The sequence below is a fragment of the Roseateles sp. L2-2 genome, assembly GCF_050613215.1.
Lineage (GTDB): Bacteria > Pseudomonadota > Gammaproteobacteria > Burkholderiales > Burkholderiaceae_C > Roseateles > Roseateles noduli.
The window spans coordinates 1566481-2022970 of the sequence record NZ_CP192509.1 but is presented as its reverse complement, the minus strand read 5'-3'; the positions used below and the strand labels follow the sequence as shown (position 1 = coordinate 2022970).

The 456490-nt window shown below is 68.3% G+C and carries 402 protein-coding genes and 3 tRNA genes (1 of these 405 cut by a window edge); 178 read left to right on the top strand and 227 right to left on the bottom strand.

The window, feature by feature from the left end:
- Nucleotides 1-1789, top strand: the 3' portion of a protein-coding gene (locus ACQZ13_RS09195) for a TonB-dependent receptor domain-containing protein (RefSeq protein WP_431051245.1). It extends 656 nt beyond the left edge of the window; the window shows 1789 of its 2445 coding nt (coding positions 657-2445); its start codon lies off the left edge, out of view; its stop codon occupies nt 1787-1789.
- 13 nt (nt 1790-1802) lie between these two features.
- Nucleotides 1803-3074, top strand: coding sequence for an MBL fold metallo-hydrolase (locus tag ACQZ13_RS09190; RefSeq protein WP_431051243.1), 1272 nt, complete (start codon nt 1803-1805; stop codon nt 3072-3074).
- Here the strand turns inward: ACQZ13_RS09190 and ACQZ13_RS09185 are convergent.
- A complete protein-coding gene (locus tag ACQZ13_RS09185) occupies nt 3061-4605 on the bottom strand; it encodes a methyl-accepting chemotaxis protein (RefSeq protein WP_431051241.1) in 1545 nt (514 codons plus the stop codon). The two genes, ACQZ13_RS09190 and ACQZ13_RS09185, sit on opposite strands and share 14 nt — an antisense overlap.
- Nucleotides 4606-4957: 352 nt before the next feature.
- On the opposite strand from ACQZ13_RS09185, the gene ACQZ13_RS09180 reads away from it, so the two are divergent.
- On the top strand, nt 4958-6409 hold the full coding sequence (locus ACQZ13_RS09180; protein WP_431051239.1) for an alpha/beta hydrolase family protein: 1452 nt from the start codon (nt 4958-4960) through the stop codon (nt 6407-6409).
- A gap of 67 nt (nt 6410-6476) precedes the next feature.
- Entirely contained in the window at nt 6477-6629 is a 153-nt protein-coding gene (locus ACQZ13_RS09175) for a hypothetical protein (protein ID WP_431051237.1), read from the top strand.
- A 106-nt stretch (nt 6630-6735) separates the two neighbouring features.
- On the opposite strand, the gene ACQZ13_RS09170 is transcribed toward ACQZ13_RS09175, so the two are convergent.
- The 3 genes from ACQZ13_RS09170 to ACQZ13_RS09160 form a co-directional block, all read right to left on the bottom strand.
- Nucleotides 6736-6918, bottom strand: a complete 183-nt coding sequence (locus ACQZ13_RS09170; protein WP_431051235.1) for a CsbD family protein — start codon at nt 6916-6918, stop codon at nt 6736-6738.
- A gap of 186 nt (nt 6919-7104) precedes the next feature.
- The gene (locus ACQZ13_RS09165) at nt 7105-7443 is read right to left on the bottom strand and encodes a hypothetical protein (RefSeq protein ID WP_431051233.1); all 339 of its coding nucleotides are present in this window, start codon (nt 7441-7443) and stop codon (nt 7105-7107) included.
- A gap of 75 nt (nt 7444-7518) precedes the next feature.
- Nucleotides 7519-8217 (bottom strand): hypothetical protein, encoded by a 699-nt coding sequence (locus ACQZ13_RS09160; RefSeq protein ID WP_431051231.1) that lies wholly within the window; start codon nt 8215-8217, stop codon nt 7519-7521.
- Nucleotides 8218-8404: 187 nt separating this feature from the next.
- Between ACQZ13_RS09160 and ACQZ13_RS09155 the strand changes: the two genes are divergently transcribed.
- Nucleotides 8405-8623, top strand: a complete 219-nt coding sequence (locus tag ACQZ13_RS09155) for a tautomerase family protein (protein WP_431051230.1) — start codon at nt 8405-8407, stop codon at nt 8621-8623.
- 18 nt (nt 8624-8641) lie between these two features.
- Here the strand turns inward: ACQZ13_RS09155 and ACQZ13_RS09150 are convergent, their stop codons facing one another.
- On the bottom strand, nt 8642-9553 hold the full coding sequence (locus tag ACQZ13_RS09150) for a LysR family transcriptional regulator (RefSeq protein WP_431051228.1): 912 nt from the start codon (nt 9551-9553) through the stop codon (nt 8642-8644).
- 88 nt (nt 9554-9641) lie between these two features.
- Between ACQZ13_RS09150 and ACQZ13_RS09145 the strand changes: the two genes are divergently transcribed.
- Nucleotides 9642-10514 carry an inositol monophosphatase family protein gene (locus ACQZ13_RS09145; protein ID WP_431051226.1) on the top strand — a complete coding sequence of 291 codons (873 nt, stop codon included), beginning with the start codon at nt 9642-9644 and terminating at the stop codon, nt 10512-10514.
- The gene (locus ACQZ13_RS09140) at nt 10511-11227 is read left to right on the top strand and encodes an NADPH-dependent F420 reductase (protein ID WP_431051224.1); all 717 of its coding nucleotides are present in this window, start codon (nt 10511-10513) and stop codon (nt 11225-11227) included. The genes ACQZ13_RS09145 and ACQZ13_RS09140 overlap by 4 nt, the downstream gene beginning before the upstream one ends.
- A gap of 9 nt (nt 11228-11236) precedes the next feature.
- On the opposite strand, the gene ACQZ13_RS09135 is transcribed toward ACQZ13_RS09140, so the two are convergent.
- Nucleotides 11237-12415 carry a Fic family protein gene (locus ACQZ13_RS09135; RefSeq protein ID WP_431051222.1) on the bottom strand — a complete coding sequence of 393 codons (1179 nt, stop codon included), beginning with the start codon at nt 12413-12415 and terminating at the stop codon, nt 11237-11239.
- Nucleotides 12416-12489: 74 nt separating this feature from the next.
- On the bottom strand, nt 12490-13752 hold the full coding sequence (locus ACQZ13_RS09130; RefSeq protein WP_431051220.1) for an NAD(P)/FAD-dependent oxidoreductase: 1263 nt from the start codon (nt 13750-13752) through the stop codon (nt 12490-12492).
- A gap of 243 nt (nt 13753-13995) precedes the next feature.
- On the opposite strand from ACQZ13_RS09130, the gene ACQZ13_RS09125 reads away from it, so the two are divergent.
- Nucleotides 13996-17238, top strand: a complete 3243-nt coding sequence (locus ACQZ13_RS09125; RefSeq protein WP_431051218.1) for an RICIN domain-containing protein — start codon at nt 13996-13998, stop codon at nt 17236-17238.
- A gap of 2 nt (nt 17239-17240) precedes the next feature.
- Here the strand turns inward: ACQZ13_RS09125 and ACQZ13_RS09120 are convergent, their stop codons facing one another.
- From ACQZ13_RS09120 to ACQZ13_RS09100, 5 genes are all read right to left on the bottom strand, one after another.
- Nucleotides 17241-18407, bottom strand: a complete 1167-nt coding sequence (locus ACQZ13_RS09120; protein ID WP_431051216.1) for an alginate lyase family protein — start codon at nt 18405-18407, stop codon at nt 17241-17243.
- 80 nt (nt 18408-18487) lie between these two features.
- Complete coding sequence (locus ACQZ13_RS09115; protein WP_431051214.1) at nt 18488-19516, bottom strand: ABC transporter ATP-binding protein; 1029 nt, start codon at nt 19514-19516, stop codon at nt 18488-18490.
- Between the two features lie 5 nt (nt 19517-19521).
- The gene (locus ACQZ13_RS09110; protein ID WP_431051212.1) at nt 19522-20367 is read right to left on the bottom strand and encodes a carbohydrate ABC transporter permease; all 846 of its coding nucleotides are present in this window, start codon (nt 20365-20367) and stop codon (nt 19522-19524) included.
- An 8-nt stretch (nt 20368-20375) separates the two neighbouring features.
- The gene (locus ACQZ13_RS09105; RefSeq protein WP_431051210.1) at nt 20376-21257 is read right to left on the bottom strand and encodes a carbohydrate ABC transporter permease; all 882 of its coding nucleotides are present in this window, start codon (nt 21255-21257) and stop codon (nt 20376-20378) included.
- Entirely contained in the window at nt 21254-22570 is a 1317-nt protein-coding gene (locus tag ACQZ13_RS09100) for an ABC transporter substrate-binding protein (protein WP_431051208.1), read from the bottom strand. The genes ACQZ13_RS09105 and ACQZ13_RS09100 overlap by 4 nt, the downstream gene beginning before the upstream one ends.
- A 134-nt stretch (nt 22571-22704) precedes the next feature.
- On the opposite strand from ACQZ13_RS09100, the gene ACQZ13_RS09095 reads away from it, so the two are divergent.
- A complete protein-coding gene (locus ACQZ13_RS09095) occupies nt 22705-23706 on the top strand; it encodes a LacI family DNA-binding transcriptional regulator (RefSeq protein ID WP_431051206.1) in 1002 nt (333 codons plus the stop codon).
- Nucleotides 23707-23732: 26 nt separating this feature from the next.
- Here ACQZ13_RS09095 and ACQZ13_RS09090 read toward each other — a convergent pair whose 3' ends face one another.
- A complete protein-coding gene (locus ACQZ13_RS09090) occupies nt 23733-24728 on the bottom strand; it encodes a LacI family DNA-binding transcriptional regulator (RefSeq protein WP_431051204.1) in 996 nt (331 codons plus the stop codon).
- A gap of 64 nt (nt 24729-24792) precedes the next feature.
- Here ACQZ13_RS09090 and ACQZ13_RS09085 point away from each other — a divergent pair, with 64 nt between their 5' ends.
- From ACQZ13_RS09085 to kduD (ACQZ13_RS09075), 3 genes are read left to right on the top strand one after another with little or no spacing between them, the layout of a single operon-like run.
- Nucleotides 24793-26619, top strand: coding sequence for a hypothetical protein (locus tag ACQZ13_RS09085; RefSeq protein ID WP_431051202.1), 1827 nt, complete (start codon nt 24793-24795; stop codon nt 26617-26619).
- Nucleotides 26620-26660: 41 nt separating this feature from the next.
- Nucleotides 26661-29198, top strand: a complete 2538-nt coding sequence (locus ACQZ13_RS09080; RefSeq protein WP_431051200.1) for a TonB-dependent receptor — start codon at nt 26661-26663, stop codon at nt 29196-29198.
- Between the two features lie 2 nt (nt 29199-29200).
- A complete protein-coding gene (gene kduD / locus ACQZ13_RS09075; protein WP_431051198.1) occupies nt 29201-29980 on the top strand; it encodes a 2-dehydro-3-deoxy-D-gluconate 5-dehydrogenase KduD in 780 nt (259 codons plus the stop codon).
- A 111-nt stretch (nt 29981-30091) separates the two neighbouring features.
- Here the strand turns inward: kduD (ACQZ13_RS09075) and ACQZ13_RS09070 are convergent, their stop codons facing one another.
- Both ACQZ13_RS09070 and ACQZ13_RS09065 read right to left on the bottom strand, forming a co-directional pair.
- Complete coding sequence (locus tag ACQZ13_RS09070) at nt 30092-30949, bottom strand: hypothetical protein (RefSeq protein ID WP_431051196.1); 858 nt, start codon at nt 30947-30949, stop codon at nt 30092-30094.
- Between the two features lie 78 nt (nt 30950-31027).
- A complete protein-coding gene (locus ACQZ13_RS09065) occupies nt 31028-32752 on the bottom strand; it encodes an ATP-binding protein (protein ID WP_431051194.1) in 1725 nt (574 codons plus the stop codon).
- A 281-nt stretch (nt 32753-33033) separates the two neighbouring features.
- On the opposite strand from ACQZ13_RS09065, the gene ACQZ13_RS09060 reads away from it, so the two are divergent.
- The gene (locus ACQZ13_RS09060; protein ID WP_431051192.1) at nt 33034-33534 is read left to right on the top strand and encodes a hypothetical protein; all 501 of its coding nucleotides are present in this window, start codon (nt 33034-33036) and stop codon (nt 33532-33534) included.
- 228 nt (nt 33535-33762) lie between these two features.
- On the opposite strand, the gene ACQZ13_RS09055 is transcribed toward ACQZ13_RS09060, so the two are convergent.
- From ACQZ13_RS09055 to ACQZ13_RS09035, 5 genes are all read right to left on the bottom strand, one after another.
- Nucleotides 33763-34557: a hypothetical protein gene (locus ACQZ13_RS09055; protein WP_431051190.1), complete on the bottom strand. Its 795-nt coding sequence runs from the start codon at nt 34555-34557 to the stop codon at nt 33763-33765.
- Nucleotides 34558-34859: 302 nt separating this feature from the next.
- Nucleotides 34860-35753 carry an SDR family oxidoreductase gene (locus ACQZ13_RS09050; RefSeq protein ID WP_431051188.1) on the bottom strand — a complete coding sequence of 298 codons (894 nt, stop codon included), beginning with the start codon at nt 35751-35753 and terminating at the stop codon, nt 34860-34862.
- Nucleotides 35754-35828: 75 nt separating this feature from the next.
- Entirely contained in the window at nt 35829-36812 is a 984-nt protein-coding gene (locus ACQZ13_RS09045; protein ID WP_431051185.1) for a glutathione S-transferase family protein, read from the bottom strand.
- On the bottom strand, nt 36809-37282 hold the full coding sequence (locus tag ACQZ13_RS09040; RefSeq protein WP_431051183.1) for a GNAT family N-acetyltransferase: 474 nt from the start codon (nt 37280-37282) through the stop codon (nt 36809-36811). Before ACQZ13_RS09040 ends, ACQZ13_RS09045 begins: the two co-directional genes overlap by 4 nt.
- Nucleotides 37282-38301 (bottom strand): NADP-dependent oxidoreductase, encoded by a 1020-nt coding sequence (locus ACQZ13_RS09035; RefSeq protein ID WP_431051181.1) that lies wholly within the window; start codon nt 38299-38301, stop codon nt 37282-37284. The genes ACQZ13_RS09040 and ACQZ13_RS09035 overlap by 1 nt, the downstream gene beginning before the upstream one ends.
- 254 nt (nt 38302-38555) lie before the next feature.
- On the opposite strand from ACQZ13_RS09035, the gene ACQZ13_RS09030 reads away from it, so the two are divergent.
- On the top strand, nt 38556-39338 hold the full coding sequence (locus tag ACQZ13_RS09030; protein WP_431051179.1) for a hypothetical protein: 783 nt from the start codon (nt 38556-38558) through the stop codon (nt 39336-39338).
- A 21-nt stretch (nt 39339-39359) separates the two neighbouring features.
- Here the strand turns inward: ACQZ13_RS09030 and ACQZ13_RS09025 are convergent, their stop codons facing one another.
- From ACQZ13_RS09025 to ACQZ13_RS09000, 6 genes are all read right to left on the bottom strand, one after another.
- Nucleotides 39360-39812, bottom strand: a complete 453-nt coding sequence (locus tag ACQZ13_RS09025; protein ID WP_431051177.1) for a PaaI family thioesterase — start codon at nt 39810-39812, stop codon at nt 39360-39362.
- 24 nt (nt 39813-39836) lie between these two features.
- Nucleotides 39837-40628, bottom strand: a complete 792-nt coding sequence (locus tag ACQZ13_RS09020; RefSeq protein WP_431051175.1) for an SDR family oxidoreductase — start codon at nt 40626-40628, stop codon at nt 39837-39839.
- Between the two features lie 68 nt (nt 40629-40696).
- Entirely contained in the window at nt 40697-42607 is a 1911-nt protein-coding gene (locus tag ACQZ13_RS09015) for an acyl-CoA dehydrogenase (protein ID WP_431051173.1), read from the bottom strand.
- 27 nt (nt 42608-42634) lie between these two features.
- Nucleotides 42635-43810, bottom strand: coding sequence for an acetyl-CoA C-acyltransferase (locus ACQZ13_RS09010; protein WP_088403468.1), 1176 nt, complete (start codon nt 43808-43810; stop codon nt 42635-42637).
- Nucleotides 43811-43838: 28 nt separating this feature from the next.
- Nucleotides 43839-45935: a 3-hydroxyacyl-CoA dehydrogenase NAD-binding domain-containing protein gene (locus ACQZ13_RS09005; RefSeq protein WP_431051171.1), complete on the bottom strand. Its 2097-nt coding sequence runs from the start codon at nt 45933-45935 to the stop codon at nt 43839-43841.
- Nucleotides 45936-46155: 220 nt separating this feature from the next.
- Nucleotides 46156-46707: a hypothetical protein gene (locus tag ACQZ13_RS09000; protein ID WP_431051169.1), complete on the bottom strand. Its 552-nt coding sequence runs from the start codon at nt 46705-46707 to the stop codon at nt 46156-46158.
- A gap of 694 nt (nt 46708-47401) precedes the next feature.
- On the opposite strand from ACQZ13_RS09000, the gene ACQZ13_RS08995 reads away from it, so the two are divergent.
- Complete coding sequence (locus tag ACQZ13_RS08995; RefSeq protein WP_431051167.1) at nt 47402-49348, top strand: hypothetical protein; 1947 nt, start codon at nt 47402-47404, stop codon at nt 49346-49348.
- Between the two features lie 134 nt (nt 49349-49482).
- The gene (locus tag ACQZ13_RS08990; RefSeq protein ID WP_431051165.1) at nt 49483-50475 is read left to right on the top strand and encodes a hypothetical protein; all 993 of its coding nucleotides are present in this window, start codon (nt 49483-49485) and stop codon (nt 50473-50475) included.
- Here the strand turns inward: ACQZ13_RS08990 and ACQZ13_RS08985 are convergent.
- The 6 genes from ACQZ13_RS08985 to ACQZ13_RS08960 all read right to left on the bottom strand — a co-directional run bounded on the left by ACQZ13_RS08985 (nt 50445) and on the right by ACQZ13_RS08960 (nt 57575).
- Complete coding sequence (locus ACQZ13_RS08985) at nt 50445-51191, bottom strand: ABC transporter ATP-binding protein (protein ID WP_431053172.1); 747 nt, start codon at nt 51189-51191, stop codon at nt 50445-50447. The genes ACQZ13_RS08990 and ACQZ13_RS08985 overlap by 31 nt on opposite strands.
- 32 nt (nt 51192-51223) lie before the next feature.
- Nucleotides 51224-52006 (bottom strand): ABC transporter ATP-binding protein, encoded by a 783-nt coding sequence (locus tag ACQZ13_RS08980; protein ID WP_431051163.1) that lies wholly within the window; start codon nt 52004-52006, stop codon nt 51224-51226.
- Nucleotides 52003-53406 carry a branched-chain amino acid ABC transporter permease gene (locus tag ACQZ13_RS08975; protein WP_431051161.1) on the bottom strand — a complete coding sequence of 468 codons (1404 nt, stop codon included), beginning with the start codon at nt 53404-53406 and terminating at the stop codon, nt 52003-52005. The genes ACQZ13_RS08980 and ACQZ13_RS08975 overlap by 4 nt, the downstream gene beginning before the upstream one ends.
- Before the next feature lie 15 nt (nt 53407-53421).
- Nucleotides 53422-54366 carry a branched-chain amino acid ABC transporter permease gene (locus tag ACQZ13_RS08970; RefSeq protein WP_431053170.1) on the bottom strand — a complete coding sequence of 315 codons (945 nt, stop codon included), beginning with the start codon at nt 54364-54366 and terminating at the stop codon, nt 53422-53424.
- Between the two features lie 132 nt (nt 54367-54498).
- Nucleotides 54499-55770 carry a branched-chain amino acid ABC transporter substrate-binding protein gene (locus ACQZ13_RS08965; RefSeq protein WP_431051159.1) on the bottom strand — a complete coding sequence of 424 codons (1272 nt, stop codon included), beginning with the start codon at nt 55768-55770 and terminating at the stop codon, nt 54499-54501.
- A gap of 134 nt (nt 55771-55904) precedes the next feature.
- The gene (locus tag ACQZ13_RS08960; protein ID WP_431051157.1) at nt 55905-57575 is read right to left on the bottom strand and encodes a 3-(methylthio)propionyl-CoA ligase; all 1671 of its coding nucleotides are present in this window, start codon (nt 57573-57575) and stop codon (nt 55905-55907) included.
- A 278-nt stretch (nt 57576-57853) separates the two neighbouring features.
- Here ACQZ13_RS08960 and ACQZ13_RS08955 point away from each other — a divergent pair, with 278 nt between their 5' ends.
- Nucleotides 57854-59395 carry a methyl-accepting chemotaxis protein gene (locus tag ACQZ13_RS08955; RefSeq protein WP_431051155.1) on the top strand — a complete coding sequence of 514 codons (1542 nt, stop codon included), beginning with the start codon at nt 57854-57856 and terminating at the stop codon, nt 59393-59395.
- A gap of 239 nt (nt 59396-59634) precedes the next feature.
- Here the strand turns inward: ACQZ13_RS08955 and minE are convergent, their stop codons facing one another.
- From minE to minC, 3 genes are read right to left on the bottom strand one after another with little or no spacing between them, the layout of a single operon-like run.
- Nucleotides 59635-59898, bottom strand: a complete 264-nt coding sequence (minE, locus tag ACQZ13_RS08950) for a cell division topological specificity factor MinE (protein ID WP_088403459.1) — start codon at nt 59896-59898, stop codon at nt 59635-59637.
- Between the two features lie 17 nt (nt 59899-59915).
- The gene (gene minD / locus ACQZ13_RS08945; protein WP_088403458.1) at nt 59916-60728 is read right to left on the bottom strand and encodes a septum site-determining protein MinD; all 813 of its coding nucleotides are present in this window, start codon (nt 60726-60728) and stop codon (nt 59916-59918) included.
- Nucleotides 60729-60780: 52 nt separating this feature from the next.
- Complete coding sequence (minC, locus tag ACQZ13_RS08940; RefSeq protein ID WP_431051152.1) at nt 60781-61734, bottom strand: septum site-determining protein MinC; 954 nt, start codon at nt 61732-61734, stop codon at nt 60781-60783.
- A gap of 945 nt (nt 61735-62679) precedes the next feature.
- On the opposite strand from minC, the gene ACQZ13_RS08935 reads away from it, so the two are divergent.
- From ACQZ13_RS08935 to ACQZ13_RS08920, 4 genes are all read left to right on the top strand, one after another.
- Nucleotides 62680-63672 (top strand): bile acid:sodium symporter family protein, encoded by a 993-nt coding sequence (locus ACQZ13_RS08935; RefSeq protein ID WP_431051150.1) that lies wholly within the window; start codon nt 62680-62682, stop codon nt 63670-63672.
- A gap of 54 nt (nt 63673-63726) precedes the next feature.
- On the top strand, nt 63727-65772 hold the full coding sequence (metG, locus tag ACQZ13_RS08930) for a methionine--tRNA ligase (protein WP_431051148.1): 2046 nt from the start codon (nt 63727-63729) through the stop codon (nt 65770-65772).
- A 70-nt stretch (nt 65773-65842) separates the two neighbouring features.
- The gene (locus ACQZ13_RS08925) at nt 65843-66046 is read left to right on the top strand and encodes a DUF3460 family protein (RefSeq protein WP_331614960.1); all 204 of its coding nucleotides are present in this window, start codon (nt 65843-65845) and stop codon (nt 66044-66046) included.
- A gap of 81 nt (nt 66047-66127) precedes the next feature.
- On the top strand, nt 66128-66970 hold the full coding sequence (locus tag ACQZ13_RS08920; protein ID WP_431053168.1) for a segregation and condensation protein A: 843 nt from the start codon (nt 66128-66130) through the stop codon (nt 66968-66970).
- A 3-nt stretch (nt 66971-66973) separates the two neighbouring features.
- Here the strand turns inward: ACQZ13_RS08920 and ACQZ13_RS08915 are convergent, their stop codons facing one another.
- The 3 genes from ACQZ13_RS08915 to ACQZ13_RS08905 form a co-directional block, all read right to left on the bottom strand.
- Nucleotides 66974-67723, bottom strand: a complete 750-nt coding sequence (locus ACQZ13_RS08915) for a response regulator (RefSeq protein ID WP_431051145.1) — start codon at nt 67721-67723, stop codon at nt 66974-66976.
- A 329-nt stretch (nt 67724-68052) separates the two neighbouring features.
- Nucleotides 68053-68505: a MaoC family dehydratase gene (locus ACQZ13_RS08910; protein ID WP_431051143.1), complete on the bottom strand. Its 453-nt coding sequence runs from the start codon at nt 68503-68505 to the stop codon at nt 68053-68055.
- Nucleotides 68506-68568: 63 nt separating this feature from the next.
- Entirely contained in the window at nt 68569-69243 is a 675-nt protein-coding gene (locus tag ACQZ13_RS08905) for a ParA family protein (RefSeq protein WP_431051141.1), read from the bottom strand.
- Nucleotides 69244-69304: 61 nt separating this feature from the next.
- On the opposite strand from ACQZ13_RS08905, the gene ACQZ13_RS08900 reads away from it, so the two are divergent.
- Genes ACQZ13_RS08900 through ACQZ13_RS08890 form a run of 3 tightly spaced genes read left to right on the top strand, consistent with a single transcriptional unit; the run spans nt 69305 to nt 72361 of the window.
- Nucleotides 69305-69925, top strand: a complete 621-nt coding sequence (locus tag ACQZ13_RS08900; protein ID WP_431051139.1) for an NAD(P)H-dependent oxidoreductase — start codon at nt 69305-69307, stop codon at nt 69923-69925.
- A complete protein-coding gene (gene kefC / locus ACQZ13_RS08895; protein ID WP_431051137.1) occupies nt 69925-71895 on the top strand; it encodes a glutathione-regulated potassium-efflux system protein KefC in 1971 nt (656 codons plus the stop codon). The genes ACQZ13_RS08900 and kefC overlap by 1 nt, the downstream gene beginning before the upstream one ends.
- Before the next feature lie 25 nt (nt 71896-71920).
- On the top strand, nt 71921-72361 hold the full coding sequence (locus tag ACQZ13_RS08890; RefSeq protein WP_431051135.1) for a DUF1841 family protein: 441 nt from the start codon (nt 71921-71923) through the stop codon (nt 72359-72361).
- Nucleotides 72362-72438: 77 nt separating this feature from the next.
- Here ACQZ13_RS08890 and ACQZ13_RS08885 read toward each other — a convergent pair whose 3' ends face one another.
- From ACQZ13_RS08885 to flgA, 3 genes are all read right to left on the bottom strand, one after another.
- Nucleotides 72439-72828, bottom strand: a complete 390-nt coding sequence (locus tag ACQZ13_RS08885) for a hypothetical protein (RefSeq protein WP_088403448.1) — start codon at nt 72826-72828, stop codon at nt 72439-72441.
- A 35-nt stretch (nt 72829-72863) separates the two neighbouring features.
- Nucleotides 72864-73187, bottom strand: coding sequence for a flagellar biosynthesis anti-sigma factor FlgM (flgM, locus tag ACQZ13_RS08880; RefSeq protein WP_088403447.1), 324 nt, complete (start codon nt 73185-73187; stop codon nt 72864-72866).
- 120 nt (nt 73188-73307) lie between these two features.
- Complete coding sequence (flgA, locus tag ACQZ13_RS08875; protein ID WP_431051132.1) at nt 73308-74060, bottom strand: flagellar basal body P-ring formation chaperone FlgA; 753 nt, start codon at nt 74058-74060, stop codon at nt 73308-73310.
- Between the two features lie 251 nt (nt 74061-74311).
- Between flgA and flgB the strand changes: the two genes are divergently transcribed.
- From flgB to ACQZ13_RS08800, 15 genes are all read left to right on the top strand, one after another.
- Entirely contained in the window at nt 74312-74701 is a 390-nt protein-coding gene (flgB, locus tag ACQZ13_RS08870; protein WP_431051130.1) for a flagellar basal body rod protein FlgB, read from the top strand.
- A 26-nt stretch (nt 74702-74727) separates the two neighbouring features.
- On the top strand, nt 74728-75144 hold the full coding sequence (gene flgC / locus ACQZ13_RS08865; protein ID WP_088403444.1) for a flagellar basal body rod protein FlgC: 417 nt from the start codon (nt 74728-74730) through the stop codon (nt 75142-75144).
- Nucleotides 75145-75194: 50 nt separating this feature from the next.
- Complete coding sequence (locus tag ACQZ13_RS08860) at nt 75195-75854, top strand: flagellar hook assembly protein FlgD (RefSeq protein WP_331614951.1); 660 nt, start codon at nt 75195-75197, stop codon at nt 75852-75854.
- 60 nt (nt 75855-75914) lie between these two features.
- Entirely contained in the window at nt 75915-77318 is a 1404-nt protein-coding gene (flgE, locus tag ACQZ13_RS08855; protein ID WP_431051127.1) for a flagellar hook protein FlgE, read from the top strand.
- Nucleotides 77319-77367: 49 nt separating this feature from the next.
- On the top strand, nt 77368-78096 hold the full coding sequence (flgF, locus tag ACQZ13_RS08850) for a flagellar basal-body rod protein FlgF (protein ID WP_088403441.1): 729 nt from the start codon (nt 77368-77370) through the stop codon (nt 78094-78096).
- Nucleotides 78097-78155: 59 nt separating this feature from the next.
- Nucleotides 78156-78938 (top strand): flagellar basal-body rod protein FlgG, encoded by a 783-nt coding sequence (gene flgG / locus ACQZ13_RS08845; protein WP_088403440.1) that lies wholly within the window; start codon nt 78156-78158, stop codon nt 78936-78938.
- Nucleotides 78939-79032: 94 nt separating this feature from the next.
- Nucleotides 79033-79737, top strand: coding sequence for a flagellar basal body L-ring protein FlgH (locus tag ACQZ13_RS08840; RefSeq protein WP_431051125.1), 705 nt, complete (start codon nt 79033-79035; stop codon nt 79735-79737).
- A gap of 46 nt (nt 79738-79783) precedes the next feature.
- Complete coding sequence (locus tag ACQZ13_RS08835; protein WP_431051123.1) at nt 79784-80929, top strand: flagellar basal body P-ring protein FlgI; 1146 nt, start codon at nt 79784-79786, stop codon at nt 80927-80929.
- A gap of 1 nt (nt 80930) precedes the next feature.
- Nucleotides 80931-81818 (top strand): flagellar assembly peptidoglycan hydrolase FlgJ, encoded by an 888-nt coding sequence (gene flgJ / locus ACQZ13_RS08830; RefSeq protein ID WP_431051121.1) that lies wholly within the window; start codon nt 80931-80933, stop codon nt 81816-81818.
- Between the two features lie 53 nt (nt 81819-81871).
- Nucleotides 81872-83848 carry a flagellar hook-associated protein FlgK gene (flgK, locus tag ACQZ13_RS08825; RefSeq protein ID WP_431051119.1) on the top strand — a complete coding sequence of 659 codons (1977 nt, stop codon included), beginning with the start codon at nt 81872-81874 and terminating at the stop codon, nt 83846-83848.
- Nucleotides 83849-83892: 44 nt separating this feature from the next.
- Nucleotides 83893-85140 (top strand): flagellar hook-associated protein FlgL, encoded by a 1248-nt coding sequence (gene flgL, locus ACQZ13_RS08820; RefSeq protein ID WP_431051117.1) that lies wholly within the window; start codon nt 83893-83895, stop codon nt 85138-85140.
- A gap of 13 nt (nt 85141-85153) precedes the next feature.
- A complete protein-coding gene (locus ACQZ13_RS08815; RefSeq protein WP_431051115.1) occupies nt 85154-86299 on the top strand; it encodes an EAL and HDOD domain-containing protein in 1146 nt (381 codons plus the stop codon).
- Nucleotides 86300-86512: 213 nt separating this feature from the next.
- Nucleotides 86513-89038, top strand: coding sequence for a sensor histidine kinase (locus tag ACQZ13_RS08810; RefSeq protein WP_431051113.1), 2526 nt, complete (start codon nt 86513-86515; stop codon nt 89036-89038).
- Between the two features lie 19 nt (nt 89039-89057).
- The gene (locus ACQZ13_RS08805) at nt 89058-90362 is read left to right on the top strand and encodes a type II toxin-antitoxin system HipA family toxin (protein ID WP_431051111.1); all 1305 of its coding nucleotides are present in this window, start codon (nt 89058-89060) and stop codon (nt 90360-90362) included.
- 130 nt (nt 90363-90492) lie between these two features.
- Nucleotides 90493-91101: a response regulator gene (locus ACQZ13_RS08800; protein WP_431051109.1), complete on the top strand. Its 609-nt coding sequence runs from the start codon at nt 90493-90495 to the stop codon at nt 91099-91101.
- Nucleotides 91102-91162: 61 nt separating this feature from the next.
- On the opposite strand, the gene ACQZ13_RS08795 is transcribed toward ACQZ13_RS08800, so the two are convergent.
- Entirely contained in the window at nt 91163-92923 is a 1761-nt protein-coding gene (locus ACQZ13_RS08795) for a sensor histidine kinase (RefSeq protein ID WP_431051107.1), read from the bottom strand.
- Nucleotides 92924-93154: 231 nt separating this feature from the next.
- Here ACQZ13_RS08795 and ACQZ13_RS08790 point away from each other — a divergent pair, with 231 nt between their 5' ends.
- Genes ACQZ13_RS08790 through ACQZ13_RS08775 form a run of 4 tightly spaced genes read left to right on the top strand, consistent with a single transcriptional unit; the run spans nt 93155 to nt 98341 of the window.
- Nucleotides 93155-93562, top strand: coding sequence for an Hpt domain-containing protein (locus ACQZ13_RS08790; protein WP_431051105.1), 408 nt, complete (start codon nt 93155-93157; stop codon nt 93560-93562).
- Entirely contained in the window at nt 93559-95766 is a 2208-nt protein-coding gene (locus ACQZ13_RS08785; protein WP_431051103.1) for a putative bifunctional diguanylate cyclase/phosphodiesterase, read from the top strand. Before ACQZ13_RS08790 ends, ACQZ13_RS08785 begins: the two co-directional genes overlap by 4 nt.
- Nucleotides 95767-95823: 57 nt before the next feature.
- Nucleotides 95824-97707, top strand: coding sequence for a diguanylate cyclase domain-containing protein (locus ACQZ13_RS08780; protein ID WP_431051101.1), 1884 nt, complete (start codon nt 95824-95826; stop codon nt 97705-97707).
- 43 nt (nt 97708-97750) lie between these two features.
- The gene (locus tag ACQZ13_RS08775; protein ID WP_431051099.1) at nt 97751-98341 is read left to right on the top strand and encodes a hypothetical protein; all 591 of its coding nucleotides are present in this window, start codon (nt 97751-97753) and stop codon (nt 98339-98341) included.
- A gap of 50 nt (nt 98342-98391) precedes the next feature.
- Here the strand turns inward: ACQZ13_RS08775 and ACQZ13_RS08770 are convergent, their stop codons facing one another.
- From ACQZ13_RS08770 to ACQZ13_RS08755, 4 genes are all read right to left on the bottom strand, one after another.
- Nucleotides 98392-98907, bottom strand: a complete 516-nt coding sequence (locus ACQZ13_RS08770) for a DUF1697 domain-containing protein (RefSeq protein WP_431051097.1) — start codon at nt 98905-98907, stop codon at nt 98392-98394.
- 115 nt (nt 98908-99022) lie between these two features.
- On the bottom strand, nt 99023-99607 hold the full coding sequence (locus ACQZ13_RS08765; RefSeq protein ID WP_431051095.1) for a nucleotidyltransferase domain-containing protein: 585 nt from the start codon (nt 99605-99607) through the stop codon (nt 99023-99025).
- A gap of 128 nt (nt 99608-99735) precedes the next feature.
- On the bottom strand, nt 99736-100608 hold the full coding sequence (locus ACQZ13_RS08760) for a hypothetical protein (protein ID WP_431051093.1): 873 nt from the start codon (nt 100606-100608) through the stop codon (nt 99736-99738).
- A gap of 51 nt (nt 100609-100659) precedes the next feature.
- Nucleotides 100660-101904: a DUF445 domain-containing protein gene (locus tag ACQZ13_RS08755; protein ID WP_431051091.1), complete on the bottom strand. Its 1245-nt coding sequence runs from the start codon at nt 101902-101904 to the stop codon at nt 100660-100662.
- A gap of 423 nt (nt 101905-102327) precedes the next feature.
- On the opposite strand from ACQZ13_RS08755, the gene ACQZ13_RS08750 reads away from it, so the two are divergent.
- Nucleotides 102328-105276: a di-heme oxidoredictase family protein gene (locus ACQZ13_RS08750; protein WP_431051089.1), complete on the top strand. Its 2949-nt coding sequence runs from the start codon at nt 102328-102330 to the stop codon at nt 105274-105276.
- 110 nt (nt 105277-105386) lie between these two features.
- Nucleotides 105387-106859, top strand: a complete 1473-nt coding sequence (locus ACQZ13_RS08745) for a SulP family inorganic anion transporter (RefSeq protein ID WP_431051087.1) — start codon at nt 105387-105389, stop codon at nt 106857-106859.
- 4 nt (nt 106860-106863) lie between these two features.
- Here the strand turns inward: ACQZ13_RS08745 and ACQZ13_RS08740 are convergent, their stop codons facing one another.
- From ACQZ13_RS08740 to ACQZ13_RS08730, 3 genes are all read right to left on the bottom strand, one after another.
- Nucleotides 106864-107406 carry a hypothetical protein gene (locus ACQZ13_RS08740; RefSeq protein ID WP_431051085.1) on the bottom strand — a complete coding sequence of 181 codons (543 nt, stop codon included), beginning with the start codon at nt 107404-107406 and terminating at the stop codon, nt 106864-106866.
- Nucleotides 107403-107759: a hypothetical protein gene (locus ACQZ13_RS08735; RefSeq protein ID WP_431051083.1), complete on the bottom strand. Its 357-nt coding sequence runs from the start codon at nt 107757-107759 to the stop codon at nt 107403-107405. The genes ACQZ13_RS08740 and ACQZ13_RS08735 overlap by 4 nt, the downstream gene beginning before the upstream one ends.
- A 111-nt stretch (nt 107760-107870) precedes the next feature.
- Nucleotides 107871-108275: a hypothetical protein gene (locus ACQZ13_RS08730; RefSeq protein WP_431051081.1), complete on the bottom strand. Its 405-nt coding sequence runs from the start codon at nt 108273-108275 to the stop codon at nt 107871-107873.
- A 134-nt stretch (nt 108276-108409) separates the two neighbouring features.
- Here ACQZ13_RS08730 and ACQZ13_RS08725 point away from each other — a divergent pair, with 134 nt between their 5' ends.
- Nucleotides 108410-108868: an ExbD/TolR family protein gene (locus ACQZ13_RS08725; RefSeq protein ID WP_431051079.1), complete on the top strand. Its 459-nt coding sequence runs from the start codon at nt 108410-108412 to the stop codon at nt 108866-108868.
- A gap of 74 nt (nt 108869-108942) precedes the next feature.
- Here ACQZ13_RS08725 and ACQZ13_RS08720 read toward each other — a convergent pair whose 3' ends face one another.
- The 5 genes from ACQZ13_RS08720 to ACQZ13_RS08700 form a co-directional block, all read right to left on the bottom strand.
- A complete protein-coding gene (locus ACQZ13_RS08720) occupies nt 108943-109431 on the bottom strand; it encodes a hypothetical protein (protein WP_431051077.1) in 489 nt (162 codons plus the stop codon).
- Nucleotides 109428-110570, bottom strand: a complete 1143-nt coding sequence (locus ACQZ13_RS08715) for an AAA family ATPase (protein ID WP_431051075.1) — start codon at nt 110568-110570, stop codon at nt 109428-109430. Before ACQZ13_RS08715 ends, ACQZ13_RS08720 begins: the two co-directional genes overlap by 4 nt.
- Nucleotides 110571-110810: 240 nt before the next feature.
- Complete coding sequence (locus tag ACQZ13_RS08710) at nt 110811-111161, bottom strand: hypothetical protein (RefSeq protein WP_431051073.1); 351 nt, start codon at nt 111159-111161, stop codon at nt 110811-110813.
- Between the two features lie 368 nt (nt 111162-111529).
- Nucleotides 111530-112063 carry a GNAT family N-acetyltransferase gene (locus ACQZ13_RS08705; protein ID WP_431051071.1) on the bottom strand — a complete coding sequence of 178 codons (534 nt, stop codon included), beginning with the start codon at nt 112061-112063 and terminating at the stop codon, nt 111530-111532.
- A gap of 79 nt (nt 112064-112142) precedes the next feature.
- Complete coding sequence (locus ACQZ13_RS08700; protein WP_431051069.1) at nt 112143-112349, bottom strand: hypothetical protein; 207 nt, start codon at nt 112347-112349, stop codon at nt 112143-112145.
- 231 nt (nt 112350-112580) lie between these two features.
- Here ACQZ13_RS08700 and ACQZ13_RS08695 point away from each other — a divergent pair, with 231 nt between their 5' ends.
- Nucleotides 112581-112799 (top strand): hypothetical protein, encoded by a 219-nt coding sequence (locus ACQZ13_RS08695; RefSeq protein ID WP_088403414.1) that lies wholly within the window; start codon nt 112581-112583, stop codon nt 112797-112799.
- A gap of 135 nt (nt 112800-112934) precedes the next feature.
- On the opposite strand, the gene ACQZ13_RS08690 is transcribed toward ACQZ13_RS08695, so the two are convergent.
- The 20 genes from ACQZ13_RS08690 to ACQZ13_RS08595 all read right to left on the bottom strand — a co-directional run bounded on the left by ACQZ13_RS08690 (nt 112935) and on the right by ACQZ13_RS08595 (nt 132419).
- Entirely contained in the window at nt 112935-113522 is a 588-nt protein-coding gene (locus ACQZ13_RS08690; protein ID WP_431051067.1) for a hypothetical protein, read from the bottom strand.
- A 343-nt stretch (nt 113523-113865) separates the two neighbouring features.
- Entirely contained in the window at nt 113866-114342 is a 477-nt protein-coding gene (locus tag ACQZ13_RS08685; RefSeq protein WP_088403412.1) for a hypothetical protein, read from the bottom strand.
- A gap of 301 nt (nt 114343-114643) precedes the next feature.
- Nucleotides 114644-116074, bottom strand: a complete 1431-nt coding sequence (locus tag ACQZ13_RS08680; RefSeq protein WP_431051065.1) for a toll/interleukin-1 receptor domain-containing protein — start codon at nt 116072-116074, stop codon at nt 114644-114646.
- 42 nt (nt 116075-116116) lie between these two features.
- Nucleotides 116117-117277 (bottom strand): methyl-accepting chemotaxis protein, encoded by a 1161-nt coding sequence (locus ACQZ13_RS08675; RefSeq protein WP_431051063.1) that lies wholly within the window; start codon nt 117275-117277, stop codon nt 116117-116119.
- A 275-nt stretch (nt 117278-117552) separates the two neighbouring features.
- Entirely contained in the window at nt 117553-118266 is a 714-nt protein-coding gene (locus tag ACQZ13_RS08670; protein WP_067276129.1) for an RNA polymerase sigma factor FliA, read from the bottom strand.
- A gap of 21 nt (nt 118267-118287) precedes the next feature.
- Nucleotides 118288-119109, bottom strand: a complete 822-nt coding sequence (locus ACQZ13_RS08665; protein ID WP_431051061.1) for a MinD/ParA family ATP-binding protein — start codon at nt 119107-119109, stop codon at nt 118288-118290.
- 319 nt (nt 119110-119428) lie between these two features.
- Nucleotides 119429-121135 carry a flagellar biosynthesis protein FlhF gene (gene flhF, locus ACQZ13_RS08660; RefSeq protein ID WP_431051059.1) on the bottom strand — a complete coding sequence of 569 codons (1707 nt, stop codon included), beginning with the start codon at nt 121133-121135 and terminating at the stop codon, nt 119429-119431.
- Entirely contained in the window at nt 121132-123234 is a 2103-nt protein-coding gene (flhA, locus tag ACQZ13_RS08655) for a flagellar biosynthesis protein FlhA (RefSeq protein ID WP_088403407.1), read from the bottom strand. The genes flhF and flhA overlap by 4 nt, the downstream gene beginning before the upstream one ends.
- Before the next feature lie 260 nt (nt 123235-123494).
- The gene (locus tag ACQZ13_RS08650; RefSeq protein WP_088403406.1) at nt 123495-124691 is read right to left on the bottom strand and encodes an EscU/YscU/HrcU family type III secretion system export apparatus switch protein; all 1197 of its coding nucleotides are present in this window, start codon (nt 124689-124691) and stop codon (nt 123495-123497) included.
- A gap of 166 nt (nt 124692-124857) precedes the next feature.
- Nucleotides 124858-125496 (bottom strand): protein phosphatase CheZ, encoded by a 639-nt coding sequence (locus ACQZ13_RS08645; RefSeq protein ID WP_082938636.1) that lies wholly within the window; start codon nt 125494-125496, stop codon nt 124858-124860.
- Between the two features lie 16 nt (nt 125497-125512).
- The gene (cheY, locus tag ACQZ13_RS08640) at nt 125513-125905 is read right to left on the bottom strand and encodes a chemotaxis response regulator CheY (RefSeq protein WP_067276146.1); all 393 of its coding nucleotides are present in this window, start codon (nt 125903-125905) and stop codon (nt 125513-125515) included.
- 45 nt (nt 125906-125950) lie between these two features.
- Entirely contained in the window at nt 125951-126898 is a 948-nt protein-coding gene (motB, locus tag ACQZ13_RS08635; RefSeq protein ID WP_431051055.1) for a flagellar motor protein MotB, read from the bottom strand.
- 15 nt (nt 126899-126913) lie between these two features.
- Complete coding sequence (gene motA / locus ACQZ13_RS08630; protein WP_088403404.1) at nt 126914-127771, bottom strand: flagellar motor stator protein MotA; 858 nt, start codon at nt 127769-127771, stop codon at nt 126914-126916.
- Nucleotides 127772-127783: 12 nt separating this feature from the next.
- Nucleotides 127784-128542: a class I SAM-dependent methyltransferase gene (locus ACQZ13_RS08625; protein WP_431051053.1), complete on the bottom strand. Its 759-nt coding sequence runs from the start codon at nt 128540-128542 to the stop codon at nt 127784-127786.
- Between the two features lie 10 nt (nt 128543-128552).
- Complete coding sequence (gene flhC, locus ACQZ13_RS08620) at nt 128553-129089, bottom strand: flagellar transcriptional regulator FlhC (protein WP_067276156.1); 537 nt, start codon at nt 129087-129089, stop codon at nt 128553-128555.
- A 66-nt stretch (nt 129090-129155) separates the two neighbouring features.
- Nucleotides 129156-129479 (bottom strand): flagellar transcriptional regulator FlhD, encoded by a 324-nt coding sequence (flhD, locus tag ACQZ13_RS08615; RefSeq protein ID WP_088403402.1) that lies wholly within the window; start codon nt 129477-129479, stop codon nt 129156-129158.
- Between the two features lie 190 nt (nt 129480-129669).
- Nucleotides 129670-130710: a glycosyltransferase gene (locus tag ACQZ13_RS08610; protein ID WP_431051050.1), complete on the bottom strand. Its 1041-nt coding sequence runs from the start codon at nt 130708-130710 to the stop codon at nt 129670-129672.
- A gap of 29 nt (nt 130711-130739) precedes the next feature.
- The gene (gene flhC, locus ACQZ13_RS08605; protein WP_088403400.1) at nt 130740-131276 is read right to left on the bottom strand and encodes a flagellar transcriptional regulator FlhC; all 537 of its coding nucleotides are present in this window, start codon (nt 131274-131276) and stop codon (nt 130740-130742) included.
- Nucleotides 131277-131351: 75 nt separating this feature from the next.
- Nucleotides 131352-131678, bottom strand: a complete 327-nt coding sequence (flhD, locus tag ACQZ13_RS08600) for a flagellar transcriptional regulator FlhD (protein ID WP_088403399.1) — start codon at nt 131676-131678, stop codon at nt 131352-131354.
- 249 nt (nt 131679-131927) lie between these two features.
- Nucleotides 131928-132419, bottom strand: coding sequence for a tetratricopeptide repeat protein (locus ACQZ13_RS08595; protein WP_088403398.1), 492 nt, complete (start codon nt 132417-132419; stop codon nt 131928-131930).
- 655 nt (nt 132420-133074) lie between these two features.
- Here ACQZ13_RS08595 and ACQZ13_RS08590 point away from each other — a divergent pair.
- From ACQZ13_RS08590 to ACQZ13_RS08560, 7 genes are all read left to right on the top strand, one after another.
- Nucleotides 133075-133914, top strand: a complete 840-nt coding sequence (locus tag ACQZ13_RS08590; RefSeq protein ID WP_431051047.1) for a flagellin — start codon at nt 133075-133077, stop codon at nt 133912-133914.
- A 514-nt stretch (nt 133915-134428) separates the two neighbouring features.
- The gene (locus tag ACQZ13_RS08585; protein WP_088403396.1) at nt 134429-135271 is read left to right on the top strand and encodes a flagellin; all 843 of its coding nucleotides are present in this window, start codon (nt 134429-134431) and stop codon (nt 135269-135271) included.
- Between the two features lie 321 nt (nt 135272-135592).
- The gene (locus ACQZ13_RS08580) at nt 135593-136462 is read left to right on the top strand and encodes a flagellin (RefSeq protein WP_088403395.1); all 870 of its coding nucleotides are present in this window, start codon (nt 135593-135595) and stop codon (nt 136460-136462) included.
- 164 nt (nt 136463-136626) lie between these two features.
- Nucleotides 136627-138096: a flagellar filament capping protein FliD gene (gene fliD / locus ACQZ13_RS08575; protein ID WP_431051045.1), complete on the top strand. Its 1470-nt coding sequence runs from the start codon at nt 136627-136629 to the stop codon at nt 138094-138096.
- A gap of 212 nt (nt 138097-138308) precedes the next feature.
- Nucleotides 138309-138743 carry a flagellar export chaperone FliS gene (fliS, locus tag ACQZ13_RS08570; protein WP_088403393.1) on the top strand — a complete coding sequence of 145 codons (435 nt, stop codon included), beginning with the start codon at nt 138309-138311 and terminating at the stop codon, nt 138741-138743.
- A 106-nt stretch (nt 138744-138849) separates the two neighbouring features.
- Nucleotides 138850-139149 (top strand): flagellar protein FliT, encoded by a 300-nt coding sequence (locus ACQZ13_RS08565; RefSeq protein ID WP_088403911.1) that lies wholly within the window; start codon nt 138850-138852, stop codon nt 139147-139149.
- A gap of 177 nt (nt 139150-139326) precedes the next feature.
- Nucleotides 139327-140064 (top strand): flagellar brake protein, encoded by a 738-nt coding sequence (locus ACQZ13_RS08560; RefSeq protein WP_431051042.1) that lies wholly within the window; start codon nt 139327-139329, stop codon nt 140062-140064.
- A 64-nt stretch (nt 140065-140128) separates the two neighbouring features.
- Here the strand turns inward: ACQZ13_RS08560 and fliE are convergent, their stop codons facing one another.
- Entirely contained in the window at nt 140129-140449 is a 321-nt protein-coding gene (fliE, locus tag ACQZ13_RS08555) for a flagellar hook-basal body complex protein FliE (RefSeq protein WP_431053166.1), read from the bottom strand.
- Nucleotides 140450-140613: 164 nt separating this feature from the next.
- Between fliE and fliF the strand changes: the two genes are divergently transcribed.
- The 13 genes from fliF (at nt 140614) to fliR (ending at nt 152311) form a co-directional block, all read left to right on the top strand.
- A complete protein-coding gene (fliF, locus tag ACQZ13_RS08550; RefSeq protein WP_431051040.1) occupies nt 140614-142347 on the top strand; it encodes a flagellar basal-body MS-ring/collar protein FliF in 1734 nt (577 codons plus the stop codon).
- Between the two features lie 60 nt (nt 142348-142407).
- Nucleotides 142408-143403 (top strand): flagellar motor switch protein FliG, encoded by a 996-nt coding sequence (gene fliG / locus ACQZ13_RS08545; protein ID WP_088403390.1) that lies wholly within the window; start codon nt 142408-142410, stop codon nt 143401-143403.
- Nucleotides 143404-143442: 39 nt separating this feature from the next.
- Nucleotides 143443-144306: a FliH/SctL family protein gene (locus ACQZ13_RS08540; protein WP_431051038.1), complete on the top strand. Its 864-nt coding sequence runs from the start codon at nt 143443-143445 to the stop codon at nt 144304-144306.
- Nucleotides 144303-145727, top strand: a complete 1425-nt coding sequence (gene fliI, locus ACQZ13_RS08535) for a flagellar protein export ATPase FliI (RefSeq protein WP_431051036.1) — start codon at nt 144303-144305, stop codon at nt 145725-145727. Before ACQZ13_RS08540 ends, fliI begins: the two co-directional genes overlap by 4 nt.
- A gap of 34 nt (nt 145728-145761) precedes the next feature.
- Nucleotides 145762-146232: a flagellar export protein FliJ gene (fliJ, locus tag ACQZ13_RS08530; protein ID WP_088403387.1), complete on the top strand. Its 471-nt coding sequence runs from the start codon at nt 145762-145764 to the stop codon at nt 146230-146232.
- Between the two features lie 32 nt (nt 146233-146264).
- Nucleotides 146265-147740, top strand: coding sequence for a flagellar hook-length control protein FliK (locus tag ACQZ13_RS08525; RefSeq protein WP_431051034.1), 1476 nt, complete (start codon nt 146265-146267; stop codon nt 147738-147740).
- 136 nt (nt 147741-147876) lie between these two features.
- Nucleotides 147877-148458: a flagellar basal body-associated FliL family protein gene (locus ACQZ13_RS08520; RefSeq protein ID WP_067276206.1), complete on the top strand. Its 582-nt coding sequence runs from the start codon at nt 147877-147879 to the stop codon at nt 148456-148458.
- Nucleotides 148459-148483: 25 nt separating this feature from the next.
- Nucleotides 148484-149485: a flagellar motor switch protein FliM gene (gene fliM / locus ACQZ13_RS08515; protein ID WP_067276207.1), complete on the top strand. Its 1002-nt coding sequence runs from the start codon at nt 148484-148486 to the stop codon at nt 149483-149485.
- Nucleotides 149478-149918: a flagellar motor switch protein FliN gene (fliN, locus tag ACQZ13_RS08510; RefSeq protein ID WP_431051031.1), complete on the top strand. Its 441-nt coding sequence runs from the start codon at nt 149478-149480 to the stop codon at nt 149916-149918. The genes fliM and fliN overlap by 8 nt, the downstream gene beginning before the upstream one ends.
- A gap of 65 nt (nt 149919-149983) precedes the next feature.
- Nucleotides 149984-150349, top strand: a complete 366-nt coding sequence (locus tag ACQZ13_RS08505) for a FliO/MopB family protein (protein ID WP_431051029.1) — start codon at nt 149984-149986, stop codon at nt 150347-150349.
- Nucleotides 150350-150362: 13 nt separating this feature from the next.
- Nucleotides 150363-151175 (top strand): flagellar type III secretion system pore protein FliP, encoded by an 813-nt coding sequence (fliP, locus tag ACQZ13_RS08500; RefSeq protein ID WP_431051027.1) that lies wholly within the window; start codon nt 150363-150365, stop codon nt 151173-151175.
- A gap of 51 nt (nt 151176-151226) precedes the next feature.
- Nucleotides 151227-151496 carry a flagellar biosynthesis protein FliQ gene (fliQ, locus tag ACQZ13_RS08495; RefSeq protein ID WP_088403381.1) on the top strand — a complete coding sequence of 90 codons (270 nt, stop codon included), beginning with the start codon at nt 151227-151229 and terminating at the stop codon, nt 151494-151496.
- 50 nt (nt 151497-151546) lie between these two features.
- Nucleotides 151547-152311: a flagellar biosynthetic protein FliR gene (gene fliR / locus ACQZ13_RS08490; RefSeq protein WP_431051025.1), complete on the top strand. Its 765-nt coding sequence runs from the start codon at nt 151547-151549 to the stop codon at nt 152309-152311.
- A 53-nt stretch (nt 152312-152364) separates the two neighbouring features.
- Here the strand turns inward: fliR and ACQZ13_RS08485 are convergent, their stop codons facing one another.
- The 6 genes from ACQZ13_RS08485 to ACQZ13_RS08460 form a co-directional block, all read right to left on the bottom strand.
- Entirely contained in the window at nt 152365-153681 is a 1317-nt protein-coding gene (locus tag ACQZ13_RS08485; protein ID WP_431051023.1) for an ABC transporter permease, read from the bottom strand.
- A gap of 2 nt (nt 153682-153683) precedes the next feature.
- Nucleotides 153684-154853: an ABC transporter permease gene (locus ACQZ13_RS08480; protein ID WP_431051021.1), complete on the bottom strand. Its 1170-nt coding sequence runs from the start codon at nt 154851-154853 to the stop codon at nt 153684-153686.
- Nucleotides 154854-154893: 40 nt separating this feature from the next.
- Nucleotides 154894-155589: an ABC transporter ATP-binding protein gene (locus tag ACQZ13_RS08475; RefSeq protein WP_431051019.1), complete on the bottom strand. Its 696-nt coding sequence runs from the start codon at nt 155587-155589 to the stop codon at nt 154894-154896.
- Nucleotides 155590-155653: 64 nt separating this feature from the next.
- Nucleotides 155654-156871, bottom strand: coding sequence for an efflux RND transporter periplasmic adaptor subunit (locus ACQZ13_RS08470; protein WP_431051017.1), 1218 nt, complete (start codon nt 156869-156871; stop codon nt 155654-155656).
- 298 nt (nt 156872-157169) lie between these two features.
- Nucleotides 157170-157817, bottom strand: coding sequence for a response regulator (locus ACQZ13_RS08465; protein ID WP_088403375.1), 648 nt, complete (start codon nt 157815-157817; stop codon nt 157170-157172).
- The gene (locus ACQZ13_RS08460; protein ID WP_431051015.1) at nt 157814-158974 is read right to left on the bottom strand and encodes a histidine kinase; all 1161 of its coding nucleotides are present in this window, start codon (nt 158972-158974) and stop codon (nt 157814-157816) included. The genes ACQZ13_RS08465 and ACQZ13_RS08460 overlap by 4 nt, the downstream gene beginning before the upstream one ends.
- Before the next feature lie 283 nt (nt 158975-159257).
- On the opposite strand from ACQZ13_RS08460, the gene ACQZ13_RS08455 reads away from it, so the two are divergent.
- From ACQZ13_RS08455 to ACQZ13_RS08420, 8 genes are all read left to right on the top strand, one after another.
- Nucleotides 159258-159716: a hypothetical protein gene (locus ACQZ13_RS08455; RefSeq protein WP_067276237.1), complete on the top strand. Its 459-nt coding sequence runs from the start codon at nt 159258-159260 to the stop codon at nt 159714-159716.
- 121 nt (nt 159717-159837) lie between these two features.
- Nucleotides 159838-160200, top strand: a complete 363-nt coding sequence (locus ACQZ13_RS08450) for a response regulator (protein ID WP_067068294.1) — start codon at nt 159838-159840, stop codon at nt 160198-160200.
- 19 nt (nt 160201-160219) lie between these two features.
- Nucleotides 160220-162358 carry a chemotaxis protein CheA gene (locus tag ACQZ13_RS08445; RefSeq protein WP_431051012.1) on the top strand — a complete coding sequence of 713 codons (2139 nt, stop codon included), beginning with the start codon at nt 160220-160222 and terminating at the stop codon, nt 162356-162358.
- Between the two features lie 71 nt (nt 162359-162429).
- Nucleotides 162430-164358, top strand: coding sequence for a methyl-accepting chemotaxis protein (locus tag ACQZ13_RS08440; RefSeq protein ID WP_431051010.1), 1929 nt, complete (start codon nt 162430-162432; stop codon nt 164356-164358).
- A gap of 21 nt (nt 164359-164379) precedes the next feature.
- Nucleotides 164380-164925 (top strand): chemotaxis protein CheW, encoded by a 546-nt coding sequence (locus ACQZ13_RS08435; RefSeq protein ID WP_088403372.1) that lies wholly within the window; start codon nt 164380-164382, stop codon nt 164923-164925.
- 169 nt (nt 164926-165094) lie between these two features.
- Nucleotides 165095-167218 carry a methyl-accepting chemotaxis protein gene (locus tag ACQZ13_RS08430; protein WP_431051007.1) on the top strand — a complete coding sequence of 708 codons (2124 nt, stop codon included), beginning with the start codon at nt 165095-165097 and terminating at the stop codon, nt 167216-167218.
- A gap of 139 nt (nt 167219-167357) precedes the next feature.
- Nucleotides 167358-169442, top strand: coding sequence for a M3 family metallopeptidase (locus ACQZ13_RS08425; protein WP_431051005.1), 2085 nt, complete (start codon nt 167358-167360; stop codon nt 169440-169442).
- Nucleotides 169443-169595: 153 nt separating this feature from the next.
- Nucleotides 169596-172751 carry a VIT domain-containing protein gene (locus ACQZ13_RS08420; protein WP_431051003.1) on the top strand — a complete coding sequence of 1052 codons (3156 nt, stop codon included), beginning with the start codon at nt 169596-169598 and terminating at the stop codon, nt 172749-172751.
- A 66-nt stretch (nt 172752-172817) separates the two neighbouring features.
- Here the strand turns inward: ACQZ13_RS08420 and ACQZ13_RS08415 are convergent, their stop codons facing one another.
- From ACQZ13_RS08415 to ACQZ13_RS08405, 3 genes are all read right to left on the bottom strand, one after another.
- A complete protein-coding gene (locus ACQZ13_RS08415; RefSeq protein WP_431051001.1) occupies nt 172818-175982 on the bottom strand; it encodes an EAL domain-containing protein in 3165 nt (1054 codons plus the stop codon).
- A 71-nt stretch (nt 175983-176053) separates the two neighbouring features.
- Nucleotides 176054-176740 carry a FecR family protein gene (locus ACQZ13_RS08410; protein WP_431050999.1) on the bottom strand — a complete coding sequence of 229 codons (687 nt, stop codon included), beginning with the start codon at nt 176738-176740 and terminating at the stop codon, nt 176054-176056.
- Between the two features lie 38 nt (nt 176741-176778).
- Entirely contained in the window at nt 176779-179817 is a 3039-nt protein-coding gene (locus ACQZ13_RS08405; protein WP_431050997.1) for a CHAT domain-containing protein, read from the bottom strand.
- A gap of 379 nt (nt 179818-180196) precedes the next feature.
- Between ACQZ13_RS08405 and ACQZ13_RS08400 the strand changes: the two genes are divergently transcribed.
- Complete coding sequence (locus ACQZ13_RS08400; RefSeq protein ID WP_431050995.1) at nt 180197-181168, top strand: hypothetical protein; 972 nt, start codon at nt 180197-180199, stop codon at nt 181166-181168.
- Between the two features lie 7 nt (nt 181169-181175).
- Here the strand turns inward: ACQZ13_RS08400 and ACQZ13_RS08395 are convergent, their stop codons facing one another.
- The 8 genes from ACQZ13_RS08395 to ACQZ13_RS08360 form a co-directional block, all read right to left on the bottom strand.
- Nucleotides 181176-183923: a M16 family metallopeptidase gene (locus ACQZ13_RS08395; RefSeq protein WP_431050993.1), complete on the bottom strand. Its 2748-nt coding sequence runs from the start codon at nt 183921-183923 to the stop codon at nt 181176-181178.
- 108 nt (nt 183924-184031) lie between these two features.
- A complete protein-coding gene (locus tag ACQZ13_RS08390) occupies nt 184032-185234 on the bottom strand; it encodes an MFS transporter (RefSeq protein ID WP_431050991.1) in 1203 nt (400 codons plus the stop codon).
- Complete coding sequence (rmuC, locus tag ACQZ13_RS08385) at nt 185231-186652, bottom strand: DNA recombination protein RmuC (protein ID WP_431050989.1); 1422 nt, start codon at nt 186650-186652, stop codon at nt 185231-185233. The genes ACQZ13_RS08390 and rmuC overlap by 4 nt, the downstream gene beginning before the upstream one ends.
- 13 nt (nt 186653-186665) lie before the next feature.
- The gene (locus ACQZ13_RS08380; RefSeq protein WP_431050987.1) at nt 186666-187649 is read right to left on the bottom strand and encodes a 2-hydroxyacid dehydrogenase; all 984 of its coding nucleotides are present in this window, start codon (nt 187647-187649) and stop codon (nt 186666-186668) included.
- Nucleotides 187650-187747: 98 nt separating this feature from the next.
- Nucleotides 187748-188479, bottom strand: coding sequence for a nitroreductase (locus ACQZ13_RS08375; protein WP_431050985.1), 732 nt, complete (start codon nt 188477-188479; stop codon nt 187748-187750).
- A complete protein-coding gene (locus ACQZ13_RS08370) occupies nt 188476-188946 on the bottom strand; it encodes an acyl-CoA thioesterase (RefSeq protein WP_431050983.1) in 471 nt (156 codons plus the stop codon). The genes ACQZ13_RS08375 and ACQZ13_RS08370 overlap by 4 nt, the downstream gene beginning before the upstream one ends.
- 45 nt (nt 188947-188991) lie before the next feature.
- A complete protein-coding gene (locus tag ACQZ13_RS08365) occupies nt 188992-189342 on the bottom strand; it encodes a cupin domain-containing protein (RefSeq protein WP_431050981.1) in 351 nt (116 codons plus the stop codon).
- A gap of 132 nt (nt 189343-189474) precedes the next feature.
- Complete coding sequence (locus ACQZ13_RS08360) at nt 189475-190413, bottom strand: histone deacetylase family protein (RefSeq protein ID WP_431050979.1); 939 nt, start codon at nt 190411-190413, stop codon at nt 189475-189477.
- A gap of 266 nt (nt 190414-190679) precedes the next feature.
- Here ACQZ13_RS08360 and phaP point away from each other — a divergent pair, with 266 nt between their 5' ends.
- Nucleotides 190680-191237 (top strand): TIGR01841 family phasin, encoded by a 558-nt coding sequence (gene phaP, locus ACQZ13_RS08355; RefSeq protein ID WP_088403355.1) that lies wholly within the window; start codon nt 190680-190682, stop codon nt 191235-191237.
- A gap of 213 nt (nt 191238-191450) precedes the next feature.
- Here phaP and ACQZ13_RS08350 read toward each other — a convergent pair whose 3' ends face one another.
- On the bottom strand, nt 191451-192185 hold the full coding sequence (locus ACQZ13_RS08350; protein WP_431050976.1) for a TetR/AcrR family transcriptional regulator: 735 nt from the start codon (nt 192183-192185) through the stop codon (nt 191451-191453).
- Nucleotides 192186-192363: 178 nt separating this feature from the next.
- Here ACQZ13_RS08350 and ACQZ13_RS08345 point away from each other — a divergent pair, with 178 nt between their 5' ends.
- The 3 genes from ACQZ13_RS08345 to ACQZ13_RS08335 all read left to right on the top strand — a co-directional run bounded on the left by ACQZ13_RS08345 (nt 192364) and on the right by ACQZ13_RS08335 (nt 195943).
- Nucleotides 192364-193902: a methyl-accepting chemotaxis protein gene (locus ACQZ13_RS08345; protein WP_431050974.1), complete on the top strand. Its 1539-nt coding sequence runs from the start codon at nt 192364-192366 to the stop codon at nt 193900-193902.
- Nucleotides 193903-193986: 84 nt separating this feature from the next.
- Complete coding sequence (locus ACQZ13_RS08340) at nt 193987-194556, top strand: YdeI/OmpD-associated family protein (RefSeq protein ID WP_431050972.1); 570 nt, start codon at nt 193987-193989, stop codon at nt 194554-194556.
- A 136-nt stretch (nt 194557-194692) separates the two neighbouring features.
- Nucleotides 194693-195943, top strand: coding sequence for a hypothetical protein (locus ACQZ13_RS08335; protein WP_431050970.1), 1251 nt, complete (start codon nt 194693-194695; stop codon nt 195941-195943).
- Nucleotides 195944-195952: 9 nt separating this feature from the next.
- Here the strand turns inward: ACQZ13_RS08335 and ACQZ13_RS08330 are convergent, their stop codons facing one another.
- Entirely contained in the window at nt 195953-196936 is a 984-nt protein-coding gene (locus ACQZ13_RS08330) for a patatin-like phospholipase family protein (RefSeq protein WP_431050968.1), read from the bottom strand.
- 107 nt (nt 196937-197043) lie between these two features.
- Here ACQZ13_RS08330 and ACQZ13_RS08325 point away from each other — a divergent pair, with 107 nt between their 5' ends.
- Nucleotides 197044-199488: a penicillin acylase family protein gene (locus tag ACQZ13_RS08325; protein WP_431050966.1), complete on the top strand. Its 2445-nt coding sequence runs from the start codon at nt 197044-197046 to the stop codon at nt 199486-199488.
- An 11-nt stretch (nt 199489-199499) separates the two neighbouring features.
- Here ACQZ13_RS08325 and pncB read toward each other — a convergent pair whose 3' ends face one another.
- Nucleotides 199500-200714 (bottom strand): nicotinate phosphoribosyltransferase, encoded by a 1215-nt coding sequence (gene pncB / locus ACQZ13_RS08320; RefSeq protein ID WP_431050964.1) that lies wholly within the window; start codon nt 200712-200714, stop codon nt 199500-199502.
- 74 nt (nt 200715-200788) lie between these two features.
- Between pncB and ACQZ13_RS08315 the strand changes: the two genes are divergently transcribed.
- The gene (locus ACQZ13_RS08315) at nt 200789-201622 is read left to right on the top strand and encodes a hypothetical protein (RefSeq protein ID WP_431050962.1); all 834 of its coding nucleotides are present in this window, start codon (nt 200789-200791) and stop codon (nt 201620-201622) included.
- A gap of 30 nt (nt 201623-201652) precedes the next feature.
- Here ACQZ13_RS08315 and ACQZ13_RS08310 read toward each other — a convergent pair whose 3' ends face one another.
- Nucleotides 201653-202078, bottom strand: coding sequence for an Lrp/AsnC family transcriptional regulator (locus tag ACQZ13_RS08310; protein ID WP_088403910.1), 426 nt, complete (start codon nt 202076-202078; stop codon nt 201653-201655).
- A 181-nt stretch (nt 202079-202259) separates the two neighbouring features.
- On the opposite strand from ACQZ13_RS08310, the gene ACQZ13_RS08305 reads away from it, so the two are divergent.
- From ACQZ13_RS08305 to ACQZ13_RS08250, 12 genes are all read left to right on the top strand, one after another.
- Nucleotides 202260-203456: an ornithine cyclodeaminase gene (locus ACQZ13_RS08305; protein WP_431050959.1), complete on the top strand. Its 1197-nt coding sequence runs from the start codon at nt 202260-202262 to the stop codon at nt 203454-203456.
- Nucleotides 203396-204316: a DNA-binding protein YbiB gene (ybiB, locus tag ACQZ13_RS08300; RefSeq protein ID WP_431050957.1), complete on the top strand. Its 921-nt coding sequence runs from the start codon at nt 203396-203398 to the stop codon at nt 204314-204316. Before ACQZ13_RS08305 ends, ybiB begins: the two co-directional genes overlap by 61 nt.
- 322 nt (nt 204317-204638) lie before the next feature.
- A complete protein-coding gene (locus ACQZ13_RS08295) occupies nt 204639-206327 on the top strand; it encodes a nitrite/sulfite reductase (RefSeq protein WP_088403344.1) in 1689 nt (562 codons plus the stop codon).
- A gap of 44 nt (nt 206328-206371) precedes the next feature.
- The gene (locus ACQZ13_RS08290) at nt 206372-206872 is read left to right on the top strand and encodes a DUF934 domain-containing protein (protein WP_431050955.1); all 501 of its coding nucleotides are present in this window, start codon (nt 206372-206374) and stop codon (nt 206870-206872) included.
- A gap of 2 nt (nt 206873-206874) precedes the next feature.
- Nucleotides 206875-207774 carry a phosphoadenylyl-sulfate reductase gene (locus ACQZ13_RS08285; RefSeq protein ID WP_431050953.1) on the top strand — a complete coding sequence of 300 codons (900 nt, stop codon included), beginning with the start codon at nt 206875-206877 and terminating at the stop codon, nt 207772-207774.
- On the top strand, nt 207771-208730 hold the full coding sequence (gene cysD / locus ACQZ13_RS08280; protein WP_088403341.1) for a sulfate adenylyltransferase subunit CysD: 960 nt from the start codon (nt 207771-207773) through the stop codon (nt 208728-208730). Before ACQZ13_RS08285 ends, cysD begins: the two co-directional genes overlap by 4 nt.
- A complete protein-coding gene (locus ACQZ13_RS08275) occupies nt 208730-210088 on the top strand; it encodes a sulfate adenylyltransferase subunit 1 (RefSeq protein WP_431050951.1) in 1359 nt (452 codons plus the stop codon). The genes cysD and ACQZ13_RS08275 overlap by 1 nt, the downstream gene beginning before the upstream one ends.
- Before the next feature lie 55 nt (nt 210089-210143).
- On the top strand, nt 210144-210962 hold the full coding sequence (cobA, locus tag ACQZ13_RS08270) for a uroporphyrinogen-III C-methyltransferase (protein ID WP_431050949.1): 819 nt from the start codon (nt 210144-210146) through the stop codon (nt 210960-210962).
- Between the two features lie 108 nt (nt 210963-211070).
- Nucleotides 211071-211394, top strand: coding sequence for a ferredoxin FdxA (gene fdxA / locus ACQZ13_RS08265; protein WP_067276314.1), 324 nt, complete (start codon nt 211071-211073; stop codon nt 211392-211394).
- A 57-nt stretch (nt 211395-211451) separates the two neighbouring features.
- Nucleotides 211452-212555 (top strand): NAD(P)/FAD-dependent oxidoreductase, encoded by a 1104-nt coding sequence (locus ACQZ13_RS08260; protein ID WP_431050946.1) that lies wholly within the window; start codon nt 211452-211454, stop codon nt 212553-212555.
- 299 nt (nt 212556-212854) lie between these two features.
- Nucleotides 212855-214132, top strand: coding sequence for a polymorphic toxin type 44 domain-containing protein (locus tag ACQZ13_RS08255; RefSeq protein WP_431050944.1), 1278 nt, complete (start codon nt 212855-212857; stop codon nt 214130-214132).
- A gap of 147 nt (nt 214133-214279) precedes the next feature.
- The gene (locus ACQZ13_RS08250) at nt 214280-214927 is read left to right on the top strand and encodes a hypothetical protein (protein WP_431050942.1); all 648 of its coding nucleotides are present in this window, start codon (nt 214280-214282) and stop codon (nt 214925-214927) included.
- A 193-nt stretch (nt 214928-215120) separates the two neighbouring features.
- Here ACQZ13_RS08250 and ACQZ13_RS08245 read toward each other — a convergent pair whose 3' ends face one another.
- The 4 genes from ACQZ13_RS08245 to ACQZ13_RS08230 all read right to left on the bottom strand — a co-directional run bounded on the left by ACQZ13_RS08245 (nt 215121) and on the right by ACQZ13_RS08230 (nt 218794).
- A complete protein-coding gene (locus ACQZ13_RS08245) occupies nt 215121-216863 on the bottom strand; it encodes a flotillin family protein (protein ID WP_431050940.1) in 1743 nt (580 codons plus the stop codon).
- 134 nt (nt 216864-216997) lie between these two features.
- Nucleotides 216998-217624 carry a YqiJ family protein gene (locus ACQZ13_RS08240; protein ID WP_088403336.1) on the bottom strand — a complete coding sequence of 209 codons (627 nt, stop codon included), beginning with the start codon at nt 217622-217624 and terminating at the stop codon, nt 216998-217000.
- The gene (locus ACQZ13_RS08235; RefSeq protein WP_431050938.1) at nt 217621-218301 is read right to left on the bottom strand and encodes a PspA/IM30 family protein; all 681 of its coding nucleotides are present in this window, start codon (nt 218299-218301) and stop codon (nt 217621-217623) included. The genes ACQZ13_RS08240 and ACQZ13_RS08235 overlap by 4 nt, the downstream gene beginning before the upstream one ends.
- 1 nt (nt 218302) lies before the next feature.
- Nucleotides 218303-218794: a hypothetical protein gene (locus ACQZ13_RS08230; RefSeq protein ID WP_431050936.1), complete on the bottom strand. Its 492-nt coding sequence runs from the start codon at nt 218792-218794 to the stop codon at nt 218303-218305.
- Nucleotides 218795-219064: 270 nt separating this feature from the next.
- Here ACQZ13_RS08230 and ACQZ13_RS08225 point away from each other — a divergent pair, with 270 nt between their 5' ends.
- Nucleotides 219065-219229: a hypothetical protein gene (locus ACQZ13_RS08225; RefSeq protein ID WP_431050934.1), complete on the top strand. Its 165-nt coding sequence runs from the start codon at nt 219065-219067 to the stop codon at nt 219227-219229.
- A 106-nt stretch (nt 219230-219335) separates the two neighbouring features.
- Here the strand turns inward: ACQZ13_RS08225 and ACQZ13_RS08220 are convergent, their stop codons facing one another.
- The 5 genes from ACQZ13_RS08220 to ACQZ13_RS08200 form a co-directional block, all read right to left on the bottom strand.
- Entirely contained in the window at nt 219336-219587 is a 252-nt protein-coding gene (locus ACQZ13_RS08220; protein WP_431050932.1) for a hypothetical protein, read from the bottom strand.
- 205 nt (nt 219588-219792) lie between these two features.
- Nucleotides 219793-220125 (bottom strand): DUF4148 domain-containing protein, encoded by a 333-nt coding sequence (locus ACQZ13_RS08215; RefSeq protein ID WP_431050930.1) that lies wholly within the window; start codon nt 220123-220125, stop codon nt 219793-219795.
- A gap of 240 nt (nt 220126-220365) precedes the next feature.
- Nucleotides 220366-220617, bottom strand: a complete 252-nt coding sequence (locus ACQZ13_RS08210; RefSeq protein ID WP_431050928.1) for a hypothetical protein — start codon at nt 220615-220617, stop codon at nt 220366-220368.
- A 205-nt stretch (nt 220618-220822) separates the two neighbouring features.
- Complete coding sequence (locus ACQZ13_RS08205; protein WP_088403329.1) at nt 220823-221152, bottom strand: DUF4148 domain-containing protein; 330 nt, start codon at nt 221150-221152, stop codon at nt 220823-220825.
- A gap of 258 nt (nt 221153-221410) precedes the next feature.
- Nucleotides 221411-221662: a hypothetical protein gene (locus ACQZ13_RS08200; RefSeq protein WP_421033127.1), complete on the bottom strand. Its 252-nt coding sequence runs from the start codon at nt 221660-221662 to the stop codon at nt 221411-221413.
- A gap of 264 nt (nt 221663-221926) precedes the next feature.
- Between ACQZ13_RS08200 and ACQZ13_RS08195 the strand changes: the two genes are divergently transcribed.
- The 5 genes from ACQZ13_RS08195 to ACQZ13_RS08175 all read left to right on the top strand — a co-directional run bounded on the left by ACQZ13_RS08195 (nt 221927) and on the right by ACQZ13_RS08175 (nt 225953).
- Nucleotides 221927-222448 carry a hypothetical protein gene (locus ACQZ13_RS08195; protein WP_431050926.1) on the top strand — a complete coding sequence of 174 codons (522 nt, stop codon included), beginning with the start codon at nt 221927-221929 and terminating at the stop codon, nt 222446-222448.
- A gap of 297 nt (nt 222449-222745) precedes the next feature.
- Complete coding sequence (locus ACQZ13_RS08190) at nt 222746-224968, top strand: TonB-dependent siderophore receptor (protein WP_431050924.1); 2223 nt, start codon at nt 222746-222748, stop codon at nt 224966-224968.
- A gap of 36 nt (nt 224969-225004) precedes the next feature.
- A tRNA-Asn gene (locus ACQZ13_RS08185) sits at nt 225005-225080 on the top strand.
- 103 nt (nt 225081-225183) lie between these two features.
- Nucleotides 225184-225259 (top strand) — tRNA-Asn (locus ACQZ13_RS08180).
- Between the two features lie 94 nt (nt 225260-225353).
- Complete coding sequence (locus tag ACQZ13_RS08175) at nt 225354-225953, top strand: hypothetical protein (protein WP_431050922.1); 600 nt, start codon at nt 225354-225356, stop codon at nt 225951-225953.
- Between the two features lie 493 nt (nt 225954-226446).
- On the opposite strand, the gene ACQZ13_RS08170 is transcribed toward ACQZ13_RS08175, so the two are convergent.
- The gene (locus ACQZ13_RS08170; RefSeq protein WP_431050920.1) at nt 226447-226761 is read right to left on the bottom strand and encodes a hypothetical protein; all 315 of its coding nucleotides are present in this window, start codon (nt 226759-226761) and stop codon (nt 226447-226449) included.
- An 875-nt stretch (nt 226762-227636) separates the two neighbouring features.
- Between ACQZ13_RS08170 and ACQZ13_RS08165 the strand changes: the two genes are divergently transcribed.
- Complete coding sequence (locus ACQZ13_RS08165; RefSeq protein WP_431050918.1) at nt 227637-229688, top strand: NACHT domain-containing protein; 2052 nt, start codon at nt 227637-227639, stop codon at nt 229686-229688.
- A 695-nt stretch (nt 229689-230383) separates the two neighbouring features.
- On the opposite strand, the gene ACQZ13_RS08160 is transcribed toward ACQZ13_RS08165, so the two are convergent.
- Nucleotides 230384-231073 carry a hypothetical protein gene (locus ACQZ13_RS08160; protein ID WP_431050916.1) on the bottom strand — a complete coding sequence of 230 codons (690 nt, stop codon included), beginning with the start codon at nt 231071-231073 and terminating at the stop codon, nt 230384-230386.
- Nucleotides 231063-232013, bottom strand: coding sequence for a hypothetical protein (locus ACQZ13_RS08155; protein ID WP_431050914.1), 951 nt, complete (start codon nt 232011-232013; stop codon nt 231063-231065). The genes ACQZ13_RS08160 and ACQZ13_RS08155 overlap by 11 nt, the downstream gene beginning before the upstream one ends.
- A gap of 212 nt (nt 232014-232225) precedes the next feature.
- Here ACQZ13_RS08155 and ACQZ13_RS08150 point away from each other — a divergent pair, with 212 nt between their 5' ends.
- Nucleotides 232226-232849, top strand: coding sequence for a DUF4124 domain-containing protein (locus ACQZ13_RS08150; RefSeq protein ID WP_431050912.1), 624 nt, complete (start codon nt 232226-232228; stop codon nt 232847-232849).
- Between the two features lie 25 nt (nt 232850-232874).
- Here ACQZ13_RS08150 and ACQZ13_RS08145 read toward each other — a convergent pair whose 3' ends face one another.
- The 5 genes from ACQZ13_RS08145 to ACQZ13_RS08125 all read right to left on the bottom strand — a co-directional run bounded on the left by ACQZ13_RS08145 (nt 232875) and on the right by ACQZ13_RS08125 (nt 236275).
- Complete coding sequence (locus ACQZ13_RS08145; RefSeq protein ID WP_431050910.1) at nt 232875-233504, bottom strand: hypothetical protein; 630 nt, start codon at nt 233502-233504, stop codon at nt 232875-232877.
- Between the two features lie 62 nt (nt 233505-233566).
- Nucleotides 233567-234187: a hypothetical protein gene (locus ACQZ13_RS08140; RefSeq protein ID WP_431050908.1), complete on the bottom strand. Its 621-nt coding sequence runs from the start codon at nt 234185-234187 to the stop codon at nt 233567-233569.
- A 44-nt stretch (nt 234188-234231) separates the two neighbouring features.
- Complete coding sequence (locus ACQZ13_RS08135) at nt 234232-234993, bottom strand: YoaK family protein (RefSeq protein ID WP_431050906.1); 762 nt, start codon at nt 234991-234993, stop codon at nt 234232-234234.
- Between the two features lie 91 nt (nt 234994-235084).
- Complete coding sequence (locus tag ACQZ13_RS08130) at nt 235085-235477, bottom strand: response regulator (RefSeq protein ID WP_431050904.1); 393 nt, start codon at nt 235475-235477, stop codon at nt 235085-235087.
- Nucleotides 235478-235528: 51 nt separating this feature from the next.
- Nucleotides 235529-236275, bottom strand: coding sequence for a sulfite exporter TauE/SafE family protein (locus ACQZ13_RS08125; protein ID WP_431050902.1), 747 nt, complete (start codon nt 236273-236275; stop codon nt 235529-235531).
- Between the two features lie 136 nt (nt 236276-236411).
- Between ACQZ13_RS08125 and ACQZ13_RS08120 the strand changes: the two genes are divergently transcribed.
- Both ACQZ13_RS08120 and ACQZ13_RS08115 read left to right on the top strand, forming a co-directional pair.
- Nucleotides 236412-237461 carry a LacI family DNA-binding transcriptional regulator gene (locus ACQZ13_RS08120; RefSeq protein WP_431050900.1) on the top strand — a complete coding sequence of 350 codons (1050 nt, stop codon included), beginning with the start codon at nt 236412-236414 and terminating at the stop codon, nt 237459-237461.
- A gap of 458 nt (nt 237462-237919) precedes the next feature.
- Nucleotides 237920-240304 carry a TonB-dependent receptor plug domain-containing protein gene (locus ACQZ13_RS08115; protein ID WP_431050898.1) on the top strand — a complete coding sequence of 795 codons (2385 nt, stop codon included), beginning with the start codon at nt 237920-237922 and terminating at the stop codon, nt 240302-240304.
- A 119-nt stretch (nt 240305-240423) separates the two neighbouring features.
- On the opposite strand, the gene ACQZ13_RS08110 is transcribed toward ACQZ13_RS08115, so the two are convergent.
- The 4 genes from ACQZ13_RS08110 to ACQZ13_RS08095 form a co-directional block, all read right to left on the bottom strand.
- A complete protein-coding gene (locus tag ACQZ13_RS08110; protein WP_431050896.1) occupies nt 240424-240858 on the bottom strand; it encodes a cold-shock protein in 435 nt (144 codons plus the stop codon).
- A gap of 201 nt (nt 240859-241059) precedes the next feature.
- Nucleotides 241060-243072, bottom strand: coding sequence for a prolyl oligopeptidase family serine peptidase (locus ACQZ13_RS08105; protein WP_431050894.1), 2013 nt, complete (start codon nt 243070-243072; stop codon nt 241060-241062).
- A 162-nt stretch (nt 243073-243234) separates the two neighbouring features.
- Nucleotides 243235-244548 carry a guanine deaminase gene (gene guaD / locus ACQZ13_RS08100; RefSeq protein ID WP_431050892.1) on the bottom strand — a complete coding sequence of 438 codons (1314 nt, stop codon included), beginning with the start codon at nt 244546-244548 and terminating at the stop codon, nt 243235-243237.
- A 78-nt stretch (nt 244549-244626) separates the two neighbouring features.
- The gene (locus tag ACQZ13_RS08095) at nt 244627-245574 is read right to left on the bottom strand and encodes a LysR family transcriptional regulator (protein WP_431050890.1); all 948 of its coding nucleotides are present in this window, start codon (nt 245572-245574) and stop codon (nt 244627-244629) included.
- Between the two features lie 164 nt (nt 245575-245738).
- Here ACQZ13_RS08095 and xdhA point away from each other — a divergent pair, with 164 nt between their 5' ends.
- The 3 genes from xdhA to ACQZ13_RS08080 all read left to right on the top strand — a co-directional run bounded on the left by xdhA (nt 245739) and on the right by ACQZ13_RS08080 (nt 250748).
- Entirely contained in the window at nt 245739-247301 is a 1563-nt protein-coding gene (xdhA, locus tag ACQZ13_RS08090; RefSeq protein ID WP_431050888.1) for a xanthine dehydrogenase small subunit, read from the top strand.
- Complete coding sequence (xdhB, locus tag ACQZ13_RS08085) at nt 247298-249709, top strand: xanthine dehydrogenase molybdopterin binding subunit (RefSeq protein ID WP_431050886.1); 2412 nt, start codon at nt 247298-247300, stop codon at nt 249707-249709. Before xdhA ends, xdhB begins: the two co-directional genes overlap by 4 nt.
- 97 nt (nt 249710-249806) lie before the next feature.
- A complete protein-coding gene (locus ACQZ13_RS08080) occupies nt 249807-250748 on the top strand; it encodes a hypothetical protein (protein WP_431050885.1) in 942 nt (313 codons plus the stop codon).
- A gap of 39 nt (nt 250749-250787) precedes the next feature.
- Here ACQZ13_RS08080 and ACQZ13_RS08075 read toward each other — a convergent pair whose 3' ends face one another.
- Nucleotides 250788-251804 (bottom strand): SLAC1 anion channel family protein, encoded by a 1017-nt coding sequence (locus ACQZ13_RS08075; RefSeq protein ID WP_431050884.1) that lies wholly within the window; start codon nt 251802-251804, stop codon nt 250788-250790.
- A gap of 131 nt (nt 251805-251935) precedes the next feature.
- Between ACQZ13_RS08075 and ACQZ13_RS08070 the strand changes: the two genes are divergently transcribed.
- Nucleotides 251936-252886, top strand: coding sequence for a GlxA family transcriptional regulator (locus ACQZ13_RS08070; protein WP_431050882.1), 951 nt, complete (start codon nt 251936-251938; stop codon nt 252884-252886).
- Between the two features lie 171 nt (nt 252887-253057).
- Entirely contained in the window at nt 253058-254686 is a 1629-nt protein-coding gene (locus tag ACQZ13_RS08065) for a sulfatase-like hydrolase/transferase (RefSeq protein WP_431050880.1), read from the top strand.
- Here ACQZ13_RS08065 and ACQZ13_RS08060 read toward each other — a convergent pair.
- The 3 genes from ACQZ13_RS08060 to ACQZ13_RS08050 all read right to left on the bottom strand — a co-directional run bounded on the left by ACQZ13_RS08060 (nt 254667) and on the right by ACQZ13_RS08050 (nt 260277).
- On the bottom strand, nt 254667-257312 hold the full coding sequence (locus ACQZ13_RS08060; RefSeq protein ID WP_431050878.1) for a DUF2339 domain-containing protein: 2646 nt from the start codon (nt 257310-257312) through the stop codon (nt 254667-254669). The two genes, ACQZ13_RS08065 and ACQZ13_RS08060, sit on opposite strands and share 20 nt — an antisense overlap.
- Before the next feature lie 107 nt (nt 257313-257419).
- The gene (locus tag ACQZ13_RS08055; RefSeq protein ID WP_431050876.1) at nt 257420-258115 is read right to left on the bottom strand and encodes a phytanoyl-CoA dioxygenase family protein; all 696 of its coding nucleotides are present in this window, start codon (nt 258113-258115) and stop codon (nt 257420-257422) included.
- Nucleotides 258116-258255: 140 nt separating this feature from the next.
- Nucleotides 258256-260277, bottom strand: coding sequence for a peptidase inhibitor family I36 protein (locus ACQZ13_RS08050; protein ID WP_431050874.1), 2022 nt, complete (start codon nt 260275-260277; stop codon nt 258256-258258).
- A gap of 332 nt (nt 260278-260609) precedes the next feature.
- Here ACQZ13_RS08050 and ACQZ13_RS08045 point away from each other — a divergent pair, with 332 nt between their 5' ends.
- Nucleotides 260610-262022, top strand: coding sequence for a carbohydrate-binding protein (locus ACQZ13_RS08045; protein ID WP_431050872.1), 1413 nt, complete (start codon nt 260610-260612; stop codon nt 262020-262022).
- Between the two features lie 321 nt (nt 262023-262343).
- Nucleotides 262344-262751: a hypothetical protein gene (locus tag ACQZ13_RS08040; protein WP_431050870.1), complete on the top strand. Its 408-nt coding sequence runs from the start codon at nt 262344-262346 to the stop codon at nt 262749-262751.
- 58 nt (nt 262752-262809) lie between these two features.
- On the opposite strand, the gene ACQZ13_RS08035 is transcribed toward ACQZ13_RS08040, so the two are convergent.
- The 19 genes from ACQZ13_RS08035 to kduI form a co-directional block, all read right to left on the bottom strand.
- Nucleotides 262810-263160 (bottom strand): GFA family protein, encoded by a 351-nt coding sequence (locus ACQZ13_RS08035; RefSeq protein WP_431050868.1) that lies wholly within the window; start codon nt 263158-263160, stop codon nt 262810-262812.
- A 58-nt stretch (nt 263161-263218) separates the two neighbouring features.
- A complete protein-coding gene (locus ACQZ13_RS08030; protein ID WP_431050866.1) occupies nt 263219-264082 on the bottom strand; it encodes an HDOD domain-containing protein in 864 nt (287 codons plus the stop codon).
- A 50-nt stretch (nt 264083-264132) separates the two neighbouring features.
- Nucleotides 264133-264927 carry a Crp/Fnr family transcriptional regulator gene (locus ACQZ13_RS08025; RefSeq protein ID WP_431050864.1) on the bottom strand — a complete coding sequence of 265 codons (795 nt, stop codon included), beginning with the start codon at nt 264925-264927 and terminating at the stop codon, nt 264133-264135.
- A 123-nt stretch (nt 264928-265050) separates the two neighbouring features.
- Complete coding sequence (locus tag ACQZ13_RS08020; RefSeq protein WP_431050862.1) at nt 265051-266376, bottom strand: glycerate kinase type-2 family protein; 1326 nt, start codon at nt 266374-266376, stop codon at nt 265051-265053.
- A 27-nt stretch (nt 266377-266403) separates the two neighbouring features.
- The gene (locus tag ACQZ13_RS08015) at nt 266404-267339 is read right to left on the bottom strand and encodes a 2-hydroxy-3-oxopropionate reductase (protein WP_431053164.1); all 936 of its coding nucleotides are present in this window, start codon (nt 267337-267339) and stop codon (nt 266404-266406) included.
- The gene (garL, locus tag ACQZ13_RS08010; protein ID WP_431050860.1) at nt 267335-268120 is read right to left on the bottom strand and encodes a 2-dehydro-3-deoxyglucarate aldolase; all 786 of its coding nucleotides are present in this window, start codon (nt 268118-268120) and stop codon (nt 267335-267337) included. Before garL ends, ACQZ13_RS08015 begins: the two co-directional genes overlap by 5 nt.
- Nucleotides 268121-268212: 92 nt before the next feature.
- Complete coding sequence (locus ACQZ13_RS08005; protein WP_431050858.1) at nt 268213-269208, bottom strand: Bug family tripartite tricarboxylate transporter substrate binding protein; 996 nt, start codon at nt 269206-269208, stop codon at nt 268213-268215.
- A gap of 32 nt (nt 269209-269240) precedes the next feature.
- Nucleotides 269241-270527: an enolase C-terminal domain-like protein gene (locus tag ACQZ13_RS08000; RefSeq protein WP_431053162.1), complete on the bottom strand. Its 1287-nt coding sequence runs from the start codon at nt 270525-270527 to the stop codon at nt 269241-269243.
- 115 nt (nt 270528-270642) lie between these two features.
- Nucleotides 270643-271638 (bottom strand): Bug family tripartite tricarboxylate transporter substrate binding protein, encoded by a 996-nt coding sequence (locus ACQZ13_RS07995; RefSeq protein WP_088403278.1) that lies wholly within the window; start codon nt 271636-271638, stop codon nt 270643-270645.
- A 314-nt stretch (nt 271639-271952) separates the two neighbouring features.
- Entirely contained in the window at nt 271953-272699 is a 747-nt protein-coding gene (locus tag ACQZ13_RS07990; protein WP_088403275.1) for a FadR/GntR family transcriptional regulator, read from the bottom strand.
- Between the two features lie 162 nt (nt 272700-272861).
- Nucleotides 272862-273668, bottom strand: a complete 807-nt coding sequence (gene kdgR / locus ACQZ13_RS07985) for a DNA-binding transcriptional regulator KdgR (protein ID WP_431050855.1) — start codon at nt 273666-273668, stop codon at nt 272862-272864.
- Nucleotides 273669-273697: 29 nt separating this feature from the next.
- Complete coding sequence (locus ACQZ13_RS07980) at nt 273698-276073, bottom strand: pectinesterase family protein (RefSeq protein WP_431050853.1); 2376 nt, start codon at nt 276071-276073, stop codon at nt 273698-273700.
- Between the two features lie 29 nt (nt 276074-276102).
- A complete protein-coding gene (locus ACQZ13_RS07975) occupies nt 276103-277254 on the bottom strand; it encodes an oligogalacturonate lyase family protein (protein WP_431050851.1) in 1152 nt (383 codons plus the stop codon).
- A gap of 8 nt (nt 277255-277262) precedes the next feature.
- The gene (locus ACQZ13_RS07970) at nt 277263-278603 is read right to left on the bottom strand and encodes an ABC transporter substrate-binding protein (protein ID WP_431050849.1); all 1341 of its coding nucleotides are present in this window, start codon (nt 278601-278603) and stop codon (nt 277263-277265) included.
- Nucleotides 278600-279808 (bottom strand): ABC transporter ATP-binding protein, encoded by a 1209-nt coding sequence (locus ACQZ13_RS07965; RefSeq protein ID WP_431050847.1) that lies wholly within the window; start codon nt 279806-279808, stop codon nt 278600-278602. The genes ACQZ13_RS07970 and ACQZ13_RS07965 overlap by 4 nt, the downstream gene beginning before the upstream one ends.
- A gap of 4 nt (nt 279809-279812) precedes the next feature.
- Complete coding sequence (locus ACQZ13_RS07960) at nt 279813-280784, bottom strand: carbohydrate ABC transporter permease (RefSeq protein ID WP_431050845.1); 972 nt, start codon at nt 280782-280784, stop codon at nt 279813-279815.
- Nucleotides 280781-281650 (bottom strand): carbohydrate ABC transporter permease, encoded by an 870-nt coding sequence (locus ACQZ13_RS07955; RefSeq protein WP_431050843.1) that lies wholly within the window; start codon nt 281648-281650, stop codon nt 280781-280783. Before ACQZ13_RS07955 ends, ACQZ13_RS07960 begins: the two co-directional genes overlap by 4 nt.
- Before the next feature lie 158 nt (nt 281651-281808).
- Nucleotides 281809-282570: a 2-dehydro-3-deoxy-D-gluconate 5-dehydrogenase KduD gene (gene kduD, locus ACQZ13_RS07950; RefSeq protein WP_431050841.1), complete on the bottom strand. Its 762-nt coding sequence runs from the start codon at nt 282568-282570 to the stop codon at nt 281809-281811.
- A 41-nt stretch (nt 282571-282611) separates the two neighbouring features.
- Nucleotides 282612-283448 carry a 5-dehydro-4-deoxy-D-glucuronate isomerase gene (gene kduI / locus ACQZ13_RS07945; protein WP_431050839.1) on the bottom strand — a complete coding sequence of 279 codons (837 nt, stop codon included), beginning with the start codon at nt 283446-283448 and terminating at the stop codon, nt 282612-282614.
- A gap of 181 nt (nt 283449-283629) precedes the next feature.
- Here kduI and ACQZ13_RS07940 point away from each other — a divergent pair, with 181 nt between their 5' ends.
- The 3 genes from ACQZ13_RS07940 to ACQZ13_RS07930 all read left to right on the top strand — a co-directional run bounded on the left by ACQZ13_RS07940 (nt 283630) and on the right by ACQZ13_RS07930 (nt 288198).
- On the top strand, nt 283630-283965 hold the full coding sequence (locus ACQZ13_RS07940) for a cupin domain-containing protein (RefSeq protein WP_431050837.1): 336 nt from the start codon (nt 283630-283632) through the stop codon (nt 283963-283965).
- Nucleotides 283966-284191: 226 nt separating this feature from the next.
- Nucleotides 284192-287257: a TonB-dependent receptor gene (locus ACQZ13_RS07935; RefSeq protein ID WP_431050835.1), complete on the top strand. Its 3066-nt coding sequence runs from the start codon at nt 284192-284194 to the stop codon at nt 287255-287257.
- Nucleotides 287258-287433: 176 nt separating this feature from the next.
- Nucleotides 287434-288198 carry a rhamnogalacturonan acetylesterase gene (locus ACQZ13_RS07930; RefSeq protein WP_431050833.1) on the top strand — a complete coding sequence of 255 codons (765 nt, stop codon included), beginning with the start codon at nt 287434-287436 and terminating at the stop codon, nt 288196-288198.
- Between the two features lie 86 nt (nt 288199-288284).
- On the opposite strand, the gene ACQZ13_RS07925 is transcribed toward ACQZ13_RS07930, so the two are convergent.
- From ACQZ13_RS07925 to uraH, 6 genes are all read right to left on the bottom strand, one after another.
- Complete coding sequence (locus ACQZ13_RS07925) at nt 288285-289295, bottom strand: sugar kinase (RefSeq protein ID WP_431050831.1); 1011 nt, start codon at nt 289293-289295, stop codon at nt 288285-288287.
- 93 nt (nt 289296-289388) lie between these two features.
- Nucleotides 289389-289574, bottom strand: coding sequence for a hypothetical protein (locus tag ACQZ13_RS07920; RefSeq protein ID WP_431050829.1), 186 nt, complete (start codon nt 289572-289574; stop codon nt 289389-289391).
- 66 nt (nt 289575-289640) lie between these two features.
- The gene (locus ACQZ13_RS07915) at nt 289641-290660 is read right to left on the bottom strand and encodes a DUF4424 family protein (RefSeq protein ID WP_431050827.1); all 1020 of its coding nucleotides are present in this window, start codon (nt 290658-290660) and stop codon (nt 289641-289643) included.
- An 11-nt stretch (nt 290661-290671) separates the two neighbouring features.
- Nucleotides 290672-291922 (bottom strand): urate hydroxylase PuuD, encoded by a 1251-nt coding sequence (locus ACQZ13_RS07910; RefSeq protein ID WP_431050825.1) that lies wholly within the window; start codon nt 291920-291922, stop codon nt 290672-290674.
- 283 nt (nt 291923-292205) lie between these two features.
- Complete coding sequence (gene xdhC / locus ACQZ13_RS07905; RefSeq protein WP_431050823.1) at nt 292206-293024, bottom strand: xanthine dehydrogenase accessory protein XdhC; 819 nt, start codon at nt 293022-293024, stop codon at nt 292206-292208.
- Nucleotides 293025-293033: 9 nt separating this feature from the next.
- Complete coding sequence (gene uraH, locus ACQZ13_RS07900; protein ID WP_431050821.1) at nt 293034-293387, bottom strand: hydroxyisourate hydrolase; 354 nt, start codon at nt 293385-293387, stop codon at nt 293034-293036.
- A gap of 126 nt (nt 293388-293513) precedes the next feature.
- Here uraH and ACQZ13_RS07895 point away from each other — a divergent pair, with 126 nt between their 5' ends.
- The 6 genes from ACQZ13_RS07895 (at nt 293514) to ACQZ13_RS07870 (ending at nt 301259) form a co-directional block, all read left to right on the top strand.
- A complete protein-coding gene (locus ACQZ13_RS07895; RefSeq protein WP_431050819.1) occupies nt 293514-294197 on the top strand; it encodes a GntR family transcriptional regulator in 684 nt (227 codons plus the stop codon).
- 64 nt (nt 294198-294261) lie between these two features.
- The gene (gene puuE / locus ACQZ13_RS07890) at nt 294262-295218 is read left to right on the top strand and encodes an allantoinase PuuE (RefSeq protein ID WP_431050817.1); all 957 of its coding nucleotides are present in this window, start codon (nt 294262-294264) and stop codon (nt 295216-295218) included.
- A gap of 2 nt (nt 295219-295220) precedes the next feature.
- Nucleotides 295221-297029 (top strand): 2-oxo-4-hydroxy-4-carboxy-5-ureidoimidazoline decarboxylase, encoded by a 1809-nt coding sequence (gene uraD / locus ACQZ13_RS07885; protein ID WP_431050815.1) that lies wholly within the window; start codon nt 295221-295223, stop codon nt 297027-297029.
- A 31-nt stretch (nt 297030-297060) separates the two neighbouring features.
- A complete protein-coding gene (locus tag ACQZ13_RS07880) occupies nt 297061-298392 on the top strand; it encodes a M20 family metallopeptidase (protein WP_431050813.1) in 1332 nt (443 codons plus the stop codon).
- A gap of 38 nt (nt 298393-298430) precedes the next feature.
- A complete protein-coding gene (locus tag ACQZ13_RS07875; RefSeq protein WP_431050811.1) occupies nt 298431-298829 on the top strand; it encodes a DUF2946 domain-containing protein in 399 nt (132 codons plus the stop codon).
- Between the two features lie 57 nt (nt 298830-298886).
- Nucleotides 298887-301259, top strand: a complete 2373-nt coding sequence (locus tag ACQZ13_RS07870) for a TonB-dependent receptor (protein WP_431050809.1) — start codon at nt 298887-298889, stop codon at nt 301257-301259.
- On the opposite strand, the gene ACQZ13_RS07865 is transcribed toward ACQZ13_RS07870, so the two are convergent.
- Together ACQZ13_RS07865 and ACQZ13_RS07860 are read right to left on the bottom strand one after the other, a co-directional pair.
- Entirely contained in the window at nt 301253-301534 is a 282-nt protein-coding gene (locus ACQZ13_RS07865) for a type II toxin-antitoxin system RelE/ParE family toxin (protein WP_431050807.1), read from the bottom strand. The genes ACQZ13_RS07870 and ACQZ13_RS07865 overlap by 7 nt on opposite strands.
- 5 nt (nt 301535-301539) lie before the next feature.
- Complete coding sequence (locus ACQZ13_RS07860; RefSeq protein WP_431050805.1) at nt 301540-301848, bottom strand: hypothetical protein; 309 nt, start codon at nt 301846-301848, stop codon at nt 301540-301542.
- Between the two features lie 323 nt (nt 301849-302171).
- On the opposite strand from ACQZ13_RS07860, the gene ACQZ13_RS07855 reads away from it, so the two are divergent.
- Together ACQZ13_RS07855 and ACQZ13_RS07850 are read left to right on the top strand one after the other, a co-directional pair.
- Nucleotides 302172-304376 (top strand): prolyl oligopeptidase family serine peptidase, encoded by a 2205-nt coding sequence (locus tag ACQZ13_RS07855; protein ID WP_431050803.1) that lies wholly within the window; start codon nt 302172-302174, stop codon nt 304374-304376.
- Nucleotides 304377-304995: 619 nt separating this feature from the next.
- On the top strand, nt 304996-306201 hold the full coding sequence (locus ACQZ13_RS07850; RefSeq protein ID WP_431050801.1) for a hypothetical protein: 1206 nt from the start codon (nt 304996-304998) through the stop codon (nt 306199-306201).
- Here the strand turns inward: ACQZ13_RS07850 and ACQZ13_RS07845 are convergent.
- Complete coding sequence (locus ACQZ13_RS07845) at nt 306180-308612, bottom strand: membrane-bound PQQ-dependent dehydrogenase, glucose/quinate/shikimate family (protein ID WP_431050799.1); 2433 nt, start codon at nt 308610-308612, stop codon at nt 306180-306182. The genes ACQZ13_RS07850 and ACQZ13_RS07845 overlap by 22 nt on opposite strands.
- Nucleotides 308613-308716: 104 nt before the next feature.
- Between ACQZ13_RS07845 and ACQZ13_RS07840 the strand changes: the two genes are divergently transcribed.
- On the top strand, nt 308717-311185 hold the full coding sequence (locus ACQZ13_RS07840; protein WP_431050797.1) for a hypothetical protein: 2469 nt from the start codon (nt 308717-308719) through the stop codon (nt 311183-311185).
- A gap of 52 nt (nt 311186-311237) precedes the next feature.
- On the opposite strand, the gene ACQZ13_RS07835 is transcribed toward ACQZ13_RS07840, so the two are convergent.
- Together ACQZ13_RS07835 and ACQZ13_RS07830 are read right to left on the bottom strand one after the other, a co-directional pair.
- A complete protein-coding gene (locus tag ACQZ13_RS07835) occupies nt 311238-312551 on the bottom strand; it encodes a class I SAM-dependent methyltransferase (RefSeq protein ID WP_431050795.1) in 1314 nt (437 codons plus the stop codon).
- Nucleotides 312552-312644: 93 nt separating this feature from the next.
- A complete protein-coding gene (locus tag ACQZ13_RS07830; protein ID WP_431050793.1) occupies nt 312645-313382 on the bottom strand; it encodes a response regulator transcription factor in 738 nt (245 codons plus the stop codon).
- A gap of 119 nt (nt 313383-313501) precedes the next feature.
- On the opposite strand from ACQZ13_RS07830, the gene ACQZ13_RS07825 reads away from it, so the two are divergent.
- Nucleotides 313502-314953 carry a hypothetical protein gene (locus tag ACQZ13_RS07825; RefSeq protein ID WP_431050791.1) on the top strand — a complete coding sequence of 484 codons (1452 nt, stop codon included), beginning with the start codon at nt 313502-313504 and terminating at the stop codon, nt 314951-314953.
- Between the two features lie 20 nt (nt 314954-314973).
- Here ACQZ13_RS07825 and argJ read toward each other — a convergent pair whose 3' ends face one another.
- From argJ to secA, 3 genes are all read right to left on the bottom strand, one after another.
- Nucleotides 314974-316203: a bifunctional glutamate N-acetyltransferase/amino-acid acetyltransferase ArgJ gene (gene argJ / locus ACQZ13_RS07820; protein ID WP_431050789.1), complete on the bottom strand. Its 1230-nt coding sequence runs from the start codon at nt 316201-316203 to the stop codon at nt 314974-314976.
- A gap of 147 nt (nt 316204-316350) precedes the next feature.
- On the bottom strand, nt 316351-317445 hold the full coding sequence (locus tag ACQZ13_RS07815) for an FxDxF family double-cut PEP-CTERM protein (protein ID WP_431050787.1): 1095 nt from the start codon (nt 317443-317445) through the stop codon (nt 316351-316353).
- Nucleotides 317446-317756: 311 nt separating this feature from the next.
- On the bottom strand, nt 317757-320516 hold the full coding sequence (secA, locus tag ACQZ13_RS07810; RefSeq protein WP_431050785.1) for a preprotein translocase subunit SecA: 2760 nt from the start codon (nt 320514-320516) through the stop codon (nt 317757-317759).
- Between the two features lie 254 nt (nt 320517-320770).
- Here secA and ACQZ13_RS07805 point away from each other — a divergent pair, with 254 nt between their 5' ends.
- On the top strand, nt 320771-321106 hold the full coding sequence (locus tag ACQZ13_RS07805; protein WP_088403237.1) for a hypothetical protein: 336 nt from the start codon (nt 320771-320773) through the stop codon (nt 321104-321106).
- 120 nt (nt 321107-321226) lie between these two features.
- Here the strand turns inward: ACQZ13_RS07805 and ACQZ13_RS07800 are convergent, their stop codons facing one another.
- From ACQZ13_RS07800 to petA, 7 genes are all read right to left on the bottom strand, one after another.
- The gene (locus tag ACQZ13_RS07800) at nt 321227-321907 is read right to left on the bottom strand and encodes a DVUA0089 family protein (protein WP_088403236.1); all 681 of its coding nucleotides are present in this window, start codon (nt 321905-321907) and stop codon (nt 321227-321229) included.
- Between the two features lie 277 nt (nt 321908-322184).
- Nucleotides 322185-322260, bottom strand: a tRNA-Thr gene (locus ACQZ13_RS07795).
- Between the two features lie 88 nt (nt 322261-322348).
- On the bottom strand, nt 322349-322906 hold the full coding sequence (locus ACQZ13_RS07790) for a ClpXP protease specificity-enhancing factor (RefSeq protein WP_431050782.1): 558 nt from the start codon (nt 322904-322906) through the stop codon (nt 322349-322351).
- A gap of 14 nt (nt 322907-322920) precedes the next feature.
- Complete coding sequence (locus ACQZ13_RS07785; protein WP_067276593.1) at nt 322921-323538, bottom strand: glutathione S-transferase N-terminal domain-containing protein; 618 nt, start codon at nt 323536-323538, stop codon at nt 322921-322923.
- 167 nt (nt 323539-323705) lie between these two features.
- Nucleotides 323706-324488: a cytochrome c1 gene (locus ACQZ13_RS07780; protein WP_297529863.1), complete on the bottom strand. Its 783-nt coding sequence runs from the start codon at nt 324486-324488 to the stop codon at nt 323706-323708.
- 26 nt (nt 324489-324514) lie between these two features.
- Entirely contained in the window at nt 324515-325915 is a 1401-nt protein-coding gene (locus ACQZ13_RS07775) for a cytochrome b (RefSeq protein WP_431050779.1), read from the bottom strand.
- 32 nt (nt 325916-325947) lie between these two features.
- The gene (gene petA / locus ACQZ13_RS07770; protein WP_297529861.1) at nt 325948-326544 is read right to left on the bottom strand and encodes a ubiquinol-cytochrome c reductase iron-sulfur subunit; all 597 of its coding nucleotides are present in this window, start codon (nt 326542-326544) and stop codon (nt 325948-325950) included.
- 221 nt (nt 326545-326765) lie between these two features.
- On the opposite strand from petA, the gene mscL reads away from it, so the two are divergent.
- Both mscL and ACQZ13_RS07760 read left to right on the top strand, forming a co-directional pair.
- Nucleotides 326766-327209: a large conductance mechanosensitive channel protein MscL gene (gene mscL / locus ACQZ13_RS07765; protein WP_067276605.1), complete on the top strand. Its 444-nt coding sequence runs from the start codon at nt 326766-326768 to the stop codon at nt 327207-327209.
- Between the two features lie 117 nt (nt 327210-327326).
- On the top strand, nt 327327-329744 hold the full coding sequence (locus ACQZ13_RS07760) for a DUF1631 family protein (protein WP_431050776.1): 2418 nt from the start codon (nt 327327-327329) through the stop codon (nt 329742-329744).
- Nucleotides 329745-329804: 60 nt separating this feature from the next.
- Here ACQZ13_RS07760 and ACQZ13_RS07755 read toward each other — a convergent pair whose 3' ends face one another.
- From ACQZ13_RS07755 to ACQZ13_RS07745, 3 genes are all read right to left on the bottom strand, one after another.
- The gene (locus tag ACQZ13_RS07755; RefSeq protein ID WP_431050774.1) at nt 329805-330461 is read right to left on the bottom strand and encodes an energy transducer TonB; all 657 of its coding nucleotides are present in this window, start codon (nt 330459-330461) and stop codon (nt 329805-329807) included.
- 101 nt (nt 330462-330562) lie between these two features.
- Nucleotides 330563-331591, bottom strand: a complete 1029-nt coding sequence (gene pdxA, locus ACQZ13_RS07750; protein WP_431050772.1) for a 4-hydroxythreonine-4-phosphate dehydrogenase PdxA — start codon at nt 331589-331591, stop codon at nt 330563-330565.
- Nucleotides 331588-332340, bottom strand: coding sequence for a Nif3-like dinuclear metal center hexameric protein (locus ACQZ13_RS07745; RefSeq protein ID WP_431050770.1), 753 nt, complete (start codon nt 332338-332340; stop codon nt 331588-331590). The genes pdxA and ACQZ13_RS07745 overlap by 4 nt, the downstream gene beginning before the upstream one ends.
- Nucleotides 332341-332353: 13 nt before the next feature.
- On the opposite strand from ACQZ13_RS07745, the gene ACQZ13_RS07740 reads away from it, so the two are divergent.
- The 5 genes from ACQZ13_RS07740 to ACQZ13_RS07720 all read left to right on the top strand — a co-directional run bounded on the left by ACQZ13_RS07740 (nt 332354) and on the right by ACQZ13_RS07720 (nt 337107).
- Nucleotides 332354-333514, top strand: coding sequence for a S1C family serine protease (locus tag ACQZ13_RS07740; RefSeq protein ID WP_431050768.1), 1161 nt, complete (start codon nt 332354-332356; stop codon nt 333512-333514).
- A gap of 3 nt (nt 333515-333517) precedes the next feature.
- Complete coding sequence (locus ACQZ13_RS07735; protein ID WP_431050766.1) at nt 333518-334267, top strand: HesA/MoeB/ThiF family protein; 750 nt, start codon at nt 333518-333520, stop codon at nt 334265-334267.
- 96 nt (nt 334268-334363) lie between these two features.
- The gene (locus ACQZ13_RS07730; RefSeq protein ID WP_431050764.1) at nt 334364-335320 is read left to right on the top strand and encodes an LOG family protein; all 957 of its coding nucleotides are present in this window, start codon (nt 334364-334366) and stop codon (nt 335318-335320) included.
- Nucleotides 335321-335363: 43 nt separating this feature from the next.
- Nucleotides 335364-336284: an arginase gene (gene rocF / locus ACQZ13_RS07725; RefSeq protein WP_431050762.1), complete on the top strand. Its 921-nt coding sequence runs from the start codon at nt 335364-335366 to the stop codon at nt 336282-336284.
- 331 nt (nt 336285-336615) lie between these two features.
- Entirely contained in the window at nt 336616-337107 is a 492-nt protein-coding gene (locus ACQZ13_RS07720; protein WP_431050760.1) for a Csu type fimbrial protein, read from the top strand.
- Between the two features lie 121 nt (nt 337108-337228).
- Here the strand turns inward: ACQZ13_RS07720 and ACQZ13_RS07715 are convergent, their stop codons facing one another.
- Entirely contained in the window at nt 337229-338161 is a 933-nt protein-coding gene (locus tag ACQZ13_RS07715) for a ketopantoate reductase family protein (RefSeq protein WP_431050758.1), read from the bottom strand.
- Nucleotides 338158-339114 carry a DUF429 domain-containing protein gene (locus ACQZ13_RS07710; RefSeq protein WP_431050756.1) on the bottom strand — a complete coding sequence of 319 codons (957 nt, stop codon included), beginning with the start codon at nt 339112-339114 and terminating at the stop codon, nt 338158-338160. Before ACQZ13_RS07710 ends, ACQZ13_RS07715 begins: the two co-directional genes overlap by 4 nt.
- A gap of 110 nt (nt 339115-339224) precedes the next feature.
- On the opposite strand from ACQZ13_RS07710, the gene ACQZ13_RS07705 reads away from it, so the two are divergent.
- Complete coding sequence (locus ACQZ13_RS07705) at nt 339225-340907, top strand: diguanylate cyclase (RefSeq protein ID WP_431050754.1); 1683 nt, start codon at nt 339225-339227, stop codon at nt 340905-340907.
- A gap of 63 nt (nt 340908-340970) precedes the next feature.
- Here the strand turns inward: ACQZ13_RS07705 and ACQZ13_RS07700 are convergent, their stop codons facing one another.
- The 7 genes from ACQZ13_RS07700 to hutC form a co-directional block, all read right to left on the bottom strand.
- Entirely contained in the window at nt 340971-342527 is a 1557-nt protein-coding gene (locus ACQZ13_RS07700; protein ID WP_431050752.1) for a methyl-accepting chemotaxis protein, read from the bottom strand.
- A gap of 123 nt (nt 342528-342650) precedes the next feature.
- Nucleotides 342651-344207, bottom strand: a complete 1557-nt coding sequence (locus ACQZ13_RS07695) for a methyl-accepting chemotaxis protein (RefSeq protein WP_088403218.1) — start codon at nt 344205-344207, stop codon at nt 342651-342653.
- Nucleotides 344208-344345: 138 nt separating this feature from the next.
- Nucleotides 344346-345701: a formimidoylglutamate deiminase gene (gene hutF / locus ACQZ13_RS07690; protein ID WP_431050749.1), complete on the bottom strand. Its 1356-nt coding sequence runs from the start codon at nt 345699-345701 to the stop codon at nt 344346-344348.
- Nucleotides 345698-346522 carry an N-formylglutamate deformylase gene (gene hutG / locus ACQZ13_RS07685; protein ID WP_431050747.1) on the bottom strand — a complete coding sequence of 275 codons (825 nt, stop codon included), beginning with the start codon at nt 346520-346522 and terminating at the stop codon, nt 345698-345700. Before hutG ends, hutF begins: the two co-directional genes overlap by 4 nt.
- Before the next feature lie 102 nt (nt 346523-346624).
- Nucleotides 346625-347854, bottom strand: coding sequence for an imidazolonepropionase (gene hutI / locus ACQZ13_RS07680; protein WP_431050745.1), 1230 nt, complete (start codon nt 347852-347854; stop codon nt 346625-346627).
- Nucleotides 347851-348405, bottom strand: a complete 555-nt coding sequence (locus tag ACQZ13_RS07675) for a HutD/Ves family protein (RefSeq protein ID WP_431050743.1) — start codon at nt 348403-348405, stop codon at nt 347851-347853. The genes hutI and ACQZ13_RS07675 overlap by 4 nt, the downstream gene beginning before the upstream one ends.
- A 122-nt stretch (nt 348406-348527) precedes the next feature.
- A complete protein-coding gene (hutC, locus tag ACQZ13_RS07670) occupies nt 348528-349259 on the bottom strand; it encodes a histidine utilization repressor (RefSeq protein WP_431050741.1) in 732 nt (243 codons plus the stop codon).
- 119 nt (nt 349260-349378) lie between these two features.
- Here hutC and hutU point away from each other — a divergent pair, with 119 nt between their 5' ends.
- The 3 genes from hutU (at nt 349379) to ACQZ13_RS07655 (ending at nt 354156) form a co-directional block, all read left to right on the top strand.
- Nucleotides 349379-351100, top strand: a complete 1722-nt coding sequence (gene hutU / locus ACQZ13_RS07665) for a urocanate hydratase (protein ID WP_431050739.1) — start codon at nt 349379-349381, stop codon at nt 351098-351100.
- A 61-nt stretch (nt 351101-351161) separates the two neighbouring features.
- Entirely contained in the window at nt 351162-352721 is a 1560-nt protein-coding gene (gene hutH / locus ACQZ13_RS07660) for a histidine ammonia-lyase (protein ID WP_431050737.1), read from the top strand.
- Between the two features lie 73 nt (nt 352722-352794).
- Entirely contained in the window at nt 352795-354156 is a 1362-nt protein-coding gene (locus ACQZ13_RS07655; protein ID WP_431050735.1) for an alpha/beta hydrolase, read from the top strand.
- Between the two features lie 206 nt (nt 354157-354362).
- Here ACQZ13_RS07655 and clsB read toward each other — a convergent pair whose 3' ends face one another.
- From clsB to nudB, 3 genes are all read right to left on the bottom strand, one after another.
- On the bottom strand, nt 354363-355637 hold the full coding sequence (gene clsB / locus ACQZ13_RS07650) for a cardiolipin synthase ClsB (protein ID WP_431050733.1): 1275 nt from the start codon (nt 355635-355637) through the stop codon (nt 354363-354365).
- Complete coding sequence (locus tag ACQZ13_RS07645) at nt 355634-356338, bottom strand: endonuclease/exonuclease/phosphatase family protein (protein ID WP_231993309.1); 705 nt, start codon at nt 356336-356338, stop codon at nt 355634-355636. The genes clsB and ACQZ13_RS07645 overlap by 4 nt, the downstream gene beginning before the upstream one ends.
- A 119-nt stretch (nt 356339-356457) precedes the next feature.
- On the bottom strand, nt 356458-357009 hold the full coding sequence (nudB, locus tag ACQZ13_RS07640) for a dihydroneopterin triphosphate diphosphatase (RefSeq protein WP_431050731.1): 552 nt from the start codon (nt 357007-357009) through the stop codon (nt 356458-356460).
- 303 nt (nt 357010-357312) lie between these two features.
- On the opposite strand from nudB, the gene ACQZ13_RS07635 reads away from it, so the two are divergent.
- The 3 genes from ACQZ13_RS07635 (at nt 357313) to ACQZ13_RS07625 (ending at nt 359079) form a co-directional block, all read left to right on the top strand.
- Nucleotides 357313-357726, top strand: a complete 414-nt coding sequence (locus ACQZ13_RS07635) for a hypothetical protein (protein ID WP_431050729.1) — start codon at nt 357313-357315, stop codon at nt 357724-357726.
- A 2-nt stretch (nt 357727-357728) separates the two neighbouring features.
- Nucleotides 357729-358283, top strand: a complete 555-nt coding sequence (locus ACQZ13_RS07630; RefSeq protein WP_431050727.1) for a cell division protein FtsI — start codon at nt 357729-357731, stop codon at nt 358281-358283.
- Nucleotides 358284-358365: 82 nt separating this feature from the next.
- Nucleotides 358366-359079 carry a flagellar basal body L-ring protein FlgH gene (locus ACQZ13_RS07625; protein WP_431050725.1) on the top strand — a complete coding sequence of 238 codons (714 nt, stop codon included), beginning with the start codon at nt 358366-358368 and terminating at the stop codon, nt 359077-359079.
- A 25-nt stretch (nt 359080-359104) separates the two neighbouring features.
- On the opposite strand, the gene ACQZ13_RS07620 is transcribed toward ACQZ13_RS07625, so the two are convergent.
- The 5 genes from ACQZ13_RS07620 to ACQZ13_RS07600 all read right to left on the bottom strand — a co-directional run bounded on the left by ACQZ13_RS07620 (nt 359105) and on the right by ACQZ13_RS07600 (nt 365328).
- A complete protein-coding gene (locus ACQZ13_RS07620) occupies nt 359105-360547 on the bottom strand; it encodes a hypothetical protein (protein ID WP_431050723.1) in 1443 nt (480 codons plus the stop codon).
- A gap of 272 nt (nt 360548-360819) precedes the next feature.
- Complete coding sequence (gene aspS, locus ACQZ13_RS07615) at nt 360820-362613, bottom strand: aspartate--tRNA ligase (protein ID WP_431050721.1); 1794 nt, start codon at nt 362611-362613, stop codon at nt 360820-360822.
- A gap of 155 nt (nt 362614-362768) precedes the next feature.
- Nucleotides 362769-363443: a DUF502 domain-containing protein gene (locus ACQZ13_RS07610; protein ID WP_431050719.1), complete on the bottom strand. Its 675-nt coding sequence runs from the start codon at nt 363441-363443 to the stop codon at nt 362769-362771.
- Nucleotides 363444-363464: 21 nt separating this feature from the next.
- Complete coding sequence (locus ACQZ13_RS07605; protein WP_431050717.1) at nt 363465-363821, bottom strand: FmdB family zinc ribbon protein; 357 nt, start codon at nt 363819-363821, stop codon at nt 363465-363467.
- A gap of 61 nt (nt 363822-363882) precedes the next feature.
- On the bottom strand, nt 363883-365328 hold the full coding sequence (locus tag ACQZ13_RS07600) for a sodium:solute symporter family protein (protein WP_431050715.1): 1446 nt from the start codon (nt 365326-365328) through the stop codon (nt 363883-363885).
- A 198-nt stretch (nt 365329-365526) separates the two neighbouring features.
- On the opposite strand from ACQZ13_RS07600, the gene ACQZ13_RS07595 reads away from it, so the two are divergent.
- From ACQZ13_RS07595 to ACQZ13_RS07555, 9 genes are all read left to right on the top strand, one after another.
- Nucleotides 365527-365712 carry a hypothetical protein gene (locus ACQZ13_RS07595; protein ID WP_431050713.1) on the top strand — a complete coding sequence of 62 codons (186 nt, stop codon included), beginning with the start codon at nt 365527-365529 and terminating at the stop codon, nt 365710-365712.
- Between the two features lie 141 nt (nt 365713-365853).
- The gene (locus tag ACQZ13_RS07590; protein WP_431050711.1) at nt 365854-366048 is read left to right on the top strand and encodes a hypothetical protein; all 195 of its coding nucleotides are present in this window, start codon (nt 365854-365856) and stop codon (nt 366046-366048) included.
- Nucleotides 366049-366139: 91 nt separating this feature from the next.
- Nucleotides 366140-366676, top strand: coding sequence for a hypothetical protein (locus tag ACQZ13_RS07585; protein WP_431050709.1), 537 nt, complete (start codon nt 366140-366142; stop codon nt 366674-366676).
- A 13-nt stretch (nt 366677-366689) separates the two neighbouring features.
- The gene (locus ACQZ13_RS07580) at nt 366690-367049 is read left to right on the top strand and encodes a hypothetical protein (RefSeq protein WP_431050707.1); all 360 of its coding nucleotides are present in this window, start codon (nt 366690-366692) and stop codon (nt 367047-367049) included.
- The gene (sctJ, locus tag ACQZ13_RS07575; protein ID WP_431050705.1) at nt 367046-367861 is read left to right on the top strand and encodes a type III secretion system inner membrane ring lipoprotein SctJ; all 816 of its coding nucleotides are present in this window, start codon (nt 367046-367048) and stop codon (nt 367859-367861) included. The genes ACQZ13_RS07580 and sctJ overlap by 4 nt, the downstream gene beginning before the upstream one ends.
- Nucleotides 367858-368583: a hypothetical protein gene (locus ACQZ13_RS07570; protein ID WP_431050703.1), complete on the top strand. Its 726-nt coding sequence runs from the start codon at nt 367858-367860 to the stop codon at nt 368581-368583. Before sctJ ends, ACQZ13_RS07570 begins: the two co-directional genes overlap by 4 nt.
- Nucleotides 368580-369275: a GNAT family N-acetyltransferase gene (locus ACQZ13_RS07565; protein WP_431050701.1), complete on the top strand. Its 696-nt coding sequence runs from the start codon at nt 368580-368582 to the stop codon at nt 369273-369275. The genes ACQZ13_RS07570 and ACQZ13_RS07565 overlap by 4 nt, the downstream gene beginning before the upstream one ends.
- Before the next feature lie 9 nt (nt 369276-369284).
- Nucleotides 369285-370091, top strand: a complete 807-nt coding sequence (locus ACQZ13_RS07560) for an EscT/YscT/HrcT family type III secretion system export apparatus protein (RefSeq protein ID WP_431050699.1) — start codon at nt 369285-369287, stop codon at nt 370089-370091.
- A gap of 18 nt (nt 370092-370109) precedes the next feature.
- On the top strand, nt 370110-371252 hold the full coding sequence (locus ACQZ13_RS07555) for an EscU/YscU/HrcU family type III secretion system export apparatus switch protein (protein WP_431050697.1): 1143 nt from the start codon (nt 370110-370112) through the stop codon (nt 371250-371252).
- An 87-nt stretch (nt 371253-371339) separates the two neighbouring features.
- On the opposite strand, the gene ACQZ13_RS07550 is transcribed toward ACQZ13_RS07555, so the two are convergent.
- The 8 genes from ACQZ13_RS07550 to ACQZ13_RS07515 are packed head-to-tail and all read right to left on the bottom strand — an operon-like array spanning nt 371340 to nt 380503.
- Nucleotides 371340-371840: a hypothetical protein gene (locus ACQZ13_RS07550; RefSeq protein WP_431050695.1), complete on the bottom strand. Its 501-nt coding sequence runs from the start codon at nt 371838-371840 to the stop codon at nt 371340-371342.
- Between the two features lie 51 nt (nt 371841-371891).
- Complete coding sequence (locus ACQZ13_RS07545) at nt 371892-373247, bottom strand: FliI/YscN family ATPase (protein WP_431050693.1); 1356 nt, start codon at nt 373245-373247, stop codon at nt 371892-371894.
- Nucleotides 373241-374284 (bottom strand): hypothetical protein, encoded by a 1044-nt coding sequence (locus tag ACQZ13_RS07540; RefSeq protein ID WP_431050691.1) that lies wholly within the window; start codon nt 374282-374284, stop codon nt 373241-373243. The genes ACQZ13_RS07545 and ACQZ13_RS07540 overlap by 7 nt, the downstream gene beginning before the upstream one ends.
- Nucleotide 374285: 1 nt before the next feature.
- A complete protein-coding gene (locus ACQZ13_RS07535; protein ID WP_431050688.1) occupies nt 374286-376439 on the bottom strand; it encodes an FHIPEP family type III secretion protein in 2154 nt (717 codons plus the stop codon).
- A 58-nt stretch (nt 376440-376497) separates the two neighbouring features.
- Entirely contained in the window at nt 376498-377739 is a 1242-nt protein-coding gene (locus tag ACQZ13_RS07530; protein ID WP_431050686.1) for a hypothetical protein, read from the bottom strand.
- 31 nt (nt 377740-377770) lie between these two features.
- Nucleotides 377771-379561, bottom strand: a complete 1791-nt coding sequence (sctC, locus tag ACQZ13_RS07525) for a type III secretion system outer membrane ring subunit SctC (RefSeq protein WP_431050684.1) — start codon at nt 379559-379561, stop codon at nt 377771-377773.
- 1 nt (nt 379562) lies between these two features.
- Nucleotides 379563-379775 (bottom strand): hypothetical protein, encoded by a 213-nt coding sequence (locus ACQZ13_RS07520; RefSeq protein ID WP_431050682.1) that lies wholly within the window; start codon nt 379773-379775, stop codon nt 379563-379565.
- Nucleotides 379772-380503: a hypothetical protein gene (locus tag ACQZ13_RS07515; RefSeq protein WP_431050680.1), complete on the bottom strand. Its 732-nt coding sequence runs from the start codon at nt 380501-380503 to the stop codon at nt 379772-379774. The genes ACQZ13_RS07520 and ACQZ13_RS07515 overlap by 4 nt, the downstream gene beginning before the upstream one ends.
- A 131-nt stretch (nt 380504-380634) precedes the next feature.
- Between ACQZ13_RS07515 and ACQZ13_RS07510 the strand changes: the two genes are divergently transcribed.
- The 4 genes from ACQZ13_RS07510 to ACQZ13_RS07495 all read left to right on the top strand — a co-directional run bounded on the left by ACQZ13_RS07510 (nt 380635) and on the right by ACQZ13_RS07495 (nt 383611).
- Nucleotides 380635-381738, top strand: a complete 1104-nt coding sequence (locus ACQZ13_RS07510) for a FliM/FliN family flagellar motor switch protein (RefSeq protein WP_431050678.1) — start codon at nt 380635-380637, stop codon at nt 381736-381738.
- Nucleotides 381720-382424 carry a type III secretion system export apparatus subunit SctR gene (gene sctR, locus ACQZ13_RS07505; RefSeq protein WP_431050676.1) on the top strand — a complete coding sequence of 235 codons (705 nt, stop codon included), beginning with the start codon at nt 381720-381722 and terminating at the stop codon, nt 382422-382424. Before ACQZ13_RS07510 ends, sctR begins: the two co-directional genes overlap by 19 nt.
- Before the next feature lie 10 nt (nt 382425-382434).
- Nucleotides 382435-382704 (top strand): type III secretion system export apparatus subunit SctS, encoded by a 270-nt coding sequence (sctS, locus tag ACQZ13_RS07500; RefSeq protein ID WP_431050674.1) that lies wholly within the window; start codon nt 382435-382437, stop codon nt 382702-382704.
- Between the two features lie 148 nt (nt 382705-382852).
- Nucleotides 382853-383611 (top strand): sigma-70 family RNA polymerase sigma factor, encoded by a 759-nt coding sequence (locus ACQZ13_RS07495; RefSeq protein WP_431050672.1) that lies wholly within the window; start codon nt 382853-382855, stop codon nt 383609-383611.
- Between the two features lie 114 nt (nt 383612-383725).
- Here the strand turns inward: ACQZ13_RS07495 and ubiB are convergent, their stop codons facing one another.
- Together ubiB and ACQZ13_RS07485 are read right to left on the bottom strand one after the other, a co-directional pair.
- On the bottom strand, nt 383726-385279 hold the full coding sequence (gene ubiB, locus ACQZ13_RS07490; RefSeq protein ID WP_431050670.1) for a ubiquinone biosynthesis regulatory protein kinase UbiB: 1554 nt from the start codon (nt 385277-385279) through the stop codon (nt 383726-383728).
- 8 nt (nt 385280-385287) lie between these two features.
- Complete coding sequence (locus ACQZ13_RS07485) at nt 385288-385821, bottom strand: hypothetical protein (RefSeq protein WP_431050668.1); 534 nt, start codon at nt 385819-385821, stop codon at nt 385288-385290.
- Between the two features lie 137 nt (nt 385822-385958).
- Here ACQZ13_RS07485 and ACQZ13_RS07480 point away from each other — a divergent pair, with 137 nt between their 5' ends.
- The 11 genes from ACQZ13_RS07480 to ACQZ13_RS07430 all read left to right on the top strand — a co-directional run bounded on the left by ACQZ13_RS07480 (nt 385959) and on the right by ACQZ13_RS07430 (nt 398504).
- Nucleotides 385959-387353, top strand: a complete 1395-nt coding sequence (locus tag ACQZ13_RS07480; protein ID WP_088403179.1) for an undecaprenyl-phosphate glucose phosphotransferase — start codon at nt 385959-385961, stop codon at nt 387351-387353.
- 51 nt (nt 387354-387404) lie between these two features.
- Complete coding sequence (locus tag ACQZ13_RS07475; protein ID WP_431050666.1) at nt 387405-388589, top strand: hypothetical protein; 1185 nt, start codon at nt 387405-387407, stop codon at nt 388587-388589.
- A 13-nt stretch (nt 388590-388602) separates the two neighbouring features.
- Nucleotides 388603-389625, top strand: a complete 1023-nt coding sequence (gene galE, locus ACQZ13_RS07470; RefSeq protein WP_431050664.1) for a UDP-glucose 4-epimerase GalE — start codon at nt 388603-388605, stop codon at nt 389623-389625.
- Nucleotides 389626-389669: 44 nt separating this feature from the next.
- Nucleotides 389670-391079, top strand: coding sequence for a mannose-1-phosphate guanylyltransferase/mannose-6-phosphate isomerase (locus tag ACQZ13_RS07465; protein WP_431053159.1), 1410 nt, complete (start codon nt 389670-389672; stop codon nt 391077-391079).
- A gap of 104 nt (nt 391080-391183) precedes the next feature.
- Nucleotides 391184-392464 carry a nucleotide sugar dehydrogenase gene (locus ACQZ13_RS07460; protein ID WP_431050662.1) on the top strand — a complete coding sequence of 427 codons (1281 nt, stop codon included), beginning with the start codon at nt 391184-391186 and terminating at the stop codon, nt 392462-392464.
- Nucleotides 392465-392524: 60 nt separating this feature from the next.
- The gene (gene rfbB, locus ACQZ13_RS07455; protein WP_431050660.1) at nt 392525-393583 is read left to right on the top strand and encodes a dTDP-glucose 4,6-dehydratase; all 1059 of its coding nucleotides are present in this window, start codon (nt 392525-392527) and stop codon (nt 393581-393583) included.
- An 8-nt stretch (nt 393584-393591) separates the two neighbouring features.
- A complete protein-coding gene (gene rfbD, locus ACQZ13_RS07450; protein WP_431050658.1) occupies nt 393592-394473 on the top strand; it encodes a dTDP-4-dehydrorhamnose reductase in 882 nt (293 codons plus the stop codon).
- A 13-nt stretch (nt 394474-394486) separates the two neighbouring features.
- Nucleotides 394487-395377 carry a glucose-1-phosphate thymidylyltransferase RfbA gene (gene rfbA, locus ACQZ13_RS07445; protein ID WP_431050656.1) on the top strand — a complete coding sequence of 297 codons (891 nt, stop codon included), beginning with the start codon at nt 394487-394489 and terminating at the stop codon, nt 395375-395377.
- A complete protein-coding gene (gene rfbC / locus ACQZ13_RS07440) occupies nt 395377-395928 on the top strand; it encodes a dTDP-4-dehydrorhamnose 3,5-epimerase (protein WP_431050654.1) in 552 nt (183 codons plus the stop codon). The genes rfbA and rfbC overlap by 1 nt, the downstream gene beginning before the upstream one ends.
- A gap of 7 nt (nt 395929-395935) precedes the next feature.
- Nucleotides 395936-397222 (top strand): non-hydrolyzing UDP-N-acetylglucosamine 2-epimerase, encoded by a 1287-nt coding sequence (wecB, locus tag ACQZ13_RS07435; RefSeq protein WP_431050652.1) that lies wholly within the window; start codon nt 395936-395938, stop codon nt 397220-397222.
- An 88-nt stretch (nt 397223-397310) separates the two neighbouring features.
- Nucleotides 397311-398504, top strand: coding sequence for an acyltransferase family protein (locus ACQZ13_RS07430; RefSeq protein ID WP_431050650.1), 1194 nt, complete (start codon nt 397311-397313; stop codon nt 398502-398504).
- 40 nt (nt 398505-398544) lie between these two features.
- On the opposite strand, the gene kdsA is transcribed toward ACQZ13_RS07430, so the two are convergent.
- Nucleotides 398545-399384, bottom strand: coding sequence for a 3-deoxy-8-phosphooctulonate synthase (gene kdsA / locus ACQZ13_RS07425; RefSeq protein WP_431050648.1), 840 nt, complete (start codon nt 399382-399384; stop codon nt 398545-398547).
- Nucleotides 399385-399948: 564 nt separating this feature from the next.
- On the opposite strand from kdsA, the gene ACQZ13_RS07420 reads away from it, so the two are divergent.
- Nucleotides 399949-401634, top strand: a complete 1686-nt coding sequence (locus tag ACQZ13_RS07420) for an Atrophin-1 multi-domain protein (protein WP_431050646.1) — start codon at nt 399949-399951, stop codon at nt 401632-401634.
- Nucleotides 401635-401753: 119 nt separating this feature from the next.
- On the opposite strand, the gene ACQZ13_RS07415 is transcribed toward ACQZ13_RS07420, so the two are convergent.
- From ACQZ13_RS07415 to ACQZ13_RS07290, 26 genes are all read right to left on the bottom strand, one after another.
- Nucleotides 401754-403091: a UDP-glucose dehydrogenase family protein gene (locus ACQZ13_RS07415; RefSeq protein WP_431050644.1), complete on the bottom strand. Its 1338-nt coding sequence runs from the start codon at nt 403089-403091 to the stop codon at nt 401754-401756.
- 97 nt (nt 403092-403188) lie between these two features.
- On the bottom strand, nt 403189-404196 hold the full coding sequence (locus ACQZ13_RS07410) for an NAD-dependent epimerase (protein WP_431050642.1): 1008 nt from the start codon (nt 404194-404196) through the stop codon (nt 403189-403191).
- 91 nt (nt 404197-404287) lie between these two features.
- A complete protein-coding gene (locus ACQZ13_RS07405) occupies nt 404288-405226 on the bottom strand; it encodes a hypothetical protein (RefSeq protein ID WP_431050640.1) in 939 nt (312 codons plus the stop codon).
- Between the two features lie 55 nt (nt 405227-405281).
- Nucleotides 405282-406487: a glycosyltransferase family 4 protein gene (locus tag ACQZ13_RS07400; protein ID WP_431050638.1), complete on the bottom strand. Its 1206-nt coding sequence runs from the start codon at nt 406485-406487 to the stop codon at nt 405282-405284.
- A 22-nt stretch (nt 406488-406509) separates the two neighbouring features.
- Complete coding sequence (locus ACQZ13_RS07395; RefSeq protein ID WP_431050636.1) at nt 406510-407970, bottom strand: lipopolysaccharide biosynthesis protein; 1461 nt, start codon at nt 407968-407970, stop codon at nt 406510-406512.
- Between the two features lie 39 nt (nt 407971-408009).
- The gene (locus tag ACQZ13_RS07390) at nt 408010-408915 is read right to left on the bottom strand and encodes a hypothetical protein (RefSeq protein WP_431050634.1); all 906 of its coding nucleotides are present in this window, start codon (nt 408913-408915) and stop codon (nt 408010-408012) included.
- 11 nt (nt 408916-408926) lie between these two features.
- Complete coding sequence (locus ACQZ13_RS07385) at nt 408927-410153, bottom strand: acyltransferase family protein (protein WP_431050632.1); 1227 nt, start codon at nt 410151-410153, stop codon at nt 408927-408929.
- Between the two features lie 41 nt (nt 410154-410194).
- A complete protein-coding gene (locus ACQZ13_RS07380; protein WP_431050630.1) occupies nt 410195-410992 on the bottom strand; it encodes a WecB/TagA/CpsF family glycosyltransferase in 798 nt (265 codons plus the stop codon).
- A gap of 16 nt (nt 410993-411008) precedes the next feature.
- On the bottom strand, nt 411009-412217 hold the full coding sequence (locus tag ACQZ13_RS07375) for a glycosyltransferase family 2 protein (RefSeq protein ID WP_431050628.1): 1209 nt from the start codon (nt 412215-412217) through the stop codon (nt 411009-411011).
- A complete protein-coding gene (locus ACQZ13_RS07370; RefSeq protein ID WP_431050626.1) occupies nt 412210-413415 on the bottom strand; it encodes a glycosyltransferase family 4 protein in 1206 nt (401 codons plus the stop codon). Before ACQZ13_RS07370 ends, ACQZ13_RS07375 begins: the two co-directional genes overlap by 8 nt.
- The gene (locus ACQZ13_RS07365; RefSeq protein WP_431050624.1) at nt 413412-414101 is read right to left on the bottom strand and encodes a serine acetyltransferase; all 690 of its coding nucleotides are present in this window, start codon (nt 414099-414101) and stop codon (nt 413412-413414) included. The genes ACQZ13_RS07370 and ACQZ13_RS07365 overlap by 4 nt, the downstream gene beginning before the upstream one ends.
- Nucleotides 414098-415801, bottom strand: a complete 1704-nt coding sequence (locus tag ACQZ13_RS07360) for an Atrophin-1 multi-domain protein (protein WP_431050622.1) — start codon at nt 415799-415801, stop codon at nt 414098-414100. Before ACQZ13_RS07360 ends, ACQZ13_RS07365 begins: the two co-directional genes overlap by 4 nt.
- A 19-nt stretch (nt 415802-415820) precedes the next feature.
- Complete coding sequence (locus ACQZ13_RS07355; RefSeq protein WP_431050620.1) at nt 415821-416813, bottom strand: acyltransferase family protein; 993 nt, start codon at nt 416811-416813, stop codon at nt 415821-415823.
- A complete protein-coding gene (locus ACQZ13_RS07350) occupies nt 416810-418336 on the bottom strand; it encodes an O-antigen ligase family protein (protein WP_431050618.1) in 1527 nt (508 codons plus the stop codon). Before ACQZ13_RS07350 ends, ACQZ13_RS07355 begins: the two co-directional genes overlap by 4 nt.
- Complete coding sequence (locus ACQZ13_RS07345) at nt 418333-419118, bottom strand: exosortase C-terminal domain/associated protein EpsI (protein ID WP_431050616.1); 786 nt, start codon at nt 419116-419118, stop codon at nt 418333-418335. Before ACQZ13_RS07345 ends, ACQZ13_RS07350 begins: the two co-directional genes overlap by 4 nt.
- Nucleotides 419115-420038, bottom strand: a complete 924-nt coding sequence (gene xrtB, locus ACQZ13_RS07340; protein WP_431050614.1) for an exosortase B — start codon at nt 420036-420038, stop codon at nt 419115-419117. The genes ACQZ13_RS07345 and xrtB overlap by 4 nt, the downstream gene beginning before the upstream one ends.
- Nucleotides 420039-420178: 140 nt before the next feature.
- Entirely contained in the window at nt 420179-421102 is a 924-nt protein-coding gene (locus ACQZ13_RS07335; RefSeq protein ID WP_431050612.1) for a polysaccharide biosynthesis tyrosine autokinase, read from the bottom strand.
- Nucleotides 421102-422514: a chain length determinant protein EpsF gene (epsF, locus tag ACQZ13_RS07330; protein WP_431050610.1), complete on the bottom strand. Its 1413-nt coding sequence runs from the start codon at nt 422512-422514 to the stop codon at nt 421102-421104. The genes ACQZ13_RS07335 and epsF overlap by 1 nt, the downstream gene beginning before the upstream one ends.
- Nucleotides 422515-422587: 73 nt before the next feature.
- A complete protein-coding gene (epsE, locus tag ACQZ13_RS07325; RefSeq protein WP_088403155.1) occupies nt 422588-423457 on the bottom strand; it encodes a polysaccharide export protein EpsE in 870 nt (289 codons plus the stop codon).
- Complete coding sequence (locus ACQZ13_RS07320; RefSeq protein ID WP_431050608.1) at nt 423454-424524, bottom strand: EpsD family peptidyl-prolyl cis-trans isomerase; 1071 nt, start codon at nt 424522-424524, stop codon at nt 423454-423456. Before ACQZ13_RS07320 ends, epsE begins: the two co-directional genes overlap by 4 nt.
- 555 nt (nt 424525-425079) lie before the next feature.
- Nucleotides 425080-425343: a hypothetical protein gene (locus ACQZ13_RS07315; RefSeq protein WP_431050606.1), complete on the bottom strand. Its 264-nt coding sequence runs from the start codon at nt 425341-425343 to the stop codon at nt 425080-425082.
- A 149-nt stretch (nt 425344-425492) separates the two neighbouring features.
- Nucleotides 425493-427835, bottom strand: coding sequence for an RHS repeat domain-containing protein (locus ACQZ13_RS07310; RefSeq protein WP_431050604.1), 2343 nt, complete (start codon nt 427833-427835; stop codon nt 425493-425495).
- A 3-nt stretch (nt 427836-427838) separates the two neighbouring features.
- The gene (locus tag ACQZ13_RS07305) at nt 427839-430526 is read right to left on the bottom strand and encodes an RHS repeat domain-containing protein (protein WP_431050602.1); all 2688 of its coding nucleotides are present in this window, start codon (nt 430524-430526) and stop codon (nt 427839-427841) included.
- A gap of 354 nt (nt 430527-430880) precedes the next feature.
- On the bottom strand, nt 430881-432800 hold the full coding sequence (locus ACQZ13_RS07300) for a S8 family peptidase (protein ID WP_431050600.1): 1920 nt from the start codon (nt 432798-432800) through the stop codon (nt 430881-430883).
- Between the two features lie 10 nt (nt 432801-432810).
- Nucleotides 432811-433512: a PPC domain-containing protein gene (locus ACQZ13_RS07295; protein WP_431050598.1), complete on the bottom strand. Its 702-nt coding sequence runs from the start codon at nt 433510-433512 to the stop codon at nt 432811-432813.
- A gap of 277 nt (nt 433513-433789) precedes the next feature.
- Entirely contained in the window at nt 433790-434803 is a 1014-nt protein-coding gene (locus tag ACQZ13_RS07290) for an AraC family transcriptional regulator (protein ID WP_431050596.1), read from the bottom strand.
- Between the two features lie 77 nt (nt 434804-434880).
- Here ACQZ13_RS07290 and ACQZ13_RS07285 point away from each other — a divergent pair, with 77 nt between their 5' ends.
- The gene (locus tag ACQZ13_RS07285; RefSeq protein WP_431050594.1) at nt 434881-436092 is read left to right on the top strand and encodes an MFS transporter; all 1212 of its coding nucleotides are present in this window, start codon (nt 434881-434883) and stop codon (nt 436090-436092) included.
- A gap of 28 nt (nt 436093-436120) precedes the next feature.
- On the top strand, nt 436121-436348 hold the full coding sequence (locus ACQZ13_RS07280) for a hypothetical protein (RefSeq protein ID WP_431050592.1): 228 nt from the start codon (nt 436121-436123) through the stop codon (nt 436346-436348).
- A 95-nt stretch (nt 436349-436443) separates the two neighbouring features.
- Here ACQZ13_RS07280 and ACQZ13_RS07275 read toward each other — a convergent pair whose 3' ends face one another.
- Complete coding sequence (locus tag ACQZ13_RS07275) at nt 436444-437412, bottom strand: AraC family transcriptional regulator (protein WP_431050590.1); 969 nt, start codon at nt 437410-437412, stop codon at nt 436444-436446.
- Between the two features lie 230 nt (nt 437413-437642).
- Between ACQZ13_RS07275 and ACQZ13_RS07270 the strand changes: the two genes are divergently transcribed.
- Nucleotides 437643-438179 (top strand): carboxymuconolactone decarboxylase family protein, encoded by a 537-nt coding sequence (locus tag ACQZ13_RS07270; RefSeq protein WP_431050588.1) that lies wholly within the window; start codon nt 437643-437645, stop codon nt 438177-438179.
- Between the two features lie 174 nt (nt 438180-438353).
- Here ACQZ13_RS07270 and ACQZ13_RS07265 read toward each other — a convergent pair whose 3' ends face one another.
- The 3 genes from ACQZ13_RS07265 to ACQZ13_RS07255 all read right to left on the bottom strand — a co-directional run bounded on the left by ACQZ13_RS07265 (nt 438354) and on the right by ACQZ13_RS07255 (nt 442496).
- Nucleotides 438354-439910 (bottom strand): methyl-accepting chemotaxis protein, encoded by a 1557-nt coding sequence (locus ACQZ13_RS07265; protein WP_431050586.1) that lies wholly within the window; start codon nt 439908-439910, stop codon nt 438354-438356.
- Between the two features lie 152 nt (nt 439911-440062).
- The gene (locus ACQZ13_RS07260; protein WP_431050584.1) at nt 440063-441985 is read right to left on the bottom strand and encodes a diguanylate cyclase domain-containing protein; all 1923 of its coding nucleotides are present in this window, start codon (nt 441983-441985) and stop codon (nt 440063-440065) included.
- Nucleotides 441986-442070: 85 nt separating this feature from the next.
- Nucleotides 442071-442496 carry a response regulator gene (locus tag ACQZ13_RS07255; protein ID WP_431050582.1) on the bottom strand — a complete coding sequence of 142 codons (426 nt, stop codon included), beginning with the start codon at nt 442494-442496 and terminating at the stop codon, nt 442071-442073.
- A 374-nt stretch (nt 442497-442870) separates the two neighbouring features.
- Between ACQZ13_RS07255 and ACQZ13_RS07250 the strand changes: the two genes are divergently transcribed.
- From ACQZ13_RS07250 to ACQZ13_RS07215, 8 genes are all read left to right on the top strand, one after another.
- Nucleotides 442871-444958 (top strand): CocE/NonD family hydrolase, encoded by a 2088-nt coding sequence (locus tag ACQZ13_RS07250; protein ID WP_431050580.1) that lies wholly within the window; start codon nt 442871-442873, stop codon nt 444956-444958.
- Between the two features lie 219 nt (nt 444959-445177).
- On the top strand, nt 445178-445753 hold the full coding sequence (locus ACQZ13_RS07245; protein ID WP_431050578.1) for a hypothetical protein: 576 nt from the start codon (nt 445178-445180) through the stop codon (nt 445751-445753).
- 6 nt (nt 445754-445759) lie between these two features.
- Nucleotides 445760-446158 (top strand): hypothetical protein, encoded by a 399-nt coding sequence (locus tag ACQZ13_RS07240; RefSeq protein WP_431050576.1) that lies wholly within the window; start codon nt 445760-445762, stop codon nt 446156-446158.
- 78 nt (nt 446159-446236) lie between these two features.
- Entirely contained in the window at nt 446237-446725 is a 489-nt protein-coding gene (locus ACQZ13_RS07235; protein WP_431050574.1) for a hypothetical protein, read from the top strand.
- A 35-nt stretch (nt 446726-446760) separates the two neighbouring features.
- Nucleotides 446761-447711, top strand: coding sequence for a DUF2145 domain-containing protein (locus ACQZ13_RS07230; RefSeq protein WP_431050572.1), 951 nt, complete (start codon nt 446761-446763; stop codon nt 447709-447711).
- Between the two features lie 94 nt (nt 447712-447805).
- Nucleotides 447806-447967: a hypothetical protein gene (locus tag ACQZ13_RS07225; protein ID WP_431050570.1), complete on the top strand. Its 162-nt coding sequence runs from the start codon at nt 447806-447808 to the stop codon at nt 447965-447967.
- A gap of 3 nt (nt 447968-447970) precedes the next feature.
- Complete coding sequence (locus ACQZ13_RS07220; protein ID WP_431053157.1) at nt 447971-449008, top strand: glycerophosphodiester phosphodiesterase; 1038 nt, start codon at nt 447971-447973, stop codon at nt 449006-449008.
- A gap of 82 nt (nt 449009-449090) precedes the next feature.
- On the top strand, nt 449091-450287 hold the full coding sequence (locus tag ACQZ13_RS07215; protein WP_431050568.1) for a hypothetical protein: 1197 nt from the start codon (nt 449091-449093) through the stop codon (nt 450285-450287).
- On the opposite strand, the gene ACQZ13_RS07210 is transcribed toward ACQZ13_RS07215, so the two are convergent.
- Nucleotides 450284-451036 carry an MBL fold metallo-hydrolase gene (locus ACQZ13_RS07210; protein WP_431050566.1) on the bottom strand — a complete coding sequence of 251 codons (753 nt, stop codon included), beginning with the start codon at nt 451034-451036 and terminating at the stop codon, nt 450284-450286. The two genes, ACQZ13_RS07215 and ACQZ13_RS07210, sit on opposite strands and share 4 nt — an antisense overlap.
- A 182-nt stretch (nt 451037-451218) precedes the next feature.
- Nucleotides 451219-451902: an ion channel gene (locus tag ACQZ13_RS07205; RefSeq protein ID WP_431050564.1), complete on the bottom strand. Its 684-nt coding sequence runs from the start codon at nt 451900-451902 to the stop codon at nt 451219-451221.
- Between the two features lie 41 nt (nt 451903-451943).
- Between ACQZ13_RS07205 and ACQZ13_RS07200 the strand changes: the two genes are divergently transcribed.
- Nucleotides 451944-452903 (top strand): LysR family transcriptional regulator, encoded by a 960-nt coding sequence (locus tag ACQZ13_RS07200; RefSeq protein ID WP_431050562.1) that lies wholly within the window; start codon nt 451944-451946, stop codon nt 452901-452903.
- Nucleotides 452904-452927: 24 nt separating this feature from the next.
- Here the strand turns inward: ACQZ13_RS07200 and ACQZ13_RS07195 are convergent, their stop codons facing one another.
- On the bottom strand, nt 452928-453389 hold the full coding sequence (locus tag ACQZ13_RS07195; RefSeq protein WP_431050560.1) for a VOC family protein: 462 nt from the start codon (nt 453387-453389) through the stop codon (nt 452928-452930).
- 243 nt (nt 453390-453632) lie between these two features.
- Here ACQZ13_RS07195 and ACQZ13_RS07190 point away from each other — a divergent pair, with 243 nt between their 5' ends.
- Both ACQZ13_RS07190 and ACQZ13_RS07185 read left to right on the top strand, forming a co-directional pair.
- Nucleotides 453633-454304, top strand: coding sequence for a response regulator transcription factor (locus ACQZ13_RS07190; RefSeq protein WP_431050558.1), 672 nt, complete (start codon nt 453633-453635; stop codon nt 454302-454304).
- A gap of 93 nt (nt 454305-454397) precedes the next feature.
- A complete protein-coding gene (locus ACQZ13_RS07185) occupies nt 454398-454616 on the top strand; it encodes a hypothetical protein (RefSeq protein WP_088409127.1) in 219 nt (72 codons plus the stop codon).
- A gap of 22 nt (nt 454617-454638) precedes the next feature.
- Here ACQZ13_RS07185 and ACQZ13_RS07180 read toward each other — a convergent pair whose 3' ends face one another.
- Together ACQZ13_RS07180 and ACQZ13_RS07175 are read right to left on the bottom strand one after the other, a co-directional pair.
- Entirely contained in the window at nt 454639-455562 is a 924-nt protein-coding gene (locus tag ACQZ13_RS07180; RefSeq protein WP_431050555.1) for a DMT family transporter, read from the bottom strand.
- Between the two features lie 137 nt (nt 455563-455699).
- A complete protein-coding gene (locus ACQZ13_RS07175; protein WP_431050553.1) occupies nt 455700-456362 on the bottom strand; it encodes an amino acid ABC transporter permease in 663 nt (220 codons plus the stop codon).
- Between the last annotated feature and the right edge of the window lie 128 nt (nt 456363-456490).

Below are 456490 nucleotides of genomic sequence, written 5' to 3'. Positions count from 1 at the left end.
CGCGGTCGTCGTCGACGACGTCTTCGTCCCCCGCAACGGCGCGGCCAGCTTCGAGCTCTTCGACCTGGAGAGCTTCACCGTCCTCAAAGGCCCGCAGGGCACGCTGTTCGGCCGCAACGTCACCGGCGGGGCGATCGTCATGAACACGCGCAAGCCCGTCTTCAACGAACGCAGCGCGGAGACCCAGCTGACGCTCGGCAACTTCGGCGCAGTCAACGTGGACGCGCTCGCGAACCTGCCCATCGGCGACGACCAGGCGATCAAGCTGTCGGTCGCCACGCGCGACCGCGACGGCACGGGCCGCGACCGGCTCACCGGGCGCGACCAGGACGACCTCCAGAGTCGCAACGTCCGCGGTCAATGGCGCGCCGCACTCGGCGCCGACGTCGACGCGCTCGTCAGCGTCGACTACGGCGAGGACAGCAACGGCGGTCGCACGCTGTCGTCCGTGACCTTCGGCGACGACGGCGACCGGCGCACCTCCGAAGTCGGCGTCCCGCAAGGCTTCGACCGCACGCTGTGGGGCACATCCGCCAAGTTCGAATGGACCCGTCCCTGGGGCGAGATCACCTCCATCACCGCCTTCCGTCATTCGAAGTCGCGCGAGGACTACTCGGGCGTCGGCGCGAACTACGCCCTGCTCGCCACCGGCGCGCAGGCCGTCACCCGCGATGCGGAGCGCGTCGGGACCTGGTCGCAGGAGCTGCGCTACGCCAGCCCGCGCTGGGAGGCTGGCCACCTGCAGGCGGGCGTGTTCTTCCTCGACGAAGACGGCACGCGCCGCCTCGGGCAGCAGTCCTTCGCCGCGAAGACCGGCGCGCTCACCGCGTCGACGCTCGCGGACCAGCAGGTGCGCACACGCAGCGCCTCGGTCTTCGCCGACGGCACCTGGCACTGGACGTCGACCGTGGACCTCACCGCCGGCGCGCGCTACACCTACGACCGCAAGACGGCCTCGCTGGACCGCGCGGACCTGGTGCGTCCGACGGCGGGCTTCTCCGCGCAGGGGCTGCGCGCCTCGTGGAGCGAGTGGACGCCGCGCGTCGCGCTGAACTGGCAGCCGTCGCAGCAGATGCTGCTCTACGCGAGCGTCACGCGCGGCTTCACCGCCGGCGGATTCAACACGGATGCGAGCTCGCTGGCCGCGCTGTCGACGCCCTTCAATCCGGAGACGGTCACCAACCGCGAGCTCGGCCTCAAGTCCCAGTGGCTGGACAACCGGCTGCGCGTGAACCTCTCCGTGTTCGACATGGCCTACCGCGACAAGCAGGAGTTCGTGAACAACACGGTGACCGGCATCCTGAGCATCATCAACGCGAGCCGCGCGACCGTGCGCGGCGCCGAGATGGAGGTGGCCTGGAAACCGGCGAAGTGGCTGGGCCTGTCGGCGACCTACGGCTACCTGGACGGCAGCTACGACCGCTTCGAGATCGGCAACATCAACTACACCGGCAACCCGCTGGCTTCGTCGCCGAGGAACAAGGCTTCCGTGGCCGCGGACTGGCGCATTCCGGTGCGCGGCGGCTTCGCCGTCGGCGCGGTCAACTACGGCTGGCAGTCCGACTACAACACCGGCGCGGCCAACGATCCCAACCTCCAGATCCCGGGCTACGGGCTGCTGAACCTCAATGCCGGATTCGAAGCGGCGGACCGCCGATGGCGCGTCGTGGCGTGGGTCAAGAACGCGACCAACCGGGCCTACATCCTGACGCGCTCCACGCAGGTGGTGCGCGCGGAGTACCTCGGCGATCCGCGCACCTTCGGCGTCACGGCGGCGCTCCGCTTCTGAGCCGGAGATCGTCATGAACATCAATGAACAACGCCGGCGCCTCGTCGGCGCCATGGGACTGCTCGGCCTGTCGGGCTGCGTCGCCGTCCCCACCTCCGCCGGCCCGGCCCTCGCTCCTTGGCAACCGGGCCAGCTCGACATCCACCACCTCGCCATCGGCCGCGGCAGCGCGACGCTGGTGATCCTGCCCGACGGCACGAGCCTGCTGATCGACGCCGGCGCATCGGCCAACGCCACGGACGTCAGCGTCGCCACGCGGCCGGGGCCGCAACGTCGCGCCGGCGAATGGATCGCGCGTTACGCGCAGCGGCACCTGGCGCCGACGGGCGGACGCGGCCTCGACTACCTGCTCGTCAGCCATCTGCATCCCGATCACCTCGGCGACGTCGCGCCAGGACTGCCGCGCTCCGGACGCGGTGACTATCTTCTGACCGGCGTGATGGACGTCGCCGAGCAGCTCGACATCGGCACGCTCATCGATCGCGGCTTTCCGGACTACCGGTATCCAGGCGCGGGCATCGAGCGGGCGCCGTTCGCGGCGAACTACCGCGCGTACGTGGCCGCGCGCCAGGCCGGCGGCGGTGCCGTGCAGCGCTTTGAAGCGGGCACGGACCGGCAGTTCCTGCCGCGGGGTCGTCGCCCTGTCGACGGCCGCTTCGCCGTGCGCAACATCGCGGTCAACGGCGAGGTCTGGACGGGACGCGGCGACGAACGACGGTCGACCTTCCCCGATCCCGCCACACTGCCCGACCGCGACCGGCCGAGCGAGAACATGTGCTGCGCGGCCGTCCGCATCGAGTCGGGTCCGTTCCGCTATTTCACCGGCGCGGACCTGACCAGCGACACCTTCAACGGCGACCCGCCCTGGCGGGACATCCTGGGCGCCGCCGCGCGGGCGGCGGGACCGGTGGACGTCGCCACGGCGGACCATCACGGTCTGTACGACGGGGTCAGCGCCGATGTGGCGCGCACCCTGCGCCCGAGCGCCTGGGTCATCCCGACCTGGCACATCTCGCACCCGAGCCTGCAGCAGCTCGAGCACATGTTCAACGAGCGCCTCTACGCCGGACCGCGCGAGGTCTTCGCCACCGAGGTCATGCACGAGAACGCGCTGATGCACCGCCGGCTGATGCAGAAACTGCGCAGCACGCGCGGCCACGTGATCGTGCGCGTGGAGGCCGGCGGCGAGCGTTTCAGGATGCTGGTGACGGACAACGCGGACGAATCGGATCGGGTGATCTACGAGTCGGCGCCGTTCCGCAGCGGAGCACTCAAGCCAGCTTGAACGTCGCCACCACCTTGACGAGCTGCTCGGCCTGCGACTTCAGTCCGCTCGCGGCCGCGGCCATCTGCTCGACCAGCGCCGCGTTCTGCTGCGTGGCCTGGTCGATGTGGGTGACGGCCTCGCCGACCTGCGCGACGCCGCTGGACTGCTCGCTGCTGGCGGAGCTGATCTCGCCGATGATGTCGTTGACGCGGCGGATGCTGCCGACGACTTCCGTCATCGTCTCGCCGGCGCGGTCCACCATCTTCGTGCCCTGCTCGACGCGCTCGACGCTGGCGGTGATCAGGCGCTTGATCTCCTTGGCCGCCTCGGCGGAACGCCCGGCGAGCGAGCGCACTTCCGACGCCACCACGGCGAAACCGCGGCCCTGCTCGCCCGCGCGCGCCGCTTCGACGGCCGCGTTCAGCGCGAGGATGTTGGTCTGGAAGGCGATCCCGTCGATGACGCCGATGATGTCGCCGATCTGACGCGACGAATCGTTGATGCCCTTCATCGTCTCCACGACGCGGCCGACCACCTCGCCGCCCTGGATCGCCACGTCGGACGCGTTCTGCGCCAGCTGGTTGGCCTGGTGCGCGCTGTCGGCGTTGTGCCGCACGGCGGCGCTCAGTTGCTCCATCGAGGACGCCGTCTCCTCCAGCGAGCTGGCCTGCTGCTCGGTGCGCGCGCTCAGGTCCATGTTGCCGGTGGCCATCTCGTCGCTGGCGGTCTGGATGCCTTCCGACGCCTGACGCACCTGACGCACGAGATCGGTCAGCCCATGGCTCATCTTGCCGAGCGAGCCGATCAGGTACGCGATCTCGTCGCGACCGTCGACCTGCAGGCGCCGGGACAGGTCGCCCTGCGCGACCGCGTCGACCAGCTCGATGGCCTGCGCCATCGGGCGCGTGATCGAGCGGGTCAGCATCACCGCCAGCGTGACGCCCAGCGCGATGGCGATCACGCCCAGCACTTCCAGCTGGAACTGCGCCCGCGCCGTGTCGGCGGCGATGGTCTGGTTCATCTCGTCGATGACCTTGCGCTGGTAGTCCAGCACGGCGGTCAGCGAGGCCACGTAGGCCGGCGCGACGACGCTGAACTCGCTGTCGTAGATGCGGTTGGCCTCGTCGGCCTTGTCGGCGCGCTTGGCCGCCATCATGCGGTCCCGCGCGTCGAGGTAGGCCTTGCGGGCCGCGTTGAACTTGTCCAGCAGCGGCTTCTCGCTCTCGGCGGTCGGCAGTTCCGCCAGCGCCTTGACGATCTCGTTGCCGCGCGCGGTCGAGGCCTTGGCCTCGTCGCGGAAGATCGCCTCCAGCCCGCCGTCCGAGTTCTTCGCGATCGCCTTGCCTCGCGTGACGCCGGCGACGACGTTGCGCAGCTGCTCTTCCAGCAGCCGCTCCTTGGCCAACGGCGAGGCCATCATGCCCTGGACGGCGACCGAGGCACTGCTCAGGCGCAGCACGCTGACGACGAGCATCAGCGCCAGCAGCAGCAGGATGAGCGCAAAGCCGGCGCCGAGCCGGGTACCGACACGCATGTTGTTCAGCGTCATGAGGACCTCTTCCAGGACAAGGGAGTGAAGCGGCCGGCGGGGTCTGGGGAGGCCTGACCGGATTGGTGCGCGAGCCTATGCGCTTGTTTCTTCCGCGAACAGTCCCGGTGCGGACGCGTTCCACACGGGGGCGTGAACAGCTTGACGAAAGCCGCGCCGTTACGCGTGGACCGGCGGAACCGCGCATGACGGATCGATGACGACGCAGCCCCGCGTTGCCGCCTGCGATGCGCTTCATCGCCGGGGATTGCAGTTCGTCATGGCTCGTCGACGGCGCGTCTTCTGGACGTCGCCTCGAACGGGTCGGACATCGAGACTCCGGGCTCCGATGACCGCGCTACGAGGAAGAAGAATGAAATCACTGGTCGTGCTGCCGCTCTGTGCGGCGCTCGCGACGGCGCCCGCGCCGACCCTGGCCCAGGCCGCTCAGGCCGCTCAGACCGCTCAGACCGCCCCGGCCCCCGCGGCTTCCGCGACGGCGACGGCGACGGCGACGGCAACGGCAACGGCAACGGCAACGGCAACTGTCCCGGCGACGACAAACTGTCTGGTGGGTGCCTATCGTCTGGAGAACGCCCAGACCCTGGACCTGGCGCCGGCGCGCGGCAACACCTTGCGCTGGACCGCCTTCACCGGCGAGACGGGCCGGCTGCGTCCGCAGCCTGACGGCGCGTGGACCAGCACCTTCGGCTGGACCGACCAACCGGCGAAGGACACCATGTCATCGACCGACTGCGCCAGCGGCGAGATCACCTTCGGCGGACGTCGCGGCAAGCGCATCGCGTTCGACGTGACCGAGACCCGCTTCGATGCCGGCGGCGTCCCGCTGGTCGGCCGTCTGGTGATGCCGCGCGGTGAGGGTCCGGTGCCCGTGGTGGTGCTCCTGCACGGCTCCGAGACGGACTCCGCACTCGACGGCAATGCGCTTCAGCGCATGCTCCCGGCGGAAGGCGTCGGCGCCTTCGTCTTCGACAAGCGGGGCACCGGCGCCTCCGGCGGCGCCTACACGCAGGACATCCCCCGGCTGGCCGACGACGCGGTGCTGGCCATGAAGGAAGCGCGCCGTCTGGCCGGCCCGCGCGCCGGTCGCATCGGCTACCAAGGGGGCAGCCAGGGCGGCTGGGTCGCGCCGCTGGCGGCGGAGCGCGCGCCGGTGGACTTCGCGATCGTGAGCTTCGGCCTGACGGTCTCCATGCTCGAACAGGACCTGCAGAGCGTCGCGCTGGAGATGCGCGCCCACCGGCACTCCGCGCAGGACACCGAGCAGGCGCTCGCGCTCACGCGCGCCGGCCAGAAGGTCATCGAGTCGCGCGGCCGCGAAGGCTATGAGGCGTTCGACGCGTTGCGCTCGGAATACAAGTCGCAGCCGTGGTTCAAGGACGTCCGAGGCAACTTCCTGCACCTGGTGCTGCCGCTGGACAAGACGCAGATTCTCGTGGGACTGAACACGACCTACAAGTTCGACGTGTCTTTCCGCTACGACCCGATGCCCGCGCTGCGGGCCTCGCGCACGCCGCAGCTGTGGGTGCTCGGCGCGGACGACCGCGTGGCGCCGAGCGCCGGCGCCGCAGCCGATATTCAGTCGCTGATCGCAGCGGGCAAGCACTACACGCTCGCCGTCTATCCCGGCGCCGATCACGGCATGACCGAATTCGAGCTCGCACAGGACGGCCGACGCGTCTCGACGCGTTACGCCCCGGGCTACTTCGCGATGATGCGGGACTTCATCCGCGACGGTCGTGTCGCGGATGCCGGCGGTCGTTACGGGAAGGCCGTCGTGACGCCGCCACTGGGGGGCCAGTGACTGGAGGGCGTCGGCAGTAGTAGAGTGCCGCCATCACGACCCTGAACCACCAGAAGGAAACCGAGCCATGCCAAAAGGCGAGCAACGCAACGACAAGGCCAACAAGAAGCCGAAGAAGGACACCAGCACGCCCAAGGAGTCGACCTCCGTCTCCACCCGGCCCGTCGCGCCGATGACGGCCGTGATGCCCAAGGGCAAGCTGAAGAACAAGCCGGGCTGAGCCGCGAGCCGTCCGGTCCGTCCGGGCGATCGCGGGCGATCGATCCGGGCCATGAAAAACGCCGGCGGGACTCGCGTCCCGCCGGCGTTGTCATTGGCGCCTGGCGTCAGTGCTTGCTGGCGTCCTTGGCCGCTTCCTTCACGTCGCCGTAGGCCTTCTGGGCCTTGCCGTCGACCTGCTTGGCCAGGCCCTTGGCCTGTTGTTCGGTGCTGCCGATGACCTCACCGGTCTTCTGTTGCACCTTGCCGGCTGCGTCCTTGACGGCGCCCTTCACTTGGTCCTTGTTCATCGTCTACTCCAGAAAGTTACTGCGTATCTCGCAGGGTGCGATGGCACGGAGTTCATCCTAGGCGCGGCCCCGTCCGCGGCGTGACGGCGGGCGGCGCGTCCTGTCGTCGGCGTGGTCCTACAGGCCTGTTCATGGGCCGTTCATGGGCCCGCCGATGGATCGTTCAAGGGGCGTTCACACGCCGTTCTAGAGGCCGTCGCACGCCCGCGCGAACGGGTTGCGCCGGGGCATGTTGGCGATCTCCTGCAGGGTCCACAGCTCGGCGGGCGTCATGTGGACCAGCTCACCGAGCGCGGGCAGCCGATCCGTCGGGATCGTGCGACCGCCGGTGCGGGCCTCGCTGACGTGCTGGCGAGGGACTTTCAGATGCCGGGCCAACGCGGCCTGGCTGCCGCACAGGCGCACGGCGCGGTCGACGGCCACCTGCCAGGTCGGCGACGGCATTGACTGGTCGACATCCACGTCGATGCCGATGTCGCGAGCGCCCGCGAAGGCGCCCGCAAAGTGGGTTCCAAGAGTTTCCATGACGAGAGATCCTGCTGCCGCGTTGGCGGACAGCCGATGGCGCCGTGTCGTCCTGCGGGCGACGGCGGCGTGACCTCATCGGGCGGGCGCCGCAGCAGTAGCTGCAGCGGCGGCGACCCGGACGATGCGGAACGGCGGCACGCGCGACGTCGGCGCCGTGGCACGGACGTGTTCGCGCGTCGTGAAGGCCGTTCGGCGCCGGGGTGGTCGCTCCAGAGGCTCGTCGCCCACGCTGCGCCAGGATGGCGGCGCGGTCGCCGGCCAATGGCCGTTGGCGTCGACGGGCACGGGGACCTGCGGCATGTCGACGTTCGCCATGGGCAGGACGTACCCGCCCATCGCCGCCGCATCGCTCAAGGACGGCCCGTCGTGGTCGTCCAGCACGACGGTCGGATCGTCGGCCAGATGATGGTGGCGTTCGAACAGGCCGTGGGCATGGACATGCGCGGGCTTCGCACCGCGCTGGAACTGCAGCTGCACCTGCTGCTGCCGAGCCCGCGCGCTCTCGAGGACCTTCGAGGCCTCCTGCCCCGCCAGCGCCTGCAGCCCGCGATGGACCAGATCGCGCCAGGACTGCGCGAGCGATGGCCCGTCGTGATCGTGATCGGCGGCAGGCGCGTCGCGGTGGTGGTGCGACGGTCCGAGCGTCGTCAGCCGTGCCCCGGCGGCGCCGTACAGCGGGATCGCGATGCACAGCACCAGCAGCAGCGCGCCTCGCGTCTGGCGGAGCCAGCCGGCGAGGGTGCGGGCGAAGGTTCCGGTCGCTGGGCGCATCGCGACGCAGCGTCGCCGAGCTTCGTGTCAGCCGCATGACCGGAGGCCGCGAGCGCGCCAGGCGTCCCGGATTCCCGGGTCGCATTGTTGGCGGCGGTTGGCAAGTGAAGACGGCCGCGGGCGCTTTGTCGAAGCGCGCCGATTCCGAAGAATCACCCCGTCATCACTTCAGTTGAACGAGGCCACCATGCCCTTCGCCAACATCAAGCTTCCCGAAGGCGTCGCCGACGCCGCCCGCAAGGAGGAGATCATCCACCGCGTCACGGCCATGTTCGTCGAGTACTTCGGGGAGCGCGCGCGCCCCTACTCGATGGTGCTGGTCGAGGAAGTCGCCGACGGCGGCTGGGGCCGCGCCGACGAGACGCTGACGCTGGAGAAGATGGGGATCAAGCCGAAGCAGTCGTAGTCCTCGCTCAGCCTTGGCTCAGGCGCCGCCGGGCGCGAGCAGAGTCGCCACCACCCGGCGCACCTGCTCGCGCAGCCAGGCATGGGCCTGATCACCCTCATGGCGTCGATGCCAGGTGACGACGACGGGCAGCGCCGGTGTCCGCAGCGGGATCGCCATCACCTTGAGCTTCAGCGAGCGCGCGGTGCCGGCGCTGATCCGCTCCGGGACCAGCGTCACCAGGTCGGCGGCGGCGACCCACGCGAGCGCTGCGGCCACCGTCGGCGCGGCCGCGACCACCCGGCGCGCCAGCCCCTGGGCGGCGAGCGCGTCGTCCACCGCGTCGCGCAACCGGCCGCGCCGGGAGACCGTGACGTGTTCCGCCTCCGCATAGCCGCGCAGCGTCAGCTTGCCGCCTGCCAGCGGATGCCGGGCGCGCATCACCACCACCGGACGGTCCTCGCCGAGGACTTCGTGCAGGACATCGCCGTGCGCCGGGACGGCCGCGCCGATCTGAAGGTCGACCTGTCCCTGCCGCAGTTCCTGCGCGTCCGAGGCACTCTCCGCCGGCATGCGCAGGACTGCGCGCGGCGCGGCCTTGCGCAGCGCGGCCAGCAGCGGCGGGCCCAGCGCCGCGGCCAGCGCGTCGTGGCACTGGATCGTGAAGGTGCGCTCCACCTCGGCGATGTCGAACCGGCTCTGCCGCGCCAGCACCGTCCGTGCCCTCAGCACCACGTCATGCACGTCTGTCTGGATGGACAACGCATACGGCGTGGGCGTCATGGCTCGGCCGGTGCGCACCAGGATCGCGTCGCCCGTCATGTGGCGGATCCGGTCCAGGGTGCGGCTCATCGCCGGCGAACTCACGTGCATGCGCGCGGCCGCGCCGCCCACGCTGCCTTCGTCCAGCAGCGCGTCCAGAGCCACGAGCAGGTTCATGTCCAGTTGCATTCCAGTTAACTCACCCATCAACTCAATTGATTTGATGTTAATCGAGCGGGTGCCAACAATGCGTTCATCGACATCACGGAACCGCACCATGACCTCCCTCCAACCCGGTCTCGACACTGAACGCCAGGCCGCCGAACGGCTTGCCGACATCGCCGCTTCCTCCCGGACCGACGGCGCCGTCCTCGCCGCCGCCGTCGCGGCTGTCCGCCTCACCGGTCGACATCTCCTCGCGACATTCAGCGAACACACCCGGACACCCGACGACCTGGACCACCTGGTCCGCGCCATCCACGCCAACGACGACGCGTCGCTCGCCGTCGCGAGGCGATTGCTGGAACGCGCCCTCCCGACTGCGGGCTGGGTGGACGATGAACTGGAAGGCGGCGAGCTGCCGACAGGCGACTGGTGGATCTTCGATGCCGTCGAAGGCAACGTGAACCATGTGCACGGCCTGCCCGAATGGGGCATCAGCGCGACGCTGGTGCGCGACGGAGCGCCTCACCTCACCGCCGTGTACGAGCCTGCGGCCGACCGCCTCTACACGGCGGTGCGCGGCAGCGGCTTCGCCGCGGTCGACGGCCGCCCCCTGTTGCCTTCGACCAAGACCGAACTGAGAGCCGCCATCGTGACCACGGGCCAGGCCAGGCCGGGCGAGTCCGCGCAGACCTACCGACGCATCGGGGAGTCGGTGACGGCGATGCTGAACGCGGCGCTCGTCGTGCGGATGACGGTGCCGGGCACCTTCCAGCTGGCGCTGGTCGCCGGCGGTCAGACCGACGCCTTCTGGCAGCACAGCGATGTGCGCTCCGGTCTCGCGGCGGGCGCACTGCTCGTGTCGGAAGCGGGCGGCTCGGTGACCGACCTGCAAGGCCGGCCCTGGACCTTCGCGAGCCAGGACTTCCTGGCCTGCGCGCCGGGCATCCGGCGCGAGGCGCTGGCCGTGCTGGGAGCAACGGCATGAGCGGCGACCGTCAACCCGTCAGCATCCTCGGCGCGGGACGCGTCGGCGCCCATCTGGCGCGCGCCTTCGCCGAGCGGGGCCACGCCGTGACGGTCGGACATCGGAGCCCCTCCTCGGGCGCTGCCGCGTGGCAAGGGCCGTCGGTCCGCCACGCCTCGCTGGCCGAAGCCGCCGCGGCGTCCCCCGTCGTCTTCCACGCCACGCCGGGCCACACGGCGCTGGACGTGCTCACCAGTCTGCGGGTGCCGTTGCGGGACAAGGTCCTCGTGGACGTCTCCAACGCCACCGTGCGTCAGCCCGACGGCGCACCCGGCGGCCTGCTGTATCCGGAAGGCAGCCTGGCCGAGCGGATCCAGGCGGCGCTGCCGGAGACCCGCGTCGTGAAGACGCTGAACACGATGCTCTTCAGCGTCATGAGCGCGCCGCGCAGTCTGGGCGCGCCGGCGCAGGCCTTCCTCAGCGCGGAGGATGCCGGCGCCAAGGCGCAGGTGCGAGCGCTGCTGGCGTCGCTCGGGTGGCCGGACGAGTGGGTCCTCGACCTCGGCGGCCTGGCGAGCGCACGCGCCACCGAGGCGCTGATCCTGATGGCGCCGTACGTCGTGGCGGCGAAAGGCTTCAAGCCGTTTGCGTTGACGGCGGCGTTGGCGTCGCCGTCGCCGTCGGCTTCGGCTTCGGCATCGGCTTCGGCGCGGGAGTCGAATCCCGGGGTTTGAGGGCGCGCGCTAAGCGATGCCGTGCGTCCACCCGGGCACGTCGACGTAGTAGCGCATCGCCTTGCCGACGCCATGCGCGCGAAGCTGACCGGCCGCGGTCATCTCCGACAGGTCGCGCGTCGCCGTCGCCTTCGACACGCCGGTCATCTTCATGTACTTCTCGGCATTGAGCCCGCCGAGGAAGCCGCCGTCCCCGTCGTCGAGCAGGCGCTGCAGCACCTTGCGACGGCGCTCCGCCATCTCGCCGGCGGCCTGCGTGTCCCAGAAGCGGCGCTTCTGGACGGCGGTGTCCATGACGTGATTGGCGGCGTCGCAGGCCCGCGTGTACTGGCGCACGAACCACCGGACCCATGCCGTCAGATCCATGCCGCCGCGCGAGCCTTCCAATGCCGCGTAGTACTCGGTCCGCGCGGTCAGCAGTTGTCGGGACAGGCTGTGCAGACGCATAGTCGGCCGCAGATGCTGGGCGATCGCCATGTCGATGACGGCGCGGCCGACCCGGCCGTTGCCGTCCTCGAACGGGTGGATGCTCTCGAACCAGAAGTGCGCGATCGCCGCGCGCGCGAGGCCGTCCAGCCTCGGCCCTTCCAGCGACTGCGGCACGCCCTTGCGCGGCGTGGTGGCCTCGAACCAGGCGAGGAAACGCTGCATCTCGGCCGGGACGTCGCGCGACGCGGGGGCCTGGTAGTGGACGACCTCGCGGCCCGGGCGCCCGCTGACGATCTGCATGGGATCCGCGTGATCCCGGTAGCGGCCCACGGCGATGCGCTGGAGTCCGGAGAGGCCGGTCGGGAACAGCGCCGCCTGCCAGCGGCAGAGGCGATCCTCGTCCAGCGGCTGGTCGATGCGGCCCGTCGCGTCGGCGATCATCGCGACGAGTCCGTCGACGTGACGGTCGACCGGTCCTTCCTCGCTCAACCCCATCCGCCGCAGCACCGACGAGCGCACCGCATCGGCGGACAGCCGTTCCCCTTCGATCGCGGCCGTCGCGATGACCTCGTCGGCGAAGACATCCAGCACCACGGGACTCGTCACGCCGAGCCCGATGGCCATCGCCTTGCCCTCGACCATGCCGTGGGTGACGTAGGCCTCGAACAGGTCGGGCGCGACGGCCTGGGCGTCGTAATGGAAATCCGGCCAGTCGGGACGCTGCCAGATCGAGGTCGTCGGGGCTGACTTTCGGGTCATGAGCCGCATTCTGACATTTACGGCTCATCTTTTGAGCCGTATTTCGTCAAATGCGGCTCACGCGCCAGCTGGAGTCAGCGCAGGTAGCCTGCCGCGCCCTCTCCCGCAACCAGACCGCTGGCCATCGCCGCCGTCAGCAGATAGCCGCCCGTCGGCGCTTCCCAGTCCAGCATCTCGCCGGCGACGAACACGCCGGGGCGGGCCTTCAGCATCAGCCGCTCGTCGAGCGACTCGATCGTCACGCCGCCGGCGGTGCTGATCGCCTCGGCGACCGGGCGCGCGGCGCGCAGGCGCAGCGGCAGCGCCTTCAGCGTGCGCGCGAGCGTCGCCGTGTCGGCGTATTCGTCCTTGGTCAGCACCTCGTGCAGCAGGCCGGCCTTCAGGCCTTCGATGTTCAGGCGGCTCTTCAGGTGCGAGGACAGCGAGCGCGAGCCGCGCGGATGCGCGACCTGCTCCAGCACCCACGCGGCGTCCCGGCCAGGCAGCAGGTCCAGGTGGACGAGCGCTTCGCCGTCGCGCTCGATCTTCTCGCGCAGCAGCGCGGAAGCGGCGTAGACCAGCGAGCCTTCGATCCCCGTCGCGGTCACGACGAACTCGCCTTGTCGGGAGAAGTGCCGACCGTCGACACCTTCGGCGCTCAGCGCCACGGGCTTGAGCGGCTGACCCGCGAATTTCTCGGCGAAGAACGGCGACCAGCCGGTCGCCGCGCCGTCGCGAGGCGCGCCCAGATCGAAGCCGCAGTTGGCGGCCCGCAGCGGCGACACGGTCGCGCCGGTCTCCGCCAGCAGCGGCGCCCACGCGCCGTCCGACCCCAGCTGCGGCCACGAGGCCCCACCCAGCGCCAGCACGACGGCATCCGCGTTCACGGTGATCTCGCCTTCGGAAGACGTGAAGCGCAGCGCGCCGGCCTCGTTCCAGCCCAGCCAGCGATGGCGCATGTGGAAGCGCACGCCCTGCGTGCGCAGGCGGGACAGCCAGGCGCGCAGCATGGGCGCGGCCTTGAGGTCCTTGGGGAACACGCGTCCGGACGTCCCGACGAAGGTCTCGACGCCGAGGCCCTGGGCCCAGGCGCGCAGCGCTTCGCCGTCGAAGCGGTCCAGCCAGGCGCCGACCTGGGCCTGACGCTCGAAATAGCGCGTATCGAAGTCGGGTCGCGACTCCGAGTGCGTCAGGTTCAGACCGCCCTTGCCTGCCAGGAGGAACTTGCGGCCGACCGAGGCCATCGCGTCGTAGAGATCGACGGACAGCCCGGCGTGGGCGAGCCGTTCGGCGGCCATGAGGCCGGCGGGGCCGCCGCCGATGACGACGGCGCGGCGGGGAGATTCGGAGGTAGGCATGGGATGGAGGGTACTGCGCAAGGCCGCGCAGTGTGCCAGACAGCGAGGCTCGCTCGATTCCGGACGCCTCGACGGGCCGTGCCGACGGCGATGTCGCAGGTTGCGTGGCCGGATCACCCGGAAGAGGTAGCGCGTTGCGCCGCGTTTACCGTTGATTGCAGCTCTTGCCTCCGCCCGTTGGAAGCGCTTTCACCTCGTCGGAAGAATGGAAGCAATCCAGACACATTCCAACGGGAGACGCACATGCACCAGTCCTCCAGGCCGAGCTTCGGCAAGCGCCAGGCCGCGCCGGCCACGACCACGATCGCCCTGGCCGCCAGCGTGCTGCTGAGCGCCTGCGGCGGCGGCAACGCCCCGGACCCGTCGGCGAGCCCGGCCGAGTCCGATCACGCGAACGCGCAGGCACGCGCCGCCGCGACGGCGTTCCCCGTCGGCCAATACCGCCTGCGCGCCGTCCAGTCCGGGATGTGCCTGGACATCGAGGGCGCGAGCCTGGCCGACGGCGCCAAGACCCTGCAGACGCCGTGCAGCGATGCCGCCAGCCAGCGCTTCGAGATCAGCGCCGCGGCCGACAACAGCTACGCCTTCCGAAACGTCCGCAGCGGCAAGAACCTCGACGTCAGCGACATCTCCAAGGCGAACGGCGCGTTGATCCAGCAATGGGGCTACGGCGGCGGCGCGAACCAGCGCTTCGCCATCACGGCCAAGGGCGACGCGTTCCAGATCGTCGCCAAGCACACCGGCAAATGCCTGGACGTGAAGGACTTCAGCCTCTCGGCCGGCGGTCGCATCCAGCAATGGGACTGCGGCAACAACGACAACCAGCGCTGGCGCCTGCAAGCCACCGGCACGCAAGGCCCGGCACCGACGCCGCCGCCCGCTCCGGCGCCGTCTCCCACGCCGCCACCTCCGGCTCCGGCGCCCTCGCCCACACCGCCGCCTCCTCCGCCACCGCCGCCTCCACCACCTCCGCCGCCGGCACCACCGCCCGGACCAGCTCCGGCGCCTGGACCCGCACCGGCGCCCGGTCCGGCTCCGACGCTGACGCTGCCCATCGAAGTGCTTGGCGCCGGCGCGCCCGATGCGCCGACGGTGGTTGGCGCCGAGCTGTCGATCGATGCCGCATCGCTGTCGACCGCGACGCAACTCGTGATCCGCTGCCACCGCTGCGGCTTCTACAACTCCCCCGAGTTCGAAGCGCTCAGCAAGCCGCTGACCGCCATCGCCGGCAGCATGCGCGTGGTCGGCGCCGCCAACGCCAACAACAGCAGCGCGGCGGCCTGGATCCCCATCAGCGACACCGGCGTGCAGCTCGACGACATCGAGCGCTCGCACGGCGGCGTCAACGGCGGCTTGCTCACCATCCGCTTCCGCGTTCAGCTCGACAGCACCGCGCGGGCGCGCCTGGTCGCGAGCCCCGCCACCAACCGCATCGAGTTCCGCTTCAACGGCACCGACGGCAACTCCAACGGCTTCCGCATCCTCGACCTGCAGCTGCAGGACGCGAGCGGTCGCAACCTCGCGACCAATCCGCGCCGCTGGGCCGACATCTCCGCTGAGAAGACTGCTGGTCGCACCTGGACGGCGGACGCCGACGCAGGCAAGACGCTCTGGAACGCCTCCGGCCTGTTGCTCAAGTCGCCTGTGGTCAACACCAAGATGCGCGCTGCCTGCGCGTCCTGCCATGCGGCCACCGGTCGCGACCTGCAGTACTTCAACTACTCCAACAACTCGATCGTCCAGCGCTCGCGCTTCCACGGCCTGAGCGAGACGCAAGGCAAGCAGATCGCCGCCTACCTGCGCGCGGCGCTGACCAACGTGCCGCACGTGCCGCAGGCCACGCCCTGGAATCCGCCGTACCAGCCGGGTCCGGGACTCGACAGCAAGCCCGCCGTCGAATGGGCCGCCGGCGCCGGCATCGACGCAGTGCTCCCGGACGCGAAGTCCTTCGTCAACGTCTTCGCTGGCAAGGCGGCCAACAGCACGGCTGCGGTGACGCAGGCCGAGCTCGACGCCGCCATGGATCCGAGCCCGGGCAAGGTGCTGAACACCCGCGAGATGCCCATCCCGCTGCAGCTGCCCGACTGGAACGCGTGGCTGCCCATCGCGCATCCGCTGGACATCTGGACGCCGGACGCGGGCCAGAGCCAGGGTCTGTTCGAGACGCAAGGCGACACCGGCTCCAACCCGATCAAGGTGTTCAAGCGCATCGCCGACTGGTTGCAGGCCAACAAGAATCCGAACGGCGTGTACGGCGACTGGAGTCACCTCACGGCGGACCAGCGCGAACGGGCGATGTACTGGCTGACCGACCCGGGCATGAAGACGCTGGACTTCGTGGGCGGCGGTCGCGGCAGCCGCGTGTCGTCCAACCCGTCGCAGCCTTTCGGCGCCGAGATCGGCGGGCGCAAGCTGCAGGCGCTGCTGTCGTCCTCGACGCAGTCCTCAGCGACCGCGCTGTATCCGAACGCCAAGGCCGGCTACAGCAAGGAAGCGTTCATCGAACGCGCCATGTTCGGCATGCTCCACTGGATGGGCGTCAAGCAATGGGAGCTGGCGCACGAGTACGGACTCGAAGGCCAGACCACGTCGTTCCGCGGCAAGAAGGACGCGAGCGGCAAGTGGGTCGGCGAAGGCGAGAAGCGCGGCTGGCCGTTCAGCTGGCCCAGCGTCTTCTACATGGCCCCGCACATGCTTTACGTCGACGAGCAGACCCAGCAGGGCAAGCGCGAGTTCTACTTCTCGTGGGAGCCGAGGCTGACCTCGTACTACCGGACCAACCAGTGGTACCAGCTGCAGATGACGATGAACCCGGGTTGGGCCGGGGCGTCGGAAGGTCCGATGGACTGGCCGTACCACATGGGCTTCACGACCGCGGTCGTGGACGACCTGATGACGGCGAAGGCGCCGTCGCAGGTGTCGGCGTCGCACCTGGCGCGCTACTTCCAGGTGCGGACCAAGCTGGCGCAGCTGGCCAACACGAACCTGTCGTTCAACAAGCCCGATCCCGCAGCGCCGACGGACCTGTTCCGCAACGAGGGGCATCGCAGCCGCGCATCGCTCGCCATCCACAAGCTGGGTGTCGGCGAGGTGGTCGACCGTGGGCCGGAGAGCTGGGAGAAGTCGAGATTCAGATTGCTCGACGACGTGACGCCGGGCCTGCACCTGATGTTCATCAACAGCTCGATCTCTCTATACAACGCGATGTACGCGAACACCACCTACGAGCAGTGGCGTCGCTGCGATCCGAATGCGCTCTTCGGCAGCGAGCCGGAGGTCAGGTCGGGCTTCCGGTTCTGCCTTGACGCGAAACGCAAGCCACTGCCGCTCAACAGCAAGGGCCAGCCTCACCTGGTCGGCGGCTGGGTGGACTGGACCAGCGAGCAGTACATCACCTGGAGCGTGATCTCAGCGCGCAACCATGGCGCTGAGGCCCAACGCTTGAAGACCTTCTCCGACTGGTCCGGGAGGATGTGGCGGGAGTGACGTCAAGCCGGTCGACTCCACAGCAACCAGTCGACCGCCACCTTGCGCGGCGCGGCGGCTGCTGCGAGCAGCGGCTGGTCCGTACCCGTCGAGAAGCGCGTCATCAGCAGGATGGGCACCAGCTTGTCGGGATCGATCTTCGGTTCCTCGCTCGTGGCGTGGGTCCAGCGCTCCGGGCACAAGGCCGCGGTCTGCAGGAGGGCGATGGCGCGCAGGAGCCGCGGCTCGCGCCAGAGGTCCACACCGACGCCCTGCCCGTGGCGCGCCAGCCGCGTGGCGGCTTCCAGGTTGAAGGCGCTGTAGTGGAAGGGCCGCGTGCGCGCGAGCTCCAGCGGCATGCGGCCGTCGTCCTCGATCTGCGGGCGGAAGCGCCGCGACGCGACGGTCGCCAGCCGCTCCTTCGCCGTCGCCGCTTCGCCGGTGAAGCGCAGGAGGTTCACCAGCTGCGCGTCGAAGAACATGCCGTGGTTGTTGTCGGCGGCGTCCTCGTCGCGCGCGATGGGGCTGGTCTGCATCCACTGCGTGAACTCGACGAACCACTGGCGCAATGCTGCGAGGTCGGGGTCGGACAACACGCCGCGCCCGTTCAGCAGCAACGCCGCATCGATGACCATCCAGAGATGGCGCGTGTCGATGAGCCCTTCCGCCCTGCCCTCCACGACGCCCGGGATCGCCTGTCCGTAGCGCAGATGCGGCCGCATGCGCGTGCGGGGCTCGAGGAACCAGTGACGCAGCGCCTCGACCGCCTTCGCCGCATGATCGTCCGGCGCGCCGAAGTGATGCGCCAGCGTGAGGTCGAAGACGTCGCGGCAGAACGCGACCATGCGGTCGGAATCGAGCGCGTCGCCCGCGACCTGCGGATTGCGCTTGCCGTCGCGGCGGATGTAGGGCAGCCCGTCCGGCGTCTCGGGGTTGGGCCACCAGTACGGACCCATGCTCATGTAGTCGTTGCGCGAGCCCGAAGGCGGCAGCATCGTCTTGTCGACGACGCTGCGCAGCGGCGTCTTCAGCGCCTTGGCGGCCCGGGTCCGCAGCGCGGCATGGGCCGCGGCCAGGCTGTCGTCCCCCGCATGCAGGCGGCGACGCGTCTCGTCGAGGGCGCCCCGGTCCAAGGTCAGCAGCGCCGTCGACGGTGCGTCCGCGGGCGCCGCGTGAGCACAGCCCGTCATCAGACCCAACGGAAGGCCCAACGGAAGGCCGAAAGACAGGCTCAAAGGAAGGCCCAGCACCAGATCACGTCGTCGCACGCTCATACCGCCTCCTGGCGCAGGCCGCTCTGCGCATCGAAGAAGTGCAGGTGCCTGCGCAAGGCGGAAACGCTGACGGTGCTGCCGCTGCTGAGCGCGGGCCGGTCGGGCACGTTGACCACCAGCGGGCCGGCGGCGCTCTGCAGGTTGAGCTGCGACTGCGCCCCCATGAACTCGATGGACTCGACCCGGCAGTCGAAGGCGACCGCCGCGTCAGGGACACGGCCCAGTTGCAGATGCTCCGGCCGCACGCCGAGCTGCAGGCGCGTCACATCCAGCGCCGTCCCCAGCTCGCCCGGCAAGGCGCAGAAGTTCATCGCCGGAGACCCGATGAAGCCCGCCACGAACCGGTTCGCCGGCCGGTCGTAGAGCTCGGTGGGACTGCCGCTCTGCTCGACGCGGCCGTCGCGCAGCACGACGATGGTGTCGCCCATGGTCATCGCCTCGACCTGGTCGTGGGTCACGTACACCGAGGTCGTGCGCAGCCGCGCGTGCAGCGCGCGGATCTCCTGGCGCACCGCGCTGCGCAGCGCGGCGTCGAGGTTGGACAGCGGCTCGTCGAACAGGAAGGCCGCCGGCTCCCGCACCATCGCGCGGCCCATCGCGACGCGCTGCCGCTGGCCGCCGGAGAGCGCGGCGGGCCGGCGCTCCATCAGCGGCTCCAGGCTCAGCATGCGGGCGACCTCGTCGACGCGGCGGCGGATCTCCTCGGCCGGCCGCTTCATCAGCTTGAGACCGAAGCCCATGTTCTCCCGCACCGTCATCTGCGGATAGAGCGCGTAGCTCTGGAAGACCATCGCGATGTCGCGCGACTTGGGCGGCTCCCGCGTCACGTCGCGCCCGCCGATGAAGAGCTGGCCGCTGGTCGCCTCCTCCAGACCCGCGATCGTGCGCAGCAGCGTGGACTTGCCCGAGCCGCTGGGCCCGACGAGCACGCAGAACTCCCCGTCCGCGATGGACAGCGACACGTCCTTGATGACGTCGACATGGGCGAAACGCTTGCCCACGCCTTTCAGTTCGATGGTGGCCACTCTCACTAGCCTTTCACGGCACCGGCCAGCAGGCCGCGGTTGAAGGATTTCTGCAGGCCCAGATACACGAGGATGCTGGGCAGCATGGCGATCACGCTGATGGCGATGAACACGGCGGGTTTCATCGTCTCGTCCGCGCGCACGGTGGCCAGCGCCACCGGCAACGTGTAGAGCGACTCGTCGTTGGTGACGAGCAGCGGCAGCAGGTACTGGTCCCAGATCATGATGAAGCCGAACACCGCCGCGCTGCCCAGCGCCGGCCGGCACAGCGGCAGGATCACGTGCCGGAAGATCTGCCAGTCGCTGGCGCCGTCGACGCGCGCGGCCTCTTCGAGGTCGATCGGGATGGCGCGCATGAACTCGCTGAGCATGAAGATGGAGAAGCCCCAGCCGACCACCGGCAGGATCATGCCGAGGTGGGTGTCGTGCAGGCTGGCCCCGACCAGCGGCAGCTGGCCCAGCACCAGGAACAGCGGGATCGCGATGACCTCGTCGGGCAGCATCATGGTCGACAGGATCAGGAAGCTGACCAGGGCCAGGCCGCGGAAGCGCTTGCGCGCCAGCGCGTAGGCCGCCAGCGCGCTGACCGAGAGCTGCAGCACCGTGCCCACCAGCACGACGATCATCGAGTTCAGCAGGTAGCGCCACACCTTGGCCTCCACCCAGGCGTAGCGGAAGTTCTCCCAGGTCGGCTGCTCCGGCCACCACAGCAGCCGGCCCGGCGCGACGGTGACGCCGGAGAGCGCCGTCATCAGGAAAGCCCAGAAGGGGCCGGCGAACACGATCAGCACAAGACCGTAGAACAGCACGCGCAGCGGCGCGGCGAGCGGGGATCGGGAAAGCGGGGACATGGAGGAGCTCATCGACGGCGGCGCCAGGCGAGGTAGACGGCGGTGAGCGCCGCGGTGACGAGGAACAGCAGCGTGGAGGCCGCGGCGGCGAAGCCGTAGTCCAGCTCCTGGAAGCCCTGCTTGTAGATCTGCGTCATGACGACTTCGGTGCTGCCCGCGGGGCCGCCACCGGTGGTCGCGTACACCTCGGTGAAGACGCGGAAGCCGCGGATGAAGCCCAGCGTGCAGATCACCGTGACGGCGGGCGCCAGGCCCGGCAGCGTCACGCTGGTGAAGCGCTGCCAGGCGTTGGCGCCGTCGACCGCGGCGGCGTCGTAGAGCTCGCTGTTGATGCCGGCCAGACCGGCCACGAAGATGACGGTGTCGTAGGGCACGTGCTTCCAGACATGCATGCCGATCAGCGCGGCCAGCGCCTGGGACGGATCGGCCCAGAAACCCTGCGGTCCGATCCCGATCAGCCCGATCACCGTGTTGACGACGCCGTCGGGCGTCGGCGCATAGAGGATGCGCCAGATCTCGGCGGCGACGGCCGCGCTCGTGACCGCCGGCAGGAACATCGCCGTGCGGATGAAGCGCATGTGCCGCGCCGTCCCCTGCAGCGCCTGCGCCAGCAGCAGCGCGATGGAGGCCGACAGCAGCACGGTGACGACGACGTAGAGCAGCGTGCGCCCGGCCGCGTCGCGCAGCGCGGCGTCGCCGAGGACGCGCTCGAAGTTGTGCCAGCCGACGTAGGTGTCCGCGCCGCCGAAGTTGACCTTGCGGACGCTCATCACCAGGCCCTTGACCATGGGGATGAACTTGAACCACGTGAAGACGAGCAGCGCCGGCGCGAGGAAGAGCCACGGCGCCCAGCCCGAACGTGAACGTGACGTTGAACGACCGATGCTCATTGCGCCTCCTGGCGGTCGAGTTCGGCGTTGAAGCGCTGGTTGAGCGCCCGCAGCTCGCCGGGGATGTCCTGGCTGCAATGCGCGAGGATGCCGTTGAAACCGTCGGCGGCGAGCTGCTGCAGGCGGGACCAGTTGCGCGCCTGCGGCATCGGATGGCCGTGGTGGCGGTACTCGTCGGCCACCATGGCCCAGCGCGCATCGCCGTGGATGGCGCCGGCGTCCAGGCCGCGGTCCACCGGCAGGCGCACGACCGGCAGCCCGCCGTCGGCCGCCTGCATCCCCATCGTCTGCCCTTGCGGCGAGATCAGGAACTCGACGAAGCGCCGGGCTTCATCGGGATGCCGGCCGCGCGTCGTGAGGTAGGCCAGCTCGCCGCCGGCCATGCTCGCGCGCTGCCCGGTGGGCCCGGCCGGCAGGGGCACCACCTCGTAGCGGGCGCGGCCCGGCTCCTTGTCGAACAGCGCGATGTGATACGGCCCCGACAGGTAGATGCCCGCCTGGCCCGAGCTGAAGGCCTTGTTGGTGTCCTGCGTCGCGGCGTTGATGGCGTTGGGCTGGACGCTGCGGTCCTCGCAGACGAGGCGGCGGAAGAAGGTCAGCGTCGCGATCGCGGCCGGCTCGTCCAGCGCGCCGCGGGCGCGACCGTCCGCGCCGCGGCGCTGGAACTCGCCTCCCGCCTGGAAAAGGAAGGAGCTCAGCGAGGCGGCCGCATAACCGCGCGCGGCGGTGCCGGCGACGGCCAGGCCGTAGGTGTCGCGGCGGCCGTTGCCGTCGGGGTCGCGCTCGGTGAAGGCGCGCGACAGCGCGGCCAGCTCCTCCCAGGTGCGCGGCACCGGCAGGCCCAGCTTCTCGCGCCAGTCGCGCCGGATGAAGAGCACATGGGTCTGCACCGACACCGGCACGCCGTAGGTCTTCCCGTCGGGCAGCGTCGCGGCGCGCCACGCGCTGTCCAGCAGGCGGTCGCCGCCCGCGATGCGGGTGCGGTCGATCTCGACGGCCACGCCCATGTTGACCAGCTGACCCGCGGCGCCGATCTCGTTGACGATGACGTCGGGCATGCGACCGCCCACCGCGGCGCGCGCCAGGCGCGGCTCGAAATCGGTCATCGCGTTGAAGTACTCGACGCGGATGCCGGTCTGCTTCGTGAAGGCGGCGGCGATCGCGTCGTAGGTCTTGCGGCCGTCCTTGGAGGAACGCGTCCACACCCGCAAGGGCTCGTCGGCGGGCGCCGCGTGCGCCGGACCCGCCAGCGGCAAGACAAGCAGCGGCAGCAGCGCCGACAACTTCCTGAAAGAGGTATAGCGGTTAACCATCCATTCATTGTGATCAGGACAAGCCCCGCTGTAAACGTCGACGCATGTAGCGAAAACCCTGGCAACAAAGGCCAACTGAGGGACTTCCATTTCCCGCCACGCTCACTATCATTGAAGTTAAACGCTTGACCGAAATGATTAACAAACGACTCCCCACCCTTCGCGACGTCGCCGCTGCGGCGAACGTCTCCACGGCCACCGTGTCGAAGTACTGCAGCGGCAGCGGACGTTTCTCGCCCGCCGTCGAGGCCAGCATCCAGGCCGCCATCGAGCAGCTGGGCTACCGCACCAACCACATGGCCCGTTCGATCGCGACCGGGCGCAGCGGCGCGGTCGGGCTGGTGGTGCTGGACCTCGGCAACCCGCATTTCACCGGCATCGTCAAGGGCGCGAGCCGCGCGGCGCAGGCCGGCGACTACAGCCTGGCCTTCGTCGACACGTCCGAGAGCCAGGCGCCGGAGCGCCATCTCGTCGAGACGCTGTCGCGGCGGGTGGACGGCCTCGTGGTCAGCTCGCGTCTGGCGGACGAATCCATCGAGTGGCTGAACGCGCTGGGCAAGCCGGTCGTCTTCTTCGGTCGCTACGGCCACGAGGGGGTGCACAGCGTCGGCGCCGACGGCTACCAGGCGGGGCTGATGATCGGCCGTCACCTGATGTCGCTGCAGCACCGGCGCGTGACCTACGTGGGCTTCCCGGGCTCGCGCTGGAACGCGGAGCGCATCCGCGGACTGGGCGAGGCGCTGGCCGAGGCGGGTCGCACGCTGGACATGCTGGACGTCGACGCGCCCTCCCCCGAGGCGGGCGAAGCGGCCGCGTCCCGGCTGCTGCACGGCGGCGTGCGCCCCGACGCCGTCGTCACCTACAACGACCTGATCGCACTGGGCCTGATGAACGAGGCCCGGACCCTGGGCGTCAGCATCCCGCGCGACCTGTCCATCGCCAGCTTCGACGACATCGCCTACGGCCGCTACACCAGCCCGACGCTGACCTCGGTCGCGATGAACAGCGAGCGCATGGGCGAGCTGGCGATGCAGCGCCTGCTGCAGCTCATCCACAACGACCTGGAACGTCCCTTCGACGAGGTGCTCGCGCCGCGGCTGGTCGTGCGCGAATCCACCGCGCGGCGGGCCTCATGAGCCCGCGGCAGCGGCCATCGGGCGCGTCAGCCGGCGGCCCGCGTCGAGCCCCGGACGATCAGGCGGGGGGTCAGGTCATGTCCACGCACGGGCGCGTCCTCGCCATCGATGGTGGCGATGAGGTCGCGCATGGCCCACTCGCCGAGCGCGTCCGCATGCAGGTCCACGCTGGTCAGCGGCGGACTCAGGAAGCGGCCGAAGGGCATGTTCTCGATGCCGGCGACCGACACGTCCTCCGGCACCGACAGGCCCAGGTGGCGGGCCTCCGACATCAGCCCCATGGCGATGAGGTCGTTGCAGGTGGCGATCGCCTGCGGCCGCTTCTGGCCCAGCAGCAGGCTGGAGGCCACGCGCGCGCCCTCCTCGGCCGTCGGGCTGGTCACGGGATGCACCGTCAGCGCGACGCCCGCCGCCTGCAGCGAGCGCTGCATGCCCTGCAGGCGGTCGGCGTTGCCGGGCTGCGCCTCGCAGGCGATGTAGGCGATGTCGCGGTGGCCCAGGCTCAGCAGGTAGCGGCCCAGCATGGCCGCGGCCTGCTCCTCGCCGCTGGGCGCCTGCGAGGGCTCGCTCGCGCGGTTCAGGTCGACGAAGGGCCGGCCGTAGCTGGCCAGCAGCTGGCGCGCCTCGGCGGGCAGCGCGGCGGCCAGCACGATGCCGTCCACCTGCATGCCGGTCACCCGCGCCAGTTCGCGCTCGGGCGACTCGCTCTGCAGCAGGTCGACGAAGAGCAAGTCGTAGCCCAGCGCAGTGGCCGCGCGGCTCGCGCCCTTGATGACGGCGGCGGTGTAGGGGTTCTCCACGCCGTAGACCAGCGCGGCGATGGCGCCCGAGCGCCCCGTGACCATGCTGCGCGCCGCCAGGTTGGAGCGGTAGCCCACCTGGTCGATGGCCTCGGCGATGCGCCGTTCGACCGCCGCGGTGAAGCGCTGCTTCCCGTTCACGAATTTGGAGACCGCCGCCGTCGATACCCCGGCCAGCTCGGCGACGTCGCGCAGGGTGGCTGGGGATTTGGTCGGAGGCATGGGAGGTCTATGAGCGGCAGGAGATGGATGCGGATTCTCGTACAGGACCACGCGGAGCGGAGCCATGATGCGCACTGATCGCCACACCTCGCTCGCCACGTCCCACCAGGGGCAGTCGCTGAACGCGCTGATCCGGGCCGAGGTCCTGCCCCAGCTGGCCGACTACTTCGCGCTGCTCGACGCCCACGGCCTCGATGCGCGCTTCAACGGCGCGCCGGTGTTCGGCCAGGGCGACGTCTTCCTGCCCGGCAAGATCGCCATCGGCCTGGCGCACCTGCTGACGCTGACGCCGCGCGACGCCGCGCCCTTCGCCGGCTACCTGAGCGGCACGCGCCGGCTGATGACGCTCATCGTCACGCTGCCCATCGAGAGCTGGGGCATCTACTACGCGTTGATGGGGCTGAACCGGCTGCGCAAGGCGGGTCTGCTGGAAGCCGCGGTCGAGCCCGAATGCCTCGCGCGCCTGAAGGGCACGCTGGACTGGCGTCATTTCGTCGAGGCCGACTCGTTGCGGCTCATGGCCCTGCCGACCAACTACTACGGCGTCGCCTTCGGCATCGCGCGGCTGCGCATGCTGATGGGATGGGAGGACGCCAGCGCCGGCGACGCGCTGCTGACGAAGACGCTGGACCACTACGAGCGGTATTCGGGCGAGTTCGGCTTCTCCGACGAGACCGAGGGCGAAGGCCGCTTCGATCGCTACAGCATCCTGCTCGCCGCCGAGTTCTGCGAGCGCTTCATCGAGACCGAGCTGCCGGTCACGCCGCGGCTCACGACGCTGCTGGCCCAGTCGGCGCAGCTCGCGCTGCAATGCGCGAGCGCGGACGGCGACGGCTTCGGATTCGGGCGCAGCATCGGCCCGTACGGCGACACGGGCATCGTCGAGATCCTGGCCACCGCGGCGCGCCTGGGCGTGCTCGACGACGAGGAGCGGCGCTACGCCTACGCCTTCTGCGTGCGGGCGGCCGCCAAGTACGTCGACTTCTGGGTCGACCGCGGCATGAACTCCGTCAACCTGTGGCGGGACGGCCGCCGCACCGACGGCTACCGCGGCACGCATCGCATGCTGGGGGAGAACTTCTCCCTGATCCACCAGCTGCTCTCCACCACCGAGCTGTGGGCCGAGGCCGGCCAGGCCGACGACGTGCCGCCGGACGATCTCGGCGACTGGCTGACGCGACGCCAGCCGGCCTTCCAGCTCAACTGGTTCGCGCGCGGGCTCTACGAGCGCGCGCTGGTCACGCGGCGCGACCGCGGGCGGGTCTTCACGCTGCCGCTGATCAACGGCGGCGAAGGCCAGCACGACAACGCGCCGTACTACCCGATCCCGTTCTCGCCCCGCCTCATCGAAGGACTGCCCGAGAGCGGCGCCGATCATCCGCAGCTGCTGCCGCGCCTCGTGCTGGCCGACGGCAGCGTGCTGCTGCCCACATCCTTCATCCAGGAGATCAAGACCTGGCACGAGGGCGACGAGCAGGTCATCAGCTACCGCCAGCCCGGCCTGAACCGGGTCGGCGAGCGCGGGCCCGTGCTCGACACGCGCGTGACGCTGACGACCGAATACCGCTTCGGTCCCGGGCGCATCAGCCGCCTCGACGTGCTGCATCCCGATCCGTCGGCGGAGATCGCGTCGCTGAGTCTGGCCTTCGCCTGCTTCTCATCGGGCGCGCGGACCGGCAACGTCGGCGGCGGCTTCGGCGTCGATTTCGACGACGGCGGCATCGCCCGCTTCGAAGCGCAGGGCTACGACGTCCTCGATGTCCAGGAGCCGCCCGCCCGCGGCCTCGAAGGACTGACCAGCGGGCCCGCGCGCACGCATCTGCAGTTTTCAGGAACGACCTCGCAGAAGGTCGCCTCGCTTCAAGTCCGGTGGACGCTGAGCTACCGGTAGCCAAAAGCCGAACAGGCACCCAAAAAAAATGGAGACAGGCAATGAAGAGGTTCGTACCCGGAAGGACGCCGATCGCCGTCGCACTGCTGGCCCTGGCCGCGCAGTCGGCACAGGCGCAGCAGGCGCAACAGACGACGGAGGCAGCCGCCAAGGCCCAGGCAGTTGCGCAGGCCGACACCAAGGCCGACACCAAGGCCGATGCAAAGGCCGACACCAAGGCTGATCCGACTCAGGCCGCCAAGTCCAAGGAAGACGCCAGGCCCAAGGACGATCCACCGGCGGAGCGGCCGCAGCTGGAGCGTGTCGAGGTCACCGCGAGCAAGCGCGTGGAGCGGCTGGAGAGCGTGCCGCTGGCGATCTCGGTCTTCACCAGCGAGCGGCTGGAGCGCAGCAACGTGCGCTCGCTGGAGGACGTCATCGAGCTGACGCCCGCGCTGACGGTCACCTACGGCTCCACGCCCGCCAACAACGGCCTGAACATGCGCGGCATCGGCACCTCGTCGATCGGCATCGGGGTCGAGTCGGACGTGTCGGTCATCATCGACGACGTCCCCATGAGCGCGCAGTTCATGGCTTTCCGCGATCTCGCCGACGTGCAGCGGGTCGAGGTGCTGAAGGGCCCGCAGAGCACGCTGTTCGGCAAGAGCGCCATCGCCGGCGCGATGCTGATCACGACCAAGCCCATCGGCGGCGCGCTGCGCGGCGACGCCAGCGCCTTCATCACCGACGACGGGGAGAAGCGGCTGCGCGTCTCAATGGGCGGCGAGATCGCGCCGCGGCTCGGCCTGCGCATCGCCGCGGCCGGCAGCGAGTTCGACGGCAACCTCAACAACCTGGCCACCGGCAAGAAGGTCAACGGCAGCCGGGACCGCACCCTGATGATGAAACTGGCGTGGCATCCGACGGACGAGATCGACGTCGAGCTCACGCCGACCTACAACAAGACCCGCAACGACTGCTGCACCTACGCGCTGACCAGCTTCGGAAACCTGCAGAGCGGCTACCTCAGCGGCGTTGCGGCGTTGCCCGCCTCGCGGCTGCTGGCCGGCATCACGCCCGGACCGGCCAATCGCGACGTGCGCATGGACTCGGCGACGGGCATCGAATCCGAGACCAAGGGCGCCTCCCTGCGCATCAACTACGCCGCGCCCAACGGCATGGCGCTGACCTCGATCACCTCCACGCAGCGCTACACGGCCAACGACTACCGCGACCAGGACTTCACCGACGTCCACACGCTGCTGTACTTCCCGATCGCGCCGGGCAAGTCCACCGTCGGCCGCGACGCGGGCTACGTGCAGTACGGGACCTACAAGATCGACTCCCGGACGCAGGAGCTGCGCCTGACCTCGTCGGACACCGGCAACCTGCGCTACGTGGCCGGACTCTGGTGGGCCAGCACGGAGATCGATCGCACCTTCGTGCGCGGCTTCGACGGCATCGCGCTGTCCACCCCGATCGCGTACTTCGGCGACACCTCCAACCGCAACACTGCGATCTACGGCCAGGCGTCCTGGGAGTTCCGCCCTGGCACCACGCTGGTGGCGGGCCTGCGCCAGAACCACCAGGTGTCGGGTTACGGCCTGACCCTGGGCAATCCGCCGCCGGCCGACTTCACGCCAACGGCCTCCTATTCGAGCCGTCACAACAAGGAGGACTCGACCACCGGCAAGCTCAGCCTGCAGCACCAGTTCACGCCGGGCGTGATGGCCTACGTGATGACCTCGACCGGCTACAAGGGCAAGGCCTACGACATCACCAGCGGCCTGACCGCGCAGACGGCCGCGCAGCAGCCGGTGCCCTCGGAATCGGCGCGGCACTGGGAGCTGGGGATGAAGGGCAACTTCTTCGCCAACCGGCTGACGGTCAACCTCGCGGCCTTCGACACGCGGTTCAAGGACTACCAGCAGAACTCGGGCGGCTACCTGCCGGGCACCTCGACCTACGTGACGCGCCTGAGCAGCATAGGCGGCGTGCAGACGCGCGGGCTGGAGATGGACGTGGCGGCGCTGGTCACGCCCGACTTCATCGTCAACGCCGACGTGGCCTACACCCGCGCGACGGTCTCCGACTGGCCCAACGCGCCCTGCTACAACGTGGGCGGCACGGCCAACGGCGGCTTCAACCCCGAGTGCATCCGCAACAACCCCGTCTACGGCGGGCAGAACACGCAGGACCTGGCCGGCGGCGTCATGCCCAATGCGCCGCGATGGAAGCTGGGGCTGTCGGGACGCTACGACCTCGCGCTGACCGACGCCCCCTTCAACCTGTTCTTCAGCGGCAACCTGCGCCACCGCGGCGAGGTGCAGACCAACATCAACCAGGATCCGTCGCTGATCTCGCCGGCGGTGACCGTGGTCAACGTCGGCTTCGGCCTCAAGGCCAAGGGCGGCCGCTACCAGATCGGGCTGTTCGTCAACAACCTGTTCGACCGCCACTACGCCAACACCGGCTTCACCGGCCTGGGCACCTGGCGCGTGAATCCGACCAACAGCGGCCCTTCCCAGCCCCACACCACCTGGACGCCGGCGCGGGATGCCTTCCGCTACACGGCGCTCCGCCTGGACGCGAAGTTCTGATCATGAGCCAGCACCCTCTCTTCGATCTCGCCGGCCGCACGGCCGTCGTCACCGGCTGCAACACCGGCCTGGGCCGCGCCATGGCCCTGGGCCTGGCCCAGGCCGGGGCCGACATCGTCGGCATCAACCGCTCCGATCCCGGCGACCTGCCGGCGGCGGTGGGCGCCCTCGGCCGGCGTTACGTGGACCTGAACGCGGACCTCGGCACCGGCCTGTCGGACCGCGGCGATGCGGTCGATCTCATCGACGCCGCCGCGGCCGCGGTGAACGGGCGCATCGACGTGCTCGTCAACAACGCCGGCATCATCCGGCGCCAGGCCGCCATCGACTTCACCGAAGCCGACTGGGACGAGGTCATGGCGGTCAACCTCGGCGCCGTGTTCCGGCTGTCGCAGGCGGCGGCGCAGCGCTTCGTGACGCAGGGCTCGGGCGGCAGGATCGTCAACGTCGCGTCCATGCTGTCCTTCCAGGGCGGCGTGCGGGTCCCGTCGTACACGGCCAGCAAGAGCGGCGTGCTCGGGCTGACGCGCGCGCTGGCCAACGAATGGGCGCCGCTGGGCATCAACGTCAACGCGATCGCGCCGGGCTACATGGCGACCAGCAACACCGCGGCGCTGCGCGAGGACGCCCAGCGCAACGAGGCCATCCTGGCGCGCATCCCGGCGGGACGATGGGGCGATCCGCAGGACCTGTCGGGGGCGATCGTGTTCCTGGCGTCGGACGCCGCGCGATATGTGCACGGGCACACGCTGGCGGTGGATGGCGGGTGGTTGGCGCGTTAGCTGCAATGTTTCATTGCCTGTGCCGAACGTGGAGCTGATCGCATATCCGCTCTCTCGCAGGCACTGCTTCTCCGAATGCAGATGAGCCGTTTCCGATGTTGCTCTGCCAGCTCAATCGAGCATGCCTGTGGGTGTTCTCGCAACCTCGCCGGAGCGACAGTGCGTAGCGAAAGACATCCCGTTCTTCTCAAGAAAGGCGGAAAGACGCTTGCTACTGCCTTCCCTGGGCCACCCGACCAGTTCGTCGGTCACCTTGCCACGTCGCAGCACACGAAAGGTCGGGGTCTCGAACGTCGCGAACGAGCCCAAATCGGCCCAGTCCCTGACGAACCGCAAAGCGAGTGTGTCGTGCGTTGTTGCCCATCGCTCGAACACCTCATTGCTGAAGTTTCCCTCGACTGTGCCGGCCCAGAAGGAGCATTCGTGCATGAAGCTGGCTAACACCGGGTCCGTCGCGATGTCAGCGGTAAGCCGCTTGCACACACCACACAACGGATGGAAGACAACGACCAACGTGGGGTCCTCTGCCGGAGCTACGGTGGCTTGCCTCAGTTCGTTCTTCTTGAAGTCCAGGGTCCAGAACGGAAAGCCATCTCCATTGGCAGCGACAGAGTTCTTTGGAAGGGTGATTCCCTCCAGCAATTGAGCCGGTATCCGCTTTGATTGCCGATACATCTCAACGCGCGAGAAACGCCATGTTCTCAGCTCCAGATGCAAGAGCATTCGCCAGTCTGATGGCAGAACCAATCCTCTGTCCGAGAAGATGTCGAAGCGCTCCTCAATGCTCTTCAGCTGATCAGACGAAACTTCGCGTACCTCGAAAGCGACGCTGTTCAACTCTTCTCTGAGCGATTCGAGGCCGGAGGCATCTGCGTGGCTCGAAGCGGTCTGCGCGAGCAGAAGGGTCGGACAGAGGAGAAGAGCCCACACGGCCAGCGACACGCTCAGCTTTGCGAATACAGATCTCATGATTCCCTTGCATTGCAACGAACAGACGCGGCTCACATCGCTCGTCGCAACGTAGAGGACCCCAGATGTGCTGGCTCGCTAGGCCGCGGCCGGCACCGCCGGCAACTCCAGCGTGAACCGCGATCCTTGACCGCTTTCGCTGTCGACGAGGATGCGCCCGCCCATGCGCTCCATCAGCTGCTTGCAGATCACCAGCCCGATGCCGTGCCCGGGCTGATCGACGCGGCCCAGCCGGTTGAAGGGCTGGAACAGCTGCGAGCGCTGTTCGGCGCTCAGCCCGATGCCGTTGTCGGCGACCTCGATGCGGAAGCCGCGCGGTTCCGCGCAGGCCCGCACCTTCACCCAGCCGCCGCGGCGGTTGTACTTGATGGCGTTGGAGATGAGGTTGTGCAGCACCTGCTCCAGCCGGATCGGATCGGCCTGGACGAGCGGGAGGGTGCTGTCCTCCTCCGGCGTCATCCCGACCTGCAGGTCCACGCCGGCCGCGACCGCCGCCGGCTGCGCGAGCTCCACCACGCGGCGCAGCAACGGCCCCGCCTGCAGCGGCAGCGACTGCACGCTGAGGGTGTTCGCCTCGACGCGCGACAGCGTCATCATGTCCTCGATCAGCACCAGCAGATGCTTGGCCGCCTCATCGATGTGTTTGATCCGCGACTGCTGGACATCGTCCAGCGGCCGCTTGGGATCGTGGGCCAGCAGCTGGCTGAAGCCCAGCACCGCGTTCAGCGGCGTGCGCAGCTCATGGCTGGCCTGGGACAGGAATTCGCTCTTGGTCTTGCTCGTGACCTCGGCCAGCTCGCGGGCCCGGTCCACGTCCTGCAGCCGCATGCGCTCGCCGAGTTCGCGTTGCAGCAGCTCGCCGCGCAGGCGCACCTGGCGCTGCAGCGCGCGGTTCCAGAGCAGCGCCACCCCGAGACCGACGATCACCAGCCCCAGCGCGATGCCCACGCCCCACAGCGCCCGGCGCTGCCAGCGCATGGTCGCCGTGTCCTGCGTGATCCAGCGGTCGGCGATGGCCTGGCGCTCGCTCTCGCCGATGCGCGTCAGCGCCTTGTCCAGGATGCGGCCCAGCATCGGCCAGTCGCGCCGGTAGCCGATGCCCAGGCCGTACGCGAAGCCGATGTCGTCCACCACCCGCAGGTTGCCGATGCCGTCGCGCCGCATCAGGTAGGTCGCACCGGCCAGGTCCACCACCGCCGCGCCGACCTCCCCGCCGGCCAGCCGGCGCAGCACGGTGCGGTCGTCGACCTCGACCTGCAGCGGGTTGGTCGCGTAGCGGTCGCGCAGGAACTCCGCCACCGCGTAGCCGCGCGCCACCGCGACCGGTTCGCCGGGCCGCAGCGGATCGTCGCCCGCGCCGGCGCGTCGCAGCAGCACCGCGGGCACCGTGACGTAGGGGCGGGTGAAGCCGAAGCGCTGGGTGCGCTCCGCGGTCTCGCGCAGGGACATCTGCACGTCCAGCGTGCCGGCGGCCAAGGCGTCGAGGTTGTCGGCGAAGGTCCGCGGCGGCTGGAATTCGAAACGCAGCCCGGTGAGCTCCGACAGGCGCCGCGCGTAGTCGAGCGAGAGGCCGGTCATGCGGCCTTCCTCGTCGACGTAGGTGAACGGACCGTAGCTGGCCGAGCCGCCCACCCGCAGCACCGGATGCTGCGCCACCCAGGCGCGCTCCTCGGCCGTCAGCCAGTCGCGCGGGTCCGCGTGCCCCTGCCCCGCCAATGCCAGCCACGCTGCGACGACGGCCGCCAGGATCGGCAGCAGGCGCGGCAGGACGCGGAGGAATCGGGGGAGTGCGAACGGGACCACGGAGCCATTGTGGGCCCGCCTCCCCCTTTGGAGGGGAAGGACTCTCCCGCATCCAGGGTGGTCCCCCCTGTCAGAAGTGTCAGGTGTCGCCGACACCGGCCCGTGAGCAGGACGACCTCCGCCGGGCAGGTCGGCCGAGCCGAGGTCGAAGCAAGTTCAACTCAGGACTCTTGCCCACTCGACCCTTAACCGGCTTCGAAACGCTGAGCGCCGGGAGGCAGGTTGAGGGAGCCATCCGCGCCCTGTAGAGTGGCTTCTCGACGACGAATGAGGAGGTGTCGATGACAAAGAAGGTCAGACCGAACGCCCATATCTGGATGCACGCGGAGCAGTTCTACAACGCGGCTGAGCTGATGTGGCAAGGCGATGTGGTCCGACTCAGCTTGCCTATGGTGGTCAATTACTCGCTTGCTGCCGAACTGGCCATAAAGTCTGCCGAGGGCGTCACAACGCTTGGCGATGCTGCGAACATGATCGTTGATGGTCAAGTGGTGGCGAGCGTCATCGGCGCTGCCACCTTGGGTTCGGCTGTGCATGGCCATGGTTTAGCAGCCGTGTTCAGCAAACTCCAGCAAGCTGCGCAGACCGACATTGCTCAGAAGTTCAAGACAGCCACTGGTGAGGAGTTGGCTCCGTTGTTGACCATGTGTGCTGACTACTTCGTCAACGCTCGCTACGCCTACGAGATGAAGGCAGGCTTATACAACATTGGCGCTGTCCGCACGCTCGCTGACGGACTGCTCAAAGCTGTGATGGCCCACGGACTGAACAAGCCGAACTGAGCCAGCCCGTGAAAGAAGAATCGACCGGCGAGAAGCTCGAAGCGCTGTCGACTTCATCAGCTGTTCGCGTCTTCGATGACCAACTCAAGCAACTCACGGGCAGCCGCTTGCTTCTCCATGACGTTCTCTCGCTTCGGAGAGTTCTGCGTTTGGAATCTCGGCCCCGCCTTAACGCAGCGACGGCTCACCTGAGCCGTCGGGCCATCGCTCCATTCCGCCGTCCGAATCCTAACGACCATCAGTTATCGCTCGCACAAGTGCATTCGGCAACGGGCACTTGTCGAAATCACGCGCGAAGCAGTAGCGACTGCTCGCCCGTAGCGCTAGGTGGTTGATCTTCGAAACCCCATTCAAATCTAGGCTTCGATCCGGCATTTGCGCGGCCAAATAGACGGCCGGAGCCACAGGCAGCAGGGCCGGGTCGACAAGCGCATCGGCGACCACGAACTCGCAGTCGACCGCTCGCAACACGCCCCAGCGTACAGCGTGCCAACCCATACACCATGCTGTGTCAAGCTGTCTCAGCAGTTGAATTCCCGCGATCACCCGCCCCGGAAAGAAACCGTCTGGGCGCACGAACGAGATCCCCATCGCCTCCAGTCGCTCCTGTTCGTCGCGGTCTAGCGTGGGGTCAGGCGTCAACCCGTGAGCCATCACATCGGCCACTGGCTCGGCAGCCGCAGCGCGGCGAAGCTGCCACAGCAAGAACATATCCGTGATCGCCTTGTGCTGATCAGGTTTCACGACGGCGCCGTTGTCGCGCGCCAATGCTTCGGCGATTGGCTGAAACTGGTCCTCTATGTTCTTCCCCAGCGCCATCTCCGCTTTCTGGTCCCACGAGCGGATCGTGCAGAAGAGTGGGTCAGTTGGTTTGAGCCAACCTTCGCGGGCCTCGGCGGAGAAGCGTACGTGGACCCGACCACTGTCCGCTGCAAACCTAGCTATCGAGCGACGCGGCAGCAAATGCTGATAGACGGTCAATCGATGTGGATTGCCGGGTTGAGGGAGATCTCGAAAGGCCATGGGTGTTTGACGGACCGCTCATTGTCGATGTCTGGCGGCAAGCTGATAGATATGGGCCAAGGGGGGCGCTCTGATATCGAAACGCCGCCCATCAAGGCCGTAGCAAAGCATCCGGGCCCAAACCGGTGCGAGTGGCTCACTTTTGTCGTTGAACGGAGATGGGCCCAAGTTTGATCACTCTGCCGCTGTCTAGCTGGGTGTGAACTTGCATCACGCCGGCCCTTTGCCACCAGCACGTCTGAATGTAGCCGCCGGCCCCCTGTGCGCAGGTCGATCTCCGCCGAACAGCTCGGGCCGGCAGGTTAGCCCCGCAGCGACGCCTTCAGCTTCTGGCCGATCTCCGGCTTGTCCGCGAACGGATCGGTCGGGTTGCGCAGCTGCATCACGTCCTCCAGCCGCGTCTGCACCGCCTTGAGCGCCTGCGGGTGGCTGAAGATGTAGAAGCGCTCCTCGTCCAGCGCCTCGAACACCATGCGGGCGACGTCCGCCGCCGTCAGCTTGCCGGAGCTGACCGCCTTGTCGGTCATCGCCTGCGAGATGAGCTGGCTCTTGGTCGGCTTGTCGGCGACCAGCTCGCCCGGACGGTTGCGGTGGCTCTGCGTGATGCCGGTGGGCACGAAGAACGGGCACAGCACCGACGCGCGGACCTGGTCCGTCACCAGCGCCAGGTCCTGGTACAGCGTCTCGCTGAGCGAGACCACCGCGTGCTTGGACACGTTGTAGACGCCCATGTTGGGCGGATTCAGCATGCCGGCCATCGAGGCGGTGTTGACGATGTGGCCCTGCCACGCGGGATCCTGGGCGGCGGCCTCCAGCATCATCGGCGTGAACAGGCGGACGCCGTGCACCACGCCCATCAGGTTGACACCCAGGACCCAGTCCCAGTCGGCGAGCGAGTTCTCCCAGATCAGCCCGCCCGAGCCGACGCCGGCGTTGTTGAACACGAAGTGCGGCGCGCCGAAGCGCTCCTTCACCGCCGCCGCCAGCGCTTCCATCTGGTCGGCCTTGGACACGTCCACGCGGCGCGCCAGCACCGGATGCGCGGCGAACTCCGACGCGGCCTTGTCGAGCGCGTCCTGCTGCACGTCGCACAGCACCAGGTTCATGCCGCGCGCGGCGGCGATGCGCGCCACCTCGAGCCCGAAGCCCGAGCCCGCGCCGGTGATCACCGCCGCCTTGCCTTGATAGTCCTTCATGCGCTTGTCTCCTTGATCTTCGATGTCTTGTGGGCTCGTGGGCTTATGGGCCCGAGGGCTCATGGGCCGGACGGACTACGCCGCCCGCAGCGAGTAGCGGATGCGCGGGAAATGCACGTGCACACGGCCCGCGCGGTCGTCCTCGCGCGCCAGCGTCACCGAGCGGCAGCTCAGGCCCACCAGCGTGCCGGCTACCGCGTCGCGGGCGTAGTCGTACGGCGTGACCGTCACGGCGTCGCCGGCGGCGAAGCCCAGGCCCTCCTCGACCACCGCGGGACGCGGCGTCGACGCCTTCGCCAGCGCGATCGCCGCGGCGCCGTCGAGCTTGCCGGCGCGTCCGCCGTGCCCGATCGCGGCCACGCGGCCCATCCAGGCCCGCAGCGCCTCATGCGGCTGGAAGATCTCGGCCAGCGGTCCGGTCCGGGTCACGAACCACAGCGGGTGGTACACGCTGAGGTCGGCGATGCTGGTCTGGTCGCCGAGCAGCCAGGGCCGGCCGTCGGCCAGCATGCCCGACAGCCAGTCGAGGTACTGCGTCAGCGCCGCGCCGGCGTCGACGCCGCGCATCTGCGGCATGCCTTCGCTCATCGCCTTGCGGTCGGCGACGAAGATCTTGAGCATGTCCGGCGGCGCGCCGGCGAACAGCGCGGTCGCGCCCGCCGGCTGCATCGCGTAGGGCAGCGCGGTCCAGAACAGGTCGGTGTCGGCCCATTGCGCCAGCGTGCGCGCATGGCCGGCGACGGCCGCGGGGAACAGGCTGGGCGTCGGGCGGCGCTCTTCCAGCACCTCGGCGATCAGCGCGGTGTCGCAGTAGATGTCGGCACCCAGCTGCAGGAACGGCGTGCGGCGGTAGCCGCCGGTCAGCGCCACGACGTCGGGCTTGGGCAGCACCATGGGCACCGTCACCGAGTGCCACGGCAATCCCTTCAGGCCCAGCATCAGCCGCGTCTTCTCCGCGAAGGGCGAGCTGCTGTAGTGGTGCAGGACGAGGTCGTCGGCCGAGGGCGTGCCGGCCGGATTCGAGGCGTCACGTGCGGCGTCGCGTTGGGGTTCGCTCATGGCGTCGCCTCCTTGCGCATGTCGATGTGGGGGATGCCGTCCTCGTCGTAGACGTCCGAGATCGGTGTGAAACCGAAGCTGCCGTAGAACTCGCGCAGGTGGGCCTGCGCGCCGAGCTCGATCGGCTGGCCGGGCCAGAGCTTCTGGCACTCGCGCAGCGCCTGGCTCATCAGCGCGCGGCCCAGGCCGCCGCCGCGCGCGCCGGGCGCGGTGATCACGCGGCCGATGCGCGCGCTGCCGTCGCCGATCGACGGGGGCAGCAGCCGCGCATAGGCGAAGAGCTCGTCGCCGCCGGCGACGCCCTGCCCCACCCCCTGCAGATGCCACGCGTGCTCGTCGAGCCCGTCGGGATCGAGGTAGATGCAGCGCTGCTCGATGACGAAGACCTCGGCGCGCAGTCGCAGCGCGCGGTACAGGCCGCGCACGCCGAGCTCGTCGAAGGGCTGGCAGATCCAGCGGGGGCCGGCCATCAGACCAGCTTCACCAGCTGCTTGCCGAAGTTGCGGCCCTTGAGCAGCCCCAGGAAGGCCTCGGGCGCGTTCTCGATGCCCTGCGCGACGCTTTCGCGGAACTTCAGCTTGGCCGTAGCGACCAGCGTGCCCAGTTCCTTCAGCGCCTCGGGCCAGACCTCCATGTGCTCGGAGACGATGAAGCCCTCGACCTTCATGCGGTTGGTGAGGATCAGCTGCGGGTAGGTCAGCGGGATCGGTTCGCCGTTGTAGCCGGCGATCATCCCGCACATGGCCACGCGGCTGAACGCGTTGGCGCGCAGCATCACCGCGTCGAGGATCATGCCGCCGACGTTCTCGAAGTGGCCGTCGATGCCGTCCGGGCACTCGGCCTTGAGCGCGGCGGACAGCGACTTCAGGTCGGCGTGCTGCTTGTAGTCGATGCAGGCGTCGAAGCCGAGTTCCTCGACGACGTAGCGGCACTTGTCCGCGCCGCCGGCGATGCCCACCGCGCGGGCGCCGCGCACCTTGGCCAGCTGGCCGACGGCGCCGCCCACCGCGCCGCTGGCGGCGCTGACGACCACCGTCTGGCCCGGCTTCGGATCGATGATCTTCACCAGGCCGTACCAGCCCGTCACGCCGGGCATGCCGACCGCGCCGAGGTAGGCCGACAGCGGCACGTGCGTCGTGTCGACCTTCTGCAGCACGCCGCGCTGGTTGGCGTCGACGAGCTGGTACTCCTGCCAGCCGCCCATGCCCACGACCTTGTCGCCGACGGCGAAGTGCGCGTTCTTCGACGCGACCACCTCGCCCGCGGTGCCGCCGATCATCACGGCGTCCAGCGGCTGCGGCGCGGCGTAGCTCTTGCTGTCGTTCATGCGGCCGCGCATGTAGGGATCCAGGCTCAGGTAGTGGTTGCGGACCAGCACCTGGCCGTCGGCGAGTTCAGGAATCGCCTGCTCGACCAGCTTGAAGTTGTCAGTGCCGGGCTCGCCGGTCGGGCGGGAGGCGAGATGGATCTGGCGGTTCTTTTGGCTCATCGAAGGCTCCTCGGTCAATGTCGGCCACGTCGGTGCATGGCGCGTGGAACGGGATCGACGGGCGCGGACGCCCCGATCCGTGACGGAATGCCGACGATTGAACCATGACCCCCGCCCCCCTCACGTCCCTCGGGTGACAGAAAAGAACGAGCGTGCTTTTTCAAGGATGACGACTGAAAACTGACCTATCCGAGCCAGCAACCGTCGACGGGAGGGTGTCACTGAGCATCCTTCCTCCAGCTTTGGTCGACGCCATGTCCCTCATCCGCCGCTCGCACCTCCCGTCGTTCCTGTTCTCGACGCCGCCGCTGCCGAAGGCGCCGACGCATCCGGCCGTCCAGGACTGGCTCCGCGGCGAACTGCTGTACACCTCGCATGCCAAGAGCCTGAATCACGTCGCCCGGCTGTTGGAAAAGGCGCTCGCGCGCCCATCGGACACCCTGGATCTGTCCACCGCCTCGACCATGGCGCTGGACAAGGTGACGCCCTATCTGATGCAGCGCGTGGCGGAACAGGTCCGACACCTGCGGCTGCCGGACGACTGTCCGCTGGACGTGGCCGCGCGATGGTCCCGGGAACTCCCTGGCGTGGAGATCACGCCGGCTTGCCTCGCGCCGAAGTCGCTCGGCCGGACCGCCTTCATCCGTCGGGGCGGTCATGGGCCGAGGGCCGGACGTGTCGCGCACCCGGTCGAGCCGCCGCGCCTGCCGGGCAAGGAAGGATCGCCGCCGTCCAGTCCCCTGCTGGAGGCGGCGCAGGCGCTGCGTCCGATGCGCGCCTGGCTGAACCTGTGCGCGAACGGGGAGGGGCAGGACAGCCGCACCGCGCTGAGCGCCGTCAATGCCGACCTGCTGGCGAAGGCGCTGGTGCAATCGCCGCCCCTGTTGACCGCCAGCGAGAAGCTGGCCGTCTACGGCAGCCGCGGCCTGCTCGCCGCCCGCCAGCCGGGCTTGCCGCTGATCCTGACGGTCGATCAGGCCGAGAAGGTCTCCCAGGCCATCGAGACACTGGAACGAGGCGCGGCACGGGCCGGATGAACGCTGGCGGCCGGACCGACTTCAGTCCTCAGTCCGCTGCAGCGCCTTGAGGCTGCGGCCCTTCCCGGGCAGCGCCTTCAGATACTTGAAGGTCCCGGTCGCGTGCGCGCAGAGCTTGCCGTCCTCGCCGTAGACCGAGCCGTCGCAGAAGGCCATCGTCGTCGAGCGGTGCAGCAGCCGGCCGACCGCGCGCAGCGCCCCCTCGCCGGGGCGCATGAAGCTGGTCTTCATCTCCACCGTGACCACGCCGGGGCCGAAGCCCGGCTGGTCGCGGTGCACGCTGCGCGCCGCATGCGCCATCGCCACGTCCAGCAGCGTCATCAGCACGCCGCCGTGCGCCACCTCCCACGAGTTCAGATGCAGCTCGCGGATGTCGACCCGCAGCTCGGCCTCGCCGTCGTCGATGCGCGTCAACTCGAAGCCCAGTTGCTGGACGAAAGGGATGTGGACGGGGAACTTCAGCGGCTCGGACATCGGAATGGGAATGCTAGGTGGCGATCAGCTGCCGTGGACTGCGGAGACGCCGCCGTCGACCGCGAGGATCTGTCCGGTGATGTGCTTCCCGGCGCGGCTCGCGAACAGCAGGGCGGCGCCCTTGAGGTCCTCATCATCGCCGATGCGCTTGAGCGGGGCGTGTTCGGCGAGCTTGTCCTCGCCGATCGCCGCCATCAGGCCCTTGGTCATCTTGCTCGGGAAGAAGCCCGGCGCCAGCGCGTTGACGGTGATGCCGTGCACGCCCCATTCGCCGGCCAGCGCGCGGGTGAAGTTCACCGCCGCGCCCTTGCTGGTGTTGTAGGCGATGGTCTTCATCATGCCGCTGTTGCCGCCCAGGCCGGCGATCGAGGCGACGTTGATGATGCGGCCCGACTTGCGCGGGATCATGCTGCGCCTGGCGACCTCCTGGCTCATCACGAACAGGCTGCGGATGTTGAGGTCCATCACCTTGTCCCAGGCCTCGACCGGATGGTCCTCGGCGGGGGCGCCCCAGGTCGCGCCGGCGTTGTTGACCAGGATGTCGATCTTGCCGAGCTTCGCCAGCGTCTGCTCGACGATGCCGCGCGCCTGGACCTCGTCGGACGCGTCGGCGGCGACGAACTGCGCCGCGATGCCGCGCGCCTTCAGGTGCGCCACGGCTTCCTCGAGGTCGGCCGCCTTGCGCGAACTCAGCATCAGCGTCGCGCCGGCTTCGCCGAGCGCCTCCGCGATCTGCAGCCCGAGGCCGCGCGATCCGCCGGTCACCAGCGCCACCTGGCCGGTGAGGTCGAAGAGGTCTTGTACCTTGCTGCTCATCGTCGTCTCCTTGATGTTCTCGATGTCGGTCGTGTTGCCGAGGCCGTCGTCGACGGCAGCGGCGGAAGTCAGAACCAGGCGTCCTGCATCTCGCGCGTGAGCGCCTCGCGCCGCGCGACCACGCCCAGCCAGGCGTGGATCTTCGGCAGCTCGTAGGCGAAGAAATAGCGCTGCGCGGCGCGCTTGCCGCGGGCGAAGTCGTCATCCCGGCCGTCGAGCGCGAGCGCCACGTCCAGCCACACCCACGCCAGCACCGTGTGCCCGAAGGCCTGCAGGTAGGGCGTCGCGTTGGCGAGCGCCGCCTCCGGCTCGCCGGTCGACCAGGCCTTCTTCGTCGCGCCGCCGACGGCCGCCAGCGCCGCGCCGAGCTCGTTCGCCGCTTCGGCAAGACCCGGCACCTGGCCGGCGCGCTGCGCCGTGTCGCTGATGCGCGCGGCCAGCGCCATCAGCGCCTGTCCGCCATCCATCACGACCTTGCGGCCCAGCAGGTCCAGCGCCTGGATGCCGTGCGTGCCCTCGTGGATCATGTTCAGGCGGTTGTCGCGCCAGTACTGCTCCACCGGGAAATCGCGCGTGTAGCCGTAGCCGCCCAGCACCTGGATGGCGAGCGAGTTCGCCTCCAGGCACCACTCGCTGGGCCAGCTCTTGGCGATGGGGATGAGCACCTCCAGCAGCCGCTTGGCCGCGGCCACTTCGTCTTCCGACCCGGTGTGCTGCTCGTCGACCAGACGAGCGCAGAACAGCTCCAAGGCGAGTCCGCCCTCGACGTAGCTCTTCTGCGCCAACAGCATGCGCTTGACGTCGGCGTGCTCGATGATCAGCGCCTGCGGACGCGCCGCGTCCTTGAAGGTCGTGAGCCCCCGGTCGCCCGCTACGCGGTCTCCGCCCCCCGAGGGGGTCTCGCCTGCTCGGGACGGCCCGTCGCTGGCTCGCGCCGCGACCGGCCTCCCTTGCGGACGCTGGCGGGCGTACTCGAGGCTCGCCTCATAGCCCGCGTAGCCGAGCATCACCGCGCCGAGACCGACGCCGATGCGGGCCTCGTTCATCATGTGGAACATCTGGCGCAGGCCGTCGCCGGGCTTGCCGACGAGGTAGCCGATCGCGCCCTTCTTCCCGCGAGGCGTCTGACGCCCTTCGCCGAAGTTGAGCAGGCAGTTGGTCGTGCCGCGGTAACCGAGCTTGTGGTTCAGGCCCGCGAGCGCCACGTCGTTGCGCTCGCCGGTGAGCTGCCCTGCCGTATCGACCAGGTGCTTGGGCACGATGAACAGCGAGATCCCCTTGGTGCCCGGCAGCGGCTTGCCGTCGGGGCCGGGGATCTTCGCCAGCACGAGGTGGACGATGTTCTCGGTGATCTCGTGCTCGCCGCCCGAGATCCACATCTTGTTCCCGGTGAGCCGGTAGCGCGGGCCGAGCGGATCGGCCTCGAAGTCGGCGCCGTCGCCGTCCTGATCGGGATCGGCGCGGGTGGCGACATCGGACAGCGACGACCCCGCCTGCGGTTCCGACAGGCACATGGTGCCGAACCAGCGGCCGGACAGCTCGTTCATCGCGAAGACCTCGCGCTGCGTGTCCGTGCCGTGCGCCATCAGCAGGTTGGCGTTGCCGTTGGTCAGCATCGCGTAGCCGCCCAGGGACACGCTGGCCTTGCTGAAAAAGCAGTTGGCGGCCATCTCGACCACGCAGGGCAGTTGCATGCCGCCGTGTTCGTAGTCCTGCGCCGCGGCCAGCATGCCGGAGCCGACGTAGGCGGCGAGCGCCTCGTGCGTCGCCTTGGGCAGGTGCACGCGCTCGCCGTCGAAGCGGGGCTCCTCGGTGTCGGCCAGGCGGTTGAACGGCGCGAACTTCTCGCGCGCGATCTTCTCGCAGGTGTCGAGCACCGCGTCGAAGGTCTCCCGCGAGTGCTCCGAGAAGCGCTCGCGCCGGCCGAGGTCCTGCACCTTCAGCCAGTCGTAGAGGAAGAATTCCAGCGTCTGGCGCATGCGGACCTCAGCGGTGACGTTGAACGATCAGAGGACTTCGAAGACCCCGGCGGCGCCCATGCCGCCGCCGATGCACATGGTCACGCACACGCGTTTTGCACCGCGACGCTTGCCTTCGATCAGCGCGTGGCCGGTCAGGCGCTGGCCCGACACGCCGTACGGATGGCCGAGCGCGATCGCGCCGCCGTTGACGTTCAACTTCTCCATCGGGATGCCGAGCTTGTCCGCGCAGAACAGCACCTGCACCGCGAAGGCCTCGTTGAGTTCCCACAGGTCGATGTCCGAGACCTTCAGGCCCAGGCGCTTGAGCACCTTGGGCACGGCGAAGACGGGGCCGATGCCCATCTCGTCGGGCTCGCAGCCGGCGACCGCGAAGCCGAGGAAACGACCCAGCGGCTTGAGGCCCTTCTTCTCGGCGTAGAACTCGCTGACGATGGCGCAGGCGCCGGCGCCGTCGCTGAACTGGCTGGCGTTGCCGGCGGTGACCACGCCGCCGGGCGTGGCCGTGCGGATGTCCTTGATGCTCTCGTAGGTGGTGCCCACGCGCAGGCCTTCGTCGACGGAGACGGTGGTCTCCTTCGTCATCATGCCGCGCACCTTGTCGGCCACGCCGGCCATCACGGTGATGGGCACGATCTCGGCGTTGAACAGGCCTTCGGCCTGCGCCGCGCAGGCGCGCTGCTGGCTGGCCGCGCCGTAGCGGTCCATGCGCTCCTTGGGGATCTTGTAGCGCTGGGCGACGTTCTCGGCCGTCTGCAGCATGGACCAGTAGATCTCGGGCTTGTGCGCCGACAGCCAGCTCTCATGGATCATGTGGCGGTTGGCCTCGTTCTGGACGCAGGAGATGCTCTCCACGCCGCCCGCGACGAACACGTCCGCCTCGCCCGCGATGATGCGCTGCGCGGCCGTGGCGATGGTCTGCAGCCCGCTGGAGCAGAACCGGTTGATGGTCTGCCCGGCGACGCTCACCGGCAGGCCGGCGCGCAGCGCGATCTGGCGCGCGATGTTGCTGCCGGTGGCGCCCTCGGGCGTGGCGCAGCCCATGAGGACGTCCTCGACCTCGCCGCCCTCGATGCCGGCGCGCTCCAGCGCCGCGCGCACCACGTGGCCGCCCAGCGTCGCGCCGTGGGTCATGTTGAACGAGCCCTTCCAGCTCTTCGCGAGCGGGGTGCGGGCCGTGGAAACGATCAATGCCTTGCTCATTCTTTTCTCCTGATGCGGTGCCGCGGGGTCAGTCGTTGAAGCCCTTGCCCTGGTCGGCCAGGCGCTGCAGCAGCGGCGCGGGCTCCCAGAACTTGCCGTCGTCCAGCGGGTTCTTGGCGAAGCGCTTCATCGTCTGCACCACGTTGTAGAGGCCGATCTCGTCGGCGTAGCACATCGGGCCGCCGCGATGCAGCGGGAAGCCGTAGCCGGTCAGGTAGACCATGTCGATGTCGGAGGCGCGCTGCGCGATGCCTTCCTCCAGGATCTTGGCGCCCTCGTTGACCAGCGCGAACACCAGGCGGTTCACGATCTCCTCGTCGCTGATCTTGCGCGGCGTGATGCCCAGCGCCGAGCGGTGCATGTCGATCATGCCCAGCACGGTCTTGGACGGGATGGCGTCGCGCTTGCCGGGCAGGTAGTCGTACCAGCCGGCGCCGGTCTTCTGGCCGAAGCGGCCCATCTCGCACAGCAGGTCGGCGGTCTTGGAGTAGCGCAGGTCCGGCTTCTCCAGGTAGCGGCGCTTGCGGATGTACCAGCCCACGTCGTTGCCGGCCAGGTCGCCCATGCGGAACGGGCCCATCGCGAAGCCGAAGCGCTCCGCGGCCTTGTCCACCTGCTGCGGCGTGCAGCCCTCCTCCAGCAGGAAGCCGGCCTGGCGGCTGTACTGCTCGATCATGCGGTTGCCGATGAAGCCGTCGCACACGCCCGAGACCACGCAGGTCTTGCGGATCTTCTTGCCCAGCGCCATGACCGTGGCCAGCACGTCCTTGGCGGTGGCCGCGCCGCGCACCACCTCCAGCAGCTTCATCACGTTGGCCGGGCTGAAGAAGTGGGTGCCGATGACGTCCTGAGGACGCTTGGTGAAAGCGGCGATCTTGTCGACGTCCAGCGTCGAGGTGTTGCTGGCCAGGATCGCGCCGGGCTTCATCACCTCGTCGAGCTGCTTGAACACCTTCTCCTTGACGTCGATGTCCTCGAACACGGCCTCGATGACCAGGTCGGCCTGGCCGATGTCGGCGTACTTGAGCGTCGTGTCCAGCAGCGCCATGCGCTGCGCGTACTTGTCTTCCTTGAGCTTGCCCTTCTTGATCTGCGCCTCGTAGTTCTTGCGGATGGTGGCGACGCCGCGGTCCAGCGCCTCCTGCTTCATCTCGAGGATCGTCACCGGGATGCCGGCGTTCAGGAAGTTCATCGCGATGCCGCCGCCCATCGTGCCGGCGCCGATGATGGCGACCTGCTCGATCTTGCGCAGCGGCGTGTCCGAGGGCACGTCGGGGATCTTGGCGGCGTCGCGTTCGGCGAAGAAGGCATGGCGCAGCGCGGCCGATTCCGGCGTCAGCATCAGCTGCTGGAAGGCGTCGCGCTCGGCGCGCATGCCGTCCTCGAACTTCATCGAGACCGAGTTGGCCACGGTCTCCACGCACTGCAGCGGCGCGGGGAAGTGCTTGGACATCGCGCCGACGGTGTTGCGCGCGAACTGGAAGTAGGCCTGGGCTTCCGGATGCTGCGCCTTGATGTCGCGCACGCGCGGCAGCGGGCGCTTGTCGGCGATGCTCATCGCGAACTGGACGGCGCCGTCGATGAGGTCGCCGTCGATGACCTTCTGGAACAGCACCTGGCCGGGGACCTGGGCGAGCAGTTCGCTGGCGACCGGCTCGCCGCTGACGATCATGTTGAGCGCGGGCTCCACGCCCAGCGCGCGCGGCAGGCGCTGCGTGCCGCCGGCGCCGGGCAGCAGGCCCAGCTTGACCTCGGGCAGCGCGACCTTGGCGCCGGGCGCGGTGACGCGGTAGTGGCAGCCCAGGGCGAGCTCCAGGCCTCCGCCCATGGCGACGCTGTGGATCGCGGCGACGACCGGCTTGGTGCAGGATTCGACGCGGGTGATCAGCGAGCCGAGGTTGGGTTCGGCCAGCGCCTTGGGCGAGCCGAACTCGCGGATGTCGGCGCCGCCGGAGAAGGCCTTGCCGGCGCCGGTGATCACGATCGCCTTGATGGCGGGATCGTTCTCCGCCTGCTCGACGCCGTCGGCGACGGCCAGCCGCGTGGCGTGGCCCAGGCCGTTGACCGGCGGATTGTTGAGCGTGATCACCGCGACCTGACCGCGGACTTCGTAGCTGGCACCCATGCTGGTTCCTTCCGATGCTGAAAGAGTCGACTCGCCGCGGCCGCGCATCTCCCGAAGACCGCCGACGAAAAGAACGATCGTTCGATTCTAGGCAGCGGCGAGGCGCGCGGATTGTCTCTGCTGTGACAGGGCGCTACGGGGGGAAGTGCGGGGGCGGCGTCCGGCGTGCGACGCGTGCATCGGAAGGCAGCGAGGGCCCCGGATCGGACTCAGAACGGATTCAGAACGGCTTGTCGAGCTGCGTCGGCATGAAGCCGCGCGAGTGGGGGTCGTTCGGATCTTCGTCCTGGATCTCGGTCCGGGCGAAGCCGCCGTCGGCACGACCGTGGGTGCGGTCGTTGCGCGCGAGCGCGGCGTCGACGCTCGACACGGTGGGCGCGGGGGCTGGCGCAGGCGCCGACGCGCCACGGGGCTTCTCCATCGGCCGGAACGCAGGCAGCGGCGTGGGGGCGCTGATCGGCGAGACCGAGTCCAGCGGCAGCATGGAGTCGGTAGCGCCGTAACCCGAGTCATGCGGCGCGGCCACCGCCAGCTTGCGACGCAGCCGTTCGACGGTGAGCCGGAGTTCGCCCAGCTCCATCTGCTGGCGCTCGATCTGGCGACGCGCCTGCGTGGTCTGCTCGTTGAGCAGCAGGCGCGAGGACTCGATCCGGTCGATCAGCCGCCGCGCGCGCTTGAGCTTGGGCCACCACCAGCCGCTGGCGGCGACGCCGCCGACGGCCAGTCCGGCCAGCGTTCCGAGGGCCACCATCCATGGCTGCACCGAATTCATGGGGGGATCCCTGTTCTTGTTTCCTGCCGGCCAATGTAGTCCGGCCTACCTCCGAAGGGGAATGGCCGGCCACCCGGATCAGGGGACGGCACAACGCCGCGCAGGGACCATGAACGTGGGGGGTGGGGATGTCGGGATCGGGGCGGGCAGCCCGAAGATCTCTCCCCTCCCCCTTGATTCCAGCCCCATTCCGACCTTCACCGGGACGCAACGACTACCGGACGGACGCGCTCACCGAGGCCATCCGCCTCGGCGATGCCTGCCTGTCGACCGGCGCCGCGAATGTCCGGCGCCCACGCTCCGCCGAGGAACTCGCCGCGCTGCGCGAACTGACGCAGTGGGCCCTCCAGGGCAGCGATCCAAGACAGCGCGCCGCCTTCGTCGAGGCGCTGCGCGCGCCGCAGTGGCGCGACGGTCTTCCCATCGTCCGCTGGCACGAACCCGAAGACTATGACCTTGGGCCGCTCACTTCGCACCTGACCTCGACGAGATCGAATCGCTCGTCGAGGCAGGCGCTCGGACCTCCAGCCACTCCTTGCGCACGTAGGCGTTCGCGCGAAGGTCTGCGGGCGCGCCTTCGAACACGATGCGGCCGTGGTCCGCCGTCAATGCTCAATTCGCGAAAGACGATGCCATGTTCGTCTCGCACGCCGACTGACCGGTCCGACAACGGCCACGCTGGAGACCCCGACTCATGACGTTTCCCATCCACGCCCATCAGCCGGGCACCGCCGCGACGAGCGACGACGTCGACTTCGACAGAACCCCGGCCCAGGACTATCCGGCCGACCCCTATCGGATCTATCCGGGACCGCTCCCCCCCGATGAGCTGGCGAAGCTCGACCGGATCGAACGAGGCGAGAGCGCCTCCTCGAGGATGAAGCACCTGTGGCAACGGCTGACCACCATCGGACACGCCAAAGCGGGCAATCGGCTCGACCGAGCACTGACAGCAGCGGACATCGAGATGCTGCACGAGGTCCCGCTGGGTCTGCTCTGCACCAAGGACCGCCAGAGCGTGAGCGACCTGCGCGCATACGGCGCCGGAACGTTGGACCACCTCCCCCGGAACTTGGACGTGCGGCGGGCATTCACCCTGCTGAAGCCTCGGCTGCAGGCTGCCATGGATCTCCCGGCATTCCTGGCGGTGGCGCTGGCAGGCCTGGCCCGGTGGGAATCCGAACCGGGCCCGCCCGGGCAATCGAGCGCGCGGGCCCGGGGTGCCGATGCCGTGCGCGAGGCGATCGACCTGACCGCCCCTTACACCGATCGTCAGACGCTGCACGATATCGAGATCGGCAAGTCCCATGCCCCCCCGTCACGCGATGTGGCGCTCCCTCCGCCGTCGTTGCTGAAGCACCTGAAATTCGTAGGCAACAACCTCGTGATGGACCTCGGCGATGCCCGCCCCGTCGATGGCAAGGCCTTCCGCAGCTCGGCGGAGTTCCTGAAGGTCCGCAGTCTGACGATGATGGCGACGTCGGACGAGCCGTCACCCTCGACCTGGATACCCGCCACCGTTCGCACGGTCCACCTGACAGGCGACGGCGGTGATCGAAGCAACGCGGTGACGTTGACGAAGGCGCTTGTCGCGCAGGCACCGGCCACGCTCGAGGATATCTTCACGCCCCGGCTGATGCTTGAAGAGTTCGACACGGCGATGCCGGATTGGTCGCGTCGAGGGCGGGTCCTGTCCCGGGTGCGCGCGCTCGGCTACCCCGTCTGCCTGCGCCGATTCCTGCCGAAGGGAAGCACGCTGGGCGAACAGTGGTGGCGTCGCGTGTGCGATCGTCCGGGGGCCGCGGAGTTCTCGCGGTTCCTGACCTCGCTCGATATCAGCCTGACCGCGCTCGGTCAACTGCCGCAAGACACAGCGCGGCGCCAGCAGTGCGCGACTCAGGTGCAACGGTTGATCCGCGCCCTCACGGCGGCCCCGGAGCTGCTGGATGAGCTGCAGGCAGACCTGGCCGTCGCCGCCCCCTGCGTCGACGCGAAGATGCTGCTCCTCAATCAGTTCGACCTGTACCTCTTCCCTGACATCGCTGCGCAGGAACCCGCCGGCGCGCTGGTTCGCATGGCCCTGTTCCAGGCCGTCGATCGTCACGTCGCCCTGACGGACGACAGAGCGGAAAACATCGAGCGCGGGCAGGCGCTGCGGGCGCTCGTCGACTTCCGCCTCGCGGCGCTTGCCCGCAAGCGCTTCCAGCACACGCCGCGCCCCTGGTACCGGAAGATCGCCGGCATGAACGCTGTGTCCTGGTTCCGCCCCAACGCCGGTCCCGCTTCCAGTGACTGGCCGCCGGAAATGCACAAGGCCGTCGACAGGATCCTCGGCGAGCAGGTCCGCGCCGGCTTCCCGGAGGTGCGCGAACTGCTGTCGGCCGCCAGTGGGCCGATCGCGCGTGTGGCCGACCGCCTGCGCGAGGATCCCGCCTATCGGAAGGCCAGATTGGCATGGGAAGCCGCCTTCCTCGAGGCGGGCGAGCGCGCGGAAAGTGCCCATGCAATGCCCGAGGATCAAGAGCGCTATGCCCGGCTCCAGGCTGAGATGCCCGACAGGCAGGCGCAGCATCAGCTGGCGCTCATGAAGGAATGGCTAGACCCGTTGCGCAAGGCGTACCCGATGTCCGGCCGCGCTTGAGGTCTCACACCTCCGGCCAGTCCTTGCACACGCGGGCGTTCGGCCGCAGGTCCGTGGGCATGCCCGCTCGCCGGACGAACCGGTCCGGTCGACCCGGGACTGAGCCCCCCACACTGTTCAGATGGAACCCCACGATGCCCCACCCCTACCCCAACGACCGTTCCGGCCTCTCTGGAGGGGACACCGAGACCCGTCTCGATCCCCGCGCGTTCCAGGTCGACGCTCCGGCGACATCTCCCTGGTCGCTGCCCGCGGACGAGATGGACCAGATGGAGCGACTCGAGCGCGGTGAAGCACTGCGCTTCTCGCCGTCGGTCGAGCGCTACCTGGATCGCGTCGCGCAAGCCGACGAGGCCTGGGACTGCAGCCGCGCCCGGCTGGCGTTTTCGCCGGCCAGGTTGCAAGCTCCCGGCGACGACGAGCGGGCAGCGATGATCGGCGAGGTGCCCCTGTGCCTGCTGAACGCTCGCCAGCGGGGGCAAGCCCTGGCACTGCGGGAGCACGGACGGCGTCCATCGGACGCGCCCGCCCCCGATTTCTCCATGCAGGCCTCCCTGACGGACCTGACCATCGCCTGCATGGAGGCCCTGTATGCCGCTCGCGGCGACACCACGGTCTCGTGGACCCAGGCGCTGGCGCGGCTGGCCCGATGGGAGACGCAGGCGCCCTCGGACCGGGAGGCCCAGGCCCGGGCGAGCGGCGGACGCGCGCTGCGCCAGGTCGTCAAGGACCGCTCCGACGACACCCTTCGTCTGCAGGGAGACGGCCTCAACCAGGACGCCCGTGAATTCTCGTTGCCGCCTCGCACCCTGCTCGCCGGGCTCGGTCTGGCATCGCGCGAATTCCTGGCCGACCTGGGTCAGGCCAGGCCGCTGGACATGGCGGCATTCCATGACGCCGTGGCAGTCGTGCACGCGCGCTACTGGGACCTGCGCCTCGACAGCCACGCCGAGGTGAGCCCCGCGTTGATTCCGGACTTCGCCACGCATGTCGGCCTGCGCGGCGACCCCGAGCGCTGTGGCCGCCTCGTCCTGGCACTCGCCGCACGACCGGGAGGCGAGCTCCGGACCGTTTGCCTCCATCTGGCCGAAGCGGCTCAGACCTCCAGCCACTCCTTGCGCACATAGGCGTTCGCGCGCAGGTCCGCGGGCGTGCCTTCGAACACGATGCGCCCGTGGCCCATCACGTAGCAGCGCTCGGAGATCTCCAGCGCGATCGCCAGCTTCTGCTCGACCAGCAGCACCGACACGCCGCGCCGCTTGAGCTCCTTGAGGTACTCCGCGACCAGCTCGACGATCTTGGGCGCCAGGCCCTCGGTCGGCTCGTCGATCATGATCAAGTCGGGGTCGCCCATCAAGGTGCGGCACAGCGTCAGCATCTGCTGCTCGCCGCCGGACAGCACGCCGGCCTCGGTGTGCTGGCGCTCCTTCAGGCGCGGGAACATCGCGTACATGTCGTCGAAGGCCCAGCGCGGCTTGGCGCCCTTGCGACCGCCCTTCTCTCCGAGCATCAGGTTCTGGTGCACGGTGAGCTTGGGGAAGATGTCCCGGTTCTCCGGCACGTAGCCGATGCCGCGGTGCGCGATCTCGTAAGCCTTGCGACCCAGCAGCGCCTCGCCGCCCCAGGCGATCGAACCGGTCCCGTCGACCTGCCCCATGATGGTCTTCACCGTCGTCGAACGCCCCGAGCCGTTGCGGCCCAGCAGGCTGACGATCTCGCCCGGACGGACCTCCATCGTCACGCCGTGCAGCACGTGGCTCTTGCCGTAGAAGGCATGGACGTTGTCGAGCTGCAGCGCGCGCGTGCCCGCGACGGCAGCGGCCCCCGACGACGCGGCGCGCATCGCGCCGATGTTGGAGTCGTTCATCGCGACGGTCATGCGTGCGCTCCCGCGGACTGCGATTCGGCCAGCACCGAGCCGAGGTAGGCCTCCTGCACGCGCGGGTTCGCGCGCACCGCGTCGGGCGTGTCGAAGGCGATCACCTCGCCGTAGACCAGCACCGCGATCTTGTCGGCCAGGCCGAAGACCACGCCCATGTCGTGCTCCACCGTCAGCAGGGTGCGGCCTTCGGTGACCTGGCGGATCAGCTGGATGAAGCGCTTGGTCTCGCTCTTGCTCATGCCCGCCGTCGGCTCGTCCAGCAGGATCACCTGTGCGCCGCCGGCGATGGTGATGCCGATCTCCAGCACGCGCGCCTCGGCGTAGGTGAGGTTGACCGCCGGCACGTCGCGCTTCTTGTCGAGGTGCAGCATCTCCAGCAGTTCCTCGACGCGGTCGTTGACGTCGTCCATGCCGGCGAGGAACTTCCAGAACGCGTACTTGTGGCCCATGGACCAGAGCAGCGCGCAGCGGATGTTCTCGAACACCGACAGCCGCGTGAACAGGTTGGAGACCTGGAAGCTGCGCGACAGCCCGCGGCGGTTGATCTGGTAGGGCGACAACTGGTCGATGCGCTCGCCGAAGAGCCGGATCTCGCCGCTGGTGGGCGCGAAGCGGCCGCTGATGAGGTTGAACAGCGTGGACTTGCCGGCGCCGTTCGGACCGATGATCGCGACGCGCTCGCCGGGCTTCACCGCCAACTCCGCGCCGCGGATGATCTCGCTCTTGCCGAAGCTCTTGCGGACGGACTTCAGTTCCAGTGCGTACGGTGCGCTCACAGGCTCTCCCTCCGCTTGATCTCTTTCTCGATCTCTTCCTGGGCCCGGTCCCACTCGGCGCGGAACTCGCGGCGCACCAGCTCGAACAGGCCCAGCCCGGTGAGCAGCACGAAGCCGGCGCCGAACCAGGACTCCACGCTCTTCGCATCGAGCGCCACGCCCAGGTAGCTCATCTTCGGGCCGAGCGCCTCGTTGAGCTGCAGGTGGTAGAGCATCTCCACCATCGCCGAGCCGCCGACCAGCATGGTCAGCGCCGCGCCGGCCAGGCCGAGGTACGACGGCCACAGCGAGCGCAGCTTGCCGAAGGCCGCCAGCCGCAGGTTCATCATGATCAGCGAGGCGATGCCGCCCGGCGCATACATCACCATGAACAGGAAGATCAGGCCGAGGTAGAGCAGCCAGGCCTTGGTGAGCTCCGACAGCAGCACGGTGGCCACGACCATCAGCACCGCGCCGATGATGGGCCCGAAGAAGAAGGTCGCGCCGCCGAGGAAGGTGAACAGCAGGTAGGCGCCCGACTTCGCCGCGCCGACCACCTCGGCGTTGACGATCTCGGTGTTCAGCGCCGACAGCCCGCCCGACACGCCGGCGAAGAAGCCTGCGATGAGGAAGGCGAGGAAGCGCACCCACTGCGTGTCGTAGCCGATGAACTCGACGCGCTCGGGGTTGTCGCGCACCGCGTTGAGCATGCGGCCCAGCGGCGTGCGCGTGAACGCGAACAGCAGCGCCGTGCAGACGAAGGCGTAGATCGCGATCAGGTAGTACACCTGGATCTGCGGCCCGAAGGTGATGCCCCAGACCGCCTTGCCGACGACGCGGTTGGAGGAGACGCCGCCCTCGCCGCCGAAGAACTCCGGCAGCATCAGCGACATCGACCAGATCAGTTCCCCCAGCCCCAGCGTGATCATCGCGAAGGGCGTGCCGGACTTCTTCGTCGATACGTAGCCGAACAGCGCGGCGAAGAACAGGCCCGCGAGACCGCCGACGAGGGGCACCAGCCCGACCGGCAGCGCCAGCTGCCCCGCGCCCACGACGTTGAGCGTGTGGATCGCCAGGTAGGCGCCCAGGCCGGTATAGACGGCGTGGCCGAAGCTCAGCATGCCGCCCTGCCCCAGCAGCAGGTTGTAGGACAGGCACGCGATGATGGCGATGCCCATCTGCGACAGCATGGTCTGCGCCAGGCCGCTGGTCCACATCAGCGGCGCCACGATCAGCGCCAGCGCGTAGAAGCTCCAGATCAGCCAGCGGCCGACGTTGTGGGGCTTGAAGTGGTAGGTCTCGCCGCGCCTGGCGCGCACGTGGACGCGACGGGTTCCGCCGTGGGCCGGACCGGCGGAGGGCGAGCCCGGCGTTGAACCGGCGGGAGCGCCGGACGTGCCGGGCGTGGCGGAGGAAGACATGACGACGGACATCGGTCAGCCCTCCCGCGTGCCGAGCAGGCCCTTGGGCCGGAAGATCAGGATGAGCACCATCAGCAGGTAGGGCAGGATGGGCGCGACCTGCGCCAGGGTGAGCTTGAGCAGCGGATAGCCGAAGCTGTCGGGGCCGAGGCTGAAGACCTGGGCCAGGGAGACGTCGATGGTCAGCGGCAGGGTCTGCAGCAGCCCGATGACGAGGGAGGCGACGAAGGCGCCGGCGAGCGAGCCGATGCCGCCGATGACCACCACCACGAAGATGATGGAGCCGACCAGCACCGCCATCGACGGCTCGGTGACGAAGGTGACGCCGCCGATGACGCCGGCCAGCGCCGCGAGCGCGCAGCCGCTGCCGAACACCAGCATGAACACGCGCGGCACGTTGTGGCCGAGCGACTCGACCATCTCCGGATGCGTGAGCGCGGCCTGGATGACCAGGCCGATGCGGGTGCGCGTGAGCAGCAGCCACAGCGACAGCAGCATGAACAGCGCGACCAGCATCATGAAGGCGCGGGTCAGCGGGAACTTGGAGCAGCTGGCCGCGGCGCAGACGGCGGCCGGCGCGTCGCCCCAGGCCAACCGCAGCGCCTCGCCCGGCGCGTGGATCAGCGTGAAGGCCGCGCCCTGCAGCGAGGGCGGCGGCGGGAACGGGACCGCCGTGCGGCCCCACACCAGCTGGACCAGCTCCAGCACCACATACGACAGGCCGAAGGTGATCAGCAGCTCCGGGACGTGGCCGAACTTGTGGACGCGCCGCAGCGCGCCCCGCTCGAACACGGCCCCGAGGCCGCCCACCACCAGCGGCGCGAGGAACAACGCGGGCCAGAACCCGATCCACCCGGCGATGGAGTACGCGACGTACGCGCCCAGCATGTAGAAGCTCGCATGCGCGAAGTTCAGCACGCCCATCATGCTGAAGATCAGCGTCAGGCCGGAGCTGAGCATGAACAGCAGCAGTCCGGAGGACAGGCCGTTCAGCAGGTTGATCAGGATCTGTTCCAAGAGTTCATCCTCTCAATCGCGTCGCATCACGCGACACCACCGCGAGCCGTCCGGCTCGCGGTGTGCGGATGCGCGTCAGCTGGGACGCTTCATCTGGCAGGACGTCGGCGTGCTCGACACGTACGCGTCGTAGGTCTTCACCGGCGCGAAGTTGAAGCCGGTGTTCTCGACGTTGTACGGATGCTTGGCGTCGACCTTCTCCCAGCGCGAGATGTAGATCGGCTGCTGCAGCTGGTGGTCGCCCTTGCGGATCTCGACATCGCCGTTGAAGGACTTGAACTTCAGCCCTTCCAGCGCCGCGGCGACCTTCACCGGGTCGGTGCTCTTGGCCTTGGCCATCGCCGCGCCCAGCGCCGAGTAGATGTGGATGACGCTGCCGGTGTAGAAGTCGTCGTTGAACTTGGCCTTGAACTCGTTGGCCCAGGTGTCCATCTGGCCGCCCATGTTGTTGTAGTTGTAGGCCGCCTGGTAGACGCGTCCCGCTCCGGCCGCGCCCATGGCCGTCGGCGTGCCGGTGACGCCGGCGTAGTAGGTGTAGAACTTGCCGTTGTAGCCGGCCTCCGACGCGGCCTTCACCAGCAGCGCCAGGTCCGAGCCCCAATTGCCGGTGATCACCGTGTCCGCGCCGCTGGCCTTGATCTTGGCCACATAGGGCGCGAAGTCGCGCACCTGGGCCAGCGGGTGCAGGTCCTCGCCGACGATCTGGACGTCCGGCCGCTTCTTGGCCAGCCCTTCCTTGGCGTACTTCGCGACCTGGTGGCCGTGCGCGTAGTTCTGGTTGAGCAGGTAGACCTTCTTGACGTCGGGCTGGTCCTTCAGGAAGGTGGTGATCGCCTCCATCTTCATCGAGGTGTCGGCGTCGAAGCGGAAGTGCCAGTAGCTGCACTTGCTGTTGGTCAGGTCCGGGTCCACGGCCGAGTGGTTGAGGTACACGACCTCCTTGCCGGGATTGCGCTCGTTGTGCTTGTTGACGGCGTCGATGATCGCCAGCGCCGCGCCCGAGCCGTTGCCCTGCGTCACGTAGCGCACGCCCTGGTCGATGGCCGACTTCAGCGCGTTGAGCGACTCGGCGGGGCTGAGCTTGTTGTCGATCGGGATGATCTCGAACTTCACGCCGGCCGGGTTGGTGGCGTTGAACTTCTCGGCGAAGAACTGGAAGGACTTGACCTGGTTCTGACCCACCGGCGCCATCAGGCCCGACAGCGGATCGATCCAGGCGATCTTCACCGTCTCGCCCTTCTGCGCGTAGGCGCCTGTGGCTGCCGTGACGGCAAAGGCGGCCACCGCGATGGCGCGCGCCACGGGACGGACCGGCGAGGAAATCGAACGCGTGCTGTGCTTGCTCATGCTTGTCTCCTGATGTGCTTTGTGTGTGTGCAAGGGCGTGAAGCGGCGGGTACGACGGACCGCAGGTGACTGCGGTGAACTGCAAAGAGAGGGGCGGCGGTGAACCTCCTGCGGATGACGCGGGACCGGCGGGCTCAGCAGCCCGGCAGCTTGTGGCCCTTGAACTGCTCGCGCAGCTTGAGCTTGAGCATCTTGCCGGTGGCGGTGTGCGGGATCTCGTCGACGAACACGACGTCGTCGGGCACCTGCCACTTGGCGATCTTGCCCTCGTAGAAGGCGATCACCGCCTCGCGCGTCAGCGCGGCGCCGGCGTCGGTGGGCTTGCGCACGACGACGAGCAGCGGACGTTCGTCCCACTTCGGATGCGCGACGGCGATGACGGCGGCCTCGTGCACGGCGGGATGCGCCATGGCGATGTTCTCGACGTCGATGGAGCTGATCCATTCGCCGCCGGACTTGATCACGTCCTTGCTGCGATCGGTGATCTGCATGAAGCCGTCGGCGTCGATCGCGGCGACGTCGCCGGTCGGGAACCACAGGCCCGCGTCGCGGCCGTCCTCCCCGGTGACGCGGATCAGCGGCGAGCCCTCATGGCCGAAGTAGCTGTCGATCACCCACGGGCCGCGCACGACCAGGTTGCCCGAGCTCTTGCCGTCCCACGGCAGCGCCTGGCCGCCGTCGTCGACGACGGCCATGTCCACGCCGTAGATCGCCTTGCCCTGCTTCTCCAGCAGGTGACGCTGCTGCTGCTTGGGCAGCTCCAGCTGGCGGCTGCTCAGCCGCGACAGCGTGCCCAGCGGCGACATCTCCGTCATGCCCCAGGCGTGGATCACGTCCACGCCGTAGTCGTCCATCAGCGTGCGCAGCATCGCCGGCGGGCAGGCCGAGCCGCCGATCACCGTGCGCTTGAAGGTCGAGAACTTCAGCCCGTTCGCGCCGACGTAGTTCAGCAGTCCCAGCCACACGGTGGGCACGCCCGCGCTGAAGGTGACCTTCTCGGTCTCGAACAGCTCGTAGAGCGACTTGCCGTCCAGGTGCGGCCCGGGCAGCACCAGCTTGCAGCCGACCAGCGCGGTGCTGTAGGGCAGTCCCCACGCGTTGACGTGGAACATCGGCACCACCGGCAGGATCACGTCGCGGCGCGAGGACGCCATCGCGTCCGGCAGCGCCGCGCCATAGGCATGCAGCACCGAGCTGCGGTGGCTGTACACGGCGCCCTTCGGATGGCCGGTCGTGCCGCTGGTGTAGCAGATGCTGGAGGCGGTGTTCTCGTCGAACTCGGGCCAGACGTAGTGACCGTCCTCGGCGGCGATCAGTTCCTCGTAGCAGCGCAGGTTCGGGATCGAGGACTCGGCCGGCATGTGGGCGCGGTCCGTCATCAGGATGAAGTGGCGCACGTGGCCGAGCTGCGGCGCGAGCTTCTCGACCAGCGGCAGGAAGGTCAGGTCGAAGCACAGCGCGCGGTCGTCGGCGTCGCCGGCGATCCACGCGATCTGCTCGGGGAACAGGCGCGGATTGATCGTGTGGCAGACCAGGGCGGAGCCCGAGGTGCCGTAGTAGATCTCCAGGTGGCGGTGGCCGTTCCAGGCCAGCGTGCCGACGCGCTCGCCGGGCTTCAGCCCGAGCCGCGCGAAGGCCTGCGCGAGCTGCCGGGCGCGGAGCTCGACCGCGCCCCAGGTGGTGCGGTGCAGGTCGCCCTCGACCCGCTTGCTGACGATCTCGGTATCCCCGGAATGGCGCGCCGCATGCTGGATCAACGATGAGATCAGCAAGGGCATCGACATCATCTGGCCCATCAGTGCCATGTCGTCTCCTGGATATTGTGGCCGGAGCCTCTCGGCCATCGGCTCGCGTGGAACGCGATCCGACGGCGCACGGGCGCCTTGATTTCGGCTGTTCGAGTCAGTCTATCGACCGCCCCGGGCGCCTCGCGTCACCCTAGTGACGCGGCGGCGTTTCCGGCATAGGGGATTACACGGGACCGCGGCGGGCACAAGCTCTCTTGGCAGCGTCACGCGGCGGTGCTCAGATTCGGTGCGTCCAGGTGCTCACATCGAAAAACCAGAACCCCCAGGAGACGACGATGCGGCTCAACGACCTTCCCCTCACCAGCAAGCTCAACGGCGCGATCGTGCTGCTGCTCGTGTCGATGCTCGTGGTCGGCATGTTCACGCTGTGGCGCGGCGATCGCATCACCGGCGAATCCAGCGCGGCGATCGAGGCCGCGCAGGACATCATCCGCAAGTCCGTGCAGTGGCAGGGCATGACGCAGACGGCGGTGGCGCGCAGCATGGCGAGCGCGATCAGCTCGGACCCGGCGGTCGGCGAACTCTTCAAGGCCAACATCGCCAACGATGCGCCGGAGGTCGCCAAGCTGCGCGAGCAGATCGCCGCCGAGGCCACGCGGCCGGAGGACCAGGCCAAGCTCAAGGAGATCGTCGGACTGGGGCAGACGCTGCTCGCGGCCAGCAAGAAGGCGCGCGAGTCCGGCGCGACCGGCGACTGGAGCGCCACCAGCCGCATCGTGCAGAACGAGTACGTGCCGTCGGTGAAGGTCTACCTGGAGGCGATCGGGCAGTTCGTCGCGATGCAGGAAGCCCACGCGCAGCAGGCGCGACAGGCCGCGGCCGACGCGCGCGCGGCATTGCGCTGGCAGGCGGGATTCGGCGCGCTCGTCATCGCCGCCGTCGGGCTGTTCACCGCATGGCTGCTGAGCCGCGCGATCGTGACGCCGATGGCGCAGGCGGTGAAGGTCGCGGAGGCCGTGGCCGCCGGCGATCTGCGGTCGGAGATCCGCGTCGAGAGCCGCGACGAGACGGGACAGCTGCTGGGCGCGCTGCAACGGATGAACGAGAGTCTCACGCGCATCGTCGGTCAGGTGCGCATGAGCAGCGACTCGATCGCGACGGGCACCGGCGAGATCGCCAGCGGCAATGCCGACCTGTCGCAGCGGACGGAGGAGCAGGCCTCGAACCTCGAAGAGACGGCGGCGTCGATGGAGGAGCTCACCGCGACGGTGAAGCAGAACGCCGAGACCGCGCGCACGGCGACGCAACTGGCGCAGACGGCGTCCACCGTCGCTGCCGAAGGCGGCGAGGCGGTGCAGCAGGTGGTCGCGGTGATGCGTCAGATCGACGAGAGCTCGCGCCGCATCACCGACATCATCGGCACGATCGACGGCATCGCTTTCCAGACCAACATCCTGGCCTTGAACGCGGCCGTCGAGGCGGCGCGCGCCGGCGAACAGGGACGCGGCTTCGCGGTCGTCGCCAGCGAGGTGCGCGCGCTGGCACAGCGCAGCGCGGCGGCGGCCAAGGAGATCAAGACGCTGATCGTCGACAGCGGCACCAAGGTGGAAGCCGGCACGCGCATCGCGGGCTCGGCCGGCGAGACCATGGGCCAGATCGTCGAGCAGGTGAAGCGGGTCTCCGACCTGATCGCGGAGATCAGCCACGCCAGCGTCGAACAGAGCCAAGGCATCGGCCAGGTCGGCGACGCCATCACGCAGCTGGATCAGGTGACGCAGCAGAACGCCGCGCTCGTCGAAGAAGCCGCCGCGGCAGCCGAGAGCCTGAAGCACCAGGCCGCGCAACTGAATCAGGCCGTCGCCGTGTTCAGGCTCTGAGCCCTTCGCTCCGGCTGCGGAAAGGCGTCCCTATCGGACGGCTCTTGAGAGACGCCGACAAATCCTTGATCTGCGGACTGCGGGAGGCCGCTGGCCCTCACCCCTGCCCTCTCCCGCAAGCGGGAGAGGGAGTAAGAAGGGTGGCGCCATCAGGGGACAGCTCGGTGCATTCTCACTCCCTCTCCCGCTTGCGGGAGAGGGCGGGGGTGAGGGCCAGCAGCGGTGGCAGTACTACAGGGTCAGAGCTTGCGGCCTTCGGGCAGCTCGATCTTCACTTCCAGGACTTCGAGGTCGTCCTGGCGTTCCATGTGGACCTTGATGTCGTCCGGGTTGATGGAGACGTACTTCGAGATGACCGCCAGCAGCTCGCGCTGCAGTTGCGGCAGGTAGTCGGGGCTGGCGCCGCGACCGTTGCGTTCATGGGCGAGGATCAGCTGCAGGCGCTCCTTGGCGACGCTGGCGGTGCTTTTCTTTTCGCCCAGGAAGAAGGACATGAATCCCATGGTCTCTCCCTTGGGTGTCAGCGACTGAACAGACGCTTGAAGAAGCCCGGCTTGACGGCCTCGACGAAACGCATCGGCTTGTCTTCGCCCAGGAAACGGGCAATGACGTCGGCGTAGGCCTCGGCAACATCCGTTCCCTTCATGTGGATCGCCGGCAGGCCCTGGTTGGACGCCTGCAGCACCACTTCGCTTTCCGGGATCACGCCGATCAGCGGCGTGCGCAGGATCTCGTGGATGTCCTCGAGCGAGAGCATCTGCCCGCCTTCGACCCGGTTGGGGTTGTAGCGCGTGATCAGCAGGTGCTCCTTGACGGGCTCCTTGCCTTCGATCGCGCGTTTGGTCTTGCTGTTGAGCATGCCCAGGATGCGGTCGCTGTCGCGCACCGAGGAGACCTCGGGATTGGTCACGACCAGCGCCTCGTCGGCGTAGTGCATGGCCATCAGCGCGCCGGTCTCGATGCCGGCCGGCGAGTCGCAGACGATGAAGTCGAACTCCATCGCCTTGAGCTCGTCCAGCACGCGCTCGACGCCCTCCTGCTTGAGCGCGTCCTTGTCGCGCGTCTGCGAGGCCGCCAGGATGAACAGCTTGTCCAGCTGCTTGTCCTTGATCAGCGCCTGGCTGAGCTTGATCTCGTCGTTGATGACGTTGATCAGGTCGTACACGACGCGGCGCTCGCAGCCCATGATCAGGTCGAGGTTGCGCAGGCCGACGTCGAAGTCGATCACCGCCGTCTTGTAGCCGCGCATCGCGAGGCCGGTGGCAAAGCTGGCGCTGGTGGTGGTCTTGCCCACACCGCCCTTGCCGGAAGTCACCACAACGATCTTGGTCATGGGGCTGGGTCCTTTTTTCTCAGAGTGTTCGGTTGGGGAGGAATCCGCGGGCTCAGACGCCCAGCGGCTCCATCAGCAGCTTCTCGCCGTCCAGGCGGACCTGCGCGGCCTTGCCCCGGACGTTGTCCGGCAGCGGGTTCTCGCTGGTGCGGTAGATGCCGGCGATGGCGATCAGCTCGGCCTCCAGCTGCTGCGCGAAGATGCGCGCGTCCGTGTTGCCGCGCGCGCCCGCGATCGCCTTGCCGCGCAGCGGCGCGTAGACGTGGATGCTGCCGTCGGCGATGACTTCGGCGCCGTGGTTCACCGCCGCCAGCACCACCAGGTCGGCGCCCTTGGCGTAGACCTGCTGGCCGGAGCGCAGCGGCTTGTCGACGTAGACGGTCTTGGCCTCCGTCGGCACCGGCACTTCCACCGGACGCTCGACGATGACTTCCTTGATGACCTGCTGGACGACCTTCTCGACGCGGGGTTCGCGGGGTTCGCGGACGTCGCGCACCGGCTGATCGGGCGCCTCGGCCAGGCCCAGCTCGGCCGCCTGCGCGAGTTCCGCCGCGTTCGCCCCGATCACGCCCACCGGCTGCAGCCGGTGACGGCGCAGCAGCGGCAGCACGGCGGCGATGTCCACGCGGGCGGCGACCGCCTCGGCCGCAGCAGCGACGACGACGGGGGCCTCGGCTTCCAGACTCAGTTGGCCCTGGCCATCGACGTTCGTGAGCGGCTCCGCGCCCTGCTCCGCCCGAACGGCGGTGTTTGCCGCCTCGTTCGCGGAAACGTCCGCCGTCACGGCCGCCGGCAACTGGCTCAAGTCCAGCAGCAGCGGATCGTGGTGGAACGCATCGGGCGTTTCGCCCAGCTTGGCCTGGAGCTCCGCGTCGAGCGCGGCCGGGTCGGCCGTCTTCAGGACGAAGGCGAGCAGGCTCAGCGAGGCGCTCTTCAGTTCAAAAAGTTCCGGCGTCTTGCCGGCGGACGATCGCCCGGATGTATTGCCCGCCACTGCCTGCGTCATGAAAGAAATGAGGAATGCGTTTGCAAAGTCGCGGATTTTAGCGGTGCGCGAGGCCCTCCCTTTAGGGGCCTGCCCAGCCCGCACGGTCCCCAAAGCCGTCACACCCCCGGCTCGGGCGTGTCATGTCGCGTCAGCGCATCGTCACACACGGGCCCCGGGCTGCCTCATTTTCGAGCAAACCAGGGGAATACCGCTCGTGACAAGCACTTGCAAGCGTCATCGGCCATTGACACACATGCTTGTCCACAGGGGCGGGGGATAGATCGCCCGTTCGGAGGGAAGACAGCGCTACCGTCAGGTCGCCTCTTCCGGCGTCATCGGAGGGTTGTCAACCCAAAAATCGAGGATGCGGGGCTTGACTTATCCCCATTCAGCCGCTCCACCGCTCCCGCGAACCGTGCTGCTGCATCGCAGCTGATCGTTTTCCCGGGACGCCGCTAAGCTGTTGATTCATATAGCGCGATTTCGCTTGCCCGGAAATGAGGCACGGAACCTCGGGGGACCGTCGATCAAGGGTTTAGAGCAATCCCCGGCAGGTTTCCCACACAGTTATCCACAGTCTCGGTGGATAGCTTTCCGGGGTCTTTGAAATCAAGCATTTAGCGCGATTCCTTGAACCGCCGGACGAGGTCATCTACCTCTTCGGCGGGATGCCGGAGGGTGTCTGGGCCGTGCGACAGGGCCGTTGTTCGTTACAAACGCAGCCCGATCGGCCGATCGCCGGACCGTCCGCTCGTGCGAATGCCGTCACGGATGCACCAGGCTGCGTCACGAATCCGACATCCGGGGCGACCAGCGTTTCTCCGGACGGAGAAATCAAGGCGCGGCAAGGCCAATGACAGGTGGGCAAGTCGCGGTCCCGATAGAGTCCCTGCTTTTCTCCCCCGATTCCTCCCAATTCCTCCCGATGGGTGACATGCCGGCAGCGCCGGCGAAAGGTTGACGATGGGCATCCGGTCCTGGCTCCGCAAGGAGTGGTTTCTGCTGGCGCTGGTCGGCGCGGTGGCGCTGGCCAGTTTCTGGCCGGACCTGGGTCGCAGCGGCGGCCTGCTGCGGCTGGAGGTCGTCAGCAACTGGGGCGTGGCCCTGGTGTTCTTCCTGACCGGGCTGGGCCTGTCCGCCGCGGCGCTGCGCGACGGCGCGCTCAAGTGGAAGGTCCACGTGCTGGTGCAGCTCAGCACCTACGCCCTCTTCCCGCTGCTGTGGTGGGGCTTCAGCGCCCTGTTCGGCCGCTGGCTGCCGCAAGACCTGGCGCTGGGTTTCGCCTACCTCTGCGCGCTGCCGTCGACGATCTCGTCCTCCGTCGCGATGACGGTGCTGGCCAAGGGCAATGTGCCCGCGGCGATCTTCAACGCCAGCGTCTCCAGCCTGCTGGGCATCGTGCTGACGCCGCTGCTGGTCGCGCTGATGGCCGGCACCAGCGGCGCCACCCTGCCCTTCGGCGAGGCGGTCTGGAAGCTGACCCAGCTGCTGCTGCTCCCCCTGGTGGCCGGCCAGTTGCTGCGCCCGGTGCTGCTGGGCTTCTACATGCGCTACAAGTCCCGCATCACGCTGATCGACCGCTGGGTGATCATCCTGCTGGTGCTGTCGGCGTTCAGCGACTCGGTGGCCTCGGGCCTGTGGCGCGACCATGGCGCGGAACTGCTGGTCAAGGCCGCCCTGGGCGCCGCGCTGTTCCTGGCCGCGGTGATCGTGCTGAGCCGCCTGGCGTCGCGCGCGATGGGCCTGTCCGTCGAGGACGAGATCGCCGCCGTGTTCTGCGGTTCCAAGAAGACGCTGGCCTCCGGCGTGCCCATGGCCAAGCTGCTGTTCGGCGCGCATCCGGCGGTCGGCGTGATCGTCCTGCCGATCATGTTCTATCACCAGCTGCAGCTGATCCTGTGCTCCTGGCTGGCCCAGCGCTACGCGGCGCGCGTGACTGCTGTTTCCGGCGCCTAAAATGATCGGTTCCCCGGGAATCCCCCGGGGGCCCCCGCAGCCCTGAAAAGCGCCATGACCCGCAAGCTCTTCGTCACCACCGCCCTCCCGTACGCCAATGCGAATTTCCACATTGGCCACATCATGGAGTACACCCAGGCCGACATCTGGGTGCGCTTCCAGCGGATGCAGGGCAGCGAGGTGCACTTCGTCTGCGCCGACGACGCGCACGGCGCGCCCATCATGATCGCGGCCGAGAAGGCCGGGAAGAGCCCGCAGCAGTTCGTCGCCGACATCGCCGCGGGCCGCCAGCAGTACCTGGACGGCTTCCACATCAGCTTCGACAACTGGCACTCCACCGACGGCGCGGAGAACCACGAGCTGTCCAAGGAGATCTACCGCTCGCTGCGCGCCAACGAGCTGATCTCGGTGAAGACCATCGAGCAGTTCTTCGATCCGCAGAAGGCCATGTTCCTGCCCGACCGCTTCATCAAGGGCGAGTGCCCGAAGTGCGGCGCGAAGGACCAGTACGGCGACTCCTGCGAGGTCTGCGGCGCGGTCTACACCCCCACCGAGCTGAAGAACCCGTTCTCCGTGCTCACCGGCGCGACGCCGGTGATGAAGAGCTCCGAGCACTATTTCTTCAAGCTGTCCGACCCGCGCTGCGTCGAGTTCCTCGAGCAGTGGACGCAGGCGCCCGGCCGCCTGCAGCCGGAAGTGCTCAACAAGATCAAGGAGTGGTTCACCAAGGACGAGGACGGCAACGGCGGCCTGGGCGACTGGGACATCAGCCGCGACGCCCCGTACTTCGGCATCGAGATCCCCGACGCGCCGGGCAAGTACTTCTACGTCTGGCTGGACGCGCCCATCGGCTACCTGGCCTCGCTGAAGAACTACTTCGGCAAGACCGGCCGCGACTTCGACGCGTTCGTGAAGGACGAGTCCACCGAGCAGGTCCACTTCATCGGCAAGGACATCACCTACTTCCACACGCTGTTCTGGCCGGCGATGCTGCACTTCAGCGGCCGCAAGACGCCCAACCACGTGTTCGTGCACGGCTTCCTCACCGTCAACGGCGGCGAGAAGATGTCCAAGAGCCGCGGCACCGGCCTGGATCCGCTCAAGTACCTGTCGCTGGGCATGAACCCGGAGTGGCTGCGCTACTACCTCGCCGCCAAGCTCAACAGCAAGGTCGAGGACGTCGACTTCAACCCCGAGGACTTCGTCGCCCGCGTCAACTCGGACCTGGTCGGCAAGTACATCAACATCGCCAGCCGCGCGGCGGGCTTCCTGTCCAAGCGCTTCGGCGGCCAGCTGTCGGCCGATGTCGGCGTCGAGGGCCGTGCGCTGCTGGACGGCCTGCGCGCGCACAAGGGCACCATCGTCGAGCTGTACGAGACCCGCGAGTTCGGCAAGGCCCTGCGCGAGATCATGCTGCTGGCCGACCGCGTCAACGAGTACGTGGACCAGAACAAGCCCTGGGACCTGGCCAAGCTCGAAGGCAAGGACCAGGTGCTGCAGGACGTCTGCACCGTCTGCATCGAGGCCTTCCGCCTGCTGTCGATCTACCTGAAGCCGGTGCTGCCGGCGCTGGTCGCCAAGGTCGAGGCCTTCCTGCAGGTTGCGCCGATGACCTTTGTCGACGCCGACCGCGCGCTGGGCGCGCACAGGATCGGCGGCTATGAGCATCTGATGCAGCGCGTCGACCCGAAGCTGCTGGAAGCGCTGTTCGAGCCGCCCGCGCCGCCCAAGGTCGTCCCCGGCGGCGAGGAACTCGCGCCCGAGATCAAGATCGACGACTTCGCCAAGGTCGACCTGCGCATCGCCAAGATCGTGAAGGCCGAACTGGTGGACGGCTCGGACAAGCTGCTGCGACTGACGCTGGACGTCGGCGAAGGCCGTCTGCGCAACGTGTTCAGCGGCATCCGCAGCGCTTATCAGCCGGAGCAGCTCGAAGGCAAGCTCACGGTGATGGTCGCCAACCTGGCGCCGCGCAAGATGAAGTTCGGCGTGTCCGAGGGCATGGTGCTGGCCGCCAGCCACGCGGACGAGAAGGCGAACCCGGGCATCTTCGTGCTGGAACCTTTCCCAGGCGCCCAACCCGGCATGCGTGTTCGCTGAGCCCAGGCTCATCCAACACCGACCGCCTAGAATCCACCCCAGTTTTCGAACATTCGATCAAGAGACGACCATGCCGCTGTTCTGGAAGAAATACGAGTCCGAAGCCACGCAGTTCATCAACGAACTGAAGGCCAAGAAGCCGACGCTGGAAGCCGAGCAACGCGCCGGTCGCGCCCTGCTGTGGGACCGCGAGCAGGACCGTCAGGCGCAGGCCGGCTACAACGACGCCCGCGTGTCGCAGCAGGCCTACGTCTACCAGACCAAGTCGGAATAAGCAGGACTGCGGCCTCCCCGCCCGTCCCGCCCGACCGTCGTTCCCTGCGTGAGCAACGCTGACGACACCCGCGATACCGCCCTGACGCTGCCGGATCCTCCGGCGGATCAGGGCGGCGACGCTTCCACGCCCGACATGGTCGACCATGTCGCCGTCGCACGGCTGTACGGCGAACCGCTGTTCGCCATGCCGCAGGACCTCTACATCCCACCGGATGCGCTGGAGGTGTTCCTGGAGGCCTTCCAGGGACCGTTGGACCTGCTGCTGTACCTGATCCGCAAGCAGAACTTCAACATCCTCGACATCCCGCTGGCCGAGGTCACGCGGCAGTACCTCAGCTACGTCGAGCAGCTGCGCAAGCACAACCTGGAACTGGCCAGCGAGTACCTGCTGATGGCCGCGATGTTGATCGAGATCAAGTCGCGCATGCTGCTGCCGCCCAAGAAGACGGACGACGGCGCCGAACCCGAGGATCCTCGAGCTGAACTGGTCCGACGCCTGCTCGAGTACGAGCAGATGAAGCAGGCCGCGATGCGGCTGGACCAGATGCCGGTGCTGGGCCGCGACTTCCTGCGGGCGCAGATCCACATCGAGCAGTCGCTGGCGCCTCGGCTGCCGGACGTGCACGTCGACGACCTGCGTGCGGCCTGGGCGGACCTGATGCGCCGCGCCAAGCTGAACCAGCACCACAAGATCTCGCGCGAGCAGCTGTCGGTGCGCGAGTACATGTCGCACCTGCTGCGCCGGCTGCAGGGGCAGCGCTTCGTGGAGTTCGAGGACCTGTTCGAACTGGACAAGGGCACGCAGGTGGTGGTCGTGTCCTTCATCGCGATGCTCGAACTGGCGCGGGAGCGCCTGGTCGAGATCACGCAGGCGGAAGCCTTCGCGCCGATCTACGTGCGCCTGGCCTACTCGCCCACTTGAGCTTCAGCGGAAGGTCGTGAACGCGGCGTTCGGCTGACGCTGGACCATCTGCCCGACCGCCAGCACGGCCTGCGTGCGCGAGCTGACGCCCAGCGCCTTCAGCACGGCGGCGACGTGGTCCTTGATCGTCTCGACCGACACGCCCAACTCGCGGGCGATGATCTTGTTCGGCTTGCCTTGCAGCAGCAGCGCCAGCACGTCGGTCTGACGCGGCGTCAGTTGCAGGCTTTCCAGCCCTTCCGTGGTCTGGTAACCCGCCTGGCTGGCCAGCGCCTGGACCTGGTTCAGCTTGGCGCTGTTGCCCGGCGCCGCTTCGGAGGCGGCGACGGCGACCGGCTCGGGTTCCGGCGGCGCATCCGAGCCCAGCGACATCGGAGGCACGTAGATCCCGCCCGACATCACCAGCTTCAGCGCCTGGGCCAGCACGTCGTTGCCGGTCCGCTTGGGGATGAACCCCATCGCGCCCTGGTCGATCGCGCGGATCACGTCGCTGGCGCGGTCGGAAGCGGAAATCACCACCACCGGGAGCGACGGGTACTGCGCACGGAATTCTTCCAGCACGTCGAACCCGCTGGCATCGCCCAGATTCAGATCCAACAGCACCAGGTCGAAGTCCTGGCGCGACTTCAGCGTGTCTCGCGCCTGAGCCGCGCTGTCGGCGCCCAGCACCTGCACGTCTTCACCCAGACCTTGAATCACGGTCTGCAGCGCGGCCAGGATCAGCGGGTGGTCGTCGATCAGCAAAACCCTCACGGGCGTCTCTCCTTGGATGGTCGGACTGCGACGAGGGGAGCCTCCCCACCGGCCATACCGAATAACTTTCGAACGAAGTCGAGATCATAGGCGGCCACTCCGGGGCCGGCACTCCCCCTTACGGTGGCATCAGAAACAGTAGAAAGTTCTATTGGCAAACTGAGAATTTTGTATTCGCACATCGAGGTATCGACGTGTGAGGGCCGTCCATCGAGTGTGTCGACGGAGAGCGGGCGCTTCGGAAATGATGGAAACGACAGCGCGGGGCGATTACCGCCCAGAACTCGGGGGTCGCCAATGCGACAGCGGAGCCGGTCGGCCCCGCGCGGTCAGCGGTACTGCCGCGTCAGCGATTCAGCGATGCAGACCGGTTTGCCGCCGGCCTCGCGCTCGACGGTCACCTCGACCATCATCTGCACCCCGCCCTCGACCGGCTCCAGGCGCTTCAGGACGAAACGCCCCCGCAGCCGGCTGCCGACCGGCACCGGTGCCGGGAACCGCACGCGGTCCAGGCCGTAATTGATGCCCATGCGGGTCTCCCGCACCCGGAAGGCGGTCTCGTAGAAACGCGGCAGCAGGCTGAGCGTCAGGAAGCCATGCGCGATCGTGGCGCCGAAGGGACCTTCCGCGGCGCGCGCCGGGTCGGTGTGGATCCACTGCTGGTCCTCGGTCGCGTCGGCGAAGGCCTGGATCCGCGACTGGTCCACCGCGATCCACTCGGACACGCCGATCTCCTGGCCCACGAGGGGCGTCAGGTCTTCCAGCTTCTCGAACATCCGCATCCCGGTCTCCTGTCGTTCTGAGGTCTTCAGCGCCGGCAGGTCGCGGGTGGGCGCGGCAAGGGGTCAGTCCTTGCCCGCCTTCCCCGGCCGGTCCAGCCAGGCGCAGAGTCGTTGCCACTGTTCGAGATCGCGGGCCACGCGGCCCGGGGCGATGTCCCAGAGCGTCAGCCCGCGCGCGGCGAGCTGCACGTAGTTCTGGGTGTCGCGCAGCTCGGCCAGCAGCGGCAGCCCGAGCTGCTCGATGAACTGGTGGAGCTGCTGCTGCGACAGCGTCCCTTCGCGCACGCGCATCGCCACGAGGCCGATGTCGAGCACGCCGGATTTGCCCTCGGATTTGCCCTCGGACTTGCCGCGATCCTTGACCGCATCTTGCAGCTCGCGCACGAAGTCGTATGTCGCCTGGATGTCAAAGAGGCTGGGCTGCAGCGGCACGACCACGCGATCCGCCACTTTCAGCGCCTGCGCCAGCTTCTTGCCGTGCAGGCCGGCGGGGGTGTCGAGCACCGCGTGCGACACGCCCTTCGGGGTGCGCAGCTGCTCGGTCGAGGCCAGTTCCCAGCCGCGGATCGCCGGCAGCGCCGCGGGCCGCTGCGCGAGCCAGCGCGCCGAGGACTGCTGGCGGTCGATGTCGCCCAGCATGACCGCGTGCCCGCGATGGGCCAGGAATCCCGCGACGTTGCTCGCGAGCGTGCTCTTGCCGACCCCGCCCTTGGGGTTGGCGACCAGGATCACCGGCATGGCCTCTCCTCTCCTCGATGAGGTGCGTCGGATGTTATGCGATGCCGCAAAATCGGCCGCCATGAGCGCCCCCTCCTCCATCCTCATCCTGGCCGCGCATCCGGACCTGGCCCATTCCCGCGTCACGCGGGCGATGCTGTCCGCCGCGCACGGCCTGCCCAACGTCCGCGTGCGCGATCTCTATGCGCTGTACCCGGACTACTCGATCGACACGCACGCCGAGCAGGAGGCGCTGCGCGACGCCGAGATGCTGGTCTGGCTGCATCCCATGCACTGGTACGGCATGCCCGCGCTGATGAAGCTGTGGGTGGACGAGGTGCTCAGCGTCGGCTTCGCCTACGGCCAGACCGGCCACGCGCTGCACGGCAAGGACCTGTGGCTGGTGACCTCCGCCGGCGGGAGCGAGCACTCGTACAGCGCCGAGGGCTACAACCGCCACCCGGTCGGCGACTTCCTGCTGCCCTACGCACAGACGGCCGCGCTGTGCGGCATGCGCTTCCTGCCGCCGCTGATCCTGCACGGCGCGCAGAAGGCGCCGGCCGAGCAGGTCCAGGCCCATGCACAGGCCTTCGTCGAGGGCCTGCGTGTCCTGCCCGAATGGTGCGAACGTCAGCCCGATCCCGCCCAGGAGACGGTCCCCGACGACGAGCGCCCGGTGCGCGAGGAAGGAGCGCCGGTCTGATGGATGTCTCCACTCCGATGAACGCGGCGTCCGCCGCGATGGCCGCAGCCTCCGCCGCCGTGACGGCGACCGAAGCCGCCGCGCACGGCGCCCATGGCAACTGGCTGCTGACCCCGCTCGTCCTGCTGGCCGCCGCGGTGCTCGCGGTGCCGCTGGCGCGCGGGCTGAAGCTGGGCTCGATCCTGGGTTACCTGGTGGCGGGCGTGCTGCTCGGACCGCAGGTGCTGGGGCTGATCAGCCAGCCGGCGACGGTGCTGGAGGTCGGCGAATTCGGCGTCGTGCTGATGATGTTCCTCGTCGGCCTGGAGCTTGAGCCCAAGCGGCTGTGGGCGATGCGCCGGCCGATCTTCGGCTGGGGCTCGGCGCAGATGCTGGGCTGCGCGGCGCTGCTGCTGATCCCGTCCTTCTTCCTCGACGCCGACTGGCATGCCGCGGTCATCGCGGCGCTGGGGCTGGCGATGTCGTCGACCGCGGTCGCGCTGGCCACGCTCAGCGAGAAGAACCTCGGCAACACGCGCGCCGGCCAGAGCGTCATCAGCGTCGCGCTGCTGCAGGACATCGCCGCGATCCCGGTGCTGGCGCTGGTGCCTATCCTGGCGAGCCAGGGCCGGCCCGCGGCGGGCCATTCCGGCGGACGGATCTGGCTGGCGCTCGGCGCGCTGGTGCTGATCGTGCTCGGCGGCCGGCTGCTGCTGCGCCCGCTGCTGCGCTGGATCGCGCGCAGCGGCACGCCTGAGATCTTCACCGCGGCCTCTCTGCTGCTGGTGCTCGCCGCGGCGATGCTGATGCAGAAGGCCGGGCTGTCGATGGCGCTGGGCGCGTTCGCAGCCGGCGTGCTGCTCGCCGAGAGCGAGTACCGCCGCGCGCTGGAGGCCGACCTGGAGCCCTTCAAGGGTCTGCTGCTCGGCATGTTCTTCATCGCGGTCGGCATGGGCCTGGACCTGACGGTGCTGTGGCAGAAGCCGCTGGCCGTGCTCGGCCTGCTGGCCGCGCTGTGGCTGTGCAAGGGTCTGGTCCTGGCGGTGCTGGGCCGCGCGATGGGTCTGCCCAGACCGGAGCGCGCGGTCTTCGTCATCCTGCTCGCGCAGGGCGGCGAATTCGGTTTCGTCGTCTTCCAGCTGGCCGAGCAGGCCACGCTGCTCGACGCCTCGCAGCGCTCCGTGCTGGTGGCGGCGGTCGCGCTGTCGCTGGCGCTGACGCCGGCGCTGCTGGCCTGGGCGCAGCGGCGCGCCGGCCAGATCGAGCGCAAGTCCCCGCACGAGCTCACCGAACAGCAGGAGTCGACGGTGATCATCGCGGGCTTCGGCCGCTACGGCCAGATCATCGGACGGATGCTCTTCGCCAACGGCATCCCCGCGACGGTGCTGGACCACGACGCCGACACCGTCGAATCGCTGCGCCGTTTCGGCTGGCGCGTGTTCTGGGGCGACGCCACGCGGCTGGAACTGCTGCGCACCGCCGGCGCGCAGCATGCGCAGGTGCTGGTGCTCGCGGTCGACGACTTCAACCACAGCGTGAAGATCGCCGAGATCGCGCGGCAGCACTTCCCGCACCTCACGATCGTTGCGCGGGCGCGCAACGTCCAGCACTACTACGCGCTGCGCGAACTGGGCGTCGAGCTCATCGAGCGCGAGACGCTGGACTCCGCGCTGATGAGCGCGCGCAGCGTGCTGCAGCAGCTCGGCTGGGAGCCGCATGCGGCGCGTCAGATGGCGTGGCGCTTCCGGCGGCACACGGTCGAGCAGACCGAGGAGCTCCGCCCGCACCGCGGCGACCTGGACACGCTGATCGCGATGTCCAAGCGCGGACGCGAACAGCTGGAGGAGCGCCTCGCGGCGGAACGCAAGGCGCTGGCGGAGGGCAAGGTCCGCAACCCGTGGCAGGACCCGCATCTGGCGCCGGGGGCCGCGCCCGGCGTGGCTGGCGCGGCGCCGGAACCCTCCGAACATCCTCAGCCCGGCAAGGCCTGACCAGGGCGGCGACAATCGGACGCTTATGTTTGCCCCTTCCCAACTCGAAGTCCGGCGTTTCTTCTGCCAGACCTATCGCAAGTACCGCGACAAGCTGCCGCTGACGCCGATGGAGGCGATCGCCTCGGACTGGATCGAGCAGCACCCCGAGTACCACGAGGACCTGTCCGACGAGGACGCCGCGCTGGCGGCGGTCTATACAGTCGAGGACGGCCGCACGAATCCTTTCCTGCACCTGTCCATGCATCTGAGCCTGATGGAGCAGCACCAGATCGACCAGCCGACGGGCGTTCGCCAGGCGCTGGACCTGCTGGCGGCCCGCCGCCAGTCGCTGCATGAGGCCCACCATGAGGCCATGGAGTGCCTGGGCGAGATGATCTGGTCCTCGCAGCGCAGCGGTCTGCCGCCGGACGGCCACGTCTACCTGGATTGCCTGCGTCGCAAGGCGACCCGTACGCCCACCTGAATCGACCTGAACGCCGATCCGGAATGCAAAAGGCCACGCACTGCGTGGCCTTCTTCATGGCAGAGGGAAACCGGGGCTCAGGCCTGGATTGCTCCGCCCAGACCCGACTTGCGCTCGCTCTTGCCGGATGCGCCGTACAGGCCGCTGGGCTCCCCGGGCATCAGCACGTCGATGGCGCGGTCCAGCGCCGCGGTGGCGCGGGCCAGCGATTCGCGCTGGGCCGCCACCCGGCCGCCGGCCTGCATCAGGCGGGTGCGCAGGCCTTGCGGCACGGTGCCGGTGCGGGCGGCCGCGCTGAACTGTTCGATCGCCCGGGCCAGCGCCGCGTGCAACGACGCCGCGTGCAGCTCGATGGCCTGCGAGTCACGTCGATGCAGCGCATCACCGAGCAGGTTCAGGCAGCTTTCGACGTCCTGGAGCGGCTGCTCCAGATCGACGGCGGTCGTGGTCAGAGGCGTGGCGGTCATGGGCGTCACCGGAAAAGCTGGGGCCGTGGGGCGATTCAGTGCGACTGCTGGGTGCGGCCCAGCATTTCGGACGCGTTGGCGATCAGCTTGTCGGCGATCGCGTCGGCGTTGATCTTGAACTCGCCCTTCTCGATCGCGCTGGCGATGCGGGCGACCTTCTCCGCGTCGAAGCTGCCGTCGTCCGAACCCGGGCCCGCGATCAGGCTGCTCGCCGTGCTCGACAGCTCGACCTTGGATCCCTCGTTCGAGGGAGCGGCGGCGCCGCCCTTGGCGGTCTTGGCGCCACCCTCGGTCGCGCCGGCAGCGGTGCCGCCGACTTTCGAGTAGGCGTTGATGTCAGCGTTGTTACCGATCTTCATGGCGTTTCTCCATGGGCCCGAGAACTTCCGGATCCCTTCCATTAGCGGGTATATCGACCTGCCTGGACGGAACTTGAGGGCCGGGCTTCACAAATTAGACAGATCTCTCGGTGAAGGGCATCACAGTACCACCTCCACCCGTCGTTCACCGATCGTACGCCCGGTGGCCATGCGGCCATTGTCGAAACGTACCCGGACATCCTGGCCTTCCAGCCCGACACCCATCGCCTGGCCTTCGCCGGCGATCGCGTAACCGTCGCCGGTCGCCATCACCTGCACCCGGTCGCCCGGCTGCACCCACTGGCGCAACTTCAGGTCGACGGAACGCAGTGCCTGGCCGACCGCGACCGGTTTGGCGAGGTGGCGTCCGAGCCAGCCTTCCGCTTGTGTATAGATGGCGCCGGCCTCACCGGCAATATCTACTTCGGCCAGGCGGAAGTGTTCTTGAGTCAGGACGGTGCCCGTCGGCAGGTCGGCGGCGGCGACATAGGCCTGGCCGTAGACCTTGATGGTGAGCGGCAGCGTCACATTCCACTTGGTCACGCCGGCCATGCAGCGCAGTCCCAGCCGGCTGCGGCCCCACATCCTGGTGCCGGGCGGCAGGTAGGGCTGGATCTGCGCGCAGGGCGCCAGGCGCAGGCGCGGGTCCAGCTTGCCGATCTCGATCTCCACGCGCGCCTGGTTGGGCGCCACCTGGCGGGCGCCAGCCATCGCCAGCGTCTGCAGGCGGTCTTCCAGCGTCGCGTCCAGCGCGCCCAGGCCGGAACTGCCGGGTTCGCTCATAGAAATATTGGGGGCCACGGCCACCTGCACCGGCGCCGCAGTCTGTGCCTCGGCCTCGTCCACCAGCCCGAACATGAGCCACACGGACATGAGCGCCCCCGCCAGCAGGGCGGGCAGCGCCTGCGCGTGGCGGGCATGGGTGGAGTGGCAGCTTTGCGGCATGGATCGGAACTGTACGGATCCGGGGCTCGCCGGTGGCTTCGAAATGCGCCGGGATCACCCGTCTTATCGCGCTCATGTTTTCGGACCCGCTGAACACAATGCTCGAACGTGACAGAAACGGGTGACAGGCCGCGGGCCGAGTCCCGACGCCCCACCCGACCGTCCGAAGGAGCCACGAGATGCTGAACAAACTGACCGATGCGATGAACTTCCAGTCCCAGGCGCTGACCCTGCGGGCGGAGCGTCAGCGTCTGCTGGCCAGCAACATCGCCAACGCCGACACCCCGGGCTACCAGTCCAAGGACATGGACTTCGCCAAGGCGCTGCGCGCGGCGACCTCCCCGGCGGCCAATCCCTCGGACTCCAACCAGACCCTGACGCAGCGCACCCAGAACGCGCTGCAGAGCAGCCTGAGTGCGATGACCAGCATGGACAGCAACACCGTCGACATGGACCGCGAACGCGCCAGCTTCGCCGACAACACGGTGAAGTACGAGGCCTCGCTGCGATTCCTGAACGGCTCGATCCGCACGATGCTGGACGCGATGAAGTCGCCGAACGCGTCCTGATCGCGCGCTAGAAGAAGGAGCCCGTCATGTCGATGTTCAGCATCTTCCACATCAGCGGCAGTGCGGTCAGCGCGCAGAGCCAGCGCCTGAACGCGGTGGCCAGCAACATGGCCAACGCGGACACCGTCGCCGGCCCGGACGGCCAGGCGTACAAGGCACGCCAGGTCGTGTTCCAGAGCATCCTGGCCCAGAACGGCACCGACCAGACCGACGTCGGCGTGCAGGTGGTGGGCGTCCAGGAGAACCAGACCCCCGGCCGCCGCATCCACGACCCGAGCCACCAGCTGGCCGACGCGGACGGCTACGTCACCTACAGCAATGTGAACAGCGTGGAGGAGATGGTCAACATGATCTCCGCCTCCCGCTCGTACCAGAACAACCTCGAAGTCATGGGCACCGCCAAGTCGCTGCTGCTCAAGACGCTCCAGATGGGCCAGGGCTGACCGCCCGCTCTTCCTGATCAACCGCAATTCACGCGAACGGAACGCCCATCATGGACTTCACCGCCCTGAACAACAACACGAAGACCGGCGCCGCCTCGAACACGGGCGCCGCCAGCGCCACCGGCACGAGCGCGCAGGAAACCTCCGACCGTTTCCTGAAGCTGCTGGTCGCGCAGTTGCAGAACCAGGACCCGATGAACCCGATGGACAACGCCGCGGTCACGACGCAGATGGCGCAGATCCAGACCGTCACCGGCGTCAGCACGCTCAACAGCAGCATCCAGGCCCTGGGCAGCCAGTTCGGCCAGATGCAGGCGCTGCAGAGCGTGAGCCTGGTCGGCCGCGACGTCACCGTCCCCGGCAACAAGATCAGCGTCGCCGACGGGAAGTCCACGATGAGCTTCGACCTCGGCGGCGCCGCCGACGCGGTCAAGCTGGAGATCCTCAACGGCGCCGGCGAGGTGATCTCCACGCAGGACCTCGGCAAGATGAAGGCCGGCATGCAGTCCTACACCTGGGACGCCTCCAAGGCCACCGAAACGACCAACCTGAGCTTCCGCGTCACGGCGACCAACGCCAGCGCCCCGGTCACCGCGACCACCCTCACCCGCGACACGGTGCGCGCGGTGAACACGAGCGGCGCCACGCTGCAGCTCGAACTCAAGAATTCCGGCCTGGTCGATTACGACAAGGTCCGCTCGCTGGGCTGATCCCAGCACCTCCGCCCCAGCCCACAGCTTTACCTCGCCTGAATCGCCCAAGGACATCCCATGAGCTTCCAACAAGGCCTCTCCGGACTGAACGCTTCCAGCAAGAACCTGGAAGTCATCGGCAACAACATCGCCAACTCGCAGACCTACGGCGCCAAGTCGTCGCGGGCGGAGTTCGCCGACATGTACGCCGCCTCGCTCAACGGCGCCGGCTCCAACGACGTCGGCATCGGCGTGCAGATCCAGACGGTGGCCCAGCAGTTCACGCAGGGCAACATCTCGATCACCGAGAACCCCATGGACCTGGCGATCAACGGCGCCGGCTTCTTTCAGGTGTCCGACGGCAAGAGCCCGACGGTGTACACCCGCAACGGCCAGTTCAAGGTCGACAAGGACGGCAACATCGTCAACAACGACCAATTGAAGCTGATGGGCTATCCCGCCGACGCCAACGGCGTGATCCAGCCGGGTCTGGCGCAAGGCCTGAAGCTGCCCACCGGCGGCATCGACCCCAAGGTCACCAGCGACATCAAGATGGAGTTCAACCTGGACTCCCGCGCCGGCCCGACCGCCGCCTACGACCTGACCGATCCGGCCGATCCGAACTCGCCCAAGATCGACAAGACCGGCATCACGCTGAACGACCCGACCTCGTACAACAACGCGACGTCGATGACGGTGTACGACGCCAAGGGCCAGCCGACCGCGCTGACCATGTACTTCCAGCGCGCCAACAACGACGACGCCAACGGCAACACCGTCTGGAACGTCTACCTGACGGCCAACGGCAGCGCCGTGCAGTTCGACTCGCAGGGCAATCCGATCGAGACCGACGACGGCACCGCCAAGGGCAACCCGCTGACGCCGTTCACGCAGATGACCTTCCTGCCCACCGGCGGCAAGCCCGTCTCGCCCGGCCCCAGCGAATTCCTGAACCTGAAGATCCCCGCCGGCACGAACTCGCAGGGCGCCCCGACGCTGCCGATCCCGGCGCCGCCGGCCGATCCGTCCGACCCGTCGGTGCAGGGCATCAAGTTCGACATTCGTTCGGCGACGGAAAACGGCTCCAACTTCGCCGTGACCGACCTGAACCAGAACGGCTACGCGCCGGGCCAACTGGTCGGCATCAAGCTCGAAGACAACGGCATCGTCACCGCCCGTTATTCGAACGGTGAATCCAAGCCGGCCGGCCAGGTCGAGCTGGCGAACTTCCGCAACCCGCAGGGCCTGCAGCCGCTGGGCGGCAACGTCTGGGCGCGCACCAACGCCTCGGGCGATCCGGTCGTGGGCGTGCCCGGCGACGGCAACCTGGGCGTGCTGACCCCCGGCGCGCTGGAGGAATCCAACGTCGACCTGACCTCCGAGCTGGTCAACATGATGACCGCGCAGCGCGTCTACCAGGCCAACTCGCAGACCATCAAGACGCAGGACCAGGTCCTGCAGACGCTGGTCAACCTGCGCTGATCCCCGCGCAGTTGCCGACGTTCACGCCCCCGATCGCTGAGGAGTTCCGATGGACCGCATGATCTACCTGTCGATGAGCGGCGCCCAGGCGGCGATGTCGCGCCAGGACGTGCTCTCCAACAACCTGGCCAACGCCAACAGCAACGGCTTCCGGGCCGAGCTGCAGGCGTTCCGGGCGGTGCCCATCCGCGGCGAGGGCGCCTCCACCCGCGCGTTCGCGCTGGAGACGACCACCGGCCACGACCTGACCGCCGGCCCGATCACGACCACCGACCGCAACCTGGACGTCGCCATGAAGGGCAAGTCCTGGATGGCGGTGCAGGCGCTGGACGGCACCGAGGCCTACACCCGCGCCGGCTCGATGGACGTGGACCAGGACGGCGTGCTGCGCATGCGCAACGGCCTGCAGGTGCTGGGCGACGGCGGTCCGATCACGGTGCCGCCCAACTCGACGATCTCGATCGGCGACGACGGCACCGTCGTGGCCAAGGCCGACGGCCAGCGTCCGGTGAACATCGGCCGCATCAAGCTGGTCACCGAGGACGGCCGCTTCACGCGCCGCGACGACGGCCTGTTCATCGCGGACGGCGGCGACCCGCTGCCCGCCGATCCCGCCGCCCGGCTGCAGTCGGGCGCCCTCGAAGGCTCCAACGTGAGCCCGGTCGAGACCATGGTCGGCATGATCGCCGCCGCCCGCCAGTTCGAGCAGCAGATGAAGCTGCTCTCGATCGCCCAGACCCACGGCCAGGCAGCCTCCAAGCTGCTGTCCGACAGCTGATCCGCCTGCCGACAGTTCGCAGTACGGAACCGCATTCGCCACAGGATTAGGAGACTTCGATGCTTCGCTCGCTCTGGACCGCCAAGACCGGCATGGAAACCCAGCAGACCCAGCTGGACGTGATTTCCCACAACCTCGCCAACGTCTCGACCAACGGCTTCAAGAAGTCGCACGCGGTCTTCGAAGACCTGATGTACCAGACGCTGCGCCAGCCCGGCGCCAACAACACCGAGCAGACCACGCTGCCCACCGGCATGCAGGTCGGCCTGGGTTCGCGCGCGGTCGCGACCTCGCGCAGCCACTCGCAGGGCAGCCTGACGCAGACGTCCAACTACCTGGACGTCGCCGTCAAGGGCAACGGCTTCTTCCAGGTCCAGATGCCCGACGGCACCACCGCCTATACCCGCGACGGCAGCTTCCAGCTGGACGCCAACGGCCAGGTCGTCACCAACAACGGCAACACCGTCCTGCCGGGCATCATCGTCCCGGCCGACGCCAAGACCCTGACCATCGGCGCCGACGGCACGGTGAGCGTCACCACCGCCGCCAGCGCCACGCCGACCACGCTGGGCCAGCTCCAGCTCGCGAACTTCATCAACCCGCCGGGGCTGGAATCGCTGGGCGGCAACCTGTACGCCGAGACCGTCGCCTCCGGCACGCCGCAGACCGGCGCCCCCGGCCAGAACAGCCTGGGCACGGTGCAGCAGGGTTTCGTCGAAACCTCGAACGTCAACGTCGTCGAGGAACTGGTCCAGATGATCCAGACCCAGCGCGCCTACGAAATGAACTCGAAGGCGATCACCACCACGGACCAGATGCTCCAGAAGCTCTCGCAGCTCTGACGGGCGCTCGCCCCGCTTTTCGACCGATCGGGCGCTGAGCGCCCGCGCGACGATGCGGTGGCCTTCGTTCCTGTCCGCGATCCTAGGAGTTGTCATGCCTTCGTTCCCGTCCCTGCCCCGTTCCTTCCTTGTTCTGGCCCTCGTGCCGGCCGTCCTCGCGCTGACCGCGTGCTCGACCATCTACCCGCAGCCGCGCGTGGACATGCAGCCCGCGCCGGTCGTGAAGATGCCCGAGCCCATCCCGGCCTCCGCCAACAACGGCGCGATCTACCAGAACGCGAACTACCGGCCGCTGTTCGAGGATCACCGCGCCCGCCTGGTCGGCGACATCGTCACCGTGACGATCACCGAGAAGGTCAGCGCGACGCAGAAGTCGACCAGCGAACTGGACAAGAGCGGCGCCCTGGCCGCCGGCGTGACCGCGATCCCGGGCATCGCCGCGAACTCCTTCGGCGCCGGGCGCGCCGACGTGGGCGGCTCCTCGTCGAGCAAGAGCACCGGCAAGGGCACCAACGAGAACACCAACGACTTCTCCGGCACCATCACCGCCGTCGTCACCGGCGTGCTGCCCAACGGCCACCTGCTGATCTCGGGCGAGAAGCAGGTGGGCGTCAACGCCAACGTGGACGTGCTGCGCTTCTACGGCCAGGTCGACCCGCAGTCGATCCGCCAGGGGAACATCGTCGCCTCCACGGCGATCGCCAACGTCCGGGTCGAGCAGCGCGGACGCGGCGCCGTCGCCGACGCACACGGAATTGGCTGGCTATCCCGCTTCTTCTTGAACCTTTCGCCCATTTAAGTTTCCCCACAATCGGTCACACGAGTCTGCCAACCGTGTGACCGAGATGTACCCCAATACCCTCCCCCGCTTCTTCTCTAGCTCCCCTCGCCTGCTGGCCTCCGGCCTGCTCGCGCTGATGGCCCTGTTCGCGATCGCGACGCCGGCCGAGGCGACGCGCATCAAGGAAGTCGCCGCGGTGCAGGGCGTCCGTTCCAACCCCTTGACCGGCTACGGCCTCGTCGTGGGCCTGGACGGCACCGGCGACCAGACCACGCAGGCCCCGTTCACGGGCCAGAGCATGACGGCGATGCTGCAGCAGTTCGGCGTGCTGCTCCCGCCCGGCGTGACCATGCAGCCGCGCAACGTCGCGGCGGTCATGATCACCACCTCCCTCCCCCCGTTCGCGCAACCCGGCCAGCCGCTGGACGTCGTCGTCTCGTCCATGGGCAACGCCAAGAGCCTGCGCGGCGGCACGCTGATCGCCACGCCGCTGCGCGGCGCCGACGGCCAGGTCTACGCGATCGCCCAGGGCAACCTGATCGTCGGCGGCGCCGGCGCGTCCGCGGGCGGTTCCAAGGTCCAGATCAACCACCTCAGCGCCGGCCGCATCCCCGGCGGCGCGCTGGTCGAGCGCAGCGTGCCCACGCCGCTGCAGCAGAACGAGTGGCTGCAGCTGGACCTGAACGCCTCCGACTTCGGCACCGCGCGCGCCGTCGCCAAGGCCATCAACAAGTCCAAGGGCGAAGGCACCGCGATGGCGCTGGACGGCCGCGTCGTCAAGGTCCGCGCGCCGCTGGCGCCGGACGCGCGCGTCGCCTTCCTGGCCGACATGGAGAACCTGAGCTTCGACCAGGAGACCCCGGCCGCCCGCATCGTCATCAACGCCCGCACCGGCTCGGTCGTCATGAACCAGGCCGTCACCCTGCAGCCCTGCGCGGTCGCGCACGGCAACCTGGCGGTGACCATCTCCAGCACGCCGCAGGTCAGCCAGCCCAACGCGCTGTCCGGCGGCCAGACCACGGTCACGCAGAAGACCGACATCTCGATCAAGCAGGACCCCGGCTCGCTGATCCAGCTGCCGGCCGGCGCGCGCCTGAACGACGTCGTCAAGGCGCTCAACACGCTGGGCGCCACGCCGCAGGACCTGCTGGCGATCCTCCAGGCGATGAAGAGCGCCGGCGCGTTGAACGCCGAACTCGAGGTGATCTGACATGGCCCTCTCCACCCCCCTCAGTACCGCGCTCGGCATGGGCGTCAACGGTCTGTCGTCGGACACGCGTTCGGTCGAGCAGCTCAAGGGCACCGCGTCGCGCGACCCCAAGGCCGCCGTCAAGGAGACCGCGCGCCAGTTCGAGGCCCTCTTCATGCAGGAAGTGATGAAGAGCATGCGCCAGGCCACGATGAACAGCGGGATGATGGAGAACTCGGCGACCCAGATGGGCGGCGAGATGCTGGACCAGCAGTACGCCGCGAAGATGACCGGTCTGCCCGGCGGCCTGTCGCAGGCCATCGAGCGCCACCTGCAGCGCCAGCTCGGCGTGAAGGACGGCGAGCTGCCGACGGCCAAGGACGCGACCAAGGTCCCGCAGCTGCCGGCGCTGGCCGTCAAGAACGTGCAGCCGCACGTCCAGGAGTTCATCCTCAAGCACGACGCCGCCGCCAAGTCGGCGCAGGCGGCCACCGGCATCCCCGCGAGCTTCATGATCGCGCAGGCCGCGCACGAGTCCGGCTGGGGCAAGCGCGAGATCCTGAACAAGGACGGCACCAGCAGCAACAACATCTTCGGCATCAAGGCCGGCGCCAATTGGACCGGCAAGGTCGCCGAGGTGCAGACCACCGAGTACATCGACGGCAAGGCGGTCAAGGTGACGGCCAAGTTCCGCGCCTACGCCAGCCATGAAGAGGCCTTCAAGGACTACGCCAAGCTGATCGGCAACAACGACCGCTACCGCGACGTCGTCGCCAAGGCCAACACCGGCAGCGCCGAAGGCTTCGCCAAGGGCCTGCAGAAGGCCGGCTACGCCACCGACCCCGAGTACGCGACCAAGCTCGCGCGCACGATCAACACCACGATGCGCGTGCAGCGCGCGCTGGCCTGATCGCGCGCCGCTGAGCAGGTCCAGGACGCCCAGGAAAGACCGAGGAACCCGACATGAGTACCTCCCCGCTGCTCTCGCTCGGCATGCGCGCCATGTTCGCCAACCAGGCGGCGCTGCAGACGATCGGCCAGAACATCGCCAATGCGAACACGCAGGGGTACTCGCGCCAGGAAGTGGTGCTGACCACGCCTGAAGGCCAGTTCACCGGCGCGGGCTACTTCGGCAAGGGCGTCAACGTGCAGACGGTGACCCGCTCGCACAACGAGTTCCTGACCCGCGAGGCCGCAGCCGCCAAGTCGCAGGCCTTCGCCGACACGACCATGCAGTCGCAGCTGGCGCAGCTGGAAAAGCTCTTCCCCACCGGCGACGACAGCATCGGCCAGTCCGCCAACGACTTCCTCAACGCGCTGGTCGACGTCGCCAGCCGTCCCAACGATCCGTCGGCGCGCCAGGTCGTGCTGGGCAAGGCCCAGGCGCTGGCCGCGCGCTTCCAGAGCGCGGGTCAGCAGCTCGCCGACCTCCAGTCCGGCGTCGTCAGCGACATGAACGCCGACGTCAAGCAGGTCAACGAACTCGCCAAGCAGATCGCCGCGGCCAACGACCAGATCGCGCGTTCGGCCGGCACCAGCCACACGCCCAACGACCTGCTCGACAAGCGCGACCAGCTGATCTCCCAGCTCAGCCAGTACGTCCAGGTCAGCACCGTCCCCAACGCCCGCGACGGCACCACCGGCGTCTTCATCGGCGGCGGCCAGGTGCTGGTGCTCGGCGGCCAGGCGCAGCAGCTCTCGGTCACGCCCGATCCCTACGACGGCGCGCGCGCGCAGCTCTCGATCACCGACACCAGCGGCACCCGCGTGCTCGACGACAGCACGCTCACCGGCGGCACGCTCACCGCGATGCTGCGTTACCAGAACACCCACCTGCAGGACGCCCGCAACCTGCTCGGCCAGATGGCGACCGCGGTCGCGTCGCGCGTCAACGAGCAGCAGAGCCTGGGCCTGGACCTCAAGGCGCAGGCCGGCGGTCCGCTGTTCACCATCGCCGCGCCCACGGTCCTGCCGGCGGTCACCAACCGCGGCGACGCCAAGATCAGCGCCACCGTCACCGACGGCTCGCTGGTGCCGGCGCTGTCCTTCACCGTCACGCCCGATCCGACCGGCACGCCCGACAGCTACCAGATCGCGGTGCGCCCGGGCGGCCAGCCGACGATCATGAGCAACGACCAGATCAAGGCGGCCTACGGCATCAGCCTGTCCACCACCGGCACCATGCAGCAGGGCGACAGCTTCCTGCTGGAGCCCGTGGCCAACGCCGCGGGCAGCTTCAAGCGCGCGCTGGATGATCCCTCCGGGCTGGCCGCAGCCTCGCCCATCATCGGCACCACCGACGTCAACAACAAGGGCACGGCCACCGTCGACACGCTCTACGCGATCAACGACAAGTTCGACAAGAGCAAGCAGCCCGCGACCGTCCAGTTCGGCGCCGTCAACGCCGACAACAGCATCGACTACACGATCACGCTGTCGGACAACACGCAGGTCAGCGGCACCTGGAAGGCCGGCGGCAAGATCGGCAACGACCCGGCCAACGGCATCGACCTCGGCTTCGAACTCAGCATCAACGGCGTGCCGCGCGAAGGCGACAAGATCGCCATGCAGGTCTCGGACCAGGTCGTGTCCACCAACAACGGCAACGCCAAGGCCTTCCTCGCCATGCAGAAGGAGCCCTTCCTGGGCAAGCAGCTGCAGGTCGACGGCACCTTGTCGCGCGGCCAGACCGTCAACGAGGCCTACGCCGCCGCGATGGCCGACATCGGCTCGCGCGTGCAGGGCGCGGACTACCTCGCGCAGGTCTCCACCACGGTGGCGTCCTCCGCCGAGCAGACCCGCTCCAGCCAGGCCGGCGTCAACCTCGACGAGGAGGCCGCCAAGCTGATGCAGTTCCAGCAGGGCTACCAGGCCGCCGCCAAGATGCTGCAGGCCGCGCAGAGCCTCTTCGACCAACTGCTGAGCGTGGTCGGCCGCTGATGCGCCCGCCCCTCCCGATCGCCTGAACCCTGAAGGACGCAGCCATGCGACTCTCGACCAACAACATGTTCGACGCCAGCATCGCGACGCTGCAGCGCCGCCAGCAGGAGATGCAGGAAGCGCAGCAGCGCCTGACCAGCGGCAAGCGCGTCGAGAAGGCCAGCGACGACCCGACCGGCGCGGCCCGCGCCGAGCGCGCGCGCACCTCCATCGGCCAGGTCGACGCCAGCCAGCGCGCGCTGGACGCCAGCCGCAACAGCATGACCCTGGCCGAAAGCGCGCTGGGCGACGCCAACGAGCTGATGCAGCAGATCCGCGAGGCGCTCGTCGCCGCCGGCAACGCCAGCTACAGCGATCCGGAACGGCAAGGCCTGGCCAACAAGGTCCAGGGCCTGCGCGACCAGCTGCTCTCCATCGCCAACCGCACCGACGGCGCGGGCGGCTACCTCTTCTCCGGCCAGGGCACTTCCGGCACGCCCTTCCTCGACAACCCCGTGCAACGTGACGCCGCGGGCAACCGCACCGGCGGCGGTGTCGGCTTCGAAGGCATCTCGGGCAGCGTCACCACCGGCAACCTCGAGAACTACCCGCTCAGCGTCGACGGCCGCCAGGCCTGGGAGCAGGCGCGCAGCGGCAACGGCACCTTCGAGACCGGTCCCGCGCGCAACGCGCTGACCGGCAAGGCCTCCACCGGCTACATCGACGCCGGCCGCGTCACCGATCCCGCGCTGGTCACCGGCGACAGCTACAGCATCGTCGTCAGCGGCGCGGCGCCCTCGCAGACCTACACCGTCTTCAACGAATCGCAGGGCCACGTGCCGGTCGCCAGCGACAACTACGCCGCCGGCCAGACCGTCAAGTTCGACGGCATGGCCATGACCATCGCCGGCGCGCCGTCCGACGGCGACACCTTCAGCGTCAAGCCGGCCACCGCCGACCTCAAGCTCTTCGACGTGCTGGACCGCACCATCGAATCGCTCAAGACCCCGGGCCGCACCGGTCCCGAGATCACGCAGAGCAACCTCATGAACCTGCGCGACCTGGACGCGGTCATGGGCAACCTCGCCAACGTGCGCAGCCAGGTGGGCGAACAGATGAACAACCTGGACGGTTCCGAGTCGCGCCTGCAGACCCTCAAGGTTTACAACAAGGCTGAGCAATCTGCCGCAGAGGATCTGGACATGACCCAGGGCATTTCCGACTTCCAGAATCAGCAGACGGGCTACGATGCGGCGCTGAAGACCTACTCGATGGTGCAGCGCATGTCGCTGTTCCAGTACATCAACACCTGATGCGCCGATCTGCATGAACTCGACACACGCCGTGCTGGGCCAAGTGGCCCTGGGGTACGCGCCCCTGGTTTCCAAGTCCCTCGACATCGAGGCCACCCGCGTCACGGTGTTCGCGCTTCGCCCCGAGGGCACGCCCGACGCCGGCGAGCTGCTGGCCGCGCTCGCCGAGGCCTTCCCCACCAAACCCGTGCTGCTCAACGTCGCGCATGAAGGCCTGCTCAAGGGCCTGCTCGCCGCCGCGCTGCCGGGCAACTTCAAGATCGAAGTTCCTGCCTTCCTGCTGTCCGATGCCGACCTCGCCGCCCAGGCGCAGGCGCGCGGCGCGCTGCTCAAGGGCCGCTCCGACGCGGCCGGCTTCAAGCAGCTGGTGCTGGACCTGCAGGAACTCGGCGGCGGTCCGCTGCCCGCGGGCAAGTCCGTGCTGGTCTCCGGCGCCCGCAACGGCGACGACTTCAAGAAGGCGCTGGATGCCGGTGCCGCCGGCGTGCTCGGCTGGACCGTCCACGGCGAGTTCGAGGCGCCCGCAGCCCCGGCCGCCCGCAACGACTCGCAGGCTGACCTGCAGGTCATCGTCGAGCTGATGTCGCGCGTCGACCAGGGCGAGGACGTCGAGCGTCTGGAGCAGACCCTCAAGCGCGATCCCAGCCTGGCCTTCAAGCTGCTGCGTTACATGAACTCCGCGGCCTTCGGCCTGTCGGTCGAGGTCTCCTCGTTCCGTCACGCCATCATGCTGCTGGGTTATGCCCGCCTGCGCCGCTGGCTGGCCCTGCTGCTGGCCACGGCCAGCAAGGATCATGCGATGCGTCCGGTCATGTTCGGCGCGCTGCGTCGCGGCCTGGTGATGGAAGAGCTGGCCAAGAGCATGACGGACTCCGAGGTCCGGGACGAGATGTTCATCTGCGGCCTGTTCTCGCTGCTGGATCACATGCTGAAGCAGCCTTTCGAAAAGCTGCTGCAGTCCATTCCTGTGCCTGAGCGTGTGCGCCAGGCGCTGGTCGACCAGACCGGCCCGTACAAGGGTTACCTGGACCTGGTGCAGGCCATCGAGAACGAATCGGTCTTCGACGTCCGTGCCGCGCTCGACACCTTGATGCTGGGCCCCGACGAAGTGAACGGCGCGGTCCTGCGCGCCCTGAACAAGGCCGCGCAACTCGAGTGATCGAGGGCGTTGCCCTGCAACGAGAGGCCTCGCCGGCACCGCCGCGAGGCCTTTTTCCATTGCAGTCCTCGGTAGCAAAGCGGTGGAAGTAAGACGGCGATGGGGGACGGCAGGTCGCGGGGTTTTGGCGCTTGACGCCAAGGCCCTGCGACCTGGCGGCCAACGCACAGACCGTAGCAGGTAGGCGGTCTCTCCCCGGCATAAACTCGGCGCGTGTCCGCCCAACTCCCGCTTGCCTCCCCTGACCTCGACGCCTTGCGCGCGCTGCTGACGGCGCGTGGTCTGGCGCTGGCTGATCTCCTGGCCGGGTTGTGGGAGGGGCCCTGGCCGGCTTTCGTGCTCGACGCCAAGGGCCAGGTCTTGCTCACCAATGCCCGGCTGCAGGGGCTGATGGGTGAGATTTCGCTCAAAGGTGAGCGCCTGCTCCCAAGCGGCAAGGCGCAGGAGTTGCGTCTGGTGGACGACCAGGGTCGGGAGCATCTGCTGCAGGCCTGGGTGCATCCGCTGGAGGGTGGGCTGGGTCTGGCGCTGCTGCAGGACCACAGCACCGAGCTGGCGGCGCGGGAGCGCGCGGACCGGATGCAATCGGAGATCGACCAGTGGCTCGACCTCAGCCCCTTGCCGGCGCTGATGCACGATGACCAGGGGCTGCTGCTGCGTTTCAACGGCGCGTTCGCGGCCTTGTGCCGGCGGTTGAGTCCGCAGATGCCGATCAGCCTGCACGAGCTGCCGCCCGAGTGGCGCGACCTGCTGCATGCCAAGGCGCCGGAGTCGGGCCAGGAAACGCATCGCAACGCGCTGCTGGCGCCGCCGGGGGATCGTCGGCGCTGGATCCGCGTGCGCGCGCGTCGGCTGAGCGGTCCGTGGACGCGGCCGCGCACGCTGGTGATGCTGGAGGATCGCAGCGCGGAGCAAGACCTGGAACTCGCGCAACAGCAGTTGCAGACGCTGATGGACACCGCCGGCGTGGGGCTGGCGACCTTCCAGGCGGAAGCCGGCTGGTCGCGGCCGGGTACGGGCGCGCCGCCTCCGCCGCCCATTCCCGGCGATGAAGGCATGCGGCCGGCGCCGGCGCTGCAAGGCGTCAACCGCGACATGGTCGAACCCGAGTCGCGCGCCGAATACGAGAAGCTCCAGCAGGCGTTGAAGCAGGCCACGCCGACGGTGGCGCGTTATGCGGTGCGGCATCCCGAGCACGGCCTGCGCTGGCTGATGACCCGGGTGGAGATCGGCCAGTTGGCCTCGGGCCAGAAGACGACCTCGGTGCTGACCGTCGACATCACCGACCACCAGCAGGCGCAGGAGCGCAACGAGCTGCTGCAGCATTCGCTGAACCTGCAGACCGAGCGGGAGCGCGCGGTGCTCGATTCCGTGCTGGTCGGGATCGTGACGGTTGGCCGCCAGGGCATCGAATGGATGAACCGCTCGGCGCGGCGGATGTTCGGCGGGGATCTGCCGGAATTCGCCGGCCAGCCGATCAGCAGCGTCGCGACCGAGTCGCCCGATCATCCGTTCCGCCAGACGCATTACCTCGACGAACTGCCCGAGGGTCAGGCCGAGACCTTCGAATGCCGCGTGGTCGCCCGCGACGGGCGCGAGTTCTGGGTCGTCGGCAACGCGGTTGCGACGGTGGGGCCGGACAGCTCGCGCCAGCTGACCTACGCGCTGCTCGACATCGAGCGCCGCCGTCAGGCCGAGGCGCAGAGCCAGCAGGCGCAGGCCTCACTGCATCGCATCATCGAAGCCGCGCCCATCGCCATCAGCCTGCACGATGCGCGCACGCTGCAGGTGCGGCAGATCAACCAGGCCGCGGCGGCGCTGGCCGGCCGTCCGGAGGAAGAGCTGCTCGGCGCGAGCCTGGAGGCGCTCTTCGGCAGCGGCGACGAGGCGGAGACCATCCGCTCGGACATGGAGTTTGCGCTTCAGAGCAGCGAAGTGCTGCAGCGCGAGTACCGGCTGACGGTGCGCGGACAGGCGCGGATCTGGGACGCGCGGCTGCTGCACCTGGCGGGCGTCAACGACGCCAGCGGCGAGCTGGAGCCGGAACAGCTGCTGCTCGTCGCCACCGACGTCACGCAGCAGCGCGCGCAGGAAGCCGCGCGCCTGGAGGCGGCGATCGCGCAGCGCGAGTTGCTCGTGCGCGAGGTGCATCACCGGATCAAGAACAACCTCCAGGGCGTGGCCGGGCTGCTGCAGCAGATCGCGGCGCGGCGGCCCGAGGTGCGCACGGTCATCAACGAGGCCGTCGGCCAGGTGCAGGCGATCGCGCAGGTCTACGGGCTGCAGGTGGGGATGTCGGGACCGCTGCGGCTGCGCAAGGTCGTCGAGGCGGTGATGGGCTCGGTGCAGCGGATGTTCGGACGCGAGATCCTGGTCGAGGTCGACGGCACGATGGCCGAGCAATCCCATCGCTGGGGCCTGCCCGAAGCCGAGGCCATCCCGATCGCACTGACGCTCAACGAGCTGTTCACCAACGCGGTGAAGCACGGCGGCGAGACGCCGGTCCGCTGCGAGCTGCGCTTCGATCCCGAGCAGGTCGTGCTGCGCATCATCAACCGGGGAACGCTCCCGGCGGGGTTCGACCTCGCGCAGGTGCGCGGCGGCGTGTCCGGCCTGGGACTCGTGCGGGCGCTTCTACCCAGGCGTAGCGCGCTGCTCGGGCTCACGCAGGAAGGCGACCAGGTCGTCTGCGAGCTCAGCCTGTGGCCGCCAGGGGTGCAGTTGCTGGAGGCGCTCTAAGGCGCCAGGTCAGTTTCGGTTGGAGAAGATTGCAGAGAATCTCAAAACGGCTTTCGTCTGGTGTTTCCTTCCAGGAGACACGGCACCCACGCTGAGCGGGCGCCTCACCCATGATCTGGGAGCCGGTGTGGCTACACGCCCCACCTTCCAGTATTGCGAGAGCTACCTCGCACACCGCGACGGCATGGCGATCGATCCGCTCGGTTTGCCTCTCCGTGAAGCCCCCTTCGTCGAAATGGGAAACGCCGGAGCGATTGGGGCGATCGAAGACGCACTCCCGGAGCACTGGGGTCGCCATGTGATCGATCGCGCCTACGGTCAGCAATCGTCGCCGGTCGACTACCTGCTGAAGTCGCAGCAGGATCATGTCGGTCATCTGGCCTTCAGCGAGTCCGCCGAACAGTTGCCCGAATGGCTCGACCCTTGGGATCGTTCCTGGCTCCAGGATGCCTGTCGCGTCGTGTCGGCGCTCGATCTCCATCGTCCCTTGCCGCCGGAGCTGGAGCGTCAGTTGTTGCCCAACACGGGCCTCGGCGGAGCTCGACCGAAGATCACCGTCGCCGATGGCGGTCAGCAATTCCTGGTGAAGTTCCCGTCGCGTCGCGACTCGCCGGAAGTGCCGATGGCGCGGCTGGAGGCCGCGGCGTTGACGCTCGCGAACCGATGCGGAATCCGAACTGTCGTCCATGAAGTGGTCTCCATCGCCGACACGGACCTCCTGCTTGTTCGTCGCTTCGATCGCACCGCCTGCGACGGCGGATGGACACGCGATGCGTTCCTCAGCGCGCGGACCCTGTTGGCCAACGGGGAAGCGGCCCAGCGCTATAGCTTCTTCGGTTCGTATCCGCGGTTTGCGCGCGAGTTGGGTCGGCTCTCCGCGCGCGGCCCGGCAGATCGTCGCGAGCTGTTTCGACGCATGGTGTTCAACGCCGTGATCGGCAACGGCGACGATCACGATCGGAACCACGGCATGCTCGCGGACGAGGAGCGTCCCGACGCGTTCCGCCTCGCGCCGGCCTACGACATCGTTCCTGCGCTGCGGCCTCCTCGACTCAGGCAACAGGCATTGGGCGTCGGCGATCTGGGCGCGTGGTCCACGCGCGAGAACATGCTGTCCGCCGCCACGAGCTTCGACCTCGACGAGGCGAGCGCCAGCGCCGTCATCAACGAGGTCGAAGAGGCCGCGATCGATCAGTGGACACAGAGCTGTCGCGATCAAGGCTTGTCCGCGGCAGCCGTCTCCGCCCTCGCCGCTTGCGTGCAACGCATCCCCGATTCACACCTCGACCACAACCGCTCAGACCTCGCCCGGGGTCACTTGTGACCACCCGAAACCGGGGCCCGGCGGCGGCAGACCCGTCTGCGGCATTTCGGTGACAATCCTGGGTCCCCCATCGATTGGGGTTGGCCTTGATGGTCTTGATGGCCATGGATTCGGGAGCAGCGTGGACAGCGTGAGCAAGGACGTGGGCGCGAGCGGCAAGGGCCGCATCCTGGTCGTGGACGACGACCGGCTGGTGCTCGCCACCCTGACGCACGGCCTCGCCCAGGCCGGCTACGAGGTGCTCGACGCCGACAACGGCGACGACGCCATCCTCATCGCCCGCCAGCACCGCCCCGACCTCGCGCTGCTCGACATCCGCATGGAAGGCATGACCGGCTTCGACGTCGCCGGCTACCTGCGCGACTACCTCCAGCTGCCTTTCATGTTCCTCTCGGCCTTCGCCGACGAGGCCACCATCGCCAAGGTCAAGGAACTCGGCGCCCTCGCCTACCTCGTCAAGCCGCTGGACATCCACCAGATCGTCCCCGCCGTCGAGGCCGCCTTCGCCAACCGGCCCGCCCGGACCGTCGCGGCGCCGCCCGCACCGGCCGTCGAACCGAGCGCGTCGCTGGAGGTCGTCGAGGCGATGGCCCTGGGCGTGCTCATGCACCGCTACTCGCTGTCGCGCGCGCAGGCGCTCTCGCGCCTGGAGCGCATGGCCGCCGAACAGTCGATCGAAACCGGCGAACAGGCCCGCCGCATCGTCGAGGCCGTCGAGCAGCTCGCGCTCGGAAGCTGATCCGGCCCGGGCGTTGGACCCGCCGTGAATCGACTGAATCGGCCGTGAACCGGCCAGCCGCTCAGTTCGGCAAGGTGAAGTAGAACCGGGCGCCCTGCCCGATCTCGGACTCGGCCCAGATGTCGCCGCCGTGCCGGCGCACGATGCGCCGCGCCGACGCCAGCCCCACGCCCGTGCCCTGGAAGTCGCTCGCGCTGTGCAGCCGCTGGAACACGCCGAAGAGGCGGTCCGCGAAACGCATGTCGAATCCCGCGCCGTTGTCGGTGACGACGAACACCCGTTCGCCCTGGCGCTGCTCCGCCTCGAAGCGGATCTCGGCGTGCTCGCGCTTGCCGCTGTACTTGAAGGCGTTGCCCAGCAGGTTCTCCAGCACCATCCGCAGCAGCGTCGGATCGCCCTGCACCCTCAGGCCCGGTTGCACCTGCGCGTCGACCGCCCGCGTCGGCGCGCCGCGGCGGAGCTCGTCCACCACCTGCGACGCCAGCAGCGACAGGTCCACCGTCTCGTGCCGCAGCGCCTGCGACGACAGGTGCGACAGCGCCAGCAGCGAGTCGATCATGCTGTGCATGCGCGCCGACGCGCCCAGCACCCGGTCCAGGTGGTCGTTGCCGGCCCGGTCCAGCAGCCGGCCGTAGTCTTCCTTGAGGATGCGGGTGAAGCCTTCAACCACGCGCAGCGGCGCGCGCAGGTCGTGCGACACGGTGTAGCTGAACGAGGCCTGGTCCGCGCGGGCCTGCTCCGCGGCCTGCATCGCCAGCGCCGCCGGCACGGTCTCGACCGCGCCCTGCGGCCAGAGGCTCAGCAGCACGCCGCCGCCGTGGGGCAGCGCCGTCAGACACAGCCACCAGGCGCCGCAGGCGCTGCCGGACTGCAGGTCGGGCTGCGCCAGTGCCTGACGGAGTTCCTCGGGCAGACGTTCCTCGCAGGCGCGCCACAACTGACCCCGCGCTTCCGAGCCGCCCATCATCTGCGCGGCAGCCTCGTTGAAATCGATCAGGCGCGTGGCGGCGCTGCTGCCGGTTCCATTGCCGTTGCCATTGCCGTTGACATTTCCGGCGCCGGCCCCGTCGCTCAACAGCCATGCCGGACCGGGCAGCGCCTGCAGCCATTCGGTGGAGGACGCGGCCGCTGCAACGGTGGCGGCGCCCGACAGCGCGACGTCCGTCCCCGCCGTCGTCGGCTCGTCCAGCACGCGTGCCGCGCCGAGATAGCCGGCGAAACGACCTGCCGCATCCGTCGTCGGCTGCCCGCGCAATTCCCAGCGCCGACCGTGGCCATCAACCACGCGCAGGCGATCGAAACTCAACCCCGGCTCGACATGGCCGCGCACATCCGGCGCGCTGTCCGACGGCGCGGCTTCCGACGATTCATTCCCCGATCCCGGGGACACCGTCGGCAAGGCCGGCAAGGACTGGAAGCGTTCCCACAGCCGCTGCGTGACCGAGCCGTTCATCGCCGTGCCGGCCCAGCTCGACGCCGGCGCGCCCTGCGGCGCCTGCCAGCGGACGAGGTGGTGTTGCGCATCCGTCTGCCACAGCCAGTCCGGCTGCAGCTGCGTCAGCGATTGCGCCTGCTGGCGGCTCTCGCGCAGCAGTTCGCCGAATTGCGCCCGCGCCAGCCGCACCGCCAGGTGCCAGGTCAGTGCGGCCACGAAGATCATCAGCGCGGCGCCCGCCATCACGGCGGTCAGCACCAGGCCGGGGCCGGTGGGCTCGAGGTTGAGCGCCAGCAGCAGGAGCAGGACCACGACCGCCAGCCCCAAGGCCAGCGCGGCTCCCTTCCATGGCCGACGGCGCGCGGCGGCTTCCCCCAACCTGTTCATGCGGACCATTGTAGGCAGGCAACCGGAGCCTTCCGGGCCTCGAACGCGGGTGGGGCAGACCCTGCGCTTCGCCTGAGGCGGCATGGATGCGACACCGACCCCGGGACTTACCCCGAGCGACGTCTCCAAGAACACCAGAATTGACTGCTTTTTCGCACGCTCGCATCCTTGCGGTGAACGACAATGGTCTTCAACTCCGCGTGGAACCACCCGCGGCGCCATGATCAGAAGATGTCACCAGACTACGCCACGACCATGCCCTCCCGGACGCAGCCCGAACCCGCCGTGCTGGACGACCAGGCCCTCGCCCGTCTGCGCGAGTTGGACCCGGAGGGCGTGAACCATCTGCTGGACCGCGTCGTGGCCGCCTTCCTCAAATCGCTGGACCAACAGGAGCAGGTGCTCGCGCAGGGCCGCGACGCGCCGCGCGACCTCAACAGTCTGCGCCACGTGGCGCACACGCTGAAGTCGGCCGCGGCCAGCCTGGGCGCCTCGGTGCTGTCGCAGCGCTGCGCCGAGATCGAGGCCCTCGCGCGCTCCGGCCGCGAGGACGGCCTGGCCGACCTGATCGCCACCGTGCTCGACGACATCGCCGCCGCGCGGCTCGCCATGCAGCAACTGGTGCAACCCTCACGATGAGCCGCGTCGTGAAGGAAGGTGAACTGATCGAACGACCGCGCGTCCTGCTGGTGGACGACGACCCGGTCAACCTGATGCTGAGCGAGGCCGCGCTGCAGGAGCACGGCTTCGAGGTCACCGCGCTGACCGGCGGGCAGCAGGCGCTGCAGCTGGTGACGCAATGGACGCCCGAGCTGATCGTGCTGGACGCGCTGATGCCGGAACTCGACGGCTTCGAGACCTGCGAGCGGCTGCGCAACCTGCCCGGCTTCGAGAACGCGCCCATCCTGATGCTGACGGGCTTGGACGACGAGGCCTCGATCAACCGCGCCTACCAGGCCGGCGCGACCGACTTTTTCGTCAAGTCCACGCAATGGCGGCTGCTGGCCGGCCGGCTGCGCTACATGCTGCGCAGCTCGCGCACGCGGCAGGAGCTGGAGCGCAGCAAGTCCAAGCTGGCCCGCGCGCAAGACCTGGCCCGCATGGGCAGCTTCGAGTGGCAGACCGGCCACGGCTTCAAGCTGGCCAACGAGGCGCTGCGCGTCTTCGGCCGCGGACCGATCGACCCGCTGGACTTCATCGGCGTGATGCGCATGGTGCCGCGCGAGGAGCGTCTGCTCTTCATGCGCCTGCTGCGCGACGTCGTCGCCCACAACTCGGTCCTGGTGACCGACCTGCCCTTCACGCTGCTGGACGGCCGCAAGCGCGTCATCCACATCGAGGCCGAGCCCGAGTTCAACGAACACGGCAACGCCTGCGGCTACACCGGCGTCATCCAGGACGTGACCGACCGCCGCATGGCGGAGGACCGCATCCGCGAGCTGGCCAACTTCGACGCGCTGACCGGCCTGCCCAACCGCCGCCAGCTGATGTGGCGCGCCGAGCGCGCCATCGAGGCCGGCCGTCGCATGGGCCACGAGGTGGGCCTGCTGCTGATCGACCTGGACCGCTTCAAGGTCATCAACGACACGCTGGGTCACGCCGCCGGCGACGACCTCCTGATGGAAGTCGGCCGCCGCCTGCGCTCCTGCGTGCGCCACAGCGACCAGGTGATGGAAGGGATGCTGGAATCGGTCGGCACGCGCTCGCACCGCACGCTGGAGGCCGTGGGCCGACTGGGCGGCGACGAGTTCGTCGCGCTGCTGCCCGAGGTCGGCGACGAGAGCGACGCCGAACGCGTCGCCCAGCGCGTGCTGGACGCCCTGCGCGAACCGATCTTCATCGCCGGCCAGGAATGCTTCGTGACCGCGTCGGTGGGCATCTCGCTCTACCCGCGCGACGGCCTGACCATGGCCGACCTGCTGCGCAACGCCGACGTCGCGATGTACGCGGTCAAGAACCAGGGCCGCAACGCGTCGGCGCTGTACTCGCCGATGCTGGCGGGCCGCGGGCGCGAGAAGCTGGAGCTTGAATCCGCGCTGCACAAGGCGATCGAGCGCGACGAGCTCGTCCTGCACTACCAGCCCAAGATCGACGTCCGCACGGCCCGCATGGTCGGCGCCGAGGCGCTGATGCGCTGGCGCCGCGGCAACACGCTGGTGCCGCCGGGCGAGTTCATCCCGCTGGCCGAGGAAACCGGTCTGATCGTGCCGCTGTCCGAATGGGCGCTGCGCGAGGCCGCGCGCCAGGCCAAGGTCTGGCAGCTGAATTTCGGCTTCAGCGAATCGATCGCGGTGAACCTGCCCAACCGGCTGTTCGAGCGCTCGGACCTGGTCGAGCACATTCACCAGTTCGTCAGCCAGTGGGGCGTGCCGCACCGCGCGATCCAGCTCGAGATCACCGAGACCGGCCTGATGAAGGATCTGCAGAGCGTGATCCCGTCGCTGCACCGGCTCAACGAGGTCGGCGTCGAGATCTCGATCGACGACTTCGGCACCGGTTACTCGTCGCTCGCCTATCTGACGACGCTGCCGATCTCCGAAGTGAAGATCGACCGCAGCTTCGTCCGCGACCTGGGCATCACGCCGCAGAGCTCGGCGGTGGTCACCGCGATCATCGCGCTGGCGCGTTCGCTGGGCCTGCAGGTCATCGCCGAGGGCGTCGAGACGCTGCGGCAGATGGAAGTGCTGCGCCGGCTGGACTGCAGCCTGATGCAGGGCTTCCTGTTCAGCAAGCCGCTGCCGCCGGACGACCTCGAACGCTGGCTGGCGCAGACCGTGCTGCCGCGCAAGGCCCCCTGGATCCTGCCGACGTCCGACGCCGGCGAAGACCTTCCGACACGCTGAGCCCGGTTCCGGCCGCGAGCGTCAGCGCCCTTCCCCGCATTCACCGAGTCCCGACCGATGCCGCAGCAGCCCCCCGCTCTCCTGGCAAAAGCGGCCCTGCGCCGGCTGGCGCTGGACAAGCTGGAACCCACCCCCGAGAACTACGCCCGCGCCTACGCGCAGGAGTCCGGCGAGACCGCCCGCGGCGGCGCGAGCGCGCAACTGCCTGAGCGCGCACAGGGCTCGGTGGCCCGGCTGCTCGGACTGGCGGTGCCCGATCCGCAGCAGCGCCAGGGCTTCGCGCTGCAAGTGCGCGAAGGCAAATGGGATGAGCTCCAGCGCGCGCTGGAAGGGCTGCAGCAGACGCACGGCCCCGGCGCGCAGGCGGAACAGCTCGCGCAGTTGATCGAACGGATGATGCGCGGCCTGGAACGCGGCGGCCGGCAATGGACGCTGGCGCGCAAGAAGGACGGCGTGTTGCGCGTCCTGCAGAGCAACCGCAGCGACCCGCAACGCCTGACCCTGCGCTTGAAGCAGCTGGTCGCGAGCTGGGATTCCGACGTCAGCGACTCGCGCGTGGAGACGCAGCCGGCGCCGCTGGACGGCGTCGAGGACGACGAGGACGAACGCGCCGGCACGCCGAGCCAGTTCTTCAGCGAGGAAGAAGCCGCGCAGCCGCCGGCCGAGGCAGCCGCTGCGGGCGCAGCGGGCGCGGCCTCGGCGCGTTACGGCTCGCTCGACACGCTGATGGGCGACGCGGGCCCCGGCCTACAGTCGTGGCCCGAGGTCGGCACCCACCTGAACGGCACCGTGCGCCACGCGCTGCGTTCCGACGACGCGCGGGCGCAGGAACTGATCGACGAACTCGGCGTGGCGCATGCGGAGCTGGTCCGCGACGGCGCGACGCCCGAGCGCGCGGCGCAGATGGATGCGTTGTGCATCCGCGCGCGGCGCTGGCTGGATCACCGCAACCACGCGTTCACCGAGCTGGGCAAGCTCTGCGGCGAGCTGACCGGCAGCCTGGCCGACCTGGCCGAGGACGACTCCTGGGCGCAGGGCCAGTGCGAGGCGATGAACCAGACGCTGGCGCAGGGCCTGACGGCGCGCAGCGTGCGCTCGGTCAGCGAGCTGCTGCACGGCACGCGCGAGCGCCAGCATAGCCTGCGCGAGGAGCGCAGCCGCGCCCGCGACGCGCTCAAGGGCCTGATCAACCGGATGCTGCAGGAGCTCGGCGAACTCGGTCAGCACACCGACCGCTTCAGCGACAGCGTGGGCAAGTACGCCACCGTGATCGAGCAGGCGGACTCGCTGGAGAGCCTGGCGGGCGTGGTGCGCGAGATGGTCGAAGAAAGCCGCAGCGTGCAGTCGCTCGTCCAGAACACGCAAGGCCGGCTGCGCGACGAACACGACCGCGCGACGCAGCTCGCCGGACGCGTCGAGCAGCTCGAAGGCGAGCTGCGCCGGCTGTCCAGCGAAGTCCAGACCGACCAGCTGACGCAGGTCGCCAACCGGCGCGGCCTGATCGCGACCTTCGAGACCGAACGCGCCAAGCTCGAGCGCGATCCCAAGCCGCTGGCGCTGGCGCTGCTGGACATCGACAACTTCAAGAAGCTCAACGACAACCTCGGCCACGCGGCCGGCGACGAGGCGCTGAAGGCGCTGGCGGCGCGGGTGTCGGGGCTGCTGCGGCCGGGCGACAAGGTCGGCCGCTGGGGCGGCGAGGAGTTCGTGCTGATCCTGCCCGAGGCGCCGCTCGAAGAGGCGCAGGCGGTGCTGCTGCGGCTGCAGCGCTCGCTGTCGGCCAGCCTGTTCATGCACGAGGGGCGCGACGTGTTCGTCACCTTCTCGGCGGGCGTGACGCTGTTCCGCGGCAACGAGACGATGGAGCAGGCGCTGGACCGCGCCGACGAGGCGCTCTACGAGGCCAAGCGCACCGGCAAGAACCGGGCGTGCGTCGCCTGACGCCTTGACGGCCTGACGCGGACCGGACACCGGGCCCCCCGCGATGGACCACGCCGCGATCGATCCCACCCAGTTCATCCACATCCGGATGGTGCTGAGCATGGTGGTCAGCCTGTCGATCGCGCGGTTGCTCTCGGGGTTGGCGAAGTTCGTGCAGCACCCGGGCCGGCTGAAGGTCGACGGCGTCCACCTGTTGTGGGCGCTCTACATGCTGGTGACGCTCATCCACTTCTGGTGGTGGGAGTTCGCGCTGAGCCGCGTGGGCCCGTGGCACTTCCTGCAGTTCGTGTTCGTGGTGGGTTACAGCGCGGTGCTCTACCTGCTGTGCGCGATCCTCTTCCCCGACGACATCGCCGAGTACGCCGGCTACCGCGATTACTTCATGTCGCGGCGACGCTGGTTCTTCGGGATCCTCGCGTTCACGCTGCTGCTGGACGTGGCGGACAGCGCGCTCAAGGGCACGCCGCACCTGCAGGAACTGGGCACGGCCTACGGCGTGAAGACGGCCGCGGCGATCGCGCTGTGCGGCGTCGCCGCGCTGGTCACCAGCCGGCGCTTCCAGTGGGCGCTGGTGCTGGTCGCGCTGGCGGTGCAGCAGTGGTGGATCCTACGGCTCTACAACGTGCTGTCGTGAGCGGCGGGGCGCGTCGCCACGGATTCACCGCGGGGGGCCCGTGACCCGCTTCAGGCCTTGATGCACTTGCGCACCGTGTCCACGGTGCGCGTCGTGATCTGCTTGCCGAAGGTCTTCTCCAGCATGGTCATGAACAGCGGGCCCTTGTCGTTGGGCAGGTAGTGGCTGTAGACCTCGACGCCATCGAGCTTGCAGATCGCGGCGCCCTCGCCTTCGAGCGGCAGCGAAACCTGACCCTCGTGCGGGCGCTTCAGGAAAGTGATCAGCTGCTTGGCCGCGGCCGGCGGGTTGAACGCGGCGTGGTGGTCGACATCGACGATCCGTCTGAGGTGCTCGACCGGTCGCACGGTGGTGCCGAAGGTCTTGCCCAGCGTGTCGGTCATGGTCTGCTCGGCGATGCGTTCGAGCTCGTCGACCGGCGCGCCGGGGTGGTCGAACACGACGTTGCCGCTGGAGATCACCGTCTTCACCCGCGTGAAGCCGGCAGCCTCGAACGCACGGATCAGGTCCGGCATCCGCGCGTTCATCGGACTGACACCGCGGAGGAAGGCGACGTAACGGGGCATGGGGAGGTTCCGGAAGGAGCTGAAGATCGCCGGAGTCTACGGGCGTTGGCACGACGTGCCGCGCATCGCGCCAGCATGTCGTGCCTGGCGACCCTCGACCTGTTGGAGGTGAGGCTTACGCCGCATGCAGCGATCCCTTGAGCTCGATGGTCGGGTGACCGAGGATGTCGAGCACAAAGGGGTTGCGATCGTCGCGCGCCTGGCGCCAGTCCTCGGGCGTGTAGACCAGCACGTTGACGGCCCGCTTCAGCGCGCGCCCAGCTGGTTTGAAGTGAGCCTGAGCTTGAAGGCGCGAGAGGTCGGGGGTCAACACGAGAAGATCAATATCGCTGTCGGAATGCATGTCTGCGCGTGCCGCTGACCCAAACAAGGCAGCGACCTCGATCTGACCTTTGAGGGTCGCGAGATGCTCCCGCATGACGCGGACAAGTTCGCTGTCCTGCATCACCAGCGCGCGCAATGGCGCAAGCGCCGGATCGGAAGAAGCCCGGAAAACAGCCAGCCCCCGGACAGCCCTGCGATCCACCAGCCCGACTTCCGCCCAGCGACGGAGCCACCGGGAGGCATTGCTCGGATCGATCTCGGCGGCGGCAGCCAGCTCGCGCGTGCCGAACTCGCGCTCCGCCTGCTCATACAGGCAACGAAGCGCGCGGTAGCGCGCCGCGCCGCCAACCAGTTCGTTCATCAAGGACGCATTCATGGCGGAAGTTCCAGGGCAGCAGGTGTTGCCGATTAGGCCACACTTGTTGCTCAATCAACAACGCTTGATGCCTATTGAGCAACACGCGTTGCCGATTCGGCCACGCCCGATGCCCGCGGAATCGGCGTTCAGTCGACCCGCTGCCAACCCTTGTCGGTCCAGCGCAGCACGATGTCAGACAGCGGGTTCGGCGAGCGCTTCATCAGGTTGCGACCGAACAGCCGCATCGCTTCCCGCGCCGTCGGCGTGTCCTCGCCGACGTAGAGCAGCACATCGGTCAGCGGCGCCATGACGAGCAAGGTGCCGTTGTGCGCCTTCACCAGCGGCGCGAACGCCTCGGGCGACGCCAGCCGGCTCGGTTCGTAGACGTCGCCGACCAGGCGGCCGAACGACCCCTTGACCGCCACCGGCGCGTCGGTGATCGGTTTGAGTCCGGCCAGCGTGTTCGACAGCGCGAGCGCGAACAACGCGTCCGCATCGAGCTGCAGGCTCGTGGCGTCCTTGCGACCGAGCATGCGCAGGGACGATGGGGTGTCCAGGGCGGGCACGATCACAAGCCCGTCGACCAGCGGGCGCGGCATCAGCCGGGACTCGGGCTTGTCGCCCGCCGCCTTTTCCGCCTGCGCCAGATAGTCCTCGGAACGGACCACCAGCCGGACCTTCTCCTTCACCGGCGGCGCCTCCCGATCGCGCCACACCTCGAAGACCCGTCTGGCGTAGCGATCGGTCTCACGGGCGCAGTGCGACGCATTGCTCTGGCAGAACGCGTAGATCCGGTCGAGGCTGACGACGAACGAGTCGCCCAGCTGGATGGTGAGCGGTCCCTTGACGACGATGGCAGCGTCGCTCTTCAACTCGGCCTTGATCTCCCGGAAGCGTTCGGCGGCGAGTTCGGTATAGGCGTCCGGTGCCGGTGCCTGCGGAGCGGCTGCCGCCGTGCCGACGACCAGGACGAGACTCGACGCGGCGATCAGCCGCGCGACGAATGGATTGAATGTCATGGACTCCCTCGATCGTGTTGTTTCCGACGCCTCGTCGGGCGCCGGACATTGTCAGCGCTGCGCCAGGATCGTCACCGCGTAGAGCAACAGCCCGATGACGCCGCCCACCAGCGTGCCGTTCAGGCGGATGAACTGCAGGTCGCGTCCGACGCTGAGCTCGATCTGCCGCACCAGGCTGCGGTCGTCCCAGGCCTTGACCGTCGACGCGATGTGGCGGGTGATGCCCTCACGCATGCTGCCCACCATGCGCTCCGCGGCGGACAGCACATGCTCGTTGATCGCCTGCACCAGCGACGGATCGCGGCTCAGCCGGTCGCCGAGCGCCGCCAGCGACTGGTCCAGATGCCGCATCAGCACGGAGTCGTCGCGGTCCAGGTCCCGCTCGATGGTGGCGCGGACTTCCGTCCACACGCCGTCGAGGTAGGCGCGGACGTCGTCGCTCTGCACGACGCGGTCCTTCATCGCGTTGACCTCGCGCGCGAACTCGGGGTCCTCGCGCAAACGATCGATGAACTCGTGGATCCAGTCGTCGAATTGGCGACGCACCGAATGGTCCGGCTGCGAGAGCGCGGTCTGCACTTCCTCGACCAGTTGCAGGGCGAGCTTGTCGGACAGGCTGTCGGCCATCTTGTCGACGTTGGCGATGGTGTCGACCACCTTGATCGTCTTCGGCCACTGGGCGTTCGCGAACTTCACCAGCCGCGCAGCGACGAGCGTCCGCACCTCCGGCGTGGACAAGTAGTCGCGGAGCTTGGAGAGCGCGCCGTCGAGCACGTCCTGATGGCGGCCGGACTTGGTCAGCACATCCAGCACGGAGGCCGCCGTGCCGGTGGCGTTCCAGGACATCGCGCGGGCGACGAGGAACTCGCCGATGGCGCGGCGAACCGCCTGCTCGTTCAGCAGCGAGAGCGCCTCGACGGCCATCGCGCGGACCGAGCCGGTCACCTGCGCGAGGTTGGCGGGCTCGCGCAGCCAGTGGCCGAGGCGCTCGGCGGGGTTGAGGACTTCCAGCTTCTGGAGCAGGACCTCGGGATGGAGGAAGTTGTCGCGGACGAACTCGGCGAGGCTGTCGGCGATGCGATGCTTGCCTTGCGGAATCAGCGCCGTGTGCGGGATCGGCAGGCCGAGCGGATGGCGGAACAGCGCGACGACGGCGAACCAGTCGGCCAGGCCGCCGATGGCCGCGGCCTCGCAGAAGGCCTTGAGCCAGCCCCAGCCGCCTTGCGCGCCCATGAGCAGGCTGACGACCAGTCCCGCCAGCGACGCGAGCAGGCAGCCCAGCGCGACCCGCTTCATGCGGCGGAGGTCGGCGGCTCGGGGGTCATCGGCTCGGTGGCCGGCACGAGGGTCGGCGGACATCGCCGGCGAGTTTCATCGATTTCCGCAGATCGAAGTGACACTATTTGTCGCATCTCTTGTCAGGCCTGACAAAACCTGACCCTGGCGTCGGATCGCCAATCGCCCGAATACCTCTTTGGGATTAGGGTTGGCCGACACAAACGCCGGATTCGCGCCGCCCACCGCACTTTGTTTCCAACCGCAACCGGCACGTTCTCTGCTTGAACCAGGCAAAAGTCCACCTGGGTCGAGTTCGGAGCAATTGCTCGCGCTCAGGTGTCTAGAGTTCATCGGACCTGCAGGAGCGCCATGCGCCACGACCATTCAGAGGCTGACCCGAAGTCGGCATGCCCCGCCCCACGGACGACGTCCTGGGGACTCATGTTCAGCGCGGTCGTCGCGCTCAGCGCGGCCGGCACGCTCGTCGGCTGCGGCGGCGGTGGCGGCGGCTCGGCCGATGCGGGCAGCCCGCCCGTGTCCGGCGCGCCGGCCCCTGCACCCGCCCCGGCCCCCGCTCCAGCGCCCGCGGCGTCCTCGCCCGTCAGCGACGAACCCGAACTGCCGCCGCCCGCCCCCGCGCCGCCGACGCTGCCTTCCGGCGGCGATACCGGCAACAGCGGCAACAGCGGCACGCCGTCCGTGCCCACGTCCCTGCAATCGCCCACCGGCCTGGACATCAGCAAGCCCGGCAAGGCGATCACCGGCATCGTCGCGACCTCCAGCGCGCTGGAGAACAACGGCGACACCGCCCAGAAGACGCTCGACGGCGACCTGAACACCCGCTGGGCCAGCGCGTTCGACGACAAGGCCTGGATCCAGTTCGACTTCGGCGCCAAGACGCCCATCGGCTACCTGAAGCTGGTGTGGCAGGCCGCCTACGGCAAGGAGTACGCGCTGCAGGTCTCCGACGACGGCCAGACCTGGTACCAGCTGCGCTACGTGGTCGGCGGCAAGGGCGGCACGGAGGAGTTCTTCAACCTGAACGCCAACGCCCGCTACATCCGCCTGCAAGGCGTCGCGCGCGGCACGCAGTACGGCTACTCGCTGCTGGAGGTCAACTTCAGCTCGCCGGGCAGCGACAACACGCTGCCGATGCTGACCGCCTCGGCCGTGCCCACGCCGCCGGCCAACAGCACGGTGGTCACGCCGGCGACGCCGGCCACGCTGGAGACGACGCAGTTCACGCTGCCCGACGGCACGCTGGTGACCCGCATGGGCTTCGTCGGCCGTTCGCGTCACGGCCGCGAGCGCGGCGAGGACTGGAACGAGATCGGCTTCGGTCCCAACGACACCGTGGACGCCAACGGCAAGCCGCAGGACAAGGGCCCGGGCGCGTACCTCAACTTCATCGCCAACTACTTCAAGAACCGCACCTGGGGCGTCGAGTTCATCGACAACAGCCGCGTGGCCGGCGTCACCAAGCCGACCCTCATCGTCAACCAGTACTACCAGCAGGCGCAGCGCGGCGGCGGCCAGTCCTTCTTCCGCCGCACCGACGACCCGAACGTCACCGGCTACGGCTGGATGTCGCCCGGCAATCTGCTGGACCGCACCACCTACACCGACGGCTTCGTCGACAAGACCTCCTGCCCGATCGTCCCCAAGCCGCCCCAGAACGCCCTGCTCAAGCCCACCACGGGCTACGGCGGCGTCATCGGCGCGAACGACGGCTGCTCGGTGGTGCTGGACAACATGCCCGGCCATCAGGACCTGTCGCCCAACGCCAACGGCGTGATGGTGCCCAACGGCGTCAACATCCCGGCCAGCCCGCTCAAGGTGGGTCAGGCGATCGAGTTCACCCCCTCGTTCTTCTCCAGCCGCGCGGCGATGGACGCGATCCAGGACAACGGCAACTTCCGGTACTACACCAACGAAGTCACCTACGTCGTGGGCAGCGGCCTGCGTCCGCAGTACGGCGTGCAGCCGCGCCTGAACAATGCGGCGCTGCCGGTGGAAACGCTGTCGGGCGGCACGGGCTCGATCTCGTACGACTACGCCGACAACGCGACCTTCATGTTCCAGCAGCCGAATCTCCAGATCGGCATGCAGAACATGCAGCGCTTCGTGGAAGGCCGTCGCTGGTTCCACACCAACATGTGGACCGGTGATCACAACGAGCAGGGCAACGACCGCAACGAAGACGCAGTGAAGCTGCAGGGTCCGCGCTTCAACCAGACCAACTGCTTCGGCTGCCACATCAACAACGGCCGCAGCCTGGCGCCGCAGGTGCTCAACCAGCGCCTGGACACGATGGCGGTGCGCGTGGCCGCGCTGGACGCCAACGGCAAGCAGCTGCCCCACCCGGTGTACGGCGAGGCCGTGCAGATGAATGCCCGCTCGGCCACCACCGGCGCGGCGCAGGACTGGGGCAACGGCGTGCGCGTGGCGGGCTTCGACACGAAGAACGTGACGCTGGCCGATGGCACCGTGGTGACGCTGAGCAAGCCCAAGGTGAGCTTCGACGGCCCGACCCCGACGGTGTACTCGCTGCGCAGCGCGCAGCCGGTGATCGGCATGGGTCTGCTGGAGGCGATCACCGACGCGGACATCCTGTCGCGGGTGCGCACGACGCCGGACGCGGACGGCGTGAAGGGTCAGGCCAACCTGGTCTACGACCCGGAGACCGGCGCGGTGCGCGTGGGCCGCTACGGCTGGAAGGCGGCCAAGGTGAGCCTGCGTCACCAGACGGCCAACGCGCTGCTGCTGGACATGTCGGTGACCTCGCCGGTGTACCCGAACCGTGATTGCCTGGCCGGTCCGGCCAACTGCAACAGCAAGAAGGTCGAGAAGGGCGTGACCGAGGACGAGCTGACGCTGCTGTCGCGCTACGTGGCGCAGCTGGGCGTTCCGGCGCAGCGCAGCCTGGTGAGCGGCTTCCCGAAGGGCGTGACCCCGCTGCCTTACCTGGATGTGGATCCGGTGAAGATCGCGTCGGGCGCGAAGCTGTTCGACAGCATCCGTTGCACGGCCTGCCACATCGCCGAGATGAAGACGGGCCTGGGCACGGAACTGGCGGAGATGCGCAACCAGACGATCAAGCCCTACACCGACCTGCTTCTGCATGACATGGGCAGCGATCTGGCCGACAACTTCGCGGAGTCGCAGGCCAGCGGCAGCCAGTGGCGCACGTCGGCCCTGTGGGGCATCGGCTACACGGAACGCGTGGCCGGCACCGGCGTGAAGGTGGGTTACCTGCACGACGGCCGCGCCCGCACGCTGACCGAAGCGATCCTGTGGCACGGCGGCGAAGGCGACGCGAGCCGCCAGCGCTTCGTGAAGATGAGCGCGACGGATCGCGAGGCGCTGCTGGCGTTCCTCAACTCGTTGTAAAGCTGGAGCGGAGAGGCGACTCTCCGTCGAGGCCACGGCCCGGTCCGCGCAAGCGGGTCGGGCCTTTTTTCATTGGAGGACTCACTGGAGGGCGTCCCTACAATTCCGCGATGAAATCAGGCTTCCCGGGGCACACTCGACATCCCCATCCCTTCCGCGCCGAGTGGGCGCCCAGCATCCCGCGCGAGCTCATGGCCGGCGCGGTCGCCACCTTCGCCCTGATCCCCGAGGTCATCGCCTTCTCGTTCGTCGCCGGCGTCGATCCCGCGGTCGGCCTCTTCGCGTCCTTCGTCATCAGCTTGGTCATCGCTTTCACCGGCGGACGGCCCGCCATGGTGTCCGCCGCCGCGGGCTCGGTCGCACTCGTGGCCGCGCCGCTGGTCCACGCCCACGGCGTGCAGTACCTCTTCGCCGCCGGCGTGCTGGCGGGGCTGGTGCAGATCCTGTTCGGCTGGCTGCGGTTGGGCGTGCTGATGCGCTACGTCTCCGGATCGGTGCGCACCGGGTTCGTCAACGCGCTGGCCGTCCTCATCTTCTCGGCCCAGATGCCGCATCTGATCGGCGCCAACGCGGCGACCTGGGCCATGGTCGGCGTGGGCCTCGTGATCATCTACGGGCTGCCGAGGATCACGACCGTCGTGCCCTCCCCGCTCGTCTGCATCGTGGTGCTGACGATGGCGGCGCATTGGCTCCAGCTGCCGTTGAAGACCGTCGCGGACCTCGGCCTGCTGCCGGATGGTCTGCCTTCGTTCGGGCTGCCGCAGGTGCCGTTCTCGCTGGAGACGCTGCGGCTCATCGCGCTGCCGGCCTTCGCGATCGCGATGGTTGGGCTGCTCGAATCGATGATGACGGCCAGCGTCGTGGACGACCTCACCGACACGCCCAGTTCGAAGAACCGCGAGTGCGCCGGCCTGGGCGCCGCCAACATCGCGGCCAGCTTCTTCGGCGGCATCGCCGGCTGCGGGATGATCGGACAGACCGTCAGCAACGTCCGCTACGGCGGCCGCGGGCGGCTCTCGACGCTCTTCGCCGGGGCCTTCCTGCTCGTGCTGATGGTGCTGCTCAAGCCCTGGGTCTCGCAGGTGCCGGTCGCGGCGCTGGTGGCCATCATGGTGATGGTGTCGGCCTCGACCTTCGACTGGGGCTCGGCGCGGGCGCTGCTCAGGCATCCGAAGCTGTCCAGCGCGGTCATGGTCGCGACCGTCGCGGTGACGGTGGTGTCGGACAACCTCGCGGCCGGCGTCGCGGTCGGCGTGCTGCTCAGCGGCGTGTTCTTCACCTTCAAGGTCGCGCGGCTGCTGGACGTCGAGAAGTCCGGGGAGGAGCAGCTGACCTATCGGGTGTCGGGGCAGGTGTTCTTCGCGTCGTCCGACCTGCTGGTCGACGCCTTCGACGTCCGGGACATCGAAGGCAAGCCGGTCCGCATCGACCTGGGGGGCGCGCACTTCTGGGACATCACGGCGGTGAACGCTCTGGACAAGGTCTGCCAGCGGCTGCGCAAGCACGGCAGCACGGTGGAGGTCGTGGGGATGAACGCGCAGAGCCGGGCGTTGATCTCGAAGCTGGATCTGGGGATCGAGTAGCGGCTCACGCGTCCGAACGCTTGCTCGCCCTGCGCAGCCAGACGGCGAGCGACAGGACGCTCGCCGTGATCGCAAGGCAGATTGCGGCCATGGTGGCGTGACGGCCACGGTAGGCCATGAGCAGGATGCGCTGGTCCACCTCGAAGAGCACATCGCGACCGTGATGCTCGGCCGCCATCACCCACGGCGTCTCCATCAGGACCGGCGGAGCAAGCCAGACAGACAGCGCCTCGATCGACCCCTGCTCCAATCTCCCGCACAGGGCTGCCACCTGGCTGCACGGCACCTGCACGGATGTTCCATCCGAGCGGAGCAGCAACGCCGTGCCCAAAGCCCTGCCTCGAATCGGTTGCTGGAATCGCGCAGACACCGTTTCCATGCCGGTGTTGGTCTTGCCGAGGTTGGTCGGCGTCAGGAACCAGAGGGCGCCGAACAAGCTCGCAAAGGTGAATGTGACCAGGGCAATGGCAAGAAAGTAGTTGCTGCCCCGGCGCATGGCGTGCTTCGCTGCGCCATCCAGCTCACCGTGCACCGAACGGTCATTCATCGGTGCGGCCGGAACAGTTCGTTGCGTCGAGTCTGGATTGATCCGACCTCGTTGCGAACGATCTCGACGGCACGGCGCAGTCGTTGCCGATTCCTCTCCTGCAAATCTTCGTTGCTCATTCCACTGCCGATGAAACTCAACGCCCTCCATCCTTCGTCCGTGGAGGGAAGGCGATTGATCATTGCCCAGAACGCCCGATTAAGATCTGCGTGGGCCGCCAGGATCCCCAGGACCTCCCTCGCATTGGCGGGCGTGATGTTCGGCACCAGATAAAGGTCGATGAAAGACCGATCCTCGCCCTCCGGAGGGTAGTGAATGAACGCGTCTCGGATGGCCTGGAGTTCTTTGTCCATGAGGCAAGGGCACGGCGACCCGGAACGGTCAGGTCGTTCATTTTGCGGCGCGAGTCTATCGCCAACCACAATGAAGACCGTGGGCAAGACGACGCGAGTACCCGGAGGCTCCTAAGGCGAAATGTCAGGGGCCGCCGGAGGGAACTCGCCCTTGGCTCGCCGCACGACGGCAGCGATGCAGACGTCGTCGTAGCCAAAGCGGCGTGCGAAGCGCTGCGCGGACTGATGAGCCATGTAGTCGATCCCCACGAGTCCGTTTGCGGATCGCCAGGGCAGCCAGCTCCGGAACAGGAGCGCGCCCGACGTCGCGGCCTGCGGGAAGGCGGTCAAGGACGCGCCTGATTCGGCTTCCCAAAGCACCACGTTAATGTCGCTGCCGCGTTGATAGGCCGCGAGCGCCCAGCGCTCAAACTTGCGCATCCCCGCCATCGAATTCTCGAAGACGCCTCGCATGCCGGCGGCATCGACGATCTCCGCTTCGAAGGAGGCGGAACTCACCAGCGCTGCGATCTTCATCGTCGTCATCTCGTGCGGGGCACCGCGTCAAGGCAGGCGCGGAGTCTAGCCGCCAGGGGATCTCGCCAATCGACCTCGAACCGTTCTTCGGAGAAGATGGCCTTCGACGCCACGAGACCTTGAAGGGAGCAGGCATGCGCGCGAACCACGCTTCGGAGGATACGGAACCGCTGAGTCTCACGACCGTGAGCGCAGCGCCCTTCTCCGCCGTGCTGCTTTCCGTGGTGGCGCTGTGGTTCGTCGCCCTTCCCACACCGTTGCATGCGGTGGGCTTCGATATCTTCAACCACTGCGGCGGACCGAATGGCCCACCGCCGGTCCAAGATGTCACCATCGATCAGAACGGCCTCGTCGTCTGGGAGGGCAAGGTCCTGAGCAGTCACGCTGAGCTCGAAGCGCGGATGCGTGCAATCGGCAAGGTTCCCGACGGCCAGCAGGTCGAAGTCCACCTCTGGCCTCAGAAGGGTGCCAGCTACGGGACAGTCTTGAAGGTCATGGCCACCGCCCAGCGCAATGGCGTCCAGACGCTCGGGATGATCTCGGACGGAGAGATCACGTACGTGGACCGACCGCAGGAGATTTTCCGGGAGTAGCAACGGCAAACCTCCACGCGGACTTGCCTTGCATCTCTGGAGATGCGGCGCGCATCAATGCCACGGCGCCGGCTTCAATCAGAGCCTTTGTAGAAGCGATGGTGTTCGTCCAGGAACACGACATAGAAGGTGTTGGCACAGAAGCGCCCGCCTTTGGGATGTTCCTGCCCATCCAGCTCGCGCGGTACGACGAAGCCACACAGGCGCCCAGCCCAATCGAGCCGGAAGCGCCCCCACTGCGCCTGATGCGGAACGTGCTTCGGCACCTTGAACTCGGAGCGCACCGGGAAGCCGCCATAGATCGACAACACGCGGCCAGTCTTGCCGACCGGTTGCTGCTTCCAATGGTCGAGCGTCTGCTTGCCGAAGTGGGAGAGCTTCTCGAAGAGGCCGGCCAGCTTGTCGTGCGTCCAGTCGGAGAACTGCTGCCCGGCAGGGTCGTAGGTGAAGTACGAGAAGTTGAACTTGCAGCGCGCCGCGTGATCACTGTCGGCCGCTTCCAGGCTGGCGGCCGGGAATCCCGCCAGGAAACGATCCTTGCCCGAGTTCCCGAATCGCGTCATAGGCGCGGGACGCCGCCGATCTTGCGGTCGTTGTAGGGCGTGACCAGCGAGCGGTCATTGCGGATGACGTCGCCAGGGATCTCGTCGAGCCGGTAGGTGTAGCTCTCGTTGTTGTCCTTGTTGACCAGCGTGGTGCGGTAGCGACCGCAGAGGTCCATCACCTCGCTGTGGTGGGTGCTGAACAGCAGCTGCGCGACGGGCTCGCCGGGAGCCTTCTCCTGGAGGAAGAGTCCCAGCAGCTTGGGCAACAGATGCGGGTGCAGGTAGAGGTCCAGTTCGTCGAGGACCAGCACCGAGCCCGAAGCGACCACCGCGGCGATCGGCAACATCAGCCGGAAAATCTGCTTCGTCCCCGCGGACTCCGTGGCGGGCATGACCTGGCACTCCCGACCATCCACCTCGTGGATGAACACGGGGAAGAAGCGACGCTTGCCGTCCGACCCTTCCTCGCTGGAGATCTGCAGCCGCGTGATGCCAACGTCGCATTCCTTGAGGAACTGCTCGACGTAGGCGCGGACGTCATTGTGCTCGTTCAGGAGCTGGGCCACCTTGTAGATGTCCATGAACAGCGACTCTCGCGTCCCGCTGCTGCCGACGTTGAAGTGGATGTTCTTGAAGAACGCGTGGACCGGCGCGAGTTCGTCGATCTGGTGGTGGTACGCGGCGGAGATCACCGACGCGTTGCGGCGGACCTTGACGCCTTCGAGGACCTTCAGCCGGGCGACGGCTTTGACGTCGTCCTGCACGCGTTCGAACACGAGGGTCTTGCGCTTGCTGGCCTTGAAGAGCGCTTCCCTGACCACGCCGGAGGCGGTCACATCGAGTTCGTACCGATAGGTCGCATCGTCGATCTTGAAGTCGACGTAGAACGAGCTCGGCCCGGGGTCTGAAAAGAAGGGAGCGACGGGGATCTCGGCTTCCGGGTCAGAGGAGAACGAGGTGGCCACGAAGCTCGCGACGAAGGCCAGTCCCTTCAGCAGATGCGTCTTGCCGCTGCCGTTGGCGCCCTTCACGCACATGACCGTGGCGGCAGGCAGATTGAGCGAAATGCGCGGCGGAACGTTGGCGTCCAACTGGAACGACACCGAGGCGCCCTCCTTGAAGGACAAGAAGTTGCGAAGGCCGTATTCGAGAAGCATGGTGTCTTGTTGGCACATTCCGTCGATTTCGACGGAAGTGTAGCCTTCAAGGCGTATGCCAAGGGCATCTAGCAGCGAGCGAGCGGCAAGCGGCTTCAGTGGTGGGAAAGGAAAGTCCATGGATCAAGGCCTTGGCTGGTCTTCGTCGCCACGAGACCTTGAGGGAAGCAGGTATGCGCGCGAATCACGATTCGGTGGATGCGGAACCGGTGAGTCTGGTTAATTGGTGAACTCAGACAATCAGCGATAGGCAAAGGGATCCCAAGGATAAATATCCTTGGCCGCCTCACCCATTCGGCGATAACGGATTCCCATATACAAGCCCGTTGCCAGCCCAATGAGAGCCATCGTCCAGTTCGCCCATGGCTCACCCCAATCGCCGAAGACGAAGGAGCTTCCGAAGATGAACCTCATCAGCAAAGAGGCGACTTCCTGCAACCCTCGGAAGTAGAGGATGAAACAGAAAAGCATCATCAAATGGTCACCCCGATCCCTTTCCACTCGCCAGAGCATCCAGTAAGGGACGATGGCGCACAGGCCAGGCGCGCAATAGGTAATGAAGGTGATGAAAGGATCAGTGAATATTTGCATTCAATCTCGCACCGGGTTTGCTAGCCAGGGGCGCCCGCTGGTTGCCGTAATTGAATGTTCGAAGCTTATCGCTGAGGTCGCGGCTTCTCAATTACTAATGAAAGTAGTCCCCCAACAGCATCGTGCGCGTGGAGATTGATTTCGACGGAGTGTCTTGCCGCCGGTCAAGAATGCCCGAGCCCATACAGAAGAGATTCGGGTTATTCGATAGCAATAAGTCAGCAACGCAGGCCCAAGAACACGTCATCCAAAAATTGACCACTTGGGTTGGGAAGCTAAAAACAAAACGAGTGCCCCACGCTCCCGCGTGGGCACTCGTTGTCGTTTCGATGTCCGCGGGTGGGCGCGGCGGATCTCAGGGGATGGGGTCAGGTCTCGACGGGTAGCGCCACGTCATTGACGACGAACTCGACGAACTCGGGCACATCGGGCGGTACGACCTGGCGGACTGTGGAGAACGGCAGGCGCTGGAAGGCGCGATGCCAGAAGTCCAGGGCGCGCTGGTCGTCGCGAAAGACGCAGACCAGCCACGGATGGTCCGAGGCGAGGATCGTCTGCCGGATGACCTCGGTGGCGATGCCCTGATGGCGGTACTTCGGCAGCACGTAGAGATCGCCGAACTCGAGGATCGTTCGCTGGATCGTGCCATCGCGCAGATTCTGGTGACCGACGAGGAGAAGGCCGGCGACCTCGCCCTGCTGGCGAATGAGGTAGGCCCAGTCGAAGGCGTCGGGATCCCCCAGCCGGCCAAGGAAGCCGGAGAGCGAGCTGAAGCGCCCGTTGGCATCGATGTCCTCTCCCGACCAGAACGAGGATTCGAGCTCGTAGAACTGCCAGAGGTTATCCAGCAAGGTCGCGTCGGCGGGCGTGACGCGGGTCAGGGTGATCGAGGGAGGCGTCATGAGGGCGCGTGGAGATGGGAATCGAGCGTCGCCGCGACGTCGCGGCCGACGCGCCGCACTAGGTCGAAGCGAGCGGGGGTCAGGCGTTGCCTTCGGGATCCACCGGCTCTGAGGCAGCAGCGGCAGCGACCTTCCGGTTCCGAATCGACGCCCGCTTGAACGCCCACTTCTTCAAGAGCTCGGCCACGTCCGGATCCGGCGCCCGCGGATCACACATCGCTTCCACCTCAGTCCTGGACTTGAGATGGAAGACGGATTTCCTCGTGCGATGAATGCTTCGGGACATGGCGTTGATCGTAAGGCGCGCCTCCTTTGAAGTCATTCCGCATATAGGACGTCTGGGCAACTTCTTCTGTCGCTCGACCATCCAGGCCTACGCATCGGTTAGCCGAAACGGAGTTGCCAGTCATCGGACGCCTTGAGGAAGCTGGAATGCGTCGGTGTCGATAGCGTTCACGCAGCTGCCACGCTAGATGACAGCCATCAATGATCAAGCGACCGTCAAGGAGGAAAGACCATGGCTCAGTTCATCATCAACAAGAATGTGCAAGCCAACGGGGACTACGAGGTTCACAACCTGTCAGCCGGCTGCGCGTACATGCCTCTGCCGCAGAACCAGATCGATCTCGGCGAACATTCTTCGTGTTCGGGGGCGGTAACTGCCGCTAAAAGGCAGTGGCCAAACGATCGGATCAACGGCTGCTTCTACTGCTGCAAGGCATGCCACACGACGTAGGCGATAGCCGCACTCTGAAGGGCTACAGGGCACCATTTAGCGCACGGCCAAAAAAACACGAGTGCCACACGCTTCCGCGCGGGCACTCGTCGGGTGGAGTATCAGGAGGCGGCTTTCACCGCCCGCTGTTCCTGATCAATCGTCCATGCGGCCGGTGCAGTTTGCCGTGGAGGTGATGTAGGACCACGAGCCGCTGACGCCGTTGGCATCGGTGGCTTTCAGGCGATAGGTGAAGCTCACGCTTCCGCCGATCGAATAGTACCGATCCGCCGGATAGAAGTCTGGAATCGATCCGATGCTGCGCTGCAGGGTATAGGTATATCCGGGCGTCGAGGTCCAATAGACCTCGCCGGTTGCCTGCTGGCTGGCGCAGCCGTAGCTGATGGCTCCCACTTGGACGAACGGTTGAGCCGGGACAGCTTGGCAGACTTGGCGGACTTGGGTTTCAGTACGCAACAGATTCAGCTGGGCAGTGCAAGATCCAACGCCGGCTTGGCTGATGACTTTTGTCCGTTCCAGCGTTGCATCGAAAAACGCCGTGATCGGCACGTTGCCACGGCTGGTCTGCACAAAGCAGTTGGCTGGGCCGCCGTACCAATACAGCGTGACATTTTCGTTCCGGCACTGCTGGACGTAATCATCGCCGGGCTTCGTTTGCGCAAAGGCAGAAGAAGAAACAAGGACCATCGCCGCCGCAGCGACGAGTTTCAATTCGCGTTTCATTAATATCACTCCCTGTAGGAGCTTTGCACTATATCGAGTGCCGGTTCCATCATTTCCTATCGTTTCCACCAAGTAAACAAACATTAAGCAGTAGTTTTAATCGCGCTCGCGGATGCGATTACCAAACGGCACTGCAATGCGCCACTGTAAAGTCTTGCAGGTGTAAGGATGGGGTTTTCCTCAATTTCTCTGCGAAGGTGATTCTGAGTTGGAACACCTGGGCCTGGCGATATGGCGGCAATGCCTTCCGCCCCAAAACAAAACGAGTGCCACACGCTTCCGCGCGGGCACTCATTTTTTTTGGGGGTCTGGGGATTAGGGGGCGGTCTGAAACTCGACACGGTCAGGCCGTCGGGAGGGAGTTCTGCACCTGGCGGCCGTGTTCTTCGACGGCTGCGATCTCGATGACCGTGAAGTAGCTGGCGACCTCGTGGAGGAGCTCGATGGCGATATCGCGGGGGTTGCCGTTCGTGCGGCTCGTGCTCGCGGAGAAGTCGAGTTCCTGGAAGAACGAGGTCGCGTGCGCGAGGCGGTTGCGCAGATTGGCGATGGCGGTGCGGACGGTGATGTCCTGATCGAGCACGAGCGCATGCTTGTAGAAGCCGCCGTCTGCGCCGACCCCATAGTGATAGGGGTTGCCGGCGGCGACGCTGAGCTGCTCCAGCGTGCGGTCGGAGTTGAGCGCGAGGGGATGGCGGTCGAGGAACGGGACCGAGCGCTCGCCGGGATTGGGGTCCAACTCGATGTGTTCGAGGGCGAGGAATTCCGAGAGCTGGAAATTGCTGTTGGCGACGGATTGGATGAGGCGATTGGAGGGCATGGAAGTCCTTAACTAAATGACAGTTGAGGGACGACCACCTGACCTGTTGAATGCGGAGGGTGGGCGAGATGTCAAAACACGCTCAGTCAACGTGCGACCGTCCTTACGGATAGGTCCATCTCGCCCGAAGATCGGGAAAAGCAAGATGCCAGATTGGCAGTCAACTGAGCGGTGTTTTGAGCACCTGGAGAAATGATGCCCCCCTAGCTCCATCCACACAATTGCTCACACCAGCCGATTTCCCATTAGAGCAAGTCAGCGAAAGACAAGAACCTGCTATAGCTGCCCGGCGCTTGATTTATCAATTAACACGACGAAGCCGTTCAACATTCGCCAGCGCGATCGGATCAAAACGGCGGTAATCCCAATGGGGTATGTCCCGCTCCCTCGTCAATCTCTCAATCCCATCCAGCACCACATTAGGTCGATCGTGACTCAACAAGCCAAGCAATTGATTCTTGGCTGGTGGATTCGTTGCCCTGGAGAAGACCTTAAATGGCCCATGATGGCGCACCGCAAAAACAAGCATTTCAGGAAACCAAAATTCACCTGCCAGTTTCCTATTAAGAAAGCACACAAAATCAGCCTGCATCAAGCTCTCGACGCTCAAAGCTGAACCCTCACAACGCTTCTTAAGCAAATCCGCACGAAGTGATGCCTTCCCAAGCTTCAGTCTTATATTTCTTTGATCCAAGGATTCTGCGTTCTCCCATATCTGACCGAACGACCCTTCTTTCTCGCGCGAGCGATTCAAGCGGAAATCATAGTGATAGCTGGCATGCAGAAGAATCGTCAACTCGTCAATTTTTTCCTCGTCCAATAGCATGGCGACGATGCAAAGAAATATTTCATGAACGAAAAATCGAGCCGCGTCGAATTGAACATCGCTATAAGATGATGCATGCGGAGGTGGTTCATACAGAAGCACCAAACGTTCAAACATACGAATCAGTTTGGGAACCAACTCCACCACGTCCCCGTATTGCATCACCACCCCGAACACGTTGACAAACTCCTGCTTTGCAAGGGCGGAGGATTCGATCAGTTCGACGACTGCTTCATCGAATGGCGGCTCAACGCTTGAAAGCTGCAACGCATTTGTAGACTCAACAAACGCCCGAAGGTATTCGTCAAATGCACCTCGACGGAAATCCTTGCCATTTCTGTACGCGTCAATTACACGACGCGCTAGCGAAGACGTCCCAGGCAGGGCACTCCCGCTAGCCTCCGTGATGTATGAAGGTGCCTTGCCGAGAGTGGGTCGCTGGTCAACCGGCTTGTTATACACCCAGCGGACCAAACGCTCAAACTCTTCCACATAACGATCGCTTTGACTGAGATCAATATAGATGCGCGACTTATAGTAGGTAGGCAGGAACGGATTACCCTGCTCATCCCTCTCCGCAATTACGGCCACAAATTTATCTTGCTTCTGTTCTGCATAAATCTTCGCAGAAATAATTTGAGCTTCCGTACCGACGCCACCTTTCCTGGAATCGGTCTTCTCAGCATATAAGCGATCGCAAACAATAATTACTTTCGTTATCTCTGGGCTAGTGACCATCCGCTCCATAAACGAAATCGTGTCGTGGCCTTCTCGCAGATCCCATTTGTCAAGTTCTACGTGTATTCCACATTCAGTCAGCTGTTTGGCCAGATCCTTTACCCACTGCTCATGATCCTGATTGGACCAACTGTAGGAGATGAATACTTTTCCGTCATAAACCGTCATTCTTAAACCTCCCTAACGATCATCTTGTAGTCCTTAGTTCCTTCAGAACCCAAACGCCAACCTCACCCCACCCCAATGCCTCCCAGCAACGGTGACGGGTGCCGAAGCCTCCTTGAGCAGCACGAAGTTCCCGCCGCCCATATCCCGGCGGTAGGTTTGCAGGAGGAACGGTCGTTGATTCCGGGCTGACGCCAGCCCTGTCCGGTCGTTGAAGATCCGCCGGTAGCGGCTGTTGGCTGTATTCCAAGCCACATCCCCCGCGCGCTGCGGCTGGCAGTACCGCTTGTTATGCGTCGCCACGTACCCGTTGCGGTCCACCGCGATGCAGAACACCACCTTGTCCGAGAGCTTCAGCATCCGCTCCTGGACCTCCGGGAACAGCTGATCCGCGATCTGCGTGAATCTCGTCGTGAACTGCTGCGGGTCGGTCCCCGCGATCGCCTGGTACTGCTCGTCGAAGAGCGCCGAAACGTCGATCCGCTTCTCCTTCACCGCGCGTTCGAGCAAGCCGGTTATCTCCGCCGCCGCCCCCTGCACCGCCTGGATGTACGGCGAGTCCTCGACCTCGACGCCGCTCGACGCGATCTGCTCGATCATCTGCTCCGACAGCCGCAGGAAACGGTCGCTGCACGCGAACGCCGATTCCAGCTTGCGCATCGCCTGCTGGATCTCCACCCCGAGCTCTCCCGAGCGCTCCGCCAACTGCTGCGTCGTCGCCTGGCTTTCCTGCGCCGATTTCGCGATGAGGTCGACATCGACCTCCACATCCGCGAACGCCTGCAGGATCTTGCTCTGACCGGCTCCTCCCGAGCCGTCCGCCCTCAGCTCCCGGCTGAAGGTCTCGATCCGCGCATCCAGCGTCCCCACCGTGCCCATGATGGCCTTCGACGACGCCTCCACCTGCGCCGCCAGGTCCTTCACCGCATCCGCCACCACGCCGAAACCGCGTCCCGCCTCGCCGGCGCGCTTGGCCTCCACCGACGCGTTGAACGCCACCAGCCGCGTCTGCAACGCGATCTTCGTGATCTCGGACGCCGCCCCGGACACCTGCCGCAAGGTCGACACGATCCCGCCCACCTCGTCGCCGACGCCGGACAGCGCCGTGCGCGCGCGCTCCACCGCCTCGCGGGTCTGGTTCGTGGATTGGTTGATGCCGTCCTGGGCGTGCCGCACCTGCTCCAGCTCGGAGCCCAGCGCCTGCATCGCCTGCGCCTGCGAGGTCACGACCTTCTGCGTGTCCTCCAGCAGTCCGCGGACTTCGGCCGCGTCGCGGCCCAGTTTGGATACGCCGCTCGACAGCTCTCGAACGACCTTGGTGGTGTTGCCTTGCAGCGTCGGCTCACGAAAGCCAACCTCGGCTCCCCCCACCGACGCGTCAGGCGCATCCTTCCCGGCGCGCCTGCGCCATGAGTCCCACATCGGACACTCCCCTCATGGTTCTTGGACCACAAGGATTGCGGCCGCGTATGCGGCTCGTTTTACCAGTCGCGCAGCTTCACGCGCAATCGGGCAATCGCTTGACTGTGCAGCTGGCACACCCGCGATTCGGTCACCTTCAGCACCGCAGCGATCTCTTTCAGGTTCATGTCATGTTCGTAGTACATGGACATGACATACGCCTCGCGCTCCGGCAGGTTCTTGATCGCCTCCACCAGCGCCTCGCGCATGCGGTGGTCGCCCAGCATCGCCATCGGATCCGCCGAGTTGTCCCCGACGTGCCGGTCCAGATAGTCGTCGTTGTCCTCGCCTCCGGAGATGTCCTCCAGATAGACCAGCTGCGTCCCGCGCACCTTGCCCAGCATCTCCTGGTACTCGGTCAGCGAGATGCCCATCTCGACGGCGATCTCGGACTCCTGCGGCGGGCGGCCCAGCTTCTGTTCAAGCTTGTGCACCGCGCTCTCGATGGAACGCTGCTGGCGGCGGTTGCCGCGGCTCATCCAGTCGCTGCCGCGCAGTTCATCGAGCATCGCGCCGCGGATGCGCTGCGTCGCGAAGGTCTCGAACTGCACGCCCTGCGCCGTGTCGAAGCGCGACAGCGCGTCCGTCAGGCCGATCAGGCCGACCTGGATCAGGTCGTCCAGTTCGACGTTGGCCGGCAGTTTCGCGATCATCTGATGCGCCAGCCGGCGCACCAGCGGGCTGTACTGGCGGATCAGCGAGTTGTTGTCGAGTTGACCCTTGGCGGTGTACATCGTCTCGTCTCCAATCCGGCGTCAATGCGCAGCGAGGGTCACGCCTTGCGGGGCGCGGCCAGCCTTGGGCTGCCACATCGGCCGCGGACGCAGCGGCATCGCATCCGCAGCGCTGTCCAGCGCCGCTCCGGGCACCGACGCCAGCAGCAGTTCGCGCGCCATGTGACGCATCTCGTGCGTCAACGGCGCCGTCACCGGCTGGCGGGGATCCAAACAGGCCCACTCGCGCAGCACCGCGCCGAGGAAACCGTCGCCGCAGCTCGACAGCTGCTGCGCGATCCGCTCCGCTAGGCGCAGCTGCGGGTTGCAGGCCAACAGCAGGCTGTAGACCATCAGGCCCGCGCGCTGCGTCAGCCACTTCATGCCGGCGTAGGCGTAGGTCACGCTCTGCACGTCAGTGTCGGCCAGCAGCACCGGTCGCACTTCGCGCGACACCAGCACGCGGCTGAGTTCCGCGGCGCTGGCGTGCAGCAGGATGACGTCGGCATACGGCGCCGCGTCGGTCACTGCTTCCAAAAACTGTGCGGCCGAGCCGTTGGCATTGACGTAGCGCATCGGCAGGCCGCGCGCGGCCAGGAAGGACACCTTCGCCGACAGCGGTTCCACGCAGGCCGCGAGGTCCACCGCCGCCAGTTCCGACGCAGCCGAAGCCTGCTCGCCCGCGTCCACGACCAGCGTGTGCAGGCCGAGTTCCCCGAACGCCGCGCACATGCCTTCCAGCAGCGCGCCGCTGCCTACGACGTGCGGGTTGCTCACCACCGGCACCACGCGCACGCGCGCCGTGGCGAACAGACGGCGCAGGCCGTCGGCCTGGTCCTTGGGAGCATTGCTGAAGTCGCGCATTGGGCTGCTCTGTGTCTCTTGCGTGTTCCGCCCCAGCGCCCTGTCCCTCTCGAAAGGAACCGGCCAATGCTGGAGCCGTTACCGGAAGTTTCGCCCCGGGGGCCACCCTCTGACCGGGAATTGAAAGGGGGAAACACCCCGCTTTTCTCTCCCGTCACCCTCACCTCGTGGACCTCTCACACAACGACGTCGAGCCACTCCCCGTCCCAATGGAAAAAGGGGGAAGAGCCCGAGCCCTTCCCCCTTTCTAGAACTTGTGACCGGCTTTGGCAACTCCCGTCCCCGGGAAGCCCCCTCCGATCGAGCGGTCAGCCCTTGATCAATTCATCCCCATCGGCGATGCGGCGCCCGCGCCTCCCGCCATCGTGCCGGCGGTGAAGATCAGGTTGACGTCGGAGGCGTCCACGCGCCAGGCCGACTGGCCGTGGCTGCGCAGCGCGCGCTGCACCAGGGCCTGCGACGACAGGCGATGCCAGTCTTCCGGCACGCGCTGGCCGTTGGTGACGCCCAGCACGCGCAGCTTGTGGCGGATCACGGTGTCCAGCGCCGGGGCCAGCTTCACCGCTTCGTCCAGCTTCGACAGGATGACGCCTTGCGCTTCCGCGCCGCGCCACGCGCCGACCACGTCCTCGATCGTCTCGCCCTGTTGAGCGGCGTTGACGACCAGGATGCGCTTGATGCTCTTGTGCGCCAGCATGTCCAGCAGCTCGGCGGTCCGGCTGTCGCGCTGGGCCGTGCCGGCCGTGTCGATCAGCACCATCTTCTTGGACGACAGCAGGTCCAGCAGGTCTTCCAGCGACGCGCGGTCATGCGCCGTGTGCACCGGCACGCCGAGGATGCGGCCGTAGGCGCGCAGCTGCTCGTGAGCGCCGATCCGGTAGGCGTCCAGCGTGATCAGGCCGAGCTGGCTCGCGCCGTACTTGGTCGCGAAGGCCGCGGCGATCTTGGCCGTCGTCGTCGTCTTGCCGACGCCCGTCGAGCCGATCATCGCGAACACGCCGCCTTGATCTTCCAGCGGCGGTTGCTGCTCGGCCGTCTGCACGTTGCGCGACAGCACGTTGGCGGCCCACGCCTGGGAATCGGCTTCCTCGGTCGTCTGCGCCGGCAGACCTTCGACCAGCTTGCGCACCAGGGCCGGCGAGAAACCGGAATCCAGCAGCTTCTGCGTCAGGCGAGCCTGCGCCGGCTGGCGCTGCAGCTTCTCCATGAAGGCCAGCGCGCCGAAGCGCTCTTCGATCATGCCCTTCATCGCGCGGAGCTCGGTCATCATCTCCTGCTCGCGACGCGAGGACGCCGGCATGTCGTTCAGCGGATGGTTGCCCATCCCGCCGAAGCCGTGGCCGATGCCGCCCAGGTCCTGCATGGCCTGCTGCTGCACGCGGATCTCGTCGCGCAGCACCGGCGGCACAACGCGCGGCGCGGGGGCCGGCGCGGATTCGTAGGCACGCTCGTCGACGCGACGGGCGCCCAGGGTCTGCATCGCGGAACGCGCGCGCTGATCGCGCTGCGCGGCCATCGAGGCGACCGATTCATTCATCTGCGTCTGCGAGTACGCCGGCGCCGGCTCGTCCATCATCGGATCGGGCAGGCCGTTCATCTCGGCCGAACGGCGCTTGAGCATGCGCTCCCGGACATAGTCCTGGAAGGACAGCGTGCTCATCGCCATCGCGTTCACGTCCTCGCCCACCGAGCCGCCGAAGCCAGGCTCGGCGCGCTGCGGGGCCGGCGACGCGGCCAGACGCTGCTTGAGCGCCTGACGCGGTTGCACTTCTTCCCGTTGCTGCTGGCGCTGCGGCTGGGCAGCCGGCTGGCGCGGCGCGGCGGCGCGGGGCGCTGCGGCGGCGGCACGCGGCGTCGAGGCGGCGACGCGCTCGATCTGCGACATGCCTTCCGGCGCCATCGCCAGCACCTCCACCCCTTCGGGGCAGGGCTTGTTCGAGAGCACGACCGCTTCGTCGCCGAAGGCCTGGCGGACCAGGGCCATGGCTTCGCGGGAATTGCGGGCGGTAAAGCGTTTGACGTTCATGCCGTGCCTCCGATGATGGAGCCGATGCGGATCGTGTGCGTTTCAGGAATCTCGCTGTGTCCCAGCACCTTCAGCCGCGGCGCAGCGCGCTTGAGCAGACGGGCCAGGGGAGCGCGAATCAAGTCGGGCACCAGCAGGCAGGCGGGCAAACCGCGATCCTCTTGGGATTGCGCGGTCTGCGCGGCACTTCTTGCAAGCGTGTCGGCCACACCGGGATCCAGCGCCGCGCCGTGAGGCGAGTGCAGGGCCTGCGAGACCAGACGTTCCAGCTCGGGATCGAGGGCGATGACGTCGAGCTCCTTGGCCGGTCCGTAGATCTGCTGCACGATCGCCGGAGCGATGTGGATGCGGATGCGACGGGCCAGCTCGGCGGGATCGGTCGTCTGCGTGGCGTTTTCGGCCAGGCTTTCCACGATGGAACGCATGTCGCGGATGTGCACGCCCTCTTCCAGCAGGAACTGGAGGACTCGTTGCAGGGCGGCGACATTGACCATCTTGGGAATCACGTCTTCGATGAGTTGGGGCGCTTGCTTGGTGAGGTGATCCACCAGCTGCTGGGTTTCCACTCGACCCAACAACCGGGCCGCGTGAACTTGCAGCAAGTGTGAAAGATGAGTGGCCACCACGGTCGCGCAATCAACGACCGTAAAGCCCGCCATTTGCGCCATATCCCGTTGCCGCTCCTCGACCCAGACCGCCGGGAGTCCGAAGGCCGGGTCCGTGGTGGGCGTCCCGATCAGCTTCTGCGTCGCGTGACCGGGGTTGATCGCCAGCCACATGCCCGGATAGGCCTCCGCCTCGCCGATCACCGCGCCGCGCAGCGTCACGCGGTACTGGCTGGGGCGCAGCTCCAGGTTGTCCCGGATGTGCACCGACGGGGGCAGGAAACCGATGTCCTGCGCAAACTTGCGGCGTACGCCCTTGATGCGGCTCAGCAGGTCGCCTTCGCGGGTCTTGTCGACCAGCGTGATCAGGCGGTAGCCGACTTCCAGGCCCAGCGTGTCCACGGCGACGACGTCGTCCCAGGAGGCTTCGGCATCCGGGTTCGGCGCGCCCGGCACGGGGGCGGCGGTCTTGCTGCGGGCCTCGGCGGCCTTGGTGGCCTGTTCCTTGGTGCGCAGCCAGTACGCCAGGTAGCCCAAGGCGCCGGCGATGATCATGAACACCAGGTGCGGCATGCCCGGGATCAGGCCCAGGATGAACACCACGCCCGCGGTGATGGCGACAGCCTTGATCGAGCCGAACACCTGCGAGCCGATCATCTGGCCGACGTCCTTGTCCTTGCCGACGCGCGACACGACCAGGGCGGAGGAGACGGAGATCAGCAGCGCGGGGATCTGCGCCACCAGCGCGTCGCCGACGGCCAGCAGGATGTAGCTGTCGGCGGCCTGGCCGGCGGACAGCCCGTGCTGGACCACGCCGATGACGAAGCCGCCGACGATGTTGATGAAGAGGATCAGGATGCCGGCGATCGCGTCGCCGCGGACGAACTTCGAGGCACCGTCCATGGAGCCGAAGAAGTCCGCTTCGTCGCCCAGTTCCGCGCGGCGGCGCTTGGCTTCCTTCTCGTCGATCAGGCCGGCGGACAGGTCGGCGTCGATCGCCATCTGCTTGCCGGGCATGGCGTCCAGGGTGAAACGCGCGCCGACTTCGGCGATCCGCTCGGCACCCTTGGTGACCACGATGAAGTTGATGACCACCAGGATCGCGAACACGATCAGGCCGACGGCGAAGTTGCCGCCGATCAGGAAGTGGCCGAAAGATTCGATGACCTTGCCGGCGGCGCCGGCGCCGGTGTGGCCTTCCAGCAGCACCACGCGGGTGGATGCGACGTTCAGCGACAGGCGCAGCAGCGTCGTGATCAGCAGGACGGTCGGGAAGGCCGCGAAGTCCAGCGGCCGGATCATCTGCGAGGCCACCAGCATCACCATGATGGACATGGCGATGTTGAAGGTGAAGAACAGGTCGAGCGCGAAGGCCGGCAGCGGCAGCACCATCATCGACAGGATGATCATGATGGCGATCGGCGCCCCGAGCGCCTGCACGATGGCGGCGCGGGGTCCGAGGAGGTTCTGCAAACGGGCCATCAGCTCGTTCATCGGTGCTGCCTTCAACCTGTTGGATGCCGGAGGGGGATTCACTCGCCCGACACTGCCGTCGAGCCCCGCCATTGTTCGGCGGGAGCCAGTTTTCCTTTAGCTGGATAAGGGGGGGAATCTCCCCCGAAATCGCGCCCACCTTGCCCGAGGGGCCCGGGCCGGTGCCCCCTTGGAGCGAATTCCGAGCGGCGAGGAGGAGATTGAGCGGAAAGGGGGCACCGGCCCGGGCCCCTCTCGCTCGGTCTATCGAACGGCCGAGATCAGGCGGGGTTGCCTTCCGGGAACTGGTCGTCCAGTTCCTCTTCCGGCGGCGTCCAGCCCGGCTTCTTGTGCGGGTCGAGCTCGTCCGGCACCGGCGGGTTCGGCACGGCTTGCGGCGAGGCGCCCTGCCCCTTCAGCGCGGCCTTCAGCTGGTACACGTACGCGAGCACCTGCGCCACGGCGCCGAAGAGCGCGCCGGGGATCTCGCGGTCCAGTTCGGCGTGGGCGTACAGGGCACGGGCCAGCGCCGGCGCCTGCAGCACCGGCACCTTGTTTTCCTTGGCGATGTCGCGGATCTTGAACGCCAGCAGGTCCAGGCCCTTGGCCACCACGCGGGGCGCGCCGAACTTGGTCTCGTCGTAGGCGATCGCGACCGCATAGTGGGTCGGGTTCATCACGACCAGGTCCGCCTTCGGCACCGCCTGCAGCATCCGGCGCTTCACCAGCTCCCGGGCCTTGGCGCGCATCTTGTGCTTCATCTCGAGGTTGCCTTCGGCTTCCTTCATCTCGTTCTTGGCTTCCTCGCGGGACATCTTCAGGCGCTTGAGGTACTGGAAGCGCTGCAGCGGCACGTCGATGACGGCGAACAGCGCCAGGCACAGGCCCAGCATCATCAGCCCGCCCATCAGTTGCTTGCCCGCGAAGGCCAGCGCCGACGGCAGCGGCACCGACATGATCCCGATGAATCCGGCGATGCGGTCCTTCATCGCCATCGCGCCGACGACGCCCAGCACCAGCGACAGCAACACGGCCTTCAGGGCCGTGGTCAGGTTCTGCATCTGGAACAGCTTGCCGATGCCGGTGATCGGATTGAGGTTGGAGAACTTCGGCGCCAGCGGCTTCATCGTGAAGTTCCAGCCGCCCGAGGCGATGTGCGCCACGATCGCAGCCAGCGTCAGGATGATCAACGCCGGCAGGCCCAGCATGAAACCCTGCCAGGTCAGCGTCGACAGGCGCTCGGTCATCATGCCGGCGGTGCGCAGCTGTTCGGCATCGAAATGCAGCGCGCCTTCCAGCATGCGCTGCAGCGTCTCGACGGCGTACGGCGTCGAGCTAGCGAACAAGGCGCCGCCCGTGGCCATCACCGCGAAATGCGGCAGGTCCCGGGAGCGCGGCAGTTGACCCTCCTTGCGCGATCTTTCGATCTTTTTCTGCGAGGCGGGTAAGTTGCGGTCTTGTGCGTCTTGATCGGCCATGGGTGGTCACGGCCCTATGCCGTGGCCCCGCCATTGTTCGGCCGGAGGGGGTTTCGCTTTAGCCGGATAAGGCCTGGAAATCAGCCCGAGTTCAGTTCCTGAACCCAGAAAGCAGAAACCCGCGCCTGGGCGCGGGTTTCGTTGCGGCGAGGCCGGCTTCGGAAGATCAGAAGCCCAGCGAGGCCAGCAGATCGTCCACTTCGGACTGGTTGGCCACCACGTCGGCGCGGCCTTCCGGATTCACGACCGGACCTTGCAGGATGCTCGGATCGACCTTCTCGCGCTGCTCCGGCGGGACCACCGAGACCAGCAGCTTCACCAGCGAATCTTCCAGGTCGTTGGCCAGCGTCACGACCTTGGCGACCACCTGGCCGGTCAGGTCATGGAAGTCCTGCGACAGCATGATGTCGGTCAGGTGGGTGTCGATCTTCGACGTGGAGGACTCGACCTCCTTGACGAAGTTCAGCACCGCGCCCGAGGCCACCGCGCGGACCGGGTCCGCGGTGATCGCCTGGGCCATCGCGTTGGCGGCCTCGGTGATCTTGGCGTGCTCGGCCTTGGCCTGGTCGACCGAGTTCAGCACCTTGTTGGCGGCGTCGGCGGTCTTGTTGGCGATGTACGTCAGGCGGCTGCGCGCGTCGGGCAGTCCGTCGGTCGCGACCTGCAGCTTGGGCATCACGCCCAGCTGCTGCATCGTGTCGTGCAGCACGCGCGTGATCGTGCCGATCTGTTGGAACACCTCGGGCGAGACCGTCAGCGGCTCGTTGGATTGCGAGGTCAGTTTGGCCAGCTCTTCCATCTGCATGGTGGGACTCCCAGCGTCAGGCCGCAGCGGCCAGCTTCTGCATGATCTTCAGGACCTTTTCCTCCAGCGTGGCCTTCGTGAATGGCTTCACGATGTAGCCCGCCGCACCGCTTTGCGCGGCCAGGACGATGTCTTCCTTGCGGGCTTCCGCCGTCACCATCAGCACCGGCAGGTGCTTCAGCGTGGCGTCTTCCTTGATGGCCTTGAGCAGCTCGAAGCCGTTCATGTTGGGCATGTTGATGTCGCTGACGACGAAATCGTATTTCGCCTGTTTCAGCATGCTCAGCGCCTCTACGCCATCTTCCGCCTCTTCGGCGTTGTTGTAGCCGATCTCCTTCAGCAGACCGCGCACGATCCGGCGCATGGTCGAGAAGTCGTCGACGATCAAGAATTTCATGTCAGTGCTCATGGCGTTCCTCTGAGGGGACTGGAGGGCTGTGTTCGATTCGGAACGTTATCGGCTCGCGGACGCGGAACTTGAGGCCTGCGGCGCGCTGGCCGCGGGGTCTGAAGCGTCCTCGTCCTCATCGGGCAGGTTCTTCAGCACCGCATCTTCGGCATCGCGATTCATCACGATGATGCTGATGCGGCGATTGACTTGGGCCTTGGGGTCTTTCGTGTCGAGCAACTTGCTCGACGCCAACCCCTGCACGCGAAGGACCCGGGCATCCGGCAAACCGCCCGCCACCAGCTCGCGCCGCGAGGCATTGGCCCGGTCCGCCGACAGTTCCCAGTTGCTGTATCCGCGCTCGCCCGCAGAAAACGGCTGTGAATCCGTATGTCCTTCCAGCGTGAGCCGGTTGGGCACCTCGGTCAACACATTGCCGAGTTCCTGCAGCAACTCGCGCATATACGGTTTCACCACCGCGCTGCCGCTGTCAAACATCGGACGATTATTCTCGTCCACGATTTGAATCCGCAAGCCCTCGCGTGTCATATCGAGTCGGATTTGTCCACCTAATGCCGCAATTTTGGGGTTCTCGGCGATGATTTTTTCGACCTTGTCCTTCAATTGCTGCAGGCGGACGCGTTCCGCCCGGCGCTGCTCTTCCTTGAGGGCCTTCAGGTTGATGGTTTTCCGAGGGGATTCGACGTCGCCGGCCTTGACCTGGCCGGTCTGGCGCGTCAGGTCCTGACCGCCGCCCTTGATGATGTGCGACGCGTCGCCCGAACCCGATCCGCCGAACATCGCCACCTTCAGCGGCGAGGCGAAATAGTCCGCGATGCCCTTCTTGTCGCCTTCGGTCGTCGAGCCGAGCAGCCACATCAGCAGGAAGAAGGCCATCATCGCCGTCACGAAGTCGGCGTACGCGATCTTCCACGCGCCGCCGTGGGCGGCATGGCCGCCCTTCTTGACGCGCTTGATGATGATGGGCTGGAGCTTCTTGGCGTCACCGGCCATGGTGATTCACTCCGTTCACTTCTTCTTCACGTGGCCTTCGAGCTCGGCGAAGGTCGGGCGTTCGGTCGAGTACAGCACCTTGCGGCCGAATTCGATCGCCACCTGCGGCGCGTAGCCCTGCATCGAGGCCAGCAGCGTGGTCTTGATGCATTGGAGCTCCTTGCCGGCCTCGTCGACCTTGGCTTCCAACGCGCCGGCCAGCGGCTCGGCGAAGGCGTAGGCCAGCAGGATGCCGAGGAAGGTACCCACCAGCGCCGAGCCGATCATCCCGCCCAGCACCGCCGGCGGCTGACCGACCGAGCCCATGGTGTTCACCACGCCCAGCACCGCGGCCACGATGCCGAAGGCCGGCAGGCCGCCCGCCAGTCGCTGCAGCGCGATCACGGCGAGGAAGGCCTCGTGGTGGTGGGTGTCGATCTCGGCGTCCATCAGGGACTCGATCTCGTGCGCATTCAGGTTGCCCGAGACCATCATCCGCAGGTAGTCGGTGATGAACTCGGTGACGTGGTGGTCGTTGCCCACCGTCGGATATTTCTGGAACAGCGGCGAGCTGTGGGGGTCCTCGACGTCCTTTTCGATGGACATCAGGCCTTCCTTGCGCGCCTTCTGCAGGATGTCGTACAGCAGCGCCAGCAGCTCCATGTAGCGCGCCTTGGTGTACTTGCTGCCCTTGAAGCAGTCGCCCAGGCCCTTCATGGTGGCCTTCATGACCTTGGGCGGGTTCGTGGCAAGCATGCCGCCGATCGCCGCGCCGAAGATGGTGGTCATCTCGAACGGCAGTGCGTGCAGCACCACGCTGATGTTGCCTCCGTGCGCGATGAACACGCCGAAGATGCAGGCCAGGGCCAGCAGCCAACCGATGATGACAAACATGAAATGGGTTCCTCAGGCCTTGAGTTCGCGCACCCGGTAGACATACAGCTGATGCCGGGTGCCGGTGTCCAGTTGCGCGAAGACGGGTTGTCCCGGCAGCGGAAAATCCAGACTAACCAGCCAACTGCCCGGTCGCATCTCGCTGCGCGCCTTGTCCAGCGCGCGCGGCATCGACTCGGGCCGCTGGAACAGGTAGACCAGGTCCGTCTCGCGCCACGACTGGGCCCACAGGTCGCCCCGGGCGATCTCGGCCCAGGGGCAGCGCAGGCGGGCCAGCAGCCACAGGAAGCCACTGTATTCAATGCCTGAGAAGCGCACGCCCGGATAAGCGCGGCGAAGGGCCACCAATCCGTCGCCTAGACCGCAGCCGGCGTCGAGTACGCGGGCGCTGTCGTGCAGCTTCACACGCTCGGGGAGCGCGCGCAGCGCGTCGTGGGGAGTCGGGAACAGCGGGGCGTCGCTCCAACCGCGGCGGGGATAGGCCAGCACCAGCACGGCCAGCGGAATCAGCCAGATCCAGGCCGGCAGGTCGGTGCCGGTGAACAGCAGGGCCATCGGGAATCCGGCGGCCACGATCATGCGGCGCCAAGTCTGGCGGTGGAGTCCGGCCAGGATCAGCCCGAGGCCCGAGGCGACGATCGCCGCCGGCCAGTCGGGTCCGAAAACGCGCCAGACGGCGAAACAGGCGCCCCAGCTCAGCAGTGCCAGCGTCGGCCAGCGCAGCGCGGAGGGAGCGTCTCCCGAAGCGGTGTGAGGGAGTCGGGCGGCCATGACGGCGCCCTCAATGCATCTGGATGCCGCCGGCCGCCTTGCCCTTGCCGGCGCGCGCCGGAGGGTTGCACAGGCCGCAGACGTAGTGCTTGGCGACCTCGTGCGGGTGGGTCACGAAGTGGCCCCCGCACTTGCTGCACTTGGTCATCGTCAGCATGCCGTTGTCCACGAACTTCACCAGGCGCCATGCGCGGGTCACCGACAGCAGTTGCTCCAGGTTCTGAGCGGCGGTCTGTTCCTGGTACAGCTGGTAGGCCTTGATGACGACGTCGATCTCGTCCATCTCGGCGACCTTGTTCAGGTATTCGTGGATGTTGAGGAACAGGCTGGCGTGGATGTTGGGCTGCCAGGTCATGAACCAGTCCGTCGAGAACGGCAGTTGGCCCTTGCTGGGGCTCTTGCCCGAGACTTCCTTGTACAGGCGCAGCAGACGCTCGTAGCTCAGGTCCGTTTCCGACTCCAGCACCTGCAGGCGGGCGCCCAGGTGGATCAGCGTCACGGCGCGATCGATCTGCTTGGCTTCGGTCAGGATGGACTTGGTGCGCATGTCGGTGTCTCCGGCTCGGTTCAGCGTCGATTCAGCTTCAGTTGACGCAAGGGGCGTCGATAGAACTCAGGCGGCTTCCTGATGGCGGCCGGCCATCAGGATGGAGGCATGCAGGCGGGACACGCTTTCGTTGGCGGCCGGCTTGCCGTGCGAGGTCAGCAGGCCCCACACCAGGTCGTCGTCCATGCGGAAGCGGCACAGCAGCGTGTTGCCGGAAGCCATCTTCAGCATCTGGGCGGCGCTCAGCGTGGTCAGCAGCGTCGCGGTTTCTTCCGAGATGCCCAGACGATACAGCGCCTGCTCGCGATCGGCACGGATCAGGCTCTGCGCCAGCATCAGGTACGACAGGTTGGCTTCGCGGATCTCGGCGAGGATTTGGTCGGCGTTCATCGTTCGGCTCCTGGGGGTGTTGGGTGCTGATGTCGTTTCGTTTCAGCGTGAGACGAACTGTAGAGATCCCGACACGCAAGCAACATCAGGTCGCTTCCATCTCCAGGTTAGGGAGCGCGCCGACGCGCTTGTCAGCCTAATTCCTACAAGATGCCAGATCAGCGCCATCCCGGCGCTGCTTTTTGAGGGATCACCGCGCCTCGCGCAGGGCCCTCGCCTCCTCGTGACGCCCGGTGGCGTCCAGCACCAGCGCCAGGTTGTGGGCGGCCAGATGGCTCCCGCGCCCCTCGACGGCGCCCGGTTGCTCCGGTCGCTCGCCGATCTCAAGGCAACGACGCCAGGCGTCCTCGATCATCGGAATCAAGGCGTCCGCCTGCTGCGGCTCATCCGCCGCCCAATCCAGCAGGAGATCGCCCAGCGCAAAAAAGAAGTCCGGCGAGTCCGCACATCTTTGCAATTGCGTTTCGGCGAAGACCATGCCTTCGGCATGGCGCTTGAGCGACTTGAACCCGAAGAGCCGTCTCGCGACGAGGTCGTTCCACCATGCGGGCGTCAGGGGCAACGAGGTCAAGCGATCGGAAGCATTCGCGAACGCTGCTTCGGCATCGGCGAAGCGGTCATAGACCGAGAAATCCTTGCCAAGCTGGTACCAGAGATACGGATTGGCAGGATCGTCATCGATGGCGGCGCGCAGCAATTGCTCGTTGCGCCCCTGCTTCACGTGAAGCCGCTCCGGCAGGTAGCCGTCGTGGCCGACCTGGACATCGAGCGCCCGAAGGGGCAAGTCGTGGACAGGCTGTTCGTGAATGCGCCCGGCATAGCGTACGCGTCCCGGCAACACGCGGCTGAGGCGCGATTGCGCGGTGCCGCCGTCGAAGTGGTCCTGGAGTGCGATCGTGCCGACGAAGTCTGGCGAGGTCGTCCGCAATGCTGTGAGCGCTGCGCCGCTGCCTTCCCCGATCAGCCATTCATCGGCGTCGAGCACGACGTGCCAATCGGCGGCGGCGGTGTCGAGCGCGGCATTGCGCGCAGCGGCGAAATCGTCGATCCAGGGAAAGTGGGCGATCCGGGCGCCCGCGGCTTCTGACAGATGGACGGTGTCGTCGGTAGAACCGGTGTCCATCACCAGCATGTCGTCCACGAAAGGACGAACGCTGGTCAACAACCGGGTGATCGTCGCCGCCTCATTGCGGGCGATGACGACCAGACAGCTGCGCCAGCGTGTGAGCATTCGACAGGCGTGTCCCGGGAGCGATGCGCTCAGTGCATCTGGATGCCGCCGGCGGCCTTGCCCTTGCCGGCGCGCGCCGGAGGGTTGCACAGGCCGCAGACGTAGTGCTTGGCGACCTCGTGCGGGTGGGTCACGAAGTGGCCGCCACACTTGCTGCACTTGGTCATCGTCAGCATGCCGTTGTCGACGAACTTCACCAGGCGCCATGCCCGGGTCACCGACAGCAGCTGCTCCAGGTTCTGAGCGGCGGTCTGTTCCTGGTACAGCTGGTAGGCCTTGATCACGACGTCGATCTCGTCCATCTCGGCGACCTTGTTCAAGTACTCGTGGATGTTGAGGAACAGGCTGGCATGGATATTCGGCTGCCAGGTCATGAACCAGTCCGTCGAGAACGGCAGTTGGCCCTTGCTGGGGCTCTTGCCCGAGACTTCCTTGTACAGGCGCAGCAAACGCTCGTAGCTCAGGTCGGTTTCCGATTCCAGCACTTGCAGGCGCGCGCCCAGCTTGATCAGCGTCACGGCGCGATCGATCTGCTTGGCTTCGGTCAGGATGGACTTGGTGCGCATGGGGTGCTCCGGTTGTTTTCGGATGTTCTCGGGCGGCAATTTCTCTGCCTGGGGCAGTTGCCTGGATCTACTGGCTCAGGCCGCGGCTTCCTGGTGACGGCCGGCCATCAGGATGGAGGCATGCAGGCGCGACACGCTGTCGTTGGCGGCCGGCTTGCCGTGCGAGGTCAGCAGGCCCCACACCAGGTCGTCGTCCATGCGGAAGCGGCACAGCAGCGTGTTGCCGGAGGCCATCTTCATCATCTGAGCCGGGCTCAGCGTGTTCAGCAGCGTCGCGGTCTCTTCCGAGATGCCCAGGCGATACAGCGCTTGTTCGCGGTCGGCACGGATCAGGCTCTGGGCCAGCATCAGGTACGACAGGTTGGCTTCGCGGATCTCGGCAAGGATCTGGTCGCTGTTCATCTGGTGGCTCCTGGTGGGTTGCGTTGCTGCGATGGAATGAATTCTGAAGAAACACTCGTTCACGCAACATCAGGTGGACGCCAGATACAGGCTAGGGAGCGGGACGACCTCCTTGTCAGCCTGATTCCTACACGCTGACAGGCTCCAATGAGAAAACCGCCGGACGAGGCCCGTGGTTGCGGGCTAGTCGGCGGTTTTTCAGGGAGACAGCCTGTCAGGCCGTCTCGTGGTCGGCGGATCGCCGATCAATCAGGCGGCTTGCAGGCGCAGCAATTCGGTGTCGACGATCACCATCAGTTCCGGCGAATCGCGACGCAGCATTTCGAGCGCCTGGCCTTGATTGAGGGTAGTCAGCACTTCGATCGCGGCCTTCACCTCGCCCAGACCCGACAACGCGAAGCCCAAGGTATAGAGGGACGGCGCGTGTTGCGGCGACAGCTCGACCGCGCGATGCGCATACAGCGCGGCGTCGCTCAGCTGGCCCGCGGCCAGCAGAAGCGCGCCGACGTCGGACAGCAGGTCCACGCTCATCGGCGCCATTTCCAGCGCGTTGTAGAGCAGCGCGACGCCGTCGCCGATGCGACCTTGCGCGGCCTGCGCATAGGCGGCGTTGCGCGCCTGGGCCAGCAGGAGGCGGGCCTCGCTGGATCCCGGGCGGATCGTGCTGTGGAATTGTTGCTCGATCGACGCGTCGATCATCGACACGGCGGACCGTGCCTCGGTTTGCGCTTGCAGTGGCATAGACCTCTCCATGGTCGTTGGGACTCGTCGATCGAGTCCGGTCTCTGGCCGAGACCGGTCCCGGCGAAGGTGGCGGAAGCGGCGATTCCGCGTGTCGGCATCGCCAGGAGTCACTTTAGGGTGAGCCCCCCGTGATCGAGCACACGAAAAGCGCCGGCATTCCCCCTCAATCCCGGCGCGTTCAGGCCGTAGATACCCCCATGTCCGTCGCCAGACCGACACCTGGGCACCAGTCCGGGTCGAAGTCAAACGACAAACAACGCGTTGCAAGACCTGCTTATCAACAGATCACAAGTCTTGACAAATTGCCCTCAAGTTCTATGTCGAGGGTCCCGATAACCAACTCAACGGGGCTGCTGAACGCAGCGACAAGCCAGCAAAGACAAGCAGTCTTGCTAGCAGGTCGAAGCAGGCAGGCGGCACGTGGTCCGGTTAGAAGGCCTGACGTTCTTGGCTTCCGATGAGGGGTGGGACGGCAACGGTTGACTAGCGTCGGACTGGGACCGAACCGGGAAATGGCCCGGGCGGTTCAGCAGGAGCATCCGAGATCCTCGGCCGGTTCGCCTCACGGCGGGTCGGAGGATCGGAGGACTCAGGCGCTCATGTGTGGTTCGGCGCTTTTGCCGGTATTTACGTATAGCTGTTAGGAGCAATCATGGCCCAAGTCATCAACACCAACCTGCTGTCGCTCAACGCCCAGCGCAACACCTCGACCAGCCAGAGCTCGCTGGCAGTCTCCATGCAGCGCCTGTCCTCGGGTCTGCGTGTCAACTCGGCCAAGGACGACGCCGCCGGCCTGGCGATCGCCGACCGCATGAACTCGCAAGTGCGCGGCATGAACGTCGCCCAGCGCAACGCCAACGACGGCATCTCCCTGGCGCAGACCGCTGAAGGCGCGCTGTCCAAGGTCGGTGACTCGCTGCAGCGTATGCGTGAACTGGCGGTGCAGGCTCGCAATGCCACGAACACGACGACCGACCTGGATTCCATCGGTCAGGAATATGCGCAGCTGGGCTCTGAAATCCAGCGCGTCCTGGGCGGCACGACCTTCAACGGCCGCGCCATCCTGGCGGATGCCGCCGGCACGCAGACCTTCCAGATCGGTGCCAACACGACGGCCAACGACTCGGTGGACGTGGTCACGACCAACATGACCACCGACACGACCATCACCGGCGTGACGGGCGGCTCGATCACCAACGCCTCGTCGACTTCCGACCTGGCCACGGTCATCGACAACATCGATTCGGCGATCAAGACGGTCTCCGGCGAGCGTTCCAAGCTGGGTGCTTCGCAGAACCGTTTCGACGCGATCGTCTCCAACCTGCAGATCTCGGTCGAGAACCAGACCGCGGCCCGCAGCCGGATCATGGACGCCGACTTCGCCTCGGAAACCGCCAACCTGAGCCGTGCGCAGATCCTGCAACAGGCCGGCAACGCGATGATCGCGCAGGCCAACCAGGCTCCCCAGCAAGTGCTGGCCCTGCTGCGCTAATAGAAGGAAGGTCACCGCCGACGCCAAGGCGTCCGTGGTGCCAGGGCCTTCGAAGGGGACGTGGTCCCCTTCTCTTTCCCCATCGACCTGCGACGCCGCAGGGCTGGTGGTGAAAGAGAAGTCAACGAGCGAGGGTGGGGCCGGAATGGGGCTTGGGGTTCGCGGACGCGAGGCCCCATGCCCCGTGGAGAGCCCGCGCCAGGCCTCACGGGGTCGATCTCCCGATCGGCGCCCCGCCCGCCATCAGAGCGGCTCTAGAACGGCTTCAAAGCAGGTTCAAGGCGGCGCGCAGCAAATGCCCGCCCCGTGGCTCCCCGCCACTTCGTCACGCCCGACATGGGGCGTTACAAGCTTTCTTTTCAAGAAGGCCTCAAGTCCATTCCTGCGCGTCCCGATAACTGCATCAACGGGTCCGCAATTCAACAGCAAGGGCCACGTGGTCCGGCTCAGTCGGACGATTATTCAACCGTCCGCCGAGACCGCAGAAGGTCTTTGAAATTTAAAGGAATGGATCATGGCTCAGATCATCAACACCAACCTGCAATCGCTCAACGCCCAGCGTAACCTGTCGTCTTCGCAGTCTTCGCTGTCGGTGTCGATGCAGCGCCTGTCCTCGGGTCTGCGCGTCAACTCCGCCAAGGATGATGCGGCCGGCCTGGCGATCGCCGAGCGCATGAACGCTCAAGTGCGCGGCATGAACGTCGCCGTGCGCAACGCCAACGACGGCATCTCCCTGGCGCAGACCGCTGAAGGCGCGCTGTCCAAGGTCGGCGACTCGCTGCAGCGCATGCGTGAACTGGCGGTCCAGGCCCGCAACGCGACCAACACGACGTCCGACCTGGACTCGATCGGCAAGGAATACGCCCAGCTGGGTCAGGAAATCGGCCGCGTCATCGGCGGCACGACCTTCAACGGCAAGTCCATCCTGGGTGACGACGCCGGCACGCAGACCTTCCAGATCGGCGCCAACACCAGCGCCAACGACACGGTCGACGTGGTCACCAACAACATGACCAACGACGCGACGATCACCGCCGTCACCGGCGGCGTGATCGACAACGCATCGACCCCGGACGCGCTCAAGACCGTGATCGACAACATCGATGCGGCCATCACCACGGTCAGCGGTCAGCGCGCCGTCCTGGGTGCCTCGCAGAACCGTTTCGACGCGATCATCTCCAACCTGCAGGTGTCGGTGGAAAACCAGACCGCCGCCCGCAGCCGCATCATGGATGCCGACTTCGCCGCGGAAACCGCCAACCTGAGCCGCGCGCAGATCCTGCAGCAGGCCGGCAACACGATGGTGGCGCAGGCCAACCAGCTGCCGCAACAGGTGCTGTCGCTGCTGCGCAGCTGATCTTCAAGGGTTGACTCCTCAAGCACCGGCCTTCGCGGCCGGGCCTCCAAAGGCTCCGCATCGCCCCCACGGGATCGATGCGGGGCCTTCTTTTATTGGCTTGCTAATGGCGGGTTTTCCGCCCGTTAATCGGCCAATCGGCGTTGAAGCACGTTTCGCACAATGGGAACCATCGAGCAGGTAGTACCGCTCGACCACCGGTCCAACCGGCAGATCCAAACAATGACTGCGATGGCGCAGCGAGGATCCGCAGGTGCGGTCGGGAACCGACCCACCTAACCGGGATCGCAGCCAGGACAGGATCTCCGCAGGAGTGCATCAATGCCACAGACCATCAACACCAATATTGCCTCGCTGAACGCGCAACGCAATCTGAACTCGTCGCAGTCGTCGCTGGCGACGTCGATGCAGCGCCTGTCGTCGGGCCTGCGGGTGAACTCCGCGAAGGACGACGCCGCCGGCCTGGCGATCGCCGAACGCATGAACTCGCAAGCGCGTGGCATGACGGTCGCGATGCGCAACGCCAACGACGGCATCTCGCTGTCGCAGACCGCTGAAGGCGCGCTCGGCAAGGTCGCCGATTCGCTGCAGCGGATGCGCGAACTGGCGATCCAGGCCCGCAACGCGACCAACGCGGACAGCGACAAGGATTCGCTGGACAAGGAATTCGGCGAGCTGGCCAAGGAAATCCAGCGCGTCGTCGGCGGCACCACCTTCAACGGGAAGTACATCCTGGGTGCCGATGCCGCGACGCCGCAGACCTTCCAGGTCGGCCCGAACACCTCGGCCAACGACGAGATCACCGTCACCACGCCCGACATGACCCGGGACGCCTCCATCGTTGCCGTTGCCGGCGAAGACATCAACGGCACCAACCGCGGCTCGATCAATCACGAGGCGGATGCGGGAGCGATCGCCGCGGTGGTCGCCAACATCGACGCAGCGCTCGACACCGTCAACAGCCAGCGTGCGACGCTGGGTGCGACGCAGAACCGATTCGACGCGGTGATCTCCAACCTGCAGGTGGCCTATGAGAACCAGACCGCCGCCCGCAGTCGGATCATGGACGCCGACTTCGCGGTCGAAACGTCCAACCTGAGCCGCGCGCAGATCCTGCAACAAGCCGGCAACGCGATGGTCGCGCAAGCGAACCAGCTGCCGCAGCAGGTGCTGTCGCTGCTCAAGGGCTGATAGAAAAACGCAATCAATCCCCGGGGTCACCGTCCTAAAGTCGGTGCCACGGGCGCCGATAAGCAGGACAGGGCCTCACGCGACACACGCGGGGCCCTGTCGCGCTTGGGACTTCCACGAGGGGAGCCGGGCCACGGTGGTCAGGGTCACAGGGAGCAAGAACGATGGCATCCATTACTTCCGCCGGTCTGGGCAGCGGCCTGGACGTCGAGAGCATCGTCACGAAGCTGGTCTCGCTCGAGAAACAGCCGATCACCGATCTTCAGACGCGCACCGACACGATCAAGACGCAGATCTCCGAATACGGGAAGATCAAGAGCGCCTTCAGCACGATGCGCGACGCGGCGGCCAAGCTGGCCAATCCGTCGACCTGGGCGGCGCTGACCGCCACGTCCTCCGACACCTCGATGGCCACGGTCATCGCCGGCGCGGGTTCGGGCGCGGGTTCGTACGCGCTCAGCGTGACCAACCTGGCCTCGCCGCAGTCGCTGTCCAGCAAGGCCTTCGCGACGAACTCGACCGTCGGCTCGGGGTCGATGACCATCGAACTGGGCCAGTGGAGTTCGGACAACACGACCTTCACCGGCAAGAACGGCGCGACGCCGGTGAGCGTCTCCATCTCGTCCACCGACACGCTGTCCAGCATCCGCGACAAGATCAACGGCTCGGGCGCGGGCGTGCTCGCCTCGGTGGTGACCGACGCCAGCGGACAGCGCCTGGTGATCCGCTCCAAGGACACCGGCGAGGCCAACGGCTTCCGCATCACCACCGCCGATGACGACGGCAACGGCTCGGACGCCAGCGGCCTGTCCGCGCTGGCCTATGATCCGACGTCCTCGATCAAGTCGATGACACAGAACACGGCGGCCATGAACGCCAACCTGACGGTCAACGGCCTGGCGATCAGTTCCGCGTCGAACAACATCGAAGGCGCCGTCGACGGCCTGACGATCAACCTGCTCAAGGGCGGCACCAAGGATCCCGCGGACGCCACCGGCAAGACGATCATTCCCGCGCAGTCGACCATCACCGTCGGCCAGGACAAGGACAGCGTCAAGAAGGCGATCAACGACTTCGTCACGTCGTACAACAGCCTGATGACGCTGATGCGCAACGACACCAAGTACGACGACACCAACAAGACCGCCGGCGCGCTCCAGGGCGACAGCACCGCGGTCGGTCTCCAGAGCCAGTTGCGCAACATCACCGCGTCGGGCAGCACCCTGGGCGGCCAGTACGGTCGACTGTCGGACATCGGCATCGACATCGGCTCGGACGGCACGATGAAGGTCAACGACACCAAGCTGACCAGCGCGCTGGGCAGCATGGGCGATCTGAAGAACCTGTTCATGGGCGTGGACAGCAATGACCCGAACAACAACGGCATGGCCACGCGCTGGCGCTCCTTCGCCGACCAGGTGACCGGCTTCGACGGCTCGATCACCACCCGCACCACCGGCCTGCAGTCGCGGGTGACGGCCAACGGCAAGCGCGTCGACGAACTCAACGACCGCGCCGACGCCTACGAGAAGCGCCTGCGCGCCCAGTACACGGCGCTGGACACGCAGATGGCCAAGCTCAACGACATGCAGAGCTACGTCAGCAAGATCACCAGCATGCTCAGCAGCAGCTGACGCGACGCGCGCGGTCGAGGACGGAACAAGCCCGTCGTCGCCGCCCTTCTCCGGCGCTTCGAAAAGAGCGCCGACAAGCCTCCTCACGGAGGCTTTCCTTTTTCTTCACGCGAGCAAAATTTCGAGACAAATTCGACACGGGGGAGGCTCAAGTTGGGTAGCCGGGGGCCGAAAACTGATTCAAGCACTTCAGCACACCGCAGCAACAAATCATGTACGGCAACTCCTCCCCCTTCGCCTCCCACGGTCAGCGCGCCAGCAGCATGTACAACCGCGTCGGCGTGGAAACGGACGTGATGACGGCCTCCCCGCATCGCCTGGTGAGCCTGCTGCTGGACGGCGCCTTCGATTCGATGACGCAAGCCATCGGCGCGATCCGCTCCGGCAATGTCGAAGTGAAGAACCGCAGCCTGAGCCGCGCGGTCCGCATCCTGGACGAAGGCCTGAAGGCGGCCCTCAATCTGGAATCGGGCGAGCTGGCCCTGGACCTGCGCGACCTGTACGCCTACATCTGCACCCGGCTGACCTACGCCAACCTGCGCAGCGACGATGCCGCGGTCGAGGAATGCGTGAAGCTGCTGCAACCGATCAAGGAAGCCTGGGCCAGCATCGCCCCGGCCACCGCCGACCAACGCGCCGCGGCCTGAGCCCCGGAACCCCCTTCAGCCTGACGACTTGAGAAGTTTCATGTCCAAGTACACCGCCAAGCCCCAGACCGCCGTCGCCCACGCCGCCCCGACCCCGGATCGCCTCATGAGCACCCAACTGTTGAGCTACTACGAAGCCATCGAACAAGCCAGCGCCGACATGCTGAGCGCCGCCCGCTCGGGCAACTGGGACGAAGTGGTCAAGCTCGAAGGCGCCTGCGTGCTGCTGATCTCGCAGCTCAAGCATGCGGCCGCCAGCCAGAACCTGGGTCCGGACGAAGCGCAGCTGAAGACCCGCATCATGCAGCGCATCCTGGTCAACGACGCCGAGATCCGCCACCTGGCCGAGCCGTGGCTGGAGGACCTGGATCAGCTGATGAAGGGCAAGTCCAAGACGGTCCACTGATCGCTCCTTGGATCGGCGCCAGCGCCGATTCCTCCAGCGATCCGAGACATCGGTCACGCGACCGGGCTCGGGACTCACGACAGCGCCGCGACCGGCCCCTTGAACGGATGGGGTTGGCGCGGCGTTTGCCTTGGGGATGCGAGAGAATTTTCCAACGATTCCTGCCGGATGCTGGCCTTGAGCGACCTGAAGCTATCCCCTAGTCCCCCCGATGCCGCGGACACCGATTTCCGGATGGACGCGCCGGGCGAGATCATGAACTGGCTGCGCGAGCTGCTGCAGTCGCAGGCGCGCATCCAGCTGTCGACGCCGGAGGGCGAAGCCATCCACACGGTGCTGCGGGCTCTGGACACGCCGCACGGGATGCTGACGATGGAAGCGCCGCAGGCCGGCGACACGCTCGCGCCGGTGCTGGCCAGCGACGAGCTGGTGGCGACGGCCTTCCTGGACAAGATCAAGCTGCAGTTCGACGTCTCCGGGCTGGTGGCCATCCGCGGCGACGGTGCCGAGGTGCTGCGCTCGCCGGTCCCGCTGCGTCTGTACCGCTTCCAGCGGCGTCAGGCCTACCGGGTCGCCTCGGCCGGGCAACTCTACCCGGCGCTGAAACTGTCCGATCCGGATCTCCCCCGTCTGCGCGTCATGAACGTGAGCGCCGGCGGCGTCGCGCTGCAATGGCCGGCGAACGTGGTCCCGGTCCCGCAGGCGGGCGAGGAGATGAGCGGCACGCTGGAACTGGAGCGCGAAGTCAGCTTCACCACGCTGCTGAGGATCCAGCACATGTCGGAAAGCGAACAAGGAGCGCCGCATCACGCTGGCTGCGCCTTCGTCTCGCTGGCGCCCACGGCGGCCCGCGCGCTGCAGATCTTCATCGACCAGGCGCAGAAGCGGGAACGGCTGATGCGGCGAAGCCTCTGATCCACTGATCTCAGAATGAACAAAGCCGCCCGAGAGGCGGCTTTTTCGTTCGCGATGCAGATCCTCAGACCTGCATGTTCATGATTTCCGAATAGGCGGACACCAACCGGTTGCGCACCTGCAGCGTCGCCTGGAACCCGATCTGCGCCTTCTGCATGGCGACCATGGTCTCTTCGAGGCTGACGGTGGGATTGTCCAGCTGAACCTCCCGCTGCAGCCGCGAGGCTTCGTTCTGCTGCGTGCTGACGGACTTCAACGCCGAGCTCATCGCATCCGCGAAGCTCGCACCGCCCTGCGCGGCCTTGGCCACCGGCTGCCCCTGGGGGGTCAGGCCGGCGCGTGCCACCGCGTTGGCGAAGTCGAAGGGTTTGAGTTTCAGGTCCACGGAACGCATCGTACGGATCCGGGCCCCGCCCATAGCTCCGAACTGGGGGGCCTTCTTCGGCCTGTTCCCACCATTCTTGAGGGCCTGCATCGAAATAATCCAGTCCTGTGTCGAGGCGTCCGCCTGGGCACTCCGTTCGACACCAGCCGTACCACGACCACCCCATGGACAACGCCCTGAGCAGCCCCGCCGCCGGACTCCCCGAGGTGCAGCAGACCGCCAAACCGGCCGGCCTGCCCGCCCGCCTGGCGGCGATGCCCACGAAGAGCAAGATGATGCTGGGCGGCGGCGTGGCCGCGCTGCTGGCGGTCATCGTGGCGATGTCGATGATGACGGCCAAGCCGGACTACCGCCCGCTGTTCTCCGGCCTGTCCGACAAGGACGGCGGCGCCGTCATCGCGCAGCTGTCGCAGATGAACGTGCCCTACCGCAACGACCCGGGCGGCGTCATCATGGTGCCCGCCAACCAGGTCTACGACCTGCGCATGAAGCTGGCGTCGGCCGGCCTGCCCAAGGGCGGCGTCGTCGGTTTCGAGCTGATGGACAAGCAGTCCATCGGCCAGACCGCCTTCAACGAGCGGCTGAACTTCCAGCGCGCGCTCGAGGGCGAGCTCACCCGCACCATCACCGCCATGGCCGACGTCGCCGACGCGCGCGTCCACCTGGCCATGCCGCAGCAGAACGGCTTCTTCCGCGAACAGCAGAAGCCCAGCGCCTCCGTCATGCTGACGCTGCGCGGCGGCCGTACCCTGGATCGCGCGCAGATCGCCGGCATCGTGCATCTGGTGTCCTCGTCGGTGCCGGAACTGAACCCCAAGGCCGTCAGCGTGCTCGACAGCACCGGCGCCCTGCTCTCCCAGAACCCGGACGGCAACGCCATCGGCCTGGACAGCCAGCAGCTGCAGTACAAGCAGCAGATCGAAGCCAACCTGAACAAGCGGGTCGCCGAGCTGCTGGAGCCGGTCGTCGGCCGCGACAACCTGCGCTCGACGGTCACCGCCGACGTCGACTTCAGCCAGGTCGAGTCCACCGCGGAGGAATACAAGCCCAACCAGGGCCCGAACACGCAGAGCAGCGTGCGCCGCCTGACCTCCGAAGAGCAGTCCGGCGGCAGCGCCGGCGTGCCCACCGGCGTGCCCGGCGCGACCACCAACCAGGTCCCGCCGCAGGCCGCCGCGCCGATCAACGGCCAGGCCCAGCAGATGCAGCCGGCCGGCCAGTCGGGCGGCACGCAGAACATGCGTCGCAACAACGACACGCAGTTCGAGCTCGACCGCACCGTCCGCGTCACCCGCAATGCGATCGGCCAGATCCGCCGCCTGAACGCCGCCGTGGTCGTCAACCAGAAGACCGTCACCGACAAGAACGGCAAGACCTCCAGCCAGCCGCTGTCCGACGCCGAGATCCAGAAGCTGGACTCGCTGGTGAAGGAAGCGCTGGGCTTCTCGCAGGAACGCGGCGATTCGATCAAGGTCATCAGCACCCCGTTCGTGTCCGACAAGATCGAGAACGCCGACGTGCCGCTGTGGCAGCAACCGTGGCTGCGTGACGTCGCCCGCGACTTCGCCGTGCCCGCCGCCCTGGTGCTGGTCGCGCTGATCGCCGTGTTCGGGCTGGTTCGCCCTGCTCTCAAGGCGGCTTTCCCGCCGCCGGCCGAACAGAAGGACGACACTGCCAGCAACAACGCGCTCAGCGTGGTCGAGGACGAACAGCTGGCGCTCGGCGGCCCGCGCGGTCCCGGCGGCCTGCCGGCCCTGGAGGCGCCGATCTCCAACGACAAGCTCGAACGCGCCCGTCTGCTGGCCAAGGAAAACCCGATCGCCGTGGCGAACATCATGCGCGCCTGGGTCAACGGCGAGGAGCTGGAAACGGCCTCGCCGGCCGGCGGCCGCCGCTGAGCGCCGACGACCACGCACGAGCCCACGGACCCGCACCTGGACCGATAACGAGACACCCCCATGGACGACAAAGGCGTAGAAGACGCAGCCATCCTGCTGATGTCGCTGGGCGAGGAGGAAGCCTCCGAGGTGTTCAAGCACCTCGCGCCCAAGGAAGTGCAGAAGCTGGGCGAGACCATCGCCAAGATGAAGGTCGTGCCGCGCGAGCGCGTCGAGCGCGTGCTCGACAAGTTCGATCTGGTCGCCGAGACCCAGAGCACCCTGGTCAGCGACACCGACGAATACGTCCGCTCCGTGCTGCGCAAGGCGCTGGGCGAGGACAAGGCCAATCTGCTGCTGGACCGGATCCTGCAGGGCTCGGATGTGTCCTCGATCGAGTCGCTGAAGTGGATGGACCCGGGCTCGGTCGCGGAACTGCTGCGCAACGAGCACCCGCAGATCGTCGCCGCCATCCTGTCGCACCTGGACTTCGATCAGAGCAGCTCGGTGCTGCGCGTCTTCACCGAACGCCAGCGCAATGAAGTGCTGATCCGCATCGCCACGCTGGACGGCATCCAGCCGATGGCGCTGAAGGACCTCAACGAGGTCATGGGCCAGATCCTGGCCGGCGGCGAACGCATGAAGAAGTCCAACCTGGGTGGCGTCAAGACCGCGGCCGAGATCATCAACATGATGGGCACCAGCGTCGAGGCCTCGGTGCTGGACTACATCCGCGAGGCCGACTCCGACCTGGCGCAGAAGATCATGGACAACATGTTCACGTTCGACGACGTGGACAAGATCGACGACCGCGGCATCCAGGCCATCCTCAAGGAAGTGCAGTCCGAATCGCTCATCGTCGCGCTCAAGGGCGCCGGCCCGGAGTTGCGCGAGAAGATCTTCCGCAACATGTCTTCCCGCGCCGCCGAGACGCTGCGCGAAGACCTGGATTCGCGCGGCCCGGTCCGCCTGTCCGAGGTCGAGGCCGAGCAGAAGGAAATCCTCAAAGTCGTGCGTCGCCTCGTCGACGAAGGCCAGATCGTGCTCGCCGGCGGCGGCGACGACCAGTTCCTGTAATACGCTGGCCGCTTCTTCCGCCGACGGACACCCGCCACGATGGTCACCCGCCCCCCCCGCCAAGTTCCGCCCCCGCCGCGCGCCGACGGCGATCAGCAGCGCGGCAGCACCTATGGCCGCATCATTCCGCGCGAGGAGCTGTCCGGCTTCGCCGCGTGGAATCCCGGCGCACTCGACGGCGGCGCGGCACCGCGCCGCCCGGCCGTCACCGCGCCCGCCCCGGTCGAACCGCCTCCCCCGCCTCCGCCGCCCGGTCCCAGCGTCGAAGAGCTGATGCACCAGGCCCGCCAGGCCGGCTACCAGGACGGCTACCGCGACGGCATGGCCGCACTGGACGCCTTCAAGCAGAGCTTCGCCAAGCAGATCAGCGCCCAGGTGGGCCAACTGGTCGCGAGCTTCGACCAGGACCTGTCCGCGATGGAGCAGGACATGGCCGAGGCGCTCGCCCGCACCGCCGTCGAACTGGCCCGCCAGGTCGTCCGCAATGAGCTGGAGACGGCGCCGGAGCTGGTGTCCAAGGTCGCGCATGACGCCGTCGAGGCGCTGCTGATCAACGCCCGCCACGTCCGCGTGCGCGTGCACCCCGACGATCTCCCGCTGGTGCTGGACGGCGCAGGCCAGGAGCTGCGCGCGCGTGAAGCGCAGGTCATCCCCGATCCCTCGATCACGCGCGGCGGTGTCAAGGTCGATGCCGACATCTGCAGCGTCGACGCCTCTCTGCCGGCTCGCTGGCAGTCGGCGATCGGCGCGCTCGGACAGAGTTCCGTCTGGGAGGACCGCCGCAGCGCGGCCGACGTGGCGCGAGACTCGCGCCTGGACTTCCGGACCGATCCCACGCCCAGCCAGTACGGCGGGCTGCCGCATGGCGCCAATCAGGGCGTCCCTGAGGACCGTGACTCATGAGCGCCCGCACCGACCGCTGGCGCCAGTACTTCGACGACCTGCAGGCCTTCGCCGGCAACGCGCCGCCGATCGAGCCCCAGGGCAAGCTGGTGCGCGTCGCCGGTCTGGTGCTGGAAGCCACCGGCGTGAAGGTGCCGGTCGGGTCGGTCTGCGAGATCCACATGCCTTCGACCGCCGCCTCGCCGCGTCGCGGGCAGCGGCCGGTCACGGCCGAAGTCGTCGGCTTCTCCGGCGACCGCGCCTACCTGATGCCGACTGATGAGATCCAGGGCCTGGCCAGCGGCGCGATGGTGCTGCCGCGCCCCGCGGCGCTGCACGGTCCCGCGCTCGGCGAGGAGCGCCACCCCTGGCGTCGCGACGAAGACCGCGGCCTGCATCTGCCGATGGGCGACGGCCTGCTGGGCCGCGTGGTCGATCCGCAAGGCCATCCGATCGACCGCCGCGGCCCGCTGGCCGACATCCGCGACGAACCCATGGTCCGCCGTCCGATCAACGCGATGGACCGCGACCCGGTCCGCCGCCCGCTGGACACCGGCGTGCGCGCCATCAATTCGCTGCTGACCGTCGGTCGCGGCCAGCGCCTGGGCCTGTTCGCCGGCACCGGCGTCGGCAAGTCGGTGCTGCTGGGCATGATGGCCCGCTACACGCAGGCGGACGTCATCGTCGTCGGCCTGATCGGCGAACGCGGCCGCGAAGTGAAGGAATTCATCGAGGACATCCTCGGGGAGGAAGGACTGCGCCGCAGCGTCGTCGTGGCCGCGCCGGCCGACGCGCCGCCGCTGCTGCGCATGCAGGGCGCCACCTATGCCACCGCGATCGCCGAGCACTTCCGCGACCGCGGCCAGCACGTGCTGCTGCTGATGGATTCGCTCACCCGCTACGCCATGGCACAGCGCGAGATCGCCCTCGCGATCGGCGAACCGCCGGCGACCAAAGGCTATCCGCCTTCCTGTTTCGCGAAGCTTCCGCAGTTGGTGGAGCGCAGCGGCAACGGCCTGGCCGGCGAAGGCTCGATCACCGCCTTCTACACCGTGCTCTCCGAAGGCGACGACCAGCAGGACCCGATCGCCGATGCCGCCCGAGGCATCCTGGACGGCCACATCGTGCTCAGCCGCGAGTTGGCGGAGAGTGGGCACTACCCGGCGATCGACGTGGAACGGTCCATCTCGCGCGTCATGACCAGCGTGGCCGACAAGCGCCACGTCGAACTGGCGCGCCGTTTCCGGCAGCTGCTCGCGAAGTACAACAAGGCGCGCGACCTGATCCAGCTGGGCGCCTATCAGCCCGGCCACGACCCCGAGTTGGACATGGCGGTCCGCCTGCACGGCGACATGGACCGATTGCTCCAACAAGACATGCATTCCCCCGCTTCTTTGAACGATTGCCTCAATCAGTTGACCGCCACACTTAACTTTGCGTGATAGCTGCCGACATCCGTAAAGCGAGGTCATCGACATGAGTAGTTCCAATCTGCAGGCCCTGACCGTTCTCCTCGAACGCGCGGAGGCCGAGCGCGATGAAGCGCTGCGTCATCTGCAGGACGCGCAGTCGCGTGCGAACGCGGCGCGCAACCAGCATGACCAGTTGTCGCAGTACCGCACGGACTACCGCACCCGCTGGTCGCAGGAATTCGCCCAACGGACGACCGTGCAACTGCTGGGCTGCTATCAGAACTTCGGCCAGCGGCTGGACCAGGCCATCGGTCAGCAGGGCGGCATCGCCGACTACGCCGACCAGCGCCTGTCCGCCGCCCGCGACCTGGTGCGCGAACGCGAACTGCGCGTCGCCTCGGTCCGCAAGCTGATCGAGCGCCGTCGCGCCGAGACGCTGCGCAGCCAGATGCGCCAGGAACAGCGTGCCACCGATGAACAAGCCGCCCGCGCCGCTTCGCGCGGCGGCAACCCGATGTCCCGGCTGGTCGCCTGATCGCGGCCCGGTCCACCCGGAACTCCCTCGCCATGACGCAGATCCAGAACATGAACCCGATGCCGGGCGCCCTCGGCGGCCTCGGCGCGAACAACCCCGCCTACGCCGGCCGCAAGGACGGCGCGTCGACGGACTTCTCCCGTCTGCTGAATCAGAGCAACCAGCAGTTGCAGGATCAGTCGGCGCAGTCGGCCAAGACGGCCATGGCGAAGCTGCAATCGCAGCAGCTGGCGAGCCAGCAGATGCAATCGCAGCAGCAGTCCCGGCAGCTGGAAGCCCAGCAGCAGGCGCAGCGCCAGGAGTCGGCGCAGCCGCCCAAGCCCGCGTCGCCGCCTCCGCGCTCGCCCGAGAACACGGCGTCGAAGGACGAGAACAAGCTCGCCGCGCGCAATGCCGCCGCCCGCAACAGCGCGAACAAGACCGAAGACGCCAAGACCCCGACCCGCACCGCGAAGTCGGATCCGGCCACTGCCGGAGAAGCGACGGACGCGGCTGACGCCGCCGACGCGACCGATCCGGCGGACACCGCCCGGGCCGATGCCGCCAGCGGCAAGGACGCCGAGCGCGTCGTGGCCAAGGATGACGACGGCAAGGACAAGAAGGCCGCCAAGGACGCGAAGGACACCGGCGCGACCGCTGCCGAGCAGATCCTGGCGATGCTGCGCGGCGACGCGCCCGCCGAGACCAAGGCCCAGCCGCGTGCCGGCGCGGCCGAGGGCGACGAGGCGGGCACCGAAGCCCTGCCCGGCGGCACCCACGCTCACGGCAAGCAATCGAGCACCGGCGACGCCCTGCGCGAGCGCCAGCAGCTTCAGCGCGAACTGAGCCAGGCCGCCGCAGGCACGGCCGGCGCGACCGAAGGCGCGGACAAGACGGTCCAGACCGACGCGCTGCAAGCCGCCTCCGGCGGCGCGCACGAGATCGCCATGGGCGACGCCGCCAGGGGCCCGCAGCCGAGCTTCGAGGCGCTGCTCGCCGCGGCGCAGCAGACCGGCTCGACTTCCAGCACTTCCGGCGCCGACGCGACCTCCGCGACCCAGGCGCCGAGCGTCCCCCTCAGCCATCCGCTGGACAGCCCCGACTTCGCGCCGGAACTGTCCGCCAGCGTCAGCCTCCTGATCCAGGACGGCATCCACGAGGCACAACTCCAGCTCAATCCGACCGAGATGGGGCCGGTGGCGATCAACATCCAGCTCGACGGCCAGCAGGCGCAGGTGAACTTCCACGCCCAGCACGCCGCGACCCGCGAGGTGCTGGAACGCAGCCTGCCGGATCTGGCGGCCGCGCTGCAGGCGCAGGGCTTGACCCTGAGCGGCGGCGGGGTGTTCGCCCAGTCGCAGTCCAGCGGCGGCCAGAATCGTGGCGACGGATCCGCCGACGGCACGTCGGGCGGCAACGGTCGTCGGGGCGGGCGAGGCCAGGGTTCGGACGACGACGGCGCGATCGCCGCCAGCGGCCGGTCGGAGCGCCGCTCCGCACCGCGCGGCCTGGTCGACCTGTACGCCTGAAGATCTCCGAGTCTGACCGGAATCCGCCGCCTTTTCGCGCGTTGAGCGCCGTGGCGGCGCTTCACAATGGGAGACATTGCCGGGTCACCAGAGCCGGCTCCCCGCCAACGTCCCTCTTTTCATCACCGGAGCGCCCATGGCCACAGCCGCCGCAGGCAACGACGCCGCCGTCAAGGGCGGCGGCAAGAAGAAGCTGATCATCATCGTCGCCATCGTCCTGGTGGTGGTGCTGGTGGGCGTCGCCGCGTTGCTGATGATGAAGAAGAAGTCGCATGCCGACGACGAGGAAGGCGCCGCCGCCGAGGAGAAGCCCGCGGCCGCCGCCCACGCCAAGCCGGGCACGCCGCCGACCTTCGTGCCGCTGGATCCGTTCACCGTGAATCTCGCGGACAAGGAAGTCGACCGCTTCGCGCAGGTCGGCATCACGCTGGAAGTCGCCGATGCGCATTTCGCCGACCAGCTCAAGGCCTACATGCCGGCGATCCGCAACAACGTGCTGCTGGTGCTGTCGCACAAGACCTCGGCCGAACTGCTGAGCGCCGAAGGCAAGGAAAAGCTGGCCAAGGAAATCCGCCGCGAGGCCGTGCGCCCGATGGGCATCGAGCTCGACGACGAGGATGAGGACGAGGACGCCGCGCCCAAGAAGAAAAAGAAGAAGAAACGCCAGGTCGAAAGCCCGGTGACGCAGGTCCTGTTCTCCACCTTCATCGTGCAGTGACGGGCCGCACAGCAAGGAGCGCGCGATGAATCAGCAGATCCTTTCCCAAGACGAAGTCGATGCCCTGCTGCAGGGCATCACCGGCGAGAGCCAGAAGCTCGAGGCCGAAGAGGTCCAGACCGGCGGCATCCGCGAGTACAACCTCGCCAGCCAGGAGCGGATCGTCCGTGGGCGCATGCCCACGATGGAGATCATCAACGAACGCTTCGCGCGCAACATCCGCATCGGGCTGTTCAACTTCATCCGCAAGAGCCCGGAAGTCGCCATCGGCGGCATCAAGGTCCAGAAGTACAGCGCCTTCCTGCGCGAGATCGTCGTCCCGACCAACTTCAACATCGTGTCGGTGAAGCCGCTGCGCGGCAGCGGCCTGATCGTCTGCGACCCGACGCTGGTGTTCGCGGTGATCGACTCGCTGTTCGGCGGCATCGGCAAGTTCCACACCCGCATCGAGGGCCGGGACTTCTCCGCCACCGAGCAGCGCGTGATCCTGCGTCTGGTCGAAGTGATCATTCAGGAGTACACCAAGGCGTGGAAGGGCATCTATCCGCTGGAGCTGGAATACCAGCGCTCGGAGATGCAGCCGCAGTTCGCCAACATCGCCACGCCCAGCGAGATCATCGTGTCCACCTCGTTCACGCTGGAGATCGGAGAGACCAGCGGCACGGTGTACTTCTGCATCCCGTATTCGACGCTGGAGCCGATCCGCGACGTGCTGTACAGCACCACGCAGGGCGATTCGAGCGAACCCGACCGCCGCTGGGTCAACCTGCTCAAGCACCAGATCCAGTCGGCCGAGGTCGAACTGGTGGCGGAGCTGGCCAAGGCCCCCGCGACCGTCGAACAGCTGCTGGCCTTCAAGCCGGGCGACTTCATCGAGCTGGACCTGGAACAGATCATCCAGGCCAAGGTGGACGGCGTGCCGGTGTTCGACTGCCACTACGGCACCTCGAACGGCAAGTATTCGATCAAGATTGAAAAGATGCTGACCGGCCCGGATGCCGGCTGGCTGGGAGCCCGCAATGGCTGACAACACCCCGATGGACGAACAGGACGCGATGGCCGCCGAATGGGCGGCGGCGCTGGCGGAAGCCGGCGGCGGCGGCGGCGAGGTCGCAGCCGAAGTGCAGCAGGTGACCGAGCAGGTCGCGCCGGCGGCCTTCACCAACTTCTCGCCGACGCCGGGCAACCTGCCCGGCAGCGACATCAACATGATCCTGGACATCCCCGTCCAGCTCACGGTTGAACTGGGTCGCACGCGCATTCCCATCAAGAACATCCTGCAACTGGCGCAGGGCTCGGTCGTCGAACTCGACGCGCTGGCCGGCGAGCCGATGGACGTGCTGGTGAACGGCTATCTGATCGCCCAGGGCGAGGTCGTGGTCGTGAACGACAAGTTCGGTATCCGCCTCACCGACATCGTGACCCCGTCCGAACGGATGCGGCGCCTGAGCAAGGCATAACCTGACCCCTGATCAGCCCCACCCCGGTGGGGCTGATGCGTTTCAGGGACGCATAATTCAAAGCCATGAACAACAGCCTCGTCCCCCTGCTCTGGTTCCTGGCCATCCTGGCCCTGATTCCAGTCGTGTTGTGGCTCCTCAAGCGCACGCCCTTGGGCGGGAGCGCGATGGGCGGACAGCTGCGCACCGTCGCGCAACTGGTGATCGCGCCCAGCCAGCGCATCGTGATCGTCGAGGTCGGCCAGGACGAGGACCGCCAATGGCTGGTGCTGGGCATCACCGGCCAGCAGATCCGCACGCTGCACGTGATGCCGCCGCAGGCCGACGCCGGCGCAGCCCTGCAGGCGGCGCAACCGTCGTTCTCCTCGATGCTCAAGCGCAGCCTGGGCGGCAGGCACGCCGATGGCCCCGGCTCCAATCCCTCGGCCTGATCGGGAACGGCGCATGACCGCTTCGACTCCCCTCGCTCCAGCCTCGCCCGAGCCCCGTCGCCCGCGCTCGTCGCGGCGCGCGCTGGGCATCGCCGGCGTGCTCGCGCTCGGCGGCTTCGGCGCCGCGGCCTGGGCCCAGCAAGGCGGCGCGCCGGCCAGCGTGCCCTTGATCATCGGCCAGGGTGCGGGCGGCAACAGCTACTCGGTGCCGATCCAGACCCTGCTGTTCTTCACCGCGCTGGGTTTCCTGCCGGCCGTGCTGCTGATGATGACCGGCTTCACCCGCATCGTCATCGTGCTGTCGCTGCTGCGCCAGGCGCTGGGCACGCAGGCCGCGCCGCCCAACCAGGTGATCGTCGGGCTGTCGCTGTTCCTGACCTTCTTCGTGATGAGCCCGACGCTGGATCGCGTCTACGCCGAGGCCTACCAGCCCTATCAGGCCGGACAGATCGGCTTCGAGGTCGCCCTCGAGCGCGCGCAGGTGCCGATGCGCGCCTTCATGCTCAAGCAGACGCGCCAGTCGGACGTCGCGCTGTTCGCCAAGCTCGCCAAGCTCGAACCCAACGTCACGCCGGAGGCCGTGCCCTTCCGCGTGCTGGTGCCGGCCTTCGTGACCAGCGAGCTCAAATCCGCGTTCCAGATCGCCTTCCTCATCTTCATCCCGTTCCTGGTGATCGACATGATCGTCTCCAGCGTGCTGATGAGCCTGGGGATGATGATGCTGTCGCCGGTGCTCGTCTCGCTGCCGTTCAAGCTGATGCTCTTCGTGCTGGCGGACGGCTGGAACCTGCTGCTGGGCTCGCTGGCGGCCTCGTTCGCGCAGTAGCGGCGCGACCGTTCCGAAGCGACTCGACATAGCGACTCCAAGGACAAGCTCATGGATGCACAACAGGTCTTCTCGGTCGGCCAGCAGGGGCTGTACGTGCTGCTCATGGTCGCGGCGCCCATCCTGCTGACGGTGCTCGCGGTCGGCGTGCTGGTGTCGGTGTTCCAGGCGGCGACGCAGATCAACGAATCGACGCTGTCGTTCGTGCCCAAGATCGTCGCCGCAGTCCTGGTGCTGGCGGTCGCCGGTCCCTGGATGATCACGACGCTGGTCGAATACATCCAGCGCACGCTGCAGAGCATCCCGCAGGCGCTGGGCTGAGGCAGGCGCCACCGCCGCCGCCCTGCCCGATCCCACGGCCCGCCATCTCCATGCTCACATTCAGCGAAGCGCAACTGCTCGCCTGGATCAGTCCGATCCTGTGGCCGTTCATCCGCACGCTGGCGCTGTTCGCCGGCATGCCGGTCTTCAGCCAGCGTCAGGTGCCGGCGCGCGTGCGCATCGGGCTGGCGCTCTTCATCTCGGTTGCCGCGCAGCCGTCGCTGCCAGCCATGCCGGTGATCCCGCTCGACTCCCTACCGCAACTGCTCGCCGTGACGGGTCAGCAACTGCTGATCGGGCTGGCAATGGGCTTCGCGGTGCGGGTCGTGTTCGCCGCGCTCGAATTCGCCGGTGAGCTGATCGGCTTGCAGATGGGCTTGAACTTCGCCGGCTTCTTCGATCCGTCGACCGGTTCGCAAGGCACGTCGACCTCGCGTTTCCTCGGCTCGATGGTGGCCTTCCTGTTCGTCGCCATCAACGGGCACCTGATGCTGATCAACTCGCTGGTCGAGAGCTTCCAGGCCTTCCCCGTCGGCGAGGAGCCCTTCCGCTTCCTGCGCATCGCGCAGCCTCAGGTCTGGGGCGCGGAGATCTTCCGCATGGGCCTCTGGATCGCGCTGCCGCTGATCACGATGCTGATGTTCGTGAACCTGGTGCTCGGCATCATCTCGCGCGTGGCGCCGCAGCTGAACGTGTTCTCGGTGGGCTTCCCGCTGACGGTGAGCATCGGCCTGGTGGGGCTGGTCGCGACGCTGCCGCTGATGCATCAGCCCTTCATGATCGCCCTGGAGCGGATGCTCGCGGCTTTCAACTGAGCACTGCGAAACATGACCCGGCCGATGCTTCCCAGCACCGGCCGGTTTTCATTTCAGAGCTCGCGCAGCGCGGTCGTGACCGGCAGACTCGCCGCCCGCACCGCGGGGAACAGGCCGCCGATGAAGCCGATGGCCAGGGCCCATTTCAGGCCTTCCCACAGCAGCTGACCCGACACCCGCAGCTCGAAGCTGAGCTTCCCCACGGACCCGGCCGCCATCGTCGACGCCGCGTGCCCGTTGAAGATCAGGTAGGCGATCCCGCCGCCGATGACGCCGCCGACCGCGGCCAGCAGCATCGTCTCCAGCATCACCGCCACTACCACCGGCAGCCCGGGGAAACCGATCGCCCGCAGCGTGGCGATCTCGCGGGCCCGCGTCGCGACGGCCGCGAACATGGTGTTCAGCGCGCCGAACACCGCCCCCACCGCCATGATCGATCCGACCACGATCCCGATGATCCGCAGGATCTTGGTCATCTGCTCCGACTGCTTGGCGAAGAACGCCAGCGTGGTCGTCGCATCGACCTTCAATTGCGGATTGGCTTCCAGCGCCGCCTTGAACTCCTTGAAGGCCTTCGCGTCGGTCAGCTTCACGGTCACCGAATTGCGGCTCGCGCCGCGCCGGTAGGTCTCGGCAACGACGGGCGCATCGGCCCACAGTTCCGATTCCATCGAGTCTCCCGACGCGAACACGCCCGTCACCGTCCACATCTGGCTGCCCAGGCGGATCTGCTTGCCGGGCTCCAGGCCTTCGAACTGACGCGCCGCGCCCTGGCCGACGATCAGCTCCTTGAGCCCCGGCTGGAACTTGCGTCCGTCGACGATCCTGACCTGCGGCCGCACCGCGAAGGCTTCGTCGCCGACGCCGCGCATCTGGACACTTCCCTCCTCGTCCGTCTTCGTGCCCTTGACCGGCAGATTGGCCGCGACCACCGTCTCCGCGGACAACAGTGGTTCGCCCTTGGCGGACTTCGCCACGCCCGGCGCCTGGCTGATCTGCGTGATGTCGTCGCGCGTCATGACGGAGGCGACCTCCGCCGCCGAGGCGCCCCGCAGCACGATGGCGGTGTCCTCGCTGCCGGACTTGCGCAGCGTCTCCGAATAGCCCTCGGCCATCGCGAGCAGCGCCACCAGCACGCCGACCACACCCGCGATGCCCACGACGATCACCGCCGACGAGCCGATACGCTGCGGCAGCGTGCTCACGCCGACGCCGGTCACCGAGCGCGCCTGCGCGCCGCGCCGCGTCAGGAACATCCACAGCGCCAGCAGCACCGCCAGTCCCAGCGCGCCGAACCACGGCAGCATCACCCACGCCACCAGCACGAGCACCAGCAGCAGCACCAACCCCAGGTTTTTCAGGAATTTCATGCTCAGGCCCTCCCCGCCAGTGCGTCGGTGATGTTGAGTCGCATCGCGTTCAGGGCCGGCAGCGCGCCGACGATCACGCCGAACAGCACCATCAGGCCGACGCCGGTGGCCCAGCTGTTCAGGCCGGCGGCCGGCAGGTTCAGCGTGCCGCCGCTGCCCGCGCTCACCGCCGGTCCGATCACGCTCGCCAACCCCAGTCCGATGACGCCGCCGATCACCAGCAGCAGCACCGATTCCGCCAGCACCATCGCCAGCACGCTGTGACCGGAGAAGCCGATCGTCTTCAGCACCGCGATCTCGCTGGTGCGCTCGCGCACCGCCTGCATCATCGTGTTGCCGGACAGCAGCAGCAGCGTGAAGAACACCGCGCCCATGATCGAGCTGACGATCAGCCCGATGTCCGCCACCTGCTTCATCCACGAGGCCATCGCTGCCTGCTCGGTCTGGGTGCGGGTCTCATGGTCGGAGTTGGCCGAGATCGCGTCGATCGCCTTGGCCACGCGGTCCGCCTGGTTCGCGTCGGCCACGCGCGTCACGTACCAGCCGACCTGACCCTGGTTGTAGGGCGTCGTGTCGTCGAAGTACTTCCAGTTCAGCAGGAACATCTGGTCATACCAGCCGCCGGACTTCTTGTCCGCGGCGTGGATGAGGCCGACGATCTCGAACTGCCAGTTCTTGCTGCCGTTGCGGTCCGGGAAGATCGTCGACTGCAGCGGGATCTTGTCCCCGACCTTCCAGTTGAAGCGCTTGGCCAGGCCCTCGCCGACCAGCGCGCCGATGCGCGTCGTGGCGAACGCCTGCCTGGCCTGGTCGGTGACGACCATCTCCGGGTACATGTCGAGGTAGTTCGGCGCGACGGCGAAGCTGAAGACCTGGTTGTGCGGGTCCTGGTAGGCGCCGCCGAACCAGTTCGCGTGGGTCACGAGCTTGACGCCGTCCACCGACTGGATGCGCTGCGTCAGCGCCATCGGCAAGGTCTGGATGAACGACAGCCGCGAGCCGGTCTGCAGGCGCGACGCGCCGTTGGCCGACTGGCCGGCCTGGTCGAAGGAGGTGCGGACCGCGTCCAGCAGCCCGAACAGCAGGAACGCGGTGATGATGGACACCAGCGTCAGCACCGTCCGGAGCTTGCGCCGGAACAGCGCCGCCCAGATGAGGTGAAGGTATTTCATGGCGAGCCCTTTCTTGGGACTTGACCCGGACGTCGCGGCGTCAGGCGGTCGCGGACACGGTCTGCTCGACCAGCGTGCCCTTGTCCAGGTGCAGCGTCTGGCGGGCGCGCTCGGCGGCCTTGGGATCGTGGGTGACCATCACGATGGTCTTGCCGTGATCGCGGTTGAGCGCCTGCAGCAGCGCCAGCACGTCCTCGGCCGATTGACGGTCCAGGTCGCCGGTGGGCTCGTCGCAGACCAGCAGGGTCGGGTCGGAGACGATCGCCCGCGCGATCGAGACGCGCTGCTGCTGACCGCCGGAGAGTTCCGTCGGCTTGTGGCTGGCGCGGTCCGACAGACCCACCAGTTGCAGCGCGATCGCGGCGCGCTTCCTGCGCTCCGACGCGGACAGTTTGGTCAGCAGCAGCGGCAGCTCCACGTTGCGCTGCGCCGAGAGCGTCGGCATCAGGTTGTAGAACTGGAACACGAAGCCCACCCGGGCGGCGCGCCACTTCGCCAGCGCGGCGGAGCTGAGCTGGTCGATGCGCTCGCCGCCGATGGCGATGCTGCCGCCGCTGGGCTGGTCCAGCCCGCCGATGAGGTTCAGCAGCGTCGTCTTGCCGGAGCCCGAAGGCCCCATCAGCGCCAGGAACTCGCCCTCACGGACGTCCAGGTCGATGTGGTGCAGCACTTCCACCTTCTGCTTGCCGCGGGTGTAGACCTTGGACAGGTCACGGATCTCGATCAGATTGCTCACGGTGACTCCTCGCTTCGGTTTCCTGGACTTCCAGCGGGGACATGGCGTCCCCGCGCTGTCGGCTTCACTTGCCGGCCGTCGGCTTGATCTCGCCGCCGTCGCGCAGGGCCTCGGGCGGGTTGAGGACGACGGTGTCGCCGGCCTTCACGCCGTCGAGCACCACCGCCTGGTCGCCGACCGGCGTGCCTTGGCGCACCTTGCGCTGGACGACGGCCTGGCCGTTCACGACGAACACGACGTCGCTGCCGTCGCGCTGCGCGACGGCCGATTTCGGCACCAGCACGCCGGGCGGAGGCGCGGTCTGCGCGCTCTCCTTGGCGGCGAGGAAGGACACGCGCACGCCCATGTCGGGCACGACGCGCTGGTCCTTCTGTTCGAGCGCGACCCGCACCTTGACGGTCGCCTTGCCGCGGTCGGCCGACGGCACGACCGCGATCACATGCGCCGGGATGCGCCAGTCGGGATAGGCATCCAGCACGGCCTGGGCTGGCATGTCGGCCTTGACCTGGCCGATGTAGGCCTCGTTGACGTCGACATCCACTTCCAGCGAGTCCATGTCGACGATGGTGCCGACGCCGGTCCGCGTGAAGCCGCCACCGGCGGACAGCGGCGACACGATTTCGCCGACCTGCGCCGCCTTGGCGGTGATCACGCCGGAGAACGGCGCCTTGACGACCGTGTAGTCGAAATTGACCTGCGCCTGCGCCGCCTGGGCGGTCGCGGCATCGGCCTCGCGCCGGCGTGCTTCCAGTTGCGCGGCGTAGGCGTTCACCGCGGTGCGCGCCTGCTCGGCGGATTGCTTCGTCGTCATGCCGCTGAGCGCCAGTTCATCCTGACGTTTCAGGTCCGACTGCGCCTGCAGCCACTGGGCACGCGTGGCCTCGATGTTGGCCTGCGCGCTCTTCACGTTCGCCCGGGCCATGTCCAGCGCGGCGCGCAAGGCATGATCCTCCAGCCTCGCCAGCACCTGACCCTTCTGGATCTTGTCGCCTTCCTCGAACAGGACCTCGGTCAGCGTGCCGGTGATCTGCGTGGATACCGTCGCGGCGCGACGCGCCGTCACGTAGCCGGTGGCCTGCAGCACGGCGTTCCCGCCGGCACCACCGCGCGCCTGCGCCGACGCAGTCTCGACCTCCGGTACCTGCGACTGACGCCACCACCACCAGCCGGCCGCAGCCAGCAGCGCCAGCACGATCAACGCCACCAGCAGCCCCCAGACCCAGCGCGGCGGCCCGCCACCATGGTCCTCGCGCTCGTTGCCCTGGATGCGCAACTCTTTCAACAGTGCGGTATCGATGACAGCCCCCTGTGTGTCAGTACGGGGCGCATTCTCCGAGGCACCCCCTGCTCGTCAATGCTGACTTGCGATGAATGGCGGCTGGCTGGCGTGAACGTCCCCGGAGGACGACGAACGGAGCGGGCAGAATTCGACAGACTTCGGAAGGCCAGGCGCGGGCTCTCCACGGGGCATGGGGCCTCGCGTCCGCGAACCCCAAGCCCCATTCCGGCCCCACCATCGCTCGCTGACTTCACGTCAACGGAGGTCCGGGACCTTCGATCAGCGCTCGATCAGCGTTCCATCAACTCTCGACCAGTCCGTTGCGGATGGCGTAGACAGTCAGCTCGGAGTTGTTGGACAAGGCCAGCTTCTCCAGGACGCGAGCCCGGTACACGCTCACCGTCTTCGGGCTGAGCATCAGTTCCTCGGCGATGTCCGACAGGCGCTTGCCCGACGCGATCATCACCAGCGTCTGGAGCTCACGGTCCGACAGCTTCTGGTGGGCCTGCTCTGGCGCAGGCGCGGTCAGGCTCTCGACCAGCATCTGCGCAATCTCCGGCGTCACGTACTTGCGGCCCTGGGCCACGGTGCGCACGGCCTGCACCAGCAGCTGCGGATCGCCCCCCTTGTTCACGTAGCCGAAGGCACCGGCGCGCAGCGCGCGGATGGCGTACTGGTCTTCCGGATACATCGAGACGATCAGGACGCGGGTCGTGGTGCCCTCGTCCTTGAGGACGTGCAGCACGTCCAGGCCGCTGCGCCCCGGCATGTTGATGTCCAGTACCAGCACGTCGCACTGCTTGTCGACGGGCAGCGTGCGCATCAGGCTGCGCAGCTCGCCGTAGTCGCCGGCCTCGCCGACGACCTCGATGTCGGGGGCGTCGGACAGGGTGTCGCGGATCCCGCGACGGATCAGCGCGTGGTCGTCGCAGAGGATGACTTTGATCATAGGGCGCCCCACGAAGACGGATCATGCCCGGCACCGGCCGGGATCGGTTCTCCGTCGTCGTCGAACTCGAAGTCGCCGAAGACGCCGCGCAGCGGCACCGACAGGATCAGCGCCGTGCCCTGCAGGCCGCTGCTCAGGTCCACCCAGCCGCCCACCGTCGCCGCGCGCTCGCGCAGGCCGCGGATGCCGAAGCTGCGCGCCTTGCTCAGGTCGCCCGGCGCGACGCCGTGACCGTTGTCCTTGATCTCCAGCGTCAGCACGCCGCCCTCCATGCTCAACTCCACGTCGACCTTGGTCGCCCCGGCATGCTTGGACACATTGGTCAGCGCCTCCTGCGCGCAGCGGTAGGCCACCAGAGGCACGCCCGCCGGGAGCTGGAACTGCTCGCCGACATGCCGCACAGCGGTCGCGATGCCGGTGCGGCGTTCGAAACGCGCGGCCAGCCACTGCACTGCTGCCAGCAATCCCTGTTCCAGGATCGCCGGACGCAGGTTGTGCATGATGCGCTGGCTCGATTCGATGGCGCTGGTGACCGTCTCCAGCGCGGACTGCACGCGTTGCTGCACGTCCTCGTCCTTGCTGTGTCGCGCGATCCAGGCCAGGTCGAACTTCAGCGCCGTCAGCGATCCGCCCACGTCGTCATGGATCTCGCGGGCGATCGCCGCCCGTTCCATCTCGACGCTGGTCTGCAGGTGCCCCGCCAGTTCATGCAACTGCTGTTTGGACTTGAGCAGTTCGCGGTCCGCTTCCTGCCGGGCGAGTTGTGCCTCGCAGGATTCGATGGCATGCAGCAGCGCCGGCGCCAGGCGCGCGAGGTTGTTCTTGAGGAGGTAATCCGAGGCCCCGGTTCGCATGGCGGCCACGGCAGTGTCTTCGCCGATCTCGCCCGATACCAGCACGAAAGGCAGCACCAGGTGCCGCTGCTTGATCATGTCCAGCACGACCAGGCCTGAAAACCCCGGCAGGTTGTAATCCGAAATCACCGCGTCCCAGGTCCGGTCGAGGGCTGCCTCGATATCGGGCAGCGTGTCCAGTCGCGTGATCTCGAATCGCAATCCGGCCCGTTGCAACTGGGCCAGGATCAGTTGGTGATCCAGGTCGGAATCCTCGATATGAAGCAGGCGCAGAGAGCGCTCGGCCAGGGGGAGAGTCGGCATGGCCGGGAGTATGCCAAGTTTGTCGCGCATCCCTCATCTATGCAGGGAACCCCCACGTTTTATTCATCTGGAAACCGTAGAGTCTTGGGTTTACCCTTATCGAGATTTGTCACGGTCACGTCGATGACCTACCGATCTGAGCTATTGGGATGACTTTGCACGGTTAGTCCCGTCGACAGATGCGTGGCAAAAGCCGAAGATTCTTGCCAGCCGACAAGTCCGGGCGCATGTTTGAGTTGGGCAGACATGAAGACGCACCAGGACACCCCTAAGTGGAGCCAAGATGCAAATCGATGAGACGTCGGTCGAGCCGGAAGGCACAGGACTGATGCCGCTGCTCGCCGCTGCCGAGCTGCAGGACCATCTGATGACGGTCAACAACGATCTCGAGCGCCTGCAGCGCCTGCTCGACGACGCCTGCGAGGCGTTGTCGACGCATTTCTTCGGCGCGTCGAGCCTCGTGGACCAGATGCGCGAGCGTCTGCCGGAGGCGAAGGACCAGGACGCGCTGCAGCAGCTGATGCTGCATCTGGCCGGTGCGATCACCGCGCTGCAGTTCCAGGACATGTCCACGCAGTTGATCGCGCATACCAGCCAGCGCCTGCGCAACTGCTCGGACCAGCTCGCCCGGGACACCTTCGGGGACGACGAGGACGGCATGGCCGTCGTCGAGACCGCCCCGCTGCGTCCCAATCCCGTCACGCAGGACGAGATGGACGCCGGTTCGGTCGAACTGTTCTGAAAGTTCACCCGATACGTCCGTTAGGTCACGAAATCACCGGGCACCGTCACCAGACCGCCCTCAAGGTCCTCAAGAATCTTCAGGTCCACCCGAAAACCGCTTGTCATCCGGAGAACTCAAAATGCCCTCGATCCTCGCCGTAGACGATTCGGCCTCCATGCGCCAGATGGTCTCGTTCACCCTCAAGAATGCGGGTTTCAACGTCGTGGAGGCGGTGGACGGACAAGATGCCTGGGAGAAGTCGTCCCAGCGCGACTTCGACCTGGTGCTGACCGACCAGAACATGCCCCGGATGGACGGGATCAGCCTGACCAAGAAGCTGCGCGACAACCCCAAGTTCAAGACGACGCCGATCCTGATCCTGACCACCGAGTCCAGCGATCAGATGAAGCAGGCGGGCCGCGCAGCGGGCGCCACCGGATGGCTGGTGAAGCCGTTCGACCCCGCCAAGCTGATCGAAGTGATCGGCAAGGTGATCCGCTGAAGGCTAGCTGGAGAGATTCATGGGAGATATGACCTCCGAAGGCGCAAATCTGGGCGCAGGCATCGACCTGAGCCAGTTCTACCAGGTCTTCTTCGAAGAAGCCGGGGAGAACCTCGACAACATGGAACAGCTGCTGCTGAACCTGGACATCGAGAATCCGGACGACGAGCAGATGAACGCCATCTTCCGTTGCGCCCACTCGATCAAGGGCGGCGCGGCGACGTTCGGCTTCAACGACGTGGCGGAACTGACGCACCAGATGGAGACGCTGCTGGACAAGCTGCGTCGCCATGAACTGGCGCCGACCTCGCCGATGGTGGACGTGCTGCTGCAGTCCGGCGACGCGCTGAAGGCGCAACTGGCCCGGCATCAGGGCTCGGGCGCCGACGCGGTGGACACCTCCGCCCTGCTGAGCAGCATCCGCACGCTGGTGGACGGCGGCACGCTGGACGGCGCCCGCGCCCCGGCGCCTGCCGCCGCCGCGCCGGCCCCCACCCCGAAGGCGGCCGCGCCGGCCGCCGCGCCGATCAAGTCGACCGTGCGCCAGCTGGAACTGCTGGTCGGTCCGCTGAGCGACGCCGCGCAAGCCGACAACCTCGTCGAGCTGTTCAAGGAAATCACCGATCTCGGCACGATCGAGCCGCTGGACGGCGGCATCTCCGCCGACGGCATGCGCCGCTTCAAGGTGCTGACGAGCAGCACCGACAACGACCTGCTGGACCTGTTCACCTTCCACGTCTCGCGCGAGCAGGTCAAGCTGCTGCCGCTGAGCGAAGGCTTCGGCTTCCACGAGGGCGCCCCCGGCGCCCCGGTGGAGACCAAGAAGGACGAGGATCCCGGCTACGGCTTCTTCGACGACGCCCCCGGCATTCCCGAAGCGACCGCCGCCGAAGCCAAGGCCGAAGCACCCAAGGCCAGCGTGCCGGTGCCCGCCGCCAAGCCGGCCGCGCCCGCGCGCACCGAGGTCGCTCCGCGCGCCGGCGGCGCCAGCCCCGACCAGTCCACGCTGCGCGTGTCCGTCGAGAAGGTCGACCAGCTGATCAACCTGGTCGGCGAACTCGTCATCACGCAAGCCATGCTGGCGCAGAACAGCCGCAACCTGGATCCGGGCCTGTACCAGCAGCTGGCCTCCGGCCTGGCCGACCTGGAGCGCAACACGCGCGACCTGCAGGAATCGGTCATGTCGATCCGCATGATTCCGATGTCGGTCGTGTTCAACCGCTTCCCGCGCATGCTGCGCGACCTGGCGGCCAAGCTCGGCAAGAAGGTCGAGCTGGTCACCCAGGGTGAAGCCACCGAACTGGACAAAGGCCTGGTCGAGAAGATCACCGACCCGCTGACCCACCTGGTGCGCAACAGCTGCGACCACGGCATCGAGTCGCCCGCAGACCGCGTCGCCAAGGGCAAGCCCGAGCAGGGCACGATCACGCTGGTCGCCTCCCACCAGGGCGGCTCCATCGTCATCGAGGTGCGCGACGACGGCCGCGGCCTGAACCGCGAGAAGCTGATCCGCAAGGCCCGCGAGAAGGGCATCGACGCGCCGGACACGATGACCGACCAGGAAGTCTGGGGCCTGATCTTCGCGCCGGGCTTCTCGACCGCGGACCAGGTCACCGACGTCTCCGGCCGCGGCGTCGGCATGGACGTGGTGAAGAAGAACATCACCTCGCTGGGCGGCACGGTGGAGATCGACTCCGCCGAAGGCTACGGCATGAAGGTCTCGGTCCGCCTGCCGCTGACGCTGGCCATCATGGACGGCATGAGCGTGGGCGTCGGCGAAGAGGTGTACATCCTCCCGCTGTCGTCGGTGGTCGAGTCCTTCCAGGTCCAGTCCGACACCATCAAGACCGTCGGCGGCTCCGGCCGCGTGGTCGAGGTGCGCGACGAGTACATGCCGGTGGTCGAGCTGGAGCAGGTCTTCAACGTGCCGCGCTTCGACTTCGAGCATGTCAGCTCGATCATGGTCGTGGTCGAAGCCGAAGGCGGCCGGGTCGCGATGCTGGTGGACGAGCTGCTCGGCCAGCAGCAGGTCGTGGTGAAGAACCTGGAGGCGAACTACCGCAAGGTGACGGACGTCTCGGGCGCGACCATCATGGGCGACGGCCGCGTGGCGCTGATCCTGGACGTGGGCAGCCTGGTGCGCCGCTCGCGTCATTGAGATCCCCGGGCGTTCTTGAATCAGGGCGGACGTCGGCCGGCAGGCCGGCGCCCAACGCATAAGAGGTAGACATGAATTTCAGCGCGTTGATGCGTCAATTCAGTATCCGGACCCGCATGATCGGCGCGATCGGCATCGTCCTGGCGCTGCTGATGGTGGTCGGCAGCGTCGGCCTGTTCGGCATGCAGTCGATGCGCGGCCAGACCCAGGAGTTCCTGGAGAAATCGACCGCGCGCGGCAATCTGCTCGGCGATCTCACGGGCACGATGGGCAAGCTCCGTGTCCATGAGAAGGACATGATCATCAATTACGAGAAGCCCGAGGTGGTCAAGGACCGCCACGCGAAGTGGGATGCCGCCCGCAAGAAGGCTTCGGAGCAGTTGACGGAACTCGCCAAGCTCAGCGGCGCCGACGACCAGGACGCGATCAAGAAGCTGCAGACCGCGCTGGAAACCTACGCCGCGAAGTCCTCGAACGTCGTGACGCAGCTGGAAGCCGGCGCGTACGACCACGCCGCGGTCGCCGACCGTCTCCTGCAGCCGGCCAAGGACCAGGTGGTCGAGGCCGAGAAGCAGCTGGACGAACTCGGCGCGCGGCTCGAAGCGCAGTCCGAAGCGATGCGCCAGGGCATGGAAAGCACCCAGGGCGGCGTGCTGTGGACCTTCGGCCTGGTGCTGGTGTTCGCCGCGATCGTCGTGGTGCCGCTGACGCTGCTGAACATGCAGACGATCTGCGCGCCGCTGGCCGACGCCGAGGCCCTGGCCGCCGCGATCGCCGAAGGCGACCTGTCGCGCACGATGAAGCCGGTCGAAGGCGTCGACGAGGCGTCCAAGCTGATGCGCTCGCTGCACCACATGCAGGAAGCGCTGCAGTCCATGGTCGGCCAGCTGCGCACGGCCGCCGATTCGATCCGCACCGCCTCGGTCGAGATCGCCACCGGCAACCAGGACCTGTCCAGCCGCACCGAACAGACCGCCTCCAACCTGCAGGAAGCCGCGTCCTCGCTGGTCCAGCTGACGGGCACCGTCAAGCAGACCGCGGACTCGGCGCGCACCGCCAACCAATTGGCCTCCTCCGCCTCCGGCGCCGCGGCCAAGGGCGGTGAAGTCGTGAGCCAGGTCGTCTCGACGATGGACGAGATCAACGCCAGCTCCAAGCGCATCAGCGACATCATCGGCACGATCGACGGCATCGCCTTCCAGACCAACATCCTCGCGCTGAACGCGGCCGTGGAAGCGGCGCGCGCCGGCGAACAGGGCCGCGGTTTCGCGGTCGTGGCCGGCGAGGTCCGCTCGCTGGCGCAGCGCAGCGCCGAGGCCGCCCGCGAGATCAAGACCCTGATCGGCGCCAGCGTCGAACGCGTCGAGACCGGTTCGCGCCTGGTGCAGGAAGCCGGCAGCACGATGAGCGACATCGTCTCCAGCGTGCAGCGCGTGACGGACATCATCGGCGAGATCACCGCCGCGTCCAGCGAGCAGAGCGACGGCATCAGCCAGGTCAACCAGGGCGTCAGCAACCTGGACCAGATGACGCAGCAGAACGCCGCGCTGGTCGAGCAGTCCGCCGCCGCCGCGGAAAGCCTGAAGGACCAGGCCGAGCGCCTGGGCGGCGTGGTCGACCGCTTCCGCGTGTCGGGCCATGCGCCGGCGCTGTCGGCGACCGCCTTCACGGCCAAGTCCGACGGCGTGGCGAAGCCAGCAGCCACGTCGGCGTCGGCGGCGCACGGCGCCACGACGACGATGTCGCCGGTGAAGCCTGCCGCCAAGTTCGAGAGCAAGGCCGCACCGGTCAAGCCCGCCGCCGCCAAGGCGGCGTTCAAGGCCACGTCGGCGAAGCCAGCGGCCACGACGGCCGCCAAGTCCACCACCACCACCACGACGGCCGCCAAGCCGGCCGTCGTCAAGCCCGCGGCCTCGCCCAAGGTCGCGCCCGCACCGTCCACTCCCAAGCCGGTTGTCCCGGCCACCACCGCCGACGACGGCGACTGGGAAACCTTCTAATCAGCCGCACGAGGTCAACACATGGAAATCGTCCAACAAACCGGCACGCAAGTCGTGCAAGCGAACTCCAGCGCGCTGGTCCCGCACGGCGCCGCGAATGCCGCGCCCGCCAGCGGCGAGTACCTGACCTTCCGCCTGGGTCAGGAGGAATACGGCATCGACATCCTGAAGGTCCAGGAGATCCGCTCCTACGAGCAGCCGACCCGCATCGCCAACGCGCCCGACTTCATCAAGGGCGTCGTGAATCTGCGCGGCGTGATCGTGCCGATCGTCGACCTGCGCCTGAAGCTGGGCTGCGCCACGGCTGAATACAACAGCTTCACCGTCGTGATCGTGCTGAACGTCAAGAACCGCGTCGTCGGCGCGGTGGTGGACTCGGTGTCCGACGTGCTGGAGCTGAACCGCGACGTGATCCGTCCGGCGCCGGAACTCAGCGCCAGCACCGTCAACACCAGCTTCATCATGGGCATCGGCGCCGTCGCCGAGCGCATGCTGATCCTGATCGACATCGAAGGCCTCATGTCCAGCGCGGACATGGGACTGATGGATGCGATGACGGTCGCCTGACCGAACGACAGAACGCCCGGCCAGTCCGGGCGTTTTTTCTGGTCGGTGCGCGCCGCAGCGGCGCGCGCCATGGAGAGAGACAGAGAGAGCGGATCGTGGAGGCGACGCCTGAGAGCGCAAAGCCCGGCGTCGGCAGACAGGCAATCGGCAGCAGCCAAGGAGCCCGTTCATGTTCGACTCGATCAAGACACGCCTCATCGCGCTGGGCGTCGGCATCGTCGCCCTGACCCTGCTGGCGATCACCGTCGCCAACTACGTGACCGTGCGGGGCCATACCCGCCAGCAGGTCTCCCAATCCCTCGATGAACTGGCCGCGGCGCGCTCCGACGCGATCCGCCAGTGGGTCCGCTCGCAGCGCGACATCGTCGCGTCCCTGCAGCCGGCCGTCGCGGCGGCCGATCCGGTGCCGCTGCTGCAGCAGGCGGCGAAATCCGGGCGGCTCGAAGCCGCCTACGTCGGTTTCGCCGACAAGAAGATCGTCTTCAACACGCCGCAGAACCTGCCGGCCGACTACGACCCCACGGGGCGCCCCTGGTACACCGGCGCGGCGTCCGCCTCCGGCACCGTGCTGACCGCGCCCTACATGGACGCCTCCAAGGGCCGGCTGGTGGTCACCTTCGCCGCGGCGGACAAGAGCGGCGGCGCCACCAAGGCGGTGATCGCGACGGACGTGTTCCTGGACGACGTCGTCGCGACGGTCCAGGCGATCAAGCCGACGCCGGGCGGCTTCGCCTTCCTGATGTCCAAGGACGGCAAGATCGTCGCGCACCCCGACGCCAAGCTGGCGCTGAAGGACGCCACGGCCGTCTCCGACCAGTTGACGCCACAGGCGCTGGCCACGGCGCTCGATCCCGCCGCGGGCTGGGTGGAGGCCAACGTCGGCGGCGACGTCTTCCTGGTCAGCGGCACGCCGATCGCCGATACGGACTGGCAGTTGTTCGTCGCCGCGAAGAAGGACGAGGCGCTGGCCTCGCTCGGCGCGCTGCTGCGCACGGCGGTGATCACGGCGCTGATCATGATGGCGGTCGCCGCGCTGGCGATGACCGGCACGATCAGCGCGATGCTGAGCGGCGTGGACCGCGTGCGCGCCGCGCTCGACGACATCAGCGCCGGCGACGGCGACCTGACGCAGCGCCTGCCGGCCGGCGGCCGCGACGAGGTCGGTCGCATTGCGGCCTCGTTCAACCTGTTCGCCGAGAAGATCCAGCGCATCCTGCTGGACGTGCGGTCGGCGAGCAACTCCATCACCACGGCGTCCAGCGAGATCGCGATCGGCTCGCAGGACCTGTCGCAGCGCACCGAGGAGACGGCGTCCAACCTGCAGCAGGCCGCGTCGTCGATGGAGGAACTGACCGCGACGGTGCGCCAGACCGCCGACGCGGCGCAGACGGCCAACCAGCTGGCGTCGAGCGCCTCCAGCGCGGCGGCGCGCGGCGGTCAGGTCGTCGGTCAGGTGGTCTCGACGATGGACGAGATCACCGCCAGTTCCCGCAAGATCAACGACATCATCGGCACGATCGACGGCATCGCGTTCCAGACCAACATCCTGGCGCTGAACGCCGCGGTCGAAGCCGCTCGGGCGGGCGAGCAGGGCCGCGGCTTCGCGGTGGTCGCGAGCGAGGTGCGCTCGCTGGCGCAGCGCAGCGCCGAGGCGGCCAAGGAGATCAAGACGCTGATCGGCGCGAGCGTGACCAGCGTCGAAGCCGGCTCGCGGCTGGTGCAGGCGGCGGGCGAGTCGATGAGCGACATCGTCGGCAGCGTGCAGCGGGTGACCGACATCATCGGCGAGATCACCGCCGCGTCGACGGAGCAGAGCAGCGGCATCGCGCAGGTCAACGACGCCGTCGTGCAGCTGGACCGGATGACGCAGCAGAACGCGGCGCTGGTCGAGGAATCCGCCGCCGCGGCGGAGAGTCTCAAGGACCAGGCACATCGGTTGACGGAGATCGTGTCGGTCTTCCGCCTCGGCGCGGACGGGATGCCCGCCGTTGCACGCACCGCCAAGCCTGCGTCGGCGGCTCGACCGGCGGCGACGGCGGCATCCGCCGCGACGACCGGCCCCGCCAAGGCTTCGCAGCCCGCCGCCGGTTCGACCGCCGCGCGCAAGTCACCGCCCGCGCCGCTCGCTCGCAAGGCGCCATCGGCGTCGCCGTCTCCCAACAGCGCCGCCACCGAACCCGCCACGGCGGCCGCGCCTGCCGCGAAGTCGCCTCCGCGGCCTTTGCCGCCATCCGCCCCGCCGCCGCCCCGCCCCGCGCCGGCGGCCGACGACGGCGACTGGGAGACCTTCTGAGGCAGAGAATGCAGGTCTCGTGCGGGACGGTCCCGGCTTGATAGCCCGGGCCCCGCCCCCACGATAGAAACCTCCCGCGCAAACGCGCGCGAAAGGCTGAGACACTGTTCCGGCATTTCGTCAGACTCACGAGGCCTGCATGACCGATTCCACCGCCGACACTGGCCCCACACCGGGCGCCGCATCTTCCGCCGCGAACCCGCTGCTCTCCACCGCGTCGCTGCCGGACTTCGCCGCGATCGACCCGTCGCACATCCAGCCCGCCGTCGCCGAACTGCTGGCCGAGGCCCAGAAGGCGCTGGACCAGGTCACCGCGTCCGACGCTCCCGCCGACTACGACTTCCTGTCCCGCACGCTCAACGTCGCTTCCGAGCGTCTGGGCACCGCCTGGGGCGCCGTGGGTCATCTGAACGCGGTCGCCAACACGCCGGCGCTGCGCGAGGCCTACAACGCGATGCTGCCCGCGGTGACCGAGTTCTACACCGCGCTCGGCGCCAACGAGGCGCTCTACGCCAAGTACAAGGCGATCGCCGCCCAGCCCGGTCTGACGCCTGAACGCGCGCAGCTGCTGAAGCATTCGATCCGCGACTTCGTGCTGTCCGGCGCCGAGCTGCAGGGCGAAGCCAAGGAGCGCTTCGCGAAGATCCAGGAACGCAGCGCCGAACTCGGCCAGGCCTTCTCCGAACACGTGATGGACGCCACCGACGGCTGGAGCTACCTGGCGAAGGCCTCGGAGCTCAAGGGCGTGCCGCCGGACGTGATCGCGAACGCGCGCGCCGCGGCGGAGAAGGACGGCAACACCGATCCCGATACCCACAAGCTCACGCTGCACTTCCCCGTCTACATGCCGGTGATGCAATACGCCGAAGACCGCGCGTTGCGCGAGCGGCTGTACCGCGCCTACGTGACGCGCGCCAGCGAGCTGGGCGACAAGCCCGACCATGACAACGGGCCGCTGATGCAGGAACTGCTGATGCTGCGCCAGGAAGAGGCGCGGTTGCTGGGCTTCGCCAGCTTCGCCGAGGCCTCCCTGGTGCCGAAGATGGCCACCTCGCCCGCACAGGTGCTGACCTTCCTGCGCGACCTCGCGGGTCGCGCCCGGCCGTATGCGCAGCGCGACCTCGACGAACTGCGCGACTTCGCCAAGGCGGGCCTGCGCATGGACGACCTGCAGGCCTGGGACCTGCCCTTCGTGTCCGAGAAGCTGAAGGAAGCGCGCTACGCGTTCTCCGACCAGGAGGTGCGGCAATACCTGACCCTGCCGCGCGTGCTGGAGGGCCTGTTCCGCATCGTCGACCGCCTGTTCGGCGTGCAGCTGGTGCCGGCGAAGGCTTCGGTGTGGCACGAGTCGGTGCAGTTCTGCGAGCTGCGTCGCGACGGCCGTCTGATCGGGCAGGTGTACCTCGACCTCTACGCGCGAAACGGCAAGCGGCCGGGCGCCTGGATGGACGAGGTCCGCAGCCGCTGGGCGCGGCCGGACCTGGCGGGCACGGGCACCGAGCAGATCCCCGTGGCGCACCTGGTGTGCAACTTCCCGCAGGGCGCGGAAGGCAAGCCCGCGCTCCTGACGCACGATGACGTCACGACGCTGTTCCACGAATGCGGCCACGGTCTGCACCATCTGCTGACACGGGTGTCGGAGCTGGGCGTGTCGGGCATCTCGGGTGTCGAATGGGACGCGGTCGAGCTGCCCAGCCAGTTCATGGAGAACTTCTGCTGGGAGTGGGAAGTGATCCAGCAGCTGTCCGCCCACGTGGACACCGGCGAGCCGCTGCCGCGCGCGCTGTTCGACAAGATGCTGGCGGCGAAGAACTTCCAGGCCGGCCTGCAGACGCTGCGCCAGATCGAGTTCTCGCTCTTCGACATGCGGCTGCATGCCGAGCCGGGCTCGGAGACGCGCGTGCAGGAACTGCTGGGCGAGGTGCGCGACGAGGTGGCCGTGCTGCCGCCGCCGGCGTTCAACCGCTTCCAGCACAGCTTCTCGCACATCTTCGCCGGCGGGTATGCGGCGGGCTACTACAGCTACAAGTGGGCGGAGGTGCTGTCGGCCGACTGCTGGAGCGCGTTCGAGGAGGAAGGCGTGTTCAACCCGACGACCGGTCGGCGCTACCTCGACGAGATCCTGTCCATGGGCAGCGTGCGCGACGCGATGGACAACTTCAAGGCCTTCCGCGGCCGCGAGCCGCAGATCGACGCCCTGCTGAGGCATCAGGGCATGGCCTGACCTCGCGATCCCGGGAACTCGTCAACCGCGAGGCCCGGGGCCGCGTTCCTCCCGGAACCGAGGGAAACCCGGTGGCGCCGGCGGCGTGAGCCGCCGGCAACATGGCGTTCAGGGCGCAGGCGACGGACCGGCGCCCCTCGAGGGAGACATCGCATGCTGAATCACCGATCGCGCCGCCTGAGCGGCGCGCTTCGCCGCGCCGCCGCGGCCCTGGCCCTGCTGCTGGGCGCGAGCGCCGGGATGGCGCTGTCGCCGGTCATGCCGCCGCCGCCTCCCCCGATCAAGCCGCCGCCGGTATCGCCACCGATCTCGCCGCCGGTGCGCTGGATCTCGATCCAGGCGGCGGACGCCAGCACGCCGATCCGGCTGCGGCAGGTGTCGGTGCAAGGCCGCATCAGCGGCAGCTCCGCAGTGTCGCGCGTCGAGCTCACGCTGTTCAATCCGAACGCCCGGGTGCTGTCCGGAGAGTTGCAGTTCCCGCTCAGCGGCGGTCAGACCGTGACCGGGTTCGCCCTCGACATCAACGGGGTGCTGCGGCGCGCCGTGCCGGTGGAGAAGGCCAAGGGCCGCCAGGTCTACGAGGACACGATCCGCCAACGCGTCGACCCGGCCTTGCTCGAAGTCACCGAGGGCAACTTCTACAAGCTGCAGGTCTATCCGCTGCCCGCGGGCGGCACGCGTCGCGTGGTGCTGGAGATCCGGGAATCGCTGGAGAGCGCCGGTGCCGACGCCGCGCCGGTCTGGCGCCTTCCTCTGCAGTTCAACGGCGCCGTCGACCGCCTGGCGGTGGACGTGCGGATCGACGGTGCCTCGCCGTCGCAGCTGAACGCCTCCTGGGGGCCGGAGCCGCTGGCTGTCGTGCCGATGCCGGACGGCGGCAGCCGCCTGCGCGCGCAGCGCGACGGGGCCGAGGCCTCCGGCGAACTGCGCATCGCCTTGCCGGCCCGCCTCGCCTCGCCGGCGGTGACCACCGAACGCTTCAAGGGCAAGACCTACGTCCTGGCCGAGGTGCCGCTCGATGCCGCGCCGTCGCCGCGACCCGTACCGCGCACGGTGGGCCTGGTGTGGGACGCGTCCGCGTCGGGCGCCGCCCGGGATCATGACCGCGAATTCGCGCTCCTGGACGAATGGTTCCGGACGCTGCGTTCGGTCGAGGTGCGGCTCAAGGTCGTCCGCAACGACGCCGAACCGGTGGAACGCTTCGTCATCCGGGACGGCGATTGGCGCGCGCTTCGACAGCGTCTGGAGCGCGTGCCGTACGACGGCGCGACCGCCCTGGGCGCAATGGACACCCCGGACGGCAGCGACGTGACCTTGCTGTTCACCGACGGCCTAGGCACCTGGGGCGCGGGCGGCCTGCCGGCCACCGGCAAACCGCTGTTCGCGTTCTCCGCCTCAGCCGGCGCGGCCGAAGCGTCCCTGCGCCGCACCGCTGAATCGCGCGGCGGCGCCTACGCGGACCTGCTCACGACGGACGCCGCCGAGGCCGTCCGGTTGATGGCCCAGGAACGGCCACGCGTGCTGGAAGTCAGCGGGCTGGGCGCCGGCGAGTGGGAGACCGGATCGATCCACCCGCAGGGAGGTCGTCTGCTGATCGCCGGCGTCATGACGCAGCCACAGGCGACGATGAAGCTGCAGCTCTCGACGCCAGGCGGCGCGCCGCGCACGATCACGGTGCCGCTGCGTGTCACCGCCCCCGAACCTGCGGCGGCGGCGACGTCGTCAGACCCGGCCGAGGCTGCCGAGGCCACCGCCGTCGTCGGGCTCGCCGCCTATCGCTGGGCGAGCTTCCGTCTCGGACGACTGGACGCGGACCGCGCGGCCCAGCGTCAGGCCATCCGCCGGCTGGGCATGGACTTCGGGCTGGTGACGCGGGAGACCTCGCTGATCGTGCTGGACGCCGCCGCCGACTACGTGCGCCATGACATCGAGCCACCCGAGGACCTGCGCGCCGAATGGGAACGGCTGATGGCCACGCGGACGGCGACGCGCCAGAGCGATCGCGCCGAGGCCCGCCGCGACGTGATCCAGCGCTTCGAGGACAAGGTGCTGTGGTGGTCGGAGACGCCGGCGATGCGCGCCGCCGCGCGCCAGATGGCCGAGCAGATCGCGGGGAAGAACCGGCGCGACGTGTCCGTGCCGGTCATGGTTCAAGCGCCGATGCCAGCACCCGCGCCTGCGCCGCAGGAGTTCAGACCGGCGCCCATGGCGGCGCCGGCGACGCCCGCCCCCGCCCCCGCCACGTCGGCTCGTCCGCCCGAGCCCCCGCCCGCGGCGGCCCCGGTCGCACCGGCCCCCATTCGCCCGATCGCGGAGGCGTCGCGGTCCCAGCGCATTGCCGCGGAGACGATGCCCGCGGCAGCAGCACAGGCGCCGTCGCGCACGGCCGGCGACGGCGACATCGCGCTGCGCCCCTGGCAGCCCAACGAGGTCTACGCCCAGCGCCTGAAGAGCGCCGCCGACAAGGACCTCTACGCGATCTACCTGGACGAGAAGCCGTCCTACCTGCGCAGCTCGGCGTTCTTCCTCGACGTGGCGGACCGCCTGATCGAACGCCGGCAGACCGCGCTGGGGCTGCGCGTGCTGTCCAACCTGGCCGAGATGGACCTGGGCAACCGCCAGCTGCTGCGCATCCTGGCCTACCGGCTGAAGCAGGCGGGCCGTCCGCGCGACGCGATCCCCATCCTGGAGGAAGTGCTGCGCCTGGCGCCCGACGAGCCGCAGTCCTACCGCGACCTCGGGCTGACCTGGGCCGACGCGGGCGAGCCGCAGCGCGCGGTGGACCTGCTCGCCGAGGTCGTGAACCGGCCCTGGCAGAACCGTTTCCCCGACGTCGAGCTCATCGCGCTGGCCGAACTGAACGCGATCGCCGAACGCTCCCGGCTGCAAGGCAGGAAGCTGGACCTGTCGGCGATCGACGCGCGGCTGCGCCGCCCGCTGCCGCTGGCCCTGCGCGTGGTGATGAGCTGGGACGCGGACAACACCGACATCGACCTGTGGGTGACCGATCCCGACGGCGAACGCGCGTATTACGGCAACGTGCTGACGCGCCAGGGCGGACGCATGTCGCGCGACTTCACCGGCGGCTACGGCCCCGAGGAGTTCTCGCTGCGCGTGGCCAAGCCGGGGACCTACACGGTGCAGGCCAACTTCTTCGGCCACCGGCAGCAGGTGATCGCGCCGTCGACGACGATCATGGTCCGCCTGTCCACCGGCTTCGCGACCGCGCGGCAGCAGGACAAGGACATCGTCCTGCGCCTGAGCGGCCGCGGCGACGGCGTCGTCGTGGGCACCTTCACCGTGAAGTGACGGGCCAGGGGGAAGCGACCCGGCGCCAGTGTCAGCGCCGGGCCGGGGGCCCGGTGCCGGCGCTCTTCAAGCGCCGGGCCTCTTCCACGGCACCGTCTGGATGAGCCGCTTCGCCTCGTCCGCCGGCAGGGCCTTGGCGAACAGCCAGCCCTGCGCCACCTGCACGCCGAGCTCTTCCAGCAGCACGGCCTGCGCCTCCTCTTCCACGCCCTCGGCCAGGGTCTGCTTGCCGAGCGCGTCGGCCAGGCCGACGATGGTGCGCACGATCTCGCGCGACTCGCGGCCGGCGCCCAGCCGCATCACGAAGCTGCGATCGATCTTCAGCGTGTCGAACGGGAAGCGGTGCAGATAGGCCAGCGACGAATACCCCGTCCCGAAGTCGTCGATCGACAGCTTGAAGCCCATCCGGGCCAGCTCCTGCAGCACCTCCGCGCTGCGCTGCGGATTGGCCATCGCCATGCTCTCCGTGACCTCGAGCTTGAGCTGCGAGGCCGGCACGTCGCCCAGCGCCTTGAGCGTCTCGCGGGCGTCGTTGAGCAGTTCGTCGTCGCGCTCCAGCTGCACGCCCGACACGTTCACCGCGATCTCGCCCTTGAAGCCGATCTCGCGCCAGCGTCGCAGCTGCAGCGCGGCCTCGATCAGCGTCCAGCGGCCGATCTCGACGATCTGGCCGCTCTCCTCCGCCACCGGGATGAAGTCGCCGGGCATCACCATGCCGCGCGTCGGATGCTTCCAGCGGATCAACGCCTCGAAGCCGAGCAGCGTCCGGTCCGACAGCTTCACGAAGGGCTGGTAGTGGAGCTGGAACTCGCCCGCCTCCAGGCCGCGCGCGATGTTCTCCTTCACCCAGCGCCGCGATTGCTCGACCAGTTGCTGCGCCGGATCGAACAGGCGCGCATGACCCGCGCCGGCGGCCTTGGCGCGGGCCAACGCGCTTTCCGCGGCGGCCATCAGGTCGTCCGGGCTGAAGTTGCCCTGCCCCGTGTAGGCCCAGCCGGCGCAGGCGGTGAGCCGATGCGCGCCGGTGCCCTGCCCGGCGTCGACGGTGTCGAACAGGAACGGTTCCTCGATGCGCGCCAGCGCCCATTCGGGCACGCGGTCGACGAGTGCGCCGGCTTCGATGCGCGCCTCGAAAAGCACGCCGAACTGGTCCGCGCCCAGTCGCGCGACGACGCGTCCGGCACGCGCCGTGCGGCCCGAGCCGCCGGCCAGGCGCCGCGCGCTTTCGACCAGCACGGCGTCGCCGGCCAGCAGGCCGTGGCGCTCGTTGAACGCGCGGAAATCGTCCAGGCCCACGAGCGCGACGGCGACCGGGACGCCGGGGGTCGGATTGGCCAGCCGCTGCGCGACGAGTTCGACGAACAGCGCGCGGTTGGGCAGCCCGGTGAGCCGGTCGTGCATGGCCTCGTGCGCGACCTGCGCCTGCAGCCGTTCGTTCTCGCTGATGTCGGTCAGCGAGCCGGCCATGCGCACCGGCTTGCCGTCGCGGCGCACGGCCGCACCGCGCGCCAGCAATGCCCGCGCCTGCCCGCCCTGCTCGAAGCGGAGCACATGGTGGAACTGGAAGCTGCGGCCTTGCAGATGCGCGTCGAGGTCCGCGCGCAACAGACCCGCCGCCGCTTCGTCCAGCGGGCGCGTGAAGCGTTCGATGCCACGTGCGGCGTCCGCTGACGCCGCTCGTTTCCCGAATCGCCAGAAGCCGCGCTTCGCGCCGGCCGGTTGCTCGTCCGCGCCCCGTGCGTCGCCCATCAGCGCGAGCCAGCGCGCCGAGACGTCGAGCTGGTCCGACGCGATGTCCCAATCCCATAGCCCGTCGTTGGCGCCCTGAGCGGCAAGCGCGTACCGTTCTTCGCTCACGGTGAGGCGCCGCAGCGCCTCGCGCCGCCGGGACTGATCGGCGAGCGCCCGCAGCGTCAGCGCGGCGAGGCTCGCCGCTGTCACGGCCAGCAGCGGGTAGGCGAGCGAGAGGACGAGATGTTCTTCCTCGAAGGCCCACTGCGCGCCGTAGAGCCCGCCGCCGACCAGCAGCGCCACGATCGTCAGCCCGCGCCACAGCGACCCACGCGCGAGCAGCAGCGCGCACAGCAGCGGCAGCACCAGCAGCGCGCCCGATTCGGCGAGCGCGGCCCACGGCGGTCGCGTCAGCGAGCGACCGGTCAGGATGTTGTCGACGACCGTCGCCAGCCGTTCCATGCCGGGCAGACCGGCGTCGAAGGGACTCGGGAAATGGTCGCCGGCGCCCAGCGCCGACACGCCGATGATCACGATGCGGTTGCGCAGCGCGTCCTCGGGCACCTTGCCGTCGACGAGGTCGGCCATCGTCACCGACGGGAAGGTGCCGGCCGGGCCGTAGTAGTTGACGCCCTGCCGCGACAGCAGGTCCAGCGGCACCTGCAGCGTGCCCCAGCGGATGTCGCGGCTCCAGCGCAGCGTGGCCTCGGACCACGGCTGGCGCATGGCGTCGCCGGCGATGCGCACGGCCAGCGACGGATAGACCTCGCCGTCCAGCGACAGGGCCGGCAGGTCGTGACGCAGGCTGCCGTCCACCTCGCGCTCCGCCTGGACATGGCCCAGCGACTTCGCCGCCGACAGCAGCGGCTCCGGCGGCGCGTCGGCGCGCTCCGGGAGCAGCGCGCTGCGCGGCGTCCCTTCGGCGCGCATGAAAGCCTGCGACAGCAGGCCGGTCGGCAGGTCCCCGGAAGGCGAAGAGGCCGAAGCCGACGCTGAAGCCGAAGTCGCGGCAGCAGACGCGGCAGCAGACGCGGACGCGGACGCGCCGGCATCGCTGCCGCTGGGGTGGGCGGCGGGCGGCAACGCGAACGGCAGCAGCACCGGCACACCGCCGCGCATCGCGGCGGCGAGCGCCGCATCGCTGTCCGGCTTCGCATCGAGCAGCAGCATGTCGACGGCGATCAGGCGCGGCTTGGCGGCCTGCAGCCGCGTGATCGCGTCCGCGAGCAGCGGACGTCCCGGCGCCATGCCGCCGAAGCGCGCGGCGCTGGCGTCGTCGAAGCGCACCAGCGTGATCGGATACGTCGTCCCCGGCGCGATCCGACCGCGCCACTGCACCTGCGCGTCCTGCACCACGCCGTCCAGGCGCGCCAGAGGCCCGGCCTGCAGGCGCGACAGCCACAGCATCGCCACGGCCCCCGTCACCAGCAGCGCGACGATCAGTTGCGCCCAGGCCCAGCGCGACGGCCAGCGCCATGCACCGCCCTGGTGGCGGCGCAACTTCGATCCCGGAGGTACGCCGGGCGAGGCGTTCGAAGACACGCGGTCCCGGCGTCGCGACGGGCTCGCCATCAGACCCCCGACAACCGGTCCAGCACCGCGCGGACCCGGTCCGCCGGCCATTGCGTCGCGGCGGTGCAGCCTTGCGACACCTCGCAATCCGTGCCGCCGGAGCGATCGACGAGCACCGGCAGTTGCGCGCCCAGCCCGCGGGTCCGCCCCGCGGCGCGCGGTCCCGGCAGCACGGCCACCTGGCCGGACTGCACCAGCACCGCGGTCTGCTCGTTCTCGCCCACCTCCACGAGGAACTCGGTGCCGCGCACCGCCGTCACCGCCGACGGGGTGCGGACTTCCCACTTGCCCGAGCCGGACGGCGTGACCTTCTGGCTCAGCAGACCGCGTTCCAGCAGCAGGGACACGTCGCGCGCGCCGTCCGAATAACCGGGCATCACGCCCGTGCCGGCGTCGATGCCGAGGTTCAGCCGGGTCAAGGTCAGCTGGCTGCGATCGCCGACGACCAGGCTGGACCCGTCCGGGCAGCGCAGCCGCACGCGGCCATTGTCGCCGGTGCGCAGCTGGGCGCCCTCGCCCACCTTGTCCCCTAGCCTCAGCGGCTGCGTCTGGCCCGCGACGACACGGGTCGCATCGCCCGCCAGCGCGGCCACTTCGCAGGCCTGCGCGTGCGCGGCGAGCGAGACCATCGTCATCGCCGCGATCAGCGCGGCCTCCCTCAGCACGTGTGTCATCGTTGTCGTCATGGTGTGTTCATCGCGAATGAATGCGGCGGGCGACATCATCACTGCGCCGGATCGCCGAACAGCGCGTAGGCCGCCCAGTAATACGGATGCGTCCAGCGGCCCTGCCCCTCCTGGCCGTCGGCGAGCTGCAGCTGCGCCCGGCGCAGGCCGCCGGCGCGAGTATCGGCGGGCTGCAGCGCCGCGCCGGTCAGCGCGGCGGCGGAGGCCGATTCCACAGCCCAATGCGTCGCCAGCACCGAGCGCGCACCGGCAAAGAAGAAACCGCGTACCAGGCCCGACATCGCCGCGCCGCCCTGCTCGCCGGCGGCCGTGTTGCAGGCCGACAGCAGCACCCACTGCGCGGTCATGCGCAGCGTGAGCACGTCGTCGAGTTCCAGCAGCGGTGAGGCGGATTCCTCCGTCTCGGCGGCCAGCGCCAGCGCCGGCTTCGAGATGCCCGGCAGTTCGCCCGGCATCAGCCCGTGGGTCGCGAAGGCCAGCACGCGACGATCGGCCAGCGGCGTCGCCAGCACCGCGCTGCGCGTCGCCGCCGCGCCCAGCCGCAGGTCGACGACCGGATCGGCGCCGAGCGCGCGCGCGATGGCGAGCAGCTCCGCGCGCGTCTCGGGCAGCGGCGGGATGTCGGCATAGCGGAAACCGAGTTGCGCGTCGTAGCTGCCCGCCGCGCGCGTCGGCGTCGGCGCGAGCAGATGTCGGGCGTTCGCGCTGGACTTGGTCTGCAAGATGGCCGCGGCAGGCGCCGACGTCCGGCCCGTCCCGCGATCGAACACGGGATCGCCGAAGCCGAGGAGCGCCTTGGGCGCCGGCGTCGTCGGACTGCCGCGACGCAGCGACTGCAACGACGCGCCCGAGGGCAGTTGCACCACGGCGTGCTGACGCAACAGCCAGGCCACGGGCCGGCCGGCCGCTGGCGCTTCGGTCACGAGCGCCGCGAACGGCAGCCCGGCCAGCGGTCCGTCGCCCGCGACGATCAGCGTGTGCAGCCCTTGCCGGTCCAGCGGCGCCAGCAGCTCGCGATGCAGCGCGTGCAACTCCGGCAGCGCCTGCGCGAGCGGCGTCTCCCGTCCCGCCGGCATCGCGCTGAGATCGAGGCGCTCACGCAGCGTCTTCACGCGGCGGGCCAGCGTCGCCGCGCCCTGCGGCATCACGCGGAACTGCGCCGGCGCGTCGGCGCGCAAGAGCCAGATCAACGTCTGATCGTCGAGCGCGTGGACGACCAGCAATCCCTCGCCCGCGCGCAGGCGGGCGCTCAGCGCCGCGGCGCCCGGCGTCGCCGGCGTGATCAGGTCGGCGTAGGCGGGATAGGCCGCGGCCAACTGCTGCCGCTGCGTCGCGAGCGCCTCGCGCGCCGCGGCGGCCGCGCCCTGCTGCGACTGCAATTGCTGGCGCAGCGCCTTCAGCGCGTCCTCGCGCGGCTTGCGCTGCTCCTTCGGCAGCGCCTTGAAGGCTTCGCTGGAGACCTCCTTGCGAAGCTTGTCCTCGTCCGCGATCAGCGCGGCCACCTGGCTGTACTGCCCCGACGCGGCCTTGCGCAGCGTCTGCTCGCGGTCCAGCAGGCCGCGCAGTTCCGGCGTCGCCGCCAGCATGCGCGCGGTGCTGTCCGCCAGCGCGCGCTGCGTGCTGCCCAGCTTGCGGCGGTCCGCGATCTGCAGCGCGCGATCCACCGTGGCCGGCGGCAGGACCTCGCCCGCGACCGCTCGTCGCGCCGCCTGCGCGAGGAACTCGTCGAACGCCAGCCCGAGCACGAAACCGCGGAAGCCCCGCGCGTCCAGATCCACCCAGCCGTCGCTGCGGTCCAGCGTGGCGGCGAAGAGCTGCTCGTAGTCGCTCATCGCGCCGCCCGTGTCGCCGCGCAGCAGCCGCACGACGGCGCGCACGCCGGCGCTCTCGCGCGTCTGCGGATGGTCCTGGCCGTAGATCCGCGTGCGGTAGCGCAGCGTGCGCTCGGCGGTCTCCAGTGCTTCGTCCAGCCGCCCGGCCTTGGCGGCGAGCAGCGCGCTCAGCCGGTTGTCCTGCGCGCGGCTGCGCGCCACGCCGTCGGCGCCGAGTTCGTCGAGGAACTGGCGATAGGCCTGGTCGGCCTCGGTCCAGCGCTTGAGGCCGAGCAGCGCCCGCACGATCTCCTGGCGCGCGAGCCAGCGCGTCTGGCTCGCCGCCGACGCATTCGCCTTCGCGAGCATCGCCTCGGACTGACGCGCGGCGGCCAGCGCCTCTTCATGCTGCTGCGATGCGTTGAGCGCGGTCGCCGCGCGGTAGTGCCAGCGCGCGCCGAGGCCGTCCTCGAGCTGCCCCGCCCGCCACAGCGCGAGGTTGTCCTGCGCGATGTCGGCCGCCTCGCGCGTGCGGCCCTGCGCGACCAGCGCGTAGACCAGCATCCCCTGCGAGCCGTCCAGCCAGCCCTGCCAGGCCCGCAGCGTGTCCGCCGGGACGCGCGCGCCGTCCGCCGTCCGCAGGAGTTCGCGCGAACGCGCGACCGCCTGGCGCAGCGTCGCCACCGCCGCCGCGCCGTCGCCGGTGAGGCGTTCGACTTCGGAGCGCACCTGCAGGCGATCAATCGTCAACGGCAACCCGGGCTGCTGCCGGAGCGCCTCCGCCGCCAGCGCGTCGGCGCGGCTCCAGGCGCGCAGCATCACGTTGCGGTCCTGTCCGCCGTTGGCCAGGAAGTAGGTCTGGCGCAGCGCGACGCCCGCGCGGGCGGACGCGCTGAGCTGCCTGTCGGCCATGAGCGGCTCGCAGGCCGCCAGCGCGGCGCCGGAGCTGCCCCAGGTGTATTCGGTGATGAGGTAGAGCCGGATCCAGCCCTCGCCGTCCGGCCGACCACGGCCCAGCGTCATCAGAGACTTGGCGATCTCGATCTGTCGTGCGCGATCCTCGATGCGCCGCGCCGCCGGCCATTGCCGCTGCAACAGCGCGTAGCGCGCGTCCGGCGCATCAGGCAGAGGCTCCGCGAGCAGACGACGCGCCTCCTCGACGCTCAACCCGCCCGCGACCGCATCCTGCGGCTCCGCGTCCTCGGCCGCCGCGCCGATCGGCGCTTCCTCCTGCGCCCGCACGCCAGGCGCCAGCAGACCGAGCATCGCGCACACGATCGCCCAGGTGGCCAGCCACGGTTCGGTTGCTCTTGTCGGCGCGCATCGACGCCGCGTCGGTGTCCGGCGCGTTCCCAACATCTTGTGCGGCTCCTGACCGGCATGAGCCGGCCTGACGGCCATCCTAGGTGAACGCCGACAGGGGTCCAACACCGCACTCGCGGTGTTGAACGCTCATCTAGCCAACACCGCACTCGCGGTGTTGAACGCTCATCTGGCCAACACCGCGCTCGCGGTGTTGAACCGCTTGTCCAGGCTCCGCCGACAGCGCCCCCGCACGCCGGGTTGCGGCCTTGTCCGACAGACCGCCCCGGCGTTTGTCTCTTAAGGTGAATCAACGGCTTTCGGGCCAGCGATGGAGTTCGCCATGCGTTCCTTCCCGTCCCTTCCCCCGCTGCCTCTCGGACGGCGCTTCTTCCGTGATGCGAAACACCCGTCGTCCCATCACGGCGCGCTGTTCTGGCTCGCGCATGCCGCCGTGCTGCTGGGGCTGCTCCTGATCGCCACCGAAGTCTCGGCGCAGCAAGGGGCCGGGCTGCGCGCCCAGTACGACCAGCTCGCACCGCAACTGGCGCGCAGTCCGTTCCAGAAGCCCATCGTGCTGAGCTCCGCCGACGACACGGAGCGCCCCACCGGGGAGATGCACGCGGTCGTCCAGCATCCGTTCGGCACGCTCTCCGGCGCGCTGCGCAACGCCGACGCCTGGTGCGACCTGCTGACGCTGCCGGCCAACGTCAAGCGCTGCGCGGTCGAGGACGACCAGGCGCCGGTCGCCACGCTGCACATGGCCGTGGGCCGCAAGTTCGACCAGCCGATCGAGGACGCCTACGCGCTCGACTTCCGCTTCCAGGTGCTGGCGGCGCAGCCGCAGTACCTGCTGGTCGAGATGAGCGCCAACAAGGGCCCGATGGGCACGAGCAACTACCGCCTGACGCTGGAGGCGGTGCCCATCGATGCGAAGCGCTCTTTCGTGCGGCTGCGTTATGCCTACGTGAACAACTTCGCCGCGCGCGTCGCGACCAGCGCCTATCTGTCCACCTCGGGCCGCGACAAGGTCGGATTCACCGTGGTCGGGCGCGAGAGCGACGGCCAGCCGCGCTACGTGGGCGGCATCCAAGGCATCGCTGAGCGCAACACGATGCGCTATTTCCTCGCGATCGAGTCCTACCTGGACACGCTGCCCGCGCCAGCCGAGCAGCGGCTGGACCGGCGTCTGCGCGACTGGTTCGCCGCCACCGAGCGGTATGCGCGCCAGCTCCACGAGCAGTCGCTGGAGGAGTACGTCGCGATGAAGCACAAGGAGGCGCGCCGGCAGGTCGCCATCGCGCCGGGCGGCTGAAGCGCCGTCAACGCAGGTCCTTGAAGTCTCCGACCGTCGTCACCACGAAGTCGTCCAGCCGGATCCTGCGACGCCAGGACCGATTCACCTGCTCGATCGTCGCTGCCTGGATGGTCGCGTCACGCTGCGCAGCCTGCGCCCAGGTTTCGCCGCGGTCCGCTTGATCGAGCAGCAGGTCCGCCACGGTCATGTCGTCGGCAAGCGCCAGCCGGCGTCCGGCCAGCAGCTCGGTCTTCGCGAGGGCGAGTTCGTCGGCCCGGATGCCGTCGCGCGTCATCGCGGCCAGTTCCTCGCGGACGAGCGACACCGTCAGGTCACGGTTCTGCGGTGCAAAGAGCGCGGAGACCGTCAGGGCTGCGGCGTCACCGACGTCGCCCGTGGACATCCAGGCCCGGACGTCATAGCTCAGCCCCGCCTGCTCCCGGATACGACGGGACAGCCGGCTCTCCGGCGAGCCGCCGAGGATCCTCGTCGCCAGCGCCAACGGCACGTAATCGGGGTCGCGCTCGGACAGCGCGAAATCCACGCGCATCGTCATCGCCGCGCCGGCCTTGTCCCGCGCCACCACATCGAAGCGCGCCGCAGGGATGACGTCAGCCTTCGGTTCGTGACGGACGAATCCCGGCGCCGATGGCTTCTTCCAGCGACCGAACAGCCGCTCGATCGCAGCGTCCAGGCCGTCCGGGATCGCCCCCACCACCGACGCGCGCGCCTCGTTCGCCGACCAGTAGGTCGCATGGAAATGCGCCACGTCCGCCAAGGCTGTCGCCCGCAGCTCGGCGATCGCCTCATCGAGGGACCTGGCGTAATCCGGATCGCCGGGCTTCACGCCCCGGGCATGGTTGTAATGCTCGCGCGCGGCGGTCCGCCGCAGCGTTTCCAGCTCCTGTCGCGATCCCTCCAATCCGGCGATCATCTCCGCCTGCCGGCGGTCGAACGCGTCTTGCGGCAGCAGCGGGTGTTGCATCACGTCGGCTGCCAAGGCCAGCGCTTCAAGCAGATGGGGACGTTCCACATCGATCGCCAGGCTCGCGCCCTGATCTCCGCTCGTCAGACTGACGTGGGCCCCCAACGTGCGGAGCTTGTCCTGCAACGCCTGCCTGGGCATCGTCAGGCTGCCCTCGAGGAGCAGGTCCCCGACCATGTCGGAGCCGCGATGGCGGAAGGTGTCCTCTCGCCCGCCCCAACGCAGATCCATCCGCAGGACCACCTTGTCGCCGCGCGTGCGTTTCGCCAAGGTGATGAGTTCGACGCCCGACGGCAGCCGGCGGGTCGTCGTGCGCGTCGCCAGCAGCGCCGGTGTCGGATCGAACCGTTCCCCGGCCGCCACCGTCGGCGGCGCCTTCAGCCCGGCCAGGCGCACCGTCGGCGGCGCAGCATCGGGGATGTCCACGCGCTCCACCTGCTCCGTCGGCAGGTAACGGCCCAGCGTCCGGTTGGCGGGGCGCAGATAGGTCCGTCGCACACGCTCGATGTCGTCCAGCGTCACGGTCGCGACTTCCGACATGAGCAGGAACGGCAGACGCCAATCGGCCGCGCCCTCGTCCGCGATCTCGTCGATCAGCGCCTCAGGTCTTGTCATCAGTTCGCGAGACCACTCGTTGGCCCCGGCAAGCACGCGCGCGAGTTGCGACTCGTCGAACGCCGGCCCCGCACGTCCCTCGAGGAGGTCCAGCAGCCGAGCCTCGACGGCGACCGGATCGCCGCCGGGAGGCAGGAGGGCGACGACCCCGAGACCCCCGCGCTCCGCCCTGCGGAACCCGATCGCGCCCGCGGCCGATGCCAGCCCGGTCACGATCAGTTCCCGGTGGAGCGGACCTCCCGGCGCCTCCGACAACATCAGCTCCAGGACCAGCAGTGGCGCGGCGTCGGGATGCGTCGTCGCAGGGGCGTGGTAATGCGCCATCAGCGTCGGCTGGCCGCCGATGCGGCGTACGACCACGCTGCGCTCGCCGTCCTGCGCCGGTTCGACGGTGTAAGTCCGCGGGAGGGGATCGCCGGGCACCTCCAGCGGTCCGAACAGGCTCGTCACCCGGGCCAGCACCGCTTGCGGATCGAAGCGTCCGCCCACGATCAACATCGCGTTGTCGGGTCGGTAGTAGCGCCCGTAGAACGCCTTCAGGCGCTCGATCGGCACGTTCTCGATGTCGCTCCTCAGACCGATCGTGGCGTGTCCGTAGTTGTGCCAGTCGTAGGCCACGCCGAGCACGCGCTTCCTCAGGACCGCCATGAAGTCGTTCTCGCCGCTCTCGTACTCGTTGCGCACGACGGTCATCTCCGAGTCCAGGTCGGACCTGGCCACCAGGCTGTTGACCATCCGGTCAGCTTCGATCTCCAGCACGGTGTCCATCGTCGCCGGGTCGGCGTTGAAACGCGCCATGTAGCGGGTGACGTCCGCCCCCGCCCGCGCGTTGGCGCGAACGCCGCGGCGCCCGAGGATCTCGTAGATCTTCGGATGCGTGGGCGTGCCCTTGAACAGCAGATGCTCGAGCAGGTGGGCCATGCCGTACTCGCCCGCAGACTCGTGCCGGCTGCCGACCCGATAGACGATGTCGACCGACGCGGTGCTCATCGTTTCGTCGGGCAACAGCAGCAGCTGCAGACCGTTGGCCAGGCGATATTCGGAGATCCCTGCGAACTCGCGCACCAGGCCGGGCGGCCTGGTCGGAGCGGCGGCGTCCGCCCGGAGCGCGATGCAGAAAGCGAAGGGAAGCAGCAGCGTCGCCCGCCGCATCGATGTCAGGTTCAAGCGCATGGTCCTCATCCGTCGTTCCGCGCCGCGATGGGGCGGCGCCTCAACGTCAGTGAGGAACGCCGGACCTTCGGTGCACAGTGAGCGGCGAGGTCGGCGCGGCTGGCCGCCTCAGGGGAGGCGACGCGGCGAAGACTCGATCCGCCGGGCGGCCCATTGCGCGCCGACCAGCACCGAGGCCATCAGCCACAGCGGCGCGGCCGCGACGCTGGCGGCGGCGAGCACGCCGAAGCCCAGCGGCATCGCGACGGTGGCCCCGTTGGCCGCCAGCATGCGCAGCCCGAGCGCCTGACCGTGCCGGTCCGGCGGCGTGACCTGGTGCATGGTGGCGAGCACCATCGGCTGCACCGCGCCGAGCGCCAGGCCCAGCACCGCCGACCCGAGCATCAATCCGAGCGTGCCCGGCAGCCACGCGTAGACGAGCAGCGTCAAGGTCGCGACCGCCATGGCGGCGCGCAGCGCCTTCACGTCGTCGATGCGATGGGCCCAGCGCACGATGGCCAGGCGGACCAGCGTCGCCGCCGCGGCGAAGCTGCCCAGCACCAGGCCGATGCTGGACGCGGACAGGCCCTTCGCGTGGCCGACCACCGGCACGACGAAGCTGTGGGCGTCCCAGCACGAGGACATCGCGACGTTGACGATCAGCAGATTGCGCAGTCCCGGGTCCTTCAGCAGATCCCAGGCGGGCCGCGGCTTCACGCCGCTTGCGGCGGGCGCCGGCGGATGGCGCGGGACGCGCTTCGCGATCGCCCCGGCCGCCAGCGGCAGCAGCGTCGACAGCACCAGCGCGGCGGTGAAGCCGGCCGTGTCGATGACGATGCCGGTGATCACCGGCGCAAAGGCATTGGACAAGGCCGGACCGAGCGCCACCCAGCTGAACACGCGCTTGAGCTGCGAGGCGTCGTGCGCCATCAGCCCGGCCTCGCGCTGGATCGCGACGGCCGCGATCGCGACGGCGCCGCCGCAGCACAGGCAGCCCAGCGCCAGCAGCCAGACCCATCCCAGCACCTGCGCGATCAGCGCCAGCACGGCGCCGGCGAAGGCCATCGCCACGCCGATGCCCACCGGCTTGTGGAAGCCGTGGCGATCGGCCAGCCGGCCGGCCCACAGCGACAGCCCCAGCGGCGCGACGGCGAACAGGCTCAGCAGCACGCCGACGAAGCCGCCGCCGTAGCCCTGGTTCAGCACCCACAGCGTGGCCGCCACGCGCGTCGTCGCCATGCAGGCATGCACGGCGACCAGCGACGCGATGACGGCCGCGAAACCGGCGTTCAAGCCGGTATAGCCCCGGGCCGACGACGCGTCGTGGGTCATCGGGCGCTGCCTTCGTCCTCGAAGTCGGCCGCGACGTTTTTCGGATTCGCGGGATCTGTGGGATCCGAGGCGTCCACGGCGCCGGCGATGCCGAGCTTCAGCACGCGCGCGGCCTCGTCCTCGGGCAACGCCTCGACGGACTTCAGCTCGCGGGTCATGACGCGGGTGCGGCGCTCGGCGAGCTCGATGTTGTTGCTGGCCTCGTCGAGCTTCTTCTTCGTCTTGGCCAGCACGTCGCCGAACTTGCCGAACTCCGTCTTCACCGCGCGCAGCACGTCCCACACCTCGGCGGAGCGCTTCTCCAGCGCCAGCGTGCGGAAGCCCATCTGCAGGCTGGACAGCGTCGCCAGCAGCGTCGTCGGACCGACCAGCATCACCTTGTGCTCGCGCTGCAGCGCCTCGCTCAGGCCGGGGCGGCGCAGCGCCTCGGCGTACAGGCCCTCGGTCGGAACGAACAGCAGCGCGAAGTCGGTGGTGTGCGGCGGACCGAGGTATTTCTCGCGGATGCTCTTCGCTTCCAGCCGCAGCCGTGTCTCGATGGCGCGGCCGGCCAGCTCCGCCGCCGGCGCGTCGGCGCGCTCCTGGGCGTCGAGCAGACGTTCGTAGTCCTCGCGCGGGAACTTCGCATCGATCGGCAGCCAGATCGGCTGGCCGTCGTCGCGCTGGCCCGGCAGCTTGAGCGCGAACTCCACGCGGGCCCCGGTGCCCGGCACCGTCTCGACGTTGGAGGCGAACTGCTCCGGCGTGAAGACCTGCTCCAGCAGGGCCGCCAGCTGCACCTCGCCGAAGATGCCGCGCGTCTTCACGTTGGTCAGCACCCGGTTCAGCGAGCCGACGTCGCGCGCCAGCGTCTGCATCTCGCCCAGGCCGCGGTAGACCTGCTCCAGCCGCTCGGCGACCTGCTTGAAGCTCTCGCCCAGCCGCTGTTCCAGCGTGGCGTGCAGCTTCTCGTCGACGGTCGCCCGCATCTGCTCGAGCTTCTTCTCGTTGTCCTGCTGGATGGCCTGCAGCCGGGCCTCGACGGTGCGGCGCGTCTCGGCCAGGCCGGCCTCGTTGCGCTGCCCCAGCGCCTGCAGCTGTTCGGTCAGCACCGTGGTCATGCGCGACGCGGCGGCGTCCTGCGCTTCCCGCGCCCGTGCCGCCTGCTGGCCCAGCGCCTGCTGGAACTGCGTGAGCGTCGCCAGCGTCTCCTGGCGCAGCCCGGCGTTGCCGCGGCTGAGCTCGTCGCGCAGCGCGCGTTCCAGGCGCTCAAGGCGTTCGCCCGACTGCTGCATGAGCGGCGCGAGCGCCGCCGCCACCACCGTCGAATCGCCGCCGTCCGAAGCACGTCGCCGGGTGAGCAGCACCACGACCACCACGACGAGAAGGATCAGGATCAGCCCGGAGAGGCTCAGCTGCAGCAGGTCGGGAAAGGACATGCGTCCGATTCTCTCAGCGCTTGAGCACCTCGGCATTCAAGGCCGTCGGGGGCACGCCGCCGGTCAGCGCGGCGATCAGGTTGTCCACGGCCAGGTCGCTCATCGCGCGACGCGTCGCGATCGTGGCGCTGGCGATGTGGGGCGTCAGCACGACGTTCGTGCAGGCGAGCAGGTCCGGGTGCACCGTCGGTTCGCCCTCGAACACGTCCAGGCCCGCGGCGGCGATGGTGCCGGCCCGCAGCTCCGCGGCCAGCGCCGCGTCGTCGACGACCCCGCCGCGCGCGATGTTGGTCAGCGTCGCGGTCTTCTTCATCAGGCGCAGCTCGCGCTGCCCGATCAGGTGGTGCGAGGACGCGCTGTACGGCACGACGATGACCAGGTGGTCGGCGCGCCGCAGCAGCTCGTCCTTCTCCACCCATTGCGCGCCCAGCGGACCTTCCTGGTCGGCCGGCAGCCTCGAGCGGTTGTGATAGATCACCGGCATGCCGAAGCCGAGGTGGCCGCGCCTGGCGATCGCCGCGCCGATGCGGCCCATGCCGAGCACGCCCAGCGTGGCGCCGTGGATGTCGGCGCCGGCGAACATCGTCACCGACCACTGCTTCCATTCGCCGCGGCGCAGGAAGTGTTCGCTCTCGGTGATGCGGCGCGCGGTGGCCATCATCAGCGCGAAGCCGAAGTCGGCCGTGGTTTCGGTCAGCACATCCGGCGCGTTCGTCACCACGACACCGCGCGCGGTGCAGGCCGGCACGTCGATGTTGTTGTAGCCCACCGCCATCGTGCAGACGGCCTTCAAGTCCGGACAGGCGTCGAGCAGCGTCGCGTCGATCTTGTCGCCGCCGGCGATGTACGCGCCGGCCTTGCCCTGCAGGCGGCGGATCAGCTCGTCCTGCGACCAGCCGGTGTCGCTGTCGTTGGTCTCGACTTCGAAGTGCGGACGCAGCCGGTCGACGATGTCGTCGAAGGTCTTGCGGGCCACCAGGACGCTGGGCTTGCTCATGGACGCATCTCCTTGCAGGGAAGCGTCGACTGTAGGCCGGCCGCTCCGGGCGGCCGCACGAGGATCGCCCACTGCTGCGGGAAATCAGCCCCGGCGTGTCACTCCAAGAAGCGGGTGAAGGAGGCGACCGCGTCGCGCTCGGTGACCAGCGTGTTCTCGACCGCGTCGGGATCCGCGTAGCCCAGCGACATGCCGCAGACCAGCTGCTGCTGCGGCGACAGGCCGAGTTCCTCGGCGATCACGCGGTGGAACTGCGTGAACGCCGCCTGCGGGCAGGTGTGCAGGCCGCGGCCGCGCGCGGCGACCATCAGGTTCTGCAGGAACATGCCGTAGTCCAGCCAGCTGCCCTGCTGCATCACGCGGTCGATGGTGAACATCAGGCCCACCGGCGCGTCGAAGAATCGGTAGTTGCGGCCGTGCTGCTCGTGCATGCGCAGCTTGTCGCCCTTGGTGATGCCCAGCAGGCCGTACAGGTCCCAGCCGACCTTGCGGCGGCGGTCGATGTAGGGCGACACCCACTCGCGCGGGTAGTAGGCGTACTCCTCGCCGTGGGTGGCGAGCTCCTCGGGATCGTCATAGGCCGACTGGATGCGCGCGACCAGCCGGTCCTTGGCCGCACCGGTCAGCACGTGGACCTGCCAGGGCTGCGTGTTGGTGCCCGACGGCGCGCGCGCGGCGACCGCGAGCAGCTCCTCGATCAACGCACGCGGCACCGGCGTCGGCAGGAAGGCCCGCATCGAATGCCGCGTGACGATCGCGGCCTCGACGGCGGCGGACTGCTCCGGCGTCGGGGAGACAAAGGGATCCGGGAAGGACGCGGGCAAGGTCATGGCATCTCCAGCGCGGCGAGCGCTTTCACATAGGACTCGGGCAGTTGCGCCACCGGGCGGCGCGAGGCGCGATCGACGTAGACATGGACGAAGTGTCCGCGCGCCGCGCACAGCGGCTCGCCTTCGGCGAACAGGCCGATCTCGTAGCGGACGCTGGAGCGGCCGCGCTTCGCGACCCGCAGGCCGGCCTCGACCTGCTGCGGGAAGGCCAGCGACGCGAAGAAGTTGCAGTGCGTCTCGATGACCAGGCCGATGACCTTGCCGTGGTGGAGGTCCAGCGCGCCCTGCTCGATCAGGTAGCGGTTCACCGCCGTGTCGAACAGGCTGTAGTAGACGACGTTGTTCAGATGGCCGTAGAGGTCGTTGTCCATCCAGCGCGTCGGCACGGGCAGGAAGCGGGCGAAGGCCTCGCGCGGCTCTGGGGCCGGGCGCGCCTCGACGGGCTTGGCGGTGGAGTCGTCGGTCATGGCGCCGATTCTTCCACCGCCGCGCAGGGTCAGGTGTCGCGCGGGCTACTGGAGCGGGTCCAGGACCGTATTCCCGCCCTGCCAATCGCGCGGCACGATGTCGAGCAGGTGCAGCACCACCGGTTCGGCACCGACCTTGACGCCGTAGTGCCGTTCGCCGATCGATTCGACGATCAAGTCACCCGGTCCGAACACGCGTTCACGTCCCGTCCGGACCTGCACGACCTTGAGTTCGCCTTCGAGCACCCAGCCGAAGCGCGGGAAGGGGTGGTGGTGCTCAGGGAGCGGCTTCGCGTCGGCAAGCACGAACGGCGTGGCGATGGCCTTGTAGTCCCTGGGCCATGTCAGCGGCTGGTCGGTCCAGGTCCGCTTGAGGTTGCCGGCCTCGACGATCATCCTGTTCTTCTGCTCCTCGGAGATCGTTGGCAAGGCGGCCGGCGCTGTCGCGACGTGCGAAGCGCAGACATGGAAAGCAGGAACATCGGTCGGGACATGAAACACGGGGCGGACTCCGATATGAAATCCGATTCAGTGCGTTCTCCAACGCCCCCAGGCACGCGCTGCGGCCTCCAGCGTCCGCATCTGCACGTCGACGGTGACGCTCAGGTCCTCGCCGTAGCCGCCGGCCATGCTCAGGGCGACCGGGATGCGGCGTTCGAACAGCGCATCCAGCACGATCCGGTCGCGGCGCAGCAGCCCGTCCGCGCTGAGCTTCAGGCGACCGAGCCGGTCGCCCTCGTGCGGATCGGCACCGGCGAGGTAGAAGGCGAGCTGCGGCGGCCGCTCCGCCATCCGCCGCCACACCTCGGCGAGCGCGTCCTCCAGCGCCGCGAGGTAGGCCGCGTCGCCGCACGCGTCGGGCAGACCGACATCCAGGTCGCTGGCCTCCTTGCGGAACGGAAAGTTCTTCTCGCCGTGGATCGAGAGCGTGAACACGCTGTCGTCGTCCTGGAAGATGCTGGCCGTGCCGTTGCCCTGGTGGACGTCCAGATCGACCACCAGCACGCGCAACCCCGGACGCTCCGGATGCGCGCGATGCCATTCGGCCTGCATCAGCCGCGCCGCGACCGCGACATCGTTGAAGACGCAGAACCCGCTGCCCTTGTCCGCATACGCGTGGTGCGTGCCGCCCGCCAGGCTGGCGGCGACGCCCTCTTCCAGGGCGGCGCGGGCCGCGGCGATGGTGGCGCCGACCGAGCACATCGAGCGTCGCGGCAGTCCCGGCGCCCAGGGGAAGCCGATCTCGCGCTGCGCCGCCGCGCTCAGCGTGCCGTGGAGAACGGCGTCGATGTAGTCCGGCGTGTGGACCAGCGCCAGCGCCTCCGGCCCGGCGGCCTCCGCCACCTGGGGGCGCATCACGCCCGGGGCCCGCTCCACCCGCTCCCGCAGCATCTGGTACTTGGACTGCGGGAATCGATGTCCTGGCGGAAGCGCCAGCGTCAAATGGTCGTAATGGAAGGCGAGCATGGTGGCACGCTAGCAGAGCGTCGGCGAACCCGCCTCAACGCTGGCCGGGGGCCCTTCAAAGGGGGTTCTCAGAGGACCACGGAGAGGGCAACGGAGAGGGCCCTGAGAGGGCTGAACCCGAACTTTGCTGCGATGCACAAAAAGTGCTTGCAATCATCGTCCGGGGTCCTATACTGACTCCATGCTGCACCGCAACAAATGTGTGGCGACGGCGCTCAGCCCGCCGCGTTGTCCCCGGCTGACCTCATTCCTCAAGGAGATTTCGCATGCTGACTGCTGACCAAGTGCTCGACCAACAGAAGAACCTGCAAGCCTCGTGGTTCGGCCTGACCGCCAAGGCCTTCGAAGGCTACGAAAAGCTCGTCGAGCTGAACCTGCAAGTCGCCAAGACCGCGCTCGGCGAAGCCGCCGAGACCGCCCAGCAAGCCATCACCGTCAAGGACCCGCAGGAACTGTGGGCCCTGCAGACCGCGCTGCTGCAACCGTCGGCTGAAAAGGCCGTCGCCTACAGCCGTCACCTGTACGACATCGCCACCTCGACCTCCTCCGAGTTTGTCAAGCTGGCCGAGTCGCAGGTCGCCGACGCGCAAGTCAAGTTCGGCGCCGTCGTCGACAACGCCACCAAGAACGCGCCGGCTGGCACGGAAAATGCTGTTGCTTTGGTGAAGTCGGCGGTGGCCGCGGCCAACAACGCTTACGAAAGCCTGCACAAGGCCGCCAAGCAAGCCACCGACATCGCGGAATCCAATTTCAACGCCGTGACCAGCACGGCGGTGAAGGCGACCCAGACCGCCGCCCGCAGCGCCAAGCGCGCCACGGCCTGAGCGAGCAAGTTGCCGTATCGGTTGTCTCCTCGGTACCCAAGGAAGTCAAGCTTCCCAAGTGCCCTTCAAAGCCCAGCGCAAGCTGGGCTTTTTTTTCGTCCGGAGCGCCCCGTTCGGTGTCACGGGCACCGGGACGGTGCTCCGGCAATCGCCCGGATGCCAGCGTGACGGGCGCGCTGGCGCCGCGTCATCGCCGCGTGAGCGGCGAAGGCCTCAGTCCGCCGCCGTCGACGACGCGTCGGACGACGCGAGGCCCGCGGCCCCGGCCGCCGTCCGGGGCTCGGCCGCGAACTGCGCGTACTGGTCCGCCACGTCGCGCAGCACGCCCTGCACGGTGAACTCGCGCAGGGCCTCGCGGTCGTACAGCGGATACCGCGGCAGCCCGATCGTCATCATCATGAAGCCCATGGTGCGTACCGACATCTGGTCGCACATCGACCGGATCGCCTGCTCGCCGGGCTCGAAGCCGGCCGGCGCGCAGGCCGCGACGCGCTCCCGCATCAGGCCGAGCAGCCGGTTGTAGACGGGCTGCTGCGCCTGGCCGATCTCGTCCAGCGTGCCGGTCTGCGTCAGCGACATGTAGATCATGCGGAACTGCTCCGGATGCCGCTCCCAGAAGTCGAGCAGGCAGCGGGTGTGCGCCTCCAGCACCTTGCGCGGTCCGCGCTGGTCCTTGGAGGCGTCGAGCAGCTCGTCCGTCAGCGACTCGAAGACCTCGATCCACAGGCCGTCCAGCAGCGCCTTCTTGCTCTCGAAGTAGCTGTAGATGGCCATCGTGGAGATGCCCAGTTCCTGCGCCAGCCGCCGCATGCTGAGGGCCTCGACGCCCTCGTCGCGGTAGATCTTGCGTGCGCGCTCCAGCATCTCGCGCTTGAGCGCGGCCATTTCGGCGGGTCCGCGGCGCAGCCGGGGCCGCTCTCGGTCGGAGTCCTGATCGGTGTTTCGCACGGCGGTTCCTGCCTCAAAAGGTTATTGTCGGTGTACGTTATCTCATACCAGGGGCCACGTTAAATAGTCACGAACCCTGGAGAAGACGATGATTACCAGTTCCGTACACGTACGAAAATAGGTGCAAACGGCATGCCCGCGCCATTCTTGCGGGTTCCTCACCTGCAAAGAGATCCTCATGCTCGACCGCCTGTCCGTGGGCGCCAAGCTCAGCCTGGCCTTTTTCTGCGTACTCCTGATCACTGCCCTGCTCGGCGTGCTGGCGCTGTTCCAACTGGGACGCGTCAACGACACCGCCAGCGACATGGCGTCGAACTGGCTGCCGTCGTCCCGCGCGGCGCAGTCGATCAACCAGGAGGTCACCCGACTGCGCACCCGGGAGTACCGGCTGCTGCTGACCGAGGGCAATGCGCGCGCCAGCTATGCCGAGAAGCTCGCGGCGGGCCGCAAGGCCATCGAGGACCGGCTGAAGGCCTATGAGCCGATGGTCTCCTCGCCCGCCGAGGGCGAGAAGCTGCGGCAGATCCGCGCCCTGTGGGCGAACTACGACCGCGACAACGTCAAGCTGGTCGAGGCAGCCGTCCAGGGCGATGACGAGACGGCCAGGAAGCTGCTCGCCGTCGACAGCCTCCCGACCTACGAGGCGATGGGCAAGGCCGTGGACGAGCTGGTGGAGATCAACACCGTCGGCGCCGCCGCGGCGGACGCCCTGGGCGATCAGATCTATGACCGCAGCCGCTGGATGATCATCGGCATGACGCTGCTGGCCGTCGCCATCGGCGCGTCGCTGGGCTTCGTCATCACCCGCAAGATCACGCGGCCGCTGGCCGCCTCGGTCGAGATCGCCGAAGCGGTCGCGGCGGGCGACCTGACCCGCACGCTGCGCGTGCACGGTCGCGACGAGGTCGCCCAGCTGCAGACCGCGCTGATGCGCATGGTCGGCCAGCTGCAGACGGTGGTGGCGCAGGTGCGCAACGGCGTCGAGTCGGTGTCGAGCGCGTCCTCGCAGATCGCCGTCGGCAACCAGGACCTGTCGGCGCGCACGGAACAGACGGCGGCCAACCTCGAAGAGACCGCGTCCAGCATGGAACAGCTGACCAGCGCGGTCGGCCAGTCCGCCGACACCGCCCGCCAGGCCAACCAGCTGGCCGGCAGCGCCGCCGAGACGGCCGCTCGCGGCGGCAAGGTCGTCGGGCAGGTGGTCGCGCGCATGCAGGAGATCAGCGCGTCCTCGACCCGCATCGCCGACATCATCGGCACCATCGACGGCATCGCGTTCCAGACCAACATCCTCGCCTTGAATGCCGCCGTCGAGGCGGCGCGCGCCGGCGAGCACGGCAAGGGCTTCGCCGTCGTCGCGTCGGAGGTCCGCACGCTGGCGCAGCGCAGCGCCGAGGCGGCCAAGGAGATCAAGACGCTGATCAACCGGTCGGTGGAAACGGTCGAGGCCGGTTCGTCGGACGTCGCCGAGGCCGGCCGCACGATGGACGAGATCGTCCACGGCGTGCGCCGCGTCACCGACCTGATGGGCGAGATCTCCGCCGCCGCGACCGAGCAGCGCGACGGCATCTCCCAGGTGAACCAGGCCGTCGCCAACCTGGACCAGATGACACAGCAGAACGCGGCGCTGGTCGAGGAATCGAGCGCCGCCTCGGGCTCGCTGCGCGAGCAGGCGCAGCGGCTGTCGGAAGTCGTCTCGGTGTTCAAGGTGAACTGACTGCGAAGGCCGCTGGCCCTCACCCCCGCCCTCTCCCGCAGTGCGGGAGAGGGGGTAAGAAAGCGCCGGGCATACTGCGGCCTCATGGCCACCCGCACCCCGATCTTCTTCGCCAACGCCGAGGCGTTCCGCGCCTGGCTCGACGAACACGCCGCCACGGCCACCGAGGTCCTGGTCGGCTTCCACAAGCGCGCCACCGGCGAGCCCAGCCTGGCCTGGCCGGAGTCGGTCGACGAGGCCCTGTGCCACGGCTGGATCGACGGCGTGCGCACCCGCATCGACGACAAGCGCTACAAGATCCGCTTCACGCCGCGCAAGGCCGTGTCGATCTGGAGCGCCGTCAACATCGGCCGCGCCGAAGCGCTGATCCAGGAAGGCCGGATGAAGCCCGCCGGTCTGGCGGCCTTCGAGCGCCGGCAGGAAGAACGCTCGCGCGTCTACGCGTTCGAGCAGCCGAAGGAACTCGTCGAACTCACGCCGTCGCACGAGGTCATCTTCATGCGCGACGCGAAGGCCTGGGCGTTCTTCCAGGCGCAGCCCGACGGCTACCGTCGCACCAGCATCTGGCACATCCTCAGCGCGAAGAAGCCGGAGACGCAGCTCGCGCGGCTGGACAAGCTGATCGAAGCGAGCGCGCGCGGCGAACGGCTTTGAGTCCGGGGCGCCACGACGCCGCCCGCAGACAGCCCGGAGAGACTTCGACGAGGCCGCGCGGACAGGGTTGTCATGCAGGCACACACGCGTTGGCGACTGACCGGACTCCTTGTCAGTTGGTGCTCGATCGATGCCCTTGTCCCTTTTCACTGCCACTGTCCGGTCCGCCCTCGGCGCGGCGCTGATGCTCGCCGCCGGCGCCGCCGCGGCGTGGGCCTTCTCCACGGACGTCGAGCCGACCCGGAACCCGACCGTCGACACGTCCGGCATCGAGTCCGGCGCGCTTGCGCCGACGGACTGGCGTCCTTTCGGCGGCCTGCACTACCGCCTGACCGCCGGTGGCGACGTGAGCTGCTACAGCGAGGACGGGCTGCGCTGCAGCATCGCCGTGCCCGACCCCGCCAAGGCCCGCCCCATCGATTGCGGATCCCTGCAGGTCCGGCCGGCATGGGGCGAGCCTCAGCCGGCCTACCAGACCGTGGATCACTGGTGCAACATCGCCCATGCCAACCTGTTCGCCAAGTGGGCCAACTACAAGCCATTGGGTTACCCCGTCGTGCTGGCCACCAATCCGCGCGGCGACGTGATGTGCAAATCGCTGGACGGCGTCGTCTGCCTGAAGCCGGGGCAGCACCGCGAGTCGGGCGCCATGCCGCTCAAGCCGCTCGTCTGCGGGCACCCGCTGTCCCGGCGCATCGGCATTTCCGGGTATGCCGATCCGGCCCATTGGTGCTCCTCGCCGGAGATCGTCGTCCGCGAGAAGGATCCGGACGCGCCGGGGCCCAGGATCGATCTTGCGAACGGCTCGATCGAGCGCGTCTTCAAGATCCCGCTCGGTGGCTGGACCGCCGCGCAACGCCCGACCTGGATCGTGCGCCTGCAAGTGCCCCGACCCGAACGATCAGGTGCCAAACTGGCGATCGAGGGCCTCACCGGGAACTGGCGCGAGGCGTCTTACAGCGCGCCACCGGAAGGATGGTCGCGGGAAGCCGCCCTGAACGCCGCGGGCACGCTGCCCCTCTTCATCCGCGACTTCCACAAGGCCCAGACCGCGTCGCGCAGGTGGATCCTGGACAAGAAGGGCCGGGGCGTGCTCGCGATCCGCGTCGAAGACGGCGTGCTGCGCTTCTTCCAGGCGCCGGGCTGGCCTGCGCACCACGCGCTGGCGATGTTCGACCTCGATCCGCGCAAGGAATGGGTTCATTGGAACGACGACAAGTGGACCGCCAGCGAAAGCGCCGTCGTCACCATCACCACGCGGTTGCGGCCGCCAGGCGGGGGACGCCCGTTCCACGAGTCGGATCTGCGGGATCCCCCGCTGCCCGTCGTGAAGGAGTTCGTGATGACGCGACAACGCCCGCCGCCCCGGCCGCTTCCTTCGCCGTGATCGACGCCCTCAGCGCGTCTTCGCCGCGATCTTCTTCCTGATTTCCGGCAGCATCGCCGTCGCCACCTCGCGCCCGAGCGCGATGGCGCGGCGGCGCGTGGTGAAGTCCGAGCCGCTGAAGCCGTCCAGCTTGGGCCGCAGCACCACGTCGGCGCCCTGCAGCTCGTACTGGTTGATCGACTTGCCCATGATCGAGAAGGTCTGCAGCAGCATGCGCATCGCGTCGCCGGGGATCTTGGGATCGGGCGGTTCGCCGATGTCGACGGCGATGACGAACTCGGCGCCCATCTGCTTGGCGAAACGCACCGGGACCGGCGCGACCAGGCCGCCGTCCACGTACTCGCGATTGCCGATCTTGACCGGCTGGAACACCGCCGGCACCGCGCTCGACGCACGCACCGCGGTGCCCACGTCGCCCTGACGGAACAGGATGGGCGAGCCGTCGCCCAGGTCCGTCGCGACGATGCCCAGCGGCAGCGGCAGCTGCTCCAGCCCGCGTCCGCCCGTCATCTGGCGCACGTAGCGCGCCAGCGCCTCCCCGCGGATCAGGCCGCGCATCGGGAAGGTCCAGTCGGTGATGGCGCCTTCGTCCATCGCCTCGGCGACCGTCTGCAGCTCCTTGCCGGTCCGGCCCGCCGCATACAGCGCGCCGACGAGGCTGCCGGCCGAGGTACCGCAGACCAGATCGACCTTGAGGCCGTTCTCTTCCAGCACCTGGATCACGCCGATGTGCGCAAACCCGCGCGCCGCGCCGCCGCCCAGCGCCAGGCCCACGCGCGGGGGCTTGGGGATCGGCTTGGGCGTGACCGGCGTCGGCAGTTCGGGGTCGGGTGTTGTCACGACCGGCGGTGGCGGCGAGCTCGGCGTGATCGTGGAACACGCGCTCAGCGCACTCAGGCCCAGCGCGCCGGCGGCGGTCAGCCAGCGGCGGCGGGAAGGCAACGCCGGCACGGCATCGGCAGGCTTGGTAAGGTCGCGGTCGTCTCGGGGCATGGCGCGGGATTCTAGGGAAGCTCTGTAGCAAAGCTGTTGCAGCGCGCACGCACAATCGCGCCCCGGAAATCGAGACCCGGTCGACCGGACCCGGATCAGGAGAGCACATGAGTGGAAAGAGCGCGCTGCGGCGCTGGACGGTGCGGGGCCTGGTCGGGCTGCCGTTCCTGGTGGTCGCGCTGGCGATCGCGGCCTGGGCCTGCGTGCGCGCCAGCCTGCCGCAGCTGGACGGCGACGCCGGGATCCCCGGCCTGAGCGCGCCCGTGAGTCTGGGCCGCGATGCGCTGGGCACGCTGGTCGTCGAAGGGCGCACGCGGCTGGATGTCGCGCGCGGGCTCGGCTTCGCGCATGCGCAGGAACGGTTCTTCGAGATGGACCTGACGCGCCGCTCCGCCGCCGGGGAACTTTCGGCGCTGTTCGGCGCCAAGGCGCTGGACCGCGACCGCTCGCGTCGCGTGCACCGGCTGCGCGCGCGGCTGACCGAGCGCTTCGAAGGGCTCTCGGGCGAGGACCGGCTGCTGCTGCTCGCCTATACGGAAGGCGTCAACGCCGGCCTGCACGGGCTGCCGATGCGTCCCTGGCAATACCTGCTCCTGCGCGCCAAGCCGCAGGACTGGTCGCCGGTCGACTCGCTGCTGGTGATCTCGGAGATGTACTTCATGCTGCAGTCCGGCAGCTTCGAGGCGGGCTTCGAGCGCGCGACCTTGCGCGAACACGCCGGCGACGCCGTCTTCGATTGGCTCAGCCCGCGCGGCGGCCGCTGGGACGCGGCGCTCGACGGCAGCCAGATGCCAGCGCCGACGATGCCGACGCCGGAGCAGCTCGACGTGAGCCGGGCCCGCCCGCCGGCCAATTCAGCCAGTGGTCCGGCCAGCGGTCCTACAGGCAGTGCCGCAAGCGCGCCCGCAAGCGCGCCCGCGAGCGCGCCGGCAAGTGCCCGCGCGCCCCTGCTCGCCAGCGCGCGTGCCGACAGCGATCTGCCGGTCCTGGGCAGCAACAGCTGGGCCGTGGCCGGCTCCCGGTCGACACACGGCGGCGCGATCCTGGCCGACGACATGCACCTGGGCCTCGGCGTGCCGAGCATCTGGTACCGCGCACAGTTCCAGATCGGCGCCGGGCCCTCGGGCCTGCGCGCCGCCGGCGTGACCTTGCCGGGGCTGCCCGCCCTGGTCGTGGGTTCCAACGGCGCGGTCGCCTGGGGGTTCACCAACGCCTACGGGCAATGGTTCGACTGGATCGAGGTGCCCGCCGATGCGAAGGTCACGACGCGCACCGAAACGATCGACGTCCACGGCGGTCCCGCAGTCACCTTCGAGGTGAGCGAGATCGGCGACGCCCCCATCGTGACCGCCGAGGACGGCCGCCGCTTCGCCCTGAGCTGGATCGCGCACCAGGGCGCGGCCTACAACCTCGAACTCGACCGCATGCTGCAGGTGCGCCATGTCAGCGACGCGCTGGCGCTGGCGCAGCGCGCCGGAATGCCGCACCAGAACCTGCTCGCCGCCGACCGCGACGGCCAGATCGGCTGGACCGTCGCCGGCCGCCTGTGGGCGCAGCCCGGCCTGCCCGAGCGCTACGGCCGCTTCGTCGCGCCGACGGCGATGCGGCGCGACTGGCTGGCGCCCGACCGCGCGCCGCAGGTGCTGTCGCCCGCGCAGGGCCAGCTGTGGACCGCCAACAACCGCCAGCTCGACGGCGCGCCGGGCGAGCTGCTCGGCGACGGCGGCTTCGACCTGGGCGCCCGCGCGCAGCAGATCCGCGACCGGCTCACGGCCACCGACAAGCACGACGAAGCCTCCGTCGGCGCCATCCACCAGGACGACGAGGCGCGCTTCATGAAGACCTGGGCGACGCGCCTCCTGGCGGCCGCGCGCACCGATGCCGGCGCGAATCCGACGCACAAGGCCTTCGTCCAGCTGCTGGAGAACTGGAACGGCCGGGCCGACGCGGATTCAGCCGCCTACCGCCTCGTCCGTCAGACGCGGCTGCGCGTGCTGGACACCTTGTGGGACGCGTGGACGCTGCCCTCGCTCGGCGAACGGCAGCTCGATCCGAAGCGGCGCATCCGCTGGCGCAACCAGTTCGAATACAGCGCCGCGCGCGCCGTCGACGAGCGTCCGCCGCACCTGCTGCCGGCGCCCTTCCCGAGCTGGGACGCGCTGCTGCTGGCGCAGATGGACGACGCGGCACGCGAGGTCGCGCCGGACGGCAACCTCGGCGGCGCCACCTGGGGCGCGCAGAACGCGAGCCGCATCCAGCACCCGCTGGCCAAGGCGATTCCGGCGCTGTCGCGCTGGCTGGACATGCCGTCGGTGCCGCAGAGCGGCGACAGCAACCTGCCGCACGTCGCCGGCCCTGCGTTCGGACAGTCGGAGCGGATGGTGGTCTCGCCGGGCCGCGAGGACCACGGCTGGCTGTCGATGCCGGGCGGACAGAGCGGCCATCCGATGTCGCCGTTCTACGGCGCGGGACATCAGGACTGGGTCGAGGGCAAACCGACGCCGCTGCTGGCCGGACCGGTGATCCACAGGATCACGGCGCATCGGGACTGAGCCCGCGCCGGTCACACCGGCGCCGGCACCTTGAACACCTGCCTCAGGTAGGCCAGGAAGGTCTGGTCCTCGCACTTGGTCTTGCCGGGGCTGTCGGAGAGCTTGGCCACCGGCTGGCCGTTGACGTGGGTGAGCTTGATGACGATGTTGAGCGTCGGCAGGCCGAGGTCGTTGCTCAGCTTGGTGCCGATGCCGAAGCCCAGCTGGACGCGGTCCGCGAAATGACGGTACAGCGCCAGCGCCTTCGGCATGTCGAGCGCGTCGGAGAACACCAGCCGCTTGGTGTTGGCGTCGATGCGCAGGTGCTCGTAGTGCGCGAGCGCCTTCTCGCCCCACTCGACCGGATCGCCCGAGTCGTGGCGCAGGCCGTCGAAGAGCTTGGCGAAGTAGAGGTCGAAGTCGGCCAGGAACGCGTCCATGCCGATCACGTCGGTCAGCGCGATGCCGAGGTCGCCGCGGTACTCCTGCACCCAGTCCTCCAGCGCCGCCTTCTGGTGGTCGCGCAGCCGCACGCCGTTGGCCTGGTAGGCCTGCAGGTACTCGTGCGCCATCGTGCCGATCGGCACCAGGCCGAGCTCCTTGGCGAGCAGCACGTTGGACGTGCCGCGGAAGGTCTGCGGCAGCTCGTCGCGCAGCGTGCGCAGCACCTCCTCGTGCCAGGCGCCGGAGAACCGCCGGCGCAGGCCGAAGTCGAAGAACTGGAACGGGTGGCGGCGCGGCGCCTCCTCCCGCGTGAAGGTCCGGATCAGGGCGATCTTCTGCGCCAGCCTGCGGCGGCCCTCCTCGATCGCGGCCGCCTGGTCGAAGCGGCGGAAGTACAGCTCGTTGACCATCGCCAGCACGAAGATCTCGAAGGCCATCACGTGCACCTGCGGGCCGCGCACGACGATCTCCAGCTTGTCGCCCTCGGCGCGCACCGTGATGAACGCGCGCTGGAAACGGAAGATGCGCAGCAGGTCGATGAAGTCGGGCTTCATGAAGCGCAGGCCGCTGAGGTAGTCGAGCTCGTCGGCGCGGAAGGTCAGCGCGCAGAGGTGGTCGATCTCCCGCTCCAGGTCCGCGACCAGTTCCGCCAGCGGGTACTGCGGCGTGTTGCGGCACGCGAAGCGGTACTCGGCCTGCGCCTGCGGGTAGCGATGCAGCATCGCCTGCCACATCGTGAATTTGTAGAGGTCGGTCTCCAGCAGGCTGCGGATTACCGGAGGCGGGGCGTCGGGACGGCTCATGGCCGGGGACTGTACCCGGGGGCCGTGCGACTCGGCGATGATCGCGACTTCGCCACACGACCAGCCCGCCCTTCGTGCACCAGCCCCTCGCCCATCGCCCCTGCCTCGACCTCCTTCGCCGCCTGGGCGTCGCGGCGTCGCTGCTGCTGGCCGCGGCGGTGCAGGCGCAGATCCCCGTCGCGATCGACAAGCCGCCCGACGCGGCCACCGCGATGAAGATGGTCTACGGGGGCAACACCTGGCGCCACGAGCGCGCGGCGGCGTTCTTCGGCGGGCGATCGCCGACGCTGCGCGCCGAGGTCCGCGAGGTCTTCCGCGGCCGCTACGTCGAATCGAACGTCGACAAGCTGATGCTGGTCTACCAGCTGACGCCCGGACCGCGCGACCAGTTCCGCTGCGCGGCCTGCGTGCCGGCGCTGGGCGCCGCCGTGCTGGCCGCCGACGCGGCGGGGCGCTGGAAGCTGAGCGCCAAGGGCCTGCTGCTCATGCCCGGCGCGCCGGGCGCCGGCGACGAAGACCTGCAGCTGCTGCAGATCGCCGACGAACGCTGGATCCTGCGCAGCCGCCGCTACGACATCGATCGGGGACGCGAAAGCCGCACCGAGCGCCTGGTGCTCGAACGCGACGGCGAACTGCAGCTGGGCGCCGAACTCGGCTTCGACGAGAAGCCCGGCCCGCTCGCCTGCGGCGCGAACGCGGCGCCGCAGACCTCCGGCGTCAGCGTACTGAGCCCCGGACGCGGACCGCGTGTGGAGATCGTGCTGCGCTTCAACGAAGGCGCCTGCAACGCGCTGCGCCCGGTGGTGCAGCGCACGCGCATGGAACTGCGCGATGGCCGCTTCCAGCTCGAACCGGACGCGCCGGAGCCGGATGACGACGATGCGCCGGCGTCGGCGCCCAAACGCTGAAGCGCGGCGCTCGCTCAGGCGTTGACGAGCTCAAGCCAGCTTGTACGTCTGCAGGTGGATGCTGGTCTCGGTCGCGCCGATGCCCTTGATCAGCCGCACGCGCTCCAGGATTTCAGCCAGCTCGTTCAAGCTGTCCGCGCGCAGTTCCGCCAGCAGGTCCCAACGGCCGTTGGTGTCGAACAACCCCGCCACGCCGGGCTCGCCGAGCAGGATGCCGACGACCTCGCGCGTGCGGTTGCCTTCCACCGCGATGCTCATCCAGGCCGTGATGTGCGGCTGGGCCACGTCCGCCCGCAGCTTGACCGTGTAGCCCACGATCTGGCCGCTGTCCTCCAGCCGCGTCAGCCGGTTGGTCACGGTCCCGCGCGACACCTTCAGCTTGTGCGCCAGCGTCGCGATGCTCGCCCGGGCGTCCTGGCGCAGCAGCGCGATCAGTTGATGGTCGAGAGTGTCCATGTTGGTGCGTCGACGGTCGCATTGCGCGCGCATCGCCCTGGGTTAACCCGAATCTCACGGCATTTCGTCAGAGTTCGCTGACGAAATGCACAAGGCGCTTCGATTATTGATCAGTTCTCTGGCTTCCTGCTGACAAGCGGATCCGAAGAATGGAGGCATTCCCACTGCCAAGAGACCGCCGATGACGACCCGCCTCCTCCTCACGCCCGATGTTGCCCGCGTCGTCCGGCACGACGGCATCGCCCGGAGCTTCCAGACCCTCGCCCGCTACATCGCCGAGGACTACGTCCGATGGAGCGAGTTCGACAAGAGCGCGCGCGTCGCCAACCACTCTGACGACGGCGTGATCGAGCTGATGCCGATCTCCGACGCCTCGCTCTACAGCTTCAAGTACGTCAACGGCCACCCCAAAAACCACCGCGTGGGCCTGCCCACCGTGATGGCTTTCGGCGTGCTCGCCGACGTCGCCACCGGCTCGCCGTGGCTGCTGTCGGAGCTGACCCTCAGCACGGCGCTGCGCACGGCGGCCACCTCCGCGCTGGCCGCGCAACACCTGGCACGTCCGGGCTCGCGCACGATGGCCCTGATCGGCAACGGCGCGCAGAGCGAGTTCCAGGCGCTGGCCTTCCACCACCTGCTGGGCATCGATGAGATCCGTCTCTTCGACGTCGATCCGGCGGCCACGGACAAGCTGGTGCGCCACCTGTCGCGCGTCGAGGGCCTGACGCTGATCCGCTGCGGCGATGCCGCCGAAGCGGCGCGCGGCGCCGACATCATCACCACGGTGACCGCGGACAAACGCAACGCGACCATCGTCACGGCCGACATGATCGAGCCCGGCATGCACGTCAACGGCGTGGGCGGCGACTGCCCGGGCAAGACGGAGCTGGCGCGGGGCGTGCTGGAGCGGGCCAAGGTCTTCGTGGAGTACGAGCCGCAGTCGCGCATCGAAGGCGACGTGCAGCAGATGCCGGCGGACTTCCCGGTCACGGAGTTCTGGCGCGTGCTGCGCGGCGAGGCCGCCGGCCGGCGCAGCGATGAGGAGGTGACGGTGTTCGACTCGGTCGGTTTCGCGCTGGAGGACTTCGCGACGCTGCGCTGGCTGGGCGACCGCGCCGAGGCGCTCGGCCTGGGCCGCGAACTGGCGCTGGTGCCGGAGATGGACGATCCGAAGGACCTGTTCGGCGAGCTGGGTCTGACGCTCGCGGCCGAAGCGACCGATGCGGCCGGCGACGTTGCTGGGGCTGATATCGCCGCGGTCGTCCCCGCGGGCCTGCGGGCGGCCCTCTTAAACTGCGTCCCTCACCGGAAGGACGCATGGACTACGCCCCCCTCCTCAAGGAAATCGGCCGCGGCGCTCGAGGCGCCCGCGACCTGACGCGCGAGCAGGCGCGCGACCTCTTCGCCGCGCTGCTTGACGGCACGGTGCCCGATCTGGAGCGCGGCGCCATCCTGATCGCGATGCGCATCAAGGGGGAAAGCCTCGAAGAACTGCTCGGGTTCGTGGAGGCGATGCAGGCCGGCGCCGCCCGCGTGGCGGCGCCCTCCGGTCCCCGGACCGTCGTGCTGCCCACCTTCAACGGCGCGCGCAAGCAAGCCAACCTGATGCCGCTGGTGGCGATGCTGCTGGCCCGGGAAGGCATCCCGGTGCTGATCCACGGTCGGCACGACTTCGACAGCCGCATCAGTCCGTTCGAACTCTTCGAAGCACTGGGCCTTCCCGTGGCTCGGAATGTGGACGAAGCCAGCGATCGCCTGGCGTCGGACCGCCTCGCCATCCTGCCGACCGAGGTCATCCATCCCGGACTGGACGCGATGATGGCGCTGCGCCCCCGCATGGGACTGCGCAACAGCAGCCACAGCGTCGCGAAGCTGCTGGACCCGCTGCCGGGCCGCAGCGTGCGCGTGGTGGCCGTGACCCATCCGGAATACGTCGACAGCATGGGCGAGGCGCTGCCCCGGCTCAGCGCCGACGAGGGCCGTGCGCTGCTCATGCGCGCCAGCGAAGGCGAGGCCTATCTCCACCTCCGGCGCAAGGCTCACCTGCAAGGCTTCGCGAACGGGCAAGGCCTGGATCTCAACCCGGCAAGCAACGAGGATCTGGACTGGACGCTGTCGCCCGCCTGCGAGCCCGCCGCCAACGCCGACTTCATTCGCGCGATCCTCGCCGGCACCGAGCCGCTGCCGCCGCGGATCGCCGACCAGATCGCGGCGCTGCGCCGGCTGGCAACGGCCTGAGCGCGGCCTGCGGCCGCAAACCCACCCTCACCCCTCCCTCTCCCGCCCCTGCGGGAGAGGGGGAAATACGGGCGTCAAACGCAGCGCCGCAGCGTCCCGAACACTCCCTCTCCCGCACTGCGGGAGAGGGTGGGGGTGAGGGCCAGGGGCCTTTGCAGGAATCTTCATATGCTTATCTCGCCATAAGCAATCTACGATTTTGTAGTTCTCATATATATAAAGCGTTCATAGAGTGCAGACTCCCGGCCAGCCCTGGGCCAGCCGCGGTGTCTCTGACGCGCGGCGGGCCCCCTGAGAAACCCGGCCGGGTCCAGCCGACGCCATGTACGCCTATACCGATTTCGACCGCCAGTTCGTCCACGCCCGCGCAGCCCAGTACCGCGACCAGCTCGAACGCCATCTGGCCGGGCAGCTCCCCGACGACGACTTCCGCGCGCTGCGCCTGCAGAACGGCTGGTACATCCAGCGCCACGCGCCCATGCTGCGTGTCGCCGTGCCCTACGGCGTGCTCGACAGCCGCCAGTTGCGCCAGCTCGCGCGCATCGCCCGCGAGCACGACCGCGGCTACGGCCACTTCACCACACGTCAGAACCTGCAGTTCAACTGGATCCCGCTGACCCAGTCGGCGGACGTGATGGACCTGCTGGCCGATGTCGACATGCACGGCATCCAGACCAGCGGCAACTGCATCCGCAACATCACCAGCGACGTCACCGCCGGCGTGGCCGCCGACGAGCTGATCGACCCGCGCCCCTACGCCGAGGTGCTGCGCCAGTGGTCGACGCTGCATCCCGAATTCGCCTTCCTGCCGCGCAAGTTCAAGATCGCGATCTCGGGCGCCAAGGAAGACCGCGCCGCCATCGCCTGGCACGACATCGGCCTGCAACTGCGCAGGAACGAGGCCGGCGAGATCGGCTTCCAGGTCTTCGTCGGCGGCGGCATGGGCCGCACGCCGATCATCGGCCAGGAGATCAGCCCCTTCGTGCCGTGGCAGAACATCGTGCTGTACCTCGAAGCGATCGTGCGCACGTACAACCGCTTCGGCCGCCGCGACAACATGTACAAGGCGCGCATCAAGATCCTGGTGAAGGCCGAAGGCCAGGCCTACTTCGACGCGGTCAACGCCGAGTACCAGTCCATCCTGAACGACGACGCCGGCAGCCACGAGCAGCTCATTCCCGAGGCCGAACTGGCGCGCGTCGCCGCCAGCTTCGTCGAGCCGCAAGGCGTGACCCCGGTGCCGGGCGTCGACATCTTCGAAGGCGCCTCGCCGGCCTACCGCCGCTGGCTGGAACGCAACGTCCACGCGCACCGCGTCAGCGGCTACCGCTCGGTGACGCTGTCGCTCAAGCGTGTCGGCCTGCCGCCGGGCGACATCACCGACGCGCAGATGGACGCGGCCGCCGCGCTGTCCGACGCGTACAGCCACGGCGAGCTGCGTGTCTCGCACGACCAGAACCTGCTGCTGCCCTGGGTGCGCGAGAGCGACCTGCCCGCGCTCTTCGAGGCCGCCAAGGAACACGGCTTCGCCACGCCCAACATCGGCCTGCTGACCGACATGATCGTGTGCCCCGGCGGCGACTTCTGCGCGCTGGCCAACGCCCGCTCGATCCCCGTGGCGTCCGAGATCACCGACCGCTTCCAGGACCTCGACGAGCTCTGGGACATCGGCGACATCGACCTGCACATCAGCGGCTGCATCAACAGCTGCGGCCACCACCACAGCGGTCACATCGGCGTGCTCGGCGTCGACAAGGACGGCAGCGAGTGGTACCAGATCACGCTGGGCGGCTCGGACGGCTCGACGCTGTCGGGCACAGCCGTGCCGGGCAAGGTGATCGGCCCGTCCTTCGCCGCCGACGAGGCCGCCGATGCGGTCGAGGCCGTGATCGCGACCTACCGCCGCGAGCGCGAGGCCGGCGAGCGCTTCCTCCAGACGGTCCGCCGCATCGGCCTGGACGCCTTCAAGCAGGCGACCAACGAGATCCGCCGCACGACCGCGAAGCAATGACCCCGAGCACCCCGAGCACCCCGGAAACGGAACGCCCCCGCACCATGAAGTTCGTCTCCAAGGCCCAAGACCCCTGGCACACCTGCGCCGGCGAGGACGGCCCGCAACCGCATCCCGCCGCCGCCGACCACAAGCTGCTGACGCTGGAACAGTGGCACGCCGTGCGCGACACCTGGCCGGAAGGCCTGGCCACCGGCGTGATCCTGCCCAACGACATCGACGTGCTCGACCTGAAGGCCGACCTGCCGCGTCTGGCGCTGGTGGTGCTGCAGTTCCCCAAGTGGGTCGACGGCCGCGCCTACAGCCAGGCGCACGTGCTGCGCTCGCGGCTGCGCTTCGCCGGCGAAGTCCGCGCGATCGGCGAAGTCCTCGTCGACATGCTGCCGCTGCTGCAGCGCTGCGGCGTCGACGCCGTGCAGATGCGCGGCGACCAGAACCAGGAAGCCGCCGAGCGCGCGTTGAGCTTCTTCCCCGGCCACTACCAGGCGGACGTCAACGAACCGCGCCCGCTGTTCGCCCGTCCGGGCCAGAAGTCCGAGGCCTGAGCATGAGCGGCGAGGTGTCTTCGCTGGACTTCGCGCCGATTGGTGGCGCGTCGGAGGGCGCATCCGGAAGCGCATCGGCAGGCGTCTCGGCGCTGCCGGGCGCGGATGCCGGTGTCGGCTCTGCCATCGGCCTGTACGCCCGCAAGACCGCCGGCTTCGACGAGCGCGTCGCGCGCACGGTCGAGGTCTTGAAGCAGGCCGCGGCGGACTTCGGTCCCGGCGCGCTGCAATCGACCTCGCTGGGCGTGGAGGACATGGTCATCACCGATCTGATCGCGCGCCACGGCCTGCCGATCGCGCTGTCGACGCTGGACACCGGCAAGCTGCATGCGGAAACGCTGGCGCTGATCCCGCGCATCCACGACCGCTACGGCATCGAGGTGGAAGTCTTCGCGCCGGTGAACGAGCAGGTCGTCCACTTCGTCCGCGCCAACGGCGAAGAGCCGATGTACCGCAGCGTCGAACTGCGCAAGGCCTGCTGCGGCGTGCGCAAGCTCGAACCGCTGTCGCGCATGCTGGCCGGCCGAACGGCCTGGATCACCGGCCTGCGCCGCGAGCAGAGCGCCAACCGCGCCGAGGTCCCCTTCCGCGAGGACGACGGCCAGGGCCGGACCAAGGTCAACCCGCTGGCCGAGTGGAGCTGGGCCGACGTCTGGCACTACGTGCAGCAGCACGTCGTCCCCTACAACCCGCTGCATGACCAGTTCATGCCCAGCATCGGCTGCGCGCCCTGCACCCGCGCCATCGCCGTCGGCGAGGACTTCCGCGCCGGCCGCTGGTGGTGGGAGGACTCTTCCAAGGAATGCGGGCTGCACGCCACCCACACCGAGCCCGACAGAGCCTCCACCGAATCTGAACCCGAAGCGTCCCCCCCGACGTCGACCTCCGGAGCCCAGGCATGAACGCCCCCGTGAACCTCGAACAACTGCTGCCGCTGGCGGACCACCGCCACCTGGACCACCTCGAAGAGGAGGCCATCTTCATCCTGCGAGAGGTCGCCGCCGCCTTCGAGCGCCCCGCCCTGCTGTTCTCGGGCGGCAAGGACTCGTGCGTCGTGCTGCGCCTGGCCGAGAAGGCCTTCAAGCGCCGCATCGCCGGCAACGAGTTCGCGGGCAAGCTGCCCTTCCCGCTGGTCCACGTGGACACCGGCCACAACTTCCCCGAAGTGATCGAGTTCCGCGACCGCCGCGTCGAGGAGATGGGCGAGCGCCTGGTCGTCGGTCACCTGGAAGACTCCATCAAGAAGGGCACGATCCGCCTGTCGCATCCGCTGGAGTCGCGCAACGGCCACCAGACGGTGACGCTGCTGGAGACCATCGAGGAACACCGCTTCGACGTGCTCATCGGCGGCGCCCGCCGCGACGAGGAGAAGGCTCGGGCGAAGGAGCGCATCTTCAGCCACCGCGACAGCTTCGGCCAATGGCAGCCGAAGGAACAGCGGCCCGAGCTGTGGAACCTCTTCAACACCCGCATCCGCCCGGGCGAGCACTTCCGCGCCTTCCCGATCAGCAACTGGACCGAGCTGGACGTGTGGCTCTACATCGCGCGCGAGAACATCCCGCTGCCGTCGCTGTACTTCGCGCACGACCGCCAGGTGATCCGCCGCAAGGGCTTGCTAGTGCCGCTGACCGACGTGACCCCGCCGGAAGCCGGCGAGACCGTCGAGACGGCGCAGGTGCGCTTCCGCACCGTCGGCGACATGACCTGCACCTGCCCGGTGGAGAGCCCGGCCGCCAACGCCGCCGACATCGTCGCCGAGACGCTGACGGTGACGGTCTCCGAGCGCGGCGCCACGCGCATGGACGACCGCACCTCCGACGCCTCCATGGAACGTCGCAAGAAGGAGGGCTACTTCTGATGTCCGCCGTCCTCAATGCCCCGAACGACGCGAGCAATGCGAGCGCCCAGAGCCCCGTGAGCCCCTCCCCCGCCGTGACCAAGATCCATCAATCCGACCTCGACACGACGCACCGCGCGCTGCGCTTCCTGACCGCCGGCAGCGTCGACGACGGCAAGAGCACGCTGATCGGGCGCCTGCTCTTCGACAGCCGCGCCATCCTCGCCGACCAGCTCGACACGCTGGCCAAGCGCGCCGCCGGCCAGCCGATCGACCTGAGCCTGCTGACCGACGGCCTCGAAGCCGAACGCGAACAGGGCATCACGATCGACGTCGCCTATCGCTACTTCGCGACCAAGCAGCGCAAGTTCATCATTGCCGACGCGCCGGGCCATGAGCAGTACACGCGGAACATGGTCACCGCCGCCGCCGGCAGCGATGCCGCGGTCGTGCTGGTCGACGTGACCAAGCTGGACCTGTCGGTCGACGACGTCCCGCTGCTGGCGCAGACGCGCCGCCACAGCCTGCTCGCGCACCTGCTGCGCGTGCCCAGCATCGTCTTCGCGATCAACAAGATCGACGCCGCCGCGAATCCGGGCGACGCGTTCCGCAAGGTCTCGGCCGCGCTGGAGAAGTTCGCCTCGGCCGCCGGCATCCGCGTGACCGCGGTGGTGCCCGTCTCCGCGCTGCGCGGCGACAATGTGACGCAGCCGCTGGAAGCGGACTGGTACGACGGCCCGTCGCTGCTGCAGGTGCTGGAATCGCTGCCGACCGTGCAGGAAACCGTCGAGGCGCCGCTGGCGCTGCCGGTGCAGTACGTGGCCAAGGACGGCGACGGCACCGGCAACAACCCGCGCGTGCTGTGGGGCCGGATCGCGCAAGGTCAGGTGCAGGTCGGCGACGAAGTGCAGATCCTGCCGAGCGGCCAGACCGCCATCGTCGGCGAGCTGCGCCGCGCCGGCGAGCCGGTGGCGACCTCGGTCGCCGGCGAGTCCGCCGGGCTGCTGCTGGACCGCCAGGTCGACGTCTCGCGCGGCGACTGGATCGTCGCGCCGGGCGCGGCCACGCCCCGCCGCACGTTCGAAGCCACGCTGGCGTGGATCGACACCGAGCCGGCCGTGCTCGGCCGCAAGTACTGGGTGCGTCACGGCAACCGCTGGGTCCAGGCCCGCATCGCCGCGATCGACCACCGGCTGGACATCCAGACGCTGGCCGAGACCGAGGCGCACGAACTGTCGGTCAACGAGATCGGCCACGTCACCATCGAACTGCAGGCCGAGCTGCCGCTGCAGCCGTACGCGGACAACCGCGTCGGCGGCGCGCTGATCGTCGTGGATCCCACCAGCAACCGCACCAGCGGTGCGCTGCTGGTCCGCTGATCTCCGGCCCTTCGCTCACCCGACCGACCACCAACGACCGCCAGGAGCCATCGCCATGGGACGTGTCCTCTTCGTCAGCGCCGGGCCCGGCGCCGCCGACCTGATCACGCTGCGCGGCGCGCGGGCGCTCGCGCTGGCGGACGTCGTGCTGTTCGACGCCCTCACCGACCCGGCGCTGCGCGAGTTCGCGCCTCAAGCGAAGTGGCTGGACGTCGGCAAGCGTGGGTTCTGCCATTCCACGAAGCAGACGACGATCAATGCCGCGCTGGTCCGTGAGGCCAAGGCCCATGACGTCGTCGTGCGTCTCAAGGGTGGCGACACGAGCGTCTTCGGCCGGCTCGAGGAGGAGCTGCTGGCGCTGGCCGAGGCGCACATCCCCTACGAGATCGTTCCGGGCGTGACCGCCGCGATCGCCGCCGCCGCCCAGACCGGGCGCCCGCTCACGCGGCGCGGCGCCGGTCGCAGCGTCGCGCTGACGACCGCGATGACGCGCGAGGGTGAGCTCCAGGCCGCCAGGTCCGCCGACACCGAGGTCTTCTACATGGCCGGCCAGCAACTGGCGGCCCTCTCGCGCCGGCTGCTCGCCGCGGGCTGGGACGCCTGCACGCCGGTGAGCGTCGTGTCCCGGGCCGGTTGCGCCGATGCCCTGTCCAGCGAGCACGACGTGGCGTCGCTGGGCGCGGCCTCGATGCTGCACAAGGGCCGGCCCACGGTGGTCATCGTCGGCGCGGGCGCGGCCCCGCTGACGGGGGCGCCGCAAGGCGACCTGGAGGCCGATCCCGCGGTCCGTTTGGGCGATTACGCGACACCGTCCTCACGCCAAGACCTTGAGCCGCAGGGGCTGGAATCCCTCCCCCAGAGCCCGAACGTCTAAAATCTCCTGTTTACCGTCAGCGCCACCAAGCCCACCGTCCACGGACTGCCAGGGGATCGCTGATTTTCGAGGGCCCGTTTTGCCGGCCCCGTCACTAGAAGAGCCGCTATGACCCACGTCGTCACCGAAGCCTGCATTCGCTGCAAATACACCGACTGCGTCGATGTCTGTCCCGTCGACTGCTTCCGCGAAGGTCCGAACTTCCTGACCATCGACCCCGATGAGTGCATCGACTGCGCGGTCTGCATCCCGGAGTGCCCGGTGAACGCGATCATGCCGGAGGAGGACGTGCCCGGCGATCAGCAGATCATGATCAAGCTGAATGCCGACCTGGCGAAGAAGTGGCCCAGCATCACCAAGCGCAAGGCCCCGCTCCCGGACGCCGAGGAGTGGAAGGACAAGACGGGCAAGATCGATCAGCTGGTCCGCTGACCGATCCCCTCATCTCGCGGCGTCGGGTCCTGCTGCCGGCGGCCGCCCCACACAAGAATGGAAACGCAAGTGACTGAAGCGACCTCCGCCCCGCACGCGGGCGTGATCGAAACCGACGCCGTCATCGTCGGCGCGGGCCCGGTGGGCCTGTTCCAGGTGTTCGAACTGGGCCTGCTCGAGATCAAGGCCCACATCATCGACTCGCTGGCCTATCCCGGCGGCCAGTGCATCGAGCTCTACCCGGACAAGCCGATCTACGACATCCCGGCGCTGCCGGTGGTGACGGGCAAGGAGCTGACCGACAACCTGATGAAGCAGATCGAGCCCTTCGGCGCGACCTTCCATCTGGGGCAGGAGGTCACGACGGTCGAGAAGCAGGAAGACGGTCGTTTCTTCGTCGCGACGAGCAAGGGCACGCAGTTCCTGACCAAGACCATCTTCATCGCGGGCGGCGTGGGCTCCTTCCAGCCGCGCACGCTGAAGGTCGAGGGCATCGACAAGTACGAGGGCTCGCAGGTCCATTACCGGGTGCGCAACCCGTCGCAGTTTGCCGGCAAGAACCTGGTGATCATCGGCGGCGGCGACTCGGCGCTGGACTGGGCGCTGAACTTCTGCGGCGGCAACGCCGACGGCAACCCGCACAAGGCGGAGAGCGTGATCCTGGTGCACCGCCGCGACGGCTTCCGTGCCGCGCCGGCGTCGGTGGCCAAGATGCGCGAGCTGTGCGACGCCTACGAGATGCAGTTCATCGTCGGCCAGGTCGCCGACCTGGACGAGGGCGAGGATTCGCTCAAGGGCCTGAAGATCACCGGCGGTGACGGCGTCACGCGCGTGGTGCCGGCGGATCAGGTGCTGGTGTTCTTCGGCCTGTCGCCGAAGCTGGGCCCGATCGCCGAGTGGGGCCTGTCGCTGGAGAAGAAGCAGATCCAGGTCGACACCGAGAAGTTCCAGACCAACGTGCCGGGCATCTTCGCGGTCGGTGACATCAACACCTACCCGGGCAAGAAGAAGCTGATCCTGTCGGGCTTCCACGAAGCCGCGCTGGCGGCCTTCGGCGCGATGCCCATCATCAACCCGGAAAAGCGCGTCCATCTGCAGTACACGACCACCAGCCCGAAGCTGCACAAGGTGCTGGGCGTCGAGACGCCGAACTTCGACTGACTGTAGATCGCGCGCTCCGACGGAGCGCTTCGAAAAACAAGCCCGTTTGGCGAAAGCCGGCGGGCTTTTTCGTTTCAGGAACGCATAGGCGTCATCGCCCTCGCAGGGCTTGCCGCACAACCGGAGCGACCGGTGGAGAGGCAATTGAACCGGGTCAACGCATTGCCATTGCCAGCTAGATCACGGCCTCTACCTGTCCTAGAACGCGGCGTGGAAGGCGCCCTTTTGGGGGAGATTGGTTTTTTCGCTGTGTTGATAGAGTCGCCACACTCCTTAACGAAAAAATAACTCCCACGAACATGAACTCAGCCGAGAATTTCTTTCGATCCGCTGGTCGCGTTGCGGCAGCCTTGCTTATGTTCGGAACCACTCATACGTTTGCCACGGACTGCTATCGGCTTTCACCTGAGACGCTCAATGCGTTCCGCATGAAGACCTCGACTAATTTCGAAAACTGCGTGGCGCCTGAGTTCGTCCAAAGCGCTCCGAATCTTAGCGTCGTCGCACTTGGGCCCTCCCACCTAGTTTACAGACTGCGTCTTATTGAGCGTCTTCCCAATGGAGCTATTCAGCAACTGTCGGAAACTTGGTCGCTGCAAGGTTTGACTACTGCCAACATACAGCCGAATGGTCGCGAGATTCTCGTGGCCATTGTGCCTGTGGGCGACACTGCGTTGAACGACAAAGATCTGAACGTCTCACACGTGCGCGACGCCGCATCGGGTAACGCCCACCTCATGGTGAGCTTCAATGAGCCGGTACGAACTCCAAGTGCACCAACTCCTCAATATCCCACACCAATCTGCAATCGCAACGGGCAATGCGCGGAACCGTGGCGACAGCCCTCTAACATCCTGCAGCTATCGGAGTCGTCCAACGCAACGTCCGCCGTGACGTGCACTGCCGAAAACTCAATGCCAGAGCAAGTCGCTTCCAACAGCTTTGGCAATAAGATGGATACCAATGCTGAAATTGCGAACGCCAAACGCGTTGCGGAGTTCGCCAACTCTTTGCCGCACTCCGGGATGGCGAGGAGAACGTACCTCGTACATCAATTCGGTCCTGGCCAAAGGCTGGATGTCAAGAACAATCCACAATACCTCATGAGTTCGAACTACGGAAATTCGCTATATGGTGCGATGGGTCGAGCGATGGGATTCTCTCGCTTCGAGTTGATTCATGCCGCCGCTGTCGTTCAGCAATATCAGGACTACCAGAAAGTTGGACACGAGGCCTATAAAGACTTTGGAGCGCTTGCTGCAGGAGTCGCGCAAGCGATGATTTTCGGCAATAACGATGGGCCGACGGACGCGGCAAACATCGATATGGGCATCAAATACTTTGATGAAGTCTGGTCCAAAGACGCCAATCAAGCAAGCGTCGCTGACTCCTGCACTAAGGCGCCGAAACCTCGAGCCGTCATGACTGGTTCCGGCACGGAGCCTGGCCCGCGTTCCTGGTGGAACTCTGATGGTGCTGCACAGCAGCTGCTGGGTAGCTGCTGGGGAATTGGATGCAGGCTTCGTAACTACTCTGTGACGGCCGGCCCAGTAACGCACCCGATTCAAGAACATTAATAAGCAGCTGTGCTGCCGAATGATCTTGCAAACTATATTCACATGAAATTCAGAACACTGAAATATTGTTGGATGTCTCTCGCGACGGGATTTTTGGCCTCTTGCTCGCCTCCGGCACCCCCAGACAAAATGCCGCGTGGATATTCCATGAAGCCAGACGAGTCAGCCGCATTCATTGCACTCGCAGAAAGGGACGTCGAATTGCTGCTGAAAGGCGAGGAGTCGTTCGTCTTCGATCGGATGCTGGCGAAGAACTCGCAGGATTGGGCAAGGATGAAGTCGTCGGAATCCGGCCCCTTTCCCTATGTAAATCAATTCATCTTCATAACCGGCACCGTCACCGACGCCCGAATAGACGTCAACGGCGCCGTCACGGTCATCTTGCAAGCGCAACCGTCGCCGGGCCTGCTATTGACCTTCGCCACCGCAAAGCAGGCCCACGACCATGCGATCCCCGGTACCCGCCTGGATGCGGTATGCGTCGGTGCACGGGAATGGGCACTTACGAAATGCATTCCGGCTGAGGAATTCAAAGCTCGAAAGCTCGCGGAACTGCGCAGGCAAGGAGAGCAATTTCTCAGAGGGCAAGCGCCCGACTCCGTACAGGCGGCGCAGTTGGCGTTTCTATCCATTGTGATGACCCGCATGTACGTGGACGACGCCACTTGCAGCGGCAACTGGTCGGTTTGCTACGACCGGTTGTTGAAGGATCTGCCGACTCCGAAGGGGCGCGAAAAGGTCGAGCAGGTGACCGCAGAACTTCGCGGGAATGGCGTCGTCCCGCCTGGTTCCTGAGACGATCTCGCCAACCACTCGCCAGCGTCGGCTGAACATCGATCGTCGAATTCTCTTCAGGGTGCTTCAGAACACAAGCCCGCCTGGCGATGCCAGCGGGCTTCTTTGTTGTTGCTCGACAGCGCGCGATCGATGGACAGCGAGAGCCAGCGATCGAATGAGCGGGCGCGCCGGGCAGGCGCGCCGCGCTCGATCAGGCGTGCGGGCCTTCAATCGCCGGCTTGGCGGCCTGCGGCAGCGCCGCGCCGTTGCCCGGCGAGAGCATGCCGGCCAGCGTCTGCGCCACGCCGGTGATGCCTTCGTTGGACAGCCCCGCGTCCTTCATCACCGCGTCGACGATGGGCTTGGCGATCTGGTACTGCAGCGCCGAGTTCATCACCTGTTCGGGGAAAGTCGCGCCGCCGGCCGCGCCATGGCCACCCTGGCCGTTGGCCGCGCCTGTGCCGTCGCTGCCCGCGCCCGGCATGCCGTTGACCTGGAAGATGCGGATCGAGTCGATCTTCTCCATCGGGCGCACCGCCTGCTCCAGGATGTTGGGCAGCTGCTGCAGCAGCATCGTGCGGACCTGCAGGTCGATCTGGGCGGCCGACAGCGTGTTCAGCGCTTCGTTGATCGCGCGACGGCCTTCGGCCTCCGCCAGCGCTGCGGCCTGCTTGGCCGTGGCTTCGATGGTCAACGCCTCGGCACGGTCCAGCGCAGCCGCCTTCTCGGCCGAGGCCGACACCCGGACCGCGATGGCCAGCTGCTCGGCATCCTTCGAGGCCTCGATCAGCTGGATGCTCTTCTCCCGCTCCGCCACCGCGACCTGACGCGCCGTGTTCACGAGTTCCTCGGCCTTCACGGCTTCGGAACGCGCCAGGTTGGCGGCCGCGTCCGCATCGGACTGCTCGCGCGACTTCGTCGCGATCGCGATCTGCGTGTCCTGACGCGCCATCTCGACCTGCTTGCGCTGCTCGGCGCGCTGCATCTCAGTCTTGCGCTCCAGCTCGATCTCGCGCGTCTGGATGGCCAGGTTCTTCTCGATCTCCGCCGCCTTGATCTCGCGATCGGCCTCGATGCGCTTCTGGCTCACCTGACGTTCGGCCTCGATCTTGGCGGCTTCGGCCTGGCGGGTGCGCTCGGCCTGCTGCGACGCGATCAACGCGACCTGCTCGGCGCGGGTGATCTCGATCTCGCGGTGCTGCGCCAGGCTCGCGAACTCCTGGTCCTTGTCGATCGTCAGCTTCTGGCGCGTGGCGTCCAGGTTCTTGGTCCGGACCTGCACCTCGGTGTCCTGCTCGACGTCGTTGCGCTGCTTGCGGCGCGCCTCGGTCTGCTCGGTCAGCCGCGTCAGGCCCTCCGCGTCGAAGGCGTTGTTCGGGTTGAAGAACTGCTTGTCCGTCTGGTCCAGGCTGGTCAGCGAGACCGACTCCAGCTCCAGGCCGTTCTTCTCCAGGTCTTCGGCGACGGCGTTCTGCACGGCCTGCACGAAGTCGCGGCGCTTGTCCTGCAGCTCCTGGATGGACATCGTCGCGGCGGTCGCGCGCAGCGAGTCGACGAACTTGTCTTCCACCAGCGCCTTGAGCTCGTTCGGGCTCAGCGTGCGTGCGCCCAGCGTCTGGGCGGCGATGCTCACGGCTTCCTCGGTCTGCTTGACGCGGACGAAGAACGCGGCGGTCACGTCGACGCGCATGCGGTCGCGGGTGATCAGGCTCTCGCGCTCGCGGCGCACGACCTCGAGCTTCAGCGTGTTCATGTTGACCAGCACGCGCTCGTGGAAGACCGGCAGCACGATCGCGCCGCCGTCCATGATCACTTTCTGGCCGCCGAGGCCCGTACGGACGAAGGCGGTTTCCTTCGTCGAGCGCTTGTAGAGGCGCGCGAAGATGATGCCGATCGTCAACAGCGCCAGCAGGGCGATGCCGGAGATGACCAGCAGCTCGATCAGGTTGTCCATGGACTGTTTGCTCCCTCGATGAAACTTGGAAGTCGACTTGGAAATCGACTTCGACTTTGAATTCGGATGGGCCGGTGGATCCGGCGTTCTGGAAAGGTGGAACGTGCCGGGCGTTCGTTGCGGCGGGCGACGGTCTACATCAGCGTCGGATGCGGATTGGCGATGCAGCGGTAGAAGGCGCCGACCTTGCTGACGATGAGCACCTGCACGCCTTCCTCGAAGACCTCGTCGTCGACGTCGGGCTCGACCATCAGGTAATGCGAGCGGCCGTGCACGTCCTTGACCCGGGCCTGCGCGGCGAGGCCGCGGCGGGCGGCGCCGGCCACGACGACACCGACCCGGCCGACGAGGCTCTGCTCGCTGATGGCGCTGGTCTCGTCCTGCGGGATGATGTGCGCGATCAGCGCGCCCAGGCCGCGAACGGTGGCCAGTCCGGCGGGCACGGCGGCGATGCCGGCCGCGGCCGCCGGCAGGTAGCCGCCGAACAGTCCGTTCATCACGACCTGCAGGCTGTAGCCGAAGACCGTGTAGCCGGTCAGGAAGAGCAGCAGCAGCACGAGCGCCGGCACCTTGCCCAGATGCAGCCAGCCCAGCACGCGGTCGAGTGCGCTGTCGCCATGGATGTCGGGCAGCCAGTCGTCGATCAGGTTGCTCGGGCTGAACGAGATCAGCATGCCCGCGCCCTCGACAAGCGCGACACCGACGATCAACGCGAACCCGATGCCGAACGGCAGGTTCTGCGGCGCGGTGAACAGGCTCATGACTTCGTGGCCTTCAGTTGCGCCATGCGCTCGGCGATCTTGTTGTCGCGCACGAGGTCATCCAGCTCCTTGAGCTGGGCGGCCTGCTGCAGGCTGTTCTGGCGCGCGGTGCCGGCCAGACCCGTCTGGCGTTCGTAGACGCGGTCGAAGGCGTCGGTGACCTTGCCGATGCGGTGGGCGACACCGGCGGCGCCGCCGGCGCCCGCAGACGTCGTCACGGTGGCGGCCGCGGCGGCACGGCTCCTGCGGAACTCGGCGAGCGCGTCCTGCATCTCGCGCTTCTTCGCCAGCAAGGCGGCGACGAAGCCGGTCAGCTCGTTTTCCTGGCGGGCGTGCTCGGCGAGCGTGGTCTCCAGCACGGGCAACTGCGCCTCGATGTCGAGCTGACGGGCGACCGCGGCACGGGCGAGGTCCTCGCGGCCGGCGGTCATCGCCTCGTCGATCTGCGACGACAGCGACGCGTGCAGCTGGTTCAGGTTGGCGTGCTGACGCTGCGACAGATGCCGGTTGGCGGAGACGGTGCCCAATTCGTGGCGCACGTCGTCGATGACGGCGTCGGCCTCGCGGATGGCCTGCTCCATCGTGGCCTCGGGGGCCTGGTCCTCGATGCGATCGAGGAGGGCATGGACGCCGCCGGCGATCACGCGGCCGACGCGGGTCTTCAGGGAGTCGGTCATCTCAGTTGCCTTTCGAGAGCGGAGCAGATTGCAGGGGGTGGGCGAGTTCCAGCGTGTTGCCCAGGTGACGGCGCACGACCTGCGGGTCGTAGGCGGAGGCGGTGAGCGGCGTGCCCTGTCTGAGCAGCGTTTCGCTCAGCGCGGAGGCTCTGCGCACCAGCGCTTCCTCGAACTTGCGGGCCTCGTCGGCGTCGGCGGGCGCCTGGCTGATGGCCAGCGCGAGCGCGCCCACGAAGTGGTCGAGCAGCAGGCTGACGACCTCGGAGTGCTGGCCGGAGTCGTTCTCGACCCGGACCAGCGACTCACGGAGCCGCGACGTCAGGTCGCGGGTCCAGGCGTGGGCGGTCACATAGTCGAAGGCGCCGTCGTGCTGCCGCTTGAGCTGGCCGAGCAGCACGCGGAGCTTGTCGCTGTTGGTGGCCGCGCCTTCGACCTGCAGCTGGGACAGCCAGAAGTAGAGGTCGCTGGGGACGCGGGCCGACAGGGGCTCCATGGTGGGGGGCGAACTGCTCGGGGTCATGTCGGTGGCTGGAAAGCGTTGGGACGAGTTCAGTGTATTCATCTGAATTCACTCGTCAACAACCGGGTTCTGCCGCATTTTCTGGCGCCCCATCAGATTTTCCCGAAGTCCTCCTGCCGCTCAGAGAGCGGAGTGGACCGGGCGAGGCGGTGGCAGTCAATCACCCTCCCCCATTGGTGGGAGGCGGTCGATGACATCACGAGGCTTCGCTCTCTCGACCCGTTGAAGGATCAGACCCTCTTCATGAAAGCGCGCCTGGGTGAGCTCGACGACACCGTCGTCCGGGACGAGGACGGCGCGTTGGAACTCGCGTCCGACAACCTTCGCGCGATGGGGGCATTGGCCTGCCTCGGCTGGCGGGCGATGAAGCTGGGGCAGGTCGACCATCGATTCGCGCTGGCCGCCTGAGCACGGCCAAAAAGCAAAACGCCCGGCACGGGCCGGGCGTTCGGGGAGCGGCAGAGGCGGTGTCAGCCGGAGACTCGCTCCATCGATACAGCGCAACCGTCAGGGCTTACTGGGCCGAAGCGATCTGGACGGCGTCGGCCGAGGTATCGCGACGGCCGGTGATGTAGACGGTCGGCAGCTGTTCGCGCTTGGCGGTGATGACCACGGGATCCAGCGTGACGATCGAGGCGCGCATCTCGCGCTGGCCTTCGGCGTGGGCGATGCCCAGGCCCAGCACCACGGCGGCCACGGCGCCGAAGAGGACGGCCTTGACGGTGGTGTTGGTGGCGGAAGTGATGTTGAGGCGGTTGGCGTTCATGTCGTTCTCCTGAGGCGGTTTGCTGTGTCGATGGAGTCAGTGTCGTCATCGCCCCGACCGCTTGCGAGCGTCAGGAGACGAAGCTGCGCGGCGGCGGCGTGAACTGCATCAGCGGCGGACAAACGGAAAGCGCCATCGGGCGCTCTCAATGAGAAACGCCGCCGAGACCTGCGTCCGGGCGGCGCTGCGGGGGCTGAATCAGGGCTCAGCGGGCCGACACGCCTTCCGTGACGGCGCCCTTGCCCTCCTTGGCGGCGAAGCGCTGCACCAGTTCGGCGTACTTGGGCGAGGACTTCAGCTCGGCGTAGCGGGCCTCGGCCTTGGCGCGCTGCGTGGCGTTCAGCGCGAAGTCTTCAGTGCGGTCGACGGCCGCAAGGCCGGACTCGCGGTAGATCTGCAGATCGGCCAGGACCTCGGCACGCGTCTTCTGGCTCTGCGTGATCGGGTCGAGGTGGCTGTAGCTCTGCGCGAAGACCGGAGAGGCGGCGGCCGACAGGGCGATCAGGGCGGAGGCGATCAGGGTCTTGGTGGCGGTCATGATGTTTCCTTGGAGAGCGGTAGAGGGGTGTCTGGTATCGAGGCCGGCTTCGTCTGCCGTTGACTGAACAATAGAAGGCGGCCCGCTCTGCATAAATACGGGCGGAAGCAATGGACGGATGCAGGGGGAACAACAATCTCCAAAATGCAAAACGCCTGGCACAGGCCAGGCGTTTGGGGGAGCGGCAAGGGCGTTATCAGCCGGAGGCTCGCTCCATCGATACAGCGCAACCGTCAGGGCTTACTGGGCGGAAGCGATCTGGACGGCGTCAGCCGAGGTGTCGCGGCGACCGGTGATGTAGACGGTCGGCAGCTGCTCGCGCTTGGCGGTGATGACCACCGGGTCCAGCGTGACGATCGAAGCGCGCATCTCGCGCTGGCCTTCGGCGTGGGCCATGCCCAGGGCCAGCACCATCGCGGTCACGGCGCCGAAGAGGACGGCCTTGACGGTGGTTTCAGTGGCGGAAGCAACGTGGAAGCGGCTGGTGGTCATGTCGTTCTCCTGAGGCGGTTTGCTGTGTCGATGGAGTCAGTGTCGTCATCGAGCCGACCGCTTGCGAGCGTCAGGAGACGAAGCTGCACGGCGGCGGCGTGAACTGCATCAGCGGCTGACAAACGGAAAGCGCCTCCGGGCGCGCGCCATGAGAAACGCCGCCGGGACTTCCGTCCGGGCGGCGTTGCGGGGGCTGCAGCGAGGCTCAGCGGGCGGACACGCCTTCCGTGACGGCGCCCTTGCCTTCCTTGGCGGCGAAGCGCTGCACCAGGGCGGCGTACTTCGGCGAGGCCTTCAGCTCGGCGTAGCGGGCTTCCGCCTTGGCGCGCTGGTTCAGTTCCAGCGAGCTGTCTTCCGTGCGGTCGACGGCCGCCAGGCCGGACTCGCGATAGATCTCCAGATCGGCCAGCACTTCAGCGCGGCTCTTCTGGCTCTGCGTGATCGGATCGAGGTGGCTGTAGCTCTGCGCGAAGGCCGGCACGGCGGCGGCGGACAGGGCGATCAGGGCGGTGGCGATCAGGGTCTTGGCGGTCATGATGGGTTCCTTTGAGAGAGCGTTGGATCAGGGTGTCTGGGGTCTTGGCCGGCTTCGTTTGCCGATGACTGAAGGTTAGGTGCGAGGCCCGTTTGGATAAACGGCCCGCGTCGCAATGGGCCGTTGTGATCGCCGCAACAATCGCCCGCGCGCTCCACAAAGCAAGACGCCCGGCATGAGCCGGGCGTCTTGCATGGGAGCGAACCGAAGGGCGTCAGTCCGTGGATCGCTCCACCGATACAGCGCGACCTGGGACGTTCACTCGGCCGAGGCGACGTGCGCGTCGACCGCGTCGGCGCTGCGGCGGCCGGTGATGTACACGGTCGGCAGCTGTTCGCGCTTGACGCTGATCACCACCGGATCCAGCGTGACGATCGAGGCGCGCATCTCGCGTTGGCCTTGTGCATGAGCGATCCCGAGGCCCAGGGCCAGCGCCGCGACGGCACCGAAGGCGACGGCCTTGACGGTGGTGTTGGTGGCGGAAGTGATGCTGAGGCGGGTGGCGTTCATGTCGATCTCCTGAAGGCGTTTGCTGTGTCGATGGAGTCAGTGTCGTCATCGACCCGGCCACTTGCGAGCGTCAGGAGACGAAGCTGCACGGCGGCGGCGTGAACTGCATGGGCGGCGGACAAACGGGAAGCGCCTTCGGGCTTCCGGACGCCTCCGAAGCCCTCTTTTGGTCTCGCTAGACTCTCGTCCGCTCACCGGGGGCTGCCGGCGAGCGCCGACAACACGACCTGATTGATCCAACAGGCGACAACAAGAGGAACAGGGATGGAGAGCAATCACCGGCACGAGCGCGAGACCTACGCCATCTTCGCGTCGCCCGACGACTACGCGTATCACATCGGCCAAGTGGTGAGCATCGGGGACGACGGCCTGCGGGTGCTGCGCAAGCAACTCTCGATCAAGACGCCCTATCGGATCGACGTCGTTCCCACCGAGCGGGTGTCTCATGCGGTCTACGACGCCAGGTTGGCACCGATGCGCATCGTGGCCGGTGTGATCGTGCTCCTTCTGCTGGCAGGGGTACTTTTCGGTCTCAGCGTCTATTGGAACGATCTCCAGCCGGGTACCCACATCCAGATCGGCATGCTGGCGCTGGCAGGTGGCTATGGATTGAGGTGGGCGTTCATGTCGCGCCAGCACCGACTGACGTTCCAGTTGCACGACGGCACACGCCTTCGGTGGTTCTCGCGATCGGGCGACTTCAAATACAAGACGGGATCCGTCAATCGGGGCATCGAGCGACTCACTGAGCTCGGCCTGCTCCGTCCTCCTCCGACGGCTCGATGAGCGCTCGGGCGAACGAACCGAGGACGAGCCTGGCCTGCGAAATCCCTGGACGCCAAGGTCCTCTGTGGGCCTCCCGCTAGAATCACCACCGCTCACCGGCCCGTCCGGCGAGTTCGCTAGGGGTGCTGCGCCATCGATCCGTCGATGGCCCGGCTGAGAAAGTCCCTTTGAACCTGATTGAGGTAATCCTCGCGCAGGGAAGCATGCCTTCGACACGCCTCGTGTCCCGCACGCCGCCTTCTCATCGGCGTGCCCGGTTTGCCGACCTGCCATCGCATTTCTGGCTTCGGCACATCGATGGCAACTTCGTCCGCTCTGAATTCCTTCCCGCTGCATCGGCTCGCGATCGCGCTGATCGCCGGCGGCGTCTCGCTGCACGCCGCCGCGCAGTCGACCGACTCTCCGGCCAACGCGTCAGCCAATGCGCAGTCCGCTTCCCCCGCCCTCCCCAGCGTCGTCGTCAAGGGCAAGTCCGACGCGCCCGTGATGGCCGGCGGCTTCGGCGACACGCCCGTGGCCAAGCTCCCGATCCAGGCCAGCATCGTCAGCGCCGAGCAGCTCGCCGACCGCGGCCTGTTCAACCTCGCCGGGCTCACGCTGCTCGACGCCAGCGTGGGCGACTCCTACAACTCGGCCGGCTACGTCTCCTATCTGAAGATCCGCGGCTACGACCTCGACAACCGCTTCAACTACCGCCGCGACGGCCTGCCGATCAACGCCGAGACCGCCCTGTCGCTCGCCAACAAGAGCAGCGTCGAGGTCATCAAGGGCACCACCGGCATCCAGGCCGGCACCAGCGCCCCGGGCGGGCTGGTCAACCTCGTCGTGAAGCGCCCGACGGTGGAACTCACCAGCGTGCGCCTGGGCATCAGCGAGCGCGGCACCGTCGAGTCCGCGATGGACTGGAGCCGCCGCTTCGGCGACGGTCACGGCAACGACAAGGCCTTCGGCCTGCGCGTCAACGTCGAGGCCGCCAAGCTGCGCCCCGAGCTGCGCGACGCCGACGGCAACCGCTGGATGATGGCCGTCGCCGGCGACTGGCGCGTCACGCGCGACACGCTGGTCGAGGCGGAGGTCGAGATCAGCCGCCAGTCCCAGCCGAGCCAGCCCGGCTTCAGCCTGCTCGGCGACAAGCTGCCCGACGCGAAGGCCATCGATCCGCGCATCAACCTGAACAACCAGTCGTGGAGCCAGCCGGTCATCTTCGAAGGCCGCACCGCCTCGCTGCGCGTGCAGCATCAGCTGAACGCCGACTGGAAGCTGCAGGCGCACGCGGCGATCCAGCGGCTGGTGAACGACGACCGCCTCGCCTATCCGTTCGGATGCACGGCGGGCGACGGCACGTATTACCCGAGCACCTACTGCCCCGACGGCACCTTCGACCAGTACGACTTCCGCAGCGACAACGAGCATCGCAACAGCGACGCGCTCGACCTGTCGGCGCAGGGCAAGCTGACGCTGCTCGGCGTGGAGCACCAGGTGTCGACGGGCGTGCTGTTCTCGCGCTACAAGAGCCGGCTGCAGGGCCAGGCCTACAACTGGGCGGGCACCGGCAACATCTGGGGCACGCTGCCGACGGTGGCCGAGCCGACGCTGGGCTCGACCAACACCGACCGCACCGAGCGCAGCACCGAGTTCTACTTCCGTGACGCGATGCAGTTCAGCCCGCAATGGCAGGGCTGGCTGGGCGTGCGGCACACGCGGCTGGATCGCGATTCGTTCCAGGTCAACGTGCCGGTCGGCGAAGACGACGAGGCAACGAGCTATCGCCAGTCGGTCACGACGCCGTGGCTGGGCGTGAGCTACGCGATCGATCCGCAGCTGCTGGCATATGCGAGCTGGGGCGAAGGCGTCGAATCGGCCGTCGCGCCCAACCTGCCCATCTATGTGAATGCAGGTCGACCGCTCGCGGCGATCCGCAGCAAGCAGTGGGAGATCGGTCTGAAGTCAGGCAGCCGCACGGTGGACTGGTCGATCAACTACTTCGACATCAGCAAGCCGGCGACGAACGACGTGCCGGTGGTGGTGGGCGGCAACGACATGCTCGAGAGCCGCATCGACGGCAAGCAGAACCATCGCGGAGTGGAAGCGCAGGCCGATCTGAAGTGGACGGGCGGCGGCCTGATGGCGAGCGCGATGAAGCTGCACGCGCGCCGGGACGGCAGCGCGGATGCGACGCTCAACGGCCTGAAGCCGACGAACGTGCCGGAGACGGTGCTGAAGCTGCAGGCGCGGCACAGCGCGGGTGTGCCGGGTCTTGAGTTGCTGGCGGGCGTGGTCTACGAGGGCAAGCGGATGGTGGTGCCGGACAACTCGGTGGCGATCCCGAGCTGGACGCGGCTGGACCTGGGCGCGCGCTACGAGCAGAACGTGGGCAGCCAACTGCTGATCTGGCGGGTCGGCGTGGACAACGCGACCAACCGTCGTGCGTGGCGCGAGTCGCCTTACCAGTACGGACACGTCTACCTGTATCCGCTCGCCAATCGCACATGGCGCGCATCGGTGGAGTGGGTCTTGTGAGGTAGTGATTTTTCTGTGTATACTCTTAGGCTCTGATCCCCGATAGCTCAGTCGGTAGAGCGCCGGACTGTTAATCCGTAGGTCCCTGGTTCGAGCCCAGGTCGGGGAGCCAAGATCAGATAACGAAGGTCTTCGGACCTTCGTTCTTTTTAAGTCAGTGTCCTACCGAAGACGCTGACCCAAGAATTCAGATCGATTGGATCTGAGCAGACTTTTCCTCGATAGCTCAGTCGGTAGAGCGCCGGACTGTTAATCCGTAGGTCCCTGGTTCGAGCCCAGGTCGAGGAGCCAAAATTGAAGCCCCATTCGCGCAAGCGAGTGGGGCTTTTTCTTTGGTCGTCGGCTTGATGATCGTGATACTTCACGCCAAACAAGAAAGGGAGCGATGGCTGATCCGCAGTTTTGCCTGCTGGCGATTGACCACTGGGCGATGTGCATGACCAAGGCTGAATGGTCTGGCTGGGTTCAGGCCATCGGCTCGATCGCAGCGATCGCCGCCGGGTCCATCGGAATTGCTTGGCAGGTTCAACGCCAAAGTAGACTGGCTACTGACCTCGAAAGAAGGAACGCTGAATCGCTCACCGCCCGAGCGCTGGTCGATCACCTGAGTGCCATTGAGGGTGCGGTGCAGTTGATACGGAATTTCGAGGATTGGCGAACCGTATTTCTCAACGGACACGTCGACGACATCCACTATCTGGACTCGTTTTACGAGACGCTTTTCGACAAAGCCCGAGAGAGTTTGCGTACGGCTGCAGACGTTGACTATCCACTGCTCAAGGTCAAACATCTTTGTCGAAGCCTAGAGCAGATCTTCTATGAAGTTCACTTTGCACAAACCACTGCGCACTTCACCAAGTCTTCTGGACAAGACTGGAAGTCCGTCCTTGCCGAGGCGCCCAGAGCCGACGCGGAGGCAGCAGAAGCAATCGTTGAGCGACTGAGGACGTTTGTCAGCCGGGACAGCTCGGTGGAGTGCGATTAGTTCCACCATCGTGCGCCCCGCATGTTCGAATTCCGCTGCATTGGCGCGTCGTGTGCCGCCTGTGGACCGATAGAGGGATCGGCAAGACACGGCGGCAACAGTACTCGCTCCGTTTCTCTACCGACCATGAGCCTGTTATTCCGTGGGACCCTGGTTCGAGCCTAGGTCAAGGAGCCAAAATTGAAGCCCCATTCGTGCAAGCGAGCGGGGCTTTTTCTTTAGGTCGGTGCGACTTGATCTATTCAAGCGGCGTCGAAGTCAGGCGTGAAGCCAGAATCTCCAAGGAGCGAGCGCCACGATAGATGCCAGGGTCGGTAGGTGGACCGCCTCGTGGGTTATCAAACGCAGCCCAAGAGGTCGCAATCAGCTCTTTGAATGAGCTCTTGCCCTCCAGCTGTTTGTTGACATCCTTGAAGTTGTACAGGGTGCTCCTGCCTGTGTCGCCATTCATCGCCGTGTACGGCGGATTGTCTTCAGACGTCTCCAGGCAGGCCTAAGCCGCGCTCATGTAACTCCCGACGGCACCGACGAGCGCTTGATCGCTGTTGAGTCGAGCTTCCCTGTAGCGCTTGTCATCGGGATCAATGTCGCCCGTGACCTTGAACTTGCCGTCCTTGATGGTGACGTCCCAATCCGATTTCGCGAGGTCCGGACGAGCCAGCGAAAGATTCTTCTGGAACTTCTTCAGCCGATCTTCAATGGTCCTGATGCTGTCGTCACACGGCAGCATGGGGTCTGAGACATGCCTCATGGTCCGCTCGTAAAGCGCCTTGTGCTCCTCCGAGTCGGGGCCGAGTACGTCAGTCAAGGTGACCATCGTGGAGGAGTAGTAGCGCCCATCCGCTTCAGCTTTGACGACAGCCGGTGGCGGTGAGCGGCTCGCGCGTACTGGGTCGCGGAGCTTGGCAGGCTGGTGACATTCATTGTTTTCTCCCCTCGCCACAGCGCTGCTAGGCGTTCAAGAGGTCTTCGGCTGAAGCCATGCAGACTTGAGACCGCCTTTCGGGGGAGAGCGTTGGCGCACCAGCGAAAGACGTCTCACGGACCCCATCCTTAGGCGGGCCCTTGCCCTTTGCATCTCTGCATTGCTAATCCGTAGGCCACTGGTTCGAGCCCAGGTCGAGGAGCCGAGATTGAGTCACATTCGTGCAAGCGAGTGGGCGGCTTCTTTTGGGCGAGCGCGAGTCGCTGCCGGGACACACCTGATTGGTTCGACCGCGCCCGATGATTAGAGTTCTTGGCCATGACGACGTCGTTGCGATGCCCCAAAAGCCATCCGCGCTCACAGCGTTGACTCAAGATTCGCCCCCAGCCCTGCCATACAGACTGAGTCGGGCACTTCGTAACGCGACCGTAGCCTCTCCTTCCGCCGAAGGCGACCTTGCCGCCTCCTACGATATTCTGGAGAGACAAATGTGGGCTGAGACCTGCAAGGCCAAATTCCCGACTGCGAACTTGCGAAGGCAACGACAAGAGCTTTTCGCGAGGACGCGACCGGGCGATCAAACTCTCGCCAATTTACCAAGTAGCGGCAGCAATTTCGGATCGAACCCAGCAAGCCGGGAATAGAAAAATCAGCGCCGAGTTTTTAGCCGAAACGATGAAATCCAATTCCACGCTTTGTTGCGTCATTAATAAAACTCCAGAGACGACGAGTGACGGCTGGAATCTAGATTTTCAGCAGTGCTGCACACTTGCTTAAGTGGGAATGAATCAACTTCGAGAAAGGGAGAAGAAATGTCTTTACCTATAACTGGCGCAGAGGCGTCGCTCATTACTTCGACGTTTGGCCCAGCCAAGGGACTAGTTGACGCGATTCTTGCCCCGAAACTGGAAAAGCTAAAGCAATGGAGCAAAGATCGTGAATTAATTGGCGACATGACCGAAGAACGGTTAACCAAGTCGCTTTCGGGATACCTTAGCAGACTTCTACAACGAACTTCTGAAGTGACGACGATAGTATTTCCCCAGCGAAAGATTCCTATTGGATCGATTTATGAAGAATTGCGCCTTCAAGCCGCTCAAGACCCATACTATGGAACAAGAGATGCAAAGGCGCCCAACTCCGTAGATATCCAATCGCTGGGCAAGTCCTACTTAATCGTAGACGATGCTGGAATGGGCAAGTCCACGTATCTTAAGTTTCTTTCATTGCAAATAGTTGAGAAGACTGACCGAATCCCAATTCTTTTCGAACTATCCACATTCAACGCCGAACTCAGTCTGACAGAGAATTTGGCAAGACTCTTCGACGATATCGACAGAAGCTTCAGTCGCGAACTTTTTGCGAGACTAATTGCAAAAGGAAAATTCGTAATAATCTTGGACGGTTACGATGAACTGCCCTCTGCTTCTCAAGACAATGTCCGCAAACAAATCGCTGACCTTTCGCTAAAAAAGCAAGGATCAACATTAATCGTAAGTTCCCGCCCAAGAGAGCAATTTCCAGACTTGGCTGGAGTGTCACATCTTTCACTCGAAAGATTTGAAGCCAAACAAGCAAAAGCGTTATTGCAGAAATATGACGAAATTGCAGGCATAAAGATCAGCGATGCGTTGATTGCCGAGTTCGGAAAAATCGAAACGAAATTTCTCGAAACGCCTCTATTGCTTGGGCTGCTTTATAGGACCTTTGCGTTCAACAATTCTATTGCGAATAAATCTTCTGCGTTCTACAGCGAACTATTCGAAGCACTCTTTAAAGGTCACGATTTGACGAAATCTGGCTTTGTACGAGAAAAGTCATCAGCACTCGACATCGACAGGTTTAGAGCACTCCTTAGGGCATTTTCCTTCTATTACATTCTCAATTCTTCAAGAGAATCCTTTGGTGAAGAAGCCATTATAAAAGCCATAGACGACGCAAGGAAGATATGCCCTTCGTCGCTCACTCAATCAAGGCCATTCTTCGAAGATTTGCTAGCCGCAGTACCTTTACTCCTCCTTGAAGGGAGGCAAATAAAGTTCATGCATCGAACAATTGCCGAGTATTTTGCCGCCGAATACATAATCAACACGGAGAACCCACCTCAACTACTTCTGAAAATTTCCTCGGGTCGAGCCCGAGAGTCTTTTCAAGAGACGGTAGAATTTGTTGGCGAGTTATCACCCACTCTATACCGCGAAATAATTACCAAACCAATCGCCAAGGAGTTTCTCGCACACTGCGAGGGAATGTCGACACACTCGGTTTACACGAGCCTCGTCTTCACTGACCAGCTTCATCTCTCTTACTGGCTTCGGTCAGAGGTAGAGAAGAAGCGGAAAGGGGGGCACGATATCAGGATACCGCAACCCGAGCGTTCAGCCCGCATTGGTCACGCGATGGTCTACTTTTATGGCGAAATGAACAATTCCCAATACGTTGCGGCAATTACCTTCGGTTCGCGTAGAAATATTCCACCTGCGGCATTTGCGGATTTAAGCATGCCGGACGGATCGAGGGCACACGGTCAGATTCTCATGCCAGGTGAAGATCCAGACATATCCTTTCTTGCGCAACACTTTGCGGAGCGAACCTGGTATTCTTTTGATGACGACCCCGCAAAATCCCTCTCGCACACTTCGCAAATTATTCGCTTAATTTGCAGTATTCAGATCTTCGGGGGCCACGGAGGGCGAAACAATTCATCAACCGAGCCTAGATACCTGTGTAAAGAGAGGGCCAGTTCGGTTATTGCAGAAATTGACGCCTTCACTCAGGCAAAATCAGACCTCGACAGTCTGCTGTCCTAATAAATCTTTCGTCGCAATTTTTTACTCCAATTCGATTCGATAAACTTAGCCCCATTGCAAGAGCAAGTGGGGCTTTTTTATTCCGACTGAAAAGATAATCTTCAGCAAGACTAACCGCACTGCAATCGACTGGCAGCCCTGGAAAATCTTCGACTGTTTCTATTGCCGGTTGCATCAGAAGACCGCCTCACTGCAGGAAAGGTTCGACGTCAGGTTTACTTGCGTGGGCGACCGAATGTTCCGGAAGTAGCACGGGGAGACTCTTGTGAGTGAAGTCAACGCCGTCGATCAATTCGCATCGTTGGCCGCGGTAGTCGCCACTGACGACGTCGCGAGAATCCCCAAGCGGTTTGCGAAGAACACACCCTTGGCGCCGCCTCCATAAGTCTCTGGGAACTCGCGCACGAGGCGCTCTAAACGTCACCATCCGCAACGCACCGACGCTTGGGACGCCGCGTTGAGGAGTTCTCAGCGACTGTCAGCCACGCCAAGGCGGCGCCGCGAACGCACAGCGAAGGATCGCTGAAGTCGGCCAAGCGGCATAACGAACTCTTTGCCGTCGGAAGGACCATGCCTTGGATGGCGTTGATCGGCACTCCATAAGACTTCGCTTGGCTGCGGGTCGAGACGCCAAAAACGAAGCCCCAATCGCGACAGCGAGTGGGGCTCGATTCATTGAGGGTCAGGACTTGCCTTCAGGGCTCCTCGCCGCCTAGGCCGCTGCAACTGGTTTCCTGCAGATCGCAGATCTTATCCACCCAGGCGCGGAAACGGCCGCCAGGCAGGTTCTGTCTCGCGATGGGATCCACCTGCAGTTTCCCGCGAAAGTCCGCCGGCAAGCGATCGTCAGAAAACTCGACTTGCGCCCACTTGCCTTGGCAATCCACCAGACGGCCGCCATCCATCATGGCGCTGCTGTCGAACGCATCGTTGCCCTGAAGACGCAGCACTTCGCGCGCGCTCCGGAGTGGCGCCTCGACACCCACACGCGCTTGCGATTTCACGATCAAGCGGCTGCCGCTCACCCACCCTTCGCCCTGGTACATCTTCCGCTCGGGCTGGCCGGACATGTCCGGGTTGTCTCGGGCGTTCCGGATGAGAAACCACCCCCCCTCGGAAGCGATGACATCCACTTCTGCCCGGGTGCGATAACCCCGCTCCGGGTCCCGATACACGGGAACAAGCTTGCCAAGCACCTTGGCCTTGGAATTGGGGGCCGCACGAACGTTCAGGCCCGCCGGATCCGTCTCCTGCACAAAGGCACCGATCTCGCACTGGCTGCGGGATGCCTGAGATGCGCCGGCAACCGCCTGGCCAGCCAGGATCAGCGACGAGAATCCGATGGCGAGCCATCGCGCGACATGGAGTTGATGTTCAGTCGCCATCGATGAGCACGTAGTAGAAGGTCTTGATGCGGCCAAGCGAAGCCAGGAAGTTCTCGAAGAGGTTATCGGGAATGGTCTGGCATCCCGCCGACCACGTGTTCCTGGTAACTTGAGCGCCGCCTCGATGAATGTACATCGATGTGCCTGCGCCCTTCAGATCGATTCGGTTGGAATCGCTGGCGTTGAATCGCCCATCGCCGTTGGTGTCGCGCTCTGCCACCTGAGCATCGAGGGATTGGAACGCTCGCGCGTCCATGTAGCCCCCATCCTTCTCGGAAAACAGATAGGACCCCGCGCGCAGCCGTCCCGCGTCCAGGATGCCGTCCTTGTTGACGTCCACGCCTTCAAGCTTCTTGAACCTGACGTCCGAATAGCGCGGATCCACTCGCCCTCCGGCGGCCAGCGGCTTGGCACGATGCGCATACTGAGCCCCTGGTTCCGTGCATGCAGGGAAGACGCGAACGCTGTGCAAGCCTGCCACCCCGTTCAGGACGACGATGTCGTCGTCGTACTTTCCACGGCCCTGGTTCACCAAGGTCGAGGTGTCTCGCCGGAGTCCGACCACGGTCAAGCGCCCTTCCCGAAGTCCCGCGGCGGCGGCACGAGATCCGCGCTGCCGCACGAGACTCTCGCAATACGCGTATGTCGACAACGGCGGTGTTCCTTGCACCCGCATCAGGCGGGGGCGTTGATTGACGTCCGCCGCCCAATTCATCAACAGCGCAGCACCTTGTGAGCTGGTGCTGAGCTGCGCCCGCGCGCGCCACGACAAGCGCTGATTCGCCATCCGCGCTGCGGCGGCCACCAGCGAAGGCTGCAATGCGGCAGTGGTGGCAGTCCACTCCCTGAGAGCGTCCTGAGGTGCCTGCTCAGATCTGGCCGCGAATTGCTGCGCCAACCCTTCCAAGTCCGGGTTCAGCGGTGATGAGACAACAGACATGCGACTCCCGATGCGCAAGGTGGCAGATGGACGCATTCTGATGACAGCAGCCCGCGCGGCTCCACGACGAAGGTCATGCTGGCTCAGCGCGGGGTGACGCGCCTTCTCGACGGCGAGCGACCTTGAGCCCGTTCGGACGGACACCCTTCGCAACATTTCAGGTCAACTGCGCGGGGCACCCGTGCGTTCGATTGGTTTCAGGGAGACAAGACATGCACAAGATCCATCTGGCCGTCATCGGTGGACTGCTCAGCATCTTTGCCGCGACGGGCGTCCAGGCCCAGGTCTGGAAATGCACCACCGACGGCAAGACCCATTACTCGGACCAGCCGTGCGCGGCGAAGGGCGAGCAGATGAGGCCGCAATCGCTGCAGAGCAACGTCATTGACACCTCTGCGGACCGAGCGGCTGCGGAGCGCGCCAAAGCTGCGGCTGAGCGGGAGCAGCAGCAAACCAACGGCGTTCAGCCTTCCGGGCCGGCGGCGCCTTCCAACTTCTGCCCTTCCGACCGCGACATCGCCGCGATGGAGACCAAGGCCAGCTCAATCTCCCTGAGCGCGGACGCCAAGAAGTTCGTCCAGGACGAGATCCGCCGTGCGCGCCAGTGCCAGAAGGGGCAAGGCAACTACAACGCCTCCGACTGGAACGTCAGCAAGCAGGCCGTCGACGCGCAGAGCAGCCTGACCGGCGGCGCAGACGCCCGCCGTCGCGCCGAGGCGATGCACAGCGCCGCCAACGCGAGTGAAGGCGACCGCATCGCGCGTCAACGCGAAATCGAGGAGCGCAACGCCAAACGCGGCGGGTTGAACTACCAAGCCCCGCTGCGGGATCGCTGAAGAGAGGCGGGACCCCGGCTGCCGCTCAATGCGTCAGCCGACTCTTCCGCCAAGCCAGATAGCTGGCCAGCTCCGCAAACGGCAGGAAGCCTTCGTCATCCGGGTCATCCGGTACTTCGCAGACTTCCACCAGATCGACGTCCGTCGCGGCCGCCTTCTCGCCGAGCGCCGTGTCCAGCATGATCAGCAGGCCGTTGGCGAAGTCATCTTCCTGGTCGACGTTGAAGCCCTCAATCGCGACGCGAAGACCCAGCACCTCAGGCGCATCCGGATCCACCAGCGGCTCGAACCAGATGCCGTTCGGGTTCAGGTCCAGGCCCTCGTACTTGATGCCGAAGTCGAAGCCCATCGCCGGCTTCAGCGCCACGGGAATCCACCCCGGCAGCTCCGGCGCCACCGACACCATCGCCTCGACCAGCGGGAACAGCTCCCACTGGCCCTGCGCGGTGATCACCAGCTCGCGGTCGTCCTCGCCGGGCGCGGAGACCTCGAACCAGAGGCCATCGTTCACCGCTTGCAGGTGTTCCAGCAGCTCATCCCAGAACGGGTAGTCAGGCGAAGTCAGCGCGTCCAGGTCGGCCTGGCGCGACGCCAGCCAGGTCCAGAAGGCGTTGATCTTTTGCGGGTCGAGGTCGACGTCGAGGTGGTCTTGCATGCGAGGCTCCAATCGGCGCGATTGTGCGTCGGCCAGCGCGTCGAAGACACAGGTTCAAGCGATCACGCGCACACCCTCACCGGCTTGCCCTTCAAGCCCGTCTGCTGAGTGATGGCCGGGACGACCTCGGTGTAGTGACTCCATGACCTGCGCTCCGTGCCGTCCGGATCGCGGTCGACCTTCAGGCACAGCGATGGGTCGATCGCCATCGCCATGCGCTCCTCCGCGCTCGGCCGAGGCGAATTGGCACGCGGATCGACGACCGCCGGGTTCGCGAACGCGCCTTTGATCGCCTCTTTCGACGGGGTCAGCACCAGCGGTCCGCCGGGCGCGCTGGAAGCAGATGACGGGCCCTCTGCCTGCTGCGAGGAGCCATCCGAACGGGGGCGCGTCCAGTCATGCTCCCAGCCGGGCGAGTTGGTCGGCGTCCAAGTCGTCTCCTGCTCCGTCGGCGGGACCACCAACAGACTCGGCGGCAGCGCACGCGGCACCGCAGACAGCGTCTCGCTGCGACTCTGCGGCGGGCTCTCCATCGGCTTCAATGCCACCGTGATCGCGATCTCCCGGACCGGCGGGGTCGTCCTCTTCGTGCTCGACCAGGTCCACACCACCACGACCATCCCGTGCACCAGCACCACGCCCATCACCGTCGCCATGCGTCGCCGCACGTCGTCTGCACGCATTCACCCTCCCCCTATGGACCTTTTGGAATTCCGTCCGGTCGCCGTCAACGTCCTCGCGTCAACAGCCCCCGCCACCGTCCCCAATCCTTGGTCACCGGCGGCAGCGCGAGCACGAACAGCACCGCCGCCAGCGGCACCACGCACACGAAGCCGAGGTGCTTGAACCCGAGCGCCCCCGCCCCGCCGCCGAGCACGAACGCGGCCAGCAACCCGCCCGCGCGCGTCGCCCGCAGCCGGTCGTGCCGCACCGCCGCGCGCTTCACCGACGGCTGGCGGTTCCAATAAAGCATCTTCCCGAGCTCCATCCCGAGGTCGGTGATGTTCCCCGTCATGTGGGTGGTGCGGATGCTCCCGCCCGAGGTCTTGGACCCGACCGCGTTCTGCAGTCCCATGATGAACGCCAGCAGCAGCACCGTCAGCGGTACCGCGAACAGCGTGTGCCAGGTCAGCGTGATCGCGCCCATCAGCCCGAACGGGAACAGCAGCGCCGCCTCCAGCATCAGCGGCAGTGCGTAGACGCTGCGAAGGCCGTGCTGCCTCGCCCAGTTCACCAGCACCGCGCACACCGCCGCGCCGGCGAGGAAGGCCAGGATCGCCCCCAGCGCGTTCAGCACCAGCGTCCCCTGCCCCATCACCGCGCCGTCCGCCAGCTGCGAGGCGAAGCCCGTCATGTGCGAGGTGTACCGCTGCAGGATCAGGAACCCGCCCGCGTTCACCGCCCCCGCGTTGAACGCGAGCAGCAGTCCCAGCGCCTGGTTCGTGGACGGCGCGCGATGGCGGCTCGTCAGGTGCAGCAGTCGCCTCACGGCGCCTCCCGATGTCGATGACAGTGCGGGCGATGATACGGGCGCTCCCGCCCGGTCGCCGCTGCCACCGCCTTGGCCGCAGCGGTCGCCCTCAGTACGTCGAAGGCGCCCCGTCCAGCTTCGCCCCGTACTTGGTCAGCGTCTTGTGCAGCCGCCCGAAATCGATCGGCTTGACGAAGTAGTCGTCGAAGATCAGGTCCTCGGCGGATTCGAAGTCCGTGTTCAGCGGCGTGCCGCTGACCGCGATGGCGATCAGCGTCGGCAGGCTCACCTTCAGCCGACCCGCCAGATGACGGCCGTCCGCGTCCGGCATGTCGATGTCGGTGATCAGGATGTCGGGCTCCCACTTCAGGCCGATGCCGATCGCCTCCAGCCCGTTGCGGGCGACCCGCAGCTCGAAGTTGTAGACCGTGAGCAGCTCGCGCAGGAGATCCAGCGAATCCGGCTGGTCATCGGCGACCAGGACCTTGAGGCGTTCCGACATGGCGTGCAAGGAATGACAGTTGGGGCGGCGGTAGCAATCGGCGGGCCCGCCTCAGCGCGACAGCAGCGCCGGCAGCGACGACCCCAGCAGCGCCACGCCCGACGCGGTCAGCAGGCTCAGCACGATCTGGCGGAAACGCTGGTCGGAGATGCCGTGGTACAGCCGCCCGCCCAGCAGCGTCGGCACCAGCATCGCCGGCGCGACGATACCGAACATCGGCAGCATGTCGAGCGTGACGACCCCCTTGAAGAGGTAGACCGCCATCGTCACGGCCAGCGCCGACAGGTTGAAGTTCTGGATGATGGCGCGCTGCTCGTCCTTGGGAAGCCCGCGAAGGGTGCACCAGAGCGTCGGAACGGTGCCGGTGAAACCACCGAGGCCGCCCATCACCCCGCCGATGGCGCCGACCACCCCGTCCGCCACGCGGCCGCCGAACTGGATCCTCGGCAACCGGGACGCCATCAGCATCGCCGGGCACCAGATCACCAGCAGCCCGCCGAGGACGGCCTTGAACATCTGGATGTCGAGCAGCGGCAGCAGCGCCGTGCCGATCGGCACACCGACCAGCCCGCCGACCAGGAACGGCGCCAGCCGCCGCCAGTCGAAGCCGCGTCGCACCGTCACCGCCGCGATGATCTGGCCGGTCAGCGAGCCGAAGACCGCCAGCGCCGCCGCCAGGCGCGGATCCAGCGTCCAGGCCCAGAACGACATGGCGGTCAGCCCGAAGCCGAAACCGGACAGGCCCTGCACGAAGCCGGCGCAGACGGCGCCCAGGATCACGATGCCAATGGATTCCATGCGGCGCATTCTTCCATCGGAAACACGCGCGCACCGCGCTGGCGGGACCGCACGGCGTGCGCACGGGCCGCCCACAAAACGTGCGCGGGGGACACCTGCGGGAGTAGGATCGTCGAGTTCTTGAAAGCGCTTTCCCATGAAGAGAAAGAAGCCCCTCCTGTCGACGTCCAGCGAGGTCACGCTGGGCATGGTGGCCGTCGCCAGCGGCGTGTCGCCGAGCACCGTCTCGCGCGTGCTCAGCGGCAGCGCGCAGGTGAGTTCGGCCAAGGCCGAACGCGTCCGGCGCGCGATCGACGAACTGGGCTTCGTCCCCAACACCATCGCCCGCGCGCTCGCGGACGGCAGGACCTTCAACATCGGGCTGCTCGCGCAGTACTTCGAAAGCCCGTTCTACGCGCTGCTGCTGCGCGGCATCGAGGAAGTGCTGACGCCCGCCGGCTACGGGCTCGTCGTGGCGAGCGGGCATTGGCAACCCGATGAGGAGCAGCGCTGCATCGCCTCGCTGCGATCGCGGCGCGTGGACGGGATCATCGTGCTCACCGGCGGCCTGAGCGACGAGTTCCTCGCAGCGCTCGCACGCGAGCTGCCCGTCGTCGTGACGGGCCGCGCGCTGCGGGCGGAGGGCCTGCACGCGCTGAAGACGGACGACCTCGAAGGCGCGCGCGTCGCGACGCGGCATCTGATCGACCGAGGCCACACGCGCATCGCCTTCATCAGCGGCGATCCGGCGCACGCGGATTCGTCGGAACGCGAACGCGGCTATCGCGCGGCGTTCGCCGAAGCGGGTCTCGCCGTCGACGAGGCGCTGATCGGCAGCGGCGACTATCGCGAGATCGGCGGCGCCGCGGCGATGACGCGCATGCTCGATCTCGGTCTGCAATTCACGGCCGTCTTCGCGGCCAACGATCAGATGGCGGCCGGCGCAGCACGCGTGCTGCACAGTCGCGGCTTCCGCGTGCCGGAGGACGTCTCGCTCGTCGGCTACGACGATCTCCTGAACACCGCGCATGCCAGCCCGCCGCGCACGACGGTCGACGTCCACATCGCCGAACTCGGCCGGCGCGCGGCCTCGGCGATGCTGGACCTGCTGCGCACCGGCGGCTCCGCCATCGAGCCGCCTATGCCGCAGCTGATCGTGCGGGAGTCGACGCGCCGCCTGCCGTCGACAGCGGCCAGCGCCTGCTGATGAACTGACCCCTTCAATCCTTGCTTTTCGTCAACTGCCCGTCACAAAACCTCGGCAGAATGCAATGCATCCGAGGCAACAACCGGCTGCACTACTGGGCAGAAAGCTGGAACCCGTCACCAGCGTCGCGGATACCCTCTTCAGAAACGAAGCCACCCCAAGGGGTGGCTTCTTTCATTTGGGAATTGGTGCAGCGTCGGCGCCCGCAACCCCCCAGGCGAAGGGACTTCATTCCGGGTTTTCCCACCCCTGCGTCGCGCCCGCCCATCACCTTGGGTAAAGAACTTTGAAAGTCCGCGCGCGCCTCCGTCACGAAACGTACAGCGTGCGATCCTTTCGCCCAATCCGCGACGAATCGCCCATGCCACCTCGTTCGCGGCACCCCCACAACCCCGTTTCGCGCTTCCGTCCCAGCCATCGCCAGATCGGGCCGCGCTTGCTCCTGCCATTGCCTTTCGATGACAAGCACCCGCCGACCTGCCCTGCATCCGCTGTCCTTCGCCCTGATGCTGGGCCTGAGCGCTTCCGCCTGGTCCCAGACCACGCCGCCCGCCCCCACCACCCCACCGGCGAAAGCGCCTTCTCCAACGCCTGAGCGCTCGCGCCCCGCGCCGCCGCCCGCCACCAAGGAAGCCGACAACCCGACGCAGCTCGACCGCGTCGAGGTCCAGGGCACCTCGCGCGACGACGACCAGCGCCGCGCCTCCACCGCCTCCAAGATCATCATCGGCCGCGAGGAGATCGAACGCTACGGCGACTCCACCATCGGCGAGGTGCTCAAGCGCCTGCCCGGCGTCACCACCGGCGGCCGCCCCGGCCGCGGCGGCGAGGTCCGCATGCGCGGCATGGGCGGCGGCTACACCCAGATCCTCGTCAACGGCGAACGCATGCCGCCGGGCTTCTCGCTCGACGAGCTGCCGCCCGAACAGATCGAACGCATCGAGGTGATGCGCGCCCCCACCGCCGAGTTCGGCGCGCGCGCCATCGCCGGCACCATCAACGTCGTCCTGCGCGAAGCCCTCCAGCGCCGCCTCAACGAGGTGCGCCTGGCCACCGCCTTCGAGCGCGACCACGTCACGCCGCACTTCAACTGGACCCGCAACGACAAGATCGGCGACCACGGCGACGCCTACAACTTCACCGTCAATGCGATGCAGCACAAGCGGGTCGACGACATCGACTCGCACTCGCTGACCCAGGTCTACGACACGAACACCGGCGCGCTCAAGCGCGAGACGCTGCTCACCAACCTCGGCCAGTCCAAGGACGAGCGCAAGTCGCTCAACATGACCGGCCGCCTGCAGCTGCGCCTGGACGGCGGCGACACGCTCGCGATCCAGCCCTTCCTGATGGCCAACCGCGGCGAGTCGTCCAGCAACTTCCACCAGACCCAGACGCCGCCGATCACCGACGAGAACGATCCCGAGGCCCTGCGCTACAACACCGCCGCCACCGAAGGCAGCAGTCGCGCCAACATGGCCCGGCTCAACGTGCAGTGGAACAAGCGCCTCGACGACAAGTCGCGCGTCGAGACCCGCGTCGGCGTCGGCCGCATGACGATGTCCAGCCAGAGCCACCGGGCCGAGGACAACGTCACCGACACGGCCACGGACTTCTACCGGACCCAGGACGACACCACCCGCAGCCGCGACACCTCGTGGAGCTTCAACACGAAGCTGACCCATCAGATGGACAACGACCACAACCTGGTCGCCGGCGTCGAGGGCGAGGGCACCAAGCGCCATCAGAACCGCGTCTGCCTGCAGAGCTACACCGAGGGCGTCGCCGGCAGCGCCTGCAGCTTCCTCGCCGACTTCGGCGACAACGTCGACGCCTCCACCCGGCGCTTCGCCGCCTACGCGCAGGACGAGTGGAACGTCGGCAAGCAATGGGGCTTCTACGCCGGTCTGCGCTGGGAAGGCATCAAGACGGAGAGCACCAACAACCAGGGCCCCGTCAGCAACAGCTCCAGCGTCCTGACCCCGCTGCTGCACGCCGTCTACAAGATCGACGAGAAGAGCCGCGAGCAGATCCGCGCCAGCCTCACCCGCAGCTACAAGTCGCCCAACCTGAACGACGTCATCGGCCGCCTGAGCATCAGCAACCGCTTCCCTTGCGACGATCCCAAGCTGCCCTGCTCGTACAACACCATCGACTCGCCCGACCGGCTCGGCAACCCCGATCTCAAGCCGGAGATGGCCACGGGTGTCGAGATCGGTTACGAGAAATACCTCTCGAAGGGCGGTCTGCTCAGCGCGAATTTCTTCTACCGGCGCATCACCGACCTCATCCGCAACCAGGCCATCCTCGAGACCGTGCCCTACGCCCCGGTGCAGCGCTACGTCGTGCGCCCGCGCAACATCGGCAACGCCAAGACCTACGGCGTGGAGCTGGAGGCCAAGTTCCGCCTCGACGAGTACCTGACCGACGCGATCCCGGTCAACGTGCGCAGCAACCTGTCGCTGTTCCACTCGGCGGTCGACGGCATCCCGGGCCCCGACAACAAGCTGGATCAGCAGCCGCGCTATACGGCCAACCTCGGCGCGGACTATCGGCTGCGCTCGGTGCCGCTCACGCTGGGCGCCTCGCTGAACTACACCCCGTCGACCCTGCTGCAGCAGAGCAGCCAGGTCCTCAACGAGATCGACAAGAAGCGCGTCATCGACCTGTCGGCGATGTGGACCTTCTCGCCCGTCGTGGCGGTGCGCGTGGCCGCGAGCAACCTCGTTCCGCTGACCTACGGCAACGGCAGCATCGCCACGACGCCGGGCCGCGTCGTCACCAGCGAGAGCACCGGCCGCAGCTTCACCGTGTGGACGGTCCGCCTCGAACTCAAGGTCTGACCCCAGACCGGGAGACGCAAAAAAGGCTGCCCGGTGAGGGGCAGCCTGAAAGCAAGCGGAGCAAGAGGCCTCCGCGAGGGCGACAGGGCTGCAGGTGCCAGCCCCGAGGAGTCAACGGGTCAGCGGCGCGCCTTGGCGGGGGCCTGGTCTTGCGTCTGGGTCTGCGCCTGATTCAGGAACTTGCCGCTGATGGCGTGGCTGGCGGGCGACCACACGGTGGCGCCGACGCCCAGCACCAGCAGCGCGAGCACGGTCCAGGTCAGCGGCGAGGTGCGACGACGCGCGATCGGACGCGGCGGGCGCGAGCCCATGCGGGCGGGGCGCAGCTGCGACGGCAGCTTGTATTCCTGCAGCCGATGCACGCGCACCGCCTGTTTGCTGCCGTCACTTCTGGACACAACCTCGAAGCTCAGGCGTTCGCCTTCGCGAGGCGTCTGGCCGTCCATCGGGAAGGCCGACACATGCACGAAGAGGGCATCCCCGCCCTGCTCCGGCTTCATCATCCCGTGGCCGCGCTCGGCGTACCAGCTTTCCAACGTGCCATCGAATCGCATGATCTGATCCCCCATCGTGTAGAAACCCGACGCGCCCCGCCGGCTCGTGGCCTGCGGCGGCGTCCTGGACCGGGCGCTTCTCTCTCAATCCTGACGAAAAGGCCCGGCGCGGGGCCGGGCTCTTTTTGTGTATGGGGGCATCGTGCCGGACTCTCTCCGGCGCACGGCAACAGGCTGTAAACCGTGCAACTTCACACGGTTTTAGTTCTTCACGCCGGGCTTCAGATACTTGTCCAGGAACTCGAGCATTTTCTGATTGGCCTCGATCTGGTTCTTCTTTTTCGAGAACCCGTGGCCTTCGTCGTCGAACACGACGTACTCGACCGGCACGCCGTTCTTCTTGACGGCCTCGACGATCTCGTCGCTCTCCGGCTTGATCACGCGCGGGTCGTTCTTGCCCTGGATCACCAGCAGCGGCTTGCGGATCTCCTTGGCGTGGAACAGCGGCGAGGTCGCGATCAGGAAGTCCTTGTCCTTCACCGGATCGCCGATCTCCAGGTACAGCGCCTTGCGGAAGCTCTCCCAGTACGGCGGGATCGATTCCAGCGTGCGCAGCCAGTTGGACACGCCGAAGATGTCGATGCCGACCTTGAAGGCCTCCGGCCGGAAGGCCATCGCCGCCAGCGTCATGTAGCCGCCGTAGCTGCCGCCCATGATGCCGATGCGCTCGGGGTCGACCACGCCCGACGCGGCCAGCCAGGTCTTGGCCTCGACGCAGTCCCACAGCGGCTCGCGGCCGTGCTTGCCGTCGTCGGCGGTGAAGAAGGTCTTGCCGTAGCCGGAGCTGCCGCGGTTGTTGATGCCCAGCACCGCATAACCGTGGTTGACCAGGTACTGGACCATCGCCGAATAGCCGCGCGTCGTCTGCCCGCCCGGGCCGCCGTGGACCATCACCACCGCCGGCACCTTGTGGGTCGGCGAGGCTTCCTTCGGCAGGTAGTAGACCGAGGGGATCACCATCCCGTCGAACGAGCGGAAGCGCACGATGCGCGCCTCCACCAGTTCCTCCGGATCGATGTCCTTGGACAGCGAGCGGGTCAGCTGCTTCACCTGCTTCGTCCCGAAGTCGTAGACGTAGAGGTTGCTCGGCGAGCGGTCGCCGTTCAGGTAGAACGCCATGCGCTGGCTGGTGCGCGAGAAGGCCACGCCGCGCAGTTCCCCGCCCGGCATCCTGGGCAGCGTCACCGCCTTGCCGTCGGCGGTCTGCACGATGCGCAGCTCCAGGCTGGCGTCGGCGTTGATGCCGGTCACGCGGTAGCGGCCGTCGCGCGAGTAGCTGCTGTAGACGATGTCCCAGTCCGCCTTCTCCAGGTCGCGCGCCTGGCCGGAGGCCAGGTCGTAGGCGACCAGGCGCTGGAACTCCGTGCCCTCGTTGGACAGCATCAGCAGCGTCTTCGACTCCGGATCGAAGCTGGTCACGCTGAACGACGCCACGCCCTGGTGCGGCGTCAGATGTTTCGTTTCCTTGCTCTGCGTGTCGTAGAGGTACACGTCGGAGTCGGCCGTCGTGTTCGTCTTGCCCAGCGCCACCCAGCGGCCGTCGCCGCTGACGCCGAACACCGCGTTGCCGTCGTTGTTCTGGTAGACCAGCGTGCGCGCATAGGTCTTGGCGTCGTAGCGGTAGACGTCGATGTAGCGCGCGTCGCGCTCGTTGGTCGTGACGAAGAAGGCGTCGCCGTCGCGGCTCCAGCCGGTGAAGCCGGCCTTGACCTTGTCGCCGGGCGTCAGGTCGCGTTCGCTGCCGTCGAGCTCGCGCACGATGAGGTGGTTGTTCTCGTTGCCACCCTGGTCGCGCGTGAACAGCACGCGGTCGTCGTTGCGGAAGTAGCTGACGGCCAGGTGGCTGTCGGTCGTCGACGCCGTCAGCGCCACCGGCTCGCCGCCGTCGACGGACTGGCTGTAGACGTTGAAGATCCCGGTCGCGTTGCTGCTGAACAGGATGCGACGCTCGTCGTGCGAGAACGAGGCGCCCATCACCGTCGTCGTCGCCATGAACTGCTCGATCGTGTAGGGCTTGGCGGGCCGCGGCTGCGCGGCCTTGGCCTGCGCCCTGGCGGTCGCCGCCGTCGCGGGGGTCTTGGCGACCTTCTCCGTCGCGGCCTGCGCCGGCATCGCGGTCGCGGCGGCCAGGGCCACGCACAGGGCCGCATACCGGGCTGCATACCGGGCCGTCGGTGCCACGCGCGGCGCACCCATCGGGGACAACTTCGTCATCGGGGATCTCCTCTCCTGATCGGTCCCGGGGACGTCCCGGGATCCTCCGACTGTAGGCATCAGGGTCAGGATTTGACTATCCCGGGTTCCACGCGCTGCGCCCTGCCCCGACAGGCCGCGTCCCCGCGCGACGAACGGTGGGCGGAGCGCCTCAGGGCCGCATCAGGGTCGACGGTACTGCGGCACGCCGGCCACGTAGCTCGTCACCAGGTTGCGATCGTCCGACAGCGTCATCCAGGCGAAGGCGCGCTCATGTGGGTCGCGTGCCAGCGCCATGCGGGCCTCGGCGACCGGGCCGGCGGCCCAGTCCCAGACGCAGACGTCGGCGAGGGTCTTCGGGCCGAAGTGGCCCAGTTCGTCGGACAGGCCCAAGGCCTCGGCCGCGCCGAGCGTGGCCGCATGCAGCCCCGCCCAGGCGGTCAGCCGCTGGCCGTTGAGCGCCTGCACCTTGTAGCCGTCCGCCAGCGTGCGCTGCGCCGACAGGGAGGTCCCGCCGCCCACGTCGCTGGCGGCGCTCACGCGCACGCCCGCGGCCAGCGCGCCGGGCCAGTCGAACAGCCCGCTGCCGAGGAACAGGTTGGACGACGGACAGTGCGCGATGTGGGCGCCGGTGCGCGCGACGACGCGCCGGTCTTCGTCGTCCAGCCAGATGCCGTGCGCCAGCACCGCGCGCGGATGCAGCAGGCCGACGCGGTCGTAGACGTCGAGGTAGCTGCGTGCTTCGGGGAAGAGCTTGGCGACCCATTCGACCTCGCCGCGGTTCTCCGCGACGTGGGTCTGCATGTAGAGGCTGGCATCGGCGCGGCACAGCGCGCCGGCCATCGCGAGCTGCTCCGGCGTGCTCGTCGGCGCGAAGCGCACGGTCACGGCGTAGGACAGGCGCTCGCGGTTGTGGTGCTTCGCGATGAGGTCGAGGCAGTCGCGCTCGGCTTGCACGACGTCGTCCCGCAGCGCCTCCGGCGCGTTGCGGTCCATGAGCACCTTGCCGGTGATGAGGCGCATGCCGCGCTCCGCGGCGGCGTCGAACAGCGCATCCGCCGAGACCTTGTGCACCGTCGGATAAACCACCGCCGAGGTCGTGCCGTGCGCCAGCAGCGCGTCGAGGAAACGGCCCGCGCCGATGCGCGCGATCTCGGGATCCTGATAACGCTGCTCCGCCGGGAAGGTGTAGGTGTTGAGCCAGTCCAGCAGCTCGGTCCCGTAGGACGCGATCACGTCGAGCTGCGGGCTGTGCACGTGCGTGTCGACGAAGCCGGGAAGGATCAGCCGACCGCTGTGGTCATGGCGGACCCAGCCTTCACCCGGGTCCTCGGCCTGCGCGCCGACGATGCGACCGTCCTCGATCAGCAGCCAGTGATCCGGACGGAAGCGCACGGCGGGGTCGTCCACCTGCGCCCAGTGCGGCGCGGCGGTGAAGTCCAGCAGGTCGCCCTTCAGGGCCAGGCGTGCGGGAGCGGCGGATCGATCGGTCGTCATGCGTTCAGCGGAAAGGAATTCGTGGAAAGGGCTTCAGAGAAGCGGAAATCGGAGAAACGGGGGTCGGAGAAACGGGCGTCACTTCACGAGCTCGCGCGCGACTTCGCGCACCTGCTCGCGCAGCCAGCGCAGCGGCGCGCTGTTGTGGCTGACGTCGTGCCACAGCTGGTAATACGTCATCGGCGGGAACTGCACCGGGCAGCGCAGCACCGTCACCGGCAGCTGGTCCAGGTAGCGGTTGCAGAACAGCCGGCCGGTGGTCAGCACCAGCAAGCTGCGCGCCACCATCTGCGGCAGCTGTCCGAAATGGGCGCAGCGCACCGCGATGCGGCGCTCCAGCCCGAGCGAGGCCAGATGCTGCTCGATCACGCCCGGCTGGCCGCGGCTCAGCGGCATCGGCGCCAGATGCTGGCAGTCGAGGTAGCGCTCCTGCGTCCAGGTGCGCGGCGCCATGCGGGCGGCGGGGTGGTCCTTGCTCACCAGGCAGACGACCTCGTCCACCAGCAGCCGGCCCATGTGGAGCTCGCCGGGCGGCTCCAGCCAGTTGCCGATCACCAGGTCCACCTCGCCGCGCGCCAGCGAGGCGCGGTAGTCGAAATCGGCGTTCAGCGGCTGCAGGTCGAGCTGCACGCCCGGCGCCAGCCGCTGCAGATGCGCCACCAGCAGCGGCAGGAACAGCGGATCGAGGTAGTCGCTGGCGGCGACGCGGAAACGCAGATCGGCCGTCGCGGGATCGAAGCCGGACTTGCGCAGTCGCGCGCCGAAGAGCTCGTCGGCTTCGCGCAGCAGGCGCTCGGCGGGGGCGAGGAGTTCCAGCGCGGTCGCGGTCGGCGTCATGCCCGCGCCGCTGCGCACCAGCAGCGGATCGCCCGTCAGGGTGCGCAGACGCCGCAGCTGCGCGCTCAAGGCGGGCTGCGTGCTGCCGAGCCGCATGGCGGCCCTGGACACACTGCGCTCGGAAATCAAGGTATGCAGGACCCGCACCAGAAGGAGGTCGATCTTGTCGAAGTTCAGCGCTTCCGACATGCTCAGCGGCGTATGGAGGTCATAACGGCTATCGTATAACCATCCGGTTGTCAGAGGAGTACCGTTCCGGTTAAGTGCATCCCGCTCCGCCCGCTGCCCGCCGTGCCCGCTTCTTGCTTGCCCGCCAGCGCCCGTTCCGGCCCAGCCCGCCCCGCTTTCCGTCCATGACCGATCCCCGTCCCATCCGCTTCTTCCACCAGGGCCAGCTCCAGGCCGTCACCGGACTGCCGCCGACGACCACGGTGCTGCAGTACCTGCGCGAGCACGCCCGCTGCGCCGGCACCAAGGAAGGCTGCGCCGAAGGCGACTGCGGCGCCTGCACGGTGCTGGTCGGAGAACTGGACGCGGACGGAAAGACGGTCGAGCTGCGCAACGTCAACGCCTGCATCCAGTTCCTGCCGATGCTCGACGGCAAGGCGCTGCTGACGGTTGAGGACCTCGGCCACAGCGCCGACCTGAATCCCGTCCAGCAGGCGCTGGTCGACTGTCACGGCTCGCAATGCGGGTTCTGCACGCCGGGCTTCGCGATGACGATGCAGGCGATCTATGAGCGGCACCAGGCCTGCGGAACGCGGCCGGAGCGTCAGGCGCTCGCGGACGACCTCGCCGGCAACCTGTGCCGCTGCACCGGCTACCGGCCGATCCTGGACGCGGGCGAGCGCATGTTCGACGCCCCCGCGCGCACGATAGCCCGCGCCCCGATCGTCGAAGCGCTGCGTGTGCTGGCCGAGGATCCGCCCCTGCATTACGAAGCGCCGTCGCGCGCCGGTTCGCCGCAGCGCGTCTTCGCGCCGCGCTCGATCGATGAGTTCGCCGCGCTGCGCGAGGCGATGCCGCAGGCGCGGCTCGTCGCCGGCGCGACCGACGTCGGCCTGTGGGTCAACAAGCAGCAGCGCGAGCTCGGCGATGTGATCCTGACGGGGAGCGTCGAGGAGATGCGGCGCATCGACACCGTGGCAGGACAAGGCACCGGGGTCGGGAACGGCAACGGCAACGGCAACGGCCATGGCACGACGCTCCGCATCGGCGCGTCGGTCACGTTGGAAGCGGCCTGGTCCGCGCTGACCGAGCGCGTGCCCGCCCTGCGCGAGCTCTGGCTGCGCTTCGCGTCGCCGCCCGTGCGCCACGCCGGCACGCTGGGCGGCAACATCGCCAACGGCTCGCCGATCGGCGACGGCGCGCCGGCGCTGATCGCGCTGGGCGCGCGCATCGTGCTGCGCCGCGGCGCGACGCAGCGCACGCTGCCGCTCGAAGCCTTCTATCTGGACTACATGAAGAACGCGCTCGAACCCGGCGAGTTCGTCGAGGCGCTCGAAGTCCCCGCCCCGCCGCCCGGCACACGGCTGCGCGGCTACAAGCTCGCCAAACGCTACGACAGCGACATCTCCGCCGTCTGCGCGGTGCTGAGCCTGCGGCTGGAGGACGGCGTGGTGCGCGATGCCCGCTTCGCGTTCGGCGGCATGGCCGCAATCGTGAGGCGCGCGGCGAAGGCGGAGGCTGCCGTGACCGGCAGGGCCTGGGACGAAGCGGCCTCGATCGCCGCGGCCGCCGCGTTGAAGGACGACTTCAAGCCGATGACCGACCTGCGCGCGAGCGCCAGCTACCGCGAACGCACCGCCGCCAACCTGATCCGCCGCTTCTGGCTGGAGACCCGCGCGAACGCGCCGGTCGCCGCCGAGTCGGCCAGCGTGTGGCAGGCCGTCAACCTGCATCGGAGCGTCGCATGAACAAGCCGTCGGAACTCCCGGTCGGCTTTGATGCCGACGCACCGGCGCCCGCGCTGCAACCGCAGGTCGGCGTCAGCCGCGCCCACGAGGCCGCACACCTGCACGTCAGCGGCGAGGCCACCTACATCGACGACATCGCCGAGGCCCAAGGCACGCTGCATGCGGCGCTCGGCCTCTCGCCGATCGCGCACGGGACGCTCGTCTCGATCGACGTCGAGCTGCTGCGCCGTCAGCCGGGCGTCGTCGCGGTGCTGACCGCCGCCGACATCCCCGCCGAGAACAATTGCGGCCCGCTGCTCCACGACGATCCCATCCTCGCCGACAGCGAACTGCGCTACGTCGGCCAGCCGGTCTACGCGGTGATCGCGACCGACCGCGAACTCGCGCGCCGCGCTGCCGCCATGGCCAAGCAGGTCATCGTCGGCACGCCGCTGCCGGCGGTACTGACCGCACGCGAGGCCCATGCCATCGGGCAATACGTCATTCCGCCGATGCACCTGGCGCGCGGCGACGCGCAAGCCGCGCTGGCCGCGGCGCCGCACCGCCTCGACGGCGAATGGGCCGTCGGCGGGCAGGAACAGTTCTACCTCGAGGGCCAGATCAGCTACGCGCTGCCGCAGGAGAACCAGGCGCTGCTCATCCACTGCTCGACGCAGCATCCGTCGGAGATGCAGCAGCTGGTCTCGCACGCGATGGGCTGGCAGTCGCACCAGGTCACGGTGCAGTGCCGGCGCATGGGCGGCGGCTTCGGCGGCAAGGAATCGCAGTCGGCGCTCTTCGCCTGCGTCGCGGCGATCGCGGCGCACCAGCTGCGCCGGCCGGTGAAGCTGCGCGTCGACCGCGACGACGACTTCCTCGTCACCGGCCGCCGTCACGGCTTCGACTACCGCTGGTCGGTCGGCTTCGACGACGAGGGCCGGATCCTCGGCGCCGAGATCGACCTGATCTCCAACTGCGGTCACAGCGCCGACCTGTCGGGACCGGTGATGGCGCGCGCGCTGTGCCACTTCGACAACGCCTACTGGTTGCCCCACGTGTCCATGCACGGCTACGCCGCGAAGACGAACACGCAGAGCAACACGGCCTTCCGCGGCTTCGGCGGTCCGCAGGGCGCGCTGGCGATCGAGATGATCCTCGACGGCGTCGCGCGCCAGTTGGGACTGGATCCGCTCACGGTGCGGCAGCGCAACTTCTATCGCGACGGCCAGGACGTCACGCCCTACGGCCAGCGCGTCGAGGACAACCAGATCGGCCCGCTGACGGACGAGCTGGTCGAGACCTCCGGCTATCACGCGCGACGCGCGGAGATCGCCGCCTTCAACGCGACCAACCCGGTGCTCAAGCGCGGACTGGCGCTGACGCCGGTGAAGTTCGGCATCTCGTTCAATGTCGTCCACCTGAACCAGGCGGGCGCGCTGGTGCATGTCTACACCGACGGCTCGGTGCTGGTGAACCACGGCGGCACGGAGATGGGCCAGGGGCTCAACACCAAGGTCGCGCAGGTGGTGGCGCACGAACTCGGCGTGCCCGCGCTGCAGGTGCGCGCGAGCGCCACCGACACCAGCAAGGTCGCCAACACCTCGGCGACGGCGGCGTCCACCGGCTCAGACCTCAACGGCAAGGCGGCGCAGGACGCGGCGCGCAAGATCAAGCAGCGCTTGAAGCCGCTCGCGGCGCGCCTGCTCGGCTGTGACGAGGACGCGCTCGTCTTCGACGGCGGCGAGGTGCGCGTCGATGCGCGCGCCGATGGCGCCGGCGACGGCCATCGCGAAGGCCTCGACGGCCCCAAGGCGATCAGTTTCAAGGACCTCGTCGCCAAGGCCTACCTGGAGCGCATCCAGCTCTGGAGCGACGGTTTCTACGCGACGCCCGGCCTGCACTGGGACCGCGCGAAGCTGCAGGGTCATCCGTTCTACTACTACGCCTTCGGGGCAGCGGTGGCGGAGGTGCTCGTCGACACGCTGACCGGCGAGACCCGCGTGCTGCGCGCGGACGTGCTGCACGACGTGGGCAAGTCGCTGAACCCGGCGCTGGACATCGGCCAGGTCGAAGGCGCGTTCGTGCAGGGCCAGGGCTGGCTGACCAGCGAGGAGCTGGTGTGGCATCCGCAGTCAGGGCTGCTGCTGACGCACGCGCCCAGCACCTACAAGATCCCGACGGCCAACGACATGCCGCAGGACTTCCGCGTCGCGCTCTACGACGCGCCGAACGCGGCGGACAGCATCCACCGCTCGAAGGCGGTCGGCGAGCCGCCGCTGCTGCTGCCGTTCTCGGTGCTGCTGGCGATCAAGGATGCGGTCGCGGCCTGCGGCCCCGAGCGCTGCGATCCGCCGCTGCACGCGCCGGCAACGCCGGAAGCGGTGCTCGATGCGGTGGAGGCGGTCCAGGTCACTCGAGGCGAGCGCTAAGCCGATCTGGCCGTTTTCCCCTGTATCGTCGTGCCACAGACAAGGTCCTGGGGAGGACACGGTGAGATCGACGTTGTGGTGGGCCGCTGCGGGCGGCGTGCTGGGCGCACTGATTGCGGCGCTGCTCTTCTTCCGCGCGGAGGCTCCCGCCGCCAGCGCGATCACTTCCATAGCGGCACCGACCGCCAGCGTTCCGCGCGACGCGCCGCCCCCTATCGCGATCGCGTCACCGCCATCGCCATCAGCGGCGACTTCGGCCGTCGTGCCTGTCGCCCAGCCGGCGGGCAAGGTCAGCCCGGGTCGCGCCTGGGACAGCGCGATTGCCAAGGCTCGTCAGACCAACATCCGAGTCGCGGCACACCAGGCCGCCATCTCCGGCTCGCTGATCGATGCGTTTGCGGTGGAACGGGCGCGCCAGCGTTGCCTGCTCCAGGACGTTCAATTCAGGATGGCGCTCTACAACCACAAGGACAAGGTGCCGGACGGCATGCGGCAGGCGCATGCGCAGCTGGAGCAGGTCTGCGAAGGCGCCATCACCGTCGGCCCGCCGAAACTCCTGTCCATCAGGAACGACGCCGGATTCGGCGATCTGGCCGAGACCCTGTTGAACAGGAACGGCTTGATCCAGGACGACGCGCTACGTGAGCGCCTTCTCCGACGCATCCTGGAGACCCAGTCGCTGGAGCTGCTGGAGGCATTCGCCCCGAGCCTGCTGCGGGCGGAAACGATCCCGCTGCTGGGACTCGATCCCTCGGCGGAACTCCCTGCCGTGGCCGACCTGGCGATGTTGCGACTCGCCATTCAACTCCAGGCCTGCAACGCGCGCGGCGATTGCCAACGCGTGGCTCAGGAAAGCTTCAATTGCATCGACGCTCGATCCTGCGTGTCGAATCTGAACGACTTCCCCGAGCAGTTGATCTTCGCTCCTTCCGCTCAACGCCTGTTTGTCTACAGGCTCACGGAGAAGCCCGTCGAGGAAGCGGTCCTGCGCCAGCGCTGGGCGGAGATCCAGGAGGCGGTGGCCCGGATCGGCGGGTGAGGCGCACCGCGGCGCGGCGGCCCGCCCGCGCCTCACTGATCACCTGAACAACTGCCCGTTCAAAACGATCCGCAGCGTCCGCACGAACAGCACCGCCAACGCGACGCTCAACACCGCGAGCAGCAAGACCGCCAGCATCCGGAGCGGCTGGCCGCCCGCGTGGTGCGCATACTTCAGCGCCGCACTCGCCAAGGCCGCGAGCGGGAAGCTGATGCCCCACCAGGCCGGCGAGAACGCGATGCTGCGCCGGAACACCTTCGGCGAGACCACGAGGAACAGGAACAGCCCGAAGTAGAAGAGCACCGCCGCGAAGCGGTCGACGCCGCCGACGAGGTTGGTGTACGCGAGGAAGCCCACTTCGAATGGCGCGACCAGCATCATCAGCGAGGGCGTCACCGCCGGCGCCAGCGGCTCGCGGTGCACGAGGCGACTCACGATCATGACGAACAGCACCGGCGCCAGCATCGCGCCGAGCGCGCCGGCGACAAGGTTCATCTCCGGCGCCCAGGCCATCGGCATGTCGCGGCCGGTCACCGCGATGTCGAGCGTCGCGACGCCGGAGAGCAGCCACGCAGGCATCACGAGCGCGGATTCCAGCTGCCCCTTCAGCAATCGCGACACCGCGAGGAACGCCAGCCCGAACGCGCCCAGCGCGCCGAGCGTCCACAGCGCGTGCGCCGTCGACGCGGCGTAGGGCTCGATCAGCGACGACAGCAGCAGCAGCGAGATCGCGATCGTGCCGAAGAAGTTGCCGCCCACCGGATGGCGGAACTCGGCCAGCACGGCGTCCGGGTGCTTCGCGAGCTTGCTCAGGTAGCCGGCGGCCATCAGCACGAAGACGACGATCGCAAGCAGCCCCAGCGCCTCGCCGATGAACGCGGGCGCGTCGAGGTTCCGATGCGCGAGCCGCCAGGCCAGCGCCAGTCCGGACAACCCCATCACGGACGCGAACAGGTTCACCGGCAGGTGGCGGATCGAGACGTCCGCAGGCGCGGAGGCCGGCGCGACTCCCGATGTCACGGGGCTGGTCGAAGGCATGGAGGGCGAGGCGTGCATGGAGCGTCCTTGGCTGGGTCGTTGGCGGATCGTTGGCTGAATTTGCGTGTCACGTTATTTTCTGCCAAGCTCCTCGAAACATGCCCGATCGCGGCACGACGTTTCCTGCCATTCACCGGGCCATCCCCGCCATGCGCATCGCCATCCTCGCCTTCCCCCGCTTCCAGCTGCTCGACGTGGCCGGTCCCGCCGATGTCTTCGCTGAGGCGTCCCACCAGCTCGGAGATCCCAAGGCGTACCAGGTGAGCGTGATCAGCACGGACGAGGGACTGCTGCGCAGCAGCAGCGGCCTGCGCATGGCCGTCGACGCGACGGTGGCGACACACCGCGGTCGCGTCGACACGCTGCTCGTCGCCGGCAGCCCGCGGCGCGACGACATGGCCGTCGACGAGGATCTGCGACGCTGGCTGCAACGGCACGCCCGCACGGCGCGCCGCTACGGCTCGGTCTGCACCGGCGCCTTCGCGCTCGCGTCGGCCGGGCTGCTGGACGGCAAGCGGGTCGCGACGCACTGGAACTCCGCCGACCTGCTCGCCGCGGACCATCCCGACGCCTGCGTCGAGCCCGACGCGATCTACGTGAAGGACGGCCGGCTCTTCACCTCCGCGGGTGTGACCGCCGGCATGGACCTGGCACTCGCGATGGTGGAGGAAGACCACGGCCGCGAACTCGCGCTGCGCGTGGCACGGCAGTTGGTGATGTTCCTGAAGCGGCCCGGCGGCCAGAGCCAGTTCAGCGCCCATCTGGCCGCGCAGACGGCCGAACGTTCCGACGTCAGTGCGATCCAGGACCACGTGCTCGCGCACCTGCGCGCGGACCTGTCCGTCCCCGCGCTCGCGAAACGCGCGGGCATGAGCGAGCGCACCTTCGCGCGCGTGTTCCGCGACGAGACCGGCACGACCCCCGCGGAGTTCGTCGAGAACGCGCGCATCGACGCGGCGCGCCGGATGGCGGAGGAGTCGGACCTGCCGGCCAAGCGCCTGGCCGACGCGGTCGGCTACGCGAATGTGGACGGATTCCGGCGCGCCTTCGGCCGGCGGCTGGGACTCACGCTCGTGGAGTACCGCAAGCGCTTCGCCTGATCGGGTCGGTGGATTCGACCTCGCTTGCCGCCTCGACCTGAAGTTCCGCTGAAGATTCACACAGGGCGGACGGTGACCCGTCGCAAGCCCGACCGACAACGCCTCTGGCTAGGATCGCGCCTCTCCTGAAAGAGCCGCCGGCATTCGACGCCCGGCGGCGGCCGCGTCGACATGCTCGAATCCTTCCGAGCCTCGCGCTGGAGCCGGCCCGTCGCGGCCGCGCTCCTGTGCGGGCTGCTGCTCCTGTCCTTCGTGCTGGCCCACGAAGGACGCCGCATTGCGCAGGTCGCGGTGCTGGCCCTGCCCGCCCTGCTGTGGCTGCGTTGGCCGGTGACCGCGCCTCGATGGCGCCGGGTGCGCCTCGTGGTCGTCGGCGCGACGCTGCTCCTGTTCCTCCTCGACAGCGCCGTCCGGACTTTCCTTCAATCCAGCTATCGCGCGCTGCCAGACAGCGCGCTGGTGCTGGCTGCGGTGGCCAACACGACGCCGCGCGAGGCCGTCGAATACGCGGCGTCGCAAGGCGCCTGGCTCGCGGGCCTGGGCGCGCTGCTGGTGGTGCTCATCGCCGGCGTCCTGGGCCTGCTGTCGATCTGCAACCGCCACGAGTCCGCGCTGCGCCGCCCGGAGCGATGGGCCATCGCGCTGCTGGTACTGCTCTGCGTCGCCGGTCTCGCCATCAAACCCTGGCGTCGCCACCATCCGCTGGTCTATTGGCCGGCCTGGGCGGCCTCCGCGTCGGCGCTGAAGCAGAGCTGGTCCGATCAGCAGCGACAACGCGACGCGCTGCTGTGGAATGCCCGCGCCGCAGGCGCCCGCTTCACCGGCACCGGTCCGTCGACCGTCGTGCTGGTGCTGACCGACAGCGTCAATCGCGACAACATGAGCCTCTACGGCTATGCGCGGCCGACCACGCCGCAGCTCGTCGCGCTGCGGCAGGACGAAGGCGATCGGATGCTCACCCTGCGCCACGCCTGGTCGGTCGAGCCCGGCACGGTGGCCTCGCTCAGCGGGCTCTTCAGCTTCGGCACGCGCGACGCGGACGATCCGGTGGACCGGACGCATCACGTGCTGGCGCTGGCGCGCGCAGCGGGCTACCGCGTCTGGTGGATGAGCAACCACGACGACACCGCCATCGAGCAGCAGCACGCCCGTCTCGCCGACTCGCTGGAGATGATCAACCGCGAGCCGGGGCGCTCCGGTGCGAGCCTGGACGGGGAACTGCTCGACTGTCTCGAGGAAGCGCTGACGGACCCGGCGCCGCGCAAGCTGGTCGTCGTGCACCTGCTGGGCGCGCATCCGCACTACCGGCTGCGCGCGCCGGCGCACGCGCCGGGGATCGCCGTCGCGGCGGACTCGGTCGACGCGGAGATGGTGGAGGAAGGACGCCCCGCATGGCTGCGGGCCTCACGGCGCGCCTACGACCGCGCGATCGGCTATCACGACACCGTGGTGGCGGAGTCGCTGCGGCTCACGCGTCGGCATGCTCCGCAGGGCGGCGATGCCGCCTGGATGTTCCTCTCCGACCATGGCCAGGAGGTCGGCCACGACATCAGCCATGCGGGCCACAGTCCCGGCACGCCGGCCGGGTACCGCATCCCGGCGCTGCTGTGGCGTCACGGCGCGCCGTTCGATGCGCAGGCGGCGGGCCGACCGTTCCGCGCCGACTGGGCCGGATGGACGCTGGCCGAGCTGATGGCGCTGGAATGGCGAGGCGTCCGTCGGGATCGGAACGTCCTGGATCCGCGGTATGTCTGGGAGGCGCCGCGACTGGCGGCGCCGGTCACGCGTTTCGACCAGTAGACGGCGACTCCCGCGCCGGCGGTTGCGGCGCCAGATACCCCGCCATCAGGAACAGCGCGCCCATGCCGAGCAGGCTGCCGACGATGCCCATCGGCGACAGCGCCAGGCTGCCCAGCGACAGCAGCAGCTTGACCGCCGAGCCCGCCAGGAGGGCGGCCGAGACCTGCCAGGCCAGGCGGCGGCCGCTGCGCGTGCTCAGGAACAGGAAGCCCACGCCGACGGCGGCCAGCGCGACCGGCAGCAGGTAGCTGTCCCACGCGAGCGGGAACGCGAGCTGCGGCGCGTCGGTCACACCGCGCACGACCACATAGCCCATCGCGACGCCGGTCGCGACGACGACGATGTGTCGGACCTGCGCAGGCACGCCGTCGCCGAGCTTCCACCAGGTCACCAGTGCGGCGTAGAAGGACGCGCCGGCCAGCACCCACTCCGCGCCGCCGGCCGAGCCGGTCCAGGGCCAGGCGGCGATCACGAGCGGCACCGGCGACGCCAGCCCCGCCGCGTGCGCCATGCTGGTGGCGGTGATGAAGACCTCCTTGGCCGCCGGCGCGTCCACGCGCAGGCGTGTGAGCACGTGGGCAAAGGCGGCAGTACCCGCCACGAGCAGCAAGGCGATCAGCGTCCAACTGCAGTTGAAGACGAAGGCCACCAGCGCCGGCAGCAGATGCGCCAGCCACAGCAGCGCCTTGGCGCGCTCGGCGGCATAGGGGCTCAAGGTCCTGCGCAGCGACAGGAACGCCGCCACCGCGCCGAAGACCACGGGCGCCACCACCGCGACCAGCGTCAGCACACGCGGTGCCTCGCGCGCCACGGTCAAGGTCAGCAGCCAGCCCGCGGCGAGCACCGCCGCGTAGATCGAGCGCACAAGGAGGATGTCGGACGGTTTCGCCGCCATCGCTTCCTGCGATGTCGACGTCGCACGACCCAGCACATGCGCCAGCAGCGTCGCCGCCAGCATGATCAGCGTGAACATCGGCAGCAGCTCGAAGCCGAGTCCGACGTGGCGGTACGACAGCGCCGCTGCTGCCGCGACGGTCACGGTCGCGGCCAGTCCGGCGTCGACGGGCCTGAGCTCGCGCTGCATCCGCACCGACAGCGCGAGGCCCGCCAGCAGCAGCAAGGCGACAGGCCACAAGGCCGGCACGTCGATCACGGCGACGGCGCCGACCGCCACCAGCCCGCGCGCCACGAGGCGGCGGAAGACCGACTGCGAGCGCGTCGTCAGCGTCAGGATCGCGCCTTCGGCGAACAGGCCGAAGCTCGCGACCGATCGCGCCAGATCGCCCTGCACCAGTCCGGCCGCCACGCTCAGCGCGCTCAGCACCCAGGCGGTCTCGCGCAACGCACGCTGCGGGAACAGCCGCATGCCCGCGAAAGCCAGCGCAGCCGCGGTGACGAAGGCGACCACCATGAACGCGGTCGGCGCCAGCAGCCAGCTGTCCAGCGCGACGAAGACGACGGCAGTGGTCGAGAAGCAGGCGCTGAGGACAGGGATCTCGCGGGCCGAGGCGGACAGCAAGGGCCCGACCGGTTCCTCGGACGGACGATGGCGCCGCGCCCAGACCAGCGCCCAGCCGGCGAACTGCGCGACATAGGCCAGCAGCAGCGCCTGCTGCTGCCAGGCGGGCAGCGAGGGCTCGTAGGTCGCGCCCGCGTAGGCCAGCGAGGCCAGGCCCGTGGCGCAGACGTGGGCGTGGATGCCGATCTCCTGCCAGCGGCGGGACAGGCTCACGCCCAGCGCGAACGCAGTGACGATGAGGCCGTAGACCAGATTGAAGAGCAGCCCGGCATGACCGTACATGGCCAGCAGCGGCGCGGCATAGGCGCCCAGGAAGCCGACGCCGGCCAGGACCTTCGCGTCCTCCTTCAGCGCGCGATACACGAGCGCGCCGGAGATCGCGGTGAAGAGCACCAACGCGACCGTCGGCGAGACGACCTCATAGCCCGATGCGCCGACATAGGTGGCGAGGAAACCGATGGCCGCCGCGCCGCCTTGCACGACCTGGCCCCACAGCCCGTTGCGCGCGCTCAGCCGGATGCCGGCGAAGCCGAGCGCTGCTGCGGCAACCCAGCCCAGCGAGACCTTGGCGAGCGGCGACAGCAGATGGCCCCACTCGATGGAGCGGAACAGCACCACGAAGCCGAGCAGCAGCAAGACGATGCCGGCAACGGCGAAGAGGTTCTTGCGCAGCAGGTCGAAGAAGGCGACCTGCCATTGCGGAGTGGCGGAGGCGGCCGGCGGTGTCGGTGCGGCGCGGGGAGCCGCCGGCGGCCGGACCGGCAGCGACGATGGCACGGTCGCCGCGGTCACGGGCATCGGAGCGACTGGAGCGGTCGGAGCGGTCGGTGCAGACGTCTGCTGCGCGTCAACGGATCGAGGCGTGGGCGGCGCCTCCTGAGACGGGGGCACCGTCGCCGTCGCCGCCCCCATTGGCGATGCGGTCGCGGGCTGCGCGCTCGGCACCTGCGCCGGGCGCGCCGGCTGAGCCGCCATGGGCTGCGCTCGCGCGACGTCCTGCGTCGCCAGCCGTTCCTCCAGCGCGCGGACGCGCCGCTTCACCTTGGAGAGCTGCCACCACAGATAGCCCAGGGCGACGAACAGGAGGAAAGCTTCGAAGGAGTCCATGTCGCGCGCAGCCGCAGCAGGTCGAGGAAAGGCCCGCAGTGTCTTTCACCGGCTCGCGGCGTCAATGGACGAAAGTCCTGGGGTAGCGCGTGGCGGTACCGGCTGGGTCACGCCATGGCTTGTGAGCGCGCATTGGCCACGGCCCAATCCAGTCCCAGCGGCAACCGCCTCGGACCGAACACGAAATGCAGGACACGACGCCTGCTGGTACCGATGGCCTTCGACGACGCATGCAACGCCAGCGGGCGCATGACCAACGCATCGCCTGCAGAGGCGGCGCACGTGGACTCGCCGCGGTCGGCGCGCACTGCAGCAGCCACCTCTGGGGTGAGCAAGCCCAACCGATGCGATCCCGGCACCACGCGCAACGGTCCGTCGTCAGCGCCGCATGCGTCGACATGCAGACGGACGGCGATCAATTGCTCCAGCACCTCTCGTGGCGGTTGCACGAACAGCCTGCCTTCCTTCTCGGACCAGCCTCGCAACCTCGGCGCGTCCACGCGTCGGGCCACCGGAATGCTCAGGTCCTGATGCAGGGCGACCAGCCAGTTGCGATCGCTCGACTTCTCGAAATAGGTGCACTGGACCGCGACGTGGTCCTTCGGAATCAGCGACTGCAGCACGTGATGCGTCTTCAGCGAGACCGCCAATGCGGCGATCTCCGGTCGCTCCAGTAGGCATCGGGAACCACCCACTGCGCCCTCGCGCAGCATCACCGGCGCCAGCGCCTTCAGTTCCTCGGGATCGACCACGGACTCGATCAACGCGAACCCATCGGTCTCGAAATCGACGACGACACTCATGCGGTGCATTCTGCGTCAGGACGTCCGCCCGCCCCTCGACGGCGCATCGCACACCGGCGATCCCAATGACAACGGGGGATCGAGCCCTCGGACCCGATCCCCCGTCTGACTGACAGCGCGCTTGCGCGCGCTCAGCCTGCTCAGCGTGCCGTCTCGACGCGCTGCGCGTTCAGGCCGTCCGACACGATGAACTCGAAGCGGCCGCCGGCCGGCAGTTCATGCGTGTCCAGCGTCGCCTCGCCGCCCTGCAGATCCTGCGCCAGATTCAGGCGGCGGGTGCCGTCCGTCCAGGTCACGCTCAGGAACGGCGCGGAGTCCGCATCCCAACGCAGCGTCGCCTTGCCCGACGCTTCCTTCACCGTCACTTGAGCACGGGCGCCACCAGCTGCCTGAGCCTTCGCACGGGCCGTGCTCACGCGCGCCTGGGCCTGCGCCAGGTTCACGCCGTCCTTCAGCACGCTGATGCTGGCGATGTTGTCGACCTTGGGCACCAGCACGCTGAAGTGCTGGTTGTCGCCGTCATGGTCCAGCGCCTGCGCCGTGAAGGCCACATCCTGGATCTGGCCGGACGTCGTCTGCACGCGCAGCACGTACGGGCCGGAGGCCGCGTCAGGCTTGGCGAACAGCGCCTTCACCGGATTGATCTCGACCTGGCGGCCGTTGATGCTGCCGCTGATCAGCAGCACGTCCTGCGCCACCGCCTTGGCTTCCGCCGCCTGCGCCTTGACGGCGTCCGACGGCGTCAGGAAGGTCTGCATGATGCGGTAGTTGTAGTCCGAGAACACCGTGCCGCCGCAGTAGCTCATGATGTCGTGGCGGTCCGTCGGGCGCGGGTCGTAGAACGAGTTGGTGTCCGACAGGTAGCTCCAGATGTAGCGGCCCGGCTTGCCCAGGTTGGCGTCCGGGTACGGGTACTTCGGATCCGGCGAGCCGGCGCCGCCGCAGGCCGCGTGCGGCAGCGAGAAGTTGTGGCCCAGCTCGTGCGCGACGACGTCGCGCACGGTGTCCGGGTTGCTCGGCATGTCGAAGCCGACCGCCGAGTTGCCCGGCACGTAGCCCAGACCCGCCAGACCCCAGGTGCGCTTGGGGATGAAGCCGAAGTAGTAGTCGTGACGGGCGGCGCCTTCGATGCGGTGCAGGTCGGCGAGCTCGCCCAGGATCTTGCCGAAGGCGTCGCTCCATTGCGCGTCGGTGGTCGGCAGGGTCGTGACCTTGCTCGACACGAAGGCCGGGTGCGTCTGCAGCGTCACCGTCGACACCGGGAACAGCGCGCGCAGGTGAGCGGTCTGGTCCACCGGCAGCTGGCCGGTCGTGCCGGCGATGCGCACCGCGATCGGGACGAAGCGCATCGGCGTCGCACCGCCCACGCGCGGCGTGAAGCTCTGCGCCGCGGCGCCGGCGACGTTCACCGTCACCTTCAGGCCGTTCTTGACCAGGTCCGCGGGGATGCTGACCGTGTAGGCGTCGTCGAAGGACTGCGTGTCCGACACCGTCGTCGGCAGGCCGCGGCGCGGCGGCGCCAGCACCAGGTCGCGGCCGCTGCCGTCGACCGTGTTGTCGATGCGCACCAGGCCCGTCGGCGCGACGGTGCCCGCGGGCGCGGTGACGTTGACCTTCAGCAGCGTCGGCTTGTTGGCCACCAGCACCAGCTGGCTGTCGGTGCTGCCGTAGAGCATGGACTGCGCGAACTGCGCCGACGCCAGCGTCACCTTCGCGGCCGTGGCCGGCTTGGTGATGCGCATCGACGAGATGATGTCGTTCATGCCCGAGGGCACGAGGTTGGCGTTGTCCGCCGTCAGCGTCAGCGACTTGCCGACGTAGCGGATGTCGGCGAACAGCTCCGCCTTCCAGCCGGCGGGCACGCGCACCGACGAGATGCGGTCGTTCCAGCCCGGGCCGACCCAGGCGGTGTCGCCGGTCAGGCACATGCTGGCGCCGGTGAAGTTCACGTGCTCGTAGAAGCAGACCTGCGTGCCGGTGTTGGCCGCGGCGACCGCGCCAGCCGTGGCCGCGGACGTGCCGTTCTGGTTGGCCGCCGAGACGAGGCCGCCGGCGCCGTCGCTGCCGCCGCCGCAACCGACGAGCACGCCGGCCACGACCAGGGACAGGGCCAGCGGATGCAGGCGGAGGGCAGCGCCGGAGCGCCTCGGGGTGGTGTTCATGGAATCCGTCCTTTAGACCTTTGGAGGTAGGCGGCGGATTATTCGAAGCGCTCCTCGCACGACCTGCAACCGGTGGCGCCGATTCGTAAGCGGTCGCAAGCAGGATTCCAGCGTTTCGCGCCAATCCGCGCTTTACACAGCCGACACGCGCCCTTTCGGCCTTACGACCGCGACAACGCCTCGTTGCATTCGATACGGAACGAGCGTCGCCGATTCAGGGACAACCATGAAAGCGATTTCACCAAACGCCACAGAATCGCCGGCGATCGACCCCGAGGCCGCGCGACGTCGCGCGATGCCCGGTCGATCCCTCAACCCCAAGGGAGACTCCGATGACTCTGTCCCGATCGATCCACCGTCCCGTCCTCACCGGCCTGCTGGCCGCGCTCGCCCTGTGCGGCGTGGCGTCCAGCGCCCTCGCCCAGACCAAGGTGGTCGGCTACATCCCGGCGTGGAAGAACCTGCGCGCCGTCGCCGACCGCACCGACCTGAGCAAGCTCACGCACATCAACCTGGCCTTCGCGAATCCGTCCGCCAGCGGCGCCTTCCTCAGCAACGGCAACCCGACCTGCATGGACGCCTCCGGCGCCGACATCCAGTACGTGGTGCAGAAGGCCCGCGCGGCCGGCGCGAAGGTGCTGATCTCGGTGGCCGGCGGCGGGATCCCCGGCTGCTCCGGCAACTGGCAGACGCTGCTGCAGCCGGGCAACCGCGCGGCCACGGTCAACAGCCTGGCGCAGTTCGTGAACACCTACGGCCTGGACGGCGCCGACATCGACATCGAAGGCAGCCTGCTGACCGCCATCGACCGCGCCGGCAACTACACGCCCTTCATCCAGGCGCTGCGCGCCGCGCTGCCCGGCAAGCTGGTGACCGCGGCCACGGCGAGCTACGAAGGCGGGATGGTGCCCGTGTCTTCGATCCCGCACTTCGACTTCGTGACCATCATGTCCTACGACAACGTGGGACCGAGCTGGGGTCAGGTCGGTCAGGAGCACTCGTCCTACGCGCAGGCGCAGCGCGACGTCGCGACCTGGCAGTCGCGCGGCCTGCCCAAGGAGAAGCTGGTGCTGGGCGTGCCGTTCTACGGCTACGGCTTCAACGGCTATGCCTCGGACTACGGCTTCAACGACATCCTCAACCAGTTCGGCGCGGCGGCGGCGCAGAAGGACCTGGTCGGCACGCTGTGCGCCAGCTGCGGCTACATCACCTACAACGGCATCCCGACGATCAAGGCCAAGACGCGCCTGGGTCTGCAGCAGGGTTCGGGCGTGATGATCTGGGAGCTGGCGCAGGACGCCAACGGCGCCAACAGCCTGCTGACGGCGATCCGCTCGGAGATCGGCGGCGGCACCACGCCCCCGCCGACGACCAGCAAGCTGATCGAAGCGGAGAGCTTCACCAGCCAGAGCGGCGTGCAGACCGAGGCCTGCACCGAAGGCGGCCGCAACGTCGGCTGGATCGACGCCGGCGATTGGATGGCCTACGCCAACGTCAACTTCCCGACCAGCGGCAGCTACCGCGTCGAGTACCGCGTCGCCAGCCCGAGCGGCGCGCGCCTGTCGCTGGACCTGAACGCCGGCACCATCCAGCTCGGCCAGGTCGCGATCCCCGCAACCGGCGGCTGGCAGAACTGGACGACGGTGTCGCACACGGTGAACGTGAACGCCGGCACCTACGCGCTCGGCGTCTACGCGCCGGCCAGCGGCTGGAACCTCAACTGGGTGCGGATCACGAAGCTGTGAGCGTGGGTTGAGCGTGGACCTTCTCCCGCTCGCGGGAGAAGGACTAAGAGACCGCATGACTGCCTAGACCCCGCGCGCTGCGCGCGCCCCTCACCCCTGCCCTCTCCCGCAAGCGGGAGAGGGAGAAAGAAGGGAGCCGCGCCCGTCGGCGGGAGCAGCAACGAGCGGTCAGCTCGGTGCATTCTCACTCCCTCTCCCGCTTGCGGGAGAGGGCGGGGGTGAGGGCCGGCGGCCTCGGCAGTCCACATGACTGACCGCACATTGACGCCGACCACCCACATCGCTACCGTCGCGCTCCCTCATCCTCACCTGGATCGATCCATGCGACCGCGCTTCCTCTTCGCCCCCGCGCTGGCCCTGGGCCTGTGCGCCGCCTTGCCCGCTCACGCCTTGACGAAGGAGGACGCGGCCAACAACCTGATGCTGCTCATCGGCGCCCGCAACGACGCGATGTTCTGCGAGCCGCACAACAAGACCGCGATCAAGTCGTTGATGAAGTGGGAGACGCGGCACAAGTCCGTCTTCGATCGTTCGATGAGGGCCATCGAAGACGCCGCTGTCGCCACCGGCGCCCTGCCGCGCGAACGCGCGTCCGAGGCGTCCATGTTGCTGCTGGCCCGGTTCCAGGGACGGTACGACCGCGATGTCGCGCCGACCCGCAAGCCGATCCACTGCACGCGCTTCGACGAAACGCTCGAGGTCTACGGCCGGGACCTGCGCACGAAGTGAATTGCCGGCAAGACGGCTTCGTCGTGCTTCGCTTCGCCGCCTGCGGACCCGCTCGGCCTCAGGCGTCCCTGCCGTTGTAATGCGTGACCGGAACGCTGTCCAGATCGATGCCTTCAAGGCAGCGGACGTTGATCGCCGCCATCGCGTTACCCTTCGGATCCGTGCCCTCGGCATAGGGATGGATCCCGCACACCGCGCAGAAGCGGTGCTTGATCGCGTGCTTGTTGAACACGTAGGTGGACGCCGCCGCGTCGTCGGTCTTCAACCGGAACTGCGCGCGCGGCACGAACCACAGCAACGAGCCCTTGCGCTGGCACATCGAGCAGTTGCAGGCCATCGCGCCGTCGATCTCGCCGTCCACCTCGTAGGCCACGCGTCCGCAGTGGCAGCTTCCCTGGTAGGTCGTCATGTCGTCTCCGATGCGCTCGTCCGGCGCGTGAAGCGGCTGACCTTACCTCAACGCGGCCTCACTTGAGCATCAGTTCCACGTCCTGTCCCGGATCTCCGCAGGCATCCAGGCGCAGGCGCAGGAAGTCGAGGTCCAGGTGGAGATGCTCCACCAGTTCCGGCACCGCGGTCGTCAGCGCGGCGATGCGGTCGGCGTTCTGGTCGCAGGCGTCCGCGATGACCTCGGCCAGGTGCAGGATCGCGGCGAGCATCGAGAAGGGCTTGACCTCCAGCGGCACGTTCGCGTCCTTGAAGGCCTCGACCAGATCGGCCGGGAAGTGCCAGTGCGCCGCCAGCGCCGCCGTCACGTCGGCGTGCGTGCAGCCGAAGCGGCTGGACTCCAGCGAGAAGCGGCTGCCCGGCTCGCCCGCGTGGGACTCCACGTCGGCGACCTGGTCCGGCTCGGTCATCGCCATCATCAGCTGGCCGGTGCGCAGCATGAGGCCGGCGAGGTAGGCGGTGTCCGCATCGCCCTGCAGCAGCTTGGCCAGCAGCCGCGCATAGCCGGCCGTGCGCATGCTGTGGCGCCAGAAGCGCTGGCGGTCCAGGCCCTTCACGTCGGGGAAGGTGCCCGTCAGGCTGGCCGCCATCGCGAGGTTGCGCAGCGTCTCCAGGCCCAGCGCCATCGCCGCGTCCTGCAGCGTGCTGATGGTGTGCGACGGGCTGTAGCGCGCCGAGTTGGCCAGCCGCAGCACCTTGGCCGCGAGTGTCGAGTCCTTGCCGATCAGCTCGGCGATCTGGCCGACGGAGACGCCGTCGTCGTCCAGGCTGCGCAGCAGCTTGCGTCCGACCTCGGGCATCACCGGGAGGCTGGCGTGCCCCCCGAAGAATCGTTCCGCGTTGGGAACGGTGGCGGCGGCGGGGGTCACGCTGGCGGTCGTCACATTGGCCTCCTTGGGACGCAACGGAAAGTGTGGCGACGAGTCTATGCCGCTCAGCGACCGCGCGCCAGCGCCAGCAACGCCACCCGGTCCAGCAGCCCGATGCGGTAGCCCTGGACCGCCAATACGCCACGATCGGCGAGCTGGCGCAGGGTGCGCGACAGCGTCTCCGGCGAGATCGACAGCTGCGCCGCCACGTCCCGCTTGCGCTCGGCGAGCTGCAGTTCCTCCGAGGAGCCCGCCTGCGCCAGCAGCCAGGCCGCGACGCGGCCGGTGGCGTCCTTCATCGTCAGGCCGCGGATCGCGTCCAGCGCGTCGCGCTGCTGCGCGGAGACGGCCCGCACCAGCGCCTCCAGCACCAGCGGCTGCGAGCGCAGCCACATCGTCGCCACCGACATCGGCCAGACCATGAGTTGCGCCGAGGCGGAGACCACGGTCACGTCCTCCTCGTAGCGCCCCTCCAGCCAGGCGGTGTGCAGGTCCAGCCACTGCGGCCCGCTCAGCGGACCGCGCGCGGCGACCTTGCCCTCGCACAGCGCCAGCATGGCCACGGCCGCGTCGCCGCGACGGATCGCCAGATCGCCGGCCTGGCAGCGACGCACCTGCGTCATGCCGGCCAGCGCGGACCAGCTCTCGCCGTCGAGCAACACGTCGCCGAGCAGCGCGCGCCAGGGGATCGGATGCGAGGGGCCGGGAATCAGACCGGTGCCGGCGGGAGGGAATGCCGCGCCGCCGTTGGCGGCCGTGGCGAACGGCGCCGACGCAATGGCGGCTGGGGAGCGGGAGGCAGCGGCGGGATCGCTGGGGTCAGCGGATCCTTCGGGGTCGGAGGACAGATGGGCGATCACGGGCGTTCTCGAAAACCGGGAATGCCGGACTGTCCTCGCCCTCGACGGAAATTGCCTTGAGGTGCGTCAACATCTGGTCAATCTCCCCCTTGATTCGCTCCATGGGGGGATCGACGGGGGATATCAACGGATCAGCAGCGCGCGGAAGTCGTTGACGTTGGTCTGCGTCGGCCCGGTGATCAGCAGATCGCCGAGCGCCTCGAACAGCGCGTAGCCGTTGTTGGCCGCCAGCAGGTCCGCCGGCTTCAGCCCGAGCGCGCGGGCGCGCTCCAGGGTGCTGGGGCTGAGGAAGGCGCCGGCGTTGTCCTCGACGCCGTCGATGCCGTCCGTGTCCGCGGCCAGGCCCCAGACCTCCGGTTGGCCGTCGAGCGCGATCGCGCAGCCGAGGACGAACTCGCCGGCACGGCCGCCGCGTCCCGGCTGCGGGATCAGCGTCACCGTCGTCTCGCCGCCGGACAGGATCAGGCAGGGTTTCGCGAAGGGCTCGCCGTGCCGCGCCACCGAGCGCGCCAGCGCTGCGTGCACGCGGCCGACCTCGCGGGACTCGCCCTCGATCTCGTCGGACAGCACGTGCGCGGTGATGCCCAGCGCGCGCGCCGCTTCGGCGGCCGCGAGCAGACTCTGGCGCGGCGCCGCGATGATGCGCTGCTCATGGCCGTCGAAGCACTTGTCGCCGGGCTTGGGCGTCTCCCATTCGCCGCGCTCCAGCGCGTCGACCGCGATCTGCGGCAGCGCGATGCGGTAGCGGCGGCAGATCGCCAGCGCCTCGGCGCAGGTGCTCGCATCGGGCACCGTCGGGCCGGAGGCGATCACCTGCGGATCGTCGCCCGGCACGTCGGAGATCATCAGCGTCAGCACCTTGGCCGGCGCGCAGGCCGCGGCCAGCCGCCCGCCCTTGATCCCGCTGAGGTGCTTGCGCACGCAGTTCATCTCGACGATGTTGGCGCCGCTGGCCAGCAGCGCGCGGTTGACCGCCTGCTTGTCGGCCAGCGTCAGTCCCGGCGCCGGCAGCGGCATCAACGCCGAGCCGCCGCCCGAGATCAGGCAGATCACCTGGTCGTCGGCGGTCGGGTTGAAGTCGCGCACCATCTGCATCATCCGGGCCGCGGCGCGCTCGCCGGCGGCGTCCGGGACCGGGTGCGCGGCCTCGACCATCTCGATGCGACGCGGCCGGTAATCCGGCGGAATGTGCCCGTAGCGCGTGATGACCAGCCCGGTCATGGGCGCGCCCGCGGGCCAGGCGGCCTCGAAGGCCTGCGCCATCGACCCGCCGCCCTTGCCCGCGCCGATCACCAGCGTCCGCCCTTTCGGCGGCGGCGGCAGGTGGCTGGCCAGGATCTTGCCCGGCAGCGCACGGTCTACCGCGACGCGGTAGAGGTGCTTCAGCAGGGCGCGGGGATCGGCGACCAGGTCGGCCGAGGAGGCGGAAACGTCGATGGGCTGGCTCATGACCGTCGATTGTGGAGACCTGTCCCCTCAGCCGGCGTCCGTAGTGCTACCGACCTCGTGGTTGGCCAGCACTTCCAGCGCGCGCACCAGCGCCGAGTGGTCGAGCTGGTCCCAGCCCTGCGCCGCGGCGGCCTGCATCAGCTGCGCGGTGTTGGACGTGTTGGGCAGCGCCACGCTCATCGCCTTGGCGCTCTGCAGCGCCAGGTTCAGGTCCTTCTGGTGCAGCGCGATCCGGAAGCCGGGGTTGAAGGTGCGCTTGATCATGCGCTCGCCGTGGACCTCGAGGATGCGGCTGGAGGCGAAGCCGCCCATCAGTGCCTCGCGCACCTTGGCCGGATCGGCGCCGGCCTTGGAGGCGAAGACCAGCGCCTCGCTCACGGCGGCGATGTTCAGCGCCACGATGATCTGGTTGGCGACCTTGGTGACCTGACCCGCGCTCGCGTCGCCGACCCGCGTGATGTTCTTGCCCATCAGCTCGAACAGCGGCTTGATGCGCGCGAAGGTCGCTTCCTTGCCGCCGACCATGATGGACAGCGTGCCGGCCTTGGCGCCGACCTCGCCGCCGGAGACCGGGGCGTCCAGCCACTCGGCGCCGAGTGCTTCGATGCGTGCGGCGAAATCCTTGGTCGCGATCGGCGAGATCGAGCTCATGTCCACGACCGTCTTGCCCGCGCCCTTGCCGCCGGCGAACGCGGCGGCGATGCCGCCCTCGCCGAACAGCACGCGCTCGACGTCCGGCGTGTCCGGGACCATCGTGAAGATCACGTCGGCCTGCTCGGCCACTTCCGTCGCGCTGGCGCAGACGGTGGCGCCGGCGGCGGCCACTTCCTCACGGACCTTGCTGCGCGTCTGGACGAACAGCTGATGCCCGCCCTGCGCGAGACGCACCGCCATGGGCGCGCCCATGATGCCCAGCCCGATGAAACCGATCTTGATGCTCATTGCAGATACTCCTGAATCAATCCTTGTACTTGTCGCGCAGGCCTTGCGTGGCTGAGCGGAAGATGCCCAGATCGCTGCCCACTGCGACGAACGTCGCGCCCATGTCCAGATAACGGCGCGCGTCGGCTTCCACCGGCGCGAGGATGCCGACCGGCTTCCCCGCCGCCTTGCACGCCGCGAAGATCGTCGCCATCGCCGCCTGCACGTCCGGATGGCTCGGGTTGCCGAGGTGGCCATACCCCGCGGCCAGGTCCTGCGGTCCGATGAAGACGCTGTCCACGCCGTCCACCGCGGCGATCTCCGCGACCGCGGCGACGCCGACCGGGCTCTCGATCTGCACGATCACGGCGATCTGCTCGTTGATGCCCTGGAAGTAGCCCGGCACCGTGCCGTAGCGGTTGTTGCGCTGCGAGACCGACACGCCGCGGAAGCCCTGCGGCGGATAGCGCGTGGCCTGCACCGCGTAGAGCGCCTGCTCGGCGGACTCGACGAAGGGGATCAGCAGGTTGGAGAAGCCCGCGTCCAACAGCCGCTTGATCTCGACGGCGTGGTTGGTGCTCGGCCGCACGACCGGCGCGCTGACGCTGTCCTTGAGCGCCATCAGCTGCGGCACGAAGCTGGTGACGTCGTTGGGCGAGTGCTCGCCGTCCAGCAGCAGCCAGTCGAAGCCGGCCAGGCCCAGCACCTCGGTGCTGATCGGGCTGGCCAGCGAGCACCAGCAGCCGATCAGGCGCTCGCCGGCGATCAGGCGCTGGCGCAGCGTGTTGGGGAAGGCGGAATAGGGCGTGGTCGGCGTCGGCATGACGGGCTCCTCAGGTCTGAATCAAAACGGGCATCCGCAGCCGCACCCACGCCCGCATCCCACGATGCGGCCGTCGATGCGGCCATCGGCGATCAATCGAGCTTCAGCCCGCTCTTGGCCACGACGCCCGCCCACTTCTTGCGCTCGGCGTTGAAGAAGGTGTCCATCTCGGCCGGGTTCATGGTGCTGACTTCGGCGCCCTGCGCGGCCAGGCGCGCGCGGACTTCCGGCGAGCGGATGATCGAGATCAGCGCGGCCGACAGCTTGTCGATGTTGGCCTTGGGCATGTTGGCCGGGGCCAGGATGCCCTGCCAGGTGCCGGACTCGAAGCCGGTGGCGCCCTGCTCGGCCAGCGTCGGCACGTTGGGCAGCAGCGGCACGCGGGTGGACTTGCTCACGCCGATGACCTTGAGCTTGTTCTGCTGCACGAAGGGCAGCGTCGCCAGCATGCCGTTCATCAGCACCTGCGTCTGGCCGGCGATGGTGTCGGTGACGGCCTGCGAGCCGCCCTTGTACGGGATGTATTCCCACTTGGCGCCGGTCAGGCTGGCGACCTGGTAGCCGGCCAGGTGCGGCGCGCTGCCCATCGCGGTGACGGCGAAGTCGATCTTGGACTTCTTGGACAGCTCGACCAGTTCCTTCAGGTTGTTGGCCGGCACCGACGGGTGGACCACCAGCATGTGCGGCGAGTACGCCAGCATCGCCACGCCCTTCAGGTCCTTGGACGGATCGAAGGGGAGCTTGGTGTACAGCGACGGGCTGATGGCCAGCGCGCTGACGTCGCACAGCATGATGGTGTAGCCGTCGTTGGCCTTGGCGGTCTGGTCGGCGCCCATGTTGCCGCTGGCGCCGGGCTTGTTCTCGACGATGACGGTCTGCTTGAGCGCTTCGCCCAGCATCGGCGAGATGATGCGGGCGATGATGTCCGAGGAACCGCCCGGGGTGTACGGGACGATGATCTTCAGCGGCTTGCTGGGCCAGGCGGCCTGCGCGAAGGCGCCGGGGGCGACACCTGCCGCCGCGGCGACGGCGGCCGCGGCGATGACGGCACGGCGGGTGATGCGGAACGACTTCTTCTGATCTTGCATGTCTCTCTCCAGGTTTCGTTCGGGGGGATCGTTCAGCGCACCATGCAGGGCCGCTTGGGATCGAACTTCCAGTCGGGGATCAGGTGCTGCATGGCGATGGCGTCGTCGCGCGCGCCCAGGCCGTGCTGCAGGTAGAGCTGATGGGCCGCTTCCACGGCCTTCATGTCGAGCGTGACGCCCAGGCCGGGGGCGGTCGGGACGGCGACCTCGCCATCGACGATCTGCAGCGGCTTCTCGGTCAGGAACTGGCCGTCCTGCCAGATCCAGTGCGTGTCGATCGCGGTGAGGCGACCCGGCGCGGCGGCCGCGGCATGCGTGAACATCGCCAGCGACACGTCGAAGTGGTTGTTGGAATGCGAGCCCCAGGTGAGGCCGAAGTCGCGGCAGGTCTGAGCGACGCGGACCGCGCCCGACATCGTCCAGAAGTGCGGATCGGCCAGCGGGATGTCGACGGACTGCAGGCTCAGCGCGTGCGTGAACTGGCGCCAGTCGGTGGCGACCATGTTGGTGGCCGTCGGCAGGCCGGTGGCGCGGCGGAACTCGGCCATCACCTCGCGGCCCGAGAAGCCTTCCTCGGCGCCGCAGGGATCCTCGGCGTAGGCGAGCACGCCGCCCAGATCGCGCAGCAGACGGATCGCGTCCTTCAGCAGCCAGCCGCCGTTGGGATCGAGCGTGACGCGCGCGTCGGGGAAGCGCGCCTTCAGCGCCTTGATCGCCTCGACTTCTTCCTCGCCGCGCAGCACGCCGCCCTTGAGCTTGAAGTCCTTGAAGCCGTAACGCGCCTGCGCGGCGGCGGCCTGCTCGACGATGGTCTCCGGCGTCATCGCGACGTGGTGGCGGACCTTCAGCCAGGCGTCGCTCGCGGCGTCGCTGCCGGCCTCGTCCTCGGGCGTCTTGTAGGCCAGGCCCGTCTTCGTGCGGTCGCCGACGAAGAACAGGTAGCCCAGCATCGCGACGCTGTCGCGCTGCTTGCCTTCGCCGAGCAGCTCGCACACCGGCACGCCCAGGTGCTGTCCCAGCAGGTCCAGCAGCGCGCATTCGACGGCGGTGAGCACGTGGATGGTGGTCCGCAGATCGAAGGTCTGCAGGCCGCGGCCGCCGCTGTCCAGGTTCTTGAACTTCTCGCGCACCTGCGCGAGCAGCGCGTTCCACTTCGCGACCGGCTGGCCGACAAGCAGCTCGCCGGCCTGTTCCAGCGTCTTGCGGATGGGTTCGCCGCCGGGGATCTCGGCGATGCCGACGTGGCCGGCGTTGTCCTCGAGGATCAGCAGGTTGCGGGTGAAGAACGGCGCATGCGCGCCGCTCAGGTTCATGAGCATGCCGTCGCGGCCGGCGACCGGGATCGCGCGGGCGGAGGTGACGATGGGACTGCTTGCGCTCACGCGGAACTCCTGGTCAATGCGTCGGAATCGGATCGAGGGCCTTCGACGGCGATCAATCGGCGGTGATCTTGCGGGTCTCGATGAGCTGCTTCCAGCGCGCGAACTCGGTCTTCTGGAAGGCCTGCGCCTGATCGGGCGTGTTGGCGACGGTCTCGATGCCGATGTCGGTGAACTTCTGCTTCACCGAAGGCTCGTGCAGCGCGGCGACGATGTCTTTCTGCAGCTGGGCGCGCACGGCGGGCGGCAGGCCCTTGGGCGCGGCCACGCCTTGCCAGGAATAGACGTCGGCGCCCTTGATGCCGGACTCGGACAGCGTGGGCACGTTGGGCAGCACGGCGGAGCGCTTGTCGCCGGTCACGGCCAGCGCGCGCAGCTTGCCGCCGAGGATGTGCGGCAGCACCGCGTTGACGTTCTGGAACGAGGCGTCGATCTGCGCGCCCAGCAGGTCGCTGATGGCGGGGGCGCCGCCCTTGTACGGCACGTGCAGGCCGTTGGTGCCGGTCTGCAGCCAGAAGAGCTCGGCGGTGAGGTGGTCGGAGGAGCCGTTGCCCGACGAGGCGAAACTCATCTTGCCGGGTTCCTTCTTGAGCGTGTCGACGACGTCCTTGACGCTCTTCAGCGGCGAGGCGGCGGGCACGACCAGCACGTTGGGCGCCTGGATGGCGACGGTGAGCAGGTCGATGTCCTTGAGGGCGTCGTACTGGACGGCCTTGATGAGATGCGGCGCGATGACGAACGGGCCGAGCGAGGACACCAGCAGCGTGTAGCCGTCGGGCGCGGCGCGCTTGACCTGCGTGGTGCCGAGGGTGCCGGTGGCGCCGGGGCGGTTGTCGACGATGACGGTCTGGCCCCACTTCTTCTGCAGCTCGGCGCCCATGGCGCGGGCCAGCATGTCCGTGGAACCGCCGGCGGGGAACGGGACCACGATGGTCACCGGCCGGTCAGGGAAGCCGCTGGCATGCGCCAGGCCGGCCGCGAAGGTGGACAGGACGGCGGCGCCGAGGGCGGCACCCACTTTGACGGCCAGGCGGCGGGTCAGAACGGTCATGGTTTGTCTCCGGGAAGGAACCGTGGAAACCGCTCTTGGTGCACCGTCGGGACTCAGCCCTGGGATGCTTTGGCGGTCTTGTTGTCAGTCATCATACAAGTTCGATTGAACCGGTGGCAAGGCGGTCTGTCCGCATCGGGGATCGGGAAAAACGCGTAATCGGCTCGGGTTGCCGGCAATGCCTGCGAGAAGCCAGGCGCGGGCTCTCCAGGGAGCATGGGGGCTCCCTCCTGGACCCCCAAGCACCCTTCCGGCCCCACCAGCGCTCGCTGGATTCGGGCCTGACATTCGCGCGGAACTGAAGCCTGTTCGGCCTAGCGCTTGTCCTGCAGCGCGAGTGCCGCGCGCCGACGCCGCTCGCGGCTGTTCGCCAGGTGCGTCCGCATGGCGGCGCGGGCCGCCTCGGTGTCGCGCGCGGCGATCGCATCGAGAATGCTCTCGTGCTCCGCGTTCACGCGCAGCAGGTAGTCGCGCTGCGCCAGCGGGTCTTCATCGCCAGCGGCCGCCAGGCTCGCAAGACGTGCGCGCGGGATGCTCGGCGCCCCCAGCGTCGCCATCAGCTGTTCGAAGTGCGGGTTGCCCGTCGCGCGGGCGATTTCCAGGTGGAACTGGAAGTCCGCCGCCACGGCATCGCGGCCCGCCAGCGCGGCCTCGGCGAAGGCCGACAGCGCCGCGCGCATGTTGTTCAGGTTCGCATCGCTGCGCCGCTGCGCGGCCAGCGCCGCCGCCTCGGTCTCGATGCCGATGCGCAGCTCCAGCACCGCCACCACGTCGTGCAGCGTCGCCATCTGCTCGGCGCCGATCCGGAACGGACCGCCCTCCCCCAGCCCCAGGACAAAGGTCCCGATGCCGTGCCGGGTCTCGACCAGCCCCGCCGCCTGCAGCTTGGAGATCGCCTCCCGGACCACCGTCCGGCTGACCTCGAACTCGGCCATGATCGCCGCCTCGGTCGGCAGCTTGTCGCCGTTGGCGAGCGCACCCGCACGGATCCGGTCCTCCAGCGCGCGGACAAGGCCGAGCGCCAGCGATTTCGGTCGGGAACGGGTCAACGAAGCATTCATCACGGGGTCAGTTGTACGACAACATAGGCCTCCCCGACAACCGCGTTATCGCGGTGTCGCGCCAATGCAGCGGGTGGTGGGAGGCCCTCGGAAGGCGCCGGAGGACCGGCGCGCAAGGTCGGCGGGACGCGGATTGTCCCCGCTACGGCCTCGCTGAGTGACTCAGCCGGCGTCCAGCGGAAACTTCGTGCAACCGAGCCGCGCCGAGATGTCCCGGCTGGCTGCCTGCAGCATCGCCACGACCTCGGGCGCCTTGGCGTCGTCGTAGCGGAAGGTCGGGAAGCTGACGCTCATGCCGGCGATGGGCTGGCCCAGCCGGTCGAAGATCGGCACGCCGATGCAGCGGATGTGGTCGTCGAATTCCTCGCGGTCCTCGCCGAAGCCCTGCCCCTTCACCCGCTCCAGTTCGGCCTGGAAGGCCGCCGGCTCGGTGATGGTCTTGTCGCGGAAGCGCTGGAACTCGGCCCCGGCCAGCACGCGGGCGCGGCGCTCCGGATGCTCCCAGGCCATCAGCACCTTGCCGATCGCCGTGCAGTGCAGCGGCGCGCGGCGGCCGATGCGCGAGTACATGCCCAGCATGTGCTTCGAATCGACCTTGTGGACGTAGATGATCTCGCTGTCGATCAGCGTGCCCAGGTGCACCGTCTCGCCGGTGGCGTCGGCCAGCATCTGCATGTGGTGCTTGGAGAGGTCGACCAGGTCCGGGTACTGCAGCGCCTTCGCGCCGATCTCGAAGACCTTCATCGCCAGGCCGTAGCGCTCGCTGTCGGTCTCCTGCCGGACGTAGCCCAGCGTCTTCATCGTCTGCAGGAAGCGGTAGACCGTCGCCTTGGGCATGGCCAGTCGCACGGACAGCTCCGAGATACCGGTATCACTGCGTTCTGACAGGGCCTGCAGGATGGCGAACACCTTGAGCACGGCGGCCACGGATTCGGGCTGCTGCTTGCCATCGTTCAGATCGTCATCCATGCGCAAGGTATTCCTGGAAAGGGGAGATTTCACCACAGCCGGCCCGTCCCCGCGCCCGCGCGAACCCGCGCGGGCACATCGACGGCAGCATCGATGGGCAGACGGTATGGCGGCGTCCAGCCGGCCTCGCCGACGACAGCCTTGTCAGGGTTCGCGGCACGCAGCAGGCCCGCCGGATCGACGGGGTCGCCGTTGAAGCGCGAGCCGCGATCTTCGAAGCGATCGCCCTTGAGCAGTCGCGCGATGCGCGCCGGCGCGATACCCGCCGACGCTTCCCAGGCGTTGGCCTCGCCCAGCACCTGCGAGGCGATGCCCACGCCGATCGAGTAGCCGTAGGGATAGTCGCCCCCGGCCGTCGCGACAAAGAGGTTGTTGGCGACGTGCACCGGGCCGTAGCGCACGCGCGGCGTGCGCTCCTTGAGCTGCTCCCAGAGGTTATGGTGCAGCGTCACGCGCAGGTGGCCGCGATCGTCGCGATGGCCGTCGCTGCCGCCGATCAGCATCGTCTTGTCGTGCCGGCGGAAGACGTTCCAGGACACGGTCACGAAGTCGGACCGCCGCGTGATGTCGAGCAGCCCGTCGTGGCGCTGCATGCGCTGGCCGAGCGCGATCGGCTCGCGCGGATCGGGCCGTTCGCCGTCGTCGAAGGCGCAGTGGTCGATCCACACCTGCGTGGCTTCGCGCAGGGAGACGGTGTCGTACTCGGAGTTCCACTCGCCGTGGCCGTTGTCGTTGGGATCCCAGGCGGGGAAGAAGTCGTAGGCATCGGAGAAGCGCAGGTTGCGCAGGATCACCTGCGAGACCTTGTCGAGCATCAGCGAGCCGCCGTCGAAGCCGGCGTCGGGCGTGATGCCGACGATCGTCGTGTTCGACGGCACCTTGACGACGACCTGCGCGGCCTGCCGCTTCGCCGAGCGTTTGCGCGCCTCTTCGAGCGGCCCCGAGGGATCGAGACGACCCCAGGTCGCCGGGTCGTATTGCTTGACGAAGGCGTCGAAGTCGAAGGCGGGATCGCGGAAGTCGTCCATGCCCAGGCGCCGTCCGGACGCATCCGCGGCGAGGTCGATGCGCGCCGCGAGCGCGATCAGCTTGGGCGTGTCGCCGAGCGCGATCGCCGCATCGAGCTCCGCGCGCGTGCGCACGACGCGGACCGCCTCGGGCTTCGCCCTTGCGCCGCCGATCGTGCCGCCGTTCATCGAGGCCCAGCCGTCGCCCGACGCGACCGCGTCGAACGCGGCGACCGGCACCGCGTCAGGCAACGTGACGTTGCGGTACTCGGCCATGCGGTTGGCCGACTCGCCGACGGCACTGAACGGACGTCGCGAGGTCGACGCGGACCACGGCGCCAGGTGCGGTCCGAGCAGGTTGCCGCGCAGCACCGCCTGCCCGTTCGGGATCGACGGCGACGCGCGCCATTCGCCGCGGGCGACGCCGCGGTCCCAGGCGCGGCCCAGGCTGATGCTCGCCGGCGCAACGCCGGGCTCGGCCAGCCAGCGCGAATCCTGGATCAGGAAACCGCGCGCCAGCGCGTTGGGTGTGCTGGGGGCGATCACGTGGCCGCCGTGGCCCGGCACACGGCGACCGGCGCGGCTGACGATCAGGCTGTCGTCGATGACCAGCGTCGCGCCGCCGAAGATGAAGTCGACATCGCCTCGGATCTCCGTGCGACGCGCGAGCACGCGCGCCTCACGCGTCCCGTCGTTTTCCCGTTCCACATAGAACGTGTCCTGATGCCCGATGAGCCGTACCTGTTCCAGCTGGATCCGGTCGCCACGCGTCATCAGCGCGACGGCCTGCGCGCCGCCGCTTTCGCCGACACCAGCGAGATAGCCCTGTCCATCACGAACGCGGTCCATCGCATCGTTCGCGATGGTCAGGCGGGCGAGTTGGACGTCGTCGCTGAACAGCATCACGCTGGCGCTGCCCGACGTGCCGTAGGACTCGGCATCCAGCAGCGGCATGCAGCGATGCGCGGCATCGCCTTTCGCCTTCGGCATCGCGTTGTAGCGGCCTTCGACGATCACGACCTCGGAAGGCGATCCCGCGCCGTACAGCGTGAACGGCGCCTTGCCTTGGACGCACAGCGGCTCGCGGTAGGTGCCGGGCTTCACCAGCACATACGCACGCGGGGTCGCTCCCGCCGCCCTGGCGGGCAGCGCGTCGATCGCCGCCTGCACCGTGCGGTGCGTGCCGCTGCCGTCCTCGGCGACGACGAAGGTCGGCGTCCACTGCGACGGATCCAGCGGTGCCGGCTGCCAGTCGCCGAGGTAGGCGGCCGCGGTCGCCGACGACGCCTGGGCGTCCGTGAGTTGCGGACGTTCCGGAACAGGGGTGACCGACGTCGCCGCGGCGGGGCCGGACCACACCGCGAGGAGCGCACCCGCCGTCACGACCGCGCCCCGCATCCCTGGCCGCCTGCCCCGCCGTCGCTGCATCACAGGTCCGCCAGATACAGCGCCGGCTCGCCCTCGGCGTCGGCGCTGAAGAGGACCTGCTTCTCATCCGGCGTGAACGACGGATGCGGATGCGTGACCTGCCGGTTGCCCTTGTAGACGCGCCACGAGCTGTCGTGCCGCGCGACGCGCCGCTCGGTGCCGGCCTTCAGGTCGAAGACGTGCAGGAAGGGATCGGTCGCGATCTGGTGGCTGCCGGTGTCGGCGACGTCGGCCGGCGAATCGCAGCCGTCGCCGATCAGCAGCGTCCCGTCCTGGTTGCTCATCAGGTGCGAGCACGGCGGCATGCGCGTCAGGCGCTTCGATTCGAGCGTCACCGGATCGAGCGAGCAGATCCACCGGTCGCGCTGGCCCTTCAGGTAGGAGACGTAGATCATCGCGGAGCCGTCCGGCACCCAGAACTCGTGGGTGCAGCTCTCGCCCGGATCGTGGCGGCGGCCGCAGCGGACGTTGCGGCCGTCCTCGTCGATGAACCACATGCGCGCATCGACGAGGTCGTGCGGCCCTTCGTGGCAGTACGCGACGGTGTGGTCGTCGCCCGGCCGGTATTGCGGATGGCCCAGCCAGCCCTGCTGTTCGAGGATCACCTCGCGCGCGCCCGTCGCCAGGTCGATGCGGATCAGGCGGCAGCGCGGCTTCGCATGGAACATCTGGTGGAACTTCTGCCAGTCGCTGAGCGGGAACCAGTCGCTCGCAGCGATCTCGATGCCGACCATCTTCGTGCAGGCCGAATTCGCCACCCAGGTGCCGTAACCGACCCAGCCCTCGGGCACGGTGTAGACGACCTCCTCACCCAGATCGCGCATGGACAGGCGGATCAACTGCCGCTCCGCGCGGACGAAGTAGAGATGCCTATCGTCGGGGCTGAGGAAGCCGCCGAAGGTGTTCTCGCCCGGCTGGTCGGTGAGCTGCGTCGCCACTTGCGTCTTCAGATCAAGCAGGTGGTAGTTCCAGCTCGTGCCCGGCCCGAACTCCGCGCCGAAGATCAGCTTGGATCCATCGTTGGTGAAACACTTCTGATAGAAGTAGTTGCGATGGCAAGTGACGTCTGTGGGCGTCAGCCGCGTGACGCGCGCGCCGGTATCCGGATCCTCGCGGGTGACGAAATGGAGCTGTCGTTCGTTGGCTTTCATGATGGCTTTCACTTGATCCGTTGCAGCAAGGCCTGGCCTTCCGTGACCAGGCGGCGGGCGGCATCGGCGTCGCTGGTCTTGTTGTAGGCGACGGTCTCGAAGACCTCGCGCATGAACTTGTGCAGCCGCGCGTGCTCGAACAGCGGCGCCGGGCGCTTGAGCCGGCCCGATTCGCGCTGCACCTTGATCTGCTCGTGCGCGGCGACTTCGAGCGGCGGCAGCTTGCCCGCCGCCTTCAACTGCTCGTAGGGACCGCGCGCCGAAGGCAGGCCGCGCGTGCGGCCGAGCAGCGCCGCGGCCTCCGGATCCGTCAGCAGGAAGTTGACGAGCCTGGCCGCCATCTCGGCGCGACCGTTCTTCTCCGCATGACGGCTCACCGCGTACATCACCGTGGGGCGGCCGAACATGCCGCTGTCGAGCGCGCCGGGCAGCGTCGGGAATTCGCCGAGCACCAGCTTCTGCTGCTTGTCCAGCGTGGACGCGCGCAGCGCGATGACCGAGTCCCACGTGTAGTTGCCGGCCCAGCGGCCGACCACCCAGTCGGGCTGCTGCTCGGTCGGCTTCTCGGCGCCGCCGAGACTCGCGCGCAGCGGCAGCGGCGTTGCGACATGGTCGGTGACCAGCCGCTTGTAGGTGCGCACCCAGTCGAGCGCAGCGGCCTCGTTCATCGCCACGCGCGGCTGCGCGGGATCGACGTAGGCCGTGCCGTGCCGCTGCTGCACCCAGGCCTGCGAGAGCAGCATCATGTCGTAGAGCTCGCCGTCGAGCGGATAGGCGTCCTCGCCGAGGATCCGCCGGAACGCCGGGCCCGTGGCGAAGAGTTCGTCCCAGGTGGTCGGCAGCGCGAGGCCGGCGCGCTCGAACGCCGCCTGGTTCCACAACATGACCCGCGCGCTGAACGAGACCGGCAGCGCGTTCAGCTTGCCGGCGACGTCGCCGTAGGCGAGGTCGTCGCGATCGAACTGCGCGAGGTCCAGCAGCCCCGCATGGCGGTTCAGATCCGCGAAGCCGTTGCCCCGCTTGCTGAACATCGCCATCCACGCCCAGTTGATCTGCATCACCTCGGGCTCGGAGCCGCCGGCGATCTGCGTCGTCAGCCGCTCCAGATAACCGTTGAAGCCCATGTACTCGGCCTTCACGCGCACGCCGTGGCGGCGCTCGAAGAGCGCGAGCGCCTTCAGCGTCGCCTCGTGCCGGCCGGCGCCGCCCCACCAGGCGAAGCGCAGCACGGTGGGCTTGTCCTGCGCGCGCAGGCCCGACGCGGTCAGCGCCGCCGTCACGCCCGCGGTCGCGGCGACCGCGGCCGATCCCGCGGCGATGCCCAGCAGCTGTCGTCGCGGCAGGCTCATGCGTAGGTCCCGGAGGTCGAGGTCGACGCCGCCGTCGAGGACGTCGAGGATGAAGACGAGGCCGGCATCGTCAGCAGGTTCAGCCCGCTCGTCGCGTCGAACAGGTGGCACGCCGACATCTGCAGATGCAGCGTCACGGCGTCGCCGCGGGCGAGGCCGCTCAGCGCCACCGCCTGCTCGGCGGGGATACGCGCGGAGATCGGCAGCGGCCCGAGATCCGCATGCAGATAGACCTCCGAGCCCATGTGTTCAGTGAAGCGGATCCGCGCGGAGACCGGCACGCTGTCGCCCTGCGCGCGCGGCGCGAGGCCGATGTGCTCGGGCCGCAGACCGAAGGTCACCGCGGCGTCCGCCAGACGCGGCAGCGACGTGACGCCGGCCGTCTTCTCCGCCGGCAGCGGCAGCTTCGCCCCGCCGACCTCGACGGCCAGGCCGTTGTCCGTCGCCAGCAGCCGCCCCGCCAGCAGGTTCATCTCGGGCGAACCGATGAAGCCCGCCACGAAGGCATTCGCCGGCCGGTCGTACAGCGCCGTCGGCGTATCGACCTGCTGGATCACGCCGTCCTTGAGCACGCAGATGCGCTCGCCCATGGTCATCGCCTCGACCTGGTCGTGGGTGACATAGACCGTCGTGGCCGGCTGGCGGCTCTCGCGCAGGGTGCGGTGGAGTTCGGTGAGCCGCACGCGCATCGCGGCGCGCAGCTTGGCGTCGAGGTTGGACAGCGGCTCGTCGAAGAGGAACACGTCCGGCTTCTTCACGATCGCCCGGCCCACCGCGACGCGCTGCGCCTGACCGCCGGAGAGCTGCTTCGGGTAGCGGTCGAGCAGATGCTCCATCTCCAGCAGACCCGCGGCGTGGCGCACGCGCTGGTCGAGCTCCGTCTTCGGCGTGCCGGCCAGCTTCAGGCCGAAGGCCAGGTTGTCGTAGACCTTCATGTGCGGATACAGCGCGTAGTTCTGGAACACCATCGCGATGCCGCGCTGCTTGGGCGGCAGCGCGTTGACGGCGCGGTCGCCGATGCGCAGCTCACCGCCGGTGATGCTTTCCAGCCCCGCGATCATCCGCAGCAGCGTCGACTTCGCGCAGCCCGACGGGCCGACGAAGACCATGAACTCGCCGTCCCGCACTTCCAGGTCCACCCCGTGCACGGCCTTGAAACCGTTGGGGTACACCTTCTCGATCTTGTTGAGGCTCAGTCTTGCCATGTCGTCAACCCTTGACTCCGGAGGACGTCGCGCCCTCGATGAAATGCTTCTGCGCCGCGAAGAACACCGCCACCGACGGGATCAGCGCCACCACCGAGATCGCGATCACGTTGGCCCATTCGACCTCCTCGGTCGCGCCGATGCTCATCTTCAGCGCGAGGGAGACGGGGTACTTCTCGACCGACGCGAGGTAGATCAGCGGGCCCATGAAGTCGTTCATCGTCCAGATGAACTGGAAGACGACCACGGAAATGATGGCCGGCTTGAGCAGCGGCACGATGATGTGCCAGAGCAGCTGCAGCGAGTTGCAACCGTCGATCTGCGCGGCCTCTTCCATGTCGCGCGGGATGCCGCGCAGGAACTGCACCAGCATGAACACGAAGAAGGTGTCCGTCGCGAAGGCCGAGGGCACGATCAGCGGCAGGTAGGAGTCCAGCCAGCCGATCTCGCGGAACACCAGGTACTGCGGCAGACGCAGCACGATCAGCGGCAGCATCATCGTGGCGATCATGATGCTGAAGAGCAGCTTGCGACCCCAGAACTCGAAACGTGCGAAGGCGTAGGCGACCAGCACGCAGGAGATCACCGTGACGATGATGCGCGGGATGGTGATCAGGAAGCTGTTGAGGAAGTAGGTCGCGAAGGTGTACTCGGTGCTGGTCTTCCAGCCCTTGGCGTAGGCGCTGAAATCGAGGCGGTCCGGGAGGAAGCCGGCGGAGCTGAAGATCTCCGCGTTGCTCTTGAAGGAGGCGCCGATCAGCCAGAGCAGCGGGTAGAGCATCACGATGGCCACCGCGCCGAGCGCGAGATAGCGCAGCGTGCGGTTGCCGCGGTCGCGGCCGAGGATCAGGGCCGGCGCACTGCCACGACCGCTGCCCTCACCCCCGCCCTCTCCCGCAAGCGGGAGAGGGAGTTGGGAAGACCGAGGCGAGTTCACATGCGCACGCACCGGGACGGATTCGGGCGGACGGCTCATCGCTTGGTCTCCTTCTCGCCGGAGTAGAAGACCCAGTACTTCGAGCTCCAGAAGGACAGCGCCGCGAGGCCGCCGACCAGCGCGAACAGCACCCACGACAGCGCCGCGCCGTAGCCCAGGTTGAAGAAGCGGAAGCTCTGGTCGTAGATGTAGAGCGCCAGCACGTAGGTCGAGTGCAGCGGGCCGCCTTCGGTGATCATGTACGGACCGTTGAACTCCTGGAACGCGTGCACCATCTGCATGATCACGTTGAAGAAGATCACCGGCGTGATCAGCGGCACCGTGATCTTCCAGAACTGCTGCATCTTGCTGGCGCCGTCGCATTCGGCGGCCTCGTAGAGCGAGATCGACACGTTCTGCAGCGCCGCCAGGAAGATCACCATCGCCGAGCCGAACTGCCACGTGAACAGCAGCACGATGGTCCACATCGAGTAGTGCTCGTCGGCCAGCCACGCGATCGGCTCGATGCCCAGCTTCATCAGCACCAGGTTCACGAGGCCGTTGCGCGCGAAGACGAAACGCCACAGCACCGCCACCGCGATCGAGCCGCCGAGGATGGACGGGATGTAGAACGCGGCGCGGAAGAAGTTGATGCCGCGCAGCTTGAAGTTCAGCACATGCGCGATGAACAGCGCGAAGCCCACGCGCAGCGGCACCGCCAGCAGCGCGAAGAGCAGCGTCACGCCCAGCGACTTGCGGAACAGCGGATCCGCGGTCGCGAGCTCCTCGTAGTTCCGCAGCCCGACGAAGGTCGGCGGATCGATCAGGTCGTACTGCGTGAAGCTGAGCGCGAAGCTCATCACGAAGGGGAAAAGCTTGAACAGCAGCACGCCCAGCACGAACGGCAGGACGAACAGAAAGCCCAAGCGCTTGTTCTCGTACATATGTCTCCCCCCCTACGCGCTGCGCGCGCCCCCTCAAGGGGGCGAGTTCGATGGCCCGGCAGAGCCGGTCCATGAGCTCCGCTTGGTTGAACCGAGCGCGTAGGTGATGGTGTGGCCGTCGGGACGACCGTCCTACAGGGTTATCGAGCCAGCCAGCCGCCGTCGACCGCGACGGTATAGCCGTTCACATAGTCCGAGGCCTTCGACGCGAGGAACACGACCGGTCCCGCGAGATCGTCCGGACTGCCCCAGCGCCCGGCCGGGATGCGATCGAGGATCGCGGCGTTGCGCGTCTCGTCCTGGCGCAGCGCGGCGGTGTTGTTGGTGGCCATGTAGCCGGGCGCGATCGCGTTGACGTTGATGCCGTGCGACGCCCATTCGTTGGCCATCAGCCGGGTGATGCCCATCACGCCGCTCTTGCTGGCCGTGTACGACGGCACCCGCACGCCGCCCTGGAAGGACAGCATCGAGGCGACGTTGATGATCTTGCCGCCGCCGCCCTGGGCCAGGTATTGCCGGGCCACCGCCTGCGAGAAGAAGAACACCGTCTTCAGGTTGAGGTCGACGACGTCGTCCCAGTCCTTCTCGCTGAAGCGGATGGCGTCCTCGCGGCGGATGATGCCGGCGTTGTTGACCAGGATGTCGACGCGGCCGGTCAGCGACTTGGCCTCGGCGACGAGGCCCTCGATGCAGCTGATGTCGCCCAGGTTGGCGCGCAGGTCGAGGAAGCGGCGGCCCAGCCGTTCGACCTCGGTGCGCGTCTCCCCCGGGTCGGACACGTTGACGCCGACGATGTGCGCGCCGGCCTGCGCCAGCGCGACCGCCATCCCCTGCCCCAGGCCGGTGTTGCAGCCCGAGACGATGGCCACGCGGCCGTCGAGTTGGAAGTTGTCCAGGATCATGTCTGTCGTTCCCTTGGTGTCCGTGACGGGGCGGCGCGCGATCAGCGCAGCGTCGTCATCGGCACGTGGTCCATGTCCTTGAACACCTGGTTCTCGCCCACCATGCCCCAGATGAAGGTGTAGGCCTGCGTGCCCACGCCGGAGTGGATGGACCAGCTCGGGCTGATGACCGCCTGCTCGTTGCGCACGACCAGGTGGCGGGTCTGGGTCGGCTCGCCCAGCATGTGGAAGACCACCGCGTCCGACTTCATGTCGAAGTAGAAGTACACCTCCATGCGGCGGTCGTGCTGGTGGCAGGGCATCGTGTTCCAGAGGCTGCCCGGCTCCAGCTGCGTCATGCCCATCAGCAGCTGGCAGGTCGGCAGCACGTCCGGCACCAGGAACTTGTAGATGGTGCGGCGGTTGCTGGTCTCGGGCGAACCCAGCGTCTCCGGCGAGGCCTCGGCCAGCGTGACCTTGCGCGTCGGATACGCGGTGTGTGCCGGCGCGCAGTTGAAGTACAGCTTGGCCGGATTCGCGGCGTCGACGCTCTTGAACTCGACGATCTTGGCGCCCTGGCCGATGTAGAGCGCCTCGCGCGGGCCGACGTCGTACTGCGTGTCGTCGACGAACACGCGCGCCGCGCCGCCGATGTTGATCAGGCCCAGCTCGCGCCGCTGCAGGAAGTAGTCCGTGCCGGTGTACTTGCCCAGCTCGGCCGAGAAGGTCACCGGCTTCGTCACCGGCATGATGCCGCCGACGATGATCCGGTCGATCTGGCTGTAGGTGAGCGTCGCCTCGTCGGGCTTGAACATCTCGTCGACCAGGAACTGCTGGCGCAGGCCTTCGGTGTCCAGCGTGCGGGCGTGTTCACTGTGGATGGGTTGGCGGATTTCCATGTCGTCTCCTGGCGGTTCCTGTGGCTTCACGAGCTCTGATGGGGTCGCAGCGTACGGGTCTGCGGACTTTCCCGGAACTATGGTTTCCATCTAGTGAACCGCTGTTTCAATTTTTCGCGACGTCGCTATAGTTGCTCGCAACGACGGCCGAGAACCGTCCTGAATCCAGGAGACATTCCCGATGAGCAGCCCGTACTTCCTGAACGACGACCAGCCGTGGACCGAGCTCGGCGACGGCATCCGACGCAAGATCGTCGGCCACACGCCGGAGCTGATGTCGGTGCTGGTGCAGTTCGACCGGGGCGCCATCGGCACGCCGCATGCGCACGACGCGCACGACCAGATCGCGTTCGTGATCAGCGGTTCGTTCGAGTGCGACGTGGGCGGCGTGAAGCGCGTGCTCAAGCCGGGTGACGCCTTCGTGGCGCCGCGGCTGACGACGCACGGCGTCGTCGCGCTGGAGGCCGGGAGCACGCTGCTGGACCAGTTCTCGCCGCGGCGCGAGGACTACCTCTAGCCGCCGGCGGCGCCGGCCGACTAGCCGTTCCGGCTGTACCAGCAGTTCCCCAGGGTCCGCGCACGGCGCGGATCGCATCCGCAGTACCGAGGTGGCGATCGCACTGCAGCGATGGCCGCTCCCGACCTGCCGGCGCCCTGCGTGCGCCTGCGACCGACCGATGCCGCGAGAGCGACGGGCCACGATCCCGCGCCCGCGGTCGCAGAAGAACCTTGGAGACAACGTCATGCCCCACCGTATTGGGACTCGCCTCGGGACGTCCACGTCCAACCGCCCGCGTCGGGCACGACGGGCCGACCCCGTCGCAGCGACGCCTCGCCTGACCCGCCTCGCGGCCTGCCTGCTGGGCACCGCGACGCTGTCGCTGCCGGCCTGGAGCCAGGAGCAGGCCGCGCCCGCCCCGGCCGTCGCCGCTTCGGCTGCCGCGGCTGCGCCCGCCCCCGCGCCTGCAGGCCCCGCCGCCGACAAGTCGCTGGACACCGTGGTGGTCACCGGCATCCGCGCCTCGCTGGAGAGCGCGCTGAACGCCAAGCGCCAGGACAAGGGCATCGTCGACGTGATCAAGGCGGAGGACATCGCCAAGTTCCCCGACACCAACCTGGCCGAGTCGCTGCAGCGCATCCCGGGCGTGGTGATCGACCGCGACGCCGGCGAAGGCCGCAACATCACCGTGCGCGGCCTGGGCGCCGACTTCACGCGCGTGCGCATCAACGGCATCGAGGCGCTGGCCACGACCGGCGGCACGGACAGCTCCGGCGGCGCGAACCGCTCGCGCGGCTTCGACTTCAACGTCTTCGCGGCGGAGCTCTTCAACACGATCACCGTGCGCAAGAGCAGCTCGGCGGAGATCGACGAAGGCTCGCTCGGCGCGACCGTGGACCTGCAGGCCGCGCGGCCCTTCGACTTCAACAAGCGCGTGGTCGCCGCCTCGGTGAAGGCGCGCTACAACGACCTGGCGCGCGAGACCGATCCGCGCGCAGCCTTCCTGCTCAGCGACGTGTTCTTCGACAAGAAGCTGGGCGTGCTGGTGTCGGGCGCGTATTCGAAGCGCCGGCTCTTCGAGGAAGGCTTCTCGACGGTGCGCTGGGACAACGGTCCCTCGTCGGGCGGCTGGTGCTCGCCGCAAGGCGTGACCCCGGCGAACCCGACGACCACCGCCACCAACTGCGGCCCCGCCGCGCAGGGCGTGCCGCGCCTGCCGGCCTCGGCCGGCGCGACGGCGGCCTACAACGCGGCCAGCAGCGCCGACAACTTCCATCCGCGCCTGCCGCGCTACGGCCGTCTCACGCATGACCAGGACCGGCTCGGCCTGACCGGCTCGGTCCAGTTCAAGCCGACGGACAGCACGCTGCTGACCTTCGACATGCTGTACTCGAAGCTGGACGCGACGCGGCGCGAGGACTTCCTCGAAGCGATCTCGTTCAGCCGCACGGCGAGCCAGGGCGGCAAGCCGCAGACGAGCGTCGTCGAAGCGCAGTACGCGCCCAACGGCGCGCTGCAGTACGGCGTGTTCAACGGCGTCGACATCCGCGCCGAGTCCCGCTACGACGAGCTGACGACCACCTTCCGTCAACCGAGCCTGACGCTGGAGCAGGACATCACCGACCACCTCAAGCTCAATGCGAAGGTGGGCCGGGCCGATTCCAAGTTCCGCAACCCGGTGCAGACGACGGTCACGCTGGACGCGCTGAACGTCAACGGCTACACGCTGGACTTCCGCGACAACGACCGGTTGCCGGTGATCAAGTACCCCTTCGATCCGGCGGCGCAGAACGGCGCGCTGCAGATCGTCGGCGTGCCGCAGGTCACCACGGGCACGCAGCCCACGACGGTCACGAACACGACCACCAGCGAGATCCGCATCCGGCCGCAGGGCGCGAACAACGTCAACGACATCGCGCATCTGGACCTGGCCTGGGAAGTGATGCCGGACACGCTGACGCTGAAGGCCGGCTTCGACTACAAGAAATACAGCTTCGACACCTTCGAGTTCCGGCGCGTCAACCAGAACGACACGATCTTCTCGCCGGCGGCGGGATCGGACGTGCTGACGAAGATGCTGACCGGTTTCGGTCGCGGGCTCAGCCTGCCGGAAGGCACGCCGACCTCGTGGGTCATCCCCGACCTCAACGCAATCGCCGCGGCCTACGACATCTACTGCAATTGCATCAAGAGCGGTCCCGCCGGCGGTCCGGGCGACTACACGCTGTCGTCGACCACCAACGGCAACGCGCGCGGCAACAACCGCGCGGTGGTGGAGAAGGACACCGGCGGCTTCGTGCAGGCAGACTTCGAAGGGCGTGTGCTCGGCCTGCGCATGCAGGGCAATGTCGGGGTGCGCTACGTCGTCACGGAACAGGACGCCACCGGCTACCTGGCCACCGGCGGCGGCACCGAGGTCGTGATCGGGCAGAAGTACAAGGACTGGCTGCCGGCGCTCAACGTCTCGGCCAACCTGACCAAGGACCTGATCGCGCGCTTCGCCGCGGCCAAGGTGATGGCGCGGCCGCAGCTGGGCAACCTGAACCCGGGCGGCACCATCAGCACGACCGGCACGCTGTCCATCACCACGGGCAACCCGTACCTGAAGCCCTTCCGCGCGAAGACCTTCGACGGCAGCCTGGAGTGGTACTTCGGCCGCAACGCCTTCATCGGCGTGGGCCTGTTCCAGAAGAACATCGACACCTACATCCAGAGCCTGCGCACCAACGCGCCGTACAACCAGACGGGGTTGCCGCTGTCGCTGCTGCCGTCCAACTTCACCGGCGAGGAAGTGTTCCAGCTCACGACGCCGATCAACACCCCCGGAGGCAAGCTGCGCGGCATCGAGCTGAACTACCAGCAGCCGTTCACCTTCCTGCCGAGCTGGGGCAAGAACTTCGGCACGGTGCTCAACTACACCTACGTGAAGTCCAAGATCACGTACCTCATCTCGCCGACCAGCAACTCCACCATCTCGGACGACCTGCTCAACATGTCGCCCAAGTCGTGGAACGCGACGATGTACTACGACGACAACACCTTCAGCGCGCGGGTGTCGGCGTCCAAGCGCTCGTCGTTCCTGACGCGGGTGCCAGGGCAGAACAACAACGACGTCGAAGGGAAAAACGCCACGCTCAACGTGGACGCGTCCATCTCGTACAAGGTCAACGACCACCTCACCATCACCCTGGAAGGCGTCAACCTGACCAATGAGGCGAACGACCAGTTCATCTCCAGAGCCCGCAACAGCCCGGTCGTGTATCACGTGACGGGACGGGAATACCTCCTGGGAGCAAGCTACAAGTTCTGAGTTTGCTTGCTTGACGGCACGGGGTCGGGCGGGGACGCTCGACCCCGTTTCCTTTCGCAGCGCGGAGCAGGATTCGCGAACGACTGCGGGAGGATGAGCGCCGACTCTCCACGGGGCATGGGGCCTCCCTCCGGGAACCCCAAGCCCCATTCCGGTCGCATCACCACGGAGCACTCATGAAGACATCATGGCTCGCGGCACTCGTCCTTGTGGCCGGCGCCGCGCAGGCACAGAACACGACGACGTCGTTGCGCGTGATCCTCGTCGGCGATTCGACGATGGCCACGAAGAGCGGCTACGGCGACGCGCTCTGCGAGCGCTTCAAGCCGGAAGTGACCTGCCTCAACGTCGCCAAAGGCGGACGCAGCACGAAGAGCTTCCGCGCCGAAGGCCTCTGGGACCGCGTGATGACGCTGCTGCGCGATCGGCCCGCAGGACAGACCGACGTGGTGCTGATGCAGTTCGGCCACAACGACCAGCCCGGCAAGCCGGGCCGCTCCACGGACCTGCAGACCGAGTTCCCCGCCAATCTCGCCAACTACATCGCCGACGTCGGGCCGACGGGCGCACGACTGGTGATGCTGACGCCGCTCACGCGACGGAGCTTCGATGCGCAGGGGCGACTCGAGAACAACCTGCGCCCCTGGGCCGACGCGACCATCCGCGTCAGCACCGAGCACCAGGTGACGTTGATCGACCTGAATGCGCTCAGCCACGCGGCCGTGCAGGCGATGGGCGAGAACGAAGCCGACACGCTGGCGATGGCGCCGAAGCCGCTGACCGCGCCCGCGCAGGCCGCGTCCGCGCCGGACCGCGCCGGCGCTTCTAATCCGGTGTTCGATCGCACACACCTCGGTGCCAAGGGCGGACAGGTGTTCTCGGCGATGGTCGCCGAGCAACTCGGCATCGTGATGCCCGAGCTCAAGCGCTGGATGCGCTGAGCGCGCGGGGCACTGTCGACGCTGGTTCATGCCACGGCTGCTGGCCCTCACCCCTGCCCTCTCCCGCAAGCGGGAGAGGGGGAAGGTCAGAGCAGATCCGCCATCGCCTCGGCGGGAATGATCGCGCCGGGATGGCCGATCACGCGCGCTGCGACGCGATTGCCATGCGTGGCGGCACCGACGGCATCGTGTCCCGAGAGTCGACGCGCCAGGTAACCGCCGGCGAACGAATCTCCCGCCGCAGTGGTGTCGACGACGCGCTCGACCCATTGCGTCGGAGCCTCAAGCCACACCGCCCTCTCCTCTCTGACTCCCTCTCCCGCTTGCGGGAGAGGGTGGGGGTGAGGGCCAGCGGCCTGTGCAGTCCGACGTTGCACATCGGCGGCACGCACGAGCGTCGACAAGGCGCCGCGTTTGATCAGCACCTCAGGCGCCGCCAATGCCTTCGCATGCGCGATGGCCGCGTCGAGGTCCGGCAGGTCCATCAATGCCTGATGATCGTCGGCCGTGACGAGCGCGATCGTGGCGAGCGCGAAGGCGCGCTCGAACTCGACGCGCGCCGCCTGTCGGTCTTTCCACAGGCGGGGCCGATAGTTGTTGTCGAAGACGACATGAGCGCCGCGCTCGCGCATCGTGGCCATCAGCGCGTAGAGGCGCTCACGCCCCTCGGCCGGCAGGATCGCGAGCGTGATGCCGCTGAGGTACAGCGCGTCGAATTCATCCGCGTGGGTTTCAAGCGGCGAGCGCTCGATGTCGAAATACGCCTTCGCCGCGGCGGTGTCGCGCCAGTAGTGGAAGCTGCGCTCGCCGCGGCCGTCGACCTCGATCATGTACAGCCCCGGCATGCGGCCCGGGAGCCGCCGCACCAGGCGTGTATCGATGCCCTGCTCCCGCCAGCGATCGAGCAGACCGGTGCTGAGCCCATCCTCGCCGACGGCGGTCGCATAGGCCACCTCCAGCCCGGCCGCCGCGCCGCAGCGGCGCAGATAGACGGCGGTATTGAAGGTGTCGCCGCCGTAGCCCAGCGTCATCGCGCCGAAGGCTTCGCCCTTGAGCTCCAGCATGCATTCGCCGATCACGGCCACGCGCTTGGTCATCGGAATCCTCTTCGTTTCTCAGTTTTGAAACGCTGTTTTGGATTCTGATTTCCGGAGGCGATGAGCGCCACCGGAGTGACCCCTAGCGGGAGGTCATCGCGGCTTGGGCGGACGCCGCGGCGGCACCGAGGCCGGCTCGATGAGGCCCGTCGGCAGCGTCGGTTTCAAGATCTCCTTCAGCTCGACCAGCACGGGCAGATCCTTCGCCTCGATCTGCACGGAATGCTCCGCAACGGGGCGTCGATCGACGACGGGCTTGGGGTGGCGGAAGAAGAACATGGCGCCCAGATCGAGACGCGTCGAGGGGCTTCAACCGAGGGGTTTCCCTCGATGGGGAACGCCCTGCTACCTCGACGGCTCGACCCGATAGAAATGCAGCACCAGTCGATCAGGCGGTGTGAAGTCCGACGCATGGAACTCCAGCGTCTTGGCGTCCAGTTGCAGAAGCTTCCCCGGAAGGCACAGCGCAACAATGTCGTCGACCGCCTCCTTCTGCACACGCAGCGTGAAGTCGCCAATCGGCCCCTTCCAGTTGCGGCCCGTCCCCAGAACGTATTCGACGTCACGCAACACCACCTGGACGCCCTTTGCACCAGCGGCCACTTCACGACGGACGCGCTGCTCGACCTCCGCGCGGGCGCTGTCCGCCAGACATGCGGGATCGCCGCGTTCACCGTCCTTGCGGCGAGCCGGCGACGGCAGCATCTGCTCGTTCCATTGACCGTCCCAGTACGGCACGCTGTAGACCATGCCGACCTTGGGCGCGTAGTCGTGCTCGACCTTCAATGACCGGCCGGCGGGAAACCGGATATCCCAGTACGCCGCTTCCTCGACCTCCCACGTCGGATACCCGTCGATCGACAAGGCCTTCATCCGCTTGAGCGCGGCGGCCACGCGGGGACTGAACTCGCACTCAGAACCGCGACAACCGAAGGTGTCGAACACCTCGGCGTCCTTGAGTCCCGCGCGACGCAGGGCGACCGTGACATCCCTGCCTTCCAGCAGCGCCCGACGAGACATCCGAGAAGGCACGGACTGACCATCGACCTTCACCTCGAAGGGTCGCAAGGGATATTCGTTGCCATCGATCATCGCCGCGCCAGGATTCCATCCGTACCGCGGCAGCGGGAACGCCACCACGGCCGGGACATCAACGGTCGACTCGTTGATGAACTGGTATCGCACCTGGATGCGCTGGGTCGAGATGTCGAGCCGCTCCGTGGCCATCCGTACCCGGTCGCTCTTCACGAGCTCCAGACCATGGGTTCCGATGCGCGCCATGGAATCGTTGGCATGCGCTTGAAACGCGCACAAGCCGAAGGCCAACAGCATCAGCGTCGACCTCAGTGTGGGCCTGTTCTTCATTCCCATCGCCTCTACCTCGCCTTGAACCACCGCCCCAACGCCGCCCGCTCCTCGTCGGTGATGCCGGTCGCGTTGTTCAGCGGCATGGTCTTCTGCACCACGACCTGCTGGTAGATCTCCGCCGCGTGCTGCTCGATCATCTGCGGCTCGTGGAACTGGATGCGCTTGGGCGCCAGCGCCGCGTTGTGGCACGCGAGACAACGCGCGTGGACGATGGTCTTCACCTGGTCGAAGGACACGTCGGTCGAATCGGCCAACGCCGGCGTGGTCGCGCCGGTGCCAGGTGTTGCCGACGACGTCGCCGCCGGCGGCGCCATCGTGACCGGCACCATGGTCGGCTTGGGCGCCAGCCAGGCGATCAGGATCGCGAGCAGCATCACCACCGCCACCAGCAGCGGCCAGGCGTCGACGCCCTTGTGGCGCTTCACGAACCAGGTGCGCACCAGCGCGCCGGTCAGCATCAGCATCACCAGCACCAGCCAGTTCTGCGCGTGGCTGTAGAGCATGCCGTAGTGGTTGGACAGCATCGCGATCAGCACCGGCAGCGTGAAGTAGGTGTTGTGCACGCTGCGCTGCTTGCCGCGCTGGCCGTGGACCGGGTCCACCGGCCGCCCCGCCCGCATGTCGGCGATGACCTGCTTCTGGCCGGGGATGATCCAGAAGAAGACGTTGGCGCTCATCATCGTGGCCAGCATCGCGCCCGTGATGAGGAAGGCCGCGCGGCCCGCGAAGAGCTGGCTCGTGCCCCAGGCGGCACACGCCACCACCACGGCGATCAGGCCTAGCACCACGCCGTCGTTGCCGATCGAGCCGTCGGGCTTGCGGCCGAAGCGCCGGCAGATCTGGTCGTAGACGATCCAGCCGCCCGCGAGGAAGCCGAGCGCTCCTGAAATCGCCGCAGGCGCGCTCCAGTCGAAGACGCGCTTGTCGATCAGGTAGGTGTCGGCATTGAAGAGGTACAGCAGCGCGAAGAGCGCGAACCCGCTCATCCACGTCCAGTAGCTCTCCCAGTAGAACCAGTGCAGGTGCTGCGGCAGGTTGGCCGGCGCGACCATGTACTTCTGCGGGTTGTAGAAGCCGCCGCCGTGCACCGCCCAGAGTTCACCGTCCACGCCCTTGGACTTCAAGTCCTCGGCCTGCGGCTTCACCAGGTGGTTGTCCAGCCAGACGAAATAGAACGAGGCGCCTATCCAGGCGATGGCCACGATCACGTGCAGCCAGCGCAGCAGCAGATTGGCCCAGTCAAGCAGGTAGCTGTCCATCAACGAACGTCGAGCAAGATCCGGACCACCACTGCGGGCGCTGTGAACCGGCAAGCGTCGCGCTGAGAAAGGGGCGCCGCGGCGACGTTGAGGAGCGAAGTGTATACAGTCTGGAGCGAGGACTGCGACGGCCGCCGGCCCTCACCCCTGCCCTCTCCCGCAAGCGGGAGAGGGAGAAAGAAGGGAGGCGTTTCGATCAGCTCAGTGCATTCTCACTCCCTCTCCCGCTTGCGGGAGAGGGCGGGGGTGAGGGCCAGCGGCGGTGGAAGTACTGAAGGAACGCTCAACGCGGCCCCGTCGGTTCCTGCATCGCCTGCGCCACCACCGACAGCGCCACCATCTCCGGCTGCTTGCCCGGGATGTTCGGGATTCCGATCGGACAGGTGACGTGCGCCAGCTCGGCGGACGTGAAGCCGCGGGCTTCCAGGCGATGGCGGAAGGTCGCCCACTTGCTCTTGCTGCCGATCAGGCCGATGTACGGGAGATCCTGCGACTCGCGCTGCCGCTTCAGGCAACTGGCGAGGATGTCGAGATCCTCCGCGTGGCTGAAGCTCATGATCAGCACATGCGAGCCCGCCGCCAGCGTCGGCACCGCGCCTTGTACAGGCTCGGACTGCTCCGCGCGGACGTTGTCGGGCAGCGGCTCCGGAAACATGCCCTCGCGGCTGTCGATCCAGTGCACCGTCGCCGGCAGCTTCGCCAGCAGGTCGACGATCGCCCGACCCACGTGGCCGCCGCCGAACAGCGCGATGCGCCGCCACTCGCGCTGATCGCCGAGCCGCTGCGCCAGACCGGCGATCGCCTGCGCATCGAGCCACTCGAAGGTCAGCCACACGACGCCGCCGCAGCACTGGCCCAGCGACGGCCCGAGCGCGAAACGCTGGCGAGCATCGATCACGCGCCCCGTCGCGAGCGCCGCACGCGCCTTCGCGATCGCATCGAATTCAAGCTGCCCGCCGCCTATCGTGTTCACGACGTCGGCCGCCGTCACCGCCATCCACGCGCCGACCTCGCGCGGGCCGCTGCCCTGCAGCTCATCGACGCGCACCAGCACCGCCGGCTCGCGCGCGAGTCTCAGGGCCAGCGTCTGCCAGGACCGCATGCGACGACCTCAGCTGCCCCGGTAGGTCGAGTACGACCAGGGGCTGGCCAGCAGCGGCACGTGATAGTGCGCGCCCGGATCGGCGATGCCGAAATCCAGCGGCACCTCGTCGAGGAAAGCCGGCTCCGGCAAGGTCACGCGCCGGCTGCGGAAGTACTCCGCCACCGCGAACACCAGCCGGTAGCGGCCGACCTGCAGCGTCGCCCCTTCCAGCAAGGGCCCGTCCGCCCGTCCGTCGGCGTTCAGCGTCAGCGCCTGCAGCAGGCGCGGCTCGCCGGACTCGAGCCGGTACAGCCGCACGGCCATGCCGGCCGCCGGGCTGCCGTGCATCGTGTCGAGGACGTGAGTCGTGAGCTTGCCCATGGTCGCCATCGGTGAAAGGAAAACGGGAGATCCAAAGTGTATACACTTCGGGACACACCGCACACCGACCGATCTTCCGATCACGACCGACCGTCCGCCCGTGCCCCCTCCCATGACCGCCCGCCCATGAACGCCCGGGACCTCGACGCCAGCGCTTCCGTCACCGGACGCATCACCGCCGCCATCACGCAGGCGATCGTCGAGCGTCGGCTGATGCCGGGGACCAAGCTGGTCGAGCAGCAGCTCGCGGACATCTTCGACTGCTCGCGCACGCTGGTGCGTCAGGCGCTGAACCAGCTCAGCCGCGACCGGCTGGTGCGCCTGGAACCGGCCCGCGGCGCCTTCGTCGCGCAGCCCAGCGTCGAGGAAGCGCGGCAGGTCTTCGAGGTCCGCAAGATGCTGGAGGCCGCCATGCTCGCCGACCTCTGCCAGCGCATCACCCCCGCGCAGATCAAGCAGCTGCGCGCCCATCTGAAGCAGGAGCGCGAGGCCGTCGCCCGCACCGACGTCCCCGGCCGCACGCGGCTGCTGGCCGACTTCCACGTCGTGCTCGCCCGCATGCAGGGCAACGAGGTGCTGGCGCAGTTGCTGACCGACCTGCTCTCGCGCAGTTCCCTGATCGCGCTGATGTACCAGAGCTCCCATTCCGCCGCCGAGTCCCAGGCCGAGCACGACGCCATCGTCGACGCGCTGGAAGCCCGCGACAAGCGCGCGGCGCTGAAGCTGCTCGACGCCCACCTCGGCAACGTCGAGGCCAACCTGCGGCTCGATCCGCGCGTGCAGGACCTGAAGTCGGTCCTGCAACGATGAGACCGCCGCCCGCTCACGACATGTCCGCCCGAACGTCTTCCGACACCTCCAGGAAGTTCCTCGCATGAAGCCCGTCGTCTCCCCCGGATACCCCCGCGACCTCATCGGCTACGGCGAATTCCCGCCGCACGCGAAGTGGCCGGGCCAGGCGCGCATCGCCGTGCAGTTCGTCCTCAATTACGAGGAAGGCGGCGAGAACTCGGTGCTGCACGGCGACGCCGGCAGCGAACAGTTCCTGTCCGAGATGTTCAACCCGCCGGCCTTTCCCGCGCGCCACCTGAGCATGGAAGGCATCTACGAGTACGGCTCGCGCGCCGGCGTGTGGCGGCTGCTGCGTGAATTCGAGAAGCGAGCCCTGCCGCTGACCGTCTTCGGCGTGTCGATGGCGCTGGAGCGCCATCCGGAACTCACGAAGGCCTTCGTCGAGCTGAATCACGAGATCGCCTGCCACGGCTGGCGATGGATCCATTACCAGGGCGTCGACGAAGCGACCGAGCGCCAGCACATGGACATCGGCATGGACATCATCCAGCAGCTGACCGGCGAGCGCCCGTCGGGCTGGTACACCGGCCGCGACAGCCCCCACACGCGCCGGCTGGTCGCCGACTTCGGCGGCTTCGAGTACGACAGCGACTACTACGGCGACGACCTGCCGTTCTGGCTCAACGTGCGCAAGACCGACGGCGCGCTGACGCCGCATCTGGTCGTGCCCTACACGCTGGACTGCAACGACATGCGCTTCGCGCTGCCGCAAGGCTTCAGCCACGGCGACGAATTCTTCGAGTACCTGCGCGACACCTTCGACGTGCTCTACGCCGAGGGCGCCGAGGCGCCCAAGATGATGAGCATCGGCATGCACTGCCGGCTGCTCGGACGGCCGGGCCGCATGCGGGCGCTGCAGCGCTTCCTCGACCACGTCGAGAAACACGATCGCGTCTGGGTCGCCCGGCGCATCGACATCGCCCGCCACTGGCGCGCCACGCATCCGTTCGATGCGGACAAGGCCTTTGTCTGGGGCTGATGATGAGTACCGCTTCCCTCGCCCCCTCCCTCTCCCTCGATCAACTGAACGTCGCCGACGAAGACGCCTTCGTCGCGCTGCTGGACGGCATCTATGAACACTCGCCGTGGATCGCGCGACGCGCCTTCGCGCTGCGCTCCGCCGGCGGCTTTGCGAGCCTCGCCGCGCTGAAGCATGCGATGGCGGGCGTCGTGCGCGAGGCTGCGCTCGACGAGCAGCTCGGCCTGATCCGGGCTCACCCGGAACTCGCCGGCAAGGCGATGGTCGCGAAGTCGCTCACCGCGGAATCGACGAACGAGCAGAACAAGGCCGGCCTCACGAACTGCACACCGGACGAATTCGCCCGGCTGCAGCAGCTGAACGCCGACTACAACACGCGCTTCGGCTGGCCCTTCATCCTGGCGGTACGCGGCCCGCGTGGCGACGGTCTGTCGCGGCAGCAGATCATCGACACCTTTGCGCGGCGGCTGAACGGACACCCGGACATCGAGCGCGCCGAGTGCCTGCGCAACATCCACCGCATCGCGGAGATCCGGCTCAACGACAAGTTCGGCGTCGTGCCGACGCTCGGCAACCAGGTCTGGGACTGGGCGGAGTCGCTGGCGCGGTTCTCCGATCCCGGCTTCGCGGAGAACAGTCAGCTCACGGTGCTCTACCTGACCGAGGCGCACCGCGCCGCCGCGGCGCAACTGGCCGACTGGATGCGCGAGTGCGGTTTCGACGAGGTCGGCATCGACGCCGTCGGGAACGTCGTCGGCGTGTATCACGGCGAGGCTAATGGCCAGACTGAGGAGCCGCCGCGGCTGCTCACCGGCAGCCACTACGACACCGTCCGCAACGGCGGCAAGTACGACGGGCGGCTCGGCATCTTCGTGCCCATGGCGTGCGTGCGCGAGCTCAAGCGGCAGGGCCGCCGGCTCAAGCACGGCATCGAGGTGATCGGCTTCTCCGAGGAGGAAGGCCAGCGCTACAAGGCGACCTTCCTCGGTTCCAGCGCGCTGGTCGGACGCTTCGATCCGGCGTGGCTGGATCAGGCCGACGCGGACGGCGTCGTGTTGCGCGACCTGATGCGCGACGCGGGACTGCCCGGCACGATCGAGGCGATCCAGGCGCTCCAGCGGGATCCCGCGCGCTACCTCGGCTTCATCGAGGTCCACATCGAGCAGGGGCCGGTGCTCAACGAGCTCGACCTGCCGCTGGGCATCGTGACCTCGATCAACGGCAGCCTGCGCTACGTCGGCGAGGTCCGCGGACTCGCCTCGCACGCCGGCACGACGCCGATGAACCGTCGGCGTGACGCCGCGGCGGCGGTGGCGGAGCTGATCCTCTACGTCGAGGAACGCGCTGGCGCCGTGCCCGAGGTCGTCGGCACCGTCGGGCAGCTGCAGGTCCCCAATGGATCGATCAACGTGATTCCGGGTCGATGCCGATTCAGCCTGGACCTGCGCGCGACCACCGATGCCGCGCGCGACGCGCTCGACGCCGACGTGCGTGCGCGTCTCGCCGAAATCTGCGAGCGCCGCGGCGTCAGCTTCACGCTGGAGCGCACCGAAGCCGCCGCCGCCGCGCCCAGCGACGCAGCGTGGCAGTCGCGCTGGGAGGCCGCGGTCGAGACGCTCGGCCTGCCGGTGCACCGGATGCCTTCGGGCGCGGGCCATGACGCGATGAAGCTCCATCAGGCGATGCCGCAGGCCATGCTGTTCCAGCGCGGACTCAATCTCGGCATCAGCCACAACCCGCTCGAAGCGATCAGCAACGACGACACCGAGCTCTGCGTGCAGGCCTTCCTCGCGCTGCTCGACCGGCTCTGAACGCCGCCCGTTCTCCTGGACACGACACCCCATGACCGCTTCTTCAAAGACATCGTCCCCGGACGCGACCCAGCATTCGCTCCAGGCCTCGTACGACGCGCTGGACGCCTGGATCGACGCTCACTTCGACGAGCAGGTCCGCTACCTGCAGGCGCTGGTGCGCGTGCCCACGGACACGCCGCCGGGCAACAACGCGCCGCATGCGGCACGCACCGCGGAGCTGCTCGCCGAGATGGGCTACGTCGCCGAGCAGCACCCGGTGCCGCAGGCGCAGGTGCGCGAGTACGGCCTGGAATCGCTGACCAACCTGATCGTGCGGCGTCGCTTCGGCGCTGAAGGCGGCCCCGTGATCGCGCTGAACGCTCACGGCGACGTGGTCCCGCCTGGCGACGGCTGGAGCCACGATCCCTACGGCGGCGAGGTCGTCGACGGTCAGCTCTTCGGACGCGCGTCCGCGGTCAGCAAGAGCGACTTCTCGACCTACACCTTCGCGCTGCGCGCGGTGGAGGCGCTGGCCGCGCAGGAGGTTGCACAAGGAGGCGAACAAGGCGGCGTACCGGGCGCTGCGCTGAAGGGCGGCGTCGAGTTGCACTTCACCTACGACGAGGAATTCGGCGGCGAACTCGGTCCCGGCTGGCTGCTGCAGCAAGGGCTGACCAAGCCCGACCTGCTGCTCGCCGCCGGCTTCAGCTACCAGGTGGTCACCGCGCACAACGGCTGCCTGCAGATGGAGGTGACGGTCCACGGCAAGATGGCGCATGCCGCGATCCCCGACACCGGCATCGACGCGCTGCAGGGCGCGGTCGTGATCCTGAACGCGCTGTATGCGCGCAACCTCGCGTACCGCGAGGTCACCTCCAAGGTCGAAGGGATCAAGCATCCGTACTTGAACGTCGGCCGCATCGAGGGCGGCACCAACACCAACGTCGTGCCGGGCAAGGTCACGCTGAAGCTGGATCGCCGGATGATTCCGGAAGAGGATCCGGTCGTCGTCGAGGCGGAGATCCGCGACACCATCGCCAAGGCGGCGGCATCGTTCCCCGGCATCACCGTTGACGTGAAGCGATTGCTGCTTGCGCGCGCGCTCAAGCCGCTGCCGGGCAACCGTCCGCTCGTCGACGCATTGCAGCGGCACGGCGAGGCGGTCTTCGGCGAGCCGATCCCGACCTCGGGCACGCCGCTCTACACGGACGTGCGTCTTTACGGCGAGCACGGCATTCCCGCGGCGATCTATGGCGCCGGTCCGCGCACGGTGCTGGAGTCGCATGCCAAGCGCTCCGACGAGCGTGTCGAGCTGGAGGACCTGCGCCGGGCGACGAAGGTCGTCGCTCGCACGCTCTTCGATCTGTTGCAGTCCCGTTGAGCGCCCGCCGGCGCGGCGCGCCTAGAATCCGCCGCGTCATGCGTCTGCATTCCCCCACCGCCTTCGCCCGCTGGATGACCGTCCTGGTCTTCTGGCTGGCGGCGCTGCTGCCGGCGGCGTCGATGGCGGCGCAGGCCTTGAACGGAGATCTGGCGCCGTGGACGCAGATCTGCCGATCCAGCGTGGTGGGTCCGCGGGCGGCCGAGCTGCGAGCGGGGTTGGCGGACAGCGGTGCTGACGACCAGGACCACGCGCTGTTCCAGCACTGCGCGTTCTGCCACCTGCACCAGGATGCGGTGCCGCTGCCGCCGGTGCCTGCGGTGCTGCCGCTGCGCACCGAGCTGCGTCACGGCCTGCCGGAGCGCTTCTACAGCGCGACGGTCACGGCCCATGCCTGGCGCAGCGCGCCGGCAAGAGCCCCACCTCTGACGGTCTGAAGCCTGTCGCACCGGCCTGACGCCGGTGCTCCTTCATTTCCGTTGGAGTTCCTTTCCATGCACAGCATTTCCCGTGCGCGTCGGCTTCGAGCCGGCGCGCTGACGGTGCTTGCGTCCGCTTGCGCGGCCGCGTTCACCACCGTGTCCGCCGCCGAGGATGTCGCCAAGGACGCCGCCGTCGACACCTCCGTCCTCGCTCCTTCCCTGCCTCCCGCTCGCGCCCAGTCGCTGGGCATCGTCCGTGTCGACGGCGCCGCGCCGACCTCGCTGCCGAGCCGCATTCCCACCACGATGGAGAGCGTCACCGGCGAGGCGATCGCCCGCGACGTCAATGCCACCGATGCCGAGGACGCGCTCAAGTACCTGCCCAGCCTGCTGGTGCGCAAGCGCTACATCGGCGACTACAACCACGCCGTGCTCTCGACACGAGCCTCCGGCACCGGCAACAGCGCGCGGTCGCTGGTTTACGCGGACGGCATCCTGCTGTCCAACCTGCTCGGCAACGGCGCGACCTTCGCGCCGCGCTGGGGCCTGGTGTCGCCGGAGGAGATCGCGCGCGTGGACGTGATGTACGGGCCGTTCTCGGCGGCGTACTCGGGCAACGCGGTCGGCGCCGTCGTCGACTACCAGACGCGCATGCCAACCCGGTTCGAGGCGCACGCGCGGGTGGGCTACAGCCATCAGCCCAATGACCTGTACGGGCACAAGCACGACTACGACGCGAGGCAGGCCAGTGCGTCGATCGGCAGCGCGGAAGGGGCGTTCTCATGGTGGCTGCACGCCGGCCGCACCGACAGCGAAGGACAGCCACAGACCTTCGCGACGCGGACCTTGAGTTCATCGGCCCCTGCAGCTGGCGCGGTGCCGGTCACCGGCGCGGTCGCGGGTCTCAACCGGAGCAACCAACCGTGGCTGCTGCTGGGCAGCGGCACGCAGTACGACACGGTCCAGGATCAGGCGAAGTTGAAGCTCGCCTACGACTTCGACCCGGGCCTGCGGGCCATGTATGTCTTCGGTCTGTGGAGCAACGACTCCGACGGTCGCTCGCAGAGCTTCCTGACGGATGCCAACGGGCGGACGATCGACCATCGCACCGGCGGTGGCATCACGCAGCCCGTGAGCATCGACGGCAAGGGCTACACCTTGAGCGCAAGCGATTTCCCGCAGACGCGCGACGAGCTGGAGCACCGCATGCACGCGATCTCGCTGAAGCGCCGTGTGCGCGACGGACTCGGGTGGGAGGTATCGGGCAGCTTGTACGACTACCTCGCCGACCGCTCGCGCGCCTACGCGCCGACGACCGCCGCGCCCAACGCGGGTCGGCTCACCGATCAGGCGGGCACCGGCTGGAACACCTTGTCCGGCAAGCTCACCTGGACGCCGGACGGCAGCGATCACACGATCGACGCGGGCGTGTCGCAGGAGCGCTATCGGCTGCGCACGCGCGTTTCCGCGCTCACGGACTGGCGGGCCGGCGACGCCGGCGCGTTGACCTCGCGTTTCGACGGCGACACGCGGGTGCGCGCCGTCTTCGCCCAGGATGCCTGGGCCTTCGCGCCCGACTGGACGGCGGTGCTCGGCCTGCGCGGCGAGCACTGGCAATCGTTCGACGGCGTCACGCAGTCCACGACGAACCTGCAGAACCATCCGTCACGCGCGCAGACCGCGTGGTCGCCGAAGGCGGCGTTGTCGTACGGGTTGAGCGAGCAGTGGGTGATCAAGGCCAGCACCGGCCGCGCGGTGCGCTTCCCGACCGTCAGCGAGCTGTTCCAGGGCGGCTTCAACGCGGCGGGGCAGTTCATCAACAACGACCCGAACCTGAAGGCCGAGCGCAGCTGGACCAGCGAGCTCAGCGCCGAATGGACCGGGCAGGATCGCGACGCGCTGCGGGTGACGCTCTTCCATGAGGACAGTCGAGACGCGTTGTACTCGCAGCTGAACGTCGCGACCAATGCGAACACGGTGCAGAACATCGACCGCATCCGGACGCGCGGGGTCGAGCTCAGCGGCACCGCAGGTCTGCCTCAGCGCGTGAGCCTGACCGGCAGCGTCACCTTCGCCGATTCGATCATCCTGGCCAACGCCGGCTACGCGACGGTGCCGGGCGACACGATCGGCAAATGGCAGCCGCGCGTGCCGCGCTGGCGCGCCACGTTGCTCGCGCAATGGCAGGCCCGAGACGACCTGAGCCTGAGCCTGGGCGCGCGCTACAGCGGCAAGCAGTTCAGCACGCTGGACAACAGCGACGTCAACGGCTTCGCCTACATGGCGGCGAGCAAGTACTTCACCGTCGACGTGCGGGCGCAGTGGAAGATCGACCGACAGTGGACCCTCGCCGCCGGCATCGACAACCTCAACAACTACCAGTACTGGAACTTCCACCCGTATCCGGGAAGGACGTTCCAGGTGGAGGCGAGGTGGGATTACTGACCTGATCCCGGCGGTGGCCACAACTGGGCCACGTGCCGAACGCGGGTGATCCAGATACATGCTCCGACGCATCGATAGACGATCCGATAGTTGCGATGAAACGCAAACTCCAGGCTTCCAGGCTCGCGGGACTTCGTTCCGATACCCGGATGGGCGGCCAGCGTCCCGAAGGTCTTTCGGAACAGCCTGGAGTACCTCTCCGCGGCGAGACGATTGTTCGCGTGGATGTGCGCCAGGATCTTGGAAAGTTCTCGGAGTGCTCGTGGGGTCAGCACGTACCTCAAGTCTCACGCGGGGCTTCCGGATCCTCCGCCTCGTAAGTGTCGATGAGCAGCCGCTCAACCTCCTCCTGCGACACGAATTCGCCCCGAAGCCCTTGAAGCAAACTCTCTTCAGAGGCGCGGTAGTCAATGGTCCGCGGATTGGTGGGGTCGGCGAATTCCGGGGAATTCCGGAACAGCATCTCACGGATCATCTGGTCGACCAGATCATCCATCTTGAAATGGACTTCCGCGGCAAACGCCTCCAACTGCTGCTTGAGCTCCGGGTCGATGCGGACGGTCAAGATATTGGGGTTGGTGTCGGTCATAGGCGGACTGAAGTCGATGCGCTTTAGGACAGCGTTCATTCTGCACCTGCACTTTCCAATGAAGAGGGATGCAGGATTCTGAGAAGCAGTCGGAGCGGTCGGGATCGAGCCAGAGCCCAAAACGACTTGGACAAGTCGGTCGATCGCGAAAGACGATCACTTTGAGCCAGCCCCGGCGGCGACACGGCGTCGCGGTTCGTCCACCCCGTAGTTCCCCGCCCTGACCAAAGGCACCCCACGGACCGCGGGGCACAATCCCCGCGCACCGCCCCGCACGGCCACGAGCCGAACGGGGCGGTTTCCCGACTCCAGGAGCACATCGCATGCATACCCGCCTCTCGTTGACCGCCGCGCTGGTGGTCGGGCTCGGCACCGGCACGGCCGTCACCGCACAGACCGCCGCGGCCCCTGCCGCCGCCACGACCTCCGCGTCGTCCTCGACCTCGCAGGGCCTGAGCTACCCGGCCACCCGCAAGGTCGACCAGACCGACAACTACCACGGCACCACCGTCGCCGACCCGTACCGCTGGCTCGAGGACGACAACAGCGCCGACACCAAGGCCTGGGTCCAGGCCGAGAACGCGGTCACCGACAAGTTCCTCGCCGCGATGCCGCAGCGCCTGCCCGCGCGCAAGCTCTACACCGACCTCTACAACTTCGAGAAGTTCGGCGTTCCCTACAAGGAAGGCGGCCGCTACTTCTGGACCCGCAACAACGGCCTGCAGCAGCAGGCGGTGCTTTACACCGCCCGCAGCCTGAAGGACACGCCGCAGGTCGCGCTCGACCCCAACACCCTGTCCAAGGACGGCACCGTCGCCCTGACCGGCAGCGTCGTGTCCAAGGACGGCCGCCTGATGGCCTACGGCACCGCCGGCGCCGGCTCCGACTGGCAGACCTGGAAGGTCCGCGATCTCGACACCGGCAAGGACCTGGACGACACCATCGAATGGGTGAAGTTCTCCGGCGCGTCCTGGACGCCCGACGGCAAGGGCTTCTTCTATTCGCGCTACGACGCGCCCAAGGAAGGCGCCGCCCTCACCGGCGCCAACTACTTCCAGAAGGTCTACTACCACCGCCTGGGCACGCCGCAGTCCGCCGACACGCTGGTCGCCGAGAACCCCGCCGAGAAGGAATGGGGCTTCAACGTCGACGTCACCGACGACGGCCGCCTGGCGCTCATCAACGTGTGGAAGGGTTCCGCCCGCAAGAACGGCCTGATGCTGCTGCCGCTGGACGGCAAGGGCGGCTACGCCGGCGCCAAGCCCGTGCCGCTGACCGTCAGCTTCGACGCCGAGTACGCGCCCGTCGTGCTCGACGGCCAGCGCCTGATCGTCAAGACCGACAAGGACGCGCCGCGCGGCCGCCTGATCGCGATCGACCTCGACAAGGACTGGCGGGCCTTGGATCCCAAGACCTGGACCACGCTGGTGCCCGAGACCAAGGACGCGCTGACCGCCGCCAGCGGCGTCGGCGGCCAGCTGGTGCTGAGCTACCTGCAGGACGCCGCCACGCTGGTGCGCGTGCACGCCCCCAGCGGCAAGCACGTGCGCGACATCGCCCTGCCCGGCGTCGGCACCGCCGCCGGCTTCGGCGGCAAGTGGAACGACCCCGAGACCTTCTTCAGCTACACCAGCCTGACCACCCCGGGCGAGATCTGGCGCCTGGACGCGAAGACCGGCAAGGCCGAGCTGTTCAAGCGCACGCAGACGGCGTTCGAGGCGGACCAGTTTGAAAGCAAGCGCGTCTTCGTCACCAGCAAGGACGGCACCAAGCTGCCGATCTTCATCGCCCACCGCAAGGGCCTGAAGCTGGACGGCACCAACCCGACGCTGCTCTACGGCTACGGCGGCTTCAACGTGCCGATGACGCCGGGCTACGGCGTCACCGCCGCGACCTGGATGAAGATGGGCGGCGTCTACGTGCTGGCCGTGCTGCGCGGCGGCGGCGAGTACGGCGCCGCCTGGCACGAGGCCGGCACCAAGGGCAGGAAGCAGAACGTCTTCGACGACTTCATCGCCGCCGGCGAGTACCTCGTGGCCAACAAGTACACCCAGCCCGCGAAGCTCGCCATCAACGGCGGCTCCAACGGCGGTCTGCTGGTCGGCGCGGTCGTGAACCAGCGCCCCGACCTGTTCGGCGCCGCGGTGCCGCAGGTCGGCGTGATGGACATGCTGCGCTTCCACAAGTTCACCATCGGCTGGGCGTGGACCTCGGACTACGGCAGCTCGGAGAACGCCGCCGACTTCCAGTGGCTCAAGGCCTACTCGCCGCTGCACACGATCAAGAGCGGCGCGCGTTACCCGGCCATCCTGGTGACCACCGGCGACCACGACGACCGCGTCGTGCCGGCCCACAGCTTCAAGTACACCGCGACGCTGCAGGCCGCCGACACCGGCCCCGCGCCCAAGCTGATCCGCATCGAGACGCAGGCCGGACACGGCGCCGGCAAGCCGACCTCCAAGATCATCGAGGAGCGCGCGGACATCCTGGCCTTCATCGCGAACACGTTCGGGATGGACGTCAAGTGAGCTGAGGGCGACCCCGCCCTGCTGCGGCGCCCTGGCGCGCCGCCCCGGAGCCCGGCCGTCGACGACGCGCCGGGCTTTGCACTTTCCGGCCGGACGGCCCCGGGGCCGGCAGTCGCCGTGCAGTCGCCGTGCGGTCGGAAAAGGGCGTGAAATCCGGCCAGATGTCTGGCCGGATTTGCCCCCTGTTCTTGTCGTCTCGGAATCTCTGGCGAAAGCGATGATGCGAAGCATGACGACACGCCGAACGCCCGCCAGCCCGCAGACCACGCGCCCGCGTCCCTGCCCGCGACCCCGCCAGGCCAGGCCCTTCCCGGCGCAGTCGCTTCACGGCGACTGAGTCCTCCACGATCCTCGCGCCCAGGCCGCGGCCCTCCCCGGTCGCCCGATGGCCGGCGCGCATGCGCTTCACATTCGCCACGCCGCAGCACCACGCCCCCAGCAGTCGGGGCGTCCAGGCGGCGTCACAGCGCCCTTGCCCGGCCCTTCCACGAGGGGCCGGGCTTTTTTATGGTTGGACCTGATTGAACCGATGGGCACCGGCGTCGACTGACAACCTTTGCAGCTGTCAGTGCCCACCATGAGACCTTGCTCTCCCTCCCTGCTTACCGAATATGTCGTCATGAACGTCGATGGCGACGTCGAACACGAGCCGCACGATCGTCTGCGGGATCGACTCAAAGAGGCCGTCGCCGACGGCGACGTGGGCACGACCAAGTCCCTGCTGGAGCGGATCCACCTGCGCAGCGGATGGGGCGGCGAGATCGACGCTCCCACCCACTTCGGCATCTTGAAGGACGCGTTCGAGGCCGGCGTGCGCGCGGGTCAGGAGGAAACGAGCACCGCCTGCCTGCGGGCCATGGCCCAGGATGCCCAACTCAAGGAGGTCGCCCGACGCCGCCTTCCCGACGTCCTGTCGATAGTCGCAACGACCGCGGGCACTCCTGTCGTCGGCATCCCGCCGGAGGTCCTCGACCGTCAGATCCGTCATGTCGCACAGGCCGCGTTGGCGGGCCTGGTCCGGCCGGAGGACGTCACCTCACTGATGCGCGGCAATGATCGCTCGCCGCTGCTGCACGCCGTGCTCGCGGCGCCCGCTCGCTTCCGGGCGGTGGTCGAGGCGTATGCGAAGGCCGGCAGGGACCAGATCGTCCGAGGCGAGCCTCTCAAGGCGCTCATGCAGGCACGGGACGACGGAGAGACCGTCCTGCTGGCCGCAGCGCGCCAGGACGTCGGCGAGGCGGTGCTCACCTTCATGGATGCGGCCCACGCCACGCGACGCCGGAATGCGCTCAACGACAGGGCCTATCTCCAGTTGATCACCGAGGGCTCGGGCGACACGACCGTCATGGCCGCACTGTGCGCACCGCCATCGCTCCTCCACCTGGACCGGCCGGCGAACGCCCTGAAGGCCTACCTGGACGGGTTGCTGATGGCCCGGCTGCCGGGAGCAGAGAGCCTCGGCGATCAGGTGTTCGAACAGGTCCTGCTGGCCCCCGGCAGCGATGGCAAGCCGGCCATCGGACAGTGCGCGCCGGACCAGGCCGCCATGATCCGGTCGAAGCTCAAGGACGCCCTCGACGTGGGGTTGCTGAAATCCGCGACGGTGGAGAACATCCTGCGGCATCTGCCCGCGTCAGGCCAAGAGGCCGATGTCCCCGCCCCGGTCCCAGGCGAAGTGGACGAGTTGAGCGGGGACGACGCGGCGCGTGCGTGGGAGCTCGTCAGGAGCGCTTCTGGCTTCGAACCCGCGGTCCCTCGCCGGGATCCACGTCCGCGCGGCCGGACCGATGACTTCGCCACGCCTCAGCGTTTCTCCAAGGCGTAAGCACGCACATGGTCGCCGGGCCTGGTCCCGGTCGACCCGTGTCCGCCCGCGATGACCAGCAGGTACTGCCGCCCGTCCGCGCCCAGATAGGTCATCGGCGTGGCCTGGCCGCCGGCGGGAAGCCGGCTTTCCCACAGCACGCGACCGTCGTTGACGTCGTAGGCGCGCACGTAATCGTCCATGCTGCCCGACAGGAAGGCCACGCCGCCCGCCGTCATCAGCGGTCCGCCCAGACTGGGCACGCCGAGCCTGAACGGCACCGGCAACGGCGAGAGGTCGCGCACCGTGCCGTTGCGGTGCCGCCAGACCACCTTGCCCTCGTTCAGGTCGACACCGGCCACCGTGCCCCACGGCGGCGCCTGGCACGGGATGCCCAGCGGCGAGGTGAAGGGCTTCATCTTCGCGGCGAACGGCGCGCCGAAGTTCTCGTTGAGCGCCGGCAGCGCGCCCTTGGGCGGTCCGCCGTCCTGCACCAGCAGCGAGGTGTCGTCGCGGCGCGGCACCAGCGTGGAGGTGAAGCCCAGCACCGCCGGCGTCGTGAAGGCGATGCCGCGCACCGGATCGACGGCGATGCTGCCCCAGTTGAAGACGCCGAAGTTGCCCGGGTTGATCAGCGAGCCCTGCTCCGACGGCGGCGTGAAGCGGCCTTCGTAGCGCAGCTTGTGGAAGGCGATGCGGCACCAGAGCTGGTCGAACATCGAGACGCCCCACATGTCGCGCTCGCGCAGCTCCGGCGGGTTGAAGGAGATCGCCGACACCGGCTGCGTCGGCGCGCTGAAGTCGCCCGCCGCCGCGCCCTGCGGCGCCGGGGTTTCGGTCACCGGGAACACGGGCTTGCCGTCGCGCCGGTCCAGCACGAAGAGCTCGCCCTGCTTGGTCGGCTGCACCAGCGCGGGCACGCGCTGGCCCTTCACCGTCAGGTCCACCAGCACCGGCTGGGACGGCACGTCGTAGTCCCACAGGTCGTGATGCACCGTCTGGAAGACCCAGCGCGTGCGCCCGGTCGCCAGGTCCAGCGCCACCACCGACGACGAATGCTTTTCCACCGCCGCCGAGCGCTTGCCGCCCCACTGGTCAGGCGGCTGGTTGCCCATCGGCAGGTACACGAGTCCCAGCGCCTCGTCGACGCTGGCCACCGACCAGCTGTTGGGCGAATTGGCCGCGTAGGTCTGTCCCGCAGAGATCGGCGTCGTGGCGTCGGGATTCGCGGAATCCCAGTTCCAGACCAGCGCGCCGGTCTCGACGTCGTAGGCGCGGATGACGCCGGACTGCTCCTTCGTCGAGGCGTTGTCGAGCACCGTGCCGCCGACGATCACGAGCTTGCGCGTCACCACGACCGGCGAGGTCGAGTAGTACGCGCCCGGCTGGGCGTTCGGCATGCCGGCCATCAGGTTGATCGCGCCCTGCTGTCCGAACGAGGGACAGGTCTTGCCGGTCGCCGGATCGAGCGCGATCAACCGCGCATCGGCCGTCGGCATGAAGAGCTTGGCCGCGCAGGCCGCGGGTCGGGCGCCGGCCGCGGTCATCGCGTCCGGCGGCGGCTGGTAGGACAGGCCGCGGCAGGTCAGATGCTGCAGCGCCAGCTGTCCGCGCACCTGCGGATCGAAGCGCCAGAGTTCCCGGCCCGTCGTCGCGTCCAGCGCCAGCACGGTCTGATGCGGCGTGCAGAGGAACAGGCGCTCGCCGATCTTCAGCGGGGTGACCTCGAAGGTGGTCTCCACCGGATCGCCGGGGCGTCCGCGGACGTCGCCGGTGCGGAAGTCCCAGGCCAGCTTGAGTTCGCCGACATTGGCGGGCGTGATCTGCCCGAGCGGCGACCAGCGCTGGCCGAAGCCTGTGCGACCGTAGGCGTGCCATTCGCCGTCGGGCACCGCCGCGGCGTCGGACGCCGGCGCGCCGGGCGGACGGGCGGCACCGTTGGCCGGCATCGTGCCTGCCACGGCATGAAGATCGCGTGTCCACGATGTCAACGCGACAACAACGAAGATCCCGAGCGCCGCCGCGAGCGCCAGCGCCGGCGGGCTGCGCCAGGCGACGCGTCGGAGATCGTCCACCGGCAGATGGCGCCGCATCGTCGGCACCAGGACCAGCAGCACCGCGCCGATGACGAAGGGTACGCCCAGACGCGCCCCCAGCGGCCACCAGTCCAGGCCCACTTCCCACAGGCTCCATGCCAGCGTGGCCAGGAAGTAGAGCGCATAGCCAAACACCGCCTCGCGCAGCCGTCCCCACATCAGCGCGCCGATGACGGCCCAGGCCAGACCCGATATCGCGTAGTACCAGCTGCCGCCCATCGAGGCCAGCAGCCCGCCCGCAGCGAGCATGACGAAACCCAGGATCAGCAGCGCCGCGCCGAGGACGCGGGCCAGCCAGGGAACGGGTGCGGGGGACGGAGCAAGGACGTTGGACATCGAGTCGCCTGAAACGCCGCGCGGGCGGCCATGTCCCGGGCATGGCAAGTGGCGTTCCGGCGGACTCGGCGAACCCGTACCGTGCCGCCTCCACCCAGGGATCCATGACCCTGCCATCGATCGCGCCGTGGGCGGCTGACGTCCGGATCTCCTACGGGTTCGAACCGTCGTTCTTCGATCGCCGGCAGGACGATGACACCCGGCGCCTCCTCGCCCCGGAAGCGGGTGCGACCAGGCCCGCGCCGACGAATGCCCCCGAGCGGCCGTCAGGCTACGACGCGCCCGAGCTCGAGCGAGAGTTCCGCAGACTCAACGGCCAGTTCCTCACGAGTGTCGACGGCGCAAGAGCCCGGAAAGAGTGGACCGACGCCTTCGTGACGCTCCTCGACTTCGCGCGGACGAACCGCCTGCGCAAGGCCGAAGAGGAGCTGCTGAAACTGCAGACGTTCCGCCAGGACCATCGGGGATCGATGGTCGGCGGGGAGATCGAGCTCTATCGTCCCGACTACAAGCCTCAGCTGGAAGCGCTGGTCCGGCATCTGGGCAATGACGGCATCCGTCTGGAAGACCGTTGCGATGCGCTCGAACGGCTGGAAGGGCTGGATCTCTGCGCGGCACGTCACCGCTCGGAGATCAGGCGGGAGGCTCTGCGACTCCAGGGCCTGGGCGGCGGACTGGGCGAAGCCGTGTGGTCCGCATTCTCCGAACTGGCCCTGGGGCACCTCGCGGCACTGTTGCGCGCCGAGCCGCGACTCGCGCATCTCGACTTCACCACGCCGCACGCGCTGAACCCCTTCGCCGCCGCGGTGCGGCTCCCGGGACACGCTCGGAGGTCGGAGCAGAACGACGCCTATGTGGTCGACGTCCGCATCCACGCGGACATCGTGCAGCGCTGCGCCGGCGCTTTGGAACAGCGTCTGGGCATGACGACGATCGCGCAACACCTGGCCGACGACTGTCTCCTGGCGGTCCGCGGGACGCTGGCCCGCGAGATCGGGGGCGCCGCGCTCGACCTGTGCCACGGCCCCGGCCACTGGGCGCGGCTTGAGAAGACCGTGGAGCAACTCGCGGCCCGCTTCGGAGACCTGCATATCCTCGACGTCATCGAGCTGGACGAGGATGACCAGCCTCGGGGCCTGACCGCGGACGCGCGACTCCTGACCATCCGGATCCGGCACAACATGGCCCGGCAGCAGATCGCCCCGGCGCCGATGGACCAGTTGCTGGAGGAACGGGTCGTCGACGGGGGGCCTCGGCGCTTCAGGCTGTTCGAGGGCAAGTGGCCGTACGTCGTCGATGACGCACCCGGCATGCGCAAGCCAGCCGTGCTGCGACTTCCGACGTCGGCGGAGATCGACGACCTGATTCGTCCCGCGTCGGGGTCGCAAGGTCTGCCGGCACGCCGGTTCGACGACACCGCCCGGCGTGTGCTGACGACCTTCGCCGACGGGCTGCGGACGACGGACGCGGGTCCGGCGGTCGCCCTGCGCGCGCGGGTCGCCGCCGACCCGTCGACCGAAGGCCTGCAGACGGTCATTGAACGACAGGGATTGGACGACCGGACGTTGGCGGCGTGGCTGGACGAAGCGGCGCCGCAGTGGGGCGCCGCCGCCCTGGACGACGCGTTGCAACTACTGGTCGGCAGTCGCCGCGCCACGCCGCTGGCGACGCTCCTGTCGGCCTGGCGAGCCGAGGGTTTCGCGGACAGCTGGCGGCGATGCGTCCGGGACCAGGCGGTGCGCGACCGCACGCTCAACGCCGACACGCGGATCCAGGGACAGCACGAGGACGGCGATCTGCCGGGTCGGGGAAGGCCGTCGCCCCAGCAGCATCTGCTCGCGCGCATCGAGCAACAGCTCGGCGCCGTCGCCCCGCTGGCCGACGCGCGTGCGTGTCTGCAGGCGTTCCGGGAACGTCACCCGGCGGGCGGTGATCGCAGGAAGGCCATCGGCCTCGCCCTGCTCGAGGCGCTGGGGGCCCTTCGGCTCCTGCGCGCCGGCCCCGCGCGCTTGCTGACCGTGCCCTTGCTGGCCGAGGACGGCGGCTTCTCCGAAGCGCTGGAATCAACCTTCTATGCGGGCAGCGCCGCGCGCTTGCAGGACGAACTCACCCTGATCTCCAAGATCGCGACCGGTCTCGATCTGAGCCCCGAGGAGACCGCCACCCTGCTGCAGGTCACCAGTCGCGACCGCGTTCCCGTGCCGTCGCCGTTCGCGAGCGCCGCGCTGCTCTCAGGACGTTCCTTCCTGGTGGACGAGCTCTTCGACTGGGCGACCGAACTGTTCGATCTGAAAAGGCTGGATCCGTCGGCTGCGAAACGCCTGCTCCTGCCCGACGCGGTGGAAGCCGGGCAGGCCGTGTCCCTCGTGAACGAGGGGCCCGTGTTCCGGGCCTTGCTGCGCTACCTGGAGCGTCTGGACACGGCCTGCGCCCGGGGTGTGCTGACAGCCGCCGACCTGGCGGCGGCGGGCTCGTCCTCGGGCGCGTCCGCCGCCTTGCTGCGCTCAGCTGCGGAGCGCGGCGGCCCGAGGGCCGTGACGCTGCTCGAAGCATGGCATTCGAAGTTCCGCTGACGACCGTCGGGCGAGCATCCGTTCAAGCCAGGTCAAGTCGCCGCGAGCGCGCTCAAGCGGCTTCAAGCCGGCCTTCCACTCGCAACAGCGTCTCCAGCGCCTGGCTGCGCAGGCCGTAGAAGCGCTTGATCTCGTCGAGCTGCGCCAGCAGCTCCGCGCGGCGCGCCGGGGTCGGGTCTTGCGGGCGCTTCACGGCCAGCACCATCTTGTTCTTGCTGGTGTGCTCCAGCGCGATGAACTCGATCACCTGCGTGTCGTAGCCCATCAGCTCCAGCAGCAGCGCGCGCAGCGAATCGGTCACCATCTCCGCCTCCTGGCCGAGGTGGATGCCGTGCTGCAGCAGCGGCCGCAGCGCGGCCGGCGTCGTCATCTGCGGACGGATCTCCTTGTGGCAGCACGGCGCGCACATGATGACGCGCGCGCCGCTGCGCAGGCCGAAATGCATCGCGTAGTCGGTCGCGATGTCGCAGGCATGAAGCGCGACCATCACGTCCAGCGGCCGGTCGCCGCGCTCGCGCACGTCGCCGTGCTCGAAGCTCAGGCCTTCCAGCCCGTGCCGCGCCGCCGCGGCGTTGCCCAGCGCCACCATGTCCTGCTTGAGCTCCACGCCCTGCACCGACGGGGCCAGGCCTTGCGCGCGCAGCCAGTCGTGCATGGCGAAGGTGAGGTAACCCTTGCCGGAACCGAAGTCGGCGACCCGCACCGGCCGGTCTGCGCCCTGCGGCGCGTCCAGCCCGGCCTTGCGCACGGCGGCGCCGAAGATCTCGATGAACTTGTTGATCTGCTTCCACTTGCGCGCCATCGCCGGCACCAGCGCGGCCTGGCCCTTGAGCTCGTGCGTGACGCCGAGGTCGCGCCAGAAGGGACTGTCGGGCGACAGCTCGCGCGGCTTGGCCCGGTCGTGGCCGCCGGACGGGGCGCCGCCGCCAGCCGCGTCGGCCCCGTCGTCGGCAGCAACGGCAGCAGCGCCGCCCTTCTTCCCCACCTGCAGCAGCGGCTTGCCCTTGCGGCTGAAGCGCAGCTGGACCTCTTCGGACAGCGTGTCGAGGTGGGCCTGCTGGAAGTCGTTGCCCAGGAGCCCGTCGATCAGCGCGAGGCCTTCGTCCAGCGGATGGTTCTTGGTGACGTCCTTGGTCTTGTGCCGCCACAGGAAACTCAGCGCGCGTTCGCCGCGCAGCTCGATGTCGCGCACGGTCAGGCGCTCGATGCTGCTGTCCTCGCCCTCGTGACGACCCAGCAGCAGACGCTGGAAGCGGCGCTCCGCCAGGGCGGTGCGCAGCAGGCGCAGGAAGCGCTGGCGTTCGTCGGGCGCGGCTGGCGCGGAGGACGCAGGGGACGGCGTGAACAGGGGACTTCCGGATGACATGGGCCCGATTGTCCCGCCAATCCGCGCGCCGGCCTTTTCAGCAGGTCTTCCAGCAGGTCTTCCAGCCCCCCACCGGCCGCTCGCTCCGGCCACTCACTCCGGCCGGTCGAGCACCAGCAGCCAGTGGCCTTCGCCGACGACCTCATCGTCGCCGTTCGTCAAGGTGAAGCTGAGCCGATGGCGCGCCTCGCCCGCGCGCGGCGCGATCGTCAGGGACGACGGCGGCGCTCCGGCGCGTCGACGCAGCGCCTCGCGGTGCAGCCAGGCGAGCACCTCCGGCGGCAGGCGGGCATGGTCCGCCCACGGCGGCGGGAAATGCGCCGACATCAGTGCGCGCGCCTGCGGCGTCTGCCAGGTGCACTGACCGTCGCGTTCGCGCACCGCCATGCGGGCCGTCGGCAGGCGCGGCTCGACCGGCACGATCGTCGGCGCAGGCGCCATGAGACCCTCGATCCGCTGCAGCAGATCGCTCATGCGGACCGGCTTGACCAGGCAGTCCGCGGCGCCGGCCTCACGCAGCATCGCCACGCCCTGCGGACCGCGCGGACGGCTCAAGGTCAGCACCGGCACCCCGCTCCCGGTCAGGCGCCGCAGCAGGGCGAGCGGGCCGTCGCCGGGCAGTTCAGGCAGCTCCATGTCCATGATCACGAGGGCGGGGCCGGCGCCCAGTCCGTCGACCGCCGCCAGCGCATCGCCGGCCCGCAGCAGCTCGTACCCGCTCTCCTCCAGCACGGCCGCCAGGGGCTGCACCGCCAGCGCTTGCACGACCAGCAGACGCGGTCGGGACGCGGCGGGCCGGCGGGGCGGATCGGAAGGCGGGAGGACAGACATGCGCTTCACCATACAAGTCCCGTGCCCGCCGCTCAAGGTCGAAGCGGCGAACTCCGGGGCGATCGCCCCCGTCCCGCGGCGATCGGCGCCGCAGGCGCTGACGCACAATGGCCGGCGCCATGGACGATACCCCCGCCTCGCCCGACATCGATCCGACCGCGCCGCCCGTCGGCGAGGCGCCCGCGCCCGTTGGCGCCTCGGCGGCATCGGCCGCGCCCGCCGCTCCCGCAGCGCCGTGGGAAGGCCCGTCCCCGGATGTCGTCGCCTGGCTGCTGGTCAACTGGCACAACAAGCATCCGCTGGCCCGACGCCTGGGCATCGCCGACGTCCACACGGTCGGCGCGGTGGCCCTGCCCTTCATGGCGCAGGCGCTGCCCAAGGAACCCAGCCTCGAAGGCGGCGCCGCCGTCGATGTGGCGCCCCCGCCTCCGAAACGTCGGATGCCGTGGCAGCGCAAGACGGCGCGCACAGGTCCACGCCCGGCGTGGGTCGACGATTTCATTCCCGGACTGAAGACCGCGGCGGTCGCCGCGATGGCCCTGGACAACGGCTTCACGACCGCCCCCGACGATCTGCCGCTGCGTCGCGTCGACATCGACGAACGCGCGCTGGCCGCCGACGCGAACCAGGCTGGTGCATGGCCGATGGAATTGGTGCTGCTGAGCGCCGCTTTCGATGCGGGCCCGGCCCGTCGCCGCGTCCTCGTGGGGCGTCGCGATCAGGTGCTGGGGCAGCGCGCGCTGGATCCGGCGCGGCTGGGCGTGGCCGGCAGCATCGCGGCCCTGGCGCTGATCGCGGCGATCTGGGCCCTGTGGCCGTCGTCCAAGCCCTCCAAGGAGGCCCAGGCCGCCCTGGCGGCGGCCGAGGCGGCATCGGCGGCGTCTGCCGCGCAGGCGGCTTCCGCGGCGGCTCTGGCCGAGTTGGCGGCACGGTCTTCGCAAGCGGCCTCTGCAGCCTCCGCGGCTTCCGAGCCGGCATCCGCCGCGGCGTCCACCGAAGCGGCATCGGCGGCCATGGCGGCGGCCAGCGGTTCGGGCTCCGCGCCGGCGACCGCGGAAGGCCCTCCCGCTTCAGCGCCCGCCGGTGCGATTCCGAACATCCGCCCGAGCCTGCAGGGCGGCGCCGAACGTTCCTCTCGCGAGAAAGAACCGGCGCCAGCAACGACGCCCGCTACCTCCTCCACGGCGGCATCCGCGGGAACCACCGCTTCGACCGATGCCGCCAAGCCGGGCGCCTCCGCCGCAGGCTCGGAGACCGAACGTCGCGTGAGCGTCGACGACACGGGCCTGAGCAGCCTGATGAAACGCGACAGCGCGGCGGGCGGCAAGCTGGTGGCGCTGGTCAGTCAGCCCCACAAGAACAAGGCCGACGCCGAGGCCCTGCTGGCGCGCATGCGCGAGATGATCGGCGCGACGCTGGGCGCCAACGCCGTGACGCACGGCGAGGTCTTCCAGACCAAGGACGGCTGGCGCGCCGCCGTGTGGCCGTTCGGCAGCCGCGAGGAAGCGCAGCTGATCAACGCCACACTGCTGGCCCGCGGCGTGCGCGGGACGCGGGCGGTCGACTTCTGATCAGGAGCGATCAGGAGCGATCAGGACCGGTAGTCGGCGTTGATCGTCACGTACTCGTGGCTGAAGTCGCAGGTCCAGACGGTGGTGCTGGCCGGGCCGCGGTTCAGGCCCACGCGCACGGTGATCTCGCTCTGCTTCATGACCCGCTGGCCGTCCTCTTCCTTGTATTCGGGGCGGCGGCCGCCCTGCGTCACGACGTGGACGTCGTCCAGGTGCAGGTCGATCAGGCTCTGGTCGAGGTCGTCGATGCCGGCGTAACCCACCGCCGCCAGGATGCGACCCAGGTTGGGATCGCTGGCGAAGAACGCGGTCTTGACCAGCGGCGAGTGCGCGATCGCGTAGGCGGCCTTGCGGCACTCGGCTTCGTCCTTGCCGCCTTCCACCACGACGGAGATGAACTTGGTCGCGCCCTCGCCGTCGCGCACGATGGCCTGCGCCAGCTGCTGCGACACCGCGATCACCGCATCGCGCAGCGCGCGGCCTTCGTCGCTGGACAGCGAGGTGATGCGCTCGTGGCCGGCCTGGTGCGTCGCGATCAGCACGAAGGAGTCGTTCGTCGAGGTGTCGCCGTCGATCGTGATGCGGTTGAAGGACAGGTCCGCCGCTTCCTTGACCAGCGGCTGCAGCAGTTCCGGCGCGAGGACCGCGTCCGTGGCCACGAAGCCCAGCATGGTCGCCATGTTCGGACGGATCATGCCGGCGCCCTTGGAGACGCCGGAGATGGTCACCGTCCGGCCGCCGATCGTGACCTGCTTCGAGCAGGCCTTGGGCAGCGTGTCCGTGGTCATGATGCCGGCGGCGGCCTCGCCCCAGTTGTCGGCCTTCAACGCGGCGATCGCGGCCGGCAGGCCGGCGACGATGCGGTCCACCGGCAGCGTCTCCATGATCACGCCGGTCGAGAACGGCAGCACCTGCTTCGCGTCGAGCTGGAGCTCGGCGGCCAGCGCGTCGCAGGTCTGGCGCGCGCGCGCCAGGCCGTCCGCGCCGGTGCCGGCATTGGCGTTGCCGGTGTTGATCACGATCGCACGGATCGCGGTGCCGGCGGCGAGGTGCTCGCGGCAGACCTGGACCGGCGCCGCGCAGAAGCGGTTGGCGGTGAACACGCCGGCGACGCTGGCGCCTTCATCCAGCGCGATCACGGTCAGGTCGCGGCGGTTGGCCTTGCGCACCCCCGCCATCGTGACGCCCAGACGCACGCCGGGCACGGGCAGCAGGGATTGCGGATCGGGAGCGGTGAGGTTGACGGGCATGGCGATGAACGGCAGAGGGTGAAGAAGCCTCCGGGCAGTCGACGCGCCCGGGACGAATGGGCGCGATTGTAGGAGTCGCGCGTGACGTCGACGGCACGATGGAAAACGCCCCGCGAGCGGGGCGTTTTCTCCTCGGGTCGGGTGCGGTCAGAGGCTCTGACGGCGCCGTCCCAGCATCAGGGTCATGAGCGCCAGGCCGCCCAGGAACATCGCGTAGCTCTGCGGCTCCGGCACGGCGCTGGCCGGCATCACGTTGAAGGTGGTGGAGTAGCTGGCGGCGATGCCGTTCGTACCCGCCGCCAGCGAGCCGCCGGCGATGCCCTTGACGGTCAGCGTGTAGTCGCCGGCGATCAGCGTCGAATCCAGCCAGGCGCGCTGGTAGGTGGCGTTGCCCATCGGCACGGCGGGATCGATCGTCAGCGCGCGGCCGTTCAGCAGCACTTCGGTGAAGCTGATCTGCTGGCCCGCGCCCGTGCCGATCGTGATCAGCGAAGCGTCCACCAGGCCGGTGCCGCTGTAGTGGAAGGTCAGCGTGTCCAGGAAGCTGCCGGCCACGGTATGGATCACGTAGGGCGCACCGGTCAGGCCGCTCTGGTCGCCGGCGAGGACGGTGTCGTGCGTCTGGTTGAGATCCGACTGCGCCATCGCGCCGGTGGCGGCCGCAGCCAGCGCGACGGCAGCCACGGCGCCGCGCGCGACGCGGCGGCGGCGCACCACGACCCCCATGCCGAACAGGCCGAACGCCGCCAGCGCCAGGCTGCCCGGTTCCGGCACCTGCGTGACGTTGATGGTGCCGGAGTAGCTGGCGCTGATCGCCGTGCCCGCGGCCAGGCCCTGGCCGGCGTAGCCGCGCACGGTCAGGACCAGCGGGCCGCTGAGCAGGTAGTCGTCCATGCGACCGAACTCGAAGCCGTTCTGGAAGCTGCCCAGCGCCGTGCGGGTGAAGTTCACCGTCTGGCCGTTCACCGTGGCGCTGATGAAGTCGATGTTGAAGCGGGCCTGCTGCGCGCTGGTCGTCAGGCTGGCGTTGACCAGGCCCCAGCGATCCATGCCGGTGAAGGTGAAGGTGTCGACGAACTCGCCGGCCACCAGATGGTTGATCGTGAAGCCGGCCGTCTTCGTGTCCACGGTCGTGCCGGACTGCAGGGCGACGGACTGGGACGCGGTCACCGGCGCGGCCTGCGCGGAGAAGGCGGCGGCGGCAACCAGGGCGGCGGCGAAGAAGCGGGTCGTGAGCGTCATGGCGGTGCGGTCCGGAGACCTCGAAGACCCGCTGGGCAGGTCGATGCAGCGGACTCTATCGAGGGGGTTCCGTACGGTGTCCCCCTCGCCACGGGGGGAGAAACGCGTGCCGGCGACCGGGTTGTGAGAAAGCGCACATCGCGCCCGCGCGGCGTCGGACGGACGCCACGCCCGGGCCGTGAATCCATCACGCAAGACCTGGCCCTCCCTCGGGCGTCCGAACCGTCGATGCCCCGACGAGTCCTTTGGCCTCACGCAGAAAGCACAACGGCGCCCCGTGAGGCGCCGTCGATCTCAGGAGCAGCGACCGATCAGGCCAGCTTGCCGTGGCAGCTCTTGAACTTCTTGCCGCTGCCGCACGGGCAGGGGTCGTTGCGGCCGACGTGGCCCCACTCGGCCGGGATGGCTTCCGTCCCGCCGGCGATCGTCGCCACGTCCTGCGACACCGAACCGTCCTCGTTCGGATGCGTGTAGGTCACGTTGCCGACGTTCTCGGCGCGCTGTTCGATCGCGTCGGCGGCGGCCGTGGCCTCCTCCTGCGACTGGATGCGCACGTTGAGCAGCACCCGGGTCACTTCCAGCTTCACCGCGTCCAGCAGCTGCGAGAACAGCTCGAAGGCCTCGCGCTTGTATTCCTGCTTCGGGTTCTTCTGGGCGTAGCCGCGCAGGTGGATGCCCTGGCGCAGGTAGTCCAGCGAGGCCAGATGCTCGCGCCAGTGCTGGTCGATGCTCTGCAGCAGCACCATGCGCATGAACGGCGTGAACTGCTCCAGGCCGACGCGGTCCAGCTTGTCCTGGAAGGAGACCTCGCCCGCCTTCAGCACGGCGTCCAGCACGTCCTCGTCGGTCAGGGTCTCGCTCTTCTTGAGCATCTCGGCCAGCGGCACTTCGAGCTTCCACTCGTCGCGCAGCACGCGCTCCAGCGCGGCCAGGTCCCACTGCTCTTCCAGCGATTCCTCGGGCACGAAGCCGCGGACCACGTCCGTCAGCGTGCCCTTGCGCAGGTGGGTGATCTGCTCCAGCACTTCCTGCGCCTCGAGGATCTCGTTGCGCTGCTGGTAGATGACCTTGCGCTGGTCGTTCGAGACGTCGTCGTACTCGAGCAGCTGCTTGCGGATGTCGAAGTTGCGGGCCTCGACCTTGCGCTGCGCGCTCTCGATCGAGCGCGTGACGATGCCCGCTTCGATCGCCTCGCCTTCGGGCATCTTGAGCCGGTCCATGATCGCGCGCACGCGATCGCCGGCGAAGATGCGCATCAGCTGGTCGTCCAGCGACAGGTAGAAGCGCGACGAGCCCGGGTCGCCCTGGCGGCCCGAACGGCCGCGCAGCTGGTTGTCGATGCGGCGGCTCTCGTGACGCTCGGTCGAGATCACGCGCAGGCCGCCCGCGGCCTTCACCTGCTCGTGCAGCTTCTGCCAGTCGGCCTTCAGCGCGGCGATCTTGGCGTGCTTGTCGGACTCGGCCAGCGCCTCGTCGTTCTCGATGGCGGTGACTTCCTTCTCGATGCTGCCGCCCAGCACGATGTCGGTCCCGCGGCCGGCCATGTTGGTCGCGATCGTGATCACGCCCGGACGACCGGCCTGCGTGATGATGTCGGCCTCTCTGGCGTGCTGCTTGGCGTTCAGCACCTGGTGCGGCAGACCCGCCTTGGTCAGCAGCTCGGCGACCTTCTCGGAGTTCTCGATCGACGTCGTGCCCACCAGCACCGGCTGGCCGCGCTCATGGCAGTCGCGCACGTCCTGCGTGACGGCGTCGTACTTTTCCTTGGTCGTCTTGTAGACCAGGTCCAGCTCGTCCTTGCGCACCGTCGGGCGGTTCGGCGGGATCACCACGGTCTCCAGGCCGTAGATCTCCTGGAATTCGTAGGCCTCGGTGTCGGCCGTGCCGGTCATGCCCGACAGCTTGCCGTACATGCGGAAGTAGTTCTGGAAGGTGACCGAGGCCAGCGTCTGGTTCTCGGCCTGGATCTGCACGCCTTCCTTCGCCTCGACGGCCTGGTGCAGGCCGTCGCTCCAGCGGCGGCCGGTCATCAGGCGGCCGGTGAACTCGTCGACGATGATGACTTCGCCGTTCTGCACCACGTAGTTGGTATCGCGGTGATACACGTGGTGGGCGCGCAGCGACGCGTACAGGTGGTGCATCAGCGTGATGTTGGCCGCGTCATACAGCGACGCGCCCTCCGCCAGCAGGCCGGCCTGGCCCAGCAGGCGTTCGGCGTTCTCGTGACCGTCCTCGGTCAGGTAGATCTGGTGCGACTTCTCGTCGACGGTGAAGTCGCCCGGCTCGATCACGCCCTCGCCGGTGCGGGGATCCAGCTCGCCGACCTGGCGCTTCAACTGCGGCGAGACCGCGTTGATCGCCACGTACATCTGCGTGTGGTCCTCGGCCTGGCCGGAGATGATCAGCGGCGTGCGCGCCTCGTCGATCAGGATGGAGTCGACCTCGTCGACGATCGCGTAGGCCAGGCTGCGCTGCACGCGGTCGCGCACCTCGTAGACCATGTTGTCGCGCAGGTGGTCGAAACCGTATTCGTTGTTGGTGCCGTAGGTGACGTCGGCGCCGTAGGCGGCCTGCTTCTCGTCGCGCGGCAGGCCCGAGTAGTTGATGCCCACGGTCAGGCCGAGGAAGCGGTACAGGCGACCCATCCACTCGGCGTCGCGCCGGGCCAGGTAGTCGTTGACCGTCACGACGTGCACGCCCTTGCCGGTCAGCGCGTTCAGGTAGACCGGCAGCGTCGCCATCAGCGTCTTGCCCTCGCCGGTGCGCATTTCAGCGATCTTGCCGGCGTTCAGGACCATGCCGCCGATCAGCTGCACGTCGAAGTGGCGCATCTTCAGGACGCGCTTGCTACCCTCGCGGCAGACGGCGAAGGCCTCGGGCAGGATGTCGTCGACCGTCTCGCCCTTGGCGATGCGCTGCTTGAACTCCTCGGTCTTCGCGCGCAACTGGTCGTCGCTCAGGCCCTCGAACTGCGGTTCCAGCGCGTTGATGCGCTCGACGTCCTTGCGATAGGTCTTGAGCAGACGCTCGTTGCGACTGCCGAAAATCTGGGTCAAAAGCTTGGGCAACATGCGCTTTTTGAAGTTCTGTGGAGGGCCCGGTCGACCGGGCCTGGACGCCCGGCGGACCGCCTCGTGGGCGGCCTGATGAGGGCAGCGCCGCGCGACCGGTGCACATGAGGCCGGAGCCTCGGGTTGCAAGCGTCTGCGCGGAGAAAAACCGGCGGAGTTTAGCACCGGGCCCCTGACGGCACCGGGCGGCGGACACGGCGCCGGACCGGCGGCGGACTCCGGGTTTCCGAGCGGCAGGACTACACTGACGCCCCATGGCCACCCGCTATCTGCCTCCCCGCGCCAAGCCCGACGCGCCCGATCCGCTGGACTTCGGCCGGGCCATGTCGCAGAACGGCATGCTGGCGCGGCTGGGGAACCAGTTGGCGCTGTCGCGGCGCCATCTGGCGGCGGTGAGCGTCGCGCTGCCGGGCGCGATGAAACGCTTCGTCCAGGCCGGCACGCTCGATGAGCAGGGCTGGACGCTGGTGGCGGACAACGCCGCCATCGCCGCCAAGCTGCGGCACCTGCAGCCGACCCTGCTGCGCCTGCTGCGCGAGGAAGGCCTGCTGCTGGAAGGTGAGCTGAGGATCCGCGTCAGGCAGTCCTGAGTCGTCCGCCAGCCCCTGTCCTTCCCTCCCCTTCCCAGACCTTCCCCGACCTTCCCCGCTTCACAAGGAAAAAGAGACCGCCGAGGCGGTCTCTTGTCGTCTCCCGCAAGGCCGCGGGGGTCAGTCCTTGCGGCGCAGACGGCGCGCACCACCCAGACCGGCCAGCGCGATCACCGCCAGCGCCAGCGAGGCCGGTTCCGGCACGTCGTTCTGCTGGGCGCCTTCCACGTTCAGGATGTCGAAGGCCCACAGCGCGTTGCGCTCACGGCCGCCGGCATCGCAGAACACGCCGTTGGCGCACTTGCCGTTCAGGAAGTTGGGGTTGCCGTCGTAGGTGAAGCCGTTGGCCAGGTTGGGGCCGAGGGCGAAGTTGTCGAACTGCATGACGGCGACCGTGTAGACGCCGGCGCTCAGCGTCAGGTCCAGGCAGGTGTCCCAGCGTGCGCCGCCGGCCGGATCGGGGTTGACCGCGCCGCCGCCGCAGGTGCCGGGCGTGCTGCTGGTCGCGTCGTCGTTCTGGCCGACCAGCACGCCGCTGGCATTGAACAGCGCCAGGATCGGGTCGAAGCCGCCGGCGGCGACCACGTTGCCGTTGGCCTGCGTGCCGCCCGCGTAGCTGTAGGTGATCAGACGGACCGCCGAGGAGCCGTTCGCCGTGAAGGTGAAGGTCTGGACATCGTTGGCCTGCGCGAAGCTGCCGGTGAACGAGAAGTTGGTCGGCGCCGCGTGCGCGACGGCGGAGAGGCCCAGGGCAGCGACGGCGGCCAGGACGGCGGCGCCACGACGGAACAAGCTGTGCATGAAATTTCCCGTGAGAGCCGGTGTGAGGAGGTGACCGGCAGGTTGAACACGGGGGCGGCCAGAGCAAAGGCTATGCCACGACTGATTTCCTTTTGAAATCAGATACGTACATGCAGTTACGTGAGTAACTTCACACAAGTGTCAAGCGGGGCGACACCGCCTTTTGGGGGTGTTCGCGGGTATTCGGGCTCGAAGTCCGGAAGGCAGAAAGACCGAAGCCCCGACTCGTCGGTCGACGAATCGGGGCTTCGGAACAGGCTGTCGCCTGCGTGTTCGATGGTGCCGGCTATCGGATTCGAACTGATGACCTACCGCTTACAAGGCGGTTGCTCTACCAACTGAGCTAAGCCGGCACAAGGAAAACTGGAACGCCGCAGAAGCTGCGGCGCGGGCTGCATTCTAGACGCAGCTGGGAGCGGTCCGGAGCGAAAAAACCGACGATCACTTGATGCGCTTGAGCGCCGGGCGTCCACCCGACGGACCCGCGCCCGGATCGTCGTCCTCCGGCGGCGTCGCAGCCGCCGGTGCGACCGGCTCCGGCTTGGACTCGCCCTGCGCGGCGCCGGGAGCGCCACCAGGAGCGCCGCTGTTCGCATCGGACGCCAGCCGCAGGCCCCGCGGCGCGGTCGGCGCCGGCTGGCGCGCAGCGGCGTCTTCCGGACTCGGCGGCGGGAAGGCCATGCCCTGGCCGTTCTCGCGCGCATAAATCGCCACCACGTGATCCACCGGCACGATGATCTCGCGCGCCACGCCGCCGAACCGGGCCTTGAACTGGATCAGTTCATTGCCGAGGTCCAGGTTGCTGGTCGCGTCGAAACCGACGTTGAGCACGATCTCGTTGTTGCTCACGTACTCCATCGGCACCTGGACCGTGCGGTCCACGTGCACGGCGACGTAGGGCGTGAACCCGTTGTCCGTGCACCACTCGTGCAGGGCGCGGATCAGGTACGGCCGCGTCGAGCTGGCGGCGAGACCGCCGCCGTCCTTGCTGTCATCCATGGGGAGCCAGTGTATTACTTGCGCATCACCTTCTCGGACGGCGTCAGTGCCTCGATGTAGGCCGGACGCGAGAAGATCCGTTCCGCGTACTTCAGCAGCGGCACGGCGTTCTTCGACATGTCGATGCCGTAGTAGTCCAGGCGCCACAGCAGCGGCGCGATCGCGACGTCCAGCATCGAGAAGTCGTCGCCCAGCATGTACTTGTTCTTCAGGAAGATGGGCGCCAGCTGCGTGAGGCGGTCGCGGATCTGCGAACGGGCCTTCTCCAGCTGCTTCTCGGTCGGCTTGACCGTCTGGCCGCGGTTCTCCAGCACGTTGACGTGGGCGAACAGCTCTTTCTCGAAGTTGAACAGGAACAGGCGCACGCGGGCGCGGGCCACCGGGTCGCCGGGCATCAGCTGCGGATGCGGGAAGCGCTCGTCGATGTACTCGTTGATGATGTGCGACTCGTACAGGATGAGGTCGCGTTCGACGAGGATGGGCACCTCGTTGTACGGGTTCATCAGCGCGATGTCTTCGGGCTTGGCGAACAGGTCGACGTCACGGATCTCGAAGTCCATGCCCTTCTCGAACAGCACGAACCGGCAACGGTGCGAGTAGGGGCAAGTGGTTCCGGAATAAAGCACCATCATGGCAGTGGACTCCTGATCGAAGCCTCTCGGCTTCATCGATTTCTACAAACAACACAGTTCAACGCCGGCGCGGTCCAAAGACCGAACAGACAAACGACAACGCAGTGGGGGCCTGTTCGGCGCCCCACTGCGCTTGAGGACCCGGTCTTCGACCGGGTCATCGGTTCTTACTTGATGTCCTTCCAGAAGGAAGCATTCAAGCGCCAGGCGAACACGGTGAACCCCAGCAGGAACAGCACCACGACGATGCCGAGCCGGAAACGGGTCCCCTGCGCCGGTTCGCCCATCCATTGGAGATAGGCGACCAGGTCGGCAACGGACTCGTCGTACTGCTGCGGCGTCATCGTCCCGGGCGTCACCTGTACGAAGTCCTTGAAGACATGCGTGACCTTGGACGGGTCATGCGGGTCCTTTTCTTCCTCGAACCTGGCGGTGCGGACGCCCTGGAGCTCCCACAGCACATGCGGCATGGCCACGCTGGGGAAAGCGAGATTATTCCATCCCGTGGCCTTGGTTTCGTCGCGGTAGTATTTTCTGAGGTAGGTATAGAGGTAATCCGCCCCTGTCCCCTTGGCACCGTCGGCCCGCGAACGGGCAATGACGGTGAGGTCCGGCGGCAGCGCGCCGAACCATTCCTTGGCCTGTTTCGGGTCCAGCGAGACCTTCATGGTCTCGCCCACCTTCTCTCCGGCAAACAGCAGGTTGCCCTTGATCTGCTCGTCGGTCAGGCCGATGTCTTTCAGCCGGTTGTAGCGCATGAAGCTCGCGCTGTGGCAGTTCAGGCAGTAGTTGACGAAGATCTTGGCGCCGTGCTGCAGCGCGGCCAGATCGTTCATCTTCGACGTCGGGAAACGGTCCCACTCGATGCCGCCCTCAGACGCGAGCGCCGTCGACGTCAGGCCCGCGCCCAGGCACAGCGACGTCAGCAGCGTGGCGATGATTTTCTTCATTCGTTCGACTCCGTGACGTTGGCGGTTCAGTGCGGGTGAAACGTGACGCGATCGGGCACCGGCTTGAAGGTGCCGGCCCGGCTCCACCACGGCATCAGCAGGAAGAAGCCGAAGTAGTACAGCGTGCCGATCTGCGACACGATCGTTCCCGCATCCGACGGCGGCTTGACGCCCAGGTAGCCCAGCACGAGGAAGAGCAGCACGAAGATGCCGTAGAGATACTTGTGCCAGTCGGGGCGGTAGCGGATCGACTTGACCGGGCTGTGGTCCAGCCAGGGCAGGAAGAACAGGATGATGACCGCGCCGCCCATGACGACGACACCCCAGAACTTCGCGTCGAAGGTCAGCAGCAGCGCGATGCCGATCACCGCGCCAACCACCACGATGCCCTTGCCCAGCGCCGACAGCCCGCCGCGCAGCAGTGTGATGACCGCCGAGAGCGCGATCACGCCGCACAGCACCTGCACCATCACGTCGGTCGTGGCGCGCAGCATCGAGTAGAACGGCGTGAAGTACCAGACCGGCGCGATGTGCGGCGGCGTCTTCAGCGGGTCGGCCGGGATGAAGTTGTTGTACTCCAGGAAGTAGCCACCCAGTTCCGGCGCGAAGAAGATCACCGCCGAGAAGGCCATCAGGAAGAGGCCGACGCCGAAGATGTCGTGCACCGTGTAGTACGGGTGGAACGGGATGCCGTCCAGCGGATGTCCGTCCGCGCCCTTCTTCGCCTTGATCTCCACGCCGTCCGGGTTGTTCGATCCCACTTCGTGCAGCGCGATGATGTGCGCGACGACCAGACCCAGCAGCACCAGCGGCACCGCGATCACGTGGAAGCTGAAGAAGCGGTTCAGCGTCGCATCACCGACCACGTAGTCGCCGCGGATCAGCAGCGCCAGGTCGTTGCCCACGAAGGGCACGGCGGCGAACAGGTTCACGATCACCTGCGCGCCCCAGTAGGACATCTGGCCCCACGGCAGCAGGTAGCCCATGAAGGCCTCGGCCATCAGGCACAGGAAGATCGCGCAGCCGAAGATCCACACGAGTTCGCGCGGCTTGCGGTACGAGCCGTACAGCAGCCCGCGGAACATGTGCAGGTAGACGACGACGAAGAACGCCGACGCGCCCGTCGAGTGCATGTAGCGGATCAGCCATCCCCAGGGGACGTCCCGCATGATGTATTCGACCGACGCGAACGCGAGCGTCGAGTCCGGCTTGTAGTGCATCACCAGGAAGATCCCGGTGACGATCTGGATCACCAGCACCAGCAGCGCCAGCGAGCCGAAGATGTACCACCAGTTGAAATTCTTCGGAGCGTAGTACTCCGACATGTGCTCCTTGTAGAGCTTGGACGCGGGGAACCGGTTGTCCACCCAGGTCATCAGCTTGACGCCCAAGGGGGCTCCGGCGGGTGCTTCCTTGAATTCAGCCATGTGTTGTCTGCCTCGGTCCTGTTCCTGGGGAGTTAGGCCTTCTTGTCTTCACCGATCAACAGCCGGGTGTCGGACAGGAACGCATAAGGCGGCACCTCGAGGTTGTCGGGCGCGGGCTTGTTCTTGAAGACGCGGCCGGCCATGTCGAAGGTCGAGCCGTGGCAGGGGCACAGGAAGCCGCCGTGCCAGTTGTCCGGCAGCGAAGGCTGCGGGCCGGACTGGAACTTGTCGCTGGGCGAGCAGCCGAGGTGGCTGCAGATGCCGACGACGACCAGGTACTCCGGCTTGAGCGAGCGCCATTCGTTCTTGGCGTACTCCGGGATCGGGAAGGCCTTGCGGTCCGACTGCGGGTCGGCCAGCTCCGGATCGTTGCCTTTGAGCGCGTCGAGCTGCTCCTTGGTCCGGCGCACGATCCAGACCGGCTTGCCGCGCCATTCGACGGTCAGCTTCTGACCGGGGGCGAGACCGCCGATGTCCACCTCGACGGCGGCTCCGGCCGCCTTGGCGCGCTCGCTCGGAGCGAAGGTACTGACGAACGGGACGGCGGTGGCCACGCCGCCTACTGCTCCCGCGCAACCGGTTGCAATCAGCCAGGTGCGCTTGCCTTGGTCCACTTGTGGGTCACTCATGAGGGTCCTTACAGGGAACTTCTGATCAGGGGCAACCAAAGATTCTAGGTAAGAAAGTTCCGGTCCGCCCCTAGGCGCTCTACCGATGTGCATCGGTGCACCACGTTGACATTTGTCGTGGTGCAAACGCCGTTAGGATGCTTGCCCGGAGGCGGAGGACTACCCCGGGAAAGCGATTGGTAGTGGACGCCTTCGCACACGCGAAGCACAAGGAGCAAGCGATGGGTTTTTTGACCGAATTCCGTGAGTTCGCCGTCAAGGGCAACGTGATGGACCTCGCCGTGGGCGTGATCATCGGCGCCGCCTTCGGCAAGATCGTCGACTCGGTGGTCAAGGACCTGATCATGCCGATCGTCGGCAAGGCGGTCGGGGGCCTGGACTTCAGCAGCTACTTCGTCATGCTGTCGGACCCGCCGGCCAACTACGCCGGCCCGATGACCTACGAAGCCCTGACGAAGGCCGGCGTGCCGCTCTTCGCGTACGGCAACTTCCTGACGGTGCTGCTGAACTTCATCATCCTGGCCTTCATCATCTTCATCATGGTGAAGCAGGTGAACCGCCTGAAGCGCGACACCCCCGCCGCCCCGGCGGAGCCGGCCGCGACGCCGGAAGACATCCAGCTGCTGCGCGAGATCCGCGACGCGCTGAGGCGTGACAAAGCGTAAATCTGCGCTCAAAGCTCACCTTTTGCGCACAAGCCGGGTGAGTCCCACCCGGACGAGGGATGGCCATCGCCGATACTTGGCGTGTGGTGCGGTCACCACAATGTGCCTGATGCCCTGATGAACCGTCTGAACCCCCACGTCGACGCGGCGCTCCAGCGCGTGCGCCTCGCGGCGGAACAAGCCGCCGAGCGCGGCGCTGAAGGTCTGGGTCTCGCCGCCCTGTCCTCTGGACAGGCCAAGCGGCGGGACGCGCTGCTGTCCGCCCAATTCATTTTCCGCAAGCACCAGGCGCTGTTCTCGCAGCGCTTCGACCAGTCCATGCGCCAGCAGGCGGCCGAGGCGCCCAGCGCCGGCACCGCCTCGCCGGGCAATGCACGTGCCGCGCCCAAGGCGACGCAGTGGGACGAGCTCTCCCTGATGGACGACGACCAGGTCAACACGCTGGTCGCGACGGACCGCATCGGCCTGGCGCTGGGTCATCAGAGCGAGTGGGAGCTGCGCGAAGTCAATTCCTACATGGGCGACATCCCGGGCGTGGACGAGGACCGTCATCCGCTGCGCCCGCAGGCCATCGCCCAGGCACTGATCGAGGCCGTGAACGCCGTGACGGACGATCCGGACACGCGCCAGGTCTTGACCGACGAGCTCACCCGCGCGCTGGCGCTGGAGATGCGCGCCTGCTACGCCGACGTCGCCGGACTCTTCCGCAGCCGCGGTCTTCGCCCGCAGGATCTGCGCGTGCGCGCTGTTGCTGGCGCCACGCGGGGTCAGTCCTTGCACGGCGGCACGACCTCGGGCGTGCCGTTGCATGACAGTCGCTACGCCACCCTGCCCGGTGCCTTGCACCCGGCTGTCCACGGCAGCCGCGCCGGCGGCCTGAACAGCATGGCCGGCGGATTCCACGGCGGCAGCGGTGCCGACGGTTACGCGACCACCGGCGGCGGCCAATCCGGCGGCGGCATGGGCTGGTCGGTCGATCCGCCGCTGATGGACCTCATGCGCCGCCTGGCGATGAGCCCGGCGATGGGCATGCCCGCGACCGGCAGCGGCCAGTTGCCGGTGAACAGCCAGTGGCAGGGCTGGGACGGCGATCCCGCCGGCTATGTCGACGGCGGCCCGATCGTGCTGCCGCCCAACCTGATCCACCTGCATCGCGAGGAATTGCGGCAGGCGGCCAGCGGCTCGCTCGACCACATGGTGATCGACGTGGTCGCCGGCCTGTTCGATCAGATCCTGTCCGACGCCAAGCTGCCGCCGCTCATGGCGCAGCAGATTGCCCGGCTGCAACTGCCGGTGCTGCGCGCGGCGCTGGGCGACCGCTCCTTCTTCTCCTCGCGCCGGCATCCGGTGCGACGCCTGGTCAACCGCATCGCGACGCTGGCCGCAGCCTACGACGACTTCACCGAAGATCCCGGCAAGTCCTACCTGACGCTGGTGCGCGACCTGATCCAGGACGTCGTCAGCGGCGACTTCGACCGGATGGAGCTGTACGAGTCCAAGCTGGGCCAGCTCGAACAGTTCATCCAGGACCAGACCGCCCAGACGCTGAAGTCGCAGGGCGACTCCGCCGCGCTGCTGGAGCGCAAGGAAACCGAACTCCGCTTGCAGCGCCGCTACATGCAGCAGCTGCAGCAGGCGATGTCCAGCGTGGACATGCGCGATTTCCTGCGCGACTTCCTTACCCAGACCTGGAGCGAAGTCCTGGTGCACGCCTCGCGTCACCCGGATCTGGACGCGGCGCTGGTGGAGCGGCTGCGCAACATGGGCCGTGACCTGGTGCTGTCGGTCCAGCCCAAGACGACGCCTCAGCAGCGCCAAGGCTTCCTGGCCTCGCTGCCGGTGCTCATGCGCACGCTCAACGAAGGCCTGGACCTGGTCCGCTGGCCGGAGCCCGACCGCAAGAAGTTCTTCGCCGAGCTGTTACCCGCTCACGCGGAGTCGTTGAAGGGTCAGGCCCTCAGCCCGCTCGAATACAACCTGCTGGCCAAGCAGCTGGAGTCCGTCTTCGGCATGGCGCCGCCGCGCGAGCAGGACCTGCCCGCGGCCGGCAACGTGCCGCTGGACCTGGACCTGAGCGAGAAGCTGTCCGACGAAGAAGCCAGACGGGTCGGCTTCATCGAGGACGCGCATGTCGACTGGGACGGTCATGTCGACATCGATCTCGACCTCGGCGCCGACGAACATCAGCCGCTGCAGGCGGTCGACATCAGCATCGACGGCCTGCCCGCCGCCGAGGAAGCACCCTCGCCCCCGACCGGCGAGTTGCTGATCGACCACCTCCAGATCGGCACCGCCTACCGGATGCACCGGGACGGCGACTGGATCAAGGTGCGGCTGGCCCACATCAGCGGCACGCGCAGCTTCTTCATCTTCACCCACGGGACGAAGCATCAGGAGACGCTGACGATGACCTCGCGCATGCTGCACAAGCTGTGCGAAGGCGGCCGGCTGCGGGCGTTCGAACACGCCCATCTGCTGGAACGCGCCACCGCCCGCGCGCGGCAGCAGCTGGCCGCGCTCGGCGCGAAGCACTGAGCCGCTCGACGCGGCACCCGGCGCCGGAACGCGTTGCGCTTCCGGCGTCGGTGTCCCCACTTACAGCTTGCGCGGCTCGCGGAAATCGACCGGCAGGTCGTCGGCGGTCTTCATGCGCATCAGCACGACGTATTCGCCCTCGACCGGCTTGCCGTTCACTTCCTGCGGCTTGAAGCGCCATTGCTCCATCGAGGCGCGCCCGTAACGACGCAGCGACTCGGGCATGCCCGCCGGCATCTCGACGTTGGTCTGCACGCAGGTGCCGTCGGTGCCGACCCGGCAGATCATCTTGAGCTCACCTTCCCAGCCGGCATTCGACGCGGCGTCCTTGGGATAGGCGGCGTAGGCGATCTTCGTGGGGATGGGCACGATCCTCATGGAGCTGATGGCGACCGTCGACTTCACCTTGTCGACGTTGAGATAGAGCTCGACACCGGTGCGGAAGGTCGCTCCCTTGCCATCTTCCTGGCGCGCCGGGATCTTCGCCTTCTGCAACCGGGCGATCATCTGCTGCCAGAAGGCCGGCGTCTGCGACGCTTCGTCGATCGGCGTGACCTCCTTGGCCTGCCCGTTCTCGTCGAACAGCACGTCGAAACTGACATTCAGCGGCTGGTGGACTTCCTGCGCCGAAGCGCCACCCACCACGCCGAACTGCAGCGCACCCGCCAGCGCCAGCAACGCCAGGCGGCCCGGCCGCGTCTTCCGTCCTGCTTCCATCTCGAACTCCCCGAATTGATGTGATGCCCACGATTATGGGCAACGCCCCGACGGGAATCCACCGTGCGAACTCCCCATGAGGGGGGATGCACGAGGGCGCTTCAGCCCGACATCGTCCGCGCCATCCGGATCGCCGCCGACAGGCTCGACGGGTCCGCGCGGCCAGTCCCCGCGATGTCGAACGCGGTGCCGTGGTCGGGACTCGTGCGCACCAGCGGCAGGCCCAGCGTCACGTTCACGCCCTCCTCCACGCCGAGGTACTTCACCGGGATCAGCCCCTGGTCATGCGTCATCGCGACGACCACGTCGAACTCGCCCGGATGTTTCGGCGGCGCATGGCGCGCCCGCATGAACACCGTGTCCGGCGCGAAAGGCCCGCTGGCATCGATGCCGAGCGAGCGGGCCTGCGCGATCGCAGGCGCGATGTGCTCGATCTCCTCGCTGCCGAACAGGCCGCCTTCGCCCGCGTGCGGATTCAGGCCCGCCACCGCGATGCGCGGTGCGGCGATCCCCGCGCGACGCAGGGCGGCATCGGCGATCCGGATCGTCTGCAGCACGCGCCCGGTGGTGATCTGGTCGACCGCCTGCCGCAGCGCCACGTGGATGGTCACCAGCACGACGCGAAGTTCGTCGTTGGCCAGCATCATCCGCACGGGCGGCAGCCGGCCGTCCGCGTCGGCGCACAGGGCTTGAAGCAACTCGGTGTGACCCGGATGGTCGACACCGGCGGCATGCAGCGCTTCCTTGTGGATGGGCGCCGTCACCAGCGCACGGGAGCGCCCGGCCAATTGCTCCTGCGTCGCGGCGACGATGCAGCGTGCGGCCGCCGTCCCTGAGGCCGCGCTCACCTGACCGATCGGCTGCGCGAGCAGATCCTGCGGCAAGTCCGGCGGCTGCCACACCGGCAGGCAGTCGGGCGGGGCCGGATCGTCAGCGCGGGCCAGCACCGCCACCGGCAGTCGCACACCCATGACGTCCAGCGCGCGCCGGAAGACGCCGACGTCGCCGACGAGGCGCAGATCCGACCCGCAGTCGCTCGCCCAGGCGGCGACGGCGATCTCCGGGCCGATCCCGCAGGCGTCGCCCATCGTCAGCAGCAGCGGGCGGGAGCTTTCGACGTCGTTCTTCATGCGGGGTTCGGAATGTCGATGAATCGGTATTGCAGGCCGAGCTGCTCGGCCACCTGCCGTCCCAGCGCCTGCACGCCGTAGCGTTCGGTCGCGTGGTGGCCGGCGGCGATGAACGCCACGCCGGTCTCGGCCGCGTAGTGCGCCTGCGGCTCGGAGATCTCGCCGGTGATGAACACGTCCGCGCCGGCGGCGATGGCGGCCTCGAAGTAGCCTTGCGCGCCGCCGGTGCACCAGGCGACGCGCTTGAGCGGGCGGCCGTCGCCGGCGGCCTGGATCGTCGCGCGACCCAGGCGCTGCTCAACATGAGTGCCCAGCGCCTCCAGCGATTCGAACGCCGCCGGCAATGCGCCGATGCAGCCCAGGTCCTGTTCGCCGAAGCGGCCTTCCGCCGCCCAGCCCAGATGCTTCGCGAGCTGCGCGTTGTTGCCGAGTTCCGGATGCGCGTCCAGCGGCAGGTGATAGGCGAACAGGTTGATCTCGTTCGTCAGCAGCCGCGACAGGCGCTGCTTCATCCAGCCGGTGACGCGGCCGTCCTGGCCGCGCCAGAACAGCCCGTGATGGACCAGGATGGCGTCGGCCCCCGACTCAACGGCGGCGTCGATCAGCGCCAGACTCGCGGTGACCCCGCACACCAGTTGCCGGATCTGGTCGCGGCCCTCGACCTGAAGACCGTTCGGCCCATAATCCTTGAAGCGCGTGGGCTCCAGCGTGGCGGCGAGCAGCCGCTCCAGCTCCGTGCGATGTGCCATGACAGGATCTCTCTTGCGTCAAACCTGGCTGATTTTCTCCCAGGCCACCACGGTGGCGCTGGCCGGCTACTTCGTCGTGGCCACGCTCAAGCCCGAATGGCTGCACGAGGCTCCCAAGGTCGTGCCCACGCTGCCCGCCGCGGCCGGGGCCCCGCCGCGAGCGTCGGTGCAGTTCAGCTTCGCGGCGGCGGCCCAGGCGGCGTCGCCGGCGGTGGTCGCGGTGCTGGCCAACAAGCCCGCGCCCAGTCAGCGCGAGATCGACGCCGACCCCTGGCTGCGCTTCCACTTCGGCAAGCGGCCCCAGCAGCAGCGGCCGCAGACCGGGCTGGGGTCGGGCGTGATCGTCTCGCCCGAAGGCTACGTGCTGACCAACAACCATGTCGTCGCGGGTGCGACCGAGATCCGCGTGCAGCTGGCCGACGGCCGCGACACGCCGGCGCGCCTGGTCGGCACCGATCCCGAGACCGACCTGGCCGTCCTGCGCATCACCTTGCCGCCGCCGCTGCCGGTGATCCATCCGGGCAAGGCCGGCGAGCTGCAGGTCGGCGACGTCGTGCTGGCGATCGGCAATCCGTTCAACGTCGGCCAGACGGTGACCTCCGGCATCATCAGCGCGCTGGGTCGCACCCAGCTCGGCCTGAGCACCTTCGAGAACTTCATCCAGACCGATGCCGCCATCAACCCCGGCAACTCCGGCGGCGCGCTGGTCGACGTGCAGGGACGGCTGGTCGGCATCAACACGGCGATCTACTCGCGCACCGGCGGCGGCAGCCTGGGCATCGGCTTCGCGATTCCGGTGGACTCCGCGTACCAGGTGCTGGAAGCGCTGGTGAAGGACGGCAAGGTCTCGCGCGGCTGGCTGGGCGTGATCACCGGCGACGTCAACGCCGAGGTCGTCGACACGCTGAAGCTGTCCGTCGATCACGGCGTGCTGGTCAAGGAAGTCTTCAAGGCGAGCCCGGCCGCCAAGGCCGGGCTGGAGGCCGGCGACGTCGTCGTCGAGGTGGCGGGGCAGCCGGTGCGATCGCCGCGCGAGCTGGTCAACGTCGTCGCGGCGCTGAAGCCCGACAGCCAGACCCTGATCGCCGTACAGCGCGGCAAGGACACGCTGAAGCTGCCGCTGCAGGTCGGCTTGCGGCAGCCGCAGACCACCGACGATGCCGTGCCGGAATGAGCCATGGATGACGACCAACTGCTGCGCTACTCGCGCCACATCCTGCTGGACGACATCGGCGTCGAGGGCCAGCAGCGCCTGCTGGATGCGCACGCGCTGGTGATCGGCGCGGGCGGGCTGGGGTCGCCGGCGGCGCTGTTCCTGGGCACGGCCGGCGTCGGCCGCATCACGCTGGTGGACCACGACCGCGTCGACGTGACGAATCTGCAGCGCCAGATCGCCCACAGCCTGGCGCGCGTGGACCAGCCCAAGGCCGAATCGGCGGCCGCCGGCATCGCGGCGATCAATCCGGAACCGCGCGTCCGTGCCGTCACCGTGCGCGCCGATGCGGCCCTTCTCGACGAACTCGTGCCGCAGGCCGACGTCGTGCTGGACTGCACCGACAACTTCCCGACGCGCCACCTCGTCAACGCCGCCTGCGTGAAGCACGGCAAGCCGCTGGTCTCGGGCGCCGCGCTGGGCTTCGACGCGCAACTGAGCGTCTACGACAGCCGCGACCGCGCCTTCCCCTGCTACGCGTGCCTGTTCCCGGAAGACCAGCCGCCCGAGGAGCAGCGCTGCGCGGTGATGGGCGTGTTCGCGCCCCTGGTCGGGATCATCGGCAGCATGCAGGCCGCGGAGGCCCTGAAGCTGCTGACGGGCATGGGCTCGACCTTGCCCGGTCGGCTACTGATGCTCGACGCGCGGCGCATGGAATGGACCGACCTCAAGGTGGCCCGCGATCCGCGCTGCCCGTGCTGCGGCACGACCTGACCCCGCGCAACAAACCGACGCCTGCGGCCGTGTCCGGCGCTGGCGAACGAACAGAAATTAAGTGGCAACGCCCGTAAGCTTTCGGGCCATCGAATCATGATCAGAAGCGACAAACTCACCGCCCGCAACTTCCCCTCGGCGCAGGAGGAAGCCCAGCAGCAGGCCGCCTTCGACGCGGCCTTCGACGCCAATCCGCCCGCGGCCTACCAGCTCGCGTTCACCGACACGGACTTCCTGGTGCGGCCCGAACTGCGCCCGGTGCGCATGCAGCTTGAGCTGCTGAAACCCGAGCTGATCCAGCAGGAGCTGAACATCCAGTCGACGGTGGTGATCTTCGGCAGCGCGCGCATCGCGGACCGCGAAGCGGCGCAAGCGGCCGTCGACGCGGCCCGCGCCGCCAAGGACGAGGCGGCGGTGCAGCGCGCCGAGCGCCGCCTGGTGATGAGCGGCTACTACGAGGAGGCGCGCAAGTTCGCCCGTCTGGTCACCGAGACGACCAAGGACTTCGCGCATCCGCTGTACGTCGTCACCGGCGGCGGTCCCGGCATCATGGAGGCGGGCAATCGTGGCGCGCATGAGGCCGGCGGCCGCAGCATCGGCCTGAACATCGTGCTGCCGCACGAGCAGCGCCCCAACCAGTACATCACGCCGGAGCTCTGCTTCCGCTTCCACTACTTCGGGCTGCGCAAGATGCACTTCCTGATGCGGTCGGTGGCGCTGGCGGCTTTCCCCGGCGGCTACGGGACGCTGGACGAACTCTTCGAGACGCTGACGCTGATCCAGACCGGCAAATGCCGCCGGCGTCCGATCCTTCTTTTCGGACGCGACTTCTGGTCGCGCCTGATCGATTTCGAGCTGCTGATCGACACCGGCATGATCAGCCCGGGCGACGAGCAGCTTTTCCACTACGTCGAGACCGCCGACGAGGCCTGGGCCTTGCTGATGAAGGAATACGACATCGGCGGCGCCACCAACGGATCGAACGGCGCGAACGGTTCGAACGGCAACAACAGCCATCCCGGGACCGCCGCGGTCCCGGCCGACGGCACCTGATCCGGCCCTCCGGGGCCTTCCAGCAAGCAAGAGAGGTTGGACCATGACCGCAGCACGACACGTGAGCCTGATCGGCGCTCCCACCGACGTGGGGGCCGGCGCCCGGGGCGCCAGCATGGGACCGGAGGCCCTGCGGGTCGCCGGACTGGCGGAGGCGCTGCGGGCGCACGGCGTCGAGGTCAAGGACTGCGGCAACCTCGTGGGTCCCTCCAATCCCTGGTTGCCGCCGACCGAAGGCTACCGCCACCTCGACGAGGTGACGGCCTGGAACCAGGCCGTGCATGACGCGGTCTATGCGGAACTCAACAGCGGGCGCATGTCCGTGCTGCTCGGCGGCGACCACTGCCTGGGACTGGGATCGATCGCCGCAGTGGCCCACCACTGCCGCGACACCGGCAAGAAGCTGCGCGTGCTGTGGCTGGATGCGCATGCCGACTTCAACACCAGCAAGCTCACGCCCAGCGGCAACATCCACGGCATGCCGGTCGCCTGCCTGTGCGGCTACGGTCCGCAGGAACTGATCGAGATCGGCGGCAAGGTGCCGGCGATCGATCCGAAGTGGATCCGCCAGATCGGCATCCGCAGCGTCGACGAAGGCGAGAAGCGCTTCGTCCACGAGGTCGGACTCGAAGTGTTCGACATGCGCTACATCGACGAGATGGGCATGCGTCACACGATGGAGCTGGCGCTGGCCACCATGGACGCCAACACCCACCTGCATGTGAGCTTCGACGTGGACTTCCTCGATCCGGACGTCGCGCCTGGCGTCGGCACCACGATTCCCGGCGGTCCCACCTACCGCGAAGCGCAGCTGTGCATGGAGATGATCGCGGACACGGGCCGGCTGGGCTCGCTGGACATCATGGAACTCAACCCGGCGCTCGACGTCCGCAACAAGACGGCGCTGGTGGCGGTGGATCTGGTGGAGTCGCTGTTCGGCAAGTCCACGCTGATGCGCAAGTGACGCGCGGATGACGGGGAGCTGCGTCGAGTGAGACTTCCGTCACACCCGAGTCCTTGGATCACTTTCCGACAGCGATGGTTGCGATACCAAGCAGAATGAGGAGGACTCCTCCCCAGTTCGGGGGAACTCTCTAGGTCGATGCCCACGATCCGTGAAGTGGCTCACGGAGCGAAACTGACAAAATCGTGTCCAATTGATACCCAGGGACGGCACAGAGGCCCGACATCGGAGCGCATCGCGCCGAGGTCACAGCAGCCCGCCGACACCTGCGATGCTTGAAAAGAACTCCACCATGTTGTCTCGTCAGTTGTCATCAGTTCTCTCGCGAACCGTGGCCATCGCCGTGGCCATCGTGGGTTCCATCGACCCCAGCCACGCAGCCACACCGTCGACCGGTTCAAGCACCTTCCAGGTCGGCGCCACCATCCTGGTCGCCTGCAACGTCACCGGCAGCACGCTGACCTTCGGCGGCTCCATCGATCCGCTGCAGACACCCGGACCGGTGGATGCGTCGACCGCGCTCAACGTCACCTGCACGAAGACCACGCCCTACAGCGTCGCGCTGAGCGCTGGCGCCAACGCGGGCAATGCCTCGGCCTTCGGATCGCGCGTGATGAAGAGCGGCAACAACAGCCTGCCGTACCAGCTCTACCTCGACGCCGGCCGCACCCAGGTCTGGGGCGACGGCAACGGCAGCGGCGTGTATGGGGGCACCGGCACCGGCAGCCAGCAGCAGTTGACCGTCTACGGCCGCCTGCCGTCGCTGAACGGCATCGTGCCCGGCAACTACTCCGACACGGTCACGCTGACCATCACCTACTGAGCCGCGGCTTCGCGCCGCGCTCCCCTTCGAAGCCGGGCACGTCCCGGCTTTTTCACGCCTGTCCTGCTCGGGATCGGCTCGGTGACGGCTCAGTCCCGGCGCAGTCCCGTTCCGCCTTGACTCAGTCCCGGCTGAGTTCGGCAAGCCTGACCAGCGTGTGCAGCACCCGATTGGCTGGCGTGGGCACGCCCAGCGCCTCGCCGCGACGCACGAGGATACCGTTGAGGTGGTCGATCTCCGTGCGCTTGCCGCGGCTCATGTCCTGCGCGGTCGACGAGAACTGGCCCGGCATCGTTTCGGCGATCTTGCGCACCGCCTCACGGACGTCTCCGACCAGGGTGACGCCGTCCGCCGAGGCGACCGCGAGACCCTCGTCGACCAGCTGGTCCATGACCGTCCAGACGCCCTCCCCCTTCACCAGCTCGCCGTAGGGCTGCTGCGACAGCGCGGACAGCGCGTTGTAGGCGCAATTGATCAGCAGCTTGGACCAGAGCGCGCCCCGCACGTTGTCCGACACCTCGGTGGGCACGCCCGCCGTGATCAACGCTTGAGCGAGGCGCTGCGCGCCTGCCGCCGGCTCGATGACCAGCTCGCCGCGTCCGTGGTGCTTCACGTGTCCGGGGCCGGCCATTTCCGTCGCGACGTAGACCACCGCAGCCGAAACCGGTTGCGGCACCGTCTCGCGCAGCCGCTCGGCGTTGTCGACGCCGTTCTGCATCGACAGCAGCAGCGTCTCCGCGCCGATGTACGGCGCCAGGTCCTGGGCGGCCGACACCGTGTCGGTCGACTTCACGCAGAACAGCACCACCTGTGCACCGCGCGCGGCGGAAGGCTCGGTGTCCGCGCGCAGGCGGACCTGTTCGTCGAACATCCGCGTCTCCATGCGCAGGCCGCGGTCGCGGATCGCTTCCACGTGGCTGGGACGGCCGATCAGCGTGACGTCGTGGCCGGCGCGGGCCAGCATGCCGCCGAAGAAGCAGCCCACCGCGCCGGCGCCCATCACGGCCACCTGAAGCGGCGTCTGCGGGGCGGAGGTGTCATCGATGCGGGTCATGGCGTCATCCTTGCAAGGAGGGGTTCGGGAAGCGGTGCGCCGACGATCCAGCCTTCCAGCGGGTCCATGCCGGCGGGCAAGCCGTAGTCCGGACGTGCATCGGCCCAGGCCGCCTGCATCAGGCACAGCACGGCGTCGAGCTTGTCGCCGCTGCCGTCGTCGGCCAGCTCGTCCCGCTGCGCGTGACTGAGCTTCAGGCGCAGGCCCAGACGGCTTCGTCCCTGTTCGAGCGCCTCGATCAGGTCCTTGCGGGCGATCAGGCGATCCGGCGTCTGCTTGGCGCGATCGTCGCTCTTGTAGCTCCGTGTGCCGATCAACTCGCGGGCCAGCAGGCCGGGATAGGCCTCCAGCGCCACCCGCGTGGCGTCTCCGTCATGGAGCCCCGGCAGATGCACACCCGCCGCCACCAGACGCGGCACGCCGGCATGCAGCATGTAGGCGACGGGCGGATTGACCCATTTCATGCTCGGCGACGAGCCGGCGGGCCCGTCGCAGGCGCGATGCGCGAATTTGCCGCCGACCGGGCGCGCGTCGCAGAACGCGGCGAAGGTGTCCCGGATCTCGGCACGGGAGAGGCTCGCATAGTGCGCGATCAACGGCGCCCACTCGGACGGCCAGGCCAGGGTCTCGACCAGCTCGCGCGGCAGCCCGAACGGCAGGTCGAAGCCGCCCAGCCACGGTCCCGGCTCCGCGAGCCACGACCCGAAATCGTCCAGAGACCCGATCGCCACCTGCCGCTCCAGCTTCAGGACGCTCCCTTGCCGACGCCCGAACGCCAACCGGATCGGCTTGCGGGTCGTCGGCGCGCTGGTGAAGTCGACGCCCACCAGCGCCCGGTCCACCTGGGGCGCCACCGGGACCGCCACGGCGTCCGTGGCCGCTCCCGATGCCCGGCGCGACGGCGGTTCGACGGGGCGACCGGACGGGCGTGGCGCTTTCGAGACTTTTGACATGCCTGCGACTGTATCCATCGTCCACTGGGGCGTGCCGCCATTGACGTGCGCTATGCGGCGGCGAATGCTGCGGCATCGAGGTCGACGACATTCACGGAGGAGAGTCCGCCTTGTTCCAACGCGAGCTGGCGCGAGCCCTGCATCTGAGCCGCCGCGGCGCGTACCGCGACGCGACCGATGCCTTGGAGCTGTCCCTGGTGGCGGCCGACACGGCGCGGGACCGCGCGCGGGCGCTGATCCTCATCGCCCACAACCTGCCGCGGCAAGGCGATCTGCAGGGCGCGCTGCGACGCGCGAGCGAAGCCGCTGCGCTGGTCCGGCTGATCGACGGCCCCGACCAGGACCTCTGGACCGCCGAGGCGCTCACCGAGCTCTGCTACGTCTACGCGCAGTTCCAGATGGGCCGGGACGCCATGCAGGCCGGCTGGCAGGCGCTGGCGGCCGCGCGGCGCGCCGAGGATGCCGCGCGCGAAGCCTGGGCGTTGAACCGGCTGGCGGTCGCCTTCGCGGTCTCCGATCAGGTCGAACAGGCCTGCCAGCACACCCTGCAGGCGCTGGAGATCGTCCAGCAGCAGGCTTCGGGCGAGCGCGAGCTGCTGCTTTCGTGCCTGAACAACCTTGCCCACTTCTGGCTGCAGGCGCATGCGGAGGCGATCCGGGACGAGGACCGGACCGCGGCCGCCGAGGCGCTCGCGCAAGCCGAGCCCTACGCGGTGCGGGCGGCCACGCTGGTGCGGGAGGAAGGCAATCCCTTCCTGGTCGTCGTGTCGCTGTCCAACCTGGTCGAGTTGCAGCTCGGCACCGGCGCGATCGACGAGGCGCTCCAGATCGCCGATGAATACGAGCGCCTGGCGCAACGGCACGGCTACGCGGGCATGGTGTTGCAGGCGCGCGCGCAGCGGGCGCTGCTGCAGCTCAAGCGCGACGACGCCGCGGGCGCCCAGGACGCGCTGCCGGCGCTCGAAACGCTCCAGGACCTGGTGGGCCAGCAGTCGCCGCAATCGCTGCCCGCGCGGCTGCGGCGGCAGCTCACGCTGGCGATCTATCGCGGCTACAAGCTCCGCGGCGACGCGGTACGCGCCCTGTCCGCCCACGAGCAGTTGACCGCGCTGGAGCGCCAGTCGGCGCGCAACGCGATGGCCTTGCAGACCGAGGCGATGCTGATCCGTCAGGAGTTCCAGCAGGCGCAGGCGCGCGCCGAGCACGCGATGCAGGACCTGCGGCGCGAGCGCGAACGCGCGGACCTCGCCGAACAGGAACAGCAGCGGCTGCGCCGTCAGGCCGCGGAACTCGGCCGCATGGCGCATGAGGACGCGCTGACGGGCCTCAACAATCGCCGGCACGCCGAATTCGCGCTGCCGCTGCTGCTCGAAAGAGCCAGGCAGGAGGACAAGCCGATCTCGCTGGGGCTGCTCGACATCGACCACTTCAAGCACGTCAACGACGCCTTCGGACACGGCGTCGGCGACCAGGCGCTGCAGAAGGTCGCGCAGGTGCTGCGGCGTCAGCTGCGCAGCGCGGACCTGCTGGCGCGCGTCGGCGGCGAGGAATTCATGCTGGTGTTCGTGGGGGTGCCGCCGGAGCGGGCCCAGGACATCTGCGAACGCCTGCGCGCCGCGATCGCCAGCCACGGCTGGGGAGAACTCGTGGAGGGGTTGCAGGTCACCGTCTCCATCGGCCTGGCCGCGGGCGAACCGCCCGCCAAGCCGGCGCTGCTGGTCGAAACCGCCGACCAGGCGCTCTACGCGGCCAAGCACGCGGGCCGCAACCGCGTGCAGTTCATGAGCTGCTGAGCCGGTTCAGCCCGGCGCCCGCACCGGCCCGGCTCGGGCCAGCCCAGTTCAACTCGGCAGGGTTCAGCTCAACTTGAAGACGGCCACCGACTGGGCCAGCGCGTCGGCCTGATGCTGCAGGCTCTGCGCGGCGGCGGCGGACTCCTCGACGAGCGCCGCGTTCTGCTGCGTCATCTGGTCCAGCTGCGAGATCGCCGAGCCGATCTGGTTGATGCCGCCGCTCTGCTCGGCGGTTGCATGGCTGATCTCCGCCACGATGCGCGACACGCGCGAGATCGAGTCGGAGATCTCGTTGATCGTCTGGCCGGCGCGTTCCACGAGCGCGGCGCCGCTGGAGACGCTTTCTCCGCTGGCGGTGATCAGCTGCTTGATCTCCTTGGCGGCCTCGGCGCTGCGCTGCGCCAGCGAGCGCACCTCGCTCGCCACGACGGCGAAACCGCGGCCCTGCTCGCCCGCCCGTGCCGCTTCCACCGCCGCGTTCAACGCCAGGATGTTGGTCTGGAACGCAATCCCGTCAATGGTGCCGATGATGTCGCCGATGCGCGCCGACGAGGTGCTGATCTTCCCCATCGTCTGCACGACCTCGCCCACCACGCTGACGCCGCGCACGGCGACTTCGGCGGCCTGCTCGGCCAGCGACTTCGCCTCGCCGGCGGACGCCGCGTTGTGCTGCACGCTGGACGTGAGCTGCCCCATCGCCGACGCGGTAGCCTGCAGGTTGGACGCGGCCTGTTCGGTGCGCTGGCTCAGGTCGTGCGCACCGGCGGCGACCTCGCGCGACGCCGTGGCGATGCTGTCGGTGGCGTTGCGCACGCCGCTGACGACCTCGCGGATCGACGCCTGCATGCCCTGCACGCCGCGCGCCATCGCAGCGGTCTCATCCGAGCCCTCGGCCTCGACCGGCTGGCTCAGGTCCTTGCGCGCGATGCGTTCGGTCGTGCTCACGGCCTGCGCCAGCGGCGCCAGGATGGAGCGGATGTTCAGCACCGTCAGCAGCGCGATCAGCGCCACGCCGACGGCCATCACCACGCCGAGCACGCCGCGCACGCTCAGTTCGCGCGTGCCGAGCCGTTGCACCTCGTCCTGGCCGTGCTGCAGGATCGCCGTCGTCATCTCGCCGACGCCGCTGTCCATCGCCTGCACGGGCGCCTTGATCGCGTCGGTCGAACGGTTCGCCTCGGCCGCGTCGACGAAGTCGGCGTTCAGGATGCGCTTGGCGATGTCGTCCACGCCGGCCTTGTAGGCTTCCAGCGACTGCTTGAGCTTGGGCGGCAGGCTGCGGATCTCCGGGCTGGTCTCCAGCGCCGACAGCGTGTCGAGCGAGCGGATCACGCCGGCGTAGGTCTTCTGCCAGTCGGCCTGGGCCTGCTTGACGGTGCCGTCGTCGCCGATGTTGATGAGCATGTCCTTCTCGAAGCGGCGCAGGTTGCCGATGCCCGCACGGACTTCGGAGAGCTGCGTCAATGCGCTCACGTCCTGCGCGACGTACTGCTGGAAGTCGGACCGGGAGCTGCCCATGGCCCAGAGGCCGGCGCCGCCGATGAGCAGGAGGGCAAGGACGGACAGGAGACCCAGACCCAGCAGGCGGGTCCGGATCGTGTAGTGGCGCAGCGACTGCATGTTTTCCCAACGAGATGGATCGATGGGGAAAGCCTAGCAGTCACCGTGCCAGCGCCTGAGGACTGTGCACTCTATACGCCGTCAACCGTGGAGTCCTCCCGAACGGATGTCACGAACGGCACTTCAACCGAGCTTGAACACCGCCACCGACTGCGACAGCGCATCGGCCTGATGCTGCAGGCTCTGCGCCGCGGCGGCGGATTCTTCGACGAGCGCCGCGTTCTGCTGCGTCATCTGGTCCAGCTGCGAGATCGCCGATCCGATCTGGTTGATGCCGCCGCTCTGCTCGGTGGTGGCGTGGCTGATCTCGGCCACGATGCGCGAGACGCGGGTGATCGAATCGGAGATCTCGTTCATCGTCTGTCCGGCGCGCTCGACGAGGGCGGCGCCGCTGGAGACGCTTTCGCCGCTGGCGGTGATCAGCTGCTTGATCTCCTTGGCGGCCTCCGCGCTGCGTTGGGCGAGCGTGCGGACTTCTCCGGCGACGACGGCGAAGCCGCGGCCCTGCTCGCCGGCGCGGGCGGCCTCGACGGCCGCGTTCAACGCGAGGATGTTGGTCTGGAAGGCGATCCCGTCGATGGTGCCGATGATGTCGCCAATGCGCGCGGAGGACGCGCTGATCTTCCCCATGGTCTGAACGACTTCCCCGACCACGTTGACGCCGCGCCCGGCGGCTCCCGCCGCCTCTTCCGCCAGCGCGTTGGCCTGCCGCGCCGAATCCGCGTTGTGCTGCACGCTCGCGGTGAGCTGCTCCATCGCGGACGCCGTCTCTTCGAGGTTGGACGCGGCCTGCTCCGTGCGATAGCTCAGGTCGTGCGCCCCGGCCGCGACCTCGCGCGAGGCCGTCGCGATGCTGTCGGTGGCGCTGCGCACGCCGCTCACCACCTCGCGGATCGAGGTCTGCATCCCCTGCACGCCGCGCATCATCGCGGCGGTCTCGTCGGTGCCGAGCACGTCGACGCGTTCGCTCAGATCCTGGCGCGCGATGCGCTCGGTCGTGCTGACCGCCTGCGCCAGCGGCGTCAGGATCGAGCCGATGTTGAAGAAGGTGAAGAGCCCGATCACCACCACGCCCAGCAGCATCACGCCGCCCAGCGCCGTCCGGGTCCGGATCTCCTGGGCGTCGATGCGCTGCACCTCCTGGTTGCCGCGTTCCATGATCGCCTTCGTCATGTCGCCGAGCTGCTTGTCCATCTCCCGGACCGGGCCCTTGATCGGCTCCGTCTGCCGGTTGGCCTCGGCGGAATCGACGAACTCCTGCTTGAGGATGCGCGCCACGATGCCGTCGAGCCCGCTGCGGTAGCTGCCCAGCGAGGCCTTCATCGCCGGCGGCATGGACTTGATCTCCGGCAGGATGTCGAGCTGCCCGATCGCGTCCAGACTCCGGTTGACGCCCTCGAAGGCCTTGCGCCATTCGTCCTGGTAGCGCCTCACGGCGGCGTCGTCGCCGATGTTGATCAGCATGTCCTTCTCATAGCGCCGCAGGTTACCCACGCCGGCGCGGATCTCGGAGAGCTGCACCAGCGATTCGACGTCCTGCTTCACGTAGTGCTCGAAGTCCTGCTTGGTGCGGGCCATCGCCCACAGGCCGTCGCCGCCTATCAGCAGCAGCGCGAACACCGACAACAGGCCGAGCGCCATGAGGCGCGTCCGGATCGTGAAGTTACGCATGGACCACATGGCATTCCCAACTGTGTAGAAGGAGTGGGAAAAGCCTAGCAGCCGGCATGCCTGCGGGACATCCTGCGGAAACGGGGGTGGGCCGGGGAAGTGGGGAGCCGGAAAAGCGGTGATGGGCAGGGTCGTGACGAGCGCGACTCAGCGCCAGAGCGCGTTCATGGTGTCGACGAAGCGCTCGCGCCGGCCGGGATCGTCGATGGCGCGCCGCTGTCCGGCGACGTAGACCTCGCGCCAGGTCGGCCCCTGGCTGGCGAAGACCAGACCATCGAGCAGCGCGGCGTCCGGCAGCCCGGCCAGGCCGCTGGACGTCGTGTCCAGCACCAGGAAGTCCGCGCGCGCGCCGATCCGCAGGCCCCAGACGTCCAGGCCTGCCGCCCGCGAGCTGCCCGCGACGCAGGCGTCGAACAGGCGCGCCGCCGTCGACGGCTGCCGGCCCGGCCGCGCCGCGACGTTGCGCCGCTGCTGGCCCAGGCGCTGGCCGTATTCCAGCCAACGCAGCTCCTCGACCCAGCCACGCGTGACCTGGCTGTCCGAGCCCACCGTCAGCGGCACGTCCGCGTCCAGCCAACCGGGCAGGTCGGCCAGCCCGTCACCGAGGTTGCCCTCGGTGCCCGGGCAGATCACAACGCCCGCACCGCTCGCGGCGATGCGCGCGATCTCGTCCCGCGTGCTGTGCGTGGCGTGCACCAGGTGCCAGCGCGGATCCAGCCCGTAGTCGGCCAGCAGGTCGATCGGCCGCTTCCCGGTGGCCGCGAGGCAGTCGTCGACTTCCTGCTGCTGCTCGGCGACATGCACGTGGATGGGGATGTCCGCGTCGCCGACGAGCGCCTGCAGCGCCCGCACGTCCTCGGCGTGCGCCGCACGCAACGAGTGCACCGCGACGCCGGCGCGCACCAGCGGCAGGCCCGCCGCGTTGATGCGTTCGCAGGCGCGCCAGACCCAGCCGGCATCGGTGCGGAAGCGCCGCTGCGTGTCCCGCAGGCCCTTCTGCGCGAAACCCGCATGCGCGTACAGCACCGGCAGCAGCGTGAGGCCGATGCCGGTTTCCTGCGCCGCCTCGGCCAGGGCCATCGCCATCGCGAGCTCGTCCCCGTAGGGCGAGCCGTCCTCGCGGTGATGCAGGTAGTGGAATTCGCAGACCTGTGTATAGCCGCCGGCCAGCAGCTCCGTGTAGAGCTGCGCGGCGATGGCCTTCAACTGCGCCGGGGTCACGCGCAACGCGACGCCGTACATGCGGTCGCGCCAGGACCAGAAGTCGTCGCTGTCGCTGTCGCGCTGCTCGGACAGTCCGGCGAAAGCGCGTTGGAAGGCGTGGCTGTGCGCGTCGACGAGCGTCGGCAGCACGGGGCCGTCCAGACGGACGGCGTCCGCCGGCGGCGCTTCTCCGGCGACGAATTCCGTCCAGTGTCCATCGGCCCCGACGCGCATCAGCACGTCCGACTGCCAGCGGCCGTCGAGCCACGCCAGACGCGCATGGAAGGTCGTCGGACTCATGGCGCGTTCCGGGTCGGATTGGCCAGCAGATAAGCCTGCAGCAGCGTCGTCAGCACCGGTCGGACGCTCTCCACGCAGGCCGCGTCCAGCTCGTAGCCGGTGAAGCCCATGTCGTTCTCGACCATGTAGCAGCGGTAGCACATCTCGAGTTGCACGGCCTGCTGGCCGAGCTCCGGCCGCCCGTACTGACGCGTGATGTAGCCGCCCTTGAAGCGCCCGTCGACGACCCAGCTGAAGCGGTCCTGCGCCTGCAGCGCGATCTCCATCGCCTGGCGCGTGACCTGCTTGCAGGCCTTGCCCTCGACGGTGCCGATGTTCAGATCGGGCAGTTGGCCCTCGAAGAGCCAGGGCAGTTCCGAACGGATGCTGTGCGCCTCGAACAGCAGCGCGAAGCCGTGTTCCTGGCGCAGCCGCTGCAGTTCGCCCTGCAACGCCTGGTGGTACGGCGCCCAGTAGGTCTCGATGCGGCGTTGCTTCTCCTCCGCATCGGGCGCGAGGCCCTCCCGGTACAGCGGCTCGCCGGTGAAGAAGCGCGTGGGGCACAGCTCGGTGTTGGACGCGCCGGGATACATCGGCGTGTCCTCGGGCGGTCGGTTCAGGTCGATCAGGTAGCGCGAGAAGCGCGGCACCAGCAGTCCCGCGCCGAGCTGCTCGGCGATGGGCGCGTACAACGGCTCCAGGTGCCAGTCCGTGTCCTCGCTGCCGAGCGCGCGCTCGACGTAGCGGTGGTGCTGGTCGGCGGGGATCTCGCGGCCCAGGTGCGGCATGCTGATCAGCAGCGGGGTGCGGCCGCGCCGCAGTTCAAAGACGTCGTGCTTCATCGCTCGTTCCTCTTGTCTCCAGGAGGTCGCGGCAGGCCCTGCGGCGCCCTTCGACTCCCCGTTCTTGTCTCAACCGCGCTTCAAGCGCGCCCCAGCCGCGACTCAGTTGCGCGGACGGCCGCCGACGACCGTCTGCCGCAGCGGATTGCGGCCGAACCAATAGGCCAGTTCCCGCGGATGCGCGGCGTCCCAGACGCAGAAGTCAGCGCGCTGGCCGGCGGCCAGCCGTCCGCGGTCGGGCAAGCCGAGCGCCCGCGCCGCGTTCGCCGTGAGGCCGCGCAGCGCCTCCTCCGGCGTCATCCGGAAGAAGGTGCAGGCCATGTTGAGCATCAGCAGCAGCGACAGCCCCGGCGAACTGCCCGGGTTGTGGTCGGTCGCCAGCGCGATCGGCACGCCGGCGTCGCGCAGCGCCTGGACAGGCGGCAGCTTCGTTTCGCGCAGGAAGTAGAAGGCGCCGGGCAGCAGCACCGCCACCGTCCCGGCCTGAGCCATCGCGGCGATGCCTGCGTCGCTCAGGTATTCGAGGTGGTCGCAGGACAGCGCGTTGAATTCGGCCGCGAGTGCGGCGCCGCCCTGATCGCTCAACTGCTCCGCGTGCAGCTTCACCGGCAGGCCGAGTGCCTGAGCGGCCTCGAACACGCGACGGGTCTGCGCGGGCGTCAAGCCGATGCGCTCGCAGAAGGCGTCGACGGCGTCGACCAGTCCCTGTTGATGCAGCTCCGGCAACCAGGCGCAGACGGCGTCGACGTACGCGTCCTGGCGACCGTCGAACTCCGGCGGCAGCGCATGCGCGCCGAGGTAGGTCGTCTTCACCGTCAGGCCGAGATCAGCCAATTGGCGCGCGACACGCAGGCACTTGGCCTCGTCCGCCAGCGACAGGCCGTAACCGGATTTCACTTCCAGCGTCGTCAGCCCTTCGGCCATCAGCGCGCGGGCGCGCGGCACCGCCAGCGCGTGGAGGTCGGTTTCGCTCGCCGCCCGCGTCGCGGCGACCGTCGAGCGGATGCCGCCGCCGGCGCGGGCGATCTCCTCGTAGGTCGCCCCTTGCAGGCGCAGCTCGAATTCCGCCGAGCGCTCGCCGCCGTAGACCAGATGCGTGTGGCAATCGATGAAGCCGGGCGTCACCAGCAGGCCGCCGAGGTCGCGCAGCTCCACCGCGCTGTCGCGCAGGTCGGTCGGCAGATCCGCCATCGGGCCGACCCAGCGCAGTTGTTCGCCCTCGACAAGCATCGCGCCGTCGCTCACCAGGCCCCAGTCGCGGTCACCCGCGAGGGTGGTGAGGGTCGCGTTGGCGTACAGCACGCGCTGCGACGTCGAGGACCCGTGCGTCATGACTCGCTCCAGATCAGCCACCACGCGGGGCCGTGTTGATCGCCGTCGTCGAAGACGCAGCTCTGCGAGGCCGGCGACTCGCACCAGGCGAGGGTGTGCGGCGCCAGCGGCACCGACCGATGGCCGTGGACGATCATGCCGCCCTCCTGCGTGAACAGGCCCAACCATTGCGCGCCGTGCGGGATCACGGGCCGGTCCGCGGGCTGCACGCGGAACACGCCCGCGTCGCGACGATGCATCGCGTTGAAGTCCTGCGTCGGACCGTCGATGAGGACGCAGTTCGGCGCGTCCTCGCCGGGGAACTGCACGATGCCCTCGTTGGGCTTGAGCGCGCGGCCGCGCAGGATCACCCCGCCGCCCGAGAGCACGCCGAACCAGCGGTCCACGCCCGGGAAGGCCGAGAACGGCCCGTCGCGCTCGATGTCGGCGATGCTGACGCGGACCTTCCAGTCCGCCACGTGCGGCCACGCCAGCAACTCGCGCGTCTGCCCTCCCCCGTTGCGCCACGGGGTGGGCGCGACATCATCGGCGGTGATCCTCATCCAGCTCATGTCCGGCAGCTTGTTGGTTTTTGTCGAAGCCCGGGATTTTCGAAGACTCATCCACCGCGTCACGTCACGAAACGTCACATCCGCTCTCCTGCTACAACTGGCCCGTCCACTCGTGAACAACGTCACGCCTGGAAGCTGCCTTCAAGGAAATACCGGCTGGCCGGATGCACCAGTCGCACCGCCGTCACCGTGCGGCCCAGGCTCGAGGTCGCGCGCTTCACCACGAGACAGGGTTCGCCGCGCGGCATGCCGAGCAGCCTCGCCTCGAGGGCATTGGGCATCGCCGCCTCGATCGTATAGCGCGCCTCCGACAGCGGGGCGACTTCGAGGAGGTAATGCGTCGGCGTCACCCGCTCGAAATCCTGCGCCATGTAGGCCGGTGCGCAAGCCGGATTGACGAGGCGGTCCTCGCACTGGATCGCGACGCCGTTCTCGCGGTGCACGATCACGCTGTGAAACAAGGTCGCGCCGGCGCGCAGCCCCAGCATCGCCGCCTGTTCGGCGCTCGCCTTCAACGATTCGAGCACGTGGACCTTGGCCTCGTGACGGTGGCCGCGTTCGGCGATCTCCTCGTGGACGTCGCGCACCGTCAGCGTCGACGCGATCCGGTGCAGCTGCGCGACGAAGGTGCCCACGCCCTGCACCCGCTCGATCATCCCTTCCTGATGCAGCTCGCGCAGCGCGCGGTTCACCGTCATCCGGCTGACGCCGAAGGTCTCGGTCAGCTCCGCCTCCGACGGCAGGCGCTCGCCCGGACGCCAGCGCCCGCCGGCGATGCCTTCGCGCAGATGCGTCTTGACCTTCAGGTATTGCGGCGCCGGGCCGCCGGCCGCGCTCGATGAGGGGGTCGCCATGGGGCGGGATCCTACTTGACTGTACTTGTATAGACAACCGAGAAAACCGCTCCTATGATCGCGCCCCATCGGACCCCGAAGACCGCGGGCCGGCCCGCCTCGCAGACCAGGAGACATCGATGACGACCAGCCCCACGACGAGCTTCAAGACGACCGCTCCCTCCGCCCAGCCGCGCCCGGTGCGCGCGCCCACCGGCACGCAGCTGAGCTGCAGGAACTGGCTGATCGAGGCCGCCTACCGCATGATCCAGAACAACCTGGATCCGGCCGTGGCCGAGAACCCCGACGCGCTCGTGGTCTACGGTGGCATCGGCAAGGCGGCGCGCAACTGGGACTGCTTCGAGCAGATCCTCACGTCGCTCAAGAACCTCAACGAGGACGAGACCCTGCTGATCCAGTCGGGCAAGCCGGTCGGCGTCTTCCCGTCGCATGTGGACGCGCCGCGCGTGCTGCTGGCCAATTCCAACCTGGTGCCGGCCTGGGCCAACTGGGAGCATTTCAACGAGCTGGACCGCAAGGGTCTGATGATGTACGGCCAGATGACGGCCGGCTCGTGGATCTACATCGGCTCGCAGGGCATCGTGCAGGGCACCTACGAGACCTTCGCGGAGGCCGGCCGCCAGCACTTCGGCGGCGACATGGTCGGCCGCTGGGTGCTGACCGCGGGCCTGGGCGGCATGGGCGGCGCGCAGCCGCTGGCGGCGACCTTCGCCGGCGCCTGCTCCCTGACCATCGAGTGCCAGCAGTCGCGCATCGATTTCCGCCTGAAGACCCGCTACGTCGACGAACAGGCGACGGACCTGGACGACGCGCTGGCGCGCATCGCGAAATACACGGCCGAGAAGAAGGCCGTCTCCATCGCGCTGCTGGGCAATGCGGCGGAAGTCCTGCCAGCGCTGGTCGCCCGCGTGAAGGCCGGCAGCGCGATCAAGCCGGACCTGGTCACCGACCAGACCTCGGCGCACGACCTGATCAACGGCTACCTGCCGGTGGGCTGGAACGTCGAGCAGTGGAAGGCCGCGGCCGCCGATCCGTCCAAGCATGCCGACCTGAAGGCCGCCGCCGCGCGCGGCTGCGCGGTCCACGTGCAGGCGATGCTGGACTTCCAGGCCATGGGCATTGCGACCGTCGACTACGGCAACAACATCCGCCAGGTCGCCTTCGACCAGGGCGTGAAGAACGCCTTCGACTTCCCCGGCTTCGTGCCTGCCTACGTGCGCCCGCAGTTCTGCGAAGGCCGCGGCCCGTTCCGCTGGGTCGCCCTGTCCGGCGATCCGGAGGACATCTACAAGACCGACGCCAAGATCAAGGAACTGTTCCCGCACCACGCCGGCGTGCACCGCTGGCTGGACATGGCGCGCGAGCGCATCGCCTTCCAGGGCCTGCCGGCGCGCATCTGCTGGCTGGGCCTGGGCGAACGCCACAAGGCCGGCCTCGCGTTCAACGAGATGGTCCGCACCGGCGAGCTGAAGGCGCCCATCGTGATCGGCCGCGACCACCTGGACTCCGGCTCGGTCGCCAGCCCGAACCGCGAGACCGAATCGATGCAGGACGGCTCCGACGCCGTCTCCGACTGGCCGCTGCTCAACGCCATGCTCAATACCGCCGGCGGCGCGACCTGGGTCTCGCTGCACCACGGCGGCGGCGTGGGCATGGGCTACTCGCAGCACAGCGGCGTGGTCATCGTCTGCGACGGCAGCGAGGCGGCGGACAAGCGCCTCTCCCGCGTGCTGTGGAACGACCCCGGCACCGGCGTCATGCGCCACGCCGACGCGGGCTACGAGCTGGCGCAGCAGACCGCGCAGGAGCGCGGCCTGAAGCTGCCGATGCTGGGCCGCTGAGCGCGCGCCCTCGAGACCGCCCTTCACCAGACACCCGAATCAGACTTCGATCCGAGTTCCCATGACGACTTCCCTCGAACTCATCCCCGGCCAACTCTCCCTGGAGCAGCTGCGCCGCATCCGCGCCGGCGGCGTGACGCTGGCGCTGCACGCCGAGGCCTGGCCCGCGATCCGCCGCGGCGCCGCCGTCGTGCAGGCGGCCGCGGCCGGCGACGACCCCGTCTACGGCGTCAACACCGGCTTCGGCAAGCTCGCCTCCAAGCGCATCGGCAAGGACGAACTGGCCGCCTTGCAGCGCAACCTGATCCGCTCGCACTGCGTGGGCGTCGGCGCGCCGCTGGCGCCGCCGGTCGTGCGGCTGATGCTGGCGACGAAGGCCGCCTCGCTGGCGCGCGGTTTCTCCGGCGTCCGTGAATCGGTGGTGCAGAGCATCCTCGACGCCTTCAACGCCGGCCTCGTGCCCTACGTGCCGGCGCAGGGCTCGGTCGGCGCCTCGGGCGACCTGGCGCCGCTCTCGCACATGACGCTGGCGCTGATGGGCGAAGGCGAGATGCTGGTCGACGGCCAGCGCAAGCCCGCGCTCGCGGAACTGGAGAAGGCCGGCCTGAAGCCGCTGGTGCTCGAAGCCAAGGAAGGCCTGGCGCTGATCAACGGCACGCAGACCTCGACGGCGCTGGCGCTCGAAGGCCTGCTGCGCTTCGAGACCGTCTACGCCGCCGCCGTCGTCAGCGGCGCGCTGAGCCTGGACGCCGCGCGCGGCAGCGACGGCCCCTTCGATCCCCGCATCCACGAGGTGCGCGGCCAGCCCGGCCAGATCGAGACCGCCGCCGCCTACCGCGCGCTGCTCGCCGGCAGCCCGATCCGCCAGTCGCATCGCGACGGCGACGACCGCGTGCAGGATCCCTACTGCCTGCGCTGCCAGCCGCAGGTCATGGGCGCCTGCCTGGACCAGTCGCGCTACGTGCGCGACGTGCTGGTGCGCGAGGCCAACGCGGTGACGGACAACCCACTCGTGTTCGCGCCGGAAGACGGCCCGGCCGCGATGGTCTCGGGCGGCAACTTCCACGCCGAACCGGTGGCGCTGGCCGCCGATGCGCTGGCCTGCGCGATCGCCGAAGTCGGCGCCATCGCCGAGCGTCGCATCGCGATGCTGATCGACACCGGCGTCTCGCGCCTGCCCGCGTTCCTCACCGAGAACGCCGGCCTGAACTCCGGCTTCATGATCGCGCACGTCACCGCCGCGGCGCTGGCCAGCGAGAACAAGTCGTTGGCCCATCCGGCCAGCGTCGACAGCCTGCCGACCTCCGCCAACCAGGAGGACCACGTCTCGATGGCCACCTTCGGCGCGCGGCGTCTGGGCCCGATGCTCGACAACACCGCGCACATCGTCGCGATCGAGCTGCTGGCCGCCGCGCAGGGCATCGAATTCCTGCGTCCGCTGCGCAGCTCCGCGCCGCTGGAGGACGTGCACGCGCTGCTGCGCGAGCGCTGCCCCGCGATGTCCACCGACCACTACCTCGCGCCCGACATCGAGCGCGCCTTCGTGCTGGTCAACGACGACGGCCCGCGCGGCCCGGCCGCGCTGCTGCGCGCGCGCACGGAGATGGTCGTACTGGACTGACCACGGGACTGACGGCTGGACTAATATCCGGGGCATCGTCGGGCATCGCCCGCCACCTCCCCGCGAGTTCCGCATGCCACACACCGCCTCGACGGCGCGCCCTCCGCGCGCCGTTCGCGCTTCCGACCTGCCCACGCCGGAACGCGCCTCGCCCCAGCTTGTCCGCTTCGTTGCGAGCCTGTTGCTGCTGATCGCGGCCGTGATCTTCGCGCCGCGCGCCTTCGCGGCGACCAAGGTCGTCTTCGACGTCGACATGCGCGAAGAGATCGCCGGCGGCCGCTTCGATCCGACCAGGGACGTCGTCGGCGTGCGCGGCGGCGCGGCGCCGCTCAACTGGGGTCGCTCGGTGGTCGCGCCGGCCGCCGGACTGGGCCGCGAGGGCTGGTACAGCGTCTCGGTGGTCTTCGAACGCATTCCTCCCGGCGGCAACGTGCCCTACAAGTTCCACGTCGAACATCCCGGCCAGAACGATCCCGAAGGCGATTGGGAATCCGGCTCCAACCGCTCGCTGGAACTGGTCGCCGACGAAGTGCGCGTCACGCGCGCCTTCAACGCGCCGGGCGCGCCGATCTCGCTGAGCCGGGCCGGCACCATCGAGCGGCTGGCGCCGCTGCCTGGCAACTTCGTCGCGCAGCGTCCGGTGCAGGTCTGGCTGCCGCCCGACTATGAGCGCGACACCGCGCGCCGGTATCCGGTGCTCTACCTGCACGACGGCCAGAACGTCTTCGACGCCGCCGCGGCGGGCGCGGAGTGGCAGGTCGACGAGACCGCGCAGCGTCTGGTCGTGGACGGACAGATCCAGCCGCTGATCATCGTGGCGGTTCACAACACCTCGCGCCGCATCGACGAGTACACCGCGACGGCAATGAAGTACGAGGGCAACACGCGTGGCGGGCTCGCGCCTGCGTATGCGCGCTACCTGATCGAACAGCTCAAGCCCTCGATCGACGCGCGCTACCGCACGCTGCCGGATGCGGCGCACACGGCGGTGGGCGGTTCGTCGCTGGGCGGCATCGTCAGCCTGTGGCTGGCGGTTCATCACGGCGATGTGTTCGGCACGGCGCTGGTGGTGTCGCCGTCGCTGTGGTGGGACGATGAGTTCCCGATCCGCGACGCGCAGAAGACGCCGCTGCCGATGTCCTTGCCGCGTCCGAAGCTGTGGCTGGACATGGGCACGAATGAGGGGGTGGACTCGATCAAGCAGCTGCGCAAGCTGCGTTCGGTGCTGTCGGCGCGAGGGTGGGCTGGCGCCGACATCGGCTATCTGGAGGCCGAAGGGGCCGGGCACGATGAAGGCAGTTGGGCGGCGCGGGTCGAGCCGATGCTGAGATTCGTCGACAAGCAGTTCAACGCCAAGGCAGGCAACGCCCGTCAACAGGATCCGTATCCGGTGGACACTCGCCCGCCGATGCCCCGGGGCCAGGGCACGTACTGACCCTTCGCAGGCCTCGGTCCCAGACCGAGGCAGTCAGCGAGAGTGGGTGGGGCCGGAATGCTTCTGGGGGTTCCCGGAGGGACGCCCCCTGAGGCGTGGAGTGCCCGCGCTTGGCAGCGCGAAGTCAATGGCGCCTGATTCCTGCGTGACGCTGCTGGCCCTCACCCCTGCCCTCTCCCGCAAGCGGGAGAGGGAGTCATACGGCGTCAGTATCGACCGGTCGCGCCCGCCACTCGCAGGTAGACATAGGCGACCCAAGCGACCAGCGCGCGCCCGAGGAAGCCTCGCAGCCCGCGTCCGGCTGTCTGCTCGACGCGCAGCGACTTCGCCACCGCCGCGTCGAACTCCCGCGCCACATCCCCGGCGAACGCGGCGTCGCGCACGACGACGTTGGCTTCCAGGTTGAGCAGCAGCGACAGCGGATCGATGTTGGAGCTGCCGATCGTCGCCCAGTCGTTGTCGACGACGCAGATCTTGGCGTGGAGGAAGGCCGGCGTGTATTCGTAGATCTGCACGCCGTGCCCGAGCAGCTCGTCGTAGAGCGCGTGCGCGGCCAGCGCGGCGATCTTGTAGTCGACCTTGCCCTGGAGCAGCAGCCGCACCTGGACGCCGCGTTGCGCGGCGTCCTTCAGCGCGCGGCGGAAGCGCTGCCCCGGATAGAAGTAGGGCGTGATGAGGTCCACCCGCGCCGTCGCGCCGCGGATCGCTTCGACGTAGGCGCGCTCGATGGTGCGGCGTTGGCGCAGGTTGTCGCGCAGCACGAAGGCCGCTCGCACCGGTGGCAGCCGGCTGGGATCGCGCCGGCGATGTTCGCCGCGCGGCATCCGGATCCTTCGCATCAAGCGCTTCGCGCGCCGCCCCGGCGAGGCGCTGCGGATCATCGCCCGCATCTCGTCGCCGAAGTCGTGGCCCAGCCAGGCCCGCGTCCACACCGCGCGCGCCGCCTGCTCGATGGCCCGCACCGCCGGCCCGCCGACGCTCACGGCGAAGTCCAGCCGCGGCGACTCGGTGCGTCCGTGGTGCAGGTCCACGCGATCGTCGATCACGTTGATGCCGCCGACGAAACCGACCCGCCCGTCCACCACGCACAGCTTCTGATGCAGCCGGCGCAACTGGCCGGGATGCAGCCAGTTCCACCACCGGTCGATCGGCCGGAACACCGCCAGCGCCACCGCCGTCCCTTCGAGCTGCGCCCGCATCCAGCCCAGGCTGCCCTTGGAACCGAAGCCGTCCACCACCACCCTCACCCGCACGCCGCGCTGCGCCGCGCGCACCAGGGCCGCCACGGTCGCCGCGCCGGCCTCGTCGTCATGGAAGATGTAGGTGGCGAGCCAGACCTCGTGCTCTGCCCGGTCGATCGCCTCGATCTGCGCCGGAAACAGCGCGTCGCCGCCGCACAGCAGCCCCACCGCGTTGCCGCCGGTGAAGCTGGGCTGGGACCCGAGGGTCCACGGGAAGAGGGGCTCCGGCGTCCGCTTCAAGTCAGCACGAGCTCGGCGAGCAGCGGCAGGTGGTCGGACATGCGCGCCCACGCCGGGCCGCGCGGCACCTTCATGTCGACGCAGCGCAGGCCGCGCGTGTAGATGCGGTCCAGCGCGAACACCGGCACCCGCGACGGGAAGGTCGGCAGCGAGCGCTTCGCGCCGGGCAGCATCGCCCGGCTCAGGCCGGTCGTGCGCATGGACTCTTCCAGCCGCTCGCCCCAGTCGTTGAAGTCGCCGGCCACCACCAGCGGCGCGCCGTGCGGCACGTGGTCCTCGATGAAGGCCGCCAGCTTCTGGATCTGCCGCACCCGGCTGCCGTGGATCAGTCCCAGGTGAGCGACCACCGCATGCACCTCGGTCCCCTGCCAGCGTACCGGCACGTGCAGCAGGCCGCGCTGCTCGAAGCGGTGGTCCGACACGTCGTGATGGCCGATGTCGCCCAGCGGATACCGCGACAGCAACGCGTTGCCGTGCTCGCCGTGGCGCGTGACCGCGTTGGTCCGGTAGGCCACCTCGTAGCCTTCCGGCGCGAGGAACTCCGCCTGGCCCTGCTCCGGCCAGCCGAACCAGCTGCGGTCGAACTGGCGCGCCTCGCGGTGATGGAACAGCCGGACCTCCTGCAGGAAGACCAGGTCCGCATCCAGCGCCTGCACGCCCATGCCGAGGTTGTGGATCTCCAGGCGCTTGCCCAGGCCCATGCCGCGCACGCCCTTGTGGATGTTGTAGGTCGCCACGCGCAGTCGACCGACGCTGTCGGCCGGCGAGGTGTCGGTGGTCGCCGAGTTGGCCAGGGCCGCGTGGCGCGGCGTTCGGCGGATCATGGGGTGGCCCTTTCAGCGCGGGCCCGCTGGACGGGCAACTGGAGGATGGCTTCCGCGTTCGACGGCGAGAAGCACAGGTCCGCCGCCTCGCGCCACGGCAGCCAGCGGAAATCGAGGTGCTCGCGCGGCGCCAGCGTCACCGCGGCGCCTGCCGGCACGGTCAGGCCGAAGACGTGTTCGGTGTTGCGCGTCACGCCCGGCGCATAGCGGTGACGCCAGACCGGGTAGATGTCGTAGACGTTGGCCAGTGCCCAGTCGACCAGCGCCCCGGGGGCCAGGTCTTGCACGCGGATGCCGGTCTCTTCGAACACCTCGCGTTGCGCGGTGTCGGCGAGCGGCTCGTCGAGCGCGTCCTTGGAGCCGGTCACGCACTGCCAGAAGCCGGGACGGTCGGCGCGTTCCAGCATCAGCACGTCCAGCGCGTCGGTGTGGATCACGACCAGCACGGATTCCGGGATCTTGTAGGCGCGCGCGGCCGGCTCGGCGGAGGCCGTCCGGGCGTCGGCCGGGAGCGCGGTGGCAACAGGGTCGAGAGGCACTTCGCTCATAGCGGGCAAGCATATCCCAGGGTCATGGCACGGTCGGCGTGTGCCGGGCCCGGCACGCCGTCGACATGGACTCCCACACGCCCGACAAACACCGGACACGTTGGGGCGCATCGCGGCGGCCGACATGTCGCCCGATCACGCGGGCAACGGTTGTTCACAGTCGACGAACAACGTCGTCGGCGGATGTGCGGCAGGAAATATAGAAAGTTTGTAGAGCCGTCGGACGCCGCCGGTCATGAGGGCATCCGCCGTGCCGCCCCCCGGAAGAATGGCCTCCATCGCAATCGACACCCAGGAGGGGTCATGACCACCGTCAACACCACGCCCGGCGCCGGCGCTCCGCTGGTCGCGTCCCGCCAGCTCGTGAACCGGCCCAGCGGCAGCTTCGAGATCAACGCCCGGGAGTACGGCACCGTCGCCGCCGGCGCGATCGGCCTGGCGCAGGCGGCCTACCAGGGCGGCGAGAACGCCGTCAGCACCGTCGTGCACTGGAGCGAGGAAGGCCTGCAGGCCCTCGAGGACGGCGCCAAGGACCTGGGCCATGCGATCTCGACCGGACTGTCCGAGGTCAAGGAACTGGCCGGTGACGTGAAAGACGCCGTCGCCAGCGGCACCAGCACGGTGATGAAGGAGGCCGGCGATCTCGGCAGCACCGTCGGCGGCTACCTGGCCGCGGGCGCCGTCGCCGGCAAGGCGCTGATCGACGAGATCCTCTGATCATGCGCGCCGCCGTCGCCCTCACCCTCGCGCTGGGATCCGGCGCGCTGCCTCTGGCCGGCTGCTCGCTGCTGAGCCCGATGCCCAGCATCGAGCTGGCCAAGGCCACGGCCGGCATGGCGACGGTCGCGATCGGCCAAGGGCCGACGCGCGCGACGCAGACGGTGTTCCACGACGCCGCGCTGCCGGATCGCGTCTGCATCGAATACAACCGCTCGCTCGCGCTGCCCGAGTTCGTGCCGGCGTTGATCGCGGAACTGCGCGACCACGAGGTCCAGGCCCGCGTCTTCGAAGCCGGCGTGCGCCCCGGCGACGAGGCCTGTCCCGCCTGGGTGCATTACCAGGGCCTGCAGCAGTGGGACAAGCCGCCGCTGTCGGACCAGATGCGTCCCTACCTCTCGCAGGCGACGCTGAGCCTGCACGACGCAGGCGGTCGCCTGATGGCCGCCAGCAGCTACCGCAGCGACGACGCGACGCTGGGACTGGGCAAGTGGGCCAGCACGCGCAACAAGCTCGCCCCGGTGGTGCGGGCGCTGCTCACGGGTTTCGAGGGCTGAGCCCGGCGTCGTCCGCCCGAGACTGTCCCGGACACCGGAGCGACGTCGTCCGGAGAACAACGATCACATCGACGAGGGAATCATGTTCAACGTTTCCATGGCCGCGCGACGCGGCGGATGGCTGCTGGGCGGGGCACTGCTCTGCGGCGCGCTCCTGAGCGCCTGCGCCTCGAACGAGGCGCTGGTGCAGGGTCCGGTGCAGGTGATGGCCGCGCCCGACGGCGCCTATGTCGAGCGCGTCAACAACGGCGCCATCTATCAACCCGGGATGGCCGCGGCCTCGCTCTTCACCACCGAGCGTCGCGCGCGCCAGGTCGGGGATTCGCTCAAGGTCGCGATCAGCGAGTCGCTCAGCGCCACGCAGAAGAGCAAGACCGACACCAGCCGCGACAACAAGCTCGCGGTCAAGGGACCGGGCGGATCCAGCAACGTGGGCATCGTCGACCGGCTGCTCAAGGCCGACGCCACCGCGTCCGGCAGCGATTCGTACAAGGGCAGCGGCGACACCGAAGCCAGCGGCAGCCTCAGCGGGCAGATGGCCGTGTCGGTGATCAACGTGCTGCCCAACGGCCACCTCGTCGTCGCGGGGGAACGCAGCATCGCGATGAACGGCGGACTGCAGACGCTGCGCTTCTCGGGCGTGGTCAATCCGCAGGACATCCGCACCGGCAACCAGGTCCAGTCGGCGGACGTCGTCAACGCGCGAATGGAAGTCGCCGGCAAGGGCGAGGTCTCCGAGGCCGCCCGGCGCAGCTGGCTGCAGCGCGTGCTCACCTCCAGTCTGGCGATCTGGTGAGCGATCCGTGGGGATCCGTGTCGACTCAGACGAGTCGCGCGGCGAGCCGCCGCGCGAGTTCGAGCGCCTCGGACAGATCCGGGTCCGCGACATCGCCGGAAGCGCCCGACAGCCGCTCCAGCACGGCCACCAAGGCGCGCGCCTGCGCCCCCGGTTCGACGGCGTCCGATGCGCCGGCCCCCGTCTCCGCAGCGGGCAGTTGCGCGATCAGCCGTTGCAGCCAGCCCGCAAGCCGCTCGGCGCGGCTGCGGTCCGCGCGCGACCAGACCGCCCCTTCCGGGCGCTCCAGCACCAGTTCGCCGACGACCGCGCCTGACGCATTCCGCAATGACAGCGCTTGAGATGAGCGCCCCGCCCGCGCCGCGCCGCCGATGAGCGTGGGCGCGCCGCCCGCGGTCCAGCGCAGTTCCAAGGCCGTCAGCGCCAGGGCTTCCAGCAGACGCGGCCGCGCCTGCTGCCATTGCGAATCGACGTCCGCGACGGTGGTCACCGCGGCGCCGGAGCGGCCCAGCGTCAGCAGCAGGCCCTCCGCGCCGTGCGGATCCGTGTCGAATCGCGCGAGCTGTTCCAGCCGCGCCGGCAGTTCGGTCTGCCCGAGCGTCGCCTCCAGGCGCTGCCGCTGCTGCTGGTGGTACCAGCTCGGGCCGAGTTGCTCCTGCTCCGCCATCAGCTGTCCCAGGCGCCCATGCGCCGCCGCCTGCAGGGAGCGCGACTGGATCTCCTCGCCCAATGCCAGCGCCTGCTGCGCGGGCGGCACGGCGTCGGTGCCGCCGCGCAGTTCGCTGATCAGCAGCAGCGTCTGGGCCTGGAGCCAGCGGTAGCGGCAACGGCGCGAAAGATCTTCCGCCTCGGCCGCCAGGGTCAGGGCGTGCGCCACCGCGCCGCTGTCGCGCGCGCAGCGGGCGTGGTGCCACATCGCCTCGGCCTCGTAGTCGCGATGCCCGACGGCGCGCGCATCGGCGCGGGCCTCGTCCAGCCGCGGCAGCGCGGCCTGGGGTCCCTGCGTCGCGCGCAGCGACACCGCGCGGTTCAGCGCGATCTTGGAGCGCATGTAGGGGTCGTCGCCCAGCTGCGGGTAGTGCAGCTCGGCCTGATCCAGCACGCGACCGCCGCGCGCCCAGTCGCCGAGCGCGAAGCACAGGTGCGCCAGGCCGATCCGCGCCAGGCAGGCCCAGCGGGTCTCGTCGTCGGCCAGCTCCAGCGTCTGGCTCCACGCGTTGCAGGCCTGGACGTAGTCGCCGCGCTGGTAGTGCATGCGGCCCAGCGCCTCGCTGAGTTCCGCCGCTTCCTCCAGCAGCCGGTGCTGCAGGGCGCGTGCGATCGCGCGTTCGAGCTCGGCCTGCAGTTCGGGGCCACGGCCCCAGCGTTCGAGGATGAAGAAGGCGCCGAGCAAGGCCTGGAACGGCGGCTCGCCCTCGCGCGCGATCAGTCGCTGCAGGCGCGGCAGCGCCAGGCCGGGGCGGCGCATCACCAGTCGCTCCCAGCGCGCCTGCGGCGTCAGGGCCGGGCGTGCACCCGGACCGGCGCCGCGTCTCCCGCCCGCCGGCCGTCCGCGGCTGTCCCTGCCCTTGCTTCCGCGTTCGCCTCGCTCGCCCGTCGCCATGTCCGTCCCGTTCAATGCCGTCCCCGCTCCGGGGAACGGCGGAAGCATAAACGCCCCGGCGGATTGCTCCGTCGAGGCGTTGTCCAGGCGGGCGCTTCAGGCCCGCGGAGGGTGTCGCGGGACCGTGCCCGAGGCCGTCAGGCCGTGGCGGCGCCCGGGTTGCGCAGACGGATGTGCAGTTCGCGCAGCTGCTTCTCGTCGACGAAGGACGGCGCGCCGGTCAGCAGGCACTGCGCGCGCTGCGTCTTCGGGAACGCGATCACGTCGCGGATCGATTCGGCCTTGGTCATCAGCGTCACCAGACGGTCCAGACCGAAGGCCAGGCCGCCGTGCGGGGGCGCGCCGTACTGCAGTGCGTCCAGCAGGAAGCCGAACTTCACGCGCTGTTCCTCGGGGCTGATGTTCAGCGCCTCGAAGACCTTGGCCTGCACGTCGGCCTTGTGAATACGCACCGAACCGCCGCCCAGCTCCCAGCCGTTGAGCACCATGTCGTAGGCCTTGGCCACGCACTTGCCCGGGTCGGTGACCATCAGGTCCTCATGACCGTCCTTGGGCGCGGTGAACGGGTGGTGCACGGCCGCCCAGCGCTTGTTCTCCTCGTCTTCCTCGAACATCGGGAAGTCGACGACCCACAGCGGCGCCCACTTGTCCTCGAACAGGCCCGTGGTCTTGCCGAACTCGCTGTGACCGATCTTCAGGCGCAGCCCGCCGATCGCGTCGTTGACGACCTTGGCCTTGTCCGCGCCGAAGAAGATCAGGTCGCCGTCCTGCGCGCCGGTGCGCGCCAGGATGTCCGCGACCGCCTTGTCGTGCAGGTTCTTCACGATCGGCGACTGCAGGCCTTCGCGGCCCTTGGCGACTTCGTTGACCTTGATCCAGGCCAGGCCCTTGGCGCCGTAGATCTTGACGAACTCGGTGTAGCTGTCGATCTCGCCGCGGCTCATGGTGGCGCCGCCAGGCACGCGCAGCGCGACCACGCGGCCGCCCGGCGTCGTGGCCGGACCGGAGAAGACCTTGAAGTCGACGTCGCCCATCACGTCGGTCAGCTCGGTGAACTCGAGCTTGACGCGCAGGTCGGGCTTGTCGGAGCCGAAGCGGTGCATCGCGTCCGCGTACTTCATCACCGGGTAGTCGCCCAGCTCGACGTTCAGCGCCTTGCGGAAGACGTGGCGGATCATGCCCTCGAACATCGCGCGGATCTCTTCCTCGCCCAGGAACGAGGTCTCGATGTCGATCTGCGTGAATTCGGGCTGGCGGTCGGCGCGCAGGTCCTCGTCGCGGAAGCACTTCGTGATCTGGTAGTAGCGGTCGAAGCCCGCCACCATCAGCAGCTGCTTGAACAGCTGCGGCGACTGCGGCAGCGCGAAGAACATGCCGTCATGGACACGCGACGGGACCAGGTAGTCGCGCGCGCCTTCCGGCGTGCTCTTGGTCAGCATCGGGGTCTCGATGTCGACGAAGCCGTGCTCGTCCAGGAACTTGCGCGCTTCCATCGCCACGCGGTAGCGCAGCATCAGGTTGTTCTGCATGTACGGGCGGCGCAGGTCCAGCACGCGGTGCGTCAGGCGCGTGGTCTCGGAGATGTTCTCGTCGTCCAGCGGGAAGGCCGGCGTCACCGACGGATTCAGCACTTCCAGCTCATGGCACAGGACTTCGACCTTGCCGCTGGCGACGTTGGCGTTCTGCTTGTCGGCCGGGCGCGCGCGCACCTTGCCGACGACCTTGATGCAGAACTCGCTGCGCACGCTCTCGGCCACCTTGAACATCTCGGGGCGGTCGGGGTCGCAGACGACCTGCACCAGACCTTCGCGGTCGCGCAGTTCGATGAAGATGACGCCGCCGTGGTCGCGGCTGCGATGGGCCCAGCCCATCAGGGTCACGGTCTGGTCCAGCAGCTTCTCGCTGACTTGGCCGGCATAGCAGGTACGCATGGAGGTTCTCCGGAAATTCGATGTTCGGTGGGTCGCTGGGCGGCGGGACGTCGGAACGACGCGGGCGCGGCCAGCAGAGGAAAATTCAGGCGATGGGCGCTGGCGGGGTCCTGCGGACCCTCAGGACTGAGCGCTTGCCGGGGCGCTCAGCCCGGTCAATTTCGGGCGGCTTCGCTCGGCAGGACGATCGCGGGATCCCCTTGAGGCGCGACCACGCCCATCGAGATGATGTATTTGAGCGCTTCGTCGACGCTCATCGCCAAAGGCCGCAACTGCGCCCGGGGCATCATCAGGAAGAAGCCGGAGGTGGGGTTGGGCGTCGTCGGCACGTACAGGGCGACGTGCTCGTCGGCCTCGGCGCCGCTGAGCGCGCCCAGCTGCTGGGCGACCTCGCCGCGCGGCGTGCCGGTGACGAAGGCGATGGTCCAGGACCCCTGGTGCGGATACGGCACCAGCACCGCCTCGCGGAAGGCGTTGCCGCTGGACGAGAACAGCGTGTCCGAGACCTGCTTGACCGAGCTGTAGATGCTCTTGACGATGGGGATCTTGTAGAGCAGCTTGTCCCACTGGCGCAGCCACCACTGGCCGAAGATGTTCGCCACGAACATGCCGGTCAGCATCAGCAGCGCGACCATGACGACCACCCCGAGGCCGGGGATGTCGTGCAGCTGGCGCAGCGACTGCTGGGCGGCCAGCGGCAGCACGGCGCCGACGGCCGAGAGCAGCCAGACGAAGACGCCGTCGATCATGCCGAGCACCCACAGCAGCACCCAGACGGTGATCGCGAGCGGGAGCCAGACCAGCAGGCCGGTGATGATGTACTTGCGCATGCCTGGGTCCGGGCCTGGGGATCAGTGGCAGGCGCAGGAGCCGCCGCAGGCCGTGCCCGAGGAGGAGGCCGACGAGCCGGAAGACGATTCGGAAGAACCGGAAGACGCCGCGGAGGCGGACGAGCCGCCCGCGCTCGACGAGCCGTCGGCCCCGGCGGCCGGCGCGGCGACGGAAGTCGCCGCGGCCGCGGTCGAGCCGCCGCGGAAGTCGGTCGCGTACCAGCCCGAGCCCTTCAGCTGGAAGCCGGCGGCGGTCACCTGCTTCGAGAAGCTCTCCGCGCCACAGGCGGGGCAGACGGTCAGCGGGGCGTCGGACAGCTTCTGCAGCACGTCTTTGGCGTGGCCGCAGGCGCCGCAGCGGTAAGCGTAGATCGGCATGGGGGTGGGGACTACCGGGTCAAAACCCGAAATTATATAGAGAGCGCCGCGGGGGCCGGGCTCAGGCCCCGCCGGCCAGGCGATGGTGCGATCCGTGCGAGTTCCGGATCGCCTGCGGTCCCAGCGACCCGATCAGCATGCCGACGATGCCCGCCAGCAGGCCGGCGAGCTGCGCCGGGAACTGCTCGCCGGCCGGCGTCAGCAGGAACAGCAGCCAGGCGACCACGCCCAGCACGATCGCGAAGATCGCGCCCTGCGTCGTGGCGCGCTTCCAGTACAGGCCGAAGACCAGCGGGACGAAGGCGCCGACCAACGTCACCTGGTAGGCGCCGGAGACCATCTCGTAGATCGAGGTGCCCTGCAGCGCGATCGCGTAGCCGCAGACGCAGACCGAGAACAGCAGCACCGCGATGCGCATGGTGCGCAGTTCCTGCTTGTCGGAGACACGCGGGAAGAACTGGCGCCAGATGTTCTCGACGAAGGTCACCGACGGCGCCAGCAGCGTGGCCGAGGCGGTGGACTTCAGCGCCGACAGCAGCGCGCCGAAGAAGATCACCTGCATGATGAAGGGCATGCGGTCCATCACCAGGCGCGGGATGACCTGCTGCGGATCCTCGGCGATCAGCTGCTTGGCGGCCTCCGGCATGATGATCAGCGCGCTGACGACGATGAACATCGGCACGAAGGCGAACAGGATGTAGCAGATGCCGCCGATGACCGGACCGCGCGTGGCGGCCTTGATGTCCTTGGCGGACATCACGCGCTGGAACACGTCCTGCTGCGGGATCGAGCCCAGCATCATGGTCACGGCCGCGCCGAGGAAGAACACGATGTCGTGGAAGCTCGGCTCGGGCAGGAAGCGGAACATGTCCTGGCTGCTGGCCAGCGTGATGACCTTGTCGGCACCGCCGGCCATGTCGGCCGCGAACCACGCGATGAGGGACAGGCCGACAACCAGGATGATCATCTGGATGAAGTCGGTCACGGCCACCGACCACATGCCGCCGAACAGCGTGTAGGCCAGGATGGACGCGGTGCCGATCATCATGCCCACGGGGATGCTGATCGCGCCGCCCGACAGCAGCTTGAACACCAGGCCCAGCGCCGTGACCTGCGCCGCCACCCAGCCGAGGTAGGACAGGATGATGATGAAGCTGCAGACCACCTCGACCACGCGGCCGTAGCGCTCGCGGTAGTAGTCGCTGATCGTCAGCAGCGTCATCTTGTAGAGCTTGGCCGCGAAGAACAGGCCCACCAGGATCAGGCACGAGCCCGCGCCGAACGGATCCTCGACGACGCCGTTCAGGCCCGTCTGCACGAACTTGGCGGGGATCCCGAGCACGGTCTCCGAGCCGAACCACGTCGCGAAGGTCGTCGTGATGATCATCACCAGCGGCAGATGCCGGCCGGCGATGGCGAAGTCCGCGGTGTTCTTCACCCGCCGGGCGGCCCACAGGCCGATCGCAATGGTGACGAGCAGGTAAAGGATGACCAGGGTCAGGAGCATGGCAGCGGGCCTTGGGGAATGGCGAGGACGGCGGGGACGCAAGAACGCGGGAGTCCGCACACAAAAAAGCGCGCGAATTATCCCCGGAACCTCAAGGTTTGCTGCCGAGGGTCCTCCCGCCCACGAGAACCCGACTGTGGAGCGCCGCTACTGATCGTTTCAGCGCCTCAAGCGCTATCGAATCGAAAGGAACATTCAATGTCATCAGGCATCAACGACGGACTGACTTTCGCAGCGCAGGCACAGGCCGATCAGATCCAGGCGCAAACCACGCTGCTGAGCATGGAGAAGCAGAAGGACCAGTTCCAGAACCTTATCCAGCAAACCAGCAACGAGCTCGTCACCGCCAAGGTGGACATCGTCAAGAACTCCATCCGACTCTGATTCCGGCTGCCCGACGCAGCCGCTTCCGCGCGGGGGCATTCCCCGCGATCACCCACCTAAAAGGAGCTTCATATGGGAGCTACATCTTCGCAAGTTCAAGTGGCCAATCTCCAAGGCCAGATCGACGGCTTGAATCAAGGCATGAACCGCATGCAATCCTTGATGCAGCCGGGCAGTTTCTTCAACTCGGGCTCAGGCTTCATGTCGAACATGATGGGCATGTTCATGAGCAACTGCTGCTGCAGCATGCTGAGCGGCATGGGCATGGGCATGGGCATGGGCATGCGCGGCTTCGGGGGCGGCTTCGGGGGCGGCTTCGGGCGGTTCGGCTGGTGACGGCCTGAATCGACGACAACCGTCCGGGCGGCGTCCAAGGGCGCCGCCCGCTTCCGCGGTGCGACGCACCGCCCTTCATCCCTCCAGCGCCATGATCGAACTTGCCACCGCCCCGGATCATGTCCTGCACAAGCGCGCCTGCATCGCCGCTTTCATGGACAAGCACCCCACCATCTTCGCCGCCCCCACGAGCGCGGGCAGCTGGACCACTTTCGCCGAGCAGTCGGCGCCGCCCGACGAACGCGAGGAACGCATCCTCGACCAGGCCACCGGCCGCATCGTCCAGGCCATCCGTTCCGCCCAGGACCGCACGCCGTCCGATTTCGACATGCAATCGGCGCTGGATCTGGCCAGACAGGAAGGCCTCGCCGACCTCGAACCCGATCCCGCCGTGCTCGCGCTCGCCTCGCAGGACGCCTCCGAAGAGGAAGTCGCCACGATGGCCCGTGCCATGTCGCTGTACAAGACCGCCGTCAAGATGGGGCTGGCGGAGGGCGGCGAACTGCACCAGACCATCGAATCCAGCTTCAGCGCCCTGCCGGCTGAAACGCCGTTCATGCAGGACCTGCTCGACACCGCCAAGCGCATCGTGATGATCGATCTCGATCAGGCGATGCGCCAGGACTGATCCGGAGACCGCCATGACCGCCCCCATCCAATCCGGCCGCAGCGTCGATGCCGTCAACCTCCCGACGCGTTCCGCCGCGGGCACCCGCTTCGAACAGGCGGTCGCACGGGTAGCACGCATCGACCGGCCGCTGTCGCCCGCCCTGGCCCAGGCGCGGGACCCTGAGGCAGACGTCCGCCTCCTGATGGCGCCGACCAACGAGGCCAGCGCCGAGGTGCGCCGCCTGCAGCGACTGATGCAGGCCACGGGCGATGCGGCGTACGCGCCGAAACTCGCCATGGCCGTGCAGGAACTGGACTACCGCTCCACCCTGGCCGCCAAGGCCCTGGGGAAGATCGGTTCCACGATCAAAGAGATCGCGACGGCCGCATGATGCCCCGCGCCGCCCGCCTTCTGCTCGCCTCGCTGTCGCTGGCGGTGCTGCTCGTCGGCTGCTCCGGCGCCATCGACCTCTACACGGGGTTGAACGAGAGGGACGCCAACGAGATCACTGCGGAACTCGACCGCCACGGCCTCGACGCGTCCAAGGTGGCAGGCGGCAAGCAGCTCTTCGCGGTGCGCGTGCCGCAGGACCGTTTCGCCTCGGCCGTCGCGATCCTCCAGGCGGCCGGCCTGCCGCGCAGTTCGTTCACGCGCATGGGCGACATCTTCAAGAAGGACGGCATGATCTCGACGCCGACGGAGGAGCGCGCCCGCTTCCTCTCGGCGCTGGCCCAGGAGCTCGAGAGCACGCTGTCCCAGATCGACGGGGTGGTGCTCGCGCGCGTGCATCCGGTCCTGCCGGAGCGCGTCGTGCCCGGCGAGCCGGTGCTGCCGTCGTCCTGCTCCATCCTGATCAAACATGTGGCGGGCTGGAACACCGCCGCCTACGAACCGCGTATCCGCAAGCTGGTCGTGACGAGCATCCCCGGTCTGGCCGACGCCCCCGAGAAGGTGGCTGTCGTGTTCGTGCCGGCCGAGCAGATCGCCGCCACCGCGACGACGGTCGGTCGCGACGCCGGAATCGGCATGAACGCGATGGCGGGATGGGTGACCGGCGCGCTGGCAGTCGTGCTGGGCGTCGGCGTTCCCCTGGGCTGGCTGCTGTGGCAGCGCCGTCGCAGTGCCGTCTCGACGACGTCCACCCGCGACGATCCGCTGGGTCTGTCGGACACGGATCCGTTGCCAGGCTCCGCCCAGCCATGACGGCCACCGCCGCCCCTTGCGAAGAGGAGCTGCTTGCAAGTTCCCCCCTGTCGAGGGCCGGCTGGCTGGCGTTCTGGTACGAGCCTTGGTGTCAGATGCATCCCGGGTGGCTCGAACCCGCCGGCGACGCCGCCGATGACGACAGCACGGAGGCGGCATCCTGGCTCGAGCGCTTCCGCTCGCCGGGCCCGTCGCTCCGACTTGCCTATCGCTGGTTCTGCGACCGCTTCGACATCGACGCCGACCTGCATCTGCCGATGGATCGCCTCGCGGCGCTGCCGGCCCATCTGCCACTGGACGGCGACGCGCTGGACCGTGCCGCCCTGGCGCTGGGTCGCGTGGCCCACGCCAGCCACTGCCTGGCCGGCGCGCATCGAGATCTGGCCGACCTGTTCTCCCCGCAACGCAGCGACGCGTCGATGTGGCGCGACGCGCTGCGGCAGGCGAAGGCTCGCCCCTTGCGTCCCGAAGGCGCAGCGCCGCCCATGGGCGCGTCGGACGACGCGTTGCGTCGCTGGGCGCTGCCGCTGATGGGTCGCCTGATCGAGGACGCCTTGCCGGGTGCCTGGTCGCGACTGCGTCTGCGATGCGACCCCGGTCACCTGCGCGCGGCCGCCGCGGCACCGCACATCCCCGACTCCGCCGCCGCGCTGCGGCGCCAGGCCTGGCGCATCTGGCGCAACGGCGCCGCCGGGCCGGACCTCACTGCCGTCACACCATGAGCACATCGACACCAACGCGCTCCGCCGCGCAGTCGCCGCAGGACGTCACCTCGCTGATGTGGCGTCAGGCGCGCGCCTCCGACGCGGAGCACCTGATCCGCATCTACAACGAGTCCGTCGCCGGCGGCGGCCACTCGCCGACGCTGGCGAACGGCACCGCGCAGGAGATGCAGGCCATCATCGCGCAGGGCCGCCGCAAGGGTTGGCCGGTCTGGGTGATGGCCGCGCCGGACGGCGCCCCGATCGCCTGGGCCCACATGCGCGCCATCGTCTGGGCGCCCGAGGCCTGCCGCAGCGTCGGCGACCTCTGGCTTTACGTGGCCGAGGCGTGGCACGGCAGCGGCATCGCCATGCGCATGGTCCGCGGCGTCTTCAAGGAGTGCCGCCGCTACGGTTTCGACACCGTCACCTGCTGGATCCTGGGCAGCAACCGGCGCAGTCTCTCGCTGGTCCGCGCCTGCCGGCTCGAACGCTGGGCGTTGATGCCTGCGGTCGTCGATTACGGCGGTCTGCGCTTCGACCTCGAGGTCTGGGGCTGCCGCCTCGACGATCCCGCCTGGCTCGCCCACATGACCCGGCTGGATCGTCGCCATGCCCGTCTCGAACGCGCCCGGGAGGCGCGCCTGACGCCCGCTGTCGCCGACGCGGCAACGATCGCCACCGCCTCCGCCGCCCAGCCGGCGCTCGCCTGAGGCCGCGCCATGTCGCTCGGATCGCCGCAGTCGCTGTTCGTGGTCGGACAGGTCATGGCCCTGTCGATGGCCCGCGTGGGCGGCATGATCGCCTTCCTGCCCTTCCTGACGCGCCAGCAGACCACCGCCGCCGTGCGAGGGGCGCTCTGTCTGGCGCTGTCGCTGCCAGCCGCCTTCCAGGTCTGGCCCGTATTCATGGCCTCACCGCCGCCGCCCGAGGCGCTCGTCCTGCTGGCACTCAAGGAGGGCCTGATCGGCAGCGTGCTGGGCATGCTCGCGGCGATCCCTTTCTGGGCCGTGCGGGGCATGGGCACATTGATCGACAACCAGCGCGGCGCCAACGCCGCGCAACAGGTCAACCCCGCACTCCAGGCGGACGCCACCCTGCTGGGCGAACTGTCCGAGCGCGCGCTGATCGCACTGCTCGTGGACCTGGGCCTGCTGCAGGCGACCTTCACCTCGCTGTCGGTCAGCCACGCGCAGTGGCCGATGCTGGATCTGTTCCCTGCGCTAGACGCGGCACATCAGAGTGGGCTGCTCCAGGCGTTGGCCGGCACGCTGACCCAGGCGCTGCTGCTGGCCGGCCCGCCCCTGCTGCTGCTGCTCATGATCGAGCTGGGGCTGGCCATCGCGAGCACGGCCGTCCAGGGCTTCGACGTCTACGCGTCCGCGATGGCGGTGAAGTCGATCTCGGCGCTGCTCATCCTGGCCTTGATCGCGGTGCCCCTGTTCGACAAGGTCGTCGACGACTCGCTGCGCTGGTGGCAGGAGGGCATGCTGGAGACGCTCGGCCTCTCGCTACCGGTCTCGCGCTGACCGGTCGAGGCCCTGTCGATGTCCGAGAAGAACCTCCCGCCGACCGAGTCCAAGAAGCGCCAGGCACGCCAGGACGGGCAAGTCGGCGTCAGTCAGGACTCGCTGAAGATCCTGCGTCTGATGTTGATGGCGGAAGTCGCCTTCGCTACCGAACCGCTGTGGCGCGGCTTGGTCGACGGGCTGCTGGAGGCGGGGCTGCGCCAGACCGCGCGGCCGATGGACGCCGGCCTCGCGATGAGCTGGTCCTCCTTCGTCCCGGTGCTGATCGCGCTGCTGGTGCTCGCGATCCTGCCGGCGCTCGTGGCCGTGCTGGGCACCCTGGCCCAGACCCGCTTCAACATCGCCGGGAAGGCGCTCGGCAAGGGTTTCGACAAGCTCAACCCCGGCAACAACCTGAAGGGCCTGATCTCCGGCCAGAAACTCGTCATGGCCGTGCTCGGGCCGGTGCGCAGCCTCACGCTGCTGACGGTGGTGTGGCTGAAGATCCACGCCGAGTTGCCCGACATCGCGCAGAGCTTCCGGGTCGGCGCCGCCCAGGGGTGGTCGCTGTCCCTGGCAATGCTCAAGGGTCTGGAGCGTCAGTGCATCGTCGTGCTGGTGGTGCTCATCGTCACGGACATCCTGCTGCAGCGCTATCTGATCTACCGCCAACTGCGCATGGACATCAGCGAGGTGCGCCGCGACCACAAGCAGAACGAAGGCGACCCGATGCTCAAGGGCACGCGCAAGCAGATCGCCAAGGAGATCGTCATGTCCGACGAGGGCCCCGCGCAGCGGCGGCCCAGCGCGGTGGTGGTCAATCCGGAACACGTCGCGGTCGCGCTGTTCTACGACGTCGAGATCACCGAGATGCCGTTGATCCTGGACAAGCGCAGCGACGAGGAAGCGCTGGCGATGCGTCGCCAAGCGCGTGAGAACGGCATCCCGGTCGTCCGCTACGTGGGGCTCGCGCGGCATCTGCTCGCTGCCGGCGAAGTCGGCCAACCGGTGCCGGAACACACCTTCCGCGCGGTGGCGCTGCTGCTGCGCGTGATCGAGGAGTATGAGAAGCAGGCGCCGGAACTGCTGCGGCCCACACTGCGGCCGGGCGACGACGAACTGCACCTGGACCTGGCGTCGGTGGACGACGAGATCGGACAGGAGATGCTGGATCTCGCCTGAACCCGGCGCGTCGACGGCGCCGCGCAATCCCGCGCAAGCCCGCGTAATCCCGCGTAATCCCGCGTGATTCCGCGCGGTCGTGCACGGTCAGGCACCGTCGCGGAGTTCCTCTTCCAGCAAGATGTACTTCTCGCGGCGTCTGGCCAGGGCCCGGTGTCTGGCGGACGCCTCGCCCAGCGCCAGTTCGGCGGCGTCGCGCACGTTCTGGCGATCGACCACCGACTGACGGGCCGGCGCGATCCGGTCGATCTGCGCCTGATCGTCCTGACGCCAGCGGCGCAGCACCGGCGCGCCCCCGGGCTCCGCCTGACAGGCCGCCCGCAAGGCGTCGCGCTGCGCGGCGACATCGGCGATGCATTCGCTCAGCGCCTGCTCCGCGTCGCTCAGGGCCTGCGCCGCCTCCTCGCTGGCCCTCTGGGCGCGCGCCAGTTCGGCCTCGGCCAATGTCGCGCGGCGGCTCGCCAGCGCGCCGATGCGGCGCACGCCGGGAATCCGGGGGTCGGGCGGTGCGGGAGTCTCGAACTCGTGCGGCGCCCGTGGCGGCTCCGGACGGGCGTCAGGATTGGAATGCCACGATGCGGCGGTCATGACGCACTCACCGCGCGCTCACCGAGGATCCGCAACGGACGACCCGCAGGTTCACACCACGCCCGCGGTCAGCGCGTTGAGCCGCGCCAGACTGTCTTCCAACGGCACAGGCGTGCGAGTGTCCTGGCGCAGGAAGTCGATGACCTTGGGATAGTCCGCGACGATGCGGTCGGTCTCCGCATCCAGACCGGGCCGATACTCGCCCAGCCGCACCATCAGCTCCATGTCGCGGTAGCCGGACAGCACCTGCCGGATCCGGTTGGCTGCGCGACCGTGTTCCCGGGGCACGATGTTCGACATCACCCGGCTCAGACTGGCCAGCACGTCGACCGCCGGGTATTGCCCCTGCTCGGCCAGCTTGCGCGACAGCACGATGTGGCCGTCCAGGAGCGAGACCGCCTCCTCGCTGATCGGATCCGACCGGAGTTCGCCTTCCAGCAGCACGGTATAGAGCGCCGTGATGGACCCGCCGGCGGCGTTGCCCGCGCGCTCGATGAGCCGCGGCAGGAGCGCGTAGACCGACGGCGGGAAGCCGGCGCGCGCAGGCGCTTCGCCGGCGGCCAGGCCGATCTCGCGTTGCGCGCGGGCCAGGCGGGTCAGCGAGTCCACCATCAGCAGCACGTTCAGGCCCTGGTCGCGCAAGCCCTCGGCGATCGCCGTGGCGGTGAACGCGGCACGCACGCGTTCGATGGAGGTGCGGTCCGAAGTGGCACAGACGATCACCGTGCGCGCCATCAGGGCGGGATCGAACTCATGTTCGGTGAACTCGCGGACCTCGCGCCCCCGCTCGCCGATCAGCCCGACCACGATCGCGTCGGCCGGGCTGCCGCGGCCCACCGCCGCCATCAGCGTGGTCTTGCCGCAGCCAGGCCCGGCGAACAGCCCCACCCGCTGCCCCTGCCCGATCGTCAGCAGCGTGTCGAGACTGCGCACGCCGGTGGGAAACCGGTCCTTGATGCGCCACCGCTCCACCGGCGGCGGCGCGTCCGCGATGACGCGGCGGAGTTCCAGGCCGTCCACGCCGGCGCGCAGCGGCGGACCGTCGTCCAGCGGATCGCCGAAGCCGTCGAGGATCCGCCCCAGCAAGGGTCGGCCCACGGCCACATGATGGACGGTCCGAAGCGGCCGGATCACACAGCCGCCCGAGATGCCCTCGAGCGCCATCAACGACGACAGCAGCACGTTGGCGCCGGTGAAGCCGACCACCTCGCAGCGCCAGATCCTGGCGGGATCTTCCGGGTGATAGACCTCGCAGAGTTCGCCGATGCTGGCCCCCGGCACCGTGCCTTCGATCAGCATGCCCAGCACGCGATGCACCCGGCCCAACTGGCGGGTCAGCGGCACGCCCGCCATCGCGGCGGCGATGCGGGGCGCTTCGCGGGCGGCGATGTCATGCGGCGTCACCATCCGACCTGCACCTTGCGGGGACCGTCGAAAACCAGCGCGCCCGGCCGGATCTCGGCGAGCCGCCAGTCGCCAGCGCGATCGCCAGGTTCGAGCCGGCGCCCGTCCGTCAGCGTCACCTGGCTATGGGAACCGAGCAGCACCTCCTGGATGTCGAACGGCAGGATCACGATGCCGTCGCCCGGTACGTTCACCAGCAGACGGTCGTGCCCTCCGCTGCGGTCGGAAGTTGCGCCGCGAATCACCTCGATCGCTGGCGCTCGCGTCGAAGCCGCGTCGGACGGCGCGGGGACGCTCCCCGGAACGGCCTTCGCGGCGCTCGCCACGGCAGGCGGCACATCAGCGGACGCCGCAGGCGCGGCGGCAGTGGTCGTCGACGAGGCCGCACGACTCCCTCCACGCGGGCGGAGGTCCGGCTTCGTCCCGGCGGCGCCGTCCTGCCCTGCCGCGACTTCCCCTTCCGCGGCCTGTCGTACAAGTGCGGCCACGCCCAGCATCGTGGACAGCAGCCCGGCCGCCACGATCACGCTGCCCAAGGCGCGCATCGGGCGCGGCGCCGAGGGGGACCGGGGGCTGGGAACCTTCCTGGATGTGCGGACGTCCGCCACCATGATGGGGTCGGCGGCAATAGGCGTCTGGACGCCGTCCCCCGGGGAAGGCGCTGTCGTCGCCGCCATGGCCGCATCCAGCCTGGGTGGCGTCCATGCGTCCCAGGCGTCGGACGACGGGCGCACGACCAGCCACGCGTCGCCCGTACGAAAAGCCTCTCCGGGTTGCAGCGCGGTCGACGTGCCGGCAGAAAGCGCGGTTCCGTCAGCCAGGACGACACCCGCCTCCAGCGGCTCCAGCGTCACGCCGCCGTCGGGCGCCAGGCGTACGAGCAGCCGCGCGGGCGTGCCGCCGTCGCCCAGCAGCAGCAGATCGGCGTCGTCGCCGGCTCCCACCGCGAGCGCGTCTTGCAGCGGCAGCGCGGCGCCAGACTGCAGTCCGCTCAGGACGCGCAGTTCCAGGTCATCCGACGCCAGGATGCCAGCCTCCATGTCAGTACATCTCCGGCAAGGCGCGACCATCCAACGGGACGCTGATCACGGAGCGCACGTTGACGCGGAAGTCCGGCGGCAGTTCGGACATGCCGATCACGGCCAGCGGCGGAATGCGGTCGGCCAGCAATTTGCGGATATGCGGGCGCACATCCTGGGCGCAGATCATGACCAGGCGCCCGCCCTCGTGGGTCGCCAGATACGCCGCAGCGGTCTCGTCGAGGATCGCATCGGTCAGGTCGGCGTCGAGCGCAAGGAAATCGCCGTAGGCGGTCTGCCGAATGGCGGCCCGGATCTGCGCCTCGAGTTCGCTGTCGAACATGAGCGCGCGCAGCTCCTTGCGTACCGCGTGGGCATCGCAGATCTCGCGCTGCAACGCCGCCCGCACGCATTCCGTGAGGACCGAGGGATCGCGTTCGCGCGGCCCCCAATCGATCAGCGCATTGATGATCATCGGCAGGTTGCGGATGCTGACGTTTTCGGTGAGCAGCCGACGCAGTACCTCGGCCATGCGGCTGGCCGGGACGGCCCGCTCCAGTTCCTTGGCCACCTCCGGCGTCTTGCGGCTGCACCAGGCGGAGATCTTCTGGGTCTCCTCCATGCCGAAATACATCGCGCCGACGCGCAACAGCGTTTCCTCGCAAAGTTCGTCCAGGCGGTCCCAGCAGTTGCGCAAGTCCGTCGGCCGCGGGTTCAGCGCCAGCGCCTGCGCCTCGGGCAGCCAGACACGCGGCGCGCAGGCGAGTCCGCCGCGCGACTCGATCTGCTCCGCCGGCAGCCCGAGTTCGATCGCATCGCCTCGCGTCCAGGTGCAGGTGAGCAGGTCCTCGTGCAGTCGCATCGAAAACACCGGCACTTCGCCGTGGCAGAACTCCAGGTCGGTGTGATCGAGGTCCACGTCCGAGTCGAATTCGATCGCAGGGGTCACCAGCGCCAGACGACGCACCAGGCGATTGCGGACCTGTCGGCACAGGTTGAGCGCGCGCTGGGCGCGCTCGGGGTCGACGCGACTGCTGACCCGCAGCGCAAAGGGGCGCACCAGATCGAAATCGCGCAGGGCTTCCACGGCGGCCTCTCGCTGCAGTGTCTCCTCGCGTTCCGTCTTCAGCTTGCGATGCATCATCGTCAGACCGACGGCGGCGGACCCGGTCGCCAGGCCGGCGAATGCCAGCAGCGGCATGCCGGGTAGCAGACCGAAGGCCAGCATGGCGCCGCTGGCCGTCACCCAGGCCTTGGGCTGGTGCAGCAGCTGCGCAGTCAGTTCGTTGCCGATCGCCCGGCCTCCCGTGGGCTTGGACACCCGCGTGACCAGCAGACCGGCGGTCATCGACATCAGCAGTGCCGGGATCTGCGCCACGAGCCCATCGCCGATGGTCAGGATCGCGTAGACCTGCAGCGCGTCCGCGGCGGGCAGGCCCCGCTGGAGCACGCCCACCGACAGGCCGCCGAGCAGGTTCACCAGCACGATGACGATGCCGACGATGGCGTCGCCCTTGGCGAACTTCATCGTGCCGTCCATGGCGCCGAAGAACTGGCTTTCCTCGGTCAACGCATCCCGTTGCGCCTTGGCCTCGTCCTGCGTGATGCCACCCGCCTTGCGCTCCATGTCGATGGCCATCTGCCGCCCCGGCATCGCATCGAGCGAGAAGCGCGCGCTGACCTCGGCCACCCGTTCCGAGCCCTTGGTGATCACGATGAACTGCACCACCGTCAGGACCAGGAAGACGACCAGGCCGACCACCAGGTTGCCGCCGACGACGATCTCGCCGAAGGCCGCGATGATGTGACCGGCTTCCGCGTTGAGCAGGATCTGCCGCGTGCTGGCCACGCTGAGCGCCACGCGGAACAGCGTGGTGACCAGGAACAGCGACGGGAACGCCGACAGCCCGGTCGTCTGCTTCACCTGCATCACCAGCACGATCAGGAAGGCCGACACGCACAGGTTGATCGCGATCAGCAGGTCCAGCAGCCAGGTGGGCACCGGGAGCAGCATCGCGAACACCACGGCGACGACCAGTGCCGTGACGACGATCTCCGCCCGTTCGCCGCGCGGCGCGATCTGCCGGGCGAGGGCCTGCGCCGGCGACAGGATCGCGCCTGCGGAAGTGGCGCGGGTGGCGCCTTGGGGCGCGCTGGAAGGAGGTGGCAAGGGCATGGTGAATGCTCAGTCGGGCGCGCTCATGCGAGGTTCGCCACCTGAATTTGCAGGCTTGTCATGCCGCCGGCGCGGCCGGCCGATCCGTTCTCATGCCCAGGCCGGCACGCAGGAGCAAGCCGCGTCGCTCCAGGTCAGCCGTGTTGGCATTCTTCAACTCGTTGCTCACGACCTGCTTGGTTTCCGCGTTCAGCCAAACGCCTCCCGGCAGTTGATGCAATTCGCGCTGCATCTGCCGACGCACGCTCGCCAGCGCGTCGCCGCTGACCTTCAACACAGTCCCCATGCGCCCGAGCACAGCCTGCGGCGCGGGCGCGAAGGTCGTCTCGAGCAGCCAGCGTGCCGTCTTGCGGATCTCTTCCGCATTGTCGGCACCGGGGCACGGTCCGGCAGCAGCTCCGGCTTTCATCATTCGGACGCCGGACTGCTCGACCTGGCGGACCTGCTGGATCATGCGCAGCAAGGTCAGCGACAGGAACACTTCCGCGCCGCGCGAGCGGCGCGCGTCGACGCGCCCCCGAGGCACCGCCATGGCTTCCAATCGACCGAGTCCGTCGCGGCCCAGGCCGCTGGCGGCTTCCAGGACCAGCTTGGGCGACGGCGGAGACTGCAGCGCCGCGAGCAGCGACGAGTCCGGCGCGAAGTCGGCCGAGGCCGTCGTGGAAGTGGTCGTCGGCACCGTCGTGCGCATCAGTTGCCGCACCGTGCCGTCCGGGTCGCGATCCGCCTCCTCCAACAGGGCGTTCAACGCCCCGACATCCGCGCCCGGCGGCAGCTTGCGCAGCGCCAGATGCAGCAGGGCTTCCCGCTCCGCCGCGGCCAGGATGCCGGCATCCAGTTCTTCCATCGCCTGCTGCGACCTGCCCTGCGCCCACAAGGACGCGAAACGCTCCGCGCGCTGCCGGATCGATGCGAACCCCTGTTCGCCGGAGAGCTGCCTCATCATTGAGTGAATCGCGTCGATGCGCATCAGCGCCTCGACGCGATCCTCCTTGCGTTCGCGCGCGTCTCGGGACTCGTCGTGTGTTTCGAGCTCGGCACGCTCACTGGTGCCGAAGGTGATTTCCTCCGCGCTGGCCCCGAGTCCGCCGGAGTTCTCCACCACCTCGACCGCCGCCCGCAGGGCAGCGCGGCGCTCGGCGATCTGCGCCAGATCGGCCGTCGACGACTCGGGCGGGCGGATCGGGGGCTGCGGTGGCAATGGCCGGTACGCCTGCGCGTCGGCTGCCTTGCCCTTGGGGATCGCATCCTGTCCGGATTCGAAGAGGACATTGCCGGGTCGGGAGCTGATCGTGGTCATGGCAGGCGAATGAGAAGGGATGGGAAGACGTTCAGGGCAGTGCGCGCGCCGTCAGGATGAAGAGACGCTCGCGCTCGCTGTTCACGGCGCTGTCGCTGCGGAACAGCGCGCCGATCAAGGGGATCGAGGACAGGCCCGGCACACGGGAGTTGGTGATCTGGCGGTCCTGCCGCCGGTAGCCGCCGACGACCAGCGATTCGCCCGGCTTCACCACCGCCTCGGTGCTGACCGCGCTGTTGCCGACGCTGGGCGTACCCTGATCGGTCTTGGCATTCGTCAACTGACCGTCCTCGATGTCCAGGGTGACGCGTATGCCTTGATCCGCGCCGCCGGCGTCGTCCCCGACGATGCTGGGCGTCACCTTGAGCAGGGTGCCGGCCGTGATCGTGCGCAGGTCCGTGCTGCGTTCGCCAACCAGCTTCACATAGGCCGACTGGTTCATGTCGAGCAACGCGCCCACGTTGTTCAAGGTCAGGATCGACGGGCGCGACAGCACCTGCGCCTGCCCGCGCGATTCCAGCGCACGCACGCGCAACTCGAGCCGGTTCGAAGCCCAGAGCACCATGGTCGATCCCTTGACGCCGGTATCGCCGGAGGTCGCGCCGAGGCTCCCGCCCGCGTCCAAAGACACCCGTGCCGCGCCCGATCCTGCTTGGAGGTCGACCGACCAATCGCGCAACGCATCCGCGCTGACGTCGAGGATGGTCACGTTGATTTCGATGAGCCGGCTGGGAACGTCGAGCGCATCAATGAGCTCGCGGTAATCATCGCGATGTGACGGCAGGTCCCAGACCAGGACCGCGTTGAGTGGCGTATAGGCGGCGATCGAGGGCACGAATTCGGGCTCCTCCGCATCGTTACCGCGCCCTGACCGCCGGAACTGTCCTGACGATTCCGACGCCAGCGACGTCGCCATCGAGGCGGGGCCGCGTTTGGGCGCACTGCCGTCCGTCGACGATGCCAGGGGTAGCCGCGCGGCCGGGATGCCCGCCATCGCGGCGTCGCCGGCGGAGTCGCCGCCGGCCATCTCCCGCGCCAGCACCGCCCATGGGTCCTGGGCGCCGGACAGCGACGACGTTGTCGCCCCTTCGCGGGCGTTGGGCGAATGAGCCTGGAGGCTGACGGAACGGGCGTTCGGCAAGACCTGATTCAGCGTCGTCACCAGGCCGGGCACCGTGACGACGCGATCGCGAGTTCTCATTTCCCGGTCTGCGGCGGAGGCATGCTTCAGACGGAACACCATCATGCGAGGGCGCTCCCGCCGCGGTGCCTTGTCCTCAGGCACCGCGAGCATCCGGCGGATCAGGCTGACGTAGGCAGGCGGACCGGACACCAGCACGGTGGGCGGGTCGGAGTCGAATTCACCCCAGCCGAAACGGCTTTCGAACAACCCGATGCCGACCAGCGCGTCCTTGGCATCGGATGGGCTCTGCGGACCGAGCGGGATCCGATCGCTGGTCGCGGCCGACCGCGCCGAGACGTGCAGAACGCCCTGATAGATGAACCAGTCCAGCCCCAGTGAATCGCCCAGTCGATCCAGGAATACCGCCGGCGAGGCGCCCTTGCCGCTGAGCTTCAACTTGCGCCGCCCCAGCGCGGGGTCGGCGAGCTTCACCTCGAGGCCCAGCGTCGACGAGAAGCGGTCAAGGACTTGCGTCAGCGTGAGTTCCTCGTCGGCACGGTAGCTGTAGAGCGTGTCCCGCCACGCAGCCGGCGCCACAGCGACCGCTTCCGTGATCGCCGGGCCGATCGGCCCCGACAACGCCACGGTACAAAGCACCGCACGCAGCGAAGCCCTCATCAGCGCGGCGGCCCGTCTCATGTCAGCGCTGCTCGCTGAGGATCTTGCGTTCGATGCTCCGATGAAGCTGGACACCCGTCTTCAACGTCGCAATCTCCGTTTGTAGCCGGCGCTTGATGGACATCGCCCGAGCCACCTCTCCGGGGCGGAGGCGATTCATTTCTTCCTGCAGCCGGCGCAAGTTCGCCATGCTGATCCGCATCAGACGGAAGGTGAAGGGAGTGAGCGGGGTCATGCGGAGATCTCCTGGGGAGCGGGTGGAGGAAAGCAGGGAACGGGAGAACAGGCAGGCGGCGGCATGGAGACCGGTCCCGGCAACGCGTCGAGCAGCGCCCGGACGTTCTCCCCGTAGTGGGCGTGGAGGCTGCCGGCGCGGTGGTCCAGCACGCATTGACCTCGAGCCAGCAGAGCGTCGGGCACCAACGTCCAACCGGCATCGGCCGCGATGTCCGCCAAGGCCTCCGCTTCGTCAGTCGGCACGCGCAATCGGGCATCACCTTCGCCGCGCATCGCGCGCCATTCGTCACGCAACAGGCGCGCACTGGACCGCGACACGGCCTCCGCGGGAAGGTCGAGCAGCAATCGTCGGGCCGCCTGTTGCGCGATCTCGATCAACAGAGATTCAGAGGCGGCGAGCAGCCGTTCGCGATCCTGTCGCATCGCGCTCGCGATCCGCGCCGCGTCCGCGAGCGCCACGCGCCTGAGTTCTTCCACTTCGTGCGAGAGCGCCGCCGTGCAACGGTCGCGCGCGTGCAGCCGCCAGCGGCGCTCGCGCCCGCGCGCGGCTTGCAGTCGAGCCGCACAGGCCGATCTGGCGGCCCGGACCAAATCGCCCGCCGAACGCACGACCGACAGCGATTCGCGCCTCAGCACGACAGGCGACGCCTCGCCCTCGTCGGCATCGTCGATGCGCAGGGAGAGACCGCTGAGCGGCAGGCGTTGGGAGATCCAGGCGGGATTCATTCGGGCTCTAGTACGCGAACAACCCGACGCAGTTCCTGGGACGGCGCGCCACCCCGAGAACGGCATGCCTTTGACATCGCACTGACGACCACCCCTTCCTTCACCACCGGCGCTCCCGGTGGCCTGCTCCGATGCTCGTCGATCCGATTGCCAAACCCGTCGTCCGCAACGCCGCCTTGTCAGCGACTGCGCGTGCATCTCCTTCACCGCTTCAGTTGCCCAAGCGGGACGTCGAGGACTTCCGGCTCCGACAGCGACTTCAATGCGGCGTCGTCTGGATCGTCGACGACGCGGATTCACCCTGGACCTCCTTCGAACTGGCGCTCGCCCCCGCCCGCGAAGACCTGCCCGCCGAGGCCACCCGGGACGGTCCGACGCTCGGCATCCCGCACGGGATCCTCCTCCTCGAAGACGACACCTTGGTCACGATCGCGACCGGGGTGCACCTGCCTGCTCACGGGGACGGACGCGTGAGGGACGGCCTCTTGCGCCTGGCCTGCGCCGCGTGGAGTCCGGCGCTGGCACGCGCGATGGGCGAAGTTCCGACGCCACTGCGCGACACCCAGGACGCAAGTCCATCAGGACCTGGAACGGATCGGCGCATCGCCGCTGTCTTGACGCTCGTCAGTCAGGACGGCACCCGACATGTCGTACCGATCGGTGCCTCGCGCCGCACCCTGCTGGCCTGGGCGATGGCGCCGGGCTGGAAGACGCTTCCCGCACCCGGCCCGATGCCGGGCGCCGTCGCGGAGATCGCACTGACGGCCGGGCTCTGGCTGGCCCGTCTCCCGGTGCGGCGCGCGCGACTGCTGGCGATCCGGACGGGCGATGCCTTCTGGCTTCCCTCCGAGGGGCCAGCCCAAAACGGCCCGTTATGCCTCGTTTCTGCAGGGCGACTGATTCATTTAGGTCAGGTTGACCACCTCACACGCGAGTTCCAGGGATGGGGCTCAGAGGGGGGCTCGCCGTCCAATTCCCTTCATGCCTTTTCACCCCCAACGGAGCCCCGCAACGTGGATGCCCTGACCGTAGACCTGGACTTCATCGTTGGCCGCGTCGCCATGACCGTCGGCGAACTGAGCGCGCTTGCCGCCGGCCAGATCGTCCCCTTGGAGGCGCTGACCCCGGCGACAGTCCGCATCGTCGCGCACGGCACCGAACTCGGCGCGGGACAACTGGTTGAAGTCGAAGGCCGGTTGGCCGTCGAGATCCTGCAGTGGGGGACTCCGCGGTGAACGCCGGCGGCTTCGACCCCCTCTCGCTGGCGTTCCTGCTGGCGGGCCTGACGCTGCTGCCGCTGCTGCTGGTCTGCACGACGAGTTATCTGAAGATCTCCGTGGTGCTGATGATCGTGCGCAACGCGCTGGGCGTGCAACAGGTCCCGCCGACGATGGCCCTCAACGGCATGGCGCTCGCCGCCACGCTATTCGTGATGGCCCCGGTGCTCAACGAGGTGGTGTCGCGGCTGCCCATGGATCTCCCCGGCCTGTCGGGCCAATCGTCGCCGGCACAGGCGCCCCCTCGTTCCAAGGGCGCCAGCCTGGGCATGAGCGATCTGGCTCACGCCTTCGAGCCGATGCGCGGCTTCATGCTGGCCAACACCCTGCCGGAGAAGCGGCAGAAATTCGTCGACCTGGCCCGCCAGCAATGGGGCGGCCGCCTGGCGGCGCCGCAGGACAGCGACTACGTCGTCCTGATCCCCTGCTTCGTGGTCAGCGAGCTGGAGCTGGCGCTGAAAGCGGGCTTCGTGCTCTACGTCCCCTTCGTCGTCATCGACCTGCTGCTGTCCAACCTGCTGCTCGCGCTGGGCATGCAGATGGTGTCGCCGATGGTGGTCTCGCTGCCGCTCAAGATCCTGCTGTTCGTGCTGCTCGACGGCTGGACGCGACTCTTCGACGGCCTTGTCCGTTCCTACGCCTGAGGACCGCGTCGTGATCGAAACCATCGCGTTCTTCCAGAAGGGCCTGCTCATGGTGATCTGGCTCTCGCTGCCGCCGCTGATCGTCGCGGTGCTGGCGGGCGTGCTGGTCTCGCTGGTCCAGACGGTGCTGTCGATGCAGGACCAGAGCATTCCCTTCGCGGTGAAGCTGTTCGCCGTCGGCCTGGTGCTGGCGGTGACCGGCCGCTGGATGGCGCTGCAGCTGCTGGCGCTCGGCGACCAGGCCCTGGCGGCGCTCGTCACCTTCGGAGGTCGGCCGTGACCTCCGCACCGCTCCACTTTCCTGTCACGCGCCCGGCGCGGCGCGACCTCTCCTCAGTCCTAGGGAGCCCCCGGCTCCGGAAGATCCCCGTCGGGCGCGCGCCCGAGACCGAGCCGAACGGGGACCCGGACCTTCTTCGAGTCTGTCTATGAACCACACCACCGAAGCCATGGGCCACACGGGCGACGCCCACTCGCAAGAGCCCGCAACGACCACGGACCTCACGCCGGAGCTCACCCTCGAGCTTGAGCTCGCGCCCGACGACGCCGAGGCGGCAATTGAGGCGATCACCGGGCCGATCGAGCCCATAGAACCGGTGGATCCCGAACTCGTGCGCGAGCGCCAGCAGCTGGTGCTGACGCACATCGTGAAGATCGCGCGGGACTCGCGCAGCGACTCCAGCAAGCTCAAGCGTTTCCTGCGTCGCTACGAGCGCTCGCCGGGCGAGCTCGACGACATCATCCAGGATGCGATGCTCGAGGCCACGCGCTGTGCCGATCGCTTCCAGGCTCGCTCGTCGGTGGAGACCTGGTTCTTCGGGATCGCCGCCAACGTCGCGCGCAACCACGTGGCGCGATGCTCCAAGCGCAGCGGTCAGATGGAAAGCCTGGACGAGTCCCCGCACATGATGGACTCCGAATCGGCCCACCGTCCGCGCGACTCGTCGATGGACGTGAGCCAGCAGGTGGCCTACCGCCAGTTGGCCGGCATCGTCGACGTCACCCTGTCGGGCCTCTCCGCCGATCTGCGCGGGACCTTCGACCTGGCCTGCCTGCAGGAGGAGTCCTACCGCGACGTCGCCGAGATCCAGGCGATCCCGATCGGCACCGTGCGCTCGCGCGTGAATCGGATGCGTACGCTGCTGCGCTCGCGACTCAAGCAGGGCTTCGCGGACTACGCGACCTGACCCCGCGCCGGCGTCGCCCTCACCTTCCGTGACGCGACGCCCCGCGAGGGAGCGCCATCCGACGCGCTCGCCGCCCCTCGAAAAGGGGCGGCTTTCGTCTTGGCGTCGCCGGACTCAGTCGATCCAGCGCAGCGCGAGCTGGGTCAGCACCAGGGCCAGCATGAAGCCACCGACGCCCCACAGCAGTGCCTGCAGCAGATGGTTGGTGCGGCGCTGCTCCACCAGCAGCTGGCGGGTCAGGTCGGCATGGCCGTCGTCGGCGCGCTGGCGCAGCACCTCATGCATCAGCCGCGGGAACTCCGGCACCATCTGCGCGAAGCGCGGTGCCTCCTTCTTCAACTGGCGAAGGAAGGCGCGCCAGCCGATCTGCTCATCCATCCAGCGCTCGAGGAAGGGCTTGGCCGTGGCCCAGAGATCCAGTTCCGGATCGAGCTGCCTGCCCAATCCTTCAATGTTGAGCAGCGTTTTTTGCAGCAAAACCAGCTGGGGCTGAATCTCCACGTTAAATCTGCGCGAGATCTGAAACAGCCTCATCAGCACCTGGCCGAGAGAAATGTCCTTCAACGGCTTGTCGAAGTGCGGCTCGCAGACGGTGCGCACCGCGCCTTCGAGTTCATCGACGCGGGTCTCCGGCGGCACCCAGCCCGATTCGATGTGCAACTCGGCAACGCGCTTGTAATCACGCCGGAAGAAGGCGATGAAGTTCTGCGCCAGGTAATCCTTGTCGACCTCGGTCAGCGTGCCGATGATCCCGAAATCCAGCGCGATGTAGCGACCGAAGGTGTGCGGATCCAGGCTGACCTGGATGTTCCCCGGATGCATGTCGGCATGGAAGAAACCGTCGCGGAACACCTGCGTGAAGAAGATCGTGACGCCGTCGCGGGCCAGCTTCTTGATGTCGACGCCGGCCTCGCGCAGGCGCTCCAGCTGCGAGATCGGCACGCCGCGCATGCGCTCCATCACGATGACCTCGCTGCGACAGAGCTCCCAGATCATCTCCGGGACCATCACCAGCTGCAGGTCCTGCATGTTGCGGCGGAGTTGGGCCGCGTTGGCGGCCTCGCGCACCAGATCCAGCTCGTCGTGCAGGTAGGTGTTGAACTCCGACACGACCTCGCGCGGCTTGAGCCGTCGGCCGTCGGCGGAGAAACGCTCCACCCAGCCCGCCAGCGTGCGCATCAGCGCCAGGTCGTCCTCGATGATGTCGAGCATGCCCGGCCGCAGCACCTTGACGGCGACTTCACGCCCGTCATGCAGTGTCGCGAAGTGCACCTGCGCGATCGATGCGCTGGCCACCGGCTCAGCGTCGAAAGTGGCGAACAGTTCCTCGATGCGGCGGCCGAAGGCGCGTTCGATCAACTCGCGCGACAGCTCGGCGGGGAACGGCGGCACGTTGTCCTGCAGCCGCGACAGCTCCTCGAGCATGTCGGGCGGCACCAGATCACGGCGCGTGGACAGCAGCTGGCCGAACTTGACGAAGATCGGCCCCAGGCGCTCCAGCGCCAGCCGCAGGCGCGCGCCGCGGGGTTGGTCCCAGGCCCGGCCGACCGTGATCAGCCGGCGCAGGAAGCGGAACCGTCGGCGCTTGAGCGTGGAGAGCGCCAGCTCGTCCAGCCCATGTCGATACAGGGTCCAGACGATGACCAGCAGGCGGGACAGATACCTCATTCAGGACCTCATGCCCGGCCTTGGCCGTCGGGCATGAAGCGGCCCGCCGTGCGGGCCAGCGTCGCCATCGCCGCGGCGGCGGCCCGGCCGAAACGGCCGAGCTGATGCGCCACGGCCGGACCGGTGATGGCCGCCAGGTCGTCCTCGATGTCCCAGCGCACGTGATCGATCAGCCAATTGAAGTCGCCGGCCAGTTGCGCATCGCCCTGCACGCGCACGTCCGGACGAGCGCCGGACAGCGCCGCGAAGGCGGCGGCGGCGGGGTTGGACGCGTCCAGCTCGATGAGCAGGTCCGGTTCTTGCCTAGGGGCATCCTCGTCGCCCATCCGTTCGAGCAGACCGGCCGGGGTGATGCGCAACCGCAGATCCGGTGCGGCCGGCAGCATCGCCGGCCAGCCGGACAGGCGCAGTCGCAACGTCTTGCCCGTATGCGGGGCCAGGCGCGCGGTGGCGACGGACTCGCGGGACATGACATGGTTGAGCAACAGCGTGATGCGATCCTGGACCGCGGGGGCGAGGAGCTTGGACCATTCTTGAAGCATGGGGCGGATTGTAGGCAGGCCGCGCAGGCGACCTGGGCGCGGCGGAACCGGTGACAAAGCTAGGGGGTCCGGTTACGAGTCCGCGAGTTGATTTGAGCGAGAATTTCCGGCTAAGGCCGGGGAAGGACCACTGGGTGATGTTTGAGGACCGAAATTACAAGAGAACCTTCTACAGCGCGCCGCAGTCGGTCCAATCCTTCATCGCGGCCTTCTTGGAACCGACGCTGATCGTTCTGGTCTACCTGGTGCTGCTGGCCTGGTTCGGTGAACCGGTGATGCGGTCCACCTACACGCTGTGCATGCTGGTGTTCGCGCTGACCTTCCCGGGGCGCAACCGCTTCGCGGACCATCCCGCCAGCGCGATCACCGACATCGTCGGCTCCTGGCTGATGCTGCTGCTGATCCTGGGCATGTTCGCCTACGCGACCAGCAGCTTCCACTACTTCGAGCGCCCGGTGCTGCTGTGGTGGGCCGCGGTCACGCCGCTGGCGCAGATCGTCGCGGTCGAGATCGGCCGGCGCGTGCTGCTCTGGCGCTCCCGCCAGCCGTGGATCCGCCGCACCGCGGTCATCGTCGGCGCGGGCCCGCTGGGCGCCAAGGTCGCGCGGGCGCTGCAGTTCGGCACCGTCGGCGGCGCCGACTGCCTGGGTTTCTTCGAGGACCGCACCGACGACCGGCTCCACCCCGACTGCCTGGGCAAGGTGCTAGGCACACTGCCGCAACTGAGCGACTACGTCCGCACGCACGGCGTGCGCGAGGTCTACATCACGCTGCCGCTGGGCTCGCAGCCGCGCATCCTGCGCCTGCTGGAACAGCTGCAGGGCACGACGGCCTCGTTGTTCTTCGTCCCCGACGTCTTCGGCATCAGCATCATCCAGGGCCGGCTGCAGGACGTGAACGGCGTGCCGGTGGTGGGCATCCTGGAGACGCCGTTCACCGGCGTGAACGAGGTGGTCAAGCGCATCAGCGACATCATCCTGGCGTCGCTGATCCTGGTGCTGATCTCGCCGATCCTGCTGATCCTGTCGATCGGCGTGAAGATGAGCTCGCCCGGGCCGGTGATCTTCAAGCAGCGCCGCAACGGCCTGGACGGCGACGAGATCATCGTCTACAAGTTCCGCTCGATGCGCTCGATGGACAACGGCGCCGTCGTCAAGCAGGCGACCAAGGGCGACCCGCGCATCACGCCGTTCGGCGCCTTCATCCGCCGGACCTCGCTGGACGAGCTGCCGCAGTTCCTCAACGTGCTGCAGGGGCGCATGAGCATCGTGGGCCCGCGCCCGCACGCGGTCGCGCACAACGAGGAATACCGCCAGCTGATCAAGGCCTACATGGTGCGCCACAAGGTCAAGCCCGGCATCACCGGCTGGGCGCAGGTCAACGGCCTGCGCGGCGAGACCGACACCGTGGACAAGATGAAGGCGCGCGTCGAATACGATCTCGAATACCTGCGCAACTGGTCGCTCGGCCTGGACCTCCAGATCATCGTGCGGACCGTGAGGCTGGTGCTGTTCGACCGCCACGCCTATTGAGACATGCTGACGAGACATGCTGACATGCGACACGCAGGAGACTCCCCGACGATGAAACGCCTCCACCGACACCGGCTGGCGCTGCCCCTGGCAGTGCCGCTCTCGCTGCTCGCCGCCACGTCCGCCTGGGCCCAGAGCGACCAGGGCAGCCCCTGGTACCTCGGCGCCTCGCTGGGTCACTACTACACCAACAACGTGTACCGCTCCAACGCCGCGGCCAACAGCGACCGGCTGACCTCGCTGAGCCTGCTGGCCGGCGTGGACACCCGGCTGGGCCGCCAGCGGCTGCACGCCGACGGCCGCTTCAACGACAACCGCTACCAGGACAACAGCCGACTGGACAACCGCGGCTACAGCCTGGACACCGGGATCGACTGGGAGACTGCGGGCAACCTGTCGGGCAACGTGGACTACACGACAGCCCGCACGCTGGCCGACTTCAACAGCAACACCGGCATCGCCCCAACCACCGAACGCAACCTGCAGACCGACCAGAGCCTGGGCGGCGCTGTCCGTCTGGGCCTGCCGGGGCTGTCGCCGTTCACGCTCGAAGGCACCTTCATGCGGCGCCAGCGCGACTATTCGCTGGCCCTGTGGGAGCCGCAGGAATACCGGCAGAACACGTCCTCGCTGGGCCTGCTCTACAACGCCAGCAGCGCCTGGCGCTTCGGCGTCGCGGGTCGCTACACGAAGGGCCGCGTGCCGGTGAACGGCTTCGAGTGGGACCGCAAGGACATCGACCTGACCGCGTTCTGGCGCGCGACCGGCGCCAGCAGCCTGAATGCGCGGTTGAGCCGCAGCACCTCCGACACCTTCACCGGGCTGACCGGCGCGCTGAACTGGACCTGGTCGCCGGGCGGCCGCTGGTCGCTCAACACCAAGGTCTCGCGCGACACCGGCGTCGAGACCTACGCCCTGGGCATCAACAACGGCCTGTCCGACTTCAACCGCGTGCAGACGGCCTTCCAGACGCAGTTCAACTACCGCATCACCGGCAAGCTCACCGCGCAGGCCGGCCTGGGCGTCACGCGCCTGAGCCGGGACCACGACATCGCGCTGGGCGGCGTGCGGTCCAAGGACAACTCCAAGCAGTACAGCCTGGGGCTGGCCTGGGAGGCGCTGCGCAACGTCACGGTGGGCTGCCAGTACACGCGCCTGGATCGCGACACGACCGACGTGATCTACTCCTACAACGCCTACACCGCCGGCTGCTACGTGCAGGGCATGATCCGCTGACCCCCATCCTTCCATGGCCAACGACACCATCCTGCTGACCGGCGCGACCGGCTACATCGGCTCCCACACCTGGCTCGCACTGCTGGCGGCGGGCTACCGCGTGGTCGGCGTGGACAACTTCAGCAACAGCTCGCCCAAGGTGCTGGAACGGCTGGCCGAACTCAGCGGCCAGACGCCGCTGTTCGAGAAGCTCGACGTCTGCGACGGCGCGGCGCTGGACGCGGTCTTCCAGGAGTACAGGCCGGCAGCGGTGGTGCATTTCGCCGCCTTCAAGGCCGTCGGCGAGTCCACCGCCAAGCCGCTGAGCTACTACCGCAACAACCTCGACGGCCTGCTGACCGTGTGCGAGACGATGCGCCGGCACGACTGCAAGCGGATCGTGTTCTCGTCCAGCGCGACCGTGTACGGCCAGCCGGAATCGCTGCCGCTGCGCGAGGACGCGGCGTTGATGGCGGTGAATCCCTATGGCGCGACCAAGCTGATCGGCGAGGGCATCCTGCGCGACCTGGGCGCGTCCGACCCGCAGTGGCAGACCGCCTGCCTGCGCTACTTCAACCCGGTCGGCGCGCATGAAAGCGGCCGCATCGGCGAAGACCCGCGCGGCATCCCCAACAACCTGATGCCCTACGTGACGCAGGTGGCCGTGGGCCGCCGTGCCAAGCTGTCCATCTTCGGCGACGACTACGACACCCCCGACGGCACCGGCGTGCGCGACTACATCCATGTCGTCGACCTGGCCGAAGGCCACGTCGCGGCGCTGGACTTCCTGCTGCGCGGCGACGAGTCGATCTGGGTCAACCTCGGCACCGGCCGCGGCTACAGCGTGCTCGAGCTGGTGAACGCCTTCGCCGCCGCCAGCGGCCGCGCGATCCCCCACGAGATCGTCGCCCGCCGCCCGGGCGATGTCGCCGCCTGCTACGCCGATCCGGCGCTGGCGCGCGAGAAGCTGGGCTGGACGGCCAGGCACGACCTGGCCCGCATGTGCGAGGACAGCTGGCGCTGGCAGTCGGCCAACCCCAACGGATTCGAAGGTTGAGAGGGAGCAGTCACTTGAGCAAGATCGACACGCAGCCGGTGATCATGGCGGGCGGCAGCGGCACACGGCTGTGGCCGCTGTCGCGGGCCGGCTACCCGAAGCAGTTCCTGGTGCTGAACGGCAACACCAGCCTGTTCCAGCAGGCGGCGCAACGCCTGGCCGCGCTGTCCGCGGAGGACATCGCGGTGCAGGCGCCCCTCGTCGTCGGCAACGAGGAACACCGCTTCATGGTCCTGGACCAGCTGCGTGAACAGAAGCTCTCGCCCAGCGCCGTCGTGCTGGAGCCCGTCGGCCGCAACACCGCGCCGGCCATCACGCTGGCCGCGCTGCAGGCGCTCGAAGGCGGCGCGGATCCGGTGCTGGTCGTGACCCCGGCGGACCAGACCGTCACCGACGGCCCCGCCTTCACCGCCGCGCTGCAGGACGCCGTGCGCCAAGCCAAGGACGGCGCGATCGTGATCCTGGGCATCACGCCCGACCGGCCGGAGACCGGCTACGGCTACATCCGCGCCGGCGCCGAAGGCGTCGGCCTGCGCGTCGAGGCCTTCGTCGAGAAGCCCGACGCCGCCACCGCCCAGAAGTACCTCGACCAAGGCAGCTACTACTGGAACAGCGGCATGTTCGTGCTGCGCGCCAGCGTCTGGCTGCAGGCGCTGCAGCAGTTCCGGCCCGACATCGACCAGGCCACGCGCGTGGCCTTCGAAGGCAAGGCCGTCGACGGCTCCTTCGTACGTCCGGGCAAGGAAGCCTTCGCCGCCGTGCCGTCGGAATCGATCGACTACGCCGTGATGGAGCGCTGCCCCGGCAGCGCGATCGCCCTGCGCATGGTGCCGCTGGACGCCGGCTGGAACGACCTGGGCGCCTGGGAAGCGGTCTGGCAGGTCGCCGACAAGGACGCGTCCGGCAACGCCAGCCGCGGCGACGCGATCATCGCGGACAGCCGCAACACGCTGGTCCACGCCACCAGCCGGCTGGTGTCGGCCGTGGGACTGGACAACATCGTCGTGGTCGAGACGCCGGATGCGGTGCTGGTCGCCGACCGCAGCAAGAGCCAGGACGTCAAGAAGATCGTCAACCAGCTGACGGCCTCGCAGCGCGAGGAGCAGAACCTGCACCGCAAGGTGCACCGCCCCTGGGGCTGGTACGACAGCATCGACATGGGCGAGCGTTTCCAGGTCAAGCGCATCATGGTCAAGCCGGGTGCCTCGCTGAGCCTGCAGATGCACCACCACCGCGCCGAGCACTGGATCGTGGTCCAGGGCACCGCGGAGATCGTCAACGGCGACAAGACGCTGCTGCTGACCGAGAACCAGTCCACCTACATCCCGCTGGGCCAGGTGCACCGCCTGTCCAACCCGGGCAAGGTGCCGCTGGAGATCATCGAGGTGCAGTCCGGCTCCTACCTGGGCGAGGACGACATCGTCCGTTATCAGGACACCTACGGCCGGAACTGACCACCGGCCGCCGACCCTCACCCGGGGGGACGCGGCAGGCGGCGACACGAAAGTCGGATGAAAGTCGGATACAAAGCCGTCCTCGGAAAGTACAGGAGAAGACCGTGTCCGTGATCGCCGTCGTCGGGTTGGGATATGTGGGGCTGCCGCTGGTGGTCGAGTTCGGCAAGCACGGCCGCACGATCGGGTTCGACATCGCCGTCGACAAGGTGGCCAAGTGCCGCGCCGGCAGCGATCCGTCGCGCGAGCTGACGGACGAGGAAGTCCGGGCTGCCGTCCATGCCGAGTACCACAGCGACCCGGCCTGCCTGGCCGAGGCCGACGTCATCATCGTTGCCGTGCCGACGCCGGTGGACGAGGCCCACATCCCCGACTTCAAGCCGCTGGTCGGCTCGTCGACCAGCGTCGGGCGCCACATGAAGCGCGGCGCGGTCGTGGTCTACGAATCGACCGTGTATCCCGGCGCGACCGAGGAAGTCTGCATCCCGGTGCTGGAACGCGAGTCCGGCCTGAAATGGAAGCAGGACTTCTTCGTCGGCTACAGCCCGGAGCGCATCAATCCGGGCGACAAGGACCACACGCTGACGAAGATCCTGAAGATCGTCTCCGGCGACACGCCCGAGACGCTGGACATCGTCGCCAAGACCTACGAGAAGATCATCGTGCCGGGCGTGCACCGCGCGTCCAGCATCAAGACCGCCGAGGCGGCCAAGGTCATCGAGAACACGCAGCGCGACCTCAACATCGCGCTGATGAACGAGCTGGCGATCATCTTCGAGCGCCTCGGCCTGGACACCTCCGAGGTGCTGGAAGCCGCGGGCACGAAGTGGAACTTCCTGAAGTTCAAGCCGGGTCTGGTCGGCGGCCACTGCATCGGCGTGGACCCGTACTACCTGACCCACAAGGCCGACATGCTGGGCTACCACCCGCAGGTGATCCTGGCGGGCCGGCGCATCAACGACGGCATGGGCAAGTTCATCGCCGAGCAGACCATCAAGCAGATGATCGCGGCAGGCTCCCACGTCAAGGGCGCCAAGGTCAACGTGCTGGGCCTGACCTTCAAGGAAGACTGCGGCGACCTGCGCAACTCCAAGGTGATCGACATCATCCATGAGCTGCAGAGCTACGGCGTCGAGGTCCTGGTGACCGACCCGGCCGCCGAGGCCGACGAAGCCATGCACGAATACGGCGTGCAGTTGCACGCCTTCGAGGACCTGCCCCGTGCCGATGCCATCGTCGCCGCGGTCGCCCACCGCGAGTACAAGGCGCTGAGCGCCGGCCAACTCGCCGCCAAGCTGGTGGACGGCGGCGCCTTCATCGATGTGAAGGCCGCGTTCAGCGGCGACAATCTCCGCGCCGCCGGCCTGAGGGTCTGGCGGCTGTAATCCAATCCGCGCCGCAGCCTTCGACAGGGGAGCGGCGCACTCACGTTTCAGGGAAGTTCCATGACGATCCTCGTCACCGGCGGCGCCGGTTTCATCGGCAGCAATTTCGTGCTCGACTGGTTCAAGTCCTCGGACGAACCGGTGGTCAACCTCGACGCGTTGACCTACGCGGGCAATCTCGAGAACCTGGCCTCCCTGAAGGGCGATCCGCGTCATGTCTTCGTGCAGGGCGACATCTGCGACCGCGCGCTCATCGACCAGCTGCTGGACACGCACCGGCCGCGCGCGATCGTGCACTTTGCCGCCGAGTCGCACGTCGACCGCTCCATCCACGGCCCCGGCGCGTTCATGCGCACCAACGTCGAAGGCACCTTCACGCTGCTCGAAGCGGCGCGCGCCTTCTGGTCCGCGCTCGAAGGCGACGCGAAGACGGCCTTCCGCTTCCACCACGTCTCCACCGACGAGGTCTACGGCTCGCTGAAGGCCGAGGATCCGCCCTTCGCCGAAACGAACGCCTACGAGCCCAACAGTCCGTACTCCGCCTCCAAGGCGGCCAGCGACCACCTGGTCCGCGCCTGGCACCATACCTACGGCCTGCCGGTGGTCACGACCAACTGCAGCAACAACTACGGCCCGTACCATTTCCCCGAGAAGCTGATCCCGCTGATGATCGTCAACGCGCTGGCCGGCAAGCCGCTGCCCGTGTACGGCGACGGCCAGCAGATCCGCGACTGGCTCTACGTCACCGACCACTGCTCGGGCATCCGCGCGGTCCTGGCCGGCGGCACGCTGGGCGAGACCTACAACATCGGCGGCTGGAACGAAAAGGCCAACATCGACATCGTCAAGACGGTGTGCGCGCTGCTCGACGAACTGCGCCCCGACCCGGCCGGCCCATACGCACGCCTGATCACCTACGTCAAGGACCGCCCCGGCCACGATCGCCGCTACGCGATCGACGCGCGCAAGATCGAGCGCGACCTGGGCTGGCGTCCCGCCGAGACTTTCGAGACCGGGATCCGCAAGACGGTGCAGTGGTACCTGGCCAATGAGGAGTGGTCGTCGCGCGTGCTCTCGGGCGCGTACCGCGAGTGGGTGTCCAAGCAGTACGGCGGCTGAGGGCTGACATGAAGGTATTGCTGCTCGGGAAGAACGGCCAGCTCGGCTGGGAGCTGCAACGCGCCCTCGCCCCGCTGGGCGAACTCGTCGCGCTGGACCGCCGCGAGGGCGGCGACCTCGGCGACAGCGAGGCGCTGCGCGCCACGGTGCGCCGCGTCGCGCCGGACGTCATCGTCAATGCCGCCGCCTACACCGCCGTGGACAAGGCTGAAAGCGAGCCTGAAGCCGCCCGTCAGATCAACGCGCTGGCCACCGGCGTGCTGGCCGACGAGGCCAAGGCCCTGGGCGTGCTGCTGGTGCACTACTCGACCGACTACGTCTTCGACGGCGCCGGCGAGGACTGGCGCTTCGAGGACGCGCCCACCGGACCGCTGAGCGTCTACGGCAAGACCAAGCTCGAAGGCGAGCAACTGATCGCCGCGAGCGGCGCCGATGCGCTGGTCCTGCGCACCAGCTGGGTGTACGCGGCGCGCGGCGGCAACTTCGCCAAGACCATGCTGCGGCTGGCCGCCGAGCGCGATCAGCTCAAGGTGGTCGCCGACCAGATCGGCGCGCCCACCGGCGCGGACCTGCTGGCCGACGTCACCGCGCACCTGATCCGCGCCACGCTCAAGGATCGCGCGCTGAGCGGCACCTATCACGCGGTCGCCAGCGGCGAAACCAGCTGGCACCAATATGCGAAGCACGTGCTGACGCGCGCGCGGGACAAGGGCGTTGCGCTGAAGGTCCAGCCCGAGCAGGTCGAGGCGCTGGCCAGCAGCGCCTACCCGACGCCGGCCCCGCGCCCGCTGAACTCGCGCCTGGACAACCACAAGCTGCAGGACCGTTTCGGCCTGGTGCTGCCGCACTGGCAGACCGGCGTGGACCGCCTGCTCGACGAGATCCTGTGATCGGAGACCTTTGATGAGCAACGACACCCGCAAGGGCATCATCCTGGCCGGCGGCTCCGGCACCCGGCTGCATCCGGCCACGCTGGCGATCAGCAAGCAGCTGCTGCCGGTCTATGACAAGCCGATGGTCTATTACCCGCTCAGCACACTGATGCTGGCGGGCATGCGCGACATCCTGCTGATCAGCACGCCGCAGGACCTGCCGCGCTTCGAGGCGCTGCTGGGCGACGGCTCGCGCTGGGGCATCAACCTCCAGTACTGCCTCCAGCCGAGTCCCGACGGCCTGGCGCAGGCCTTCATCCTGGGCAAGGACTTCATCGGCGGCGCCCCGAGCGCGCTGGTGCTGGGCGACAACATCTACTACGGCCACGACTTCGCCGCCCTGCTGGGCAGCGCGGACGCACAGACCGAGGGCGCCACCGTCTTCGCGTACCACGTGCACGATCCGGAGCGCTACGGCGTGGTCGAGTTCGACGCGAACAAGCGCGCCGTCAGCATCGAGGAAAAGCCCAAGGCGCCCAAGAGCAACTACGCCGTCACCGGCCTGTACTTCTACGACCGCCAGGTCTGCGACATCGCCGCTGACATCAAGCCCAGCCCGCGCGGCGAGCTGGAGATCACCGACGTCAACGCGCGCTACCTGACGCAGGGGCAGTTGAGCGTCGAGATCATGGGCCGCGGCTACGCCTGGCTGGATACCGGCACGCACGACAGCCTGATGGAAGCCGGCCAGTTCATCGCGACGCTGGAGAAGCGCCAGGGCCTGAAGGTCGCCTGCCCGGAGGAGATCGCCTATCGCAAGGGCTGGATCACCGCCGAGCAGCTGGAGAAGCTGGCGCAGCCGCTGCTCAAGAACGGATACGGGCAATACCTGAAGCAGGTGCTCAACGAGAAGGTGTTCTGATGAATGTGATCCCCACCGCGCTGCCGGAGGTGCTGATCGTCGAGCCGAAGGTCTTCGGCGACGCGCGCGGCTTCTTCATGGAGAGCTGGACCGAGCCGAAGTTCAATGCGGCCGCCGGTTGCGACGTGCGCTTCGTGCAGGACAACCACTCGCGCTCCAGCCAGGGCGTGCTGCGCGGGCTGCACTTCCAGCTGCCGCCGCATGCGCAGGGTAAGTTGGTCCGCTGCACGGCGGGCGCGGTGTTCGACGTCGCCGTCGACATGCGCCGTTCCAGCCCCAATTTCGGCAAGTGGGTCGGCGTTGAGCTGTCCGGCGAGAACCATCGCCAGCTGTGGATTCCGCCGGGCTTTGCGCACGGCTTCCTGGTGCTGAGCGAGACGGCGGACTTCCTCTACAAGACCACCGACCTGTATGCGCCCCAGGCCGAAGGCTCGGTGCGATGGGACGATCCGGCGATCGGCATCGAGTGGCCCCAGCTGCCCGTCGAATTCAAGCTCGCCGAGAAGGACGCGAAGGCGCCCCTGCTCGCGGACGCGAAGTTCTTCGAGTAACTCGCGAATGGCCGCGCCGCTGCTGCATCTCATCGCGGGCGCGCGGCCGAATTTCATGAAGCTCGCACCGCTGGTGCGGGCACTGCGCGCTGACGGCCGGCTCGCGTGGAAGCTGATCCACACCGGTCAGCACCACGACACCGCGATGAGCGGCGTGTTCTTCGACGAACTCGGACTGCCGCCGCCGGACGTATCGCTGGACTGCCATGGCGGCGGTCACGCGCAACTGACCGCGCGCATCATGCAGGCGTATGAGCCGCATGTGCTCGCGGACCGGCCCGCGGCCTGCGTCGTCGTCGGCGACGTGGACTCCACGCTGGCCTGCGCGCTGACGGCGCGCAAGCTCGGCGTGCGGGTGGCGCATGTCGAGGCCGGGCTGCGCAGCGGCGACATGACCATGCCCGAGGAGATCAACCGCCGCGCCACCGACGCGATCGCGGACTGGCTCTTCACGACCGAACCCAGCGCCGCGGCCCATCTGCGGCGCGAAGGGCATCCGGAGAGCCGCATCCATGAAGTCGGCCATGTGATGGTCGACACCCTGCTGTACCAGCTCGCCCGGCTGGATGCCGGCGACGCGCAGGCGCTCGCGGCGCGGCAGGCGGCACAAGCGGCCCTTCAGTCGGCCGGCGTGGGCGTGGGCACTGACGCCGATGCCGGCGCTGGTGACCTGATCGATGGACGCTTCGGGGTCGTGACGCTTCATCGGCCCGCCAACGTGGACGATCCGGTCCAACTCGCCGCGCTGATGACTGCGCTCGGCACCTTGTCGGCGCGGCTGCCCCTGCTTTTCCCTGTCCATCCGCGCACGCGCGAACGCCTGGCGGCGCTGGGCGTCGCACTGGCACCTGGACTCCATCTCCTCCCGCCCCTGCCCTACCAGCCGTTCCTGGCGTTGTGGCGCCGCGCAATGCTGGTGCTGACCGACAGCGGCGGTCTGCAGGAGGAAACCACCGCACTGGGCATTCCCTGCCTGACGCTGCGCGAGAACACCGAGCGCCCGGTGACCGTCGACCTCGGCACCAACGAGATCGCCGGCACAGATCCGGCGCGCATCCTGGCGTTGGCGATGCGACGGTTGGATGACCTCGAACGACCGCAGCCCTCACCCCTGCCCTCTCCCGCAAGCGGGAGAGGGGGAAAGAAGAGCGAGCCGGTCGGACTCCCTCTCCCGCTTGCGGGAGAGGGCGGGGGTGAGGGCCAACCCAAGGTGGCAGTACGCCGACCCCCGCTCTGGGACGGCAACGCCGCCCCCCGCATCGTCACCGTGCTGGCCGACGCCCTCCTCCCCTGATATCAGGCCCGGTCGGGCCTGATACGAAACTGGGGATCGCGCCTGCGCGCTATTCGCCCTACCCTCCCCGCACACTTGGGGAGGTGCCATGGGTCCGACGGGTCTGTTCCCGCTGGCGGGGTTGCTGCTGGTCGCGCTGATCTGCGTCGCCCTGCTCTCCCGATGGTTCGGCGCCCCTGCCGCCGCGGGCCGCTTCGCCACCATCGACGGTCTGCGGGGCTACCTCGCCTTCGCCGTGTTCCTGCACCACGCCTGCGCCTGGTACTTCTACCTGCGCACCGGTCGCTGGGATCTCCCGCCCAGCCCCGTCTACGTGCACCTCGGCAAGTCCAGCGTGATCCTGTTCTTCATGATCACGGGCTTCCTGTTCTCGCTGAAACTCATCGACGGCCGGCAACGCGGCGTCGACTGGCTCAAGCTCTACGTCTCGCGCGTGATGCGGCTGACGCCGCTCTACCTGGTCGCCGTGGCCGCCCTCTTCGTCGTCGTCGCCGCGCTGTCGGACGGCCAGTTGCGCGTCCCCGTGCTCAGCCTGCTCAAGCAGGCGCTGTACTGGCTGGCGTTCACCATGCCCGGCACCGTCGACCTGAACGCCACGCCCGACACCTGCCTGGTGCTCGCCTGCGTGACCTGGTCGCTGCGCGTCGAATGGCTGTTCTACCTGTTCCTGCCGGCGCTGGCGCTGTGCATGGGCATGGCGCCGCCGGCGCTCTCGCTGCTGCTGGCGGCGATCTCGGTCGCGGTGGTCTGGCAGATCGGCATGCCGCTCGCGGCGCTGGCGCCCTTCGTCAGCGGCATCCTGGCCGCCGTGCTGACCAAGGCGCCCCGCTTCTGCGCGCTGGCGCGGCATTGGGGTGCGTCGGCGGTCGCCACGCTCTGTCTGCTGGCGACGGTTTCGTATTTCCCCAGCCCGCATGCCGCGGCGCCGCTGGCGCTGCTCACGCTCGTGTTCGTGCTGATCGCCTGCGGGACCGACCTCTTCGGCGTGCTGCGGCTGGGCGTCTCGCGCCTGTTCGGCGAACTGGCCTACAGCCTCTACCTGCTGCACGGCCTGGCGTTGTTCGTCGCCTTCCGCTTCGTGCTCGACCGCGCATGGGCGACCGGCGTGTCCAGCGTGACCCACTGGTTGCTGATCGCCGCGCTGACGCCGATCCTCATCGGCGCCTGCTTCGCGACCTTCCGATGGATCGAGCGCCCCGGCATGGCCGCCACCGACGCCGTCACGGCGTGGATCCGGCGTCACCTGCCGAGGATGACGGTCGCCCCCAATCGGCCGGCCTGACGGGCTGACCGCGGGGGCGGCCGGAACGGGCCGCTGCCGCTCAGTTCGTATCGAGCGCCGGGAAGCTCTTCACCAGGTCGTCGACGGCCTTGACCTGCTCCAGGAAGGCCTTGAGCTGCGACAGGCGCAGCGCGCTGGGGCCGTCGCAGAGCGCCTTCTCGGGCGCCGGGTGCGCTTCCAGGAACAGCCCCGCCAGACCGATCGCCATGCCGGCGCGGGCCAGCTCGGTGACCTGGCCGCGACGACCGCCGGAGGCGGCGGCGCCGGACTCGCGCTGCTGCAGCGCATGCGTCACGTCGAAGATCACCGGCTTGTTGCCGCTGACCTGCTTCATCACGCCGAAGCCCAGCATGTCCACGACCAGGTTGTCGTAGCCGAACTGCGCGCCGCGGTCGCACAGCATCAGGTTCGGATTGCCGCCCTCCTCGAACTTCTCGACGATGTTCTTCATCTGCGGCGGGCTGACGAACTGCGGCTTCTTGATGTTGATCACCCGGCCGGTCTTGGCCAGCGCAATCACCAGATCGGTCTGGCGCGCCAGGAAGGCCGGCAGTTGCAGCACGTCGCAGACGGCGGCGACCTCGGCCGCCTGATGCGGCTCATGGACGTCGGTCAGCACCGGCACGCCGTGGGCTTTCTTCACCGCCTCGAAGATCTTGAGCCCGGCCTCCAGGCCGGGGCCGCGGTAGCTCTTGATCGAGGACCGGTTGGCCTTGTCGAACGACGCCTTGAAGACGTAGGGGATGCCCAGTTCCTTCGTCACGCGCACGTACTCGCCGCACACGTCGACGGCGAACTGCTCCGACTCCAGCACGTTGACCCCGCCGAACAGCACGAACGGCTTGGCGTTGTCGACCACGATCTCATTGATCTTGACCATCTCGATTCCCTCAGACGAAGGCGGCAGTATCCCATGCGGTCCCGGGAGGATCCGGCCACCGCCCCCCCCTTGATCAACGGTGCCGCGCGAGGCCCGCCGCCCGGCGATGCGGCGCCTCGACCGCCTGTCGTGCGCTCACCAATATTCGGCTTCGAATATCGAACGTGAATATGGGCGCCCCATTCGCGTGCATCTCGAAACCCGACATCCGAGTATGTAACCGAGCGCAATAAGGGGTCGATCCGCGACATCCGTGGGGTTGTCAATCCTCGACGTGGATGTTTCAAACCGTACCTCCGACAGGCCGTCGACTATTCCCGGAATCGCGCCGTGGTACCGATGTCTCCTGTGGAAAAACGGGACGTCGGATCCCCATACTGAATCGTGGCTGCAACACCTGCCCCGGCAGGGAGGAAATGAGGCAGACCACTTCCGGGGCGCCAACATCCAGTAACAAGAATCCCGCCCGGTGAATGGATCCCATCACCGGCGCGCAAGAAGAAGAGATTGAAGGCAGTCGATCGTCAACGCGCATTCCGCGCATTTCCAGTTTTCCGAATCACCATGACGAATATCTCTTCGACTTTGCGAGTTTCCACCTGCCTGAGCGCCTGCGCGCTGGCGACCAGCCTGCTGCTGGCCGGCTGCGGCGGAGGCGGCAGCGCTTCCGGCAGCCCGACCGTCGGCATCGCCGGCACCGGCACCACCAATCCGGAAACACCGCCGATCGCCGCCTCCGGCCCGGTCACGACCCTGAGCCTCGCGCCGGGCGCGGCCGCCAGCGAGGCCGCCAAGGAAGCCGTCCTGGGCGTGTCCGTGCTGGCCAATGCCGGCGCCGCCACTTCCGGCCTGACGCGTCCGGCTTCCGCCGCGGCCTGCACCGTCGGCGACTTCGGCACCTTCCTGCGTCCGTTCAGCCCGGACTCGCCGTGGAACAGCCGCCCGGTCGGCCCGGTGCTGGGCACCGCGACCATCCCGACCTCCACCTACTACCCGTCCGTGGACAGCGGCACCTGGTCCAGCGCGGCCTTCGAGGCCTCCGAGACCGACGCCCCCATGGTCGTCACCGGCGTCAATGCGCAAGGCGTGTGGGATCCGGACAGCGAGATCTACCGCCCCAGCATCACCATCCCGCACTGGCCCGCCAACACCCAGCCGGCCACCGGCAACGACGGCCACGCGGAGATCGTCGACGCCGCCGCCGGCGTCGTCCATTCCTTCTGGGGCCTGAAGCAGGTCAACGGCGCCTGGGTCACCGTGCAGTACGCCTGGACGCCGCTGTCCGGCCGCGGCGTGGGCGATCCGTCCCACTACTACCAGGGCTCGCGCGCGGCCGGCGTGTCCACGCTGGGCGGCCTGGTCCGCATCCACGAGGTCAACGACGGCGCGGCCATGTACAACCACGCGCTGGCCATGTCGCTGGACTTCAACGGCCTGAGCAACAGCCCGACCTACCGCTTCCCGGCCACCTCGGCGGACTCCAACGCCGCCACGGCCAACAGCGGCCAGATCCCGATGGGCTCGCTGCTGATGCTGCCGTCGACCTTCGACGCGCAGGCGCTGGCCACGCCTGAGCTGCGCAAGATCGCCGAGACGCTGAAGAAGTACGGCGCCTACGTCGTCGACCGCAACAACGGCACGCCCTTCGTCATCTACGTCGAGATCGGCGCCGACTTCAAGCTGCACAAGAACGGCTGGAGCAACAGCACCGCCAACGACCTGGACGCAATCCGCGCCGCGCTGCGCCCGCTGGAGAGCGCCGCCTGGTGGGTGGACGGCAACAACAAGAACACCTCGACGGTGACCAGCACCGCGATGAACCTGCTGTCGATGCGCGGCGCCTGGTGGCGCACCAAGGGCACGGTCAGCGGCGAATTCGACACCTGGCGCCAGGCCCTGGTATTCCCGGCCACGACCACGCTGATCGAGCAGGCCAACGCGACCGGCCGGGCGGTGAATCCGGTGACCTGGGCCACGCCCGCGACCGGCGACTCCTTCCGCCTGTCGGTGGCCGGCACCGGCGGCGCGACCTTCCGCATGACCATCGCCGACCGCGCGACCGGCGCCACCGTCTACGACAGCGGCTACCTCGCGGACGGCCAGTCGGTCACCTTCGCCTGGCCGGCCGTGACCGGCTTCAAGGTCACGACCTGGGGCCGCAGCGGCATCGACGGCGTCGAATCGACCTTGCGCCCGACGCTGGTGAAGACCGGCGCGGGCGTGGCCACCGCCAGCGCCTGCGCCTCCTGATCCTGAAGCCGCCGCAGCCGGGTCACTGAGCCCCGGCGCAACGGCCTCCAGACGGCGCCCGAAAGGCACAACGCCGCGGACCCTCACGGGCCGCGGCGTTGTCGTTGGTGCGCCCTGGCTTACTGCGGCTTGCGCGTGCCGCGGCCGATCGCGTGGTGCTCGATGCCCAGCGTCTTCATCAGCGCCGGCTCGTACAGGTTGCGGCCGTCGAAGATCAGCGGCTGCTTGAGCTCGGACTTGATGCGGTCGAAGTCCGGCGTGCGGAACTCCTTCCACTCGGTCACGATGACCAGCGCGTCGGAGTCCGCCAGCGCATGCTCCGCGCGTTCGCAGAAGCTCACGCCCGGCACGTGCGCCAGCAGGCGGTTGGCCTCGCTCATCGCGACCGGGTCATAGGCGGCGATCGCCGCGCCGCGCTTGACCAGTTCCTCGATGATCACCAGCGACGGCGCTTCGCGCATGTCGTCGGTGTTGGGCTTGAAGGCCAGGCCCCACAGCGCGAAGCGCTTGCCGGCCAGGTCCTCGCCGAAGCGCGCGACGATCTTGTCGACCAGCACCAGCTTCTGGCGGTCGTTGGCTTCCTCGACGGCGTTCAGCACGAACAGCGGCTGGTCGTGCTCGCGACCGGTGCGCACCAGCGCCTTCACGTCCTTGGGGAAGCACGAGCCGCCGTAGCCGGCGCCCGCGTACAGGAACTGGTAGCCGATGCGCGGATCGGAGCCGATGCCGCGACGCACCAGCTCGATGTCGGCGCCGACCTTCTCGGCCAGCAGCGCCAGCTCGTTCATGAAGCTGATGCGGGTGGCCAGCATCGCGTTGGCGGCGTACTTGGTGAACTCGGCGCTGCGCACGTCCATCACGAACAGGCGGTCGTGGCTGCGCGTGAACGGCGCATACAGCGCGCGCATCATCAGCGTGGCCTGCTCGTCGTCGGAGCCCACGACGATGCGGTCGGGCTTCATGAAGTCCTCGATCGCCGCGCCTTCCTTCAGGAACTCGGGGTTCGAGACCACGGAGAAACCGACCTGGGTGTCGCGCTTGGCCAGTTCCTCGCCGATCGCCGCGCGGACCTTGTCGGCGGTGCCCACCGGCACGGTGCTCTTGTCGACGATGACCTTGTAGTCGGTCATGCGCTGGCCGATCGAGCGCGCCGCCGCCAGCACGTACTGCAGGTCGGCCGAGCCGTCCTCGCCCGGGGGCGTGCCGACGGCGATGAACAGGATGGTGCCGTGGTTGACGGCCTGGTCCACGTCGGTGGTGAACTGCAGGCGGCCGGCGGCCACGTTGCGCTTGACCACCTCGTCCAGGCCCGGCTCGTGGATGGGAATGCCGCCCTCGTTGAGGATGCGGATCTTCTCGGCATTCACATCCAGGCAGACCACGTGGTTGCCCATCTCGGCCAGGCAGGCGCCGGTGACCAGGCCCACGTAGCCGGTGCCGATCGTCGTGACTTTCATTCCAATACTCCTGGTTGATTCCTGGTTGATTCCTGGTTGGATTCCGTTTGAATCCGGAGGGACGCGGACCCGCCTGCGGCGGCTCACGTCCCGGATCTCATTGCTTGTAGTACTCGCGGTACCAGGCGACGAAGCGGCGGATGCCCTCGGGCACCGGCATCGCCGGGCGGAAGCCGGTCCACGCGGCCAGTTCCTCGACGTCGGCGTGGGTCGCCGGCACGTCGCCGTCCTGCAGCGGCAGGAACTCCTTGACCGCCTCGCGGCCGACGGCCTGCTCGATCGCGCCGATGAAGTCCATCAGCGGGATGGGCGCATGGTTGCCGATGTTGAACACGCGGTACGGCGCGTTCGAGCGCGCCGGATCGGCCGCCACCGGGTCGTACGCCGGATCGGCGGTGGCGGTGCGGTCGAGCACGCGCACCACGCCTTCGGCGATGTCGTCGATGTAGGTGAAGTCGCGGATCATCCTGCCGTGGTTGAACACCTTGATCGGCTCGCCCGCGAGGATCGCCTTGGTGAACAGGAACAGCGCCATGTCCGGCCGGCCCCAGGGCCCGTACACGGTGAAGAAGCGCAGTCCGGTCGTCGGCAGGTTGAACAGGTGGCTGTAGGTGTGGGCCATCAGCTCGTTGGCCTTCTTCGTCGCGGCGTACAGGCTGACCGGATGGTCCACGCCGTGGTGCTCGCTGAAGGGCATCAAGGTGTTGCCGCCGTAGACGCTGGAGCTCGACGCGTAGGCCAGATGCTGCACGCCGTGATGGCGGCAGCCTTCCAGGATGTTGGTGAATCCGACGATGTTGGATTCGATGTACGCATGCGGGTTGACCAGCGAGTAGCGCACCCCGGCCTGCGCGGCCAGGTGCACGACGCGGTCAACCTTGTGTTTCGCGAACAGGTCGGCCATGCCCTGGCGGTCGGCCACGTCCAGCTGGACGAACTCGAAACCGGGTTGGCCGGTCAGTCGCGCCAGGCGATCGTGCTTGAGCCGCGGGTCGTAGTAGTCGTTGAGGTTGTCCAGGCCGACCACCTGGTCGCCCCGCGCCAGGAGGATCTGGCTGACATGCATGCCGATGAAGCCGGCGGCGCCGGTAACGAGGACTTTCAAGCGCACTCCCGCGATTCAGTGGACGGTTCGGCCAACATTCTCCCCGACTCCCTGCGGCAGACCGATGTCGGTCCCCTGCTCACGGGGGGGCTCATCCGCGCAGCCGTCCCAGCACGCCCTTGACCACCGTCTTGGCCGCCAGCTCCAGACGCTGCCCGCGCGTGGCCGCGTCGGCCTGGCGCAGCATCGCGGCGACCTCGTCGCGCGACATCAGCGGATAGTGCGCCTCGCGGCTCAGGCCGTCCACGTCCTCCTGCTGCCCGTTCCAGTGCCGGATCGGGAAGCGGTAGAAGCGGTAGCGCGGATCGTCCAGCGGCAGCAGGTCCACGTCGGGCCGCTGCGCCGGGTTGAGCAGGCCCAGCACCGGCACATGGATGGTCTCGGCGTTGGAGAACCAGGTCGCCAGCCAGGCGAAGGAGCTGACGCTGGTGACGACGTGCCGCGCGCTGCGCAGCCGCTCGAAGTCGGCCAGCACGCCGTGGCTGCGCACCACGCGCGCGTCGGGCATCGCCTCCATCAGCAGGCGCGAGTACCAGTCGTCCTCGATCTGGCCGAACAGCACCGGCCGCAGGCCCGTCTCGCGCGCCAGCTGGCGGTAGTAGGCCGGCGGCACCGGGCCGTAGTCCGGGTGGCACTGGCCGAGGATCTCCGCGCCGCGCACGCTGATCAGCAGCTCGTCGGCGCCATGGTGCTCGACCTCCGCCTGGCCCGCCGGGAACAGCGACTGGTAGGCCGACGGCGGCAGGTAGTTGGCCATGCGCGAACCGATGCCCTCGAGCTTCATGTCGCGCATCAGGCCCGCCTTGACCAGCGAGGCCACGCCGTGGATATCGATCAGGTGGCCGCGCAGTTCCACCGGCTTGCCGCGCGGGGCCGGCGCCTCGCCGCCCTTCAGGCCCCACAGCGGCATGTCGTGGCCGACGATCTCCAGCTCCGGGATCTTGCTGCGCAGCGTGTGGCCCAGCATCAGCTGCATCATCTGGTTGCCCAGGTTGCCGGTCGGCTCGATGCGGAAGGTCACCGCGCTCATCTTGCGTGCTCCAGGGGACGCTTCCGGGGAAGCTGGGGAAGGCGGGGAAGGTCGATCAAGCTCTGCAGAGTTCGGCATACAGGGCCTCGTAGGTGTTGCCGATGGCGGACATGCCGAAGTCCTGCCGCGCGCTCTCCGCCAGCGCGGCCGACGAGGCCGGCGTGCGCTGCGACAGCAGGTGCAGGCACAGCCGCGCGAACTCCTCCGGATCGCGCGACGGCGTGTTCACCGCGTCCGGGCGCTCGCCGACGATCCAGCCGGTGATCTCGGGGATGTCCATCACCGCCACGGCCAGGCCTGCGCACATCGCCTCGACGATGGCGGTGCCGAAGCCTTCCTGGCGCGAGCAGAACGCGAACAGGTCGACCGCGCGCAGGATGTCGTGGATGTCGTCGCGGCGACCCAGGAAACGCACGCCACCGATGCCGCGGTCCTTCATGAACTGCTGCAGCTGGACGTGGAACGGGTTCTTGTCGTCGTTGCCCGGGCCGATGATCAGCAGCACCGCGTCGGGGCGCTCCCGCCGGATCGTCTCGAAGGCCGCGATCAGCAGGTCGTAGCCCTTGCGGTGCTCGACCGCGCCGATGGTCGCCAGCACCGGCACGCCGTCGGGGATGTCCAGCGCGCGACGCGCCTTCGCGACCTCGTCGGGCATGGGCAGGTAGTAGCGGTCGGTCTCGACACCGTTGGCGACCAGCAGCACGCGCTCCGGCGCCACGCCGACGCTGCAGGCCATGCGCTTGAGGCTGGGCGAGATCGCGATGTAGCGGTGCACCGAGCCCAGGCAGGCGCGGTACAGCTTGCCCATCAGGCGGCGGTTGGTCAGCGTGGCGGGGTCGTCGGACTCCGCCAGCGTCAGCTTGACGATGGTCTTGCGGCCCAGCCACTTCAGCACCGGCATGGCCAGCAGCTCCGGCCCCTGCACCGAATGGAAGTGGAAGACGCGGAACTTCGGATGCGCCAGCGCGAACAGCACGATGCGCAGCGTCCAGATCAGCTTGCGCAGGTTGGAGCGCGCGGCGGTGAAGGTGCGGCGGCGGTAGAGGTCGAAAGACTCGTGGCGCAGGTCGCCGTCGGGGCCGTCGCCGTTGTCGGCGAGGAAGGCCACTTCGCAGCCGCGCGTCTGCAGCTCCGCGCCCAGGCGCAGCGCCTGCACGATGGCGCCGCCGAACTCCGGCGGGAAGGTGAAGCACACCATCAGGATCGCGCCGTTCGCGGCCGAGGCGGTGGCCTGGGATTCGGTGGTCAGGGAAGCAGTCATCGGAGTCGTTCCATGTGGCGTCTCAGGACGCACGGGACAGCTTGTTGCGGAACAGCGCCTTCACCGAGGCCATCTTCTGCGGCGCCAGCACGGCCATGACGCCGAGGTAGCAGGCGCCGAAGAGCGCGTACTGCGCGGCCAGGCGCCACAGGCCTTCATGGCCGCCCGCCGTCGCGGGGCCGAAGATCCAGCGGTCGCCGCCCCAGACCAGCACGCCGGCGGTGACCGCGGCCAGCACCTGGAAGCCGACGGCGCGCAGCAGCTGCGGCAGGCCGGTCTCCAGCAGGCGCAGCACCGCGATCATGGTCAGCAGCAGGTTGAGCACCGTGGCGATCAGGTAGGCCTGCGTCAGCCCGACCACGCCGTAATGGATGCCGATGGCGAAGGATGCGACCTGCAGCACCGAGCCGATCACGCCGTAGCGCAGCATCAGCCCGGCGTGGCCGGTGGCGAGGAAGGCGCTGCCCGAGGTGCTCAGCACCGACTGGATGAAGCCGGTCGGCGCGAGCCAGGCCAGCAGCGTCTCCGCGCCGGCCCACTTGGCGCCGAAGACCACGGCCACGGTCGGATCGCGGAAGAACCACAGCGCGGCCATCACCGGCGCCGTGCCGAAGGTGATGACGCTGAGCGAGCGCAGGTAGACGTCGGCCATCTGGCCCTTGCCGCCCTGCTGGTGCGCCTGCGTGAGCAGCGGGAAGACCGCGCGCGCGACCACGTGGCTGATGTTCTGCACCGGGAACAGCATCAGCCGGTAGGCCACGCTGTACAGGCCCAGCACGGCCGAGCCCAGCACCTTGCCGATGATGAAGCTGTCGGCGTTGCGGGCGAAGTAGTTGACGAACTGGAAGGCCGACACGTTGCCGCTGTAGCGCGAGATCTCGCGCAGGCCGTCCCAGCGCGGGCGCCAGCCCGGCCGCCAGTCCGACATCGCCCAAAGCATCGCGCCCTGCACGGTCGCGGCGACCAGCGTCTGGGCCACCAGCGCGTACACGCCCCAGCCGGCCAGCGCGGCGGCGACTGCCGCCAGCAGCGCCAGCACCACGGCGACGCTCTCCACCGCCGCGATGCGCTTGAACTGCGAGGCCCGCTCCAGCAGCGACTGGTGCACGATGCTGCTGCAGGCCACCGGGAAGGACAGCGCCATCAGGCACAGCACCGGCACGAGGGTCGGTGCGTTGTAGAAGTGCGCGACCGCCGGGGACGCGGCCATCAGCGTCAGGCAGATCAGGCCGCCCAGCGCCATGTTGAGCCAGAACACCGAGGCCTTGAGGCCGTCGGTCAGCGTCTCGCGCTGGATCAGCGCCGAGCCGGTGCCGAAGTCGCGGAACAGCATCGCGAAGTTGGTGAAGATCGCCGCGATCGCCAGCAGGCCGTAGTCCGACGGCGACAGCAGCCGCGCCAGCAGCGTGACGCTGGCGATCTGCGAGCCGATGCGGGCCAGCTGCGAGAAGGCCGCCCACTTGATGTTGTTGAGGATGGACACGCGTGCGTTCCGGGTTCCGGGTCTCGGCGAAGGTCCGGCTCAGGCCGGCTCCTCCGCCATCTTGCGCAGGTCGGACGCGACGTAGGTCGCGGCGATCTGGCGGTCGTTGCCGCCGTTGAAGCTGTTGAAGTGCACCAGGCCCTGGTCGTGCGTGCCGGGCAGGCCTTCGAAGTAGCGCGGCAGGCGGCCGAGCTGGCGCACCCGCAGGCCGGCGCGCAGCGCCATCGCATGCAGCCAGATGTCGTCCGCCTTCGGGCAGACGGCCTTGAAGGCGTCGCCCTGCGCGTGCATGAAGTCCAGGAAGCGAGGCGGATAGATCACGCCCGACACGCCGGTCGCGAAGTGGCGCCAGCGCGGCTCGCGGCTGCCGCAGGGCGGCCAGTCGCGATACGGCCGGATGACCGCTTCGTCCTTGGACGTGTTCTTGGCCGCGTCCTCCAGCGCCACGACGTGTGCGCGGTAGCAGCTGATCTGGTCCGGCTCGGCGCGGTAGGCGTTCCACAACCGGCGCAGCCACCAGCGCGGATAGACGATGTCGTCGTCCGCGGTCACCAGCGGCACCTCGTGATGCGGCTTGGAGGCGACGTACGGGTAGTACTTCGTGTGCGGGCCGAGGTTGTCCGTGAGGTGGACTTCCAGTCCGCGCGCCTGCAGGCGGCGCAGACCTTCGGGCAGGTCCTTGAAGCGGCGCTCGTCGTCCAGCCACAGCGTCAGGCGCGAGGGCTTGAGCTGGCCGCGACCGATGCTCTCGATCGTCAGGTGCACCGTGTCGATGCGCGGGCCGTAGGTCGTCAGCGAGACCACCGGGCCGCCCGGGGCCAGGATGGACTCGGTGCTCGTTTCATTGAGGCGCTGCAGCGCCTTCACCTGCCCCGGCACGAGCCGCGGCGCGAACTTGTAGACCAGCTTGCGGTGGATCTTCGAGATCAGCAGATCGATGTCCATCAACGGGAACCTCATCCTTTGGAACTACGGGCCGCGTCCGTGGCCGGGCGCACGCCCGTCAGCCGCAGCCGGACCAGGTCCATCACGCCGCCGACCCAGCGCTTGACCACCGGCTCCGCGTAGGTCACCACCAGCCAGCTCAGCAGCAGCACCACGACGCTGGCGAGCAACAGCGTCATCCAGGGCTCGATGCCCGCGCGACGCATGATGCCCATCACGACGGCGCCGATGTTCTGGTGCACCAGATACAGCGGGTAGGTCATCAGGCCCAGCACGCGCAGCAGGCTCACCAGCGACTTGCTCGACCGCCAGGCCGCGTTGTGCCGGATGCCAAGCAAGATCACGGCCAGGCTGACCACCCAGATCGCCAGCGCCGGCCACCACGGGTTGGTGCGCGGGCCGTTGGCGTCGACGTTGGTCCAGTAGATCTGCACCACGCAGGCGACAGCGATCGCGATCAGCGTCGCCCAGGACGGCCGCTTCTGGCGGTCGATCAGCACCGCCCAGATGAAGATGCCCGCGGCGAAGAAGGCCCCGTGCTTGACCAGCAGCAGCTCCAGCACGCGTTCCACCAGGTAGGGCAGCGTCTTGTGCAGCACCGCCAGCGCCGGCACCGCGCCGCTCTGGCCCAGGCTGTAGGCGACCCAGTAGGCCAGGCAGATCCAGCCCAGCGCGGCGGCCAGCGTATCGATGGCCTTCTCCTTGCCGCGCCAGATCAGCACGCCCACGGAGGCGTAGAAGAAGATCTCCACGCCCAGCGTCCAGAAGACGTTGTCGATCCACGGGTACCAGGGCATGAACAGCATGCTGTGGCGGTAGCCGCGCATCAGGTCGGTGGTGAAGCCGCTGTAATGCCAGGCCAGCACGGCCAGCGTCAGCGTCGAGCAGATCCAGGCCGCCGGCACCAGGCGCACCACGCGGCTGCGCAGGAAGGCGTAGGGCGTGGCGCCGCGCGCCGAGTACGCGATCACGATGCCCGAGATCACGAAGAACACCTGCACCCCGATCCAGCCGTAGAAGGACAGCCAGGGGATCATGGCCTGCGAGAAGGTGCCGCCGCTGAGCTCGTAGGGCCGGCTGTCGGGCCGGTCGCCGATGCTGAAGGCCAGATGCGAGAACAGCACCAGCACCGCGGCGATGAAGCGCACCAGGTCGATCGCGATGACGTGCTGCTGGCGCGGATTGGCGTGCACGATGGGTGCAGGCTGGGATCCAGCCTGGGGTTCAGTCTGGGACATGGGAAGTACCTCCGGAACGGGCGAGGGGCGTCGCTGGCATGTCAGGCTGACGAGCGCTGGTCGGCGGTCGCCGCGGCATATCGCCGGGCGCGCGCCAGGAACAGGGGATTGCCGAGCACGTAGCGCTTGAACAGCCGGCGCGGTTCGCGCGCCAGGCGGTACAGCCACTCGATGCCGAGGCTGCGCATCCAGGCGGGCGCGCGCGTCGCGCCGCCGCCCAGGAAATCGAGGATCGCGCCGCCGCAGACGATCAGGCAGGGACGGTGCATCGCCTGGCGCAGCAGCTGCGCGACCTGCTCCTGCTTGGGCATGCCCATGCCCAGCACGATCAGGTCGGGCGCGAAGGCGAGTGCCTGCTCGACGTAGACGTCCGGCGCGCGGAAGCCGTCAAGCGCGTCGACGGTCGATCCCGGCGCGAGCTCGTCGCGGATCTTCGCGGCGGCGAGGGACAGCTGCGGATCGCGGGTGCCGAGCAGCAGGATGCGACGCCCGGCGTAACGGGCGATGACGCGCGGAATGAGGTCGGTGCCGTTCAGGTTCAGGCCGGGCGCGCGGCCCAGGCGGTTCATCAGCATCTTCATGCCGGAGCCGTCGCGCAGCACCCAGTCGGCGTCGGCCACCGCCGCGGCGAAGCCGGCGTCGGTCGCCGCCGAGTTCATCGCATGCGCGTTGACGAAGGCCACCACGCGCGGGCGCAGCACGCCGGTGAAATCGCGCAGCAGGCCGTCGTCGACGGCGCGCTCATCCTCGACCACCGTCAGCGCATCCATGATGGCGCGCCAGCGGTCGATCCAGGTCGCGCCAGGCCGAGCGTGAAGGGTGGTGTCGGTGTCCGTCATGGTGCGTTCCGGCGCATCAGTGGTCGCGCCTGGTGCGCACCCATTCGGTCTGGCGGCGCACGACGAAGCTGATGTAGATCGGGAGCTTGGCCAGGACGTACATCGGCGCCTTGAGCAGCTCGCCCAGGCCGATCAGGTCGTCCGCGAAACGATGCCGCGCCGCGAAGATGGCCGTGACCAGCGCGAGCACGCCCAGCAGCGCGATGACGAATCCCGCCGTCAGACCGGTGGCCAGCGCCCACACGGCCTGCACGAACGTGGCCACGACCAGCAGGCCGGCCAGCAGCGCCAGCGGCGGCACCAGCATGTCCATCACCAGCATCGCCTGCGCGAAGCGGCCGCGACGCAGCGCGTCCCACAGCAGCTTGGGGCCCTCGCCCACCAGCAGCGACAGGTGGCCGTGCTCCCAGCGGGTGCGCTGGCTGCGCTCGCCTTCCTGGCTGGCGGCGAAGACGCTGGTCACCAGCACGTCCTCGCAGAACAGCGGCGGCGTGTCCTCGCTGGCCAGACGCACGCCCAGCTGCATGTCCTCGGCCAGATGCCCGCTGGCCAGCGGCGCGCGCAGCGCCACCGCCCATGGGAAGGCCATGCCGGTGCCCAGCAGCTGGCACGGCAGGCCAAGGCGGAACATGCCGCGCGAGCGCGCCAGGTTCTTCACGCGCATCGCGAACTCGGCCACGCGGGCCTTGAGACCGTCCGTGGGCGCGCTCATCAGGTAGCTGGCCTGCACCGGCCGGCCGTGCGCCTGCGCCAGACCGGCCAGACGCGGGATCAGTCCCGGCGACAGCACGCAGTCGGCGTCCAGCACGATGACGACGTCGGGCGCATGCCCCTCGCGCAGCGCCAGCATCTCCAGGTGGCGCACGCCGAAGTCCAGCGCCCAGCCCTTGCCGCGGCGTTCCGCGTCGGAGCGCTCGACCACTTCCGCGCCGACCATGCGGGCCTGCTCGGCCGTGTCGTCGCTGCAGTTGTCGGCCACGACCAGGACGCGGTCGTCCGGGCCCAGCTGCGACAGCGTCTGCATGATGGTCGCGCGCACGCCGTGGCCTTCGTCGTGGGCCGGGATCAGCGCGGCGATGCGGGCGGGACGCGGCTCCTGCGGCAGCGGTTCCGGGCGTTTCATCGCCAGCACGACCTGCGTCAGCAGCAGCGCCGCGGGCAAGGCCAGCAGCAGCGTGCCCAGGATCAGCAGCACGTGGATCACGGTCAGCACGAGGTCAAGCATGGGCGTACTCGCTGAAGAGACGGAGCAGACGCGTGGCCTCCGTGTCCACGTCGTGGCGCGCGAGCACGCGGGTGCGGGCGGCCTCGGCCATCTGGGCCAGGCGCGCGTCGTCGCAATCGAGGCACTCGCGCATCGCGTCGGCCAGCGCCTGCGCGTCGCCGGCCGGCACCAGCCAGCCGTGCGTGCCCGGCACGATCAATTCGGGAATGCCGGCGATGGAGGTGCTCACCACCGGACGGCCCAGCGCCATCGCCTCCATCGCGACGACGGGCAGGCCTTCGGCGAAGCTGGCCAGCACCAGCGCGCGCGCGGCCATCAGCTCGGCGCGGACCTGGTCGCTGCCGATCCAGCCGGTGATGCGCACCGTGCGCTGCAGCCCGAGCTCGGCGATGCGCGCTTCGATCGCGGGACGCAGCTCGCCGTCGCCGGCGAGCACCAGCTCGAAATCGGGACGGTGCTGGGCGACGAGCGCGGCGGCCTCGATCAGCAGCAGGTGGCCCTTCTGCTCGGCGAGACGGCCGATGGCCAGAAGGCGGTTGCCCGTCGGCGGCGTGTCCGCGCCGGCGTGGAAGCCCGGCTCCAGGCCGCAGTGCACCACCTGCACCTTGGCCCAGTGCGCGCGCTCGACCCAGCGGAACAGCTGGCTGCGGCAGAAGGACGTGATCGCCACGACGAAGCGCGCGCGGCGCATCTTCTCGCCGAGGTGCAGGAACTCGGGCTTGTCGAATTCCTCGGGACCATGGACGGTGAAGCTGTAGCCCGGACCGCCGAGCGCGTGCAGCAGCATCGCGACCTCGGTCGAGTTGGTGCCGAAGTGCGCGTGCACGTGCGTGACGCCGGCCTCGCGCATCAGCTTGATGGCGACGCAGGCTTCGGCGAGGTAGACGAGGTGCAGCGGCAGCGGCCGGTCGGCGCGACGGCCCATGCGCAGTGCGAGCTTGAGCGCGCCGAAGAAACGTCCGGGCGCGCGAAGCGCCTCGCGGACCAGCGCGCCGCCCAGCGCCGCGGCGCCGCCGCGCAGCAGGTAGTGCGTGCGGGACTTCTCCGCCTGGTCCTGCGCATCGGGCGCGGGATCGTCCCAGCCGCGCACCGCGACGCGCAGGACGTCCTGGCCCTGCTTCTCCAGCGCGAGGATCTCGCGGCGGATGAACGTGTGGCTGACCTTCGGATAGTGGTTGACGAGGTAGGCGATCTTCAAAGGGTCAAACTCCCAGACTCCTGACCATGCATGGGGGCCGGAAGCTTGTTCTTGTTCTGGCCGGCATCGCTGCCGGGGACCTCGTCGCGAGGGCAAGCATCGTTCCCGGCAACGTGCTCGGCAGGCATCGGCGACGACGCCGCATCCACCGTGGATCCGGCCGGCGTTTTATGCAGGATGCGTGCCGGATTGCCGACGGCCGTCGCGCCGGCCGGCACATCCTGCAGCACGACGCTCATCGCGCCGACCTTGCAACCGGCGCCCAGCCGCACGCCGCCGAGCACCTGCGCATACGCGCCCAGCTCGACGCCGTCCTCCAGCACCGGACACGGGCCGCCGTCGACGCGGTTGCCCAGCGTCACGCCTTGACGCAGCGTGCAGCCGGCACCGATCACGGTGCCCGGATTCACGAAGATGCCGCCGAAGTGCCAGATCCGCAGGCCGGGGCCGATGCGCGTCTGCTTGGGCAGGCTGATGCCGGTCAGCGTTTCGACAACCGTGTGCAGCAGCAGGTGGAACTTGCGATGCAGCTTCTGACCGAAGCCCGCCGGCGCCGCGTCCACGCGGCGGCCGTAGCGGTAGACCCAGAGCGCCCACATCGACTGCTCGCGCAGCGGCATGCGGCCCAGGCCCCAGCGGGCGACGTCGGCGGCCCAGTCCGGGTCGCGGTGCGCGCGCAGCGTCATCGGGCGCTCCCCGGGGACGCCTTGTCCTGCGTCTTCGCGCGCGTCCGGTCCGACTTGTCGGACTTGTCCGATTTCTCCGACTTGTCCGACTTGTCCGACGCGTTGTCCTTCGAGCCGTCCTTCGCGTTCTCCGCCTCGACGGGCACCAGCGCCCCGCCCACCGACGACTCGCCCGGCCCCGGGCCGCTGCGCACGGTCACGCGCACGGCGCCCTGCCCTTCAGGCCATTCGAAGGTCTTGCTCGCGCCGTCGGCCAGCTCGCCGCTGTCGAACAGCGTCGTGCGTCGGCCTGCATCAAGCAGTTGCAATTGGAGCTTCGCGCCGCCGGTGGCGGTCGCGGTCAGCTTGTAGCGCTTGCCGGCCTCGGGCTTCGCCCAGTTGACCGGCTGCAGGCTGCGGCCGGAATCGTTGACCAGCACCGTCACGCCCTCGCCTGCCGGGAACACGACCGCCTGTCGGCGCGTGTCGAAGCCTGCGCCCGCACGATCGCCGCCCGCCGCGGCAGCCGTGCCGCTGGGCGCGTTCGCCATCGACTTCATCGCCGCGTCGCTGCCACCGCCGCTGCGCTTCCACGGGCCGCGCAGCGAGAACCGGTTCTGCGGCGCCTCCATCGACATCGGCTTGCCGTTGCCGTCGACCCAGCGATCCACCGACATCACCTGGCGCAGGCCGGCGCGCACGCGGTCCAGCTCGTACGCGAACTCGGGATGCCAGCCGCGCTTCATCAGCGACTTGTTGGCGCCCATCTCGACGTAGATGACGTAGGGCGTCTCGACGTTGCGATCCACGACGTACGCGCCGTAGACCTTCAGCGTGCGCGCGACCTTGCGCAGCAGCGCGTCCTTGATGCGCTCGGTGTCGAAGTCCGGCGGCAGCATCATCAGCGCGCCCTGCGGCACCTTGCCGGTGTTGGACTTCGCGCCGGTATCAGCGGAGGTCGCGGGATAGATGTAGGCCGGATCGGGCGACAGGCCCGTGTGCGTCAGCGACATCGCCAGCGCGTGGCGGAACACCTCGTCGTTGTCGTCGATCTCCTTCGCGCGCACCAGGCCGCCCATGGTCGGGACCGCCGCGGCGCGCGCGCCCTGGAAGTAGTGGCCCGGCTCGCCCCAGCCGCGGCCGTCGAGCTTGGTCCACGCGTACTGGTCGGCGCGCCACTGGCCATCGATGAAGCGCAGCACGTTGAAGGAATGGATCACGCGGTCCACCGGATCGACGATGTCGCCGTGGCCGTCGGCCGCGCTCGCGGGCTCGACGCCGGCGGGCCAGCGCGGGATGGTGATCTGGTCGCGCATCGCCTCGGCGTCCGGATCCCAGATGCCCTTGCGGCCCGGCAGCGGCAGCACCGTCACCGGCTTGTCGTCGGGCGACGCGACGAACACGCCGGTCGACCACTTGCCGTCTTCCAGCGTCGGGTAGTTCTTCGCCTTCGGGATCTCGTCGGTGCCCAGCGTCACGCCGATCGGGCGCGCGTTCCACGGCGAGTCCGCCGCGAAGGGACGATCCGGCGTGCCGAAGCGCAGCTGGCGCACGGCACGCGCCTGCGGGTCGTTCTTCTCGGAGGCATCGGCCCTGGCGCCGCGCTCCGCCGCCTGCGGCGCGGCGACGGCCGCAGTCGCCGTGGCGCCCGCGGCAACGACGAACGCGCCGGACAGCAGGCAGGAGATGGCGCGGAAGGTGACGGAACGGATTGTGAGCATCGACGTCATCCGTCCAGCCTCAAGTACTACGAACCGCATTGGACATCCTCACTCGGTGGCCCATCGCAATAAAGTGTCGCTCGAAGTAAAACGTCGACAGATGCGCGAGCAGGAAAACGGCCCCGAGCAGCAGCGGCCGCTTGAGGTACTTTTCGGTGACATCGCCGGAGCCCAGCCAGGTGTGCTCCAGCGGCACGTGCAGCACGTAGACCGCGAAGGACACGGCCGCGAGATAGGCCCAGAACGGGCGTGACAGGAACACCGACGGCGCCGATCGCGGCTGGTTCATCAGCGCGCCGGTGAGCACCAGCACCGCATAGGGCCGCACGAACGAGGCGATGTTGCCGTCCACGTTGTAGCAGGCCAGGCAGAGCAAGGCCGCGGCGCCCCACAGCACGACGGGCCGTTCGAAGAACGCGAGCGCCTCGCGCCGGCTCGGCGAATGCAGCAGGATCGCCAGCACGAAGCCCGCCAGGATGTCGTCGATGCGGTACCAGGTGATGCTGCCGCTGTAGCCGCTCATGTAGACGCGGTAGGTCGTGACCGCCACCAGCAGCACCGGGATCACGACACGCGCCACGGCGGGCCGGAAGAACAGCAGCAGCGTGGCCAGCGCGTAGAACTGCAGCTCGACGCACAGGCTCCAGAAGTGGTCCAGCGGCACGCGCATGCCGGCGTCGCTGAGGTTGGCGTAGAACAGCAGGTGCGAGGCCAGCGCCGCCGGCGGGAAGTGCCAGAGCGCCGCGACCACCACCGCCACCAGCCAGGCCAGCGGCAGGATGCGCAGCAGCCGCTTGGCGACGAACTCCAGCGGGTGCACGTGGATCAGCACCTGCTTGCCGATGAAGTAGCCCGACAGCACGAAGAACAGCGCCATGCCCAGCATGCCGGCCGATTCGTTGAGCCGCGGGCTGATGGCGTTGAGCGGCAGCAGGTGCGCGACCAGCACGGTCACGATGCTCAGTCCGCGCACGCCGTCCAGGACCGGGGAACGGGCGCCGGCGCTGCTCATGCCGGCTCCGTCACCGCCCACGGTCGCGCCACGCGGCGCACGACGCGCCGCGGCCTGCGCCCGATGTCGGCCTTCTCATGGCAGACGATGGCGCAACCCGCGCCCATGACGAACCAGAAGAACCAGTTGAAGACGAGGTAGCTCAGCATGTTGTCGGACAGCGAGACCACCACGTAGCCGATCAGCAGCGCGATGAACATCGCCGACAGCAGCGCGTCCTCGCGGCGGAAGCGCCAGAAGATCTGCGCCGCGCGCCAGTACTTCCAGTAATAGGCGGCCAGGCCGACGAAACCGACGTCGAACAGCATCTGCACCGCCACGCTGTGCGCGCCGGTGGTCATGCCGCCGCTCAGGCTGAAGAAGGTCGGCGAGTTGAAGAAGAAGCCGCCCGAGCCGTAGCCGAAGGCGTAGCGGGCCGGCGCCATCCACGCCAGGGCGTCCTCCCACAGCACGCGGCGCCAGGTGAAGGAGTTCAGCTTGGCGTACTGCACCACCACGTTGCCCTGCCCGATGTCGAGCACGCGGTCGCGGATGTCGGGCACCAGCAGCGCCAGCAGCGGCACCAGCAGCAGATAGAGCAGGAAGCGGCGCTCGAACAGCAGCCCGTACAGGAAGAACATCGCGCCGGCGGCCATCCACGCGCTGCGGGTCTTGGTCGCCGCCAGCAGCGCCAGCAGGATCAGCAGGTAGAAGGCCATCGCCAGGCGCTGGGCGGTGGTCGAGTTGGCCACCGTGCGGGCGTTCTTCCACAGGTAGAGCAGCACGCCCTGCATCAGCACCAGGTAGAAGGCCAGGATGTTGGGATGCGAGAACGGGCCCTTGTAGCGGCCCATCGCGGCCGCGTCGTTGGTGATGTGCACGTCGCCGCGCGCGATCGCGATCAGCGTGTAGATCGCCACCGGCACCGAGGACCAGATCACCAGCTTGAGGATGCGGTCGAAGGAGGTCCAGTCGTCCACGACGTAGAAGGCCACCACGAACATCGCCATGGTGCTGAGCGTGCCCAGGAAGGTGCGCAGCTCCGGCAGCCGGTCCGGCGAGTACAGCAGCCCCACCGCCTGCATCGCGATGAAGGGCACCCACACCATCCAGGCCACGCGCGGGATGCGGCGCGGCTCGCGCATCCAGAACACCACGGCAAGCAGGATGACCGCCAGGTTCACCAGCCCGCCCAGGCCGCCGAAGCTGGCGAAGCGCGCCTCCTCCAGCACCGGGTTGCCGATGGCTCGCAGCAGGATGATGGTCAGCAGCAGCGACTTCGGATTGGCCAGGAACATGAAGGCCACGATCAGCGCCACCGGCAGCACCACGAAGAACACCGGCTTCTGCGCCACCATGTCGCCCATGACCACGCACACCAGGCCGAGGAACATGCAGCCGCCGGCGATCACCAGCGCCCACAGCAGCGTGCGCCACTCCGGCAGGCGCCGGCGGCGCTCGTTGCCGTAGGGGTTCAGGCCCTTGCCCTTCGACCCCTTCGTGGCCTTCGTGCCCGTCGTACTCAGCGTGCCCATCGTGCTCATCGGACCAGCATCCCGCGCGCCGACGCCGGGACGGACGCCACCAGCTCGGCCAGGAAACGCTCCATCAGCGCCTGCGACGCCACGGCCGCGGAGGCCTGCGCCATGCGTTGCGACGCGCGCACCAGGATGCCGTCGGGGATGCGCCCCGCCAGGCCTTCGTTGAGGATGTACCAGCGCGCGGCCAGGCCGTCGCCGCCGTAGCTGTCGCCGATGCGGATCCAGTAGCGCACCGCCTCGAAGCCGCCGCCGCGGCTCTCGGCCAGCAGCTGCGTCGTGGGCACCGGCAGCGCGCGGCCGTCGGTGGCGATGGGACGGCCCGCCTCGTTGACGCGCACGGCATAGCCCTGCGCGGGGTAGCAGACCTCGGGCCGGTGCACCTTGACGTCCTGGCGCTGGCGCTCGCCCCAGGCCAGCGCGAGCATCACCTGCTCGCCGCGGCTGTTGGCGTAGGTGCGCATCACCGTCTGGTCGTAGGGCTGCTCCAGCACCGTCTCCACGCCTTGGGACACGTCGACCTGCGCGGTCGAGTCGGCGATCACGCGCCAGTCGCCGAAGGCCTTGGGCACGACGGCGTCCAGGTTGGGCGCGCCGGTGACGGCCTGCAGCCGCGGCGTGGCCAGCCACGCGCCGACCGCCGCCACGCCCATCAGCGCGGCGCCGGTGAGGCAGGTGCGGCGCGAGAAGCGCGGCAGCGCCTCGCCGGAAGGAGTTTCCCCGGTCGGCTTGGGCGGCGTGCCCTTCGAGGGCGCCATCGGCGGGATCTGAGACGTCGGCGAGCTCATCGTGCGGCCTCCGTGCCGCGCAGGCGGTTCCAGCGCAGCGACAGGCCGCGCAGCAGGCCGTCGACGCCGACGATCAGCATCAGCGCGATCAGGAACAGCGCCATGCCGGAGAACTCGTGCATGAAGCCCTGGCCGACGTCGTCGCCCAGGTGGTAGGTCAGCAGGGCCAGGATCAGGATGCGGATCAAGTTGGAGCAGTAGGAGATGGGCACGATCAGCAGCGCCAGCGCGATGTTGCGGAACACCGATTCATGGCGCACGACGTTCATGTAGAGCAGGCCGAGGGCCTCGAGCGTGAACAGCGAATTCAGGCCCGCGCAGGCGTCCGCGACCATCAGCTGGTAGGGGCCGATCTGCAGGATCACGCCGGCCCGCGCGATCGGGTAGCCCAGCGCGTACATCAGGTGCTCGGCGCCCCAGGAGGCGGCCAGCTTCATGGGCTGGGTGATGACGTCGACGATGGACGCCGGCAGCGGGACGGCGAACAGCAGCAGGAAGAAGGCGAAGCCGTAGCGGCGCGCGATCTCGGGGCCGAGCAGCACCAGCGCCAGGCCCAGCAGCACCGGCATCATGGAGCCCATCTCCAGCACCGCGATGGACTGCGAGCGGCCCAGCACATAGGCGGCCAGTCCCAGCGCGACCAGCGTCCAGCCGGCCACCGGCGCGGGCCGGGCGCGGAAGGGCTTGCCCTGGCGCGCCATGCGCCGGGTCTGGAAGTAGAAGTACCAGGCCGACAGCGCCAGCACGATGGGGCCGTGGGAGTTGCGGTCGCCGCGCCACGGGCCGCGCAGGAAGTCGACGATGGTCGGCGCGTACATGGCGACCAGGCCGATCGCGAGCGCGATCAGCGCGACCCGGTTCGCGGCCCAGAAAGCCGCGCCCGGGCGGCCCGTCGCGCCGGGAAGGACATCTTGCGTCATGGCGTTCACTGCGATCCCTGCTGATGGTTCCGGACATGCGGCGGCAGGGCCTCGCGGCCTTGCCTCATTCTTCGAAGCATCGAACCTGTCGATGTTCGCGGCTCTGTCGGCCGCTGTGATGTCTCGCCCGGTATCCGGTGTCAGTATTGGTTCATGACGGTGCCCACCAGGGTGGTGGAAACGCCGTCCAGGCTGTCGGTGAGATCCTGCAGCGCGCTCACCCGCGACTGGTTCTGGCGCGCCAGCACCAGCGCCGCGCCGCAGCGCGACGCGACGATGGCCGCGTCAGCGCCGTAGCGGCTGGCGGAGGTGTCCACCAGCACGTGGTCGAACTTGCCGGCCAGCTCGCGCATCAGCATGCCGAACGCGGGACGTTCCAGCAACTCCACCGGGTTGGGCGGCACCGCGCCGACCGGCAGGATGAACAGGCTGTTGAGCCCTTCCACCTGCTGGATCACGCGCGGCTCGCTGCGTCCCGACAGGATCGAGGACAGGCCGGCCTGGTTGTTGACGTCGAAGATCTCGTGCTGGCGCGGGCGGCGCAGGTCCGCGTCCACCAGCAGCGTGCGGCCGCCCAGCTGCGCCAGCGTCACCGCCAGGTTGGCGGTGAAGTAGCTCTTGCCGTCCAGCGTGTCGGGGCTGATGACGGCCAGCGCGCGGCGCGAATCGCCCTCGCGGTACAGCCGCATCGTGATCTGGCTGCGGATCGCGCGGAAGACTTCCGCCTGCGACGAGAACGGCTGGTTCAGCGCCACCAGCTCGGGGCTGCGGGCCTTGCGCTCGTTCGGGGTGTACGGGTAGTGGAACTGCTTGGACAGCGCCTCCAGCACGTCCTCGGCGTTCGCGTAGCCCAGCGCCACGGCGGCTTCGCCGAAGCGGATGCCGCGCTCGCGCTGGTACTGCAGCACGCGCTCGACCTGGTCGGCGCTGAGGTTGCGGGTCTCGGCGATGATCGCGCCGATCGAGCGGTCGTGCACGCCGGCGCCGCTGCCGGGGGTTTTGTTGAGAGGTCCGTCCACGGGTTTGCTGTGAGCCAGGGGAATGGGTTCCTTCAGATCCGACATCAGGCGGCTCCTCGACTGGGGCGGGGGTTGTTCCCCAGCAGGCGCCGTTCGGCGGAGGGCAGCTGCGCGCGCTTGCCCGGCGCGGGCAGCACGCCCAGCATCGGCAGCGGCAGCACGGCCATGACGTCGTCGGCGTCGCGCACCTTGCGGTCGCGCAGTTCCAGCAGCAGCGCGATGCCGACCGCCAGCACCAGGCCGACCACGAAGGCCAGCGCGGTGTTCAACGCCACGCGCGGCGACGCGGGCCGCAGCGGCGGGGTCGCCTCGGCGAGCAGGTTCACGTTGCTCTGCGTGGACTGGCTTTCCAGGTTGGTCTGGGTCAGGCGCGTGGTGATGTTCTCGTAGGCGCGCTGGGCGCTCTCGACCTCGCGCATCAGGCCGCCGGCCTCGTCGCGCGCTTCCTTGAGCTTGATCACCTTGGCGCGCTGCGCCTCCATCTGCGCGCGAGTCTCGGCCTCGCGCGCGCTGTTGATGTTGCTGGTCACCGCGACGGAGCCGGTGACGCGGCGGATTTCCGCGTTCAGCTTGGAGCGGGTGTCGGCCACCGAGGCCTTGGCCTCGATCACCTGCGGGTGGTTGTCGCCGTAGCGGGTGCTGAGCTGCTGCAGGTTGGCTTCGGCGCGGCTGACGTCGGCCTTGAGCTGCGAGACCACCGGGTTGGCGAGCACGTCCGGCAGCTGGTCGCCGCCGCGCGAGGCCTGGCCGGAGCGGCTGCGCGACTCGGTCGCGATGGAGGACAGCGCCACCAGCTGCGAGGACAGCTCGTTCAGGCGGGCGTTCTCGACGTCCAGGCGTTCGTCGGTGGCCAGGATGCCGTGCTCGCGCTCATAGGCGGAGAGCTTGCCGCGGGCCTGCTCCAGGCGGTCCAGCGCGGCCTTGGCCTGCTGGTCGAAGTAGCCGGCGTACTGGCGCGCGGGTTCGACGCGCAGGTCCAGCGTCGTGGCGATGTAGGCCTTGACGAAGGCGTTGGCCATCTGCGCGGCGATCTGGGGCGACGGCGAGCGGTAGGTCACCACCAGCACGTTGCTTTCCTTGGAGGGCTTGACCTCCATGGCGGACTGCAGGAAGGCGGCGACCCACTGCTCCATGCTGCCCTCGGCGCCCTGGGCCTGCCACTGCTCGCGCAGCTCGGGCTGCTCGGTCAGGCGCAGGTCGCGCACGACGCGCAGGGCCACGCGGTCGCTGGCGATCACGTCGACCTGCGTGTTCATGTAGGCCGGCGAGGCCATGCCGGGATAGATCAGCGCCGAGACGGGGTCAGGCTTGGCGTCCACGACGACCGAGGCGCTGGCCAGATAGCGCTTGGGCAGCACGAGGCTGACGCCGAGCGCCGTCACGGTGGTCACCAGCACCACCAGCAGCACGAGCTGCCAGCGGGCCAGGATGATCGACAACAATTTGCTGGGCGTCACCATGCACTCCTTCGCCGGGCGCGAGGCCCGGGGTTACTGCGCGAGGACAGGATCGGGAAAAACTCGGAACGGGTCAGAACAGGCTCTCGCGGACGAAGATCACGTCGCCGTCCTTGAGCGACTCGTCCATGGCCGGCTTCACTTCCTGGACCTTGCCGTTGCCGTCCTTGCGATGGATGCGGATGCCGCGCTCGGTGCCGCGCAGCGTCAGACCGCCGCCGGCGGCCAGGCCCTGCAGCACGGTCATGCCGCGCTCCAGGCGGATCTGGCCGGGCTTCTGGACTTCGCCGTAGATGTAGATCATGGGGAAGCGGTCGACCCACAGCACGTCGCCGTTGAGGACCACCACGTCCTGCTCGCGGCCGTTCGGTCCGAACAGCGTGGGCAGGTCGACTTCGATGCGGAAGGGTTTGCCGGCGCGCTGGCCGGTCAGCACCAGCAGGTCGCCGCCGGAGGGCGCCACGCCGCGGGCGTTGGCCAGCAGGTCGGTCAGGCGGGTGTCGGCGACTTCCAGCGGGTAGCGGCCCGGCTGGTTGACCTGGCCCAGCACGCTGGCCTGATTGCCGGTAACCTTCAGCACCAGGATGGTGACCTGCGGCTGCTTGACGAAGTTGCCCTTCTTCAGGCCGTCGGCGATGCGGGCTTCCGCTTCGCTGATCGACAGGCCGCCGATCTTGACGACGCCCAGCAGCGGGAAGCTGATGGTGCCGGCTTCGGACACGCGCGACTCGAGCGTCATGTCCGGGTTCTGGAAGACGCTGATCTTGATGGCGTCGCCCGATCCGAGCCGGTATTCCGCGGCGCCGCCGGTGGACAGGCCGACCGGGGCCGGCGTGGCGGCCGGACGCGTGGCGGTCTGCGCGAGCGCGCTGGTGGACAGTGCCGCGGCCAGCAGGACTGGCGCGGCGATGGCGAGGATGGAGAGGCGACGCAGGAGCTTCATTGGATGCCTTGGCCCTTGGGAGTTGAACTGGAGTCCGCCGGCGCGGCCATGGGGGCGGCGCTGGCGGCGGTGTCGGAGGTCGGCGTGGACGAGGCCGGCGCGGAGGCGGCTTCGGCGAACTTGCCGACGTATTCGATCTTGGCGTTGTCGCGCATCGACTTGATGTCCTTGGCGACCAGCTCCGAGCGGCGCTGGTTCAGGAGGAACATCTCGATGGACGGACGGGCCTGCGCCTCGGTGGCGGGCTGGCGCTGCGAGCCGGCGAGGAACAGCACGGTGAGGCCGTTGGGCTGGCCGTTCATGATGAACTGGCCGTCCTTGAGGCGCGAGATCGCGTCGAGGTTGTTGAGGGGGATCTGCTCGGCGGAGCGCACCACCTGGGAGCCGACGAACTTGAAGTTGTCGGTCTTGAGCGCTTCGAGGAATTCGGGGAGGGTCTTGGCGCCCTGGAGCTTGGCGCGGATCGCTTCGAACTGATCCGGCTTGGCCTCGATGTTGATTTCCTGCAAGTTGTAGATGCGACGCTCGGCAAAAAGTGCCGGCTTGTCGTTGTAGTACTGCCTGATTTCCTGGTCGGTCGGCTTGCTGGCCGTCTCGCCCAGATGGTCAGCATAGGCCCGGGCGATGATCTCGCGCTTGGCGGTTTCGATCTGTTGCACCACGCGCGGATCGCGATCGAGCTTGAGGTCCTGGGCTTTCTGGACGGCCAGTTCCTGGTCGATCAGGCGTTCGAGGATCTGGCGCGAGGCGGCGTCGACCTGTTCGGGTTTGACGTTGGGCTGGCGCTGCAGGACGAAGTTGATCTGGTGGACGGTGATCTCTTCCTTGTTCACCTTGGCCGCGGTCTGCGAGGCCTTGGCGCCGCTGCCGCCGCCGCAGGCGGTGAGCAGCACGGCGGCCAGGACGGCCGTGGTGACGGCGAGGGCCGGAGTGGCCCGTCGCGCTTGAATTCCGTGATCCCGAGTCCTCATCGCAAGCATGGTGTCGACCTTGATGTTGTGTCTGTCCGGCGGCCCCTTTTGGGGTGCTCTACGCGTACGCGAGCGGCGAGTGTAGCCCTGCACCATGACTGAACTTACCCGTTCCGGCGGGCTTGGAAGCCCCCATCCCGGGTTCGCAGGGGTCCATAGCAAGAATGGGTCCTGGGTCCGTGCTCCAGGCGGGCGCAGACCCCATGAACAAGGGGGATGCGCGCTGTAAAGACAGCGTCCGGATGGCATTCCGAAGGCTCATTGCAACGGCTTGAAAAAGCCGTCAGCAGACGAGGCGGAACGAGGACGCCAGGCACGCCGAAGTGAGTCGCGCGAGGTGCTGCTTAGCGAGCTTTGAGTCCGAAAATCAAACGCCTATGCGGGCCCCGTCGTACGACGTCCGCCCCCAATGCGCGCATCGACCCACTCTCAGGTTCGGAAGACTTGATTCCACCTGTTGACCGTCAGGCCATCCCGGCCTGATTGAGCACCCAACACGTTGAACTCTGAGGTAGCCCTCAAGCCAAGGCGGTTGGAGCAATGGGGCACCTTTCGACGAGGTCATTGCCTCATGGAGTCAGGGTGGCCACAACGCGGGAAATGTTTGGAAGGGGCGTCCGTAGCTCGCATTGACGCCTGTTCTCAGCGCAGTCACGGAACAACTGCGTGCCCAATTACCTGGTAATCATTCAGCAGGTACAACGTATCGCCTGGCTCAAGCCTCCCTTGGATTGAAATCTTCAGTCGCTGAAAGCATTCACATCCCGATCCCGACTTGCCATGATCACGGCCCAGCACCAGAGTGGCTTTTCGATCGACGGTGGTCGAGAGAAACGGCGACGGCTTCGCTGCTTCGCACTGAAGGGCGGCAACAGCAGAGACGCTGTACCCATCATTCGACTTCTCGATTTTCATGCGTTGCGTGGATTCTGCCGAACTACACGCCTCGACCTCGGCGACCGTTACTCCGGTTGTCAACGTACTAGCCGTTTGTTCGACGCTGGATCGGGAACATCCCACAACAAGCATCACAACCAATGAAAGGACTAGGGATGACTTCATGCTTAATACCCTGGGGTGAAGTTGGGCTTAGGATAGTTAATAGGTCCCTTTGGACCAAATTCTCTCCACGAGCCTGGCGCGAACACATTTGGCACCCTATTCCAATCAGACTTCGGATCAAGACTGACTGGCGGCATTGGAACGGGGTTGGACATTCCGCCTTCACTGGTCCAAGTTCTATCGTCAGGAGCTCTAACAATTCCTCGACGCAGCTTGGCAAGTTGTTCAGCAATCGAGTTCTCGCCTTCGCCTGTGCGGCAAGCATCAAGCTTCACAGGCTGCTTAGGGCTACAGCCTCGACGCGTCAACTCTTTATTCAGCCTTTTAGCATCCATGTGGTTCACGGAACCCGGTCCTCCATGAGAAATCACGAGGCAAACGTCGGGATCATCTGGCGCATTCAGCGCAGCAGGATAGTTCGGGTCGTCGGGCGGCAGCAAGATTATCTTCTCGAGCCCAGTAGGATCTACAAAAACGACAGGCGCATTGGAGACATATGCATAGGTCGAGAAACTACCGCCACGCAGTCCGATAGGATCGGATTGAGCATACCTCCCCAACGTCGGGTCGTAGTCCCGGAAGTAGTTGTAATACAGCCCTGACTCGCTGTCGAAGAACTGGCCGGGGAAGCGCAGGTTGAAGACCACTTGCGCCAGCCCCGCCGGCGCCTGCTCCGGCGTCGCCGTCCCGAACGGCTCGCTCATCCACCGCCACCGCAGCGCATCCGCCTTGTCGATCAGCACCCGCGGCGCATTCAGGTGGTCCGCGTAGACATACAGGATGCTCGGCTCCGGGCCCGACCCGGTCATCACCGCCACCGGCATGTCGCCCAGCCACACGAACTCGTGCACCGGCGACGTCGCGTTGTACTCGCCGAGCATCTTGCCGTCGAGGTCGTACGCGAAGTACCGCATCCCCTGGCTGTGCTCCTTGTGCACCCGCTGTCCGCCCGCGTCGTAGCGGTAGGTCAGCGTGACGCCGTTCTTGGTCAGCGTCCCCATCCGGTTGTCCAGCCGGTAGGTCGTCGTGTAGGCCTGGCCCGTGTCGGTCAGCGTATTGCCCGCCGCGTCGTAGCCCAGGTTGCGCGACGGGTTGCTCACGCTAGTCAGCCGGTTGCTCGTGGCCGGCGTCGTGTACGTGCGCGCCGCGCCGTTCTGCGTGAAGCTCGTCCGGTTGCCGTTGGCGTCGTAGCCGATCGACCACGAGTTGGCCGGCGTGACGATGCTCGTCAGACGGCCCAGTTCGTCGTAGCCGAAGCTCTGGTTCATCGCCTGCGTTGCCGCCGTGACCTGGCCCGTCGTCGCGTCCAGGTGCGTGTAGCTGACGATGCGGTCAGCCGCGTCGTAGGTGATGTCGCGCACCACCGCGCCGAGTGGATAACGGACCAAGCGACCGTACTGGTCGAAGACGCGCTCCTGCAGCTTCGTCCCGCTGGTCAGGTGCATCTGCCAGCTGCGCACTCCTCCGAAGGGCTCCCACTGGATGTTGCTGATGAGCGGCTGTGCCGCGCTCACCGCATCCTTGGCGACGCTGATGCCCACGAGCTGCCCGTTGCTCCACTGGTAGCTCACCACCCGCTTGGACGGATAGGTGACGCTGGTGATGTGGCCGGCGACGTCGTAGGTGTAGCGCGTGGTGTGCACCGCCGTGCCCACCGTCTGGATCACCGCGGTCACGCGCCCGAAAGCGTCGTAGCCGTACTTGGTGTTGCCCGCCGGACTCGTGGCCGTCGTGAGGCGGCCAACGCCGTTGGTGAACTCACCACCCGTCTGGTCGTAGGTCCAGCCGTAGTTCAGCGCCGTCTGGCCGCTCTGCGTGTAGATCAGCGAGGTCAGGCGGTTGAGATCGTCGTAGGCGTACGTGCCCAGCACGTTGCGGCTGTCCGTGCGCGTGAGCAAATTGCCGTTGGTGTCGAAGGTGCTGTTGGCTGTGCCCGTGTCGGGGCTGACGAGCTGCGTGAGATCGGCCAACCCGTTGCGCTGGTAGGTGGTCACCAGGTTGCGGGGATCCGTGACCTGCTTGAGCTGATCGATGCCGTCGTACCCCAGCTTGGTCACGCCGTTGCGGGCGTCGGTGCTGGTCTTGACCCGGTCCAGCGCGTCGTACGCGTTGGTCGTCGCGAAGCCGAAGCCCGTCACCCCCTTGGCCTTGATGACCTTGGTCGGATTGCCCTTGGCGTCGTACTCGTAGTCGGTCACTGGCGCCGGAGAGACCGGCGGCGGTGGCAACGTGGCCGCATGCGCGATCGACGCGGCCACGCCGGTCATCCCGCTCACTGCGATGAACGCAGCCGCGAACGGCGCGAGTCCGCTACGGCGCTTCGAATCCGTCTTGATGCGGTTCATGGCTTACTCCCTCCCCGTCGTCTGCTGCGCGCGATTGAGCGCGTCGTAGGTGCGGCTCATCGTCCGCTTCAGAAGGCCCTGCGGATCCTTCGTGCGCTCCTGGGTGCGGTTCCCCGAAGCGTCCAGCGTGTAGTCCACGCGGTTGTTCAGGTTGTCCGACACGGCAACAAGTCGACGTGCGTCGTCGTACTCGTAGCTCACGAAGCTGCCGTCCGGCTGATCGACGCGCTGGAGCGGGCCGGTGGGCAAGTACGAATAACTCATCGTCACACCCGCCGTGGTCACGGACTTGAGACGCTGACGTAGGTCGTAGACGAAGGTGGTCAGGACGTTGTTGGCGTCCGTCATTTCCAACACGTTGCCGTAGGCGTCGTACTTCGAATAGCTGGTGATGTGCCCCACGGCGTTCCTGGAGGACTTGAGATCTCCCTTGGCATGTTCCGTGGTCGCGTCAGCGTAGTACTCGTTGGTCACTGTCGTCCGGCCTGTCGAATCCTTTGCCGTCAACACCTGACCCACCGCGTTGTAGGTCCAGCTCGCCGTGCGTGCCGCCACCCCGGACTGCAGCGTCGCCGCGAATCCCAGCGCGCCGGTCTCATCGGTCGTCGCCTGCTCCACGCGCTTGCACAGCACGACGATCGGCTTGCCATCGGGCAGCAACGCGTCGGTCGGCGCGCAGCTCGCCACCGTGCCGCCGTTGAACGGATCCGGCTGGCCGTTGTAGACCAGCGACGTGATCACTCGCGGCTCCGCGGTCTTCACCGCCAGCGACCAATCCGGGTGCCACTGCGTGCTGACCTTGCGCGCACCGGTCGGCACCGCGCCTTGCGCCGCCGCGCAATCCGCCGACGTCGCCAGCCCTTCCACGCGCGAGGTCTCCAGGTTGCGCGTCGTGTCGTAGCTCATGCAGCTGCGGTTGCCGTTGAAATCGTCCAGCCGCGTCACGTTGAGGTTGGCGTCGAGCGCGCGCTGCGAAGTCGCCGCCGGGCTGCCCGCGCCCGCCACCTGCGCCTTGGTGATCCACTTCGCCGTGCCGAACGCACTCGCCGACTCCAGCACCTGCGTCTGACCGTTGGGCTGCAGCAGCGACACGCCCTGCGCCGGCTGCAGCACGTGGTCGCGCCAGACCACGCTCGCCGTCGGGTCGTACCACTCCGACACCTTCATCTCAGGCGGACTGGTCCAGGTCACCGAATACGCATCCAGCCCCAGCGCGCGCTGCGTCGAAATCGCCCGACCCGCCGCGTCGTAGCCATAGGTGCCGGCACGCACGTTGTTCTCGTCGTTGTAGCCGGTCAGCGCCCACGGCAGGTCGCTGCGCTCGTACAGGAACTGCTGCGCAGTGGCGTCCGACCACTCGATGCGTCCGATCTGATCGTTGGCGCCGTACTGCAACACCGTGCGTCCCAGACCCGGATCGACGATCGCGCCCACGCGAGAGTTCTGGTCCGCCCCCACCAGGACGTATTCGAACGACCAGCGACGCCCGAAGTGGTCCGTCAGCGACAGTGGCAGTCCGACGTCCTGCGCCGTCGCCGTGACCGTGGCCACGTCGGTGCGCGTCACCGTCAGGCTGCGTCCGTCCAGCGCGGTGATCTTGAGCAGTTGCCCGCGCGAGTCGTAGTCCTCCAGCGTCATGCGGTCGGCGTCGCGATAGCGATAACCCTGCGGCGTCGCGGTCAGCCGGTCCTGGATCTCCCCGCCGACGGGCGAGATGTCCCCGCCCACGTTCTGGAAGCTGGTCCAGTTGCCGCCGCCGCGCGCAGCGTTGATGAGCACCGCGTTGCCGCTCGACGAGAAATTCAACGATTTGTCCACGCTGGCTGTCCACATCGGCCCGAAGGTCGGTGGATCCCCGCGCAGGTAGCGCGTCGACCCCGCGGCGTAGGGCAGCTTGGTGAAGGTGCTGTAGGTCAGGTTCAAGCCCGTCCACGGCTGCCAGCCCACGGCCAGCGACTGCGACTTCAGCCCCTGCGCAGGAAAGATCGGATTGCCCGCGCAGGCGTCACACGGCTTGGCGATCGTGCGGTCGCGCACCGGCTCGCAGTGATCGCTCTGGGGGACGTAGACCCCGTTGCGACACACGCATTCGCCGGTGGCACCGTCGTAGTCGATGCCGTCCGTGGTGCCTCCCGGCGTGCGGCAGATCTTCTTGATGAACAGGAAGTTGGTGACGCTGACCGTCTCCCCGCCCGGCGCAGTGCAACTCCCACCGTCGGGCGGCAAGGAGGTCGTCTCGAATCTGGACTTGCAGGTCCCCAGGCCATTGTTCAGGTAGGGCTGGACCTCGCAACCGAGGGCAGTCCAGGTGGGCGTCGAATAGCACGCGAACGGATTGCCGCTCAGATATCCCGCGCGGAACGCCAGGGCGCGGGCCAGCGTGTCATCAGGCGTTCCCGCGCCTGTTCCGTACACGCGGATCTTGTAGCTGCAGAAGCCGTCCGAGGTGAAGTCGCCGTTCGACGGACATCCTCCGTCCGGACCGACCGCGTAGTAGAACGTCATTGACGCGTCCTCCCATTTGACGCTCGGCAGCTTGTTGTACTGCGCCATCGCCGGCTGGGCCGCGATCAGCAGCGCGCCCAGGCACAGCAGCGCTGATGCGAGGCGCCAGCCGCGGCCACCCCAGGACGAGATGAACAGGCCCGGCAAGCCGAAGAACGTGCGGAGCGCACCACGTAAGAGACTCATGTTTTCCTTCCCGATACAGGACCGACAACGGCACCTGGTGGGGAAGACATGACATGCGGCAGCCTCCGGCACGATGACCCCATCGCACCGACCTCGCCGTCGTCACGCGTCTTTGCGCGTGGACGACGTCCTCCCCGTGAATGAACGCGCGGATTCTGCCGCGAAGGCCTGCTTCAGACACTCCCCCCCGATGGAGGAATTCCAGTCACCGAACGGTCATCGGGGTCAGGACTTGCGCTCCGTGGCTCACCGCGTCGCAGCGTGTCGCACCGACCAAAGGAAAAGGCCGCCGACCTTTCGGACGGCGGCCTGTCGAGCCTGTCGCGTCCCGGATCAACCGGGACCGGCGTGGACTCAGGGCAGCTTGTTCAGCGCGTTCACCGCGTCGATCAGGCCGAAGCCGTCATACAGGCTCCAGCCCTTCACCGCGGAGCCGCCGGAGAACGGGATCACCCGCGCCGCCGGCGTGCCTTGCAGGATGCTCTTGATCTGCTTCGGGGTCAGCGAGCCGGGGCCGCCGGCCTTCTGCAGCATCAGCGCCGCGACGCCTGCCGCGTGCGGAGCCGCCGCGCTCGTGCCGAAGAAGTTGTTGAAGCCGTCGCCTTCGTAATCCGAGTTCGGGAAGAAGAAGGTCGTGTTGCCGCCGTCCGGCGCGGCGAAGTCAGGCTTCTTGCGCGTCTCGGGCACGGCCAGGCGGTTGCCCGCGGCGTCGAACGCGATCGTCACCGGGCCCGGGCTGCTGAAGCTCTCGAACGCGGGGATGAACGGGCTCTGCTGCGTCGCCGGGAACGAGTAGCGGTAGGCCGCCACGCTGTTGGCGCCCGCCGCCGCGCTGTGGCCGAAGGTCGTCGGGCCGCTGCGCACCTGGAACGGCGCGCCGCCCCAGCCTTCCAGGCTGACCAGGCGCACGCGCGAGGCCAGCTTGGTGCCGGCGCTCGTGCGGCCGACCATGATGCGGTAGGTGCCGCTGGCGCCGCCCGACAGGCCCACGATCTCTTCGCCGAAGTCCGCCGCGATGTTGTTGGTCGCGAAGGTGAACACGCAGTTGCCCGCGGCGTTGATCAGGTAGAAGTTCAGGTCGGTCGTGACCTTGCCCTGGTAGAACAGGTCGTCCCACTGCAGCAGCAGCGTGGAGCCCGCGCCGCTGTAGGTCACCGGCAGCGCGTAGGTGCCGCCGCCGAAGTCCAGGAAGCCGCCGGCCACGTTGGCCTTGGTGCTGCCCGACGACGGCGAGCTGGTGCAGGTGTTCAGCGACGCCAGGTTGACGTTGCCCAGGTTGGTGGGCGTGGTCGAGAAGGTCGCCACCGGCACGTCGATCGCGCCGCCGCCGCCCGCCGAACCCTGGTTGCCCGCCGACGAGAAGTACGAGACCGGACGGCCCGCCAGCGTCGTGCTGTTCACGACGTCGTTGACCGCCTGCGCGACCTGGCCGTCGGAGAAGAAGGGCTCGTCGTAGTAGAAGACGTCGTCGACGATCACGTCGGCGCGGCAGGCCGCTTCCGTGCGCAGCCGGCGGATGTTGTCGGCGAACGCCGCCTCGCCCGCGAACGCCGTGGCGAAGCACTGGTCCGCGCCCGGGGCCACGTCCTGCACGATCTGCATCATCGCACGGCCTTCGTCGGTGTTGCTCGGATCGGCGCCGATGTCCAGCACCCACTTCGGCGGACGCAGGTCGCCGGAGGCGATGTCGTTGGCCGCGCGCACCGTCGTGAAGCTCAGCGGCGATCCGTCGTAGGAGTCCGACAGCACGCCCACCGTGATGCCCGCGCCGGTCCAGCCCGAGGCGTTGGCGACGTTGCTGCGCAGCACCGTCGTGCCCTGCGAGGTCGTCACGCCGACGTTCTTGTGCGGACGGCGCGTCAGCTTGGCCAGGTGCAGGCCGGTCGTGCCCGACAGCGCGGCCAGCTCGGACGTCGGCACGTAGGCCGAGATCGCGCCGTTGTTGAACGCGCGGTTCACGCCGGTCACCTGCGCGCCGGAGGCTTCGAGCTGCGCCTTGAAGGCGTCGATCGAGGTGCCGGCTTCGAGGTAGATGTCGACCAGCACGCGGCCCTGCGAGTCGGACAGCGACTTGACGTAGGGCTTGATCTCATCGGTCTCGACGGCCAGCGAGCGCAGCTGGCGGCGCGACTGCTGGTCGACCAGATCCGACAGCGCGCCGTCGAGCTTGGCATGCTGCGCGTAGGCGCCGCCGCAGGCGGCCAGGGCCAGCAGCGCGGTCAGGACGCGCAGGCGAGGAGCGGTACGGGATTGGGTGCGGATGGAAGTCGTCATGGGCGGCTCCTCAGGCTTGAACGGGGGTGACGGGCTTGCGACGGCGGATCAGGCCGGCCGCGCCGAGGGCGGCGCCGGCCAGCAGCAGGCTGCCGGGTTCGGGCACGTCGGAGGCGGCCGAGGCGCTCGCGCCCACCAGCTGGATCTCGTAATCGCCGAACTCGCTGGTCACGCTGCTCCAGCCGGTCAGCGCGCCGGAGCCGCCGATCGCCGCGACGTTGCCGCCCTGGCCCAGCAGCGACGGGAAGATCGCCGAACCGCCGCTCACCGGCGTGTAGCCCGCGCCGGTGATGGCCAGGTAGTACAGGCCGCTCACGGTCGGGATGTAGTTGCTCAGCGTCGACTGCGAGCCGCCCGCCACGCCGTCGTCGTCGTTGCCGATCAGGCCCTTGCCCGCGGCGTCGAACAGGTACAGCACCGTGTCGAAGAAGTTGTAGTCGATGCCCGACGCGGTGGTCGTGGCGGAGAACGCCGTGCCCGCGGTCAGGTAGATCGCGAACAGGTCCGCGTCGCCGTCCAGCGTGCCCTGGATCGCATCGATCGGGCCGCTGCCCAGGAAGGTCTTGGCGGTGATGAGGCTCTCGCCGGCATCGCTCCCGCCTTCGCCGAAGACTGCGGCGGCCTGCGCGGACGTCGCCGCGCCCAGGGCCAGGGCTGCGATCGGCAGCCAGGTGTTCTTGAGGCTCTTGAAGCTCTTGATTCGCGTGAACATCGGACGTTCCCCTGAAAGGTTGGACACCCCGCGCGGCACAACCACGCTCGGTGCGGTGCTGAACAGAGGGAACGATGCACAACTTGTGCCAAGTGTCACGATATTTCGAGGTACGTCGCAGGAAACACCGATGGCATCGGCACTTGCGGGCGTCGCGTCCCCGACACCACTGTCCATGGGGACACCCCGAGATGCGGGGGTGTAAAGCCCGCCGACTCCGGGTTAGCCCGGGTCGTACGACCTCTACCCCTTTCGCGCTGCCCGCTTCGTCGCGACGTCAGCCGGGGGCGCGCGCGGCCGAGCGCCTCAGCGCGCCGGGCGGCTGGCCCACGATGCGCTTGAACGCGCGGCTGAACGAGGCCTCGGAGTCGTAGCCGAGCCGGTCCGCCGCGACGGCCACCCGCATGCCCTCGTGCGCGATCCAGCGCCGGGCCTGGAACATCTTGACCTTGGCCACGTACTTGGCCGGACTCTCGCCGACGGTCTTGGTGAACGCCTCGGCGAAGCGCGAGCGCGACGCGCCCATCAGCCCGGCCAGCTCGGGCACGCTCCAGTCGCGTTCAGGCTCGTTGTGGATGGCGGCGATGACCTTGCCGATGCCGGGGCACTGCACGGCCGCGATCCAGCCGCTGGCGTCGTTGCAGGCGCATTCCACCCACGCGCGGATGATGCTGGCCGCCAGCACGTCGGCCAGCCGCGCCAGGATGCCGCAGGCGCCGATGCGGTCCAGCGCCACCTCCCGCTCCATCGCCTCCAGCAGCGTCGGCACCGTCGGGTCGCGTCGCCCCAGGTCGTCGGCCCGCATCGCGTCCGGCATCATCGCCAGCAGCGGATGCAACGGATCCAGGTTGAAGCGCATCGCGCCGCAGAACATGACGTCCGGTGCATCCTCCGCGACCACGCCGGCGCCCGCGGCGGCCTCCGCGCCGACCAGGTAGATGTCCTCCGCGACGGCGCGGCGCGAGATCGAATCGATCTCCACCGCCGGCAGGTCCGGCGCGCTCGCCAGCACGTGCGCGCTGCCGCGCGGCAGGAGCACGGCGTCTCCGGGGTTCAGCTGCACCCAGTCACTGCCCGGCGTCTTCAGCCAGCAGCTGCCGCGCGCGACGAAGTGGAAGCGCGCTTCCTTGCGCGCCGGAAAGGCGATCGCCCAGGGCGCGCGCATCAGGCAGCGGCCGTACTCCACGCCCTCCAGCCGCAGCCCCAGCAGGATCTGCGTCAGCAGATCGGCAGGCTTCAGCGGCGTCGGCGGGAGCGGCTCCATCGGAGCGCTGGAGGAATCGTCATGCATTTCGGCTCTTCCGGCATGGAAACGCCTGAATACTACCCATAAGCTGATAGCCATACCCACTGTCCCTCTTCCTCGCCGTGTCTCCCTCCCGTACCGACTCTCTCGCCGCCCCCCTCGCCGCCCCTGCCGCCGCGGAGGAACCCGCCCACTGGGCGGCGATCGCCTCGCTGACCGTCGGCGTCTTCGGACTGGTGACGGCGGAGTTCCTCCCCGCCAGCCTGCTCACCGCGATGGCCGCCGACCTGAACATCAGCGCCGGCGCCGCCGGGCAGACCGTCACGGCGACCGCGCTGGTCGGCGCGGTCGCAGCGCCGTCGATCCCGCTGCTGACCAAACGCTTCGATCGTCGCCTCGTCCTGATCGCGCTCACGCTGCTGCTGGTGCTCTCCAACGTCATGGCCGTCACCGCCTCCAGCCTGGGCGTGCTGCTGGCGGCACGCGTGATCCTGGGCGTCGCGCTCGGCGGCTTCTGGTCCATGGCCGCCGCGCTGGCCATGCGGCTCGTCCCCATGCACCTCTTCGCACGCGCCATGTCCGTCATCCTGGCCGGCGTCTCCGTCGCCACCGTCTGCGCCGCGCCCATCGGCGCCTGGATGGGCGACATGTGGGGCTGGCGCAGCGCCTTCGTCGCCGCGGGCGTGCTCAGCCTCGTCACGCTGGCGGCGCAACTCCTGACCCTGCCCAAGCTGCCCCCGAAGGACAACCCCAACCTGCGCGTCCTCGGCGAACTGCTCACCCGGCCCGGCGTGCGCGTCGCGCTGCTGGCGGTGCTGCTCGTCATCTCCGGCCACTTCGCCGGCTTCACCTACATCCGGCCGCTGATGGAGAACATCACCCACCTGCCGGTCTCGATGATCTCCGCGGTCCTGCTCGGCTACGGCATCGGCGGCTTCTTCGGCAACCTCGTCGGCGGCTTCCTGGCCGAGCGCAGCGAGCGGCGCGCCATCGTCGCCGGCGGCTCGCTGATCGTCCTCCTGGCGGCGGCGCTGCTCCTGGCGGGCAGCTCGGTCTGGGTCACCGCGGTCGCGGTCGTGCTGTGGGGCTTCGCCTTCGGCGCCTTCCCGGTCGGCTTCCAGACCTGGATCGTGCGCGCCGCGCCGGACCAGGCGGAAGGCGCGGGCGGCCTGCTCGTCGCCGCCTTCCAGATCGCCATCGCCAGCGGCGCCATCGGCGGCGGCATGCTCGTCGACCACATCGGCGCGCTCGGCGGCCCCACCTTCGCCGCCGCGGCCATCACCCTGGGCACGCTGCTCACGCTGCGCCACGGACCGCGCGTCGCGAAGGCCTGATCCTCGACCCGCCACTGGAAGGATACCCATGAGCTCGCTCGTCAGCCGTCGCATCGTCCTCGCCAGACGCCCTGCCGGGCGGCCGGTCCCGGAGGACTTCCGGCTCGAATCGGCGCCCGCGCCCTCGCCCGCCGAGGGTCAGGTGCTGCTCCGCACGCTGTTCCTGTTGCTCGATCCGTACATGCGCAACCTGACGTGGGCAAGGCAGTCGTGGCAGTCGCTGCGCCGTGACCGGTGTCAGGCCCGCAGTGGATGACTGCGGGTGGGGCCGGAATGGGGCTTGGGGTTCGCGGACGCGAGGCCCCATGCCCCGTGGAGAGCCCGCGCTTGGCCGAGCGCAGTTGGGCGGTCTCACCCCAGGCGCTTCCGTGCGGGGAGCACCACGTTGTCCGGGGGTGATTGAAGCGCTTCCGCCCCGTCACGCCACGCTGCGGGCGTCACGCCGATCTCGCGTTTGAACGCGCGCTGGAATGCCGCCTCCGATGCGTATCCGACGGCTTCGCCGATGGCGGCGGGGGATTCTCGACCGGCGCGCAGGCGACGGGCGGCTTCTGTCATCCGGACCTGGTTGAGGAACTCTGCCGGCGAGACGCCCGCTGCGGCCTGGAAGCTGCGAATCAATGAGGAGCGTGACAGCGCCGCGTGTTCGGCCATGCTGTCGAGGGTCCAGTCGTGGGCGAGGTCACCGAGGATGTCGACGACCAGCGCCGCCAATCGCGGATGGGCGCCGAGCGCCAGGACGCCGGGGGCGTCGACGGTGGTCGGGAGGTCGCCGCCCATCGCCGCGCGCAGTGCGACGGCGAACAGCGCGCCGGAGAGGTGGCGGAGCAAGGCGGCCCCGCCCTCGCCGGGCGCGTCGGCCTCTTCGCGCATCAGGGCCAGCAGCCGTGTCAGGCGCGAGCCGGGCCCGGGCGAGCGCACCACCATCGCCGGCGGCAGCAGCGCGCGGATCAACTTCGACGACGCGGCCGGGACGATGAATCGACCGCACAGCAGCGTGCCTTCGCCCGGGCGCTGGAGGCTGGCCGGATCGCGATCGCGCAGCAGGTGCGCGCCGCCGGCGGGCAGCATCAGCACGTCGCCGGCGTGCATGGCCGCCTGGCTCAGGCCGTCGGCGTCGACGACGGCTTCGCCGTCGAGCAGCACGTGGAAGGGGATGTGATGGCCGGCGTCCTCGGCCTCGGTGACCTTCGCGGCCTGGTCCAGCGACCATCCCGCGCCCAGGTCGCAGCGGATGTCGAGGCGGCCGTCGACATCGACCAATGCCAGCAGCCGGTCCAGCCAGCCGGCGCCGTCCTTGGCATCCTTGGCTGCATTCACGCCGTTCGCTTCCTTCGCGCCGCTCCCATCCGCCATCGCCTCTTCCCCCCTCATGGACCGTCGACACGGCCAGTCTGAAACGAACGGGCATTAGACAGGCTCGGACGAGCATGGGCGCCGGCACTCCCGATTTCTACAGTGGAGTCACTGCAGCGATGCAGCGCCGCCACCCCGGAGAAAGCCTCGAAAGAGCCGGGAGCGACGGCCCTCCAACTTCGAAAGGAAATGTCATGTCCCGCCTCACCGCTCCCGCCATCGCCGACGCCCCCGCCGCCGCCCAACCGCTGTTCGAAGCCATCCGCAAGGGCGCGGGCAAGGTGCCCAACGCCTACGCCCTGATCGGCGCGCTCAGCCCCGCCGCGTTGAAGATCGCGATGGAAGGCGACGCCGCCCTGGCGCGCGGCACGCTGTCCAAGGTCGAGATCGAAGCCATCCGCGTTGCGGTCAGCGCGCAGAACGGTTGCGACTACTGCGTGGCCGCGCATTCGGCGATCGGCAAGATGGTCGGGTTGAAGGCCGACGAACTGCGCCAGCTGCGCGGCGGCGACAGCGTCGAGGATGCGAAGCGCCAGGCGCTGGTGGACTTCGCGAGGCACGTGACGTCGACGACCGGCACGGTCGCGGCGGAGCGAGTGCAGGCGGTGCTCGACGCAGGGTGGACTTCGGCCCAGGTCGTCGAGTCGCTGTTGACGATCTCGCTGATCGGGTTCACCAACCTCGTGAACCGCGTCAACGACACGGACGTCGACTTCCCGGTTCCGGTCTGAGCACTGCGACGGCCGCTGGCCCTCACCCCTGCCCTCTCCCGCGATGCGGGAGAGGGAGTCCGACCGGCTTCACTCGCAGCGCTTGCTCCTCTTGCTCCCTCTCCCGCACCGCGGGAGAGGGCGGGGGGTGAGGGCCAGCGGACGTGGCAGTCAACGACAGCGTGACTGTCCGATTCAACCGAGCCGGAATCTCGCCACCGACGCGACAAGGGCCTGCGCCTGCTGGCGCAGGCTTTCCGCGGCGGCGGCGGACTCCTCGACCAGTGCGGCGTTCTGCTGCGTCACCTGGTCCATCTGGTTGACCGCCTCGCCCACCTGGTTCACGCCCTGCGACTGCTCCCGCGTCGCACTGCTGATCTCGCCGACCACGTCGGTCACGCGGCCGATCGCCGCGACGATCTCCGCCATCGTGGCACCGGCCTGCTCGACCTGCCCCGAGCCCTGCTCCACGCGCGCCACGCTCGCCGCGATCAGCTGCTTGATCTCCCGCGCCGCCTCGGCACTGCGTCCCGCCAGCGCGCGGACCTCCGACGCCACCACCGCGAAACCCTTGCCGTTCTCGCCCGCGCGCGCCGCCTCGACCGCCGCGTTCAGCGCCAGGATGTTGGTCTGGAACGCGATCCCGTCGATGGTCCCGATGATGTCGGCGATGCGCCGGCTGCTCTCGTCGATGCCGCGCATCGTCTCCACGAACTGCGTCACCACCGCGCCGCCGCGCTGCGCCACCTCGCTGGCGGAGCGCGCCAGCCGGTCCGCCTGCTGCGCGTTCTCCGAGGTCTGCAACACCGTCTCGCCGAGCTCGGTCATCGTCGCCGCGGTCTGCTCCAGCGCGCTGGCCTGTTCCTCCGTGCGCTGGCTCAGGTCGTGGTTGCCGATCGCGATCTGCCCGCTGGCGCTGGCCACCGACTCGCTGCCCTCGCGCACGCCGCCGACCACCTGCCGCAGGCTGATCTGCATCGCCTTGAGCGCCGCGATCAGGCTGCGGTCGTCCCCGGGACGCACGCGGATCTCGCCGCTCAGATCGCCTTCCGCCACCTGCCGCACCAGGCGGGCCGCCTCGGCCGGATCGCCGCCCAGTTGACGCCGCACGTGCCCGAGCAGCAGCAGGGCCAGCCCGACGGCCACCCCCACCGACACCACCGTCAGCGACAGGCTCCAGCCGTGCCCGGCGGCGTAGCTCTTCTGCGCGTTCTGGCGCGACTGGTCGCTGCCGGCCGCGTTGTAGTCGGCGGTGTGCTCGATCGCCTTGACCCACGCGTTGAAGCTGCTGCGGGAATCCGCCCGGAAGAAGGCGCGCGCCTCCGCGTCGGAGCCGTCGTTGCGCGACAGGTGCAGCAGCTTCTCCTGCGCGGCGAAGTAGGCGTCGCGCGCGGCGACCACCGCCGCGTAGAGCCGGCGTTCCTCGTCGCTGGTGATGTAGGGCTGGTAGGCCTTCTCCGCGGCCGCCAGCTCCTGGCGGGCGTGCGCGATGTTGCGCTCGATCTGCGCCCGCTCCTGCGGGTCTTCGGACAGCAGGTGGTCCGGCTCCATGCGCCGGATCTGGTTGGCCTTCACGCGGATGGCCGCCATGCTCTGGATGCTGGGCAGCCAGTCCTCGGCGATCTCGGTGGTGCTGTCGTGCACGCGGTTCAACTGCAGCAGACCCATGCCGCCGACCAGCGCGCACAGTGCCACCAGCGCCATGAAGGACACGGTCAACTGCGTGGACAAACGCCAACTTGCGAAGTTCATCTCGGCTCCCCCTTTTGTCGACAGGAGTCGCCATGATCGCGCTTGAAGGCCGAGCTTTCCAGCGGGGCGTGCCCCTTGTTCGCCCGTCCCCGCCGCACGCCCCGTCTGTTTTCTGCCCCTCTCCCGCGGTGCGGGAGAGGGCGCAAAACGGATCAGGCCGCCACGGCCCACTCCGAGTGCACATGCCCGGCGATCTGGATCTGGCCCTTGCCGGTGCGCTTGACCGCATACATCGCCTCGTCGGCAGCGTGCAGCAGCTCGCGGCAGGCGTCGCCGCCGCCGCCGATCACCGCGCCGATGCTGGCGCCGACCGACACCTTCTCCCCGCTGTCCAGCGTGATGCGACGCTGGATCGAGAACAGGCAGCGCTGCAGCGTCTGCTCGACGTCCTCGGGCCGGGTCGCGCCCGACAGCAGGATCGCGAATTCGTCGCCGCCCAGGCGCGCGACGACATCGTTGCTGCGCACCAGGGCCTGCAGGCGCTGCGCGACCTCGGTCAACACCTCGTCGCCGGCCTCGTGGCCGTGCTGGTCGTTGATCGCCTTGAAACCGTCCAGGTCCAGGTAGCAGACCGCGAAGCCGCGGCCGTTGCGGCGCGCGCCGTTGATGGCGTCGCCCACCTTCTCCTCGAACAGTCTCCGGTTCGGCAGGCCCGTCAGCACGTCGCGCAGCGCCAGGTGCTGCGCCTGCTCCTCGCTGCGCTTGAGGCTGTCGATGTCGACCAGCATCCACATCGATTCGCTTTCCGACAGCACCGTGCCGTGCAGGTCGACCCAGAACTCCGCCCCGTCCAGGCGGCGCATGCGCAGCTGGGTGTGGAAGCGGCCGCCGGAGCGCATCGTCGCCAGACTGGCCTCGCGGATGCGGGCGTGTTCCTGCGGGCTGAGGAACAAGGTCTGCGCCGGCAGGCCCACCACGCCGCCGGGCAGGTAGCCGAACATGCGCTCCATCGCCGGATTGCCCCACAGCGCGTGGCTGTCGCGGATGCGGACCATGCCGATCAGGTCGTTGCGCAGCATCGCGTCCTGCTCGCGCGCGAGCTGCTGCAGCGCATCCTTGGCGCGGCGCTCGCGGCGGTGGATGCGGTAGATCAGGGCCGAAGCAGCCGCCACGGCCAGCGCCACCAGCGTGGCCAGCAGCGTCTGCTGCACGACCTGGCCGCGCCAGCCCGCGAGGAAGTAGTTGCTGCTCATGCCGGTGAACAGCGTCATCGGATAGCCCGGCACCTTGCGGTAGGCGGTGACGCGCTCGACGCGGTCCAGCGCCGTCGGCGTGATGTAGACGCCGCGCTCGCGGTTCTGCGCCAGCGACCGCAGGGCCTGCTCCGACAGCGACTTCGTCCCGAATCCCTTGGTGGAGCTGGGCTCGCTGGCGGAGTAGCGCGCCACGAGGTTCATGCCGTCCGAACGCAGCGACACCGCGCCCGAGGGGCCCAGCGCCACGCCGCTGAAGCGGTCGACGAAGTGCTGCGCGGTGACCACGGCGTAGACGATGCCGTCGAAGTTGCCGTCGTGATCGATCAGCCGGCGGGCCAGGATGATGCACCAGTGGTTCTGCGCGCGGCTGTTCAGCGGCTCGGAGATGACCATCGCGTCGGTGTTGCGGGCCTGCGCGAAGTAGGTGCGGTCGCCGACGTTGAAGGGTCGCTCGCCGGGCATCAGGCCGGTGGTCACGGTGCCGTGGACGTCGGTCACCCGCAGCGCGGCGACCTGCGGCAGCAGGCCGCGCTGTTCTTCGATCAGCCGGGCGACCATGTCCATCTGGTCGGCGGACGCGCGGCCGCTGCGGTAGCGCAACGCGATCGTGGCCAGCGCGTTGTCGGTGTTGCGCAGCTCGGCGCCGACCTCGACGGCGATGTTCTGCGCCAGGTTCTCCACCACGTCGCGGGCGCGGTCCGTCTCGGTCTGGCGGTGGTTCCACAGGCTGAGCGCGGTCATCACGGCCAGGGCCACGATCACCAGCAGGTTGCCGACCGTCAGCCAGGAGGCCATGGGACCGCGCGGCACCCAGGACATGGTCGGCAGCCGAAAACGCAGCTGGCTCGGCAGCCGGGGCAGTGTCATCAAGTGCTTCATGGTCGGGTCCTCCCAGGACGGTGGATGCGGTCAGGCCGGTCTGTGCGTCTGTGCGTCTATCGGCGCCGGCTTGCGGATCGGGAACTCAGCCGTTGGCGACGGCGCGGGGGCCGGCGTCCATCGGGGCATTCAGCGGGACGTTGGCGGCTCCCCGCTGGCACAGCTCGTGCAGGTCGGTGAGCAGCTGCTCGAAATCGAAGGCCTTGTCGTAGAAGCCGTCCGCGCCGCTGCGGCGGCACGGCGCGGCGTGGGTGCTGGCGTCTTCCGCGCTGAGCACGAAGACCCGGCCGGCGTAGTCCTGGTCGCGCAGGCGGGACAGCACCGACAGGCCGGTGCCCTGCGCCAGGTTGAGGTCGAGCAGCACGACGTCGGGCGTGGTGGCCAGCACGGCGTCGACGGCCTCGTCCTCGCCGGAAGCCTGCGCGACGACGGTGATGCCGCCGAGTCTCTGGGCGCGACGGACCAGGAGTTGGCGGACGGGAACGTTGTCTTCAATGACGGCGATGTTCATGGCTGTCATCGTCGTCGCCGGGGGCCGTCGCCGCCAGCAAGCGGCGCCCACTCGCGATGAGCGTCGCCTCCCGCAGCTGCTGTAGGGACTTGACCTACAGCGGCGTCCGACCCGCGGAACCCGACATCGCCGGCTCGTCCGGGCGTGACTTCCTGCGCGCTCCCTGGGGGCCAGGTCTGCATCGTGCGGGACCTTCCCATGATCCGGAATCGGACGGCGTCCGCGCGCGGCGGGGACGGGCGACGGCAAGCTGCGTACCCATCGGGCTCCTGATTTCCCCCGTGCCGGGCGCGCCGCAGCCCGGCATAGTCGCCCCCTCATGCCCCACAGAGTCGCTCAGCGACCACCCGACCCTCGGGACCTGGAGACAAGACATGACCCTGAGCCTTCCGATGCGCCGCGGCACCGTCCGCCCCTGGCGCGAACGCGGCCGCGCGCGCTGCCGTGAGCTGGTCGTCGCGCTGGCCGCCGGCACGGCGCTCGGCGCCTTCGCGCAGACGACGACCTTGGGCACCCGCGGCACGCTCGCGGCGCCCAACCCCGCCGTCACTGCCAACGCGGGCGCCACCTGGTCGTCCTCGGCCTACACGCGCGGCCCGGACCATCCTCGCGCGGTCACCTTGCCGCTGCAGTTCATCCGGCTGTCGTCGGGCAAGCAGCTGGCGGTGCTGGTGTCGATGCCAGCGGACTTCCTCGGATTCCCCAAGTCGGGACGTTTTCCCGTGGTACTGACGCAGACGGCCTACCGCATCGACGTCGGCCAGTTCCTCGGCGTGTTCACGCCGGCCGGCGGCAACACGCTGCTGATCGGCGGGCTGGACCAGTACATGGTGCGCCGCGGCTACGTGACGGTCGCCATCGACGCCCATGGCACCGGCATGAGCGGCGGCGTCACTCAACTCATCGGCCCCGACGAGCAGCAGGCCTACCGCGAGGCCGTCGACTGGGTGACGCGGCAATCCTTCTTCAACGGCAGCATCGGCGTGGCGGGGACCTCCTACCTCGGCATCAGCTCGCTGCTGACGGCGGGGCAGCAGCATCCGGCGATCAAGGCGGCGTTCGCGACGGTGCCGATGGGCGACGCGTACCGCGGCGTCGCGGCCACGGGCGGGCTGTTCAACGCGCAGTTCCTCAGCACCTGGCTGCCGCTGACGCAGTCGCTGAGCGTGGCCAACGCGCCCGAGCTGCTGCTCAACCCCTGGTACGCGAGCCAGATCAACGCCGCCACCGGCGACCACGTCGCGGCGATCGACAGCTGGTACGCACCGACCTTCGACGGCTTCGTCGGCAATGCGAGCGGCATCGCGACCGACGACGGCACGTTCTGGGCGGGACGCTCGCCGGTGGAAAGCGCCGGGAAGATCCGCGTGCCGACCTTCATCGTCGGCGCGTCGCTGGACATCTTCCAGCGCGACCAGCCGCTGCTGTACGAGCAGCTCAAGCGCAACACGACGGCCAAGCTCGCGATCCTGCCGGGCTCGCACCTGCAGTCGGTGCAGGGCGGCATCGCCGGCTTCGACGGCGCACCCTCGTACGGACCGCCGAGCACGACCTCGCTGCTGCTGCAGTGGTTCGACCAGTACCTGAAGGGCCGCCCCGCGGGCGCCGACACGCTGCCGACGGTGACGCAGTTCGTCGACGGCTACGGCAGCGGCGGCACGCCGCGCTTCGCGACGGCGAGCGACTGGCCGCATCCGAAGATGGCGCCGCAGCGCTGGTACCTGCAGCCGGACGGCAGCCTCACGTCACGCATCCCGGCCGCCGAGGCCGGCAGGACGATCTCGGAGCCGCCCGCGCCGACGGCCACGCGCGGCACGGTGCTGGGAACGATCTTCACCGCGAGCGTGCAGGTCCGCGATCACAGCGACTGCTCGGCAAGCCAGGTGCAATGGACGCTGGGGCTGGCGGGGCTGCTGCCCAAGCCGTGCTACTCGGACAGCGCGCGCGTCGAATCGCTGCAGGGCGCGGCGGTCTACGAGACTGCGCCCCTGGCGCAGGACCTCTACCTGAACGGACCGATCCAGGCGGACCTGTGGATCTCGGCCTCTCGCCCGCAGGCGGCGCTATCGGTGCGCATCGACGACGTGGATCCGTCCACCGGCGCGGTGAAGCCGCTGACGCACGGCCTGATGTCCGCGGCGCACCGCGCGGTGGACACCAGCCGGTCCCGCTTCGTCAACGGCACGATGATCCAGCCGTGGCATCCGTTCACGGCGGGCGCGGCGCTGCCGGTGACGGCCAACGAGCCGATGCTGGTGCCGGTGGAGGTCTTCCCGGTCGCGGCGCTGGTCCGCGCGGGGCACCGGCTGCGCATCGCCGTCAGCGCGAGCAACCAGGCGCAGGGCATCTGGCCGACGCCGCTGCAGCAGCAGGCCAACGGCAACGTGACGACGATCCACGCCGGACCGCTGCGGCCGTCGAGCCTCGTTCTTCCGGTGGTGCCGGCGGGGGAGCTCAACTGAACTGAGTCCTCCGAAGTTCGTGTTGTCGTGAGACAAGCGGGTCAGGCAACGCCTGACCCCGCGAACACCCATCCCAACAATCTGCATTCGTCGGGGGAATGACCTACTCACAGGTGTATCCCCCATCGAAGCGCTCTTCCGAGGGAGTGATTTCATCGCGCCGCCTGTCGAAACTGCTGGTCATTGGCGATGACTTCGCAGATCGAAAGGATGAGCGAGATGAGTGCAGTGTTGAAGGACTTGGACACCTGGGAGGAGACGCCCGTCGAAGTGACGACGGCGTTGCAGCCGGAGACCCCGGAGCCCACATGGACTGAAGGGGTGGACGCGCTGCTCCACCTGCTGCGGTACCCGGAAAGGACCAACCCGTATGTGGTTGGCCGGATCCCCGCCCCTGTCCTCAGGCACATCGATTGGGAAGAGGTCCGGGCGCTGCTCTGCCGGCTGTTCGAAGAGAACAGGGAGACATGCGTCGATGCCTACCTCGACGTCAGGCTGGCTATCGGCGTGCTGGCGAAAAACTCGGTGCGCTTGTGCCGCGGGCCCGTGGACATCAACCACTGCCGAGCCGAGGACGGCTTCCACTTCTTGCGCGTGACGTTGAGTGTCGATACCGACCACGATCGCACCTACGAGCTCGCGGACGAGTTCCGCATGGCCGCCGTGCGTTGCAACAGCCGCAGCGGCGGATTCCTGGTGGAGTTCGGGTCTATCCATCCCTGTCAGCCCAGGGACTGGAGTGCTTGCCCGCACCCAGTTCTCGACGGACACGATGACAACGGGAACGAGGAGTAACCCACCATGAAGGCCATCTCTGTCAACGAACTCCTCAAGGACGCGGAAGCGCTTGCCAACGGATTCACATCGGAGGCCCGGCGCCGATCCGCAGTGTCCCGCGCGTACTACGCTGCGTACCACCGATGCTTGGCCTGGATCAGGCTGCTTCCCAACTGCCCACAGCCACCGACATATGGAAGCGTTCATCTGTGGCTGATCGATTACCTCAGGCATCCGGACCCCTCGTGGGATGAAGAGATCGCGGAACGCTCTCGGGCGCTAGGCCGTTTGATGCTGGCACAGCGTAACCGCCGAGTTCACGCCGACTACGAGTTGGAGAAGCCGGTCAATCAGAAGGTGATGAACGATCAGATCGAGGGCCTACGCAATGCCTTCGCGGCCTGCGCACACCCCGACACCTGATCAGATCCTCGGATCCCCTATGCTTGCCCCGTCCGGCCGCTGTTCCGCGGCCGGGCTGACCTGCACATGGACGGTTTTATGCGCCACAGTTCTTCCCTCTCCTCCCGTTTCTCTTTCGTTTCCAGCGTCGGCGCGATCGCCGCGCTGATGGGCTTCGCCGCGCTGCCGGCGCACGCCGACAGCATCGCGACCTCCGCGTCCAGCGCCGGTTCGGTGTCGTCGCGCCAGCTGTCCGACTCGATCGGCCAGTCCAGCGACAGCTCCAGCAAGGACCGCAAGGTCGCCGAGGGCGAGTACAAGGTCCTCGCCGTCGAGGACGCCGCCGGCCGCGCCGACACCCAGCGCCTGCGCCTGCAGCCGGTCCGCGCCGAAGGCGGGACCGAGTTCTTCCTCTACGTGCCCAAGCAGGCCATCGCCGGCCAGCCGCTGCGCGTCGGCGACCACGTGCTGGCGCAGAAGCGCGACTACGGCTACGAGTTCGCCCGGGCGGAAAACAAGCAGGCCTTCCTGCTTGCGCTGCACGACGACTGGCACCGCGAACTCGAATCGCATCCGGTGACGCTGTGAGTCCGACGGGGCCCAGCAAGCGGGCCCATGTCGCGTTGAAGGCCCTCGCGTCGTTCTCGACGTTCTCCACGTTCTCGGCGCTTGTGGCGCTCGGCGCGGCGTCGACCGCTCAGGCCGCTACCTTCTGCGACCGCGGCAACGAGATCAGCGCCACCGAACAGGACCGCCAGCTGCAGGTCGTCGCCATCGCGCGCCGGGCGCTGGAAGCGAGCGGCGCCTCCGCCGCGCTGGTGTCGCGCTCCGGCACCGACCTGAGCCGCTTCCAGCTGCAGTACTCCCACAGCGGCATCGCGCTGAAGGACAGCCGCAACAGCCCGTGGTCGGTGCGGCAGCTCTACTACGCCTGCGACGAATCGCAGGCGAAGCTCTACGACCAGGGCCTCGCCGGCTTCCTGCTGAGCGCCGGACGCACCGAGCCGATCCGGCTCTCAATCGTCACGCTGCCCGAGCGCGAAGGCGCGCGGCTCGCCGCCAGCGCGCTGGACAACCGGCGCTCGCTCGCGCTGCTGTCGTCGCGGTACAGCGCCACCGCCTACGCCTTCAGCACGCGTTACCAGAACTGCAACCAATGGGTGGCGGAGCTGATGGGCTTCGCCTGGGCGCCGCGTGGCGACAGCACAGCGGCGGCTGCGGTGACGGCGGACGGGACACCGACGCGCCAACAGGCGCAGCAGTGGCTGAAGACCCTCGGCTACGACCCCGCGCCGGTCGTCGTGCCGTCGCACACGATCATGTTCGCCGCCCAGTTCGTCCCGCTGGTCCACAGCGACGATCACCCCATCGACGACCTCTACGCGATGCGCCTGCAGGTCTCGACGCCGGCGGCACTCGAAGCATTCACCCACCGGCTCGTGCCCGACGCGCAACGCGTCGAGTTCTGCGCCACCGGCTCGACGGTGGTCGTCCGCCGAGGCTGGGAGCCGCTCCCCGCGGATTGCCGCGCCGCCGAGGGCGATGAGGTGCTGCCCCTGGCCGGCGGCATGTAAGACCTGTTTCAGGGGACCTGCCCCCACCAGGGTCATCATCAAAACTTCATCCAGCGGGCCCTACCCTTCGGACACCTTCCGAAGGAGACACCCGATGAAGCTGCTTCGCACCACTGCCCTCTCCACCCTCGTCGCCGCCTCGCTGGTGACGGCTGCCTGCGCCCACGGCGGCCAACAGCCGCCGCGCGCGAAGGAACCGCTGCTGATCGCGCACCGCGGCGCCAGCGGCTATGTCCCTGAGCACACGCTCGCCTAATGGCTGGCGATCGAGCAAGGCGCCGATTACGTCGAACCCGACCTCGTGCTGACGAAGGACGGCGTGCTGGTGGCGCGCCACGAGAACGCCATCGCGATCCTGAACGCCGACGGTTCGGTGCGCGAAGCCACGACCGATGTCGCCGAGCGTCCCGAGTTCGCGGCCCGCAAGGCGACGAAGTCCATCGACGGTGTCGCCATCACCGGCTGGTTCACCGAGGACTTCACGCTGGCCGAGCTGAAGACGCTGCGCGCCCGCGAGCGCATCCCACAGATCCGTCCGGGCAACACGCGCTTCAACGACATGTTCGAGGTGCCCACCTTCGAGGAGGTGCTGCAGCTTGTGGCGCAGGCCAACGAGCGCCGCAAGGAAGAGGCGGAGAAGGACGCCAAGGACGCCAAGGACGGCAGGGACGGTCGCGGTCACGGCCATCACGGCGCCAAGGTCAAGCCGATCGGCGTCTATCCGGAGACCAAGCACCCGACCTACTTCGCCGGCATCGGCAAGCCGCTGGAGGAGCCGCTGGTGCGCACGCTCAACAAGTACGGCTACCGCAGCCCGGACTCGGCGGTCTTCATCCAGTCCTTCGAGGTCGGCAACCTGCGCAAGCTGAACCGCATGACGCGCGTGCCGCTGGTGCAGCTGATCAACGGCTCGGGCCAGCCCTACGACTTCACGGCGAGCGGCGACCCGCGCACCTACGCGGACCTGGTCAAGCCGGCCGGCCTGGCCGAGATCTCCAGCTACGCGCAAGGCATAGGCGCCAACACCAACCTGATGATCCCGCTGGTCGCCGGCCGCCTCGGCACGCCGACCACGCTGGTGAAGGACGCGCATGCCGCCGGCCTCATCGTGCACGGCTGGACCTTCCGCGCGGAGAACGTCTTCCTGCCCGACGACTTCGACAGCAGCGCCGATCCGACGGCGATCGGCAACCTCGCCGGCCAGATCGAGGCCTTCCTCAAGCTCGGCATGGACGGCCTGTTCAGCGACCAGTCCTTCCTGGCGCGCAAGGCGATCGACGCCTACGTGAAGAAGTGAGGCCGTGAGCCTCCAGGGGCTCCGTCGGAGAGGGGTCATGGCACTTCGCTAGACTCCCCCTATCCGACTGGAGTCCCCCGCCATGCCTGCCCCCGCGCCCCTGCTGCTGTCCCCGCCCGAGTTGAAGGGCGTCGACCAGGTCGTCGCCGATCCCTTGCGCTTCAAGGCCAAGCTCGCCATCGGCGAGGCCGCCTACGCGTCGCTGCGCATGATCAACCGCGGTCGCGAGGTGTGGGATGTCCTCGGCGCTGCGGGCGCCGGCGCGGCCGTGGCCAAGACGGGGATGGTGGCCTCGCTGCTGGGCGCGTCGGCCACGCCGATCGGCTGGGTCGCCCTGGCCGCGCTGGCCTCCGGCGGCGCGTGCTACGGCATGTACCGGCTGCTCAGCTCGACCAAGGGCGATCGCGTCATCGAGATTCCCAAATACCTCAACACGCCGCTGGACACGCTGGGGCTGGCGCTGTTCGACCTGATCGCGCCGCTGTCACTGCGTCTGGCCGCCGTCGACGGCGAAGTCGAGCCCGCCGAGCGCCAGTACCTCATCGACCACCTGATCGCCGACTGGGGCTTGAACCGCGCCTTCGTCGAACAGTCCGTCGCCGCCGTCGAGGCGCGGCTGGGCGGGAGCGAGCTCGAAGCGATGGCCGTCGAGGGCGCGGGCTTCCTCCATCTGAATCCCGATTGCAACCATGCGGCGATCGCCAAGGACCTCGGCGTCTTCATGCGCGGCATGCTCGAAGCCGGCGGCCCGCTGACGCCCGAGGAGACTGCGTCATTGGACACCGTGGTGCGCCTGCTCGCGACTGCGCCGCCGGGCGAGATCACCAAGCGCTGGAACCAGACCGTGACGCTCGCCGGCGCCGCCGCCGGGCAGGTGCGCACGGTGCTGGTCGACACCGCCGACTGGACGCAGCAGCGCCTGCCGAGTGCCGACCAGGTCCGCGTCACCACGGCCACCGCGGCCACGCAAGCGTGGGACGCCGCACGCAAGACGGCGGACTGGACGCAGCAGCAGCTGCCCTCGGTCGATCGGGTCCGCGCGCAGGCAGAGAGCACCGTCGCGCAAGCGGCCGACGCCGCCAAGAAGGCGGCCAGCTGGACCCAGCAGCAGCTGCCTTCCGCCGATCAGATCCGCAACACGACCGCGGACGCCGCCAACCAGGCGGCGGATGCCGCCAGGAAGGGCCTCAACTGGGCCAAGGACCTGACCATCCGCGTCGCCGACACGACCGGCGTCGACAAGCTGCTGAAGCGGGATGAACCGCCGACGAAACACTAGGGCATGGCGTAGTCGCGCTGCGTGACCAGATCGATCCCGCAGCTGATCGTTCCCACCCAATCGATGAACTGCCGCACCGCGTCGCCGACCAGCGGCGCGCCGTGCTGCGGCACGATCATGCGGATGGGCAGCGGCCGGACCATCTCCGCCCACAGCTTAAGCACCTTGCCGCTGACCATGTAGCGCCGGTGGAAGGCCGCCATCGACGCGATGTGCGGCCCGAGCTCCGCGATCGGCTGCGTGGGATCGACGCCGATGGACACGCCCAGATCGCCGGAGAACAGGATCCCGCTGGCCTCGTCCCAGAACTGGAAATTGCCTTCCGAGTGCATGAAGTGGGCGGGCAGCGCGACCAGCTCGCTCGCGCCGACGGCGATGCGCGTGCCGCGGTCCGGGATGCCGATCACGCGGCCGGCGGTCTTGCCCGGCTTGCAGAAGTGCGGGACGAAGCGCTCCCAGATCGTGGAGATGTAGACCGGCGCGGCCGTCGCCGTCATCCACCGGTCCAGCGACGCGATGATGTCCGGATCCGCGTGCGAGGCCAGGATCGCCGACAGCCGGTGCGGCGGGAAGCAGCTCGTCATGCCGAGGTACAGGTCGTTGTAGGCCAGGTTGCCGCCCGGATCGATCACCGCGCCGGTGCTGCCGTCCACGATCAGGAACTGGTTGGCCTGCACGCCGTCCCCGTGCCCGAAGTCGCTGAACATCAGACAGCGATGCCCCCCGCCGTTGAAGAGTTCCATCGGCATGACCGCCTCCCTGATCGTTGTGAAAGGCGGTGACGTTAGGGGGCGCGTCCGGCGCGGCGCGCGCTGCGTGCACAGGCGCTGCGACAACCTTGATCGATCGCAAATCTTGCTCCCTCTCCCGCACCGCGGGAGAGGGCGGGGGTGAGGGCCAGCGGCCGTCGAAGTACCGAGGCCCGAGCGCCTCAATCCAGGTCGGACAACTTCCGATGCTGGATCAACGTCAGCCCGATCAAGCGCGACACGACCGCCGCGAGGTACATGACGCCGACGAACATCTCGATCGTCGTCATCGCCCTGGCCAGCGGCTTCACCGGGATCACATCGCCGATGCCGGTGCTCGACAGCAGCGCGAAGCTGAGGAACATCAACTCCGTCCACGTCCGCGGCGACTGCGGATCCACCGCCGCGGCGAAGCTGCCCGGATGCAGCGCCTGCACCACCACGAACACATGCGCGAATCCCCACGCCAGCAGCGTGAAGGTCGCGCCCGCGGCATACAGCTCGTCCGTCGTCGCGTGCCAGTCGCTCATCATGTAGGCGATCAGGCTCCCGGCGGCATAGAAGTAGAACAAGGCCTCCAGCGCCGACGACCACGGCAGCAGCTGCTCCATGTGCCAGAACGCCTGCAGCAGCAGGAGCGCGATGGCCGGCAGCGCGATCGTCACGCTCAGCCAGGTCAGCCCCGGCGTGCTGCGCACCATGCGCGTCGTGAAGATCAGCACCACGATCCCGAAGGCGCCCAGCGCCAGCGGCGCCGACCGGCTCCCTTCCAGCAGCGGGTACAGCACCAGCCCGAGCAGTTGCACGATCAGCAGGATCGCGGACGGATGACGCCGCGTGACGGCGAGGACTCGAAGGACGCGCATCGACGCATTCTCGCCCGCCGCGGCGGGCATACTCGCCCCCCATGACGCCACCAGCCGGTCCCGCCGCGGCGCCACGTCCCGCGATCAGCCTGCCCGCGCTGATCGCCTTCGAGTGCGTGGCCCGGCACATGAACTTCACCCGGGCCGCCACCGAGATGGCGGTCACCACCACCGCGATCTCCCGCACGATCCGGCAGCTGGAGGCGTCCCTGGACATCCGCCTGTTCAACCGGACCACGCGCAGCGTCGCCCTCACCGAAGCCGGCGTGCAACTGCTGGGCACGCTGGGCCCCGCGCTCGACCAGATCCGGCGCTCCGTGCAGGAGGTCGGCGACGTCTCCGGCCAGCCGCACGGCCAGTTGCGCATCAACACCTCTTACGTCGCGCACGCCGCCCTGCTGCAGCCGCACCTGCGGGAGTTCCTCCAGCGCTACCCCGACGTCACGCTGGACATGGTGGTCGACAACGGCCTGAGCGACATCGTCGCCGGCGGCTTCGATGCGGGCATCCGGCTGGGCCACGCGTTGCAGAAGGACATGATCGGCGTGCCCATCGGCCCGCTGCAGCGCCTGATCGTGGTGGGCTCGCCGGACTACCTGAAGTCGCGCGGCACGCCGTCGACGCCGGAGGATCTCCTCCAGCACGATTGCATCCGCCAGCGCATCGGCAATCGCGGCCAGTTCCTGGCCTGGCGTTTCGTCTCCGGCGGCGAGCCCTCGACCATCGAGGTGCAAGGCCGGCTGGTGTTCAGCGAAATGCGCTGCACGCTTGAATCCGCCGCCCTCGGCGGAGGTCTCGCCATCGTCTTCGAACAGTTCGCCGCACCGGCGTTCCGCGCGGGCCACGTCGTGCCGCTGCTGCAGGCCTACACGCAGCCGACCGAAACCTTTTACCTCTACTACCCCAACCGCGGCCAGATGCCCGGCAAGCTGCGCGCGCTCATCCAGTTCCTGCAAGGCATCGCCTGGACGGCGGCAACCGCGGTTGATCAGCCGGCGTAGACGAACTCCGACATCCACCCCGCCTCAGGCGACCACCTGCGCCAGCTCGATCAGGTTGCCGAACGGGTCCGCGATGAAGGCCAGCCTGCGGCCGATCACCGGCAGCTCGAAGGGCTCGGTCACGATCTGCACGCCGCGCCGGCGCAGTTCTTCCACCGCGAGGTCCATGTCCTCGACGTTGATGCAGAAGTGGTGATAGCCGGCCAGGCGGAGGCTGTCCCCGAGGTCCGCGTAGATGGGCTTGGGAATCGGCGGCGGGTTGCCGTCGCCCAGGATCTCGATGAAGAAGTCGTTGTCGGCGGCCGGCGCGAGGTAGGCCAGCTTCTGGTCCGCGTACGGCCATTGATGCACGACGCGGAAGTCCAGCTTCTGCGTGTACCAGGCGATGGCCGCTTCGAAGCTGGGCACGCGCGCGGCGACGTGGTGCCCCTTCATCGAAGAGAACGGGCTGCCGGTATTCACGGGAGGGAGGTTGACGACGGACATGGGGTTTCCTTGGGAATGAACGACGGACGAAGCGTAGGGACGCCGGAGCCCGCGGTGAATCGACGCGGCGGCGTTGCGCTCTGAAGGGCAGATTCACAATCGATCCGGTCGATCGCGATTGCGAACGCAGGCGGCACGCGGCATGGACGACGGATTCACAATCGCGGCCCTGAGGCGAAGGCGCCGGTCGATAGAGTCGATGGTTTGCACAGCCACCGGCCGAAAGGCGATTGCGGAGAGTCCATGAACGCCAGCCTCGACCTCGATCTTCTGGTGCTGCACCACGATCCGATCGTCGACGCCGGCATTCGCGCGCTGCTCAGCGGCCTGCCCTGCCTTCGGAGAGATCCGCGAAGGAGCGCCGCTGACCTCGGTTTCGGCGCACGCCTCGTGGTCGCCGACTACCGCCAGGGCATGGCCTGGATCCACCGCGCCAAGGAGCAGTTCGCCCAGCCGGGTGCGCGGCTGCTGCTCCTCCTGTCCGCTGAAGGCGAGCGGGAGATTCGCGTCGCGCTCCGGGCCGGCGTGGGCGGACTGCTCGCGCCGGGCTGTGGCGTCGCCGAATTGCGGGAGGCCGCCGCCGCAGTGGCTCAGGGCTCACGACACCTGTCCCCGTCGGTGGCCCATCAACTGGCCGACGCGATGACCCGCACGCCGCTCACGGAGCGCGAAACCGCCGTGCTCCATCTGATCGCCGCGGGCATGAGCAACAAGGGCATCGCTCGGGAGCTGGCCATCTCCGTCACCACCGTCAAGACCCACGTCCGCGCGATCCTCGACAAGCTGCGCGCCACCAGCCGCACGCAGGCGGTGTCACGCGCCGGCGAGCAGCGCCTGATTCCCCCCGTCCACGAAGGCCGACATCCGGATGCGGCGCCGTCCTACGCGCGTACGCCCGGCGAAGCGCTTCAATGAGCCACCCGACGCCGTACGACATGCGAGGCGACGGCCGGGGCGTTTCATCTCTCGTTTCATCTCAACATCACATCGCAAACACTGGAGGACGTCATGGGTGGCATTCGATTGATCGCGGTGATCCTGATCGTGGCGGGCGTGCTGGGCCTGGTCTACGGCGGGTTCTCGTACACCAAGGAAAACACCGCCGCCAAGGTCGGTCCGATCGAGCTGAAGGTCGAGGAGACCAAGCGCGTCAACGTGCCGCTGTGGGCCGGCATCGCCGCCATCGCGGTGGGCGGCGTCGTGCTGGTGGGCGCAGGCCGGAAGTAAGCCTCGCCGCGGCCAAGGTTCATCAGCGCCGGCCGAGGTTCATCAACGCCGTGCCCGCGATGGCCAGGGTGCCGCCGACGAGCAGCGACGCGTCGATGACCTCGCCCAGCCCCAGCGCGGCGAACACCACGCCGAACACCGGCACCAGGGTGATGTAGCCGGCCGCCGCGCCGGCGCCCAGCGCCTTCACGCCGTCGAAGTACCACGCGTAGGCCAGCGCCGTGGATCCGACGACGATCCCCGCCATGCACCACCACGCATGGCGCGGCGCGGCCAGCACGCCGGCCACGCCTGCCGTCCCGTCGACGAGCAGCGTCAGCACCAGCAGCATCAGCGCACCGATCGCGGCCGTGACGGCCGTGGTCGTCAGCGCGTCGACACCGGCCATCACCTTGCGCCCGATCAGCGTGTAGGCGACCCAGCAGGCGACACACCCCAGCAGCAGCACTTCGCCGATCCCGACGCGGCCGTCGAGGACGTGCCAGGGCTCGCCCTTCGTGATCACGATGGCGGCGCCGATCGCGGCCATCGCCATGCCCAGACCGATGCGCTTGTTCAAGCGCTCGTGGAAGATCCACGCCGCCAGCAGCAGCGTGATCACCGGATTCAGCGTGATCACCAGCGCGCCCTTGCCTGCGGGCACATGCTGCAGCCCGCTCATGAAGAAGGTCGCATACCCGAAGACCCCGAAGCCGGCGGCCAGCGCCATGCCGGCCCACCGCCTGGCGCCCCAGTCGCGCAGCGCCGCGAGCCGGCCGGTCCGCGCGAGCCACACCATCAGGATCGCGCCCGCGAGCAGGAAGCGGCACGCCGCAGCGGCCAGCGGCGGCATCGTCTGGGCGAGCACGCGGCCCATGGGCCAGGAAGCGCCCCACAACACGGCCATGCCGATCAGGCGCAGATGGACGGAGAGGAGCGAGGGAGAAACGGCGACGGAGGTGGTCATCAGTGCAGGGACACAGTGCGGCTTGATCGGGTTCTTACTCCCTCTCCCGCTTGCGGGAGAGGGCAGGGGTGAGGGGCGCGCGAAGCGCGCGGGGTCTAGGCAGTCACGCAGCCTTCAAAGGGATCGACGGTGCCAGGTCAATGCGGATAGGCGAGCCGTTTCTCCATCCACTTCTGCACCTGCTCGAACGCGAAGCTCAGCACCCAGTAGATCAGCGCCGCGGCCACGTAGAGCGGGAACGGCTGGAAGGTCGTGGAGATGACCTCCTTGGTGGCGAGCATCAGCTCGGTCACCGCGATCACGGACACCAGCGAGGTGTCCTTGATCAGCGAGATGAGGCTGTTGGACAGGCTGGGCACGGCGGCGCGCAGCGCCTGCGGTCCGACCACGAACCGCAAGGTCTGCGGACGGCTCAAGCCCAGCGAGGTGCCCGCCAGCCACTGGCCCTGCGCCACCGCGGCGATCGAGCCGCGCAAGGTCTCGCTCATGTAGGCGGCCACGTTCAACGTCAGCGTCAGCACGCCCGCCACCAGCGGGGAGAACTCGATGCCGATGCTCGGCAGCCCGTAATAGACGATGAACACCTGCACCAGCAGCGGCGTGCCGCGCATCGCGCTCACGTAGACCGCCATCAGACGGTCCACCACCGGCAGCTTCAGCACCCGCACCAGCGTGATCACGGCCGCCAGCGGCAGGCCGAAGATCATCGCCATCACCGCGAACAGCAGCGTATAGCCGGTGCCCTTCAGCAGCACCGGCCAGGCCAGCTCGGCCAGGGAAAGCAGAGAGTGGAAGTCCATGGAGTTCTTGGAATGGCTCGCTTCTCAGCGGAAGGCGGCATGTTGCCATCTCCTGGACTTCCGTCGCCAAGCGCGGGCTCTCCGCGACCCATGGGGCATCGCGTCCGCGAACCCCAAGGATCACTCCG

Bases quoted from the DNA above. Each gene is read 5' to 3' on its own strand.
- ACQZ13_RS09190 (WP_431051243.1), top strand. From the start codon at position 1,803: ATGAACATCAATGAACAACGCCGGCGCCTCGTCGGCGCCATGGGACTG.
- ACQZ13_RS09185 (WP_431051241.1), bottom strand. From the start codon at position 4,605: ATGACGCTGAACAACATGCGTGTCGGTACCCGGCTCGGCGCCGGCTTT.
- ACQZ13_RS09180 (WP_431051239.1), top strand. From the start codon at position 4,958: ATGAAATCACTGGTCGTGCTGCCGCTCTGTGCGGCGCTCGCGACGGCG.
- ACQZ13_RS09175 (WP_431051237.1), top strand. From the start codon at position 6,477: ATGCCAAAAGGCGAGCAACGCAACGACAAGGCCAACAAGAAGCCGAAG.
- ACQZ13_RS09170 (WP_431051235.1), bottom strand. From the start codon at position 6,918: ATGAACAAGGACCAAGTGAAGGGCGCCGTCAAGGACGCAGCCGGCAAG.
- ACQZ13_RS09165 (WP_431051233.1), bottom strand. From the start codon at position 7,443: ATGGAAACTCTTGGAACCCACTTTGCGGGCGCCTTCGCGGGCGCTCGC.
- ACQZ13_RS09160 (WP_431051231.1), bottom strand. From the start codon at position 8,217: ATGCGCCCAGCGACCGGAACCTTCGCCCGCACCCTCGCCGGCTGGCTC.
- ACQZ13_RS09155 (WP_431051230.1), top strand. From the start codon at position 8,405: ATGCCCTTCGCCAACATCAAGCTTCCCGAAGGCGTCGCCGACGCCGCC.
- ACQZ13_RS09150 (WP_431051228.1), bottom strand. From the start codon at position 9,553: ATGCAACTGGACATGAACCTGCTCGTGGCTCTGGACGCGCTGCTGGAC.
- ACQZ13_RS09145 (WP_431051226.1), top strand. From the start codon at position 9,642: ATGACCTCCCTCCAACCCGGTCTCGACACTGAACGCCAGGCCGCCGAA.
- ACQZ13_RS09140 (WP_431051224.1), top strand. From the start codon at position 10,511: ATGAGCGGCGACCGTCAACCCGTCAGCATCCTCGGCGCGGGACGCGTC.
- ACQZ13_RS09135 (WP_431051222.1), bottom strand. From the start codon at position 12,415: ATGACCCGAAAGTCAGCCCCGACGACCTCGATCTGGCAGCGTCCCGAC.
- ACQZ13_RS09130 (WP_431051220.1), bottom strand. From the start codon at position 13,752: ATGCCTACCTCCGAATCTCCCCGCCGCGCCGTCGTCATCGGCGGCGGC.
- ACQZ13_RS09125 (WP_431051218.1), top strand. From the start codon at position 13,996: ATGCACCAGTCCTCCAGGCCGAGCTTCGGCAAGCGCCAGGCCGCGCCG.
- ACQZ13_RS09120 (WP_431051216.1), bottom strand. From the start codon at position 18,407: ATGACGGGCTGTGCTCACGCGGCGCCCGCGGACGCACCGTCGACGGCG.
- ACQZ13_RS09110 (WP_431051212.1), bottom strand. From the start codon at position 20,367: ATGTCCCCGCTTTCCCGATCCCCGCTCGCCGCGCCGCTGCGCGTGCTG.
- ACQZ13_RS09105 (WP_431051210.1), bottom strand. From the start codon at position 21,257: ATGAGCATCGGTCGTTCAACGTCACGTTCACGTTCGGGCTGGGCGCCG.
- ACQZ13_RS09100 (WP_431051208.1), bottom strand. From the start codon at position 22,570: ATGGTTAACCGCTATACCTCTTTCAGGAAGTTGTCGGCGCTGCTGCCG.
- ACQZ13_RS09095 (WP_431051206.1), top strand. From the start codon at position 22,705: ATGATTAACAAACGACTCCCCACCCTTCGCGACGTCGCCGCTGCGGCG.
- ACQZ13_RS09090 (WP_431051204.1), bottom strand. From the start codon at position 24,728: ATGCCTCCGACCAAATCCCCAGCCACCCTGCGCGACGTCGCCGAGCTG.
- ACQZ13_RS09085 (WP_431051202.1), top strand. From the start codon at position 24,793: ATGATGCGCACTGATCGCCACACCTCGCTCGCCACGTCCCACCAGGGG.
- ACQZ13_RS09080 (WP_431051200.1), top strand. From the start codon at position 26,661: ATGAAGAGGTTCGTACCCGGAAGGACGCCGATCGCCGTCGCACTGCTG.
- kduD (WP_431051198.1), top strand. From the start codon at position 29,201: ATGAGCCAGCACCCTCTCTTCGATCTCGCCGGCCGCACGGCCGTCGTC.
- ACQZ13_RS09070 (WP_431051196.1), bottom strand. From the start codon at position 30,949: ATGAGATCTGTATTCGCAAAGCTGAGCGTGTCGCTGGCCGTGTGGGCT.
- ACQZ13_RS09060 (WP_431051192.1), top strand. From the start codon at position 33,034: ATGACAAAGAAGGTCAGACCGAACGCCCATATCTGGATGCACGCGGAG.
- ACQZ13_RS09055 (WP_431051190.1), bottom strand. From the start codon at position 34,557: ATGGCCTTTCGAGATCTCCCTCAACCCGGCAATCCACATCGATTGACC.
- ACQZ13_RS09050 (WP_431051188.1), bottom strand. From the start codon at position 35,753: ATGAAGGACTATCAAGGCAAGGCGGCGGTGATCACCGGCGCGGGCTCG.
- ACQZ13_RS09045 (WP_431051185.1), bottom strand. From the start codon at position 36,812: ATGAGCGAACCCCAACGCGACGCCGCACGTGACGCCTCGAATCCGGCC.
- ACQZ13_RS09040 (WP_431051183.1), bottom strand. From the start codon at position 37,282: ATGGCCGGCCCCCGCTGGATCTGCCAGCCCTTCGACGAGCTCGGCGTG.
- ACQZ13_RS09035 (WP_431051181.1), bottom strand. From the start codon at position 38,301: ATGAGCCAAAAGAACCGCCAGATCCATCTCGCCTCCCGCCCGACCGGC.
- ACQZ13_RS09030 (WP_431051179.1), top strand. From the start codon at position 38,556: ATGTCCCTCATCCGCCGCTCGCACCTCCCGTCGTTCCTGTTCTCGACG.
- ACQZ13_RS09025 (WP_431051177.1), bottom strand. From the start codon at position 39,812: ATGTCCGAGCCGCTGAAGTTCCCCGTCCACATCCCTTTCGTCCAGCAA.
- ACQZ13_RS09020 (WP_431051175.1), bottom strand. From the start codon at position 40,628: ATGAGCAGCAAGGTACAAGACCTCTTCGACCTCACCGGCCAGGTGGCG.
- ACQZ13_RS09015 (WP_431051173.1), bottom strand. From the start codon at position 42,607: ATGCGCCAGACGCTGGAATTCTTCCTCTACGACTGGCTGAAGGTGCAG.
- ACQZ13_RS09010 (WP_088403468.1), bottom strand. From the start codon at position 43,810: ATGAGCAAGGCATTGATCGTTTCCACGGCCCGCACCCCGCTCGCGAAG.
- ACQZ13_RS09005 (WP_431051171.1), bottom strand. From the start codon at position 45,935: ATGGGTGCCAGCTACGAAGTCCGCGGTCAGGTCGCGGTGATCACGCTC.
- ACQZ13_RS09000 (WP_431051169.1), bottom strand. From the start codon at position 46,707: ATGAATTCGGTGCAGCCATGGATGGTGGCCCTCGGAACGCTGGCCGGA.
- ACQZ13_RS08995 (WP_431051167.1), top strand. From the start codon at position 47,402: ATGACGTTTCCCATCCACGCCCATCAGCCGGGCACCGCCGCGACGAGC.
- ACQZ13_RS08990 (WP_431051165.1), top strand. From the start codon at position 49,483: ATGCCCCACCCCTACCCCAACGACCGTTCCGGCCTCTCTGGAGGGGAC.
- ACQZ13_RS08985 (WP_431053172.1), bottom strand. From the start codon at position 51,191: ATGCGCGCCGCGTCGTCGGGGGCCGCTGCCGTCGCGGGCACGCGCGCG.
- ACQZ13_RS08975 (WP_431051161.1), bottom strand. From the start codon at position 53,406: ATGTCTTCCTCCGCCACGCCCGGCACGTCCGGCGCTCCCGCCGGTTCA.
- ACQZ13_RS08970 (WP_431053170.1), bottom strand. From the start codon at position 54,366: ATGCTCAGCTCCGGCCTGACGCTGATCTTCAGCATGATGGGCGTGCTG.
- ACQZ13_RS08965 (WP_431051159.1), bottom strand. From the start codon at position 55,770: ATGAGCAAGCACAGCACGCGTTCGATTTCCTCGCCGGTCCGTCCCGTG.
- ACQZ13_RS08960 (WP_431051157.1), bottom strand. From the start codon at position 57,575: ATGGCACTGATGGGCCAGATGATGTCGATGCCCTTGCTGATCTCATCG.
- ACQZ13_RS08955 (WP_431051155.1), top strand. From the start codon at position 57,854: ATGCGGCTCAACGACCTTCCCCTCACCAGCAAGCTCAACGGCGCGATC.
- minE (WP_088403459.1), bottom strand. From the start codon at position 59,898: ATGGGATTCATGTCCTTCTTCCTGGGCGAAAAGAAAAGCACCGCCAGC.
- minD (WP_088403458.1), bottom strand. From the start codon at position 60,728: ATGACCAAGATCGTTGTGGTGACTTCCGGCAAGGGCGGTGTGGGCAAG.
- minC (WP_431051152.1), bottom strand. From the start codon at position 61,734: ATGACGCAGGCAGTGGCGGGCAATACATCCGGGCGATCGTCCGCCGGC.
- ACQZ13_RS08935 (WP_431051150.1), top strand. From the start codon at position 62,680: ATGGGCATCCGGTCCTGGCTCCGCAAGGAGTGGTTTCTGCTGGCGCTG.
- metG (WP_431051148.1), top strand. From the start codon at position 63,727: ATGACCCGCAAGCTCTTCGTCACCACCGCCCTCCCGTACGCCAATGCG.
- ACQZ13_RS08925 (WP_331614960.1), top strand. From the start codon at position 65,843: ATGCCGCTGTTCTGGAAGAAATACGAGTCCGAAGCCACGCAGTTCATC.
- ACQZ13_RS08910 (WP_431051143.1), bottom strand. From the start codon at position 68,505: ATGCGGATGTTCGAGAAGCTGGAAGACCTGACGCCCCTCGTGGGCCAG.
- ACQZ13_RS08905 (WP_431051141.1), bottom strand. From the start codon at position 69,243: ATGCCGGTGATCCTGGTCGCCAACCCCAAGGGCGGGGTCGGCAAGAGC.
- ACQZ13_RS08900 (WP_431051139.1), top strand. From the start codon at position 69,305: ATGAGCGCCCCCTCCTCCATCCTCATCCTGGCCGCGCATCCGGACCTG.
- kefC (WP_431051137.1), top strand. From the start codon at position 69,925: ATGGATGTCTCCACTCCGATGAACGCGGCGTCCGCCGCGATGGCCGCA.
- ACQZ13_RS08890 (WP_431051135.1), top strand. From the start codon at position 71,921: ATGTTTGCCCCTTCCCAACTCGAAGTCCGGCGTTTCTTCTGCCAGACC.
- ACQZ13_RS08885 (WP_088403448.1), bottom strand. From the start codon at position 72,828: ATGACCGCCACGCCTCTGACCACGACCGCCGTCGATCTGGAGCAGCCG.
- flgM (WP_088403447.1), bottom strand. From the start codon at position 73,187: ATGAAGATCGGTAACAACGCTGACATCAACGCCTACTCGAAAGTCGGC.
- flgA (WP_431051132.1), bottom strand. From the start codon at position 74,060: ATGTCCGTGTGGCTCATGTTCGGGCTGGTGGACGAGGCCGAGGCACAG.
- flgB (WP_431051130.1), top strand. From the start codon at position 74,312: ATGCTGAACAAACTGACCGATGCGATGAACTTCCAGTCCCAGGCGCTG.
- flgC (WP_088403444.1), top strand. From the start codon at position 74,728: ATGTCGATGTTCAGCATCTTCCACATCAGCGGCAGTGCGGTCAGCGCG.
- ACQZ13_RS08860 (WP_331614951.1), top strand. From the start codon at position 75,195: ATGGACTTCACCGCCCTGAACAACAACACGAAGACCGGCGCCGCCTCG.
- flgE (WP_431051127.1), top strand. From the start codon at position 75,915: ATGAGCTTCCAACAAGGCCTCTCCGGACTGAACGCTTCCAGCAAGAAC.
- flgF (WP_088403441.1), top strand. From the start codon at position 77,368: ATGGACCGCATGATCTACCTGTCGATGAGCGGCGCCCAGGCGGCGATG.
- flgG (WP_088403440.1), top strand. From the start codon at position 78,156: ATGCTTCGCTCGCTCTGGACCGCCAAGACCGGCATGGAAACCCAGCAG.
- ACQZ13_RS08840 (WP_431051125.1), top strand. From the start codon at position 79,033: ATGCCTTCGTTCCCGTCCCTGCCCCGTTCCTTCCTTGTTCTGGCCCTC.
- ACQZ13_RS08835 (WP_431051123.1), top strand. From the start codon at position 79,784: ATGTACCCCAATACCCTCCCCCGCTTCTTCTCTAGCTCCCCTCGCCTG.
- flgJ (WP_431051121.1), top strand. From the start codon at position 80,931: ATGGCCCTCTCCACCCCCCTCAGTACCGCGCTCGGCATGGGCGTCAAC.
- flgK (WP_431051119.1), top strand. From the start codon at position 81,872: ATGAGTACCTCCCCGCTGCTCTCGCTCGGCATGCGCGCCATGTTCGCC.
- flgL (WP_431051117.1), top strand. From the start codon at position 83,893: ATGCGACTCTCGACCAACAACATGTTCGACGCCAGCATCGCGACGCTG.
- ACQZ13_RS08815 (WP_431051115.1), top strand. From the start codon at position 85,154: ATGAACTCGACACACGCCGTGCTGGGCCAAGTGGCCCTGGGGTACGCG.
- ACQZ13_RS08795 (WP_431051107.1), bottom strand. From the start codon at position 92,923: ATGAACAGGTTGGGGGAAGCCGCCGCGCGCCGTCGGCCATGGAAGGGA.
- ACQZ13_RS08790 (WP_431051105.1), top strand. From the start codon at position 93,155: ATGTCACCAGACTACGCCACGACCATGCCCTCCCGGACGCAGCCCGAA.
- ACQZ13_RS08785 (WP_431051103.1), top strand. From the start codon at position 93,559: ATGAGCCGCGTCGTGAAGGAAGGTGAACTGATCGAACGACCGCGCGTC.
- ACQZ13_RS08780 (WP_431051101.1), top strand. From the start codon at position 95,824: ATGCCGCAGCAGCCCCCCGCTCTCCTGGCAAAAGCGGCCCTGCGCCGG.
- ACQZ13_RS08775 (WP_431051099.1), top strand. From the start codon at position 97,751: ATGGACCACGCCGCGATCGATCCCACCCAGTTCATCCACATCCGGATG.
- ACQZ13_RS08770 (WP_431051097.1), bottom strand. From the start codon at position 98,907: ATGCCCCGTTACGTCGCCTTCCTCCGCGGTGTCAGTCCGATGAACGCG.
- ACQZ13_RS08765 (WP_431051095.1), bottom strand. From the start codon at position 99,607: ATGAATGCGTCCTTGATGAACGAACTGGTTGGCGGCGCGGCGCGCTAC.
- ACQZ13_RS08760 (WP_431051093.1), bottom strand. From the start codon at position 100,608: ATGACATTCAATCCATTCGTCGCGCGGCTGATCGCCGCGTCGAGTCTC.
- ACQZ13_RS08755 (WP_431051091.1), bottom strand. From the start codon at position 101,904: ATGAAGCGGGTCGCGCTGGGCTGCCTGCTCGCGTCGCTGGCGGGACTG.
- ACQZ13_RS08750 (WP_431051089.1), top strand. From the start codon at position 102,328: ATGTTCAGCGCGGTCGTCGCGCTCAGCGCGGCCGGCACGCTCGTCGGC.
- ACQZ13_RS08745 (WP_431051087.1), top strand. From the start codon at position 105,387: ATGAAATCAGGCTTCCCGGGGCACACTCGACATCCCCATCCCTTCCGC.
- ACQZ13_RS08740 (WP_431051085.1), bottom strand. From the start codon at position 107,406: ATGAATGACCGTTCGGTGCACGGTGAGCTGGATGGCGCAGCGAAGCAC.
- ACQZ13_RS08735 (WP_431051083.1), bottom strand. From the start codon at position 107,759: ATGGACAAAGAACTCCAGGCCATCCGAGACGCGTTCATTCACTACCCT.
- ACQZ13_RS08730 (WP_431051081.1), bottom strand. From the start codon at position 108,275: ATGAAGATCGCAGCGCTGGTGAGTTCCGCCTCCTTCGAAGCGGAGATC.
- ACQZ13_RS08725 (WP_431051079.1), top strand. From the start codon at position 108,410: ATGCGCGCGAACCACGCTTCGGAGGATACGGAACCGCTGAGTCTCACG.
- ACQZ13_RS08720 (WP_431051077.1), bottom strand. From the start codon at position 109,431: ATGACGCGATTCGGGAACTCGGGCAAGGATCGTTTCCTGGCGGGATTC.
- ACQZ13_RS08715 (WP_431051075.1), bottom strand. From the start codon at position 110,570: ATGCTTCTCGAATACGGCCTTCGCAACTTCTTGTCCTTCAAGGAGGGC.
- ACQZ13_RS08710 (WP_431051073.1), bottom strand. From the start codon at position 111,161: ATGCAAATATTCACTGATCCTTTCATCACCTTCATTACCTATTGCGCG.
- ACQZ13_RS08705 (WP_431051071.1), bottom strand. From the start codon at position 112,063: ATGACGCCTCCCTCGATCACCCTGACCCGCGTCACGCCCGCCGACGCG.
- ACQZ13_RS08700 (WP_431051069.1), bottom strand. From the start codon at position 112,349: ATGTCCCGAAGCATTCATCGCACGAGGAAATCCGTCTTCCATCTCAAG.
- ACQZ13_RS08695 (WP_088403414.1), top strand. From the start codon at position 112,581: ATGGCTCAGTTCATCATCAACAAGAATGTGCAAGCCAACGGGGACTAC.
- ACQZ13_RS08690 (WP_431051067.1), bottom strand. From the start codon at position 113,522: ATGAAACGCGAATTGAAACTCGTCGCTGCGGCGGCGATGGTCCTTGTT.
- ACQZ13_RS08685 (WP_088403412.1), bottom strand. From the start codon at position 114,342: ATGCCCTCCAATCGCCTCATCCAATCCGTCGCCAACAGCAATTTCCAG.
- ACQZ13_RS08680 (WP_431051065.1), bottom strand. From the start codon at position 116,074: ATGACGGTTTATGACGGAAAAGTATTCATCTCCTACAGTTGGTCCAAT.
- ACQZ13_RS08675 (WP_431051063.1), bottom strand. From the start codon at position 117,277: ATGCAGGCGCTGGGCTCCGAGCTGGAGCAGGTGCGGCACGCCCAGGAC.
- ACQZ13_RS08670 (WP_067276129.1), bottom strand. From the start codon at position 118,266: ATGTACACCGCCAAGGGTCAACTCGACAACAACTCGCTGATCCGCCAG.
- ACQZ13_RS08665 (WP_431051061.1), bottom strand. From the start codon at position 119,109: ATGCGCGACTTCAGCAATGCTCCCAAGGACCAGGCCGACGGCCTGCGC.
- flhF (WP_431051059.1), bottom strand. From the start codon at position 121,135: ATGAACGTCAAACGCTTTACCGCCCGCAATTCCCGCGAAGCCATGGCC.
- flhA (WP_088403407.1), bottom strand. From the start codon at position 123,234: ATGAACGAGCTGATGGCCCGTTTGCAGAACCTCCTCGGACCCCGCGCC.
- ACQZ13_RS08650 (WP_088403406.1), bottom strand. From the start codon at position 124,691: ATGGCCGATCAAGACGCACAAGACCGCAACTTACCCGCCTCGCAGAAA.
- ACQZ13_RS08645 (WP_082938636.1), bottom strand. From the start codon at position 125,496: ATGCAGATGGAAGAGCTGGCCAAACTGACCTCGCAATCCAACGAGCCG.
- cheY (WP_067276146.1), bottom strand. From the start codon at position 125,905: ATGAGCACTGACATGAAATTCTTGATCGTCGACGACTTCTCGACCATG.
- motB (WP_431051055.1), bottom strand. From the start codon at position 126,898: ATGGCCGGTGACGCCAAGAAGCTCCAGCCCATCATCATCAAGCGCGTC.
- motA (WP_088403404.1), bottom strand. From the start codon at position 127,771: ATGTTTGTCATCATCGGTTGGCTGCTGGCCCTGGCCTGCATCTTCGGC.
- ACQZ13_RS08625 (WP_431051053.1), bottom strand. From the start codon at position 128,542: ATGGCCGCCCGACTCCCTCACACCGCTTCGGGAGACGCTCCCTCCGCG.
- flhC (WP_067276156.1), bottom strand. From the start codon at position 129,089: ATGCGCACCAAGTCCATCCTGACCGAAGCCAAGCAGATCGATCGCGCC.
- flhD (WP_088403402.1), bottom strand. From the start codon at position 129,479: ATGAACGCCGACCAAATCCTCGCCGAGATCCGCGAAGCCAACCTGTCG.
- ACQZ13_RS08610 (WP_431051050.1), bottom strand. From the start codon at position 130,710: ATGCTCACACGCTGGCGCAGCTGTCTGGTCGTCATCGCCCGCAATGAG.
- flhC (WP_088403400.1), bottom strand. From the start codon at position 131,276: ATGCGCACCAAGTCCATCCTGACCGAAGCCAAGCAGATCGATCGCGCC.
- flhD (WP_088403399.1), bottom strand. From the start codon at position 131,678: ATGAACAGCGACCAGATCCTTGCCGAGATCCGCGAAGCCAACCTGTCG.
- ACQZ13_RS08595 (WP_088403398.1), bottom strand. From the start codon at position 132,419: ATGCCACTGCAAGCGCAAACCGAGGCACGGTCCGCCGTGTCGATGATC.
- ACQZ13_RS08590 (WP_431051047.1), top strand. From the start codon at position 133,075: ATGGCCCAAGTCATCAACACCAACCTGCTGTCGCTCAACGCCCAGCGC.
- ACQZ13_RS08585 (WP_088403396.1), top strand. From the start codon at position 134,429: ATGGCTCAGATCATCAACACCAACCTGCAATCGCTCAACGCCCAGCGT.
- ACQZ13_RS08580 (WP_088403395.1), top strand. From the start codon at position 135,593: ATGCCACAGACCATCAACACCAATATTGCCTCGCTGAACGCGCAACGC.
- fliD (WP_431051045.1), top strand. From the start codon at position 136,627: ATGGCATCCATTACTTCCGCCGGTCTGGGCAGCGGCCTGGACGTCGAG.
- fliS (WP_088403393.1), top strand. From the start codon at position 138,309: ATGTACGGCAACTCCTCCCCCTTCGCCTCCCACGGTCAGCGCGCCAGC.
- ACQZ13_RS08565 (WP_088403911.1), top strand. From the start codon at position 138,850: ATGAGCACCCAACTGTTGAGCTACTACGAAGCCATCGAACAAGCCAGC.
- fliF (WP_431051040.1), top strand. From the start codon at position 140,614: ATGGACAACGCCCTGAGCAGCCCCGCCGCCGGACTCCCCGAGGTGCAG.
- fliG (WP_088403390.1), top strand. From the start codon at position 142,408: ATGGACGACAAAGGCGTAGAAGACGCAGCCATCCTGCTGATGTCGCTG.
- ACQZ13_RS08540 (WP_431051038.1), top strand. From the start codon at position 143,443: ATGGTCACCCGCCCCCCCCGCCAAGTTCCGCCCCCGCCGCGCGCCGAC.
- fliI (WP_431051036.1), top strand. From the start codon at position 144,303: ATGAGCGCCCGCACCGACCGCTGGCGCCAGTACTTCGACGACCTGCAG.
- fliJ (WP_088403387.1), top strand. From the start codon at position 145,762: ATGAGTAGTTCCAATCTGCAGGCCCTGACCGTTCTCCTCGAACGCGCG.
- ACQZ13_RS08525 (WP_431051034.1), top strand. From the start codon at position 146,265: ATGACGCAGATCCAGAACATGAACCCGATGCCGGGCGCCCTCGGCGGC.
- ACQZ13_RS08520 (WP_067276206.1), top strand. From the start codon at position 147,877: ATGGCCACAGCCGCCGCAGGCAACGACGCCGCCGTCAAGGGCGGCGGC.
- fliM (WP_067276207.1), top strand. From the start codon at position 148,484: ATGAATCAGCAGATCCTTTCCCAAGACGAAGTCGATGCCCTGCTGCAG.
- fliN (WP_431051031.1), top strand. From the start codon at position 149,478: ATGGCTGACAACACCCCGATGGACGAACAGGACGCGATGGCCGCCGAA.
- ACQZ13_RS08505 (WP_431051029.1), top strand. From the start codon at position 149,984: ATGAACAACAGCCTCGTCCCCCTGCTCTGGTTCCTGGCCATCCTGGCC.
- fliP (WP_431051027.1), top strand. From the start codon at position 150,363: ATGACCGCTTCGACTCCCCTCGCTCCAGCCTCGCCCGAGCCCCGTCGC.
- fliQ (WP_088403381.1), top strand. From the start codon at position 151,227: ATGGATGCACAACAGGTCTTCTCGGTCGGCCAGCAGGGGCTGTACGTG.
- fliR (WP_431051025.1), top strand. From the start codon at position 151,547: ATGCTCACATTCAGCGAAGCGCAACTGCTCGCCTGGATCAGTCCGATC.
- ACQZ13_RS08485 (WP_431051023.1), bottom strand. From the start codon at position 153,681: ATGAAATTCCTGAAAAACCTGGGGTTGGTGCTGCTGCTGGTGCTCGTG.
- ACQZ13_RS08480 (WP_431051021.1), bottom strand. From the start codon at position 154,853: ATGAAATACCTTCACCTCATCTGGGCGGCGCTGTTCCGGCGCAAGCTC.
- ACQZ13_RS08465 (WP_088403375.1), bottom strand. From the start codon at position 157,817: ATGATCAAAGTCATCCTCTGCGACGACCACGCGCTGATCCGTCGCGGG.
- ACQZ13_RS08460 (WP_431051015.1), bottom strand. From the start codon at position 158,974: ATGCCGACTCTCCCCCTGGCCGAGCGCTCTCTGCGCCTGCTTCATATC.
- ACQZ13_RS08455 (WP_067276237.1), top strand. From the start codon at position 159,258: ATGCAAATCGATGAGACGTCGGTCGAGCCGGAAGGCACAGGACTGATG.
- ACQZ13_RS08450 (WP_067068294.1), top strand. From the start codon at position 159,838: ATGCCCTCGATCCTCGCCGTAGACGATTCGGCCTCCATGCGCCAGATG.
- ACQZ13_RS08445 (WP_431051012.1), top strand. From the start codon at position 160,220: ATGGGAGATATGACCTCCGAAGGCGCAAATCTGGGCGCAGGCATCGAC.
- ACQZ13_RS08440 (WP_431051010.1), top strand. From the start codon at position 162,430: ATGAATTTCAGCGCGTTGATGCGTCAATTCAGTATCCGGACCCGCATG.
- ACQZ13_RS08435 (WP_088403372.1), top strand. From the start codon at position 164,380: ATGGAAATCGTCCAACAAACCGGCACGCAAGTCGTGCAAGCGAACTCC.
- ACQZ13_RS08430 (WP_431051007.1), top strand. From the start codon at position 165,095: ATGTTCGACTCGATCAAGACACGCCTCATCGCGCTGGGCGTCGGCATC.
- ACQZ13_RS08425 (WP_431051005.1), top strand. From the start codon at position 167,358: ATGACCGATTCCACCGCCGACACTGGCCCCACACCGGGCGCCGCATCT.
- ACQZ13_RS08420 (WP_431051003.1), top strand. From the start codon at position 169,596: ATGCTGAATCACCGATCGCGCCGCCTGAGCGGCGCGCTTCGCCGCGCC.
- ACQZ13_RS08410 (WP_431050999.1), bottom strand. From the start codon at position 176,740: ATGACGACAACGATGACACACGTGCTGAGGGAGGCCGCGCTGATCGCG.
- ACQZ13_RS08405 (WP_431050997.1), bottom strand. From the start codon at position 179,817: ATGCTCGGTCTGCTGGCGCCTGGCGTGCGGGCGCAGGAGGAAGCGCCG.
- ACQZ13_RS08400 (WP_431050995.1), top strand. From the start codon at position 180,197: ATGCGTTCCTTCCCGTCCCTTCCCCCGCTGCCTCTCGGACGGCGCTTC.
- ACQZ13_RS08395 (WP_431050993.1), bottom strand. From the start codon at position 183,923: ATGCGCTTGAACCTGACATCGATGCGGCGGGCGACGCTGCTGCTTCCC.
- ACQZ13_RS08390 (WP_431050991.1), bottom strand. From the start codon at position 185,234: ATGACCCACGACGCGTCGTCGGCCCGGGGCTATACCGGCTTGAACGCC.
- rmuC (WP_431050989.1), bottom strand. From the start codon at position 186,652: ATGTCCTTTCCCGACCTGCTGCAGCTGAGCCTCTCCGGGCTGATCCTG.
- ACQZ13_RS08380 (WP_431050987.1), bottom strand. From the start codon at position 187,649: ATGAGCAAGCCCAGCGTCCTGGTGGCCCGCAAGACCTTCGACGACATC.
- ACQZ13_RS08375 (WP_431050985.1), bottom strand. From the start codon at position 188,479: ATGACCTTGCCCGCGTCCTTCCCGGATCCCTTTGTCTCCCCGACGCCG.
- ACQZ13_RS08370 (WP_431050983.1), bottom strand. From the start codon at position 188,946: ATGACCGACGACTCCACCGCCAAGCCCGTCGAGGCGCGCCCGGCCCCA.
- ACQZ13_RS08365 (WP_431050981.1), bottom strand. From the start codon at position 189,342: ATGATCGTCGAGGCCGGCAACCTCAAGCGGACCTGGACCGACCAGCCG.
- ACQZ13_RS08360 (WP_431050979.1), bottom strand. From the start codon at position 190,413: ATGCTCGCCTTCCATTACGACCATTTGACGCTGGCGCTTCCGCCAGGA.
- phaP (WP_088403355.1), top strand. From the start codon at position 190,680: ATGCTGACTGCTGACCAAGTGCTCGACCAACAGAAGAACCTGCAAGCC.
- ACQZ13_RS08345 (WP_431050974.1), top strand. From the start codon at position 192,364: ATGCTCGACCGCCTGTCCGTGGGCGCCAAGCTCAGCCTGGCCTTTTTC.
- ACQZ13_RS08340 (WP_431050972.1), top strand. From the start codon at position 193,987: ATGGCCACCCGCACCCCGATCTTCTTCGCCAACGCCGAGGCGTTCCGC.
- ACQZ13_RS08330 (WP_431050968.1), bottom strand. From the start codon at position 196,936: ATGCCCCGAGACGACCGCGACCTTACCAAGCCTGCCGATGCCGTGCCG.
- ACQZ13_RS08325 (WP_431050966.1), top strand. From the start codon at position 197,044: ATGAGTGGAAAGAGCGCGCTGCGGCGCTGGACGGTGCGGGGCCTGGTC.
- pncB (WP_431050964.1), bottom strand. From the start codon at position 200,714: ATGAGCCGTCCCGACGCCCCGCCTCCGGTAATCCGCAGCCTGCTGGAG.
- ACQZ13_RS08310 (WP_088403910.1), bottom strand. From the start codon at position 202,078: ATGGACACTCTCGACCATCAACTGATCGCGCTGCTGCGCCAGGACGCC.
- ACQZ13_RS08305 (WP_431050959.1), top strand. From the start codon at position 202,260: ATGACGACCCGCCTCCTCCTCACGCCCGATGTTGCCCGCGTCGTCCGG.
- ybiB (WP_431050957.1), top strand. From the start codon at position 203,396: ATGGACTACGCCCCCCTCCTCAAGGAAATCGGCCGCGGCGCTCGAGGC.
- ACQZ13_RS08295 (WP_088403344.1), top strand. From the start codon at position 204,639: ATGTACGCCTATACCGATTTCGACCGCCAGTTCGTCCACGCCCGCGCA.
- ACQZ13_RS08290 (WP_431050955.1), top strand. From the start codon at position 206,372: ATGAAGTTCGTCTCCAAGGCCCAAGACCCCTGGCACACCTGCGCCGGC.
- ACQZ13_RS08285 (WP_431050953.1), top strand. From the start codon at position 206,875: ATGAGCGGCGAGGTGTCTTCGCTGGACTTCGCGCCGATTGGTGGCGCG.
- cysD (WP_088403341.1), top strand. From the start codon at position 207,771: ATGAACGCCCCCGTGAACCTCGAACAACTGCTGCCGCTGGCGGACCAC.
- ACQZ13_RS08275 (WP_431050951.1), top strand. From the start codon at position 208,730: ATGTCCGCCGTCCTCAATGCCCCGAACGACGCGAGCAATGCGAGCGCC.
- cobA (WP_431050949.1), top strand. From the start codon at position 210,144: ATGGGACGTGTCCTCTTCGTCAGCGCCGGGCCCGGCGCCGCCGACCTG.
- fdxA (WP_067276314.1), top strand. From the start codon at position 211,071: ATGACCCACGTCGTCACCGAAGCCTGCATTCGCTGCAAATACACCGAC.
- ACQZ13_RS08260 (WP_431050946.1), top strand. From the start codon at position 211,452: ATGGAAACGCAAGTGACTGAAGCGACCTCCGCCCCGCACGCGGGCGTG.
- ACQZ13_RS08255 (WP_431050944.1), top strand. From the start codon at position 212,855: ATGAACTCAGCCGAGAATTTCTTTCGATCCGCTGGTCGCGTTGCGGCA.
- ACQZ13_RS08250 (WP_431050942.1), top strand. From the start codon at position 214,280: ATGAAGCCAGACGAGTCAGCCGCATTCATTGCACTCGCAGAAAGGGAC.
- ACQZ13_RS08245 (WP_431050940.1), bottom strand. From the start codon at position 216,863: ATGGACAACCTGATCGAGCTGCTGGTCATCTCCGGCATCGCCCTGCTG.
- ACQZ13_RS08240 (WP_088403336.1), bottom strand. From the start codon at position 217,624: ATGAGCCTGTTCACCGCGCCGCAGAACCTGCCGTTCGGCATCGGGTTC.
- ACQZ13_RS08235 (WP_431050938.1), bottom strand. From the start codon at position 218,301: ATGACCGACTCCCTGAAGACCCGCGTCGGCCGCGTGATCGCCGGCGGC.
- ACQZ13_RS08230 (WP_431050936.1), bottom strand. From the start codon at position 218,794: ATGGAGCCCCTGTCGGCCCGCGTCCCCAGCGACCTCTACTTCTGGCTG.
- ACQZ13_RS08225 (WP_431050934.1), top strand. From the start codon at position 219,065: ATGAAAGCGCGCCTGGGTGAGCTCGACGACACCGTCGTCCGGGACGAG.
- ACQZ13_RS08220 (WP_431050932.1), bottom strand. From the start codon at position 219,587: ATGAACGCCAACCGCCTCAACATCACTTCCGCCACCAACACCACCGTC.
- ACQZ13_RS08215 (WP_431050930.1), bottom strand. From the start codon at position 220,125: ATGACCGCCACCAAGACCCTGATCGCCTCCGCCCTGATCGCCCTGTCG.
- ACQZ13_RS08210 (WP_431050928.1), bottom strand. From the start codon at position 220,617: ATGACCACCAGCCGCTTCCACGTTGCTTCCGCCACTGAAACCACCGTC.
- ACQZ13_RS08205 (WP_088403329.1), bottom strand. From the start codon at position 221,152: ATGACCGCCAAGACCCTGATCGCCACCGCCCTGATCGCCCTGTCCGCC.
- ACQZ13_RS08200 (WP_421033127.1), bottom strand. From the start codon at position 221,662: ATGAACGCCACCCGCCTCAGCATCACTTCCGCCACCAACACCACCGTC.
- ACQZ13_RS08195 (WP_431050926.1), top strand. From the start codon at position 221,927: ATGGAGAGCAATCACCGGCACGAGCGCGAGACCTACGCCATCTTCGCG.
- ACQZ13_RS08190 (WP_431050924.1), top strand. From the start codon at position 222,746: ATGGCAACTTCGTCCGCTCTGAATTCCTTCCCGCTGCATCGGCTCGCG.
- ACQZ13_RS08175 (WP_431050922.1), top strand. From the start codon at position 225,354: ATGGCTGATCCGCAGTTTTGCCTGCTGGCGATTGACCACTGGGCGATG.
- ACQZ13_RS08160 (WP_431050916.1), bottom strand. From the start codon at position 231,073: ATGGCGACTGAACATCAACTCCATGTCGCGCGATGGCTCGCCATCGGA.
- ACQZ13_RS08155 (WP_431050914.1), bottom strand. From the start codon at position 232,013: ATGTCTGTTGTCTCATCACCGCTGAACCCGGACTTGGAAGGGTTGGCG.
- ACQZ13_RS08150 (WP_431050912.1), top strand. From the start codon at position 232,226: ATGCACAAGATCCATCTGGCCGTCATCGGTGGACTGCTCAGCATCTTT.
- ACQZ13_RS08145 (WP_431050910.1), bottom strand. From the start codon at position 233,504: ATGCAAGACCACCTCGACGTCGACCTCGACCCGCAAAAGATCAACGCC.
- ACQZ13_RS08140 (WP_431050908.1), bottom strand. From the start codon at position 234,187: ATGCGTGCAGACGACGTGCGGCGACGCATGGCGACGGTGATGGGCGTG.
- ACQZ13_RS08130 (WP_431050904.1), bottom strand. From the start codon at position 235,477: ATGTCGGAACGCCTCAAGGTCCTGGTCGCCGATGACCAGCCGGATTCG.
- ACQZ13_RS08125 (WP_431050902.1), bottom strand. From the start codon at position 236,275: ATGGAATCCATTGGCATCGTGATCCTGGGCGCCGTCTGCGCCGGCTTC.
- ACQZ13_RS08120 (WP_431050900.1), top strand. From the start codon at position 236,412: ATGAAGAGAAAGAAGCCCCTCCTGTCGACGTCCAGCGAGGTCACGCTG.
- ACQZ13_RS08115 (WP_431050898.1), top strand. From the start codon at position 237,920: ATGACAAGCACCCGCCGACCTGCCCTGCATCCGCTGTCCTTCGCCCTG.
- ACQZ13_RS08110 (WP_431050896.1), bottom strand. From the start codon at position 240,858: ATGCGATTCGATGGCACGTTGGAAAGCTGGTACGCCGAGCGCGGCCAC.
- ACQZ13_RS08105 (WP_431050894.1), bottom strand. From the start codon at position 243,072: ATGACGAAGTTGTCCCCGATGGGTGCGCCGCGCGTGGCACCGACGGCC.
- guaD (WP_431050892.1), bottom strand. From the start codon at position 244,548: ATGACGACCGATCGATCCGCCGCTCCCGCACGCCTGGCCCTGAAGGGC.
- ACQZ13_RS08095 (WP_431050890.1), bottom strand. From the start codon at position 245,574: ATGTCGGAAGCGCTGAACTTCGACAAGATCGACCTCCTTCTGGTGCGG.
- xdhA (WP_431050888.1), top strand. From the start codon at position 245,739: ATGACCGATCCCCGTCCCATCCGCTTCTTCCACCAGGGCCAGCTCCAG.
- xdhB (WP_431050886.1), top strand. From the start codon at position 247,298: ATGAACAAGCCGTCGGAACTCCCGGTCGGCTTTGATGCCGACGCACCG.
- ACQZ13_RS08075 (WP_431050884.1), bottom strand. From the start codon at position 251,804: ATGCACGCCTCGCCCTCCATGCCTTCGACCAGCCCCGTGACATCGGGA.
- ACQZ13_RS08070 (WP_431050882.1), top strand. From the start codon at position 251,936: ATGCGCATCGCCATCCTCGCCTTCCCCCGCTTCCAGCTGCTCGACGTG.
- ACQZ13_RS08065 (WP_431050880.1), top strand. From the start codon at position 253,058: ATGCTCGAATCCTTCCGAGCCTCGCGCTGGAGCCGGCCCGTCGCGGCC.
- ACQZ13_RS08060 (WP_431050878.1), bottom strand. From the start codon at position 257,312: ATGGACTCCTTCGAAGCTTTCCTCCTGTTCGTCGCCCTGGGCTATCTG.
- ACQZ13_RS08055 (WP_431050876.1), bottom strand. From the start codon at position 258,115: ATGAGTGTCGTCGTCGATTTCGAGACCGATGGGTTCGCGTTGATCGAG.
- ACQZ13_RS08050 (WP_431050874.1), bottom strand. From the start codon at position 260,277: ATGAACACCACCCCGAGGCGCTCCGGCGCTGCCCTCCGCCTGCATCCG.
- ACQZ13_RS08045 (WP_431050872.1), top strand. From the start codon at position 260,610: ATGACTCTGTCCCGATCGATCCACCGTCCCGTCCTCACCGGCCTGCTG.
- ACQZ13_RS08040 (WP_431050870.1), top strand. From the start codon at position 262,344: ATGCGACCGCGCTTCCTCTTCGCCCCCGCGCTGGCCCTGGGCCTGTGC.
- ACQZ13_RS08035 (WP_431050868.1), bottom strand. From the start codon at position 263,160: ATGACGACCTACCAGGGAAGCTGCCACTGCGGACGCGTGGCCTACGAG.
- ACQZ13_RS08020 (WP_431050862.1), bottom strand. From the start codon at position 266,376: ATGAGCCAGCCCATCGACGTTTCCGCCTCCTCGGCCGACCTGGTCGCC.
- garL (WP_431050860.1), bottom strand. From the start codon at position 268,120: ATGCCGACGCCGACCACGCCCTATTCCGCCTTCCCCAACACGCTGCGC.
- ACQZ13_RS08005 (WP_431050858.1), bottom strand. From the start codon at position 269,208: ATGCAAGATCAGAAGAAGTCGTTCCGCATCACCCGCCGTGCCGTCATC.
- ACQZ13_RS08000 (WP_431053162.1), bottom strand. From the start codon at position 270,527: ATGCTCATGAACCTGAGCGGCGCGCATGCGCCGTTCTTCACCCGCAAC.
- ACQZ13_RS07995 (WP_088403278.1), bottom strand. From the start codon at position 271,638: ATGACCGTTCTGACCCGCCGCCTGGCCGTCAAAGTGGGTGCCGCCCTC.
- ACQZ13_RS07990 (WP_088403275.1), bottom strand. From the start codon at position 272,699: ATGAATGCTTCGTTGACCCGTTCCCGACCGAAATCGCTGGCGCTCGGC.
- kdgR (WP_431050855.1), bottom strand. From the start codon at position 273,668: ATGGATGACGATCTGAACGATGGCAAGCAGCAGCCCGAATCCGTGGCC.
- ACQZ13_RS07980 (WP_431050853.1), bottom strand. From the start codon at position 276,073: ATGCGGGGCGCGGTCGTGACGGCGGGTGCGCTCCTCGCGGTGTGGTCC.
- ACQZ13_RS07975 (WP_431050851.1), bottom strand. From the start codon at position 277,254: ATGAAAGCCAACGAACGACAGCTCCATTTCGTCACCCGCGAGGATCCG.
- ACQZ13_RS07970 (WP_431050849.1), bottom strand. From the start codon at position 278,603: ATGAGCCTGCCGCGACGACAGCTGCTGGGCATCGCCGCGGGATCGGCC.
- ACQZ13_RS07965 (WP_431050847.1), bottom strand. From the start codon at position 279,808: ATGGCAAGACTGAGCCTCAACAAGATCGAGAAGGTGTACCCCAACGGT.
- ACQZ13_RS07960 (WP_431050845.1), bottom strand. From the start codon at position 280,784: ATGAGCCGTCCGCCCGAATCCGTCCCGGTGCGTGCGCATGTGAACTCG.
- kduD (WP_431050841.1), bottom strand. From the start codon at position 282,570: ATGATCCTGGACAACTTCCAACTCGACGGCCGCGTGGCCATCGTCTCG.
- kduI (WP_431050839.1), bottom strand. From the start codon at position 283,448: ATGGAAATCCGCCAACCCATCCACAGTGAACACGCCCGCACGCTGGAC.
- ACQZ13_RS07940 (WP_431050837.1), top strand. From the start codon at position 283,630: ATGAGCAGCCCGTACTTCCTGAACGACGACCAGCCGTGGACCGAGCTC.
- ACQZ13_RS07935 (WP_431050835.1), top strand. From the start codon at position 284,192: ATGCCCCACCGTATTGGGACTCGCCTCGGGACGTCCACGTCCAACCGC.
- ACQZ13_RS07930 (WP_431050833.1), top strand. From the start codon at position 287,434: ATGAAGACATCATGGCTCGCGGCACTCGTCCTTGTGGCCGGCGCCGCG.
- ACQZ13_RS07925 (WP_431050831.1), bottom strand. From the start codon at position 289,295: ATGACCAAGCGCGTGGCCGTGATCGGCGAATGCATGCTGGAGCTCAAG.
- ACQZ13_RS07920 (WP_431050829.1), bottom strand. From the start codon at position 289,574: ATGTTCTTCTTCCGCCACCCCAAGCCCGTCGTCGATCGACGCCCCGTT.
- ACQZ13_RS07915 (WP_431050827.1), bottom strand. From the start codon at position 290,660: ATGAAGAACAGGCCCACACTGAGGTCGACGCTGATGCTGTTGGCCTTC.
- ACQZ13_RS07910 (WP_431050825.1), bottom strand. From the start codon at position 291,922: ATGGACAGCTACCTGCTTGACTGGGCCAATCTGCTGCTGCGCTGGCTG.
- xdhC (WP_431050823.1), bottom strand. From the start codon at position 293,024: ATGCGGTCCTGGCAGACGCTGGCCCTGAGACTCGCGCGCGAGCCGGCG.
- uraH (WP_431050821.1), bottom strand. From the start codon at position 293,387: ATGGGCAAGCTCACGACTCACGTCCTCGACACGATGCACGGCAGCCCG.
- ACQZ13_RS07895 (WP_431050819.1), top strand. From the start codon at position 293,514: ATGAACGCCCGGGACCTCGACGCCAGCGCTTCCGTCACCGGACGCATC.
- puuE (WP_431050817.1), top strand. From the start codon at position 294,262: ATGAAGCCCGTCGTCTCCCCCGGATACCCCCGCGACCTCATCGGCTAC.
- uraD (WP_431050815.1), top strand. From the start codon at position 295,221: ATGAGTACCGCTTCCCTCGCCCCCTCCCTCTCCCTCGATCAACTGAAC.
- ACQZ13_RS07880 (WP_431050813.1), top strand. From the start codon at position 297,061: ATGACCGCTTCTTCAAAGACATCGTCCCCGGACGCGACCCAGCATTCG.
- ACQZ13_RS07875 (WP_431050811.1), top strand. From the start codon at position 298,431: ATGCGTCTGCATTCCCCCACCGCCTTCGCCCGCTGGATGACCGTCCTG.
- ACQZ13_RS07870 (WP_431050809.1), top strand. From the start codon at position 298,887: ATGCACAGCATTTCCCGTGCGCGTCGGCTTCGAGCCGGCGCGCTGACG.
- ACQZ13_RS07860 (WP_431050805.1), bottom strand. From the start codon at position 301,848: ATGACCGACACCAACCCCAATATCTTGACCGTCCGCATCGACCCGGAG.
- ACQZ13_RS07855 (WP_431050803.1), top strand. From the start codon at position 302,172: ATGCATACCCGCCTCTCGTTGACCGCCGCGCTGGTGGTCGGGCTCGGC.
- ACQZ13_RS07850 (WP_431050801.1), top strand. From the start codon at position 304,996: ATGAACGTCGATGGCGACGTCGAACACGAGCCGCACGATCGTCTGCGG.
- ACQZ13_RS07845 (WP_431050799.1), bottom strand. From the start codon at position 308,612: ATGTCCAACGTCCTTGCTCCGTCCCCCGCACCCGTTCCCTGGCTGGCC.
- ACQZ13_RS07840 (WP_431050797.1), top strand. From the start codon at position 308,717: ATGACCCTGCCATCGATCGCGCCGTGGGCGGCTGACGTCCGGATCTCC.
- ACQZ13_RS07835 (WP_431050795.1), bottom strand. From the start codon at position 312,551: ATGTCATCCGGAAGTCCCCTGTTCACGCCGTCCCCTGCGTCCTCCGCG.
- ACQZ13_RS07830 (WP_431050793.1), bottom strand. From the start codon at position 313,382: ATGTCTGTCCTCCCGCCTTCCGATCCGCCCCGCCGGCCCGCCGCGTCC.
- ACQZ13_RS07825 (WP_431050791.1), top strand. From the start codon at position 313,502: ATGGACGATACCCCCGCCTCGCCCGACATCGATCCGACCGCGCCGCCC.
- argJ (WP_431050789.1), bottom strand. From the start codon at position 316,203: ATGCCCGTCAACCTCACCGCTCCCGATCCGCAATCCCTGCTGCCCGTG.
- ACQZ13_RS07815 (WP_431050787.1), bottom strand. From the start codon at position 317,445: ATGACGCTCACGACCCGCTTCTTCGCCGCCGCCCTGGTTGCCGCCGCC.
- secA (WP_431050785.1), bottom strand. From the start codon at position 320,516: ATGTTGCCCAAGCTTTTGACCCAGATTTTCGGCAGTCGCAACGAGCGT.
- ACQZ13_RS07805 (WP_088403237.1), top strand. From the start codon at position 320,771: ATGGCCACCCGCTATCTGCCTCCCCGCGCCAAGCCCGACGCGCCCGAT.
- ACQZ13_RS07800 (WP_088403236.1), bottom strand. From the start codon at position 321,907: ATGCACAGCTTGTTCCGTCGTGGCGCCGCCGTCCTGGCCGCCGTCGCT.
- ACQZ13_RS07790 (WP_431050782.1), bottom strand. From the start codon at position 322,906: ATGGATGACAGCAAGGACGGCGGCGGTCTCGCCGCCAGCTCGACGCGG.
- ACQZ13_RS07785 (WP_067276593.1), bottom strand. From the start codon at position 323,538: ATGATGGTGCTTTATTCCGGAACCACTTGCCCCTACTCGCACCGTTGC.
- ACQZ13_RS07780 (WP_297529863.1), bottom strand. From the start codon at position 324,488: ATGAAGAAAATCATCGCCACGCTGCTGACGTCGCTGTGCCTGGGCGCG.
- ACQZ13_RS07775 (WP_431050779.1), bottom strand. From the start codon at position 325,915: ATGGCTGAATTCAAGGAAGCACCCGCCGGAGCCCCCTTGGGCGTCAAG.
- petA (WP_297529861.1), bottom strand. From the start codon at position 326,544: ATGAGTGACCCACAAGTGGACCAAGGCAAGCGCACCTGGCTGATTGCA.
- mscL (WP_067276605.1), top strand. From the start codon at position 326,766: ATGGGTTTTTTGACCGAATTCCGTGAGTTCGCCGTCAAGGGCAACGTG.
- ACQZ13_RS07760 (WP_431050776.1), top strand. From the start codon at position 327,327: ATGAACCGTCTGAACCCCCACGTCGACGCGGCGCTCCAGCGCGTGCGC.
- ACQZ13_RS07755 (WP_431050774.1), bottom strand. From the start codon at position 330,461: ATGGAAGCAGGACGGAAGACGCGGCCGGGCCGCCTGGCGTTGCTGGCG.
- pdxA (WP_431050772.1), bottom strand. From the start codon at position 331,591: ATGAAGAACGACGTCGAAAGCTCCCGCCCGCTGCTGCTGACGATGGGC.
- ACQZ13_RS07745 (WP_431050770.1), bottom strand. From the start codon at position 332,340: ATGGCACATCGCACGGAGCTGGAGCGGCTGCTCGCCGCCACGCTGGAG.
- ACQZ13_RS07735 (WP_431050766.1), top strand. From the start codon at position 333,518: ATGGATGACGACCAACTGCTGCGCTACTCGCGCCACATCCTGCTGGAC.
- ACQZ13_RS07730 (WP_431050764.1), top strand. From the start codon at position 334,364: ATGATCAGAAGCGACAAACTCACCGCCCGCAACTTCCCCTCGGCGCAG.
- rocF (WP_431050762.1), top strand. From the start codon at position 335,364: ATGACCGCAGCACGACACGTGAGCCTGATCGGCGCTCCCACCGACGTG.
- ACQZ13_RS07715 (WP_431050758.1), bottom strand. From the start codon at position 338,161: ATGACCCGCATCGATGACACCTCCGCCCCGCAGACGCCGCTTCAGGTG.
- ACQZ13_RS07710 (WP_431050756.1), bottom strand. From the start codon at position 339,114: ATGTCAAAAGTCTCGAAAGCGCCACGCCCGTCCGGTCGCCCCGTCGAA.
- ACQZ13_RS07700 (WP_431050752.1), bottom strand. From the start codon at position 342,527: ATGCAGTCGCTGCGCCACTACACGATCCGGACCCGCCTGCTGGGTCTG.
- ACQZ13_RS07695 (WP_088403218.1), bottom strand. From the start codon at position 344,207: ATGTGGTCCATGCGTAACTTCACGATCCGGACGCGCCTCATGGCGCTC.
- hutF (WP_431050749.1), bottom strand. From the start codon at position 345,701: ATGAGTCCGACGACCTTCCATGCGCGTCTGGCGTGGCTCGACGGCCGC.
- hutG (WP_431050747.1), bottom strand. From the start codon at position 346,522: ATGAAGCACGACGTCTTTGAACTGCGGCGCGGCCGCACCCCGCTGCTG.
- hutI (WP_431050745.1), bottom strand. From the start codon at position 347,854: ATGACGCACGGGTCCTCGACGTCGCAGCGCGTGCTGTACGCCAACGCG.
- ACQZ13_RS07675 (WP_431050743.1), bottom strand. From the start codon at position 348,405: ATGAGCTGGATGAGGATCACCGCCGATGATGTCGCGCCCACCCCGTGG.
- hutC (WP_431050741.1), bottom strand. From the start codon at position 349,259: ATGGCGACCCCCTCATCGAGCGCGGCCGGCGGCCCGGCGCCGCAATAC.
- hutU (WP_431050739.1), top strand. From the start codon at position 349,379: ATGACGACCAGCCCCACGACGAGCTTCAAGACGACCGCTCCCTCCGCC.
- hutH (WP_431050737.1), top strand. From the start codon at position 351,162: ATGACGACTTCCCTCGAACTCATCCCCGGCCAACTCTCCCTGGAGCAG.
- ACQZ13_RS07655 (WP_431050735.1), top strand. From the start codon at position 352,795: ATGCCACACACCGCCTCGACGGCGCGCCCTCCGCGCGCCGTTCGCGCT.
- ACQZ13_RS07645 (WP_231993309.1), bottom strand. From the start codon at position 356,338: ATGGGCCTGGGCAAGCGCCTGGAGATCCACAACCTCGGCATGGGCGTG.
- nudB (WP_431050731.1), bottom strand. From the start codon at position 357,009: ATGAGCGAAGTGCCTCTCGACCCTGTTGCCACCGCGCTCCCGGCCGAC.
- ACQZ13_RS07635 (WP_431050729.1), top strand. From the start codon at position 357,313: ATGACCACCGTCAACACCACGCCCGGCGCCGGCGCTCCGCTGGTCGCG.
- ACQZ13_RS07630 (WP_431050727.1), top strand. From the start codon at position 357,729: ATGCGCGCCGCCGTCGCCCTCACCCTCGCGCTGGGATCCGGCGCGCTG.
- ACQZ13_RS07625 (WP_431050725.1), top strand. From the start codon at position 358,366: ATGTTCAACGTTTCCATGGCCGCGCGACGCGGCGGATGGCTGCTGGGC.
- ACQZ13_RS07620 (WP_431050723.1), bottom strand. From the start codon at position 360,547: ATGCGCCGCCCCGGCCTGGCGCTGCCGCGCCTGCAGCGACTGATCGCG.
- aspS (WP_431050721.1), bottom strand. From the start codon at position 362,613: ATGCGTACCTGCTATGCCGGCCAAGTCAGCGAGAAGCTGCTGGACCAG.
- ACQZ13_RS07610 (WP_431050719.1), bottom strand. From the start codon at position 363,443: ATGCGCAAGTACATCATCACCGGCCTGCTGGTCTGGCTCCCGCTCGCG.
- ACQZ13_RS07605 (WP_431050717.1), bottom strand. From the start codon at position 363,821: ATGCCGATCTACGCTTACCGCTGCGGCGCCTGCGGCCACGCCAAAGAC.
- ACQZ13_RS07600 (WP_431050715.1), bottom strand. From the start codon at position 365,328: ATGCTCCTGACCCTGGTCATCCTTTACCTGCTCGTCACCATTGCGATC.
- ACQZ13_RS07595 (WP_431050713.1), top strand. From the start codon at position 365,527: ATGTCATCAGGCATCAACGACGGACTGACTTTCGCAGCGCAGGCACAG.
- ACQZ13_RS07590 (WP_431050711.1), top strand. From the start codon at position 365,854: ATGAACCGCATGCAATCCTTGATGCAGCCGGGCAGTTTCTTCAACTCG.
- ACQZ13_RS07585 (WP_431050709.1), top strand. From the start codon at position 366,140: ATGATCGAACTTGCCACCGCCCCGGATCATGTCCTGCACAAGCGCGCC.
- ACQZ13_RS07580 (WP_431050707.1), top strand. From the start codon at position 366,690: ATGACCGCCCCCATCCAATCCGGCCGCAGCGTCGATGCCGTCAACCTC.
- sctJ (WP_431050705.1), top strand. From the start codon at position 367,046: ATGATGCCCCGCGCCGCCCGCCTTCTGCTCGCCTCGCTGTCGCTGGCG.
- ACQZ13_RS07570 (WP_431050703.1), top strand. From the start codon at position 367,858: ATGACGGCCACCGCCGCCCCTTGCGAAGAGGAGCTGCTTGCAAGTTCC.
- ACQZ13_RS07565 (WP_431050701.1), top strand. From the start codon at position 368,580: ATGAGCACATCGACACCAACGCGCTCCGCCGCGCAGTCGCCGCAGGAC.
- ACQZ13_RS07560 (WP_431050699.1), top strand. From the start codon at position 369,285: ATGTCGCTCGGATCGCCGCAGTCGCTGTTCGTGGTCGGACAGGTCATG.
- ACQZ13_RS07555 (WP_431050697.1), top strand. From the start codon at position 370,110: ATGTCCGAGAAGAACCTCCCGCCGACCGAGTCCAAGAAGCGCCAGGCA.
- ACQZ13_RS07550 (WP_431050695.1), bottom strand. From the start codon at position 371,840: ATGACCGCCGCATCGTGGCATTCCAATCCTGACGCCCGTCCGGAGCCG.
- ACQZ13_RS07545 (WP_431050693.1), bottom strand. From the start codon at position 373,247: ATGGTGACGCCGCATGACATCGCCGCCCGCGAAGCGCCCCGCATCGCC.
- ACQZ13_RS07540 (WP_431050691.1), bottom strand. From the start codon at position 374,284: ATGGAGGCTGGCATCCTGGCGTCGGATGACCTGGAACTGCGCGTCCTG.
- ACQZ13_RS07535 (WP_431050688.1), bottom strand. From the start codon at position 376,439: ATGCCCTTGCCACCTCCTTCCAGCGCGCCCCAAGGCGCCACCCGCGCC.
- ACQZ13_RS07530 (WP_431050686.1), bottom strand. From the start codon at position 377,739: ATGACCACGATCAGCTCCCGACCCGGCAATGTCCTCTTCGAATCCGGA.
- sctC (WP_431050684.1), bottom strand. From the start codon at position 379,561: ATGAGACGGGCCGCCGCGCTGATGAGGGCTTCGCTGCGTGCGGTGCTT.
- ACQZ13_RS07520 (WP_431050682.1), bottom strand. From the start codon at position 379,775: ATGACCCCGCTCACTCCCTTCACCTTCCGTCTGATGCGGATCAGCATG.
- ACQZ13_RS07515 (WP_431050680.1), bottom strand. From the start codon at position 380,503: ATGAATCCCGCCTGGATCTCCCAACGCCTGCCGCTCAGCGGTCTCTCC.
- ACQZ13_RS07510 (WP_431050678.1), top strand. From the start codon at position 380,635: ATGCTCGTCGATCCGATTGCCAAACCCGTCGTCCGCAACGCCGCCTTG.
- ACQZ13_RS07495 (WP_431050672.1), top strand. From the start codon at position 382,853: ATGAACCACACCACCGAAGCCATGGGCCACACGGGCGACGCCCACTCG.
- ubiB (WP_431050670.1), bottom strand. From the start codon at position 385,279: ATGAGGTATCTGTCCCGCCTGCTGGTCATCGTCTGGACCCTGTATCGA.
- ACQZ13_RS07485 (WP_431050668.1), bottom strand. From the start codon at position 385,821: ATGCTTCAAGAATGGTCCAAGCTCCTCGCCCCCGCGGTCCAGGATCGC.
- ACQZ13_RS07480 (WP_088403179.1), top strand. From the start codon at position 385,959: ATGTTTGAGGACCGAAATTACAAGAGAACCTTCTACAGCGCGCCGCAG.
- ACQZ13_RS07475 (WP_431050666.1), top strand. From the start codon at position 387,405: ATGAAACGCCTCCACCGACACCGGCTGGCGCTGCCCCTGGCAGTGCCG.
- galE (WP_431050664.1), top strand. From the start codon at position 388,603: ATGGCCAACGACACCATCCTGCTGACCGGCGCGACCGGCTACATCGGC.
- ACQZ13_RS07465 (WP_431053159.1), top strand. From the start codon at position 389,670: ATGGCGGGCGGCAGCGGCACACGGCTGTGGCCGCTGTCGCGGGCCGGC.
- rfbB (WP_431050660.1), top strand. From the start codon at position 392,525: ATGACGATCCTCGTCACCGGCGGCGCCGGTTTCATCGGCAGCAATTTC.
- rfbD (WP_431050658.1), top strand. From the start codon at position 393,592: ATGAAGGTATTGCTGCTCGGGAAGAACGGCCAGCTCGGCTGGGAGCTG.
- rfbA (WP_431050656.1), top strand. From the start codon at position 394,487: ATGAGCAACGACACCCGCAAGGGCATCATCCTGGCCGGCGGCTCCGGC.
- rfbC (WP_431050654.1), top strand. From the start codon at position 395,377: ATGAATGTGATCCCCACCGCGCTGCCGGAGGTGCTGATCGTCGAGCCG.
- wecB (WP_431050652.1), top strand. From the start codon at position 395,936: ATGGCCGCGCCGCTGCTGCATCTCATCGCGGGCGCGCGGCCGAATTTC.
- ACQZ13_RS07430 (WP_431050650.1), top strand. From the start codon at position 397,311: ATGGGTCCGACGGGTCTGTTCCCGCTGGCGGGGTTGCTGCTGGTCGCG.
- kdsA (WP_431050648.1), bottom strand. From the start codon at position 399,384: ATGGTCAAGATCAATGAGATCGTGGTCGACAACGCCAAGCCGTTCGTG.
- ACQZ13_RS07420 (WP_431050646.1), top strand. From the start codon at position 399,949: ATGACGAATATCTCTTCGACTTTGCGAGTTTCCACCTGCCTGAGCGCC.
- ACQZ13_RS07415 (WP_431050644.1), bottom strand. From the start codon at position 403,091: ATGAAAGTCACGACGATCGGCACCGGCTACGTGGGCCTGGTCACCGGC.
- ACQZ13_RS07405 (WP_431050640.1), bottom strand. From the start codon at position 405,226: ATGAGCGCGGTGACCTTCCGCATCGAGCCGACCGGCAACCTGGGCAAC.
- ACQZ13_RS07400 (WP_431050638.1), bottom strand. From the start codon at position 406,487: ATGACTGCTTCCCTGACCACCGAATCCCAGGCCACCGCCTCGGCCGCG.
- ACQZ13_RS07390 (WP_431050634.1), bottom strand. From the start codon at position 408,915: ATGGACATCGATCTGCTGATCTCGAAGATCCACCGCAAGCTGGTCTAC.
- ACQZ13_RS07385 (WP_431050632.1), bottom strand. From the start codon at position 410,153: ATGTCCCAGACTGAACCCCAGGCTGGATCCCAGCCTGCACCCATCGTG.
- ACQZ13_RS07380 (WP_431050630.1), bottom strand. From the start codon at position 410,992: ATGACGGACACCGACACCACCCTTCACGCTCGGCCTGGCGCGACCTGG.
- ACQZ13_RS07375 (WP_431050628.1), bottom strand. From the start codon at position 412,217: ATGCTTGACCTCGTGCTGACCGTGATCCACGTGCTGCTGATCCTGGGC.
- ACQZ13_RS07365 (WP_431050624.1), bottom strand. From the start codon at position 414,101: ATGACGCTGCGCGCGCACCGCGACCCGGACTGGGCCGCCGACGTCGCC.
- ACQZ13_RS07360 (WP_431050622.1), bottom strand. From the start codon at position 415,801: ATGCTCACAATCCGTTCCGTCACCTTCCGCGCCATCTCCTGCCTGCTG.
- ACQZ13_RS07355 (WP_431050620.1), bottom strand. From the start codon at position 416,813: ATGAGCAGCGCCGGCGCCCGTTCCCCGGTCCTGGACGGCGTGCGCGGA.
- ACQZ13_RS07350 (WP_431050618.1), bottom strand. From the start codon at position 418,336: ATGAGCACGATGGGCACGCTGAGTACGACGGGCACGAAGGCCACGAAG.
- ACQZ13_RS07345 (WP_431050616.1), bottom strand. From the start codon at position 419,118: ATGAGCTCGCCGACGTCTCAGATCCCGCCGATGGCGCCCTCGAAGGGC.
- xrtB (WP_431050614.1), bottom strand. From the start codon at position 420,038: ATGACGCAAGATGTCCTTCCCGGCGCGACGGGCCGCCCGGGCGCGGCT.
- ACQZ13_RS07335 (WP_431050612.1), bottom strand. From the start codon at position 421,102: ATGTCGGATCTGAAGGAACCCATTCCCCTGGCTCACAGCAAACCCGTG.
- epsE (WP_088403155.1), bottom strand. From the start codon at position 423,457: ATGAAGCTCCTGCGTCGCCTCTCCATCCTCGCCATCGCCGCGCCAGTC.
- ACQZ13_RS07320 (WP_431050608.1), bottom strand. From the start codon at position 424,524: ATGGTGCAGGGCTACACTCGCCGCTCGCGTACGCGTAGAGCACCCCAA.
- ACQZ13_RS07315 (WP_431050606.1), bottom strand. From the start codon at position 425,343: ATGAAAATCGAGAAGTCGAATGATGGGTACAGCGTCTCTGCTGTTGCC.
- ACQZ13_RS07310 (WP_431050604.1), bottom strand. From the start codon at position 427,835: ATGAACCGCATCAAGACGGATTCGAAGCGCCGTAGCGGACTCGCGCCG.
- ACQZ13_RS07305 (WP_431050602.1), bottom strand. From the start codon at position 430,526: ATGAGTCTCTTACGTGGTGCGCTCCGCACGTTCTTCGGCTTGCCGGGC.
- ACQZ13_RS07300 (WP_431050600.1), bottom strand. From the start codon at position 432,800: ATGACGACTTCCATCCGCACCCAATCCCGTACCGCTCCTCGCCTGCGC.
- ACQZ13_RS07295 (WP_431050598.1), bottom strand. From the start codon at position 433,512: ATGTTCACGCGAATCAAGAGCTTCAAGAGCCTCAAGAACACCTGGCTG.
- ACQZ13_RS07290 (WP_431050596.1), bottom strand. From the start codon at position 434,803: ATGCATGACGATTCCTCCAGCGCTCCGATGGAGCCGCTCCCGCCGACG.
- ACQZ13_RS07280 (WP_431050592.1), top strand. From the start codon at position 436,121: ATGAGCTCGCTCGTCAGCCGTCGCATCGTCCTCGCCAGACGCCCTGCC.
- ACQZ13_RS07270 (WP_431050588.1), top strand. From the start codon at position 437,643: ATGTCCCGCCTCACCGCTCCCGCCATCGCCGACGCCCCCGCCGCCGCC.
- ACQZ13_RS07265 (WP_431050586.1), bottom strand. From the start codon at position 439,910: ATGAACTTCGCAAGTTGGCGTTTGTCCACGCAGTTGACCGTGTCCTTC.
- ACQZ13_RS07260 (WP_431050584.1), bottom strand. From the start codon at position 441,985: ATGAAGCACTTGATGACACTGCCCCGGCTGCCGAGCCAGCTGCGTTTT.
- ACQZ13_RS07255 (WP_431050582.1), bottom strand. From the start codon at position 442,496: ATGAACATCGCCGTCATTGAAGACAACGTTCCCGTCCGCCAACTCCTG.
- ACQZ13_RS07250 (WP_431050580.1), top strand. From the start codon at position 442,871: ATGACCCTGAGCCTTCCGATGCGCCGCGGCACCGTCCGCCCCTGGCGC.
- ACQZ13_RS07245 (WP_431050578.1), top strand. From the start codon at position 445,178: ATGAGTGCAGTGTTGAAGGACTTGGACACCTGGGAGGAGACGCCCGTC.
- ACQZ13_RS07240 (WP_431050576.1), top strand. From the start codon at position 445,760: ATGAAGGCCATCTCTGTCAACGAACTCCTCAAGGACGCGGAAGCGCTT.
- ACQZ13_RS07235 (WP_431050574.1), top strand. From the start codon at position 446,237: ATGCGCCACAGTTCTTCCCTCTCCTCCCGTTTCTCTTTCGTTTCCAGC.
- ACQZ13_RS07225 (WP_431050570.1), top strand. From the start codon at position 447,806: ATGAAGCTGCTTCGCACCACTGCCCTCTCCACCCTCGTCGCCGCCTCG.
- ACQZ13_RS07215 (WP_431050568.1), top strand. From the start codon at position 449,091: ATGCCTGCCCCCGCGCCCCTGCTGCTGTCCCCGCCCGAGTTGAAGGGC.
- ACQZ13_RS07210 (WP_431050566.1), bottom strand. From the start codon at position 451,036: ATGCCGATGGAACTCTTCAACGGCGGGGGGCATCGCTGTCTGATGTTC.
- ACQZ13_RS07205 (WP_431050564.1), bottom strand. From the start codon at position 451,902: ATGCGCGTCCTTCGAGTCCTCGCCGTCACGCGGCGTCATCCGTCCGCG.
- ACQZ13_RS07200 (WP_431050562.1), top strand. From the start codon at position 451,944: ATGACGCCACCAGCCGGTCCCGCCGCGGCGCCACGTCCCGCGATCAGC.
- ACQZ13_RS07195 (WP_431050560.1), bottom strand. From the start codon at position 453,389: ATGTCCGTCGTCAACCTCCCTCCCGTGAATACCGGCAGCCCGTTCTCT.
- ACQZ13_RS07190 (WP_431050558.1), top strand. From the start codon at position 453,633: ATGAACGCCAGCCTCGACCTCGATCTTCTGGTGCTGCACCACGATCCG.
- ACQZ13_RS07185 (WP_088409127.1), top strand. From the start codon at position 454,398: ATGGGTGGCATTCGATTGATCGCGGTGATCCTGATCGTGGCGGGCGTG.
- ACQZ13_RS07180 (WP_431050555.1), bottom strand. From the start codon at position 455,562: ATGACCACCTCCGTCGCCGTTTCTCCCTCGCTCCTCTCCGTCCATCTG.
- ACQZ13_RS07175 (WP_431050553.1), bottom strand. From the start codon at position 456,362: ATGGACTTCCACTCTCTGCTTTCCCTGGCCGAGCTGGCCTGGCCGGTG.